Genomic DNA, 461,373 nt, shown 5'->3' on the forward strand with positions numbered 1-461,373 from the left:
ACAGGTGGGCAAGGAGAGTATCTAAAGGTGAGCGGGAGAACGTTTGTTAAGGAACTCGGCAACATAGCCCCGTAACTTCGGGAGAAGGGGTGCTCCTTTCTATAAAAGGAGAGGAGCCGCAGTGAAGAGGTCCAGGCGACTGTTTACCAAAAACACAGGTCTCTGCAAAGCCGAAAGGCGAAGTATAGGGGCTGACGCCTGCCCGGTGCTGGAAGGTAAAGGGGAAGAGTTGGCGCTCAGAACCGAAGCCCCAGTAAACGGCGGCCGTAACCGTAACGGTCCTAAGGTAGCGAAATTCCTTGTCGGGTAAATTCCGACCTGCACGAAAGGCGTAACGATCTGGACAGTGTCTCAACAAGCGACCCGGTGAAATTGCAATGTCTGTGAAGATGCAGACGACCCGCGGCAAGACGGAAAGACCCCGTGGAGCTTTACTGCAGCTTGGTATTGAGCTGATGGCGTGCATGTACAGGATAGGTGGGAATCAGTGAAACATATGCGCTAGCATGTGTGGAGATAACCGTGGGATACCACCCTTGTACGTTGTTGGTTCTCACTGATATTCCTAGACGGGATACAGGAAAGTGCCAGGTGGGCAGTTTGACTGGGGCGGTCGCCTCCCAAAAGGTAACGGAGGCGTTCAAAGGTTCTCTCAGCGCGGATGGAAATCGTGCTAATGAGTGCAAAGGCATAAGAGAGCCTGACTGCGAGACGTACATGTCAAGCAGGGACGAAAGTCGGACTTAGTGATCCGGTGGTACCGAGTGGAAGGGCCATCGCGCAACGGATAAAAGCTACCCCGGGGATAACAGGCTAATCTCCCCCGAGAGTTCACATCGGCGGGGAGGTTTGGCACCTCGATGTCGGCTCATCGCATCCTGGGGCTGAAGGAGGTCCCAAGGGTTGGGCTGTTCGCCCATTAAAGCGGTACGCGAGCTGGGTTCAGAACGTCGTGAGACAGTTCGGTCCCTATCTGCCGCGGGCGTAGGAGGCTTGCAGGGGTCTGTTCCTAGTACGAGAGGACCGGAATGGGCATGCCAATGGTGTACCTGTTGCTTCGCCAGGAGCACAGCAGGGTAGCTAAGCATGATAGGAGAAGCGCTGAAAGCATCTAAGCGCGAAGCCTGCCCTAAGATTAGGCCTCCCGCCGCAGCAAAGCGGGTAAGACACCTTGGAGAATACGAGGTTGATCGGTCTGATGTGAAAGCGTCGTGAGACGTGAAGCTGACAGATACGAATTGTACGAGGGCTTGACCTGATGCTTGATTTTTACTACACAATGTGTTACAATTACTATGTCTGCTAAGGTTGCAGCTTGGTGATTATAGCGAAGGGGAACCACCCGTTATCCATTCCGAACACGGTCGTTAAGCCCTTCAGCGCCGATGGTACTTGGGGCGCAGGCCCCTGGGAGAGTAGGACATTGCCAGGTAGAGCTTTTAAATATCTAGGATTTGGTTTTATATATTAGCCTCTTTTATGGGGCTTATATGCTAGAACGGAGAGGTGTCCGAGTGGTCGAAGGAGCACGATTGGAAATCGTGTAGGTGGGAGACCGCCTCGAGGGTTCGAATCCCTCTCTCTCCGCCATTTTTTCATTGGATCTTTTGGCTCGATAGCTCAGTCGGTAGAGCAGAGGACTGAAAATCCTTGTGTCGGCGGTTCGATTCCGTCTCGAGCCACCACATTTTGTTTTTCCAGCTGGCGTAGCTCAATTGGTAGAGCACCTGATTTGTAATCAGGGGGTTGTGGGTTCGATTCCTATCGCCAGCATTTAAAAATATAATTTTTTTATTGATTTTGGTCTCTCACAAAGAATTATGGGGGCGTAGTTTAATGGTAGAACGAGGGTCTCCAAAATCCTTAGTGTGGGTTCAATTCCTACCGCCCCTGCTGTCTTTATAAGATAAGGGGTTATATTTGTAAGTCCATTTTTTATTTTTTTATGGCGGCATGGCCAAGTGGTTAAGGCAGCGGTCTGCAAAACCTCGACCCCCGGTTCGATTCCGGGTGCCGCCTTGTTTTTTTTAAAATATATGTGCCCTTAGCTCAGCTGGATAGAGCGTCTGACTACGGATCAGAAGGTCGGGAGTTCGAATCTTCCAGGGCACGCCTTGAAATAATAATTTTTTAATAAGTTTTCGAGGATAAAAAATACGTTTATAAAAATAACGATTTTTTATCCTATTTTTATAATTTTTTAAACCAGCATATTTATTTGCTGGTTTTTTATTTTGTAATTATACCTCCTCCTAAACAAACATTTTCATCATATAAAACTAATGCTTGCCCAATGGTTACGGCCCATTGAGCTTCTTTAAAAGTGATTTTTAGGCGATTGCTTGATATTATCTCAACATCACACGGTGCGGCTGTCTGGCGATACCTGCATTTAGCTGTACAATGAAAGTTTTTTGCTAATGGTGTTCTTACTAACCAATTCATATTTTTAACTTTAACTTCTTTTGTAAATAAAGCAGGATGATTTTTCCCTTCAACAACGTAGATGGTGTTTGATGCAACATCTTTATTAGCTACATACCAAGGACCTTTTTTATTAACTTTACCGCCTATATTTAAGCCTTTTCTCTGGCCTAAAGTTGCTAGGATAATACCGTTGTGTTCACCTAGTAGTATATCGGTGTCTAAGCATCTAATTTCACCCTTAGGTGTTGACAGATGTTTTTGTATAAATTTGGTAAAAGATCTCTTGCCGATAAAACATATTCCTACACTATCTTTTTTATCGGCATTTATTAAACCAATTTCCTTTGCGATCTCTCTTACTTTTGGTTTTGTTAGATGTCCAATTGGGAAAATTGTTTTTTCTAATCTTTCTAATGGGACTAAAGCTAAAAAATATGTTTGATCTTTATTTAAATCAAAACCTTTATGTAATGAACGTCCATATTTTTCATGTTCAATCCATTGGGCATAATGACCAGTAGCAATTGTTTCAGCTGCTAAATTTGCTGTTTCTTCGCGAAAAGCACCAAATTTAATTACTTTGTTACATAAAATATCTGGATTAGGTGTATATCCTTTTTTTAATTCTTGAAGGAATTTACTAAAGACGCCTTCATAGTATTGTTTGGTTAAGTTTATAGGGTAATATGGTATATCTAAATGATAGCAAACTCTTTCGACGTCATAATAATCTGCTTCTGCTGTACATGTTATATTATCGTCTTCCCAATTTTTCATAAATATGCCTATGACATCATATCCAGCTTGTTTTAATAATTTAGCGGATACGGATGAATCTACACCACCTGACATGCCTAACAAAATGCGTGTTTTTTTATGAGACAAAGTATGCTCACTCCTAAAAAAATAATATTTGAAATTAGTTCTTTAAAATGATAATTTGCATAATTATTAAATTAATATTTTTACTTATGCAAAGATTAAATATCTAGGAGGCGTATATTTTTGGGTCGTAGGCGTTTGCACAGGGTTAGAAATAAGAGATTTTGGCATCATAAATTTTTTTTATATCTTATTATGTTGTTTTTTTGTATTTTTGTATATGGTATTTGGCGTATGGAAGAAAATTTACGTCCTATGCTGTTGTTAATTGCCCAATCAAAGGTTAAGAAGATTGCTCAACAGGCTATGTTGGAGGGTATCCGGGAAATACAAGTTAATTTAGGTGATAGTCTTAATGAAATTATACATATTGAAAAAGAAAAAAATGGACGAATTGCTTTTGTCAATATGAATGCAAAATTACAAGCAACGATTTATGAATATATGGTTGAGCGTGTTCAAAATAAATTAATGGGTTTAACAGAACAAGTATTATATATAAAGATAGGTCAAATATTACAGAGCCAAGTTCTTTCAGCTATTGGTCCAAGTATTAAATTACAAATGTGGCCTAAAGGAGCTAGTAAAGTTTCTATTTCGCCTCATATGGAGTCAAAGGGGATAAATATGGTTATGGTTACTTTACAGATAAACGTTCATACAGAAATGGGCGTTGTTGTCCCTTTTACAGAGCAACATTTTCCTGTGTCTTTTTCGTATCCTTTAGCTCAAGTATTGGTTGTTGGGGATGTTCCTTCATCTTATTATTCTTTTAATACCGATAAAACGCAAAAACATATTAAACCAAATATAGATCTTCCTAATGAAGTTTCGAGTAATGAAAATGAATAAGGTTCTTTGATTAATGCTTTAAGCATAAATTTATATAAATATTTTTTTATTATTTTTTATTATTTTTTTTATTAATACTTTTCAGAAAATAATAATAAGATTTATATCATTATTATTTTGCAAATTTATTTTTTATAGGTTCAGTGAAGAATAAAAATTGCATTTTAAGGGAAGACAAAGGGGTGTTTTCGTATTCCTGTATCTATTCGTGTTAATGAACGTGATATATCGTTGTTAGCTAGATTGATGCGCGCTGAGGCTGAGGGAGATGGTGATAGAGGGATGCTGCTGGTGGGAAATGTAGGTGTTAACAGGGTTCGTTCTAATTGCTTAGATTTTAAAAATGTCCGCAGTATCCCTGATATGGTTTTTCAAAAACCAGGTGGTTTTGAATGTGTTACTAAACCTTATTTTTATCAACCAGCTAGAGAGAGAGATCTTAAATTAGCTCGGCGTGTTGTTAATGGTCACACTTTACCACCTGCACAATATTCTCTTTGGTTTTTTAACCCTCGCGAAGATTGTCCTCCAAGCTGGTATGGACAATCTTTGAGTGGGCAGTATAAAAATCATTGTTTTTATGAACCTAAAACAGATGATTGTCCGAATGTTTTTCGCTAAAAATTTTATAGGGGGAGTATTATCTTGTATTATAATCCATATCCATTTTATGTATTCCCACAGGCTATGCCGGCTGGACGTACATCAGACGCACCGTCGGCGGTTGAGAATAAATATTCTGAGGAGTTAATTAAAAAGAGTGTAGGTAAAAGTATTACGGCATATATGACGTATGATTCAAGTGATCAATGGCGTAGTAAAATTTTTTCCGGAACTTTATTAGAATCCGGTCGTGATTATTTTTTAATGCGTGATAAGTCGAGTGGTAAAGACTTAGTATTACTTAGCATTAATTTGAACTATATGTTGATTGACAATGAAGTGAAAAAATAGCCGTTACTAAATTTAGTGAAACACATAAATTATTAAAAGTTATATTATTAATGTGCTATTGTATCCATTTCCATATTTTTATGGAAATGGAGATGTTATTTAATTAACAAATTATTAAATGAATATTTATAGTAGATAATTTTTTATTTATATATAATTAGGAGGTTTTTTTTTTGTACGGGAATTATTACTACGATGGGATCTTTTTTTTCCATTTAGTGATATTGATTGTCAATTTCCAGATTTACATACTTTACAGCAACAAGCACCACCTAAGGAACCGAGATATGCGGAAGAAGTTATAAGTAAAAATATAGGTAAAAAAGTTATAGCTTATATGACATATGATTCAAGTGATAAATGGCGTAGTAAAATCTTTCGAGGTACCTTAGTGGGTAGCGGGCGAGATTATTTATTTATCAGTGCTGATAATTCAGGGGATAAATTATTACTATTTAATATTAATTTAAACTATTTAGTTATACGTGATTAACGTCTTTTAGCATATTTAGCTAAAAGAGGATGTTTTATTTGGAGTTGCTCATGCAAAGAAGTTATTGTTTCTCTAATATCCCATTGAGCTTCCTCTGTTGTTCTTAAGTTTATTAGATGATAAAGCGACCATAAGTTGCAATTGGCGATGATTTTACGATTGTGGGCATTTGTAATACAATAATTGGCTACATAAGGGTTCCATTGATTTATTCTGTCATAAACCATGTCAGAGGCTTCCATTACTTCTTCAAAAAGATCTGTACACTTAGCTGCCACTATGTTTGGTGGTATTGTATAGCCATTATGGATACTTGGAGGTCCTGCATGGAAATTTATTTTTCTATTATGTCTTAGAAGTTGATGCCAGCTAGCTTCGGAGATGTTAAATGAGATTTGATAATTTAGATGTTCTAAGATTTGATCTGGATTATCAAAAGCGGCTAAAGACGATAGCATATTTTCAACGATATTTTCTAATATTTCTTGATTTTGTAAATCAGACCATTTTTTACCTTCTGAAAAAGAGATATTTTTTTCGCGCATGAGAATAAATGAAACAATTTGAGCCAAAACTTCTTTATAGTTAGGTAGCATTGTAAAATTGGCACTTTGCTTTGAAGAACAAATATTTGTATTTATTGATATTTTTTTTAGTTCAGATTTTATTTTTTTTCTGCTATTAGATATGTAATCACTGGCTTTTACATAACGCAAGAGTGTAGGTATAATCAATTTTACTTCTTGTTCAATATTTTTAGCTAAATCTTGACATTCCAGATATTCTGTTGATAAGAGATGAACAAGTGTATTTCTTAAACTTCTGCCATTAGCTGTCATGCCTAAGTTAGTATGAGTTGCTAATGTTAATACATATCTAGCATCTTCTAATGCTTTTATTTTCATTCTTTTTATTTTTGTGTCTGCTTGTTCATTTTCTTTTGGGGGTTCATTTTTGATTAGATAATCTAATATTTTTTTTTGTAATTTTTCATATGTAGAAAAAATTAGATTTTGCAAGCTAATAAATGAATTTAAGAGCACAGGATGATTTTTTAAAGGTGAAGGTAAATAATAGCTTCCTTGTGATAAGCGTTGATATCTTTGGCTATATTCTGTGAAACTGTTAAAAGATGTTGCTAATGCGAGCTCTGCGGAAGCTAGTCTACTTAAACGTTCTATGCCGATATGTGCAACAGCGTGTTCAGCAACACTGCTATGTCCATAATTGAGGACCCATTTTTGGTGAAAAGCTGCTGTTTTATCAGAAATATTTTTTGATATACTATTCATATTGTGACTATTACTAGGTATTTTTTCTAAATTAGACATCTCATTTTTTAATAAATTGTATAAATTTGTACGGAAACTATGAGGGCTTCTGCTGACATAAGCAAAAATGACGGCGATAACTTCTTCGGGTAAATTATATAAAACATATACATCTTTATCGGTATTTGAAACGAAATTACTTATCAACGCTCATAACCTCCTTTGATGTATTTTTAATCTAACTAAACCGCGAAGGTGGACTTTGAAGATGTGTTCTTGGTTTAGGGATAGAGATATAACTTTTTACGATATTTTCTAATGAAGATCGTTCTTCTTGAGTTAAAGACCATTCAAGGGCACCTTTAATAGATGATAATTGATCAGGATGATGGATACCCCATAAAGCAATTGTAACTCCTGGTTCGTCTAAAACATACCTTATAGCTAATTGTGTCAGGGTTTTGTCGTATTTTTTTGCTTGTATTCTTAGAGCTTGACAAGCCTTTTGATAATTCGTTATGTTTGGTTCTTTAAACCAAGGATGATGACGACGAAAATCACGTTCATGCCATTTACCATCATATTTATTATCAGATAATAAGCCGTGTGCTAATGCTCCCCATACAAGTATTTTGAGGCCCATTGTTTGGCTAGTTGTTATCGTTTTTCGTAGGCTTGGATCGAAGATATTAAAACTTAATTCATGATTATCTAAAGTGATATATTTCATTAATTCTTCTAAAACGTTCGGTGGGCTATTGCAAATACCTATTTTATGGATTAAACCTTCTTCTTGTAAGCTTAATAATGTTTTAGCTGTTTGATAAATCGGTGTGCCGTTATCTGGCCAATGCAATTGATATACATCTAAACTTGTTAATCCTAGATTGGTTAAACTAGCTTCAATACTTCTTCGTAGAGTCTCACTAGAAGCATCACAAAAAAATTTATTGGTTTGAGGATCGCGATATAAGCCACCTTTGGTAATAATCACGACTTCTTTACCTAAATCGCTACTTTTTAAAATCTTTCCACATAATTTTTCAGATTTGCCATTGCCATAAAAGGCAGCTGTATTAAATAATCTTATTCCTTGCTCTAAAGATCTTTCTAGAATTTCACAGGCTAGTTTTTCAGACATGTCACCATAAAGGTCTCCGCCCAGAGACATGGTTCCCAGTCCGATACGCGAAATTTTTTTGTCACAGAAATTTATTATATCTGTTTTTTGTTGTGTTTTATGTTGATTGGCGATTTTTATCATCTCCTATATAATTTTTAAAATCTGATTTTTTGAAAAGTTTTTATTTATTAGGTTTTATTATTTTTTTCATTAAATATAAAAAATTATCCTTTTTTAAAGGATTGGGAGTTTTTTTATGATTTTTAATAGATTTATGATTTATTTTTTCGTTTTTTTGTTATTTGGTTTTTCTTCTAATGCTGGGGAAGTTAAAGATTATTATAATGTCAAAGGTATTAAGCGTGATAATTTATACCATAAGTTTGTTATACGCCATGATATGCATCCGGGTGATTTGATTGATAAAGATAAATTTTATTCAAAAAATAAAGATCTTTTATATCAAATATATATCGTCAGTAAAAAACGCGAAAAATACCATAAAATTATTAATTTGTTTAAAAAGACAAATTTGCCTCGTATTGATATTGCCAAGCAAGGAGATGGTTATGTTTTTTATATTCAAGGAAAATCAAAAAATAAGAAATATAAACAACGTTTAACAGCGAAAGGGTATGATATAATTCAACAAATTGGGTATAAAAATTTTTTCCAGAAGTTATATGATCGTGAAGATTTTAAACTTTCTTATTTAATTAGCAGATTAGCTAAATTATCTATGATGTACAAAAACAATTCTTAATTAAGATCAAAAGCTCTATTATGGGGGATATCTTTTCCCATAATGAGCTTTTTTTATGAGATCATTAACATTTGATCGATTGCTTTTTTAGACCAATATTTTTGCTCTTCAGGTACTTTAATAATGTTAATAGGTTTATTATCTAAAATACTATCTAAAGCCCACAATAAATGTTGTCTATCTATGCGATTCATAGTTAAACACTGGCATGTAGTAGAACTTAGTAATTTTATATCTTTATTTTTATTTTGATTAGCCAATCTTTGGACCAAGTTAGCCTCTGTTCCTATAGCCCAACTAGTTCCTTCTTCAGATTGTTCGATTGTTTTTTTGATAAATTCTGTTGAACCAACATAATCAGCATTTCTAGCTACTTCAAAAGAACATTCTGGATGAACGATAATTTTTCTTTCTGGGTCATTTTGGCGCCAGTTTTTAATATGATGACCATTAAATCTTTGATGTACGGAACAATGACCTTCCCACAAGATGATTTTAATATCTTGTGGGTTTGTTTTTAGATCACTTAATTTTCCATCAAGATATGACCATAGAGGCATCTCGTCTAATGGTACACCTAACTCATAAGCGATATTTCTACCTAGATGTTGATCTGGTAAAAAGAGAATCTTTTCTTTTTTATTCCACGCCCATTTTAAAACTGAGGCAGCATTTGAAGATGTGCAGGTCGCGCCGCCTTTTTTGCCCACAAATGCTTTAATTTCGGCACTTGAATTAACATATGTTACAGGGATAATATTTTGATTAAATTGATTAGTTAAACATTCCCATGCTTCTTCTAAATCTTCAATGTTTGCCATATCGGCCATCGTACATCCTGCGCGCATATCGGGCAATAGGACTTTCTGACCAGATTGAGATAGGATATCGGCTGTTTCAGCCATAAAGTAGACACCGCAGAATATAATGAAGGGGGCTTTTGTTTGTTCAGCGCCTTTTTGCGCTAGTAATAGGGAATCGCCACAATAGTCAGCATAAATTATTACATCTTCTCTTTGATAATGATGTCCTAGGATAATTAAATCCTTTCCTAAAGATGCTTTCGCTTTTCTTATTTTTGTATCTAATTCATATTCTGTTAGTTGACGATATGTATCTGGTAGCTGTTTATTACTCGGGTTACTTATGCTAATTTCCACTATACTACCTCCTACATTTCTTTTTCAATATCTAGACCTATATCCATAGCTTTTGCAGAGTGTGTTAACCAGCCCATTGAAACAGCGTTTACGCCTGTAGATGCAATTTCAGCAATATTTTCTAATGTTATTTTTCCAGATGCTTCTAAAAAAACGTCTTTATCTGCTAAAGAAATTGCTTTATGTAGGTCTTTTATGGAAAAATTATCTAATAAAATAAATTCAACATTTGCATTTAATGCTTCCGTTAAAGATAATAAATTTTCAACTTCAACGATAATCGGGGTAAATGGTCCTATGATTTTTCGTAATTTCTGGACAGCATCGCCGATGTTTTTAATAAATGGATAATGATTATCTTTAATCATGACAGCATGTTGTAAATTATATCGGTGATTGTAACCACCACCTACGGAAACAGCATATTTTTCCATACATCGTATACCTGGTGTGGTTTTACGTGTATCGAGTACCTGGCAATTATACTTAGAAATTTTTTGTACAGCTAAATTAGTTTGGGTAGCAATACCTGATAAATGTTGTATAAAATTTAAAGCTACACGTTCTCCTTGTAAAATAGCCTGTGCTTTACCTTTAATGCTTATTAAACATGTATTTTTAGCAACTTTTTGACCGTCTTTTACCATCATTTTTAATATGCAGTCTGGATCTAATTTTTTCATTATATATTCCACAATAGATAAACCGGCGATAATACCTTCAGACCTTGCGACTATGTTGACAGAAAATTCACTATTGTATGGTACCAGGGTTTCAGTTGTAATGTCTATAGAACCAATATCTTCTTTTAAAGCTCTTTTGATTATGTCACACCATTCTAAATTAGTAAGACTCATTGTTTATTATGCACCACCGCGTTATGTTTTTTAGACCATTCTTGTGAATTATGTGGATAATCTTGTCGATAGTGACTGCCTCTGCTTTCTTTACGCTTATAAGCTGCCGATGTGATTAATTTTGCAGTTATCCAAAGATTATCACATGTAAAACACCCTTTAGGCATTTTTTCTTTTAAATCTATCAATTTTTGCAGCGCTTTTTTTAAATTATCACCTGTACGTGTAATTCCAGCATTTTCCCACATTAAACAACCAAGATCATGATGGAATTTTGTAATATGTGTCTTATGAGGTAAAGGTAAAATTTTTGTTTTTGCTATTTTGCCCCATTTATGGATTGATTTGCTGTTACAGATACTTTCAGCAACTTGCTGGGCAAATACAACTCCTTCTAATAATGAATTGCTAGCTAAGCGATTTGCGCCATGTACACCATTACAAGCTACTTCACCGCAGGCATATAAATTAGGCATTGAGCTTTTTCCGTCTAAAGTTACTTCTATACCGCCCATGATAAAATGAGCTGCTGGTGTAATAGGTATGAGTGTATTCCGTGGGTCTATACCAATTTTTTTGCACATAAAATATATATAGGGGAAACGTTGGATAAACCTTTTATGTATCGACCTGGCATCTAAATAGATTTGTCTACCATTTTGCTGGGCGTTATATATTGTTCTTGCTACGATATCTCTAGGGGCTAAATCTTTACAATCATGATTTATTAATAGTCTATCGTTATATTCATCAATTAAAATTGCTCCTTCTCCTCTTACTGCTTCAGAAACTAGTACCATCGGGTTTTTCGTCCCAATTAAGGCTGTTGGGTGAAATTGTATGAATTCCATATCTACCATGCGGATATTATTTTTATAGGCTAATGCAAAGCCATCTCCTGTTGATACTTCGCTATTTGTTGTATAGCGATAAACTTGACCACATCCACCTGTAGCTAAAACAACGCCTTTTCTGGCCCGATAGCTGGTTGTTTTAGATTTTTTATCGATGGCTAAGACACCTTGACAAATGCCATCTTTAACTATTAAATCCAACACAAACATATTTTTGATTAAGGATATATTAGGTCGCTTTTTTAAACAGTCTAACAATTTTTTCATAATCGATGCGCCTGTTGTATCACCATCAGCATGTAGTATGCGAGGCATACTATGGGCACCTTCTAGACCTAAAGACCAATTTCTACCTTCTTTATCAAATACAACACCCCATTTACTTAACTGTGTAATAGCTTCTGGCGCTGTATTAACCAGTTTTTTTACAGATTCACGATTGCATATCTCACCACCTGTTTTTAGGGTATCACTGTAATGTAGTTCAGGAGAATCATGATCACCTATAGCTGCCGCAATACCACCTTGTGCCCGGTAGGAGTTGCTATTTTGTTTATCTCGCTTCGTTAGAATGATGACATTTGCTTTGGGATCGATACTCAAAGCAACAACAATACCTGCTATACCACTGCCCACAATTAGTATATCAGTTTCGTAGTATTGCATTTCTCCATTCCTTTCCTTGATATATAATGGTTCCCAAGTCTTTTTTACATTGTCGCAGGAAAAAGGACAAAGTCAAATGCTATGTTTTATTTGATTTTGGCTTTATTATTTTTAATAGATTTTGATTTTAAATTATTAATATATTTTATTAATATTAAAATTTATAAATATATGCTTATTGATTAAGTTTGAAAGCAAAAGCATTATCTTCTATGTCAATAAAATTTTTTTTAAATAAATGAATAATTTATATTTATCCATTGCACAAAGTTTGTATTTATTATAATTTGATTTATAATAAATGGATATATATAATTTATAATATTTTATTATTAATTTAATGTTTCGTGTCTGGTGTTTAAATAATACATAAATTAAATAAGATCCTCATGAAGGAGGCGATAGTAATCATTTATCTTGACTATGCTTCCTCAAGTCCTTTGTTAAAAGAGGCTTGGATAGCTATGTTGCCTTTTTGGCAACAACAATTCGGTAATCCTCATAGTATTCATGATATAGGTCAGCAGTCTTCTGATGCTATTAACAATGCTCGATTGCAATTAGCATTATCCATTGGGTCTCCTTCTGCGAGATCTATTATTTTTACTCCTGGAGGTACATCTGCTAATAATTTAGCACTTTTTGGTACGATGCGTTTATATAATAAAGGTGATCATTTTATAACCACAGATTTTGAACATCCGTCTGTTCTGAAAGTTTGTCAATTATTGGTTGAAGAAGGTTTCTGCTGGACTAAATTGCCTGTTTGTCGTGAAGGTATTATAGATATTGAAGATGTTCGTAAATCTTTGCGTCCTAATACGCGGTTGGTTAGTATTATGGCAGCTAACAATGAAGTGGGTACTGTGCAACCTTTAGAAGAGTTATCGCAATTATTAAAGACTAGAAAAATTATATTTCATACAGATGCTGTTCAGTTTTTTGGAAAATTACCGCTAGACGTTAAACAACTAGGTGTCGACCTCTTATCTTTGAGTTCTCATAAGACATATGGTCCTAAGGGTATAGGTGCTTTATATGTGCGCCCAGGACTTCGGCTTTCGCCTTTTATTCATGGAGGCGGGCAGGAAAGAGGCTTGATTTCAGGCACCTTATCTACACCTTTAATCATTGGATTAGGTGCTGTAGCTTCATGGATTCATAAAAATGTTATGTTTGAAATGCAACGCTTACATAAGCTTAAAGAAGCACTTTGGGAAGGTATTTATGAGATAGACGGCGTTGTACTAAATGGACATCCTACTAAAACATTGCCTAATATCTTAAATGTAAGTTTTCCTACGATAGAAGGCCAAATGCTGATGTTAGAATTAAATAGGCAGCAAATTTATATATCTAGTTCATCTGCTTGTTCATTAGGAAAAAACAAACCATCACATGTTTTATTAGCTATGGGAAGAACACAAGATGAGGCATATCAGAGCGTTCGCTTTTCTCTTGGTAAGGATATTGATCACAAACAAATTGATATCGTTATTATGAAACTTAAAAATATTATCAATAATCTTCGGAAATAAATACTAAAAAACTTACTATTAACAAATATAGTAAGTTTTTTAGTATTTATAGATACTTCACCGAACATAATTGTTTATTTATACATATAAAATACTAATAAATAAAAAGAATTGATGATTTGAAATAATAATAATACATTTATAAAAGAGGATATATATTAATATTTTGAATTTTTGATTAAATTCTATATTTTTATGAATGGATATCCGGATTAAGACTTGCTTTATATATATTTATCATATATTATCTATTAAGTGGAGAGTTAATTTATTATTTTATATTTTATTAATATTAGTTTATTTTATTTAATATATTTGTTATACAAAGGAGAATATATGGATTTGTACAAATTAATTAGATTTCTACCTAAATTTTCAATTTTTGCTATGATGGTATTTATTCTTACGTTTCCTATGTCTTTTGCAAATGGAAATTCTAGGGCAGCTCATAAGGGAACACAAATTGAGATTTTCCAGAACAATAAAGGTATTCATAATGGTATTATTATATCTTTAAATGATAATCGGCTGTATTGGGTTCGTGATAATGTCATAGAGAGATTTCCTGTAGCTACTGGTAAATTTATTAGAAATAATCGAAGGCTGACCCCAGCAGGCAATTTTAGAATTATGGATAAGGTTAAATGTAAGGCTTATACAAGGGGTAAGAAAATTAAAGGCTGTGCACCTAATAATCCTTATGGATCTCATTTTATGAGCATTAGCACAAAACATAATATTGGAATTCATGGAACTAATAAACCCCAGTTTGTTCGTGCTCGCAGAAATGCATCTAAGGGTTGTGTTAGAATGTTGAATGAACATGTTTCGCGCATATATAATAATATTTCAGTTGGAATTCCTGTGAAGATTGTAAATTCTTTAAAATTTCATTAAACAATATATAAAAAGCCATGGATTATATTATATCATGGCTTTTATATATTTTTTTAATAGTTTATAACAATTGCATTAACATGATTATTATATATAAATAGATATTTATTTTTAATAAAAAATAAATCTTAAATATATTAATTAATATTATAAATTTATATATATTTATTATTCAAATTAAAGTTTATTTAAAGGAATATTAATATATAATTCATTAATCTTGAAATATAGTTATATGAGTTAAGTTATATGATATTTAAGATTAATGAATTATATACTTGAATTATTATTTATAAATTCATAGACAGTTTTTGCAAAAATAACAACAATTATGAACGTTTCTTGAAATACTGATATCGACAATTAACAAAGATATTTATCATTTACTGGTATTTTCAAGATTTTATCCATAAATAAAAAAACTTAAAACTTAAAATTAAAAATCAACCCTTGTTATATCTTTAATATATAAAAAAAATTTATTTTTTCGAAAATCAAATGAATGAAGTTAAATTCTTTTATTTCTTGATAATGTTTTTAGATTAAAATTATAATATATTCCAACGTGATTTATGGAATTTAAACATAAAAATACCTATTAATATAGCTTTTACTTCATTAGATTATATTTTCAAACGTTCTTTACGGCGATTTTTGGACAAGAGCTATATTTTTATATTTTTATTATAAATACGCATATCTTGCTATTTCCATTATTAATGTTTGATTTATTAGGAATAATTAAGTGTCTTAAAATAATTTATTTCAAATATTTTTGTATTTAAATTTTATTTATAGTATTAAACATTATCTTTTTTCAGAGTTTTTATATCATTTTTATTTCCCGTATAGGTTAAATATATTTTTATTTATGGACTTGTCCAGAAATATTAATATAGCCGATTATTAAGGGTTTAATTTAAACATAAAAATAGCCATTATAATAGTTTTTTGTGCATTAAATTAGGTTCTTAAAACACTATTTTAATATGGGTTGTGGGACAAGCTCTATTTTTTACTGATCTAAAACTAATTCAGAATTTTCAACTTAGTTTTTCTTAATATAAATATATAAGTAATATTAAACATAATCATCTTTTAATATTTATGATTTTTAAGAACCTTTATATTCTCCATATAAAAACAATTGATTTATACCTTTTTTTTATATAATATATCTTTATAAATCATGTGTGATGTTGATCTTTTTATACTATGAAAATCATTTTTAATCTTAATTTATAGAATAAAAATAAGTTAAATGTGTGTTTTTTGATGCTTATAATTCTTGAGATATAGTTTTAAGATTAACTTTCAACTTGTTTTCTTATTTTTATATGATATATTTTCTTGTCATAAAATAAGAGGAGGATTTAATTTGACAAAATTAATGAGATTTTTACCTATATTTTCATTTTTTATGCTTACCTTACTTATGATCACGCCTTCTACAGCTCTTTTAAAAGGTCCTTCTGATAATGGTGCGAGAGGTGAGATTGTTAAGAGGCATACTCTTCGTGATGACGGTATTATTGTATCTTTAAAAGATAATTATCTCTACTGGATTCATGATGATCTAATAGAGAGATTTCCTGTAGCTACCGGAAAGTCTAAGACTTCAACACCAACAGGGCATTTTAATATCTTAGATAAGGTTTATAATAAGGATTATATAAACCATGATAGCGGTAAAAGAGTAGAAGGTGGAGATTCTAGTAATCCTTATGGTCATCATTTCATGAGTTTGAGTACAGAATATAATATTGCTATCCATGGCACAAATCAACCCGATTTAGTCTATTCACAAAGCCATGCTTCTAAAGGTTGTATTAGGATGTTAAACAAACATGTTGAGAGAATATATAATAATGCCCCAGAAGGATTACCTGTTAACATAGTAAAATTTTTCAAAGTTTAATTTTATAATTATATATAAAAAAACAAAGGGCAAATAAATATTTGCCCTTTGTTTTTTTATATATAATTATATTATTTTTAATTATATTAAGTTTATAAATATAATAATTAATCAATAATTATTATATTTATTCAATTTTGCTATTTAGTATAAAAATAATTAAATTTAGTTTTTTATATTATAAAAGTATGGATTTAACTAGTTTTTTCAATAAGAAGTAAGGATCGAATTTTTTTGCCCTGGCTTAGGAGATTTGTATCTTTAATATTTTGGGTTTTTATTATTTAAAATTTTTATTTTTTTAAATCAAAAAAATGATTTAATATAAATTAATATTCTTTTATTTTATTATAAAAAGTGTCTCTTTCTACAGGTATACGATCGGCTTTTTTTATTAACCAAATCAGATTTTTTTTCGTAATGGAGTTTTCTGAAATAGCTCCAGCAGCATGACTAATGCGTTCTTCTACCATTGTGCCGTGTATATCGCTTGCGCCTGCTTGTGTTGCTAGTTGGGTTAGTTGTAGACCTATATTTATAAAGTATGCTTTTATATGTTTTACATTGTCAACCATTAAACGGCTAATAGCTATCGTTTTTAAATCATCCATCGCTGTTGTTCTTCTTGTTATAGATGCTTTTTTGCTATGAGGTTGCATCGCTAAAGGAATGAAGGCTAAAAATCCATTTGTTTGGTCTTGTAGCTCTCTGATATGAATCATATGTATTAGTCGTTCTTCATATGTTTCTATTCCGCCATATAACATGGTTGCATGTGTTTTTAAACCTAAGTTATGTGCTATGCTGTGTACCTCTAACCATTCTTGTGTGTTAGCCTTATCGGGGCTCATTATTTTACGATAGCGTTCAGTTAAAATTTCTGCACCGCCACCAGGTAGGGTATTTAAGCCTACAGATATTAATTCTTTTAGTACTTTTTCAAAACTCATACCAGTTTGTTTACTAAAGAATACAATTTCTGCTGCTGTATATGCTTTGAGTGTTACATGAGGGTATTTGTTTTTGAGTATTTTTAGTGTATTCAAGTAATAATTAAAGTCTACTTTATGATTATGTCCACCCACTATATGGAATTCCATTATACCATTATAATACCGTTTTTCTACATAAGATAATAATGTTTCTTCATCCATTGTATATGCTGTTTCATCTTCAGCATCTCGGCGAAAACGGCAAAAAGAACAACTTGCTTCACACACATTTGTGGGATTTATGTAAAGATTTTGGATAAAGTATACATATTTTTGGTTTAAGGTTGCATTAAATTGATCAGCTAGATGTGCAATTAGCATAGTATGCGGAGAATTATATAATTGTATCCCATCTTCTATGGTTAGCCTTTCTTTATTTAGGATTTTTTCATAGATATTTTTTAAAAAGCTGGGCCATAGTTTTAAATTATTCATTTTTGCATAGACTCCTTTTAAATAATATATTAGATATTTTGTTTTTTTATTTTAATTATTAGTCATTTTAGGTTAAATATTTTTAATTTTTAATTATATGATTTTTATTAAATAATTATAATTTTAATTATATATTTTTTTTATTTCATAGAGCGTATTTCTTTGCACAGGTATATATCCAGCTTCTTTAATCATATTTAAAAAAGCGCTTGGAGGTAACATTTGTTTTTGGGATGCTCCGGCAGCATGTACGATTTGTTCTTCTAAGACGGTTCCATCGAGGTCATCTACACCAAAATGGAGAGCTATTTGAGCTATTTTTAGACCAATCATCATCCAGAAAGCACGAATATGGGGTACGTTGTCTAGTAGTAGGCGTGCAGTGGCTAATATTTTAAGATCGTATATTCCGGAGGTTTCTTGTGGGATATCTTTGTATTCTAAAGCTAATTGGGTATTCTGAGGATGGAAAGCAAAAGCAAAAAAAGCATTAAACCCACCTGTTGTATCCTGTAGTTTTCTAATTTTTAAAATATGATCGATAACATGTTCTGGCTTTTCGATATGGCCGTATAATATGGAGGCGTTAGATCGGATACCAAGAGAATGTGCTGAGTTATGTATTTCTAACCAGCGCTTTTCATCTGTTTTATGACCAGCAATTTTTTGGCGAATTTCTTGAGCAAAAATTTCTGCTCCGCCTCCTAAAATAGAGTCTAGGCCAGCATTACGTAGTTTATTTAATATTTGTGAAATGCTTAGTTTATTTATTCTTGCTAGGTAATCTATTTCAACAGCTGTAAATGCTTGTATATGTAAATCAGAACGATAATTTTTGGCTATTTTTAACATATTTTCATAATAATCAAAAGGTAATTTTGGATGTACGCCACCTACTATATGCAATTCTGTAACTGAGGGGCTAATTTTTTTTTGGAGATGTTCTTTGATTTCGTCTAAAGATAGAACATAAGCATTAGGATTTTGTTCTTGAAGACCAAAAGCGCACAATTTACATTTTAGCGCACAAATGTTTGTATAATTTAAATGTGCATTTATAATGAAATATGCTTTATTATTATGTAGATTTTGTCTTACTTGGGTAGCGAGTTTTCCAAGATATAACAAATTATTTGTTTTTAGTAAATTTATGCCATCTTCTGCATTAAGTCGTTCTTTGCGATTGATTTTTTGAGCAATTTTCTCTAAATTATTATTTTTCATTATGACAAACACCTTCTTAATTTGTAAATATTGTCATATATTTTCTCCACTTATTATATTATAATAACTGAACTATTAATATATCAAAACATTTTTATCATACGAAAAAAATAAATAATTAGCGTAAGGTATATTATCTTTAAGGCTTATTAACGCTAAGGTGTATTAATTAAGTTTTATTTTTTTATCTTTAGTCTTTATTTTTCTTTTAATTTTCCGACAAAAAAATACATTTGCTTCCATAAGTTGCAAAGATATAATTATATGCATGTATTTTTTCATAAATGCAGAATTATTTAAAGATTAGGATGCCTATCTTTCCAAGGTGCTACTTTGGTTTTTGTATGATACTGATTGTTTATTTTTATGTTGCACTTTTTCATTATTAAATGAAAAAAATATTATCTATATGTTATAATATATATGCGATTAACATATATAAATCCCTTAGCTAGTGCTTTGTATATGTAAAATTATTATTATTCATTCATTTTTGAATTTAAATATATTTGTTTTTTAATTCCTATATGGATATTGCTTAAAGATTAGTTAATTATTTTTCAATTCGTAGTATTTTTTTAGATTATTTTTAGATTATAAATTTTTTGCATTTTCATACGCGTTTGCTGGTTTTATTTTTTAAATCGCGAACAACGTTGAATTTTCAGGAGAAACGGCTTATCATGTTGTAAGATAGCTTAGAGTAATTTTTATTATTGAGATGGATCGGTTTTGATCGTCAATTTTATTTGTATAATTTGGGGAACGATTACTTGTTAACCCTATGTCTGTTCAAATATTATTTACAACAAAGGGGGTGCAAAAAAGGAGAGTGTTTGAACCATGTCTGCTTTTATTATGAGATTTACTTATCATATTTTGAGTTCGCGCAACTTCTGGGTTACTATCCAAGGAGGGCGGCAGATATGTTATTGCGCAAGTGCTTATTAGAAGAGAACATAGAGGCTATTAGAGGTCAGATGGAGCGTGCAGCTGGATACTTAGGCCGAAATCATCCTAAGGTATATGAGCTGAGTTGTATGCTAGATGATTTGCATAATGAATGGGGACGTATTACAGGATTGAAAATACCTACTTCTATGCTTTCATCGTCGTCATATGTAAGAAATGGACCTATTGATTATGAGACGCATAAGACCTTTATTTACCACGTCGGGTGAAAATTTTTTAAATAAGAGGTGTGATAGATATGATTAAGCTTAGTAAAGAAGCTGCTGAACAAGTACAAAAAATGTTAAATGATAAAAATGATGCTGAAAAATTATGTTTGCGTATTGGTGTTCAGCATGGTGGTTGTAGTGGTTTTTCCTATACTTTAGGTTTTGATCAAAAGCAAAAAGATGATTCAGAATTCTTACAACATGGTGTACGCGTTGTTATATCAAATGATACTAAGACATTACTTGACGGCGTTATGATTGACTATAAGGAAAATGAATTAGGTGGTGGATTTAGCATACACAATCCTAATGCTGATCAAACTTGTGGTTGCGGGTCATCGTTTAAGACATCTAAACAAGCGGGTACGCCTGATCCGTGTTAATAAATGTTTTTTTTCATGATAAAAACCTCCCTATACCTAGTTAGAATTACCGGGGAGGTTACTTTGTTTTTCATTCGTCATATTATTTTTTATATTTATATGTCTCTCATTTCTTAGACTCTATATCGCAAAACAAACTCGAACTGTGCCCAGGTTGTAAATTAGATGTAGGATCGATGTACTTCTTAGCATGGTTGATAGCTATGGGAGCTTCGCCTAAACCGACGGCAATTAACTTAACTTTATGTTCATATGTAGCAGCATCACCGACAGCATAGATACCTGGAATTGATGTTTCCATTTTCCTATCAACTAAGATGCATTTATTTTTTGTCAGTTCTAAGCCAAAATTATCAATAGGCCCGGGAGATGATTTAAAACCGAATGCTACGATAATATCATCTACATCTATTGTTTTTGAAGTATTATCTTGTTTATTTTCTATTATTACTCTTTCGAGATTTTTATCACCGTGTGCAGACTTAATTTCATATGGTACAAGCACATTTGTGTTTGTTTTTTCTATTTCTTTTAAACTTTGTTCATGTGCTCTAAATTTTGTTCTTCGATGTACTAAAGTTATTTCTTTAGCTATAGGTACTAACATCAAGGCGAAATCAATTGCTGAATCGCCACCGCCAGCTATAAGAACCCGCTTGTTTTTAAATTTATCTGTTTTTTTGATAAAATAATGAAAATTGTTTTTTTCATATTTTTCTGATCCTGGTATTGATAAAGGGCGTGGTGAGAATGAGCCACAACCTGATGCTATGATGATGGATTTTGTTAAATGTGTATTTAGATTTGTTTTTAGTTTAAAGAGTCGTTCTTGTAACTTTTCGATATGGAGAACGGTTTCATTAAGTACATATACAGGGTCAAAACGTTTGACTTGTTCTAAAAGTTTTTTTATAAATTCGCCAGCTCTTACTTTAGGAAAACCAGCTATATCGTAAATATACTTTTCTGGATACAAAGTTTCCAGTTGGCCCCCGAGTTGCGGTAAGCTTTCAATTAATTTTGTCGATGCACTACGCATACCAGCGTAGAAAAGGGTAAATAATCCTACAGGCCCACCGCCTATAATTGTTATATCCATTACATCTGGTGATGGTTCTTTCATCAAGCAAGCCCCCTTTTGATTGTAAGGAGAGAAAATTATGCATTTTATAAATTAAATAAAATCTATAATTTTAAAAAAGTCTTCTATTATCGATGCTTGGCTAAATTTATTGTATTTAATTACTTGGCAAATAACTTTTTTTATTCTTTATATAGTTAGTTATTTGCAAAAACAATTAATTTCATGTAACTATCAATAACGTAGAATTACTTTTTGGGGGATTTTCTTGTTTTGGGTTTTTATTCTACAGATTTTAATTTACAAATAATATATATTTGGCACTATTTTTCTTTCCTAAAATCGATACCTTTAGCAAAGATAAATTATTTTATTTTTCTATCTTTGCAATTATTAAGATGAAAACATCTTGCTAAATATTTGGGAGAATTATATCATAAATTTGGATACAGCTCAATTATTTCATATTTTATGATGATGATAATACTACGAATAGTGGTTATCGTGTATCATACAGGGGAAGTATCGAGGATTTTGTTATTATAAGATAATATTTTTGTTTTTTCATTTGCTAAAAAATCAAGATTTTTTCCAAGTATTTTTCGTGGTGTATAGAAGGGAAGATAAAGAACATGCAGTTACCACATATTGTGGTTTTAGGAGCGGGTTTTGGGGGATTGATGGTTACGAGGAAACTCATATCCCTTTTGGAGGAAAATGAAGCCGAAGTAACTATTGTAGATCAAAATGATTATCATACCATTGTGACTAATCTCCATGAATTAGCTGCTGGGACAGCTGATATAGAAGCTACAAAGGTTTCCTTATCTAAACTTTCTTCCCTTCAGGCCCCTTTTATTAAGTGTCAAACAAGGAAAGTTAAACATATTGATTTTGAAAATAAAAAAGTTTTGTTTGAAGATGAATCTCCTGATTTAAATTATGATTATTTGGTTATAGGTCTTGGTAGTATTTCTGAGACATTTGGTATCCCTGGTTTGTCTGAGAATGCTTTTTCTATTAGTAGCATCGATGGTACTGTTAAACTGAATCAGCATATCAAAGAACGTTTTTCGGGATATAAAGATGATCCTCGTTCTTCGCGCGTTACAATTGTTGTAGGTGGAGCTGGGTTTACCGGTATTGAATATCTTGGTGAGCTTGTAGACCGTATACCAGGTTTGTGTCGGACATACGGCATACCTCGTTCTGCTTTGCGTATTATAAATGTGGAAGCTGCTCCTGCTGCTTTGCCTGGCTTTGATCCTTTTTTGGTCGAATATGCGGTTAGATATTTGAGTAAGCATGGGATTACTTTCCGTTTTCAGAGCATGGTTTCGGAGTATATAGATAACAAGGTTAAATTTAAGAATGGGGATATAATTGAAACAGATACGATGGTATGGACTGGTGGGGTTAGAGGTGTACCTTTGATGTCTAAATTGGGGTTAAAAACTTCTAGAGACCGTGTGCAAGTTAATGAGTATTTAAATCCACCAGAACATGATGATGTTTTTATCATCGGTGATTGTTCTTTATTGCATCGTGCGGGTGAAAAAGAAAATAATTTTTATCCGCCAACTGCTCAATTAGCTTATCAGCAGGGATTTAATGTTGGTCGTAATCTGTCTGCGCTTATTCGTAAGCAACCATTAGAAGCTTTTGATTATGTACATAAAGGTACGATTGCCTCTTTAGGTAATTATGATGCTGTTGGCGTTGTGGGTAAAGATGGACCGAAAGTTAAGGGTAAGGTTGCTGTTATATTTAAAAAAATTGCGCTTTATCGTTGGTTGTATTTAATAGGTGGCTTAAGTATTGCTTTTCGTTTTGGTTTATTATTGGATATTCGTGGATATCGTTCATTAAAAGATCGCTAGGTATTTAAAAAGACCGCATCTCTTTAGATACGGTCTTTTTTATATTCATTTTTGGAGAATAATTTTTCTAATATGTTTATTTGCTTATAAATAAATATAATTTGAATAAATGCAAAAACGGAAATTATTCACATATATTATCAAAATCCTTATAAATTTTTATTCATAGGTTGATGATATAATAATTTTTCATAAATATATGAATACAAAAGATCTTTTTTATAGTAGAAGGGTTTTTTCTTTTTCAATAAAAGGAGGGGTGGTTTTTTCTTCTAAGAATGAATGCCAACATGACTTTAATGATACTGTTCCTAAAAGACCCGAGAACAAATCTTCTGGATTTTTATAATTATGAGGAAATCCATCAATCATTAGGAGGCGACGATAAACTTCCTCTAATAGTCCGTTATTTTCTTTAGCAAGTTTCATTAAAAAGCTCATACGCCATCCCATAGGTGAAATGGCTATTTGTTGTGGTATAGGTGAAGTTTGATGACATAGACACATAGCTAATGATTGCCAGAGCGAGGCGAATTGATTTCGATACTCTGGGTTAGCGAAAGGAGAGGTGTTTTGCTGATGAATTAATTTAATTAGTGTTTTATGAACTAATAGTTTATGTAATACCCAGCAAAATCCCTTTTTTTGACTGTTAATAGGGAGAGATGCTACATTAATAGTTATAAAATTATCATTTCCTTTATTTATGCTGCAATTCGCTTCCCAATTCTGCTTCTTTAGACGTATCCATTTTAGATATAAATTTTCATGTTTAAAATTATTTTTGCATAATTTTTTCCCTAGCATGGGATAAACATATTTTTGAAATGATTTAGCTTGTTGCTCGTACATGGTTGAAGCTCGTTCACGATGTTCATCTTGATGAAACAATTTGGCTGCGATAGCCGGTCCATCCGGGAGCAAAAATAAGCTAATGGTTTCTTGGTTGATTTGTTCAAGTCCATTGTTTTTATTACGTATAATACTAGGGTTTAATTTTTCAGAAATCATGAATTATGTTCCTCCTTGTTGATATCGATTTTCATAATATAGATGTAATTTAAATAGTGTTTAAATCATTTATATTTTCATACAAAGTTTTTCATTAGGGATATTTCGTTTAATTTTTTTTATATTTCATTATTTTAAAACATACGATACCCACGTTGTCTTAGCACGCGAAGTGTAAATATACCTATTATACACCCAGACAAACTAGATATGAAGAAGATCATGTTAATAAAATTAAAAACTTCTTCTACGCTATATCCAAACCAAATGGACCATGTTAAAAAAGCAAAAAAAGGAACCCATGTTGTTTTCAAAAGCATATTTATAATAAAGCTAATACCGAAAAATAGAATGAACAACAAGGGTATAGATATTATTAATTGCAATATATTCATATTTTCCTCCTTGCATAGTGTTAAATGTGTTTTATGCTTATTTTTTAAATCTAATTTACCTACAGGATCTATTTTGGGAATATTTTTTAAATTGAAAAGATTTTTCCGTACCGATTAAATGTAAAATTTAGTAATACTGAAATAATCTAATTTGAGCATTCGTATTTAACGTCCAATATAGAATAAATGAGGTAAACATGCCTAATAAAAAACCTCCTAAAACCTCAACGGGTTGATGACCTAGGATTTCTCTTAATTTCAATTTTTCTAGATTAATGGTTCTACCTCTCGCTTGTTTGCGAATTTCTTCAAAAACGGATATGAATTGTCTTAAAAGTTCATTTATTACTTTTGCGTGTATACCTGCTTGTCTTCTAATTCCTGCTGCATCATACATAACAATACCAGCAAAAACGACTGTTGTGGCAAAGATAGATGTATTCATACCTTCAGTTAGACCTACAGAGGTTGCTAAAGATGTTGTAGCCGCGGCATGGCTGCTGGGCATACCGCCTGCGTGCAGTAAACATTGCCATTCCCAGTTTTGGTTAAATATCCTATACCAAATTAATTTAGTTACTTGAGCTATTATCGTGGAAATTACTGCCGACCATAGGATGTTGTTATTTAGAAATTCATTAATCATTTACACAATTTAATCCTTTCTAAAAAAGATAAAATTAGGATCTAATTGGATTACAATTACCTTTTAAACATCATATACCTTATGATGTTTATTTTACAATAAATATATCTTTCCTAATTATATCTTATAAAGTTTGAAGTCGCTAACCGTCAAATAATGGATTTATCTAATTTTTCACCTTGATTTTTTTATATGCTTGTCCCTTATTAAATTTACCCGTTGTTTTCGATCCGTTATAATATGTATAGGGTATTTTTGATAGTTAGTTTTGCTGTTTGGTAATTTTATAACTTATTTTAACCATTTTTAACTTCTTTTACTTTTTACTTTTGTATATTAGTTATTTATCATTAAAATGGTAAAAAAATATAGATTAATTATTTAGGGAGTGAACTATTATTTATGCTCAGCCGCTAGTAGTTATGGAAGGTGACCAAACAGGTCAAGAGTTGCTACAAGAAGCTCTACGTGTTTTAGATCAAGATATTATACGATATCCTTTAGATCTTAAGTATTTTAATTTAAGTTTAGAAAATCGTCGTGCAACAAAAAATGAAGTTGTTAAAGAAGCATCTTTAGCAATGATTGCTGCAGGTTTTGGTTTAAAAGCTGCTACTATTACGCCTGATATTAAGCAGGATGTTGGAAGTCCTAATGCGATTTTACGTGAACAAATTAATGGTACTGTTATCTTGCGTACAGGTAGGCGTATTCCTGGTGTAATACCTGTGGCGGGTACGCATGCACCTATTTCTGTTGTACGCATGGCTGTAGGTGATGCTTATGGTGCTAAAGAGTGGCGTGTTAAGGAGGATTTAGATGAGTTTGCTTATAGAACGGAAAAAATCAGTCGTTCTGTATGTCGCGCAGTAGCCGAGTTTTCTTTTCAACATGCACAGAAGATAAATGCAAAGGTTTTTGGAGGACCTAAATACACAGTTAGTCCTGTTTATGAAGGTATGTTGAAGGAAGAATTGGATGAAGCGAGCACTCGTTATCCTGATGTTGTATATGATCCACAACTTATCGATGCCACATATGCTTTATTATTAAATCAGGGTGGAGAAGCACTCGTCATTCCGGCTTTAAATCGTGATGGAGATTGTCTGAGTGATCTTGTATTACCTTTATTTGGTTCTATTGCGGGTTCCGAATCGATTCTGTTTTCTTTAACAGAAGATTATCATCCTAAAACTGTTATGGTGGAAGCTCCTCATGGTACAGCTCCTACTTTGTTTGGTAAAAATGTGGCCAACCCTATGTCAATGATTTTAGCGGCGGCATCTATTTTGTCATATATGAATCATGCCCATGCTAAAAAAGCTTCACGCGCTATTTATGAAGCTACGATGGAAACTGTATATTCAGGTAATCGGACAGCTGATTTAGGAGGAAATGCTACTACTTCGCATTTCACTGATGAAGTTATTAAGAAAGTAGTGTCTAAGTTGGCTGTATGGGAAAACATAGAAAATTAGCATATAAACCTACCTTTGATTCGGGTAGGTTTATATGCTAATTTTATTTAAATTTAAATTTTTATAACTTATTTTTGGCGAGCTTTTTTGATAAAAGATAAACCTTGTGCTGGATCATTTTTAATTGCTTCAGCAAAGTTTTTTAATTTTTCGGGATTTATATCGGATTCGGTAATTTTTAAAATGTATTTTATTACTTCTTCCAATCCACCTTTGGAATTTGCTTCGTGCGATTCTTTAAAAATTTGTTCTAATTGTTCTTTTGTGATGACGTTTTGCCCCATAATTTTATTAATCCAAGAAACGATTTGTCCAACAGAAGGTTTTTTTTCTGAACTCATTGTTGATGATATCGTCCTTTCATTGAAGAATATTTTTATAATTATATGTATAAGACGATAAGCGCGTTTTAATATATATGCCTAATTTATGGGATATCTTTTAATAAAACAGGCGAATTACCAAATACCTTTTTCGACTATTTGAATAAATTATTTTAAACCACTAAGAAAGGTAAGATTACTAAAAAAACTTTATAATTATATTCTCCGGATAACTTTTATTGTCATTAATCATCTTATAATTACCACATATAATATACTCAAATTATAAAAACACTTGTTTTTTTTGTACCATATCATTAATTACACCATTAATCATAAAAAATCTGAGAAATTGTTTTGGTTAAAAGTTGTCTCTTAGAAGTCAGATTTTTTGTTTTTAAAAAATAACCATAAATAAAGCAGGTGTTTGATATGAATTGTGGTGGTATTGGTTGTATGGGTGGATTAGGTGGTTTGTTTGTTTTTTTAATCGTAATTGCCATGGTATATTTCTTCTTTGGCCATGGTAATAATTGGAATTGCGGACCAGGTAATTGCTAAAAATATTTAAATTCTGTTATCTGATTATGAAAAGTTCGTTAAATTTCATATGAAAAACCTCTGATTCCATAATATTTGTTAAAAAATAAATAAAGCAGGTGTTTTTAATGTTTGGTATAGGTGGTATGTGTGGTTTAGGAAGTCTTTTTGTTTTTCTTATTGTCATTGCGATTGTTTATTTCTTCTTTGGTAATGGTTGGCGATCTATTAATAAATGTTGCTAATTAATTCCTTATTATTTATGCGAAGATTATTTAATTAAATTAATTGTTATTAATTTTAAAAATGATTAATTGGTGGTTTTATACTTAATTTTTGCGATATCATTTGATGTTTTTTAAATCTTGGTGAATTAGATTTTTTCATTTGGGATTTTTTCATTTGGGATTTTTTCGGAGTTATTTTAAGCTATTTATTTATTTTGCTAATTGTTATTTCCGATATTTATTTTTCATAGGTTATAACATTATATGTTATTAAATAATTTTATTTTATAATATTTGCTTTGCAATGCATAAAAAAATGCGTCAATTATCTCTTTTATCTTCTTAAATGGTCATCAATGTCATCTTAGCAAAATCAAACAATATATCTAAAAAATAAATAAAGTAGGTGTTTTATATGAGTTGTGGCGGAGGCTGTGGAATTGGCGGACGTTGTGGATTAGGTGGACTAGGAAGTCTTTTTGTCTTTTTGATTGTTATTGCGATTGTTTACTTTTTCTTCTGCGGCGGAACAAGAGTTAGTTGCTAATAGTAAGAATTGAAGATTAATTAGACTTGTTTTAAACACAGATTATTTTAAAAGTCATTTTAGCGTTCGTTGTCAACTTTTAGCATTATAATTGTAGAAATATTAAAATAGATATAAAAAAAATAAATAAAGCAGGTGTTTTATATGAATTGTGGCGGTTCTTCTAATTGTTGCGGACTAGGTGGAGTAGGAAGTATTTTTGTCTTTTTGATTGTTATTGCGATTGTTTACTTTTTCTTCTGCGGCGGAACAAGAGTTAGTTGCTAATAGTAAGAATTGAAGATTAATTATACTTGTTTTAAACACAGATTATTTTAAAAGTTATTTTAGCGTTCGTTGCCAACTTTTAGCATTATAATTGTAGAAATATTAAAATAGATATAAAAAAAATAAATAAAGCAGGTGTTGAAAATGAGTTGTGGCGGTTCTTCTAATTGTTGCGGACTAGGTGGAGTAGGAAGTATTTTGGTCTTTTTGATTGTTATTGCGATTGTTTACTTTTTCTTTTGCGGCGGAACAAGAATTAGTTGTTAATAGTAAGAATTGAAGATTAATTAGACTTGTTTTAAACACAGATTATTTTAAAAGTCATTTTAGCGTTCGTTGCCAACTTTTAGCATTATAATTGTAGAAATATTAAAATAGATATAAAAAAAATAAATAAAGCAGGTGTTTTATATGAATTGTGGCGGAGCTTCAAATTGTTGCGGACTAGGTGGATTGGGAAGTCTTTTCGTTTTTCTAATTGTCATTGCAATTGTTTACTTTTTCTTCTGTGGTGGATTTAGAGTTAGTTGTTAAATGTATCATTTGAATATTAGAAATAAACAAAAAATTATTTTTTGAATTTTTGATTTTGAATATTATATGATGGTTCATATATAATTTATAATTATGATATAATATTTATTTTTATAAATTAAATTCCCCATGTTTAAAATAAAACATGGGGAATTTAAACTTATTTATTGATTTATTTTCGATCTGTTGAAGGCTAATAGGTTACCTTTATTATCAACAATTCGATATATTACGGCAATGTTTGGGTATTTTTTTTCTAAATATTCCATTGATTGCGGTATGATTTTTTTTTCTGGGTTTAAATGATGATTCATTAAAAAATTGCCTTTTACATCATATATTACAAGGTAATAGTTCAACGGGTTTATCCCTCCACTAAACATCTTTTGCATGCCATATTATGAATAAAACCATCTTTGGCTAGGATAGTATTAGGGAATATTTTTTTAGCTTCGGAAACTAGTTCTTGAGCCCCGTGTTCATCATACCTGGCACTTAGATGTGTCAAAATTAAGGTTTCTGTACATGTGTCTTTGGCTAAGGAAGCGGCCTCTGAGGAAGTTGTATGATAGAATCTCTTTGCTTTATCTATTTCTTGATTTTTGTAAGTTGCTTCATGCACAAGTATATTTGCTTTTTTTGCTAGTTTAATTGTTGTATTAGAAGGACGTGTATCTCCGCATATGACTAATGTACGGGGCTTTGGCGCAGGTAATAGAAAATCAATTCTTTTAAATTGTCTACCATCTGGTAAATTGATCAGTTCTTGGGTTTTGAATTGACCATATACAGGGCCTTCTTTTATCCCGTGTTCAGCTAATTTTTGGGTATTAAGAGAACCTGTTCTTATAGGATATTCATCTAAACGTATTCCGAAAGAAGGTATACCGTGTTCTAATTCTGCTATCTGTATATTAAAAGGATTTTTTTGAAATGTATCCCCATCTTTCCATTCAATTATGTCAAGTTCATATCTTAACCTTGTAGAACTTACTTGCATTATCGTTCTTACGAACTTTGTAATTCCTTGAGGGCCATATATTGTCAGAGGTGATAACGATCCTTGCGAAGAGCGACTACTTAAAATTCCCGGAAGACCAAATATATGGTCTCCATGCAAATGTGTAATGAAAATACAATCTAACTTTGTCAATCGCAAAGAAGATGAATGAATGCGGTGTTGTGTTCCTTCACCACAATCAAATAACCAGATCATACCACCATGTTCTGGCATCTGAAGGGCCATTGAGGCTACATTACGAAGTGGTGTAGGACAACCGGCTCCTGTTCCAATAAAATGAAGTTGCATCCTACCGACTCCCTGTTGCAATTCTATAGCTGTTTTACTATAAGCATATTAATTGTAACAAGGATCTTTAAAGACATCTAGAAATATTAATACATATGATATTTATTTTAGTATTGCAGTGATGTTTCTAAAGGATCTAGGGCTTGCAAACCATATATAGGTATGGATTCAGCTTGGAGTGCAGCGATAAACATAGGTATATGGTATTTATCTTCCATACACGCTACTAAACAACCTTCTTCTAAAGATAATTTTTTTACCACATTAGGAGGCATGCGATTTTTCAAAGATTGTAGACGATCATCTTCTAAAGGGATTGTATTTATATTTAACCTTAAAAACCCGGCTGCAGATAATTTTTCAGATAATTCTTTTGGTGTTCCTACCATACGAAGGATGCCTTTTTCCAGTATACCTAAGCGATGGCAAAATTTTGGTATCATATTGATTTCTGATGATGTACATAGAATTGTTTTGCCCATTTCTGCTTGTATTTTTAACAACGAGATTATTTTTTTGCATATACTGTTATCTAAAGAAGCTAGTGGATCATCTAAAAGCAAAATAGGTTCATTGCTTATGATCGTTTGAACGATATTCAGTCTTTTTCGCATACCCAAAGAAAATGTCCCGACAGGGTTATTATTTCGCGGATCTATGTCTAACTCTTCCAATGATTCCTGTAATTTTCTTAATTTGACCGTTTGTTGTGTAATTTTACATAATAATTTTAGATGTTCCATGGCTGTTAATTGAGGAAAAGTAATTGTTTTTTCCAGTAACACCGACACAGGAGGTTTTTTCCAAGCGGAAAAAATTTTTCCGGCCACTAATATTTCGCCTAATGACGGTTTAATTAGACCAGCTAATGTACGTATTGTGACTGTTTTACCTGCACCATTCCGACCTATGAGCCCAAAGATATGCCCAGGAGGTATATCTAGTGTGAATTTATGTAATACGACGTTATTTTTTAAACTACAAGATATATTTTTCATCCAAATACCTTGATGATAATCATTGCTTTTTTTGTTTAAAGATAATTCATCGCTTTCTTTTTTATTAAATATTTTTTTTTGCCAAAAATTTTTTCTTTTATGTTTTTCGACTAAACGTGATAGTCGTGAATATTTTTTTTCTACGCCAGGATCTTCGCTTTGAGGAGAGTTTGTTTTTTTCTCTTTCTCGTCTATATAAAATTCATCAGCCGCTTCCATCCCGTGCATCCAATTTGTTCTCTTGAGCCAATTAGGATCGTTTTTTTTGGCATAACGTTGTTTTCTGCTAGGCAGACGATGATCACTATTCATATATTCCGCCTCCTTAGCAAAGGTACAGCGATTAATGAGCAAATTAATCCTAATATAATAGGTGTTAGATGCATCCATATGTTTGGTTTTTCTGTCCAGAATAGTGTTACTAAAAATTGTAGGGGTAAAGGATCATATTCATTAGGATAAATAAGAAAATTTGGTATGAGCAATAAAACCCATGTGACTAGCCCTGCGGGTAAAATAAAGGCTGATTTTGTAAAAAAACTTGATAACAGTACAGTTATCCCTGTTGATAAAACTGGTATTGCGCATATATTGATTAATTCTATCAGTGAACCACCTTCATAATTGAGTGTTAAAATAGCATAAGAAAAGATGATAACGATTAACCAAAAACATACAATTCCTATAAATTTGCCGAAGATAAACTCTGCGCATGACATTTTTGTTAGATAGAAAGGCAAACGTCCTGAGCGTTGATCATCAATAATTGAACTGTGAGATATGGCTAAGACGAGGGGGAAGTTAAAAATCATAATTAATAAACTTAGGATACGAAATACCAAACCAGGTGGTATGATTGTATTTTCATCGTTAGTTGCCTCTAAGAAATTTTGATATTGTATTGATAATGTTAAGGAGATCACTATTAATATAAAGACTAATAAAAGTAATTGCCAACCGCGTTGTCGTAAAGAAAATTCATTTTGTAAGATGATCATCATATCCATTTCACCTACCATGAAGAACTTTCTCTTTTATGATTTACCAGGTTTGGTTGAATCATACATAATTAAAAAACAAACTTTTTTGTTATTATGTGTTAAATATTACTATATTTTAGATCCTTATTAAGTGATTGATATTTCCAGCAAAATACTCATGCATAAATGAGGTGGTGGGAGGAATGATGGTTAATGAAACCACCACGTAGAATGAAAAGTTGGAAAACTAGAGTATGGACTTTAGAAAAACGCATGGCTTCTTTATCTAAAATGGTACGAAGTTCATTGCCCGGCTTGGCTATGATTGTCGTTAGAAAACCAGCTGCATCCAAACCTAATTTATCTTTAGATGATTTTTTGAATAGGGGGAATAACTCTGATCCTAGGTTGGACAGAGTTGTTGAGAATATAGGATCGGGTTTTATTGTTCATCCTAGTGGGTATATAATGACAAATTATCATGTTATTCAAGATGGAGATCCCCTCTTGGTAAGATTATATAGGAGTAAACAGTTATTACCTGCTAAAGTATTAGTCATAGACAAAAAGAATGATTTTGCCCTCCTAGGTATAACTACTACGATAGATTTGCAACCATTACCTTTAGGAGATGAACGTTTAGTTGAACTAGGGGAATGGGTAGCTGCTTTAGGAAATCCATTAGGATTAGAAGGCACGGTAACGGTAGGTGTTGTTAGTGGTATTAACCGTGTTGTAGAGGCTAGAGACCGCGTTTATCGCAATTGTATCCAGACAGATGCTGCTATTAACCCAGGAAATAGTGGAGGCCCTTTATTAAATTCACAAGGTTATGTCATAGGGATGTGTACATTGGTTATTCAGTCTGCACAGAACTTGGGATTTGCCATTAGTGTGAATGAGATTCGTCAATTTTTAAGACAATGCTTCTTTATGTGAATTTTTTATAAATTATTTTAATCACATGCATTATAAATAATATTTTATTAATTTTAAATTTTTGTTTTTTATTTCTTTATATAATTATTCTTAAACATATTATGGGCGATTAATATAAATAATTTCTATATTCATTTCATTTCATTTCTAAAATTTATTAAAAAAATAAAATTCTAAAATAACAATTCCGATTTATTTATTCTTAATTTATAAGATATATTTTTATAATTGCCCGAATAAACATTCAAATCGCATAAAAGTTTAAAAATCTTGTTAAGAGATGAAATTTATATAAAAATGCATTTTTTGCCTTTATATTTTCGAGTTTAAGTATGATATTTTTATAAATAACAAAAAACAACATAATTTAAAAATAGTGTTGTTTTTTGTTATTTATATCTTAATTATTAAGATAAAATTTAATTCTAAAAGAAAAGACAAAATAACTATTCCTAATATTAGAAATTTTGCAAACAAAATATTATAAGAAGATAAACTATAGTAAAAATTCATAGTTTGTCCTAAAGGATACCATAAGGACTTATTATTTTTTAAAATTTATTGATAATATTAAAGTGTAAAAAATATAATCTTTTTCTTAAACTTAGTTTTCTTTTATTTATTTTTACATTTGATTCATATATTTAAATATTAAATATAACGAAATTATATCTTGTGTATCTATATATAACTTATTAATTATCTGATTTTTAAGTTTGGGATTTCTTTTTAATTATAAATCATAAATATAAATAAAAATTATAAAATTCAATTTTTACAGCTATTTTTATTATATATTAGGACGCCTTATTATTTTTAAATATAATCTGGTTTATTGACAAGTCGGAATTTTCTTTAATTTTTCAATACTGCCGGTAGTGATTTCTTTTACATATATTTGTGATTTTTTGATATCCCAAGCTCGCCGCTGTAATTTCAGTATAACTGTACATGCAAAAAAAACAAAAAAAGCAAAAAAAATGCAAATAATTAATAAAAACAAGAAAATATTATGGTATTTCCAAAGTTTGCAATATATTATATTTTAAGATTTTACAAACAAAAATAGACATTCCTCTATCACCTGTGTAGAATGTAAATGTTCAAATAAAACACAACAGTAGGATAAAGAATGTCTATTAATTGTAGGTTAAAAAATAAATCTCATTTGGTCAAATTTTTTCGTAAATTGGGGTTAAGATCCCAATTTACTTCATCTTGCTGCATTTGTTTTTAATCATATTTTTCATATTATTGATGGTATGTTGTCACAAAACTTTAACGTAACTTTGTCAGATATTCATAAAAAAAGCTTTTATAATAGGTGCCCACAAACGATAAGCCATATGATGACTAATTCCAAATGGAATGAAAAAATACTGAGTAAATCTGTAAAAGAGGTGACTTATATAGGGCATTTAGATTGAAATATGTGTATATGTGAGCGATAATTAAGGTGAGAATAAGCTATATTAAACAAAGGGGTACTTTTATTGTGAAACTTACACATGTTTACTTAATTGTTGAGAACCAAGATGAGGCTAAAAAGTGGTATACCGAGAAATTAGGATGGCAAGTTAAGAATGATGCTCATTTTAAAGATATACGTTGGTTAACGATGTGTTTGCCTGGGCAAGATGATTTAGAAATACATTTACATGGCGTAATGGAAGATGAAGCAGATGAGAGATTAAAAAAAGCGGGACATATAGCTGGGTGGGTTTTTGAAACAAATGATTGTATTAGGGATATTGAAAAGATGCGTAAAAAAGGTGTTCGTATCTTGATGGAACCACAGAGTAAGCCTTGGGGTGTACAATCAGCTTTTGAGGATCTTTATGGTAATCAATTCATCATTGTACAGCCTCAGGTAGAAGATGCAGGTAGATCCCGTTAACTGAACTATGTTTTGTAGTCTAGTACGAAAAAAATAAACGGTCTTTATTAATGATACATTTTAGGCGAATAACAATAAATTTTAAAATTAAGAAGTAGAAAATAAGAATTGCGGTGGATTTGAATTTTGGAATGCATAGCAATTCTTTTATTGCTAAATTTCTAGTCATATTTCCAAAGAAAATAAACCACCATTTTATGGAGGTTTATGCATGTTGTGGTATTTCATCTTTTGTTTCACAAATTATATTGAAGTTATGAGTTATTTTTTGTGAAAATTCTTGTCTGGTACTATCTTGTTTTTTAACATCACCGCATATACGGCCATCCCTCAAGAATACAACACGGTTACAATAGCTAGCTGTTTGTGTGCAATGCGTGATGAGGATTATAGTAGCTTGATCTTCTTCATTCAAATTCTGTAAAATTTCCATCACATTTTTTGAAGATTTAGAATCTAAGCTTCCTGTTGGCTCATCCGCTAAGATTAGGACAGGTTTATTTATCACCGCTCGGGCTATAGCAGCTCTTTGTACTTGTCCACCAGATACTTCATAAATTCTTTTTTCTAAAAGGCCGCTAATGCCTAACTTTGAGGAAATTTCAAACAACTTTTGTTTCATGGATTTTACATTTTGATTTTCTAGCATTAAAGGCAATAGGATATTTTCACCGATTGTGAGTGTATCTAATAAATTGAAATCTTGGAATATAAAACCTAGTTCACGTCTACGAAATTTCGCGAGATCATTTTTGGAAAGTTTATGAATATCTTTATCGTTTATTAAAACTTCCCCTGATGTAGGATCGTCTATAGTAGATATGATATTTAATAGTGTTGTTTTACCACTACCCGAAGGTCCCATGATACCTAAAAATTCACCACGCTCGACAGATAAATTTACATCTGTTAAGGCACGATAGCTATTAGCTGTTTTACTTTTTTCGTTGTAGACTTTAGTTATCTTCTTTGTTTGTAATATGCTCATTTTTTTTAAAAAGACCCCCATTTTATATTCATATTGTATTACTAATTAATTTTCGCGGAGTATCTGTTTCGTTAATTTTAGAAATGTCAAAATTAGAAAAAATCATATGATTGAATTTAGAAATGAATTTAATATTATATATTCAAAATGATTGTATAACATTTGTATGGCCATTATTAATAATTAATATAATGATCATAACTGATTATGAAATTATTTTCAAATGTTTTTCAAATCATGTTTTTATATTTAATCGATTCCTTATATTTGTTCGGTATTTTTGCATCATTTATTCATCCAAACTTAGTATTATTTATGATTCAAGCCATAAGTTTTTTAAAAGAATCCTTTCATTTTCCATATAAATTGTGGGATTTTTATAAATTAAATTTTTATAATGATCATTTGATTTTTGGGCGGCATCCAAATATATAAAAGATATGATTTTTATTCCTATATATTTTTTTATGTTTTATGTTTTATTTTCTGGTATCTACTTTTAAATTTTTTTTGATGATTATTTGCTTTGTTTCACATTTTTGAAGTGTTAAATAAAAAACATAAACAATAAACAAAACCTAAAAAACATAAACAATAAACAAAACCTAAAAAACATAAACAATAAACAAAACCTAAAAAACATAAACAATAAACAAAACCTAAAAAATAGAAACAATAAACAAAAACTAAAAAATAGAAACAATAAACAATAATTATTTTCTAAAATCATAGCAAAAAAATTTTATAATTTATTTTATATTAATTTCTTTTAAATAATTTATGATAAATTTGACATTAGAATTAAGTATTTAATTTAAATTATATAAAATGATTAATTTAATCTTAGTATGAAAGATATTTTTACAATCATCTTACATATTAATTAATAGATGTAATCAATTAGCTTGATGATTTTTTTGTATTAACTTATTTTTATTTCATTTAACTTTTTATATTTTGTTTTTCATTCGATATTTTGTATTTTATGTTTTTTATTCATTTTTAATTAGGTGGTTGATATATTTAGATGAAAAATAAGATGATGATTATTAAATTAAAAGAAATAGATGATAAATTATCTGCTCTTTTTAAAGAGAGATTTTCTTTATTAAAGAAAATTTTTTCGGATGATGGTTTTGTGGATATTAAAGATATGGATTTTCTAGATGATGGTTTATCGTCGTTTCCAAATGATAGTTTAGCGCGTGATATCATGCAAGAATTATGGAGGAATATTAGACAAGCTTCGTTTGATATGGTAAATATACCATCTAAAGGTGATATACCGCTTGTAAGTAGATTGCACAAAGCTTCTGATACGGTTATAAAGGTAGGTACTAGCTCTATTGGTGATGGCATAGCTAAAATTATTGCTGGGCCATGTTCTGTTGAGTCTGAAGAACAGATTTTTGCTGTTGCGGAAGCTGTTTATGAGCAGGGGTTAACTTTTTTGCGTGGAGGAGCTTTTAAACCTCGTACTTCACCTTATGATTTTCAAGGATTAGGTCAGTATGGTTGGGTTCTGTTGCGTCAAGCGGCAGATGCTTATGGATTGTATGTTGTGAGCGAATTGATGAGTGTTGAACATTTGGATCAAGCTTTGAAGTATGTTGACATTATTCAAGTAGGTGCGAGAAATATGTATAATTATCCACTTCTTTGTGCTCTTGGTGAGGTGGATCGTCCGATACTTTTAAAAAGGGGTATATCAGCTACGATCAATGAATGGCTTATGGCTGCTGAATATGTTTTAGCACGTGGAAATCAACAAGTTATTTTGTGCGAACGCGGTATTCGTTCTTATGAGTCGTCTATGCGTAATACGTTGGATTTGGCTGCTGTAGCATCTATTAAGCAAGAAAGTCATTTGCCTATTATTGTTGATGTTTCTCATGCTACAGGTCGTAAGGATCTTATATTACCTTGTGCTAAAGCGGCTTTAGCTGTTGGTGCAGATGGCCTTATGATAGAAATTCATCCAAAACCATTTTTGGCTAAATCGGATGCTCAGCAACAGCTTTCTTTAAGTGATTTTAAGACCTTCATAAAGGCCTTTTAAATAGGTATAATGAGGGGTTTATAATATGCCATATAATAAAAAAGATATAACGACTATTTATAGTGTTGCTCGTGAGGCTGGGGTTTCAAGAGCTACTGTTTCTCGTGTTGTGAATGGTAATCCTAATGTCAAGGATGCGACACGTAAACGGGTTCTTGATGCTATTTTACAACTCGGGTACAGGCCAAATGCTGTAGCTCGAGGTTTAGCTTGTAGAAAAACAATGACTGTAGGGGTTGTTTTACCTGATATTTCTCAATCTTTATATGCAGAACTAATGAGGGGGATTGAAGACGTAGCTAATGTATATAAATATGGTGTTTTCATAAACAGTTCTGATTTATGTCAAGAGCGTGAATTGCGTTCGATTGAAATTTTTTTAGAACGACGCGTGGATGGGTTATTGTTTTTAGGTAATGAAATTACTTCTATGCATCGATCTTTGTTTAAATCAATGGATGTACCAGTCGTTCTCATGGCTATGAGTGACAAATTATCTGTTATACCTTGTGTATCGGTGGATGAATTGAAGATGACACAGGAAGCAGTATCTATGTTGTTATCCGAAGGACACAAAAAGCTTGGTTTTATGCGTACGCTTAATTATTCAGGACATATATGTGAACAAGGGTATAGGATGACCTTATTGAATCGAGGTTTTGTATTTAATACAAACCTTGTTCTTGGAGTTGGTCTAGGATATATATCTGGATATGATGGTATGCAATTTTTGCTGGCGCAAAATCCTAATTTAACAGCTGTATTAATTGCGCATAATTCACTTATACCTGGAGCGATAAATGCAATTTTAGATACAGGTAGACTTATTCCTCGGGATATTGCCTTTGTTGGATTTTCTGATCCTATTATTAAAGATCAAGTACGGCCTCTTGTGAGTTATGTAGGTGCTTCTGTTTATGATATTGGTGCAGCTGCTATGTATTTATTAGTTCAGTATATTAATAAAATATTTATAGCAGAAAAATCTATTTTAATACCTTATAGGATGGACATTCATAATTCGATGCATTTAGATAGTCAGGAAATTATTTTCCGTTTATATTAATGTATTTTTATTTAAATCATAGATAAGAATAAATTTTTAGGAGAAAATAATTTTCATAAAGTTTCAATTGGAAGGGGATTTTTATTATGGTAGCCCCTCGGGATATAAAAAAAAAAACACCAAGACGTTTGGCTCGTCCTCTGGTGTTATTTATTTCTTTTTGTTTTATCATTGCTGTATTTTCTTTTATGGGTTCTTTGGGATTAGTTTTAGGTGGTTTTTTAGGTATTGTTCAAGATGCTAAAATTTGGAATCTTAATGATTTCAAAGCAGAATTTGATAGTTGGTCGCAAAATAGTTATGCATATTTTCGACCTCTAAATGATGTTGAGCCAGGTTCATCTATAGGTGAGCTTATTAATCCTGAACATCGTGAAATGATTTTTGATATTGAAGGTGTGCCGCGTAATATTCAGTTAGCTATTTTATCAACTGAAGATAGGAATTTCTATACGCATAGCGGTTTTGTATTTAGTTCTATTGTACGAGCTGCGTTACAAAATTTAAGTTTGTTTTTACAAAATTCATATGGATTAAAATTACCCATATCTGGATTGGCAGGTACGAGTGGGGGTAGTACTGTTACCCAGCAAGTGGTTAAAAATACGATTTTGAAGAATCGTAAACGTACGATTACTCGTAAGTTATTGGAAATTATTCTATCTAATCGTTTAGAGAATTATTATGAAAAACATGAAATAATGCTTTTGTATTGTAATAGTGTATATTTGGGTAAAAGCTTAGGAGGAAAACACATACAAGGTTTTAAAGCAGGTGCTAAAGATATCTTTGGTCTTGATATTGAGAAATTACCTATTGCTGCAGCTGCTTACTTAGTAGGTATGGTTCAAAGCCCTAATGATTATAATCCTTTATTTGCTCATCATAAATTAGAGCGAGGCATTAAACGTATGCATCAAGTTTTATCATCCATGTTGAGTAATCGTGCTATAACAGAGAAACAGTATCTTGAAGCTTTGGAATTTGATATAGAAGAAGCCATTATTAAGGTTCCTCCGGTTAGTTCATTTCAAAAATATCCCTTTATTATTGATGCTGTTCAGAGTGAAGCTATGCGTATTTTAGGTGAATTGCCGGAGATGAAAAAAATGACACGTAAGGAAAGGTACTCTATGGTTACGCGGGGAGGGTTGAAGATATACACAACGATTGATGCGGAGATTTATGATAGTAGCAATCGTATTGCACAAGATTTTCCTTATAATAAATATTCTATGAAAAATAAAATAATTAAAGAAAAACTTAGTGCTGTTCTTATCGATAATAAAACTGGTGGCATTTTATCTTTTGCTAATAGTAATTACTACAAGGAAGATCAACAAAATTATGCTTTATTTGTTTCTAATCAGCCAGGCTCTTCTATTAAAATACCGTTAGGATATGGCCCGGCGATTGAGGAAGGTTTGATTACTCCTAATACGTATATGGAAGATACGCCTTTAGCTAAGCCTGACGGAACAGGCGTATATAAAAATTCTGATAATCAGTATAAAGGTTCGGTTTCAGTAGCCCAAGCATTACGTGAATCACGCAATATCCCTGCAATTCGTATTTTTCGGATGTTAGGACGTGATCGTGCTAATAGCTATTTACAAAAAATGGGTATGAGTATTTCGAATAAAGATAAAGAGGCTTCTATATTAGGTGGGTTAAGTATTGGTTTTACACTTAAGGATATGTGTGGTTCATATGAAATGGTTGCTAATCAAGGTATTTTTAAGAAGCCGCATCTTATTGATCGTATTGTTGATTTTCATGGAAATGAAATATTTAATTTTTCACATGATGTAGCTCAGGTTCAAGTTTTTTCATCGCGTACAACGAAGCAACTTATAAAAATGATGCAAGCTGTTATTTATGATGAACACGGAACTGGTTATGAGGTAGGTAAAAATTTCCCTGATTATTATTTGGCGGGTAAAACAGGTACGACATCTAATGATTATAATATTTGGTTTATAGCATTTACACCGGAAATTACAATGGGTGTATGGAGTGGCTATCCTTTTAACATTCCTACAGGTAAAAGTCGTGCACGTGAGGGTTTTATTCAATTTTTTCGTGATATTCAAGCTAAGAGACCACAACTTTCACCACCAGGAAGTTCTTGGTGATGTCTTTTTTTACATCAAAAGATAATTGGAAGATAAAAAGTCCATTATATCTACCTTCTTTAGAAGATAAATATAATGGACTTTTTTGTGTCAAAAATATGTAACTGATAAAATTGATTATGTTGTCATCATTTCATGCTATTGTAGCGCTAAAGATAAATTTCAAACAATAAACTTAAAGAGCAGACAAAATCGTTTTTTTTGTGTTAAACTTTTGTTTGAGGGAAGATCTTTATTTTGTATTAGGTTCATAAATCAATTATTTTTATAAGTCATTATGCATGTTTAAATATTCATAGTATTAAATATAAAATAAATAACAGCATTAAAATATTGATCTTTGAACATATTTTCCACACATAAGTTAGATAAAAGGACATAAAAGATATTGGCTTAAATGTTTTATAATGGCTACAATGGTCGTACAAAGAAACACTGTAGCAGGTGGAGAGAGGAGAAAGCCTGCATGCGTTTAACGATCGATGAAATTTGTAAATTAATAAAAATGGTTGATACATCCAGTATATGCCATTTTGAACTAAAAAAAGATGAAAACCATCTGATCTTAGATAAATATTCGCCTAAAGGATTAGATGTTTCTTCGGATAATATAAATGTTAGTAAAGGTGATATTAGTAATACAAAGAATTTTGTGGTAAGGAATAATAATTTAGAAAAAAAATCTGAGGTTGCTGTTGATGATAAAGTAATATCTATAAATGATGATGATGAGAATTTACAACATATTTCATCACCAGTTGTAGGAACTTTTTATAAAGCACCATCTCCGTCGGCGCAAAATTTTGTTGATATAGGGGATGTGGTTAAGCGAGATACGGTGGTTTGTATCGTAGAAGCTATGAAATTAATGAATGAAATTAAAGCTGAGATAGAAGGTTCTATTGTCGAAATCCTGGTTGAAAATGGACAATTAGTTGAATATGGGCAGCCTCTATTTCTGGTGCAGAAACATTGAATTAAGCGGGAAAGGATAAGTGTTGTGAAGAAGGTATTGGTAGCCAATAGAGGTGAGATTGCTGTACGTATCATACGAGCATGTCAAGAGATGAACTTGGCTACCGTGGCTGTTTATTCAGAAGCAGACCGTGATGCTTTGCATGTAACTTTGGCTGATGAAGCTTATTGTATAGGTCCAGCCGCTGTTGCTTTGAGCTATTTAAATATGACTAATTTGATGAGTATAGCGACTTTGGTTGGTGCGGACGCTATTCATCCCGGATATGGTTTTTTAGCAGAAAATGCTGATTTTGCTGAACTGTGTAATGCTTGTGGTATTTGTTTTATTGGTCCTAGCCCGGAGGTTATTTCTAAGATGGGAGATAAACAAATAGCCAGAGAGACTGTTATGCGTGCAGGTATTGATATTATACCTGGTGGTGATTTGGCTAAAGGTGTGCTTAGTGTGCAGCAGTTAGCAAACAAAGTGGGGTATCCGCTACTTGTAAAGGCATCTGCAGGCGGTGGTGGTCGAGGTATGCGTGTTGTGGCTCATTCTGATGACTTGTTACGGTCGATTCATCTTGCTCAACAAGAAGCTCTGGCTTGTTTTGGATCATCGCAAGTTTATATGGAGCGTTTGCTTGATAGACCGCGGCATATTGAAATACAAATTATGGCTGATCAACATGGTAATGTTATTCATCTCGGAGAACGTGATTGTTCTATTCAGAGGCGTTATCAGAAATTGATAGAAGAAGCACCTTCATTAGCTCTTACTGATGAATTACGTATAAAGATGGGTCAAGTGGCTATTGATGTGGCGAAATCTGTTGATTATACAGGTGCTGGTACAGTTGAATTTTTATTAACACCAGATGGTCATTTTTATTTCATGGAGATGAATACACGTGTACAAGTTGAACATCCTGTAACAGAGATGATTACGGGTTGGGATATTGTTAAGCTGCAGTTGTTGGTAGCTATTGGGGAGCCTTTGCCATTTAAACAAGAAGATATTAAATTTCAGGGATGGTCAATAGAATGTCGTATAAATGCAGAATCTCCAGAAAATCAATTTAGACCGACACCTGGACATATCAATTTTTACCTACCTCCAGGAGGGCCTGGTGTCCGTGTAGATAGTGCTTGCTATTCTGGTTGGAATATTTCTCCTTTTTATGATTCTTTGCTGGCTAAAGTTATAACTTGGGGCCAAGATCGTGAAGAGGCTAGGCGTAGAATGATAAGATGTCTAAAAGAGTTTGTAGTAGATGGTATTTCAACAACGATTTCTTTTCATCTTAAGTTATTGGAGCACCCCTTGTTTATAGAAGGCGATATTCATGTGCAATTTTTGCAGGTATGTGAAGAGGAGGGGATATTATAAATGAAATATACAGAAAAGAGTAATGATGTTGCTGTGGTAGAACAGCAGACTACACCTGCATTTGGTAAAGTTGAGATTTCGCCCGAGGTGATTCAAACAATTGCGGGTTTATCAGCTTGTCAGGTCGAAGGAGTCCATTCTTTAGGTGGGGTAACTGGCGTTTCTGATCTTGCGCCTAATAATTGGTTCAATCGTTTAGGTGTAGTGAAAAATGGTGTTAAAGTTAATCTGAGTGATGAGACAACGGTGATTGACATTGCCCTAGTTGTTAATATGGGTATACATATACCTACGGTAGGTAGTAATGTACAAAAAAAGGTTAAAGAGGATTTAGAATCAATGATTGGTATCACCGTGAGTTCAATAAACATTCGTATAGATAGTATCAAGTCCCCCTAGGGGGACTGATTTTTATAATCTTAAAGGAGGAAGAGTTATTTGCAGCAAAGTCGTATTACCGGGAAACGTTATCTCGTATTTTTACTGGGCATCTTTTTTTTAATTCTGTCTACACCTTGGGTTGTTTTATTTACACAAATGATGGTTGATTTAGATGGTCTTAAACTATATATATTCCATATTCTAAGTATTGCATTTTTTTGGGATGTTATGATTTTTGCTTCTAGTTTGATTTTTTTGGGTTTTATAGGTGCTTTTATATCTTTTGTCATCAGCAGTAATTCTAAAAATCCTGCTAAATTAGCGATAAATATGTCTTCTAAATCAGGTGATATTCAAATTTCGTCAAACGTGATTGAAAGCTTAACTTTACGTACAGCAAAGCGTATGAAAGATATTAAAGATGTTACGGCATGGGTGGGATTTCCACGCGATAATTTAAAAGATGGCTTAAAAATTTGCTTAAAGGTTACAGTAGATGGTGAGGGTAGTTTGCCCGAGTTAGCTACTAAACTTCAATTATCTGTTAAAGAATGTATAAAAAATATCACAGGAATTGATGTTAGCCGTGTAGATGTTAAATTTATTAAAGTAGCTGCAGTTGATCATGTAGCGATGTATATTGAGTCTTAATCCTGGATTATATTATCTGATTTTTTTATTTTTTAAAACTTATTAATTGATTTGTTGTGCTTTTTATAAGGGGATAGATTAATGAATCGCAGAAAGGCACGAGAACGCGTCATTCAAGTTTTATATCAGTCAGAATTTAATCAAGAAGCCGGTTTTTATATCCCTATAGATGGTGAAGAGACCGAAAAAGCTAAATCATCTGAGGGATTTCTTTTTGCGCAGAGGTTATTTTTTTGTACCAAAAAAAAACAAGAAGAGATAGATCTTTTAATTAGCCCTCTTTTAAAAACAGGTTGGTCATTGGAGCGATTATCAGTTATAGATCTGTCTATTTTGAGATTAGCTATTTATGAGCTTTTGTATGAGCGCCAGACACCGCCTCAAGTTGTGATAAATGAGGCTGTTGATTTAGCTAAGATTTTTAGTTGTGGAGAATCACCTTCTTTTGTAAATGGTGTTTTAGGTAGTTTTGTTCAAAAGCCTTTAGTTTGAGTTTTATTTGATGGTGAAACGGAGTGTTTCATTTATGGAAGAAAAGAAATTTAATAAATTTTTTTTCCAGCGCAATGGCACATTATTTGGTCTTTTATTAGGCCTAATTTTAGGTGTGGTTTATCTTAATTTTGGTTTTTATAGTACCTTGTGTTTTGGTATTATGGTTATAATTTTTGGTTTCATAGGATTTTGTTTAGAAAATGGCATGAAATCTTTGATGCAAATTCGGCGTTTTTTTATGCGTCGGTAATCGATTGTATAAATTTAAATATGATAAAATAAAGTATATATAGGTAACAATAGGATGCGGTATGCTTGTCAGCAGACCGCTATTACAGTTTATAAGGTATTTTTTATATAAAGTAGAGCGATTGTATAAATTTAAATAGGATAAACTAAGGGATATGATATTTATACAAGGGAAATGGAGGATTTTGAATTCACAAAAATAATTGACGGTAAATCATTGGCTAATTCTTTTAAGGAAGACTTAAAGTTAAATATAAGTAATCTTTCTGCTAAATATGGTAGACCTTGTTTAGCGGTTGTTGAAGTTGGCGATTGTCCTGCTTCTCGTATTTATGTAAATGCGAAAATAAAAGCTTGTGATGATATTGGGATTAAATCAAAAGTTTATCATTTCAAAGAAGATGTTTACCTACAAAAGATTATTGATTGCCTTAGAGAATGTCATCAAGATCCTCTTATACATGGATTGTTAGTGCAAATCCCTTTACCTGATCACCTAAATCTATTGGCTATTCAAAAAGCTATTCCTTCAAATAAAGATGTTGATGGTATTACGCCGTACAATTTAGGTCGATTATTTTTAGGTGATCCACAGTTCTTACCTTGTACACCTTTAGGTATTATTAAAATTTTAGAACATAATGTACCTGATTTAACAGGTAAGCATGTGGTTGTCATAGGATTCGGTATGCTTGTCGGTAGACCGCTAGCTTGCATGTTGGCGCAATATGGTGCTACCGTGACGATTTGTCATTCTAAGACATTATTTTTAGAAAAACATACCAAAGAAGCAGATATTTTGATTGTTGCCACAGGAGTGCCGCATTTAATTAAGGCTTTGCATGTTAAACAGGATGTAATTGTGATTGATGTAGGTATTAGTCGTTTATCTTCTGGTAAGATCATTGGAGATGTAGATTTTGCAGATGTTTCGCCTATCGCTTCAGCTATTACCCCCGTTCCAGGAGGTGTAGGACCAATGACAGTTGCGATGCTCTTGTCTAATACGTTTCGCGCTTTTGTGTTACAAACAAATTGCTTGGAGGAACAAAGTTTTGTTAAATGACCGTTCCATACATGTTTTATCTATTACAGAAGCAGTAGCTCATTTATCATATTGTATTGCTAGAGAAGAACATTTACAGGGTATTTGGTTAGAGGGTGAAATTTCTAACTTCACACAAACAGGAAAAAAAGGTAATTGTTATTTTACACTCAAGGATGAGTTGACGCGTATCTCTGCTGTGTTTTTTGCACGCTATGCTCAATGGACAATGATCCCCTTACGAGAAGGGGATCATATTTTAGCTTATGGCCATATGGCTATGTATGAAAAAGCTGGCAAAGTGCAATTTATCATTCATGAGATACGGCCGCGTGGTGTTGGTAGTTTAAAGACCGCTTTACAAAAATTACAGGATATATTGGATAAAGAAGGATTGTTTACGAGGGATCGCAAACCTTTACCATTATTTCCAAAATGTATAGGTGTGATAACTTCTAGCAAAGGAGCGGTTATTTGGGATATTGTCACTACTTTAAAGCATCGATGGCCTATATCTCGTATATTGCTTTTTCCTGTATTGGTTCAGGGTGAACAAGCAGCTAAGAGCATTGTCGATAATTTAGCTCATTTGGATAATTATCCTGAAGTAGAAGTTGTTATTGTCGGTAGAGGAGGGGGATCTGTTGAAGATCTTGAGGTTTTTAATATCGAAGAGGTTGTGCGTGCGATTGTTAAAGCTAAGCCACCTGTGATCGCTGCTATTGGACATGCTACTAATATGACCTTAAGTGATGCTGTTGCTGATTCACATGCTGTGACACCAACAGCAGCAGCTACACGTGTATCACCAGATATTGCCGCTTTACTTCAGAGATTAAATAGTTATAAAGAACGGTTTACTTACGTTTTTGAGCAAATTTTATATAAAAAATATCAGGAAATCCAAACAATGTTTATTCGTTTAAAACAATGTAAATACTTCGAAAACAAATCAAGAGATTTGCAACAAAAACAAATTTCTTTCGCAGCCTTAGATCCATATAAGCCGCTGGAAAGAGGTTATGCACTACTTTCTTTTGATGATAAGATTCAAGCACAAAAAGTTGATTTAACGATAGGGATGGATTTTTTCCTTTATTGGCGTAAACAAAAGGTTGTTGTAAGAGTTGTAACTGTAGAGCAAGGAGGTTTAATTGATGGCAGATGAAGAAAAAGGACTTGATTTTGAAGAATCTCTTATTCGTATAGAAAATTTATTGCATAAATTAGAAAATGATCCAAATACAACTTTAAAAGAGGCTGTTTCTTCTTATGAAGATGGTATAAAATTAATTTTACATTGTAAAATATGTTTAACTACCGCCAAACAACAAGTTGAACAGCTTATAGAAAAAGACGGCGATTTTGTACGTAAGCCTTTTTTAGCAACGGAGCGAACAGAATGAAACATCATTTATTTGAATCACATATTAAGAAAATTGATACCGCATTAAAAGATGCTCTAAATGATATGCAAAATGTACCTGATATTCTCAAAGAAGCCATGTCCTATTCCTTGTTAGGCGGAGGAAAACGTCTTAGACCGTTATTGCTGCTAATCACGACCGAAGCTTGTGGTGGTGATATAAATAAGGCATTATCTTTTGCTTGTGCTGTTGAAATGTTGCATACATATTCTTTAATACATGATGATTTGCCTTCTATGGACAATGATGATTTTCGTAGGGGAAAACCAACTAGCCATCTTATGTTTGGTGAATCCATAGCTATTTTAGCTGGAGATGCTCTATTAACCGAAGCTTGGGCATTAATGGCTAAAGGAGCTGCAAAAGCAGATTGGCCAGCTTCACTTATTATTAAGACCATAAGTGAAATGGTCTATTATGCTGGTGTACATGGTATGGTCTCAGGCCAGGTGGAAGATATATGTTCACAATTAACAAATGTTGAAAAAATAAAAGAAAACACAATACAAGAAAACACAATACAAGAAAACACAATACAAGAAAACACAATACAAGAAAACACAATACACGAAAACACAATACACGAAAAAGTTAAATATATAGATATTAAAAAAATATGCCAAGATAAAGAAAGAATATATTTTAAAAAAACGAGTTCGCTTTTTGTTTTAAGTGCTCGTTTAGGTGTATATATTGCTGGCGGAGATGAGGATATCTTAGCATCTTTAACCCAATATGCTACTTATGTAGGTTTAGCTTTTCAGGTACAAGATGATATATTAGATGGTGATGTGAATATCATCCCTATATCTAAAAATGATTTATACTTGAAAGCGGAACGCGCCATTGGTCATCTTTGTCCTCATTTGTTACCTACAGGCCTCATAGATTTTATTAAATTGGTTATAGATCGGCAAAATTAAGCATAAGTATCATCTTTTAATATCATATAACGGCAATTTCTTTATTGGAAAGAGAGGTTATTATTAGATGCTTCTTCACAACATTTCTTCGCCTAAAGACCTAAAAAAACTGACTATATCCCAACTTGTTGTTTTGTCTAATGAGATACGTTCTTTTCTTTTGCAAAGCTTAAAGATGACAGGAGGACATTTGGCATCTAATTTAGGTATTGTTGAGTTAACTCTTGCTTTACATAAGATTTTTGCTAGTCCTAGCGATAAATTTTTGTTTGATGTCGGACACCAGACATATGTTCATAAAATATTAACAGGTAGAAGAGATCAATTTGTTAACTTACGTCAACGAAAGGGTTTATCTGGTTTTCCAAAACGTAATGAAAGTCCACATGATGCTTGGGAGACAGGCCATTCAAGCACATCATTATCCGCTGCAGCAGGTATGGCGGTTGCTCGTGATTTGCGCGGAGAAAAGCATAATATTATAGCTGTTATCGGTGATGGAGCCATGACTGGTGGTATGGCTTTAGAAGCACTAAATCATATCGGTGAAGAACAGCGTAATATGTTGCTTGTCTTAAATGATAATGCGATGTCCATTAGTCCTAATGTAGGAGCTTTACAAAATCATTTAGCTCGCCTAAGAACACACCCTGGATATAATAGATTTAAAAAAGAATTAGAACATTTTTTACATAGAATTCCAACCGTCGGACAGCCCGTGGTTAAAACATTGGAAAAATTGAAAGATGTTTTAAAGTATTTATTAGTTTCGGGTGTTTTTTTTGAAACGCTTGGTTTTACATACTTAGGACCTGTTAACGGACATTCTTTGCCTGACCTTCTTGGTATACTCAAATTGGCTAATCAAACAAAAGGCCCAGTTCTTTTGCATGTTATTACAAAAAAAGGGCAAGGCTATAAGCCTGCGGAAGAAGATGCTGTTTTTTACCATGGTGTTAGTGCTGATTATAAGATTGAATTTAAAAAACAGAAAGATGTACAAGAACAAAAAACACCTACATACCCAGTTATATTTGGTCAAACATTGCTTAAAATGGCGCAAATTAATCCTCGTTTAGTTATTATTACACCCGCTATGCTTACAGGATCAAAATTAGATGCTGTGCATAAGGCTTTTCCAGAGCGTGTTTTTGATGTAGGTATTGCAGAACAACACGCATTAACATTTGCTGCAGGTTTAGCTAACGATGGGTTTATCCCCCTTGTTTCTATTTATGCTACTTTTCTTCAAAGAGCATATGATCAATTTATCCATGATATTTGTTTACAGAAGCTACCTGTTGTTTTAGCCGTAGATAGGGCTGGTTTTGTTGGTGAAGATGGCGAAACCCATCAAGGGGTTTATGATATTAGTTTTTTGCGTAATCAACCAGGCTTAACGATTATGATGATGCCCAAGGATGAAAATGAATTGCAACATATGCTATATACGGCTGTAATGGTTGCTAAAGAAAAAGGACCTGTTGTTGTAAGGTATAGTAAAGAGCGCGGTTTAGGTGTTACTTTAGACAATGAATTCAAAATGATTGAAATTGGTAAATCCGAAGTTGTTTTTGAAGGCAATGATATTATTTTATTAGGTTTAGGAACAACGGTTTATTTAGCTCAACAAGCAGCAAAAAAATTAGCTTTAGAGGGAATATCTGTTCGTGTGATTAATATGCGTTTTGTAAAGCCCTTGGATGAAGAAATGTTACTTTCCATCTACGAGGATAAAATACCGCTCATAATTATTGAAGAAGGCATCATAGCAGGTGGCTTAGGATCATCTATCTTAGAATTTTATGTTCTTAAAAAGTTACAGGTGTCTTTCCCCGTACGTCTTATGGGGATAGATAACAAAGTCGTGGAACACGGTAGCATTGAAGATCAACGAATTGAAGTTGGATTAACAGTCGATAATATTTTAAATGAAGTTAAAAGTTTGCTTTAAAAAGTGTTTGATTTAATAATCTTTTTTTTAATAATATTTTTTCTTTAATAAAACATTTCTTTAATAAATTTTATATATGGAGAGAATGATATATCATTGGCTAAATCACGTGTACGTTTAGATGTGCTACTTACAGAAGAAGGCATTTTTTCTAGTCGTAATTTAGCACAGAGATTTATTATGGCAGGCGAGGTTTTTGTAGATAATTATCCTATTATTAAGCCTAGTCATATGGTTTTAAAAGATGCAGAAATTCGTATACGACCTCGACAACCTTTGTATGTAAGCCGTGGTGGTTTGAAATTAGAAGGTGCTTTAAGCGCATTCAAGATCGATTTGCAAGATCGCATTGTATTAGATGCAGGTGCTTCTACAGGTGGTTTTACAGATTGTTTACTTAGTCATGGGGCTAAATATGTATATGCTTTAGATGTTGGTTATGGCCAATTATCTTGGAAATTACGTCAAGATAACCGTGTTATTGTTTATGAAAGACAACATATTGCTAAAGCTACACCTATTTTATGGAATATAGGTATGCCAACATTAATTACAGCTGATCTATCTTTCATATCTACAGCCCGTCTTTTAGGACATTTTCGTACACTTATCCACGACGAAGCTGAAATGATTATGCTTATAAAACCACAATTTGAGGCTGAGCGTTCTGAAGTAGGTAAAAATGGTGTAGTGAAAGATGTTAAAGTACATATGCGTGTTTTACAAAAAGTTTCTTTTTCTGCTTATCAAGCTAACTGGCAGCTTTTAAAAATAATACCTTCATCTTTAAAAGGTCCTAAAGGTAACATTGAATTTTTTGGTCATCTTAAAGCAACGTCTGATGTACAAAGATATTCTGATGAAAGTATTGAGCAAATATTAGCATCTTATCATAAAGAAGCTTAAATTAGTTTATTTATTTTATTTTTTATATTAAAAAAGCCATATTAATTTTATTATTCCATGATTTATCTATTTTAATTTTTATATTTATATTATATTATATTTATTAAATTTTTTTATTTTCTTTTTTTAGTGTTTTTTATAAGGGTATAAATTACCATATTTTAAATTATTAGCAGGAACATATGATTTTCACTCCGAATTTTTCCCTAATTAGTCCTTTCTTTTATTTAGGGAGTGAGATATGACCGAATCAGGCGATTTTTTAGTCATGATAATGCTAATTTTTCTTGTGACCTATTTCATTTATAATAAATTACACAAAAGATGGTTAAGTTGGAAAAAAACTTTTACACCAAGAGAGCGTTCGCTTGAATATTTACCATCCGGGGAAGTTTCTGAGCTTTTACATGAGCATGGTTTTTTTGTTTTTAAAGAAACTGAGGATTGTAAAATAAGTATCAATTTTAATAACGAACTTTATGATAGCTATATAAAAGTTGACTATTTAGCTAAGAAAGATGATGATTGGTATATTGTTATGGTAGAGAATACCAAACGAAAATTACGTTTGAACGGCCATAACCTTCGTAAACGTTTTTTTGTGTATCATTTAATATGGCAACCAACAGGTATTTTATATATTGACCTACAACGAAAAGAAATACAGACGATTAATATAATTGCTGAGATTAATTTACATAGAATGCCTAAAGCTTTAAATAAGGGTTATATTATCTTAGGTATTCTTTTTTTAATTTTTTTTGGTTGGATTTGCCGCAACATATAGAAATATATTTAATTTAATTGATATAATAATTTGAATATAATATGTGTATTGTAATATAAATAAATATAAATAAAAACTTAAAGAGGACTTGAATTTATTTATTGTATTTATATAATTTTTTATTTAATTTATAGTTTTAAAGAAAGGAGATGTATTTTTTTGCAGGATTTATTTATTGGGATATTTTATAATCCAGATAAGAATAATTCACAAAAAATATTATTAGAATTAATTGATTTGTTAAAAAAAGAAAAAATAAAATTTTCATATGAAAAAATAGTTTATGATAAAGATGAACAATACATGCTAAAACAAAAGCCATTATTTAATGTTGCTATTGTTTTAGGCGGTGACGGTACTCTTTTAGATATGGTACATAGACTGGCTATTTGGGATATCTCTTTAATTGGTATCAATTTAGGTAGACTTGGTTTTCTGACTGGAGCTAGATCTGATGAGTTATCTCAAGTTGTTGAAGCTTTAAAACAAAGAACATACCTTACTAGTACTCGTCATATGTTACAGGTTAATGATAGCAATAATATTGCTCTCAATGAAGTGAGCTTATTAAGAGATACCTTTGAGAAAACAATCACTTTACAAATAGAGGTCAATAATCAATTCTTAACCACATATACAGGAGATGGGGTGCTTCTAGCTACGCCAACAGGGTCTACAGCATATGCTCTTTCTTGTGGAGGACCTATTATATTACCTGAGCTGACAAATATATTAGTTATGCCTGTTTGTCCTCATAAACTTACACTTAGACCTTTGGTTTTAGATAGTAATTCTCAAATTAAAATTACCTTGGTCAAATGTTTGAAATCTGCTATTTTAACTGTAGATGGTCAGATGCGACAAATATTAGGGATTGAAGATAGTGTTATTATTAAATCTTCTACATATAAAACGAGTCTTTTATTTTTGAAAAAAAATAATTTCATAAATTCATTAAAAAACCTCATGGATTATGCGAAATAAATCCTTGAGGTTTTTTATCTTATAATTTTTTATTGTGAGATTGTCCAAAAAAAATGCTGTAAAGCATCTAATTGCATTCATCCAAAGCTATTTTAATGACTACTTTTTTTTAAATGCCATAAATAGTGTTAAAATATAATTAATAAAATATATTTTAATTTTAATATAAAAATATTATAAAGAAATAAAATGATTGTTCTTTGTATTTATTTTTAGAAAAAATTTAAAGCTATTAATCATAAATCTGAATAACTAAAACTTTAGTGTTTATAAAATAAAACATATAAAAGACGTTATCTTTTAATTTGCGATTTTTGAATAAAATTTGAAAAATAACAATGAATACCAAGTATCTTTGTTAATTGTAAATATCAGTATTCCTGAAAACGTTCTACATCATTGACTTGTCCGGAAATATTAATATATCTTATTTATTAATAATATAATTTAAATAAAAAATATAGATTTTAGCGCATAATATTAGGCTTTTAATCTCTATTTATATTTTTTTTAGGACGAGCTATATGAATATACTAACATATTCATACAAATGAAATATTTATATAATTTAATATATTTGCATATTTTTTAAAATTGTTTTATAATATTTATAGGACAGTTAGTGTTTATTTATTTGCTTATTATTGTATTGATAACTAAATAATGTATCTTTGGTATTATATTTTTTATTTATATTTCAATTTTATTGATTATTCATAAGATCACAACTAGGAGGGCTTATAACAACTATGATGGGTATGCAGAGCGAAAAGTCCTTATTATCTAAAGATAATATTAATGAATTTGCTTTACCTAAAGGTCATTATTTACGACGTATTGATGAGGAAATTGATTTTTTATATGTTTATGAAGCTGTAAAACATTTATATGCTCGCGTAGGCAGACGTTCTACAGATCCTGTGGTATTATTAAAAATGCAACTATTAGGAAAATTAGAGGGTATAACTTCTGAGCGTCGCTTAGAACGTGAAGTCCGACGTAATGTTGGTTACCGTTGGTTTCTAGGTATCAACTCACCTGATCAAGTTCCTGATCATTCTACTTTGAGTCGTAATCGTAATGAACGATTTGGACGGGCTGGTTTGTATAGACATCTGTTAGATCGTGCTATGAATGAGATTATTGAACGTGGACTTTTCCCAGGCTATGGTATAGCTGCTTTTAATTTTTTCCGAAATTCTATGTCTTCTGATATAGACCAATGGTATTTACCTGATCAAAGAACTAGTTAATTATAAATCAAGTTATAAATCAAGTTATAAGTAATAAAGATATAACTAAATTATCATAAAGATTAAAAATATAAAAAAACAATAAGTATTATAAAAAATCATTATTGCATAAATTATTTTTATATTTTAATTATGATATTGACATACCATGCTCTATGGAGACATAGCATGGTAAGGCCCCTTCAAAAGGGGCCTTTTGTAAAGGGTTAGGAGGCGAATTTTTTGTTAGAAGAGCTAGTTATAAAAAATTTCATTTTAATTAAAACGGCAAATATATTATTTAAAAATAGATTACAAGTATTTACTGGCGAAACAGGTGCTGGTAAATCATTAATTGTTGATGCTTTAGCTTTATTGTCTGGCGAAAGAGCTACAGGTAAAGTTGTTCGTACAGGGGAAGAAATGGCTACTTTAGCTTTACGTATAAATATTAGTAATTTACCACAATTTCGTCAAAAGTTAATTGAACAAGGTTTCTTATCTGCGTCTGATAATGAAGATACGATCATTATCAGACGAACATTATCCTACAATGGTCGCAGTCGTTGTCGTATCAATGGACATCTTGTTTCAATATCTATCTTGAGACGTTTGAGTGACTACTGGGTCCATTTCTGTACTCAGGAAAGTTCACTGTTGTTACTTACATCGGATCAACAAAGATCTTGGTTAGACGGTTTTGATCCTGAGCAACAATTGGCTGGTATTCATCAAGAGTATAAATCTTCTTATGAAAAATGGTTAACTTGGGCTAAAAAACCGAAACCAATTAAATCTGATGAAATTATCCAACAAAAAGAGTTCATTAATTCTCAGTTAAATATAATTACAAGTATTTGTCCGAAACCTGGCGAAGATACTATGTTGATTGAAGCTAAGGAAATTTTAGTAAAAAAACAAAAAGAAAAGAACAAGGTTGACAGTATTTATGAAGCTTTTTACGGTGAAGGTCGTGGTTTGGATAGTTTGCAGGAAGCGCTTTTTTCTTTGCAGGATCTCGATCAACCGATTATACAAGAAAAATTAGTTTTACTCTTAGATCAAGCAGAAGAGATTGCCAAGGAAATAGCTGTATTCCGTGTTGACGAAGATATAACAAGCCAGTTGTCGGCTATCGAGAGTCGTTTAGCTTCTTTACAACAATTAATGCGTATACATGATTGTTCGCTAGATGATATTTTAACGAAAAAAGAAAACTATAATCAAAAATTGAAAGAATTGGATCAAATGTCATCTGCATATGAAAAGTGGGAAGAAGAAGGTCGTGGACTTGATTTTCAATTAACAAAAACGGCTTCTCTGTTAACTGCTATGCGTAAACAAATTGCTTTATTATTACAACAAGCTGTTTCGGCTGCATTGGAATCTTTAGCCATGCCATCCGCCCGTATAGTTATCGAAGTTAAAGAAATGGAAAATAAAAATAGATGGCATCATACGGGTAAAGATACTGTTATCTTTCAATGGGCAGCTAATCCAGGTGAACAATTAATGCCGCTATCACGTACCGCTTCTAGTGGTGAGCGTTCGCGTGTTTTATTAGCTCTTAAAACTGCTTTAGCTCCTACACAATCTTCGCCTACTCTTATATTTGATGAAATAGATGCCGGTGTTAGTGGGCGTGCAGCACAAGCTGTTGCAGAGCAGTTATCGATTTTAGCTAAGTATACACAAGTGATCTGTGTAACACATTCACCTCAGGTAGCTAGTATGTGTGATCAACATCATTTTGTATCCAAAAAAACGCATAAAAATGTTACATTAACAGAAATTATTCTTTTAGATAAACAAGGACAGTCTCAGGAATTAGCCCGATTATTAGGTGGTACGGCTATTACAAATATTACCTTGGCTCATGCAACGGAAATGATCGATTTAGCTGAGAAACATAAAAGTGTTTACATAGATAAAACGATTGCCAAAGTATATTTTCCCCCTCAAATGCAAGAAAAGAATAAAAATCGGGATAAAAGAACTTATAAATTGAAAAATAGGGGAAAGGATAAAGTGGCTACGAAAGAAAAAAAGGAACACCGTGAATCGCATAAAATAGATTTATATAAAGATTTATATTTAGAAAATTATCTAAAAGAGAATAATAAGAAAAGTTATATAGGCGCAAAAGATGAAAAAACGAAAAAAGATGAAAAAACGAAAAAAGATGAAAAAATAATAACAGATGAAAAAATGTTAACAGATGAAAAAATAATAGTTCAAAAAATAACAAAAAAAAATTATTAAAACAGTCCTTTATTTTTCTGAGGACTGTTTTTTGTTTATTTTATCAACAATTATAAATAATATTAATTATGTAGGTAATATTTATAAAACATAGTAATATGCCTTATAGGGCAGTGTATCATATGTATTCGATTTATATCTTGGCGTGATCGTCTGGAAGTGTCGGGGGTGTGTGTTATTTCATTTTTCAAGAATTTCTTTAATCGTTTTTTGGGACTTTTTTTTGTAATTGTTTTGTTAAGTATAGGTTTTACCGGTATATTTCAGCGTGTATTGGGTATTCCGGCAGAAATTCGTCTTTTTTTAGGACAAGCAAAATATTTTAATCTAGGGGTACCTGTATCTGCTATAGCTAATGTTAATGATCCTAAGGTTATACAGATAAACGGTTTAGATGCCAGACAAGTATCTTTAGATTTAGCGCAGCCTGTACAGATAGCGCCCCAAAAAACGGGTAGTACTTCCTTAACCTTGAAATTATTTGGACAATTACCTATTAAAGAACTTAATGTCCGTGTATTACCTCCGCTTCATGTCATTCCAGGTGGACAATCAATAGGTGTTCAGGTTAATTCCGCTGGTTTATTAGTCATAGGTTATCATGATATAGCTACAACGAATGATTTGCCTTCTTCACCAGCTGAGAGTGCGGGTCTTGATATAGGTGATTATTTAACAAAAATTTATAACCAACCTATAAATAGCATAGATCAGTTGACGAATGCTGTTCGCCAAGCAGGTGAAAGGCATCAGAAAGTTCATTTGCAATTTATTCGTGATGGTGAAGAGAAAAATATGGATATAATGCCCACATATGATTTGCAAGAAAAGCGATACAGTCTAGGCCTCTATATTCGTGATTCAGCGGCTGGTGTAGGAACTCTTACTTTTTATGATCCGCAGAATCAGGTTTATGGTGCTCTAGGACATCGTATTTCTGATGTAGATACAGGAAAACCAATTATTTTATCTAAAGGCCGTATATTTGCCTCTGGGGTTACTTCAATTCAAAAAGGCGAAGTAGGTGAACCTGGTCAGAAACGTGCTATTTTCTTACAAGAAGACAAAGTTTTAGGAAATATTAATAAAAATACCCCTTTTGGGATTTTTGGCAATATTTCAGCATTACCTCCAGGAGATTCACAATGGAATCGCCCCTTACCTGTTGCTTTACCGGAACAGGTACATGAAGGACCTGCGCAAATTTTAACTGTTGTTGATGGACAAAAAGTAGAATCTTTTTCTATTTCAATAGAACATGTTGTCACACAAAAAGCTCCCGCTACAAAAGGCATGGTAATTAAAGTTACAGATCCTAAACTTATCGAAAAAACCGGTGGAATTGTACAAGGTATGAGCGGTAGTCCTATTATTCAAGATGGCCGTATTATTGGCGCAGTTACACATGTTTTTGTGAATGAACCCAGAGCTGGTTATGGCACATTCTTAGAATGGATGTTACAAGATGCAGACCTGATTCAATCAAGCAGAGAAAAAGTATCTTCCTATAATCGGACAATTGATAATAATGAATTCAAAGCAGCACGTGCCTATGCGGCGCCTGCTGCTTTGAGATGATTATAAATTAAAATTTTAATATAGTTGTGAAAAAAAATATATTCTTAATATTACATATTTTCGGATTTTTATGAGCTTAGACAAAAATCTACGTAAAGGGAATTTAAGAACAACCTCATCCAAAGCACTAAAAGCTATGATAATGCCTATTTTTGTTTTTTAATTTCATATGCAGCATTAAAATATTAAAAAATATATTTTAATTTTAACCAGAAAACATTACAAAGAAATAAAATCCATAATAATATCTACATATAAAAAAGCATTATTTTTTTAAGATTTTTTGATGAAATTTTAAAAATACTAATATAGCCCATCACCTTGACTGATGGGCTATATTAGTATTTCCAGATATGTTCTTTCGTCTAAGGATATGTTTTTGACTATTTGTATATACTTGAATACTATTTAGTATTAAAGATTATATTTTTATTTTTTGTTTTAAAAAATAACAAAAAAATAAAAATATATTAATCATATACTTGCATCAGAGTGTTTTATATGGTATTATTATAGTCATTAAAAACATTAATGGTATTTAATATAAGAGTATTTTGTATGAATTAATTTATAAATTATAATAATTAAATTTGCAATCATATAACTAACACCTATTTTATATTATTATCTTCTATGTAAAAATTTCGTCTCTAAGCAATATTATCTATATAAATAATATTTTGTTCTTTAATCTATGCATTTATACGAAATACCTCAAACTTAATATTTGAGGGGATGATTGATTTGCTTCGAAAGCATTCATTTAAAAAGAGAGTAACAATAGCTATTTCTTTTTCTATTGGGATTTTATCATGTTCACTTTCTTTTGGTGAGGGTAAATCTGGAAGTAATATTTTCAATAGTGTTGATCCAGTTTTATCTGGAAATATTCAAGAAAATAAACAGGATATGTCTACTTTATTTTCGGATTTATTCGATACATTTGAAGGTTTGACATTAAAATATTTTGATAGGGAAAAGATAAGAAAAATCTTAGATAAAGATTCTAAACATTTGAAATCATTATCTGATTATTTAGGCAAACATGATTTGGAAATGAGTGTTAATTTCAATAACAGCGTGGGATTTAGACTTAATTTTAAGAAAAAAAAAATGACGGATGAATTTAAAGCAAATTTGATAGCTAAATTTGGTTCTGATATGGCACATGGATTTCTGGTTCGGGATGTTTATGATCGTCTCAGTAAAGCAATAGTAGGAAAAGTTATTTATCCTAGAGGTCAATTTGAAGACGGGACTTTTTTAGCTATGGCTAATATTAATAAAGATGGGCAAAAAATGGTCTACTTTTCTGATGGAATTAATTCGAAGCATGTTTTGGATTGAAGTAATTAAACGTTCTAAAAGTTCTATTAGGAATTAATCTATGTTTTTTGAGAGACTAAATAAGAATCAATATTTTATATCCTAATCATTTTTTAATCAATAATTATATTATTTAAATTTATTAACCTGACACTTACAGCTTTAATTGAAATAATACAAGTTTTTTATACTTATAAAATGATATATTTTACTTAATCGGGTTTAATTTTAATAAATAAACACTATCTTACTTATGCGAAAAGATGGATAATTGAAACTTATTTTAGAACAGTAAAAGTTGATCTACCTTGTTGATTTTATAACAAACACAAATGTAGTATTTTTGTGGAGCTTGCCCAATAACCCATGTTAAATAGTGTTTAAATTACACCATAAATAATAGGTTATATTAATATTTATGGACAAGTCCGTGTTTGTTTCTTTTTTGTTTTTTTTAAAATTCTTCGGACATGCCTTAAAAGAATAATATATTTTCATTAGTTTAGATGATTTGTATGTATTGTTATTTTTAAAATCTTCTTAAAAAAACTTAATATTAAAAATCATACCTGTTTATATATAGTTTTCAAGAACTTGTGTGTAAATATAGTATGGATAACAATCTAAAAAAATGTAATTTTTGAAAATATGTTAAAAAAATAAAATTTTAAAAATCAAATTATCTTTATGTAACTACTGAATATTTTAATGGGATAAAAAATTCAATATCCATATAAATTATATAATTTATATGGATATTGAATTTTTAATATATATTTTTAATTATTATAAAGATTTAAACCTATAAATAAAAAATATAGAGAAGATAAGAGAGATTAAAACTAACAAAAAATAATTTTTATTTATATTTTAAAGCTTATGATAAAATAAAAATTGGAAATTGATGATAACAATATTGTTTAAGACACATTATTAGTTTTGAATACAACATTAATTAAGGTTTAGACACAAGTTTGATAAAAAAATAAAAATTAAAAATATAAAAAATACATATATTTGTCATTGAATGAAGAGTTTAATAGTGTTATCATTCTAGTTATTCGCAACATTGCTAGAATTTGATATCAGATTTTTTACATTAATTTATTTTTTTATTTATTAAATTCGGATAAAAGAATTAATTTCTCATGAAATACTAAATATAATATGTTCAATTATAAGTTCTGGCTTTTATTTACATACTATTTCGATATTTCTCATAAAATACAAACCATTATGTTGTGAATGTTATTATTTTTAAAAAAATATTCTGCTATAAAAGCTATAAGGGGATGATTTTCTGTTTAAAAATAATATTTTAAGCAAAATATTTATGGTCTTTAGTTCTTTTTCCATGATCTTTTCTTCTATTTCTTTCGGAATCAACACAGCTATAGCTAATAAAGAGAGGATTGTGAAGACTGCTGGTATAGATGAAATTACGCAAGCACCTGAAGTGCCTACAAACAATAACAATAGGGTTCAAGATTCTTCTGGTGTAGACACAATTGCAAAATCATCTGGTGTAGACACAATTGCAAAATCATCTGGTGTAGACACAATTGCAAAATCATCTGGTGTAGACACAATTGCAAAATCATCTGGTGTAGACACAATTGCAAAATCATCTGGTGTAGACACAATTGCAAAATCATCTGGTGTAGACACAATTGCAAAATCATCTGGTGTAGACACAATTGCAAAATCATCTGGTGTAGACACAATTGCAAAATCATCTGATATATCCACAAATCCAGATATTGTACCTTCTACTTGTGCTGTTAATAATTTCGAAAAAGAGATAAAAATTACAGATTTGTCCCGTGATAAATTTCGAAAATATATGCTTCGAGGAGATTCGAGGAAAGATTTACAACGTTTAGATAAGCTTGAAATTGAGCTAAACAAAGCGGGTTTGGGTATTATGCGCGGTTTCAAAAATGCAAAAGGTTTTGATATGGATCTTTCGGGTATGACGTTATCTGATGAAGCGAAAAAAGTTTTAAAAGAAAAATATGGTTCTGATATGATCCAAAAGGTTATGAAGCGTGATATTTATGATCAATTTACTAAAGAGATTGTTGGTAGAGTTGAGCATTCTAGAGGAAAATTAAACGATGGAACTTTTATTGCTATAGCAGAAGTTACACGAAATGAAGGAAAGAAAATTTATTTTTTTGATGGAATAGATTTGCAAATTCATGATAGACATAATAATAAGCGTTTAAAGAGATTTAGTGATTGTACGATTTGCACTTTGCTTGTAAAAGGTATATGTAGGGCAGCTTCTTCTTTTTCGAGTTGTGCAGGATATTGTGCAGCAGCTAGTTTTACATATTTTTTGGCAGCACCAGTTTGTCTTTATGTTTGCTTATCTACGTTGACTAATGGTTGTTCTTTTGCAGCTCAAGCAGCTATATGTAACAGGAGATTTTGTTAGGGATAGCTTTTATGTAGTTTTTTTATAAAAATAGTATATTAGTATCAATTTTCTTATATATTATTTTTGAATCAAGATTTTTTCATTGTATTTTTTCAATCCTCGGCATATTAAGTATATATAAATAAAATTATTTCTTATAATTTTCAAGTAACATAATTTATGGACATTTTGTCCATAAATTATGATTTAAAATTTTATTTTTGCATATGTTTAGGGTAATTTTTCTATATAAAATTTTTGGGTAATTATATATTTTTTAATTAATATTTATTTTTAAATATATCTTAATTAATGCCTTTTCTTATTATTAATTTTATGCTAAGATTTGGAATAATCTTTCAAAGTTTTTTGATACACATGCTAGGGGTGGTTATAATTTGAGAATATTTGATTTTTTTTTAGAAGATAGAGAAAAATCGATAAAATTAATTCATTTTTTTGATTATTTTAATAACGCTTTGTGTATTTTTTCTTTAGGATTGTGTATTAAAAATCTTCTTTGGAGATCTTTTATGAAATTATTTGATGAATTTAACGTAATTTTTTCAGATTCATGGAATTTTTTCTTTTTGTCATTAGCTTTTTTTTTATTTTTTATGATGTGGTTGTTAACTTATTTAGAAACAATTATTTTGTATGGGGACTTGGTTGTTAAACAAATTCCTTGGGAAAGAGCTGGTAAGAAGAGAAATATTTTAGAAAGATATTATTTTGATTTTAAAGCGAGATCAAAGGCGCATACTTTTCCACGTGGTTTATCTTTAGAGGATAGGTTTATGTATAGGATGGAAATGGGTGATGATGATTTAGGTTTATTTTTAGAAAATTGTTATAAAGATATACGTTTTGAATATTTAAATCGTGTTTTAGAATATTACAATGATTGTTGGTATATGGCTAAGTCTGAGGATAAAATGACAAAATGGCGGTTTTTTCGTTTATATGTTTTTGGTAGTTTGGTTTTGATTATATCTTTTTTATCTTTACTTTTTACCTGGCCATCTGTTTGGGGCATGTCTTTGGGTTTTGGGATTTGGATTGTCATTATGTTTGTGCAAAAAAAGAGGGAATTTTCTTATTTAGGTAAAAATTACCCTGTTAATGTAAGTTTTTTTTATAGATGTTTATTTTTGATTTTTCTTATGTATGTATCTCTGGTTCCTAATCTTCCTATTTTATTATCTTATATTATAGATTATAATGAGGATATAATTCTTGTATTTTTATTTATAGCTTTTTTCATGTTTTTATTTTGTTTATTTTCTTTATACTTTTTGCGTTATACAACGGGTTTAGTTTTTAGTTTACCTACATTGAAGCCTGGATTTAATAATTTTTGCAGAGAATTAGATGAAAAGATCAAGGAATGATAGCTTTTTTATAATTTATTGTTTTCTGAATATTAAAATTATAAATGTAATAATTCTTGAAAATGGTATAAATGAAGATAATAAAATTATGAGTATAAGTTATTATATTTAAGAACAGGAGATGCGTAGTTTGTATGCGTATCTTTTTATTGTATTCGTGTAAAATAGGCTTTATGTATTCAAAAGTGATCAAATGTGTTAAATAGTCGAAAAATAACAACAAAATCCATAATGTACATCTCTTGATTTATCTAGAGATTTTTTATCTAATTTCAAATTTATATTTTTTGAATAAAATATAATTGATATATTTATAAATATATCAATTATATTAACTTTATTTTATATTTTAATATTTATTTATATAACAAAAAACTGCATATTTTTTTATATACAGTTTTTATTTATCATTTATTTTTTATTATTTAAACAAAAAACGTATAAAATCTTGCTTTTATCTCATTATGGTTGTTTTTAATATGAATTTTTTAATGCTTAGGATTTATTTTAATGACTTCTGTGCTTTTTTCTACGCTGCTATTTTTGGTTTAGCAGGAGCTATTTTTTTTTTGTCGAAAGGGGAAAAGAGGTTTATTTTTTTGTCTTATTTATGATATTTGTATTTAAATTGAAAATATAAAAGCCCAATATGGGAAGGTGATATTTTGCCTGATATTAATATTTTGTTAGCTGATGATAATCGTGAATTTGTACATCTTCTTAGTGAACATTTGCATTCGCAGGTTGATATGAACGTTATTGGAAAAGTTTATAATGGCGAGGAGGTTTTACGTTGTTTGCCTAAGTGTTTACCTGACATATTGGTTTTGGATATTATTATGCCGCATTTAGATGGTCTGGGTGTTTTGGAACGATTACAAGGGCTATCTCTTAGTTTTATGCCTAAGGTCATTATGTTAACTGCTTTTGGTCAGGAGGACACGACGCAGCGTGCTGTTGAGTTAGGTGCTTCTTATTATATACTTAAGCCTTTTGATTTAAATGTTTTAGTTGATCGTATTAGACAGACGATGGGTTGTGGCATTATGCAAAATACGAAGTTGAATCAAAATTTAGTTTCTTCCAAGAGAACGCTTCATTTAGATGTTAGTATTACGCATGTTATTCATGAAATGGGTATACCAGCTCATATTAAAGGTTATCTTTATCTTCGTGAAGCTATATCTATGGTATACAATGAGGTGGATCTTTTGGGTTCTGTTACCAAAACACTTTATCCTCGTATTGCGGATATTTATAATACAACGTCTAGCCGTGTTGAGCGTGCTATTAGGCATGCTATCGAAGTTGCTTGGAATCGGGGTAATATGGATTCAATACGCGATTGGTTTGGTTATACTATTAGTTTCAATAAATCCAAGCCAACTAATAGCGAATTTATAGCTATGGTTGCGGATAAATTACGTATTGACCAACGTGTTGATTAATAGATGACCCACATTTATCGTTTACCAGGGATGCCAACGAATTGTTTGGGCTTTTAACCATCTTTTTTCTACTTCTGGCCAATTTATGATTTCCCACCAATTATCGATATATTCTTCTTTGCGATACGAATATTGCAAAAAATAGGCGTGTTCTGCCATATCCAGAACTAATAAAGGGATAGATTCCCATTGCGTGAGATTAGGATGACTTTGTGTCATGAGAATACATGTTCTTTGTGAACGAGGGCACCATGCTAAAATGGCCCAACCGGCCATTTCTACTGCTAAGGCTACTTCACTAAATTGTTTTTTGAAATCTTGAAAGTTGCCATAGTCGGCTTCTAACTGTTTGCGGAGTGCTGATGATGGTTCTTTATTGAGGCCGGGGTACATAATTTCCCAAAATAGTGTATGTAAATAATGAGCTGCACCGTAATAAGCTAGGTCACGTTCTAGAGCATTTATTGTTTTATAATCTTTTTTTTCACGAGCTGCTTTAATTAATAATTCGGTATTGTTTAATTTTTCTACATAACCTCTGTGTAGTACGTCATGATGTACAATCATGGTTCTTTGAATTATGTATGGTTCTAATGCATCATATGCATAAGCTAATAATGGTAGATCATGACCTCCGACAGGCACAGGTGTAATAGGGGGTTCTTGTAATAATTTTATCTGTTCCGTTTTTTTGTCACATGTTATATTTTTATAGATTTTATTTTTGATATTATTTTTTTTATATTTATAATCTCGGGATATATCATACATTTTTTCACCCCATTTTCTTAATAATTAATACCTGTATATCTTATAATATGTGTTTATTTTATGTATTGTTTATTATATTCTATTCCCAGTATTTTATTTATTTTTTTGTATAATATTTTCGTTAAATGATTTTATATATAATTATCTTCTTATAAATTTTATTCATCCAGTTTGTTGTTATTATCAGCTTCTTTTTTATTCATCTAATTATTCATTTTCATGCATGACAGATTATTCTTTTACTTGCATTATTTGTTTAGAACTTATTTGTTATCTACTTTTATGGTCGTATTTAAAAAAATAACGTTTTGTGGTACGCTTAATTTGGTTGATTTGAATATGTTAACTTACTTTTTGATTAGGGATGTTAAGCTTGGGATTTTGATATTTATACAAATAATTTTTTGGTGTTTGTATTCTTTATTGTAATTTCACTTAAAAAGATTTAATTTCACTTAAAAAGATTTAATTTTAGTTCATTTTATTTTTGTTTTTTTGGTTTGTAGTATCTAAAGTAGAAAAAGTATGCAATTGGTATTAATCCACCTATGAATAGTAAAATTAAACCTATTAATTCTGGGATTATGTTTAAGTTGTTTGCTTGATTTTTTCCCATGAGCATAAATATGTATTCTTTTATTTGATTACAGGCCCAGATTGATGATAATGTTGGTATAGCTAGTATACATAATGCTATAATCCTTTTATTTTTATAAATGATAATTACCTCCTTTTTGATTTGTGAATAATTTATTTTCACTTTCGTTGATTATTTTTCATTTGATCTAGTATGGAATTATTTTTGTTTTTTATTTCTATGATTTATTATATTGTTTTAACTCAATGTTTATCAAGAAAGAGGAGTTGGCTTTTTGATGATGCCGTTTGATCAAATGGAAGCTTTTGGTTGTGAACAGCTTATGTTTTGTCAAGATTCTGCGACTAAATTGAGCGCTATTATTGCTATACATGATACTACTTTAGGTCCTGCATTAGGCGGTTTGCGTATTTTATCTTATCCATCTATTTCTTCTGCTATAGAAGATGTTGTTCGATTGGCTAGGGGTATGACCTATAAAGCAGCTCTTGCTGGTTTTGCTTTAGGAGGTGGTAAAGCGGTTATTATAGGTGATGCTATGCGTATTAAGAATGCCGATCTTTTCAGATCTTTTGGCCGTTTTGTTGATCGTTTAAAGGGCTTATATATTACAGCAGAAGATGTTGGTACAACTGAGGATGATATGAAAGAAATCCATCAGGTCACGTCTTATGTGACAGGTTTAGATGGTGATAATGGTATCGGTAATCCAGCTCCTTTTACCGCTTATGGTGTTTTGCAAGGTATTAAGGAAGCTCTTTTGTATATGGATGGTAATGATTCTCTTAAAGGTAAGCATGTTGCTGTTCAGGGTGCTGGTGCTACTTCTCGTTATCTTTGTCAGTATTTAGTTGAAGAAGGTGCTTCTTTGACTATAGCTGATATTGTAGCGGATCGAGCACTTGGTATTGCTGATAAATACGGTGCTAAGGTAGTAGATCCTGCTTATATTCATAAGGTTTCATGTGATATTTTTTCTCCGTGTGCTTTAGGGGGTATCTTGAATTCGCTAACGATTCCTGAACTTCGTTGTCGCATGGTAGCTGGTACAGCTAATAATCAATTACGGCATTGTGAACATGGTGATATGTTGAAGGAATATGGTATTTTATATTTACCTGATTATGCGATTAATGCAGGGGGATTAATCGGTGTTGCTGAGAAGCGGATTAATAATTGTCCTAATGATAAGATAAAGGAAAAGATTGATCGTATTCGAACAACATTAAAGGAAATTTTAATTAGGGCACAATCTTATTCTATGACCCCTACTGCGATTGCTGAGCAAATTGTTTTAGATCGTTTAAAGAAAAAGAAGTCTAATATTTAAAGGGATATATTTTTTATAAACAGGAGGGTCATATGGAAGAGCCAATGCACACGGCCTTAGGTATCTCCGATATTAATTTGCGATCAATGTATTTTACAATGATGCTAGCACGTACTATAGATGAGCGTATGCTAACATTAAATAGGGCTGGTAAAATTCCTTTTATGGTTTCTTGTAAAGGTCATGAGGCAGTTCAAATTGGTGCTGTGCATGCGCTTTCTTTAGATACGGATTGGATATGTCCCTACTATCGTGATTTAGCCATGGTTTTAAGCCGTGGATATACCGCTTATTTTGCTATGTTGTCTGCTTTTGCACGCAGGGATGATCCTGATAGCGGTGGTAGACAAATGATTGCACATTACGGTAATAGTAAGCGGCGTATTTTAAGTTCTTCGAGCCTTATTGCTACACAAGCTTTACATGCCGTCGGCCTTGCCTATGCTATGCGTTTACGGGGTGAAAAAGGGGTTGTATTAGCTTCTTGTGGTGATGGTGCAACTAGCCAGGGAGATTTTCATGAGGCTTGTAATTTTGCGGGTATACATTCTCTACCGGTGATTTTTCTGGTACAGAATAATAGATATGCTATTTCTGTGCCTTTAGATAAGCAAGTTGCTGGTTTAAGTATTTCTAAGCGTGCTGATGGTTATGGTTTTTATGGTACAAAAATTAATGGCACCGATATTTTACAAGTTTATAGTATTCTTTTTCAAGCTGTACACAGAGCTAGAATTGGTGGTGGTCCTACATTAGTCGAAGCTATTGTACCTCGTTTAAATCCACATTCTAGTAATGATGATGATACAGTTTATCGGTTACCTGTAGAATTAAAGAGTGATTTGCAAAATGATCCGCTACCGATTTTACACACTTATTTGTTGAAAAATGGTGTTGCTAATGAGAAAGAAATTCTTATGTGGCATCGAGATATTGTTCAAGATGTGGATGAAGCTGCTAGGACAGCGGAAGCAGCTCCTTCGCCTAATCCAAAGACCTTGTTAGATTATGTTTATGCAAATGATGTAGCATCAGGGGAAGGGAGAGGATAGTTATGGCTGTTATTTCTTATATTGAAGCTATTAATATTGCTTTAAGGATGGAAATGGAGCGTGACGATCGTGTTTTTGTGCTAGGAGAAGATGTAGGTAAGTCAGGCGGTGTATTTAAGGCAACGAAAGATTTACAGACGCGTTTTGGTCCAGATAGGGTACTTGATACACCATTAGCTGAGTCGGCTATTGTAGGTGTTGCTCTTGGTTCAGCTGCTTATGGGATGCGTCCTGTTGTTGAAATTCAGTTTGCTGATTTTATTTATCCAGCTTGTAATCAAATTATTAGTGAAGTAGCTAAACTACGTTATCGTTCTTTTAATGATTTTAGTTGTCCAATGGTTATTCGTGTTCCATATGGGGGTGGTATCCATGGAGGACTTTATCATTCCCAATGCGTGGAGTCTATTTTTGCTGGCATACCGGGATTAAAAATTGTTGCTCCTTTTAGTGTTAGGGATGCTAAAGGTTTGCTTCAAGCGGCTATTCGTTGTGAGGATCCCGTGCTATTTTTGGAGCATAAAAAGGCTTATAGGTTGTTAAAAGAAGAAGTGAATTTGGACGAAGAGCAGCTACCCCTTATCGGTGAGGCTTGTGTGCGTCAAGAAGGTACTGATGTGACGGTTATTGCTTATGGCATGGCTGTGCAGTGGTCTTTGGCTGCTGCTCGTATATTGCTTGATGAAGGTGTATCTGTGCATGTGTTAGATCTTCGGACACTTGTACCTTTGGATAAGGAAGCTATATATAATGCTGTTAGTAAAACGGGCAAAGTGTTGATTGTGCACGAGGGTAATTTAACGGGTGGTTTTGGTGGAGAGATAGCTGCTTGTATAGCTGAAAATGCTTTTTGGACATTAGATGTACCGATTAGACGTTTAGCTTCTCCAGATGTACCTTCTATGCCTTATAGTAAAGTTTTGGAGAAGGAATTTTTACCTGATGCACTTTCTGTAGCTAAGGAATTAAGATCCCTCGCTAACGAGTGATTTAAGAGGAATTTTTATTATAATAATTTTATATATTTAGAATTTTTATTTCATTAATTTTCAATAAAAAATATAAAAAATATAAAAAATATTTATTTTAATTGAGAGGAGGAATTTTTTGATGGATGTAGTATGTATGCCTGAATTAGGTGAGAGTATTACTGAGGGTAAGGTTACCAAGTGGTTAAAAAAACCAGGGGATCGTGTAGCTTTGTATGAGCCTATATGCGAAGTTATGACGGATAAAGTGAATGCTGAAATTCCTTCGCCACGGGGTGGTGTTTTAGTTAAAATTTTTGTTCCTGAAGGTGATATGGTCGATGTAGGGAAACCTATTTGCCAATTGCTAGATGAGCAGGATTTATCTGAAACAAAGACAGTTTTTTCATCATCTAGGTCTGTTGATGAATCTCCTATAGGATCTGATAATGAGGTTAATAATGTATCGTCTGGAAAATCTGATCAAGTAGTTGCTAAGGATGATATCTCTATTTATGTTCCTGTAGATCAAACACCTGATTTGCAACAGGAAGATGATCGAGCAGTGAACAAGGAGAATTTTGTTTCACCTGTTGTTATGAGGTTAGTTTCTGAACATAACCTGGACTTATCAACTATTTTAGGAACTGGTAATGGAGGTAGGATTACCAAGAAAGATATTTTGACTACCATAGACAGTAAAAATAAAGCTGCTTCAGCTAGCGGCAAAGAATCAGAAGAAAATATTTTGGATTCTTGGAATCAGAATGAAGATGATTTGTCGATTGAGCCCTTGATTGAAAATGAAAGTTCTTCTACACAGACCTTAGCGACGATAGAAGAACATTTTTTAGATAGTTCTTGTGAAGATGTTCCTGATATTGAAAATATACCTTTAACACCTATGCGTAGAGCTATTTCAACTAGAATGAAGGATAGCTGGCAGCATGCGCCTCAGGCTTGGTTGATGATGAATGCCGATGTGACTGGTTTAGTTAATCTGCATTCACAAGAATATGAATCTTTTCAAAAAAGAGAAGGTATTAAATTAACTTATTTGCCGTTTTTTTTACAAGCCACTTCATTTGCATTGCGTAAACATCCGTATGTAAATTCGACTTTTACGGATGAGGGTATACATCTTTATAAGTTGATTAATATTTCTATTGCGGTTGCTCATGATGATGGATTATATACACCCGTTTTAAAAGATGCTGCTAATTTGAGCTTGACAGGTTTAGCACATTCTGCTCATGATCTTATCAATTGTACGAAGAGTGGTAAATTGACACTAGATCATTTTAAAGATGGTACTTTTACTCTTAATAACACAGGGGTTTTGGGTACAATTGCTTCACGCCCTATTTTGAATCCCCCTCAAGCAGCGATTGTAACTTTTGAGGCTATACAGAAGGTTCCTAAGGTTATTAATAACATGTTGGCTATTCGTGATTGTTTAAATATTTGTCTCACGATTGACCATAGGGTTTTAGATGGTGCATCAGCGGCAGCATTTTTGACGACGATTAAAGAATACTTAGAGTCTTATAGTCCTTCTTCTGTTCATTGGTCTTAAATATAGTTATAATTGATTATTTTTAAAATGTTTTTTCATATTTTACTTATTAATTTATTTAATATTTATTAAGTTATTTCATATTTATTTTTAGATTAATTTTCATATAACAAATAAACCCCGTACCTTTTAGGTAGGGGGTTTGATATCGGTTTCTCTTTACGATTAACTGGTTAGGGTAAGATAAATAGCTATAGTGCTTATTGATGCTATAGTAACGGCAAGACATCCGCTCAAAAACGCACCGACGCGGTTACCAGTTTTAATGTTATACATGGTACCTATAAAAGACAATATGGTTATAATAATCATAATAATGGTAAAGGCGTCTTCCATAAGATTATGTTTCATTAAAATCCATCCTTATTTTTTTGAAGCTATTACAGCCTTTTAATTTTAGATCTTTTTTAAAGATTGTTGGGTACTTTTTTAGATTAATTTTCATCAGTCTATCATTAATAAAGGGATTAAATATGCTGCCGCGCTAAATATTAATAAGCATATGATAATTATCCAAGTAGTCCATATATATAATTTTGATGAACGTCTGCTCATAAGTTGTACACCAACTCGCTTAAGTTTTTAAAGAGGCAATTAACTCATTTTAACTTGTTTTGGGGCTTGGCTTCAACTTAATATTATGGATTATTTTTTTTATAAATGTTTCTAGGAAGGACAATGAAATGATTCACAAACAAAGATTATTAAATCTTTTTTTTGAAATGGTGCAAATTGATAGTGAATCTGGACAAGAACGTAAGATGTGCGATTATTTAAGCAAATGTTTAGTTGAGCTTGGTTTTGATGTTTCGGAGGATGATAGTAATCTTAAAACAGGTTATACTTCGGGGAATATTTTTGCTAAGACATCCGGAGAAGGTCCATCTTTATTGTTCACATGCCATATGGATACTGTTAAACCTGGACGAGGTATTAAGCCGCGTATCGAAGGTGATTATATCGTTTCAGATGGTACAACGATTTTAGGTAGTGATGATAAAGCTGGTTTAGCTGCCCTCTTAGAGGGTTTGCAAGTTTGGAAAGAAAAGTATCAGCAATTTCCGCCATTAGAACTTGTATTAACAGTAGGTGAGGAAGAAGGATTGGTTGGTGCAAGACATTTTGACCCTAAACAGCTTAAATCACGTTATGGTTTTGCTTTAGATTCAGATGGTGAAGTTGGTACAATTGTGATGTCTACTCCGGCACAAGCTGTTTTACATGTTACGATTCATGGTAAATCTGCCCATGCAGGTTTAGCTCCAGAACGTGGAATTAGTGCCATTCAAATCGCTAGTCGCGCTATCTCTCAGATGTGTTTAGGTCGTATTGATTCAGAAACGACTGCTAATATAGGTCGTTTTCAAGGAGGAAGTGCATCCAATATTGTACCGGATTATGTTGAGATATTGGCTGAAGCACGTAGTCACAATGAGGCTAAATTAAAAGCTCAAGTTGAGCATATGGAACGAACTTTCATACGTATAGCTTCTAAATATGGTGGTCTTACAGAAATTCTTATAGAAAACCCACATGCTGGATTTAAGTTTACAGAAGATGATAAGGTTGTCCAGCATGTTGTGAAAGCAATGAAAGACATGCATTGTACACCACATTTTGTAGCTAGTGGGGGTGCAAGTGATGCTAATATTTTATCATCCTATGGTGTTCCTACGATAAATTGTGGTGTAGGATATGAAAATGTTCATACCACAAAAGAGCGTATGCCATTAAGTCAATTATATAAATCAGCATCTTTAGTAGTTGCTTTGCTTGAAGCTAATAAATAAAAACAAAAAACAAACAAAAAACAAACAAAAACAAACAAAAAACAAACAAAAACAAACAAAAACAAACAAAAACAAACAAAAAACAAACAAAAAAACAAACAAAAAAACAAAAAAACAAACAAAAAAACAAACAAAAAAACAAACAAAAAAACAAACAAAAAAAAAGAATTATTTTGGATGAAAAAATTAAAATATTAAAGGGGTGCCAAGATGTTCTCTTTTTTAAAGCGCATCTTGATTGGTAAACCTTTGCGTACCGAGCAGCTTAAAGATGAAAAATTACCTATATGGAAAGCTTTACCTATCTTATCGTCGGATGCTTTATCATCACTTTCATACGGTACACAGGAGCTTTTACATGTTTTTGTCCCTCTGGGACTTATTGTTTCTTTTTATTCTTTACCTATAACTTTAGCTATTATTGGATTGCTTTTTTTATTGATTATGTCTTATCGTCAGATTGTATATCAATATCCTGGCGGAGGAGGCGCTTATGTTGTTTCCTCGGAAAATATGGGTTTTGCTTCAGGACTGGTGGCAGGTTCTGCTTTATTAATTGACTATGTTTTAACCTGTGCTGTCAGTGTTACGGCGGGTACAGATGCTATTATGGCTGCATTGTACCCTGATCTTGATCTCCGACCTTATAAAGTGCTTATTGTGGCGTTTTTTATCTTTGTTGTGATGATTTTGAATTTAAGAGGTTTACGTGAATCAGGTACTATTTTTGCTTTTCCCACGTATTTTTTTGTCATAGCTATCACTATTTTGGTTTGTTGTGGTTTCTGGCGTGTTTTTGTATTAGGTGAGGTAGCTCATAGTCTACCTACTAAGTTACCTGATATGAACGATGTTGGTTTGACATGGTTCCTCTTGCTTAAGGCTTTTTCTACGGGATGTGCGGCATTGACAGGTATAGAAGCTGTAGCTAATGCTACTCCGATGTTTCAAGATCCTCCGGAAAAGAAGGCAGCACGTACTTTAAGTATACTTGGTATTATCTTGGGTACTTTATTATCAGGAATTGCATTCCTTGCATATTTCTATGGTATTATGCCAGGAGAAGGTAATGATGCTAAAACTGTTTTATCACAGATTAGCGAAGTGATTTTTGGTCGTGGTTTTGCATTTTACTTTATTCAAGCTGTTACTGCGCTTATCCTAATTCTTGCAGCAAATACGGCTTTTTCAGCTTTTCCTCTCTTGGCGTCTATTATGGCAAAAGATGGATTTATGCCTCGTATGTTTGCTATGCGTGGTGATCGTTTAAATTTTTCTAACGGTATTATTTTATTAGCTTTTTCGGCTATTTTACTCGTTATTTTTTTTCAAGGTAATTTAACTAGTTTGATTCCTTTGTATGCTATTGGTGTGTTCTTATCTTTTACGCTTTCCCAGATAGGAATGGTGCGTAGGTGGTGGAAATTAAAGCCTAGCGGTTGGTTACCACGTTTTTTGCTTAATCTTATCGGAGGTATTGTTACTTTCGTTATTTTATCTATTTTTGCGATTACAAAATTTTCAGAAGGAGCTTGGCTTGTTTTAATTGTTTTACCTATTTTAGTTTTTACTTTTTATCGTATTAAGTTACATTATCAAGATGTTGTACAACAATTAAAGCTTAAAGATCTTGATAAACAAGTAGGTTTCACAAAAAATCTAGCTAATGACGAAAAAGAACATCTTATAATTATTCCTATAGGGGGTATAAATCGGATTGTCAAGAATACGATTGATTATGCACAAAGTTTAAATGGTAAAATTGTTGCTTTACATGTAACATTTGATGAAACAGAGGTTAAGGGTATGGCTCAAGCTTGGCAAAAATGGCGATCAGATGATGTTGGTATAGTTGTTCTGTATTCCCGTTTTCGCAGTTTAGTTAATCCTATACTTAATTTTATTGATCATGTACATAAACCACATCGACAGATAACTGTTATTATCCCGGAATTTATACCAACTAATTGGTGGCATCGCATTTTACACAATCAATCTTCTTTTCTTTTGCGATTCTTTTTATTAAAAAGAAAAGATATTGTCATGACCATGGTGCCTTACCATTTGAAGTGATTATATTTTTATATTTATTATTTTGATTAATAAATATTTATTTATATTTAAATAAAAAAGCAAACATTTTTTGTTTGCTTTTTTATTTACCTTAGATTAGATAATTAAAGCTCATCTTGTTTATTATTTTGTTTTTTAATGGTATCTGCTAGATTTTTTACAGTTTTCCCCTGCCAGTTTAAAATAAGATTTTGTTGTACTCTTAAAGCATTGGATAGCTGTTGTAAGCGAACTTTAATGTCTTTAATAGATTATTCTAATCTTTTGATGTTTTTAGACCTATATTTATCATATTGTTCTGATTCTTGCGCAGCTTTTTCTTGAGCAAGATTTTTTTCCATAGTTGCTAAATCTGATATCAATTTATCCTGTTCTCTATAATAAGAAAATAATTTATAGAAATATTTATAACCATCGTGACATAAACTTACTTCTTTTGCATCTAGCGGCATCGTTTGAGAACTTGAATCTTGTTTATATCCTAAGCCTTCCATAACTGCTTTGAAAGCTTCTTTTTCTATACTTGAATCATTGTTGTTTTCATCTTCATGTATGCCTTTATCCTCATCATCTCGATAATTTGGATCAGGTTCAAGGATTAGATAACCATCGTTGTCGATTAAATCATCCTCAAAATTGATTGTATCATGGTATCAATCATCTTCTCTAACTGCTCCTTCTGTTTCATTATATTTATGCATCATTAAATTCATATCTACGATATTTTGATAGATAATATCTAAATATTGACGCATATTATCTATATTTATATTCATTTTTTCTCTATTATTACGATCGGCATTTATTAGAATGTTATTTAACATATCATGATTACCATAAAGTTCAATCGCAGCTATCGTCCTATCTATATCACATGTTATGGAAGAAGGAACTTGACGCTTGATGCTTGAACTTTCTTTAGATGCTTCTTGGCATTTTGTGGAAGCTATGTCTAAACTTTTTTTCAAATTCTTAAATATTTCTTTAATCGAATTATTATTCGCTAATATTTTTATTTTTAACTCCTTTTTCAATTGTTTTATGTTATCTATTTTTTATTTACTTCAATTTCATCATAATCCTTATAATCTATTTTTTTAGTTATTAATTTAATGATTTGATTTTTGATTTATTTTTTAGAAAGTACTTTAGCAATTTTATCATGTTTATATTTAAATATTTTTTTCGCAAAATCATTATTTAAATATATATCAGTTATTAGACTGGACAAGGTTTCTTCTCTTTTTTTCTTTAAAAAATTAATTAAAAATTCATTTTTTACATTATTTAATTTACTATTTTCAGATTTAATTTCATTTAAATTAGTTTTTTCGGTATTATTTGCGTATATTTCGATATGAGATATTATATTACTAAGCCTAGCATGAAGATTGTTTGGATTTTTATAGGACGTATCTGACCACTCTATTTTTTGTATGCCATTTTGGTAATTATTAGGATAGTCAGCTTCCCATTTCATTAGCTCTAAGTATTTTTCTGCTATTTTATTTTTATCCCGTTATTGAAATGATTCTTCAATTATATTTAGAATTTCCATTTCCAGTGATATAAAATTACTCAAAAACTTCTCGATCATTTTGCTAGATTTCTCAGGATTGGCATTTTTGTTTTTTAATTCATCTATAGTAGGCAGCTTCATTTGTTCATATTTCATATAGCTTTAGGGAAATTCCAAGAAGTTAAAGAAGATAAAAAATCAAGCTAAATAGTAAAATTAAAAATTCTGGCAATTTACATATGTATTAGTTAGGTGCTTTTAATAGAATTTAATTGTTTATAACTACAAAAATGACAAATTAAACCTATTAATAAAATCCCTAAAACAAAAATCTTCTTTTTTTATATTTCAACACTATTGATGGAATTTAAACACAAAAATAGCCATTACCATAGCTTTTAGTACCTTTGATTAGACCCTTCAACTCCCTTCACATTGATTCTTGGACAAGTCCAAAGTTATTTCTACCTAGTACTTTTGGCACAGCGATATCTCAATCAAATATTTTATCCTAATAAGCAATATTTCATAAAATTGATGTTACCATAGATTATTTATATATACACATATTAAACCTGCTATTATTTTATTTGAAATAGATTTCAACATATGAGATCATCCCTTTCTATTTTTGACGCTTCATATATATCAAATCACATTCAAATGGTATAAATAATAAAAAAAATATTATAAAAGTAAGTTTTTAATATTATTTAAAATTTATTTATATTAAATATAATTATTTGATAGATAAAAATTATTTTTAAATTAATTTTTATTTTTAATAGCAATCATTTTAATAATAGGGATTGCCCATTTGATAATTGTCATAGCTTACATAAGATCTATTTCCATAACCATTTGGGAATTGATTGCCATAACCGTTATATAATTGATTGCCATAACCGTTATATAATTGATTGCCATAACCGTTATATAATTGATTGCCATAACCGTTATATAATTGATTGCCATAACCGTTATATAATTGATTGCCATAACCGTTATAGAATTGATTGCCATAACCGTTATAGAATTGATTACCACAACCATTAGAGCATTGATTACCATAACCGTTAGGGAATTGATTACAATAACCATTAGAGCATTGACCACCACTGCCTAATAAATTGGGGCTATAATAATTTGCATCAGCATTTGTATTAGAGATTAATGCACTTACAGAGAGTGTAGATAAACATATTAAACCTGCTATTATTTTATTTGAAATAGATTTCAACATATGAGATCATCCCTTTCTATTTTTGACGCTTCATATATATCAAATCACATTCAAATGGTATAAATAATAAAAACCATATTATAAAAGTAAGTTTTTAATATTATTTAAAATTTATTTATATTAAATATAATTATTTGATAGATAAAAATTATTTTTAAATTAATTTTTATTTTTAATAGCAATCATTTTAATAATAGGGATTGCCCATTTGATAATTGTCATAGCTTACATAAGATCTATTTCCATAACCATTTGGGAATTGATTGCCATAACCGTTATAGAATTGATTGCCATAACCGTTATAGAATTGATTACCACAACCATTAGAGCATTGATTACCATAACCGTTAGGGAATTGATTACAATAACCATTAGAGCATTGATTACCATAACCGTTAGGGAATTGATTACAATAACCATTAGAGCATTGATTACCATAACCGTTAGGGAATTGATTACAATAACCATTAGAGCATTGACCACCACTGCCTAATAAAGTGGGGCTATAATAATTTGCATCAGCATTTGTATTAGAGATTAATGCACTTACAGAGAGTGTAGATAAACATATTAAACCTGCTATTATTTTATTTGAAATAGATTTCAACATATGAGATCAAATCCTTTCAAGGTTTATTTTTGATCAAAATATTAGCATCTTGATTAAAAACAACAGCGAAAGTTAAATTTGATTCGATGTGTTTGATATTATATTTATTTTATAAATTTGTATAGTGCTTATCACAAACATTATTACCATATTTATTTAATTAATTATTTATTGAAAATAGATTAAATTTTTATAGTTAATGCTAATATAATTTCTAAAATCTAATTATCGCGTACTATCTTCAATATTATCAACAAGTTTTCAATATATAGATTATAAATTTTTAATATTTTAAAACCATATTTATATTGAACTCTAATTTTTAATTTGGATAAATATTATAATAAGTTATTTTAAATATCTTTTTATTGTTTTTTTATATTTAATTATGTTTTTCTTTTATATATGCATTATAGTTTATTTTTTTAATTTATCATCCATCTTAAAATATCCAATTCATTTAGTATTTATTTTAGGCTTAATACATGATAATGAACTTTATTTAAATATTTATCAATTAAAATAAGAAAAAATATATATATATAACATTTTATATATATAGTTTTTCTTATTTTTTTATACATTTAAATTATTAAATTTATATTTTATTATCAAGAAAAATAATATTAATTTCTTAAATTTTTTCATAAATATTAAAGTTATAGTTCTGAGTTTTTTTATTGTTTGTTTTCTTTCTATGTTTGTTTTCTTTCTATGTTTTTTTTTATATGGACTTGTCTTGGGATATAGACAATTAACAAAGATATGGGGCATTTATTTTTATTTTTAAAATTTTATTCCAAAATTACAAATTAAAAGATAGCGCCTTTTATATTTTTTGATTTATAAATACTAATTTTTTATTTATAAACATGTATTATTAATATCTTTGAATTTTTTCAGAAAATTAAGGTAAATTCTTTTATTTCTTTATCATATGTTTGGATTGAAATACATTTGATTTTTGATATTTTAAAATTATTTATTTAATTTAAACACAAAATTAGCCATTAGCATGGCTTTTAGTTTGTGCAATTAGATTCTTAAACTCTCTTTACATTGGTTTTTTAACAAGCTTTTATTTTTTATTTGAGTTTTGTTATTGCCTTGGTTGTTAATTTAAACTAATGTTTTTAGCTATGTATTTATTTTTTATTATTATTATTTTATTCTTTAATATATATTATTTATTTATTTTTATTAAAATTTGTGAGTATAATTAGTTTTTGTATTAGCTATTATATATATTGAATTGTTTTTATTAAAAACATATTGGTTTTTATTTTTTCTAAAGGAAAGGAGCATTTGGATATGATCTCCTTTATTAAACGTTTGTTGATCGGTAAGCCTTTGCGTACAGAACGATTAAAAGATGAAGCTTTACCTGTTTGGAAGGCTCTTCCTATCTTATCTTCTGATGCTATATCGTCTTTAGCTTATGGTCCGCAAGAGATGCTTTTGGTTCTTTTTCCGGTAGGTTTTTTAGCGATGGGCTATTCTTTACCCATTACAATGGCTATTGTCATTTTATTGTTTCTTTTAGTGGTTTCTTATCGACAAGTTATCATGCAATATCCTGGTGGTGGAGGAGCTTATATTGTTTCTTCAGAGAATTTAGGGCTTTTTCCTGGACTAGTTGCGGGTGTTTCTTTGCTTTTGGATTATGTTTTAACATGTGCAGTTAGTATTACCTCTGGTGTGGATGCCATTAAATCTGCTTTTTCAAATATGCCTGATTATGCGCATTATGTATCAGAGTATAAGGTTCTTATATCTGTGATTTTGATTTTTTTGATTATGTTTTTAAATCTTCGCGGTTTACGTGAATCTAGTAATATTTTTGCTTTTCCAACTTATTTTTTTATTGCCATGACGACTATTTTAGTTATATCTGGTTTGTGGAAAACGTTGGTGTTGAATGAAAGTATAGCTGCTCCACCTTTTCCTCCTGAACACAGTTTAAGCCATCTTACGTGGTTTGTTTTGTTACATGCTTTTTCTTCTGGTTGTTCCTCTTTGACAGGTGTTGAAGCTATTGCGAATGCTACAGCAACTTTTCGTGAGCCAGCCGCTAAAAGAGCTTCTTTTACGTTGCTATTTTTAGGTTTGATTTTGGGTGTTTTATTAATAGGACTAGTTTATTTAACTTATAGTTACGGTATTATTCCAAGTTATGATCCTGATGCAGATACTATTTTATCTCGCGTGGGCGAAATAACTTTTGGGCGGGGTTTTATCTACTATTTGATTCAAATTGCTACGGCTTTGATCCTTATTTTGGCAGCTAATACTTCTTTTGCTTCTTTGCCGTTACTTTGTTTTAGTATGGCTAAAGATAGTTTTTTACCTCGCATGTTCACTATCAGGGGTGATCGCCTTAATTTTTCTAATGGGATTATCGCTTTGGCTTTTGCTTCTGTGCTCTTAGTTGTAATTTTTGATGGTAATGTTAGTTCCTTGATACCTTTATATGCTATAGGTGTTTTCTTATCTTTTACCCTTTCTCAGTTTGGTATGGTTAAGCGTTGGTATAAAAAGCGCCCTCCAGGATGGCTAGGTAGTTTGATTATTAATGCAATAGGCGGATTAGTTACTTTGCTTGTACTATTAATTTTTTCGATCACAAAGTTTTCCGAAGGTGCTTGGATTATTTTAGTGATTTTACCTATAATGGTTATGTTTTTTTATGGTATATATAAACATTATAAAGAAGTTGGTTTGAAGTTGCGTTTAAGAGAAGCTGAAGAATTTTTAACCTCTGATGAACATTTGATTGTGATACCGGTGGGTAGTATAAATCGTATTATTATGAATACGATGGCGTATGCTTGTCGTCTTAAAGGACGTATGGTGGCTGTACATGTTTCTTTTGATTTATCATCTAGCCAACAGTTTAGAGAACAATGGCAGCAGATGTATCCTGATGTTAAATTATTGGTTATTTATTCGCGTTTTCGTAGTTTAGTTCATCCAATTTTACGTCTTGTTGAAATTTTTCTTCAAGATTCGCATGTTAAAGATCGTTGTGTGACATTGCTTTTACCTGAATTGATCCCTAAAAGATGGTTTCAACGTATTTTGCATAACCAATCGACGCTTTTTATCCGTTTATTTTTATTAACTAAGCGAAATGTTATTCTTACGACGATTCCTTTCCGGATGTAGTTATTTGAGACGTATCTTTGTGGACCTTCTTGCATAGAGAATGGTAATGGTGAAATGAGGGTGGTGCTATATGCAAGAAGAAACACGTAAAAAGGATATGTTGTATTTTTTTTCAACGGATCATAAGCCGTTTTCTTTTTTTGGGTTATTTGATAAAGGGCGGATAAATTCTCTGTTCAAGACGGAAAAAATGTTTTTGCACAAATCACCGCCATTATTGTTTGTTGTTATCCTTTTTATCATGGGGCTTATTTTCGGAGCTGTTCTTGTACAAGCACTGGATAGTGAGCGAGAAAATATTTTATTCAATTATTTAAATAATTTTTTGGTTGATATAAGACAAGGTATAATTTCAGAGTATGGAGATATTTTTAGGCATGCTATTTTAGACAGATTGCAACAATTAGGGTTACTTTGGTTGTTGAGTTTATCTATTTTAGGTTTGCCTTTTTTATTAGCTATTTTATTTCTACAAGGTGTTTTTTTGGGATTTACGACTTTTTTTTTGATTCACAAACTTGCCTGGAAAGGTTTTATTGTTATTTTAATTGCTGTTTTACCTAAGCACTTATTAAATGTCCCGGTATGGTTATTAATGGTATCAGCGGGTGTTTCTTTTTCTTTGTATTTTATTCGACATCGTTTTCGTAAAGATGATTTGAGTGGTTTTTATAAAAGATTTTTGCTTTTTTCATCTTTTACACTTATGTTGGCAGCTATTTTACTTTTTTCTGCACTTCTTGAAGCTTTTATGGCGCCATTTTTATTGCAGAAATTACTTCCTTATGTGATATTATAAGTATTAGTTATAAAATAAAGGTACATTTTATAACTAAACAAGTACTATTGTTTGACTTTCATTTTCCAGCTCGCCTATAATGTGTTTTGTATTAGGGAAATGAAAGGAGAGGTTGCGTGGAGAAGCGTATGGGACGGATTAAGCAGTTGCTTGCTGCTCATAGGTATAAGTTAACGATCCAACGCGAGGCAACGGTCCGTGTGCTTCTTGAGAATCAAAAAGAGCATTTGAGTGCTGAAGATATTTATTTGTTAGTGAAAGCTAAAGCGCCGGAGATTGGTTTAGCCACAGTTTATCGTACGTTAGAGTTATTACTTGAACTAGGGATTTTGCATAAAATTAGTTTTGGTGATGGTGTTATGCGTTATGAGTTCCGAGATGAAGTTTCAGCACATCATCATCATCATCTTTTATGTATCCATTGCGGCTTTGTCGATGAAATACAAGAAGATTTATTAATTTCTGTGGAAAATTATGTTGAAAAATCATATGATTTTAAAATCTTAGACCATCAATTAATTTTTCAAGGAATGTGTAAAAAATGTCAAAGATAAATAACAGCAGAAAATGATTTGCTGAATAAAATGTTGTAGTTTGTTATATTTTGTTATATGAACCTGTTTTTATATATGATTTAATTCGCGAATTATTTTTTTGATTTTTTTTATGTTTTCAAGGTATCTTTGTATCTGTAAGCTATCTTTTCATTATATGGGATTATATCTATATTTATCCTTATATTTAAGGATGTGATTGAAATTGATTATTGGGATTCCCAAAGAAATTAAAGAACAAGAGCACAGAGTTGCTATTTCTCCGTCTGGTGCTGAATTATTAGTTCGAGCCGGTCATAAGGTTATAATTGAAGCCGGTGCAGGTATGGGTAGTGGTTTTACAGATGATGTTTGGTTATCTTGTCAGGCGGAGATTGTGAAATGTGCTAAAGATGTGTGGCAGCAAGCTGATATGGTTTTAAAAGTTAAAGAACCTTTGGCTTCTGAGTATGATTATTTACGACCTGGACTTATCTTGTTTACTTATCTTCATTTGGCTGCTGTCCCTGCTTTAACCGAAGCGTTGATTAAATCTGGTGTATCTGCTTTAGCTTATGAAACAATTCAACAAGCTGATGGTAGTTTGCCTTTATTAACTCCAATGAGTGAAATTGCAGGTAGGATGTCTATTCAGGTAGGATCGCAGTTTTTAGAGAAAACAAATGGTGGTAGGGGTGTTTTATTAGGCGGTGTTCCGGGTGTTAGACCGGCGAATGTGGTTATCATCGGCGGTGGTGTTGTTGGTATTAATGCCGCAAGGATAGCTTTGGGTATGGGTGCTCATGTTACGATACTTGATATTAATCTTCAACGATTGCGTGAGATAGACGTTTTATACCAAGGTCGTATAGATACTTTGGCTTCAAATAGCTATAATATTGCTTCCGCTGTGGCTACAGCTGATCTTCTTGTGGGTGCAGTTCTTATGCCTGGTGGGAAGGCTCCTTGTTTGGTTACCGCGGATATGGTGAAGTGTATGACGGAAGGGTCCGTGATTGTGGATGTTGCTGTTGATCAAGGAGGGTCTATTGAGACGATTGATCGTGTGACGACACATGAAAACCCCATTTATGAAAAATTTGGTATTTTACATTATGCCGTTGCTAATATGCCGGGGGCTGTACCTCGTACTTCTACGTTTGCTTTAACACAGGCAACAATTCTCTACGCCTTAAAGATTGCTGATAAAGGTTTAAAGGGTGCTATATTGGCAGATGCAGCTCTAGCTAAGGGTGTCAATGTTTATCAGGGTAAGGTTACTTGTTTGCCTCTTATAGATAACACAAACTATTGTTATCATAAAATACACGATATTATTTAATTACATATTTTGCTTTTATCATTTATTTTTAAATTAATTTTAAAGTTGATGTTTATGAAAGCGGGTATCTTATGCATTTTCAGCGTGTTATTTTGATGGTTCTTGATAGTGTAGGTATAGGTGCTTTGCCCGATGCTAAAGAAGAGGGTGTTAATACTTTACTTCATACCTCTCTATTTTGTGGTGGTTTAAAGTTACCCACATTGTCATCTTTAGGTTTGGGTAATTTGATTGATATACCAGGTATTAAAAAAGCACATATCCCCTTAGCTTCATATGGTCGGATGATGACTAAATCTAAAGGTAATGATACGACAACCGGTCATTGGGAATTAATGGGGGTTATTACAGAGGAACCTTTTCCTACTTATCCAAATGGTTTTTCAGAATCTTTTTTACAAATTTTAGAAAAAAAAATAGGACGTCGTATTATACGTGCAGCTAATAGACCTTCTTCTGGTGTGAAGATTATTGATGAATTTGGTGCTTTGCAAATGAAGACAGGAGATTTGATTGTTTATACATCTGCAGATAGTGTTTTGCAGATTGCTGCGCATGAAGATGTTGTTCCTTTGCAAGAACTATATGATATATGTTCTATGGCGCATGGATTAACATCTGAGGGAAATGATAGAGTTATTCGTGTAATTGCTCGTCCTTATATAGGAGAGCCTGGTAATTTTCAACGCACGTCACATAGGCGTGATTTTTCGATTAAGCCACCGCATGAAACAGTTTTAGATTTTTTAGCTGATAATAATCGTTTAACAATTGGCATTGGTAAAATTTCAGACATATATGCCGGTAGTGGGATAGAAAGAAGTTATAAGACTTCTTCTAATGATGATGGTATGAAAATATTAATGAATCTTTTGCATAATCTTCCGCGTGATTTATACCATAACGGCGTTTTGTTTTTTATCAATTTGGTGGATTTTGATATGTTATACGGTCATAGGCGCGATCCAAAAGGCTATGGTCAAGCACTTGAAGCTTTCGATCGGCAGTTACCTTTGTTGTTATCAACGCTTGCTGAGGATGATCTTTTATTAATCGTAGCAGATCATGGTAATGATCCAACTTACATAGGGACTGATCATACAAGAGAATATGTACCTCTATTTTGTTATCAAAAGAATAAAAAGGGTAAGAATTTGGGTACAAGGACCACTTTAGCGGATGTCGGAGCTACCATTGCGACGATTTTTGATGTTCATTCACCTTCCGGGGAAAGTTTTGATTCTTTAATCTAAATTTGACATTTAAGCATTATATTTAATATTATTAACTTATAAGAGCTGCGAATTATAGACTGTTATATATTAATTAATAAAAATATTTTTCATTCAATGGTTATTTAATCTAAAAAAATTAGATTAAATAACCTTGCAGCCATCTTTGGATTTTTGTACTTAGTTATATAATGTTATATAACTTTTTGATTATACTAAAATAAAGGTGATGATTTATGCTATGAAGATTCACCAGATAGTTCCAGAAATTAGTCATTGGTTATCAAGTCGTGTATCAGTGGTTCCGGAAGTTATTTTAGTTTTAGGATCAGGCTTAGGGGCTTTAGCTGAAGATATAGAGGATAAAGTGGTTATACCGTATGCGGATATTCCTCATTTTCCTCCTACAGATGTTATCGGTCATGACGGACGTTTAGTTGTTGGTCGACTTGAAAACAAAAACGTTGCAGTTATGTCTGGGCGTTTCCATATGTACGAAGGTCATCCGCCTTTTATGGTCGTACTACCTATTCGTGTACTTCGGTATCTTGGAGCTAAATGGCTTTTTGTGACCAATGCTGCTGGTGGAATATCGCCATCATTTAAGCCTGGGGATTTGATGTTGATTAACGATCATATCAATTATATGGGTATCAATCCTTTACTTGGACCAAATGATCCTTCTTTAGGAGAGCGTTTTACCGATATGACAGTTGCATATGATATGAAGTTACGTAATTTAGCAAAAAGTGTTGCTAAACAAAACGATATTGATCTTAAAGAAGGCGTATATTTATCTTGTTTAGGCCCTGCTTATGAAACGCCAGCTGAGATTAAGATGTTTGGTATGTTGGGTGCAGATGCTGTAGGTATGTCTACTGTACCTGAAGTTTTAGCTGCTAGGCATTCTGGGATGGATGTTTTAGGTATTTCTTGTATAAGCAATATGGCAGCAGGTATGAGTAAAAACCTCTTGAATTCACAAGAAGTATTAGATATAGCGAATAGTATTAGCGATAAATTCAAAAAATTAATACGGGGTATTTTAAAGGAAAAAAAATAAAAAAAGTTAAAAATTTAAAGTTTATGATTTAAAAGTTATTATTTCAAGTTGATTATCTAAAAGTAATAATTTAATAAAGCATAAAAAAAGAAGAGTTCATCATGACTCTTCTTTTTTTATGCTTTATTAAATTATATTCAACTTAATTATTTTTTAATTATCTTTATCATTTTCCAATATCATTGATTTTTTGCTTTCTAATGCTTTATATACTTCTACAAAAGCTTTTTGACTTTTTGAGATATCGCTTAATGTTATATTATTTGTATAACCTTGATGCACGGCTATTGTAATCCCGTCGCTATCTGCTCCTACAAAATAGCTATCTTTGTGGTCGTTGGTGGTACCGGTTTTACCTATGATATCATTATATTGTTTCAAACCACTACCTACGGTTCTATTTGCTGTACCTTCGGTAACAACTAAACGCATACATTTTATAAGTGTTTTTTGGGTGCTAGGTGAAAAAACCTTGTCGGCTATGATATCTTTTTGGTGGTCAAAGATTTTATTTCCCTTTTTATCATAAATTTCTTTAATGACATATGGTGGTCTAAATCCATAAGGGCTTGTAATCGGTACAAATGCACCAGCCATTTGTTTAGTGGTAACTCCATAAGTATATCCACCTAGTGCTACGGGTTCGCCATCGTTTTTATCTAGATCAATATCTAATCTTTTAAGCATTTTTTTCATATCATTAACGCCTAAATAATTTCGTATGACATCAATAGCGGCGCCGTTTTTGGATCTTTTAATTGCTGTACACAGAGGCATGGGTCCTTCATATCTTCCATCAGCATTTTTATAACTGCCTTTACCTCTTCCTCGCGAGAACTCTCTATCGTTAATAATGCTATTTTCATTTATAGTACCTTTTTCTAAAGCAGGACCATAAACAGCGATAATCTTATTTGAAGAACCTGTTTGACGTTTAGATTGCAGTGCATTGTTATAATTTGATTCATAATATTCATGACTATTACCAAAACCTATAATGTTACCTTTCGGCCCAACAACTGTTAATGCGATATGTTCTTTGTCTTTTTTATTATGATGTACGATGGTATTTAAATTTGTTGGTAAGGCATCATGGATAATTTTTTGGATTTCAGGGTTTAGATATGTGTGTATTTTATAACCGTTATTTCTCGCTAAATTTGCACATCCGCTTATCTGGTTTTTCTTATCAGGATCAACTTTATTTTTGCAAAAACCTTTTTCTTCTAAAATTTTTGTCATTTCAAGTTCTACAGCATTAATGACAAAAGGATGTTTAATAGTTTGTTTTTTTCTATCTACTTTTCTAAATACAAGCTCATAATCTTTAGCTTCTTCATGCATTTGGGGAGTTATTTCTTGATTTCTCAGTAGATGATTTAAGGTAATCAACTGACTCTCTTTACCTTTAGTTATACAAGAAGCGACCTCAGGACGATTACATGAAATCGGGTTACGGTTAGCAGGTGCAGAAATCATCCCCGCCAAATATGTCGATTCTGCTAAATTCAAGTCCTGCCAATCTTTACCAAAAAGGTTTTGAGATGCGCTTTTGAATCCATGAACTTCTTGACCAAATTCATTGTTACCTAAAGGAACGTGATTTATATATACAAGTAGAATTTCTTCTTTTGAGAACTCTTGCTCTATTCTAAAAGATATAAATAATTCTTTTACCTTATTTTGAAAGTTGCGATCTTGTTTTTTTTGATTATTCAGTATGACAACCTTAGCGATTTGTTGCGTAATGGTACTACCACCTGTTAATTTTGTTGTATCAGTTTGCAGAATATTATTTTCCAGATACTTTTTCGTGGCATTGTAGAAAGCTTTGGTAATGGCTACTTCGTCAAAACCCGAATGTTTAAAAAAATTGGCATCTTCTTTAGAAAGAATAGCCCTAATTAATAAATTTGGGATATCTTGATAGTTTGTCTCAGGGTTACTTGAGATAGTGCTATTTAAGTCACCGGCTGACAACGACTCACCATTTTCTGAATTTCCATAGTCATTAAAAAAGACCTGACTATTCCTATGTGGTTGCATTTTTGCGTCTATTTTTTCCTTTGACCACGTTTCCATTTCTTTCAGTGATCCGATAAAAATGCCTATAACGACTGATGACGCAGCTATAAAAGAATATATTAATATAAAAAACATATATAATAGCATTTTCTTTAATTTAATTCTTTTGAAAAATGATTTTTCAGGAGATGTATATTTTTGTTGAAATACATTATTTTGGTACAATTTTTGCTGTTCTTTGTTTTTATGTTCCAATTACTTTATCCCCTTCTTAAATATGTTGATCGTGGGGGCTGAGTTTACGAGATCTCTTTTGGATGATTTAATTAATTATATTTTTTAAGATTGAATTTTTTATTAGTTTAAGTTTTTATTTCTTTTTATCATTTTTATAACTTTTATTTTATTTTCTTATTTATTTTCTTGTTTTTTTCTGTAAAAAGACGATAAGGTATTTATTCATGTTAATTTTTGTATTAATTGCTTATTTATGGCTATAGGGGACACCAAGATTGTTTATACTATAAATTAAAGCTAATTTCAGCCACATAATTCTTTATTGACAATATTCTACCATAAATTGACTATGATTATTGGGTTTATTTAGGATTTTTTTATTAGAAACAGCTGGATAAATAGTTAATGAATTCTGATATGATCTGAATTTATTTATATTGTTACTTTTTGTCTATACATATTTTATTTTTTTAAGTTATTTATTAGTTTCTATAATATTATATCTATACCCATATTTTATTATAAATTAATTATACTTTTTATTGCAAAATGTCTCAATACCTTAAAAGTTTTTTTGAAACATTTTTTCTTTTCGTTGATAGAACATAAATATTTATATAATATATTTTTATGGTGTAAGATAATTTGAGGAGGTTTTGATGATGTCGGATATTAATGATAAAAATAATAATATTAATTACAAAAACAAAGAAAATATAGAAGATATGGTCAATAAGCAATTTAATCGTTTATCTTTTGGTGTAGCTACGATTACTCCGCCTGCTGATTTACGCAAGAAAATTTTGTTTTCAGTAACGGAGCAAAAACCACTTATTGTGAAGTTAGGGATTGATCCAACTGCTTATGATTTACATTTAGGACATAGTGTTTTATTAAACAAACTAAAACAATTTCAATCATTTGGTCACCGCATTAAGTTAGTTGTTGGCGATTTTACAGCACGTATTGGTGATCCGACAGGTCAATTAACTAATCGTCGTCAACTGGATAAAGATGAAATACAGAAATATGCTAAAACATATGCAGAACAGGTGTTTTATCTGCTTGATCCCAAAAAAACGGAGATTATTTATAATAGTGATTGGTTTGTTAAGTTTTCCATGGAAGAACTTCTAGTTTTGACAGGTCAATGTACAGTAGCTCGTATGTTGGAGCGCGAGGATTTTAATACGAGATATCAACAAAATAAACCTATTGGCTTGACGGAATTTTTATATCCATTGCTTCAAGGTTATGATTCCGTTATTTTGAAGAGTGATATTGAATTAGGTGGTACCGATCAAATTTTTAATATTTCTATGGGGAGAAATTTACAACGTTTTTATGGAATGAAAGAGCAGGTTGCTCTAACTTTGCCGCTTCTTTTAGGAACAGATGGTAAGCGCAAGATGAGTAAGAGTTGGGGTAATCATATAGCTTTAAAAGAAGAGCCTAAATCTTTTTATGGCAAAATAATGTCTTTGCCAGACGATATTATGATTGATTATTATAAATTAGCTTTAGGTTATGATGAAGATGCTTTAGAACATTTGACTTCTTATTTACAAACCGGTGCTTTACATCCACGTGATGCTAAAATGCAACTCGCTTATCATCTGGTTGCGCGATACCATGATAAAAAACAAGCCCAAGATGCTGAATCATGGTTTAAAAGCACGATTCAGCAGCGAGAGTTACCCCAGGATATACCTACTTTTCTCATAAAAAATAACCCTTTTACTATTGTTGATTTTTTGACCCAATCTAGCTTTGCTGCTAGTCGTAGCGATGCCAGACGTTTATTGACGCAAGGGGCTGTTAGGGTTAATGGAGAGAAGTGTACAGATTATGAGAAGGATGATTTATATACAGGAGATGTGATTCAGGTTGGTAGACGTAAGTTTATGAAGATAGAAAAAAACATCCCCTCAGTCTGAGGAGATGTTAACTGGAATAAAACTCGGCTACTAGTGCTTCATTAATTTCTCCATAGATCTCACTTCTGTCTGGTAATCTTTCAAGCGTACCGCTTCTTTTATTTACATCTAAGATTAAATATTCAGGTACGTTGGGATTAGCTTCTAAGGACTCTTTTACGATCGCTAATTGTTGGCTTTTTTCACGCATGCTGATAGCATCGCCAGGACTTACGCGATAAGATGGTTTGTCCACACGGGAGTTATTTACATTTATATGTCCATGTACGACCATTTGTCTGGCTTGTTGTCTAGTGCGTGCAAATCCTAAACGATAAACTAAATTATCTAAGCGTGTTTCTAACAAGACAAATAAATTTTGCGCTTGGATACCTGGTTGTTTACCAGCTAATTTGAACAGATTTCGGAATTGTTTTTCACCCAAACCGTACATCCATCTTAATTTTTGTTTTTCCTTTAATTGTGAACTATATTCACTGACTTTCCTTCGTTGATTATTAGGACCATGTTGTCCAGGACCGTATGCGCGTTTGCGCAATTCTTTTCCTGTTCCCGATAGAGATATACCTAATCTACGGCTGATTTTCCACTTAGGACCTGTATAGCGTGCCATTTTTTATACTATCTCCTTCATTCAAAAAACTTTATTTTCATGCTAAGCATTCTGAGTATCTATACTCGAGCAAAATACTGGCAGACCTTATATATTTTAGCTTTGCCTAGGGAAGGTGTCAATGTTTCGGCGGAATTGCTCTTAAGTATAGAATAGGAATTCCCTTTTTATAGAAGCGTTTTTCATATTCCGTTTTTATGTTTTGTTTATCGATAGAACTATTATGTAGATCACTTATTTTTTCAACTATTTGCCAATGGGCTTTTTTAAGTTGATTAATACTATATTTATATAGTTTAGGATGATCTGTTTTTAAAACCAAGTTGCCTGTTTTTTTTAAACAATATTGGTACTTTTGTAAAAATATAGGATGTGTTAAACGTCGTTTTTCATGTTTTCTTTTAGGCCAAGGATCACAAAAATGGATATAAAATCGATCAACTTCATTTTGTGTAAAGATCGATTTTAAGTTTTTTACGTCTAGCCAAAGAAGAGGATAATTTTTTTTTTGTATATTTCGTTTATAAATAGCTGTTTGTAAAGGTTGATATAATTTATCTATACCTATCCATAACTTTTCGTCTACATCACTAGCTTCTAAGATAAAATCGCCTTTACCTGTACCTAATTCTACATGTATAGAGCGGTTGCCGTATATATAACGCCATAAACCTCTAGGTGCTGTGTGTGATTGATAAATAGTACTTTTATAGTAACACCATAATTTTTCATTCATTTTTTGGTTTCTAAAGCGCATAGCGTGGGCCTTCTTCCTGCTATTTTTAATATTTTTGATTTTTCATATTATCCATTTTATTTATAATTAATATAAAAGGGGATGTTTATTTTGTGTAATAATCAGGATTATAACGATAAAAGGCGTCCACCGACAACCTATATTTCAGGTTTTAAATCGCCATCAGCTTTTGAAGAAATTTTTCAGATTAAAGAAATTGCTCGTGATATTGATAAATATCAATATCAAATGGAGATACATGATGGTTTAAAAAATTGTTATGGTTTTTTGCACGGGGGTGCCATAGCTACTTTATTTGATATTGTGATGGGTTATGTTTCTCGTGCAGTCTTAGATAAAGGAGACAAACATATGATTGTTACAACTGACTTAAATGTTCGTTATTTAGAAGTAATAAATAATGGCATATTGTGCATCCGAGTAGACGTTATTCGTGTTAGTCTAAAAACAATGACTGCCAATTCTTTTATTTATGATTCATATAATAGATATTTAGCAATGGCTTCGGCTAATTTTCTAACCAAAACATCTGTAAATAAATAAAAAATAATTTATAAATAATTTATAAATAATTTATAATAAAAAACCTAATAAAATTGAGAATAAAATAAAAAGCTAATTAAGTTTGATCAGCAGATAATGTATTATCTGCTATTTTTATTTTTTTTTTGATACAATAAGCATAAAATTCAATAAACGAAAAATTAAATAAGTTTATATTGTATTTTATAAAAAATCTAAGTTGTGAAATTTTAGAATTATAGATTATTGTTTATATCTTATAAAGGTGTTTTAGCTATTTTCTTTTTTGCATGCATTTCTAATTTTTCTAATAACATTTTTTTTGTTTCAATTGTGGGTGCATCTAATTCTTTTAATTGTTTTTCATCTATATCAAAATACTGGTGTTTATTTTTAATTAATTTTATTAAGGCATTCCAAGGTGGTTCATATGAATGCGAAATAGTTAATGATTTGGCATAGGCATATATTGCGGCCATAATGTTTTTTAATTTTTCTTCACATTTCCCTATGTAATACCATGATTGGAAGCTTCCTAGACCTCTTAAAATCAGATGTTCAATATGATCTTCACCCAGATCTATACAGTGGTGAAAAACCTTTAAAGCATCTTTATAACGTTTTTTAGCAAAGAAGATAATTCCTTTATAAAAATGTAAATCAACATAATTTGGGTATATGGCAATAGCCCTTTCTATGCCAGGATATGCACCATCTACACTACCTACGATTAGCAGGATAGCATATTTTAATTTATACAGCAAAGAAGGTGGGGTTTTTCCTTCTTCAATAAAACGCATGATCGATTTGTTTACATAATCAAAAGCCTTGTCATATTTTTTTATGCGATAGTATTCGCTAGCAATATGATATGGTATCCAAGGATTAGGATCTCCGCGGTGAAGAGCTTCTTCAAGCATATTTAGATTTCTTTCGAATTTTTTTCTATTTTTAGCTATTGATTCCATATATCCATAATGATATACACGTATAGGCAGCTTAGGTATTTCTGTTATCTTTGGTGATATATCATTTATATTAAGTTGTTCATGAATTTTATTTTCAAATTTGAATCCCATATTATTTCGGAATAAGCGATGATGAGCAATTATAAAAGATCTGTCTGTATTAGGTGGCGGGTCGCCATGGAAGTTTATTAATTGAATAGAAAAAATATTGTCTTTTGGTTCTTGATCTAATAATTGACGTAATTTTGGTAAATCTGTTTCTTCTATTTTTTCATCAGCATCCATCCATAAAATCCATTCACATGTTGCTTTTTCCAAGCTATAATTTCGTGCTTTAGAAAAATCATAATCCCATTTATAAGGATAAACTTTTGCACCTAGTTTGTTACATATTTGAATAGTGTTATCTGTAGAGCCTGTGTCTACAATTATCATTTCATCAACAAAATCTTTTAATTCCTTCAGACAATTTTCAATAAAAGTAGCTTCGTTTTTAATAATCATACAAAGAGAAATGGTTTTTTTTTTCATTTTTATTATCTCCTCCAAAATAATGCTAAGTAAATATTTTCGGCTTTATATATTTATTAATATATTTTAATTAAATTCATGAATGTTTAATTATTATTTTAATCGAAGCATATTTAAATTGAGTATCTACTCGAATTCTTTTTTTAGACATATTTCGGCAATTGAATTCGAGTGATTTTTAAGATTTGTTTATACTTTCTCCATACTTTCGCCAACTAGAAGTTCTGTTATTGGTGTATTTATTGATTTTGTTGTAATCATTGATATTGCTTGAGGATATGCTTGTATTTTGATTTAATTTTGGTGCTATCCACGGAGGAGGTGTTTTGGATGATGATGTGAATATTTTATTTGAAGATAAAAGAGGATCTGGGAAATTGTCTTGATTTTCTGAGTATGATTGGAGGTTAGAGGAATTATCAAATAGATTGTTTTCTGAGCTCCATATTGATGAATTGTATGATGATTCATTTTTAACTTCGGTTTTTATTTCTTTATTTATATTTATAGAGGGTGATTCATGAATAATCGTAGTTTGATATCTGGGATTGGTGTTTTTATTTGCTTTTTTTGCATCTTTTTCATTTATTAGGGCTTTTTTTTCTTCTTCATATGTACTTAATTGTTTAATATATGTATCAAATTTTTTTTTTTCGTCCAAATTTTGATTATTTATATTTTCATCAATAAAATCTTTTAATGTATTTTTTGATATATTTTTTTCTGTTGAATATTCTATAAATCCTTCTTCATTATCTATATCCATAGGTTTGCTTCTTGTATTTAATACATGTCTTTTTAATAAACAGTATTGTAATCCTTTTAACGTGGGTAAAAATTGATCGCATTTATAGTTTTTTTCATCCATGTTTCTCGCTATAAAGGCTTTGATCATAAATAATCTTGCTTTATAGAAATTAGTCATAGATGATTCTAATTTTTCAACGGAATGATGATGTAAGAGTGGCCATTTTCTTTTATTGTTTGTCTCCATAGACATTGTTAATTCATTCTTCATTGTTTTCTCCACAATGTTTAATTTGAATTATATTTTCTAATTTTCGAAGTAATAGCCATTCCTTCATTACAATTACGTCAATTAGTTTATGAACTTCCTGATTGAAACGGTTAATTTCTGCATTGCAAGGAGAGGTGGGGAAGTCGAGATTTTTACCCACGAAAGCTTGGATCTTCTCGGCTTCAGCATTAATCAGATGGGAAATAGCAATTTCTTCTAGAGCAATAGATTCCAATAGGTCAACAATAACTTCCATATAGGAAGGTCTAAACTTTCCCTCCGGAATTTGCGGCATGCTCATGAGGCGATCCCCTTTCGTTCTTTTCCTTTACCCCCATCGTATACAATTTTATAACCGCTTATGAACAAAACCTTTGGTGGGCCTGACAATTGTAAAGATGGAGACTTTTTACTAAACTAATACACAATAAATATGGGACTACACCATTTTTTATTACTTATATGAGCTTTTGGATAGAAATATTTGTTTCATCAGATTTATTGTAATAAGTATAATACGATTAATATATAAAATTAATGATTGGGATTTTAGGATAAGTAATTTCTTTTATTTTTTTTATTAGAGCTACATCAGCTTTTAAATTTACTTTACTTATATGGTTTATGTTTTTTTTTATGTTTTTTTTTATGTTTTTTTTTCTTAATATTTTGCTATTTTAGACATAATTTTTCTTTATAATATTTGATTGAAAATTCAGCAAAAATTGCAGATTAGATTTTAACAAGGAAACAGGTATAAAAATACACATACCTTTCTCAATTTTGTAAGATATAAGTACTGAAATTAAACCATACTATGAAGTATAAAAAGAATCTCTATTATAAATAATTTATCCCGCAGATTTTTTTAGCAAATTGTTTAAAAAAAGGAAGTTATTGCTCTTTTTTATCAAGCTATCTATATATTATACATATAATATATAGTAGTATTTTATCTGAGGCTTTTACAGGTACATATATACAGGACTTGTCCAGAAATATTAATATAGCCTATTAATAATGGTGTAATTTAAATACCAAAATAGCTATTACCATAGCTTTTTGTGCATTAAATTAAGTTCTTAAACACTGGACTTGTCCAAGAATGCTAATATATCCGATTAGTGCAGATTATTGGTAGTTATTGTCAATTTTAAAAATTTATTAAAAAAGCTTAAAATAAACAGTAAAGCTGCCTTTTATATATTTTTTAAGATATATAAATACTAATGTTTTAATTATTTGAATATTGATAATTATATATTGAAATGCATACATTTTATTAATAGTTTTAAGTTCATGCCAAAAAATAAGTTTATATAAAATAATTTTATCTCTTTATAATGTTTTTGAATTTAATATTGTAATATATATCAAAAAAAATCACAATATCAATATAACATTGTGATTTTTTTTTGATATATACTACTATAAAATTTGATATTTAAAAGAGAGGATTAAGCATATATGTATAAATATAAAGTTAAATACTTAAATATGGAATATTCCAAAATAGCAGCATTTGATGAAAGCAAATTCATGTCTGCTGTCGGTGTAGATAAAATCATCTTCGAAAAAATAGTTAATAGAGTTAGAAAAATAGATTTAAAGACCAAAAGAAAGGGTGGTAGGCAAAATATACTCAACCCTGAAAATCAAGTATACTTATTTTTTCATAATTTTTTTCTTGGGCTTACAATATAGAATGATTGCACAAATTTTTGGTATTAGTAAAAGCACGGTTAATAACATCATACAAAAGATACAAGGTATCGCCAAGAAAGTATTATCCAAAAGATATCCTGCAAATCAGAGCCCATATTTTTCATCTCTCATATTTGGTTTGTTTATATTCGATTGTACTGAAGTGCGCATAGAAAGACCAAAAAAAGATAATAAAAAATATGAATCTGGAAGAAAAAAGTATCCAACAATTAAGTCTTTCCTTGCAATTTGTGCTGAAACAGCTTCTATTGGCTACACAAATTTCGCACCTGGTAGTGTACATGATTTTAAGCTTTTTAAAGATTCGTACATTCCATGGTTATCTGAATATGACACTTTAATCGCTGATTTAGGCTTTCAGGGCTTACAAAAGCTATTTCTATACGTGATTTTACCATATAAAAGAAGTAAGTTAAAGAATTTGACTCAGGAACAAAAGGAGTATAATCAAAAAATTTCTCGTAAAAGATCATTGGTAGAAAGAGTTATAGGTTGGTTAAAAAGATTTAAGATTATTTATAATAGATATCGTAATAATCCTAAAAAATTTCCAGAACAATTTGATTTAATATGCGCAATGTTTAATGCTCACCTAGCTTTAGGGAAATTCCAAGAAGTTAAAGAAGTTAAAGAAGATAAAAAAGCAAGCTAAATAGTAAAATTAAAAATTCCGACAATTTATATATGTATTAGTTAGGTGCTTTTAATAGAATTTAATTGTTTATAGTTACAAAAATGACAAATTAAACCTATTAATAAAATCCCTAAAACAAAAATCTTCGTTTTTTTATATTTTAACACTATTGATGGAATTTAAACACAAAAATAGCTATTATCATAGCTTTTAATGCCTTTGATTAGACCCTTAAACTCCCTTCACATTGATTCTTGGACAAGTCCTGTATTTTCATGTATATACAGTTAATCTGATTTTTTTTTGTATTTTTTTCATATGCAAAAATTTTTGGGGTTTCTAGAATTAATTTTTTATAACATTTGCTTGTCCTTGTTTTTGGTACAGACATTAATAGGTGCTTGAGACATAAAATGGGAATCATCGTTAAATACTAACAAGACAAATTTACGGGATAATTAATCCGGGCTTGTCATGTTAGTAATCTAGAAAGGTAAGGTGAATTTTATGTCACAAGCAAGTATTCCCAATATAACGCCTATCATTAGTATTACTACAGACCAGAGTGTTGCATTGCTGTTGTCCTCGATTGCTTTCGAAGAATTGGCTTTAGCGCATATCATTAATGCAGAGGCTGAAAAGATACAGTTTGTACTAGGTACGTTACCTGGTGTTAGCGCACCAGAGGTAACGCTGGAAGGCCTTATAGGGGTTAATAATTTAGTTAAGAAAACATTACAAACGGTAGTAAAAAAAGAGATGTTGTTACAATTTAAATTAGAAAATGTAACCGATCTGGTGAATAACCTTTAAGTTGATTTTCGATTTTTCAAAAATTTTAAAATGAGGTGCATTACTTTATGTCACAAGCTACAATTCCGAATATTACGCCGATTATCGGTATTACCCCTGCACAAAGTCTTGCTTTAATGTTATCATCGATTGCTTTCGAAGAACTTGCTTTAGCGCATATCATTAATGCAGAGGCTGAAAAGATACAATTTGTTGTAGGTACTTTACCGGGTATTACACCTCCAGCAGAAGTAAGTCTGGATAATTTAATGGCAATAAATAATTTAGTTACAAAAACATTGCAAGCCACGATAAATCAAGAAATGCTTTTGCAATTCAAATTAGAAAATATTGTTGAGTTAATGAATAAGCTTTAGATTTCGAAAAATAATGTTTTAATATGACTTATTTGTCATAAATATTTGAGGGATGAAGAAAGATATATTTTATTTTACTTTCTTTTTCTCCTCTTTTTTTTAGAGTTCATATTGTGGGAGTGAAAGATAAAATGAATATACTTATTGTTTTTGGTACTCGCCCAGAAGCTATTAAAATGGCACCTTTGATTGAAGCGTTACATGAACATCCCATGATGGAACCTAGTGTGTGTGCAACTTTTCAACATGATGATATGTTAAAACAAGTATTAGATCTTTTAAAGATCAAAACAAAATATAATTTAGATCTTATGACCGAAAATCAAACGATTACGCAGATTACTAATCGCGTTCTTATAGGGATGGAAGGTGTTTTATCACAAGAAAAACCAGATCTCGTTTTAGTTCATGGTGACACCTCAACAACTTTAGCTGCATCACTTGCTACTTTTTATGCTGGTATACCTTTAGGTCATGTTGAAGCTGGTTTGCGTTCTTATGGTAAATACAGTCCTTTTCCAGAAGAAATGAATCGACGTCTAACAGATCATATTGCTGATTATTATTTTGCTCCCACATCGCATAATATGGATTGTTTAATTGCGGAGGGATGTAAAAAAGAAAATATTCATATTACAGGAAATACAGTCGTAGATGTTATTCTTAAGACGGTCAAATCGAATTATACACATCCTGTTTTAACAAAAACAAAAGGTAAAAAGCGGCTTTTTGTCACTGTGCACCGACGTGAAAGTTTTGGTGAACCTATTCAGCGTATCATGAAGGCATTACTTGGCATTTTAAAATTACACGAAGAAATTGTAATTTTATTTCCTGTTCATCCTAATCCTAATGTGCAAATGTTAGCTAAAAGAGAACTATCTAACAATGAGCGTATTTATTTATTACCGCCACTTAATGTTTTTGATTGTCACAATATTATGGCTGCGTGTGAACTGATCTTGACGGATTCAGGTGGTATACAAGAAGAAGCACCTAGCTTAGGTATACCCACGCTTGTTTTGCGTACGAAAACTGACCGGCCAGAGATTGTTAATGCTGGTATGTCAGAATTAGTTGGCGATTATGAAGATGATATTATACAAACAGCACATAAATGGCTTGAAAATAAACCCTTGTGGTTTAAAAAAAATAAGGCAAATTTATATGGTGATGGCAAAGCATCGCAACGTATTACAGAGGCGATTGCTTATCATTTCGGTTTTGTGAGTAATCCTCCAGAACCATTTACAGGTGGTATTGATGCTTAATAATAAGATACGTATACTTATCGGAAGTCCTGTACAGCAAAAACCCGAGGTTTTACAGTATTTTTTAGAAGGTTTAAAGAATATAATTGTTGATGAAAATATTCTTTTATCATTTTATTTTGTTGATAATAATAAAGATTTAGAATCAAAAAAAATATTAAGTGATTTTAAGTTAAATTCATCTAATAATATATTATTAGATGATCATGGTATATGTGAATATTCAAAAAATGAATATACGCATTATTGGCCCGAAAATGTTATTTGGCGAGTGGCTGAATATAAAAACATTATTCTTAAAAATGCACTTGATGAAGGATATGATTATGTTTTTTTAATCGATTCAGATATTCTTATCCATCCAGAAACTATTAATCAATTATTAAAGGCTGAAAAACCGATTGTGGCCAATATTTTCTGGACATCTTGGCAACCTCATACGATTAAAATGCCGCAAGTTTGGGTGCGGGATATATATACTATGTATAATCAACATCGAGGAGAATGTTTAACAGATTTTGAAATAATACAAAGAACAGGACAGTTTATAGATAAATTACGTGTCCCTGGATTGTATGAAGTCGGTGGTTTAGGTGCCTGTACACTTATTCATCGTCATGCCTTAAAATTAGGAGTATCTTTTTCCGAGATACCTAATATTTCATTTTGGGGCGAAGATAGGCATTTTTGTATTCGTGCGATGGCATTGGGATTACCACTTTATGTTGATACACATCTACCTGCTTATCATATATATCGCTCAGCTGATTTACCAGGAGCATCAGATTATTTAACTAGTATTAAAAAAATAAATTAACTTGTTACATAATTTTTTATTTATTTCTTAGAATAAATTATAGCTTATAATTTTATTTAGCATATATTATAAGATGATCGGAAACATAACTTAAAATATTATTAAAAATAATTTAACATTATTATATCAAAAGTATAATAATGTTAATAAGTATCTTAAATTCATAGAAAATAGTGTTAATAAAATAAAGTTAATGTTTTTTAAAATTTTAGTTATGTATATTCTAATAATACATTTTCTGTTTTTTAATTTTTATATTTATTAGATTTTATTTATAAATATTTTTAATATCATATATTAACATACAATAAATATTAATAAAATAAAATATTATAAACATTATATTTTTGATTATTAATGCATCGTAATATATAAAAGGTGGTATATATTCCGTGTATAATAAATTGCGCATTCTGATCGGTAGCCCGGTTCAACAACAACCAGAGGTTCTAACATATTTTTTAGAGGGTTTTAAGTATTTAATTGTTCCTCAAAATGTACAGTTGTCATTTTATTTTATTGATAATAATAAAGATCCTGCGTCTAAACTTTTACTCAAGAATTTTTATGATGTTTTTCCTAACACTATAATTGATGAAGATAATGAAGTTATGGATTATTTTAAAGATGAAGATACCCATTATTGGAATGACAGTTTGACTTTAAAAGTAGCAAATTTAAAAAATAAAATACTGCAAAGTGCTAGATTAGAAAAATATGATTATGTATTTCTAATTGATTCTGACACTATATTACATCCAGAAACACTTAATCAATTACTAAAAGCCGATAAGCCTATTGTTTCAAATATAATGTGGACTTGTTGGAAACCTAATACGATGGAAATGCCGCAAGTTTGGCTTCAAGATACATATAATTTGTATTATAAACAATATAATGAAAATATATCTGAGGAAGAATCATATAAAAGAACTGTTGAGTTTATAGATAAATTACGCGTCCCCGGATTGTATGAAGTAGGAGGTTTAGCTGCTTGTACGCTTATTAATCGTTATGCATTAGATTTAGGTGTTTCATTTGATAAAATATCCAATCTTTCGGTTTGGGGTGAAGATCGTTATTTTTGTATTCGTGCTGTAGCTTTAGGTTTACCACTTTATGTTGATACACATTTACCTGTTTATCATGTATATCGTCAAGCAGACTTTCCTGCTGCAGATAAATATTTATCAGATGCTAAGCAATATTTCAAAGATAGAGCTAATGAAAAAAATCTTGTTTAATTAATCACAAATTAGAATGATTAGATTATTAGGCATATTATTAAAAAAATAATTATATAAAAAAATATTTAAATTATATAAAATAAATTTATTAATTTAGGTATTTATTTAGCCACCAAAATTATAACAGCCAATATCACGTATTCAAATATTAAAATTGTTTCATCAAACAGACCTTGTTTTTTTTAAAAAATATGATTTTTAAAAAAGCAAACTACTTTTAAATTATATATCTTAAAATATGCATTAGATTATTTTGATTAGATTATTTTATATTTATTAAATTTTATATGATTTCTTAATCATAATTTTTTTATTATTAGATTAATTTTTTTATTATTAGATTAATTTTATTATTCCTAAATTAATTTATAATAAAATATATTTATGTTATTTTGAGTTTTCATCTAATTTTTTGCTTTATATTATGATTTAAATATTGGTGAAACATAATCAAATGATTAAATAATTATTTTTTAAATTTTAATAAATTTTTTTGGATTATTTTTAGAACATTTACAGACGTACCACTAAGGCATGTATGATAAATTATGATATTAAATTATGCTTTTTAAGATAATATGTTATTTACATGTCTGATCAAACCAAATTTTAAATAATTATATCCAATAAATAGATTTTTGTTTTTTTTTCTAATATTATATTTGATGTTTATCATTTATTGAATTCACATTTAGTAATCATTATGCATTAGATATAGGAGTATCATATTCGATAATAACCAATATTCATTTTTTATAGGATATAATTATTGATAAATTACTTGTATAAAAAATATTATTATAATTTACCTGTGTATCATAATATTGTTTTGCATAGATTTTTGAAAATAAATGTATTTAAAGTTTAACTAAAATAGCCATCTCACGAATATGATATTATATTTCAATGAAAATCGTCTAATTAAGAATAATAATATATGTTACGAAAATCATTGAAAAGTAGGTGATTTATATGATTAGCATAAGCCTGTGTATGATTGTGCGTGATGAAGAAGAAGTTTTAGACAATTGTTTGAGTAGTGTTTCAGGTATAGTAGATGAAATTATCGTTGTTGATACAGGTTCCAAGGATAATACAAAAGACATTGCCGCTGAACATGAAGCTAAGATATATGATTTTGCTTGGCGTGATGATTTTGCTGCTGCACGTAATTATGCTTTTTCTAAAGCTACCAAGGAATATATATTTTGGTTAGATGCTGATGATGTGATTAATTCTAAAAACAAAGAAAAACTAAAAAATTTAAAACAGACATTAAGATCAGATGTTGATAGCATAGCTATGGATTATTGTTTGTCATTTGATGTGCATGGTAAACCCAATATAAGCCTTAAAAGGAATCGCTTAGTACGTAGATCTTGTAATTTTGAGTGGATAGGTGTTGTTCATGAATACTTAGCTGTCAGTGGCAATATTATGCAAACTGATATTGCTATTCACCATTCTAAAATAAAAGAGTATACTGATCGTAACTTGCGTATTTATCGCACCTTGCAGTCGCAAAATAAAGAATTTTCTGTTAGAGATCTTTATTATTTTGCCAATGAATTGCGTGAAAATGCATATTATGAAGAAGCAGTAGAATATTACAATCGTTTTTTACAAACACAGCAAGGATGGGTAGAAGATAATATATCTACATGTTTGAAATTAGCTGATTGTTTTAGTCATTTACGTGAATCTATAAATGAATACGACGCTCTTGTTAGAAGCTTTCTCTATGATCTACCACGTGCAGAAGTGTGTTGTCGCTTAGGTATGTACTTTTTTCAAAAGAATAACTTAAATCATGCTATATATTGGTATAAGACAGCTACACAACTAGGAGAGCCACCTAAGATCATGGGTACCCTTGATATGACAGCTTGGACTTGGTTACCTCATTTACAGCTATGTGTATGTTACGATCGTATAGGTAATAATGAAAAAGCTGAAGAACATAATGATAGGGCTCTTGCATATCATCCAACACATCCTAGTATGTTGCATAATCAAAAATATTTTGATGGATTAAATAATAATGCAAAAAAAGATAAAAATGAACAGGAAACATCATTTTCGGAATCATCTGAATCAAACAAATATGCTGAATTGATATCAAAGAATATAACAAAAAAAAATACTAGAGAAAAAGATGACAAAAAAACAGAAATAAAGGATAAAGACAAAAAAAATTCCGAAGATGATTCATCGTCATTTATTGACGGAGCAAATTCAAAAAAAGATATTTTAAATCAGTTAACGCAGAAACTTCAAGATAGTTATAGTGCTTTAGATGAAGATACTCTACATAAGACTTTAGAAACAGCTAAAAAATATTTTATTGATAAATCACAAGATTGGCTACCTGAACAAAAAGATAGTAGTGATTCTAAAAAAAAGTTTACTTGGGAACAAGTTCGTAATGCGTTATCATTTGCTAAGAAAGCCATATTGCGCTCATCTTTTTCTAATGATAGTTTGTTAGGTAAGGATTTTAAATCACATGATTTTCCTAATAAAAACGACGATACGGATAATTATGATAAAGAACAACAAGATGGAATGAGGAAGAATAATATGGATAGTAAAGAAATGAATAAAAAATCAGGATCTTTGGGTAATTATAAGAATAAAAAAAATAGTGATGAATCTTATATATCTTTTAATTTAGATAATGATGATTTTTCTAATAATAACGATGAAGGAATTGACAATATAGATTCTCTTAAAATATTAAATGATATCGAAGATGATGAAATGGATTTTCAAGAATTATCTGAATCTACATCAGATGAAAATAATATTGAAAAAGATGATTTTGATTTTTCAAATGATAAAAGTAGTTTTAGTGATTCTAAATGGCGTTTGAATGACATAAGTGATTTTGATGAAGAAATAGAAACAAACGATCAAAAAACAGGAAAAACCAAAGTTTTAAAAATAAACAAAGACAAATCACTTAAGGATGATATTAAATTAAGCAAAGAAGAAGACAGTAAGAGTGAGTTAACAAAAGACAAAAAAGACAGTAAAAGTGAGTTAACAAAAGACAAAAAAGACAGTAAAAGTGAGTTGTCAAAAGACAAAAAAGACAGTAAGAGTGAGTTGTCAAAAGACAAAAAAGACAGTAAGAGTGAGTTGTCAAAAGACAAATTATTTAAGTGTAATATGAAATCAATCAAAGAAACAGACAACAAGGTTGATTTAGACAAAGAAACAGACAACAAGGTTGATTTGGACAAAGAAACAGACAACAAGGTTGATTTAGACAAAGAAACAGACAACAAGGTTGATTTAGACAAAGAAACAGACAACAAGGTTGATTTAGACAAAGAAACAGACAACAAGGTTGATTTAGACAAAGAAACAGACAACAAGGTTGATTTAGACAAAGAAACAGACAACAAGGTTGATTTAGACAAAGAAACAGACAACAAGGTTGATTTAGACAAAGAAACAGACAACAAGGTTGATTTAGACAAAGAAACAGACAACAAGGTTGATTTAGACAAAGAAACAGACAACAAGGTTGATTTAGACAAAGAAACAGACAACAAGGTTGATTTAGACAAAGAAACAGACAACAAGGTTGATTTAGACAAAGAAACAGACAACAATAGTGATTTAGATAAAGAAACAGACAACAAGGTTTATTTAGACAAAGAAACAGACAACAAGGTTGATTTAGACAAAGAAACAGACAACAAGGTTTATTTAGACAAAGAAACAGACAACAATAGTGATTTAGATAAAGAAATAGACAACGATAGTGATTTAGACAAAGAAACAGACAACAATAGTGATTTAGATAAAGAAACAGACAACAAGAGTGATTTAGATAAAGAAATAGACAACGATAGTGATTTAGATAAAGAAACAGACAACAATAGTGATTTAGATAAAGAAATAGACAACGATATTGATTTAGACAAAGAAACAGACAACAAGGTTGATTTAGATAAAGAAACAGACAACAAGGTTGATTTAGACAAAGAAACAGACAGTAAGAAAAGAGGATTAAACAGAGGAAAATCACGAAACAAGAAAAGTGGTTACAATAAGAATAAATAATATATTTTTATATCTTATTTATATAAATAAAATAGCATAAGAAATACATTAGCTATTTTTTGTGATTATTAAGAAGTTATTAAAAAGATTTTTTAATTTTTTTATTAAGATTTATGATCTAAATTTTGTGTTTTTTAATTAGGTATAATAAAAACAGATTTCCTTATAATCAAAGTACTTACATGACTTCTTATACTTTATTGGGTATTTTTCTGGAATTCTTTTATGTGATATATATATATATATATATATATATATATATATTATAATTTTTTTTTTGGGGCATTAATATTTTATTTTTCATATTATCATAATAAAGATTTTTTAATTTTAGAATGTTACAAGATATAAAATCAGAAATTTTTGGTAAATAATTTTTTATTTTGTTTTTAAAACTATTTTTTAATATTTAAATTATTTTATGATTTAGATGGTTTTATTTCTCTTCAATTTTAATTTTTCTTTTTAATATAATACTTATTTTTAAATGATCTTGTCCAAAAATTGCTATAAATATATTTTAATCATCTAATCGAATGCACCAAAAGCTATGATGATGGTTATTTTTATTTTTTATTTAAAATTTTTTAATAAAATTTAAAAAATAACAATGAATACCAAGTATTTTTTTTAATTTTCGGTATCAATATTTCCAGACATGTTCAATATTATATAAAAGTTAATTATATGTAAATATTTTAGTTATTTATTATTATTTTTTTAAATTTATAAATAGAGTATATAAATAATTATTTTTATTCAATTAGAATAAAAATTTTCTTTTCTATGAAAATTTATAAATAATATATTTTAAATGGTTTTAATAAGATATTTTTGATTATTTTTAGATCTTATTATTCGCAAAGTATATAAAAAGATATAAAAAATTTTATTTTCAAAAATTATTTATATTGTCATTGAACATACAAGGTTTATTATCATCTTGTTTTTTGGTGATAAATATAAACTATTTGGAGGTATATAGTATTAATAATAAAATAAGAATCCTTATAGGTAGCGTTGTTAAGCGCAATCCAGATGTTTTGAATTATTTCTTAGAAAGTTTAAAGAATATTAATGTCCGAGAGGAGATTGCTTTATCATTTTATTTTATCGATGATAATGAAGATCCAGCATCGAAAAAAATAATTTCTGATTTTGCCACATCTTTACCAGATACTATTTTATTAGATCAAAATCAAGTATATTCATATATGGATGATGAAGGTAAATATCATCACACAGAGGCACATATTTGGAGAATTGCTGAATTAAAAAATGCTATAATTAAACATGCGCTTTCCGAAGAATATGACTATTTATTTTTAATAGATTCTAATATTCTTATCAATCCAGAAACGATTCATCAATTATTAAAAGCTGATAAACCAATTGTTTCTAATATTTTTTGGGTTCCTTGGGGATCGAGTGGTAAAGAAAGGCCACAAGTTTGGCTTCGGGATGAATATGATTTTGATGGTTTAGGTCCTAAAGATAACGTAACAGATGATGAAAAACAAAAAATAATTAATGATTTTATGACCAAATTGCGAGTACCTGGATTGTATGAAGTAGGTTGCTTAGGTGCTTGTACACTTATGAATCGATATGCTTTGGAATTAGGAGTATCATTTAATGAAATACCTAATATTTCTTTTTTTGGCGAGGATCGACATTTTTGTATTCGCGCGGTTGTATTGGGGTTATCTCTTTATGTTGATACACATCTACCAGCTCATGTATGTTTATCATCAAATTTATCATCAGCCGAAAAGTATTTAAATAAATTATAGCAAGCGACTGAAATTATATTCTTTTCGTAATAATATATATTTATAATTATTCAAACATTTTATTTTAACTATCTAAAATATCTTTGTTTATAACTTTCAATAAGTATAGATTTCATTATCAATATTTTTATTCTCATCAAATTATTGATAATAAATTTTAAATTAAATTAATTTTTTATTTATAAACTAAGTTTAACATTTCATTGACAAGATAATATATTGAATGTAAGGTTAAAAAATATTTTTTATTTTTAACTTCTTTTTGTATTTTTTCAATTATAGGATTTAATTTATATATTTATAGAGTTTTTTATTAATTTTGAAAATAATTATTTATTAGATTTTTATTTTTCAATATCCATATAATTTGATATTTAAAATTACATGTTATCATTTAAATAATACAATTATTCACACTTTTTATTTTATAGCGGAATATTATTTAATAATAAAATACGAATTTTTATTGGCAGTCCTGTACAACAGCACCCACAGTTTCTTTTATATTTTTTAGATAGTTTAAAGTGTCTAGGTATTAATCAGAACGTAAAATTGACATTTTATTTTTTCGATGATAATAAACATCCATTCTCAAAACGAATTTTATTTGAGTTTGCTGAATCTGTAGATGATACTATTATTTTAGGTTGTAATGAATTTTCTAAGCATGTTAAGAATGAATATACACATTATTGGAATGCAGAACTTGTTAATAAAGTAGTGGATTTAAAAAATAAAATACTTGATTATGCTCGTTTAAAAAAATATGATTATGTATTTTTGATTGATTCGGATATTATGATTCATCCTGAAACAATTAATCAACTATTAAAAGCTGATAAACCAATTGTTTCTAATATTTTCTGGATAACTTCTAAGCCTGGTTATATGACACTTCCACAAGTTTGGCTTCTTGATGAATATACCAATTATCGATTAGGTCGAGGGGAACGTATAACAAAGGATGAACGTCTTAGAAGAGTTCGTCAGTTTTTGAATCAGTTACTTATACCAGGTTGGTATGAATTGGGTGGATTAGGTTCATGTACCTGGATCAATCATAAAGTATTAGATTCTTGCGTATCTTTTGATTATATATCTGTACTTTCCAAAAAAAATAGGCCATAATTTTTGATTTTCAAAAATTAACTTAAAAAGTTTATTATAATCTAAGTTTGAACATTATTTGTTTATACAAAAGATCGTTTTTATTTTTAGAGTAATTTAGCATCCTTATGTTTAATTACTCTAAAAAGAGAATTTATATATTTGTATTGTTATAATAAATTTAATTATATTTATAAATGGTCAAAAAACAAATCTAGCTTTTTTAGTTTTTTTACCATATCTATCCTTTTTAATTGTATTTGCAGATTTAGGCTACCTCTTTAAATTGATAACAGTAGGACCTTAGTGCTGCTCTTAATCCTTTTTTGGCACGTGATAAAATAAGCTTCACAGATATATGCGTAGGAACATCTAAATATGATATTACCTCTTTAAGGGATGAAATTAATATATCAATCATATCTTCTATTCGATCAGCTTCTTTTTTAGCCTGATATTTACGTAATCCCTTTAGGAGATTACCATTACCTGTATGTATACAATACATTGCTACAAACATTTGTAAAATTAAGTATCTATCTAAAGATTTGATGGATCTGACTTGGTATCCTTGTAAAGCAAGATAATTTTTAGCTGTTCTAAAATAGGTTTCGATTTCCCATCTTTTCGAATAATAATTTAGAATTTCTTCATTACTTAGCTCCATATCTGTGCAAATAAAAGCTTTTGCTTTAGATATATCTTGACCTTCCTTAAGACAAATAAGGACAACTGCATTGTCAATAAAATTAAGATTACCTTCATATCTATAAACACGATACTTTTGTTTTTTAATGGTAACAACTTTTGTATCTTTATTTTTTATAAAATTTAAAAACATTTTTATTTGATTTTTAATGCCTAAAGGACAAATAACAATATCGATTCTTAATGCACCTATAAAATGAAATCCTTTTTTTAAGCTTGTTTCGATGATCTTTTTTGAAATATACCAAGAATCTACACAAACATATGCTTTGTGATCTGGCTCAGGAGCACTAGATATGATATCGCAAGCAGTATCCATTTTATTACTTTCTGTTTTATTAGCACGTGTAACTTCTATAGGATAGCTTAAACCATCTGTATGTAACATAGCTTGAACAATAGAATGACCATATACACTTCTTTTATCTAGATTAGAATAATGGTAACCTGCTGCTTGTATAGGGTGTTCAGCTAATGATGATGGCTTTGTCTTATGGCATACTGTATCGTCAATTATCAGAAAGTAAGGTTTATTTTTTCTCTTAGCTTGATTGATAACTTCTTCATAAGCAACATTGTTTATGGCGTCACTAAGTATTTTTTCATCCCATTTTGAATTAGTCATCATATGGCTTATCGTTTGGCGGCACCTGTTATAAAAGTTTTTTTTATGAATATCTGACAAAGTTCCGTTAAAGTTTTGTGACAACATACCATCAATAATCTGCAAAATATGATTAAAAACAGATGAAGTAAATTGGGATATTAACCCCAATTTACGAAAAAATTTGACCAAATGAGATTTATTTGTTAACCTACAATTAATAGACATTCTCTATCCTCCTGTTGGTTTTTTGTTAACACTTACATTCTACACAGGTGATAGCGGAATGTCTATTTTTGTTTGTAAAATATTAAAATGTAATATATTGTAAACTTTGGAAATGCAATAATATTTTATTATTTTTATTAATAATTTACATTTTTTTGCTTTTTTTGCATGTACAGATATATATAATGTTTCGTTTTTTTGGTGAAGATAGATATTTTTGTATTCTTGCTGTGGCGATGGGTTTTCCGCTTTATGTTGATACTCATTTACCTGCTTATCATATATATCGATTGTCCGACTTATCTTATGCTGGAAAATATTTTATGGTTTTAAAAGAATATTTGAAAAATCAAGTGAAAATATAATTTATGGATAATTATTTTAATATTTTATATTTTTATTCTAATTATTAAAATTAAATTCTTATTGCATAGGAATTATAATTTCAATGTAATAGATGTTATTAAGTAATATTTAATGCAATTTGGTCATAGTGTATAAGATTACATCGGGATTAAACATGTAAAGTAAGGCATGCATTGATTTTAATACGTGTTTTTATTCAATTTAAAAATAAAGACGGATAAATAAAATCCATATATTAAATTAATAAATAAAATTTAATTATTAATAAATATTTTATTAAGATTTGCATACAAAATCCAATTTAAATTAAACTCATAAAATGACGGTAATTAGATTCTAGAATGGTTAATAAAAATTGAATTATATTCTAAAAATCATAATATTTATCATTTTATTAAACATGTTTTTTAGATGAGATTTAATAATATTGATCAGATCTAAGGCAGATTTTTCCATGGCCATTTATAAATAAAGAATATTTTTATTTAAAATACATCATCATTTGGACATCATTTTTTATTTATAATGCAGTAAATATGTATTATTATAGTAATGATCATATAGTAGAGGTTTTTAAAGAAATACATAAAGAGATTACTCTAATATTAATTTTTAATTAAACATCAATAATCTCAATTTTTCTGCCATATATTTTAAATTCAGATTAATTATTAGATTAATATTTAGTTAAAGATATAGATATTATTCAATAATGATAAATATCATGTTCTAAATTTTCTTGTATACGATATACGAGCTTTTAATTATTATCAATAATCAGTTTATTATTAATTCTATACACAAATTTCTGTTGCATCGATTATCATTAACCAATAGGATCTTGTTCAAAAACCTTTGTAAATAGTTTTTAATAGCCTAATCGAATGAACTAAAAAATATAATAATGGTTATTTTTATCTTTAAATTACATCATTACTAATAATATATATTAATATTTCTATTAAAGTCCTATGTATTTCATTGGAGATTAGAGTAATATGTTATTTATGTAATAGTTAAATACAAATATGTTTTTTAAAAATTCTGATTTTATATAATAGGGAGAATAAATTTGATTATAAGAGATATAGAACGTGCATTTCAGTTATCAATAGATAAAGATGCATCTAATTCTTATGGAGGTATGTCTTTATCTAAGGGAGCTTTATTGAACATTTTTCGTTTTTTAGAAAAGCAGTTACCATCTTATAATATATTAGAATTAGGTGGAGGGAAATCAACGATTTTTTTACAATCAATTTTAGAATTAGATTTATTGCCTATCAAAGTAACTAGTGTCGAACATGATAGTGAATTTTATTATTTTTTAAATCAATTTATTCATAGATCAGAAAAAAAAGATATTAAAGATTATTTTAATATCTACCTATCACCTTTAAAACAAATAACGGATGAAGAAAAAGAGTTACTTTTTGCTGATCCGATGAAATCTTTAGACTTGTGGCCTAAAATAGGTAAAGATGTACCTAAAGAACAATATAATAATTATACTATTAGAAATGCTTTTTATAATAATATAAGCGATTTGAAATTAAAAGAAAATAGTATTGATGTTTTAATAGTAGATGGTCCACATGGTAATGGGCGTTCTTTAGCGTATCCCTTATTTGCGCCATTTTACAAAAAAGGAACTTTAATTTTGATAGATGATTTTGATCATTATCCTTTTATAGAAGATTTGAAGCGGGTTTTTAATATTGAAGAATGTTTTCGTGAAATTGAAGGAGATAAGCGTTGGATTTTAGTTAAAATAATCAATTATGTTAATTGATTTAAAATAATTAATTATGTTAATTGATTTAAAATAATTAATTATTGGTATTATTATGGGAATTAAATCATTATTAAAATTAATATTATGAAAACACAACCTAAAAAATAATGATATTATTTATATAAAATATTAGATATTATTAGATATATATTTAAAATAAAAATTATATTTTAATCATATTTTTTTATTATTAAAATTAAATTATTCTAATATTATATAAATTGTGTTATTTTTGATTTTATAGATATTTTATATAATATAGGTTATTATTAATAAATATCATCAATAATATGATTGTTTATTATTTTATTATTAAGATGAATTTTTTAGGATTATGAACAATATAATGGAGTAACTTATGTAATGGTGAAAATAAATGTCAAGTATTCATAATTTATATTTTTTGGTAAAACAAGGTGATTATTATGTCTAATTTAGATGTTAATAGTAAGCTGTACTGGGAGAAGCGTTTTGATAGCAATTGGATTGAATATAATGGATGCGAACAAACTAAATATTTTGCTAATCTTGCTCTGAACATGTTGCCAGAATTTTTATACAAAGATTTACAGGAAAATGAATATAATATTTGTGATGCTGGATGTGCCTTAGGTCAAGCCGTGCCTCTCTTAGCGGATGCTTTTCCTTTAGCTAAGGTTGTGGGGATGGACTTTGCTTCTTCAGCGATTGATCAGGCGAAAAGACTTTATCCTCGATATGATTTTATTGTTGGTGATTTATTAGATTTATCGGATACATATGATGTTTTTTTTGTATCAAATACATTAGAGCATTTTTCGGATCCTATAGCTGTTATAGGAAAGATTTTGCAAAAAACGAAAAAATATCTTATTTTCTTAGTTCCTTTTCAAGAGTATGGAACTTTAACAGAGGAACATTTTTTTGTATTTGATCATGATACTTTTCCGGAAAAGATTGATGATTCTCGTAGAATAGTTTTTCGTATTTCGGATGGTAATAAATCAAGAAAAAAATTCTGGGATGGTAAACAAACATTGGTTGTTTATGCTAAAAATTATGAAGGCGATCAGATTGATGATGTTGGTAAAAATGTTTTTTTTGAAGAGGTTTGATAATATTGACCAGATCTAAGATAACTCTTTCTATGGTTGTACGTAATGAATCAGACCGTTATTTAAAGAGAGTATTATTTGAACATCGTTCTTTTATTCATAATGCGGTAATTATAGATGATTGTAGTACTGATAATACAGTAGATGTTTGTAAGGAAATGCTTGAAGGGATACCTTTGACATTGATTGTTAATGAAGATTCAAAATTTTCTAATGAGTTTTTACTTAGAAAGCAACAATGGGAAGCTACAGTTGCTACAAATCCGCAATGGATTTTAAATTTAGATGCAGATGAATTATTAGATTCGGATTTTTCTTCAGAAATCGATACACTTTTGAATCAAGATAAATATCATGTTGTATATTTCCGTTTATACGATATGTGGGATGAAGATCATTATCGAGAAGATGGTTATTGGATTGCGCATACTGTACACAGACCTTTTTTAGTTCGTTGGGTGCCATCTTTGGATTATACTTGGCAGACAACTAAACAACATTGTGGGCGTTTTCCCAGAAATATTTATTCATTTCCGTATTGTTTAACGAAAACGCGTATTCGTCATTATGGATGGGCTAGGTTAGATGATCGTCAAAAAAAATATGAACGTTATTGTGAATTAGATCCAGATGGCATTTATGGATATATAGGTCAATATAAATCTATATTAGATAAAAATCCAAAATTGATAAAATGGGAGGGCTAAATTTGATCGTACGTGATATAGAACGTGCATTTAAAATATCGATAGATAAGGATTCAACGAATCCTTATGGAGGCCTGTCTTTATCTGAAGGAGCTTTATTTCATATTTTTCGTCGTTTAGAAAAGCGTTCACAACCTTACAATATCTTAGAATTAGGAGGTGGTAAGTCGACAATTTTTTTGCAATCGATTTTAGAATTAGATTTATTGCCAATACGAGTATCTAGCATAGAACATGACATTAAAATTTATGATATTTTGAATAAATATATCGATGAATCCAATTCAAAAGATATTCGTAATTATTTTAAAATTCATCTTTCACCTTTAAAACAAATAACAGATGAAGACAAAGATTTACTATTTGCCGATCCGATGAAATCTTTAGATCTTTGGTCTAAAATGGGTGAGGATGTACCTAAAGAACAATATAATAATTATGCCATTAAAAATGTTTTTTATACTAATATCCATGATTTGGAATTAGAAGAGGATAGCATTGATATTTTAATAGTTGATGGACCGCATGGAAATGGACGTTCTTTAGCATATCCTTTATTGGCGCCTTTTTGTAAAAAAGGAACTTTAATTTTGGTAGATGATTTTGATCATTATCCTTTCATAGAAGATTTAAAGCGAGTTTTTAAGATTGAAGAATCTTTTCGCGAAATTGATGGAGATAAGCATTGGGTTTTGGTTAAAGTAGTTGATTATGTCAATTTATTTACATAATTAATTTTTTTGTATTATTATGACAATCGCATGCATATTCAGATCCATATTATGAAAATATTTAATCAATATTTTCATAATATGGATCTTTGCAAAATATAGTATTAAAAATATATTTAGCATAATAATTTTTATATAGCTTTTTATATAGATTATTTTTTTTAAAAAAATTATAGGATATTTTTTAATTATTAAAATTATCTAGGATGTGATTTAATGCGTTGGATTTATCCTTCAACTATTTTTTGGGAAAAAGATGCTGTATTTCAACGGCCACAGCAAATTTGTAAAGCTATAGCTAATCTTGGAGAAGAGGTTTTTTTTGTTGAGTGTGATCGTCCCGACGATGTTCTTTATATAAAAGATGGTGTTAAAGTTGTGGGCAAAAAATATTCAATTGATAAGGGTCAAGATACTATTTTTTGGATGACACATCCGGACTATATTCATTTAAAAGATTTTTACAATGCTAATTTTTTTATTTTCGATTATATAGATGAAATGGTAGAGGAATTTTCTGTTCGCTCTTATAACACTTTCTATGATTGTTTAGATAATGCAGATTTAATTACAGTGGTTAGTGGAAGATTGCATAGAATTATTTCTGATATAAAACCAAATAAGCCGCTGTTACAATTACCCAATGCTGCTGATATCGAACATTTTATAAATGCTAAATCTTTAGATATATCTTATGAGTTACAACAGTTTAAAAAACCGATCATTGGTTTTATGGGCTCAATTTCTTCTTGGATAGATATAAAATTACTTTATTTGGTTATGAAGGCAACTCCCGACATGCAATGGGTTTTTGTGGGGCCTGATTATCTTCATTTTAATTATTTGTCTAATTATCTAGATAATATATATTTCACTGGTTTAAAATCATATAATGATTTGCCATCTTATTTAGGTGCTTTTGATGTAGGTATTATTCCATTTGAAGTTCGCGATATGACAAATAGTAGTTCTCCAATCAAATTGTACGAATATCTTGCAGCCGGACTACCTGTTTTATCTACCCCTATTGCTGAAGCAGTAGCTTGTCCTTACGCATATATTGCTGAAACTGTTGAAGATTGGGTGGCATCCTTAAAAAATATTTTAAAGGGTAATTTGAAGGAAAGTGTAGAAGATCGGCAATTATATGCCAAGCAAGAAAGTTGGGATGCTAGAGTTAAAAAATTATTAAAATTTATTAATTAATTTATTTTTTTAATATTAAGAATAAAAATTCCTAAATGAGGTAAAATGATCATTTTATATGATGAGTCTAATTATCACTAGAGATAATTTTTATATATTAGACTTTTTACATTATAATTTTTATAAAAAACTATATCAATAGAATGATTACCTATTTTTAACATGCATATTTTGGTTTAAAAAATAAGGACTTGTTATTACAGTTGAAATTTATTTATGATATTAAATTATAAAAAAATATAAGCTAATTCTTAAATTTATTTTCACTTAATTTGTTTTTAACTTAATTTACCTTTTAATTCATGCATATATTTAAATATCAAAAATAATAAAATCATATCTTATTCATGTATCTGAACAAACCGCACAAATTATTTGATTTTTTAAGGTTTTTTCTTTTGTATAATTTATAAGTCATAATTAATATTTATAATTATTACTTTAAGTTGTTTTTCAAATCCTTACCTACTATTTATACATGTATTATATTTAATTCTAATTTTTTTTGAATCATCTATCGTGGCTATTATTAATTTTTGGGGATAAATCTTGATTCTTCAGCTAACATGATGTTATGCAGGAATTCTAATTGTTGAAATTTTTAGATTGTATATCGAACTTTACTTTGTTAAGAGTTTTTTTCTACATTTTTTCTTTTGAATTTAATTAATATGATACTTATATATGACTTAAAAACCATAATATAATATTAAATATACGAATTAATGTAAATTAATATTAGTAATTGCCCAGAAATATTCATATAGCCTATTAATTATATAATTTAAACAAAAAAATAGACATTATCATAGCTTGTATTACATTCAATTAAGTTCTTAAACTCTATTTAGGTTAGTTTTTGGTCAAGCTCTAACTTTTTTATAGATATTAAAATCATGTACACTACTTTTTTTATAATTTACAAACCCCTTTTTTGGTTACTAAAGAAATTATAATTAAAACTTTATTATTTATGTTTCTTGTTTTCTAAAAAGTAGGGGTTTTTTATTTAAATAGCATATAGGTTATATGTAAGATATTTGTATTATCTAATAATTATTCTGATCCAGGATAATTGTATAGAATTTTTGCTGCATCTTCTATAGATTTGATAATTATAAAAACAGTACTTTTATTAACATAAAAATTCAAAGAAATATTTTAATATGTATAAGCTACTCGCATACTACGAAAGCATAATAATAATTGGTTTCTTTCATCTAATTTATTATGGCTAACACTTTTATGCTTTTTTTCAGATATTGGGTATCTACTAAATGTAAAAATGTTGGTATCATCATACTTTTTGCTATTTTAAATCTCTTTTTATCTAATTATTAAATTTTAGAAGACTATTTTTTATTTATTATAAATTTAGCTTTGTCATTTTTTTATTTTAAGCATTCTTATTATTTATTTTATATTAATATGGCAATTTATCTGGATTATAATATATATTGCTTAAAAACCAACGTTATAAAATAAACATATTTTTGAAACATCAAAATATTTTTTTGTAAATATCAAAAAAACTTTAATAAAATATAATTAGGGATTTTGGGTTTGATTTTATATAAAGTATTAAAAGCTAAATAAACATGGTAATGTTTATTTAAAAGTATTTCTTGTTTCTGAGATTATATTATTTATATTTATATACAAAGATTAATTGTAATAAAAATTCATTATAATAAATATATTTTTAAAATTGCATACATCCTAGAAACTATTGGTTATAAATGCCCATACTATACTTTGGCCACTTTTATATGCAAATGACCACGACAAATTTATAAAAAATTCAGTAACTCGATAAAGAGGTTTTTTATCTTAAATGCTGGGAGATGATTTGTGTGCGTTGGATTTATATGTCGGATATTCCTTGGGAATCATTATATGTAATACAAAGACCTCAGCAGGTTTGTAAAGCTTTGGCACGGCTTGGTCAAGATGTTTTTTTTGTTTATGGCAGGTGTGAGAGTGATGATTTTTCTATAATAGATGGTGTTAAGATCGTAGGACGAGGATATAAGATTGATGATAATGAAGAAACTATATTTTGGTTGAATCATCCAGGATATTTGACAGTAAAAGAAGATTACAATGCCAAATTATTGATTTTTGATTATGTAGATGAGGCAGTTGATGAATTTGCTTTTTGGAATAATGAATTTTTTCCTTTATGTTTAGAACAAGCTGATTTAGTTACAGTTGTCAGCAAAAGATTGTATGAAATTATTTCTGATACAAAGCCAGATAAACCTCTTTTGTATTTACCTAATGCTGCTGATATTGAACATTTTCAAAATGCTAAATCCTTACCTTTGCCAGTTGATTTGCAGAACTTAGTTAAACCGATCATCGGTTTTATGGGATCTATTGCTGGCTGGATAGATATGCAATTATTATCAGATGTTATTAGAAGAACACAAGAAATGACATGGGTTTTTGTAGGTCCTGATTATATGGGGATAAATCATATTTTAGTTGATTTGGATAATTTACATCTTATTGATTGGAGATTATACGAGGTTTTACCAGCTTATGTAGGTGCTTTTGATGTAGGTATCATACCCTTTCAGGTGCGTGATCTTACGCATAGTAGTTCACCTGTCAAAATGTACGAATATATTGCAGCCGGACTACCTGTTTTATCTACCCCTATTGCTGAAGCAGTTGCTTGTCCTTATGTATATACAGCAGAAACCGCTGATGATTGGATTAATTCGTTAAATAGCATTTTATATGGACCTGCTAAGGAAAGTGTAGAAGATCGTCAATTATATGCCCAAAATGAAACTTGGGTATTTAGAATGAAAAATTTGTTTCAGTTTATGGACCAATTAGGCATTTCGAATTTTGATATCTCATAAATTCTAACTAAAAAAGTTTTGAAAGTATAATTAGCTTGTCCTAAAATCGCTTGAAAATGTATCTTAAGAATCTAATCGAATTCACTAAAAGCTATGATCATCGCTAATTTTATTTTTTAATTAAATAAATAGTGTTAAAATATCGAAAAATTAAATATAAATTAAATATAAAGTAATTGGAATCAAAATATATTATAAATAAAAAACATGCGAATCTGATTTATTTTTTAAAAGAAATTTAAAACTATTAAAAATATACATTTATAATAAAAATATACATTTATAATAAAAATATTATTTTTCATATATTAAAAATAAAAATCATTCTTTTTTAATTTTAAGTTTTTGAATCGAACGTTAAAGATAGCAATAAATACCAAAAAACTTTGATAATTGTATATGTCCATCTTTCCAGACAAGTTAAATATATAAATTCTCATTTTCACCATCCGATAATATTACATCTACTATATGTGTAATGGACTTGTCCAAGAATGCTAATATAGACGATTAGTTCAGATTATTAGTAGTTATTGTCAATTTTAAAATTTTATTAAAAAAGCTTAAAATAAACAATAAAGCTGCCTTTTATATATTTTTTAAGATATATAAATACTAATGTTTTAATTATTTGAATATTGATAATTATATATCTAAATGCATACATTTTATTAACATTTTTAAGTTCGTGCTAAAAAATAAGTTTATATAAAATAATTTTATCTCTTTATAATATTTTAGAATTTAATATTGTAGTATATATCTAAAAAAATCACAATGTCATATTGACATTGTGATTTTTTTAGATATATACTACAATAAAATTTGATATTTAAAAGAGGTGATTAAGCATATATGTATAAATCGAAAGTTAAATACTTAAATATGGAATATTCCAAAATAGCAGCATTTGATGACGGTAAATTCATGTCTGCTGTCGTTGTAGATAAAATCATCTTTGGAAAAATAGTTAATAGAGTTAGAAAAATAGATTTAAAGACCAAAATAATGGCTTGAAGACACAATATCCTTGGACCCGAAAATCAAGTATACTTATTTTTTCATAATTTTTTTCTTGGGCTTACGAATATAATGATTGCACAAATTTTTGGTATTAGTAAAAGCACATTTAATAACATCATAAAAAAGATACAAGGTATCGCCAAGAAAGTATTATCCAAAAGATATCTTGCAAATCAGAGCCCATATTTTTCATCTCTCATATTTGGTTTGTTTATATTCGATTGTACTGAAGTGCGCATAGAAAGACCAAAAAAAGATAATAAAAAATATGAATCTGGAAGAAAAAAACACCCAAAAATGAAGTCTTTACTTGCAATTTGTGCTGAAACATCTTCTATTGGCTACACAAATTTTGCACCCGGGAGTGTACATGATTTTAAGCTTTTTAAAGATTCGTACATTCCATGGTTATCTGAATATGCCACTTTAATCGCTGATTTAGGCTTTCAGGGCTTACAAAAGCTATTTCTTTTACCATATAAAAGAAGTAAGTTAAAGAATTTGACCCAGGAACAAAAGGAGTATAATCAAAAAATTTCTCGTAAAAGATCATTGGTAGAAAGAGTTATAGGTTGGTTAAAAAGATTTAAGATTATTTCTAATAGATATCGTAATAATCCTAAAAAATTTCCAGAACAATTTGATTTAATATGCGCAATGTTTAATTCTCATCTAGCTTTAGGGAAATTCCAAGAAGTTAAAGAAGATAAAAAAGCAAGCTAAATAGTAAAATTAAAAATTCTGACCATTTATATATTTATTAGTTAGGTGCTTTTAATAGAATTTCATTGTTTATAACTACAAAAATGACAAATTAAACCTAGGAATAAAATCCCTAAAACAAAAATCTTCTTTTTTTATATTTTAACACTATTGATGAAATTTAAACACAAAAATAGCTATTACCATAGCTTTGAATGCCTTTGCTTAGCCCCTTAAACTCCCTTCGCATTGATTCTTGGACAAGTCCATTGAATTAAATTTGGTTCTTAAACTCTTTTTACATTGCTTTTTGGACAAAATCATAGTTTATTGTATATTAATATAAAAAAGGTAACATATTATTTATGAAATCATATATTAAATTTAGTTATAATAAAAAATATAGGAGTTGGTTTTTTGCGTTGGAGCTATATGTCGCATATTTATTGGTAAAAATATACTTTATTTCACAGACCTCAATAAATGTGTAAAGCTTTAGCAATTCTTAATGAAGAGGTTTTTTTATTGATCATTCTCTTGATTATGATAAGTTGTTTCTTGGGCTTGTTCAGAAATATTAATATAGCCGATTAGTAATGTTTTAATTTAAACACAAAAATAGCCATTATCATAGCTTTTTGTTTATTAAATTAGGTTCTTAAACACTATTTAAAATGGTTTATTGGACAAGCTCCTTATAGATGGTGTTAATTTGGTGGGTCGAAGATATGCGATAAATCAAGATTAAGAAGCAATTTTTGTATTGAGTCATCCTAAGTATTTTAAGTTCAACAAAGATTAAATTTTAAAGTGTTTATTTTTGATTATTTAGATGATTTTGTAGAAGAGTATGCGACTAATAATAATAATTATTTTCATGAATGTTTAGAAAAGTCAGATCTTATTACAGTTGTTAGCCGAAGATTATATAAAATAATTTCTCCTCAGAAGCCTGATAAACCACTTTTATATTTGCCCAATGCTGCTGATAGTGAACATTTTAAAGATGCAAAATCATTACCTGTACCAACTGAATTTCAGAATTTTTCTAAACCTATAATTGGTTTTAGTTGGGCTTTTGCTTCATGGATAGATATTCAACTATTGGTTCATTTTATTAAAAGAACACAAGAAATTACATGGGTTTTTGTTGGTATGGATTATACGTATGGAAATAATCTTTTGATTAATTTTTTCAAAAATGTTTCTTTTATTGACTGGAAGTTATACGCTGATCTACCTTCTTATATAGGTGCTTTTGATGTAGGTATTATACCATTTGAAGTGCGTTATATGACTCATAGCAGTTCTCCTTTGAAAATGTATGAATATCTATCTGTGGGTATAACTGTTTTATCCACACCTATCGCTGAAGTACTAGCTTGTCCATATATCAATATTGCATCAATGGCTGATGAATGGATTAATTCATTGGATAGTATCTTATATGGACCTGCTAAGGAAAGTCTAGAAGATCGTCAATTATATGCACAGCAGGAAACTTGGATATCTAGAATAGAAAATTTGTTGCAATTTATAGATCAATCAGGTTTGATTTTATAATATATTCCTTGAAAATTAATATATTTTTATTATTATGATTAATTTTTATTATTATAAGAATTTGAGATTTTATTATAACTTATTTTTCGATCAGCATAATATTTTGAATTTATTTTAATATTATGTATCTATTATTATTAATTATAAATATATTCTAAGATATAAAATAAATTTTTTATTTTAGATTTATGCTTTTAAGTTTAAATGCGATATCTTTTTTTAGTTCAAAATAATACTGTTATATGGTATTGTTATTTTGAACTATGCATATTATTATTAAGATAAAATTTAATATTTGTGATATTAGTCTAATACTTATTTTTTTCATCTAAGTTTAGAGTTGCTACTTTTATGGTTTTTTCATTTTTTGATAAATGATTCCTAATATTGCATTATTCATTGAAATTTTCCAAGAACCCATATAAAGAGAGTTAAGAATTTAATATTATATACTAAAATCTATGATAATGGCTATTTTTATGTTTAAATTATATTATTATTAATCGGATATATTAATATTTAAGGACGATACCTTTATTTATTTTATGGTTTAAATTTTTTTATTTAATTATTTTATGAATTTAATCAAAATTTGATACCGGATGTTTATGAATGTGTTGGGATAATTTTGTTTGCAATTCTAATATCCTTAATTTATAATTAATATTTATAATAATGATTAAATTATATAAAATCAAGGGTTTAGGTATTGATTATATGATATTATTTATTTCACTTCTTTTTCGTATGAATTCTTCTTATAAGATTTTTATAGGTATTTTATTTCATTGTTTTTTTATTTATCTTTTTTTGCTTTTTTTATATTTTTTATCTATATACAATAAATTTATAGCTTTTATATTTTCGGAAATATGTTTCGGTAGTGACTTTTCGAAGTATATTGGTATCCTCTTATCATCAGTGGTGCCAGAACCTTTTATAGATGGTATACCTATGCCTATCGTTGTTTCTAATCTTTTTTATATTGTTGTTTTAGGTGTTATATTTTTTAATTTAGTATATTTTCAGAAACTTTTAACTATTACTCATAAAACAGAAAATATTGAAATATATTATAATATATGTTCTGGGTTAGCTAGAGAAAAATTTTTTTTTTGTATTGGTAATATTAAAAAAATTAAATTGCTTTTTATTATAACTTTTCATAATATTATAATTCATGCATTTATTTTTGCTGCATATTTATTTTCGCTGTACATATTTGATCTAACCGTTGTAGTTTTAAATATTTTTTTTGATACATTAATTCCGATAAAGCTTTATGTTCCATACGGGCAGCTTGTTTGGTTTTGTACATGTTATGCTATTTTTTTGTCATTTCTTATATTAATTTATCGATGCTTTACATTCTTATTACATGAAAAACTTCTATTTTTGCGGGATTGGTTTTGTTTTTTTAGTAAAAAGAGTAAGATAATTACTGATTTTTCGATATTTTTTTATGTATTTTTTCTCTTGTTATTTGTTGTTCTAATCTATTTTATCGGCTTTTTTTATGATTCAATAGAGGACGATTTTTATAATAAGTTTTATATTTTTATTTTGTTATTGCTCTTATTTTCTTTATTTTATGTTTTTTATAAAAATATTATTGTTTATATTATATTATATTTTCAATCAAAATATAATATAATATCTTTAAAGTGTTTTCGTCGCATTGATTTTAATTTTTTGCTTTTTTATTTTAAGAAATATTCTTTTATAAATATTATTTTATCTTTTTTGTTAACTTTAGTTATTTTTATTCATGGTTTATATTGTTTGTTGGATGATAAAGTTATTTTTCGAAAAAAAATGATTTTTAGCGATGATGGACCTTTGTTTAGTTATAATTTAGGTCCGGCTAAAGTTGAATCTTTAGCCCATAGAGATGATTTAATGCCTGTATTTGAGGAAATAGCTCATAAGGTCCATTATCGTAATTTGGCTAAAGAACTTTGGGATGTGATGTCTAAAGATGTAGATATGATTATGGATCGTTTAGGTTTAAAGCCCGTTTTTTATCCTGTAGTTACGCAAGAAATTAATCTTTCTTTAGATCAAGGTTATATTTATAAAATGAAAGCAGGAATTGAAAAAGCTCGGGTATATCAGATAAGAGCTATTTCTGTGATGGATTATAATAGATTATCTGATTATAATTTATCGATTAAAGAAGATGAAGTAGTTTTAAGTTGTGATCGAAGAGCTCGCTATTGTCAAAATGCAGTTGATGTTTTATTTAATTCTTGGAATGATAATAAAAAAATTTGGTATAGTAATGAAGTTAGTGATTTATTACCAGATACTTCTTTTGGTTTTCGACCTAAATTAACAGTTATTGTAAGTGATAAATATTTTAAGGAAATGTTAAGTGAGGCGAAAGAATCTTTAAGCACAAGGTATTTTGATTTTTATCAGGGGGATAAACAAAAAGTTATTGCTCAGGAAAAACAATCTTTGTCTAAACAGTTTAATGTTTTTGTTAACTATTATGCGCAGGATAATTTACCTTTGAATGGAGAAATGGCTTTAAATTTGTTAACTTTACAAAATAATTTTATTAAATACAAAGATCCCTATGTTAAAGAAATCGCAGCACAAATAGCTACAATAATTTTAGCTCAAAGTAAATATTTAGGAGATTATCTTTTTTTTCATCATTTAAAAGAAGAAATAGGTTTAGATTTGCTTTTTGAACTTGAGATCGATATTGTTACCAAGAATTTTTTCTATGAAATGCTATATCCGATTCCGTGTTACATATTTATAATACTAATTTTTTATATTAATATTATTTTTAATTTTCTATTAATGATCAATATAATTTTAATGCTTAATTCGGATTTTAATATATCTAAAAAACGATATTTATCTATCATTCAGTTGATACTTATATTTTTTTTACCGACAATTGTTTCTTTTAGCATAGCGAGCTTGTTCATAGCTTTAACTATTAATTTGTTCTATCAAATGCCGATTAATTTATTTTTTTCAGAAGATTATCTTTCTTTAATATTTAAAATGATTTGGCATATTACACCTGCTATGCTGTTTTTTATATGTATAAATCTGCTATTTTGTTGGATATATCATATTATTTTTAATAGATATAAATAATTTATTTGCCCAATAAAAGAAATTGTAAATAAAATCTATTATTTAATGGTTTTATTTATTAATTATGATTTTTTTAAATCTTGATGATCTTTTATAAATGATATTTTTTAAAGTATTTAGTAATATGTTTATAAATTATAATTTATGTTTTTCTTTGTGAAATCTTAATATTAATTATTTCATATAAATTTTAGTAAATGTGTTTTTATTTTTCCTTATAGATTTGTTATTTGTAATTTGCTATTTGCTATTTGCTATTTTTTATTTGAAAGATCGTGTAAGAGGGCAATTATTTTGTAATATTTTTTGAAGGAGGTGTTATTTGTTTCTTTTGTTCATTTGCGTGTACATAGTTCTTATAGTTTTGGTATGAGTATAGCTAATATTGATGAATTGGCATCAGCTTCTGTTAGTTATGGCTTATCGGCACTTGTGTTGACTGATTTTAAAAATTTATATGGTGTGCCTGATTTAATCAAAGCTTGCCGTAAGTATCGTCTTAAGCCGATTATCGGCTGTGTTTTTCCCCTTAATTTAGGGATTAAGTCGCGATCTAATTTTTTGTTGGAGCGTCATGGTTTAGGTGTGAATCTTGTTTTATTAGCTGAGTCGATGCAGGGTTATCAAAATTTATTACAATTACTTGGTCAATTGAAAGCTTCTTCTCGTTTATCGGGTGAAGGGTTAGATTTAGGTCAATTAGCCGGTTACAGTGACGGTTTGATTGCTTTAATTGGAGGTGGCATATGGGGTAAATTTTTGATTGATGAGGCTGAAGCTATATCTTTAGAGCTTGTTTTTAAGAAATTACTGGCTATTTTTGGTGTTGATTTTTTGCGTATTGAGTTGCAAGATTATGGCTTAACGTGGCAACATAATTTGCATACTATACTTTATGCTGTGTCTCAGAAATTAAATATACCACTTGTTGTGACACATGAAGTTCGTTTTGTTAGTGTATATGATTTTTTTGCGTATAGTTTGTTTTCGCAAGATCGACCAAATTTAAATCATCATTGTTCTTTTTTGTCTTCACATGCTATGGAAGAGCATTGGCATAAATGGTCTTTTGCCGTACAAGAAACAATGGCTATTGTTAATCGTTGTTGTTCAGGCTTTGATTTTTTTGCACCTGTGGTTTTTAATTTGCCTCATGATTGTTTATCTGATCGTACGGGTCTTTTAAAAAAGATGATCGATGATGGTGTTAAGCGACGGTACAATTATCCTTTATCTTTAAATGTTTCGCAGAGGTTAGCTAAGGAATGGGATATAATTCAGCAAAAAGATTTAATTTCATATCTTTTGTTAGTTGCTGAGTTGGTACAATATGCGCGTAAAAAAAAGATCACAATAGGACCAGGGCGTGGTTCGGCTGTTGGGAGTTTAGTGGTCTATGCTTTAGGTATAACGGATGTTGATCCTTTAGCTCATAACTTACTTTTTGAACGTTTTTTGCATATGGATCGAGCCGGGTTTCCTGATATCGATTTAGATGTTTCTGGTTCACAACGTTCTGATATTTTACATTATTTAAAGAAAAAATACGGTGAAGGTCATGTGGCGCAGATTGCTACTTTTGCTCGTTGGACGGTTAAGGCATTGCTTAAATTTTTAGCGAGTAAGTTAGATTTAAAAGAAGTGAATTTGCGTTATTTATTATCTTTGTTACCACAAGAAAATTTATCTTTTGATAAGATTATCCGAGAACATCCTGTTTTAAGAGAGCATTTAAAGTCAGCACATCCGCGCCTATTGTCTATTTTAGCTCTATGTACAGGTATGCCTAGGCAAGTATCTACTCATGCTGCGGGAATTATTATTACTAAACAGCCATTAATTTCGCATATACCTTTAGATCATGGTACTTATCAGATGTTGCGTTCGCAGTATGATATGTATTTTTTAAAGCAGATGAATTTATTAAAATTGGATCTTTTGGCTTTAAATCAATTAAATGTTCTTGGTTCATTAGAGAGTGTTATCCCTGATATGGGGATAATGGAGAAAGATAAAGTTACATTTGATCTTTTATCTAGAGGTGATACCATTGCTTTGTTCCAACTTGAATCACAAGGCATGAGGACGCTGCTAAAGAGTGTTAAACCGCAGAAAATGTCAGAGTTAATGGACATTCTTGCTCTTTATCGTCCGGGAACAAAAAAATATATCTATCGTTATTTACAAAGCAAAGGTGATGATTTTTTTACTCATATTGCTGGAATGAGAGATATTTTATCTGGTACACGAGGTGTTCTTTTATATCAGGAACAGGTTATGCAAATAGCTGTCGATATTGCTGGCTTTTCTTGGGAATTAGCTGATAAGTTACAAATGGCGATTAGTAAAAATGAAATCGACAATTTCACTTTATTGAAGGAGCCATTTGTTTCAGGTTGTATGGCTAAAGGATTGTCTTTTGAACAAGCTTCAAATTGTTATGAAGCTATTGGGAATCATTTGGGATTTGTTTTCAATCGTAGTCATGTTTCTGCATATGCTACATTAGTTCTTAAATTAGCATATGTTAAGGCCAACTATCCTCTGCTTTTTTGGGTTGCTAATTTACAAGAAGCTATGGGTGATCGTAAAAGGTTGGCTTTATTTGTGTCTAGTTTGAAGCAGCAAAAGATAAAAATTTTGATACCTGATCTTAGATTTAGTGATCATAATTTTACAGTTGAAAAGAAACATATACGTACAGGTCTTGGATCTATTAGTGGTGTTAACAAGCATCTATTTCAGCATCTTAGGCCTATGCCGACTAACTGGTGTGACTTTCTTGATGATATATGTAAAAATTTTTCTAAAGCACAGGTGGTAACTTCTTTAGTTAGCTTGGCTAGTGTCGGGGTTTTTAGTTTATTACCTGGTCATCGTGCTCAACAAGTTCAATCTTTGCAAATATGGCAAAAGAGCGCTTGTTTTTCTTTGATAGACACTACACCTTGGTCGCGTATACAATTGCAGGAAGTAGAGCAAACGATATTAGGTTTTAATGCGCATTTGCCGGCGTTATATTTACGTTTGACGAGCGAAAAAGAGCAAACAGATATTTTGAAAAAATTAAAAAAGATTTTACAAACATATATAGGTGATTATGATGTTTATCTTTTTTATGAACGAACAGGTCGATATATAAAGTTAGCAGCTGATAATTATCGGGTACAATTTCATCCTGATTTGTTTAGTAATTTAAAAAATTTATTGGGCAATGATTCTGTACATGAAGGTATATCTCTTTAAGTAGGTGAAGGATTTGTTTTATAAACATTCACTAAAATTACTTAATTTACGTGGCGTAAGTATTGATGATATTGCTACGATTGCTTATGATTTACAAGCTCCCTATGATACGACTTTAACTATTACCGAATGTAAAGAAAGTGTTCATGCTGTGTTGAAAAAGAGGGAAGTTCAGCATGCTATTATTACAGGTATTTCTTTGGATGAGTTAGCTGAAAAAAAACAATTACCTGAGCCATTTCAGATGATTATGGATACTGATGAGCCGCTTTATGGAATAGATGAAATTTTAGCACTAAGTATTATCAATGTATATGGCTCGATTGGTCTTACGAGTTTTGGTTACCTGGACAAAAAGAAAACAGGTATCATTCGCAAATTGAATTCACATTCTACTGATATTCATGTTTTTTTAGATGATATTGTGGCCGGGATTGCCGCGGCAGCTTCTGCAAGAATTGCGCATAAAAGACCACGTGATGAGCAATATGATGCGGTTTTGAAGCAATTAGGGACATATATCGATATCGATTCAGATATAGATATTGACCAAGATTAATTTTTGTTTTCGGCAGTAGTTAAATTAATTTTATAAAATAAGATCATGAGATAATAAGAACATAAGATTATGTTATATTTAGCTGTATACATCATTTTTGATATAAAATTGTAAATTACATTTTTAAAGATCTTTATGATACAATTAGTGTTTATAGTTAGTATATATTATATAGCAGGCCTACGGGGTGAGGAATTATTCTATGAAATTACGTGAGTTGTTCCGTAAGCAGAAGCGTTATGCCACCGTATCTATATCTTCAGATGCCCAGAAGCGTGAGATACCTGAAGGTATCATGCGTAAGTGTCAGGGATGTGGTGGCATTCATTTGGCTAAAGAATTGGCCAAGCATTTATATGTTTGTAAAGATTGTTTTTTTCATCATCAAATATCATCATGGGATAGAATAAAATTAGTTGTTGATGAAGATAGTTTTATAGAAATGGATTCTAATTTAATTTCAGGAAATCCATTAGATTTTCCTGATTATAGTGAAAAAATATTGCTAGATAGAAAAAAAACCTCTTTAAAAGAAGCTATTGTTACAGGTCAAGCATTGATCAATACTTATCCTTGTATTTTAGGCGTAATGGATGCTCGTTTTCGTATGGGAAGTATGGGTTCAGTTGTTGGTGAAAAAATTGCTAATATGGTTAAAAAAGCGATTGAAACACGCAAACCTCTTGTTTTATTTACTGCTTCAGGTGGAGCTCGTATGCAAGAGGGAGCGCTTTCATTGTTACAAATGGCAAAAACAGCTATTTTGTTTCGTCGCCTGCATGAAGAACGCATTCTTTATGTTGTGGTTTTAACAAATCCGACCACAGGAGGGGTATCTGCTAGTTTTGCTATGCTAGGAGATATTCATTTGGCTGAGCCAGGTGCTTTGATCGGTTTTGCTGGACAGCGTGTTATTGAACAAACAGTGCATCAGCAATTACCTGCAGGTTTTCAGACGGCGGAATTTTTATTGAAGCGAGGACAGATTGATCGTGTTGTTGCTCGAGCAGATTTAAGGGATACACTAGGGAAGATTTTAGCTATGCATGCTTAAGGATGATGAAGAAAAGGAGGTTTTTATGTGTTAAAAGGCAATCTTCCTTTTGAAAGGCCGTTGTTAGAGCTGCAAAATAAGATTATTGAACTGAAAAAATTTATGCATGAAAAGCAAATTGATCTTAGTACAGAAATTGAAACATTGGAGAAAAAGGCAATTCATTTATCGCAAAAGCTTTACAACTGTTTGACACCTTGGCAGCGTGTACAGATTGCGCGTCATCCCAATCGTCCTACATCTTCTTTTTATCTCAAAAATGTTTTTCGTGATTTCTTTGAATTAAAAGGTGATCGACTTTATGCTGATGATCCCGCAATTATAGGTGGGATTGCCTATTTGGATGATTTTGCTAAACCGATTACTGTTATTGCTCATGAAAAGGGGCGTGATATAAAAGAGAAAATAGCTCGTACCTTTGGTATGCCGCACCCTGAAGGTTATCGGAAGTCTGTTCGTTTGATGAAACAGGCTGAGAAATTTGGGCGACCTATTGTAACGCTGATTGATACCCAAGGCGCTTATCCTGGTATTGAAGCGGAAGAAAGGGGTCAAAGTGAAGCTATTGCACGTAGCTTATTTACCATGGCTGGTTTGCGTGTACCCATTATTTGTATCATTACAGGTGAAGGTGGTAGTGGAGGAGCACTGGGATTAGCTATCGGAGATCGATTATTGATGTTAGAGCATGCATATTTTTCTGTTATTTCACCTGAAGGAGCAGCTGCAATTTTATGGCGTGATGCAGCTAAAGCAGAATTAGCTGCTTCTAGTTTAAAGATTACTTCGCAAGATTTATATGAATTGGGTATCATTGATAAAATTATTCAGGAGCCTCATGGAGGCGCACATAATGATCCTGACTTACAAGCATCTATTTTAAAAAAGATACTTTTATCTAAATTAGAGAAACTACAATCATTAGATATTGATAAATTAATAGAACAAAGACATAATAAATTTTGTTCTTTGGGTATGATTTTGCATGAAGATTAAATATTGGATTTTTTCATAGGTAAGCATTTTGTCCTTGATTTTGCAAAATATTTTTTAATATTTTTTTATAAAAACTTTAATTATTGATATATAAACAATGCTTAAAAGAAATTTGATTAATTATATGATTTATCATACATAAAAAGTATTATTAGTTTAAAAACAACAAACAACAAACAACAAATAATAAATAAAAGGAGTATATTTGGTTATGAAAAGATTGGCTGTCTTAACCAGTGGTGGAGATGCTCCAGGTATGAATGCGGTTGTACGTTCGATTGTACGTAGTGCGGATCACTTTGGTGTTGAGGTGTATGGAGTTCGGAGAGGTTATGTAGGTTTATTACAAGGTGATTGGTATCATTTAAAATTGGGTGATGTAGGTGATATTGTTCATCGAGGAGGTACTATTCTACATAGTTCGCGTTCAGCCGATTTTCATCATAAAACATCCCAAGAGAAAGCTGTTCGTCTTATGCATGAACATGATATAGATGGTTTAATTGTCATTGGTGGTAATGGTACCTTCCTTGGAGGCCAATGTTTAACAGCATTATCATTTCCTGTTATCGGGATTCCGGGAACAATTGATAATGATATTATGGGTACTGAGATGTCGATAGGGTTTGATACAGCTGTTAATACGGCTGTTTCTTGTGTTGATCGTATTCGTGATACTGCTACTTCTCATGAAAGAACTTTTTTGATTGAGGTTATGGGACGTGCCACAGGTAATCTGGCTTTATGGGTTGGACTAGCTGCTGGTGCTGAATCAATTATTATTCCTGAGCGCCCTTATAACATTGATGATGTTGTGAATCGTTTGTGTAGGGGTATTTCGCGTGGTAAAAAGCATAGTATTATTATCGTTGCTGAGGGAGCTGCTAAAGCTTCAGATGTAGCAAAAGAAATTGAAGAATTGACGAAGTGGGATACACGTATTATTGTTCTTGGTCATATCCAGCGAGGTGGAAGTCCAACAGCTTTAGATCGTTTATTAGCTGGTCGTATGGGTGCTAAAGCTGTAGAGGTTTTAGTAAAAGATGATGGTGCGAATGGTATGATAGCGCTTGAAAATGGTACAGTTAAGGTAATTCCTTGGCCTAATCATGATAAACGAGATAATTTAGCTGATTTAGTGGATTTAGCGCATCGTTTATCTGTTTAGTTTTCTTCTATTTTGGTTAGGCGTTGCATTTTTTCTTAATTTATTAATTGCTTAATTTATTAATTGCGTAATTTATTTTTTATTTTATATCATGATTTATGAAAGGTGATTTTTATATAGTGGATAAACGTAAAACAAAGATTGTATGTACGATCGGGCCTGCAAGTGAGTCTTTAGAGACGCTCGAGGAAATGATTAAAGCTGGTATGGATGTAGCTAGATTAAATTTATCCCATGGTACGCATGATGAACATGGTCAGCGTATTAAGAATATTCGCCAAGCAGCTCATAATATTGGTTGTAAGGTAGCCATCTTGTTGGATACCAAGGGGCCAGAGATACGAACGGGTATTTTAGAAAAACCTGTGCTTTTGAAAAGCAATGAAAAAATAATTTTAACGACTAAAGAAATTATAGGTAATGAACATCGTATAAGTGTTACATACCGGCGTTTGCCACAGGATGTAACAAAGGGATGTAGAATTTTAATTGATGATGGTTTGATTGAATTAAAAGTTGATTATTGTGAAAATGAAGAAGTTTATTGTACCATTATTAATGGAGGTAAGCTTTCTTCAAAAAAAGGTGTTAATATTCCAGGTGTTTCTTTGCAGATACCTAGTATCACTGATAAAGATAGTCAAGATTTATTATTTGGTATTGAAAATGAAGTTGATTTTATTGCTGCTTCTTTTGTTCGTACACCAAAAGATATTTTAGAGATATGTCATCGTTTGCAAAATAATCGTACTAAAATCGATGTTATTGCGAAAATTGAAACACGTGAAAGTGTTGAACATGCGGATGCTATCCTTAAAGTTGCTGATGGGTTAATGGTTGCTCGTGGAGATTTAGGGGTAGAGTTACCTGTAGAAGAAGTACCTTTAGTACAGAAGAGATTAATTAAACTTTGCAATAAATGGGGTAAACCTGTTATTACCGCTACCCAGATGCTTGATTCAATGCAGCGTAATCCGCGTCCTACGCGTGCTGAGGCTAGTGATGTAGCAAATGCTATTTTAGATGGTACTGATGCTGTTATGCTATCAGGGGAAACAGCTAGTGGCCTTTATCCTGTTAGGTCTGTAAAAATGATGGCTGATATAGCTAAACATTCGGAAAAGGCTGCGTTTAGTTCATGTTGTTCATATGAAGAAATAGATGTTAGTATTACCGACGCATTAAGCGAAGCTTCGGTTAAGATGATTGGAAGTTTAGAAGGAGCAGCTATTTTAACAGCGACTGAAAGTGGTACAACAGCGCGTGCGATTGCTAAACATCGCCCTCGTGTTCCCATAATAGCTATTACTCCTAATGAGTCGGTAATGCGTAAATTAACACTTGTATGGGGTGTTTACCCTGTATGGGGATGTCATAGTGGTACAGTTGAAACAATGCTTCAAGAGGCTGTATCTGCTGCTCTTATGGACAACTATGTTAAACAAGGATCATTGGTAATCTTGACAGCGGGCGTTCCGCTCGGACGAGCTGGTACAACTAATTTATTGAAGGTATATGTGGTTGGAGGCGTTTTAGCTCGGGGTCGTGGTGTAGGGACGAAAAAAATGATTAACGGTAAGGTTATTTCGGGTCGAAGTTTTACAGAGATCCAAAGAACTTTTAAACCTAATGATATTTTAGTCGTCCATGATACAGATGACGAAATGCTTGATATGATGAAAGAAGCATCTGCTATTATTACGGAGAAGAAAGATTTAACATCACACGCAGCTATAACAGGTTTAAATTTTGGTATACCATTGATTTTAGGTGTAAAAAATGCGTTAGATTTGTTAGCAAATGAATCTATTGTTACCCTTGATATTTATCGAGGACAAATTTTTTCTGGACGTACCAATATTTTATAAAAAGCATTGGCCTTTTGGTCAATGTTATTTAATTTGATTATTTATCTTAAAATAATTTTAATAATATTGACAATTATTATTTATTATTTTTTTGGACATAAAAAAAACATTGACCCTATTTGTCCAATGCCTTTTATATTATTTCGATTAAATCCTAGTCGGGGAAGTAACCACCAACGTATGCGTTTCTTTTTGGTTTTTCGTTTTTTGCTTTTAAGATACATGGGACATTTTCCTCCGTAGTATTTAAATATAAATATTTTCATCAATTATACTAATTTATATTCTTTTGTTATCGTGATATAAATTTAGTTTTTAATTATTGATATCTTTATTTTACGCTTTTTCTTGTTATTATTCAATTTTTTGTTAAAAATGAAAGAAAAAGCTATGATAATGGTATTTTATAGTCTAATTAAGATATTATTATTTATTATTTAACTTATTTTACATATATTTGGCTATTTTAATTTATTGTTATTATTTTTATTTTGGAATTACTGCAACAAATTTGGCTGGTTTTTCTCTGCTTTACATTTTATTATTTTTTTATATTTTCATGTTTTGCTCTTTTCATCTTTTTCTTTTTTTAGTTTTTTTATCTTTTGTTCTTTTATTGTTTACTATTATTCTAAAAAATATGTTTGTTAATCATTTTTAGATTTAATTATTATTTAATTATTATTTTAAACTTATTAAAAAAACAAATACCCCTATAATTTCAGAGGTATTTGTTTTTTTAAAAATTATGTTTTTCGCAGACATGATCTAATAATTTTTTACATCCTGTGTTTACAAGTTCATAAGTAAAATCAAAATTATTGGTAAACCAAGGATCTGGTACGTGCGCATATGTAGCATCGGGGACAAAGTCGATGAATTTTAATATCTTATGCTTGTCTTTTTCTTTAGTGATTTTTTTTATATTTTCAATATTGCTATCGTCCATGCCTAATATATAGTCGTAGTTTTCGATATCTTTAGTTTTTAGATGATTTGAAACAATATTATTGTGATCTATATTTAAAGATTTTAATTTTGTTCGGGTTCCTATATGTGGTTTTTCACCTTCGTGTTGAGAGCTTGTACCAGCTGAAGCTACTTCGATTTTTTTGTCCAAGTTTTTTTCTTTAATCAGATGACGAAATACAGCTTCTGCCATAGGTGAGCGACAAATATTTCCTAAACATACAAATAAGACACTAATTTTTTGATTTTTTTCTGTCAAGATTAAAATCCCTTTCATATATAAAATTTAATGTTTTTACAACTAAATAAATGATAATTAAATATTGATAAATAATATCTTTTATTATCATAGAAAAAAATTTAGAGCATAATCTGTAGTGATTTATTTCTTAGAATTTTTTATACGGATAAGATTTGTTATGAGGTTATTTTTATTTATAATTGTTTTTGATACTTATTTTGATACTTATTTTATTTTAATTTAAATAATTAAAATAAATATTATTTAAATGAAGTTTTCATAGAAGGTGTTTATGATATAACCATATCCTTTTTTCTTATTTTACCATGATTATACTGATATTATCATCTTAAAAAGGTAGCTATTTTTCTTATTCAGCTTCTTTGATGATGGAATTTTGGGTTACATGTTTTATGATAGGGATTTATGTGGATATATTAATATAGCTGATTATTAATCATGTAATTTAAATACAAAAATAGCTATTATCATAGATTTTATTGCATTTGATTAGTTTATTAATATGTGTTTTGGGACAAGCTCTAGGTTTATTCACTAGCTCGGTATAGTCATGTATATGGTTGTTTTTCTTTATTCATGATAGCTGCAATTTTGATAATATTTCTGTTTCTTTTGGCATATATGTAGATAATGAGCTTCTTGTTAGTGAAGTTTTTAAAGTGAAAGTTTGAATTTTGGCTATTTTTTTTTTAAGCAAGTCCCTTACTATTTTTGGAGGATATTTTTTACTACGTAGAATGATTTTTTAGCTCTAAAATCAGACTTTTTTTTACCAATACGCGATCTATTTTGAGTAGTTTTATGATTATTGGATTCTTTTTTTAAATTTCGCTCATATATATTGTGAGTATTTATTAAATTTTCCTGACAACTGCCATAATGATTAAAGTGCGCAAGGGTTGGTTTGACAATCCTAAATCGCTTTTTTAATTAGATTTTATTTCAATATAAATTGCTTTTTTAACTATTTTTTATATTTAATTATGAGTTATATTAGTGAAGCATTAATTTTTTAATTATTTTATTTTTAAGACTTAGTCAAGTTAGATGCTTTTTTCGTTATATTTTGGTTGGCTAAGATTTTAGGGATAATTATTTTTGCTTCGGCAGACATATTAATAAATACTTCGCTAATATTCTGTATCAGTACTTATAATGTTATTAAATACCAATTTTTAATAGAATATTATTTTTATTTGAATATGAAGTTAAATTTTGGTTATAAAATAGCTATCTTTGCATTTTTTGATGAGCTCTTTTATGATATTTTTTATTGCTTTATAAGTTATTTTTGATGTTTAAAATTTCATCGTTTGGATTTGTTTTTATAGGACGAGTTATTGTTGTTTTTGGTAAGATATATGTATATTTTAGTGAATTAGGATAAGTTATACATTAGTTTTTGGGAATATATTTAAATATTGAGGATAATTTTATTTTCGGGTTTTAAATATAAATTTTTATGGGTATTTATAGTTTATTATTTCTGAAAACTTAGTTTTTAACAAAAAAATAATACATAATACAAGAATGGACCTTTGTTTTATGATTTTATATTTAAAAATTGATTTTTATTAGAATTAAACCATATTTATAATCAAATTATTTTTAATTTAAAAAAGGTATATTTATAATTGTTTTTATTTGAAGTTATTTATTTAATTGTTTTTTCTTTTTTAGTGTGTATTGATTTGATGGGTTATAAAATTCATGATATTAAAATTATATTTGTTGTTTAAAGATGTTTCTGTGCATAGAAATAAATTTTAAGAAGTATTTTGCGATCAGGAGGTTGTAAAACGGATGAAGATTCATATTGTGCGTTATAAAGATTACCTGGCTGATCTTGCAAAGAAGTATCAAATATCTACAGATCGGTTGTTGGAAGCTAATCCGCATCTTAGTTTACAGGAACCTATTAAAGTAGGTACAAAGGTACGTATACCTACAGGTAGAATTTCTATCAAGCAGTCAAAGGTGATAAATCAATTTGATCATGAAGGTAATGATTTTTCTTCATCACGATATCGTAAGGTTTCAGATGTTGGAGTGGAGACAATGTCACACAATGAAAATAGTCAGATTGATGACGACGGAAACGGTTCTTTGTATTGGCAAATGATAGAAAAAAAAGATAGCATAACTAATGATTTAGATATATCATCTTCCTTTATTGAATCTCCCGGCAGCATAGAAGGAGATGCTGAGTTATTAGTAGATGAAGAAGAATGGACGTCACCAAAAGAAGACATTTCTAATGGAGATGCTAATAATGAGTCTTCTAGGGTTTTTGCTGATGATGTTAATTATAATTATTTACCAACTACATTTTTTCCACCATATAATTTCTCATTATTACCTTTTGGCGCACCGTACTTACCTAATAATCAGATTCCTCCGTGGGCTTTTATGCCATCGAATATATTACCGACCATGACCACACCTCCTGGTTTTACATGGCCAAATTTACCTCCATTTCAACTACCTCCTGGTTTTACATGGCCAAATTTACCTCCATTTCAACTACCTCCTGGTTTTACATGGCCATCTCCACCGACCCCTGCACCGACCCCTGCTCCTAAACCTTCTTTGCAATCTTGGTGGTTGAATGAAAAGCATGAATTTGATTTTTTTAAGGAGAGCTCTTCTTGTGAAGCATAAAGCTATGGATGTTTCATCTGCTGGTGCTGGACCGCGTGTGAGTGTATTGGCTAATATTTTAAATACAGAGGTTTATTCGATTAAACCTTATCGTAAAAATTATCGTTTAGAAACAGATCAAGGTATGTGGATTGCTAAGCATGTTGATTATGAAAAGCGTGTGCAGTGGTGGATGAAAATAGATAAAATTTTGCGACAACGTGGATTTAGGTCCATGCCAACGCCGATGACGGATGGGCGTTGGCTATTAACACCTTTTATCTCAGGCAAGATGTCTTCTTATAGCAATGTTAATCATATTGTGGTTATTATGCGTGAGCTAGGTCGTTTTCATAGCTTAGGATGTAAAATGGATGTACCTCCATTTTCATCGAAGCCTTTTCTCTTATATAAGCGTATTTATTATCGACTTTCGCAATTTTATCGTTTGTTAAAACGTTCTGTCACTATGGAAGGAGAATTAGGTGAATTAATACGCGTATATGGTCGTCTTTTTTATTTAGATGGCTTAAAAGCATGGCGTAATATTATTTCTTTCCCTATTAGAGAAAGATCGAAGTCAGCACATCAGAGTGGTAATATTGCTCATAGGGATCTTGCTAGTCATAATTGGATTATTGATAACGCAGAGCAACCTTGGTTGATTGATTTTGAAACAGCGGAATATGATTGTCAGTTAGGAGATGTTTGGCAAATTGTTGTAAGAATTTTGGCAGAAAATCAATGGCAAACGGGTTGGTTGCCTAAAGCTCTAAATGCTTATAGGGAAGAGAGGGAACTTGAAGTTTGGGAAGAGAAATTATTATCATTATTACTTAGTTTTCCCAATGAATTTTTTCGTGAAGCTATCGGTTTAGCTTCTAATAGAAAAGGATATCATCTAAATCACGCTTTGCCTTATTTAAACCGTTTAGCTCAAATGAGGCCGAAGTGGAAAGAGCAGATTAAGATATGGCGCGAGGGTGGAGATTTGCGTTAATTTGTGGTAGATATATGGAAATCCCTTCCCCACGTACTTGATGTACAATATCGTGGGGTTCATAAAAATATGAAATTTATGCATAGGAGGTGCATTAATGATATGCGTGTGGGTATAGCTCAAATAAAATCAAGACTAGGTAATGTGACCAGTAATCTTACGGAGCATATATTGTTGATTGAAAAGGCTAAAGCGGCTAAAGTTGATTTAATTGTTTTTCCGGAGCTTTCACTTACAGGATATCATTTATTAGATTTGACATATGAAGTTGCTCGATCAACTTTTAGTAAAGATATTCGTATCTTGATTGAATTGTCGAATGATATTGACATTGTTTTTGGTTTTGTAGAAAATAGCGATCAACATATTTTGTATAATACAGCCATTTATGCACATAAAAATCATATACATCATTTACATCGTAAGGTTTATCTTCCTACTTACGGTATGTTCGATGAAGCTAGATATTTTGGTGCGGGAGATCGTATTCGTAGTTTTTCAACGCCTTTTGGCAAGATGGGGATAGCTTTTTACGAAGATGTGCATCATTTTACAACACAATATTTACTTTCTCAGGATGGAGCTATGCTGATTATTGTACCTGCCAGTTCTCCTGTATATGGCCTTGATGAACATGGTGTTGTTTCTAGTGATGAGTGGCAGAAATTATTACAAGTACAAGCTAGGATATATGGTGTTTATTTTATCTATGCTAATCGCATTGGTACAGAGGATGGTGTTATTTTCTCTGGAAACTCGATGATTGTCCATCCTGATGGAAGTATTTTACAAAAAGCATCACCCTTGGAAGCTAAACTTTTAATCGAGAACATTGATTTTGAAGTCACGAGGCGTGTTAGGTTAAATTTACCATTGTTAAGACATGCTAAACCATATACAGTTTTAAAGGAATTAAAATACATATTAGACAAACATAATAATTCAGAGAGGATTATGTAGTTTGCATATGACGTATACATTTTCGAAAGATAAAAATTTTTTATATCTTCAACCAGATATTACCGTTGATTTATTGACAACAGCTTTAGCGGAAGAAATTAAAAAAGCTTCTTTTGCAAAAGCTATTATTGGTTTATCCGGGGGTGTTGACTCGGCTTTAAGTTTATCTTTAGCTGTACAAGCTTTAGGTAAGGAGAATGTGTTAGCTGTTTTTATGCCTTCACAGGAAAGTTCGTCGACGAGTCTTACAGATGTTGAAAGTATGGTGCATGAGTATGGTGTTGAGTTAATGGTTATTGATATTACAACTCAGATTAAATCATACTTTGATTCTTTAAAACTTAATGATGAAGAAATTCCACCGATTCGTAAAGGTAATAAAATGGCTCGTGAGAGAATGAGCATTCTTTATGATTTGTCTTATTCACATGATTCTTTAGTGATTGGGACATCTAACCGTACAGAATTATTACTAGGATACGGAACACACTATGGTGATTCAGCATCAGCGATAAATCCTTTAGGCGATCTTTACAAGACACAAATTTGGCAATTAGCTTCATACATTGGGGTACCCAAAAACATTTTAAATAAGCCGCCATCAGCTGATCTTTGGCCTGGTCAGACTGATGAACAAGAATTAGGTTTTTCTTATCATGATATTGATCGTTTGTTATATTATATGATTGATCTGCAATATTCACTTATTCAACTTCGTTCGTTAAAGTTTAAGGATGATTTTATTACCAAAGTTAGTAATATGATTATTAAAAATCAGTATAAACGCACTTTGCCAATTATTATCAAATTAACAAGACGTACCTTAGGTATTGATTTTCGCTATTTGCGTGATTGGGGTTTATAAAAGATAGTATATAAAGTGAGGTTTTTTATTATATGGCAGGTCATTCAAGATGGAAGAATATACAACATCGCAAAGGTCGTCAGGATGCTAAGAAAGGACAACTTTTCGCCAAGGTTTCCCGGCAATTGTATATAGCTGCTAAACAGGGAGATAAAAATCCTGAAAACAATCAAAAATTACGAGCTGTTATTTTAAAAGCTAAATCTTATAATATGCCGCAGAAAAATATCGATGCTGCTATTCAAAAAGCGGCGCATTGTAATGATGTCACATCCTTTGTAGAGATGACTTATGAAGGTAACGGACCTGGTGGTGCGTCCATTTTACTTGATGTTTTAACAGATAATAAAAATCGTATATCTGCGGAATTGCGTCAAATATTTGGCAAGTATGGTTGTAATTTATGCGATGCAGGTTCTATTTCTTGGATGTTTCATTGGAAGGGCATTATTATTATAGATAAGCATGAAATAGCCGAACCAGAAAAAATAATTAATTTTTTAGGCAATAACATCGAAGAGATGGAACTTCGTGATAATTTCTATGAAATTATCACTATGACAGAAAATTTTGATAAAACACTTGGGATGCTTGAGCAAAAACGTATACCTTTTAAACACGCGGATGTAACTATGCTGACACCACACATTTTAGAAATTGATCCACAATCATATCAAGCATTGGATAATTTAATTGAGGATCTTGATAATCATGATGATATACAAAACATATATACAAATGTTGAATTAGTTAAACAAATTGTTTCTTACTAAATTATTTTCAGAAAGATAATTATTGAAATAATTTTTTAATATATTTATAAATGAATAACAAATGAACAAAAGAGATCATCTATGATGGTCTCTTTTGTTATGGAGTTTTTTTAAAAACCTCTTTAAATAGAGTTTAAGAACCTAAAGGCACTAAAATATATGATAACGGCTACTTTTTTGTTTAAATTACATAGATAGTGTTAAAATATAAAAAACTAAATATATTGTATAAAATATAATTGTAATATTAATTTAAAAACACTATAAATATATATTTTAATATATTTTTTTAATAAAAATTTAAAGATAGCAATAAATAAAAAGTATCTTTGCTAGATTGTCTATATCAGTATTTATGTATATATTCATTTTTTAATAAAATGTATAATTTATTATATGTAAAAAATATAGTTAATAAATAAATGTATACAAATCTTACTCTTATTTATTAACTATATTTTTTTATATGTGTTACAATTCATTTATATTAATTTTATATAATTATAACGTTATTATATTAGAAGATAATTATATACGGGATTTCGGGATTATTTTATCAGATTTTGTTATTTAGATAGAAAAGGGGTCTGATTTAGTATGTTATCAAAAAATCTTTTGCATAGTTTTTTTGTTTCCATAATTTTAATATCAATTCCTTTTTATCATATAGGATTTTATTCTACAGCTATAGCTGCACCTATGTCACAACCTAGACCCGGTCCAGCACCTATGTCACAACCTAGACCCGGTCCAGCACCTATGTCACAACCTAGACCCGGTCCAGCACCTATGTCACAACCTAGACCCGGTCCAGCACCTATGCAACAACCTAGACCCGGTCCAGCACCTATTCAACAACCTCGACCCAGTCCAGCGCCTATTCAACAACCTCAACCCAGTCCAGCGCCTATTCAACAACCTCAACCAAGTCTAGCACCAGTTCAAAAACCTGGACAAAGTCTAGCAAATATACAACCCCGACTAACTCCTTTAGGTCAGCCTATACAAACTCAGCCAATTCCTACTGCTTCTCCTAGGCAACCTAATATAGGTTCAATAGCTTCTCCTCATCAACCGTTATTAAATAATAATATGATGAATAAACCTTCATTGCTTAATAATCAACTTAGTTCTTTGTCCAACATAGGGGGTGGTGTTAATCCATCTTTAAAGGGGTCAAATCATGGGGGTATATTACAGCAAATTAATAGCGTTACCCCTTCTGCTTTAAATAGTAAAAATACATTAGCAGGTGCTGTTGGGGGTGTTTCTGGATTAACAGGTGGATTAAATAGTCATATGGGTTCTGTTATTAATCAGCCTAATAATGATTTGAATAATTTGACGCATCATGATTTGAGTCCTATGAAATTACAACAAACAAAATCGCTTTATACGGATTTTATGAATAAAGGTTTTGTTAGTAATTCGCATGATATTTCTTTTTTAAAAAGTATGGGATTATCAACACCCGATGCGAATAAGGTTGTTGACCCTTCTTTCAGAACGATGAATGCTGCATCTGAAGCTCGTTGTATTCAAAAAGAATTAAGCGAAAAAGCAGGTGTGGGACATAATGCTGTTAGTGCAGCTTTAACAAATTCTGGTGCTATTTCTAATGAAAAAATATTAGAAGACCAGACGCATCATAGAGATGTTGATCAATCACAGAAAATGCATTTTAACTCCGAACAAGGCACAGCTGGACACGGATTAGATCGCTCGTCCAATCAAGTTTCGGGATTTACAAATCCTAATCAATCAATTTCGCACAGTGATAAGAGAAATGATTCTTTAAATCATCAAGTTGCACAAGAATCGGGTAAGTTGGAGCAATCTAAGTTAGATGATGCAGCTTCTATATTATTAGACAAAGGTCATTTGAATACGTCTCAAGCAGTTCGTGCATTACAAACTTTGCATGCAACTGATTCTCAAGTTTCCTCTTATCTGCAAGATAGAGGTGTTAGTAAACATGAAATTAATGACTCTATTTCTAAATCTCAATCTTTTGGCCATCTCAACAATGATCAGATTTCTAATATTATTCAATGCTCAAAAGACAAAGGTTTAAATGCGGGTACAATTTCACAAATTTTGTCTGGTTCTGGTGCTACAGAACATCAAATCTCGCAAGGATTCCAGCAGAATCATTTTAGTGGAAGTGAAATTCAACATGCTATGATGAATACGAATACGTGTCGTGATAAAGGATTCAATCAAAATAATACGCAAGGACATTCTAATTCTGGGGGTTCAGAAAAACTGGTTGATGCTGCTCAAATGTTGAAGGAGAATAAAATTAGCCCTAATAATATGGCCTGTGCATTAGTTTCAGGTCTGGGTGCTAATCATAGCGAAGCTATGAATGCTATGCAATCTGCTGGTGTTAGTCATCAAGAAGCTACAGAGGCTTTACATGTAGCGTCGCAATCACAGGTTAGTCATACAGTAAGTGATCAACAAGCGAATCATATTGTTGATACTTTAGCTGCCCAGCGTTGTGTTCCTGAACAAGTAGCACAATCATTGTATAATTGTGGCGCTAGTGATCAACAAATTGCTAATACAATGAATTCGCATGGATATAGCTCTGAGCAAATCTCAAGCTCGATAAATGAATGCAGCAATGGCCGTTCTTCTTGTTCTTGTCATAATAGTTCTTGTTCTTGTTCGCTAGGTCAAAGTGAAGGTTCATATTCTGGCCAAAGTCAAGGGTATACGAGCCAAGGCGGAGGAGGATATGCTAGTGGAGGTGAACAACAAAGCGGCGGGAGTAATTCGGATTCAACTCTTAATATGTTTATGCAACTTTTAAATAATTTTTCTAGTGGTTTAGGTAATTTGGGTTCTACTATGAATAGCAATACAAATAATTCAGTACAAACATCTAATCAATCAATTGATAACACAAATAACTCAGGACAAACATTGAATCAATCTACAGGTAATACAAATATTTTTGAACAAATATTAACTCAACCCAGTTCTGCTCTTGAATCGATTATTATGGATTCGAATGAAGATAAACCTGCAATGTTCATTACTAAGGATAATGAGATATCTAAACCAGAAGTTGCTCAGGATAAATTCACTACTGCTAGAAAATCAAAACATGATCATTTTGTTCCAGATAAAAATCATAAAGAAGACAAAGGTTATGAAAATAAGCGCTCAAGAACGCTTTTAGACATGTTTACGCCTAAAGAGGGATTACCGAAAACTGCTACCATTTATCCGCTAATGATTATGATTGCCTTGTCTATGATTTTAATTGGTGGTATATGTTTTGGTTTTGTTTATTTACGTAAGTTTGCAAAGAAGTAAGAGTTAAGTTATTTTTTAACATGAATAATTTTTATAGATATATTTAATATAATGATTAGAGCATAAGAGTATAGTCAATACTCTTATGCTCTTTTCTTTTTAATTATTACATTTTAATTATTACATTTATAATAATTAAAATAACTAGGATGGTTAATTATATATTTTAATCTTAAAATCAAAATAACAATAAAAAGATTTGAAATATATTTTTATTATAATACCAAAACATAAATTAATAAATAAATATTTTTATATTTATAATTAATTTATAATATAAATTAATTTTTTATTTATATTTTTGACTCGAACTAATACATGGTAAGTAATCATCAAGTTGCTTTTCGTTGTTATTTTTATTATAATTAAATTAATACTAGATATAATGAATGAAAGTAAAATAAAGATATTGTCCAAAAAAACGCTGTAAAGAGAGTTTGGGAACCTAATCAAAGGCACTAAAAGCTATGATAATGGCTGCTTTTGTGTTTGAATTCCATAAATAGTTTTAAAATATAAAAAATATGTTTTAATTCGAATCCAAACATATCTTAAATAAAAGAATTTTCCTTATATTTATTTTTTTTAATAAATTTAAAAATATTAATATAATAATGAAAATATTAGTGTTTATATATTAAAAGATTAACAAATATTTAAAATCTATTATTTTTTATTTTTAAGTTATTTTGAATAAAAGTTTAAAAATAACAATAAATACTAATCGCTTTGCTAATGGTCTATATTAGCATTTCTTAACGCATTCTGTGTCCATTTTAATACAATAAATATAATTTTAATTTTATATTTTTTAATTTAAATTAATAAAAAATTTATATAAATTATATAAATTATATAAATTATATAAATTATATAGGCGGTATGATTTGAATTTCATTAATTTATCTTATAATACTATTCGTCATAGGCCTAGTTTATACATTAGTTTTTCTTTAAATATTATTTTTTCTTTTGCCATTATTTTATCCGGTTTATGTTTATATAATAATCCTTCTATACAAGTATTTCGTTCTTTTCTACAAGGTGGATTAATCGATGATTATGTAGATAGGGGACCTTTTGTTATCATCTCTGTGGTAGGATTATTAACTTTGCTATTTATTATGGACTTGTCCGAGAATACTAATATATCCGATTAGTGCAGATTGTTGGTAGTTACTGTCAAATTTAAAATTTTATTAAAAAAGCTTAAAATAAACAATAAATCTTCCTTTTATATATTTTTTAAGATATATAAATAATAATGTTTTAATTATTTGAATATTAATAAAATATATCAAAATTCATATGTTTTATTAATATTTTTAAGTTCATGCTAAAAAAATAAGTTTATATAAAAAATAATTTTATCTCTTTATAATATTTTTGAATTTAATATTGTAATATATATTAAAAAAATCACAATATCAATATAACATTGTGATTTTTTTTTGATATATACTACTATAAAATTTGATATTTAAAAGAGAGGATTAAGCATATATGTATAAATCTAAAGTTAAATACTTAAATATGGAATATTCCAAAATAGCAGCATTTGATGAAGGTAAATTCATGTATGCTATCTGTGTAGATAAAATCATCTTTGAAAAAATATTTAATATAGTTAGAAAAATAGATTTAAAGACCAAAAGAAAGGGTGGAAGGCAAAATATACTCGACCCTGAAAATCAAGTATACTTATTTTTTCATAATTTTTTTCTTGGGTTTACAAATATAATGATTGCACAAATTTTTGGTATTAGTAAAAGCACGGTTAATAACATCATAAAAAAGATACAAGGTATCGCCAAGAAAGTATTATCCAAAAGATATCTTGCAAATCAGAGCCCATATTTTTCATCTCTCATATTTGGTTTGTTTATATTCGATTGTACTGAAGTGCGCATAGAAAGACCAAAAAAAGATAATAAAAAATATGAATCTGGAAGAAAAAAGCACCCAAAAATGAAGTCTTTACTTGCAATTTGTGCTGAAACATCTTCTATTGGCTACACAAATTTTGCAGCTGATAGTGTACATGATTTTAAGCTTTTTAAAGATTCGTACATTCCATGGTTATCTGAATATGCCACTTTAATCGCTGATTTAGGCTTTCAGGGCTTACAAAAGCTATTTCTTTTACCATATAAAAGAAGTAAGTTAAAGAATTTGACCCAGGAACAAAAGGAGTATAATCAAAAAATTTCTCGTAAAAGATCATTGGTAGAAAGAGTTATAGTTTGGTTAAAAAGATTTAAGATTATTTCTAATAGATATCGTAATAATCCTAAAAAATTTCCAGAAAAATTTGATTTAATATGCGCAATGTTTAATGCTCACCTAGCTTTAGGGAAATTCCAAGAATTTAAAGAAGATAAAAAAGCAAGCTAAATAGTAAAATTAAAAATTCTGACAATTTACATATGTATTACTTAGGTGCTTTTAATAGAATTTCATTGTTTATAACTACAAAAATGACAAATTAAACCTATTAATAAAATACCTAAAAAAAATCTTCGTTTTTTATATTTTAACACTATTTATGAAATTTAAACAAAAAAATAGCTATTATCATAGCTTTTAATGCCTTTGCTTAGACCCTTAAACTCCCTTCATATTGATTCTTGGACAAGTCCGAAGTTTAATTTTGCATTGCTCTATTATATATATAATCTAATTAAAATAATATATTTTCTGGAAAATTTAATATTTTTATGTATAATATGAGACATAATATCAACATAAAATTTAAAATATATTTTCTAAGATAATGAATATTAAATCTTATTTTTATTTTATAAATAAGATTGTTTACTATAAGTTTAGCTTTTATTTTATCTTACATTTAATTAAATATTTTTCATTGCATTTATTTTTTTAAATTATTTATCATTTTCATACTTTATACATTAAATGCTTATTATATTATGATTAAGATTTAATAAAAAATAATCTTTATTAAATATAATTACATTAATAAATATTTAAATTTATAAGCCAAGATATAAGACTATTAATAATATGTTAAAAATAACATATAAATCTTCTTGTAGAATAAAATTAATTATAATTAGCAGCATAGACAAATGAAAAAATCTAATTATTAAAAAGATAAAAGATAAAAGATAAAAGATAAAAGATAAAAGATAAAAGATAAAAGATAAAAGATAAAAAAATATAACATTAAAACCAACCAAAATATTAAATATCCTGGTTGGTTAATAAAAATAATATCATAAGTATTATACTGCCAACTAAAAGATAAAACTTAGATCTTATTATCTGATTCTCTTCTTAATAAACGTAAAATCCAATCCCTAGATATAAGATATAAACCAGCAATAAAACCAAAAAAGATTAATGCGGGTATTAAAAGTCTCTGGATTAAGGTATAATCAAAAATATTGAATACTTGGTCATAGTAGTTCATACGCATAATTAAAGCTAGCGGGAAACTAGCAAAAATAATTCCCAAAATAGCTGGACAAAAGAATAAAACACCTAATTGAAAAGACACAGAATTTCTAATAATTTTTGCAGATGTCCCAATACGATATAAACTATAAAGTTGTTTACTTTGATTATTAATATCTGAATATAAACGTGAAGAAACAAAAATTAATGCTATTAATAAGATGAAAAACAAAGCTATATATATATAAATCTTCACAACTATAAAAAGTTTGCCAAAATAATAATAAAAACTAGTCTGCAAATATCTATTTGCAAAAGAAAAATTGTTTTGTTTTATAGCATTATCTCGTAAATCTTCATAATAATATTTAATATCAGCTATATTTTTAAGCATCTCTTTATTAGGCAAAAGATTATTTGATGGGTAGATACTCATAATCCCTAAATAAGATCTAGATTTAAATTCATTGGCTGGCGATTCTTGGTTAACTAAAGATAGTTGTTCTTGAAAATCCTTAGGGCTTAAGATAACAAAAAAGGGCGTCGAAAAAGGATTGGCCTCCATATTAGTAATTTTATAATTATAAGTTATTTGTTTATCGGGAAACCTATTTTTTAAAAACTTATCAAAAGATCGGCAAATCCGATCCCCTAAAAGACAATTGGATAAAAACTGTCCATCTTGAACTTTAACTTTATTTTTCGCTACCTTATTATAATCGTCAACTGACATAAAATGGATAAAAATATTCTCATCAGCAAACATTTCTTTATCTTCCTCAAAAACATATCCTTTTTTCGGTGAATCATTCAATAGATACCTTATATAGGGAACTACAACCGTATCCGAAGCTAAAAAAGGATATTTTCGTTGCAAATGTTGCCACATAGCCCTTACCTGTGTTTTATCGCCGCTATGAAAATTAATCTTTGTTTTATCAAAATTTTCAAAACGTACATCATCGGCAAAAATACTTAAATCACCTTCACCTAGATAATAATTTAAATAAGGACCTACCTCCATCTGTGATAACTTATTATCAGATACCTCTTTATCATTATAATGCGTATCAATCTCTTGTATCCCAAAAAATAAGATAATAAAACTAAAAATCCCCGTCAAAATAGCAATAAAAAAAGAATTTTGTTTTAAACGCCCTGCTAATCCACCTAAATTTAAAATACGTGAACCTTTCCATGAAAAAAATATATTTTTGCGTAGATAGTAAACAATAAACAAACTACCTTGAACAATAAATAGATAAACACCTATAAATATAGATAAAATAATCATAATCAAAACGATAATTCCAGACAAATCATTTCGCAAAAAAACATCAATTAAATCCATTAAGTCTACATCAATGAAATAACAAAATAACGTTAAAAAAAGCATAATAATAAAAGAAAATATAGAACGTAAAATGGCGATTTTCGGTTCCAAATTAATTCTTTCTTGTCCTTTAAGTAAATAAATTACTTTTGATTTTTGTACCATAATTTGCACAATAAATGAGCTTGTAATAGCAACCAATAAAAAAATAGTAACAAAAATTAATATAGGAAACAAATTTAAATCAAAATCAAAAGTTAAAATATTCATCTTACTCTGTAATATGTATCTTAATAACACTTCCAATAAAAAAGCTGGTATAATACCAACAACAATAGCTACAAAACCAACAAGTGTAATCTCAAAAAAAAGCAATTTGCGAAATTGGATATGTGAAAAGCCATGAATTAAAAAAATACCTAAATCACGACGACGTTCTTGATATATAAAAATTAATGAATACACAATACTGAATAAAGATAATATGGCTAAGCTAACAAAAAGCCCCCTAGGAAATTGATTTAAAATTAAAGAAAAATTTGAGTCATACTTAAGCGTCTCCACTAAAAATTGATAACTAGGATTTAAATATAATAAAACACAGGCAAAAACAATTACAAAAGATAAAAAAATATTAAAACCTAAACTAATATATGCGCGTGGTTTACGTAAAATCGTCTTTAATGCTAAACTAGATAAATTCATCTCTTACTCTCCTCCAAACAAATATACTTAATGATGAATAAATAAACTTTAATATATCAAAATATAGGAAAACTATAAAATTAAATTTTAGTATCTAAACTCTCTTTGTAATAAAAGTAATATACCATCCCAAGATAAAAATAAAGAACATATATAAAAAGTAAAAAAAGTATATCTAAAATATCTAAATATTATTTAATAAAAATAGAAATCCTTATCTTTTTTTTTTGAAGGCGTACTAAGTATGAAACCGACTGTAAAGTTGTTTATTTCCATTATAATAAATAATATCGAAAAAATAAAAATAAACGCCATTAATTAGGGTTAAAAATAATTTTATGCAAATAAAAATTAACCAAAAAATGTTATCTAAAGCAATAACTACTACTAGTTATGGAATTAGGCTTAAGATCAATATATGTATCATTTTTATAAATGGTCTACTATGTCTCGATCAATCTTATTAGAAAAATAATTTGAAACACCTACTCATAATTTTAGCATTTCTTGATTCTATAAAAGATATTTTGATGGATATACAAACATACGTATTTAAAGAAAACAAATTTTAAAGATCTTTAGAAAAGGGATTTTCTTTATAAAATATTTATATATTAAAAAAATTTTACTAATTTCCTCTAATTTCGCTGGATAGTCATCTGGATTTAAAAACACCAAATATAGCAAAATCAGTATAGGCTCCCAACGTCGTTATTTTATGATTTTCCCAAATTTTTTATCTTAAAATTCCTTATACAATCTTTTGTAAAAAATCTTACAAGTAATATCATCTAGCAGATAATTAAATATAAAATTACCTTATTGAACCTAAAAAGAATTTTTATCTACATTATTTTAATCATCTGCGGAAAATTATTTAAAATCGACTATTTTTTGATCTTTGATTTCATCATTTTATGATTCATTACATCTGCACATGCAAAAAAACAAAAGGATGATAAAGGATGTCTATTAATTTTAGGTTAACAAATAAATCTAATTTGGTCAAATTTTTTCGTGAATTTGGGTAATATCCCAATTGACTGCATCTGTTTTCAATCATATTTTGCAGATTATTGATGGTATGTTGTCACATAACTTTAACGGAACTTTGTCGGATATTCATAAAAAAGCTTTTATAATCGGTGCCTTCAAAAGATAAGCCATATGATGACTAATTAAAAATAGAATGAAAAAATACTGAGTGACACGCTATAATAAATTTTACTTAGGAATAATTTATTCAGCAAGCTAAGTTAAAAATAAACCTTACTTTCTAAATTAATTGCTGATACTGTATGTCATAAGACAAAAAAATCATCAGCTGAATACACTATACAAGCAACGAGTTATCATTATTCTAATTTAGCTAAAAAGTGTATACGGACATTCTATTGTTCAAACTATGAGCTTGTCCAATAAACCGTGTTAAATAGTGTTTAAGACTCTAATTTAATGTAAAAAAAGCTATGATAATGTTTATTTTTGTGTTTAAATTACACCATTACTAATCGGCTATATTAATATTTCTGGACAAGTCCTATGTTACATACAGATGGGTGGAGCTATCGTATAAAAGTTAAACTTGCTAATAAAATAGAAAGAAATAAAATGGATATTGCTTGCGACATCATATCTAGTGCGCCTGATCAGAAAGCATATATTTGCGTAGATTCTTGGTATACTTCAAAAAAGATAATCGAAACAAGCTGAAAAAAGTATTTCATTTTATAGGAGCATCAAAAATTGATAACTAGGATTTAAATATAAAAAAAGCAAATAAAATTTAAGCTCAAACTGACCTAAAAAATGAAGCTTTCGATGGATAGCATTAAAAGCGAAATTGACTAGATGCATATATTTCTACTTTAAAATTAATCTTTTAGACATTAACGAGGACATTATACTATAAAGATAAAATAATATTTAAAAATTTATAAAAAATTACATATAATTATTTTCTATTACTAATATACTTAGCAATAAAAAAATAATCTAAAAATAACATAAACAGCCAAAAATAAAAAATTATATAAATAATTATTCTTATTAAAAAGAAAAAATAATTTAAAGCTAAAATATACATAAAAATATGATTATAATTATAAATTACCATCTGTAACAAATGGAAATTTATAATAGAGGACAATAATATCAAAAAACTACCTATAGATCATAAATAGAAGGTTTTTTCAAACCAAAAAGTAATGCTGGTAGCCGGGGTATAACGAAATCACAAATAACTACAGATATTAAAACTTGGTATGAAAATACATTAGAACAAATATAAGGTAATTGATTTATCAAATTAGGTATATCAAAAAATGAACTATAAATCATAGGAATTATAACACCACAGAAAATAAATATCTGGAATATCGTCTTATTTATAAAAGAACGATCAAATTGCACTTTATCTCCGCACCAAGAAATTTCATATAATTTCTGTATTTTAATCAATAAGCACCAGACCAAAATTCCTATACACATCACCAATAGCGGCTGAGATACCCAAAATAATAAAAACAAAGTAACCAATAGAACTAACAAGCTCAAAATATAGAAAAAGAAAAAACGAAATTTTGTTATTTTTTTCTTTTCATAAGCGAAATGGTAGCAATTTTCATAATATACAAAAAGTTGTTTCCAATATTCCACAGGAACCAAATTGGTATCTTGTCTATCGATAAACAAAAAAGAGTCTTTAAAAGATGTATCTTCTATAATCATAAAATCACTTTTTCTTTTCTTGTTATAAAAACCAAAAAATAATCCCGGCAAAAATAATAAAGCTAAAGTAGTCAAAATCATATTTGTATCCGAACACTTATCAATTAATGTAATTACATCCATCGCTTCATCAAATTTGAAATCAGTCACCGCACTTAAGATCAAAGGTAATAAAAATAGCAGCAAAGAAACAATGTAGTAAAAAAATCGAAAACTAAAGATCATGACTTGTTCATATCCAAAAATTTTAAATAACATATAACACCTCTTCTGTCTTGAAAAAATTAATAAACAATCTTACCCACCATCAAAAACATCTGAACATATGCCTTAAAGATAAGAGTTATACTAAAGCAATAATTATCCCAAATAATCCATAAATTGACATTTATAGTATATATCATGATATTAATATTAATTTAAGTAAAATGCAGAATGTAACTTACTCATATAACTTTATAATATAAAAAATAACTTAAAAAATCCATTTAATAATTTTTTATATCAAAAATATCTATCAAGTTCCTCTTTGTTAATAAAATTTTAAAATTAACAATAAATACCAATAATATGCACTAATCGGATGTATTAGTATTCTTGGACAAGTCCTTAATCTAAACAGACGTGCAATATATATTTTTTATTATTAGTTCATTGTTTTGTACTAATAATATATTTTTATCATAGACTTATTAAGCTTCAAATACTGAGTTTGTCTAATAACCCATGTTAAATAGTGTTTAAGACCCTAATTGAATCCAAAAAAAGCTATGATAATGGCTATTTTGGTGTTTAAATTACACGATTACTAATCATCTATATTAATATTTCTGGACCAGTCCACTAAAGTTTTTAAGAATGGCATACTTATTGATATTGAGGGGACTCGTATTTTAGATAATGATATTCAAATTGATTTTGATGTTATTCTTATTTAAGACTATATGGCTTGGATTTTAAATAATAATAAAGTTTAAATAAATTTTAGCATTCATTTTAACAATGATTAAATTGTTTATAGTTATAGCTTTAGAAACAAACTTGATGAACAATTTATTTATCCTTATAATCTTTTGTTCTCTTGGTGATATTATTGATTCTAATGGAATCGGAATTCTACCTTAGATAATACGTGTTTTTAAAGAATAAAATAATAATAATATAATTATTTATACTAATTTTAATTTTTATTCACTTATATTTATATTAATTTAACTAATTTTATCATTTTTTCTTATGAATGGAACATGTTTGCTTTTGGATTTAACACTTGTACTTAAGGATAATACAATCATTTTGCCTAGCTTTAAAATGATTTTTCATATTAGTAATCATATTTATCCTGCTTCTTCGGTCGATAAGCATGTTTATATTATCTATCATGATGGAACCAAAATTTCATCTGATGGTACAATTACTGATCCTTGTGGAGCTTAAATTCGACCTTATTTTATAAATCAGGATACTAGTTTTACAGATGGTAATGTTCTAGTGGGTATATTTACTGATATTGCAGATTATAATAAATTTTCTAAGAAAATCACCAATCTTAATCAGCATGAAAACAATAATGTAATTATTGATTTGAATATTATTAAAGGAGATGAAATTAATCAATATAGTTATTTGGGGGATTAAATCTAATTTATGAAAAAATTTGAACAAATTATATTTATTTATTAATCTATATTTAATATACATCCTTTATCCTGCTGTGTTTTTTTTACAACTTACATTTTATACGATGGATGATCGAAAAATGTATATTTTTTTTGTTAAAACTTAAAATATAAGATATTTAAAACTTTCGGAATGACATAATATTTTATGATTTTTATTAATAATTTACATTTTGTTTTTGTTTTTTTTGATCCTGTGCATTTTTTGTTCTTTTTATTCAACATATATTGTTATTTTTATCTATCTGATATATTTATGTATTTTATTCTTCTTTTGTATTTTTTAGTTTTTATTCTTTATTTTTTAGATTGTTTTTAATTAGTATTTGGATAATTTTATAAGTAGTATAAATGGCTTGTCCAGAAATATTAATATAGACGATTAGTAACGGTGTAATTTAAATACAAAAATAGCCATTACCATAGCTTTTTGTGCATTAAATTAGGTTCTTAAACACTATTTAACATGGGTTATTGTACAAGCTCAAAAAACCTGTTTGCGAACTAAGCTTTTTAGCAAATTTTGATGCCTAAAAATATTTTTTATACAATAACTGTCTAATGTATTAAAGTTTTTTAACAACTATATTGTTTTTTGATAGGTGTTATTTATATAATTACATATATGTAATAGGTGTATTTTTAGATATGTGTATTTTAGATTAGATGTTTTATCGTGGGAGGTTTTCTTGATGATTATTCTGCTTCCTAAAGCACAAGATCGTGATTTTAAAATATACACTGGCAGGGTTTCGATGAAATGTTTAGTCGATGAAATTGCTGAGATTGTAGATATAGATCCTATTGATGTAAATGTTAAAGGCTATCGTGAAAGAGATCTGTTTTTTGTAGAAGTTGAGCAAAAAGTTCTTCTTTCTTTATCTTGTGGACGTTGTATATCTAGATTTTCAAAAGAAATTTGTTCTTCATGGAAAGAAACATTTTCTATTAGTCAGTCAAGGATAGATTTGTCTGAAGCTATTCGCGAACATTTATTATTGGATTTACCTATGATTCCTATTTGTAATGATTATTGTCAAGGTATATGTGTCTTTTGTGGAGAAGCTAATCAATGTTTATGTGATCATACTAAGGGGACTGAGGATATACGTTGGAAGAAATTAAAGAATTGGAAGTGATGGTTTTTAGGTCATTAACGGCAAGTTATAAGTTTTATTTTTTATATATAAATATCATATAGTTGGCGTATATTTTATGATTATATTACTTTATATTAAGCTATTTTTATTTTTTCAAATCTTGTTGTTCTTTTATTTAATTTTTTAAACAGGTTTTTTGTTGATTTCTTTATATTTTTTCAATGCTTTTTAGGTGTTCATAAACGGTTTTTTGATTTGTTGAACGCTTCTTTAATGTTATTAGATGCTGTATAATGGTTTGGATGTTTGTCACTTGATTGTCAAATAACCATGATACATGGCTTACAGGGAGGTGAAATATTATGGCAGTACCTAAACAGAAGACCTCGCGGTCGCAGAAGAGAAAGAGACGGACCCATTGGAAGCTTAAATCACCAGCTTTGACTTTATGTGATTGTGGTTCATTGCGTCGACCGCATTGCATTTGTCCCATTTGTAATATGTATCGTGGACGTAATTATGCTTAGTTTATTGTTTATCGGCAATTGATAACGGAGGTTTTTTGTTTGCGCCTAGCTATTGATGTTCACGGTGGGGATCAAGCACCTGATGTAATTTTAGCAAGCGTTTTAGATTCTGCACAACGTTTTCCTTCTGTGACCTTTATATTGATAGGTCAAAAAACGATATCTGTTCCTAAATTGTCTAATATAAAACATGTTATAGCCGATGAATTAATTTTAGATACCGATGATCCTGTTATGGCTGTGCGCGAAAAATCAAATTCTTCTTTAGTTTTGGGATGTTTACTTTTAGCTGATGGTGAAGTAGATGTTTTTTTAAGTGCTGGTAATACGGGTGCTTTATTAGTTGCCGGTTTGTTAAAAGTAGGACGTATTAAAGGCGTCCTACGACCAGCACTTTCTATCTGGTATCCTTCACTGGCTGGTGGAAGGCCTAAATTGATTCTTGATGTTGGTGCCAATCCGGTTTCAAAATCTTCGCATATTATACAATATGCTTTGATGGGTAGCCTATATTATAAGCATTTTATTCAAAGTGATAATCCTCGTGTGGCTTTATTAAATATTGGTAAAGAAGCTAATAAAGGGACAGATGTTCTTAAACATTCTTATGAGCTTTTAAGCGATTTATCGGACAGCGGTTTAATTTCTTTCGTTGGTAATTTAGAGGCCCGTGATGCTATGACGGATATTTGTGATGTTTTGGTTACAGATGGTATGAGTGGGAATATTTTGCTCAAAACATCTGAAGGTGTTGCTACAGAAATATTTTTGTTGTTCAAAAAAATCTTCACAAAGAGTTTTTCGGGACGTTTGGCTGCTTTTTTGCTTCGCGAACGTTTGCAAAAAGTGCGTCAAACGATGAATTATCATTCATATGGTTGTGCTCCACTTTTAGGACTTGTGGCGCCTGTCTTAAAAGTTCATGGCAATGCTAATAAGTACGCCTGGATTGTTTCTTTAGAGCAGGCTCAAGTTATTGCTAAACAAGATATAATGCAGAAGATAGCTATATTTTTTCAAGATGAATATGCGAAATGGAAAAATCAATCATTCAAGGAAGGGATATAAATAATGCGCTCCGTAGGGATATTGGGTACAGGTTCTTATGTACCAGAAAGGATTATTACGAATGCTGATCTGGAGACATGGGTTGATACGACTGATGAATGGATTATCTCGCGAACTGGTATCCGAGAACGTCGTATGGCTCATCCAGCACAGGCTTCTTCTGACTTAGCTGTTGAAGCAGCATCTATAGCATTAAAGGCATCTAAATTGACACCTGATGAGATTGATCTTGTTATTGTTTGTACAGTTACTCCTGATCACATTTTTCCTGCGACATCTTGTTTGGTGCAAGCGAGTTTAGGGATCAATAAAGCAGCAACATTTGATTTATCAGTTGCTTGTACGGGTTTTTTGTATGGTGTAGCTACAGCAGAGCAATTTATTAAAACAGGTATGTATAATTATGCATTAGTGATAGGTGTTGATTGTCTGACGCGTCTTACCGATTTTACTGATCGCAATACTTGTGTACTTTTTGGTGATGGTGCTGGTGCGGTTGTTTTAGGACCTGTTGACCAAGGTTATGGTTTTTTAGGTCATAAATTGCGCGGTGATGGCACGCATAGCCATTTTCTTGAAATTCCGGCGGGTGGTTCGCGTCAACCTACCTCATTTGTTACTGTTGAAAAAGGATTGCATACGATTGATATGGATGGTAAGGCGGTTTTTCGATTTGCGGTTCAAGTGATGGTTGCTATTATTGAAGATGTTTTGGATTATACCAAAATTCATAAGGATGATATTAATTTTTTGGTTCCTCATCAAGCGAATATTCGTATTATTAAATCTGCTTTGCGTCGGTTTGGCTGGCAAGAAGATAAAACAATTATTAATTTAGATCGCTATGGCAATATGTCAGCTGCTTCAGTTCCTGTAGCTCTTGATGAGCTTATTCGTAGTAAGCGAGTTAAAGATGGACATAATATTGTGTTATGTGCTTTTGGTGCTGGTTTAACTTGGGGTGCTAGTGTTTTACGTTGGTTTGGATTAGAAGGTGATGATTAAAGATGAGTTGGGTTGCATGGCTTTTTCCTGGTCAAGGTGTGCAATGTTTAAATATGGGGTTAGCTGCTGCAAAAGAATTTCCTGAATCTAAAGCTATCTTTGAAGCAGCAGATGATCTTTTAAAGCGACCATTGAGCAAATTGATTGCTGAGGGTCCTGAAGAGGAATTAATGCGGACGACCAATGCGCAGCCAGCTATCCTTACTGCTAGCTATGCTTTAGCTCTTCCTCTTTTAAAGAGGTTACCCAGACCGCCTGATTGGTTAGCAGGTCATAGCTTAGGTGAATACACTGCCTTGGTTTTATCTCAAGCTTTAACTTTTGCGGATGCTTTGAAAATTGTTCAGATGCGTAGTCTTTTTATGGAGGAAGCCTCACCTAAAGGCACTGGAGGCATGACGGCTGTTATTGGTTTATCTAGGCGTAAGTTGAGTGTTGTTTGCAAAGAGATAAGTAAAGAAAATTATATTGTGGAAATTGCTAACTGTAATGCTGCAGAACAAATTGTTATAGGTGGACATACAGCTGCTGTTGCTGAAGCGGGACAAAAAGCACTTGAAGTGGGTGCTCGTCGTTTAATACCTTTACCGGTAGCTGGCCCATTTCATACATCTATTATGCATCCTGCAAAAGAAAAGTTGACCTGTTTTCTAAAAGGTATTCGTGTTAATTATGCTACGATTCCCGTAATTTCAAATGTCACGGGTAAACCCATGCGTGGAGCCCGGATTATTAAACAATATCTTTCTAGTCAGGTGTCATCACCTGTGCTTTGGGAACAAGGAATACGTTATCTTTTGCAACGCAATGTTCGTTGTTTTGTTGAAATGGGACCACGACCTGTTCTGTTACCATTAGTTTTGCGTATGGATAAAGAGGTAACAGCCTATCCTGTACATGATCCGGAGACTTTGTTAAAAACAGCGGAAAACTTGTACGAACCGATGTTGCAAGATATCGAAATGGATAAAACGATTAAACATATTAAAGATGGTCGTAAAAGACAAGAAGTTATCAATAGTGCGCTTTTTGCTTCCGCATTAATGGCTAGTACGACGATTTTTGATATAAATAAAAAGATAGGTAAAGAGTTAAAATTACCGCAAGATTATACAGATTCAAAAAAATTAAAAAAAGTGAAACAAATGGCTCAAAGACGTCGTGACTTAGCTGTTTTGCGCAAAGAAAAAGAAGAAAGAAGAGAAAAACATTTAGAAGCAGAAAGATTAAGTGCTTTAGCTAAAAAGAACAAAAAAGATTTTATTGATAAACTTTGCGATGGTAACGAGGAATAAAGTTTTTAAAAAAAATACATCACATGTTTTGCGTGAGGTTGCGCTTTGAAAAAATCAAACGCAATCTTCAGCATCTTCTGTTTATAATTTTTGAATATATTTCTATATGCTTTTTTTATTCATTTTGTTTATTTGCTTACTTCGTTTTTTATTTTTATTATCATGGATTATTTTTTTAAGTTAGGGGTATTTTTATGATGAACAGAGAAAAACCTTTGTTGGGTCAGGTTGCTTTAGTTACAGGTGGATCACGTGGATTAGGACAAGCTATCTGTCGCGAATTAGCTGTAGCCGGTGCGGATGTGGCATTTTTTTTCGTTAATAATCATGAATCGGCACAAAGTACAGTTAATCAGGTGTCACAACAAGGTCGTTTGGCTAAATCGTATGTTGTGGATATTACCAAATCGGATGATGTTAAAACAGCCATAGATGGTATTTTAGCTACTTTTGGTAAGATAGATATTCTAGTAAATAATGCAGGTTTAGTTCGTGATCAGTTATGTATGCGACTTCAGAAGCAGGATTGGCATGATGTTTTGGATGTAAACCTGCATGGTACTTTTTATACGACACAGGCTGTGTTGCGCCAAATGATTAAACGACGTTTTGGGCGCATTATTAATATAAGTTCAGTGGTTGGTTTAATGGGTAATGTTGGACAAGCTAATTATGCTACAGCCAAGGCGGGTTTATTTGGTTTTACCAAATCTTTGGCGCGTGAAGTTGCTCAGAGAGGTATTACGGTCAATGCTTTGGCTCCTGGATATATTAAAACTGATATGACGCGTGCTTTAACAAATGAGCAGCAAGAAGCGATTTTAGCGATGATTCCTATGAGGCGGTATGGGAATGCAGATGAAGTAGCTAAATTAGTAGTTTTTATTTCTACAGAGGGTGCTTCGTATATGACCGGGAATATTTTTCGTATTGATGGCGGTATGGCTATGGGTTGATTTTATATATTGCGTTAATTATACCTCGAAGATTGGGATGACCATTGAATTTTTTTCATCGTAAAGCTACAATACCGGAGGGAGGGATAAAGATTATGACAGATGAGGTTTTATTTGAGAAGATTAAAACAGTTATTGTTCAAAGTTTAGATGTTAAACCAGAAGCAGTTACCAGAGAGGCGCGTGTGCGCGAAGATTTAGGTGCTGATTCTTTGGATACTGTGGAATTGATGATGAGTCTTGAAGATGAATTTCAAATGAAAATTTCCGAAGAAGATGCAGAGAAAGTTGCAAAAGTACAAGACATTGTGGATTATATTTCTAAATCAGTTGATATTTCTTCTTTAAGTTGATCATTAAGTTGATCATTAAGTTGATCATCGATTTTTAATTTTTAAAATATTGGGTAAAGGAGAGAGTGATTTTGAGCTTCATGAAGCATCGCGTAGTGATAACCGGGTTGGGAGCTGTAACGCCTATCGGAAATGACTACGCGACCTTCTGGCGTCGTTTAAAAGAAGGTTATTCCGGCGTCGGACCAATAACACATTTTGATTCTAGTAATTTAAGTGTTCATTTTGCTGCTGAAGTTAAAGATTTTAATCCTTGTGATTTTATGAGCAAAAAAGATGCTCGCCGTAATGATCGTTTTACGCAATTAGCTATGGTAGCGGCTAAAGAAGTGCATATTAATTCAGGACTTGTCATCGATGAGGATAATAGTTCACGGATCGGCGTTATTATTGGGTCAGGTATTGGTGGTATTATTTCGATGACAAAATTTCATCAAATTCTTTTAGAAAACGGCCCTAGTCGTGTTAGTCCTTTTATGATTCCTTCGATGATTATTAATATGGCTGCGGGACAAGTATCGATCATGCTTGGTGCAAAGGGGCAGAGTAGTTCTATTGTATCTGCCTGTGCTACAGGTACAAATAATATTGGGGATGCTTTTAAAATCCTGCAACGCGGGGATGCTGATGCTATTTTTGCAGGTGGTGCAGAGGCGACGATTTGTCCTTTGGCTTTTGCTGGGTTTATCTCTATGGGAGCTCTTGCTAAAAATAATGAGGAACCACAAAAAGCTAGCTGCCCTTTTACGAAGCTGCGTGAAGGCTTTGTTATGGGTGAAGGAGCGGGCATTATTTTGTTAGAGACGCTGGAGCATGCCCAAAAAAGACGCGCTCATATTTATGCTGAAATTACTGGGTATGGATGCACGTCAGATGCTTATCATATTACACAGCCGATACCTGATGGCGAAGGTGCTTTATTGTGTATGAAGCGTGCTTTGCAAGATGCGCATATTTCTCCCACGGATGTTGATTATATAAATGCTCATGGAACTTCCACGTTGCATAATGATCTGGTTGAAACAGTGGCGATTAAAAGGTTGTTTGGTGACCATGCTTATAAATTGGCTTTAAGTTCAAACAAATCGATGGTGGGTCACCTGCTGGGAGCAGCGGGTGGTATCGAAGCGATTGCAACTGTGCTGACGTTGCACGAGCAGGTGATTCCGCCAACTATTAACTATGATATTCCTGATCCGGAATGTGATTTAGATTATGTGCCTCATAAATCGCGATGTGCAAAAGTTGATATAGCGCTAAGTAATTCATTTGGTTTCGGTGGACATAATGCGACATTAGTTTTTCAGCGTTTTATTGTTTGAAGATTATTTATGGTTTAGAAAAAGTATTATTGAACACTTTAATTAAGAAAATTTTTTATATTTTTTATATAAATAACTTTATTTTATTATACGGGGAGGAACTTATGAATTGGACAGATTTAGAAAGACAACTTGGGTTTCCCATTACCAATCGTCTTTTGTTTCAACAAGCTTTTACGCATGCCTCATATGCACATGAGCGTAAGCAAATGGTTCCAGACAATGAACGTTTAGAGTTTTTAGGTGATGCTGTTCTAGACTTAGCTGTATCTGAATATTTGTATCATCGGTATCCTCATATGAGTGAAGGCGAGTTGACACGTACCAGAGCACGTGTTGTTTGCGAAGCTTCTTTAGCTGCTTTTGCACGTGATTTGTCTCTTGGTCACTATGTACGTTTAGGTAAAGGTGAAGAATTGACAGGTGGTCGTCAACGTAATGCTCTTTTAGCGGATTTATTTGAAGCTTTTGTTGGTGCGCTTTACCTTGATCGTGGTTTAGGTGGTGTGCGTGGCTTTTTGCGTAAAGGTGTTTTTTGTCAGTTGAATGATGATTGGTTATCTCAAAGGATGGATGCGAAGAGCAAATTACAAGAGATGGTTCAACAAGAACATAATATTCCGCTTGAGTACAAGACGGTTGATATGCAAGGACCAGCCCATCAGCGCTATTTTGTTGTTGAAGTTTATCTAGAAGGCAGATGCTTAGGTAAAGGGACAGGTTATTCAAAAAAAGAGGCTGAACAACATGCTGCGACGGCTGCTGTTAAGGCTTGGGAACAAGATTCAGAACACGAACGTAGCAGTTTATAGGGCACAATTTGGACTTTGAGGAGTGGTTCTTTGTTATGGACTTCAACTTAGATACTTTCTTAATCATTGTTTTTAAGATATATGCTGTTATTAATTCACTCTTCATGTTTGTCTTCGGTTTCTTTGTCGTTAAGCTCCTGAGTCGTATAACGACTTCATTAGAAAACTTGGTCATTGTTTTGAAGGAAAAAAATGCTAAAAAATGATGATCAATGTTTAGCTAATTAATTGTAAATAGGGGGTGGATTATTTGTCTTTTGATGGTGTTGTCACTCGAGCAATGGTAAATGAATGTAATGTTCTTTTGTCAGGCCGGGTGGTACGCATATATCAACCTAGCGATTGGGAAATTATTTTATATATTCGTTCCCAGGGTACAAATTATGGCCTCTTGTTGTCCGTTCATCCCGTTTATGCACGCTTACAACTGCTGAAAGAAAAGCTTAACAATCCATCTTCACCGCCTCATTTTTGTATGCTTTTACGTAAACATTTAGAAAACTCCATAGTTAAATCCATTTCACAAAAAGGTTTAGAAAGGATTGTTACCTTTACCTTTATTTACAATGATATCTTAGGTAATCAGATCGAACGTCATTTGGTGTTGGAAATAATGGGAAAACATAGTAATTTAATCTTATTGACCGATGGAGAACCAAAAGTTATCGATGCTATTAAAAGAATACCGCTTTCAATTAGCCGGCATCGACAACTTTATCCCGGTTCTTTATACATCGAGCCTCCTGCACAAGATAAATTAAATCCATTGACAGTAGAACAAAATATTTTTTTAGCCGGTTTTGATTATTGTGCCGGTCATTTGCATAAACAAATTGTTCAGCGTTTTCAAGGTATTGGCCCCTTGTTGGCCCGATCAATGGTGGAGCAATTCGGGATAGGTTCTCGGTCATATTTATGGGAAGTATTTTCTAAATATATGATGATGGTCAATATTCATTTATATACACCTAACAAGGTCGTAGTTGATGGTAAAACATTTTTTCATGTTATGCCATTGATGCATCTTAAGGGTGACCATAAAACATTTGATACGGTTAGTGATTGCCTTGCTGACTGTTACGATCGTTCTTCCCAGAAAGAGCGATGTCGCCAGCAGGCGGCGTCTTTGTTGCAGGTGATTGAACAGCTTATTGCTCGTCAAGAACGCAAGATAATTAAATTATGTGATTTACTCCATCAGCGAGATGACTTAGACAAATATCGTATATACGGTGAGCTTTTAACGTCATATTTGCACCAAATAAAAAAAGGTGACAGTCACGCTACATTGCCAAATTACTATGAGCCTGAATCGCCAAAAATTGAGATTCCTTTAAAAATGCATTTAACAGCTACAGAGAATGCTACCTACTATTTTCAAAAATATCGCAAATTAAAGCGTTCTTTCAAGTGGCATGAACAGCAACTCGAGAAAGCTCAGATTGATAAAAATTATTTAGATTCTTTGGTAACACAATTAGAACAACACGGTGATGAACAAGTATCAAGCATCCGAGAAGAATTGAGTGATATGGGTTTTGTACGTAAGATTAAAGAAAAGCATAAGCTTAAAAAGGATGCATCCCATCACCCATTAGTACTTAATTTACCTGACGGTCAATTAATAAATATTGGACGTAATAATCGACAAAATGATTATCTCACCCATCGATTAGCTAAATCGTGGGATATTTGGTTTCATACCCAAAATATACCTGGGGCGCATGTTGTCCTAAGAAGACAAGGTTTAGCGGAAATTTCAGACGATGTTATTATAAAAGTTGCGCTGTTGGCAGCTTATTTTAGTAAAGCGCGTGACGGTAGCAATGTTCCGGTTGATTACACGAGGATTAAATATGTAAAAAAACCAAGCAATTTTCCGCCTGGTTTCGTAACTTATAGTAAGCATAAGACTGTTTTTGTGACACCTGCGGAAGATGAAGTTAAACAAATGCTTCATCAGCGTAAGATTTAACCGATTAAGACAAATAAATACAATGAAATTTATTATACCTTTATTTTTAAACATATTAAAGTTATTTTTGGGTATTTATTAAATACATTAATAGTGGCGTGTCGATAATTTATAGATTAATTTTAATATTTTATATATTTTTTCGTTATCTATTATCTTAATTCTATTTATAAGGTGTGATTTATATAGCTATCCGTGTTATCGTTGTTGGTGCCAGTGGTCGTATGGGTAAAGAAGTTGTATCGCTTATTCATCAAGATCCTAATTTTGAATTAGTAGCAGCTGTGTCTCCTTCTCGTGCTGGTAAAAAATTGCAATCTTTGTTTGATTTCCCCTCAGAGCTTTGTTTTTCGGGTAGTGTTGAACAAGTTTTATCAGAAACAAAGAGTGATGTGTTAGTTGATTTTACCAAGGGATCCGTTGTCGATAAACATGTTAATTTAGCCATCGATGCGGGTGTTCGGCCTGTTGTTGGTACATCAGGTATTTCCCATGATTCTGTGGAATATTTTCAAAGAGTTTCAAAGCAGAAAAAATTGGGTGGCATAATTGCGCCTAATTTTGCTATTGGTGCTGTTTTAATGATGGTGTTTGCGGCACGAGCTTCAAAGTATTTACCGCATGTGGAAATTATTGAGTCACATGGTGACCACAAAGAAGATGCTCCATCCGGTACAGCATCCAAGATGGCGGCATTGATTGCTGAACAGAGGAAGATTTTTAAACAAGGGCATCCGCATGAAGAAGAGATTATTCCTCATGTACGTGGAGCTGAATATGCTGGTTTCCGTATACATAGCATGCGTTTACCTGGATTATCTTCGCATCACGAAGTCTTTTTAGGTGATCAAGGACAATTGCTTACTATTCGTCACGATGCATTGAACTGGAAAGCAGCTTTTATGCCAGGTGTTAAAATGTCTATAGAGAAAGTAATGGATTTACAAGAACTAGTTTATGGCTTAGAGCACCTTTTGGATTTAAATTTTAATAAATGATCTATGATGATATATGATCATCGAATTTAAAAAACCATTATTGCAAACACTGGATTAATGGTTTTTATTTATCTCCAAAACAGAAGGTGATGTTTCTTGTCTCGTGAAGAAGAAATTGAATTTAAAAAAGAGGATTTTAAATTTGAAAAAGAAGATATTAAACATAAAGAAGACATTGAAGGATTAAAATTACCTATAGATGAATTTAAACTTGATTTTATGACAAAGACGGATTTGATTCACGAATCATATGATCGTATATTTCAACAAACAGAAGCAGAAACCATACCAGGTGTAAAGAAAGAAACCGAAGAATTGCCTTACTTAACATCACACTGGTTATGGATTGAAAATGAACAAGCATCACAAATGATTGGTCGAAAACAGGGTGTTTATCTTACCTTAGATGTTCCAGAAATGCGTGACTTAAATCCGGATATCGAATATAAGGTTACGAAGTATTTTTTAGAGCAGTTTAACCAGTTTTTGCAAGAATTAAATATTAAACCTGATGCAAGTTGTTTATTGGTTGGGCTTGGCAATAGTCATGTTACGCCTGATTCTTTTGGTCCTAGGGTGATTGATCATGCTGTTATTACCCGACACCTGTTTTCTATGTATGCAGATAGTGTAGCTAAAGGTTATCGTGATGTTAGTGCTTTATCACCTGGTGTTATGGGAATAACTGGTATTGAAACCAGCGAGATAATTCAAGGTGTAGTCCAGTATACCAAACCTGATTTTATCATTGCTTTCGATGCTTTAGCAGCGCGTGCTGTTAGTCGTGTTAATACAACAATACAAGTCTCTAGTACAGGAATTCATCCAGGTAGCGGAGTTGGTAATAAACGCAAAGCACTTGATAAAGAAACGATAGGTGTACCGGTTTTAGCGATAGGTGTACCAACAGTTGTTAATGCTGTGACGATAGCTTATGATTCGATGCAATCATTGCTAAATCATCTAAAGCAGCAAGACAAATCGATTGATTGGACTAATTTGATGGGTCAATTGAATCAAAAAGAGCAAACGCAGTTGCTCAGCGAAGTATTAACACCTTTAGGTCACGATTTTTTTGTGACACCCAAAGAAGTAGATTCTTTTATTAATTCTATCGCTAAAATGATCGCTAATAGTATTAATAGCTCCTTGCACGCTGCTGTATGCATTGATAATGTTGGTATTTCCCATGTTCATTAAATTTCCTAAACGCAATTGTCTAAACATTTTTGTCATATGCGTCTTCTATTAAGCGTAAATTTTTAAAAAGCTTATTGGAGGTATATGATCTTTGAACAAAAAATCTATCATCTTTCGGCATCATTGGTATAAAATAGGTTTGATTTTTTGCTTGATGTTGATTGTTACGTCTTTAATGATAGGTTTTTTTTTTTCATGGCGCGATAAAGCATCTAAACACAATCTTAAAAATACCTTGCTTCGCATGACAGACGAATTTATCCTATGGGGCATGGGAAGTACATTAGCTGCTTGGGATACATATGCGGATCATATAGGTCAAGGAAATCATTTAGCCCGGTTTATACCATCTTTAACTAATGAAATCGATTTATGGGACATGCGTACTTTTTTAGGACAAGGCCTGCCTTCTTTAGGTACGTCTATCAGTGCAATCGATGTTGCTAGCGGTGATATCGATTATACTTTTATACCGATCGAAAGGCCCCCTTCACAAGAGATTGAACAAGCTATTATAGATGAACTGAGTCGACAAAAACCCCAAACGATTATTCAAGACCCTAAATCACATGAAGATTTACCTAAAAAAGTACTTATTTACCATACCCATTTTTGGGAATCATATTTACCAGAAATAGGACAAGACCTTCCTGATAACGCAAGTGATTTAAATATAAACATTACTCAAGTAGGACGTTATCTAAATCATGCTCTACAGAAATTGCATATAGGGTCGCTGATGGTTAAAAATACCTATGTATACAAACAAGCTTACTCATCTTCAAAAAAAATGGTTCGAGAAGCTTGGGAGCGTTATGGCAACGTTCCATATTTAATTGACGTCCATCGTGATTCTCAACGTCGTTCGAAAACTACCATAACTTGTAATAATCAGTCATATGCGCGTTTTGCCTTTGTCGTCGGACGAGCGAGTAGTTATTTTGAACACAACCTCAGATTTGCCCGTTTTTTACATCAACGGATTAATAATGTTTGTCCAGGGTTATCTAAAGCTGTCTTCATTAAATCACGTGATGATAAGACAAACGGTGAATACAATCAATCCCTATCACCGCATAGCATTTTAGTGGAAGTTGGCGGTGTAGATAATCTTTACGAAGAAACATATCGTTCTATAGACATTTTGGCAAATTCATTGAAAGAGTATATTTTACAACAAGATTGATTATATGAATTAAAACAAACAATATAACAACATACAAACAATATAACAACACAACAACCAACCAATAACAAAACAACAATAAACAAATAAAACAACAACAATACATAAATAAAACAACAATATAACAACGAAAAAACTTATTTAACAGGCTTTCTTTCAAAAGGATGAATAATGATGGTTCGTTATTTCGGGCAAATTTTTTTGCTGATCGTTGTATTAATCATGTGTACGATTTGGGGTATGAAAATAACTGAAGATAATATGAATATTGTCCATGGTTTAGCTGGGGCACCTGGTTTTCTTGCTTTACCTATGCAAAAATTGTTAGAATTAAAACAAATAATTAATGATTTTCCTATTATGATTTTGGTTGATGATGCAAATTCTTGGTTAATAGGCATGAGTAATTTGTTAGGGCTTTTTATGCAAGAAATTACGCGCATAATTTTACAGTTTTTATTTTCATTCCAAAAAAATTAATTTTATTTATATTGTTTTTTATTATTTTATTAAGATTAAAAAATTTTTGATAATTTTTGTTTTTACGATTACTTCTTTTTTAGCGTTTTTTAAATTGTATTTATTGCTTATAGAATTCAATGAACGCGGCTTGAACATTACAAAAAGAAAGACTACAATTGCGCATAGCCCCTGTCGGGCAGGGGAGGAGAATTGATGATTAATAAAAAATGGGATCCTAAATATATACGTAATTTTTCTATTATTGCTCATATTGATCATGGTAAATCGACGCTTGCTGATCGTATCTTAGAAGAAACGGGTGCTATTTCGGAGCGTGAAAGACAGAATCAATTGCTTGATAGTATGGACTTGGAACGCGAGCGTGGTATTACTATTAAATTACAAACCGTGAGGTTAAATTATCAAGCTAAAGATGGTTGTTGGTATGTTTTTCATTTAATCGATACACCTGGACATGTCGATTTTGCTTATGAAGTTTCTCGTAGCTTGCAAGCTTGCGAAGGCGCTTTGTTAGTTGTCGATGCGGCACAAGGTGTTGAGGCGCAGACGTTGGCTAATGTTGATTTAGCTTTAAATAGTAAGTTGACGATTATACCTTTGATTAATAAAATTGACTTACCTAGTGCTGATCCCGAGATGGTTAAAGAAGAAATTGCCCAAATAGATGGTTTGGGAAATCATGAACCTGTTTGTATTTCAGCTAAAGAGGGTATTGGGATTGTTGATGTTCTTGAAAGTATTGTGCGTATTATCCCCCCTCCTAATGTGGTGCCTAATGCGACACTTCGAGCCTTAGTATTTGATTCTTCCTACGATCCATACAAAGGTGTTATCGTATCTGTGCGTATTGTTGATGGTCATATAGAACCAGGTATGCGTATTTTTTGTATGGGTACGGGTAAAAGTTTTACTGTGACAGAAGTTGGTACGCAAACGCCGCATGTTGTTTCTTTGCCTCGTTTACAAGCTGGTGAAGTTGGTTTTGTAATTGCTAATATCAAACGTGTTAAAGATATTCGTGTTGGCGATACCATGACTGATGAAGCTAATAAAGCAGAGGTTCCTTTAGCTGGATATAGGCGTATGCCACCTATGGTTTTCTGTGGTTTTTATCCTACGGATCATTCGGATTATGATCGTTTGCGTGAGGCTTTGGAGAAATTAGAACTTAATGATGCTTCGCTTACTTATGAACCAGAGACATCAATGGCTTTAGGGTTTGGTTTTCGTTGTGGTTTTTTGGGTCTGTTGCATATGGAAATTATTCAAGAGCGTGTTGAACGTGAATTTATTGTTCCTTTAATTACCACTGCTCCTAACGTTATCTACCGCGTTGTTTCTAAAAATGGCGATATACAAGAAATTTCTAATCCCACTAATTTGCCGGACATGCATCAGATCCAAAGTGTAGAAGAACCATACGTTCGTTCTTTTATCGTTGTGCCACAAGAAGGTATTGGTCCTGTTTTAGAGTTGTGTAAAGCTCGTCGTGGGATCTATGTTGATATGATTTGTTTAGAACGTAATCGGGTGCGTATCGTTTATGATTTGCCTTTGGCAGAAGTGGTATATGATTTTTTTGATCGTTTAAAATCGAGTACCAAGGGATATGCATCGTTTGATTATGAACCTAGTGGTTATCGAGCTTCAAAATTATCCAAATTAGATATTCTTTTAAATGGTGAAAAAGTTGATGCATTGTCGTGTATTGTACATAAAGACCAAGCTTATATGCGTGGTAAGTTATTGGTCGAAAGGTTAGCTAAATTAATTCCTCGCCAAATGTTTGAAGTTCCCGTACAAGCAGCAATTGGTGGCCGTGTGATTGCTCGTGAAACGATTAATGCTATTCGTAAAAATGTATTAGCTAAATGTTATGGTGGCGATATTAGTCGTAAGCGTAAGTTATTAGAAAAACAAAAAGAAGGTAAAAAGCGGATGAAAGCAATTGGTAATATTGAAATTCCTCAAGAAGCTTTTATGGCTGTTTTGAAACGTGATGAGAATAACTAATGGATTATTATCCACCTAGCTCTTTATATGTCCATATTCCTTTTTGTTTAAAGAGATGTCACTATTGTGATTTTGTTACATCTGCTAATAATAAAGATGATACACATAAATCTTATGTAGATGCTCTATTGCAAGAGGCTGCATTAATTTCACGTCTTTGCCCCCCTAAGCAATTACAAACGATTTTTTTTGGGGGTGGTACACCGACTATTCTTTCGCCAGCATTGTTTCAAAGATTAGGAGAAGGTCTCTTGAAACTTTTTCCCCTATCTTCGAATGTTGAATGGACGGTAGAAGCTAACCCAGAAACGCTTATTAACGATCAAGGTCTCGAGTTGTTAAATGTTTTACGTTCTCTTGGTGTCAATCGTCTAAGTTTAGGTGTACAGTCTTTTAAGTCGGATTTGCTTCATAAATTGGGCCGTATTCATCTTGCGGAGACGATTGATAAAAGTGTTGATCGGCTGATTAAAGCGAACTTTGATAATTTTTCTCTTGATTTAATGTTTGGGTTACCTGATCAAACCGAGCAAGATTGGTTGGATACCTTGAAAAAAGCAGTTTCTTTAGGACCCAAACATTTGTCCTGTTATCAGTTGACCATTGAACCGGGTACTAATTTTTATCAACGGCAAAAAATGGGTTCTTTACAGTTTCCGCCTTCATCATTGATGTATAATATGTATCAGATGGCGCGTGCTTTTTTAGTTGAAAAGTGTTATATGCAGTATGAGATAAGTAATTTTTCTTTAACTGGATATGAGTGTTATCATAATATAAATTATTGGTATAATTATTATTACTATGGATTAGGCTTAGGTGCTTGTTCTTATCACCTTGGCCAAAGAGTCACTAATACGCCTAAGTTAGATGTTTATATTCAAAAAATAGCAAAAGGTATTAGGCCTTTTGCTAGTGCTATTTCTGTTACCCGATCAGAGGATATGGAAAATTTTTTTATTCTGGGTTTACGCTGTTTAAAAGGCGTTTCAATCATTGAATTTGCTGATCGTTATGGTACAGAGCCGCATCTCATTTTCCCCGGTGTAATTGAAAAGTTAATCGATGATCGCTTATTATGCCAAAAAGATAATTGTTTGAAATTAACAGAAAAGGGTCTTTTACACGGTAATGATGTTTTTTTGCGCTTCTTAAGCTGAGATGACGAATATTGACATCGTATAATAACTTTTGGTAACTTAATAGTGGGCTAATTGGCACTCTGCTCATGTGAGTGCCAATTCGTAGAAAGCGAAAGGGAGGTATGCAGATGCTTACGGATCGGCAGAAGAATATTTTGTGGACCATTGTAGATTTTTATATTTTATCCGCAGAACCAATAAGTTCCCGAGCTGTAGCTAAAAAAAGCAACCTAGATGTTAGCGCTGCTACTGTTCGTAATGAGATGTCCGATTTGGAAGCGATGGGGTTTTTAAAGCAACCTCATACATCTGCAGGCCGCATCCCTTCGCAAAAAGGTTATCGTTTTTATGTTGACAATATTTTGCCTAACAAGCATTGGACTAGACAAGCGTATAGTGATTTGCAAGCAGATTGTTTTTCTACACTTGGTGATATGGAAGAAGTATTTAAACATTCAACGCTTGTGCTTTCTCGTTTAACGCAGTGTTTAACGATTTTATTAGGCCCTGATTGTAGCGAGAGTAGGATTGTTCATTTACAGCTTATTTTATTATCTAAAGCAAAAGCTTTATCGATTTTAGTAACTGACTGTGGTCAAGTTTATCAACAGCGTGTGCTTGTTCCGCAATTATTAGATGAAGCTATATTGTTGAAATTGGTCCATTTTCTCAATATGCGTTTAAAAGGTTTATTAGTGGTCCAACTCAATTCTTTGAATATAAGAGAATTAGCTGTTGATTTCACAGAAAAAATTTTATATATCGATATGATTGAGCATGTCATAAATCAAATGTTGTCTGAACAAAACCATGAACAATTTTATACAAGTGGTGCTAAGCAAATGCTATTACATCCCGAATTTCAAGATATATCTAAAATTAAGACCTTGTTGTATTTGATAGAAGAAGATAACCTTATCATGCGTTTACTTTCATCTTCTGAAAGAGGCATAAATGTACGGATTGGTTATGAAAATGATATATCTGAAGTGCAGGATTTTAGTGTTATTACAGCTTCATATCAAGTGAATGATGAAATTACTGGTACAATAGGTGTTATTGGTCCAATGCGTATGGACTATGGACGTATTATCAGCCTCATTGATTGGTGGGCTGAAGGTTTTTCGGTATGGTTAAAACAGACGACTTTTTGAGTTAGGAGGGCTATATGATAAATGAAAAAATCCAAAGAAGATAAGTTTTATGAAGAACAAGATAATCAAGAAAAAGATCACAAGATATATGAGGAACGACAAGATGTTATTTCTGATGATTTTCAAGGTGAAGATTTAGCAAAAACAGAAGATAATTTAGAAGCATCGATTGATTTTTATAAAAAAGAAGCCGATAAGTGGCAAGATCTTTACCTGCGTTCTTTAGCTGATATGGAGAATTTACGAAGACATAGTCGGCGAGAACAGGAAGAATTTGTTAATAGATCCGTAAGGCAATTATTAACAAATATTTTACCCTTTTTGGATAATTTGGAATTAGCCTTAGCTACACCCAATGATAAAGGTTTGCGTGAAGGTATTACTATGGTTAAAAAACAACTTTTAGATACCTTAAGCAAAGAAGGTTTGGATACCGTTTTGGCCGATAAAGGTACTGATTTTGACCCACATGTTCATTGTGCTATCGATTGTGTTTCTGATAAAGATGGTAAATCTAATACGATTTATGAAGAACTGCAAAAAGGTTATCTTTTTAAAGAACGTGTTTTGCGACCATCTACAGTAAGGTTGTACAAATAGCTAGCAAGTTTTAAAATAAAGACATAATTAACAAATAATGAACAAATATATAAAAATACCTAATAATCGAAATAAGTGAGCTTATAGGTGCTTATTATTAGATTTTTTCATATAATAAAGCTTATTATCATGGTTTTTAATTTTATGTATTGTTTAATTCTATATACTTATTGATTATATTTTTCAACTATACTATTAGATAATATTGTTTCATTTAATACTGTAATCTGTCCTATTATATTTTTCTTGAATCAATTTATATAAAACTTATTATTGTGTTTAATCTAAAGATATAGAGAGGAGGCCCTCTTATTTGTTCATCAATTAACTAGAACAAAAGGGGAAAATAAAAATGCGCAAAGTTGTAATTGGTATTGATTTAGGTACAACGAATTCTTGTTTAGCTTACATGGAGGGTAAAGAACCTACAGTTATTCCAAACGCTGAAGGTGGTCGTACCACGCCATCAGTTGTTGGTTTTTCGATCAATGGTGAGCGTTTAGTCGGAGATTCAGCTAAAAGGCAGTCGATTACGCATCCTGATAAAACGGTTATGTCTGCTAAAAGGTATATGGGTACAGATAAAAAGTTTGATATTAATGATGATAAAATGATTGCTCCGGAAATTTCTGCAATTATTTTACAAAAACTCAAAACAGATGCTGAAGCTTATTCAGGAGGCAAAGTTACGGATGCTGTTATTACCGTACCGGCATATTTTAATGATGCACAACGTCAAGCTACCAAAGATGCTGGTAAAATTGCTGGTTTAAACGTGCTTCGTATTATAAATGAACCTACAGCAGCAGCTTTAGCTTATGGTCTAGATAAGAAAGAGGATAAAACAGTCCTCGTCTTTGACCTTGGGGGAGGTACTTTTGACGTTTCCATTTTAGAAATGGATGAGGGTTTTTTCCAAGTTAAAGCAACAAGTGGTGACAATCGTTTAGGTGGAGATGATTTTGATCAAATTATTGTTGATCATGTCATAGCTGAGTTCAAGAAAGAACACGGGGTAGATCTTTCAAAAGATAATATGGCTCTACAGCGGATTAAAGATGCTGCAGAAAAAGCAAAAAAAGATCTTTCTGGTGTGCTTAAAACAACGATTTCTCTACCTTTCTTGACAGCAGATAGTAGTGGTCCTAAACATTTAGAAATGACTATTAATCGAGCACAATTCGAAAATATGGCTAGCGAACTTATTAAGAGAACAATTATTCCTACGAAGCAAGCTTTAAAGGATGCTAATCTTCAAGCCAAAGATATCGATGAAGTTTTATTAGTCGGTGGTTCTACACGGATTCCAGCTGTACAAATCGCTATTCGTGAGCTAATAGGTAAAGATCCTTGTAAGGGTGTTAATCCAGATGAAGTCGTAGCTATGGGTGCAGCTATTCAAGCTGGTATTTTATCAGGTGATGTTAAGGATGTTGTATTAGTTGATGTTACGCCGCTTTCTCTTGGTATTGAAACATTAGGCGGTGTTTTCACGCCGATCATCGAACGTAATACAGCTATCCCAACGGATAAATCCCAAGTTTTTTCTACGGCATCAGATAATCAAACTACAGTTGATATACATGTTTTGCAAGGTGAGCGACCAATGGCTTCTGATAACAAGACCTTAGGTCGTTTCCAATTACATGAAATTCCTCCTGCACCAAGAGGTATTCCGCAGATAGAAGTAACATTTAGTATCGATCGTAATGGTATCGTAAACGTTTCAGCTAATGATAAAGCTACCAATAAAAGTCAAAAAATTACGATTCAGTCTTCAGGTGGTTTAAGTAAAGAAGATATCGATCGTATGGTTCAAGAAGCAGAAGCGCATGCGGATGAAGATAAAAAACGTCGTGAATCAGTAGAGATTAAGAATAAAGCTGATCAGATGTTATTTATGTCACAAAAAACAGTCGACGATTTAGGTGACAAAATCGAAGAAGCGGATAAAAATAAAATCGAAGAATTGCAATCAGATCTTCGTAATTCACTCAAAGGCAGTGATTTAAAAGATATCGAAGATAAATCAGCTGCTTTAGAGAAACATGTACAAGAACTGTCTGTTAAATTGTACCAACAAGCTGCTAGTGAACAAGCTAAAGATGGTGAAACAGCTGATGGAACAAAAGAAAAGGCAGCTAATGATAAAAAAGTCGTAGATGCTGAATATGAAGAAGTTAAAGATGATCCAACCAAAAAAGAAGATGAATCAAACAAAGATAATAAAACAACAAAATAATTGATGTAAAAATACAAAGCATATAAGGCATCAAATCATATCAAAAAACATAAATAAAAAAAGCTTCAAACATACGTCTGAGATATCTTTCCAAAGAGGAGGGGTTTTGTCCTATCAAGCCTCTTCTCTTTTTATATTTTGGCATCCGAAAAGCATTTGAGGAGTGAAAAGTAGATGAATTCACCGCGTGACTATTATGAAGTTTTGGGTATACAGCGCGATGCTTCAGCTGATGAAATTCGTAAAGCATATCGTAAATTAGTTAAAACCAAACATCCTGATGTTAATAAAAGTCCCAACGCTGAGGAGCAGTTTAAAGAAATAAAAGAAGCATATGAAATCTTAAATGACACACAAAAACGAGGACAATATGACCAATTTGGTCATGCTGCATCTAACCAAGCTGGTGGTCAAGGTTTTGCAGGTGGTTTTTCGGGTGGCTTTGGACAACAAGATTTTGGTTTCGGCGATATTTTTGACATTTTTTTTGGTGGTGGAGGGCGTGTTAATCCGCGTGCCCCTAGAAAAGGTAATGATTTAGAATATAAATTGAGTATTGATTTTCGTGAAGCTGCTTTTGGTAAAACAGTGGATATTTTGCTACAACGTCCTGATAAATGCACAACGTGTGATGGTACTGGAGCGGCTCCTGGTAGTGAAGTAGAAACATGCGCTTCTTGTCGAGGTACCGGGCAGGCTGAAAATATACAAAACACACCTTTCGGACGAATTGTGAATCGACGCATTTGTAACGTTTGTAGTGGTACCGGTAAAAAGATTAGCAAACCTTGTACAGATTGTCGTGGTGAAGGTCGAGTTAATCGTAAAAAGAAAATCCAGGTTAAAATACCGGCAGGTATTCATGAATCAGCTCAATTGCGTATTAATGGCGAAGGTGAACCTGGGACTAATGGTGGTTTGCCAGGCGATTTATATATCTCTATTAACGTGAAGCCAGACCCCTACTTTAGTAGATCAGGAAATGATATTATATGCGAATTGCCTATTTCTTTTGCTCAAGCTACATTAGGTGATGAAATTACCGTCCCTACTCTAGATGGTAAAGCTAAATTACGCGTTCCTTCAGCTACACAACCAGGTACTGAATTACGTCTTGCTGGTAAAGGTATTCCCTTCCTTCAAGGATCTGGTTGTGGTGATATGCTTATTACCGTTCGTGTTGTTGTACCGTTAAAATTAACAGATGAACAAAAACAATCACTTCGTCATTTTAACCAACTTTGTGGTGAACAAGTTCAAGAACAACATGCTAATTTTTTTGACCGCGTCAAAAGAGCATTTAAAGGCGAATAGTTGATGCGTTTTTTTGTCGATCCTAAGCAACAAAACATAAAAATACTTAAAATATTAAAAAGACTCGATCATCAAGATCAAGAAAAATGTTTAAATATGCTCCAAGGCGAACAAATTATTATTGATGATAAACGCACAGTACACCATATCGTTCATGTGCGTCGCAAAAAGTTAGGTGATGAACTCTTATGTTGTTTTTGGTCACAAGGTCATCATGCTGCTCAGATGAACTATATAGTCAAAATAGTATTTATTGATCATCAAATCATCAAAGCAATCATCATTGGTGCCGAAACTTTGCTTACGGAGCCCAAAGTTAAAATTACTGTTGCACAAGCTTGGTTAAAAAATGATAAATGGGAATGGTTGCTTCAGAAGGGGACGGAAATAGGAGCTTTTGCATTCATTTCTTTTCCCGCTGAACGCAGTTTACCTTTGCCTAAAGGTATACTAAAACGTCAGCAGCGTTGGCAAGATATTATTCATGATGCTGCAGTTCAAGCTAAGCGAGGTATGGTCCCACAAGCATTAGTTATGCCGAATATCACAGCTTTTTTCACAAATGAAGATGATATACATAATAGGACCAGTAAAAAAATAACTAAATGGGATCAAATACTGATTGCTCATCCCCTAGATATACAAGATGTAAATATAAATAGATTGCAAACAAATTACATAAAAGAAACAAAAGATATTTTGCTCTTTATCGGTCCTCCGGGTGGTTTTACAGCGGAAGAGATTGCTTTTCTACAGGCACAAGGTGGCAAAATAGTTACGCTTGGTCCTAGGGTTTTGCGAGCAGAAACATCCTCCCTTGCTTTTTTGGTTTTACTAATTTATAGTACTTTTCATGGAAGATGATTTTTGTTAATAAATTTCGGTATTATATATATATTTTATATATCTTATATATTTTTTATTGGATATATAAGTTTAAAACCTTAAAATAGATGAAGGTTGTGAGCGTTATTGCCTACTGTTGCTTTTTATACCTTAGGATGTAAAGTTAATTCATATGAAACAGAAGCTATGTGGGCCATGTTTGAGCAAGCTAATTATCATCGGGTTAATGATACAGAAGTGGCGGATGTTTATATTATTCAAACTTGTACTGTGACCAATATTGGAGACCGTAAAAGCAGACAAGCTATTCGGAGAGTTATGCGTACAAATCCTTTAGCCGTTATTGTTGTTACAGGTTGTTATGCACAAACATCATCGCATGAATTAGCATCAATTCCCGAGATAGATATTATTATTGGCACACATGGCAGAGAGAAATTAGTAGATTATGTAGAAAAAGTACTTCATCGTAAAGGTTTGTGCAAACAAATTGTTGACGTTACAAATGTTCGCAAGCAGCGTAAGATGGAGGAATTACCGGTACCTGTTTCTCAGGGTAAGGTTCGTGCTTTTCTCAAAATACAAGATGGTTGTGATAATTTTTGCACCTTTTGTATTATACCTTGGTCTAAAGGTCGATCTCGTAGCCAGGATCCTAAATTGTTATTAAAGGCAGCGCATGATTTAGTGAATTTAGGGGGATATAAGGAAATTGTTTTGACGGGGATTCATACCGGAGGATATGGTGATGATTTTAAAGACTATAAGTTTTTTCATCTATTGGATGATCTTTCGCATATCGAAGGTATCAAAAGATTACGCATTAGTTCCATTGAAATAAATCAACTTACCCCTGATATACTGACCCTTATGCGTAATAAGGAGATTTTTTGTCATCATTTACACATACCTCTGCAAGCTGGTCATGATGATATTCTCAAAAAAATGCGTCGCCGGTATACTGTTGAGGAATATCGTGATAAAATAGCAGCTTTTTATCAAGCGATACCTGGATTAGCGATTACCACTGATGTGATTGTGGGTTTCCCTGGTGAAACAGATGATCATTTTATGTATACATATAATTTGATTAAAGAATTAAAATTTACTCGTCTACATGTTTTCCCTTATTCCATGAGACACGGCACGCCAGCTGCTAGGATGGAAAACCAGGTTGATCCTGCTATCAAGAAATCTCGTGTCAAGAAATTGATCGATCTTTCTCATCAACTTTCTTTACAGCGAGCGCAGGATGTAAACGGTAATGTTTACAATGTTATTCCGGAGATGCAATCTAAGGAAAATCAAAAGCACCTTATCGGGTACACTGATACATATTTAAAAGTTTCTTTTGAGGCACAAAAAGAACTCATTGGTCAAATTTGTCCTGTGAAAATTGAAAAACCTGATGCTATTTGTAGCTATGGCAGATTAGTTGATTGTTGTTAATTTATTTATATTTTTTGATCATATTTATAAAAAGTTAGCTCAAACAACAATTGAAACTAAACAAAGATTGAAACTAAACAACAATTGAAACTAAAATAAATTTATAAAGTGAATATTTATTATCGAAATATTGTTTATTAAAGGGAATTCTTTTAATCTAAAGGACCCGTAATTTAGATATAAATGTCTAAAGATGAAAATAGCTTGCGTACTTATTTTGCCAGGTGATAAAATGGTCTGGATAGGTTATTTAGATAAAGAGTGGGCCTTAGCCCACTCTTTCCATTTCCCAGAACTTATTATAATTTAAGCAATTTATCTACAAATATAGTTTTATAATTTATTTAACTTATAATTATGTACTTTTTGAATATAATCCCTAAAATATTTATTATATAAAAATATTTTATTATACTTTATCAGATAGATAAGTTTGTTATATATTTTAAATTTGCTTTATCTTCACATTATTTTTTAAAAATAAAAAATGTTGTAGTTTGAGGCTGATAGGGGAGGAATGGGACGGTTGAATGTGGAGTTTATCGAAGCACTACATCAATTAGAGCGTGAAAAAGGTATTAGTAAAGATATTTTGATTTTTGCGATAGAAGCTGCTTTGATATCCGGTTATAAGCGAAATTTTAATTCAGCGCAGAATGTACGGGTCGATATTAATCGTAAAACGGGCGTTGTGCGTGTTTTGGCACGTAAAGAGGTTGTAGATGATCAAAATGTTTTAGATGATCGGCTGGAGATTTCGTTGGATAGGGCACAAAAAGTTAGTCCTGCGCTTAAAATAGGGGATATTGTGGAAATTGAGATTACACCTGCTCATTTTGGTCGGATTGCTGCACAAACAGCTAAACAGGTTGTTACACAGCGTATTCGTGAGGCAGAGCGTAGTATTATTTATCAAAATTTTGTTGAAAGGGCCGAAGATATCGTCACTGGTATTATCCAGAGAGCGGATGCTCGGCACTATTACGTTGATTTAGGACGTATCGAAGCTCTGTTACCGCGTAACGAACTATTACCAGGTGAAAAATTTAACCACGGAGAACGTGTTAAAGCATTTATTACTCGCGTAGAAAGAGCTACCAAAGGTCCGCAAATTTTTATTTCTCGTACGCATACAGGCTTGTTAAAGCGTCTATTAGAAATCGAGGTCCCAGAAATTGCTGAAGGTCTTGTGCTTATTCATTCTGTCGCCCGTGAAGCAGGATATCGATCTAAAGTAGCCGTTTATTCTAAGCAAGAAGGCATCGATCCTGTTGGAGCTTGTGTAGGACAGAATGGTGCGCGTGTGAGAACGATTGTCCGTGAACTCCGAGGAGAGAAAATCGATATCGTCCGTTTTTCCGAAGATTTGGGCGTATGGATTTCCAATGCTCTTAGTCCAGCGCAAGTTATTTCTGTCACAACTGATGTCGATAATCGAATGGCGAATGTTCTTGTTTCTGATCAACAGCTTTCATTAGCCATAGGTAAAGAGGGTCAGAATGCGCGTTTAGCAGCTAAATTGACAAGTTGGAAAATTGATATTAAGAGCATTGCTGTACCTGATATAGAACCAATAATAGCTAATGAAAATGAAGTAAAGGAAGAAGCTGTTTTAGTAACACAAGAATGTATCTTGGTAGAAAATGAAGAAAATGCCGAAAAATTAGATATGAACTTGGTTAAAGAAGGTGAATATGGCGGATCATGAGTCGTTTTGGCACACAGTTACGTTGTTGTGTAGCTACACGTAAATTTTTACCAAAAGAAAAACTTTTTCGTGTGGTACGCACGCCTGATAATCAAGTTTATCTCGATCAAACAAATCAGGCTCCTGGTCGAGGTGCTTATATTTGTAAGACTGATAAATGTATCTCGCAAGCACAAAAAAAACGCTCTTTAGAACGTGCTTTACGTACCAATGTACCACAAACTATTTATACATTGCTATATGAAGAAGCTAAGCTTTTACCAAAAGCTTCGTCTTGTATGCATAGTGAAGATTAATTATGTGAGCTATAATATATAAAATAAACTTTTTTATTTAAAGGATAAAAGTGCTCATGATCAACCAACGACCTTTATATCAGATGTTAGGCATAGCAAAAAGAGCAGGGTTGCTGGTTGCTGGTAATGATGTTGTATTAAGAATGCTTCGTTCAGGTGCTGCAAAATTGATTATCATAGCTACCGATATTGCCCCTTACAGGTGCGAAAATATGCTTAAGATGTGTGAAGAACAAAATATTTTAGTTTTTTGTTTTGGTGTTAAGGTTGAATTGGGCAAAGCTATTGGAAAGCCATCATGTGTTTTGCTAGCTATTACTGATATGCGTTTTGCCGAAGCTATTTATAACAAGTGGCAAATAGCCAGAGATAATTTCTAATTTATTTTGTTTTATACTGATATTTTTTGAATAATAAGACATATTACATCTTGATTAATAGTAAGCGAGAGGGGAATGCCCGATTGACAAATTCATATAGTCGTTCTAATACAAATAATGTTTTTTCGGTTAGTTCTAATGATAATAAGCAGGGAGGAGCTGAAAATAAAAGTCCAACTAAGGATGAAGGTGCAAATAAAAATAATCTAGTTAATAGAAGTCCTAGGGTAAGTGGCGTCACAAATACTAAAGAGAGTAGTGCTTCTTCATCTAGTACACGTTCTCGTCGCGGACCAGCACCAAATCGTAAAGGTGGTGGCAGTGGTGGCGGTGGTAATAATTATAAATCTCGTATGGCACAACGTGGGCGGCGAGGACGGCCTAAATCTGCTTCATTCGCTAAACAACCACCTGTTCTACCAAAAGAAATTGTGGTTGCAGGGCCTTTAACAGTTGGTAATTTTTCTAAATTATTAAGACGTGAATCAGCTGCTGTGATCCGTTATTTAATTACCAATGGTAATATGGTGACAATTAACCAAGAGATTACCGTTGAGATAATGACGACCGTGGCAAAGCATTTTGGCGTTGCCTTGGTTTACGAACCATTAGTTGATGAAACTGATTTTAACAACTTAGAAATGCCTGATGATCCTCAAAAACTTATCTCCCGTCCTCCTGTTGTTACCATTATGGGACATGTTGATCACGGAAAAACGACGCTTTTGGATACAATACGCCATACGAAAGTAGCTGAATCTGAATCTGGAGGTATTACCCAACATATAGGTGCGTATCAGGTGTTTTTTAAAGACAAAAAAATTACTTTCCTTGATACACCTGGTCATGCTGCTTTTACGACGATGCGTGCTCGTGGTTCAAAAGTTACCGATATTACTATTTTGGTTGTTGCTGCTGATGATGGTGTTATGCCACAAACCATTGAAGCTATTAATCATGCTCGAGCAGCTAGTGTGCCGATCATTGTTGCTGTTAACAAAATGGATAAACCTGGGGCACAGCCTGAGCGTATTAAGCAACAATTGGCAGAACATGGATTGTTGTCTGAAGAATGGGGCGGAGATACGATCTTTGTAGAAATATCATCTAAAAACGGCGATGGTATCGATACTTTGCTCGAAATGCTTCTGCTTGTTGCAGAGATGCAAGAACTTGTTGCTGATCCAGTCAAACCAGCGCGTGGTGTTGTGATTGAAGCACAGCTTGATAAAGGTCGTGGACCTGTGGCTACTGTACTTGTGCAAAATGGCACTTTAAGGGTAGGCGACGGTGTTGTTGCAGGTGATTATTTTGGTAAAATTCGTGCTATGTTGGATGCATATGGTAAACGCGTAGTGAAAGCGTTGCCATCGACACCTGTTGCTATATTAGGTTTACCCGATGTACCTGGTGCTGGAGATCCATTTTTAGTTTTCAAAGATGAAAAAAAGGGTCGTGTTTTAGCTGGGAAAAAGTTTCTTAAAACAAGGGAATTAGAACGCCGTTCAACGAGGGAGCCTATTACATTAGATGATCTTTTCGAGCGCATTCAAGAGGGCGAATTAAAAGAATTGGCTATAATTATTAAAGCTGATGTACAAGGATCTGCAGAAGCATTACAAGAGTCTTTGGTCAAAATTACTGTTGAAGGTATTAATGTTCGTGTAATTCATGTAGGTGTTGGAGCTATCACAGAATCAGATGTTTTACTCGCTTCAGCCTCAAATGCGGTTATCATTGGTTTTAATGTTCGCCCAGAACCTAACGCTGCCTTAATCTCAGAAAGAGAGAAAGTTGATATGCGTCTCCATCGTATTATTTATGACGCTATCTCGGAAGTAGAGCAGGCTATGCGTGGTATGTTAGACCCTGAATTTCAAGAACAAATTACGGGTACTTTAACCGTACGTCAGATTTTTCGTGCGCCTAAAATTGGTACGATTGCTGGTTGTTATGTCAATAGCGGTAAAGTTAACCGTAATAGTAAACTTCGTTTAATCCGTGACAGTGTTGTTATTCATGAAGGTACTGTAGGTTCTCTGAGACGTTATAAAGAAGATATTCGTGAAGCTGTAGAAGGCCATGAGTGTGGTTTGTCGCTTGATGGATACCAAGATATTAAAGAGGGCGATGTGATTGAATCATTTGTGATTGAAGAAATACCTCGATCATAATGAAGAATTTAGCTTTCTAGGTAATGAAGGACGTGATGGTAAATGGTACATTTACGAGGGCAGCGGTTAGGTGAACTTATCAAAAAAGAATTGAGCGATTTGGTTCATCGGTTCATTAAAGATCCGCGTGTTGGTTTCGTTACCATCACAAATGTCGAGATGAGCGGTGATCTCCAATTAGCGAAAATTTATGTAAGTGCCCTTGGTGAACAAGAAGAAGGTGAAAAAGCCTTAATAGGTCTTAACAAAGCTAAAGGCTTTTTGCGCACAGAGCTAGGAAAACGTTTATCTGTACGTTATACACCTGATTTAGATTTTATTTTGGATGCTTCACTCATTCAAAGCAAACGCATCGGTGATTTGCTTGATAATTTGAAACAAGGATCAAAAAATCATAATAGCGTGGATGATAAATGAACATATCGTGCTTAGGCTATAAGGGGGCTATAAGTTGTGCAGATATTGCACACTGATATTTGGGATAAAATAATTTCCTTTGCACAAAAATGGCGCAAATCATCTGAACCTATCTTAATTTTATCCCACGCTAATCCAGATGGAGATGCCATTGGTTCCACATTAGCGGTTGACTATATTTTACAGATATTAGGTTGTATACCTGTCATGGTTAATACATCCATTTTACATGATCGTTTTATGAATGCTATGCCTGATGCTAACTTAATTCTTTTGGCAAGTAAACTAGTCTCATCTGGTACAATGTTTAAAGCTGCTTTTATCGTTGATTGTGCTGATAAATCGCGCATTGGTGATGGTGATCATTTATTAAACGAAGATGCATTTATCGTTAATATCGATCATCACGCCACAAATGATCATTTCGGCCACATTACGCTTGTTGATCCTATGGCAGCTTCGACCACTTTTTTATTAGCTCACTTTTGGTACTACTTAACACAGAAATATCCACAAGAATTTGCTTTGATAACAAAATCACTTATTAGATCACTATACGTTGGTATATTGACCGACACGGGCGGTTTTCGTTATCGTAATACCATGCCTGAAACCCTACGGATGGCTGCTTTGTTGATGGAAAATGAATCTACATTGAATTTACTATCAGAACAATTAATTGAACAAAAAACAGAACCACATCTTCGTTTATTAGGTCGTGCTTTATTATCTTTAGAAAGAGAAGACCAATTAGCTTGGTTACAGATATTGCCAAGTGATTTATCATCATGTCAAGCAAAAGAAAATGATATTGAAGGTATTATATCGCAAGTGCGTTGCATCAAAGGTGTTGAATTAGCCGTCCTTTTTTATCAACAAAGCCAAGAAATTATTCGGGTTAATTTTCGTTCCAAAGGCTGTATTCATGTAGGTAAATTAGCCGCTTATTTTGGTGGTGGTGGTCATACCAATGCAGCTGGATGTATTTATCGTGGTACTTTAACTGCAGCTCGTGATAATGTGCTAGCAATGGCTAAAAGCAAACTGTTATGCAAGAATAAAATAAGTTGATTATAAAAAGATAAAGCAAATCATGATAAAACTTAAGGAGGAAGAGAACGAAACTGAAACAATCCAAAAAAGATCCTGTTAGTGCTTCTGCAAATGATTACCATGGAATCTTATTAGTTGACAAACCCAGAGGATTTACATCACATGATGTTGTTTCTTTTGTACGCAAATTACTCCAACAAAAGCGTATCGGACATGCAGGTACACTCGATCCGGATGCTGAGGGTTTATTAGTTTTATGTCTTGGACAAGCGACGAAAATCAGTTCTTATTTGCAAGCATCTCATAAGACTTATGAAAGCGTTTTTACACTAGGCATCAGCACAAATACACTTGATAGTAGTGGTGAAATTACTGCATGGGAGCAATGTCCCTTGTTGAACATCGAAGATATACAAAACTTGTTGCACCAATTTATCGGTGAAACGATGCAACAAGTGCCCCATTATGCAGCCGTGAGTTTGTCAGGTCAACGTCTGTACAATTTAGCTCGCAAAGGTATTTCCTTCGAACCTCCAACGCGCAAAATTTTAGTTACGGATTTTATTCTTAAACATTTTTATGATACTTCTATACCAAAGATAGCTGTTTCTGTAACTTGCAGTGCTGGTACTTATATCCGTGGTTTAGCTAGAGATATTGGTAAATCCTTAGGCATACCATCTCATATGTCATTCCTAAGGCGAACAAAAAGTGGTTTCTTTAATCTCGAAGATGCATATACATTGGATAAATTAAAGACCATGACTGATGAGGAATTACGTGCTAGTCTTCTCCCGGTTTCCACGGCACTAGCTTTTTTGCCTGCAGCGATTATTGCTGATGAAGATGCCCAACATGTTTCTTCAGGTTGGTCGATCAAGTGGTCTGAAGATGATGATTTCGATAAAGAAATTATGCATCATATGCATGACAAACTTATACGCATACATACAGAGAGTGGTTTTTTTTGTGCCCTTTATAAGATAAATTCGGATGGTTTCGCTTACCCTAAAAGGGTATTTCCTGATTTTTTTAAAAAGGAATTATCATTATGTTAATACGCCTCAATTATCCATTAGAGCATACACTACATAAAGAGCCTTTAGTTTTAGCTTTGGGCAACTTTGATGGCGTTCATTGTGGGCATGCTGCTGTTATTAAAGCAGCTGTTACTTTGGCCCGACAAAAAGGTGCTATACCTGCGGTATTAACATTTGATCCGCTTCCTAAAGTTGTTTTATCGCAGCATAATTATGGTTCATTACAACATGCCAAAAGCACGTTGCTTACGCCTTTGGTATTTAAAATTGATCAAATGATTAAGCTTGGTATACACAAAGTTTATGTTCTTAATTTTGATCAGGCATTGGCTAAGTTATCAGCATTAGCTTTTTTAGAAAAAATCTTGTTTCGTTTCCATCTTCGAGGCATTGTGGTAGGATTTAATTTTTGCTTTGGCTACAAGAGGATGGGTAAGTCTGTACATCTACCATATATTTTCAAGCATCTTCTTGATAGCGGTGCTAATAAAAATCCTCATAAAATACCTGTAAAAATTATTGATCCTGTGGTCCAAGATCATACTGTTATTTCAAGCACGCATATTCGAGAATACATATTAAAAGGTGAGATAACCAAAGCTAATCATTGTTTAGGCAGACGGTATTTTATCCAAGGTGTTGTTGTAAAAGGCTTTGGTTTAGGTAGAAGTATGGGTTTTCCTACAGCGAACCTTAAGCTTTCAGACGCTTTTATTATGCCAAAGTATGGTGTTTATGCTTCAATAACGCGTATAAAAGGACAAGTCTGGCCTTCTGTGATAAATTTTGGTGTGCGACCTACATTGCATCATGAAAAACAGGAAGTTATAGAGATTCATTTGCTGAAATTTGACGGGAATCTTTACGGAGAGACACTTATCGTTGAATTTATTACTTTTATTCGTGAAGAACGAAAATTTGTTTCTGTAGAAGATCTGATTAACCAAATACATGTTGATGTTGCTTTATCTAGAACGCATCTAGAACCTTTATGTGGTTTGCATCTTTCTTAATGGTATCGTACAATGTTAGCAGTGTACTTTGACCGTTTATGCCATATTATAGAAGATGGAGTAATGAAAAGCTGAATTAGTAGAATTTATTACGGAAGAAATGATCAAATGTTTTGATGCTTCCATAATTAGTTTTAGCTTTGAGTTAATTTTATAAGTGTCAAAGGATAACTTAAAAGATTAGGAGGTGTTTTGATGGCTCTTACAACCCAAGATAAGCGTGAGATTATCTCTAAGCATTCCATTCATGAATGTGATACTGGATCACCAGAAGTACAGGTAGCCATATTAACGCAATCTATTAATAAATTAAACGATCATTTGCGTACGCATAATAAGGACCATCATTCTCGTCGTGGATTGCTCAAAAAAGTAGGTCAAAGACGCAGTTTGTTAAATTACCTTAAAGATAAGAATGAGCAGCGTTACATGAATTTAATTAAGGAATTAGGTTTACGCCATTGAGGAGCGGGGCGTATGTAGGCGCGCCCGTTTCGGCAATTTATTATGAAATAATGAATAATTCAATTTATAGAATTTATAGTTTTTGTAGAAAGGAGAAAGGAGTGTGCATGCGAATATTTTTACTACCAGCTGGGGTGGCAGAAAGCTCATTTTGGAAGTTGGAGCATTAGCTGGTTCTACCAATGGATCTGTTTTGGTTCGTTACGGTGATACAGTTGTTTTAGCTACTGCTGTTGCTTCTTCTAAGCCCAAGGATACTGATTTTTTTCCTTTAACTGTTCATTATGAAGAACGTCTTTATGCCGTCGGTAAGATTCCCGGTGGTTTTATTAAACGAGAAGGTCGACCGAGCGAAAAAGCTATTTTAGCTAGTCGTTTAATTGATCGCCCATTGCGACCGCTTTTTCCGGAGGATTTTCGTCATGAGGTTCAGGTTATTACAACTGTTTTATCAGTTGATCAAGATTGTTCAGCTGAAATGTCAGCTCTGTTAGGAGCTTCTTTAGCTCTTTCGATTTCTGATATACCTTTTGAGGGGCCATTGTGTGGTGTTATTGTCGGTCGTGTTGATGGACAATACGTACTTAATCCTACAGTTACCCAAATGGAAGATTGTGACTTGTATGTAGCTTTAGCAGGTACTGAACGTGGTGTTAACATGGTGGAAGCTCATGCCCATGAAGTATCTGAAGAAGTTATCCTTGAAGCTATTGCTTTTGGGTATGAATTTATCAAAGAAATGATCTTTTTTCAAAAAAAGATCATAGAACAATTTGGTTGTCCTAAAATGGTCTTTTTGCCACAAGAACCTGATCCTGAGTTCTCTGCTTCTATTGAGCTCTTGATTCAAGAACGCGTTTTACATTCTTTAAAACTTTTTGATCGCAATGAACGAAAATTAGCCAAAGATGATATTACGGCTCTTCTTGAGCAACATTTAGGTGAGGAAGTATTTTTAGAAAATAAGGCGATGTTGGAAAAAATCATTTATAAAATAACGCGTAATCTTGTGCGTAAAATGATTCTTCAAGATAATCTTCGTCCTGATGGTCGGTCACTAAATGAGACGCGTAATTTATCTAGTAGAACAGGCATTTTACCTCGAGCTCATGGTTCCGGTCTCTTTAAACGAGGTCAAACGCAAGTTTTGAGTGTTTGTACATTAGGTGCTTTGCGTGATGTGCAGATTTTAGATGGCTTGGATTTAGAAGAATCAAAGCGTTTTATGCATCATTATAATTTTCCTCCATTTTGTGTGGGTGAAACTAAACCACTTCGTGCTCCAGGTAGACGCGAGATAGGTCATGGATCTTTAGGTGAAAGAGCTTTAGAGCCTGTTATTCCGACGGAAGAAGATTTTCCATATACTATTCGTTTAGTATCAGAAGTTCTTGAATCTAATGGTTCAACTTCCCAAGCAAGTATTTGTGCTGCTAGCTTAGCTCTAATGGATGGTGGTGTGCCGATTCATTCCCACGTGGCAGGTGTGGCGATGGGATTGATCAAAGACGGCGATAATGTTTGTATTTTAACTGATATTCAAGGTTTAGAAGACCATATGGGTGATATGGATTTCAAAGTGGCAGGTACCTATAAAGGGATCACAGCTCTCCAAATGGATATAAAGATTACCAGTATTGATGGTGAAATTTTACGTGCATCTTTAATTCAGGCTAAAGAAGCTCGTTTAGAAATGCTTGCTAATATGGATCAGTCCATTAATCAACCACGACCGGAACTATCTTCTTATGCTCCGAAAATTCTCACTTTACGTATTCAGCCAGATAAGATTAGAGACGTTATTGGTCCTAGTGGTCGTGTTATTCATCGTATCATTGAGGAAACAGGGGTTAAGATTGATATTGAACAAGATGGTCGTGTATATATAGCTTCACCTGATAAACACAAAAATGAAAAAGCGCGTAAAATTGTTGAGAATTTGGTTCGTGATGTTGAAGTAGGCGAAATTTATGAGGGTTCGGTTAAAAGAATTGAAAAATACGGAGCTTTTGTGGAAATTTTGCCAGGTAAAGAAGGACTTGTTCATATATCTCAATTGTCGGCAGACAGGGTAGAACGGGTTAAAGATGCTGTTAATGTCGGAGATCAGATTATGGTCAAAGTTACAGAATTAGATGAACAAGGTCGTATTAACCTTTCGCGCAAAGCATTGATTAAACCTGATAAAGATGCGACAAAAAACAAAAAAGAAAAGGGGGAACGTCGTAAAAAAACAAAACGTCAGGATTAATGTTCAAAGATCCATATCTTCCTAACGTTTGCCGGAAAATATATAAATTTCAACATAAAACAAATTTCTTTTTAGGTAAACCGAAGAGGGGAGACTAAAAGATCTGCCCTTTTTTCTTATGCCTAAAATTTTTATCCCATACATAATTTATATAAATTTATCGAAATAATATATTTATGAATTTATAAAAAAGAGTTTAATATTTAATATTTAATATATAGTATTTAACATTAAATACTATATATTAAATAACAAAGGGATATTGTATAACTTTGTTATTTTTATATATAAAAAAATACGATATTAAACAGTTTATTACATATATTTTTTAATTTTTGATAACATATAAACAATTATAAATATTTTTTTATATTTTTGTTGATTTTTATATACTATATTAAATATATTTATATATTATTTATTGATATATCGATAATATTAAAATATATTAAATATTAAGTTGCATAATAAAAAAATTATGATATTATTTTCATTGTTCTAGTGTTGAACATGAGGTGTTTTCATAAATATATCTGCTAACACAAATAAAGGATTACTTTTATTTTACATAATTATAATATAATAATCATATTTTATTATCAATAACTAGCATTTAATATAAACAATCGGAATAAAGCTAATTGTTTATTTATTATCTATATATATTCAACCTCAAAAAAATATAATTTATGGAGTTGTTATTTATGTTTAAAAAATATATAGGTTATAAAATGTTAACGTTAGTAAGCTCCGTTTCTATGTTGATTTCTCCTGGATTTTTGAAGCAGCAGTAGCTCCTGATAATGCTTTTACAACACAAATTACTTCTACTTATAATAATCAGCAAACTTTAGTAGATGGCTTAGAAGAAAAATCATGTGTTTCTAATGGAGATAAAACAGATGTTTCTTTAGTTGAAAATGATGCAGTTAATAACAGGCGATCAAAAAGGTTAAGTTACTTGATGTGCTCAAAATTTGTTAAAAATCTTTGCAAGTATAGTGGAGGCAATTTTACTTCATGTGTCATTAAGTTTTGTGTAAGGTTTTTGCGTTTTTATTTTTAAGTATAAATAAGTTTAATTTATATATTGCCATAATTATAAATATTGGCAATTAATAGTTTTGAATCTTTATTATCAAATAAACATTAGATTTAAATATCTTGATTTATCTATATAAAATTAATTTTTAATCATATATTTTATTTCTAATCATAAATTTATAAAAAAAGAAAAAACCACTTTCATAAAGATTGTGTTTTTTTCTTTTTATAAATAATATATTAGCCTTATTTTTTTAAACCAAAAACTAATGAGGGGACGCGTGGGATTAAATAAGTCAAGACAATAGCAAAGATAAATACTCTAAATATTGATGCATTTGTATACAAAAATGGTAGCAATATATTAAAAAATGGACTATAGAAAGCAGGAATCGCGATGCCGTAGATAAATAACAAAAATAATATTGTCTTATTTAGCGAAGGATGATTAAAGCCTACTTTGTCTTTGCGCCAAGAAGTTTCAAGTAACTTCTGTGATTTAAGCATGAAAAACCATACAGAAATACCTATAAACATAAACAAGGCTGGATTATCAACAAAGAATAATGAAATAAAAGTACTAACTAAAACCACAAAGCTTAAAATATAAAGTGAGAAAAAGCGGAATTTTGTTATTTTTTGATTTTCATATGCATATTTATAGCAATTTTGAAAATAAACAAAAAGACGTAGCCAATAATCTTTTGGAATGAATAGATTAGTAAATACCGATTTTAAACTTGTTTTTATATGACTATCTTTTTTTGAAATACGTCTTCTTCTAATTTCGGTAAGTAATTTTTCAACAATAATCAAAAATAAAAGAGTGATGTATATAATGAATGACCACATTCTTTGTTTACAGTAAAAATCAGCTAAGTCTTGGGTTCGATCTAATATATTAGATGATTTAAAGCTCAGAAGCATTGGTAAACATAATAAAAAAGCAAAAGTTAAATAATAAAAAAGGCGAAATATCAAAATACTGCCTTTTTCATTTTCTAAAAAATTAGAATTAACTTTAGATAACATATAAATACCACTTCCTTATGAAGAATATAAAAGCAAACAAACACTAACAACAAATTATGAAATTATAACAACTATTTAAAATAATCATTATATTTCTATTGTTAAATTATCTATATCATAAATTTAATTTAAAGTACATATAAAGTAAAAAAAAATAAGGGCATAATTTTTTGTTTTATAAATTAACGCAAAAGGTTATTGTAATTTCAGTTTGAATATTATTTGTATATTTATATTATAATAATAGATTAATATCTAAAAAGACTAAACTTTAAGTTTTTTAGCATAAATATAAAGGTAAATTAAGGAAATATAGCTTTGAGAATTAGCTTATATTTTTGATACTTTAATATTAGATAAATTTTAAACGTAATAATAATTCATAGTAAAAACCTAAAAATTCTAGTTTTGGTTTTGGGCCATTCATAAATATAATGAAATTTATTATAACGATACAAATATATAAATACCCTTTTTAGAGCAATTAAACATAAAGCTGTTAAATTGCTCTAAAAATAAAAACGATCTTTTATATAACTGAATAATATTAAAACTAAAATTATAATAAACTTTTTACTTTAATTTTGAAAAATCAAAAATTATGGCCTGGTTTTTTTGTCAAGGACATTATATTTAATAAAATAGCATTTCTTTTATATATATATTTAGATCATTAATCAGATTTGATTTATATATATAAATAAAATTTAAACAAACAATATTAAAGAAAATTAAAGATCCAAGGAATTGGAAGATCTAACTTGATATCTATCCAGAGATAGATTAACTTTTACTGTTCTAAAATAAGTTTCAATTACTGTTCTAAAAGCAGTTCCAATTGACCATCTTTTTTCATAATAATTTAGTATTTGTTTATTACTCCATGTGATATCTGTGCTAATAAAAGCTCTGATTTTAGCAGGATCAAAACCTTTACCATCTTCTTGGGAAAGAAGAACGACAGCATTATCAATATTATTAAACTTTACCTCATAACGATATACCCTATAACGGCCATTTGTTATGTTCACAACATCAGTATCTGATTTTTGTATATGGGCAGCAAATTCAGTTAGGGATTGCTTAATTATTTTTGGATAAAAAAGACGATTGGTTTTTAATCCAGCAATAACATAACAACCTTTTTTAGCATTTGTTTCAAACATTGATTTTGAATCATACCTATAATAAATCAAAACATATATTTTTTGACATAATGAAGTCAGTTTTTTAATCATATTACATTCTATATTAAGTATTTGTCCAAGAATACTAATATATCCGATTAGTCCAGATTTTTGGGATTAATTGTCAATTTTAAAATTTTATTAAAAAAGCTTAAAATAAACAATAAATCTGCCTTTTATTAATATTTTTAAGTTTATGCTAAAAAAATAAGTTTATGATAAAAAAACTAAGTTTATATAAAATAATTTTATCTATTTTTATATTTTTAAATTTAATATTATAGTATATATATAAAAAAATCACAATGTCAATATAACATTTTGATTTTTTTATATATATACTACTATAAAATTTGATATTTAAAATAGAGGATTAAGTATATATGTATAAATCTAAAGTTAAATACTTAAATATGGAATATTCCAAAATAGCAACATTTGATGAAGGTAAATTCATGTCTGCTGTCGGTGTAGATAAAATCATCTTTGAAAAAATAGTTAATAGAGTTAGAAAAATAGATTTAAAGACCAAAAGAAGCGCTGGAAGGCAAAATATCCTTGACCCCGAAAATCCAGTATACTTATTTTTTCATAATTTTTTTCTTTTGCTTACTAGTAGAATGATTGCGCAAATTTTTGGTATTAGTAAAAGCACAGTTAATAACATCATACAAAATATACAAGGTATCGCCAAAAAAGTATTATCTAAAAGATATCCTGCAAATCAGAGTTCATATTTTTCATCTCTCATATTTGGTATGTTGATCTTCGATTGTACTGAAATACGCATAGAAAAACCAAAAAAGATAATAAAAAATATGAATCTTGTAGAAAAAAGTACCCTAAAATGAAGTCTTTACTTGCAATTTGTGCTGAAACAGCTGTTATTGGCTACACCAATTTTTCACCCGGGAGTGTACATGATTTTAAGCTTTTTAAAGATTCGTACATTCCATGGTTATCTGAATATGCCACTTTAATCGCTGATTTAGGCTTTCAGGGCTTACAAAAACTATTTCTATACGTGATTTTACCATATAAAAGAAGTAAGTTGAAGAATTTGACTCAGCAACAAAAGGAGTATAATCAAAAAAATTCTCGTAAAAGATCATTGGTAGAAAGAGTTATAGGTTGGTTAAAAAGATTTAAGATTATTTCTAATAGATATCGTAATAATCCTAAAAAATTTCCAGAACAATTTGATTTAATATGCGCAATGTTTAATGCTCACCTAGCTTTAGGGAAATTCCAAGAAGTTAAAGAAGATAAAAAAGCAAGCTAGATAGTAAAATTAAAAATTCCGACAATTCATATATGTATTAGTTAGGTGCTTTTAATAGGATTTCATTGTTTATAACTACAAAAATGACAAATTAAACCTATTAATAAAATCCCTAAAACAAAAATCTTCTTTTTTTATATTTTAACACTATTTATGGAATTTAAACACAAAAATAGCTTTTATCATGGTTTTTAGTACCTTTGATTAGACCCTTAGGCCTCCTTCGCATTGATTTTTGGACAAGTCCTAAGTTTATTATTTTCTTTTTTCCCAGGGACATGCCTTTCTGTAGCGAATGGATATATCAAATCACCAATAAGCAGAAGCGCTTGCACAAAATCATGACCATAAACTTGTTTTATATAAGGAAGAATATAGCATCTTATATAGAATTAACAGCCTGTGACGAGGGCTTTCTTTTTCTACAGACAGTATTATCAATTATAAAAAAGATTTGTTTGTTATTTTTCTTAGTTTGCGTCTGAATTTATTCATAAGAAACTTGTCTAACTATTATGTTTAAAAATCCTGCATCCCATTTACCTTTCGAAAGCATATCACTGATGCTGATTCTATCCCGATTGTGCAAGCTTTAACGATGAATATCTGTCAATGTACCTTTAAAACCATCAGATAATATTAAATTTACAATATGTGTAATATTATTTAAATAAGGATTGGTAAAATAGAGAGATAACTTTCATTATTTAAAACATTTGCTCAAAACCTCTTTTTGTGGTAAATTATTTGTATTAGACATCATTTGTCTCCGCCGTGTGGTTTATTTTTGTTACTTATATCTTACGCAGAGGAGAAAGGCATGTCTATTTTTTTAACTTTTTTCCTTCTTAAGATCTAATTTACAATTTTTTACTGTATTTTCCGGCACGTAAATGAGTTAGCCTAAATCTGCAAATGCCATTAAAAAGGATAAATATGGTAAAGAAACCTAAAAAGTCTAGGTTTGTTTTTTCAACATTAATAAATATAATTAAATTTATCATAAAAATATAAATACACAAAACCAATACACACATTATCTTTTTAGAGTAATTAAGCATAAAGCCCCTAAATGACTCTAAAAATACTCCCCTTTTTTTTATAAATAAATAATATTAAAACTTAAATCATAATAAACTTTTTAAGTTAATTTTTTAAAATCAAAAATTATGGCCTATTTTTTTGGCAAGTACAGATATTAGATTCTATTTTTATAAAAATGAACATAAAGGATTTTATTTAAAGAATGATTAGACGATATAAAAGACTAATAATAAACTCAGCATGTTTTTTTCTAGTATTTTCGCAGGTTATATTTATAGTCATAGCACAAGATCAATCTATCCAGACAGTTGCACCTGGCTCGCAAGACAAATATGTTTCTACAGTTGAATCTGGCTCGCAAGTTGCCCTTACACAGGAATTTAAATCTTACCCGCAAGTTGCACTTAGCTCAGAAAATAAAGAAACACTTTTGCTAGTGGCTAATATGGATAATAGGGTATATTCTGAATTTTATCCGAGAATGTCTTGGTATACTTATAATTTATCAAATTTAAAGAGAAAAGAAGCTGAATCATATCCAATTTATTATAATTCTTGGTATATAACTAAACTTAGTGCTAAAATCTATTATTTGGTTGACTTTACAAATACTTTAATAAAAAAAAATAGTAATAATAAATCAGTAAAAGATGATTTTGCGAATTTCAAGGCCGAAATCGCTAAATTATTAGATCAAAATGAACCTGGTATATGGAATTTGGGAGTTCTTTATGCAAAGGTTTATAATTCATATAAACCTTTGACTGACTATAAATTATCTCAAGGTAAATATTCAACTTCGAATGAATTTACAAAAAAATATAATAAAGGCCGTGATATTGTCTATGATCATAAATCTAGATATATTGAGACTAGATATGATGTATATGTAAGAATTATGGATAAACTAGACTTATTTTTAGATGATTTAAATCAAATTAAATTTGATCTTGACTTAAAATAACGCTAATTGCTTCAAAAGTAAAAGATGCAAATTATTAATAAAATCAGAAAATATGGCATTTATAAAGTTTTAAATATCTTATATTTTAAGATTTTACAAATAAAAATAGACATTCTTTGATATCCTGTGTAAAATATGATAAAAATAACAGGAGGATACAGAACGTCTATTAATTTTATGTTAACAAATGAATCTAATTTAGGCAAATTTTTTCATAAATGGGGTTAATATCTAAATTTGCTTCACCTGTTTTTAATCATCTTTTGCATGTTATTTTTTCACAAAAATTTAACGGAACTTTGTCCGCTATTTATAAAAATAGCAATAGTAGAGGACATTAAACTATGAGTCATATACTAGGTTGATATGGAATGAACAGATATTTTATAAAGTTTTAAAATGGTTTCTTTTGAATGGAATGATCTAAGAAGAACAATAATTTCCCAAGATAATAATAGCTTTTATTTATAAATATCTAGTTTTAAGTAATTAAGATATCTTTTAATTGCTATACAAAAATATTGATAATTGAAACATATTTTAAAATATCTGAATGTAAACTTGCTTTGCAAGGATATTGAGGCAGTTTAGATATATATTTAATTTTACAGGTTTTTTTAGCAATGTATACAGGTTATGGGGATTTTCTAAAGGACTTGTCCAGAAATATTAATATAGACGATTATTAATATTGTAATTTAAACACAAAAATAGCCATTATCATAGCTTTTTGTGTATTAAATTAGGTTCTTAAACACTCTTGAACATGGGTTATTGGACAAGCTCAAAGTTATCTTGTAAATATCAGGATAAAAAAAGCTGATCGAATTGAAGATATTTTCAATTAATAATTTAAAGAAATAATATCATATTTATATATTCCTGTTCATATCTTTTTTAAGCTTATTGTATCTCGTTCGCAAAAATTATTAATAGCATAGCTGAGGTCCTATTATCATCAATTAAAACAGGTATCTTAAATCTGCAAATGCATTTAAAAAGGATAAATATGGTGAAAAGTTAAAAAGGTTAGGTTTGTTTTGGGAGCATTTTAACATATAATTAAATTTATCATAAATATATAAATTATCTTTTTCAGGTAATTGAGTATAAGTATGCAAAATTACCTGAAAAATAAAAATAATTTTATATAAAAAAATATTAAAACTCAGATTATATTTTTTCGAGTAAATCATTTTAATAAATACTATATTTCTATTAATTTTATAAAACTTTATCATATTTTTTTTTAAGATTCCCGATTATGATATAAAGTATATACAACAGGTCTGTCAAAAGCAGGGTATATTTCAGATTTATGGGTAGCTGTAGCTATTTTTAAATCAGCACCTATATTTTTTTCCAAAAGTTTATCAAAAACACTTTTATTGTGATTTACCAAGGCGTTTTTATCGATATTGTTATCAATTTCTATAATTTTATAAGATAAAATTTCTAATAGATCCGTAATATCTTGGTATTTATTATAAGATAAAAGATCGAAGGTTTTTTCATCCCATATGCCTGGGAATTTGTCATTCATATTATAAAAATCATATTTAAGATTTACCATCTTTTTTAATTTAAATCTAGTTTTATTTGAATTGGAGGTATCATTATCATATATTGGCATATTATTGTTTTCTAATTTCAAAATGTATTCCTGTATCTTTTGATTTATTCTGATTCTTAAAGAATAAATTCTTGCAGCTACTGTACCTGCATAAGTTGAAAAGACATAGTAAGGATTCATTTTAACCTGGGATTTATTAAGGTGAGCGATACTGTAAGTATTTGGGTTGAATTTATAATTTAATTTTGAAGTTATAAATTCAGAAACCTTGGTTATTTTATCAATCGCATCCTTATCACTTTTGCTAATATCGCTATTTTCATTTATATTATTTTTATTTATATTATTTTTATTTATATTATTTTTATTATCTATTAATGTATTCGCAATAACTATATTAGAATTAATAAGTGATAATAATATAATCGTAGTTAAAAAATAACTCTTTATAGTTAGATTTTTAGATTTTTTTATCATTTACTTACCCCTTAGTGTGATTATTTTACATTATTTATGAGATTATGATTTATTTATATAATTGCATTTATTAAGATCGAAAAATAATTTATATAAAATTTATTATTAATTATATAATAAATAAAAACAATAAGATCATTTTTATTTTTGCTAATTTTTTCTTTATTTAATTATTGGACTTGTTCATAAATATTAATATAGCCGATTGGTAATGTTTTAATTTAAACACAAAAATAGCCATGATCATAGCTTTTTGTGCATTAAATTAGGTTCTTAAACACTATTTAACATTGGTTATTGGACAAGCTCATTATATTAAGAGATCTTTTTATAGAATTTATTAATATCTATATAAATTTTAAAAAAATAATAAATAATTATAAATTAATACCTAAAGTCTATTATAGTAAGATTTAAAAACAAATCTAATAATGACACTATTTTTGGAAAAAATAATATTTATTTGCGCCTCAATTTATATTAACAAATCATGCTAGATGGTTTAAACTTGAATAATTAGTTTTTGTTTGTTTTTTTGAGCATTAATATGTTTATTTAATTATTTTTTGCTATTAAATTAATAAAATTAATAAAATTAATAAAATTAATAAAATTAATAAAATTAATAAAATTAATAAAAAATACGAATATTAGCACAAGTTTTTTGCGTAAGCTTTTGTTGTGGAACTTTTTTGTTTTTTAACATAGTTTATTTTTTTTAATAAAAGGGGGTTTTTGTTTTGGTAAATGCTGTTGAAAAAAGTGAAATTGCTAATTTAGATTTGTTAGAATCTGGGATAAAGAAAATGCAATGGGCAAGTGATCATATGCCTGTTTTTGCTCATTTACGTGCGGGATTTTTGCGTATTAAACCATTAGAAAATATTCGTGTTGGTATTTGTCTGCATCTTGAGGCTAAAACGGCTTGTTTGGCAGAACTGTTTAAGGCAGCTGGTGCCGAAGTATATATTACGGGTTCAAATCCTTTATCTACGCAAGATGACGTGTGTGCGGCTTTGGTTAAATCGGGTGTTGTTGTTTATGCGCGTCATAATCCTCCGATGGATGTTTTTAAAGGATATCATGTGAAATTATTAGAGGCTAGGCCGCAAATTATTATCGATGATGGGGCAGATTTAATTGGTCTTTTACATGATTCTTGTGCAGATCTTTCTTTCGATGTTATAGGTGCTTGCGAAGAGACAACAACAGGTATTTTGCGGGCGAAAGTTTTACAAAAGACGGGTAAGCTTCGTTTTCCTGTTATCGCGGTTAATGATGCTAAATCAAAATGTTTATTTGATAATCGATATGGCACTGGTCAATCTGTATGGGACAATATTAATGTAATTGTTAATCTTATTTCAGCAGGTAAACAAGTGGTCGTTGTAGGTTATGGTTGGTGCGGTAAAGGTGTTGCTAAACGTGCGCGTGGTTTAGGGGCTAAGGTTATTATTTGTGAAGTTGATCCGATTCGTGCTGTTGAGGCCCATATGGAAGGATTTATGGTGTTACCAATGGTTGAAGCGGCTAAATATGGTGATATTTTCGTTACAGTTACAGGTAACAAAAATGTCATCGCTGAGGATCATTTTGCGGTTATGCGGGACGGGGCTATTTTGGCAAATGCGGGACATTTTGATATTGAAATTGATTTACCGGCTTTAGACAAATTATCTGTGCGTCAAGAAGATTCTCGTGATCATGTTAAAACATATTTCTTGGCTAACGGTAAACGCTTGCACCTCTTAGCTTCAGGACGATTAGTTAATTTAGCAGCTGGAGACGGACACCCTGCCGAGATTATGGATATGAGTTTTTCTTTACAGATGCTTAGTGCGCTTTATTTACTACAAGAGAAGGATAATTTGGAACATAAAGTTATTAATGTTCCTGATAATATAGATCAAAAAGTTTCGAGCTATTTTCTCTCTTCGGTTGGTATTACCATCGATACTTTAACGCCTGAGCAGCAGGAATATCTCAGTAGTTGGGTGTCGTCATATACTTGATTACATGTAAATACCGTGATAAAATTTTCTTAGTTTTAAGTTGCCACTTATTTCCCCTTGCATCTTAAATTATCGCTAGATTTTTAGCGATTGCATCTTATAACTGAGTTTGCAATTATAAAAAGATAACATTTTTCTACTTCTGTTTTCTTTTCCTGTTTTTGGATTTGTTTTTTACTTTTACTTTTTTATTATTTAATTTTATATATAACATTGATTTCGGGGAAGTGTTTTTGAATTGAAGGCAGACATTATTTTAGCTTTGTTTTTTCAGAAAATTAAAATCTTACGAAGAATAATTCAAAAAAAAATGATAATATTCACATCTATTTTTGCTGGTGAGTACGTTTGGTGATACATCAAACTGTTTTAAAACAGACGGCCATCGCTAGCTTGGCCATTAAACCTGAGGGTGTTTATGTTGATGGTACTGTGGGGTTAGGTGGTCATAGTTTAGCTATTGCTTGCCGATTAAAAGCGCAAGGATTATTGATTGGGATAGATAATGATGCTGCTTCATTGGGATTTGCGGAGCGTCGCCTTCATGGGGCGGCGTGCAGTGTGCGTTTTGTACAAGCTAATGCCTCTCTTTTAGAGAGCGTTCTTTTGGAGCATCAGCAGGAAGCTGTTGATGGTTGTTTATTTGATTTTGGTATTTCAAGTTGGCAACTAGATGCTTCGCAGCGAGGTTTTTCTTATCAGAGAGACGAGCCTTTGGACATGCGAACTGATGTTAAGCAAGAGTTAACAGCACATGAAATTGTAAATACTTATGATAAAAGGAAAATTGTAAATATTTTAACGAAGTATGCCGATGAGCGTCGCTGGGCGCATAGTATAGCGAATAATATTATACGTTCTAGACCTATTCAAACAACCATGCAATTAGCAGAAATCATCCAATCATCTGTACCATACCGCGAATCGGGTCATCCTGCGCGTAAAACATTTCAAGCTTTGCGTATTGAAGTAAATAATGAGTTGCAATCGATTGAAATGGCGCTTAAAACAATGATTAAACGATTACGCAAAGGAGGACGTTTGGTTGTTATTTCTTTTCATTCGCTTGAAGATCGTTTAGCAAAACATCTTTTTAGGGAAGCTGCTTGTGGTTGTAAATGTCCGCGCGGATTTCCTGTTTGTGTTTGTAATCATAAGCCTGTACTTAAGATTATCACCCCTAAACCTCTAAGACCCTCTGATGTTGAGATTAAAAATAATGCGCGGGCTCGTTCTGCTCTTTTACGTGTTGCAGAACGTTTGTAGTTTTTTATTTTACATTTATTATTCTAGCAGGATGATAACTTAAAAACAGCCTGCAAATGGCGTGGCTAAATATAAAGGAGACATTGTTATGAATGATCACTTAGCCAATGTAGCTGTTGCGCGTGTTTTAGAACCGACCCCATCTTATGAACAGAAACAACCGAAAAAGCCAAAAAAACACAAATTGACGTCATTGGAAAAAGCGTTGTATTTATTAAGTGTTTTTTTTGTCACTATCCTTGTTTCGGTTGTAATCTTACAAGCAGCTTTTATGAATAAGCTTAATCATAATTTAGCTAACATAGAACAACAAATTGGGCAATCTAAGCGTTTAAACCAGACGGTACAAGTTAACTTTCGTTCGTTAAGTGATCCTATGGTGATGGAGAAATATGCTAAAGAAAATGGTTTCTATAAAAAGCAATCTTCTGTTGCTAATATGAATTTATCTTCGGCTCCTTTATAATTTTTAAATATTTTTTGCAATTTAACCTGGCTACGTTGTTAACTTTTTGTTTTTAAGTTAATTTTAATTTTTCTATCATTACTTTGCTTGATATTTCTGGACTTGTCCAGAAATATTAATATATCGGATTAGTAATGGTGTAATTTAAACACAAAAATAGCCATTATCCTAGCTTTTTGTGCATTAAATTAGGTTCTTAAACACTCTTTAACATGGGTTATTGGACAAGCTCTCTTGTTTAATTTTTTGATTTTTCATCTTGTGAAATTGGATATTTTGATGGAGGTTCGTATGGCAAAACAACATAAGTACCGCTTGGTTTTGTGTGCACTTATTATGTTAATTGCCATTTTTTGCATTTTCGGGCGATTGATTTGGCTTCAGTTCTTAAAAAGCGGTCATTCACAGGATAAGTTGACAACTTTATCTCATGCTACGATGAAAACTAAACGTTTAAGAGCCAAAAGAGGGGAGATTGTCGATCGTTTTTTGAAGCATCGTTTTGCTTATGATGATGAAGTTTATGCACTAACTTTGGACAAGAAAGCTATAAATGATAAAGATTTTGATGGTGTTGTAGCTAAAATAGCTTTAAAGTTAGACGTTGATGCTGATCGTTTGCAAATTCGTTTACATAAAACACAACGTCATCTTCTTTTGCGTAATAAGGATGGCGTTGCTTATTTTCATAAAAATGAAGTCGAAGATTTATTACAGGATAAAGATCTAAAACCTATTTTACATGCTCAGTTGCAAATGAAGCGACAGTATGGTTCATATGCTACTCATACCATTGGCTATTTGGATGAAGATGGTCGTCCTCGCGGTGGTATTGAAGCTTACTATAATGATTTGTTACAAGGTAAAGATGGTTATATGGTTTACCCTAAAACGAAAAAAGGGATTATGATTTCTAATGAACCAATTGAGCAAGAAGAACCTTCCGATGGTGATCATGTGGTTTTGACGATCGATACCGGTGTACAACATGTGGTGGAAAAAATTTTAGGTGAGCATATTGAAAAAAGTGGTGCTAAAGGTGGTGCGGCTATTTTTATGGAACCACAAAATGGCGGTATTGTCGCTTTAGCTAGTTTGCCTTCTTTTGATAACAATAAATATGCTAGTACGGTTAATAACTATAATCAGCGCCATCGTGCTGTTAGTGCGATTTATGAACCTGGATCGATTTTTAAAATTTTTACTTTAGCAGCTGCTTTAGAAGAAAATTTGTTTGAAGATTCAAAAAAGTTCCGATCAGAAGCAATTAAAGTTGGTCATAATTTTATTAATGAATGGAAAAAAACTGGTTTTGGCCATATAACATATAAAGAAGGTTTCGAAAAATCGAGCAATATTTTATTCGTTTTATTAAATCAACAGCTACAGGAAGAACGCTTTTTGCAATACTTAACACGATTTGGACTTCGTGAAGATAAGCTTGGTTTAGGTACATACACAGGTATTGATTTACCGGGAGAGACCAGATCTTTTTTACCACGATCACCTATTCCTGAAGAACAGCTTGCAAGTATGTCTTTTGGACAAGGTATTGCTATTAATCTTTTGCATCAATTGGTTATGACCTCGGCTGTTACACAAGATGGTTTTATGTATACACCTCATGTGATGAAAGAGATTCGTACTGGCAGTATAAATGAATGTAGTAGCTCTGCACCGATTGATTATTCGAAATGCCCTATTAAGTCTACTTATCCGATTAAATCACGACAAGTTATGAGTGTTCGTACAGCTTCGCATATCAGCAATCTCCTCCAGGGCGTAGTTGAACGTGGGACAGGTAAAGCAGCTAGTGTTGATGGTTATTGTGTTTCTGGTAAGACTGGTACAGCGCAAAAGGCAGAAAATGGAAAGTATTTGGATGATAAGTATGTTGTGTCTTTTACCGGTTTTGCTCCTTGTACATATGCTGATTTATCTTTTATTGTTTTACTCGATGAACCACAAAAAATCGATATTGTACCTTCGATGATTAGCCAAATGTTAACTGAGATTTTGCCGCTCCGGGGGATTATGCCCCAAGAATGATTAGAAAAATGTCAAGGTAAAGTTAATTGTTGTTGACATAGCTATGTTTAGTTTAGCATAGGTTGTCATATATATGTCACTGATGTCTGGTGGTCAAATATCGTGCAACAATTAACCATTTTTATTAGGAGAAGGCTTTTTATCCTCTTACTCATTTTTGTGCTATTGATGGCCATTTTAATTTCCCGTATGTTTTTTGTTCAAATCATTAGAGGGCCGAAATTGACCAAAGGTGCTTATGAACTTTGGAATCGTGAAATTCCTTTTTCTCAGAAACGCGGGCGTATCTTAGATCGCAATGGTTATCCTTTAGTAGAAAATATAAGTGCTCCTAGCGTGATAGCTATTCCTATTCAAATTACAGATAAAAAGGCGACTGCAGCGGCCTTAGCGCATGTTTTAAATGCCCCTGTTGAGGCTATAGAGCGTCAATTTAAAAAGCGTCAGCTACTTGTGCGGATTATTCCTTTTGGCCGAAAAATTAATGAAAAACAAGCACAGGATATTATGGCTTTACGTTTACCGGGTATTTCATTAACAGACGATACAAAACGTGTTTATCCTCATCGATCCTTGGCTTCTCATGTTCTTGGGTTTACAGGGGTTGATAACCAAGGATTGGCCGGTCTTGAACGTGTTTATAATCATGAATTAAGTGGTTCCCCGGGTGCTGTTCAATTTACCGCTAATGCACGGGGTGAACCTTTACCAGGTGGAGAAGATCGTTTTAGGCCGCCTAAAGATGGTTGGGATTTCATTTCAACCATTGATACGACGATTCAATTAATTGTCGAACGAGCTTTATCGCAGACGATGGCTGAATATTCCCCTGATAGTGCTTGGGTGCTTGTGATGGATCCGCGTGACGGCGCTATTCTGGCTATGGGAAGTCGTCCGGCATTTGATCCTGGTGCTTATCAAAAGCATGATTCTTCTATTTTATTTCGTAATTTACCTATTTGGAAGATGTATGAACCTGGATCTACCTTTAAAATAGCTACTTTAGCCGCAGCTCTAGAAGAAAATAAAGTTTCTTTAGATGATCATTTTTTTGATCCAGGAGCAGTACATGTTGGTGGAGCGAGGCTACGTTGTTGGAAAGCTGGTGGGCATGGTGAGCAAACATTCCTTGAGGTGGTTGAAAATTCTTGCAACCCTGGTTTTGTCGAATTAGGTCAACGTTTAGGTAAAGATTTACTTTTTTCATATGTTCGGCGCTTAGGTTTTGGCAAAAAAACTGGGATTGATTTACCAGGCGAAGCGAGTGGGATATTATTTCAACTTGCACGTGTTGGACCTGTTGAATTGGCTACCACCTCTTTTGGCCAAGGTGTATCTGTTACACCTTTACAACAAGCAACGGCTGTTTCAAGTATCATAAATGGTGGTTTAAAAATTGTACCGCATATGGGTCGTTTTTGGTATGATCCACAAACAAGAAGATACCATTCTATACAAACATCTGGTAATTCTGAACGCTTGATTACAGAAGCGACCTCGCAAAAAGTACGTATGGCTTTGGAAAGTGTTGTTGCTCGCGGTACAGGACGGCGTGCTTTTTTAGATGGGTATCGTGTAGGTGGCAAGACAGGTACGGCTCAGAAAGTAGGACCTGATGGTCGTTATTTGACTAATAATCATATCGTATCTTTTTTAGGCTTTGCCCCTGCAGATCAACCACGTTTAATCGTTTATGTAGCTGTTGATAATCCAAAAGGTATTCAATTCGGTGGCGTAGTGGCTGCTCCTATTGCTGGTCGTATTTTGGGCGATAGTTTGCGTTATCTCCAGGTACCGCCGCGTGAAGAGCAGATTTTACCCGAAGATATGCCTCTTGTTGCCTCTTATCAAACAGTACCTAATGTTATGGATATGCCAATTGATAAATTAAAACTTAGTCTTTTTTCATTTCATTTAGATGTCATCGGTGAGGGTGATACTGTAATTAACCAGTTGCCAAAGCCGGGTTTAAGAGTAAAAAAAGGAACTTCTCTACGTGTTTATTTAGGATATGTTAATCAAAAAGCACCTGAATCTGGAACATAATTTAGCTAAATGATTAAATGATAGTTTTGATAGCTATCTTTAAGTTATACTGTAGATATAAGGTGTTTTAGGAGGCAAGAATATATTGCAAGTAGCTAGATTATTGGCATCATTATCTGTTTATGAATTATCTGGCCACCTAAGCGATGATTTATGTGTCCGGAGTTTGCAAACAAATTCGCAAAATGTACAGGAAGGCGATCTTTTTATTGCCCAAAGGGGTACAAAAATCGATAGTCATGATTTTGTCGCACAAGCTGTTTCTAAGGGAGCTTGTGCTATCCTTATAGAGCAGGGCGTTTTTTCTCAAGCATATCTCTCTTCTTTATGCATTCCCGTGATTCAAGTTCGTGATACAAGACGAGCTATGGCTTTACTAGCTACTTGTTTTTATAATTATCCTTCGGGAAAATTATCTTTAATTGGTGTGACGGGTACTAATGGGAAGACGTCGACTGTACAATTTTTATATCAATTATTATCTGCTGCCCATTACAAAATAGGTATAGTGGGTACACTTGGTCTACAATATGGTGATCAAGTTATTTCTTTAGAGAATACAACACCTGATATTATTCCTCTACAAAAATCCTTAGACCAGTTATATGGATATGGTGCTAAATATGTTGCCGTAGAAGTATCTTCGCATGCTTTAGCGATGGGCCGTGTTCGAGGTTGTTGTTTTCAGGTAGCTATTTTAACGAATATTAGCAGGGATCATTTAGATTATCATTTGACAATGGAAAATTACATAGAAGCAAAAAAAATGTTATTTTCGCAATTAGGAAGTAATATTTCTTCTAATATCGCAAATCGACCTACTGCTATTTTAAATGCCCATGTAACTGATATTGATACTTTCTTACCACATATTTCTGGCCCTGTGATCACTTATGCTGTTGAAAAAGAAGCTGATGTTCAAGCTATCAACTTAGAAGTTCTTTCATCTGGGACACAGTTTTTATTAAAAACGTGGCAAGGTGAGATGACGGTTACAGTGCCATTTATTGGTCGGTTTCATATTGAGAATATTTTAGCAGCTATCTCAGCGGCATTAGTTTTGGGCGTACCTTTGACAAGTTTAAAAAACCTTTTATGCCAACTACGATGTGTCACAGGTCGTTTAGAGCGTATTGATCGAAATTTGCCCTTTGCTGTGTGGTTGGATTATGCTCATACACCAGATGGTTTAGAGCAAGTTTTGAAAACCATCAGGCCTCAGATTAAAGGTAAATTGTATTGTTTAATCGGTTGTGGTGGTAACCGTGATCGTGGTAAAAGAGCACAAATGGCAAATGTTGCGGCTACTTTGAGTGATGAGGCAATTTTCACAAGTGATAATCCGCGTTTTGAAGATGCTTTAGCTATTTTGCAGGAAATGGAGATAGGTATGCGTATAACAGATAAAAGTAATTTTAAGATTATCGTTGATCGCAAGGCAGCTATTCATGATGTGATTAATTGCGCTCAAGCAGGCGACGGTGTATTAATAGCAGGCAAAGGACATGAGGAATATCAAGAAATTTCTGGTGAACGTATTCCTTTTTCTGATCGTTTGATCGCACAAGAAGCTATGAAAGAAGCATATAGATGATTAAGTGTTGTAGTACATGGGTGGCTAAAGTAACAAACGGTAAACATATTGGTTCTCCTATTGATATTGAAGGTGTCAGCATTGATACGCGATCTATTTTAGAAAAGCAATTATTTATTCCTTTGATTTCTGAACGAAATGGTCATAATTTCTATAAACAAGCTATAGAAAAAGGGGTTGTTTGTTTCCTATGGCAAGATAGTGAACCTTTACCATCTGAAGTTATGGGAATTGCTGAATGCACAGGATGTACTTTCATTGTCGTAAAGGATACAATGAAGGCTTTATGGGATTTAGCTCATATATATCGCCAAGAACATCGCGGTTTGGTTATTGCTATTACAGGTAGTCAAGGAAAAACAACGACTAAAGAATTAGTTGCCACAGTTTTAGGTGCTTCTTTTAAGGTGCATAAAACTGTGGGTAATTTTAATAATGAATTAGGTGTACCGTTATCACTTTTAGCTTGGCCAGAAGACGCTAATATTGCTGTTCTTGAACTTGGTATGCGTCATCAAGGTGAGATAAAAGCATTGACAGAATTGGTTAAACCAGATATTGCTATTATTACCCAAATAGGCGATGCTCATGGTGGCCTTTTAGGAGGTTCTTTGGGTATTTTAACAGCTAAATTAGAAATATTAAGTGGCCTTAAACAAGGTGGTGTTTTATTCTATGATGGTGAAACACCTATGCTTAAGCAAAGATTACTTGACTTGAAGAAAAAAAATTTCAACCTCGCATATAGTTCTGTAGGTCTTTATAATGGGGATGAATACGCTAAAAACGTACAGCATGAACCTTCTGGTTTAGTTTTTCAATCATTTCGGTTAGGTTCTAGTTTCCAACTTCCTTTGTTAGGGGAACATAATGTTAAGAATGCTTTATTTGCTATTGAAGTAGGTCGTTATCTTGGTTTAGATGATAATGATATAAATATTCGTTTAAAGATGAGTAAGGCTTTAGCTGGAAGGCTTTCTGTTATTAATGGTATTAATGGTTCGCTTTTATTAGATGATACTTATAATGCTAGTATGTTATCGATGCAAGCAGCTTTAAATGCTTTATGTTCATTTTGTTATACGATTAAGCGAGATCATCTAGGAGCTGTTTTAGGTGATATGGCTGAATTAGATGGTGATGAAGTGTTATTGCATCATCAATTAGGTATTTTAGCAGCTGAAAAAGATTTATGTTGTTTATTTGCGGTGGGTCATTATGCAGAGGTTATGGTTAAAGCCTATTTATCTGTGTTACCCGAAGCATGCGCTATGGCATTTTCAAATATCGAAGATGCTTTACCTTTTGTTTTGGACTATTTGACACATCGGTCTGTATTATTAATCAAAGGATCGCGTTTTTTGACATTAGATAAATTAGTTAAGAATTTATGTTCGAAAGGCAACTCAGATGAAAGGACAAAGTGTTGATGGAATCAGCAGAAAAGTTACTTTGGATACCTTTTGCAGCATCATTTTTGCTGGTAGTATTGCTTGGCCCGGTCATGATACCTATTTTGCGTCGTTTTCGTTTTGGGCAAAGTATTCGCGAAGAAGGACCAGAGCGTCACTATAAGAAATCAGGTACACCTACGATGGGTGGACTTATGATTTTATTAGCAATTATTATAACGTTGTTTCCTTTTAGTGGTTATTTTTTTATGCAAAGTGGTCGGTCTATGATAAATTCCGATCTTTTTTTCTTATTATTTGCTGTTATCGGCTATGGTGCCTTAGGTTTTATGGATGACTATATAAAAGTTGTTATGAAACGAAATCTTGGTTTAACGGCAGCACAAAAATTTATTGGTCAATTATTTATCGGTTTAATTTTATTTGTTGTATTGTTACATGTAAGAACTTATGAACCGGGTAAATATATATTTAATGTTTTAGTTCCTTGGACGAATTGGTCAGTTCAATTAAATTTTCTTTATTTACCTTTTTTGCTCTTAATTATGACTGGTTCTGCTAATGCAACTAATCTTACCGATGGTTTAGATGGTTTGTTATCAGGTACTGCTGCGTGTGCATATAGTGCTTATGCGATCATCAGTGTATCTATTGGTAACTATACTGCCGCTATTTTTTCTCTGGTGATGGTTGGAGCATTATCTGGTTTTTTGATTTTCAATGCTCATCCGGCCAAAGTATTTATGGGTGATACCGGTTCATTATCTTTAGGCGCAGGCATTGCTGCCTTGTCTGTGATTACAAATACCGAACTTTTATTGCCGATTATAGGCGGAGTTTTTGTGATTGAAACATTATCAGTTATTTTGCAAGTTTTATCCTTTCGTTTAAGAGGGAAGCGTATTTTTCGTATGAGCCCGATACATCATCATTTTGAATTGATGGGTTGGTCGGAATGGCGTGTAGTTATGACATTTTGGACAACTTCGCTTTTTTTAGCGGCGGCTGGAGTTCTATTAAAGGTGGGATCTTATACATGAAACAGATGGATTATGATCAACATTTAGCTGCTAAGTGGCGGAATCGGCGTGTTTTAATCATTGGTTTATCACAAAGTGGTTTAGCGGCAGCCAAATTATTGGTAAGACTAGGGGCAAAAGTTCGTGTGACAGAACAAAAACCACAAATGGCTTGTCCTGAAGTTAAATCTTTAAAAGAACAAGGTGTGGAGGTCCTATGCGGCGGGCACCCCTTATCGGTATTAGATGATATTGAAATTATTGTTAAAAATCCAGGTGTTACTTATCGTATCGCGTTGATTAAAACTGCCTTAGAACGTAGTTTAGAGGTTATCACTGAATTAGAAGTTGGGTCTAGTTTATTGAGAGATATACAGACAGTTCAAGATGAGCAACAAAAATTTAAAATCATTTCTGTCACAGGTAGCAATGGTAAAACGACCACCTCTGTATGGTTAACATACATCTTAGAAAATGCCGGGTATAAAGTTGTTTTGGCCGGTAACATTGGTCGGCCGCTAGCTGATGTTATCTTAGAAATACTTGATACGGGGGTTTGGCCTGATTTTGTTGTTATCGAAGCGAGTAGTTTTCAACTTAAAGGTATCAAACATTTTCGGCCAGATATTGCGGTTTTATTAAATATTGTATCAGCACATCTCGATTATCATGGTACGATGGCTGATTATTTATTAAGTAAAAATCGTATTTTTATGAATCAACAACCAAAAGATCGTGCTATTTTACCCGCTTTACCTGAGCTGTGTAAGCCGTTTCCTAACCTTGCTGCTGATATGAAAGCCCCGATTATTTGGTTTGGTGCAGATGTTGATATTGCCGGGTCATTTACACGTGGTGAAGCTATCTGGTTGCGTGATGAACAGGGTAAAGAGACAAAACTGTTGAAAAATGATCAGATTAAATTAGCTGGTAAGTTCAATTTACATAATGCACAAGCTGCGGCTGCTGCGGCCATGGCTGCAGGTTGTGATTATGATGCTATTGCAACTTCGTTGGCTACCTTTGAAGGTGTACCTCACCGCCTCAAGTTAATTGCTGTGATTAATGGCATCCGCTACTATGATGATTCAAAAGCCACAAATATGACTGCTGTCAAAAATGCTATTAAAGCACTTGACGGACCGATCTTATTAATTGCTGGTGGGGTTGATCGTGGAGAGGATTTTACAGGATTAGTTTCAATTTTTAAAAAGCGTTTACGTTGTATTTTTGCTTATGGACAGGCACAAGCAATTTTGATGAAACGTGCTGAATACGCCAATTGCCAAGCTTATGCGGTGCGTGACGTTGTTGAAGCTGTGGAAAAATCTGTGGAAATAGCATGTTCTGGAGATGTTGTATTACTCTCACCTGGATGTGCTAGTTGGGATCGCTACAGTTCATATATTGAACGTGGAAAAGTTTTTCAAAGTACGGTGCATCGGTTACAGCAGTAATGCATACATTATTATCGTATGACGTAATTGTTTACCGTACCCGGGGTGACTAAATTTGTTTGTACAACATAAACGAACAGATTTTGACCATGTTTTGTTATGTTCTGTTTTTCTCTTACTTCTTGTAGGTATTGTGATTGTTTACAGTGCTAGTGCTACACTTTCGCTACATAAATATGGGGATGCTTTATATTTTGCGAAACGCCAAGCGATGTTTGCTATCTTAGGAATTATTTGTATGTTCATTGTTTCGCATCTTAAACCCTCTATTATCCATCGGCTAACTCTACCCGCCTTAATTATTTGTCTTATTTTACTCATGATTGTTTGGATACCAGGTGTGGGCATCTTACGCAACGGTGCTCGTAGTTGGTTAGGGATTGGATCTTTTAGTATTCAGCCCTCGGAATTTGCTAAATTGGCCATGATTGTTTTTTTAGCTTACTATATGTCTAAAGAAGGTAAACATATTTTCACGTTTAAACGAGGTTTCTTACCTTGTCTAACCGCAATTGTTTTTACCTTTGGTTTAATATTGTTACAACCTGACCTTGGTACAGGTACCGTTTTAGTAGGAACTAGTTTTTTAATTTTGTTTGCTGCCGGAACTCGTATGGCGTATTTAGGAGGTTGTATTTCTCTAGGTATACTTGCTTTTATTGGCTTAGTTTTAGCTGCACCATATCGCCTTAAACGAATTGCCGCTTTCTTAGATCCTTGGGAAGATCCACTTGGTGCTGGATATCATTTAATTCAATCCTTGTATGCGATGGGTCCGGGGGGTCTATTAGGCTTAGGTTTAGGTATGAGCAAACAAAAACATCTATATTTACCTGAACCCCATACAGATTTTGTATTCTCTATCTTGGCCGAAGAGCTTGGTTTTTTAGGTGCAGCTTTTGTTTTATTATTGCTCGTTATTTTTGGTTGGCGAGGTTTTAAAATTGCCATTGAACAAAAAGATGTTTTTTGTAGTTTATTGGCTGCTGGGATTACAATGATGATTCTTCTGCAATCACTTATTAATATAGGTGTTGTTTCCGGTATGTTCCCTGTTACGGGTATTACATTGCCTTTTCTCAGTTATGGTGGTTCATCTCTTACGCTTAATTTGATCGCTGTAGGGGTCTTGTTAAGTTTGTCTAAGAAGACAACGAGGTATTGAAGAGGAAAGGAGTTTTAATGAAATCAATTGAATATTAAAAGAATTGCTTTCGCGGGCGGAGGTACAGGAGGGCACATATATCCTTTATTGGCTTTAGCTCGTGAACTTTATAAGATGGATCGCAACATAAAAATGCTATATTTTGGTAGCAGACGAGGCTTGGAGCATAAATTAATTAAGCAAGAAATCATTCCCATGTCTATTCAGTCATTAGATATTCAAGGTTTAACTAGACCGCGTTCCTTAACTTCGATTATACCTGCTATATGGAAAAATACACAGACCATGTACAAGTTTTGGAAATCAGTTGGTTTAGCAAAAGCCAAATTAAAAGTTTTTAATCCACAGGTTATTGTGGGTACAGGGGGTTATGTAAGCGCGCCACCTATATATGCTGCACATAAGATGCGTATTCCTATACTAATTCATGAACAAAATATTGATATTGGTATTACAACTCGTTTTCTTTCGCGATATGCTGATACGATAGCTGTTAGTTTTAAAGAAACTAGCAAATTTTTTCCTGTCAAAAATGTTATTTGGACAGGAAATCCTAGAGCTACAGAAGTATTTGGTGTTCATCAACAACAATTGCGCCAGTTGCATATATTGGAGCATAGTTTAAAGATTCCGTTGTCAAGAGCCCAAATATCTGACAAATCAATTGATTTGTTGAAAAAACAGCGCATTATTCCGCCGATTGTGGTTATCGTTGGAGGAAGTCAAGGTGCTTTGCGTATTCATCAAGCTGTTAAAGGCATGTTTGAGTTATTTAAGACAAAAAATCATATAACCTTTGTGTATATTTCTGGTGATAAATACTACGAAGAAGCGATGAAATATAAAGGAAATATTGACAAATTAGAAAATGTCCATATTATACCTTATGCATATGATATGCCTGCCATTTTATCCTTAGCGACACTATGTGTTTCTCGTGCTGGAGCAACAACATTAGCTGAAATAACATCCCTTGGACTACCTTCTATCTTAATTCCTTCACCATATGCTACAGGAAATCATCAAATGCATAATGCTCGTCTATTAGCGCAAGCGGGTGCGGCGGTATTGTTAGCTGATGAGGATTGTTCATCAGAAAATCTCTTTGCTAAAATTCATGATATAATTGACCAATCATTAAAACACAAACAGATGCATGAGGCAGCTAAAGAGTTGGGTAAGCCGCAGGCAACGCCTGAGTTAATCAAAGCTTTATTGCATTTAGTGGAGAGGGTGTGATTTATCCTGTCTTTTACTAATGTAAGTGGTCTAAATAATAGCTTAAATGACTTCCTAAAATATGTAGCGGAAACTGATATCGAACTTCGACAACAGGAGCTGCTGTCTAAACATACGACCTGGAAAGTTGGCGGACCCGCAGATGCGCTTGTTATTATCAGGAATGAAGTACAATTAAGGACTATTTTAAAACTCGCTCATCTTTATAACATTAAGTGGCAAATGATTGGCCGCGGTTCCAATCTATTAGCTCTAGATGCTGGGTTTAGAGGCTTGATTATTAAGCTTACCGACCTATTTACAAATATCGAATTCAATGACACACAAGTCATCGCTGGATCTGCCTGTTCGATGGTTAATTTAGCAACTTCTACGGTCAAAAAACAACTCACGGGTTTAGAATTTGCTGTCGGTATACCTGGCAATGTAGGCGGAGCGGTCTTTATGAATGCAGGTGCGCATGGATCTGAAATCGCAAATGTGTTTATTAGTGCTGATTTAATGAGTCCAAAGGGTGATCTATTTACATGGACAAAATCACAATTTGCCTTTAAATATCGCTATTCGCTCCTTCAAGAACAACCAGCAATAGTGCTTAAAGCTAAATTTATGCTTTATGACGCTATTAAAGATGAACACAAAGCAAAAATTTCTCATTATCGTGAACATAGGCGGACTACGCAACCTGTTTCATACCCTTGTGCTGGGAGTGTTTTTCGTAACCCCAAAGGCCATTATGCTGGAAAACTGATTGAACAAGCTGGATTAAAAGGATATAAATATGGTGATGCCGAGATATCATTGATCCATGGTAATTTTCTCGTCAATAGAGGCCAAGCAAAAGCTTCTGATATTTTAAACTTAATTTTCCATATTCAGCAAACAGTTAAAGAACGCTTTAACATCGAACTTATACCTGAAATTCGAATTTTAGAGCCTTGATTATAGCTCAATGTATGCCGATTTATGCTAATTTACAATTAAGGGAATTATTTCAAATAAGCAACTTTAATCAATTTAAATAACATAAAGGTACAAGTTGTGGCATAAAGCTTTTTTTGGATTTTTAAAATTGTTTTTCTTCATTTATATTAATCATATAAATGTTTATGATTCGATAAGTTGTTATTTATAAGTTATGTTTATTATCGTTACTAGTTTTAAAAAGATTTTTAATATTTATGGTATAATTTTATATATCAAAATTACAATAATCCCTCATATGTGGTATAATATGTTTAAATTTTTTTTGTACTTTTTCTTTCTATATTTTTTAAATTTTACATTTTTTGTGTTAATCTACTTATTAATATTTTTTTGGGGTATGTTAATTTGGATCATAAACGAAAAGATAAAACGCATTTTGTTTGTCAAGATTGCGAGTATTTGTCACCTAAATGGGTCGGTCGTTGTCCGGGGTGTTCTTCCTGGAACACTATGATGGAAAAGAAAGTTCAGAAAGTTACATCATCTTCTCGGGGTGTTTTTGAACAACCGTCAGCTATCTCAATTGCGCAAGTTCAACAACAAAAGATGATCGTTGATCGTTGGATGACTAATTTACCTGAACTTGATCGTGTTTTAGGAGGAGGCTTAGTACCAGGATCATTGGTGCTTGTAGGCGGCGATCCTGGTGTGGGTAAATCAACCTTGTGGCTTCAAGTAGCTAGTGGATTAGTTAGCAATGATAAAGTTGTTTTATATGTTTCTGGTGAAGAATCGGTTACTCAGTTGAGCGGGCGTGCAGAACGTTTAAAAGCTATACATGAACGCTTACTTGTTGCTGCAGAAGTTGAAATGGATCGTATTAATGCTCTGGTAGAGCGATATAAGCCGCATGTTTTAATTATTGATTCGATCCAAACGATGCTTATGGCAGATATAGGTGGTTTACCAGGTAGTATTATTCAAATACGTGCTTGTACAGGTGCTTTATTGCGCTTAGCTAAGAAATCAGATATGGCAACGATTATCGTTGGACATGTTACAAAAGCTGGTGAACTAGCTGGGCCTCGTTTACTTGAACATATGGTTGATGCTGTTTTGTATTTAGAAGGTGATAGGCATCATAATGATCGTTTATTGCGATCGGTTAAAAATCGTTTTGGTTCCACTTGTGAGTTAGGTATTTTTGCTTTGCAAAACAAAGGGTTTGTGGGTGTTACCAATCCTTCGCAGCGCTTTTTAGCTGATCGTCCTTTAGGTACAGCGGGTACAGCTATTGTGGCTACTTTAGAAGGAACGCGTCCTTTACTTATTGAAATACAAGCTTTAGTTGCTAAGACCCGTTTAGCAGCACCTCGGCGTACAGTTTCAGGGATGGATATTCAACGACTTCATTTACTCATAGCTGTTTTAGAAAAACGTTTGGGTATTTCTTTACAACAAGCGGATATTTTTTTAAATGTCGTTGGGGGATTAATGTTATCAGAGCCAGCATCTGATTTAGGTGCAGCAGTTGCTTTAGTCTCTAGTATGAGAGAAATCGCTGTTAAACCTTATGATGCTTTTGTAGGTGAGATTGGTTTGACGGGTGAAGTTAGAGGAGTAGGACGTATTGAGAATCGGGTTGCTGAATTAGCTCAGATGGGTTTTAAACGAGCAATTATTCCTTCGGCAAATCTAAAAGGTTTATCGACGAATAAGGGTCATAATAATTTAGAAATTATTGGTATTGATACATTGGACAAGGCTATTAAGGTGGCACTTGTGAGGTGAATGATATTTTGGATGAGACAAATAAAGATGTTAGTGATATTTTAAGATGTGTTGCTCCGGGTACTTTTCTTCGTTCGGGTTTAGATAATGTTTTAGGTGCACGTACAGGTGCATTAATCGTTGTTGGTTATGATGAGAGAGTTAAAGAAATTATCGATGGTGGTTTTTTGATTGATTGTCCTTTTTCGCCTTCTCATCTTTATGAACTAGTAAAAATGGATGGAGCTATTATCTTAGATGCAGAAATCAAACGTATTTTATATGCTAATGCGCAATTAGTACCCCATTTCTCTATTTTATCGACAGAGACCGGCATTCGTCATAAAACAGCACAAAGAACGGCCAAACAAACAGGTCATTTAGTTATCTCTATTTCACAAAGGCGTAGTGTGATTACCCTTTATAAAGGGATATTCCGTTACTCTTTGAATGCACTTAGTGTTATTTTAGCTAAGGCGCATCAAGCTTTGCAGACATTAGAAAAATATACTTTTGTTTTGCATAGTGCTAGTGTGCGTTTAACAGCTTTAGAATTAGAAGAACTTGTGACAGTTAACGATGTTGCCAAAGTTTTACAGCGCGTCGAGATGGTTTTAAGGGTTAAGCGTGAGATTGAAGTTTATATTTCTGAATTAGGAATCGAAGGACGTTTAATCAGCATGCAGCTCGAAGAATTAGTAGCGGGTATTGAAGAAGAATCTATTTTGCTAATTCGGGATTATGGATTGCATAATTGTCAGGATGAGCCTCAGCGTGCTTTTGATCGTTTATACCGTTTAACAGCGGATGAGTTGTTAGAACGTGATCAAGTTGCCAGGATACTTGGTTTTGATACAAGTTCCAACTTGAAAGAACAAACAGCTATGCCAAGAGGATATCGGTTATTAAATCGTATTCCTAGACTACCTGCGCATATTATTAAAAAACTCGTTGATGCTTTTGGGCATTTAAACTGCATTTTAAAAGCAAATGTAGATGAATTAGATGCTGTCGAAGGCATAGGATCCTTACGAGCTCGTGCTGTTAAAGAGGGATTGCGTCGTATCCAAGAACAGGTTTCATTAGATTAATTTAGAAAAAACACAAGCTTTTATTTAAATTTAATAATATTGTTTTAACTAAAAAATGCAACTAAAAAATTTATAATGAAATTTGCTTGAAAAGAGGGCTATGTATAAATCGACTGATTTATATATAAACTTAACTAGGGCATCTTTCTTGATTTTTGCCGTTAGGTTATGAAGTTGTAACCTAGTTAAACCTAAGTTCACCATATTTTTATATTAGTTGTATCTTTGTTCTTGTGTTAGTTATTATGCACGATATTTGTGTTATAATAAGGATGATATTTGATTTATTTTCCAGTTTTTTTAATGTTTTATGATCTCTGATATGTGTACTTCAAGATCGCAGCCGAAAAAATATATATCCAGAAAATACTGTATGGCTTTGTTATGATATTTTCATTTACTTTGTTATAATAAATTACTTTGTTATAATAAATTTTATTTGGCCAGCGTTTTTGAAAAGAGGTGATAAGATGTTTTCGATGGTTGGGCGTAATAGTTTTTTACAGCGTTTATTTAAATCTTTACCAAATATTTTGACTCTGAGTGGTTTTTTTCTTGGCCTTGCCTCTATTATGCTTGTAATGAATGACGAACATGTTATGGCCGTTTTATTGATTTTGGCAGGTATGTTAGTCGATGGGTTAGATGGTAGCGTAGCTAGGATGTTGAAGACAGAGAGTGAGATGGGTGAACAACTCGATTCCTTATCCGATGTGGTCACCTTTGGTGTTGCTCCAGCACTTATTTTATATAAGACGAGTTTTATATCCTTTGGGATTGTTGGAGCTCTTATTTCTATCATTTTTGCTGCTTGTGGTGCTTTGCGTTTAGCTCGTTTCAATGCTCAGAGTAATCTTGTGCCTAGTGGTCATTTTGTTGGTTTACCCATAACCGCTGCTGGGGGCGCATTAGCTGTTTTATCTTTAGAGAACCAGCATAATTCTAGTTTAATCTTTTTAACTTTTTGTACCTTATTTTTATCTTCATTGATGGTTAGTCGTGTTTTTTATCCTAAAATACGTCGTTTTCGTAGTCGGTTTTTACTTGATCGGACTAATCTTATTCTTGTCATCATTTCTATTATGTTATTAGCGTTTTTTGCCACCAATTATCCCTATATTTTACCTCGTATTATGGCTATACCACTCTTATTTTATATCATATATGGCTTTACCACGCATTTACTTCGTCGTCGTCGTTTGCGCAAACAGGACGAAGAGCCCGGTTAAGGCTTTTAATTAGACCCCAGGTTTAGCGTGAGTAATTGGTACGCGACTTGGGTTTTTTATTTACTTAGCTTTTTATCACCGATCGCATTTGTATACATTTTGCTGTATTTTGTATTTGTTTGAAGTTATTTTGGGATTTGCTTTTATTTTTTAACTTGTTACCGGTTTCAAGTGCATTGTTTTTATGCATAGTAAACATTGACTTAACTTTATCGAATATGCTAAAATATTCGTTTTGTATTAATTGACAGTTTGGTTGTTCGCATGTTAACCTGAGGTGTGCGTCCTGTTCCTTAATTTATTTAATGAGAAGGAATCGGGGAGGGGTGTTTTATATTGTTCAAAGTGGGCGATAAGGTGGTTTATCCTATGCATGGTGCTGGTGTGATCGAATCTATCGAAGAGACGGAAATTTTAGGTGAGATGCGCCAGTATTATGTTGTTCATATGCCTATAGGTGATATGAAAGTAATGGTACCCACACAGAATGTGTCTAGTATTGGATTGCGTTGTGTGGTCGATAAAGATACGGTCGATCAAGTTTTAGACCGTTTGCGTGTACGGCAAGATTTTGATACTAGCAATTGGAATCGCCGTTATCGTGCTAATTTGGACAAAATGAAGAGCGGTGATATTTATGATGTAGCGGATGTTGTCCAGACATTGATGGTTCGCGATGGAGAGAAAGGACTTTCTACTGGTGAGCGTAAAATGTTGGATAATGCTAAGCAAATTTTAGCTAGTGAATTAGTTTTGGTAAGTGATTTAGAAAAAGAGCAGGTTTTTTCACTTATTAATGATGGGGTAGCTGCTTTAAAAGCAGAGTAAAGAGGAATAATTATATGATAGCTTATGATTTGAATTTTTTGACCCAATTTTAATTGGCTGTTGCGATTGATCAGTAAAATCTAAATTATTTGATTATATTTAGTTTGAAAATTTAACTTACTACCAAATTACTTTATATATTAGGGTTGGGTTGTGGAAAGTTTGTCTATACTGGAAGAGCGTGGTTGTATAAGAAACACGAGGGGAGGTGAGGACCCCGTGTTAAAACGTTTTGTTCAGGCGGCTTGTGTTCTCATAGGTGCATCTATTGGTTATTACACGGGACCTAAGTTATTCTCACTATTACAGAATTCTTTTTTACAAATAGGCGAAGTTACAAATCCAGAATTATTCGGGGCCATAATAATAGGTTTATTGGCGTTTTTGATAAATATTTTCTGTGCTCATCGTATGTTGAATTGGATTTCTTGGGGCGAAGAAAGATTGGTTCGCATTCCAGCTATCGAGGGTTTGTTTGGTTTGTTTGGTTTGATCTTAGGTTTGATTGTTTCCTTATTAGTTGTGACTATTTTGCAGGAACTCCCTATTTCGGGTTTTGATTATATTTTTAGACCCTTATCTATGTTTTTGCTTGCTTATCTTGGTTGGTGTGTTGGTTATAAGAAGAGTGGAGAACTTTTATCTATTATTAGTGTAAATAAGTATAATAAAGATGCTATCAAACTAGATGAACCTTCGTCAGAAGAGCACAAAATTCTTGATACTAGTGTGGTTATCGATGGACGTATTGCCGACATTTGTCGAACAGGTTTTCTGGATGGCACACTTGTTATACCTAGTTTTGTATTAGAGGAGTTGCAGCACATAGCAGATTCATCGGATGTGCTAAAACGCAATCGAGGTCGACGAGGACTTGATATTCTTAATCGTATTCAAAAGGAATTGAATGTTAAAGTACTAATCTACGAAGGTGATTTTGAAGATGTTGTTGAGGTAGATAGTAAACTTATTAAATTAGCCAAAGTTTTAAGTGGTAAAGTTGTTACGAATGATTTTAATTTAAACAAAGTTTGTGAACTTCAAGGCGTTAATGTTCTCAATATTAATGATTTAGCTAATGCCGTAAAGCCTATTGTTTTACCCGGAGAAGAGATTAATGTGCAGGTTATTAAAGACGGTAAAGAACACGGTCAAGGGGTTGCTTATCTTGATGATGGCACAATGATTGTGATCGAAGGTGGCCGTGAATATATCGGCGATCGTATTGAAGTTCTTGTAACAAGTGTTCTACAGACATCAGCTGGGCGGATGATTTTCGCTCGACCTAAATTGCTGGAGAAAGCTTTGTGAATGGTACTGTAGCTATTGTTCCAGCCGCGGGTTCGGGTTCACGAATGCAGTCTGCAATACCCAAAAATTTTTTACTACTTAATGAAAAACCATTATTTCTCCATACATTATATCGTTTGGCTAGCTGTGTTCATATAAATAGGATTATTATTGCTATTAGACCTGAAGATGAGCATAAAATTATTGATTTTTGTGCTCCTTTATCCAATATGATTGACTTACAATATGTGTACGGTGGACCATCTAGACAACATAGTGTGGCATCTGCTTTATCACAAGTCACAACACAGAAAGTTTTAATTCATGATGCTGCGCGTCCTTTTATCTCTCAAGAAGTTTTAAATCGCTTGTTTTTGGCTGCAAAAGACAAGCCCGCTGTTACCTTAGCTGTACCAATGGTTGATACATTAAAGGAAGTAGATCATCAGGGGTGGGTCAAGCGTACCTTACCCCGTAATTGTTTTTGTTCTGTACAAACCCCGCAAATATTTGATACCACTTTGTTGAAAAAAGCCCATCAAACCGCTATAATTAATCACGATTGTACATATACGGATGATGCTTCTTTGCTAGAAGCGATAGGCATATCTGTTTATACTGTTTTAGGTGATACGCGTAATTTTAAGTTAACTTCACCGCATGATTTTTGGCTAGCGCAACTTATGATCGATAAGAGTTTGTAGCCAGGTTGGATACATAGTTTAGATAGATTTAACTTGGGCGATCTTATATAATTAAAATTATTTTAATTTTGGCAATTGGTATAATTGTACTACCTTATGCATGCAGAAAGGATTTAATGCCATGATTAGAATAGGACAAGGTTTTGATGTTCATGCCTTTGCTGACGATAAGAAATTGTTTTTAGGTGGCCTTTTAATTCCTCATGTCCAGGGATTAGAAGGCCATTCTGATGCTGATGTGGTTATTCATGCGCTTATTGACGCTATTTTGGGCGCCTTAGCTTTAGGTGATATTGGTACCCATTTTCCACCTACTGACCCCATTTACAAAGATTGTGATAGTGCAATCTTGCTCTCTAAGGTTAATCAATTAATGATAGATAGAAAATATAAAATAAATAATATTGATCTTACAATTATAGCTCAAAAGCCTTTCTTGAAACCTTTTATTACACCTATGGTTTCTCGTTTAGCAACTATTTTATCTATAAATCATACCGCCATCAGCATTAAAGCTACAACGACTGAAAAGCTTGGGTTTATCGGTCGCAAAGAGGGTATTGCCGTTCTTTGCGTTGTTTTATTAAATAAAAATAACCATGAATAATAGGCGCAGAAAATAATCTTTGAGGAGTTGGCTCCGATGTTAAAAGTTTATAATAGCGCGACAAAACAACGTGAAGTTTTTATACCTCAGGCTCCTGCGCCGCTTAATATGTATGTTTGCGGGCCGACAGTTTATAATTATATTCATATTGGCAATGCTCGTGTTTTTATTGTTTTCGATGTTATCAGGCGGTACTTAAATTCTTTAGGATATAAAGTTAAATATGTGCAGAATTTCACTGATTTTGATGATAAACTTTTACTTGCAGCAAAAGAAAAACAAATAGATGTTTTGGCTTTATCTCAGATGTATATCGATAGCTATTTTGCTGATATGGATGCTTTAGGTGTGCATCGGGCAGACGTTCATCCGAAAGCATCTGAGCATATTGGTGATATGGTTGATGCTATTTCAGCTCTTTTAGCTAAAGGTGTAGCCTATCAAGTTAATGGTGATGTTTATTTTCGTGCACATACTTATAAAGGGTATGGACAACTTGCTCATCAATCTCTAGATGAATTAATGTTGGGTTCGCGCATACCTGTTGGTGACAAGAAAGAACATCCTTTAGACTTTGCTCTTTGGAAAAGTACGCCATCGACATCATTTGGTTGGCAAACGCCTTTTGGCTATGGTCGACCAGGTTGGCATATTGAATGTTCTGTTATGATTAAACGGCATTTAGGTGATACAATTGATTTTCATGGTGGAGGGGAAGATTTATGTTTTCCGCATCATGAAAATGAACGTGTACAAAGTGAAGCTTGGCTAGAGAAACCTTTTGTGCGTTACTGGTTACATAATGCTTTTGTTGTTATTAAAGGTTGCAAGATGTCTAAATCGTTGCAAAACACTTTAGATGTTGTTTCTTTGCGTAAAAAATATGATCCTTGTGTTCTTCGTTATTTGCTCTTAAATGTTCATTATCGTCGTCCATTAAATATCGACGATGAAACGATAGAACAAGCCAAGGCTGGTTTAAAAAGATTACAAGATGCATTTCATCATTTGCAATTAAGATCGAAAAATGCCGTAAAAACAGCTGATGAAAATCAACAGCTTAAAGATGCACTTAATCAACTGACTGCTGATTTTCAACAAGCTATGAACGATGATTTTAATACATCAAATGCTATTAGTGTAATGTTTTCAGCGATGAAATTGACCAATGATTTTTTAACTAAAGATCAATTAATGCTTCAGGATTTTGATTTATTGAATAATTGGTGGTTGCATCACGGGGTGGCTATTTTAGGTTTAGTGCAATCTAAACAAGAGCTTGATTTATCAGACGATATTAGTAAGCTTATAGCCAAAAGAGAAGACGCTCGTAAAAGCGGTGACTTTAAATTAGCAGATCACATTAGAAGTTCATTACTTAAACAGGGCATTATTTTAGAAGATACACCGCAGGGTATCCGTTGGAAAAGGATATAGATATCACGATGAATAGTAGAGAAAAATTATTGCGTAGCTTATCTCCGCGCGTACTAGCTTATATTGGCGATGCGGTTTATGAGTTGCATATGCGTAAATATATTTTACAGCTACATAATGCTCCTGTTGCATCGCTCCAGCCTAATGTTGTACAAAGAGTATCTGCTGTTGGGCAGATGAAAGCTTTACAGCGAATAGAAAATTTGTTGACTGAAGATGAGCTTGATATTGTAAGGAGGGGTTGTAATATTAAACATAAAACAAAGACAGATAAAGCTACGCGTTGTAGTACTGGGATTGAAGCTTTGATAGGTTATTTGCATCTTCTGGGATATGAAGAGCGGTTGTGTTTTTTATTACAAGCTATTGAAAAAAACGATAACAATATGTATGTTTCTAGCAATATATGAATGGAACAAAAAATATGCCAAATCATGTTTACAAGTATTCTTCTAAAGAACTAACCTATAAATTAGATAATAGGGATACATCTCAATCGGAGAATGATCATCAGGATTGGATTGTCGGCAAAAATGCTGTTCATGAAGCTATATTAGGTAATTTAAAAGTTGAAAAATTGATTCTTTGCGCTGATATTCCACCTATGCGTAGACGTAAATGGGAGATATTAGCTGCTAGTAAAGGTATTGTTTGGCAAACAGCGCCACGTATTTGGTTCGATAAGTTGACGCCTTTAAAAAAACATCAAGGTATTGCTGTACGTATTTCGCAAATTAAGGATACTGAGATTGATGCCATGTTAAATACAGCAAAGGCACAGAACAGATTACCTTTGTTACTTATGTTAGATGGTATACAGGATCCATATAATCTAGGTGCTATTTTACGTACATCTTTAGGTGTTGGTATACATGGTGTTATCTTGCCTAAACGGCGTACGGCAGGATTAACAAGTGCTGCTATAGCGACTTCATCAGGTGCGGCTTATCATGTATCAATTGCGCGTGTAAATAATTTAGGCCAAGAAATAGCTAAACTTAAAAAACAACAATTTTGGGTTATCGGTGCAGATCCTAAGGCCCAAGATACATATGAAAATATTTCACAACATAAAGTGCCTATAATTATTTTAATGAGTGGGGAAGGTCATGGATTGCGTCCTTCTTTAAAAAATGCTTGCGACTATTTATATAGTATCCCTATGCAGCAGCCTTTAAATTCGCTCAATGTTTCCGTAGCTACTGCTCTATTTTTATATACTGCTTTTAAAAGATAACCAAGGAGGCTATGTAGCTTTCTTGGTTATCTTTTATATCATTATCAATATATAATAATAAAAGTATTTATCTATAATTATCTAATATTATTTTTTTATCATTAGCTCAAAAGAATAAAGCATTTTTCTTATTGTATATATTTTGTATATATTTTGTATATATTTTGTATATATTTTGTATATATTTTGTATATATTTTGTATATATTTAATAAGGGATCTAAAAGGTGAAAATTATTAGAAATTGTAATTCGGGTGTCATATTATTTTCGTAATATAATGAATTTATCAAAAAACATTTAAAGAGAACTTTATAACCTAATACACTAAAAGCTATAATAATTACTATTTTTGTTTTTAAATTAAATACTTATTAATAATGTATATTAGTTTTTTTGGTAAAATCCTTAAATTATCTTGTACAATAACCCATGTTAAATAGTGTTTAAGAACCTAATTTAATGCACAAAAAGCTATAATAATGGCTATTTTTGTTTTTAAATTACACCATTACTAATCGTCTATATTAATATTTTTGGATAATTTTTATACATATTTTTCAAGCTTTCAGGGTAAATATCTGTCAATGGTTTTGTAAATCCCTTATACAATATCCAATCCACTATATTTGTAATATGATTTAAAACTAGCTTGTTAAAATAACATGTTAGCTTCTATTCTTTAAAATATTTTTTCCAACATTCTTTTTGTGGTAAAATAGCTAAGGTAGACATCCTCTGCCTCCTCCGTGTGGTTTATTTTGGTTCTTGTATCTTATACAAAGGAGGAAGGTATGTCTATTTTCAGAACTATTTTCCTGTCAAAAATATAATTTGCAATTTTTAATTTAATTTTTAATCACGTAAAGATTTAATTATAAAAAAAGGACACTAATATCTATGAACACAAAAAAAAATAGAAAAATAATATATTCCTTATTATCATTTTCGACATTAACTACATTTGGATCAATAATAGATATGACAAATAATCAAACTTTTGCACATAATGATAACGCAAGAAATGAACAAAAAAAAACAGCCGCAGCAAATAAGTTTTTTTTAGAATCTCTTCTTAATAATAATCAATGGCATGAACTTTATCACCGTATTTTGTCTATTAGTATACCTAATTTGCATAAAGAAAATGTTTCTTTTAACGACATGAGTTACATACAAGAACTTTTACAAAAAAATATCGATTTTTTCGGATTAAATAATTTTCAGGATCAGGTAAATAATTTAAATAATAATAAATATACAAAAGATGTTTTTGATTTTTTAAACGAATTTAAACGTCAACTTCCAGAAAAAGTCCTATTATATCTAGAAGAACAGAATAAAAAATTCCCCGAAGCATCTATTTATAGTACAGAGAAATTAAAAAGTTTTTTAGGAGATACATTACAAGATGGTAACACCAGGGTTAATAAAGAAATATCACATCAAAATGACATGATACAAATATCTTCTTTACCATTAAAAACAGAGGATAATCAACAATTTATTAAACAAACAAAGAAAAAACACAAAATTATACCCCTAAGTAACATGATAGATAAAAATTCTTTAGATAATTTTGACAGTGTAAAATTGAATTATCTTTATAATAGTATAAAAGACATTTATATTCCTAAACCAATTACCGATATCGCTAAAGAACAATTAAATGATAATCTTTCCTATAATATTAAAAAAATAATTATGTACAAATTATATCCTTACCTAGAGAATTATGGTTTGGAAGAACGACTTGAAGCTATATCTAAAAAAATGGCTCATGATCACAATGAAAATGATATAGCAAAACCCCAATATAACCAAAATGATTATGATATCCTTGTATCAGCTCAAAAAGATATCCTAAAAAGGATTGACAGCATTTTAATTAAACAACTCCCAGATAAGACTAACGATATCGGCTTAGAGAGGGAACACAGAGATGTGATGACCAAAATATTAAATTATGATATAGATACAGCGATTAAAAATAGCGATGATTTTTTAAATAGCATGAACCCGGTTTATTTAAGAAGATATAATCAACTAATGCTACGCTTGCATCAAATAGATTCCAATATGATTATAACGGCTTTTTCAGCTTTTATAGACAATTTAGCAGATGACCCTAAAGATGTAGATTTTAAAATTTATAACAAGTCTGATAAAAAACTCATTGAGGATGATTTTACCAAATTCGCTATGAAGTATTTCGGTTTAGACACAGCATATGAAAGTAAAATTAAGGAATATTTTGCTTATGAAAATTATAAACCAATGTATGACTACATAATCCCTGATTATTATAAAAAACGTTATCAAGCTGCAAAAGCACGTCAATATCCTCAAGATTTTATAAAATCAAATATCAAAAGATATGCATATATACAAGAACTTAATAACATGTCTGAGACAGATTTTATAGAACATGTCAATAAGTTCAATCATCATCTAGAGTATAACCATGACCACCATCAAGGTAAGCAAGCACTTATCGATAGAATGAATCTTTCAGATAAATTGAAAATTATATCTGAGATTTCTTTAGACGAACATAAAAAGCAATATACTTGGGGAAAGTTTATTCAATGGTTTATGAGTATGAACGCCGAAATACTTAATGTTGAAACAACACAAGATAGACTTGAAAATGATTTTAATCAGATAACCGAGAAAAAAATCTCTGCTGTCTTAGGGAAATTTTCTAGTATCTTTGATCAATTTAATACCATTACAGGTAATCCGAGTCAGATAATATCCTATAAAACTTCAGATAATGAATTTATTTCTAAGATACAATTTGATGACTTAGTTGGCTTATTTATAAAATCAGATAATTATAAACCAGACACATATAAGTATTCTCTAAATTATAATTTTCCGGATATATGGAATGATTTCTTGGGATTTGCAATAAAAAAAAATAAAACATCGGAAGACAAAAAATCTTCATATGTAACTATTTTATCTACATATAAGAACAGATTTAAAAATTTAATTTTACGACCATCAGAAAAACACGGCATTTTAAATACTGAAGATAAGTATAAACCATATTTTTTCTCTAATCGGAATATAGATCCGTATAATAGTAGCTTCTTTTATGAACAAGCTCTGCATTTTATAAAAAAAATCCAAATTTCTGATTATATTCAACTACCTGAGAATAAAAACCCAGACATAGAAGATAGATATTTCGATAATTTATGGGATAATTTTTATAAATATATAATACCTGAATATCATAATTATTATCCTTTAGATTTAGATAAAAATAAAAAAATTCTAAATAGCTTCAAACCAAAATTAAACAGTTTTTTAAAACATATTATTAATCAGGTTATTCAGCGCACCAACCATGAATTAGATACCATAAATCACAGCAATCTTTTCAATACTAGAGATAAATATTTTAATGAATATAAAAAAGTTTTTCAAAATAACTTCCTTGATATTGTTCAAGCTGAAGCAACATTATTAGCATATCCACCCGATCAATCAGAAAAAACATATATAACTAATATACCTATACAAATGACTAGGAAAAATAAAAATCAATTAGATAAATACGTGGAAATACACAAAAATATTTTAACGGAGCTCGCCGATAAAGAACTAGCATTATCACAATTAAATATTTTTTTGAAAAATCCTGACGATAATCCTCCTTTAGATGAAAGTTTGTTTAAGAAATTAGAAGGCATGGCAATTACTTTCTCTTATCATGATAAAAATAGTTATCGTCTATACTTAAAAGAAAATGCAGAGTATCTTGTCAATGAAATTATTAGATTAAAAGAAGATAAAGAAAAATTACATAAAGAAATACAGAGATTAAGATCATTATCATCAGTTGAAATTGAATATAAAAAAACTGTAGAAAATGATTCTGAACATGAAAGTGATGATTATAAATTACCAAATGAATATAAATCAATCCTATATAGCGAATTAAAAAGGCAATTATTAAGATCTTTATTGCCAAACGGCCGAGAAAGTTCTAGAAAAATATTAGAGAAAAAAATAGATGATTATTTATCTCAACAAGCTAATCCGATATTAAAGATCAGAAATTTATATGATAACGTGAGGGCCATCCCTGAAGCCATTAAAGAATATAGAAATTCTTTAATTTATTTGTTTAGCGATATAATTTTAAAATCATCTGATGGCGAGAGCTTGGAAAAATCCATAATTAATCTAAGCGCTGATATTCCAAATAATCCTAAGATCGATAATAAAAATTATGAAAATATTAGAAATAAATTACTGGAATCATTACGTAGAGCGAATATAAATATAGGGAAAAATCAATCAGAATTAATAAAATTTATTTTAGATAAAGCCGCTAGTGCAGCAGAAGATCCTGTGGCGTATATTATATCTTTACTTGATATTTTTGATCAAATGAATACTAATTACCATAATTCGAAGAAAGAAGAAAATGATATTTTTACCAAGTCATTGAATTATTTAAAAAAATATCAAGATTATCTTAATGAATTACAAAAAGAAAACGATGAAAAAGATAATATGAGCGCAGCACTATTAACAGGATTAGCCTTGGGAGGTCCTGTAGGTCCCGCGACAATAATTAGCGAATTAGTAAGCAGTGCATTAGGAGGATTAGCAGGATATGTTTCAAATTCATTGGTTTTCCTAGCTGGTGTCGAGGCAAGTGTAATTGAAGCAGGTGCAATTGAAGCTTCAGAAACAACGATAATTGAAAATATAGAAACGAGTACAATCGAAGTTGAAGAAACAACTACAAATATAGCGCCTAAATCTACAGAAACAATTGAAGCAAAATTACCTTTACAACCTTCTGAACCTAATTTGGTGAATGATAGATTATTAAAAAATCCAGAACTAAATCCTAATCTCGCTCCTCAAGAAATACCAGAACCAAATCCTAATCTCGCTCCTCAAGAAATACCAGAACCAAATCCTAATCTCGCTCCTCAAGAAATACCAGAACCAAATCCTAATCTCGCTCCTCAAGAAATACCAGAACCAAATCCTAATCCCGCTCCTCAAGAAATACCAGAACCAAATCCTAATCCCGCTCCTCAAGAAATACCAGAGCCAAATCTTAACCCCGCTCCTCAAGAAATACCAGAACCAAATCCTCCAAATCAGGATATGCTAGAAGAAGAACCAGAAGAAGGTTATGGAACTGAGGATGATGAAAGTGATGAAGGTGATGATGCAGCATCAGATATTAGTGATGAAAATTATAATTATCCCGACTTAGGGTTTGAGGATTTAGAACCAATAATAAATCTTCCGGAAAACACTCCTCCTATAATTAGCGACACAGCAAAATGGAAATCTTGGTATAATATAATAAAATTACGTTATAGTCTAAACGCAAATATTAAGGGATATAAATCATATAAATCTGCATTACATAATGAATTGAAACTATTTTTGCCATCTCTAGAAATTCAAGTTCATGAAATGATTAAAAAACCATCCCTATGGCGTGAATTTTTAATCAAATATAGTAAAGATAAACCAGCATATATTATCAAAAGAATTAATACATTTAGAGACCGTGCCCGTTATTATTACTATAATTCATGTTATGAAGATTACAAATTAAAAGAACTTGAAAGAATGTTTAAAAAAAGTTAATTTTATTTAAATATTAAGCAATATCAAATTTATTTGTATAAATAATCAACTATAATCTAGTTGGTTATTTATACTTAAATTAGCTTATCGGAATAACAAACGAATTATTCAAACTTTTTAATATGTGGTATTCACTAAACTACTTTCTAACTCCCCCTTAACACGTTGATCTTATCCAATAAACCGTGTTAAAGCCGCGTTTAAGAATCTAATTTAATTTACAAAAAGCTATGATAATGGCTATTTTTATGCATTAAATTAGACCATTACTAATCGCCTATATTAGTATTTCTGGACAAGTCCGTTATAAAGCATTATCAATTGATTTGACATTCCTATTTAAATATACAGCAATCACTTGATAATATTTACCATATAAATAAAGGATAAGCACTTTTTGCTCAAGTTTACTCAAAATATGACTTATTTTGTATTCAATATCCGAATATTCATCTTTATGAATATATATTTCTTCAGGATTCATTTTTATTGTGGACATGCTATTGGACTTTTCCAAGAAGAGTACTAATATATCCTATTAGCACTGATTATTGGGATTCATTGTTAATTTTAAAATTTTATAAAAAAGCTTAAAATTAACAACGAAATTGCCTTGTATCTATTTTTTAAAAAATATAAATGCTAATCTTGCAATTATTTGGATATTAATAATTATGTATTGGAATTCATATTTTTTATTAATATTTTTAATTTTATGCTAAAAAATCAGTTTATGTAAAATTATTTCATCTCTTTTTAATGTTTTTAAATTATAATTATAATATATCAAAAAACACAATATAAGTATAACATTGTGTTTTTTGATATATTATAATTATAAAATTTTATATTTAAAAGATAGTATTAAGCCTATATGTATAAATCTAAAGGTAAATACTTAAATATGGAATATTCCAAAATAGCAGAATTAGATGAAAGTAAATGCATGTCTGCTATCGATGTAGATAAAATCATTTTCATAACATTTTCTTTTTTATTAAAAATTTAAATTTTTGATTTTTTTATCAAGAATAATATTTATATATTAGACAAGCCATCTAGTTGAATATCTTTCAAGATTTATCCAATATTTATTTTTAAAAAAACAAAATAAATATTGGATAAAAAAGACAAAAAATTGACCTTTTTGTTTTTATTCATATATAATAAATTTAGTGTATTATGACGGTTTTTGAAGTGATAAATGTGGAGGTGAGAGAGGTACAATGACGAAAGCCACCGTTGTCCGATTCGAGTCTTTAATATCCGAATCTAAGGAGGACGAAGGTGTCGTAGAGCAGGCCCGTCAAGGTGATTTATCGGCCTTAGAGTACCTCATTCACAAATATCGCAATTTTGTACGTGCTAAAGCTCGTTCTTATTTTTTGATAGGAGCTGATCATGAAGATATTGTACAAGAAGGTATGATTGGACTCTATAAAGCTATCCGTGATTTTCGTGGTGATAAATTAGCATCATTTAAAGCTTTTGCTGAATTGTGTATTACGCGTCAAATTATTACAGCGATTAAAACAGCGACAAGACAAAAACATATTCCGTTAAATTCATATGTTTCTTTGGACAAGCCGATGTATGATGATGATGCTGACCGGACACTTTATGATACCCTTTCCACGATACGCATGAATCCTGAAGAAATATATATTCATCAAGAAGAATATTCGGATATTGAATGCAAAATAAGTCATATTTTGAGTGAACTGGAGCGAAAAGTTCTTACACTTTATTTAGATGGTAAATCTTATCAAGAGATTGCCGTTGATTTAAATAGGCATGTTAAATCAATTGATAATGCTTTGCAACGTGTTAAGAGAAAGTTAGAACGTTGTTTGGTGCATACCACATATTGAAAAGTTTGAATAATTAGTTTTTTATACCAATAGGCTCATTTAACTATATAAATAACCAACTATTAATAGTTGGTTATTTATACTGTATGTGTTAGGAAATTCAGTAAAAAATGCGCATTAGATTTTAATAAGAAAAAAATCTATGAAAATAGACATATATACCTAATATGTGTAAGATATAAATACCATCGACTGGCCTGGGAATATTAATATAACCTATGAGTAATGATGTAATTTAAACACAAAATAACTATTATCATAGTTTTTAGTGCCTGGAATTAAGTTCTGAGACTCTTGTTAAATATTTTTTTTGACAATCTCCACAAATAAACCGCATGGAGGATAAAAAGATGTTGAATACAAATAATTTATCGCTTACACATTTTATCGATGAATGTCTATGTTTTTAAAAGCTTAAAATATAATATATCTTATAACTTTGGAAATAAAATAATATTTTCTGTTTTTTATTAATAATTAATAATTTATATTTTTGTTTTTTTCATGTAAAGTAATATTATATATATTTTTTATTTATTAATAGATAACTAATTTCATATAAATAGCATTGCAATAAACGATAATGGTTGTGATATTTAATTATTTTTTTTAGTTTATAATTATTTTTATATTTCTATTTATTTTCTGCGATATTTTGTTTTATAAACATTTTTTCGATTTTATTTTTAAACATAAATCTTTCTAGAGATTTATCTTGGTTAAAACGTTCTTGTGTAGTCAGATTGATTTTTATTTTATTAAATATTTCACCAGGACTACTTTTTAAGCAGTATATAGTATCAGCTATGATGATGGCTTCTTCAATGCTGTGTGTGACTAAAAAAGAGGTTATTTTGTTTTCTTTTAATAATTTACGTAACCATATTTGTAATTCTTTTCTTTGGAAAGAATCTAACGCTGAAAAAGGTTCGTCTATACAGAGTAATTTATGGTTGCCGGCTAAAGATCTAACCAATGCAATCCTTTGTTGCATACCACCCGATAGTTCATGGGGATAAGCATTTATATATTTAATCATTCCGGTATCTTTTAATAGTTTTTTCACAGATATCTCTTTATTCTTTGTATTTCCAGTGCCTAATATATGGCCTAAGTTTATATTTTGTATGACCGTTTTCCATGGTAAAAGTGATATGTTTTGAGGAAAATAACCAATCATACCATTTTTTTTTTAAACAATTTATTTTCTAAATAAATCGAACCTGAAGTGGGTTGATAAAGCCCACCCAGTAGATATAATAAGGTACTTTTACCACATCCTGATGGACCTAGAAAAGCTACAATTTCGGTTTCTTCTACCTCAAAAGATATATTTTTTAATATCATATCTTTCATTCTTTTATTATTAGCTATTGTGTGTATATTTTTTTTTGTTTCTTTATTATGTATATTGTTTTTATAATGTATTTTTTCATTATATTCAAAGCATAAATTATCAACTTTTAAAATACTTTTTGTCATAATACAATTCTCCATTTTTTTAGTATATAGCTTGCTGATATTCGAATTAAAAAAGAAAATAATAGGCTCAAAAAGATAATTAATAAGGTTGCGGTGAAGAGATAATCTGTACGAAAAGTATTAAAAGCTTCTTTTAAAACAATACCTAAACCATGGCTAGAACCTGCATTTTCACCCCACACCGCACCAAAAATACTATATGTTGCTGCAATTTGGGCTCCACTTAAGCATGAGGTTAAGCTACTAGGACCTGCTAAGTGAATTAGTTTTTGCCAACGAGATGCTCCCATGATATTGAAATATGTTTTTAATTCAGGGCGAGGATTATTGTACAGGCCGCGATTGGTTGCAACCATTACAGGAAAAAAAGTAATCAATATGACCACAATTAAGCGTGTTTTAAAACTAAAACCGAATAGTAAAGTTAGTAAAGGTATTAAAACAGGTAAGGGTAGATTTTGTGTTATGGTAAATAGAGGTTGCAAAAATTTGTCTAAAAAAGGACACATATATATGGCTATAGAGCATAAACAACCCGCAATAAAACCTAACATAAAACCTAAAAAAGCTAAAATTGCTGTTTCTTTCGTTGCTTGAAACCAAAATAGTTTTTTTTCTGTTAAAATTTTTATTATGTCGGATGGAGAAGGCAATTTTTGCATATCTATATTATAAAATTTAACAATTATTTCCCATAAAGAAACCAAACATATTATATAAAATAAAAATAAAAAAAAATTATATAAAAAATCTTTTTTATTAAAGATCATTTAAAATAAACATCCTTTGACAAATATTATTATAACATTATATCAAAAAAACTTCTGAAATTTAAATTTTCTATTTGAAAAATAATTAATTATTAATTACAAGATCTTCTTTTTGCTTATCTTAATTTTGATATAGGATTTGCTTCATAATTATAACTTTGCTTAAATTTTTTATTCTAAGGATATTAATCTTTAAATTTTCTATTTTTATTTTGTTTATTGATCTAAATTATACATATATTTTAACTATAGTTTATATTATGAGCTTTTCAAAAAAATCTATCAATAGAGTTTAAGAACCTAATCAAAAGCAATAAAATCTATGATAATCGCTATTTTTATGTTTAAATTACATCATTACTAATCTGCTATATTAATATTTACGTACAAGTCTTATGATTAGGCATCTTAAATTATGATACAGAAAGGTTCTCTAGAACATAGGTTTTTATTAAAACCTATGTTCTTAATTAGAAATATTATTATAAGCAAACTTTTTATAAATAATTATATAATTAGATGCATAATTTTTTTAAACACCAATGTTACATATTAAATATATTATACAATAAAATTAATTTTATTGTATAATATATTTTTCAAAAATATTCTATACATTAAAGACAAAAACTAAGAAGAGTTTTTGCTTCTTATGTTTTGTGTATGATATTTTATTGAGTTTTATTCTTTATATTGAATCCGATTGAATTTTTCGGATTATTGCGAGATTTATATTAGCTTATTTTAATATTAGTCGATTTTATAATTAATATAGGATAATAAATATCATCTATCGATTGATAATGAATAACATATATTTGTTGATAAATAAATTATATTTTTGATATAAATTGAAAACCACAAAAAATATTGTAATGTTAATATTTTATTTTTCATTATCTTTATTATTATTTTGGTATTTTTTATTAATTTTATAAAAATATTAATTATTTTGTCCGTTTTATCAGATATTTATATTTTTTTACCTTGTAAATGATTTTGCAATTTTTGCTTTATATTTGCGATACTTGCTTTATAAACGTAATCTTTTAAATCTTGACCATTTACATGTATATTCCCTGGGCATTTGGTTGTATTTAAATCATTGTGATTTAGAATAGGTATGGCATATATATTTTCTATATTACCTTGACTATCTACAGTGTATTTTAATTTATTTTCTGGACGTGTAAGGATAAATGTTGTTAATTCTACTAGTTCTTTCACCATCGGATCGTTTTCATCTAAATTATATTCGCGTTGATCATCATAGCTAAATTTCCCAACAATGGCGATGCCAAAAGATCCTTTATTATTTGTGCTGGCATGTGCTCCTTTAGCAGGATCGATGAATGCTTTGCTGGGGTCATTATCGTGGATAGGATTTCGGTAACCTTCAACGATGTGTGATTTGTAATCATTTGTATCATGACCACGATTATTTGGTAAAATATAAGCGTGGTAAGGAGCGCCTGGGGTGCTTTGTTTTAAATCTGTATTTTCTATCTTTGTTTTATTTATCTTTCTGATATGTTCTAGAAAGCTTTGGTTTTTTGATATCTCAGTTCCAGTATGATGAAGAATAATTGCTTTAGTAGAAGAATTTGGAATAGAATTGATTATATCTGAATGCTTGGCTTTTGGTCTTTGATGACCTTGGTACAATTCTTCTTGTAAGATGGCTTGATTTAGAGTAAAGATATGCGATGTATCTTCGGATATTGTTATAGCTTTTTCGCTAGGGACAGGCCTATTGTTTTGCTTTGACCACTTTAGAAGAAAGTTGTCGAGCTGCGTACCCAGTTTGCCTGTTTTTAGCTTGGCTTTTTCTTCTAGCGCTTGAACAATATCATTATAAGTTGTTTGATCAATATTTCCTATATCTTTACCATTCGCTATTGCAGATATAATCTCATAAATATTTTGATTTTGTTGATTATCAATTACTTGTTCGTTTCCTAACTCTTGTCCTTGAGCTATGTAAAACGAACTCGATATCATTAAAAAACATAAATTAGGTAGTAATATTTTATAATTTAGACTTTCGAAAATTTTTTTATACTTTTTTTGGTTATATTTTTTTTCTATCATGATATTTTCTGTATCTCCTTGTGAGGAATATTTTGTTTTAACTGATTTATTTAATCAAATAATTATAAAGATTCTGTCTCTTAAATTATATATTTTTAAATATATAAAGTGATTTTAACTGTGATTTATTATATATAAAATACTAGATATAACATGCAAAATATAGCGTATAACATATAAAACATAACACATAACACATAACATACAACATCTGGTATATAAATATTATATTCCGATTTAATTTAAAGTATTCTATGTTATTATATATTTATTGATATGATTATGCACTAGTTTATATTTATTGGAATTTTTAAGATAATATTTTTACCTTTAGGACTCGTGTCTGAACTTTAATTGTTTATATTTTAACCTATAATTAATATATATTGTATTTTACATATGTTAAAAATAAAATACATATAATTTAAGACAATAAAAAATCTAAGAGGGCTAGCACCCCTTAGATTTTTTCCATAATTCCCAAGGCATAATATCTTTCTGGACTTTAGTAACATTAACGAGCATTTAATATCATTTTCTTAATGCGTTTATAAACTTCTTCTTTGACATAGGGCAATATTTTACTTACAGAACTCCCTGGACAACTGGTATTTGATCTTCCTGTTTCGTTATGACCGATGATTTTTATCATATTGATTTGAAGATTCCCTTTATCATCATATTTTACTTTTAAGCGATTTTGGCGTGTGGCAACATAAACGATTGTTTTAATCAAAGACTGAATGACGGGGCTTTTAAGATCCAATGAACTAATTTTGCTATAGTCTCCTATTAAGGCAATACCGAAACTTCCGCAATTAAAGTTACGTGCATGTGTAGAGGCTGCGCCTCCTTCTAAAACCATAGAAGGTCCAAAACGCTTTCTTCTGAATCCTTCATACAAATCGCCATTATTATCAATTAAGACACGATAAGCAATACTTGGAAAATTCCGACTTTTTACATGAAAATTCTCTATACCTCTTAATAAATTACTAGTAGATTGTGTTCTTTGATTAGGTGTTACTGTGTGATGCACAACAATATGGGTAATCTTACACTCTTGAACACGATTCGTTTTTTCAGGAGGAATACCTGAACCCCAATTTTCTCGTGTTATAATAAATGGTTTTGGAAATAAATCATGTATATCTTTATTTGATGAAATAGCTGTTTTAGTGGTTTTTTTAAATTGTTTGATATCTGGTGGTGTTTGTTTAGGGGAACGAATTATTTTAGGTGTAATAGTTTCATATTTAGGTTGTTTAATGATACGTATGATTGTAGGTACAATAGCTTCATATTTAGGTTGTTTAGTGATACGTATGATCGTAGGTACGATCGTTTCATTTATATTTTTTTGATCAGTATTCATTATGCTAGGGTATATCGTTGGATTACTTGTTGAATAGTTTAAATTTATTGGTATATTTTCTTTATTATAATTATATAATAAATATTCTTGTGAATAATCAGTATTTTTTCCAGTTAAAGTCTGATTCATTTTATCCCCATCTGTATATTTTATTTCCTGTTTGCTAGATAGCAAAAGTTTTTTGCTCGCTACGACACCTCCATTGTTTGTGGTTAAGGGTATTAGATGATTAACGTCTATGTTTTGTTTGATGATCGATAACGGTTTATTGGTTTTCTGTATTACTTCTGCAAGGCTTGTCAGAAGTAATAAGAGAACACAAATTATGGCCCATAATTTGTGTAATAAATATTTGCAAGCCATTTTTTTGCACCGCGCTTTGTGCGTACCTTTGCTTGGCGCATTGTTTCCGTTTTCGATCATTTACACACCCCCACATTGTTGTACATGCTTCCCAAGAGATATGCGGTTGACCGTCATTAAGAGATAAATCTTTTTTTGTAGTATTTATTATTTCAATTATTTTTCGGTTTTGATTTAAATTATGTTTTATGTTTTATTTTTTAAAAAATAACTTCAGTATAACTTCAGCTTTAGATTAATTTTGTTGTTATCAGACCATATAATTTAGAACGTCCTGAGGTTAATTTCAAGGATGTATCTCATCGGCATTATAGCTCATTAGGGTTAATTATTACAATAAATATAAATTAATATTTAGAATTTTGTAACTAATCCATTAATGGTTTTTATTATTTTTAATAATATATTTTTTATTAAATGATTGTATCTCCTGAATATTTATAATAATATTTTTTAGATTGTTTTTTGATTTTTTTTTAAAATTAATTATTTAGATTTTATCTTTGATCCATATTTCATTGTTTAATTTCTTGTACTCGTCACTTTATGTCTGTTTTTTTATAAAAAATAAGCATTGTTGCCGCTGGGAATTAAACTTGCTAATATCACTAGATTGCTGTTACGATTATAATTGATGGTTTGGTTTTGCTTATTTAATTTAAACGTCTTATTTTATATTTGGAATATTTAAGTCTTTTTTCATGCATTAATTTAAAAAGAATTAAATAATTAGTGTAATTTAATATAAATGAAAATATCTTTATTTTATAAAATTCTTTCCTTTGACTTAGGAAATATTATAGATAAATTTAAATATAAAGGGAGTGTGGTTGCTGTGTTGTGTCCCGAGTGTGGTAAACGGCCGGCAACACTGCATTATACAAAGGTGATTAATGGTAGTAAATCAGAATTTCATCTTTGTGAAGTATGCGCACAAGCGCGTGGTGAAAATGTACCTGGTTGGGAAGATGGTTTTTCTTTTCATCAGTTGTTATCTGGGTTATTGAACATGGATTTATCACCTGCGGGTGGAGGGAGTAGTTTTGAGCTCGATTCAGTGCCTCAGAGGTGTCCTATGTGTGGTATTACATATCAGCAATTTTGTAAAATTGGTCGTTTAGGATGTGCTGGATGTTATAAAGCTTTTCGTGATTCCTTAGAACCTTTACTACGTCGTGTTCATGGTAATATTACACATCGTGGCAAAATACCTGAGCGAACACAAGGCGAACTTAGAGTTCGGAATGAGTTAGAGCAGTTAAAGAAAAAGTTGCATGTTAAGATTCAAGAGGAAGCATTTGAAGATGCGGCTATTTTGCGTGATAAGATACGTTCATTAGAAGAAATATTGCGTAAAAACAAAGGTAAAGATTTGGACAGTATCTAAAATGTTTTTGTTGATTTTATCTTCAATACCTATCTATTTTGACAGCTATATGTTTATAGGAGGGGTGATTGGATGTCTTTGGAAGAATTTATGAAGAGGGCAATGAGTAGTTGGATGCAGTCAGAAGGCCCTCAATCGGAAATTGTTTTTAGCAGTCGGGTTCGTTTAGCGCGTAATTTAGCTGATTTACCTTTTCCGATGATCAGTCCTCCTTCGCAATCAGAGCTGGTTATTAAACGTATTAAGGATCTTTTAGAGCATAAAAAAGCACCTTCTGTTCTTAAAGGTGCTAAGTTGCTACTTATGCGTGATCTGAGTAGTTTAGAGAAACAAGTTTTGGTTGAGAAACACTTAGTTAGTCCGATGCTAATAGAAGAATCTCAGCAAGGAGCAGTGATTATAAGTCGCAATGATGCTGTTAGTATTATGATAAATGAAGAAGATCATCTGCGAATTCAATGTCTATTTTCAGGCTTGCAATTGAGAGAGGTTTGGCATTTAGCCAACCAACTTGATGATTGGTTAGAACATTATCTTTCTTTTGCTTTTGCCGAACCTTGTGGCTATTTAACAAGTTGTCCTACGAATGTAGGGACGGGTGTTCGAGCTTCTGTGATGGTCCATTTACCTGCTTTAGCGATCGCGCAGCAGCTGAATCGTTTATTACCTGTTATTACCCAGGTAGGATTAGCTGTTCGGGGTATGTATGGTGAAGGTAGTGAAGCTTTAGGTCATTTATATCAGGTTTCTAATCAGGTGACATTGGGACAATCAGAAAACGAAATTTTAGAAAAATTATTAAGCGTGGTAAAACAGATCATTGAACATGAACGTTTGGCACGGAATCGCTTGATGCAAACATCATCTGTTCGTTTAAAAGATCGTATTTATCGTTCATATGGCCTCTTGTCACATGCTTATGTTATGGATTCAAAGGAGACCATGCGTCGTTTATCCGATGTTCGTTTAGGTATTGACATCGGTTTATTAGAAAATGTTTCCGCTAATATTATGAATGAGATGATGGTTATGATTCAACCTGGATTTCTTCAACAATATGCCAGGGAGAAATTAGATCCTCAAGAGCGCGATATACGTCGTGCTCATTTGCTAAAAGAGCGTTTGCGTATGGATGATATGTGATTTTAAACTTTAAATATATATTTTTCTCAAGATTATATCTTTAAGACTTGTTTTTTCTTTTTGTGTTTTGTTATTTTTGATTTTGTTTTTAGTTAGGTTGTATTCGATGCTGTTTTTAATCTTTATGTTTTACTTTATATTTACTTTTGCTATTTCTGTAAATTTAATTTTTTTTCTATAAGTATATTTACTTTTGTTGTTTCTATATATTTCCTTTTTTTATTTTGATAAATGAACATTAGCGGAGGGATTTAAACGTGATGTTTGGTCGATTCACAGAAAGGGCCCAAAAGGTATTATCTTTAGCTCAGGAAGAAGCTGTTCGTTTAACGCATGCTAATATTGGCACTGAGCATATTTTGCTTGGTTTGTTACACGAAGGAGAAGGGATTGCTTCTAAATCTTTACTTTCTTTTAATCTTAGTTTAGATAAGATTCGTAATGAAGTGGAGAAATTAATCGGTAAAGGACGTTCACAACCTTCTAATATTACTTACACGCCGCGAGCGAAAAAGGTTATCGAGCTTTCTATGGATGAAGCTCGTCGGTTAGGTCACACCTATGTGGGTACGGAACATATCTTATTAGGTTTGATTAGAGAAGGCGAGGGTGTTGCCGCGCGTGTATTGAATAATTTGGGTGTGAGTTTAAATAAAGCGCGTCAACAAGTTTTACAGTTACTCGGTAGTGAATCAACGACTAGTGTTAGTACTGGATCTGGGAGTAATGTTAATACACCTACTTTAGATGGTTTGGCGCGGGATTTAACAGCAGCAGCTCGTGATAATAATCTTGATCCGGTTATTGGTCGCACCAAAGAGATTGAACGTGTGATTCAAGTATTATCTCGACGCACAAAGAACAACCCGGTTCTCATAGGTGATCCAGGTGTTGGTAAAACAGCGGTTGTTGAAGGGTTAGCTCAACGTATCGTGGCGGGTGAGATTCCAGAAACTTTGCGTGGTAAAAGGGTTATGACTTTAGATATGGGGACAGTTGTTGCTGGTACAAAATATCGTGGTGAATTTGAAGATCGTTTAAAAAAAATCATGGATGAAATTTTACAAGCTGGTAATATGATTTTGTTTATCGATGAACTTCATACTCTCATAGGTGCTGGCGGTGCTGAAGGAGCCATTGATGCTTCAAATATTCTTAAACCTGCTCTAGCGAGAGGTGAGTTACAATGTGTTGGTGCAACGACAGTTGATGAATATCGCCGATACATAGAGAAAGATGCTGCTTTAGAGCGTCGATTCCAACGCATTTTAGTAAATGAGCCATCATCTGATGAAACAATTGCTATTTTAAACGGTTTGCGTGATCGCTATGAGGCGCATCATTGTGTCAAAATTTTAGATGAGTCTATTAAAGAAGCTGTTAATCTATCTTTTCGCTATATTAATGATCGTTATTTACCGGATAAAGCTATTGATCTTATTGATGAAGCTGCTTCTAAGGTTCGCCTGCGCTCCTATGTTGTGCCTCCCGAATTGAAAGAATTAGAGATAAGGATGAAAAAAGTTAAGAAAGAAAAAGATGCGGCTGTACAAGGTCAAGAATTTGAAAAAGCGGCTTCTTTACGTGATAATGAGCAACGTTTGCGTGAAAAATGGGAGTTAACATCTAAAAAATGGCGTGAAGATAAAGGTAAAACTAATACATCTGTTACAGCTGAAGATATAGCAGATGTTGTGTCTAGCTGGACGGGCATTCCTGTAAGTAAGATTGCGGCAGAGGAATCTGAGCGTCTCTTAAACATGGAAAAAATTCTTTATAAACGTGTTGTTGGTCAAGAAGAAGCTGTGAAATCGATTGCTAGATCGGTACGCCGTGCTCGTGCTGGGTTAAAAGATCCTAAAAGGCCCATTGGTTCCTTTATTTTCCTTGGACCTACAGGTGTTGGTAAGACAGAGCTAGCTCGTGCTTTAGCTGAAGCAATTTTTGGTGACGATGATGCGATGATTAGGGTAGATATGTCTGAATACATGGAGAAACATGCTACCAGTCGACTGATCGGGTCTCCGCCTGGATATGTTGGTTATGAAGAAGGTGGTCAGCTAACGGAAAAAGTGCGTCGTAAACCTTATTCCGTTGTTTTATTTGATGAGTTAGAAAAAGCTCATCCGGAAGTTTTTAATATTCTTTTACAAGTACTAGAAGATGGTCGATTGACAGATGGCAAAGGTCGTATTGTTTATATGCGAAATACCATTATCATTATGACGTCCAATGTAGGTGCTTCCTTAATACGTAAAAGTAGCAGCTTAGGATTTACCGATAATAGTAATGAGCAAGATTATGAACATATGAAAAAAACAGTTATGGAAGAACTGAAAAAGAGTTTTCGACCTGAATTTTTAAATCGTGTTGATGATCTCATTGTGTTCAAGTCTTTAACAGAAAAACAATTAGAAAAAATAGTTGTATTAATCATCAGACGCTTAAGTAAAAGATTACAGGAACAAGAAATAGAGATGGATCTGACAGCTGAAGCGATCAAATATCTAGCTAAAAAAGGTTATGACCCAGCATATGGTGCACGTCCTTTATTAAGGACTATACAACGTAGTATTGAGGACAAACTTTCTGAAGAGATGTTGCGAGGTAATATTAAAAAAGGCCATAAGATTAAAATTGATGTTGAAAATGATGAATTAACGGTTAGTAAATAGTTGGTGACATTAAATGGATTTTGCATTAATATTTATTATTATGTTTGGCAATATAAAAAAACAATCCTTTTATTTTGGCTAAGGATTGTTTTTGTTTTGTATAATGAATTAAAATAGGGATAAAGGCTGTAGGGATAATATTTTGAAAATAATAACTAAAATATGATAATACAATTATGTATTAGTAAAAACCGTATCCGTAAACAGTTCAAATACAAAATTTTATGGTACTATGTAGTTGGTCACCTAAGTTAACTTCTTTGATATTTTTTGCTATTTTTAGAGATGGATAATTATGATTATGGTTATTATAATAATTTAAATCCTGTTTATTGTTTTTTGATTATTATCTATCTATATGTTTATTATGCATTTATTATATATTTAATATTTAATTTACATCCTCAATATCGTGATAATTACATTAATATCAAATTATATAGCTATAGTTTTTTTTATAGATTACGTTTTAAAAAAGTTTTATGTGCCTGGCGCTTTAGAGGATAATAGTAATTATACGGCGAAGAATACTGGCTGTATCTAGCTTTTATTCAGAAATCAATTATCATTTAGAGCAATTTTTTATTGAGGGGAGGATTACAGATGTGAGTGCTGTGGATATTATCACCAGTATAGATATTGGTTCCTCGCAGATTCGTGTTGTGGTGGCTGAGACTTCTTCGGATGGTTCAGGTCAAATTTTAGGTATTGGTACAGCTATATCGCGTGGGATAAAAAAAGGGATGATTGTGCAGATCGATCAGGTTGTTAGCTCTATTCGCGAAGCTATTGATAATGCTGCTGATATGGTTGGTATGTCTCTTTCAGAGGTTTACCTAGGTATAAATGGTTCGTATATCTCCCTTATGGATAGTCATGGTGTGCGCGATATTTCCGAAGATAGGCGTGAAATTACGGCAAGTGATGTTGAAAGTGTATTAGATGCTGCTCGGGTTGTGCAGTTACCCCCAGAACGTTTTATTTTAGATATCATACCTAAGCAATTTATTATAGATGGTTCAGATGAAATTGTAGATCCTCATGGCATGATGGGTATGCGTTTAGAAGTCGATGCTTCCCTTATAACAGCATCAAAAGCTATCTTGCAAAATTTAGTGCATTGTGTAGAGCGAGCCGATCTAATCGTGAAAGGTACCGTTTTCCTTCCATTAGCTGAAGGTGAGCTTTGTTTGTCAGAAAGCGAACGTAATTCTGGTGTCGTTTTAATCGATTTAGGAGGAGGTACTTCAACAGTTTCTATTTTTGAAAACGGTTATCTAGCTTTCACCGATATTTTGCCTTTAGGTGGCGAATATATTACAAATGATATTGCTATTGGTTTGCGCATCAAGACAGAATTAGCGGAGTCTGTCAAGTTAAAATACGGTATTGCTAGTAGGGAATATGCATCCGACAAAGATTCATTTTCTTTGCGTCCTTTGGGTTCATACAAAGATATTGATATTACACCTAACGAGTTATCTCATATTATCGAACCTCGTGTAGAGGAAATTTTTCAGCTTATTAAAGAGCGTATCAAAAGTTTAGGATTTAGTACTGATCCTCCAGGGGGTTATGTTTTAACGGGTGGGTGTGCTTCCTTATCCTATATCGATCATATGGCTAAGAAACAACTAGGATCGATGATCAGGATAGCTATACCGACTGATGTAGGCCTTCGTGAACCTTCATACATAGGCAGCATTAGTATTATCCATTGGTTGCGTAGGTATGCTATTTTACCTGTTACAGCTGCTTCTGCGAAAAAAAATCGTGCTAAAAATGATTTAATAAATTCGCCCCTACAGCGTGTGAGAAACTGGTTGAGTGAGTTTATTTAATTTTCGAAAGAGATTAACATTACATTGTCACTTTAATAACTAACAATAGTTATTTAGCTACGAAAGGTCGTGTATGCTATTTTGAATTTTGGGCATCAAAGTGAGGGAGGGGCTAAGGGTGCTTAATTTAGTCTTAGATCGAGAACGTATCGCTTGTATAAAAGTTATTGGTGTTGGTGGTGGTGGTAGTAATGCTGTCGATCGTATGATTGAGAGCGGTGTACAAGGTGTAGAATTTATATGTGTTAATACAGATGCCCAGGCTTTAGGTGGTTCGAAAGCTCCTCATCGTATTCAAATCGGAGAAAAATTAACGCGAGGATTAGGTGCTGGTGCTAATCCGGATATTGGTAAAAAGGCAGCAGAAGAGAGTAAAGAGCAATTGCAAAGCGTCTTAAAAGGAGCCGATATGGTCTTTGTCACCTCAGGTATGGGTGGTGGTACAGGCACTGGAGCAGCTCCAGAAATTGCTATGGTGGCCCGCGAATTAGGTGCTTTGACTGTCGGTGTTGTGACAAAACCTTTTACTTTTGAAGGGCGTAAACGTTCTAATCAAGCAGAACAAGGTGTTGGACAACTTAAGGAGAATGTAGATACCCTGATTGTTATTCCTAACGATCGCTTACTAGAAATAGTTGATAAAAATACACCTATGTTAGAAGCTTTTCGTGAGGCAGATAACGTGCTTCGTCAAGGTGTACAAGGTATATCTGATTTAATTACCGAGCAAGGTTTGATTAACCTTGATTTTGCGGATGTTCGTACGATTATGCAAGAAAGAGGATCAGCTCTTATGGGTATTGGTTCTGCATCTGGCGAAAACAGAGCAATTGAAGCGGCCAAAAAAGCTATTTGCAGTCCTTTATTGGAAACATCAATTAATGGTGCGCGTGGTGTCTTGATGAATATTACCGGAGGTCGTGATTTAAGCTTATATGAAGTACATGAAGCGGCTGAAATTATCTCTGCAGAATGTGACGAGAATGTAAATATGATCTTTGGTGCAGCTTGTAATGACGAATTGAAAAAAGAGACAATTGTCACTGTTATCGCTACAGGCTTTGATCATCAACAAGAAAATAAAGTTAAAGCTAAACCGCGTTTTAAAAGGAACCATAGCGTTGTCGAAGACGAATTTTTACAGTCTCCGAAAGGAAAAGCAAAAGGATCAATCGATGAAGGATTGCGGAATGTCTCAAGTTATGACGACAAACTTCTGGAAGTTCCTACTTTCTTAAGGAAAAAGTATGGTCGCAATAAATAAACATATATTTTAATTATATTTTTATAAATTTAGATTTGTTTTTATCTGTTTAAACAGCGAAGATTTCTCTATTTTAATATAATTATGTTTTACATAAGTTATATTTCATAAAATTATATAGATAAAGTCAATAAGACGTGGATACAAAGAAACAAGCATAACCAAGCATCAGGATGCATAACCATAGAAACCAATAGCTTTTTTCTTAGAGCTCGGGCTAAGCAATAAGTCCGAGCTTTTATGATGGACAACATAGATAGGCAAAATAGGTGGACAACATCATGCTAGCTAAGGAGGGATGTATTCCTTGATTGTCTATGCTGACCTCATCTTTTTATTAAATGGGGTTATTGATTACTTCCTCTTATGGTTAACAGCCGCTTTGCGTTATATTCGTTTTTCACCCTTACGTACCATCATGGCTGCTATATTAGGTGGTTTATATACAATTATCCCTCTGTTGGGATATATATCGTTTAGTTATAGCTTATTAGGTAAGATACTGGTGTCTCTGCTTATGATATTACTTGCTTTTGATTTTCTCACATGGAAAAATTACTTAGCCAATATATTGCTTTTTTATTTGCTTTGTCTCTTATCCGGAGGGACCTTACTTGCTTTACACTATGCATTGGCCGATGAATTAACTGACAACATGGACATTTTTCGCATACCTCTGGAAATTTGGTTAATTGGGATTATTGCGATACCTGCTATTGGTTGGTACATTCGTTTCTCTATCTTGCGTCTTCGTGATATCAAACAGCTTCATACCTGGCTTTTACCCATACGTGTTACCATCAATCAGCACACCATTGAATGCAAAGGTCTTTTAGATACAGGTAATAGGTTAAGAGACCCTATATCGCAAAGACCTGTTATTATCATGGAATATAACCTATGGCGTCATAAATTGCCTAGTGATGATTTATTGTTTGAAATCATACATATGGATAAAGTGGACAAATTGACCAAACTGCCTTTTATCGCCAAAAGAAATAAAAAATGGCGGACAAAAATAGGCCTTTTGCCATATCGGACAGCCGGACATGACAAAGATTGGATGGTCACGATTGTTCCTGATGCTGTTTCCTTGCATAAGGAAGGTAGATGGTATAATATTCCAGGTATGCTCATAGGTATAGATGGATCGCAACTTACGCCGGATGGGCTATATAAAGCTATCTTGCCTTCTTGTGTAATTGAAGCCAAAAATCAATTTTTCGCGTAGGAGGACTGCACTGCATGGTGAAAAAATGGCGGGACATACTTTACTTCGTCCTTTATCGATTTTTGTTATTATGCGTGCGTGATTCTGCTCGAGAAGTTCATTATATCGGCGGTAGCGAAACATTGCCTCCGCCGTTAAAACGTGAAGAAGAAGAAGAACTACTAGCTAAACTTCCTGCTGGGATGCCTTTGGTTCGAGCTTGTTTAATTGAGCGAAATTTGCGTCTTGTTGTTTATATCGCGCGCAAATTTGAAAATACAGGTATTCATATTGAAGATTTAGTTTCTACGGGAACGATAGGGTTGATAAAGGCTGTTAATACCTTTGATCCTGAGAAAAAAATCAAATTAGCTACATATGCTTCTCGTTGTATTGAAAATGAGATACTTATGTTTTTACGTCGTAATAATAAAATTCGTTCTGAGATCTCTTTTGATGAACCGCTTAATATCGATTGGGATGGCAATGAGTTACTATTATCTGATGTTTTGGGTACCGAAAATGATACTATTTATCGCGATATCGAAGATGAAGTTGATAAAGAAATTCTACGAACAGCCCTATCTATGCTTTCTGATAGAGAGAGACGTATTGTTATTTTGCGATTTGGCTTAGGTGGCGGTGAAGAGAAAACACAAAAAGATGTAGCTGACCTCTTAGGTATCTCTCAATCATATATTTCTAGATTAGAAAAAAAGGTTATTGGTCGTTTAAGAAAAGAATTTAACAAGATGGCTTAAGGTTGAATAGTCAAAATATTTGATTTATTCTAAATAGCATGGCGATTCACTGGAGGATCATAATACCTATATGAAAGTTTCTGACCTTCAAACAAAAGATGTGGTCAATATCTCTGATGGGCGTATTCTCGGCCAAGTACGTGATATTAAACTTAAAGTACCAGAAGGTACCGTAGAGTCATTAATTGTCCCAGGTGAATCTCGTTGGTTTGGCTTAAAAGTGAGCGGGCCTGTTTTTACCATTTCATGGCGACAAATAGAACGTATTGGTACGGATGTGATATTAGTGCGTCTAGTTCTTGAAGATCAAGAAATTTTACCTCTGCAGGATGAAATTGATTCATGGGAGGCTTCAGCATCATTAAAAGGTCGCAAAAATAATGATGTAACTAAGATTTAAGGAAACTCATATATTATGGACAGCACAATATATATAAAGAATGGTTATAAAACAAACTTAAAACAAACTTAAAACAAACTTAAAACCAGACATTAATTTAAATGGGTAGCAATAAATAAAACATTAGATAAAATCAAATAAACAGTCATAAAATACACACAAAGTACTAAAATAAAGAAATTAACAAATTTTGATAATATTTCTAAACGCATTTTTTGATTTGTACCCTTATGATATCTCGTATGAAGCTGTCAATTCACCATAATAAATTCTGGTAAATAATAAAAGATAACTAATTTATATTATTATCTTCGTTAAAACTTATACCAGCGCTTTACAAGGGGATACTATTTGTATTATCCGGTTTTTGTATAGCGGAGGTGACGGGCGCTATCGTTCGTAACAGAGTTGAAATATGTGGTGTAGATACTTCGAAATTACCTATATTTAAAAATCAAGAAATGCGTCAACTTTTTTCGCGACTACAATCGGGTGAGGTATTTGTCCGCGAAACACTAGTTCATGGCAACCTTCGTCTTGTGCTCAGTGTCATCCAACGATTTCACAATCGTGGTGAGTGTGTCGATGATCTATTTCAAGTCGGTTGTATTGGTCTCATGAAAGCAATTGACAATTTCGATTTAGGCCAAAATGTACGCTTTTCGACCTACGCTGTTCCGATGATTATTGGTGAAATTCGTCGTTACTTAAGAGATAATAATCCTATCCGTGTTTCTCGTTCGTTGCGTGACATTGCGTATAAGGCTCTTCAAATGCGTGATTCTTTAATGGGTCAAAATGCACGTGAACCCACCATAGCTGAAGTATCAAAGGCTTTAGGTGCGGAAAAAGAAGAAGTTGTTTTTGCTTTAGATGCTATACAGGATCCTATTTCTTTATTCGAACCTGTTTATCAAGACGGTGGCGATCCGATCTTTGTCTTGGATCAGCTGAGTGATGATAAAATCAAAGATGTGCAATGGCTAGAAAAAATTGCCCTTAAAGAAGCGATGAATCGTTTAAATGATCGAGAGCAATCGATTCTTGCTATGCGTTTTTTTGAGGGAAAAACACAGATGGAAGTTGCTGATGAAATAGGTATTTCGCAAGCCCAGGTTTCTCGTTTAGAAAAGACCGCTATAAGTCATATGTATAAATTCATTAAACATTAATCAAAATGATTGATGTTTAATGAAAATAAATATCATAAAAAACCAGCAGGATAATAAAGATATGTAAAGTCCATAAACAAAAGATAACAAAGATAACAAAGATAACAAAGATAACAAAGATACTTTTTATTATTAGTCTATACACTTTTATCGCATTAGGAATGGACTAATAATATCATTTTAACAACACTCAATAAAAAACATTCGAAAAAGCAGTTGACATTATTCTCTGCTTAGGTTTATAATTACTAAAATTATTTCGATATAATGTTTATGAAAATAAATGTCATAAAAATCGAACGTGATAATAAAGATATGTAGAGGATATAAACTAAGATAACAACGATTAAAAAGATAACGAACGATAATTTTTATTAAGTCTGTACCCTTGTTATTACATGAGGAATGGACTAAAAATATCATTTGAACAAAACCTTAATCAAAAAACATCCAAAAAAGCTGTTGACATTATTCTCCGCTTAGTTTTATAATTACTAAAATAATTTCGATATAATTTTTATGAAAATAAATGTCATAAAAATCGAACGTGATAATAAAGATATATAGAGGATATAAACTAAGATAAAAACGATCATAAAGATAATGAAAGATAATTTTTGTTAACTCTGTACCCTTGTTATTACATGAGCAATGGACTAAAGATATCATTTGAACAAAACCTTAATCAAAAAACATCTGAAAAAGCTGTTGACATTATTCTCCGCTTAGGTTTATAATTGCCAATGTTGGTCTTGGAACGCACATGCATCTAAAGTGATTTGGATAGATTACTTGTTAGATTGCTGGGCAGATGGTCGTTAGGATCTTTTGAAAAAAAGATGAAATTGGCTGTTGACAACGCAGGTTAAGATGCTTTATACTTGGCAAAGTATGGTTGATATGGTTTATCAGATGAATTTCATTCATTCGATTCTATTGAATCATTCCGAAAGAAGATTTTTTAAAAAAGTTTAGACTGGTTATATGTGTTCCTTGACAACCGAAGAGCAGTGTTTTTGTAAATTATCACGAAAGTGTTGATAACTTGTTTTATAGCAAGTATCAAGCGCGATTGTTTTAAGTTTTGTAGTTATCATGACGAGTTTGATCCTGGCTCAGGACGAACGCTGGCGGCGTGCCTACTACATGCAAGTCGAGCGCGCGCTCATTTATGAGTGGCGAGCGGCGGACGGGTGAGTAACACGTGGGCAACCTACCCAAAAGACGGGGATCACCCTTGGAAACGAGGGTCAATACCGGATAAGCCTCTTTGGTCGCATGGCTAGAGAGGGAAAGGTGCTTTGCACTGTTTTTGGAAGGGCCCGCGGCGCATTAGCTAGTTGGTGGGGTAATGGCTCACCAAGGCTACGATGCGTAACCGGCCTGAGAGGGTGGACGGTCACACTGGGACTGAGACACGGCCCAGACTCCTACGGGAGGCAGCAGTAGGGAATTTTCCGCAATGGGCGAAAGCCTGACGGAGCGACGCCGCGTGAGCGAAGACGGCCTTTGGGTTGTAAAGCTCTGTCCATCGGGAAGAAGAAATGACGGTACCGATGAAGAAAGCCCCGGCTAACTACGTGCCAGCAGCCGCGGTAATACGTAGGGGGCGAGCGTTGTCCGGAATAATTGGGCGTAAAGGGCGTGTAGGCGGGCTTATCAGTCGGGCGTGAAAGGCATAGGCTCAACCTGTGTAAGCGTCCGAAACAGTAGGTCTTTGAGTGTAGTAGAGGGAAGCGGAATTTCTGGTGTAGCGGTGGAATGCGTAGATATCAGAAGGAACACCGGTGGCGAAGGCGGCTTCCTGGACTATCACTGACGCTGAGGCGCGAAGGCGTGGGTAGCAAACAGGATTAGATACCCTGGTAGTCCACGCGGTAAACGATGAGTGCTAGGTGTAGGGATGCTAAGCATCTTTGTGCCGAAGGAAACCCATTAAGCACTCCGCCTGGGGAGTACGGTCGCAAGGCTGAAACTCAAAGGAATTGACGGGGGCCCGCACAAGCGGTGGAGCATGTGGTTTAATTCGACGCAACGCGAAGAACCTTACCAGGGCTTGACATCCCGCTGAACAGGTCTGAGAAGATCTGGGCCCTTCGGGGACAGCGGTGACAGGTGGTGCATGGTTGTCGTCAGCTCGTGTCGTGAGATGTTGGGTTCAGTCCCGCAACGAGCGCAACCCTTATCTTCGGTTGCCAGCATGTAATGATGGGCACTTTGGAGAAACAGCCGGCGAAAGCCGGAGGAAGGCGGGGATGACGTCAAATCATCATGCCCCTTATGTCCTGGGCTACACACGTGCTACAATGGCCGTTACAGAGGGAAGCGAAACCGCGAGGTGGAGCCAATCTCAGAAAAGCGGTCTCAGTTCGGATCGCAGGCTGCAACTCGCCTGCGTGAAGTAGGAATCGCTAGTAATCGCGGATCAGCATGCCGCGGTGAATACGTTCCCGGGCCTTGTACACACCGCCCGTCACACCACGAGAGTGGGTCATACCCGAAGTCGGTGAGGGAACCCGGTTTACCGGGACCCAGCTGCCGAAGGTAGGGCTCGCGATTGGGGTGAAGTCGTAACAAGGTATCCCTACCGGAAGGTGGGGATGGATCACCTCCTTTCTGGAGTTATATGTGATAATTTACATTTACTGTTCTGCTCTTCGGTTGTGAGGGAATACTTACTCAAATTCAATTCTATCTCTTTAGGGATTGGTTGTTTTTGTGTCTTGTATTGATCTCTTTAATTGTTGTTTTTTATTGATTGGGGGCTATAGCTCAGATGGGAGAGCGCCTGCCTTGCAAGCAGGAGGTCAGCGGTTCGATCCCGCTTAGCTCCACCAATATGTGTACCTTGCCAACTGAATAGAGATTAAGTGAAATTTTCTGTAAAAACAGGTCAAGCGAATAAGGGCACACGGAGGAAGCCTAGGAGTCAAGTGCCTATGAAGGACGGGGCTAACACCGAAATGCCCCGGGGAGCCGCAAGCAGGCTGTGATCCGGGGGTATCCGAATGGGGAAACCCACCTGTGAGGAGCACAGGTACTCATATACCGAAGTGAGTAGGTTGTATGAGAGGCAAGCGGGGGAAGTGAAACATCTCAGTACCCCGAGTAGAAGAAAGCAAGTGCGATTTTCTGAGTAGAGGCGATCGAAAGGGAAAGGGCCCAAACCATATGTGAATGCATATGGGGTTGTAGGACATATTCAATAAGGTTGTTGTAGTTCCATAGGAGAAGTGGACCTGGGAAGGCCTGCCAGAGAAGGTGAAAGCCCTGTAGCCGAAATGGAACATGAACGATCTGGATGTGATCCTGAGTACGTCTTGGCACGAGAAACCGAGACGGAAGCAGGGAGGACCACCTCCCAAGGCTAAACACGCTTGACTACCGATAGTGAAGTAGTACCGTGAGGGAAAGGTGAAAAGCACCCCAAAAGGGGAGTGAAAGAGAACCTGAAACCGTGTGCTTAACGGACGGTCGGAGCTTGTGGTGGATTTATCCATCAGCGAGTGACGGCGTGCCTTTTGAAGAAGGAACCGGCGAGTGTAAGTAGCATGCAAGGTTAAGGTCTGCTAAGGACCGGAGCCGAAGCGAAAGCGAGTCGATTAAGGGCGCATAGTATGTTGTTTACGACCCGAAGCCGGGTGAGCTACCCATGTCCAGGATGAAGTGGCGGTAAGACGCTATGGAGGTCCGAACCCAAGGGTGTTGCAAAACCCTGGGATGAGGTGTGGGTAGGGGTGAAATGCCAATCGAACCCGGTGATAGCTGGTTCTCCCCGAAATGGCTTTAGGGTCAGCCTGCAGTGTTGCTCAATAGGAGGTAGAGCTCTGGATGCGCGAGGGGCCCGCGAGGGTTACCAAGTGCAACTAAACTACGAATGCCTATAGAGAAAGCTGTGGAGTGAGACTGTGTGCGCTAAGGTACATGGTCAAGAGGGAAACAGCCCAGACCATCAGCTAAGGTCCCAAAGTCACAGCTAAGTGGTGAAGGAAGTGAATTTGCGAAGACAGCCAGGATGTTGGCTTGGAAGCAGCCATCATGGAAGGAGTGCGTAACAGCTCACTGGTCGAGTGGATTTGCGCCGAAAATGTAACGGGGCTAAGCTGTGCACCGAAGCTATGGATATTATGTAAATAATGTGGTAGGGGAGCGTTCTGTGTTGCAAAGAAGCCGAACTGAGAAGTGAGGTGGAGTACACAGAAGTGAGAATGCCGGTATGAGTAGCAAAAGAGGGGTTAGAATCCCCTCCACCGAAAGCCTAAGGGTTCCTGGGGAAGGATTAACCACCCAGGGTTAGTCGGGGCCTAAGCCGAGGCGTAAGAGCGTAGGCGATGGACAACAGGTTTATATTCCTGTACCGGTTACACGCGTTAAAACGAAGGGGAGACGCAGGTGGTTGACTGTGGCGCGCGGATGGAAGTGCGCGTTCAAGCGGCAAGCGAGTGTAGGGAGGGAAATCCCCCTATGCGATGAGGGAGCCGTGATGAGGACGGGTTGAAACCCGGAAGAGCAGAAGATCGTGCTGCCAAGAAAAGCCTCTAGGAGTGTGTAAGCGCCCGTACCGTAAACCGACACAGGTGGGCAAGGAGAGTATCTAAAGGTGAGCGGGAGAACGTTTGTTAAGGAACTCGGCAACATAGCCCCGTAACTTCGGGAGAAGGGGTGCTCCTTTCTATAAAAGGAGAGGAGCCGCAGTGAAGAGGTCCAGGCGACTGTTTACCAAAAACACAGGTCTCTGCAAAGCCGAAAGGCGAAGTATAGGGGCTGACGCCTGCCCGGTGCTGGAAGGTAAAGGGGAAGAGTTGGCGCTCAGAACCGAAGCCCCAGTAAACGGCGGCCGTAACCGTAACGGTCCTAAGGTAGCGAAATTCCTTGTCGGGTAAATTCCGACCTGCACGAAAGGCGTAACGATCTGGACAGTGTCTCAACAAGCGACCCGGTGAAATTGCAATGTCTGTGAAGATGCAGACGACCCGCGGCAAGACGGAAAGACCCCGTGGAGCTTTACTGCAGCTTGGTATTGAGCTGATGGCGTGCATGTACAGGATAGGTGGGAATCAGTGAAACATATGCGCTAGCATGTGTGGAGATAACCGTGGGATACCACCCTTGTACGTTGTTGGTTCTCACTGATATTCCTAGACGGGATACAGGAAAGTGCCAGGTGGGCAGTTTGACTGGGGCGGTCGCCTCCCAAAAGGTAACGGAGGCGTTCAAAGGTTCTCTCAGCGCGGATGGAAATCGTGCTAATGAGTGCAAAGGCATAAGAGAGCCTGACTGCGAGACGTACATGTCAAGCAGGGACGAAAGTCGGACTTAGTGATCCGGTGGTACCGAGTGGAAGGGCCATCGCGCAACGGATAAAAGCTACCCCGGGGATAACAGGCTAATCTCCCCCGAGAGTTCACATCGGCGGGGAGGTTTGGCACCTCGATGTCGGCTCATCGCATCCTGGGGCTGAAGGAGGTCCCAAGGGTTGGGCTGTTCGCCCATTAAAGCGGTACGCGAGCTGGGTTCAGAACGTCGTGAGACAGTTCGGTCCCTATCTGCCGCGGGCGTAGGAGGCTTGCAGGGGTCTGTTCCTAGTACGAGAGGACCGGAATGGGCATGCCAATGGTGTACCTGTTGCTTCGCCAGGAGCACAGCAGGGTAGCTAAGCATGATAGGAGAAGCGCTGAAAGCATCTAAGCGCGAAGCCTGCCCTAAGATTAGGCCTCCCGCCGCAGCAAAGCGGGTAAGACACCTTGGAGAATACGAGGTTGATCGGTCTGATGTGAAAGCGTCGTGAGACGTGAAGCTGACAGATACGAATTGTACGAGGGCTTGACCTGATATTTAAGTTAATTTCACTTACTTTCTGTATTCAGTTGATGAGGGCAACATATATTCCTCAATAGCTCAATTGGTAGAGCGTCCGGCTGTTAACCGGCAGGTTGCAGGTTCGAGTCCTGCTTGAGGAGCCATGCTTCCATAGCTCAGTTAGGTAGAGCGCTTCCATGGTAAGGAAGAGGTCACCAGTTCGAACCTGGTTGGAAGCTTATGCGGCCCGGTTTTTATATTTTGCTTTTTGTACTTGGAGGGATACCAAAGTGGCTAAATGGGGCGGACTGTAAATCCGTTGGCTCTGCCTTCGTAGGTTCGAATCCTACTCCCTCCATATTTTTGACTTTTTTTAAACTCTCGTGTTTTGGGGAGTAGCCAAGTGGTAAGGCAACGGGTTTTGATCCCGTGATACGGAGGTTCAAACCCTCCCTCCTCAGTTCTTATTTTATGCGGAAGTGGCTCAGTGGTAGAGCATCGCCTTGCCAAGGCGAGGGTCGCGGGTTCGAATCCCGTCTTCCGCTTTTTGTTTTTGTTTTTAATGTAGGAAAGTATATGTTCTTTTTTTCTTGATTTTAAGAGAATAAAAAGGACATTTTTTTGCTTAAGATCTTTTTTCTATTCTATAAATAAGGATGAAATATATGGGGGAATTCTATGTTATTCCTCCCAATGTCTTGGAGTTGGGATTGGTTTTCTTATAGCAAAATCTTTTTTTATGGTCAAATTGTATTAGATATAGGTATTACGACTTTAGCTTTTTTCTATTTTTTTCGTTTTATGTTGCGTGGAACACGTGCAATTGAGCTATTGAAGGGCATTCTTTTGGTTAGTTTGATTTTTTATGTAAGTGATATTTTTGGTTTAGATACTTTGAAAATTTTTGTGCAACATATTTTTTCTTTTGTAACGGTTATTGTTTTTGTTATTTTCCAACCCGAAATACGTCGTGGTTTAGGGCGTTTAGGACAAACAGGTATTTTGGGCTGGTTAGATCCATTGAATGATGACAACTTGGATGCTAAAATTGTGCGTTTTATTGTCCAAGCTACTGCTCGTATGGCTGAAAAGCGTATAGGTGCTTTGATGGCTATTGAGTGTAAAACTGGTTTAAGTGACTATGTTGAAACCGGTGTTTCAATTAATGGGAGTATTAGTCCCGAACTCTTACATACTATTTTTATCCCGACCACGCCTTTACATGATGGTGCTGCTATTTTAAGAGGCCATACTTTAGTGGCTGTTGGATGTTACTTACCTTTGTCAAAAAGCATGAATTTGGATAAGACAATGGGTACAAGACATCGTGCTGGGCTAGGATTATCCGAAGTTTCTGATGCTATTGTTGTTATTGTTTCTGAAGAGACAGGAGCTATATCTTTGGCTATTCACGGTAATTTATACCGCGATCTTGATGAAGAAAAACTACGTAGTAAGCTTTATAATATGCTGGTTTCCCAACCTGCAGGCAAGTTTCAATTTTTACAATTCAAAAGAAAAAATCATAAATTCAAGGTTTTTCTTTTAAAAAAATTCAAATTTATAAAAAAAATAAAGCTATATAAAGATAGAAACCATGAAGATAAATGAAATTTATATATAAATTTTTATACGATAATAAAAATAGCCCGTGTTAATATACTCTATTTTAGATCATAAAAACTGAGTACTATTTTCAGGGCTTATATTTTTTTAAGAACTTATATTTTAAGAATTAATTAGGTACATGATTATAGCAAGAAAGGAGAATGAGGCAGGATTGATTGAACGTTTGTTAAAAAATGTTTGGGGTAGTTGGATTATGGCCTTATTAATTTCTATCGTTTTTTGGGTTTTTAATTCAAGTAAATCACCTTTGCAAAATAGAGAAAGGATTTCTGAAAAAGTTTCCTTAAATGTAAAGCCTATTTATAATCAACAACAATTCCGTTTAAAATATCTTTCAAATAATAAAGTTGATTTTTATTTATTCATAGATAAAAAAAATGATCAAAGTGTTTCTTATTTAGAAAATAATTTAGAAGCGAAAATTTTTTTAGCAGATCGATCAGGTCAACAGTCTGCTGTTATTTTACATCCTTCTTTCCCTGGCGGGATTACGGTCGAAAAGGCAAATCCGAATCTTATCTATGTCCTGTTAGAGAAAAAAATTAGTAAAACGCTTAATATAAGGCCTGATATTTTACAATTACCTCAGGATTATGAAGTTTTAAGTAACGAGATAAAACCTTCTGATAAAGTGATGATCACGGGATCAGAGTCTGATGTTAATAAAGTATCGATGATCAAAGCAGAGGTGCTTTTTCCATATACGGAAAGAAGTTTTAATGATGAACAGCAGTTAATTTTACATCAGGAAGTGCAACTTTATCCATTAGATGGTAACGGTAAAGTCATAGATGATCTAGATCTAAATCCATCTACGGTTAATGTTGAATTTCGCTTAAATGTTCCTGGTCAAACTATGCCTTTAAAAATTAATATTACCAAATTACCGATGCCTGAGTTTGCGGTTGATAAAGTTATTTCAAGTGTTCAAAATGTGACAGCATATGCATCTAAAGATAAATTTTTTAATTTACCAAATGAATTCACCATAGATATTGATGCGAGTTCGATGCGTGAAGATACCCCTTTATTTTTACCTATTGTTCTTTCGTCAAATGATACAGACATTCATTTGTCACCAAATATGACTAAGGTAGAAGTTAAAATTGTCAAATCCAAGCAGAAAACAATTCATAATCTTGATGTCAATCTTGTAGGTAATCCTATAGGTAAATTAGCTAGTAATTTCTTCATTAATAATCGTGCGGTTGCACGGATACCTGTTATCGTAAGTGGTTCACCGTCAGTATTAAAAAATTTAGATACTAAAAAAATCGTAGCTAGTGCTAATATTTCTAATTTAGGCGTTGGTACGCATGACGTACCAGTTGTCATTAATATCGAAGATAAGCGCGTAAGATTAGTATTAGATAATTATGTCAGAGTGAAAATTTTACCATAAAGTTTGGTGAACGAAAGTGGTGTGATGATAATTAATTTTGGTACTGATGGTGTACGAGGTATAGCCAATAAAGATTTAACACCTGATTTTATTTTTCGTTTTGCACAGATTGTGACGCAATATTTAGCTGAGGAACAACAAAAAACAAAGACCGTTAAAATACCATCTTTTGTTATCGGTTGCGACACCAGATGGTCAGGTCCGTTGTTTGAACATGCATTAATCGCAGGCATTTTATCTGTAGGCGGTAATGTTTTTAAATTAGGTGTAACAACCACACCAGCTGTTGCTTTTGCTAGCAATTATTTTCAAGCGGCAGGTGGATTTATGTTATCTGCTTCACATAATCCCTTTTTTGATAATGGCTTAAAAGTTTTTGACGCTAGAGGTGGTAAATTATCCAATAAATCAGAAGAGATAATTTCCCAAGCAATGAAAGATTCCGGATATAAGCTTAATCAACCAACGGGTAGTCAAATTGGTCGTGTATTCAATAAAAATATTAATGGCCTATATCTAGAGCATATATATAATTTATGTCCAGTCAACCTACGAAATTGGCGGATTGTTTTAGATGCGGCTAATGGATCTGCTAGTCATATCGGTCCCAAATTATTAGAAATGTGTGGTGCTGAAGTAATACCACTTGGCGTTTCACCAAATGGTATTAATATAAATGACAATATTGGTTCAACACATCCTAAAAAAATACAACAAATGGTTAAACAAACACAAGCCGATTTAGGCTTAGCTTTAGATGGCGATGGTGATCGTTTAATAGCTATTGACGATGCAGGTAATATTGTTGATGGTGATATTATAATTGCGATATGTGCCTCTGTTTTAGCCCATAAAAGACAACTAACTGGCGATACAGTTGTTTTAACGGTTATGAGTAATAGAGGGGTCATTGATTGGTTAAATAAACAAAAGATAAAGACCGAGATTACTGGCGTCGGTGACCGTAACGTTTCAGCACTTATGATTGAGAAAGGTTATAGTTTGGGGGGTGAGCCGTCAGGGCATATTATTTTTGCCAACTGTGCTTTAAATGGTGATGGATTATTAACTAGTTTGCAATTTTTGCGTGCTATTGTTGAACATAAGCAGACTTTACGCGAGCTTTGCTCTCAGATTGAGATGCGTGTACAAAAAATGGTTAATTTACCTTTGCCCTTATCGATTGATAAAAAAGTTTGGCACGACGATCCTTTGTTTATCGCATGTGTAAAAAATATTGAACAACAACTAGCTCATAAAGGCCGTTTATTAATACGTCCTTCAGGTACAGAGCCTTTGTTGCGTCTTATGATCGAAGCATCATCTGATAAGGAAGCAACTGTTTGTATGGAGCAGTTAACATGTACATTAAAACGGCTTCTAGCAAAAAAAACGTGATTAAATACACATAAGGAGGTCGGTAGTTTATATGTGTGGTATTTATGCATATGTAGGTTACGCTGATGCGCAGAAATTATTATGGAACGGTTTGAAATGCTTAGAATATCGAGGTTATGACTCGGCTGGTATGGCCATACACGATGGTCATAGGATACATTTTTCTCGTGTGAAGGGCAAGCTTAATAATCTTAGTGATTCTTTGCAGCAAAATCCTCTTCAAGGAACTTGTGGTATCGGTCATACAAGATGGGCTACACATGGCAAACCATCTTGGGAAAACGCGCATCCTCAATTGGATAAAGATCAGCGTATTGCTGTTGTGCATAACGGTGTTTTAGAAAATGAAGATGAGTTACGTCAAAAATTAATTAAAAAAGGCTATACTTTTTCCTCTGAAACGGATACAGAAATTATCGTTTATTTGTTAATCGATAATTTGTGCAATGATTTTTTAGAAACCGTTTCCAAAGCAGCAAGCTATCTTAAAGGATCTTATGCTTTTGTTGTTATCACAGAAAACGAACCACAGCGCGTAATAGCTGTACGTTGTAAGAGTCCGTTAATTGTCGGTATAGGTGAAAACGAACATTGGTTAGCTTCTGATATACCGGCATTGTTACCTCATACCAAGCATATTCAAGTTCTTGAGGATAACGAAATGATTGATGTAAGACCTGATAAAATAGCTTTATATGGTTTATTCGATCGTAAAATTATCCTGAGGAAAACAAATACGATTTCTTGGTCCACAAAAGCAGCTGACAAAGGGGACCATCCACATTTTATGCATAAGGAATTATACGAGCAGCCTGAATCTATACGAAATACCTTAAAAGAGCGACTTTTTAAAAATAAGATTGATCTTACAAACGAACTTTCTACAAAATTTGCCCATGGTAAACAATGGGATAATGTTCATTTAATCGGATGTGGTACCGCTTATCATTCCTGTTTATATGGTCAAACATTTTGCGAACAAATATTACATTTACCTTCCCGAGCTTATATCGCTTCGGAATATGCATTGTACGATCCTTTAATTACTAATCAGACATGTGTCATCGCAATTAGTCAATCAGGTGAAACTGCTGATACATTGGCGGCTATGCGTTTAGCTAAAAGTAAAGGCGGTCATGTTTTAGCTATCACCAATGTTGCAGAGTCAAGTATTGCTCGAGAAGCAGATGAAGTTTTATTAACACATGCTGGTCCAGAAATAGCTGTTGCTTCAACCAAAGCTTATACAGCACAATTAATTTCGCTGATGCTTGTGATCATGTCATGGTCAGAACATCGATCAGCCACAAAAAAAACGGGACTTTCCTTAGAGATGTTGCATAATTTTCCTGATCAAGTTGCTTATGTTTTACAACAAACTAATGGTGTAGTTAAAGAATGGGCTATACGTTTAACAAACGTTAAAACCTGCTTCTTTTTAGGCAGAGGACTTGATGTATATTTATCTTCTGAAGGTGCGCTTAAGCTTAAAGAACTAGCTTATATACATGCATCATCATATCCTGCTGGCGAGCTTAAACATGGCAGTTTAGCGCTTTTAGAAGAAGGTTTGCCGGTTTTTGCTTTACTTACACAGCCTAAGGTGAAAATGAAAATGATGGTTAATATTAGAGAAACAATGACCAGAGGAGCAATGGTTTTTGCTGTCATCATACCAGAGGCTGAATCTTTAATATCAGGGATTGTTAAACCAGAAAATATGATTGTTTTACCTAAAAGCAATCCTTGGTTAGCACCTATCTTGGCCGTACTACCGTTACAATGGTTAGCTTATCATTCCTGCTTGTTAAGAGGTAACGATGTTGATCAACCACGAAATTTGGCTAAAAGTGTTACGGTCGAATAGTTTATACAGACGCATATTGATACAGTTTATTTTATGCTATTATTGATGATTTTGGAGCTAAATAACTTTTACTACCAAATCTTACATAGTGCTTTTAATAATTTTCCTGTACGATCATTTCTAATAGTCCAAATTGCTAAACCGCCTAAATTATAGTTTTTCGCAAATTTTGCTTTAGCTGTTAATGATTCTGGATCATCAAAAGAAATAAACAGGCCATTCTTCTCATTCCAAGCAAAAGGTACCATGGCTTTTTGATTGAAATATTTTTTTATATAACCACTTTTAAGCAATTTATCAATTTCGGTATAATTAAAAGCGCCTTGCTGCTTCCTGTTAGGGATATCTGGACAATTTTGATATTCTCCATTACGGACTTTTGGGCAGTGATTCCAGCCCCGTCCATAAAAAGCAATACCCATATTTATTTTGGCTGCAGGTACTCCTGCAGCCAAAGCTCTTTTTATGCTGGAAGATACATTTTCTCTTTTCATATATGGATAATAAGGGGAATTTGGATCGGCATATAAAGGTGTATTATGTCCATTATTTGTATCCCAGGGTCCTTTATAGTCATATGTCATAATTGTTATCCAATCGAGAATATTGGCAATTTTTTGCATTTCAACATTTTTCATATGTTCTTTATTAGCCCCTAAAGCAATGCTTAAAGAATAAGACCTATTTTGCATATTCAAATGCTGGCGTATTTTTCCTAATAATAGCGTGTAATTTTTTTTATCCTTAGGTCCGCCGCCTTGGCTACTTTTTACGGGATATTCCCAATCTAGATCAATACCATCAAACATTGACCACTTATTTAAAAACTTTACAACACTTTTAGCGAAATGCTCACGATTTTCCTCTGAGGATGCAGCTATAGTGAATCCCTTCTCATTGGTCCACGCTCCTACGGATATTACCACTTTTAAATTAGGATGACTTTTCTTCAAAAGAGCTAATTGACCGTAGTTACCTTTAAAATTTTTTTTCTTATCCGGATCAAAAGGATATTCTGTTTCCATGTATGCGTCCATAGGTTTTACCTTTCCTTCGATGATTGTAGCGAAGGCATATATTATATGTGTTAGGCATTTTGGATTAAGATCAACAATATCTTTACGCTTTTTATACGTGGACCAGCCGGGATAATATGCTACCATACGCTTGGGATTACTTTGAGTATCCCATATATTGAATTTTTTCTGTAAAACTTTTCGATATATATGATTTGGATAGTTAGACAATTGAGGATCAAGAGACTTGGTTTGCTTGTAATTATGTAGTATAGACATTCTCACTTTTCCTTCTTTATATATAATAGGTTATTATTTAAAAGGCATAAAACAAAAAATAAACAAATCTAAAACAGATCAATCAAAAAATCTGGCAAAAAAATATAAATAAACTCTATATAAAAATTTCTATATAAAAAAAGAATATAAATCAATCCATAAATTTCATCACAGTAAACAAAATAAACAAAAATAATATATGGAATAAACAAAAATAGTATATGGAATAAACAAAAATAGTATATGGAATAAACAAAAATAGTATATGGAATAAACAAAAATAGTATATGGAATAAACAAAAATAGTATATGGAATAAACAAAAATAGTATATGGAATAAACAAAAATAGTATATGGAATAAACAAAAATAGTATATGGAATAAATAAAGATGGTTTAGGGACAAAATATATAGAAATAAAAGCGGAGATGTTATTAAATGATAAAATAAACTATTAATAAATTTATTTCCGTTAAATAAGAGAATAGATTTATATCATTTATCGCTTTTTTTATGAAAAAATAAATATTTGAATTTTATTTGGTTTATTTTTTAGTTTGCCAATTATTTTTTTATTAAATTATTTTTCATAACTACTAGCTTGCTCGAAAACTTAATCTAAATAGAGTTTAAGCACCTAATTGAAAGCACTAAAATCAATTATAATGTCTATTTTTTTAAATTAAATCATTAATAATTGGCTATATTAATATTTACAGGCAAGTTCAAAAAACATTAAAGGTAGTGAATTAATCTTTTTCCACCACCTTTTTCCAATCAAAACGTTGTTGACGAAAACCGCCGTTATAAAATAGGAGTTCTTTGATCCCTTGGGGTGTTTCGTAAAGGATGCCAGGTTTGTCATCTATGCGGTATTTTTCGGCCATTAAACGAACATTTGACTTGTATTTACTGGCCATTGTTTTATAAAAGCTTATTTTCATAATATAACCAAAACGGTGTAAATTGCTTACATTATGAGCTAGGCGATAATAGTTATATATTGTTTCTATTTCAGTGTTATAGGATTGCAAAATTGTATAATCATCTTTTGATACTAGATAAGGCCGATGTAATATTTTCCATAATTTTGTGCTGGGATTTATTTTAATAGCTTCTAATTTGAATAACTTTGCTGCCCAAACAGTATGAGGCAAAGATAGACGACAAGGATCATAAGGTTTATGCGGATGTTTAGGGACAGAGATATCGTAGCCTAAAAAGCGTATCTTTTTAATAGCATGTTGAATTGTGATATCCTCAGATGTAATAGGTAGTTTAAGTGTTTCTGTTAAAAAGATGAGCAATTTTTCCTTAAAATAGATAGCATCATTTTTATTTCCTCTTAAGCCAGCTAACCATTCTTCTCCATGACGTACGTATACAAGTTTTTTATGTTGTTGTTTAGCGTAGTGTTCTTGAAATCTTCTCATCCAAAGATCTAACTCATTTAAATAAATATTGGCTAATAACGGGCCAATAATGCTACCTTTGGCGGTATTGTGATAACCTGTCTGGGGATAGTACCATGCTATTAAATAATTAGCTTTTAACATTTTTCTTATTAATTTTAACAAAGATTGATCATCGATTTTTTTTTGTAAAATTGATAACATTACTATATGATCTAAATGGCAAAGGATTGGTTTTTTACATGTCAAAAACCAGACGACATTTGTAAATTTTGCTTGAATTTGTCCAAGTGCTGTATGACATCCTAAACGGCCTCTAAATGCATGGGAGCACTCTAGCATGTTAGGTTCATAACATGCCTCTAAGATCGAACGTACGACCTCTTGAAGCAATAAATCTTCCCAACGCAGTTTATATATTGCCTTAGGTATAAGTTTTCGTTTATGGCGGTGTTTTCCACGTAATTTGGGCAATGGTAACTCTTCCCAAATCATTTTGTGCGGTTTATATTTTTTTTGGCGTAAAACGCTAATTAGGTGGTCAATATCTGCATGTGATGGTTGTATCATCAATGACAAGCATCTTTTTGAAACATGATCATTATTATAAAGGCTATATTTCAATATTGGATAATTAGACGCTTGTAAGCGTGCCCAAGCAATCCTGTACCATTTCGGGTTATATAATAAGCGATATAAACGGCGAAACTGGTATTCTTCGTTCTTGTTGATCAACTGACCCAGAATGATTACGGGATCGCGCATTGCTTAAGATACACCCCCTTTGCATATAAACCAGATTATATAAAAATTAATTTTCAAACCACTATATATTGCGATAAAATATGCGTCATCATATTTAGATGTTACCATAATTTGAGGAAACTTCGTCAATTATACAAAAGCAAGATGAGCTGGGTGAGCGATTTGTGATACAATAATGCCAGCGTGGATGCAATAATAAGCGGGTGATTTTCCAAGGGAGGAAGTGGCGTGCGGTTCGTTGATTGTATTTATACACTATATCGAGAACAACTCCATGATGAAGAGGCAGCGTGCGCTGTTGTATTGAGTCTTTTGGAAGAACATACGCGTGATCATGTCATGAAGCTAATCGCTGAAATGAGTGACGAAGAAATCATGCAGATGATGGGTATTTATTTGATCGAGATGCTTAAGGTGAAAATGATGCAAGAAGGTAAGCTGAATAAGCGCTCTCGTGATTTAGTTCGGTCATATGTTCATTAGAACTAACTACCTCTATATTACATATATATGTTATAGATCACCAATTTGAGATTTTATGCAATTGAGTTGGTGATGATTGTTTTTTTAAATACGATTGCGTACAAATATTTTGTTTTGCGAATAAATCACAGAATATATTGATAAATTAAATACGAGTTTATTACTCATCTTAGATCTAAATAAACATAAAAAAACTCCAGGATAAGTTTGTTCCTGGAGTTTTTTAAAATCTAAACTAACCTTGACGCTTTCTTCTTACATTTGCTGCTTGAGGACCGCGCTCACCTTCTACGATATCAAACATAACAGGTTCGCCCTCTTCTAAAGTTCTGAAACCTTCACTATTGATTTCTGTGTAATGAACAAATACGTCGTTACCAGTACCTGGTTCAATGAAGCCATAACCTTTTTCGGCATTGAACCATTTTACTTTTCCTTCGACATCTTTTTGTTTTACAACATTGTTATTTGGACGTTTTCCTTCTCCGGACAAACCGTCACGATCACGGCCTCTGCTACCAACAAATTGGTCTTTCTCAAAAGTATTTAGGTCTTTCACAAACATATCCTCCTTGAATTCAACGTCGGGAAGGCTGTGTTCCATATAAAGTAATGCTTACATAAAATGGATTGCCGCCGGTGCATAAATTCCGTACGCCCACTTCCTCCCGCGACCTTACACCATCTTACGATACCTAGTCCCTAGATACAAGCGTTTCTGTATTTTCAGTCCAATCATTTTTGCTATTACAGAGCATCAATGTTTAAATAGATGTTTATAAAGCTGGATATCAATTCCCATACGTACTAAAGTTCGCTTTAAAAACCACTGATCTCGACGAGGCGTAGCGATAATATATCCCTCTATTAACAACGATTTATCAATTTTTTTCACTTCTTTTGCCAAGGCTAGCTTTCCTATGCAACCCATGATCGTTTGTTTGGCTGCAGGACGAAATGGTTTGGGTACGGGCATAATAAGTTTTTCCAATAATTCTTTTTCATCGTCATGCCATAAATGTTGCGTTTGTTTAATTATGTCTATCTCTCTATCTATCAATGAGTGACCGTCTTTCATAGGCAAAGATTTTAAAAATTTACGAAACATGAATTTACCACCGATACCTAAAAATATGATTAGACCAAACCAGAATGGTAAATATAGCCAAAACCAATCGACAATATGGTTTCCTAGCAAAATATCCTACTCCTTTAAGTTTATAAAATTTATTTTTGTAAAAATATCAAGTATATTAATCGTCTTTTTGTATCTTTATGTATAAAAAATAAAATTAACTATCAAAGACAAATAATTTTTTATGCAACTCAATTATCGGAAAGACAAAGATCATAACAGATGGTAAAATAATGATACTATAAATTAAGGAGGATCTAATGCTTGAAAATACAAGGACATTAAAAAAAATTAGTTCTTCTTTTGATCCATGGGATCCTTTCTTAACACGTGCTAAATATACAAAACACGTTTTAACGAGTATTGAAGTTACCGTTACACAGCGATGTAATTTGCGTTGTGCACATTGTGCTGTGGGAGAATCCCTTTTGTATCAAGAAGAACCTTTAGTAGCAAGATTAGATCAACTATTTCGTAAGTTAGATGAAATTGAGACATTAGAAACGATTAGTTTGACAGGTGGAGAACCTTTATTATCAGTCGAAACAATTAATAAAGTAATAAAACCTTTATTGAGATATGCTAAAAAAAGAGGACTATATACCCAAGTTAATACTAATCTTACGTTACCTGCGAGTAGATATCAAGATGATTTGATATCCGACATTGACATTTTACACATATCATACAATGCTTGGGATGAAATATCATTTGGTAAATTAGTTTTTTCTAATTTAAAAAAAATAAGTGATGATCATATTAGGTATCAACAAAAAAAAATATGGAATTTATTACAAACAAATATTTATAACTTGGCTCAACAAGGCTGTTTTATATCAGCCGAAACCTTTGTTAGTCCTTTGACAAGAGAAAACTTAATTAACTTGCATCAGCAGATTGATGATCTTGGTTGCTTGCGTCATGAAATACATCCTTTATATCCTAGTGATTTTGCTAAAGATGCTGATTTGTTAACAAAAAATATATATCGAGATACAGTACTTGAACTATTAAACAAACGCAGACATAACATATGGTTATTATTTGGCACACTTCCCATTTTTCCTTGTAGCGAAGATATAAGAGATCAAGAATTATGGCTAAAGCTACATGACACACCAAATACGACTGTCAGACAAGATCCCGATGGGCGTAATAGATTAAATATTAACCTTTTCGATGGAGCTGTGCGTATAACAGACTTTGGAAAACCCATATCTTTAGGGGAGTGGACACAGGAATCTATACTACATATTTTTGAACGTTTATTAATGAGCAAAAAAATTGCTCAATACCATTGTTTTTGTAAGCAAGCTCGTTGTACAGGTCCAAATTCTTTTGTGAAAGAAGTCTATTACAAGGATGTTGATTTTACCCAAAGAAAATCTTTCGTCTCCATAACATGAGCGATATCTTCACATTAAAGCTATATTGTGAATCGAAAAGAATAAAAGAATAAAAGAATAAAAAAACATCTTTATATTAAAGATGTTTTTTATTAAAATATAAACAATATTAAATAATTATATCAAAGATGCATAAAAACCCTTTTAAGAGCATTTTAGAATCTAAAGCACTAAAATATATGATAATGTCTACCTTTTTATTACATAAATAGTATTAAAATATAAAAAATAAATATTATTTTCATTTTAATCTAAATATATTATAAATAACAGAATTCCCATTAATTTTTTAAAATAAATTTAAAATTATTAATAATGTATATGTATAACGAAAGTATTAGTGTTTATATATTAAAAAAACATAAAATCTATTACTTTTTAATTTTAAGTTTTTTAGTAAAAATTTAAACATTGCAATAAATACCAAGCGTTTTTGCTAATTTTGTATATAAGTATTTCTGAACATATTCGAAAAAATAAACAAATAAAAAGACATGGAATAATAATAAAAAAAATTAAAAAATGTGTTTTTATTTTATTATTATTTTTATTACTGTACATGCAAAAAAAGCAAAAAAATGTAAATTATTAATAAAAATAATAAAATTTTATTATATTTCCAAAGTTTACAATATATTACATTTTAATATTTTACAAACAAAAATAGACATTCCTCTATCACCTGTGTAGAATGTAAGTGTTAAGCAAACACACAACAGGGGGATAGCGAATGTCTATTAATTGTAGGTTAACAAATAAATCTCATTTGGTCAAATTTTTTCGTAAATTGGGGTTAATATCCCAATTTACTTCATCTGTTTTTAATCATATTTTGCAAATTATTGATGGTATGTTGTCACAAAACTTTAACGGAACTTTGTCAGATATTCATAAAAAAAGCTTTTATAACAGGTGCCGACAAACGATAAGCCATATGATGACTAATTCAAAATGGGATGAAAAAATACTTAGTGACGCCATTAAAAATGTTTCTTATGAAGAAGTTATCCATCAAGCTAAGAGAAAAAATAAACCTTACTTTCTTATAATTGACGATACAGTATGCCATAAGACAAAGCCATCATCATTAGCTGAACACCCTATGCAAGCAGCGGGTTATCATTATTCTAATCTAGATAAAAGAAGTGTATATGGTCATTCTATTGTTCAAGCTATGTTACATACAGATGGTTTAAGCTATCCTATAGAAGTTAAACGTGCTAATAAAACAGAAAGTAATAAAATGGATACTGCTTGCGATATCATATCTAGTGCTCCTGAGCCAGATCACAAAGCATATGTTTGTGTAGATTCTTGGTATATTTCAAAAAAGATCATCGAAACAAGCTTAAAAAAAGGATTTCATTTTATAGGTGCATTAAGAATCGATATTGTTATTTGTCCTTTAGGCATTAAAAATCAAATAAAAATGTTTTTAAATTTTATAAAAAATAAAGATACAAAAGTTGTTACCATTAAAAAACAAAAGTATCGTGTTTATAGATATGAAGGTAATCTTAATTTTATTGACAATGCAGTTGTCCTTATTTGTCTTAAGGAAGGTCAAGATATATCTAAAGCAAAAGCTTTTATTTGCACAGATATGGAGCTAAGTAATGAAGAAATTCTAAATTATTATTCGAAAAGATGGGAAATCGAAACCTATTTTAGAACAGCTAAAAATTATCTTGCTTTACAAGGATACCAAGTCAGATCCATCAAATCTTTAGATAGATACTTAATTTTACAAATGTTTGTAGCAATGTATTGTATACATACAGGTAATGGTAATCTCCTAAAGGGATTACGTAAATATCAGGCTAAAAAAGAAGCTGATCGAATAGAAGATATGATTGATATATTAATTTCATCCCTTAAAGAGGTAATATCATATTTAGATGTTCCTACGCATATATCTGTGAAGCTTATTTTATCACGTGCCAAAAAAGGATTAAGAGCAGCACTAAGGTCCTACTGTTATCAATTTAAAGAGGTAGCCTAAATCTGCAAATACAATTAAAAAGGATAGATATGGTAAAAAAACTAAAAAAGCTAGATTTGTTTTTTGACCATTTATAAATATAATTAAATTTATTATAAAAATACAAATATATAAATTCTCTTTTTAGAGTAATTAAACATAAGGATGCTAAATTAATCTAAAAATAAAAACGATCTTTTGTATAAACAAATAATGTTCAAACTTAGATTATAATAAACTTTTTAAGTTAATTTTTGAAAATCAAAAATTATGGCCTATTTTTTTTGGCAAGTACAGTTATTACTTGAATTTGATATTTTCATGCATATAAACTGGAAAACAAAAAAATAACCCTAAGTTTCCAGGTTATTTTTATATACCGATACTTATATTTAATTTATATTTTATAATTCAAAACACGAGATAATATAGACTATAATTAAGTTATGAAAGTAATGATATCGTATAAATGCAACTATACACAATAAAGATAAAAATTTTATATAATATATAAATGTATTTTATCAACATAGTATTTTTATATCAATAAAATATTGCCTATAATAATTATTTTTTAGCAATCTTTATATTTACCATGATTATAATTTCTCTATTTAGAATTACATTGTTTATATCTATTTCTACTATTATTAGTGCAACCTTGATTACAGCAATTCTTATTATAGTTATTAGTGGTACAAGTATTAGATGTGGTATGGCATGCTTGTGTATTTGTATTAGCAACAAGAGTTCCTATAGATATAGTAGCAATACAGATTAAACCCGCTATAATTTTTTCATTGTATGTTTAAACATAATAGATCAAATCCTTTCAGGGTTTTTATTTTTATATTATGAAGTATAAATTCAAGATAAAAATTATAAAACCATAAGGTATTCGATATAATGTTTTGATTTAAAACTAAGATAAATGGGTTTTATTTGTTATACAACAACTATATTTATAGGGTTATTATTTTCTAGTAGTTACCATTGTAAATATATTCGGAGTAGTTATTTTCGTATCTGTTATAATAGAAATAATTGTCATATCTTCCATTATTGTAATAGTTGTATCTTCCGTTATTGTAATAGTTGTATCTTCCGTTATTGTAATAGTTATATCTTCCATTATTATAGCAACCATTATTATAGCAACCATTATTATAGCAACCATTATTATAGCAACCATTATTAGCACAACCATTGTTATAGCAACCATTATTAGAACAACCATTGTTATAGCAACCATTATTACAGCAACCATTATTATTAACACAAGTATTAGATGTGGTATGGCATGCTTGTGTATTTGTATTAGCAACAAGAGTTCCTATAGATATAGTAGAAATACAGATTAAACCCGCTATAATTTTTTTCATTGTATGTTTAAACATAATAGATCAAATCCTTTCAGGTTTTTTATTTTTATATTATGAAGTACAAATTCAAGATAAAAATTATAAAACCATAAGGTATTCGATATAATGTTTTGATTTAAAACTAAGATAAATGGGGTTTATTTGTTATACAACAACTATATTTATAGGGTTATTATTTTCTAGTAGTTACCGTTGTAACTATATTCGGAGTAGTTATTTTCGTATCTGTTATAATAGAAATCATTGTCATATCTTCTGTTATTTTAATAGTAGAATCTTCCGTTATTATAGTAACCATTATTATAGTAACCATTATTATAGTAACCATTGCTATAGTAACCATTGTTATAGCAACCATTGTTATAGCAACCATTGTTATAGCAACCATTGTTATAGCAGCTGTTATTAGCACAACCATTGTTATAGCAACCATTATTAGCACAACCATTGTTATAGCAACCATTATTAGCACAACCATTGTTATAGCAGTTAGTATTAACACAAGCATTATTACAGCAACCATTATTAGTGGTACAAGTATTAGATGTGGTATGGCATGCTTGTGTATTTGTATTAGCAACAAGAGTTCCTATAGATATAGTAGAAATACAGATTAAACCCGCTATAATTTTTTTCATTGTATGTTTAAACATAATAGATCAAATCCTTTCAGGTTTTTTATTTTTATATTATGAAGTACAAATTCAAGATAAAAATTATAAAACCATAAGGTATTCGATATAATGTTTTGATTTAAAACTAAGATAAATGGGGTTTATTTGTTATACAACAACTATATTTATAGGGTTATTATTTTCTAGTAGTTACCGTTGTAACTATATTCGGAGTAGTTATTTTCGTATCTGTTATAATAGAAATCATTGTCATATCTTCTGTTATTTTAATAGTAGAATCTTCCGTTATTATAGTAACCATTATTATAGTAACCATTATTATAGTAACCATTGCTATAGTAACCATTGTTATAGCAACCATTGTTATAGCAACCATTGTTATAGCAACCATTGTTATAGCAGCTGTTATTAGCACAACCATTGTTATAGCAACCATTATTAGCACAACCATTGTTATAGCAGTTAGTATTAACACAAGCATTATTACAGCAACCATTATTAGTGGTACAAGTATTAGATGTGGTATGGCATGCTTGTGTATTTGTATTAGCAACAAGAGTTCCTATAGATATAGTAGAAATACAGATTAAACCCGCTATCATTTTTTTCATTGTATGTTTAAACATAATAGATCAAATCCTTTCAGGTTTTTTATTTTTATATTATGAAGTACAAATTCAAGATAAAAATTATAAAACCATAAGGTATTCGATATAATGTTTTGATTTAAAACTAAGATAAATGGGGTTTATTTGTTATACAACAACTATATTTATAGGGTTATTATTTTCTAGTAGTTACCGTTGTAACTATATTCGGAGTAGTTATTTTCGTATCTGTTATAATAGAAATCATTGTCATATCTTCTGTTATTTTAATAGTAGAATCTTCCGTTATTATAGTAACCATTATTATAGTAACCATTATTATAGTAACCATTATTATAGTAACCATTGCTATAGTAACCATTGTTATAGCAACCATTGTTATAGCAACCATTGTTATAGCAGCTATTATTAGCACAACCATTGTTATAGCAACCATTATTAGCACAACCATTGTTATAGCAGTTATTATTAACACAAGCATTATTACAGCAACCGTTATTAGTGGTACAAGTATTAGATGTGGTATGGCATGCTTGTGTATTTGTATTAGCAACAAGAGTTCCTATAGATATAGTAGAAATACAGATTAAACCCGCTATAATTTTTTTCATTGTATGTTTAAACATAATAGATCAAATCCTTTCAGGTTTTTTATTTTTATATTATGAAGTACAAATTCAAGATAAAAATTATAAAACCATAAGGTATTCGATATAATGTTTTGATTTAAAACTAAGATAAATGGGGTTTATTTGTTATACAATAACTATATTTATAGGGTTATTATTTTCTAGTAGTAACATATCGCAATTATGGTTATAGCAAAAATTTACTTATTGTATATACCCATACGGATTATTGCTGTATCCATTATTTAAACCACCTAATATTCCACCTGCAGTATTTCCGACAATACTTAAAGCACCTCCTGCGACAGATCCGACAATACCTAAAGCATTGCCTGCGACAGATCCGACAAGTCCTGCAGCGGATCCGACAATACCTAAAGCACCGCCTAATATGCCTCCTGCTACATTCGCTATAGGCATGTTATTTTCATAGTATGCTGCTTTAGTAGGTGTCATGGTAGTTATATTAAAGGCAGCTATAACAGATAAACATGTTAAGGATATAATTATTTTTTTTGCAATTGATTTTAACATTTAGAATCATACCCTTCTGTTTTTGGATGTTATCATCTTCAATAGCTATATTAATACTTATTGTTGATTAAATAAATATATAATTAAAGTCATTTATGGAATTTTTATATATAAAACAATTATTTATAGATTTATTATCTTTCATTATATATTATTAAATATCAACAGTTTTTGCGCGAGCATTTTAAATTCTAATTAGCTATATATATTTTTTGATAATCTTTACAATGTATTAGATTTTTTATTTTTTTATCTTACAAGAGTTATATTACTCTTATTAGAATACAAAAGATATATATAATTAAAGGAAATTATTTTTATATAATTAAATATATTTTTTATCGATATAATCTCCCGCCATTTTGTTTATTTATATTTAATATGCAGATAATAATTTAAATAAATTTTCAAAAACAAAAGCTGTAAAGAGATTTTAAGAATCCAATCGAATGCATTCAAAGCTATGACAATGGCTACATTTTGATTTAAATGACATAAACAGTTTTATTATATACTTAGATTATAATTTTAATCTAAGTATATAATAAATAAAATAATTTGACCTTGATTTATTTTTTAAAATTAATTTAAAACTAGTGATAATATATATTTATAATAAAAACCTTATTTATATATTTTTAAACATATAACTGTACTTGCCAAAAAAAATAGGCCATAATTTTTCATTTTCAAAAATTAACTTAAAAAGTGTATTATAATCTAAGTTTGAACATTATTTGTTTATACAAAAGATCGTTTTTATTTTTAGAATAATTTAGCATCCTTATGTTTAATTACTCTAAAAAGAGAATTTATATATTTGTATTGTTATAATAAATTTAATTATATTTATAAATGGTCAAAAAACAAACCTAGCTTTTTTAGTTTTTTTACCATATCTATCCTTTTTAATTGTATTTGCAGATTTAGGCTACCTCTTTAAATTGATAACAGTAGGACCTTAGTGCTGCTCTTAATCCTTTTTTGGCACGTGATAAAATAAGCTTCACAGATATATGCGTAGGAACATCTAAATATGATATTACCTCTTTAAGGGATGAAATTAATATATCAATCATATCTTCTATTCGATCAGCTTCTTTTTTAGCCTGATATTTACGTAATCCCTTTAGGAGATTACCATTACCTGTATGTATACAATACATTGCTACAAACATTTGTAAAATTAAGTATCTATCTAAAGATTTGCTTGATCTGACTTGGTATCCTTGTAAAGCAAGATAATTTTTAGCTGTTCTAAAATAGGTTTCGATTTCCCATCTTTTCGAATAATAATTTAGAATTTCTTCATTACTTAGCTCCATATCTGTGCAAATAAAAGCTTTTGCTTTAGATATATCTTGACCTTCCTTAAGACAAATAAGGACAACTGCATTGTCAATAAAATTAAGATTACCTTCATATCTATAAACACGATACTTTTGTTTTTTAATGGTAACAACTTTTGTATCTTTATTTTTTATAAAATTTAAAAACATTTTTATTTGATTTTTAATGCCTAAAGGACAAATAACAATATCGATTCTTAATGCACCTATAAAATGAAATCCTTTTTTTAAGCTTGTTTCGATGATCTTTTTTGAAATATACCAAGAATCTACACAAACATATGCTTTGTGATCTGGCTCAGGAGCACTAGATATGATATCGCAAGCAGTATCCATTTTATTACTTTCTGTTTTATTAGCACGTGTAACTTCTATAGGATAGCTTAAACCATCTGTATGTAACATAGCTTGAACAATAGAATGACCATATACACTTCTTTTATCTAGATTAGAATAATGGTAACCTGCTGCTTGTATAGGGTGTTCAGCTAATGATGATGGCTTTGTCTTATGGCATACTGTGTCGTCAATTATCAGAAAGTAAGGTTTATTTTTTCTCTTAGCTTAATTGATAACTTCTTCATAAGCAACATTGTGTATGGCGTCACTAAGTATTTTTTCATCCCATTTTGAATTAGTCATCATATGGCTTATCGTTTGGCGGCACCTGTTATAAAAGCTTTTTTTATGAATATCTGACAAAGTTCCGTTAAAGTTTTGTGACAACATACCATCAATAATCTGCAAAATATGATTAAAAACAGATGAAGTAAATTGGGATATTAACCCCAATTTACGAAAAAATTTGACCAAATGAGATTTATTTGTTAACCTACAATTAATAGACATTCTCTATCCTCCTGTTGGTTTTTTATTAACACTTACATTCTACACAGGTGATAGTGGAATGTCTATTTTTGTTTGTAAAATATTAAAATGTAATATATTGTAAACTTTGGAAATATAATAAAATTTTATTATTTTTATTAATAATTTAAATTTTGTTTCTTTTTTTGCATGTACAGCATATAAACTTCATTTTAAAAATGTTTAATTAATAAAATTAGTTTTTTAAATCAATATACTTTTTGCAAAACATATATTATAGAGAGATAAGATATAGGCAAAAGACGCCAAAAAGATAATAAGAACAATAGACTTGTCCAGAAATATTAATGTAGACGATTAGTAATGCTTTAATTTAAACACAAAAATAGATATTATCATAGCTTTTTGTGCATTAAATTAGTTTCTTAAACACTATTTAACATGGTTTATTGGACAAGCTCTGTTAATTACTTATAATTTTCAAAATATATAATATTTATTTTTGTATTTTTGTTATATATTAATTGATTATATGCTAATTTTATACAAGTAATTATTTTGATACTAAGATTAAAATAATCATTTTAGTCATATTATTTTATATGTATAATATCCACAAAATATAAATAATTATATTATATATCTATCATATATTTTAGATCCTAAAATAGCAAGGATGCCCAATCTATAAATGATAGATTGGGCATAAATTATTATTAATTATATATTTTTTATTTTACACGTTATTAATTAAAATAAAAGAATTATTGCCTAAAATATTAGTGATTATTTTTAGTGAATATAATTATTTGGGAAAGGTTTTAATATACCTCTAAATCCGAAGTAATTAGGTGCAAAAGATAGACATCTTTTTAGATGAGGGTAATAATATCTAGCAGTTAATCCGAATCTTTCGTATTGATTTCCGTAATCATAGTAAGGTATTTTACCATACATTTGTGACATTCTTAAAAAATCATTGTAATAATTATTGGTGTGATAATTATTTGGAAAAGGTTTTAATATACCACGAAATCCGAAGTAATTAGGTGCAAAAGATAGACATATTTTTAAATGAGGGTAATAATATCTAGCAGTTAATCCGAATCTTTCATATTGATTTCCGTAATCATAGTAAGGTATTTTACCATACATTTGTGACATTCTTAAAAAATCATTGTAATAATTATAATTATAGCTGTATTTATAGCTGAAATTAACAGCTTCTGTTTTTTCCGATGCCAAATTACCTATGGTTCCAAAAATAGATAAAGCTAGTGAGCTGGCTAAAGTTATTTTTGCTATTTTTTTTAATCCTTTTTTTGACATATTTAATCAATCCTTTTCTATTTGATTTATATTATAATTTAAAATTTATTTCTTTATATCAATAGAATATATTTATTTAGCTAATATTTTAATGCAGTTCTAGTTATTAGCTAATTATTTTTATGATATCTATTATAAAATTCTCTTTTATGATTTTTTAATATTTATATGGAGTATATTATAATTTTACTGCGATTATTTTTGTTATTTATCGGATTATCATTATAAAATTGTATAACTAATTTAAATTAAACATTTTTATAAATTTTATAGTCAATGCATATTTATATATTCAAAAATATGTGGATTGATTATTATTTAATTTATCATCCTACATATCCATAACTAATATTTTTAATGCTTTGTTTCCCTTTATTTATAGGATTTTTTATTACATTATTTTCTTCTAAGCCACTATATAAAATAACCGCTGCCTCCGCCGCTGATGTTATAACTACTGCTGCCTCCGCCGCTTATGCTATAACCTCCGCTTATGCTATAACTACTGCTGCCTCCGCCGCTTATGCTATAACCACCGCCGCCATAACCGCCGCCGCCATAACCGCCGCCGCCATAACCACCGCCGCCATAACCACCGCCGCCATAACCGCCGCTTATGCTATAACCACCGTTACCTCCGCCGCTTATGCCATAACCACCGTTACCTCCGCCGCTTATGCCATAACCACCGTTACCTCCGCCGCTTATGCTATAACTACCGCTGCCTCCGCCGCCATAACCACCGTTGCCTCCTCGGTATCCACCAAATGCTTTAATTAAACAACAAGCATTAGCTGATGAACTTACAACAACGGAACTTAAAGCAGATAGACATAGTAGGCTAGCGATAGCTGTTTTTGTTATTTTTTTAAACATAATAATTCAACCCCTTTATTTTTTTAAATAAAAAATATCTTTCTCCAATTTTTAACACAATAAAATATTTTATAATTATAATATGATTACAAAACAACATTTTTTATCTAATTCACAGAAATAAAAGTTAAAAGGATTAAAAAATCACATCAAATTTTTTATTATTTTTATATCATAAATACTTTTATTTATGTGAACCGTGATTATGTGAACAATGATGTTTTTTCATGTGACATGCTTTATGAAGACCGTTATAATTAGCTTTTGCTGAGATTAGAGAACAGGATAGCATCGGTAGAGATAATATACATATAAGAGAATTTTTCACTATTGTTTCAACATAATAATCCAATCCCTTTGATGGTTTGTTGTTTTTATAATGCTGAGTTAAATGACATTTCCATCCAAGTTATAATTATTAATTATAATGATATAAATATAAATCAACAATCTATATTAAATCAAAGAATAATTACTGGTAAATCAAGATAAAAAATACTATATAGATGATATTACTTTTTTTATATAGTATTTTTCGATATATATTAAAATTTATGATGAGTATAATAACAATCATAATAATTTTTATTTACATGACCATTATTTTGATACCCGTTATAATTAGTGTTATTTAAGTTATCGTGATGTTGGTATCCATGATATTTATCTCTGTGATAATAATAGTTATTTCTATAATAATGATAACCTTACTAATTATCCTTAACTAAAATTAGCTAACAAGAAAAAATTGTAGACACATTATACCTATCAGAGCTGTTGGGGCTATTTTTGTAATTATAATAACTCAGATCTTTTCAAATTTAATATAGTTATCATTTGATATTTTGTTAATTATATATAATTAAAATCATATTATTGAGCATTCAGGTATGCATAACTATATTATGTTAATATTTTCTTATAAATATATAATTTGTAAAATAATCTAAAAGGATAAAATTTTGTTATTTTTTATATATAATTATTAGAATAGTTTACACATGAATATTTTAAAAAAAATATTACAAATCCCTATCATGGTTTTATTATTAAACAACCATGATAGAGATGCTTTTTTATTATAAATATTTTAATCTTTATAATCAATTATAATATCAACTATAAATATATTTACGCATTAATTATATTATTTTCATACAATTCATATTATCAAAAGTTAATTTACATTAATGACCATAAACATAACCATAAACATGACCATGATGACCATAACCATGATGTTTATAATGTCTATGATGTCTATGATGTTTATGACCACCATAACTACTATAACCACCATAATGATCGTCATTAATATAATGAGCACTAGCAGAATTTATAGCCAAGGCACTGAAAGCAGATAGACATAGTAGGCTAGCGATAGCTGTTTTTGTTATTTTTTTTCACATATTGATCAAATCCCTTTTGTTTTTTTATTTTGATAATGTTTTTTAAAAAACATTATATCTGTTTAGATTAAAAATATAATAAGATGATTGATTATGATATTATTATAAATCAAAATTCTATATTTAATCAAAGGTAATTTTATGGGAATTATTTAAAAATAATTGTGTTTTAAATTAACTTTTATTTAAATTTAGCCAGATAGGTGATCTAGATCTTAAATTTATAAAATTTTTTGATATTTTTATTTATAATAATTATGTCGACTATCGTATACATATAAAATATCTATCTTTAATATTTTATATCCTGTTTATCTGAATTAGTCTTTATTTATAATGGTTTTTAAATGCATTTGTTTATTACATGCTTAGTATATTATAAATAATATTTTTTTTATATGATTTGTTTATGGCTAATATGGTTTATAACTAATAATTTAATAAATAAAATACAAATAATCTATTATTTAATTTTATATTAATTATTTAGGTTGATTTTAATATTAATTTAGTATTTTTTATATTATGACAAAGTAATTTTGAGTTAATTTTTTATATATGATTGAACCATAGTATTTTACTTTTAATGATTCAATCATATATATAGTTTTTATATTTAATATATAATATATATATTAATTAAAAGATTTAGGAAAATACTTGTGCCAATTATCATCGACTTTTTTTACAGTTTTCATATCAGGCATAACTTCTGATGGGTGGTGCTTTTTATGGCGTGCATCGATGATCATGGGATAGCTATATGATATGTGGTGTTTGATTAATTTTTTTTCTATATGTACATCTAGATATGGATCAAACCTTACGAATATACTCCATAGAAAGTTTGTAGTATCTGCGGCCATTGAGATATCATCTATTAAAATAATCATAGGCCATTTTAGTAGCTCTGCGTTTTTGGTAGCAAGTAAATGATTTGCTTGATCAGGATTTTCTTGATGGGATGTGGTTTGTAACACTAAGACACCTGGACAGAACATTGCTTGTTTTTTAATCGCCGGATGATCAAAAGTAGGTAGTGTCTTGGGTAAATCTCTTATTTTTTGTTTTCCTGTACCTAAAAGGATCATTTTACTTCCACGATTTAACTTTCCGTCTGCGTAGTCTAGTGTATCTGCTGAGGTATTAGGAAAAATAATAAGATCTATCTCTGGTTGCCATCGTTCTAAAATCGTTGTTAAACATTTTTTGATATTATTTAATTCAATACATTGATCAGTTACTAATAAGCACTTTGTTAACGACAATTGCCCTTCGCCTAAAATGCGCAAAGCGTGTGTTAATGCTTCTCTTTCGTAGCGTTCTTTGACAATTGCTGATGCTAGTGCATGAAAACCACTTTCTCCATATGTGAATATTTCTTTTACACCAGGCATAACTCGTGGAAAAAGTGGAGACAGTAATTGTTGTAAAAATTCACCTAAATAAAAGTCTTCTTGGCGAGGTTTACCCACTATGGTGGCAGGGTAGATAGCGTTTTTACGAAAATAAATATTTTTTACGTTAAATACGGGGAAATTATGTGCTAATGAGTAAAAGCCATAATGATCGCCAAAAGGACCTTCTATAGCTCTTTCAAAAGGTTTTACAATGCCCTCTAATATGAATTCAGCTTCAGCTGGACCAATAAAATTACCTTGTTTATCATATGTAATAGGTACTTTTTCTCCTAATAAAAAAGATGTTAACAATAACTCTGATATAGCTTCAGGAAGGGGGGCTATAGCAGAGACGATTAAAGCAGGTGGTCCTCCTAAGAATACTTTAACATTCAAATCCTTGCTTTGTTGTTCTGCTAAATGATAGTGAAAACCACCACCTTTTTGAATTTGCCAATGCATACCAGTAGTAGTTTTGCTTAATCTTTGCATCCGGTACATACCTATATTAGGTTTACTATCATGTAAAGATTCCGTGTACACAATAGGTAGTGTGATAAAAGCGCCTCCATCTTCAGGCCAGCTAGTTAATAAGGGCATCTTATCTAGATCGACCTCATCCATTTTGTATGATAAAACAGGCGAATTATGGGGTGCCATTTTTTTTAAACCGAAACTCAGCATTGATTTGAACAATTCCCGATTTTGCCAGATAGTTGGCCATTTAATCGGAAACATTTGATCGATTAATTTTAAACCTTCATTGATTAACTTTTCTGGTCGATGTCCAAAAGCTAAATCAATCCTTTTTTTGGTACCGAAAATATTTGTAATTACAGGGAATTTACTACCAATGACATTGATAAACAATAATGCAGGTCCTTCTTGTTGAATAACACGTCTATGAATTTCAGCTAATTCTAAATAAGGATCTACAGGTTCTGTAACAACAACGACATCTTTTTCTTTTGTTAATATTTGCAGGAAACTATTCAAATTTTTATGCATATACGTCTTCCTTTTTTAGAAAATATATTAAAAAGCATGTTAAAAATCATATTAAAAACAAAAATTTATAAATATCCATTTGATAAAAATCTCTTTTTAACTATAATATGATATTTATAAAAATAATAAAAATTTTTTGTGTTTTAAATCTTGTTCTTGTTCATTATTCAGAGCTGTTTTTTATCAAGATTATAATTTGTTGGACTGTTTGTCCATTGTAGCGATTAGGTTATAATGTAAAATGTAATCTTTATTTGTTTTATGCTTCTAAACTGATTTTAAACAATGTAATGTGTGTTTAGGGATTTAAATAGCCATTTTTTTGTTAAATAGCCATTTTTTTATTTTTATTATAAGTATATTCACATTTTTGTGTTTTTTATATCTCAGACTATATAGGAATTATTTTAGATAATTATTTTAGATAATTATTTTAGCTGATGCCTTTTCACCAGGTTATTTTGATGAAAAGGCATGTTAAAATATATTTCATATGCTGATCTTGATGTTAAGAATTTATTTTCAGAGCTTGTTTCTTGGTTTTTTTGCTAGAATTTTTAATTATTGTTTTTAGTATTTTTCTATTTTAGTATTTTTTCTGCTTTTTTTAATTTGGTATTGTATATATTTTAATTAAATAAAAAATTTTTATTTATATATAATCTGATTTTAATTTCTAATTCAAAATTACTTTTTTAATTCATATTGTATTTTAGGAGGATATTAAAATTATGAATGCAGGACATGAAATATCCGCTAGAAAGCCATCTTGGCTTAAAGTTCGTTTGCATAATAGTGAGGAATATAATGAATTGAAGAACCTTATGAGGAGTAAATCACTAAATACTGTTTGTGAGGAAGCTCGTTGTCCTAATATACATACATGTTGGTCACAAGGAACAGCTACTTTTATGATTTTGGGTAAAGTTTGTACGCGTGCTTGTCGATTTTGTGCAGTTAATACAGGATTACCAAATGAATTAGATCTCAATGAACCGATGTCTGTAGCTGAAGCTGTGAATAGAATGGGGTTGCTATATGCGGTGGTTACATCTGTTGCTAGGGATGACCTTAAAGACGGAGGAGCTAGCGTTTTTGCTGCTACTATAGATGCTATTAGGGAGCTTAATCCTAAAACGCGTGTTGAAGTTCTTATCCCGGATTTTAAACATTGTATTTCATCTTTAAAAGTTGTTCTTGATAAAATGCCTGATGTTTTAAATCACAATCTAGAGACAGTAAGACGCTTAACACCTAACCTTAGGGCCAAAGCTACTTATGATGGTTCTTTAAACCTTTTACGTCAATCTAAGCATTTTGCGCCTATGATACCGACAAAAACCAGTTTGATGTTGGGAGTTGGTGAAACCGAAGATGAAGTTCTGGATACGATGAGGGATTTGCGTGAATGTCAGGTCGATATTTTAACGCTAGGGCAGTATTTGCCACCTACGAAACATCATTTTAAATTAGACAGGTATATATTACCAAGTGAATTTGATAACATTAAAAATAAGGGTATTGCGATGGGATTTGCTCATATTGAAGCAGGTCCGCTTGTTAGAAGTTCTTATTTAGCTCATAAACAAGCTGATGCAGCTGAGATAGCCTTGTCTAAATATTGAATATTTCCTGTTAACTATATTTTTTCCTGTATTTTTAATTAACTTTAATTGTTTTCTTTCTCTAGGATAAATCTTTGTTTTTCGGATGGTATTGCAGGAGAATAAAAATGTGGTGGATTTTTATCGCCTAATTCTCGTAAAGATTTTTCTAACGTATTAGTGGGATCTTCAACACTATTATTACCGTGGATTTTTAAGTATTTAATATCTTTGGTTTTATTCTTAAGATATTTTTCCGGTAAAACCACAATATTGAAATAACGGGGTGTGATATTTTTAATCAAGGTATCAACATTTTCGCTTGTTTCATCGCCCAATGTTTCATTTTCACCTGTCCCGATACCCGCAAAAATATAATCATCTGTTACAATAATTGTATTACTTTCAACCTCATCTATATTTTTGAGTAAATAAGACAAGCCTTCGGCTAATGTTTGTCTATCTATATAAATCAGAGGCATGCTATTACCTTGCGTATTTTTCTCATAAAGTTCGGGGTTATAACTAAAATAACCGATTTGATTTTGCCCTGGACTTTTTTCAGGATTTTTTTCTTTATTATTACCGTTATCAAAACGTGAAGGTCTGTCAGATAATTGATATAAGGGTATTTTTGCATTTTGCCCTTCATTTTGATTGGGTAGAGGATTGCAACGGTTGCAACCTGTCAGAGAAATTGCTATTAGGCTATAAATGGTTATGATACTATAATATAGTTTTTTTTTGATTCGCTTATTATTTTGTTGGTGCAAATAATGTACCCTCCTTCCTAGGCACAGTTTATCCTAATAAGACAAAAGTCTGCCTGGCATGTTATGTATTTTAATTATTTTTTAATAATCTTTTTCATAATTTATCCGAAGAATGGAAGTTAGAAAATGCGAGCATCTATTCGTTTGCACGGTATTTTATATTATTTGATTGCAGAAAATAGCTCGGGATGGAAACCGGATGTTTTTCGTAAATGTTTTTGTAATGTATTACATAAGTATGACTATATTGTTGGTGACTGGGGATACGGTCAACTTCGTTTAAAGGGCTTTTTTGCTGATTATAGACATAGATATTGGAAAGGCGAACGTTTTAAAAACATTCAAGACTATTTATTCGAATTTTGTAATTTCGGATGCCCATATTTTGTACTTAAAAGAATACAATGGAATGGCAAGCATATTTCTCAATCTTCCACTAGGATATAGTGTTTTCATAGCTTGGGATTTACCATTTTGTTATTTTGTTTACAAATAATCATAAAAAATTATTTGACATATTTTGAACATTTAAATGCGAGGATGAATAAAGTGCATCATTAACTGTATTTAGGGGGCTAAATATTGTCTAGATTAGCTGTATATAAATCGATCGTAGATGCACTTAACGATATTATCAAACGACGCGTTATTACTGTTTCTGGTTTTCAAACCCTCCTACAGGAATGTTTACACGTAAGAACAGTTCATGGTAGTAAAGGTCTTATGCATTTTGCTAAAGGGATACCTTGTCGATTTCTATCTCCATTGGAGATAGCTTTATTTCAACATGACGAGCGTTTTTTAACCCTGTCTACTAAGTTGGTTCATCTGCTTTATGAAGAAGGCATTATTAGTTTTCGTGAATCGCGTATTCTTTATCGTGTTCTGACCTCTAAAATGCCAAAGAAAGCTAATGGTAAACTACGCTTACGTTGGTAAATTTTTATTTTTTCTCATAAACGAGGAGGATTTTGATGTCTAAAATTAGACGTGATCTGTCCATAAAAAATCCTAGAGATCAAGAATTACGAGCTCTTATCCGTGAGGAAGTAATCGATCAATTAAATAAATATGGCTTAATACCGCCTAGTGATGATTCTTTTTCCAAACGTTCGGATAATTCATGGTTGTCTCCTTTTGAAGATGAGCTAGAAAATATACCAAAAGATGATTATTTATATTCTTCAACGCGATCATCGATATCATTTCAAGAAGAAGAAAAAAAGACCAAAAAAAAGAAAAATTTACCGGTTGTACCATCTTTGCGCAAAAAAGTGAAAACGGTTTCACCTAAGCCTAAAATTAAAACGCCTAAAATAGTGACAAGTTCACGTAAAGATAAAATGCGGCCTAAACGGCCTTTAATGTCTTAATTTTAAACACCAAGCTTTTTGAATAGCTGGTGTTTTTTCTTTATGTTTTTGTTTTGTTTTTTTGTTTTCTTTTCTTTTATAAAAATAACAGGTTAATGTGCCTCTTCCATAAAAGGCTTTTTTGCATAAATTGCTATATAAAATAAACAAATATATATTTATTTTTATTTAAATTTATATAATTTTTATCTATATGATTTGGATATAGACATTTCATATATTTAAATTTAGGGGGTTTTGTGATTATGGCGGAGGCACCAAAAGATATGGCCATAAATGATGTGAATAAGACGTCAAATGATGATTTGCCTACCACGAATCAAATTAGAAAGAATAATGTTAATTTTGCTGAAAAAAAAGAATATGCAGCCAAAGGTAAAGCTTCGCTGAGAGATTTAAGTGAGGTTAATTCAATGGAGGAAAATAAAAGAAGATATCCACCTCATGGTTGTGGGCATATACCTTTTCTTTCTTTGCCATTGAGACGACGAGGTCGAGGTTATCGTTCTTATCATAATGGTAATAGATTATTAAACATTTCTAATGTTAATAAATTAGATTGGCTTTTAATGTTGCTCTATGCTACGATAATCAACGATAGTGAAATGCCATTTAGTAGGAGGGGTGCGTATCCGCATCGTAGCCGGTATCGCCAAGGGTATGCGCCTCCGTTGCCCGCCCCGCGTGCGCCCTACATCCGATCGAGTCAAAGAAGCACTCTTTCAGATGATTGGTCCCTTTTTCAACAGTGGCGACGCGCTAGATCTTTGCGCCGGAAGTGGAGCCCTAGGTTTGGAGGCATTAAGCAGAGGTATATCAAGGGTAGTATTTATTGAGCGAGATCCTTTGGTATATCGTGTTTTAAAAGATAATATTCAATATGTTAAATTTTCTGACAAAGCTAAGATTTATTGCAAAGATGCTAAACATGTTTTTCCTCTTCTAAACAAATTAAATAAGCAGTTTACTTTTATTTTTATGGATCCACCTTATAAATCTGATTTATCCTTAATCTTACTTAAGAGAATCGCCGATAGTTTTTTATTAGCATCCAAAGGTCAGTTAATTGTTGAGCATTTACATACGATGACTTTGCCACATCAAATAAATACCTTAAGCATATACAAAAGCCGTTCCTATGGTTTAACACAGATTACCATTTATCAAAATGATCTTGATTAAGGAGAATCATAATTGCAGATTGCCATTTATCCAGGTAGTTTTGATCCTATTACATATGGTCATATAGATATTATGGTTCGAGGATCGCAGATATTTCCTAAACTTATTGTAGCGATACTCATTAACAGTGTTAAGAAACCGCTCTTTTCGGTCGAAGAACGTATGCAAATGATTAAAGAGACCACAGCTAAATTAGTAGATGTTGAGGTTGACAGTTTTGATGGCTTACTTGTCGATTATGTACGTCGTAAAAAAGCTAATGTTATCTTAAGAGGGTTAAGAGCGACATCTGATTTTGAATATGAACTACAAATTTCTGCGCTTAATCGTAAAATTGGTCCGGAAATTGAAACGCTTTTTTTAATGAGTGATAGTCGGCATTCATATATAAGTTCTGGGATGGTTAAGGAAGTGGCCCAGCATGGAGCACCGCTTGAAGCATTAGTACCTGATTATGTTTCTTTTATGTTGAAAAAAAAATTCCCTTAATTTATTATGAAAGGGAATTTCGTAATGCAGGACATTTAATGTTATGTCCTGCATTTTATTTTACATTTTATACTTTTTTATTTTGTTCAAATTGTATTTTTGGAATATCCAGATAATAAAAAATATTATAATAAATATGTGGCTAGGTCTTATATAACTAGACAGCACAACGCTAGTCATTAATACCGGAATATCAGTTATATATTGCGTAAGCGGTTGTACTAGAATAAAAGTTATTATTGATGACAAAACAGCATGTACTAATCTTGCTAAAAAGTATTTAGAGTAACGCAAATCGGTTTTAGAGATAAAACTTGCTATCTGCATGTGGATGCATATGCCTCCGAAAGCTGCAATGCCTGAAATTATCATTAATTTTATAAAAAGTTGTAAGTTTTGTTCTGTTATTAATTGGCTTCCTAAAGTTGCTTCTATTATACCTGTAATTGTCGCGCCTATTATTTTGGTATTTTCTGCCCAAAAAGGGATATTTTTTAGATAATCATTTATCGAGGTTAGTAATTGTAGTTGGCTTATGATATTTATTAATGAGGAAAACGAAATAATAAATCCTAACAATAGAAACATATTTTGCATTGCTTTATCAATAGATTCTCTTACCGTGATATTCCAGGGTTTTTGATCGATTATTTGATTGATGGTACTGGTCATTTCTTTACTTTTACTTATATTGCTGATTTGACTAAAATTTTTATTATTGTTTTTATTATTATTGTTTTTATTATTATTGTTTTTATTATTAAAATCAAAAACTTTGTATATAATGCGTAAAAAAATCATAAGGCATATATTGCCTAAATGATGTGCTGATATAATAAGCCAAGCTAGATCAGCGCGTTGCAAAAAACCTGTGGCAATGGCGCCACTTAGAAAAATAGGGCTCATGGTGCAACCGGTCATTAAGATGCGTTCTCCTTCATGACGCGAAATAAGATTATTCTTCCTTAGATGAGCAGCTATAATAGCTCCAGTTGGATTACCAGCTAACCAACCTAAAATACATGCGAGTTGTCCTTGGGACGAAATATTTAATAATGGCTGCATGATAGGTGTGACTAATTTACCTATTTTATTCAACATTCCCGTTCTGAGCATAAATTCGGTTATTAACATAAAAGGAAACAAAGATGGCATCACGATTTGCCACCATATATTCATGCCCCTTTTTGCACCTACAATGGCTGATTGTGGATCAATTATAATATTTAATAATAATAGAATTAATAAAATATTTAAAATTATATTTTTAACCAATCATTATCCTCCGGAAATATCTTTTAAATTTTGCTCACAATTAATATTGTCCTAAATAGCTAGATCAGTATTTTTTGCACAATATTGCAACTTACGATCATAAGGTCTAAAATGATGGCGGAGATGGTTTGTTTAACCTTGGATACAATATATGCTTTTTGGATTAAATTTAGGCATTTTTCAGCTAGCGCTTTTTTGTATCTTTTGTTTTTTATAGTTTATTTTATTTAAGTAGTTATAATATGATTTTTAATCCAAAACTTTGGTTCTCAGGAATATTTTTTTATATAAAAAGATTTGGATTTTTGCTATGATTGGTAGCTCATTTTTTGCTTTTTATTCTGTGGAATATTCATTATTTTGATTTTTAATTTAGATGACTTTTATTATGCGTGAGGTGGAAACGTGCACAAGAAAGATAAGTTAAAGAGTGAGCGCGAACAAATGGCTTATATTAGGATCCATCCGGTTAAACCTTTTACTATCCTAGATGAAAACGGACAACTATTGACAACTGATTTACCTTTAACCGACGATGAGATGCGGTTGCTTATGCAAAGAATGGTTTTTGTACGAGCGTGGGATAAACTTGCTGTTGCTTTATCAATCCAGCGTGAGATAGGTTTTTATGCGCCTGTATCGGGTCAAGAAGCTACGATGGTAGCAAGTCAATATGCTTTAAAAAAACAAGATTGGATTTTACCTGGCTATCGAGATTTCCCACAATTATATTTCCATGGATATAAAATGTATCAAGCGTTCCTCTGGTCTGCGGGCCATCAACATGGGGGACAAATACCTGATGATTTAAATATTTTAATGCCACAGATTATTATTGGAGCTCAGTTTGTACAAGCAATTGGCGTGGCTATGGGTATTAAATTACGCAAAGAACTTGATCGTGTTGTTGTTACTTATACAGGTGATGGTGGCACCTCTCAAGGTGATTTTTATGAAGCTTTGAATTTCGCCGGTGTATATAATTTGCCAATTGTATTTATTGTACAAAACAATCACTATGCTATTTCGACACCTGTAAGTAAACAAACCTCCGCGGCAACTTTGGCTCAGAAAGGTATTGCTGCGGGTATTCCTTGTATGCAGGTAGATGGTATGGATGCCTTAGCTGTTTATAAAGCTGTTGCTGATGCACGTGAACGAGCTATTTCAGATCGTAAACCGACCTTGATTGAAATGTTAAATTATCGTATTGGACCTCATTCGATGTCAGGTGACGATACAAAACGTTATCGTACGGATGACGATGTTTCGCCTTACAATCAAAAAGAACCTTTAATAAGGATGCGTAATTATCTTACACAAAAACAACTTTGGTCCCAAGATGAAGAAGAAACAATAATGCAAAAAGCGAAACAAGAAGTTACAGAAGCATTGAAACAGGCTAAGGAATATCCTCCGATGGAAATTGCTCAGTTGATAAATGCGATGTATGATCAACCAACTTATAGCCTCAAAGAACAGCAACAATGGTTTTTGGAAGCAGAGGAGGTTTAAAAATGGAAAGAATCACGATGGTTAAAGCTTTAAATAGTGCGCTTAATATTGCTTTATCTGAGGATGAAAATGTTGTCCTATTTGGTGAAGATGTAGGTAGAAATGGTGGTGTTTATCGCGTTAGTGATGGTCTCCAAAAACAATTTGGTGAAGACCGCGTGTTCGATACGCCTTTAGCTGAATCAGGTATCTGTGGAATGGCGGTTGGATTAGGTATCCAAGGATTCCATCCTGTAGCAGAAATTCAATTTATCGGCTTTATCTTTGAAGCACTTGATTCCATCATCGCCCAAGCCGCTAGAATGCGTTATCGGTCAGGAGGTAAGTATACTTGTCCCATTGTTTTTCGTGCACCCTATGGCGCTGGGATTAAATCCCCAGAATTGCATAGTGATAGCTTAGAAGGTCTTTTAACGCAAACACCAGGTCTGAAGGTCGTAGTACCTTCAAACCCTTATGATGCCAAAGGTTTATTACTAGCTGCAATTCAAGACCCTGACCCTGTGTTTTTTCTTGAACATATCAAACTCTACTTTTCCAAAGGCGAAGTACCGCATAACCGGTATACCATCCCTCTAGGTAAAGCTCATGTTGTATCTGAAGGAACTGATATAACATTTATCGCTTATGGCGCCATGGTCAATATGGCGAAATCAGCTGTTGATGTTTTAGCAGAAAAAGGTATCTCTGCGGAATTAATTGATTTGCGCACCTTATCTCCATTAGACATAGAAACCATTTTAACATCAGTACACAAAACAGGCCGTGCGATTGTCATCCAAGAAGCACAGCAGATGGCAGGCATTGCCTCCTATGTTATAGCTCAGATACAAGAAAAAGCGATTTTGTCATTAAATGCCCCGGTCTTAAGCGTTACGGCTCCGGATACAATTCTTGCTTTTCCCATGATTGAAGCTGAATGGTTACCATCAGTGGAACGTATTTTAGCCACAGCACATAAAGTTTTGGCTTTTTAAATGCATACCGATAATTTTTATTTGGTAATAAATAAAAATAATGATTTAATAAATTTATAAATATATCTCTATATATAAAATTATCTATCTTTTAAGCATATATAATTTAAAAAAACTAAGATGTTAGGAGGTGATGGTTTTGGCTTATGAATTCAAGCTACCTGATATAGGTGAAGGATTACAGGAGGCTGAAGTTGTCAAGATACATGCTTGTGAGCAGGCCAAAATCGATATTTTTGCACCATTTATGGAAGTGCAGACCGATAAAGCGATCGTTGAAATACCATCACCCGTATCAGGTGTGGTAAAAACATTGTACATTAAGGAAGGACAAGTTGTTCCTGTGCACAGTTTGGTGGCTATTATCGAAGAGGAAGGAAAAGAAGCACATAATTCTATAGATATTTCAGTTGATATTTCACCAACGACTTGTGAGATTGCACCTCCGATTGAGAACATAACGCGTGTATCAGACGTGAAGAAAAATGTTATTGGTATTCAAGCCATGCCTTCTGTGCGGCAGCTAGCACGTCGTTTAGGCGTTGATTTAACTAGTATAGAAGGCACGGGTAGAAGTGGACGTATTTTAGCTTCAGATGTCGAAAGATCGGTACATGATAAAGATACGGTTAAGGAACAGACTGTCCATCATAAAACAGCTTTATCCGAAAATATATCGATAGAACCAGTGGCCCTTATAGATGGTGAAATCGAACGTAGACCTTTAAAGGGCATTCGGAAAGTTATTGCACGGCGCATGGTTGAAAGTAAACAAATGATACCACATGTTACCCTAATGGATGAATGGGATGTAGAAGAACTATTTTCTTTACGTAAAGAACTGCAATCATTGTCCGGTCTGAAAATAACTTATTTACCTTTCTTTATGAAAGCGGCCCTTACAGCTTTGCGTACATTTCCATTATTTAATTCTATGATTCAAAATGATGAAATCATAACTTATAAAAAGGAAAACATCGGCATTGCCGTGGCTACAGAGCAAGGACTAATGGTACCTGTCATTAAAAATGTTGCTACAAAAACCTTGACAGAACTTGCGCATGAAATACGTCAAGTCACCGAAAAAGCGCGTGAAATGAAATTGGCAGCTAACGATTTAAGCGGAGGTACGTTTACTATTACCAGCTTAGGCAACATCGGCGGTAGTTTTTTTACACCGATCATCGCTTATCCTGAAGTGTCAATTTTAGGTATTGGTGCTATTAAGGATAAACCGGTTGCTGTTGATCATAAAGTTGTCATTCGTAAACAGATACCGATAAGTTTAAGCTTTGATCATCGTTTAATTGATGGTGATATAGCAGCACTTTTTCTCATGCACATTAAAGAGCGTATTGAGCGGCCGAAAAGATTGATTATGGAGATGAGATAAATGGTAGTAGGTGATATTGCCCACGACGTAGATTTACTCGTTATCGGTGCAGGACCTGGTGGGTATGTTGCAGCAATTAAAGCAGCGCAATTAGGTCGGAAAGTCGTTATTGTTGATCGTGCGGTTGGTGATAAAGGAAAAGCTTTATTGGGCGGTGTTTGTTTACATAGGGGTTGTATTCCATCTAAAGCATTGATTAGTGCATCCAAACACTATGAACATATTAAAGAATCTGCTAAATTCGGCTTTGGTGTACCGAATAATATACCAATTGATTGGCAAAAACTCTTGCATTGGAAAGATGAACTTATTAACCGTTTGACTCAAGGGATTTATAGTTTGCTTAAAAAACATAAAATTGAAATCGTCACCGGTGACGTCAGATTTATAAACAAGAAATCAGTGGTCGTTGTCGGGGATGAAGCAGGTCAAACTTATAATTTTCGCCAAGCCATTGTTGCTACAGGATCGCGACCGATAGCTATCCCTACCTTGCCATTTAAACCGGGAGGGCGGATTATTTCCTCAACAGAAGCACTGAACTTACCTGATTTACCTAAAAGTTTAGTTATTATCGGCGGAGGATATATAGGACTAGAATTAGGCACTGCTTATCAAAAATTTGGGACGAAAGTTACTATTTTAGAAGGGTCAAACACCTTATTGCCTGGTGTAGATTCCAAACTTGTTGATATAGTACACAAATGTTTTATCGAAAAAGGTGGTCAAATTGTTTTAAACGCATATGTTGAACGCGGTATCGCTCAGAGTGATAACGTCCAAATATTTGCTAAAGTTACTGGTGAAACCAGGACATATGAGGCTGAATACGGCTTAGTTGCTGTTGGGCGGATACCTAATACCGATGAAATATATTTGAAGAGTGCTGGTATTGAGGTTGATGATAAAGGTTTTATTAAAACAAACAACCAATGTCTAACAACAAACCCTTATGTATATGCTATAGGTGATTGTACCCAAGGACCACTTTTAGCGCATAAGGCTAGTTTTGAAGCAAAAATTGCCGTAGATGCTGCTTGTAAAATTGAAGCGAATAAAGATAGGATCGCTGCTATGCCTTATGTCATTTTCAGTGATCCAGAAATCGCCTACACAGGATTAACTGCTGTTGAAGCTAAAAAAGCACAATTTTCACCAGAAATAGCTCGATATCCTTTTTCTGCTAATGGTAGGGCTTTATCCATGCAACAACCTATGGGATTTGTACAATTAGTCTTTGATCAAAAGACGAAACAAATCTTAGGGGCGCAAATGGTTGGTTATAATGTTTCTGAGCTTTTACCTATAACTGTATTTGGTATTGAGATGGGAGCTGTATTGGACGAATTTAAACTAATTGTTTTTCCCCATCCAACATTATCAGAAGTTATACAAGAAGCTGCTGAAACAGTTTTTTAAAGAGCATAAAAGGAGGGGTTATCCCCTCCTTTTTATTACAATAAAATTTATAAAATTAACAAATAATAAATTCCTAAAAATTATAAATATAAATTTATGATGATTTATTTAGTTTTTAAGATATTATTTTTTCATAAATAAAGGAGATATATATGTTTTTTTCACATACCATTCCTTTATCAGATCTTGATCACATGGGTCATGTGAATCATGCCAAATATTTGAACTATCTGGAAAAAGCAAGAGGGATGTGGTTTGAAAAGCAATGTAATTTAACAGCCGATAAATTTACTTATTTGGGTGTAGGTATTGTTGTAGTGCGTTTGACGATAAATTATTATCACGAACTATTTGCTAAGCAGAATATTAAAATATTTACTTATCCTTTAAAAAAAGGCAATGCTAGCTTTATGCTTAAACAACAAATTTTTGATCATGAACATAAAATGATTTCCGAAGCTGAACTTACCTTAGTTTTATTAGATCTTAAATTTCGTCGTGCGATAAGCTTATTACCCGAAGTTGCAGCTGAATTTTTGGATAAATCAGACATATAATCTGAATTTAACAGACAATTTAGCTGGCAGCATATTTATTTTTGAATTTTCTTGTCTTTAAATTTATTTATTTTTTTATGTACAATTTGAAGCTGATAGTTATTTTTGTTACAATTTTTTTGTTATAATGTCAAATAAAACAAATAATATTTTGAGATCTATTTTATAAATTTATTCTACTGATTTACATATAATTTTTCGTTTATGATCTTTCTGACAATTGATAGAATAGATTTGCTTAATGTTATCTTAAAACATAAAAATTTACGTATGGAGAGGGGTAAATTCATTGCCATATATGCCATTATATACTGAGTTTATTTTTCATTTCAATCACACAAAAGATTATTTTGAATGTCATGAATTATTAGAAAAATTATGGTTAGAAACTGCCCGAGATATTTATTACCATGGTTTGCTTCAAGTTGCTGTTGGTTTATATCATCATAGAAATGAAAATATAGGAGGAGCAAAGAAATTATTTTCTTCTGCCTTGGATAAATTATCTCTTTACCACGAAGAACACTTTAGGGGAATTAATTTGCGTAATTTTAAATATTTATCATTGGAATACAAAGATAATTTATATCGTTTTGAGAATGAATTTAAATTCACCCCTTTTTTGATTGATATTACCGATACTACTTTAGATGCGCTAGTTAAAAAATATGTTCAAGGGCATATTAAACCTTAAAATATAAAAAAATATATAAAAATTATTTAATTTTTATATATTTTAACAAACCGACTATACAGTATTGATCCTATATTTAATTTTTTTATACATAGAGAGGCTATATTGTTTGGATCAATCTAAAGTATCAAAGAATAAAAAAACGCGCAACAGTTTATCTGTAATTTTTTTTTATAAATAAATTATTCCAAATACTTAATTAGTGTAAATTTTATTTGATATTTTGAATTTCAAAAAATGAACATCAAAAGATATAGAATATATTGTAATGTATTGCTATAAACAAATCCTTATATATAAGATTTTTTTGTTACAAATAAGCTATTAGTCAATTCGTTTTCATCCTTTTTTGGCATTTTCTCATTTGATTAGAATATCAAAAAATGCTACAATTCGTTTTATAGTATCTTAAAAATAATATTTTTTATATTATCTTTAGAATTTAACAAAAATATTCCAATTGTATATTTATAAAAAAAATTTATTATTTATTATTTTAAATGTTAGTTCTAATAAATTCGTATCAAATAGGAGGTATGAGTATGTATTTAACGACAACAGATAGGGTTTATTTATATAATTCTAAAAACATTTTTTTATATATGCTTTTTTGGTTTCTCATGTCTGGGTGTTTATATTTATCTCCTGCTAATATTTTAAATAATTTTAAAGATACGCGCCTTGTGCATTTTATTATTTTTCCGACACGCGAAGATTGTGAAATTTCTTATGCTATTGAGCCACCTAGATTATTAGGTGTAGGATATAATCCAGGAGATAAAGCGTTAAATGCGATTGTTTTAGGCTTCGTAAGTCCTATTCTCTTTAGAAGACGTTTTCGTCAAGAACAAGAAAAGCTTATTTCTTTTGAAAGTAATAAAGAAGTTCGTAGTGCTCTCAGGATGTTGTATAAAGAATTAGAACTTAATATGGATCATTGTTTACATGCCAAAGAAGGTTTTATCGAGGCTTTAACCAGTGTTGCTCGTAGGTGGTCTAATCGTTTTACCCGTACTTATAACGATAGTTTACGTTTTCGTGTTCTTGATTTCTATGCATTGTTTAGACATGCACAACTAGCAAATTGCGTTCATTATCGTTCGATATGGAATTATATTCAGCAGTCTTTGTTAATTGAGCGAAAACACAAAAAATATCTTCGACAAAGAGCTATCTTTCGTACCGTTATGATCTATGAAATTCAATTTTCATCACTTCAGGAAAAAAGCGAAGATTGGTCTGATGTCCATGCTTCTAATTGCTTATCGCATCACTTTTTTGGGATACCATATCTTATGCTTAGTGAAAAATCGCGCGAACAAGTTGATTATTATGTATGCATTCTGGAAAAATATTGGTGCGAGTATGTAGAAAATGATAGATTACGTGTAGTGGCACCTTATCTAGCTTAGATCATTATTTCATCTTCATATTTATTAAATCATTTCATCTTAATATTATTATATTAATTTATAAATTTTGCAGCAATGGTATTATTGGCATAATATTTAAAATTTAATTCTTATTTTCTTTTAAAAATTCACGAGGTAATAGTTGATGTTATCTAAATTGGACTGTTACAATTGATGATGTGTTTGTTTTTTCTTTCTTAAATTGCAGAACGCTGATTAGCAGCGCAAATATTTTTTATACAAGTTTTTCGGTTCATTTTTGCTTAGTAGTGATGTTTTTATATTTTTGCTTAAATTTGTTTTAAATTGAAGGAGATGTCACATTATATATGGATTTTTTGTTTTCGGAAAAAACGTTAACGATCGGTTGTAAAACATATAAATATTATGATTTAGAAACGATTGCCGATTATATGGGCTATGATTTAAATAAGTTACCTTATGCATTACGTATTTTGCTGGAAGCTATAGCTAGACAATGTGATGGTAAAGTTATTACTAAAGAACACGTTAGACGTCTATTTAATAAGCAAGATGTTGGAAAAGAGATCGCTTTTCATCCGGCTCGTATTATCTTACAAGACTTTACTGGGGTGCCTTCTGTGGTCGATTTAGCCGCACTGCGTTCAGCTGTACATCGTAAAGGGGGTAATCCGGAAGATGTCAATCCTGCTATCCCTGTTGATTTAGTTATTGATCACTCTGTCATGGTAGATCGCGCTGGATTAGCTGATGCTTTAGCTTTCAATGTAGACAAAGAGTTCTCTCGTAATGAAGAACGTTACCGTTTGTTGCGCTGGTCTGCAGAATCTTTTAAAAACTTTCGCGTAGTACCGCCGTCCGCAGGTATTGTTCATCAAGTTAATCTCGAGTATTTATCACAAGTGGTGAGGGTAAAAGAGATAGGTAATAAAACGATTTTAATTCCCGATTCATTAGTTGGTACTGATTCACACACAACAATGATCAATGGACTTGGTGTTGTTGGATGGGGTGTTGGTGGTATCGAAGCTGAAGCATGTATGTTAGGTCATCCTTTATTTTTAGGTATGCCAGAAGTGGTTGGTTTGCGTTTATCAGGCAAATTAGCTACAGGTGCAACCGCAACTGATTTAGCTTTAACTGTTACGAATTTTTTACGTGGAGAGAATGTTGTTGGGAAATTTGTTGAGTTTTATGGCTCAGGATTGCAAGATCTTAGCTTAGCTGATCGTGCTACAATTGCCAATATGGCACCGGAATATGGTGCAACGGTAGGCTTCTTTCCGGTCGATGATGAAGCGATTAATTATTTAAGAAATACAGGGCGCTCTTTTGAACATGTTGATATAGTAGATCGCTATTGTCGTGCACAAAAGCTATTTTGCAGTACAGATTCTCCTGAGCCTGAATATACGACTAATTTGCATTTAAATCTATCTGATATTGTACCTAGTCTAGCTGGTCCTAAACGTCCACAAGACCTTGTACCTTTAACTGAAATGAAAAAATCGTGGAGAATTGTTTCAGAAAAAGCAACTACAGAGGGTGGATTTGCTTTAGATAAGGCTAAGATTAAACAAGAAGTTTCCATTGAATTGAATAAGAAGCCGGTAAAATTAAAAAATGGTTCAGTTGTTATCGCTGCTATTACCAGCTGCACAAATACGAGCAATCCTGCTGTTATGTTAGGTGCTGGTCTTTTAGCGCAGAAGGCAGTTTCTAAGGGTTTGCAAGTTCCATTATATGTAAAATGTAGTCTTACACCTGGTTCTCGTGTTGTAACATCATATTTGCATAAAACACATCTATTGTCGCACCTTGAAAAGTTAGGTTTTTATTTAGCGGGCTATGGCTGTGCAACGTGTATTGGTAATAGTGGTCCCTTGCATCAAAAAATTGAACAGGCCATTATCGATGAAGAATTAACTGTCGTATCTGTACTTTCTGGTAATCGTAACTTTGAAGGACGTATTCATCCGCTTGTCAAAGCGAATTATTTGGCTTCACCTTTATTAGTTGTTGCTTATGCTTTGGCTGGGACAATAGATATTGACTTTAAAACGGATCCTATTGGATATGATGAGAAAAATAAACCTGTTTATTTAAAAGATATTTGGCCATGTTCAGATGAAATTAGATCTATAATGGCAGAAGCTATTGATTCTAAGCAATTTTCGGATCAATATGAAAAAATATTTACATCTAATGAACGTTGGAATAAATTAACCACCCCTAAGGGATTACTCTATGAATGGAATGAACATTCCACATATATTCAGGAACCACCTTTTTTTACTTCAGATGACGCTGCTAAAGAAAGCAACAAATCAATTGATGATGCTCATATTTTAGCAATTTTGGGTGATTCCGTGACGACAGATCATATTTCACCTGCGGGTAGTATTCCTTTAAATAGCCCTGCTGGTAAATATTTGCAATCACAAGGTGTCCCTGCAGCTGAATTTAACTCTTATGGTTCACGTCGTGGTAATGATCGCGTTATGGTTCGTGGTACATTCGCTAATGTTCGCATAAGGAATCAAATGGTTCCAGGTACAGAAGGTGGATATACGCTTTACATGCCTACAGATGAAGTTACGACTATCTATGAAGCGGCTATGCGTTATCGCGAACGAGGTGTTCCTTTAGTTGTAATTGCGGGTAAGGAATATGGTACAGGTAGTTCACGTGATTGGGCGGCCAAAGGTACTAATTTACTAGGTATACGTGCTGTAATAGCGCATAGTTTTGAACGTATTCATCGGAGTAACCTTGTTGGTATGGGCGTAATGCCATTGCAATTTTTGTCTGAAGAATTACCTAAGAAAAAGCTTAAAGGCAATGAAAAATTATCAATTCCTTCTGTGCCAAAACAATTCGCAACTAGACAACATTTATCTGTTATTGTAAAAGAAGATGATGGTTTAACATGGTCATTTAATGTTTTATTACGTTTAGATAGTGAAATTGAGTTTGAATATTATCTTGCTGGCGGTATTTTACCCACAGTTTTACGGAAAATGTTAAATTAGATTTTACTAAGCAGTTTGAACATAAATAGCCACAAAGAACAATCCAAGAGTTTTCTTTTAGAAGGAGAGGTGTGGCTTTATGGATTGGTTTTCTGATTTATATACTAGTGTTTTGGGATCTTTTGATATTTTAATTTATAAAATAATTTCTTTTGTTGTAGCTATCGTTATTCATGAATTTGCACATGTTTTTGTAGCATATCAGCTAGGAGATTCGACAGCTCGTGACCAAGGTAGGTTAAGTTTAAATCCGGCGCGCCATTTAACAATTTTTGGTACATTGATGATTCTTTTGATTGGATTAGGCTGGGCAAAACCTGTTCCTGTTGACAGTAGTCGTATGCATTCACCTCGCTTAGGTAGTATTTCAGTTAGTTTAGCTGGACCTTTAAGCAATTTTATTATGGCTGCCATAGCGTGTTTTTTAATTCCCTTTTTTGCGACTAACATTGAGATGCAAAAGATGCTTTATATATTCGCCAGTATTAATAGCATATTATTTGTTTTTAATTTATTACCTATACCACCCCTTGATGGGTACCGTGTAATTGAAGTTTTCTTACCAAGGGCAGCTAGGCGTGTTCTTGATCCCATACTCCCTTTTGTGGGTATCATGATTTTCATTATGTTTTTTACCGTTAAAGAAGCAAAAGACTTTTTAATAGATATACAAACACATGTTTTATCTTCAATTTTTGAAAAAGTTTCACCTCTTGCAGATGCTTTAAGGAACTAATAAAGATCATTAATTATTTTTTACAGATATTTTATAGTTCATTTTTGCGTTTGATTATTGTTAAAGTAAAATCTTTAGAAATTCATTTCCAAATATTTTAGCTATACTATTTGCTATTACAAGCTATTTTTGTATGATGATAGTACCAAGATTTTAAGTTGCCTCCAGGGATAGAAGAAATCAAATCTTTTTTGTCTCCTTGGGATGAACATATACCTTGATCAAGCAAAATTAAATAATCTGCTTGTTCGGCTAATAGTAGATCATAGGTCGTAGATAGTACTGTTATGCTGTTTTTCGGCCTTCTCTTTAGAGCTTCATTCAATAATTGTCTACCTACAGCATCTAAGTTGTACGATGGTTCCTCAAGTAGCCAAAAAGTAGGTTCTAAGATCATAGCGTAGACGATCATGAAGCGCTTCCATATTTGTCCCATAAGTGTATAAGCAGGTTGATGTCGATAGCTATGCAAACCAAAACGAGTCATTTCTTTTCGACATAATAAATAAGGATTCTTAATTTTTTTCATTTGTGCTGTATGTAAGAGGATATTTTCGATCTTTTGGGATGAAGACAAACGACCTCTTATAGGTAGATAGCTCAAATGTTGATAGAGATGAAGTAATTTTTTATCATTTGAACATTCATTTTTTTTGCCCCAAATAAATGGTTCATCTAAGATGCCGTTATACATTATTTTTCCTGAATTTGGTTTGTTTTCTAATGCTGTCCATCTTATAAGTGTTGATTTACCAGCTCCATAGTTTCCTAACAAGACTGTAATTCCTGGAAGGGCCTGACTTGATAATTTCAAGTTTGTTTTTTTTGTTTTCTGACTAGATTCTTCTTTTGTTTTGGTATTATTTATAATGGGTCCTTTTACCTGTAACCACACAATAGAAAGCATGTTTATAAACCCTCCTTCTTAGTTGACAGTGTTTGGTCAACCGGGCTATAGCATGCAGTGCAGATTTTGCCAAATCCAATTTGATGATACATAAAATATTTAAATAGGTATTTAAGCTAGTAGCATCTTTTAAAAAAATACAAAAAAAGAATAAATAAAAAAATACAAAAAAAGAATATAAAAAAGAACGCAAAATAATTAAATTAGTGCAATTTTTTTGTTTTTTTATATTAGCTATAACTTAATTTTTTGTTTACTGATGTTGATGTTTTTGTTTTTTTTTTTTGTGATAAAAAATGTTTTTTATTTATTTAACTTTTTTATCGTGCAACTTCGTAGTATCATATAAGGATATTATTAGAGGGTTTATTGATTGTTCAATAATTTATATTCTATCACTTGTTTTTGCTATCAATAAAGGGGAACAGTTTTTGCGTATTTGTCTTTTTTAAAACATATATGTTTTTTGTTTTTTCTCATTAAGTTAAAAGGCATCTTTAAATAATTGAAATATTATTTATTTTTATTGTTGATATATTTTGATTTTTTAACTTGATGTTACATTTATTTCCTCGATTTTTATTTTTGACGCTTGCTATACTTTAAGCTTTATTTCTAGGTTAATAAGTTAATTTATATGTTATTTTGGTTTTCAATTTAGCTATCTTTGGTTTTCCATTCATTGGTTTTCCGCTCATCTATTTTTTTTATTATTAATTTAATTATTTATTCATCATTAATGATTAGAAAATTTTTATATTTCTTTTAATATTGTGTTGTTTTTTTAATTTTCTAGTTTATTTTGGTATAAGGAATATTAATAGGTTATAATTTTTGGTTAATTTAGACACATATGTTAATTTATACACATATGATCGATACATTTTATGAAATATATTAAGGACAAAATCAGTAAATGATATTTAGTCATAAATAAATAATATAGAAAGTGCGAAATATATTTCTCATACAAAATATATTTGTTATTGTGATATTTGGTAGATGATTTTTATCATATTAGGTTATATTAGGGTTTGTGAAATGCATTATTTAAGCTTAAAACTTCATGTTTTCTGCTATAATTAAACTCATGGGTTTAAATTTAAACTGCAAAGTGATGAATTTTGTTGCCTCAAAGGTACTTGAGTATGAAATTATTATTTTTTTGTTATTTATCTTAATCTTTTAGCATTTTTCTTTAAAGACATTACAAAAAAACTTGCATAATTCGGGATTCAATACCTGATACTATGTTGGTGAGTGCTTCTACAAGGTATTTTGTTAACATTTGATAAAAGCTTCATCACGAAAGTGAGGTAACGCACGCCATGAAAGCAACCGGCATTGTGCGCCGGATCGATGATTTGGGTAGGGTAGTTATCCCTAAGGAAATACGCCGAACCCTTCGAATCCGGGAAGGTGACCCCTTGGAGATCTTCGTCGATCGTGATGGGGAGGTCATTCTTAAGAAATACTCTCCAATTGGAGAACTAGGGGATTTTGCGCAAGAATATGCTGAAGCCCTGTATGAAAGTTTGCGACATGTAACATTAATATGTGATCGTGATTCTGTTGTTTCTGTGGCGGGTGCTACAAAAAAGGAATATGCTGAGAAGCCTGTGAGTGCACTTTTAGAGTCTTGTATGGATCAAAGACGTGTTAGTCTTGAGACAGGAACAAGTTCTGTTGAAATTGTCAAAGATTTAAATGAGGAGTATCATTCTTACGTTATTGTGCCAATTATTTCAGGTGGAGATCCTATTGGGGCAGTTGTACTTCTTTCAAAACAAGAAGGCGTTAAAATGGGCGATACCGAATCTAAATTGGCAAGTACAGCAGCTGCTTTTCTAGGAAAACAAATGGAGCATTAAAATTTTACTCGAAACAAATTGGACAATTACCAACTTGTTTCGAGTTTATCTTTTTCAACTCGAAAAATGTATATTTTGTTTATATAAAGGGGTAGTGGAACAAGTGCGCTTGTTTCGAGGTGCTATAGTTTTAACTATAGCTGCTTTTTTAAGTAAAATGTTAGGAATCATCTATCGACTTAACTATGCAAATTTAGTAGGGGATAAAGGTATGTTTATATATCACCAAGTTTATCCCATATATACGACATTGATCGCCTTTTCTCTTACAGGATTCCCCTTAGCTATCTCTAAATTAATTGCTGAAAGTCGCGTTAATAATGACATACCCTCCTTATTAAGGATTTTGCGTTTATCACTCATTTTCCTAATTGGATTTGGTTTTGTTTGCTTCTTATTTTTATTTTTTGCAGCACCTTTGATTGCTAAGTGGATGCATAGTAGTTCACTATTAACGATGCCTATCCAAGCAATTGCCTTTGCTTTTCTTGTTGTTCCGGCAGCATCTGCTTTAAGAGGTTTTTTTCAAGGTTATGAAAAGATGTTTCCTATTGCTATTTCTCAGGTACTAGAACAGTTGATACGTGTAACCTTGATTTTATTTTTTGCTATCACCTATAGTCAAGAAGTCGTTTATGCAGGATCTGGAACAATGTTTGCTAATTTTATCGGTGGTACTGTGGCATTTATTTATTTATTACTTACTTATTTTTATCAAAAACGTTTTTTATTCCAAACACATCCATTAGCCGAAAAAAAAGAGATTATTAAAACTCAGAAAAAAATTACATGGACTACTTTATTTAAAATAGCTTGGCCGATGAGTTTAATTGCTTTATTCCATCCGCTACACGCTTTAATTGAAGCTTTTGGAGTAGCAAATATGCTTTCTTTTTTAGGACAAGACGAGTCCGAGGTAGCAATCCAAAAAGGCATTTTTGATCGCCCACAACCTATTTTACACGTAGCTTCTATCTTATTTACAGCTCTTACAACATCATCTATACCTAGTATAACTTCTGCGCTTTCTTCAGGACAAAATCTATTGGCAAAAACGCAAATAGAACGTGTTTTACGCCTTACATTTGTTGTGGGGTTAATAGCTACATTTGGTTTGATAATTTTATCCTATCCTGCTAACTTGGTATTATATCCAGATAGCCAAGCTAGTTCTTACTTAGTTATTTTAAGCTTCACGGTTTTTTTCTCTGGCTTGGCTTCGGTTGCTCCGGTTCTATTACAAGCTTCTGGTTTTATGTATGATTCTGTACGTTATTTAGTTTTAGGATTGCTCATTCGTATCATAGGATATATATCATTTATGCCATTTTTGGGTCTTTATGGTGCTGCTTTGGCGAGTTGTCTTTCTTATGCTTTCCCAGCTTACTTCAGTATGCGTTTTTTGATGCAAAAATTTGCTTTATGGGACGCTATAGGCGATTGGCTCAAAAAAGGTATTTTGGCGTCATTATCTATGACGATCATAGGAAGTTCTGTTTTATATCTAATCCAAGAAAATATTTTATGGTCACATACCAAATTAGGCGCCGTTGTAGATATTTTAATTGTTGGATGTTTATCTTTATTTGTTTTTATTTTTGTCTGCCATAAAACAAAACTTTTTCCCTGGCAAGATTTTCGCGCTCTTCTATCTAAATCTAAAGCTTAATTATGAAGCTTGTCCAATAACCCATGTTAAAGGGAGTTTAAGAACCTAATTTAAATTTAATGCACAAAAAGCTATGATAATGGCTATTTTTGTGTTTAAATTATATCATTACTAATCGGCTATATTAATATTTCTGTACAAGTCCATGGGTATAATCATTCTACAGGTAAAAAATATTCCTCAGCTAGGCTACTAATATTAAAACCTTGTATTTTAGTTTTTTTATTTTTACACCAATAATAAAGAGGTGAATCCTTGGCATCCCTCGTATGCTGTGTTACATAAATCATCTTAGGGTAGTTGATACCTGATGCTTTATTTTCATAGGGCCCTTTCATCGTTACCGTGGCCGAATGTTCAAAATCACCATCTCCAGACCAGTCACCAAATACAGGGTCCCCCACATTTAGTACGTTGTATAATTCGTTAATGGTTTTTTGGGCATCACTGCAATCAAACATAGGCGATGTTTTCGTACGACGATAAATCAAATGTTGATGCAATGAGTTGGCGACACTCCATGTTATAGATGTCATTAATGGCTTATCTTGTGTTTTAGGTGCCCACGTTCTTACATCATTACGATGGCCATGGATGAACATTAAGCCACCCGCTCGTAAAACTTGAGAAGTGAAATTAGTGCAATCTTTCCAGCAATTTTCACATTTTCTTTCACGTGCATGGGTGTTATAGATGAGGTTATTGCGTTTAAAAGCCCACTCGTGGGCATACCTCACAGCTGCTTGGCGATTATAAAAACGTTTTTCGCGTTTCCTTGGTATATGTTTGAAGACATCGCGGTTATCTGTTATCATATTGGTCGATTCATCAATGGCTTGTCTTATTAAGAGGCTTTTTTGATGGTTGGGTTGTAGGGTTTGTAATGTTAGCAAGTCGTCCATTGTGGCTGTGTTTTGTTTTATTTTGTGCATTAAATTTCCTATTTTTTGATTTTTGTTGATATTTTCTGATAAATCTGTCAAATTTGCTAAATCTTCTAATTTTTTGTAATTATTTTCATGAATATTTTTTGTTAGCTTGTTTGGTGCATTAAACAAAGTTTCAAACAACATCTGATGATCTACATCTTCAGTAGCCCATGTTTTTAGGCCTCTAATTGTTTTGGGTAAGTTTTCTAATGTAGGGAGAATAGGTTTCAAACTTTTAATTGAAGATATCGTTTTTTTATCCACAGAATAAGTGATAGGTTCAGATGATTTTTCATAAAAAGAAATTTTTGTTGTAATGTTTTTTTGTTGCTTATGATTTAGTATCAACTGCTCATCTTGCTTTGTACTTATTTTATCAACATTCCTATTTATAATTTTAGCCATATTTTTTTCCATAAGATTTATATTCACATTATTTTCTTCTCTGGCTTTTTTGTGTGTTTGATCATTTTGTTTGTTATTTTCTTTTTTTATTTTTAGTTTTAGATCTTGATTTTTATCTTGTTGTAGGTCTTTAGCTGTTTCTTTCTGTAGTTCTTTTTTTATTTTTGTTTTATTTTCTTTTGACGATTCACGTGGGTTTTCATATTCAATGGGATTTAATTCATATCCCTGGGGTTGTTTTAAATCATCTTTGAATAATTGTTTATTTTTTATAATAAATTGTTGTTTTTTGCGCGCATAATCTAGATTACCCTCCGTTTTATAAAATTTATTGTATGCTAAAAAAGCTGCACTACATATAGAGATGGTAAGAAAAAAAAACAAATAATGCGCATATTTTTTTATAAACAACTCCTTTAGCCTTATTTATTTTGAACAATTAATTTTTGTTGAAAACTTTTTCATTTTAGCAAATTTTTTTTTTTTATTCAGGTGTTATAATCTTGCTTTCAACTCTTTAAGGAGGTATATCTACTGAGAATAGATCGTTTTCTTAAAATTGCTTATTTAATCAAACGCCGCAGCATAGCTAGAGAAGCCTGTTTACAAAAAAGGATATTTATCAACGATAAATTAGCTAAGCCAGGGACATTACTTAAAATTGGTGATATTGTTAAATTAATTTTTGGTCAAAGGACGATTATCGTTGAAGTATTGACCTTGAATGATAAGGTACAGAAAAAAGATGCTCCCTCTACATATAGATTAATTTCTAATCAACGCGACATATTAGGACAAAGCACGCAAGGTGTAGATCATTTGTTAGAATAAAAAAGTATTCTAAATGAGAGGTTCTATCTGACTGGAAACCACATAGTTTGTACCAATAAGCGAAATTAACTTTTTACTTTTATTTCAACATTTTTTATGAGGAAGGAGATATATGTGTGGAGGATATTCGCACGCGTCGGCCTCATGAAGTTATTATCACAAATCGCGGTATTTTACGTGTGACAGGTGTGGTTAGCATTGAAAGCTTTGATAGTGAAGGTTTTCTTTTACAGACCGACTATGGACATTTAGGTATTAGAGGTAGTGATTTGCAGCTACGAGGCCTTGATCTTGATCAAGGCCTCGTAGAGATGGATGGTTGTTTACTTGATGTTAGTTACTTAGATGAATCATCTACCTCTTCGGTTAATCTTCGTTCATCGCGCGGCTTTTGGAGTCGACTTTTTGCATGAACCTTTCTTTACAGATAGAGGCCTTGTTTAGTATGGTTTTTACAGGTATGGTATTGGGTGTTTTACTTGATTTCCATAAAGTGATCCTTAAAGTCTTCTCTTTAAGAGGTATATGCATAGCGATTGCAGATATTTTTTATTGGCTTATTTCTTCTTTTATTGTTTTTTATGTTTTCTTATTAGTTACTACCGGACAGTTAAGATTTGTTCTGTTTTTGCTAATATTAGTTGGTTTTGGTTTATATCGGCTTACTTTTCGTCAAAAATGCTTATATTTAATTACAAAGATTGTTAATTTATTATCCCTAGTGGTAGAATTTGTAGGCTATATTTTGAAAATTAATATTATTTTCATTGCGGCTTTGATTAAAAAAATTTTTATGATTATTCTCAAACCATTTTTATGGATAGGTAATTTGCTCATCCCTTTTTTTATCAGAATATATCGCAAATTTTTTCCGGCAAGGAGTAAGCATAAAGAAGAATCAGGCCAACAAATCGAAGAATCAAATAGAAAAAAAGAAGGAATTTAATATTTTTAAAAATAATATATAATAAATAACAATAAAAAATATTAAAATAAAAATAAACATAAAAAGCAAAAAAAATAAACATAAAAAGCAAAAAAAATAAACATAAAAAGCAAAAAACAAGTTAGAATCTAGTTACTTAGAGTCTAGCTTTTTTCCACGTGTTGAGGAGCCTATTTCTTATTGCTTCTATCATTTGTGATGATATGATTAAATTAAAGTATCCATATATACATAAATATTATCAAAAGTAATCAAATTTATAAAAAAGTAAAAAACAGAGTTTTCTGGGAGGTTTCGTATGCTAGGTCCTCTAACACAAAAGTTTCGTCGTAATTTATGGCTATTAATACTTGCGTTTGTTATTTGTTGGGCGCTTTTGCAAATCATTATTCAGCAAATTCATATCCACGATCGAGAAATAAATCTAAATATGAAAAAACAACTTTTGGCTCAAGAACAAGATAAGACGCATAAATTACAACAACAATTGAAGGATTATGGGACAACAGAGTCATGGCGCGACAGGCTTCATAATATGGGCTACGTTCGGGATGAGAAATCAAACTAGGGGTTTTGTTCATAAACCAATGCATAAAAGATTTAGATCGATATTTAATTTTACAGTTGAGTGGAGTAATGTTTATATATACAGGTATTGACCAACTTATCAACGGACTAATTATGTCAATATTATAGAAATAATAGAAAATTTGAATATCATTTCCCATATACCTTTTGAATACATTTTATCCCATAACCAAAAAAACATTAAAATTATATATAATGAACTATTCCCATCAATTTAAACAGTTATCCTAAATCTGTAAATACACTTTAAAAGAATGAATTTGTTAAACAAACCTAACCTTTAGGTTTGTTTGTTGATCATTTATAAATTCTCATTTTAATGTAATTAAGCACAAAGCTTCTTAAATCACCTTAAAAATCAAAACCATTTTTTCAAAAAAAGTATAATATCCAAACATAGATTATAATAATCTTTTTAAGTAACTAAAATTTTTAAGTAAATAACCTTTTCAAGTTGATTTTTAAAAATCAAAAATTATGTCCTTATTTTGTTGAAAGTACAGAATATTTGTTTAAACCTTCTTTTTTGATAAAATGGCTTAATTAGACATTTAGTGTTTTTTGCTGGATTCTATTTTTTTTAATCACAATTTGCATTTGATAAATAAGAATATAGAATGTCTATTTTGATGCTTTTTCCTATCAAAATTTAGAATTACATTTTTCGCACCTATTTTTAGTTTTTACAGTAAAAATTTAAAAATAACAAAGGTCAATTATCTTTACTAATCGGCTATATTAGTCTTTTTGGGCAAGGATTAGAAGATGCTAGGCTGTTAAGGAACGCAAATTATTTAAATTATGGGCAATTATTTTTTCTTGTTAATAAGTGGTTGACTAATGCAAAAAATTCCTCTATAATCATCATTAGTGGTGTTGGTTACACTTAATGTTTTTTAATACGCCGCGGGGTGGAGCAGCTTGGTAGCTCGTCGGGCTCATAACCCGGAGGTCGCAGGTTCAAATCCTGTCCCCGCAATAGTTTTTGTTTTATAGTATTTACTTTTTGGTTTTTAATCTTTAATACGCCGCGGGGTGGAGCAGCTTGGTAGCTCGTCGGGCTCATAACCCGGAGGTCGCAGGTTCAAATCCTGTCCCCGCAATAGTTTTTGTTTTTTCTTTTTTTCTTTTTTTTTGGCGGTGTAGCTCAGTTGGCTAGAGCGTACGGTTCATACCCGTGAGGTCGGGGGTTCGAGGCCCTCCGCCGCTATTGCGTTTTTATGACAAGGTGCATATTAGCAGTAGAAATAATTTATATATCAAAGATATTTATCAGTGATAGTCTAAGTAAGAAATTTATAAAAAACATAATTCGATATCAATTCTGAATTATGTTTTTTGCTATATAAAATTTAAATTATTCGACTATAAATTAGCTTGTTTTAGTTTTATATTTTGGGATTATTAATTTTTTACATGGACTTGTGCCTAAACTTTAATACATGTGATTAAGACGAACAATTGTCATTTATGGATATTTTTAAATTTTTTTAAAAATATAAAATTTCAATATCTATTCTTATTTATGAGCTATATTGTTATAATAATCTGAATAAACTAAAAAATATTATATATATTATTATTTTTTTGGAATTTCATTAAGATATGAAAAAAGATAAATTTTTGTGTTTTGATATCTTTAAATTAAAATGCTATTTCTTTATATACATAAAAAAAACAACACTATTATTAAATTGTGTTGTTTTTTTTATGTATATATACTACTATTAATATGGAATTTAACACTAAAAGAAAAGAGCAGATAACTATGTCTAATATTAACAAGAGATATGTAAATATGGAATATGCAAAAATAGCAAAATTAACAGAAAAAGAATTTATGTCCGCCGTAGGCGTCGATAAAATAACCTTTTCAATTATAGTAGAAAGTGTGCGAAAATATGACTTGAAAAACCATGAAAAAGGGGGTAGACCAAACATACTTGACCCGGAAAATCAAGTGTTATTGTTTTTTCATAATTTTTTCTTTGGTCGTACTTATAGAAGTATTGCAAAAACTTTCGATGTTACTAGCAGTACTGTTAATAAAACTATAAAAAAGGTACAAGCTGTCGCAATAAAAGTACTTAATAAAGAAAATCCTAAAAATATGAAAAAATATCTACCTAGCTTAACATATGGCAGATTCATTATAGATGGTACAGAAATATGCATTCAACGTCCTAAGGTGAATTACAAACCCTATTTATCTGGACGTAAAAAACAAACAAGTAAGAAATCCTTAATTTTAATTTGCTCTAAAACTGCCAAGATTTATTTTACAAATTACGCTCCTGGTAGCGTACATGATTTTAATCTTTACAAAAAATCACGTATTCCATTATCAGAAAACGCAACGTTGCTAGGTGATTCAGGTTTTAAAGGCCTAAACCAATATCATTTGTATGCCATTATACCTTATCAAAACAGTAAATACAAGGTTTTAAGCCAAGAAGAAAAAGAATATAACCATATTTTATCCCAAGAAAGATCCTTAGTTGAAAGAGTTATAGGATGGCTCAAAAGATTCAAGCTTATTGCTAATAGATATCGTAATAAACTGAAAAATTTCTCAAAGCAATTTGATCTAATCTCAGCAATATTCAATCATCATTTATCTTTAGATAAATTCAAAAAATTTATATAAAATCCAAAAATATAAATTAAAAAATTCAGACAATTTACACGAACAATCAATTGTATCAAATCAATATAATTTTAGCTATTGTTTAAATTTAAATAATTAAATTAAACATATAAGAGGAATAAGTAAAACTTAGTTTCCTTATTAAAACATGTTTATTGATATTTTAACACTTATGATAAAATATAATCATGAAAGTAATGATAATAACATCTTTGAAAACACTTTATTAGTCTCAAATACACATTGCATTAAAGTTTAGGCACAAGTCCCATGTCAAATTATATAAGGCTTAGGCTTAGGATATCAAAATATTTTTAAACATCTCCCAAAAAACTCGGATTATAGTTTGCTTAATTACCTAAAAAATAAAAATCATCTTTTGTATAAACAAATAATATTTAAATCTTAGATTCTAATAACCTTTTTAAGTTAATTTCCAAAAAAAATAAATGATATTGATAAAATATTAATCAACTTAAATATGTGTTAATATAAATTAATAATAACATATAAATTATTTTTTATAAATTAAGAATTTTAAATTAAAACCAGATTATATTCTTGGCAATTTTTATGGATTTAGATATAAACAGAATAATCAGTAATAAGCAATTTGATTTATTTTATGTTTTTAAATAATATTAATATATAAATAAAAGATAAATATAATACTTTGGGTTTTATCGTTCTTTTTTATTAGAGATCTATTTTTGCTTTCTTAATTATTTAATTTGATTACTAATATCTTGAGATGAACATCATTAGGTTAATTTTTTGAATACTTCAATTTTAATTATTATATATAAAGATTTTTTTAGATTTAAAAAAACATATTAAAAATCAAAATAATAGATTAGTATATTTTTTTATAGTTATTTTTATGTAAATATTATCATTAATTAACAGATACAGCAATTTATACTGATATTCCCATTAGTTATTTTTTAAAAATATATAAAAAACCATTTAAAATAGGTGATATATGATGGCTACAGATAAAATGCAAATTGATTTAAAAAAAATCGCACTATTCTCATTATTTATGAGTGGTTCCTTATTTTGTAACAATAATATTTTTTTATCACAGCCTGCAGAATCTGAAGCCGAAAATTATAAACCTAATGAGAATCATATTTATTCTGATACTCATTCGATTGATGGCGATGATTCTGTTAACGTTAAAGGTATAATTTCGCGTAAGGGTTCTCAATATAAGTTTTATTATAAGTTAGAGGAGGGTGAATTGAAAATTCATTTCGACGGTTCTAAAACTGATTTAGATAGAAGTGGTATTGAGATTGTTGGTGCGCGTCATATAAAATTAAAGGATAAAGATATAAGAGTAGGTTTTCATCCCAAGGCAGACTTGAGTATAGAGAACGTTAGTATCCTGTTTCCTAAGAAGGATAATATTATGCAGGATAAGATTATAATTCATCCTTATTCACCTTATAGTCAAGGCAGTTGGGGCAGTCCGCTGTCAGGCAGTGCAATTGGTTCTGGTAATGCAAGTGGTATAGGTATTAAAAGTGGTTCTGGTAATGCAAGTAGTTCTGGTAATGCAAGTAGTTCTGGTAATGCAAGTGGTTCTGGTAATGCAAGTAGTTCTGGTAATGCAAGTGGTATAGGTATTAAAAGTAGTTCTGGTAATGCAAGTAGTTCTGGTAATGCAAGTGGTATAGGTATTAAAAGTGGTTCTGGTAATGCAAGTAGTTCTGGTAATGCAAGTGGTATAGGTATTAAAAGTGGTTCTGGTAATGCAAGTAGTTCTGTTAATGCAAGTGGTACAGGTATTAAAAGTGGTTCTGGTAATGCAAGTAGTTCTGTTAATGCAAGTGGTACAGGTATTAAAAGTAGTTCTGGTAATGCAAGTGGTATAGGTAGTGCAGAGGATTCAAAGAGTTTTTCACCTTTATCTAGTCCTATAAAGGAAGATCAAAATGCACATCAGTATGAATGGATAAATTTGATTCCAGCTATACTAGCATATGGTCAGACTGATAAACAAACTCAGGATGCTCTTACTGATACTCAAAAAACGGATTATGGATCTGAGATTGATTCTGATAAAAATGGCATCTATATGAAAAGTTTAAATGGTCCGATTTATAAACAAACTCAGGATGCTCTTACTTATACTCTAAAAGAGGATTATAAATTAGAGGTTTATTTATCTAAAAATATAATCAATATGAAAAGTTCAAATATTTTATTAAGTGATCAAATATTTGAACTTATAAAAAATGGACAAAGTTGTGAATTACGTAATTTAAGATGTCTTTTGGCAAAAAACAAAATCACGTGGGATCAATTATATAACTTTCTTAAGAAAAAATATGGATAATTATATTCAGTAAATATTCAATATGTATTTTATGCCTAATATTTAACTTCAATCTATACTAATTTAAATGTATCATTTTCTTAATTTTATAAAAAGTAATTTTTTCATAGATATTCTAAATAAGTAAAACTTAGTTCCCTGATCAAAACATGTTTATTTAGATTTTAACAATTATGATAAAATATAATCATGAAAGTAATGATAATAACATCTTTTAAGACACTTTATTATTCTTAAATACACCCTGCATTAAAGTTTAGGCACAACTTCTCTGTACTTACCTGATGAAAATGCATTAAAAAATTGTAAATTAGATTTTAAGAAGGAAAAAATGAGAAAAAATAGCCATAATACCTTTCTCCTCTGTGTCAGATATAAGTAACAAAAATAAACTACACGGAGGAGATAAAATATGTCTACTATAAATCTTTTATCACAAAATAAAGAAGTTTTTAACAAATGTTTTAAAAAATGGAAGCTATCACTCTATTTTACCAAGCCAGTTTTAAATCATATCACGCATATAGTAGGAGGAATGATATCGAATAGTTTTAAAGGTATATTGGCAGATATGCATCGATAAAGCTTTTACGATATTTATGAAAGAAGCATCAGTTATATGATTTAAAATTGCATAAAAAATTTTTAAATAGAATAGACTTGTTTTTATGTTTAAAATTTATCGATAATATTAAATTATCAAATAAACATAAAATAAAGGTCAGAATCGGCTATATCATTCTTTGAGGACACGATCTATAAGCGACTTGGTTGTTCAGGCGCGCAAATAATTTTTGATTTTCAAAAATTAACTTGAAAAGTTTATTATAATCTAAGTTTGAACATTATTTGTTTATACAAAAGATAGTTTTTATTTTTAGAGTAATTTAACATCATTATGTTTAATTACTCTAAAAAGAGAATTTATATATTTGTATTGTTATAATAAATTTAATTATATTTATAAATGGTCAAAAAACAAACCTAGCTTTTTTAGGTTTTTTACCATATTTATCCTTTTTAATTTTATTTGCAGATTTAGGCTACCTCTTTAAATTGATAACAGTAGGACCTTAGTGCTGCTCTTAATCCTTTTTTGGCACGTGATAAAATAAACTTCACAGATATATGCTTAGGAATATCTAAATATGATATTATCTCTTCCGAGTATGAAATGAATATATCAATCATATCTTCTATTCGAGTAGCTTCTTTTTTAGCCTGATATTTACGTAATCCCTTTAGGAGATTACCATTACCTGTATGTATACAATACATTGCTACAAAAATTTGTAAAATTAAGTATCAATCTAAAGTTTTTTGGATATGAATTGGTATCCTTGCAAAGAAAGATAATTTTTAGCTTTTCTAAAATAGGTTTCGATTTCCCATCTTTTCGAATAATAATTTAGAATTTCTTCATTACTTAGCTCCATATCTGTGCAAATAAAAGCTTTTGCTTTAGATATATCTTGACTTTCCTTAACGCAAATAAGGACAACCGCATTGTCGATAAAATTAAGATTACCTTCATATCTATAAACACTATACTTTTGTTTTTTAATGGTAAAAACTTTTTTTATCTGTATTTTTTATAAAATTTAAAAACATTTTATTTGATTTTTAATGCCTAAAGGACAAATCACAATATCGATTCTTAATGCACCTATAAAATTAAATCCTTTTTTAAGCTTGTTTCGATGATCTTTTTTGAAATATACCAGTAATCTACGCAAACATATGCTTTACTATCTGGCTCGGGCGCACTAGATATGATATTGCAAGAAGTATCCATTTTATTGATTTCTGTTTTATTAGCACGTTTAACTTCTATAGGATAGCTTAAACCATCTGTATGTAACATAGCTTGAACAATAGAATGACCATATACACTTCTTTTATCTAGATTAGAATAATGATAACCCGATGCTTGTATAGGTTATTCAGCTGATGATGACGGCTTTGTCTTATCGCATACTGTATCGTCAATTATCAGAAAGTAAGGTTTTTTATCTTAGCTTGATGTATAAATTATTCATAAGCAATATTTTTCGTGGCGTCACTAAGTGTTTTTTCATCCCATTTTGAATTAATCATCATATTACTTATCGTTTGTTGGCACCTGTTATAAAAGCTTTTTTTATGAATATCTGACAAAGTTCCGTTAAAGTTTTGTGACAACATACCATCAATAATCTGTAAAATATTATTAAAAACAGATGAAGTAAATTGGGATATTAACCCCAATTTAAGAAAAAATTTGACCAAATTAGATTTATTTGTTAAACTACAATTAATATACATTTGCTATCCCCCTGTTGGTTTTTGTTAGGGCACTTATATTTTACACAGGTGATAGAGGAATGTCTATTTTTGTTTGTAAAATCGGAAAATAAAATATAATATATTGTAAACTTTGGAAATATAATCATATTTTATTATTTTTATTAATAATTTACATGTTTTTTCTTTTTTTGCATTTACAGTTAATAATCTGATATGCAGAAGAAATCAAAAGAGCTAAAGTAGCGTATAATTTTTTTGATCTATATTTGGTTATTTTCTTATATTTTTCCATTAATCAGATTAACCTCTTTTACTTCTTTGATAAAGTATATTTAGAACTATAATATACATAATAAGTTTCAAGACAAGATTTTCCATTTAGAAACTTATATTAATATTATATTTTATAAAAATAATTAAAAATTTAAACTATTTTCCGTATATTATTACCAGAAAGATTTTAAAAATAATACAAATGTTATATTAATATTTTTAAACAATATTTTCAAGTAAATTAATATGCTACTAATATAGTTTAAATATTTTATATTTTTATATTTTTATATTTTTATAATTTATATTTTTATATAAATTATAAAATAAAAATTAATTTTATATAAAAAGATTAGAGATAAGATTTTCATCTTTGATACTTTATAAGTTTTCCATAGAGCTGGTCCAAAAAACCACGTTGAGATTGTCCAATAACCTATATTAAATAGTGTTTAAGAACCTAATTTAAACACAAAAAGCTATGATGATATCTATTTGTTTTTTTTAAATTACACCATAGATTTTTTTAAAATATTTTGCTTGCGGAAAAAATTAGGCCGTAATTTTTGATTTTTAAAAATTAACTTAAAAAGTTTATTATAAATTTACATGAAGAAATCAAAAAATTTAAATTATTAATAAAAACAAGAAAATATCAGGGCATTTCTTTACAATATATTATATCTTAAGGTTTTAAAAACAAAAACAGACATTATCAAGTTATATCTATAAAGTTATTTTATCTTTACTTTTCTGTAATATTATTTTTTCCCATATTATATCTATATATAGATTTAGTAAATCTACTTAATAATCTTAATATATATAGAAAGAAAAATAAATGCTTTTTTATGATATATACTAACAAGCTTAATTGTGGGTTTATCTTAGTCAAATTCAAAAACAGCTAAGAGTTTCATAGGGGAATTGCGTCCAAAATTAATTTACAATTTTTTGTTACATTTTCTGGCATGTACAGAAACTTTATTGAGTTCGTTTTTAAAAATACAAAATTATGTCCTTATTTTTTTGTCAAGTACAGATTTCGTATTTTATAATTTTATTGTTTCCCATTAAATATATTATGAGGTTTTTTATGTTTAATAAACTTTGATTTAAATGTTTGATGATTAGTCTAATGATAGTTATGTTTCCTTTATCTGTGCTGGCTTCGCCACCAGAAATATCATCTGAGACTTGTAGTTAAGTTACACAAAGTATTGATCATAATTTTTTGGAAGGTGTTAAAGTTTCATATCGTAATAAGGGCAGGGCTAAAAAAATCTTCATAAATATTCGGAATATTTAAAATATATTGTCTATAAATTAGAAGAAGATGGTTTTTATATAAGTAGTGGCTCTAAGAGTTTACAAGCTATTAACGTTGATTTTACTGATAATAATTTACCAGAGTCCGCTAAGGATAAGATTCAAGCAAAGTTAGGTCCTAGTATGAGTCAAACTTTTATGATCAAAGATATTCAGGATAAAAATACGAAATCTAAGGTAGGTCAGATATTACATACAAGGTCTAAGTTTTTTGATGGATCTTTTATATCTGTTGCTAAAGTGCAGACCGAAAGTGGTAGTTATTTTTATTTTTCTGATCTTAATGGTACAGAAAAACAAGTTATAGATGCAGAAAAAAGCTCACGGATTAAAAGAGATTTGGCTTGTGATATTTGTCAAGGTTCTGTGAATTTTGTTTATGGAGTAATTGGGATGAGAGTAGGTTGTCTAGCCGCTTGTATTGTTACAGGAGGACCGCTTACAGTGGCTGTTATTGTATGTTTGGTATATTGACTACAGATATCTGTAAGGACTATGCAAAGAGTCTTAAGGTTTGTAACAGATTTTGTTGAAGATAGAAAAGGGTGAGCTTTTTTGTTTTCTAATATAGATAGATATACTTTATTTTCTAAAATTTATTTCAGAATTATGGGTTTATTGTTTTTAATATTAGGATTTTTGAATATCTGTCTTTTTATAAAACGGGTTCGTATTTTTCCGTATGATCGACCAACTAGTTCTTTTGCTGATTTAGATCTACAAGCTTTTCTTTTAGATTTACCTATAATAAATAGCGTATTTTCTTTTGATTCAATTTATAAATTTTTTGTTCTCTTAGCTATAGTGATAACGATATATAATACAATTGGTTTTTCGGGATATCTTAAGTATAATATTAAAGATAAAAATGTTTTTGTTTTTAAAAACAAAAATAAATTTCCTAATTGGTTTTGTTCGATATATTTATTTTTAGCTAAATTTGTATTTAATTATATTAACTACATTATTTATGTAAATTATGATTATTGGTCAAAGGTTTCTAGTAATATAAAGAAAGCAACTGATAAAGCTTATAATGAAAACAAAGTACGACCTTCTCGCTTTTTTTTAATCTATATGATAGGCATGGGTTTGCTTTTATTCTCACTTGCTTCTTTCTTTGGACTTGTACATAAATATTAATATAGCAGATTAGTAATGGTGTAATTTAAACACAAAAATAGACATTATCATAGCTTTTCGTGCATTAAATTAGAGTCTTAAAAACTATTTAACACGGGTTATTGGACAAGCTCTTTATTAATTTCCCTTATTTTTTGTTTACGAGTATTTGTTTAGCTTTATGGTGTATATTAATTAAAATTCAGAAGTATTTTGAAAATTCGTGGGGCATAAAAAACGATGTTACGGAATGTTATATAAATAAGACATTGCTGTTTATTTTTTTATCTACGGTGTTTTATTACCCAATATGTATGATATATTTCATTGTCTTTATCTTTTTACAGACCAATTTTTTATATTAGCGAGTTTATCTATTATTGCCATTATGTTTAATTTTGGGGTCGTTTTTAGTATGCCAAGAAGGCTTATATATCTTTTCTCTGGGATAAAATACAATAAGATTTTTTAAAATTGTATTTAATAAGATGCTTATTATATATTTATATACTTATTAAATATATAATATATGATATACTTAATAATTTTTTTTAAAATATAAAGCCCAAAACACTATATATTATGTAATGGTGTTGTTTTGGGCTTTATACATTTTTTATGCTTTTTTTTCTTAAAATTTAATTTGTATTTTTAGATATATTTACCTGTATTTGGAATTTATTTTTATTTTGATAATGCATATGAAAAATAGATAAAGAGTTTGTTTAATAAATGGAGCAAAATGGAGGACCAGAGACCATAGCTTTTATATGACCAACCCCCTATAAGAGAATTCATAAATATAATAAATACAGTTATTATATTGTGCTGATTATGCATAATTGAGAATAATAAACTAGTCCAAAAAATACCTATTTTAGGTTGTAAAACTCCTCTGAATATAAGTTCTTCGCCAATAGCCGGTATTAGACACATAGATAAAATTTCAGACCACACAGAGAGGTTAGGGGTGATTATACTATTATTTAAAGACCACCCAAGTTTTTCATTTACTAAAGTTAGCAAACCAAACATTATTGGAGATGCAAATTTACTTAAAATAGTTATTAATATTATTAAAAATAAAATTTTCCATGAAAATTTACGAATAAATCCTAAGCGGGTGAAAATGTGTTTTGGTGTGCGATAACATCCTAATACGGATAGTGTAACCAATATATTTAAAATCAAAATCTTTATTTGAGACCATAAAAAACTAGATTCAGACCCTGTGATTTCTATTTCCTTGATCATTTCTGAAGAGTGAGAAAAAGAATATCTATAAATGAAAATCACAAATAAAATTACTGTTAAAATATGTGCATATTTATTATGCTTTAAACTAAATTTATCTATGATTTTCTTTCTTAATGTCGGAATAAACAAACTAAAACCTATGCTAATTATAATTATGCATATTATATGGGATATAATAACAGGTATTTATAACTTTGTATAGTTAGCTTTATCATTAATATATCTATTATATTCTTTGAAACACATAAATAACAAAACTGATAACCAAGATAAATACATGACAAATTTGGAGTATTTTAAAATATAAATGCGATTTTTATTTAAAAATTTATTATTAGAATTAGTTAGATTCCACCTTAAACGGACGTGATCTAATTTTAAAATAAATATAACAAATAAAGGGAACGAATAGATTAAAATTAGGAATATATTTTCAAATACGATAAAAAATCCGCCAACTAAATTAACAATTTATAGTTTATTATCTATTAAATATTATTATAAGCTAATTTAAATACAAATATATCCAATAAAATTCCCTGTTGATTTTTTAACTTAATAAATAACGAAAAACATTATTATTCAATATATACGAGTGATAATATTTTATAAAATATATATTTATTTCAAATCTGTTGGCTTGACCATAAACCGGTATAGATTAAATATTTAAATTTTGCCTATAATTATTTTGCATTTCTTACTAATGCAGGACTTTTCCAGAAACGTTAAATAGCTAATTAGTCATGAGGTAATTCAAAACCCAAAATAGCTGTTATTATAAGCCTTTAGTGTTTTCCATTAGGTTTTGCAACTCGCTGTTACATAGGTTTTTGGACAAGCTCGTACTATACTTGTACAGTAAAGTTATTTATTGGATTTTAGCTAGTTGACTTGTTAAGAAATATTAATATAGCAAATTAGTAATTTAAACAAAAATAGCCATTTACATATCTTTTAGTAAATACGATTAGGTTCTTGAACTCTCTTGGAAATGGTTTTTTGGACAAGCTTAGTGTTTATTTTTTATGGATTGTATGTTGTTTTGTTTTTTTTGATTTATGTTTTTTTGTTTTTTTGTTTTTTCTATAAATATTAATATAGGTGATTATTAATGATGTAATTTAAATACAAGCATAGATATTAACATATCTTTTAATCATTCGATTAGGTCCTTAAACGCTTTTTAACATGTGTTTTTGGATAATTTTTTTGGGTTTTTTATTAACCAATTTTATGAAAAAAAGATTGAAATACCATGATATGCGTCGGAAATTGTTTTTGATTTTAAACAATCTTTTGACAAATTTTCCATTCTCCAACTGCTACAATAACCTATGCAGTTTAGTGTCGTGTAGTTGGGGAGGCGTATTTCTATGAATTTATTCAATATGGTCGGAGGATTAGCTCGCGGAAGGTTGCACGGGCCATGGACCATTTTATGCCTTTTCCTTGTAGGGGTGAGTTTGGGACGCGCGGAGCTATTGGGAGTGCTGTCACCTTTTTCATTGCCTTATATTGTTTCCGTTTTTTGGGGAGCTCGCTTTGCTTTTTGGTATGCTGTTTCAGGCGTTTTAATTGGTTCTTGCTTTTTATCCTTTTTTTGGTTAAAATTATTAACTTTGCTTTTTTTGCTTTTATTTCTTTTTATTTGTGATAATTTAACAAAAGGAAATCTTCGTTTTTATGCTTTGTGGATAGCCTTAGCTTCTTTCTTATCCATTATTGTCGGTTGGTTTTGTGGTTACCCTTTAACCTTTATGTCTTTTTGTATCAAGATTATGGAAATAGTAGCATCTATCTTGATTACAAGCGTTTTTTTCAAAACTTTACCGCTCTTTGTAGCAAAACGTAATCGTTTTGTCATGCGATTAGAATTAACGACAGCTTGTCTTTTAACCCTATCTTTTATCATTATAGGTACTTCATCATTTATTTTTTGGGGTATATCATTATCTAAGTTACTCGCTTATTTTTGTGCAATGATGATCACTTGGATAGGCGGCGGGTTATGGGGGAGTATCTTTGGTCTGCTTGTAGTTTCTTTTTCGTTTTTAGTTAATGATTATACTAACATAATGCAACCGACGATTTTCCCATACTTACCTTTGGCTAGTTTGATTACTTTTATTTTTTGGTCTAATAATAAAAAGCGAGGCGTTTTGATAAGTTTCACTTTTTGTGCAGCTAGTTTTATATCATTAAATTTCCAACCAGCTTTATTTTGGATTGATGTGTTCAATGTTGCACTACCAATATGTTTTGTGTTTTTATTTCCTTATAAACGGGCTCAAAAACTAGCTATGTTTTTACCACGTCTTGATGCTAATGAGACTGGACAGCAAAGTTATTTTAATCGTTTGCGTGATGTTACAGCTGAAAGAGTTGAGCGTTTTGTAGCTGTTTTTGAGGAATTATCTTTGAATTTTGATCCCAAGTATACATATAAGGAAGGCAATGAACGACCTGTTTTCGCTGATTTAGCTTCTTCTATGGCTGAACGTATTTGCTCTGGATGTCCTAAGAAAGCTTTATGTTGGGATAAGTATATTGATGTTACATGTCAAGAACTAGCTAAGATGATCGATAGCTTGGATCAAAAAGAGCGTAATTTACCGCCAGCTTCTTGGATACGTCATTGTGTTCGTTCTAAATCGACGACGAAGTTTCTTTGTGATGCTTATGAACATCGTTTTCCGCTTAAAAACGAAGATATACGTATTAATGCTGTCCATAGTTTGTTGAGTGATCAATTAAATAGCATGTCGGAAGTAATGCGTAACTTAGCATATGAAATTCGCCAAGAAATTTGTGTCGCAGAGGCATGTGGAGGGCAATTGTATGATTCTTTGTCTTCTCTGGGGATTCCCTTAGAGCGTGTTGATGCAATCAGTTTACATGCGGGTAGGATGGAAGTAGAAGTAACGTTAGCTAAACTAGAACATCAGGATAGTGCTTGTCGTTTGATGACACCGCTTTTAAGTCAAATTTTAGGTGAACCGGTTAATGTTTTACGTCATACAAGTGCTATGGACAAGCAAGGTGTGATGTTAACATTTGGTTCGGCACAAAAATACCGTTTACGTGTAGGACAAGCTACAGTGGTTAAAGATGGCCAATTGGTTTCAGGTGATAGTTCATGTGCACTTGATTTAGGTACGGGAAAATTTGCTTTTGCTGTTAGTGATGGTATGGGTAATGGTCATCGCGCTCAGGAGGAGAGTCAATCTGCTTTAAGGTTATTGAAGCGTTTACTACAGGTAGGTACTTCCCCTTTAGCTGCTGTTAGGACAGTTAACACTGTTTTACGCCTAAAGGCGAATGATGATGAGATGTTTTCAACCGTTGATCTTGTTTTAGTGGATTTATATACCGCACAAAGCCAATTTTTAAAAATAGGTTCAGCTCCTGGTTTTATCAAAAAAGGTAAGAATATTAGACGTATCCGTTCTTCACATCCACCGATAGGTATTTTGCCACAACTCGATATTGAACCTTTGCAATTATCACTAACTTCAGGTGACTTAGTAATTTTAATGACAGATGGCGTTTATGAAGCTTTTAATGACGAAGCTTGGTTTGCTTATTTAAAACAAATTACCACATTTGATCCAAAATGTTTTGCTGATGAGCTTTTAGATCTTGCTTGGCAAAAACGAGGTAAAAAGGCTTGTGATGATATGACAGTAGTTGTGGCTAAGATAGAAAGACGTATAGCGGAATGGTCAACAGTTCGTTTGCCACGAGTTAATTCTTTTCCACAGCCTATACAGCGTTAGAAGATATGGAGGGTTATGCGTGCTTTCGCATTTAAATGATTTACTAAGAAGACACGGCTGGCTCCCCCGTGGCAATAGGTTATTGGTAGCTGTGTCGGGAGGCGTTGATTCTGTGTCTCTTTTACATGCACTTTATAAGTTGCAACATCTATATGAATGGACATTAGTTGTAGCGCATATTCATCATGGATTGCGAGGCAAAGAAAGTGATCAAGCAGAACAATATGTTTGTTCTTTAGCTGCGTCTTTGCGTATACCATATGTTGTTGATTATTTACACTTTGAACAACCTTTAGCTAAAGTACGTCCAGCTTTAACAAGGATAAAACGTTATAATGCCTTGCGTCGCTTAGCAAATGCTTGGAATATTGATCGTATTGTTTTAGCACATCATGCGGATGATCAAGTGGAGACAATTATTATGCATTTATTGCGTGGATCAGGACCTAAAGGTTTAGCGGGTATGCGATCGCTCAGTTTTTCGCATAATTGTACTTTAGTACGTCCGTTGCTTACGATTAAAAAGGATAAATTAGTTTCATATCTGGAAAAAGTTGATTTAAAAGTTTGTTACGATGCTAGCAATGATAAATTGGATCAATTACGAAATCGTTTGAGGCATGAAATTTTACCCCAATTTTCTTCGTACAATCCACGTTATTGTGATGCTATTTTACGTCTATCAGATGTTATTAGCAGCGAAGAAGAACTATGGGAAGGTATGGTTAAAGCTGCTTTTGATTTGGTTATGAAAAAAAAATTATCCCATACATGGATTTTAGATCAGATGCTTTATGCTAAATTGCCCATAGCTTTGCAGAGGAGATTATTACGTCAAATTTTGGCTGATTTTTTACCTTTTATGTGTGAATTGCCATTATCCTTGATTGAACCCCTTCGGAAGGTTGCTATTGGTCGTTTTCCTGCTAAAATAGTTAATCTACCTTATAATGGTGTGTTCGAACGTTCTTATAAAGAATTAATGTTTAAAAGGGCGTATAATCAGCACAATAAACCCTTTGCTTTTCAACCGTCACAGGATACAATTATTTTACCTGTGCCAGGTAGGATTGATGATCCTAGTTGGTCAGGTGTGATCGAAGCAAAGGTTTTGGTTGTTGATGAAGCAGCAAAATATCCGATTTATGCTGGCGTAGAAGCGGTTGTTTTTGATCGAGATGCTTTATCTGGACCTTTACAAGTACGAACACGTCGTCCCGGGGATAGGATGCAATGTAGTGGTATGGATGGAACTAAGAAGCTTAAGAAATTATTTATGGAAGCACGTATTCCTCAAGCACTACGTAATAGATTACCTATTGTTTGTGATGGTAAACAAGTTCTATGGGTTCCCGGGATTCGTTATTCGAAACAGGCTAATGTAGGTATAGGAACAAAAAGTTGTTTGCTCTTACTATATCAACAGCGTATTTGTATTGAAATTGCCAATTTTGAACAAAGAAGATTAAGGTATTGAATTTTGATCATAAAAGGGTGATGATGGAAGCATGTCAGATAGGAGCAATTCGACAATAATTCGGGATAAAATTCCGCCTCAGCATAGCGATGTAGCTAAGATTTTGTTTACACCTGCCCAAATTCATCATAGAGTAAGTGAGTTGGGATCTTGGTTAGCAAGTAATTATAAAGGAAAAAAACCTCTGCTTGTGGGTATCTTAAAGGGTGTTATTATTTTTTTAGCTGATTTGATACGTGCTGTAGATGAAGATTTAGAGATTGATTTTATGGTCGTTTCAAGTTATGCTGATAAGTCTTATTCATCTAGCAAGGTAAATATTTTACGCGATTTAGATATATCTGTTAAGGATCGTCATGTTATTTTAGTTGAAGATATCGTTGATTCAGGTAATACTTTACGCCATCTAACAACTGTTTTTAAAACAAGACAGGTTGCTTCACTTCAAGTATTACCTTTACTTTTAAGGAATAAAGATTTTTTAATCGATGGATTAATTGATAATTATGGTTTTTTATTGTCTACTGATGATTTTATTGTTGGTTATGGTTTAGATTATGCTGAAAAATATCGAAATCTTTCCTATATAGGTGCACTGAAGACCTCCGTGTATAAATAGATGGTTGATAATGGAGCGTAAAATATAGCATTATATGCCATACTTGTTCATCAAACTAAAATGACTATATAAATTTTATGTATTACAATTAAGTAGTTATCAATCATTGTGGGGGAAATAGTCCTATGATACAATGGATCCAGCTGTTGGAAGGGGGCCAGAGATGAAGAATTATTTTATCAGGAATATAATTCTTTACGTTGTTCTTCTTTTAGTCATAATAGCTGTAATAAGTATCGTTGTGGGTTCCAAAAAGTCTGATCCTAAACCTATAAGTTATAGTGAGTTTAATAAAGAATTTGATAATCAGGCTATCAAAGAGATTGAGATAAGACCTGATGCTGGTACATATGCTATTAAAGGTAAGTATACTGATGTTTCACGCGGTGCTTTCGAAACACGTGGGCCTCTGGATGCTACTTTAACCAAAAAATTGGCTGACTATAATGAGCGGATGGGACCATCTGGAGCTTCGTTAAAGTTTAATGAAGCTAAGGGAGAATCTGTTTGGTTAACGATCATCACGAGTGTTCTTCCTATGGTGCTGATTTTGGGTGTATTGATCTTTTTCCTTACGCAACAAGGTGGAGGTAATCGTGTTATGAGCTTTGGGCGTAGCAGGGCACGCCTTTATAGCGGGGATAAGAAGCGAGTTACTTTTTCTGATGTAGCGGGAGCTGATGAAGAAAAAGCTGAATTGGTGGAAGTTGTCGATTTTTTGAAGGACAGCCGAAAATTCACAGCTATGGGTGCTCGTATTCCTAGAGGTGTTCTTTTAATGGGACCTCCTGGTACAGGTAAGACCTTGTTGGCCCGGGCTGTTGCTGGAGAAGCTCGTGTACCTTTTTTCAGCATTAGTGGTTCTGACTTTGTTGAGATGTTTGTAGGTGTCGGTGCTTCACGTGTGCGTGATTTATTTAGAGAGGCGAAAGATAAATCACCTTGCATTATTTTTGTTGATGAAATCGATGCTGTTGGTCGACATCGTGGTGCTGGTTTAGGTGGTGGTCACGATGAGCGTGAACAGACCCTGAATCAGTTATTAGTTGAGATGGATGGTTTTGATGTTAATACGGGTATTATTGTTATCGCCGCTACAAACCGTGCTGATATTTTAGATCCCGCTTTATTAAGACCTGGTCGTTTTGATCGCCAAGTTTTAGTTAATCGACCTGATGTACGTGGTCGTAAGGCCATTTTACAAGTTCACTCTAAAAATAAACCATTGATGGAAGATGTTAAGCTAGACGTTATTGCTAGATTAACCACAGGTTTTTCCGGTGCGGACTTAGCAAACGTTCTTAACGAAGCAGCTTTATTGGCAGCTAGAAACAAAAAGACAAAAATTTCTATGTATGAAGTCGCTGAAGCTGTTGATCGCGTATTAGCCGGACCTCAGAAGCGTAGCCGCGTGATAAGTACAAAAGAACGTTTAATTGTTGCTTACCACGAATCAGGGCATGCTATTGTTGGTTTTTATTGTAAAAATGCTTATACAGTTCATAAAGTTACCATTGTTCCGCGTGGAAATGCAGGTGGTTATGCAATGATGACACCTCAGGAAGATCGTAATATTGCTACATCATCTGAATTATTTGATCAATTAACAGGATTGCTAGCAGGTATGGCAGCTGAAGAGATCATTTTTGAAGAAATTAGTACAGGTGCAAGTAATGACTTGGAGAGATCAACGACTATTGCTCGTTCAATGATTACCAAGTATGGTATGAGTAAAAAATTAGCTACCATGCAATTCGGTCAGTCGCAAGGTCAGGTGTTTTTAGGACGCGACTTAGGACAAGAACCTAGCTATAGTGATGCTGTTGCTTATGAAATAGATTGTGAAATGCAAGATATTATTCGTAAAGCTTATGCAAGGGCTAAAGACATGCTTTTAAGTCGTCGTGATAAATTAGAGTTAATGGCTAAGACACTTTTAGAGTGTGAAACACTTGATGGACAACAGATAGATGATTTATTAGAAAAAGGAATTGTTCCTGATATAGAAGCTATTTTAAAAAACAGCAAATCTTTTCATAAAACAGTTGATGAAACTGAACAAAAAGTAAAAACAGCAGATGAGAAGGAAGAAAAAACAGCTGATAAGATCAAAGATATAAAAGAATATAAAAAAGACGAATAAATAAAAAAGCGCCCAATCCTAAAGGCGCTTTTTTATTTATTTGTATTAAAATATTATAATTTATTTAGGGCATATAGGTGCGCCAAATAATAACTTTTCTAAGAATTGATCTGTTTTTTTACTAGCATCTGTATCATTAAGTTTCTGGGCTAAATAATGATTTTTTAAATTTTCCTGTAATAGTGTTAGAAAATCACATTCCGATGATTTAGAATTAGAATTCTTAGCTTTTATTACAAGTTGTTTTATAATTTCTACTACTTTATTCACATCACCTAATTCTTTTCCTGTATGCCATGCTATAGCTAAATAATAGCCATATTTAACTTGATATAGTAGGGATTCATCATTTGTTTCATTTTCCAGGTCCCTAATCTTTTTTTCATCTTTTTTATTAGATTTTAAAAGGTTTATATTATGATTTTTATAAAGATTGTGCATTTTATTCAAAAAATATGGTTTGAGATAGTTTTTTTCAGCATTTAGAAATTGATTATTATCTCCTTTTATTTCTTCATAATATAAAAGCTCTATAAAAGTAGTTAGACCTTCCTTTAAATAATTATTATCCGTAATATAATTTGATCCTAAAAAACTATGGGTTAATTCATGTACATTTATACGATATTTTAAGTTTAAAAGATCATCTTTTGTTACATTTTGGGAAGGTAAGACATGAAATATTGTTCCTTTGTTATTTTTTCCTCCAGCTGATCCAGAGAAATATCGTTTATCAGATAAAATAATATCGATCTTTTTAGACTTAGAAGGGTAGAAGCCGAATTTTTTATTTAAAAATTTGATAGCATGAATATAAGATTCATATATAAATTCTTTAGCTAGAGCATCTGATATTTTTATATTTGTTGAAAACCAAAAGTTTAATATATATTCTTCATTATTCAATTGTATACGTTCAGACCATCTATTTTTCAGTCCAGATTTAGAGTTTATTAATAAATTTATATCATATAGGTTTTTTATATTAAAATTAAAATTAGTAAATGTACTATTATTATCAATCGTTGGTTTTTCGGTATAGTAGTTATTTCCGATTAGAACAACTGATGTTTCTTTAGGTACCATTAAATTTAGATTAATTTCGGGATTTAAACCATATCCTTTGTTTTGACTTGTTTTTGCAACCATAAATTTTATAGATGGAAATGATAACCTAATCGAACCATCATTTTCTGCATTTTTTTCTAAATCATTTTCTTTTATTTGATAATTGTATAATATATTAATCATTAATTTATTAGTTGTTTGTATTTCTGTTAATAGATCGTTAGTTAAAATTATTTTTAATAAATTATTATTTAGATCAATAGCTTGTTTTACAACTTTTCCATTTACTTCAATTTTTTTGAAATCATAATTTTTTTTATAATTTAAATCAAAATATATATAATTATCCGAAATTATAGGGCGTGCATTAGATAAATCTAAAGACATTTTTACATCTTCAAACCATTTTTTTTCAGTTATATATTTAGCCGTTATATCAACCTTAGCTTTGGCTATATCAAAAATATGTTGCATATAACCTTTGTTATCATATGCTTTATTGTTTAATTTTTTATTTTCAGTATCTGATTTTGCTGTTTCAGTATCTGATTTTGCTGTTTCAGTATCTGATTTTGCTGTTTCAGTATCTGATTTTGCTGTTTCAGTATCTGATTTTGCTGTTTCAGTATCTGATTTTGCTGTTTCAGTATCTGATTTTGCTGTTTCAGTATCTGATTTTGCTGTTTCAGTATCTGATTTTGTTTTTTCAGTATCTGATTTTGCTGTTTCAGTATCTGATTTTGCTGTTTCAGTATCTGATTTTGTTTTTTCATCATCTATTCTTTTATTTTCAGCATTTAATTTTTCGTTTTCTGGCAATTTATTTTTTACTTCTGATGAGTTATTAATTAAAAGATTGATATTATCAATAAATTGACCGCTAAAATTATGAAAAGATTCTTCTTTATTATCAATATTAGGTTTTGTAGGAGAGTCATCGCCTACCTTAACAACGGCTGTTCCTTTGGGAACCATTAAATTTAGATTAATTTTTAATGCTTGTTTGGAATTTAAACTATAACCTGTATTTGTACTTGTTCTATCAATCATAAATTCGGGATATGGCAGTTTTACACGAATTGAACTATCCTGCTTTACTAAATCATTTTCTTTTAATGTATAATCATAAGATATTTTGATTATTAATTTATTAGTAGTTTGTATTTCTTTTAACAAAGGAGGTGTTAAAGCTATTTTTAATAAATCATACTTATTTAGTTTATAAGTAGTTGTTTGTATCCTCTTTCCGTTTACGATAATTTTTTTGAAAGTATAATCTGTTTTATCTAATTTTAAATATATATGATTATTCTTAATTATAGGCTTTGCATTAGATAAATCTAAAGACATTTCGACATCTTCGAACATTTGTTTTTCAGGTGTATATTTAGCTTTTATATCATGCTTTACGTTTTCTATATCCAAAACGTGCTGCTCGTAATCTTTGTTATTATCGTTTGCAAAAGTATTTTCCGATAATCCTTGTGTAGTAGAAAAAATCATTAGTATAGTTGCTATAAAAAATTGGAATAATGTTGTCATTATTAATAGTTTGCCTCCTAGAATTTTGTTGAAATATTATTACTAATAATTTTTTTATGATTTTATTCAAATATTAATTATTCCAATTATTTTGATAAAAAGATATATTGAGGATATTTATTTTAGTTTTAAAAGTTACTTCATTGATTAGATAAAAAGAATATAAAATTTGATTATTTTAATTCTTGATTTTAAAATTATATATAAACCTTTTTTATTATTTATATCAAATAATTATTTTGCTATTTTATTAATTTAGCATTATAATTTTATCTCAAAATCAAATATATAGATTAAAATATTGATTGCATAACTTATTATAATTTGACTTGAATTAAACCTTGATATAATTTTATATTAACATTTGTATACTATAACAATCTATTATATTATTGTCAATATCATTATTTATATAATTAGAAAAATTCGCGATTTTTTAGTAAGCCAAGTTGCCAAAAATAATATTTATATTTTAAAAAAATATGAAATAGAATTAAAATTTTGTATTTATTTTGATTTCGATTAATGAACATGGCTGGAAATATTTATGAAGACCATTAGCAAAGATACGTGGTACTTATTTTTATTTTTAAAATTTTATTTAAAAAAATTAAAAAATAATACTTAGTATATATATAATAATATATATATTTTCTAATATATATATTATTAATTATTTAAAATTTATTTTATTAATTATTCCAATAAAAAATAAATCTAAGGAAAATTCTTTTATTTATGGTACGTTTTTATTTAAATTTTAATATATTTTAACACTATTTATGGGATTTAAACGCAAATTTAGCCATTATCATAAATTTTAGTGCATTCGATTAGTTTCTGAAACTCTTTTTACAGTAGTTTTTTGACAAGATCAATATATTTTTTGGATTACAAATATATAATTTTTTATATTCTCAATCTCTAGATAGATATTATGTAATACTAAGAAAATATCTTTATATAAAATTTGTTTAATATTAGTCATAAATAAAAAAGCACCTTTCTATTGAGCGCTTTTTTATTTATGTATTTATTTATAATATCTATCATATATAATTTTCAAACCTTTAACAGTCAAATCATAATCTACTATATCAAATAATTTTTCTTCATGTTCAAATATTTTCGATAATCCACCGGTTATAATAACTTTAGCGGGGGTTGATAGGGTTTCTTGTAGACGTTTGATAATACCCTCAAATGTACCTAAAGCGCTATAATAGATACCTGATTGTAAAGATTCCTCCGTTGTGTTTCCTAAAATATTTTGCGGTTTAATAATATTGACATTTGTTAAACGTGCTGCCTGCTTAAACAATGCTTGTGCGGATATATGGATTCCTGGTGCGATGACTGTTCCTAGGTAATTACCCGTTAGTTCTATCATTGTAAATGTGGTTGCTGTTCCTAAATCAATGATAATAGCTGGACCGCCATAGATTCCTTTAGCAGCTACTGCATTAGCTATGAGGTCACTACCAATTGTTTCTTTAGCTTGTTTTGTTATAAAATGTTGATTCGGTAAATGCATTTTATGGACAAAATTGATTTTTATCGATAAATATTTTTTGCCTAGTCTTTCAAATATATGATTTAAATTAGGTACAACAGATGATATGATACAACCACTAATATCTGATAAATATATATTGTAATCCGTCAAAAAATTTTTTAATAATATGGCTAATTCATCCTCTGTATATCTAGTGTGCGTTTGTATGCGCCAACTTTGTAGTAAATTATTTTCTTTATATATACCAATTACAATGTTTGTATTACCTATATCAACTACTAATAATGCCATATTTATGATGCACATCCTATCTTAAGTTTTAATTATATGAACATTTTTTAAAATATATTTTAACATAATATTATCAGACAGAGATTTTTTCATGTTTTGTTTTATATAAAAAACTTTATTTACAAAAAAATAAGGATACAATTTTTTATTTTTAAAAATTAACTTATCATTTGCCAGGGGATACAAATATAGCCCCTTATTACGGATGATTAGTATTTATTGTTATTTTTAGATTTTATATAATTAATATTTAAATATAAATATAAATATAAATATAAATATAAATATAAATATAAATATAAATATAAATATAAATATAAATATAAATATAAATATATAATTATTAAAATAGTAATATTTTTATCAAAACCTTGCCTTGGCGATTAATGGCTTGGCATGCTTGATATAAAAAAATGAATAAACGGAAAAATGATTCTATTTAATTAGATTTTATTTAATATTTTAAATAAATATTTTTAAAAAGAACAGCTTGGTTAGCTGTTCTTTTTAATATAAAATTAATCCTTATTTTTCATGTGAGGGAATAATAGAACGTCCCTAATAGAAGGTGCATCGGTTAATAACATAATCAAACGATCAATACCAATACCTAAACCTCCAGTTGGAGGTAATCCATATTCCAGAGCTTCTAAGAAATCTTCATCTAGTGGGTGAGCCTCGTCATCACCTTTTTCTTTAGCTGCTAGTTGTTCTACAAAACGCTCCCTTTGATCTAACGGATCGTTTAACTCAGTAAAAGCATTGGCATATTCCCTGCCATGGATAAATAGTTCAAAACGATCTGTGAAAAGTGGATCATCCGAACATCTCTTGGCTAAAGGTGATATCTCCACCGGATATTTGTAGATAAAAGTTGGATTAATTAGTTTTTCTTCTACCTTTTCATTAAAAAAAGCTTCTATAATTTGACCTAAATTTGCTTTAGGTGAAACTGGGATTTTATGTTTTTTTGCTAATTCTTGCGCTTGTTTTACATCAGTTATATTTTTAAAATCAACATCTGTGTACTGTTTAATTATATCAGTCATTTCATAACGCTTCCAAGGAGATGTTAAATCTATATCCTGATTTTGGTATGAAATTTTTGTCGAATGGCATATAGAATTTGCGCAATGGATGAATAAGTTCTCTGTGATAGCCATCATATCTTGATAATCGGTATATGCTGCATATAATTCTAATAGTGTAAACTCAGGATTATGTTTCGTGGATACACCTTCATTTCGATAAACGCGTCCTAATTCATAGACACGTTCTAAGCCACCAATAACTAATTTTTTCAGTGGTAATTCTAAGGCTATGCGTAGATAGAAAGGCATGTCTAAAGCATTATGGTGGGTTTTAAAAGGTTTCGCCATAGCGCCACCCGCTAAATTATGTAAAGTGGGTGTTTCTACTTCTAAAAAATTATTTTTGTTTAAAAATGCCCGTATTTCTTGGATGATCTTTGTTCTTTTTATAAAAACATTTTTTACTTGAGGATCCATAATCAAGTCAAGATATCTTTTACGATATCGCTGTTCGATATTTTTTAAGCCATGATACTTTTCTGGCAATGGACGAATTGATTTACTTAATAACGTTAATTCAGTTACCCTAAGGCTTAATTCACCACGTTTAGTGCGGAACATTTTGCCGCTTAAATATAAGAAATCACCACGATCGCATTGCTTAAATAATTCATATTGCTCATCTCCGATAGCATCTTTGCGCAAATATATTTGGAGTAAACCACTACCATCTTGTAATTGTGCAAAAGAAGCTTGTCCTTGTAGCCTCTTTGCCATTAATCTACCTGTGATTTTAATTGTTGATTCATCAGGCTCAATATTTTGATATTGGTTAATAACATCTTCGATCATATGTGTGCGATCTATCTTAATATTAGTAAATGGATCATAACCTTTATCTCTTAATAATGTTAATTTAGCTCTGCGTGCTTTTTGTTCATCTGCCAGCGGTAATAAAGTATCGTCATTTTCTTTATCCATGGTTTTCTCCTCTAAATATTTATTTATGGTTCAAGAGGGCATTTACATGCCTGTAATATAAAAATATTTTCATATATAATTACTACATATGATTGCATTTTATTTAAATATTGCATTCAATGATAAACAAAACAGTTAGTTACTGTTTTGCATTTTTTGATATCATTATTTTAACTTAAGCTGTGAGCTTATTGTATAGCTTAATCCTTACTCAATTACTTTGCTAATTTTGTTAACGTTTTCATTAAAATAATTATTTAATTAATCACTAATAACTGTATATAATTTTTTATGTTTAACTTTATATGATCACAATAATATCGTAATTATATAAATAACTAGATTTTTTTTAAGGTTTAAATTATATTTATCATAATATGTTTATATATGATCAATATTACATAGATGTATTTTATTAAGTTGTTTAATAAATAAGGGCATTATTTCTTTATCTATTTTAGCACAGGCAACTTATATCCCGAATTTTTTAACATTTAGCTTGATCAAAAACTTAATCTAAAGAAAGTTTAAGAACCTAATTGAAAGCACTAAAAGCGATGATCATGGCTACTTGTGAGTTTAAATTACATCATTACTAATCGGCTATATTAATATTTACGGCAAGTTCATTATAACAAAGGCTAAATTTGTTTATATAAATTTATAGGGTTAATTTTCAATGACCAATATTAAGTTATATTTTTATTATTATTAAGATTGTTTTTATTATCTAGATATTTATATTATTTATCTCTTTTGATAAATAATATAAATAAGGTATAAAATATCATTTTATACCTTATTTATATTTTAGGAATTTAAAAATATATTTTGTCAAGGGATATTTTGGATTAATAAATATGATTAATATATTTTTATTATCATTAATATTACTTAGTTTTATAAAATATACTTTAGGATATAATTTGAAATTTCGTTACTATTAATCCATATGAATTGTTTTAAAAAATAATTTTATATTTAGTCCTTGGGAGTAATTGTATTTAATATGCCAATAAATTATAATAAATACATTGATTTGTATTTTAAATTACCAGATATTTCTTTTTAATTTATTTTTTAAATATAAATAAAGGTGATGCTATTTAATGGACAAAAATCTATTTGATTATAAAAATAAGGTTGATTCTAATAAATTATTTAAAAAATCAAAACCACTGGCAAGAAATATATCTTTGCTGCAAAAAGATCATACGGTTTTATCTCGATTATATTTAGAATTGTCGTCTATACGCAATTTAATAATCGAGAAAGAGAAGCATGATAAGGTTATAGAGGAAAAACTGGATTGTATATTGCCTAAAGGGACGCCTTTATCTGATGATCATCCGCATGGCCTGATGAGTTTGATTTTGTTTTTTGATAAAATTGATCAATTATATAGAGAATCAGAAACTTATGCTAAAAAAATGAACTCTAAAAAAATGGATTTAATACAAGAAGAGCATAAAAAATATATTATAATGATATTACAAGATCTTTGTGACGAGTTTGTTAAAACATTATCTTCTTATGGTATAGAGCCTATGTGTAATACTGACCTTTATTTTAATCCAAATTACCAAAAAATGATTGATACAATCGAAACAAATGATAAAGAAAAAGATAATTTAGTAATGGGTATTTCAAAGCATGGTTTTTTTTATAACAAAGGTATACTAAGATATGAAGAAGTAATTGTCCTGCGTTATACAGAAGGATCACATGATAAATTTAAATCATTATAAATATTAACTTTACTTGAAACAACTACATTGTAGGGATGTTATTGTTTCAAGCTAACTAATATTATTTTAAATAATATATTTTTTTGGTATTTTTTTTATATAATTAACTATATGTAATTAATTTATCATCATTTAATTACCATAATATTTTTAATTATTAATTTTAAATATAATCCAGAATAGAGGATGGTATTTATTCATAAATTTAGACACATTATTGTATTACCAATGATTTTGTCATGCGCCATATATATGGCTAATATTATATCCTTTGCTCATATTTTACACAAGCATGCGATTATTGCTCCAAAATAATTAGATAATCATAATAAGAATTCTTTTCATTTTATTCGTAATACTGAAATAAATAGACAAGCTATAAACAAATTGTTTTCATCATTTGCGAATAAGGGTATTTTTGGATTTAATTTTGACAAACAAGCTATTACTTGACTTGTCCAGAAATATTAATATATCCAATTCGTAATGGTGTAATTTAAACACAAAAATAGGCATTATAATAGCTTTTTGTGCATTAAATTAGGTTCTTAAGCACTTTTATTGGACAAGCTCACTGAATAAGATGTTGTTGTGGATTCCGAGGTGTTTGATAGTTATGTGCATAATATTAATATTTGTAGGTAATTATTAGAAGATATTTCAGCTTATCACAATAGTATTAACCAAAATGATGAAACCAAAACATCGCGCTTATTATTTGCTATTATGAAAAAATTAAATTATATCCGAATAAACCTATTATAAAAAATAGGATAAAAGATTGATTAGATTAAAATGAGTCAACATGTTTTTCAAAGATTTATAGTTATAAGGGATGTAATTATCATAATGAAAAAAATAATTACCATGATTCTAATAAAAAAAGATTAAAATTCGAAGCCTTAAGTTTATAATAAATTAGATAATAGTGATATGAATTTTAACAATTTTTCTACTTTTATTAATATTTTTTGATATAAATTTTATTTCTGGACTTTCCTGGAAATATTAATATAACCGATTAGGCATAATGTACTTTAAACACAAAAATAACCATTACCATCGCTTTTAGTGAATTCGATTAGGTTCTTAAACGCTATTTACAAGTGTTTTTGGAGAAACTCTTCGATTTTTTGGGTTTTTATTCATAAATTGATCAACTAATTAATTTCTTATTATTGAATTTTAGGATTAAATTAATAAATAATGTTAAGGTAAGGATATTTGGGGATTTTCATGATAATTACCCTTTTTATTGAACTGAAATTAATTTAATTATAAATATAATAATGCTTAGTTTTTTTACCTATATGCTCTTTTTTATAGTAATCAATGATATAATTTGTTGCAAATTGTTGCCGAGTTTTTTGTTTTTATATTTTAATGTTATATTTAAGTTGTTAATTTAAACTAATTGGATTTATATATTCATTTTAATAAATGGGGGATATTTTTGCATTTTTTTAAACAATTACAAGATAAAATTAAAAATTTTCAACAATCAACGGTAGATAAATTTAGGACACGTTTATCCGGTACGCGTGAGTGGTTTATGTCATCTTTTGATGATATTTTATCTCATAATAAGATTGATGATGATTTATATGAACAACTTGAAATGATGTTACTTACTGCGGATGTAGGTATTAATATGACGCAAAAGCTGTTGGATGATTTAAAAAATAGCCTTTCCAAAGATAGTGAAGTTGATCAGATACCCCTTTTATTAGCTGAAATAGTGCGTAAAAGACTTATTACGTACATACCTTCTGAGAAAGTTTTACCTTCACCCCTTATTTATTTATTTGTAGGAGTTAATGGTGTTGGTAAAACGACTACGATTGGTAAGATGGCGCATCTTTTCAAGTCTGAAGGTAAGAAAGTTATTTTAGCTGCAGGAGATACGTTTCGCGCAGGTGCTGTAGATCAACTTATAGTTTGGGGTGATCGAGTAGGCGTTGCAGTTATTTCACAAACAACAACTACTGATCCTTCTGCAGTGATTTATGATAGTGTGAAAGCAGCTAAAGCTCGCAAAGCGGATATTTTACTTTGTGATACTGCAGGACGTTTGCAGACTAAAGTCAATCTTATGCAAGAATTAGTTAAAATAAAACGTACTGTACAGCAGATTATACCAGAAGCACCACATGAGATTTTATTGGTTTTAGATGCTACTACTGGTCAGAATGCTTTGCAACAAGCTTTGCAATTTTCAAAAGCTGTTGATATTACAGGGATTGTATTGACTAAATTGGATGGTACAGCTAAAGGTGGCATTGTGCTTTCGATCCAAGAAGCTTTAAAAGTACCTATTTGGTTTATTGGTCTTGGTGAAAAAGCAGATGATTTAATACCTTTTGATGCTGATTTATTTGTGCATGCCTTGTTTAATTTAGAAGAAGATTTGGATAATAAAAAAATAACTTCCTCGAATCAAGATTAGGCCTAGAGTTTATTTGATATAGCTTTAGACTTGTTCCGTAGAGTGATTTCGCCATTTATGATAGAAAATTTAAAAGATCATTTATTTTTTAGAATTGATAAATAAGGTACAAAAATTTAATACTTTTTTGTACCTTATTTTTGTATTTTAGTATATCTTATATAATAAAAATATAGGTATTTATATATATATGAAATTATGAAGATTGAAGAAATTGGTCTTTGCAGGATAAAATATATTTGGTCGTTACTATATTTTTACATTATATTTCATTAATGTAGGATATTATCTTAATATAAAAAAACATTGTTATAAACCTAATTAAATGAACTACAAGCTATGATAATGGCTATTTTTATTTTTAAAGTATAATCTTATAAATTATTTATTAGACTATTTCGTAAATTATCTTTAATTTTATAATATGCGTCTATTTTTTGATCTAAAAGGGTATTTAAAAATATCATCTCTAAATTACATTTATATATTTAATTGTATAATGTTAATTATACAATTAAATATCATTTATATTAAAGTTTTGTCTTGATCAGGACGATATGGTTGTTTCTTTTTTATAGAAAGGACTTGTCCAGAAATATTAATATAACCGATTAGTAATTTTATAATTTAAACACAAAAATAGCCATTACCATAGCTTTTTGTGTATTAAATTAGGTTCTTAAACACTATTTAACATGGGTTATTGGACAAGCTCAAAGAAACAACCATTTTTATGTACATGGCTAGAGCATTTGACACAAGTAGGATTTGAAATTGTTATTATTTAAAATAATCATCGCGAACGCGTTGGTAATTTTTTTCGTTCATTATCTATTCCGTATGTTTATAAAGCTTATAAGTCTTTGTGTTTTTATTTTATTAAATCATTGTAAATATTTAATATTAATGCTTAATAGATCTGTTATTATTAATTATTTGGATAATTAAGCTGGATTTTTATGAAATGATCGTGAAAATAAATTTGCTGATATGTTTTTTTCAGCTTTCGCTTGCTTGACGCTAACTTATGGAATGCTTTATAGTTACAAGAGGTGTTTGGTCACGTTTGTATTTTAAAAAGCAATGTTATTAATTTTCATGTTTTTTATTTACTGTATGTATTAATGTGTGGGTACAAAGTAGGGGGAACGCCCTATGTTTTCCAAGTTGTCAGACAGGTTACAAGGTGTTGTGCGGAATCTTCGCAGCAAAGGTAAAATAGATCCTGTTGATGTTAAAGAAGCTATGCGTCAGGTAAGGATGTCTCTTCTAGAGGCTGATGTGCATTTTTCGATTGTTAAGGAATTTGTCGAACGTGTTACAGAGCGTGCTGTTGGTCAAGATGTTTTTAAAGGGTTAAATCCTGGTCAACAGGTTATAAAAATTGTGCACGATGAGTTAATTACCCTAATGGGTGGAGAAGCAACGCCGTTGGTTAATACCAGTAAGCTACGTGTTATTGTGCTGGTTGGGCTCCAGGGTTCTGGTAAGACGACGACGGTAAGTAAATTAGGTTTCCATCTTAAGAAGCTTTCACGACGTACTTTGTTGGTTGCGGCTGATATTCATCGGCCTGCTGCTGTGCAACAGTTAGCTTCTCTAGCAAAAGGGTTAGCATTAGAATGTGTTACGCCTCTAGAAAAGGAAAGTGCACCTTCTGTTGTTAAAAGAGGTTATGATCAGGCTATTGAACAAGGTTTTGAGGATTTTATTATCGATACAGCAGGTAGGTTGCATATTGATCAAGATATGATGGACGAGTTGCAACAGATTTTAGCTGTTGCTAAACCCACTGAGATATTGTTGGTTGTTGATGCTATGACAGGTCAGGATGCAGTACGTGTAGCGAAAGAATTTCATCAACAACTTTCTTTGACAGGTATTGTTTTAACAAAATTAGATGGCGATGCTCGTGGTGGAGCTGTTTTATCTGTTCGTAATGTAACCGGTTGTCCTGTAAAGTTTGTAGGTATGGGTGAGAAAGTCGATGCCTTAGAGCCATTTTTTCCTGATCGGATGGCTTCTCGCATTTTAGGTATGGGTGATGTGATGACTTTAATCGAAAAGGCTCAAGCTACCGTAGATGAAGATGAGATGCGGATGATGGAGTCTCGATTAAAGAGTGATAATTTTACCCTAGAGGATTTGGTTGTACAGATTGAGCGTATTAAGAAGATGGGCCCGATGGAAAATATTTTAGCTATGTTACCTGGTGCGAATAAGTTTATGAAATCTATTCCTAATGTTTCTGGTGGAGATCATCAATTAAATCGCATCAAAGCAATTATTTATTCGATGACTAAACAAGAACGTCATCATCCTGATATTATAAATGCTAGTCGTAGAAGGCGTATTGCTCAAGGTAGTGGTACATCTGTATCGGAGATTAATCGATTGCTTAAAATGTTTGTTGAAATTCGTAAAATATTTCGCGGTATGGGTAAAGAGATGCTAGGTGGTCGTGATAAAATGAGTCGTTTTTCTTTTGGTTCGATGTTTAAAGGAAAAAGCGGTCGTAAAAGGAGGTAATTTATTTTGGTAAGAATTCGTTTGCGTAGAATGGGAGATAAGAAAAGTCCTTTCTACAGAATTGTTATTGCTGATATACGTAGTCCCCGTGATGGGCGTTTTATTGAAGAGGTTGGTTATTATGATCCTCTTAAGGAGCCATCTGCTGTTAAAGTTAAGGCTGAACGTATTAAATTGTGGCTTGATCGTGGGGCTAAACCATCAGATACTGTTGCGGGTATTTTGCGTAGAGAAGGTTTGATGGAAAAAGTAAAAAAAGCCTAGGTTATCTTTTAAGTAGAACGGAATTTTTTAATGAAGACATTAACTGTAGGATATATCACTAAGCCTAAAGGTTTGGATGGTAAGGTCAGAGTTTTTACAATTACTGATAGACCTGATTTGCGTTTCCAATTTGGAAAATTGCTTTTTTTAGATGTCCGGGAACATAAAAATGATCATGAATATCTTGAATTGATCATTAATTATGTCAGGCCACATAAATCGCTTTTTATCCTTGGTTTTGATAGTTGGACACATATCGACGATGCGCAACCTTTTTTAGGTTGCCGTCTTGTTGTGTCTCCTGATCAAGATAAGGAAATGTTGGCAAGCGATGAATATTATCATATGGATATTATCGGCTGCCGTATTAAGACGATTTTAGGACAAGATATTGGTTATGTTCACAAGATCCTTTCTTTACCTGCGCATGATGTTTGGGTTATCCGAGAATCTGATGGTAAAGAATGGATGTTACCTTATAACGATGTTTTTGTTAAGCGTATTGATATAGCTAAAAAACTGATCTATATTGATTTGTTGAAAGGATTACGTGAATGATTTCGTTTGATGTTATTACACTATTTGAAGAATCATTTACTGGTTTTTTAACAAGTAGCATTATTAAAAGGGCACAAATTAAGCAACAAATTCATTTGAAATTTACTAATCCTCGTCGTTTTACAAGCGATAAACATCAAATGGTGGATGATACACCTTATGGTGGTGGGGGAGGGATGGTATTAAAGCCCGAACCTATTTTTGCGGCTATAGAAGATGTGGTACAAAATAGACCATGGCCTGTGATCATGTTTTCTCCGCAAGGTAAACTTTTAACGCAAAAAAAAGTACGCTCGCTTGCTCTTTATGAAAATATTGTTTTATTATGTGGTCATTATGAAGGATTTGATGAACGTATTCGTTCTGTTGTTACACACGAATTGTCTATAGGTGATTATGTGTTAACGAATGGTACATTGCCAGCCATGGTCCTTATCGATGCTGTTAGTCGATGTATACCAGGTGTCTTGGGTGCTCAAAATGCTGTGGATGAAGATTCTTTTGGTGATTGGGGTTTATTAGAATATCCCCAATATACTAAACCATTGATATTTCAACAGCAGGAGGTTCCGTCTGTATTATTATCTGGACATCATCAAGAAATAGCTCTTTGGCGTCGTCGACAAGCTTTAAAAAGGACATTAGCTCGAAGACCTGATCTCCTCCGTAATGCTTCATTGACTTCTGAAGATTATCAATTTTTAGTATCTTTATCACAAGATGAAATAAAAAAGGAGATTTTATAGATGCAGGAGACGATTAGACAGTTTACTCAGTCGCAAATGAAAGAAAATTTACCACCACTACGTCCTGGGGATACATTACGTGTACACGTTAAAGTTAAGGAAGGTCAACGTGAAAGAGTCCAAATTTTTGAAGGTGTGCTTTTGCAGAAAAGGGGTTCTGGTATAAGTACAACTTTTACTGTTCGTAAAACATCAGGCGGCATTGGTGTTGAAAGAATTTTCCAATTACATTCTCCTAAAATTGCTGATATTGAGGTTGTGCGTCGTGGTCAAGTACGTCGTGCTAAATTATTTTATCTGCGTAAATTACAAGGGAAAGCTGCGCGTATTAAGGCGGTTAGTGTTTCTAGAATACAGTCGCAAGAAAATAAAAAGCGCTCATAAGCGCTTATGATTAGCTATGGTTTATTGTATTTGCTTTTTAATATCAAAAAAAAGGGGTTTATTCCCTTTTTTTTTGATATTAAATACTTTTTTGTTTTTAGAATAATATCGATTATATGTGTATTTATATGAAGAAAAGAAAATATTTTTCAAAAACACATAGTAATGATATAAATGTTTTTTTTATAACTCGTCGACAGAGAATTAAAGAGCAGAGATCTCTTAAGAAGAAATCTTTTCGATTTCTTCTCTTTTTATTATTAATATTAATATTGCTTTTATTCATATTTGTTATATTGCGTGCCTTTGTCCTAGATTATTTTACAGTCTTTGGTAATTCAATGCGTGAAACTTTCCATACCGGGAATCGTGTTATTGTTTACAAACTAGCCTATGAATCAAAAAAACCATCAAGAGGGGATATTATTGTTTTTCGATCCGAAAAAATTGATAACAAGCGTACAAAATTAGTTAAACGCGTGATAGCTATAGCAGGAGATACGATTACTTCATCAAACGGAAAAGTTTTTATCAACGGGAGTCCTTTACGAGAAAAATATCTTTGTCAACAAATTTTAACTGATAATTTATCACCGACATTGGTACCTGAGGGATATATTTATGTGATGGGAGATAATCGTTTTAACAGTGAGGATAGCCGTGATATAGGGTCTATTAATATTAAAGATATCCATGGTCTAGTAGTTATGGTTGTATGGCCTTTTGATGAGTTGCGCATTTTAGAGGATAGTCAGGATGCTCAACAAAAGCCATGTTCCAAAGACATTTGGAATGATAAATAAACATATCTATATATGGATATGTTTAACATCACTTTATTCTTTATTAGTCTATATAAAGGCAAATATAGCAATTATTAATGAAGTATATTTAATGAACAAAACGATGGATAAACAATAAATAGTCCTAATCTAGTTTTAAAATTTCCATATTAGCTAGATTAGGATTATTTGTGACAGATAAATTAACCACTGCTTTATCTGTTTGAAAATTTAAATTATCAATACATCGTACTGATTGCAAAGTTATTTTTTTGCTGGATTCATAATGATTTATTCTTCATCACCAAAATGAGTACCGTCAGGGTTTTGGGCATTATTAAAGATAAAACTACCCTATTTCAGTTGTATTTTCATCTTTTATAAGTTGGTATGATGCGATCTTAAACGCATTTTTGGAATTGCTAACTATACATTTGTCGATAGATTAAACACCTGGACTTAAAGTAACAGTATCTGGTGCTGTTAATGAAATTCCTAGGCCATACGTTTTTTAAAAGAATTTAATGTTATAGGTTGATTAATAGCAACTCTAATCGGCTCTGTTGCTACAAAACCATAATAACCAGCTCGTGAAATAACTGATGTTTGACCTGTATCTTCTGTTGACTCTGTATATCCTGTATCTTCTTTTTTACCTTTATGACTTTTTGTTTCAGGTAAACTAAGACCTGGTTTGCAAGTATAATCTGTGATAATTAAACCTTTTTGGATTCCATCGGACTCAAATTTGCAATTATTATTGACGAACCTCTAGGTATTATATTGCTTGTTTTACTATATGGTCATATTGTATTTATTTGGTAAACTGTTACATTTGCTAAAGTAGGTTTATATGGTAAAACTCCGTTGATAACATCTGATGGCACAGTAAATATTAAATCAGATAACCTTGGTACAATATTTATTGTCGTTGGTGAACTCACGCTTATTTGAATTTGATTTGTTATGCGTAAGTAACTATTATTTGGCTGAGGTTGTGAGTTTGCATAGATAAAACTACTGTTAAATGATTGGCCATTTAACAGTATATCAACAGCGGTTGTGTTGTTAGCATTATTCGATTTGCTAACTATTGAATAGTCTATCATATAATTACCTGGAGCAACCAATATAGAGTTATCTGTTATTAAACTTATTTTATCACCGATAGTATTTTGAAAAGAATTTAAAGGTATAGGGGTGTTAACAGGTAAGGTGGTTGTATTCGTTGCTATATAACCGAAGGAACCAGCTGCTAATTTGTCATAAGGCCCAGTAGGACCAGTTGGGCCAGTAGCACCTGTTGGACCATTAGGTCCTATATTACCGGTTGGACCAGTAAATGAAGGTCCAGTATCACCAATAGTTGTCGCACCAGTTGGTCCAATTGGTCCAGTATCTCCAGTAGGACCAGTAAAACCTGTTTCTCCTATAAAGTCTGCACCAGTAGGACCGGTAGGACCAGTATGACCTCTATTTTTACAGCAGCAGTAACGATGCTTTATGTATCTTTCGATGCACTCTTGGCATTTAGTTTTTCTTCGATGATGGCATGGGTGTTCTGGTATATACATTTAACTTTGACACCTCATAAAAACATAAAGCTTGCTTAATATAAAGTTCATGTTTTTAAATATTTTATTTCTTTATTCTTTGATCTTTTTTCCCTTTATTGTTTTATCTTTTTCAACATAACGTGAAAAGTTAGCTTAAAGGAACATATATATTTTAAACAAATTATTAAGAAGCATATGTTTCGCTTTTTCTATATCATACATAGAATATATTTTTTTATTTTCCTTAATTATCATAATCTTTAAATTAACCTATTTTACGAATTTATATATAATCATTAATTGGGATATAATGAAGTTATATTTTTATTATCTATGCTAATTTTTGTATATTTAAAATAAGTCCTTTACGCAAATGTCGATGCTGTATCATGAGCACGTAATTTTTCTGGTGGGGTTGTATATGGAGACGAGTTAAAGTAACTATAAAAGGTCCCGCCAGAAAGAGGATTGTTATTTAACAAAATTTTTACAAGTGAAAGATTTAAATCATTTATCATGGGTTTAGTGGAATTTATATATCTGAGCTAAAACCACCAACTTTATAAGACGTTTTTGATAAGTTTAATTTTTGTATGATCAGAATATATTGTAATATTTGGTGTTGATTTGTTATGTATAAAATTATTCCGAGATAAATAAAATATACGATTACTCTTTTTTGATTCGTCAATAATAGTTACCATAATATATTTGTGAATTATAAAGATTAATAGTATAAAAGGTCCCGTTTACTACTGTTTTACCCTTATATTCATTAGTTCCTTGATTTATTGTTGACCATTAATTACATTTATCGGTATTTTGCCTAGGGTTCCTTGAGTACCTGCATTCCTGATTGATACCAAGATCCTTTTCTTCTTAGTATCGACAGTAGTAAATTATTTAAGCTCAAAGCCTAATTTCTCGGATATTGCTGCTTCTTTAGTTGATATATCTTTTAAATTGTATTATGTATAGGATTTATTTAAAAAATATTTTTATAATTAACAGGGTGTATTATAAAAAAGCTAAAAATTAAAAATAATTATCAATTTAATATTAGTTTAATATTGTTAGTTAAACATAAATAATAAGTTGAAACTGAATTTAAAGGAAATCTAAATCAATATTTATATAGGTGATTAATGCTTAATTTATCTACATTACTATATTGATGATTTAACGATCTGGGAATGGATGCGAAACCATTTTTGTATTTTGAATTAAATTTTATGTTTTTTAGCCTGTAAAAGTTAAAAATTCTAAAATAATGGTCTCAAATGGTTTGGTTTATAATTGTTCACTTATTTGTATTAACTGATTTTAAAAGCTTTTTTTATGCAGGGCCTGAACAAAGAAACTAATATAGACTATTAGTACAGATGGTTGGTATTTTTTTATTTTGAAAATTTTATAAAAAACTAGAAATCAAAAAATAGTACTGTTTATATATTAAAAAATGAGTTTGTCCAATAAACCATGTTAAATAGTTTTTAAGAACCTAATTTAATGCACAAAAAGCTATTATAATGGCTATTTTTGTGTTTAAATTACACCATTACTAATTTTCTATATTAATATTTCTAGACAAGTCCAATATATAAACACTATTTTTTTATTTTTATATATATATATATATTATTAAAAATAATACAAGGACAATTCTTTTATTTTTTTATATTTTAAAACTATTCATAGAATTTAAACATCGACATAGTATCGACATAGTGATGAACATAGTTTTTCATGCATTAGATTAGGTTTGTAAACGCTCTTGACACCGGTTTTTGGACAAGTGTTTGCATTTGTCAAATATTTAAATAGACTTTTTCATTTGATTTTGTGGCTATAATGGAGTTTTTTATTAGATAATTTTATTATATTATATTGTATATTATTTTTCCTTTTACCATTCCTTTTCGCTTCGCCTTAATATATATTAGTGGTAGTTGCAATTATATAAAATGCTTACCTTATCCATAAGTTAAAAAAATATATATTTAAATATTTTTTTATTAATTATTCTGGACTTTTACCTATCTATGTTTTGGGTGTTTATATTAATAAATGACTATATTATAATTTTATTTTATATAATTAATGAAATATTTTATTAAAAAGGTGGGCTTGAAGATTCGGAAAATTCAATGGTTTCCTGGGCATATGAACAAAGCTTGTAAACAAATCAAACAAAATCTTAGGCAAGTAGATTTAGTTTGGGAGCTTATGGATGCCCGCTTACCTCAAGCAAGTCGTAATCCGCTTATTGAAGCTATGTGTCATCAAAAACCCCGTTTATTAATCATGACAAAAAAAGATTTGGCTTATCCTGATATTACAACGCAATGGTTAAAAAAAATGCCTTTTTCTATTGCTTTAGCTAAAAATGACAAAAAAGGGTTAAGTTTTGCTATTAAATTAAGCAAAAAAATTGTTGAAGAGAAGAAAAAAAAATATACTTTTGATGTTCATCGGCGGATAAAAATCATGGTTGTTGGCATACCTAATGTTGGTAAATCATCTTTAATAAATTATTTTTCACAAAAATCAGGTGCTCCCACAGGAAAATTGCCTGGTGTTACAAAAGCTACACAATGGTTACGTGTTGATGATAATTTTCTATTAATGGATACCCCGGGTATACTTTGGCCATCTTTTGCGAAACCCGCTATAGGTAAAATATTAGCTGCTTCAGGTGCTATTCGTGATACTGTTTTTTCTCAAGAAGAAGTTGCTCGCTTCTTATTGCGATGCTGCTGTACAGAGCAATATTTCCCGCTTTTAAAGAAAAGATATGATTTTTTAGATCTCCAACGGCAACAAGATTGGTTAACTCAGATAGGTGCTAAAAGGGGATGTATAGCTCAAAAGGGTATTATTGATCTCCATAAAGCTGCTACGCATGTTATTAATGATTTTCGTGCTGGTAAATTAGGCGGTATTACTTTACAAAAACCTACAGCATCTAAAGAGGAAATATTAACTGATGATCCTCATTAATCATAGAGATACCTTATTATCCTCTTACAAATGTCACCATGAACTAGCCTGGTTAGCATGTGGTTATCAAAATATTGTAGGTATTGATGAAGTGGGTAGAGGTTCTTGGGCTGGACCAATTGTTGCTGCTGCTGTAGTTTTGGCTGATTTTCGTGGGTTAGAATTACTCTCTGATTCTAAAAAACTCACACCTCATAAGAGGCAAGATATTTTAACAAAAATCAAAGCTCAATCGATGGATATAGGTATATGTTCTGTTTCTTCTGAAACGATAGACAGCATGGGTATTTTAAAGGCTACACAACAAGCGATGCGTGGTTCATTAGCAAAGTTGAAATGCAAGGTAGAAGTTATTCTAGTAGATGGCTCATATTTACCAGATGTTCCTTTTATGCAGACATCCATGATCAAAGGCGATTGTCGAAGTGTATCTATTGCAGCAGCTTCTATTGTGGCTAAAGTATACAGGGATCAACTAATGGAAGAATTGGCAATAAAATTTCCATTGTATGATTTTGAGAATAATAAAGGTTATGGAACAAGAAAACATCGACAGAGCCTTCATGAGTATGGACCATCTGAATATCATCGATTTAGCTTTGAACCGTTAAAAAGTATTTTTAAGATAAACAACAATTAATATTCTTTAATTATGAAAAATATAAATTATTACTAAAAATCAGACAATATGATTATATTTCCAAAGTTTGTAACATCTTATATTTTAAGGTGTTACAAACAAAAATCTATTTTGTTTGTAACACCTATATTATGATATAACTATTTTTTAAAAATACATATATTGGTCTATAAACCACAATGCACAGTTTAGGAAATGTTGATATATACAATTAACAGATATGCTTTGTATCTGTATCTGTATCTGTATCTGTATCTGTATCTGTATCTGTATCTGTATCTGTATCTATTTTTATAAAAACCTCAAAATTAAAAAAATGATTTTGTTTATATGTTGGACTTGTCCAGAAATATTAATATAGCCGATTAATAATGGTGTAATTTAAACACCAAAATAGCTATTACCATAGCTTTTTGTGCATTAAATTAAGTTCTTAAACACTATTTAACATGGGTTATTGGACAAGCTCGTTAAAAAATATATAAAAAATAAGACAAAGAAAAATAATTTTATTTGTTATGATACGGCTTGTTTAAAATTACAATATATTTTATTTTTTATATTTTAACACTATTTATGGAATTTAAACATAAAAATAGGCATTATCATAGCTTTTATAGTATCTTTGATTAGGTTATTCAACTTTATGTAAAGATTTTTTTCGACAAGATATATAAGGATTAATTATTAGATTTTTATTTATTTATAAAATTAAAATAGAATCATTAGTTTAGATTTAGGGTTACTTAATTTATGTTTAATTTATGTTTAATTTATATATTAGTCCTTCCGTCTTATGGTTTTTTATTTGATTTTATATCAATTTTCCAAAGCTATTAATAGATATAAATATATTTAATTAAAAAATATTATTAATTTTATAATTATCTTATTTAAATTTATATGCCAAGGTGAATTATCATAAATTTTTATGTTTATTAATTTATTTATCAAATGATAATAATAGGGTACCATAGTCTATATTATATTTTTACAACAAGTCTATCGAAATAAATTGAAAAATTAAAAAAAAATAAGATAAATTATGCATTTTATTTAGCTAGATAAAAAAGATATGATTTTAGTTTTTTATATTTAAATATATGCATTAGAGATAAATTAAGGTAGATTAAGTTTAAGAATTAGCTTATATTTTTTTATACTTTAATATTATAAATAAATTTTAAACATAGAAATTGCCCAATAACAAATTTAAATATAATTTAATAACCTAATTGAATTAACTAGAAGCTATTATAATGGCTATTTTTTTGTTCAAATTATATCATCACTAAGTGGCTATATTAATATTTTCCATGCAAGTTCAAAATTTTAAAAATAACAATCATCTGTAACTAATCGTCTATGTTAGCCTTTTTGATGATTACATTTAATTTCACATTTCGTTGACTTTAGTTAAATATATTTTTTATAATGATATTGTCTATAATATGACATATTTTTGATTTTTATCATTTAGTCAGTTTTAAAGATTTTTTACTATTAATTCTATATTATAGATTATTTATTTTTATATTATTTAAATTAATTATCAAGTGATATTATTTATTAAATATCGTATGATCATGAATGTCGTCTTTTATAAAATATAATTATTTACCATAAAAGGAGTATAAGATATGGATTTAAAAAAGAATAAAAAGCTATATTTATCTTTTTTTCTTTCCTTTTTTGCCATATTTTCTATGTCGCCTGTTGTTGATGCAGGAATATTAGATAATATTCGTAAAATTGCCGCAAATATTTTTCGCAATATTAAGAAAAATAATTCTGACCGTTCTATATACGCAATTCTTAATATTACTGATAGCTTAGCAAGCGATCGTATTTCAGATCTTTCTGGACGTACATTATCGATGCGAGGTTTAGCTGGTATTATAAATTCGAAATTAGATAGTAGTGCCGATTTTTTAGTAGGTAGCCTTAATTCAGAATCTTCGATTTTAATTGATAATTCATCTTTAGATAGTCATTTAGAGTCTGAAAAATCTATTACATTTAATGTTGTAGGTGATAGTGAAGGCATTACCTTAAATGATCCTATTATAGATGTTAATATATATTTAGAAGCCAGCAGAGGTAATAATCAAAGATTAGCAGAAGAGGTATTGGTAGAACTTAATCCTGATGATTTTAGATTGAGATCTAAAATTGAGAAAGTAAGGGCAGATGATCCTGAATTACAAGCCGCGATAGATAGATTGAATGTGTATAATCAGCTTCTAGTTAATGCATCTACCACTTATGATATGGAAATTATTAAGCTTAGTATTGAGAGAGATGAATACTTTGTTCAAATGAAATTTTCTGAATGGGATTTTAAAAATATCATAGATGATATTAATAATGCTTATAGTTTATACATGGAACAATTAAAGGTCGATCATTTTCGTAGTGTCGAATACGAAGTTAGATGGAAAGAACTAGAGTTTAAGAAAGTGGAGTTTTTAATTCAGTTTAATCAACATAAATTATCTTATCATCAAAAAGATATGCAATTACTTAGCAAAAAAATGTGTCATAATTCAAATCAAGAGTTTTTTGATCAGACTAAATCGATTGAATTACAATCAGTGAAAGCACAACTAGAGTCCTGGCAGAGTAGATTAGTTGATCTTAATCAGGAATTGAATTATGCTAAAGAGCTTTTAGCTGATACGAGGATTGGATTATCTAACCCTACAGATGTTATAAGTTTAGTATGGAATAATTAGAGGGCTTGTTTCTGGATTTCTTAATAGATTCACTTTATATAATTATTATATTCAACAAAAACATACCATTAAAACAAGCATAAAAACCCATTTTAGTGGTTGTTTATGCTTGTTTTTGATTTATTATATTAATATCTAAAAATAATCACAGGTATTCATAATTAAGAGCATTTTTATAAGTTATAGAGCTTGGACAAAAAACTGTTATAAAGATAGTTTAAGAATATAATAGCATTCACTAAAAGCCGTTATAATAACTATTTTTTTGTTTGAATCAAATCAATATTTTTAAAATATAAAAAATAAAATACATTGTAATTTTAATCCAAACAAATTATAAAGAAATAAAAGAATTTGCTTTAATTTATCTTTATTTATAAGGGGCATATTAGAATTTTAAAGATAATAAAATTAAATTAATTATCTGATTTTTTAAGTTTTTGCTCTTAGATGATTGACAAGTCGCGATTATAAATATCAATTATAATATTGAGTTGTTTTGTAATCTCCATTTATTATATATAGGACTGGTTCAGCAATATCAATATAGACGATTAGTAATGGTTTAATTTAAACACAAAAATAGCCATTATTATAGCTTTTTATGCGTTAAATTAGATTTTTAAAAACTATTTAACATTTGGTTATTGGACAAGCTCATAATAATAAAGATTTTTAAACAAAACTATAACCTGTCCTACAGGTATTCTGATTCGCAGAAAGTTTATATTGAACTTGACCGGAAATATTAATATAGCTTATTAGTAATAATTTAATTTAAACACAAAAATAGTCATTAGCATCAATTTTAGTGCATTCGATTAGGTTCTGAAACTTTATGGATATCGTTTTGCAGACAAGTATATCTAAGTAGCTGAGTTTGCTCTTTTTATCTTTGTAATTGAATTAAAATGATACTTATGTATACCTTGACATCCAGAAGCACTTATTAAATCTATGAATTATGTGAGATTAATTATAATAAAAATTCATAATAACTGTAATAATGAATATATTTTTAAAATTAAATAAAATTTGAACTATTATTTAAAAATACCGCTACTAGCCTTTAGTAACTTTTTTAATTGGACAACATAATAATTTGAGACTTGTGACTAAACTTTTTGGTCTAAAGAAAGATCATCAGCAGAAATATTTATAGAATTGCTCAAAAAATCAATCTTATTTATAATATATATCGCAATAAATTTAAAAATTAAGATAATTTATATTTATTATAATATAGTATTAATATAAAAAAACAAAAAATTTATTTAATATATTTTTTGTAAATATTTATGTTATTTACTATAGATAAAATGAAATATATAATTATGATGGTTTTAATTATAATATTTTTTTAAAACTCATTTTTCAACTAAAATTTTATTTTAATTTATTTTATTGTTTTTTAATTAAATCAAAATAAATATTTCTATTTTTAATATTCAAACCTTTATTTTTTTATATTAATTATTATTAAATGAACATATTTTATTTCAAATTAATATATTTGATCAAGTTGCTTAGTTACGATTCGCCAAAAAATAACAAAGGATTTATATATTAAACTTATGAAAAAAAAATCAAAAAAACGATACATAGCTTTGATGTTCGGTGCTTTTATGGTTACAGCTAGTGATTCAAATCATGCGGGAGCTGTTATTGGAAAATATGGCAGAATTATTAGTTCAAGTCGCCAATCTTTATTAAGTTCATCATCTACGAGTAGCCATAGTGCAAGTACCCCATCTTTGTTAAGTTCATCATCGACGAGTAATCTTGCTGCAAGTACCCCATCTTTGTTAAGTTCATCATCTACGAGTAGTCTTGGTTCAAGTACCCGAAATTTACCAGTCAGATCACCGTTGATTAGCCGTAGTGTAAGCACCTCTAATTTTTTAAGTTCATCTAATGGTGGAGGTAGTAGAAGTTCATCCTCAATTCCTTCTCTTATTAGTGAGACTAGTGGTACAACATCAGTAGCTAATGCTATTGATAGATTTTTAAGGGGTTCTGAATTAGGAGCAGGCGTTTTGGAGGCTACTGATAATGCTGTACAAACATTAGATTTAAATGATCTTATGAATCAAGAGATTATACCACTTACTGATCTTCCTCTTACAGAAGATGCAAGTACAGTTGATTTTGCTTTTAGGGATGCTGATGGGTTTGATGAATTATCAACTAGTTTGCAGGATAATATCCGATTAAGAGTATTTGATAACGAAGATTTAATGAGAATGCCTTCGGAGATCAGACCTTTAGAGGGTGACCCTAATATAACAGATGTTTCTACATTAGCTGCTGTGGAAGCTTTTGATGAGATAAATAATCCCATTAGATTTAGATCTCATATGAATCATAAATTAAGATCACAAGATCAAGATCTGAATGACGCTGTAGATAGACTTGCTGCTCTTAAAGATAATGGTAGTTTTCCTGTTAATTATCGTACTAGCCTGAGTATAAGTAAAGATGAAAATTTTATTAGCATGAAAACAAATGAACTTTATATAGATCAGATGATTGAGGATTATGATTATTATAACTCTAATTATCAAGATCTTTTAAATGAATATAATACATATTATGAAGATTATATTCAGAAATCCCATATTAGACAAAATAATTTAGGATCTTCTGAAGCACAATTACAGCACAAAGAGTCTGAATCAGCATATTATAAAAAGATGTTTGAAATTAATCAAGCTGGGGTAACTACACTGGAAATGCAAATAAAACTTAAGGGATTAGAGTTTGCTTTTTCTAAAGATAAATTACAATGGCTTAAAGATCAAGTTTCTTTATCTAGATTAAATTTAATAAGTGAAGGCTTAACGTCATTTGGATTGATTGAACATAATTTAGATGATTTGACGGCTATTAATAGTTATCTAGATGATCTTAAGATATTTGAAGATAATATAAGATCAATGGAGCTTGCAATGCCGGATATTGATATTAGTCGAAAAATTGATTTTTTACCCGATATAGCATGGATTAAAGATCAATTGTATGATATGAAGGTTATAATCACTTATTTAGATAATCACGAAGCTGTTATTAGCCAGATAAAAGATAATTTAGATGTGATTAATAAAGATTTAACTTTTTTTAATAATCTACAATTAGAGTCAAATATTAATCTAGCTGAAGAGAGACTTAAATTGGCTCGTGAAACAAAAATTAAGGCAATTGATATCGTAACTACTAATCAGTCTCAATTAGATATATATAGATATAAGTCAGATATGTATGATTCAAAGGCCTTATTAGCAGGTGTTGAGATTGAGATATTAGAGAAAGATCTTCAGGCTTTAGATTCTGCTAATACTCATAATTTAGGTTCTTCTAATACAGATTGGGAATATCTTGGTATTAGATATAATTTACAAATAAATAAATTAAAAAGCGAGAAATTTATTTATTTGTTTAAATCTTTACAAAATAGGATCAATCTTTATAATATGGAAATCAAATTAGGCAATTTGACCCCTGATGAAGTAATTATTTATAACGATGAATTAAAGATTTTTAAAAATAAGTTGAAACAAGTTCAACAAGAATTATATTCATTTCATGAGCGGCAGCGCCAATTTGCTGGTAAATTAGTGGAATTATCTACATCGAAAGTTCAGCTTAAGAAAGATGCTAACATAGCAGTTTTTTCACAAGCTTCTGCTAATTCATGGGATATGCGTTTGGGATTAGCTAAAGCTTATGTTGATTTAGCAGAGGATAAGATTGAATTAGCTGATGTTGAAGTTTCATTACATAAGATATTTAAAAATAACATATTAAAGCAGGGAGAAGAAGTTAATTTTTGGCAATCCAGAGTTATCCTAAGTGAAAAAAAATTGGCTTCGTTGGCAGCGCGTGTTGAATTAGCAGAAGCTAATCGGGTATTAGTACAAATTAAATCTGAGATACAAAACAATACTAATTTAGTTTTTAAGAATAGAGATATGGGAGAATTAGAAAGAGCTAAATTTTTATTTGCCAAAGCACGAGTAAGATTATTTGAAAACAAATACCAGCTGGCTAAATTAACCAAAGAAAATATTTTGCAAGTTTCCGATGATTTACTTAATGCCAAACACGAGTTAGTAGCTGCGGAAAACGTTATTTCAGACCTGGATAAATGGAAAGAAACTTATTTTGTAAATCACTAATTTAATTTTTTGATATTTGCCTTTGGGATGGAATTTTATTATATTATTGATGCAATATGTTTTTTTAAAGTAGATAATTTATTATTAAATAAATTTCAAAATACAAAGATTTATATATCTTTGTATTTTTCATATTTGATTAATTATTGGATTTTATCATGCTAAATGATTTTATCAAGCTTATCAATATTTGTCCTGTAAAAAACCTTATATATATTATTTATTTGCATATAATTTTTGGATAAAAATTTATATTTATTGCTATTTATAATATGATATATATAATTGTATCGATATAAATTATCGCATTTTTTCTCAAAAAAAAATTTTATCCAAAGGATAAATTGCCAGAACAGCAAGTATATTTACATTGAAAACAGCAAGTATATTTACATTGAAAACAGCAAGTATATTTACATTGAAAACAGCAAGTATATCTATCTTTCTATTTATTCTTAAATTAATACGAATAGGTGTGATTGATTTTTATGATGAAAAAAAGCACAAAAAGATTATTTTTAATTTTAAATATTTTTACATCCATTTATATTGGAGAACATAGCGGTCTTTTTCATCCTAAGACTAGTGAAGCAAAACAGCTCGCTGATCCACCTAGTTCGATACGTAATATGTTGTCTCAGATTTCAGCAGATAAAGAGGAATTGAGGAATAAAAAGTTAGCGTGTGAACGTCTTGGACGTTCTAATTATATATCACAAAAAAATTGGGAACTCTACAAAGATGCGGTTAAGGGAAAAAATACAGAAGCACCAGCTGTTGACAAAATATTAGCGTCTATTTTTTATTCGCAATACCTGGATTATTCCTTTAAATTTAAGACTTGTATGTTAGAATTAGTTGAACAAGCTGATAAGTCAGATATTTTGATAACTTATTGGCATAAATTGATGGATAATCATAAGGATAAAGATAGTACATTTTCTTCAATAAAAGAGAAGTACCACAAAGCATATATGGATATTTATAAAGTAGTTAAACCATATATGTTGATAATAACAGATAGATTGAATAGATATTATCATGATTTTCTAAAAAATATAGATCATAAATTGCTTTCTCTTACAGATTCGATTGCTTTTAAAGATTTATTATCTAATGTAACAGATAAGACTGATTTAGAACTTTTTAACAATTTTTTACAATTGCAAAAAAATAATGAATTTAAATTATTAGATTATGACATTAAAAAAATCCCGGATTTAGTACAAATATTAAATATATTTGAACAAATATATTTAGATTTAATCAATGATTCATTTCAGGAGCCTGCTTTTGCTTGGAAAAAATATAGTGAAGATATACATCGTTTCTCTAATCTAGTTGAATATATATATATTTATATTTACGGTGTAACATCTGATGTTTTTAAAAGGATAAAAAATATTTCGGAAGAATATGATCAGTTATCTGAACAAGTATATGAATTAGATGAAGACTTAAAAGCAGCAGAAGAAAAAGATATATATATGTCTATAATAAAAGATTATTTAGAATATCTAAGCGATACAATGGTTATTAAAATAAAAAAAGATCTTTATACAGATAAACAGACTATTTTAGAGGATAAAAAATCGAAGATAGATCGTATGAAAGAGCTTGAAAAAAATATGAATGATTTACTCCAATTGAGGGGTGTAGCTAAAAAGCATCTTGCTAATTTAGGGTTACATTTTTTTTCTAGTGATAATAATTATTTAAAAGATTTACCTACTATCGATAGAGTCAAACAAAATAATAAACAATCTAATATTATCAAAAGAGATACTAAAAATGCTATTAGAAAATATCAATCTAAAGAGATTTCCCGCGATATTAGCGAAAAGAAGATATTGGCTTCAAATTTAAGAAATTTAAATTTTATCCAAAAAAATTAATTCAATGATTCTGAATGCACAAATATATTTTATTGTATTAAAATTTACATATGAGACTAAAATATAAATTTATAAAGTAAGATTAACTTTTAATTAAGAAATTGCCCAGAGGATAATTGACAATGATTTTTGTTTTTCTAGGATATATTTTTATGGGTTTTGATCAAAATTCATAAAATTCGTTTTTATTGCTAAATTATTGCGATAAAAACAATTGATATAGCAGCCTATATAGATATATTTATACCATTAGATTGTAATTAAAAATATATTTTAGCCTGCTCTGGATTTTGTATATCGCTCTTTATTTTTAATGTATACATAAGTTTTGTATTTATTAAGAATAAATTATTATATAAAAATTACTTTTTATCTTAAATCACAAAAATATCTTTTATGGATTAGAATTCATAAATAAATATTATATTTTTATAATTCGGAGTTTTTTATAAAATGTTCAAAATTACAATAAACAAAAATTATTTGAACTGATTTTTTAAGCTAGTGTTTTCGATCGAGTCTATGTAATAAGAAATGAATAAATAAACAAGGTGCATATTTTTATAAATAATGTACCTTGATATAAATATGATATGTAATTTTTTGATTTAATAAACATATAAAGATATTTTATATATTTTGTATGTTTTGTATAATTCATATATTTGATTTTTATTTCAATGTTTTTAATTGGCCAGAAGATGAAAAGGAAAACTTATGCAAACAAGATAATTCCACTTTATTTACATTTGAGAAACTATGCAAACGCTTCATAATAAAATCTAAATCTTCCGAAGTAACATATAGAAAAACATATTTGAATCTTTTGGATACATAATAAACTTTTCCGATTTTATACAGAAATTTCATATCATTGATATCTATTAACCAAACAACTAAGCCTGTTCTTCTAATTAACATTTTAAATGTTCAGCAACAAAATGCCGAACTACACCTCCAAAATGTTATTTTTAAATAAAAAATAACATATCATAAAAATAATTTCTGCTTATATATCTATTTAAAATAAACCATAATCCTAAATAATATTTTTATCATTATTTTAAGATATAATATTCGATTTTAAAAGTATGAATTTAAGATAGTAAATATAATTGAATAACTAAATTTTTGTGGATAAGAGTCAACTTATCAATAACATCTTAACGTATTTTGGCATTTATACAAGCAAAAAAATCGCATATAAGATCAAGTAATTAAAGACGCTTTTTTAGTTTATATAACACAGTTAAGTTTTAATACTTAACATTATGATGTTATTTCTTTATACAAATATATCCTAATAACATTAAAAAAAATAAAAAATTATGTATTTTTAAACAATTAGCTTGCCCCAAAACCCTTATAAATATAGGACTTGTCAAAAAAAATACGTTAAAGAGCATTTAAGAACCTAATTTAATTCATAAAAATCTATAATGGTTGCTATTTTTTAGTTTAAATTACATTGTTACTAATCGACTATATTAATATTCCTGTTAAATTACAATTTATTTTGATTTTTTATTTTTAAAATTAAATATTTATACAAATAAAAAGAATCGTTATTTATTTCCTTTCATTAAAAATATTTTTCTACACTTTCAACAAAAAATAAAAAATAAGGTTATAATTTTTGATTTTTAAAAATGAACTTACAAAGTTTATTATAATTTAAGGGTTAAGATTATTTGTTTAGACCAAAGATAATTTTTATTTTTTTGATAATTTAAGCTTTTTTATGCTGAATTAACTTAAAATGACCATTTATATATCTATTATAAATTTAATTATTTTTAATTGGCAAAAAAACTAACATTTTTAGTTTTTTTTGCCATATTTATTTTTAGTATAACTGTTTTTGAATATGATCTTAACGATGTTCTTAATACTTTTTTTAGCACAGGATAAAATAATTTCACAGAGATATGAACAGCCATATTAAAATGTAATATTATTTCTTTGGAGTATGAAAAGAATATATCAATCTTACCTTACTTTTGATTAGCTTCTTTTTTATACTGATATTTATGCAATCTCTTTAGAAGATTACCATCATCCAGATCTATAATTAGCTTGCTTTGTAATATTAATATGTCCAATGAATAATGATGTAATTTAAACACAAAAATGGCTATCATGAGTGCATTCTATTATATTTTTAAACTCCCTTTATATTATTTTTTTACATGCTAATATTATTTATAAAATGATTTTGATTTAAAAGATTCGATATAAGTGTTTTATGCTAATGTTTTTTTTATTTTGATTTTTATATCTAAAGTTAATTGAATTTGATTCACTTTAGATATATGTTACAATATGTTTGTTATTAATTTTTATGTTTTTAATATATTATTATAGTTATATAGTGGTTTTTGTTTTTATTTTTATATTAAAATTTATAATTCGAATCTTTGTTGGATTTTTTATCTTTTCGATATTGTTTATATTTTTTTATATTATAATTATTTTAAATTTTTTTAATTAGATTTAGAGAGAGGTGTTAGTTTTGTTTTTTGTGAGGGCTGGTAAATTATTTCTTGCTTTTACTTGTTTTTTTTCTTTTTTTGGTAGTACAGTGATTTCTGTATCCGCTACCGATGCTAAGTTTCTAAAAAATAATGATGCTAAGTTAGACGGCGAAAAGTATCAGCCAACATGGAGTGATTTTGTTAATTTATTGAAATTGGCTATGAAACATCCACAGGCTTCAGCCGCAGTTTTACAGTCTTCGGGATTTACATCTTTGGCAGAAGATATTGGTTTTAAGACTTTTTTTTTGGCGACGACGATTGTTTTTCCTTGGATGGGCGCTTTAGGTGCAATTACGAGCATTATTGTTCCTTTAGGCATGGCGTCATTTCATGCCTTAGATGTTTTGGTTCAGGAAGCTCGAAATAAGGCTATCCCTAGAGATAGAGATGAAGTTTTAATTTCATTTTTACAGACTAAGCTACGCGATAATAGTGGGCATATTTTGTTGCAGTATCTTTTAGCCGTTATAGTTGCTGCTGCTATAGAGAAAAATTCATTTGCTGATCAGCGTTTTGATCAAGTTGGACCCATGAAATCTTTAGCTGAATTGCTAGAAGAAGTTCAGCAGAAGCCTATTTTTGATCAATTAAGTAATAAATTTCAGCAAACAACTGCATATGAGAATTTATTACTTAAATTTGGTAAGCCGCAATTGTATATTGCTTCCAGAGAAAAGTTGTTGCGTAATAAAGAATTTAAGAATTGGTTTGAGTCAGTTAAGCGATATTCAGCTGCGGAGAAAGCAGTTTCGGTGGCTCAAAATCCATCTGATGCTTTACTTAAGACTAAGGAAGATGCCCGTAATTTTATGGATGATGCATCCAATCAATTTTTGAAGTCAGATTCATATAAAGAATTTACTAGTGTTGAGATAGCTCATTATCAAAAGACATATCAATTATTTGCTGATCAACTAGGTGTTGATAAGCAATTAAATTCATTTTTGCATGATTTTGTTAACACAATTGAGTTTAAGGAATTTGTTGTTCAATTTAGACAGACGAAAGAGTTTAAGGACTTGATATCTAAATTTTATAATATGAATGTTAATAATATGTCAAGTGAAGATTTGCAATCTTTACGAACCAATAATACGATACTTATGAATGAAATTAGTAATATCTCAGATAATCATTCATCATCCTTTTTAGATAAATATTTAATTTTCTTGCAATTTATTTTTTCTATACCAGCTAATAAAATGTGGGATATAGCGTTTAAAAATGGTTTAGTTAAGGATATGGTCTATGATATTGCTTTAAACTTAATGGCTTCACGAAGTCATTGGTTTACTCCTGTGGTTAATAAAGTTGGCAATTTTATTGGCAAATTAGGTTCGAAAAAGCTACCCTTGATAGAAGGTTATCAATTACAGACTGCCATACCTAAAGTAGCTAGTACTTTAGCAGTCTCTTCTTCCGATATACCTGAATATATTAATTCAATGAATAATTATACTAAATTTTTAGAAGATACTGATGAATTGAATAAAACATACGATATGAGTTTGTCTCAGGATCATACATCATCTGAGATACATATGATTAATCTTAATAGAGAAGCTGCTTTAATTAATTTAAAGAAATCATTTTATACAAATGAACATTTAGACTATAAGAATATTAAACAACAGATCGAATTTGATAAACAAGCAGTTTTAGACGAAATACGTGCTAATAATACACAAACCATTGATCTTGCTATCCAAGGCGGATACACAGAGGGTAGTTTAGCTAAAGAAAAAGAACTAGAAGAACAATTAGCTAGTTTGGATGAACGAAAGTTACGTTTGGAAGTTGATCAAAAAGGGCTTGAAATTAAGATTGTTGAATTAGAACTTTCTTCTTTAGAAAATAAATTCCAACATGAGAGATTAAAAAATGATGCTCTTCCTCAAACATTAGATATGCATACATCGCAGGCTGATTTATTAAAAACCGATTTTGATAGATTGAAATCAGAATTAGCTAAATTAGAACATGATGTACAAAATTCGCAACAGCGTTTGGCTCAGTATATGGAAATGCATCAAATATCTCCAGTGACTGCAAATCCTAATCTTGATCCTGATGCGATTGGAATTTTTATTTATACTTAGCATTTTTATTATGATTAAATTTTAAGAAAATTCAAAAAGCCTTTATTTCATGATTTTTTTGACAAAGCAAGCTTTTTATCTATTTTTATTGTTTATATTAAATTTATTTTTTATACTAGTTATTTTTTCTATATTAATTATATTTTTGATAAATATTATTTATATATTCTATTTTTTTATTTAATTTTTTATAAATAAAATTTTTTTATCTTTACTATAAATATCAAATTAATTATCATTTTTTTGATATTTATAGTATTTTTTTTGACATCTTTTTGACATCTATTATAAATTATCATTTTAGCTAAGCTTCTTTTTTTTATGGTATTCCTAGAATTGATGGGATATAATTGTTGAACCGTGACACTTTTTGCTGTTATTTTTTCTTTTGTAGATAATTAGTAGTTTCCTAGGAGGTATGTTTTGGGCAATGCGATTATGATAAATGTATAGGGGAGTTTTCTGCTAAATGGGTATGCATATTAAACGTCATTTTACTAAAAATCATTTAGATCCTTGGTCAACGGTAACTTATGAAAGACGTGACTGTTATTTGAATAATCCTGATGGTTCATCGGCTTTTGTGATGAAAGATATCGAAGTTCCTACTCATTGGTCCCAAGTAGCTTCAGATATTCTTATTTCAAAATATCTTCGTAAAGCTGGGGTTCCTCAGAGTGATGATCCATCTATTTTAGGACCTGAACGTAGTGTTAAGGATGTTATAAAACGCCTAGTAAATTGTTGGTGTTTTTTTGGGCAAAAATATGGTTATTTTTCATCCGAGGAAGATATTTCTGCTTTTCGAGATGAATTAATTTATATGCTTTTGCATCAAATGGCAGCGCCTAATTCACCTCAGTGGTTTAATACCGGATTATATACAGAGTATGGTATTAAGGGACAACCCCAAGGTCATTGGTATGTTGATCCAGAAAATGCCAAATTACAGCAATCGACGAATGCTTATGAATTCCCGCAACCTCATGCATGTTTTATCCAATCGATTAACGATGATCTAGTTGGTCTAAATGGTATTATGGACCTCTTAACGCGTGAAGCTCGTTTGTTCAAATATGGTAGCGGTACAGGTACGAATTTTTCATGTATCAGAGGTAAAGGAGAACCTTTATCAGGCGGTGGTACGTCATCTGGTTTACTTTCTTTTTTAAAAATAGGTGATTGTTCGGCAGGTGCGATTAAATCTGGTGGTACCACTAGACGAGCTGCTAAAATGGTTTGTTTAGATTTAGATCACCCCGATATTGAAGATTTTATTGATTGGAAGGCCAAGGAGGAGAAAAAAGCAGCTGCTTTAATCGCCAATGGATATAGCAGTTCAATCGATGGTGAGGCATATGAGACTGTCTCTGGACAAAATTCCAACAATTCCATTCGTATACCTAATGACTTTTTTTATAAATTGGCTGCCGATGAACAATGGACTTTAAAGTACCGTACAGATAGTAACGTGGCGAAAGAAATACCTGCTGCTCAGTTATGGGATAAGATCGGTGAAGCTGCTTTTTTATGTGGTGATCCTGGTTTACAGTATGATACTACAATTAATGAATGGCATACGACACCTGCTGGTTCAGATGGAAAATTAGGTGCGAAGCATAATCGTATTAATGCTTCTAATCCATGTTCGGAATATATGTTTCTTGATGATACCGCTTGCAATTTAGCTTCACTTAACCTTGTCGCTTTTATAGATGGATCAGGTAAGAAAATTGACATTACTGCCTTTAAACATGCTTGTCGGATCTGGACTATTGTTCTTGAAATATCTGTTGCTATGGCTCAGTATCCATCACGTGAGATCGCGCAAAATTCATATGATTTTCGTTCACTTGGGTTAGGTTATGCGAACCTAGGTAGTCTTTTAATGCGTTTTGGTTTAGCATACGACAGTTCAAAAGCACGTGCTATAACAGGTGCTATTACAGCGATTATGACAGGTACTGCTTATCAAACATCAGCTGAGTTGGCCAAACATCTTCAGCCTTTTTCTGCGTTCAAACTTAACCGTGAAGAGATGCTTCGCGTAATTAGAAATCATCGTCGCGCAGCGTATTGTAAGGATAAAGATGAATATGAAGGATTAACGATTATCCCACAAGGTATCGACCAAGATTTGTGTCCGTCATATCTTTTGAAGGAAGCTAAGAGAAGTTTTGACGATGCTTTAACTTGGGGTAAAAAATATGGTTACCGTAATGCACAAGTAACTGTTTTAGCCCCTACAGGTACGATTGGTTTGTTGATGGATTGTGATACAACTGGTATTGAACCTGATTTTGCCTTGATTAAGTGGAAAAAGTTAATCGGTGGTGGTTATTTTAAAATTATTAACCGTTCCATAGGTACGTCTTTAAGAAATCTTGGCTATCATGACGAAGCTTGTGATACAATCGAAAAACATATTTTAGGGACTTTTTCTTTCCAAAATTCACCATATATTAATACACAAACCTTAATGCAAAAAGGTTTTACAGAAAAAGATATTAAAGTTTTAGAAGAGCGTTTGCCAACTGCTTTTTCTTTAAAAGATCTTTTTTATTGCCAGGCTTTTTCGGCACAATGTTTACATAGTTTAAAATTGACTGATCAAGTTAAAAAAGATCCTTCTTTGAATGTCTTAATAGCTTTAGGATTTAAAGAACAAGAAATTACAGTTGCTAATCACTTTATTTGTGGTCATGGTACAGTTGAGGGTGCACCCCATATGGATCCAGAGCATTATCCTATTTTTGATACAGCACAACCACCCACACAAAATAGCAAGCGTTTTTTAGCATCTACAGCGCATATTAAAATCATGTCAGCAGCACAACCTTTTATAAGTGGTGCTATCTCCAAAACGGTCAATTTACCCAGGAATGCGCTGGTTAAAGATATTCTAGATATTTATGAACAAAGTTGGCATTTAGGCCTTAAAGCTGTAGCTCTTTATCGCGATGGTTGTAAACAATCACAACCGTTGAGTTCGGCAAATGATGAAGAATTAGCTCCAGAAAATACTACAATGTCTAATGGACGTAGTGAACGTTTAAAATTAAGACCTAAAAGAGATGGATTCACACAAGAAGCACTGATTTCTGGACAAAAAATCTTTGTTCGTACAGGCGAATATGAAGATGGTACTTTAGGCGAAATTTTTATCGATATGCATAAAGCTGGTAGCACTATGCGTGGGATGCTAGATGCCTTTGCTGTTGCTGTATCTTTAGGTCTGCAATATGGTGTTCCGCTTAAAAAATATGTTAATTCCATGACTTTTACGAGATTTGAACCTGCAGGAAATGTTAATCATCCTAATATTAAGATGGCTACATCAGTGATCGACTATATTTTCAGATTACTTGGTATGGAGTATCTTGAACGGATGGATTTTGTGCATGTTAAACCTGCACTTTCATCCTTACGGGTTAATCGTCTCAAACAAACAAATAAGCAAGTTGAAACAGAACATGATCACTTATCTTTACCGATTGCGGATGTACCCAAACGCTCAGGTAGTAATGGAGCACCTCTATGTATTGAATGCGGAGGCATTATGAGCAGGAATGGTTCATGCCATGTTTGTCTTGATTGTGGTGCAACTACTGGTTGTTCATAATAGTTTATCAAGGAGTTATAACGGATAAGTGAGTATTTATGCCATAAGTGATCTCCATCTTTCGTTTCGTCGTTTTGTTTCTATATACGATTGGGATGAAACCTTAGATCGTTTTAAACCCATGGATATATTTGGATGGCATAATCATGAGCGCAAAATACGTGATCATTGGTTATCTAAGATTAAGCCAGAAGATACGATTCTGATTCCCGGAGATATTAGTTGGGCTAAAAAACTGGACGAGGTATACTATGATTTAGCCTGGTTAGCACAACTTCCTGGATGCAAGATTTTGTCGCCTGGTAATCACTGCTATTACTACAAAAGCAAAAAAAAAATACGTTCTATTCTACCAACGCAAATGATATGGTTAGAAGCTGATTCTACTGTTATCGAAAACAAAATTGTCGTTGCTGTTCGTGGGTGGAAGTTACCTGGGGACCCTTTATTTGATGAATCCACAGATCGACATATTTATACTCGGCAAGTTAGTCGTTTAAAGATGGCTTTACAAAATGCCAAAAAAACTTTTCCTAGTTTACCTATAATTGTTATGATGCATTTTCCTCCAATAACTAAAGATATTCAGACATCTGATTTTGTCCAACTATTGCAGGAATATAACGTTCATACTTGCATATATGGTCATTTGCATGGTAAATCATCTGAGATAGCAATAGAGGGATTTTTTACAAAAATATGTTTTAAATTGGTTTCTTGTGATACAATGAATTTTATTCCTTATTGCCTTTTTAATTAAATATTAAGATGCGATCATGAGGAAGGTTATTTTAACATAAATTAACAAAGTGTTTTTGTTTAAAGCTCTTCCAAACTATTGTTAAAGGAGTGTTAAACTATGATGGATTGCAGTAAAAATAGCTGTTGTAATACGAATCATGAGGATCAAACTAAGCGCGTTGAGGAAGTTTTAAATAGATTGCGCCCTTACATTCAAAGTGATGGCGGAGATGTTGAATTGGTAGGTATTGTTGATGGTATTGTTAAGGTTAGATTGGCAGGAGCTTGTCGTTCTTGCCCTAGTTCAACAGTTACCTTAAAATCGGGTATTGAAAGGGGTATTTTGGAAGCTGAAATACCTGGAATTGTTGCTGTCGAACAGGTACCATAGGTTGATCAATAAGGATTCCTTAGCAGGAGTCCTTATTTTTTTATATAAAAAAACTTAGTATTTAATACCAATTGATTTAATTATATTATTTTATTATAATTTAAAATAATTATAATAAAAAAGGAAGGAAGAATGCCGTGGGATATACAGATGTTTTAGAAAAGGACAATATAAAAGTTCATATTAAATATCTTTTTTCATGTGGGGCATATCGTTTACTTACACAAAACCTAGGTTATCAATTATGGCATGATGATAATTGTCATATGACTTCTATCGATTGCCAGAAGCGAGAAATTATTGTCAATACCGATTATCTTAATATGAATCGTTCTGCTAGGATTTTTTTTCGCGATATCAAAGATAGAAACAGTGGAATTACTAATTTAGTTCATAAATCATACGTTCTTTTAACAGAAACAGAAGCACGTAAAGCAGAAGCACGTAAAGCAGAAGAGCGTAAAGCAGAAGCACGTAAAGCAGAAGCACGTAAAGCAGAAGAGCGTAAAGCAGAAGAGCGTAAAGCAGAAGAGCGTAAAGCAGAAGAGCGTAAAGCAGAAGAGCGTAAAGCAGAAGAGCGTAAAGCAGAAGAGCGTAAAGCAGAAGAGCGTAAAGCAGAAGAGCGTAAAGCAGAAGAGCGTAAAATAGAATCACGTAAAACAGAAGCACGTAAAACAGCAGCAAATAAAATATCAGCGCGTAAAACAGAAGCACGTAAAATAGAAGCACGTAAAATAGAAGCACGTAAAATAGAAGCACGTAAAACAGCAGCAAATAAAATATCAGCGCGTAAAACAGAAGCACGTAAAACAGCAGCAAATAAAATATCAGCGCGTAAAACAGAATCACTTAAAATAGAAGCACGTAAAACAGCAGCAAATAAAATATCAGCGCGTAAAACAGAAGCACGTAAAACAGCAGCAAATAAAATATCAGCGCGTAAAACAGAATCACTTAAAATAGAAGCACGTAAAACAGCAGCAAATAAAATATCAGCGCGTAAAACAGAATCACGTAAAACAGAAGCACGTAAAACAGCAGCAAATAAAATATCAGCGTGTAAAACAGAATCACGTAAAATAGAAGCACGTAAAACAGCAGCAAATAAAATATCAGCGCGTAAAACAGAAGCGCATAAAATAGAAGCACGTAAAACAGCAGCAAATAAAATATCAGCGCGTAAAACAGAATCACGTAAAATAGAAGCACGTAAAACAGAAGTACGTAAAGCAGAAGTACGTAAAGCAGAAGCACGTAAAACAGAAGCACGTAAAACAGAAGCAAATAAAATAGAAGCAAATAAAATAGAATCACGTAAAACAGAAGCGCGTAAAACATCAGCTCGTCAAATAGAAATTAAAAAAACAGATGATAAATATAGGCAATATAAAAAAGATAAAAATATAAAGAATGACGGTGTAGAAGAGATATCTAAAAAAAATAAAAAGCTCGTTAAGAGCAATTATTAGATTGTCCGAAAACTTAATCTACAGGGCGTTTAAGAACTTAATCGGATACACTAAAAGATATGATAATGGCTATTTTTATTTTTAAATTGCGTTATTATTAATTTGCTATATTAATATTTATGGACAAGTATAGTAAAGCATTAGATTTTAAGTATTTCTAATTTTTCTTAGATAATATTTTTATGTAATTTAATTTTAAAAAATAAACTATTTTTAAAATTAAATTACCATGATAAAAATGAAAGCTAGCTTTTTTCTTAGATGTGTTTTTTAGAATTATATAAAAAAATAATCATAATATATGTATTCATACAAGAGCGTTATCATTATCTCAACATGCTATACTAGAAGATGGTTCCCGTCATTATAATATAGGTAAAAATTGTATATAAGAATGCTATCATTAAATATAAATTTCGCACTTATGGATTAAGCTAGCTTTGGGTAGTTAACCATTTTTATAAATTAAGAAAGTAAAATTGATATGGGTCGCAATATCATATCTAGCAAACCATATTTTTATAAAAAAACATAATTTTTTAATATAAGTCAGAAGAATTAATAGAAACAATTTTAAAAAACGACTGTATATGCTGGAAAATGCAGTAAAAAATTGTAAATTCATTTTGGGCGCAGTTTTCCTATGCAACTCTTAGTTGTTTTTGAATTTGGCTAAGAGAAACACCTTCTTGAGCTTGTTCATATATATATTTAATAAAACAGCGTTTCTTTTCTTTTCTGTTATATATATATTTATAACATTAAACAGATTTACTTTAAACAGATTTCCTTAGCCTATATATACACATAACATTGAAACAAACAATATCAAAGAAAAGTAACGATCCAAGGACATTGTTGATCTAACTTGATATCTATCGAGATATAGATTAATTTTTACTGTTCTAAAATAAGTTTCAATTGACCATCTTTTTTCATAATAATTTAGTATCTTTTCATTACTCAACGTTATATCTGTGCTAATAAAAGCTCTCATTTTAGCAGGATCAAAACCTTTAACATCTTCTAGAGAAAGAAGAACAACAGCATTATCAATGTTATTAATAAGCTTTCCCTCATAACGATATACCATATAATGGCCATTTTTGATGGTCACAACATCAGTATCTGACTTTTGGATATATGCAGCAAATTTAGTTAGAGATTGCTTAATTCCTTGTGGATAAAAAATGCGATTGGTTTTTAAACCAGCAATAACATAACAACCTTTTTGAGCATTTGTGTCAAACATTGATTTTAAAGCATACCAAGAATCAATCAAAAAATATATTTTTTGACCTAATTCAGGTAATCGTTTAATCATATTACCTGCTATATTAAGTTTATTATTTTCTTTTTTCTCAGGGACATATCTTTCTGTAGCGAATGGATATATCGAATCACCATTACGCAGCATCGCTTGAACAACAGCATGACCATAAACTTGTTTTTTATCTAATGGACTTGTCTAGAAAAGTTAAATAGCTAATTAGTCATGAGGTAATTCAAAACCCAAAATAGCCGTTATTATAAGCTTTTAGTGTTTTCCATTAGGTTTTGCAACTCGCTGTTACATAGGTTTTTGGACAAGCTCACCGTTAAAAAACAAAAGTATCATGTGTATAAGTATGAGGGGAAGCTTAATTTTATCGATAATTCCAGTGACCTTATTTGCGTCAAGGAATTTAAAGATATATCTAGAGCAAAAGATTTTATTTGCAAAGATATGGAGCTAAGTAATGAATAAATTCTAAATTATTATTTGAACAGATGGGAAAATGAAACCTATTTTAGAAAATATAAAAATTATCTTTCTTCGCAATGATACCAAGTCTGATCCGAAAAAGCTTTAGATCGATACTTAATTTTACAAATGTTTGTAGCAATGTATTTTATACATACAGGTAATTTTAATCTTCTAAAGGGATTACTACGTAAATATCAGGCTAAAAAAGAAGCTGATCAAGTATAAGATATGATTTATATATTAATTTAATAATTGAAAGGGATAATATCATATTTAGATATTCCTATGCATATATCTGTGAAGCTTATTTGATCACGTGCCAAAAAAATAATTAAGAGCAGCATGAAGATCCTACTGTTATCAATTTAAAGAGGTACCTAAATCTGCAAATGCAATTAAAAAGGATAAATACGGTAAAAGCCTAAAAAAGCTAGGTTGGTTTTTTGACCATTCATAAATATGATTAAATTTATTATAACAATACAAATATATGAATTCTCTTTTTAGAGTAATTAAACATAAGGCTGCTAAATTACTCTAAAAATAAAAACTCTCTTTTGTATAAACAAATAATGTTCAAACTTAGATTATAATAAAATTTTTAAGTTAATTTTTGGAAATTAAAAATTATGGCCTATTTTTTTTGGCAAGCACAGTAATAAATTTGTTTTTTTAAAGCCATATATAGCAGAGTTTACGATTTCTATTTTACACAGGAGCACAGAGAATGTCTATTTTTGTATTTTTCTATCAAAATTTTAATTGTATTGAAATATATTTTATGATATTATCAGCGTAAGATTTTTATGAATCAACAGCCGTGGTTTTTACATGAATTAAAAAATTAAAATTATACATTTATTTATTAATATACAATCTTTAAAGAGTTATTATATTAACATCAATTATGAAATAAGCACAAAATTTAATATAATTATTTTATGTAATAATTCGCATAAATATAATTGGGGGAGTGTGATATTTTGTTTTCAAAATATATCAGTCATAAAATTTTGATAATAGTAAGCTAGATGTCTATGTTTATTTCACCTGTATTTAATAGTTTCGGACAAGCTATAAATATGGATAACATTTCTATAGATAAGGTTAAATATTTCAATATAAAATCAAATCAAGAAGTTAGTCTACCCACTGCGTGTTCATTTGATAATCTTATGGAAGGTTTTCAAATAAAGCATTTGTCTAAGTCGAGGATAGCCAAAAATATAGATAAAGATTCTGATAATTTAAAATATCTAGAATATAATTTGGCTCAAAATGGTTTGGAAATAAAACGCAATATAGATGATACAAGTGGTTTTAGAATTAATTGGAACAATAAAAATTTACCTGAAGAAGTAAAACAAAAGCTAATACAAAAATTTGGATCTGATATGAGTCATGGTTATATGGTCCGTGGTTTATATAATAAGATTACACAGGAAAAAGTCGGACAAGTTATACATTCTAGAGGACAATTTTCGGATGGTACTTTTACATCTATCGCACAAGTCGGTGAAGGTGCGGACAAAAAATTATATTTTTCCGATGGACATACATCAGAATCTGTTTTAATTAATGATTCCTCGGACAATAAGACCCGCCACCAAAGATCGGCATGTGATTCTTGTCCACGTGTTGTTAATATGATTTGCTCAGTAGCTTCTTCAAATCCTTTTACATGTTTCCTGAAAGCTTGTAGAAATTTCCTTGGTAATCCACCTGGTTTCACTGCCTGCGAAGCTTTATGTGCTTTATTTGGGTTTCTTGTATGTGATTATGCTACAGAAGATGTATGTTCTCGTTTTTGTTGATTTTTTAAGTTCTGATTAGATCTTTTAATGACGATTATAACCAGCTATTATAGAAATAAAAATGTATAAAATAAACAAAATTAAGATTTATGATAATTTTTTTTTATAAAGTTTAAAATTATCATTATGTTGATTTACATTAACTTTTAATGGATTTGCCTGAAAAATAATGTGAAGAGAGTTTAGGAATATAATTGAATATCCTAAAAGATATTATAATTAATCTTTTTGATTTTGAATTACATCGAAATATTAAAATATAAAAAACTAAGATTTTGGATGCGGAAATTTTGCTACGGAGAGCTTGTCCAAAAACCTATGTAAAAGCGAGTTGCAAAACCTAATGGAAAACACTAAAAGCTTATATATAATAACGTCTATTTGGGGTTTTAAATTATCCCACGACTAATTAGCTATTTAACTTTTCTGGACAAGTCCTTAATTTAATTTATCATTTCAGCGTTTATAATCAATAAAATTCTGTCTAAGTTAACCGAATGATATATATGATCCAATTAAATAAAAACATATCATAAAAGCGCATATTTATTTTAATTTCAATTTTTTATATAAAATTTTAAAAATAGCAATGAAACTAAATAAACTGTACTAATCGGCTATATTAGTATTTTCGGGCAAATAACATATCTTTAATGATAATTAGTTATATTTGATCAAAATATCTTATTTAGACCATTGTTATTTAGCATCTATATATTATATATAGATGCTAAATAATTACTTAATATTTTATATATAAGGAGAATTTATATTATGCGCGGATTTAACATGCATCTTAAAAATATAATGCTATTTTTAAGATATTTTTACTATACAACTTGTATTTTTTTTATTATTTTACCTATGATTCTTAATTATATGTCATTTATAAAACTGGATCTTGGATCTTTAGATAGTGATGCATCTAAATTTAATATTTTGTTAACAAATATAGTTATAATTTGTGCAATATTTTTATTTTTTGGTTATTACAATAAAAAAACAAGAAGCGATTTTATAGCAGAAAAAGATAAAAATACGAATATTAAAAATTATATAATGTCAAGATCAGGCGCAATATTAGTTTCTAAAGAATACTGGGAAAGTCTTTTTATTTATTTTCAGAATTGCTATGCATATGCTTATGATAATAAAAGAATAACAAAATTCCGCTTTTTCTTTTTTTATATTTTAAGTTTATGTGTTTTATTTAGCACTTTTTTGTTATTATTTTTAGCTTCTCGGCCATCTTTGGCAATGTTCATAGGTATATTTATATGGTGTTTAATTATTAAATCTCAGAAATTATATGAAAATTATTGGTGTGGTGATAAAGTTAAATCTAATCATTCTTTCGTAAATAAAACATTATCTTCTGTATTTCTTTTCTATGGGATTATCGTGCCTTTTATATATAGTTCAGATTTTAATATAATTAATTGGATAAATAAATTGCCATTTATCCTCTTAGGTCCAAATTCGTATTTGTTTATTGTAATGATAATTACATATGATTTTTTTATTACGAGGATACCAGTATTAATTTTTGGTTTAAAAAAACCAGCTTTGCATCATTTTTGATTAGACTTTTTTCAAAACAGATATTATAGGAAGATAAACTATAGGCCAAATACATCGTTTATCCAATGCAAAATCAAAAATCCTAAAAGAAATATGTGAATTCAATCTTAACCGTTCAATACATTGCTTAGGTGTACGATAAGAATAAATACCTAATAAAATAAAGGTACACACTATGGATAATAAACAAGTTTCTATCAAAGGGAAAAATATAAATTGTTAAACTCATAATTAAATATATTAGTCAAAATTTTGAAATATTTTGGTGATCTTGAAGTAACCAAAGTACTCATATTTCTTATAAATACAACAAATAATTAAATATGAACAAATTTTTAAGGATCAAGATTTAATATTTTAATAATCTTATTTCTTTAATAAGAAAAATTAGGCTAATTAATACAAGAGTAAAGATTAAAAAAAATATAATTTATAAATGGGATATATAAATTTTGTCATAGCTGGTTAGATTAATAACACCAGAATTAAAAATAGCAATATGAATACAAATTAAAATTATATATTAGGAAAAAACAACCTTTTATTTATTGGTTATTTTAATAAAAAACTTTTTTCATCATATTTTGAAATAATGGACTTGTCCAAAAATCAATGCGAAGGGAGTTTAAAGGTCTAATCAAAGTCACTAAAAGCTATGATAAAAGCTATTTTTGTGTTTAAATTCCATAAATAGTGTTAAAATATAAAGGAAAGAAGATTTTTGTTTTAGATATTTTATTAATAGGTTTAATTTGTCATTTTTTCAGTTATAAAAAATGAAATTCTATGAAAAGCACCTAACTAATAAATATGTAAATTGTCAGAATTTTTAATTTTACTATCTAGCTTGCTTTTTTATCTTCTTTAACTTCTTGGAATTTCCCTAAAGCTAGGTGAGCATTAAACATTGCGCATATTAAATTAAATTTTTCTGGAAATTTTTTAGGATTATTACGATATCTATTAGAAATAATCTTAAATATTTTTAACCAACCTATAACTCTTTCTACCAATGATCTTTTACGAGAAATTTTTTGATTATACTCCTTTTGTTCCTGAGTCAAATTCTTTAACTTAATTCTTTTATATGGTAAAATCACGTATAGAAATAGCTTTTGTAAGCCCTGAAAGACTAAATCAGCGATTCAAGTGGCATATTCATATAACCATGGAATGTACGAATCTTTAAAAAACTTAAAATCATGTACACTACCAGGTGCGAAATTTGTGTAGCCAATAGAAGCTGTTTCATCACAAATTGCAAGGACAGACTTCATTGTTGGATACTTTTTTCTTCCAGATTCATATTTTTTATTATCTTTTTTTGGTCTTTATATGCGCACTTCAGTACAATCGAATATAAACAAACCAAATATGAGCGATGAAAAATATGGGCTCTGATTTGCAGGATATCTTTTGGATAATACTTTATTTGCGATACTTTGTATCTTTTTTATGATGTTATTAACCGTGCTTTTACTAATATCAAAAATTTGTGCAATCATTCTATTCGTAAGCCCCAGAAAAAAATTATGAAAAAATAAGTATACTTAATTTTCATGGTCGAGGATATTTTGCCTTCCACCCTTTCTTTGGTCTTTAAATCTATTTTTCTAACTCTATTAACTATTTTTTCAAAGATGATTTTATCTACAACGACAGCAGACATGAATTTACCTTCATCAAATGCTGCTATTTTTGTATATATTACAATATTAAATTCAAAAATATTAGAAAGAGATAAAAATATTTTATATAAACTTATTTTTTAGCATGAACTTAAAAATATTAATAAAATGTATGCATTTCGATATATAATTATCAATATTCAAATAATTAAAACATTATGATTTATATATCTTAAAAAATATATAAAAGGCAGCTTTATTGTTTAGTTTAAGCTTTTTTAATAAAATTTTAAAATTGACAATAACTACCAATAATCTGCACTAATCGGATATATTAGCATTCTTGGACAAGTCCTAAGTATTTTTTCATCCCATTTTGAATTAGTCATCATATGGCTTATCGTTTGTAGGCACCTATTATAAAAGCTTTTTTTATGAATATCTGACAAAGTTCCGTTAAAGTTTTGTGACAACATACCGTCAATAATTTGCAAAATATGATTAAAAACAGATGAAGTAAATTGGGATATTAACCCCAATTTACGAAAAAATTTGACCAAATGAGCTTTATTTGTTAACCTACAATTAATAGACATTATCTATTCGCCTGTTGTGTTTTGTTTTAACACTTACATTCTACACAGGTGATATAGGAATGTCTATTTTTTTGTAAACTCTTAAGATATAATATATTTTAAACTTTGGAAATATAATAACATTTTATTATTTTAATTAATAATTTACATTTTTTTGCTTTTTTTGCATGTGCAGCACTTAATTGAATTTGCTAACAGCTATTAGCCTGCTTTTTAAGTGCATGCGATTAGATTCTTAAACTTTCTTTACAACGTTATTTTGGGATAAGCTTATGAAAGATTAATTAATCAACACAAGTTATTTAAATTACTTGTGTTGATTAATCTCTAGCTATTTTTAGAATTATTTTCTAATGGTTCACAAGAAGATTGCTCTAAAGAAAAAATATTACCTTTATTCACATAATCATTTCCAGATAAACGTCCAACAGGATCTAATTTTTTGATATCTATTTTACCGTTAGTATATATGTCATCATCAATGTGAAAATTTACTACTTCCCCGATAAATAAATCGGCTTGTATTTCATCTTTCATCCCGGCTAATTCCATATGATTTTGCAATTTGCATTCCATTTGGATTTTAGCTGACGAGATACGTGGTACCTTTATGAAAGAACTTTTAGCTAATTTAATAGCAAAAGCTGTTGCTTCACTTTTATCTGGAGGTAAAGGAATAGCTGTATTATTCATTAATTCCGCATGCTTTGTATCTACGATATGGACAACAAATTCTTTTTGGCTGACAATATTAGCTGCGGTATCTTTCATTGTACCATCACGTTTACGACCACAGCTGAAAGTGAGTAAAGGTGGGTTTGATCCGATGGCATTGAAATAACTAAAAGGTGCTATATTTACTAAACCATCTTTATTATGTGAAGATACCCAAGCTATAGGTCTAGGTACAATACAACTGATCATCAAATTATAATTCTCAAACTTTGTTTGTTCGCAGGGTTTTATTTTCATTAATATCACCTTCCTTAAACACTAATTTTGGAATTTGTTATTCAACATGATATTTATCATAACAGAAGTTTATCTTAAAAGATGCTTATCAAAAAGATTTTTTAATGACAGCATCAATTGTTAATAAATATAATTTATTTATATTTTATGTTTCTTGTGGATTGATATCAACTTTGTTTTAAATAATAATGACATTTATATTATATATATTGCTTTTAATAGCTAATTTATATATAAATTACAAAAAATAATATATATTTTTGTTTAAGTATTTTAAAACTGAGATCTTACTTTTATCTTGTGCCTAAATCTTAAAAACACCATATAATACAGGCATGATTATATTATATGATGTAGGCGGTTTGAATATTATGTATGAATCAATATAAAAATATTACTAGTTTTATCATAATAAATATATTTTTCATTTTGATGTTCTTGTTATTTTTGGGTTTTAATAAAATTATATTTATTTTATCCCTCAAAAAACAATAGAATTTTTTATTAGAATAATGTTATTTGCTTTCGATTTATTTATGAGTAAATTTTGATATTTTAATTATAAAAAGTTTTGATTAGAAATATTTTTATATTTGATTTATAAGTTACGGAATAGTTTTTTTATACTTTTTTTGGTATATTTTTTATAATCATTAAAACATTTCAATGGGCCGCGAGGTATTTCTTTTTAATTATCATGTCTTATTAATTATCATTTATGATGAACTTAATTTAAAATATCAATATAGCCGATTATTAATGATGTAATTTAAACATAAAAATATCCATGATCATCTATTTTAGTTCATTATATTGGGTTATTAAATGATATTTATATGGATGTGAGGGCAATTTATATATAAAAAATAATCTAGTGCTAATTATTAGATAATTATTTATTTTTAACCTTAAAGTTTATACAATTTTTTTCTTTGGTCTATAATGGTTGTTTATAAAGCTAGAGATTTGGGAGCAGATAATTTTGAAATACTTGTCAGAGCGTTTAGGTTGTATAGCTTCTTTTATTGATGAAAAGGATCTTGTGGCAGATATTGGTTGTGATCATGCTAAATTATTGCTATATCTTGTTGATAAATATGATATGTCTTGCATTGGTATTGATATTAATGAAGAGCCATTGCGTAATGCGCAAATAAATATTGATCAACAATCCAAATCATTTCGCATTGATCTTCGTCAAGGTTTTGGTCTACAAAGGTTATGTAAAGAAGATAACGTAAATACGATTGTCATTGCTGGTGTGGGTGGAAAGTTAATGGTTGATATTTTGGCTGCTGATTTATCGAGATTAACAACCATAAAAAAAATTATTTTACAACCAAATGTCGGTGGTTATAAATTGCGTAAATGGCTATACGTAAATCATTGGTCTTTGGTAGCTGAAGAGCTATTATTAGATAAGGGGTATCTTTATGAGATCATGGTAGCTAGTTCATCTTGTTGTCCTAATCCTTACCATGATTTATCATTAGTAGACTTAGACCAAGATTTATTATTTATGTTTGGGCCCTTATTATTGAAACAAAAACATCCGTTGTTGCGTAACCGTTGGCAAATAATTTGGGAACTAAATCAGCGTATTTTATTAGCTTTAACTGAGAAACCTGCTCATCCTGTGAGGCTGAGTTGTTTGAACTTTCGGTCTAAACTTTTATCTTTAAAGGATAAATTTTTTTCTTAAGCTAAATCAAAAAAAATTAGTATCTTATTTTTATTATCAACCTTATATATTTTGAAATTTAAAAGGTTTAAATTTACAAGGAGTGTTACGAGATGTTAAAAGGTAAAGAATTAATATATTTTTTAGATAATTTAGTACCTCGTAGCTATGCTATACCAGATGATCCAATAGGTTTGCAAATAGGTGATTCAGATGAACCTGTTCTTGGGATTTGCTTAGCTTTAGATTTAACACAAGAAGTTATTGATTTAGCTAAGGATAAAGGTGCGAATTGGTTGCTTCTACATCATGCTCCTTTATATCGGCCATTGAAAAACCTTAATAAGAAGTTGCCTATGGAACGTTTAATCGCGCAAGCGCTTGCGCATAATCTTAATATTTTTGTTTTGCATACTAATTTAGATATTGTACCATGGGGTGTAAATGGCGTTTTAGCTGCCAAATTAAAGCTTATTGAGCAAAAGACGCTTTGTTTTGATGAACAAGTTTTATTTTATAAATTGATTGTTTATGTTCCTAAAGAATCCCTAGCCAAAGTTCGTGCGGCTATTTTTGCGGCTGGTGCAGGTAGTATAGGTAATTATCGTAATTGCTCCTTTAGTATCCAAGGAGAAGGTTCTTTCACGGCGTGTGCAGAAGCACATCCTGCTATTGGTGAGCCGGGTGAAAGTACATTTGTTACGGAAGAGCGTTTAGAAACAATTGTACCTTTTCATAAATGGCATAATGTTTATACTGCTATGGTTGCTAATCATCCTTATGAAGAGGTTGCTTATGATTTATATAAACTGCAAAATCATAATTTATACCAAGGGTTAGGCATTATTGGTCAATTATCGCAATCGTGTACGTTAGCTGATCTTGTCCAACATGTTTGCCAGCATTATAAAATAGATCATGTTCGGTATGTAGGTGATGAAAAACACCAAATACGTAAAGTAGCGATTCTTGGTGGTTCTGGAGGTAGGTTTTGGCAAAAAGCATGGCGTATGGGTGCGGATGTATATATTACAGGAGATATTGATTATCATACGGCGATGTTGGCGCGTGAAGCTGCTTTTCCACTCATTGATCCTGGTCACTACGTGGAAAATTTGGTTTTGCCGTTATTAGAGAAGAAATTAAAGAAGCAATTTCCTCATATATCTTTTTATTTACATATACCTGATAATATTTTTTCTATTTTTAACAGAAAAAAATGAAAGAGCGATTTTCGGTCGCTTTTTCTATTGTAATTATTTTGAGTTATTTAAAATAATTTACTCAAAACACATAAAAATTAACATAAAAAGAAATTAATTACAAAATAAATGAATTACAAAATAAATGAATTAGAATTGTAACAATAGGATTGAGAAAGAAAACGTTGATGTAGTTTGATTATAAGAAATACCTGCACCTGTATGCGTATAATGAGTTGTGAGAATTTCTTGTTTGTGTTTTGCGTCTTTTAAAATATCTTGCCAGATTTTTTCGGCTTTTTCATAACCTATTGCTGATATTTCTGTGGCATTTTCAAAATTTAATTGGATATCGGTTAACATATTAAACGTGTGTCGTTTAATAATCTGACCATCTGATAATTTTATCATCCAATGGTAGTTTAGTTCAGTTTCTTTAGATAGTAAATTAGCGCGACAACTAGCTAAATCGTTTAATAATTGATACACACTTAACTTATGGAGACCTTCTTGGGAACGATAATTATTTATTTCATCAATAGCTGATTTAACATTTTTCTGACCTTCTGTGTAGTTGCTGTTAGTGTGATTGGCGCATAAGTGATGATAAGAAGCGAAAGGAATATCATTGGTCGGTATAAGTTTTTCATGGTCTAACTTAGCTGAAAAAGATAGTGTATTACGGTTTTCGCCATTTTTCGATTGATATAATGAATGGATAATATGATTTCTAACTTGATTATTACGTTGGTTTTTTCGTTCACCACAACAAGGAGGTCTTTGGTTATTTTTGTTATAGTTTTTATTAATCTTATCTGGATTCATGTTATAATCCTCTCATTAGTACATTTGAAAATGCATGCCAAGTATTTGTTTTAAATATATTTTTTTATTTTTCATTCATTTCTGAAATATAAATGCAAAAATAAATATTTTGCATTTATATAAAATATTTATTTTTCTTCAAATTGATTATGCTTATTGCAAAAATCCACTAAGTTTAAACACAGGCCCTTTATAAGGATTTTGGATTCCTGAGAAGTATATATTGGTTTGTTTGATCAAAATTGTTACAATTGATATACATCATTTGATCAAGCTCTTTTTTATCCATTTTAGTTTTGTTATAATTACCTTTTAATTTTCCTTTATTTGCTTTTTTATTGTAATGATCGAGGTTTGTTAGTACTGATTTTATTTTTGGCAAAATTTTTTATTGTATTTTTTGATATTTTTATTTTTGGGCCATTGTGTTTAAATCAATGTTATAATTACTTTTATTATTATCTAGCTTATTTTTGTTTTGGTTAAGTTTTTTCATAGTTTAAACATCAGTACTAGTCTTGAATTATCTAAATTAGCATATAAACTTTTTATATTCGATTGATTTATGCAATTTTTAAATTTTGCCCACTTCTTGGCAAGTAGCTGGCTTGGGAAAGGGGTAATATTGATGGAGATGGTACAGCGAACTGACATTGGGCATGTAAGGAGTCATAATGAGGATCGAACAGGTTTAACGCGTGCTAAATGTGGCATAACCTTAGCTATCGTTGCCGATGGTATGGGTGGGCACAAAGCGGGCGAATTAGCTAGTAGGTATGCGGTGGAAAAAATACAAGAGATGCTTATTTCGACCACTTTACGTGTAACGACTGATGAGAAGCGTAATTTGCTTTTTAAAGCCGTGCAAGCTGCTAATCAAACGATTTATGATTTAGCGCAAACAGATCCTAATTTACGTGATATGGGTACTACAGTTTTAACTGCTATTGTAGATGAACGTGAGATTGTTTTGGCGCATGTAGGAGATAGTAGGTCTTATTTGTTACACGAGGGACGTTTGTATCGTTTGACAGTTGATCATACCTATGTAGAAATTTTGAAGCAACATGGTCAAATCACAGAAGAGGAAGCTAAGAGTCATCCGCAACGCCATTGGATTTTGCATGCTGTAGGTACGAAAAAAGAAGATGTAAAGGTTGATATTATTAATACTCCTTGGCAGGAGGGAGACGTTCTGCTTCTTTGTACTGATGGTCTTACCACAATGGTGGAAGATAGGGAGATTGGTCTATTGCTCGCTTCTCGTACGATGCAGTTAGAGGAAAAAGCTGATTCCCTTTTACAACGTGCTTTAAATGCCGGTGGCACAGATAACGTTTCCTTAATCCTTTTGCGACATACAGGAACATCTTCTTCATCATAAAAGGGATGCGAAGGGGGAACGAGAGGTGGCCATGCAGATGATAGGTAAGAAGCTGGGAGGACGTTACGAGATCATCACCCGTGTTGGCGGCGGGGGCATGGCTGCGGTATACAAAGCTCGGGATGCGATGCTTCAGAGATATGTTGCTATTAAAGTTTTGAATGAGTCACTGAGCAACGATGCCGAATTTGTAAGCCGATTCAGCCGTGAAGCCCAATCTGCTGCTAGTTTGTCGCATGCTAATATTGTGAATGTTTATGATGTAGGCTGTGACAAAAATACACATTATATTGTGATGGAGTTAATCGAAGGTCCCACCTTGAAGCAATATGTTAGATCCAGGGCACCTTTGCCTATAGAAGAGACAGTTGCTATTGCAGTACAGATATGCGATGGATTACGCAATGCACACGAGAATCAAATTGTACATCGTGATATTAAGCCCCATAATATTCTTTTAGGTAGTCTTGGTAGAGTTAAAGTGACTGATTTTGGAATTGCTCGCGCTGTAAGTTCATCTACTATTACCCAAACAGGTGCAGTGATGGGTTCTGTGCATTATTTTTCACCCGAACAAGCGCGTGGAGGATCTATTGATCATAAATCAGATCTATATTCTTTGGGTATTGTGTTATATGAGATGTTGACGGGCAAGCTACCTTTTACGGGTGATGCTGCGATTAGCATTGCTTTAAAGCATTTACAAGAACCTGTTCCTGATCCACGCGATTCTAATAAGGATATACCGGAATCATTAGTATCTGTGTTACTAAGTTCTTTAGAAAAGGATTCTAAATTGCGCCTTGCGTCAGCCTTTGATTTTAAAACAGCTTTACTTAAGGCGGTACCTATTGATCGCCAGCAAGAGATTCATTGGCAATATTGTGAACTTGAGCATCAGCCATCAAAACAAATAATGGAAAATCAGTTGGATGCGACTAAAAAAGCTTCTTCGGATATACCTTTTAAAAAGAAGGTGTTCAAGAGGCAAGAACGTGCTGCAGAAGCTACTTTTTTACAAAAAAATACAGCATGGTTAAAAGAAGGCACCCAAAAAGCTCCTTTCTGGCAACGGGCATTGTTTGTTATTTTCACAATAATTTTAATTATTGTTTTGAGTATGTGGGGTGTTATGACACTATTAGGATGGATAAAATCTTCTAAGGATAATAAAATTGATCAAATAGGTGAACAAATTAAAGATGGAAATTTGAATAACAGAAATGATGCTGGTCAAATTATTGTGCCCGAATTTCAAAATGAAGAGCAGGCGCGTCAGTTTGCTCGTTCATATGGCTTGCTTGATCCTGTATTAACGACCATGTATAGACCGGGTGTTGAGGAAGGTACGCTTCTTAAGCAATACCCAGCTGCAAATAAGCCCCTTTTACCTAATCAGCCGATTCGTTTATTCATTGCTTCATCATTTAGTAGGGATAATAGCAGTACGTCGGGAATGATTTCCTATTCAGGTCAATATGTAGGTCAATTCGAATCCCGTATTGATGCTTTAGGTTTACATCCCCACAAAATATATTGTAATTTATCGAATAGCAATTTACAGCGCGGTAAAATCATTGCTCAATCACCTCGACAACATACTATGGGTGAACCGTTAAAATTATGGATTTATGTTAAAGATAGGCCAGAATGCGATTTTTCATCTACAGAAGAAAATTAAAAGATTTAAAATCAAACTATTTAAATGGAGGAATATTTGGAAGGGCAAATTGTAAAGGCGATTAGTAATTTTTATATCGTTAAGGATAAAACAGGGCGTTATATAAACTGTCAAGCACGTGGTTTTTTTCGGTTTGAAGGCAAAAAAGTTCACCCTTTAGTTGGAGACTATGTTATATATGAGTCTTGGGAAACCTCTAAAGGGTTAGAAGGACGTATTTTGTCTCTCTTAGAGCGTCGTAATGCTTTAATCAGGCCGCCGATTGCTAATGTTGATCAAGCGATACTCGTTGTTTCTCTAGACGCGCCTTCTTTGCGTCTGTTAACCATTGATCGTTTGCTTGTACAAGCAAAGCTCGTTTCTACAGAAGCTATTTTGGTTTTAACTAAAGATGATTTAGTAACTATTGATTTTAAACATAGTATTGCTAAGATATATACCGATATTGGATACTCGGTTTTTATCTCTAGCTATGGTAAGATAGCCAATCTTGATATATTGGAACATAAATTAAAAGATAAAACATCTGTTATGGTAGGAGAATCAGGTGTTGGTAAATCGACATGGATGAATCAGTTATTACCCCAAGAAAAAATTAAAACAGATATTGTAAGTTTTAAGACATCTCGTGGTCGTCATACAACGCGGGTTGTTCAGTTATTTCCTTTACCTAAAGGCGGTCAATTAGCGGATACACCGGGATTTAGTCGTTTATCATTACCTCTTAAAGAACCTTATAAATTATCTTTTTGTTTTCCTGAATTTCAAGAATTACCACCATGCTATTTTCGGGCCTGTTTGCATGAAAATGAACCTGATTGTTCTGTGAAAAAGGCTTTGGAGAAAGGGATTATCGTTTCCAGTCGTTATCATAGTTATTTATTTATTTTAAAAGAATGTAGGTCATGCACTAAAAGACATAGGGGGCATTGATAATTTTGTGTAAGATTTTACCTTCTTTGTTAGCCGCCAATTTCGCTTGTCTTGAACAAGAAATAAAAGATATTGAAAGTTTTGCAGATGGCTTGCATTTAGATGTTATGGATGGGCATTTTGTGCCTAATTTAACATTTGGTCCACCCATTATTAAAGCTTTACGTAAAACTACGAACTTGTTTTTTGACGTGCATCTTATGGTACAAAATCCCGATGCTTTACTTTTGGAATATATTGAAGCAGGTGCTGATCGAATTACGATTCACCAGGAGACATCGCCGCATTTGCATAAACTTGTCCAATATATCCAACAAAAAGGTAAACAAGCTTCAATTGCACTGAATCCAGCATCTCCTATTCATTTGATTGAACCCTTGCTTCCGATGTTGGATGCTGTTTTGCTTATGACGGTGAATCCAGGTTTTGGTGGACAAGCTTTTCTTCCTTTTGTACTGGAGAAAATCACACAATTACGTGCTTTAGTCGGACCAAATTTACCGCTCATTGTCGATGGGGGTATCGACAATGAGACATCTCAACTTGTTATCGAAGCAGGTGCTAATGTTTTAGTAGCAGGATCAGCTATTTTTTCCCAAGCTGATCGTCGTAAAGCTATTTTATCTTTAAGACCGCATTGAAAAGGGTTTTTATTGTAACAGGGGGCAGTTGTTCTTGGCATAATTTACACAAATATCTGTCGCAAGCAACAACTGTTATCGGTGTTGATGGTGGTTTGCAAATTTTAAGCGATGCTAATATTATGCCTGATGCTGTTATAGGGGATTTTGATACGGTTGATCCAGCTACGCTGAATATTTTTTTAAACAACCCAAAACAAAATATACGACCATTCTTTAAAAAATTGGATACTTCAAAAGATTTGACAGATACACAAGCTGCTTGTCAATTAGCCATCGATGTATATCGAGCTCAAGAAATTTGGCTTTTCGGTGCTTTAGGTGGATCGCGCTATGATCATGTTTTGGCTAATATTATGCTTCTTGAATGGTTAGAACATAAAAATGTCAAAGGTTTTATTGTTAATGAAACCAATTTGATCCAATTACTGAGGGGACCACTTACCATAGAGATAAAAAAAGGTGAATATAAATATTGTTCTTTATTGCCTATTACGCCTAAACTCCATGGTATTACCTTAAAAGGCTTCTTATATCCTTTAGATGACGATACCCTTTTGCGTATTTATCCCGCAATCAGTAATCAAATAACTTCTAACAGCGGTTTATTATCTTTTATAAAAGGAAAAAGTTTGCTGGTACAGAGCAATGATTTTGCAAGATGAAGGTTAAAAGCACATTTATAGCATATAAGGAATATAATGCAGTATTTCTCCCCCTGTATCCTTATAAATGTACTAAATCAGGTATGGTGAATTTTTCTAAATATACTTAGGATATTAAACTGCGGAAGAAGGAGTGGATTTTAAATGCGATTTTACACCTTCAAGTTACCAAAATTTATCGGCGGCTTTATCAAAACATTTTTAAGTGCTTTGAAGAAAAAAAATGATAATCAATAATGACGAATGAAAGCAAGGCACCTAAAAAGGTGCCTACTTCTTTATGACAAAAAGCCATTTTACAACTATGTATGATTAAGAGATAATCCATACAAAGGAAATTATCATATCTATCATCTTATAATTCCAGATAGGATGGTGTTATATGCCAGCAAAATCTTTATTCAATAAAGCAGCATTATATCTAGAAGAAAAAGATATGGATATCTTACATGAGGCCTACGCTTTTGCTAACAAAGCTCACTTTGAACAATTTCGGCGTTCAGGCGATCCATATATTTGGCATCCGATTGCTGTAACAGAAATTGTAGCTGGACTACAACTAGACGTCTATGCACTTATATCAGCTTTGTTACATGATGTTGTCGAAGACACAGCTGTTAATCTGGACGATATTGAAGCTAAATTTGGTGCAACAGTTCGCGAATTGGTTGATGGCGTAACTAAATTAAAACGAGTTCAATATCATTCGCGTGCGGACCATCAAGCAGAAAATTATCGTAAAATGTTTCTAGCAATGGCCAAAGATTTACGCGTAGTCATTATTAAATTAGCGGACCGGTTACATAATTTGCGGACACTTTTTCATATGCCAGCTTATAAACAGAAACGCATTGCTGAAGAAACATTGGAGATCTTTGCGCCTTTAGCTCGTCGTTTAGGTATATCGAAATTTCGTTGGGAATTAGAAGATATTTCTTTACGTTATTTAGATCCAAATAAATATTATTCTATTGCTAATCTTATGAAAACAAATCGTAAGGACCGAGAAAAATATTTAGATGAAATTATTAGTATCTTGAGAACGAAATTTCAGAACTTAAAACTAAATATTATTGAGATCTCTGGCCGACCGAAACATATCTATAGTATTTATTGTAAAATGAAAGAACAAAACAAACCATTCCATGAAATATATGATCTTATGGCTATACGCATTTTATTAAAAAATGTACGTGACTGTTATTCCGTCCTTGGTGTAGTACATACTGTTTGGAAACCCATGCCTAGTCGATTTAAAGACTACATTGCTGTGCCTAAAGCTAATATGTATCAATCGCTGCATACCACTGTGATGGGGCCAAGGGCTGAACCACTAGAAGTGCAAATTAGAACAGAAGAAATGCACCTTACAGCTGAATATGGTATTGCTGCGCATTGGGCCTATAAAGAAAAAACTAATGTTCCCACACAGGGTATAGCTAATAAATTACAATTTTGCAAAGAGATGTTAAGTTTGCAACAACATACACGCAATGCCCAAGAATTTGTCGAATGTTTAAAAATGGATTGGTTTACGGCCTCGGTTTTTGTTTTCACACCCAATGGTGATGTGCTTGAATTACCTGTAGGGTCTTATCCATTAGATTTTGCTTTTCGTATTCATACGGAAGTTGGTTTTGGTTGCATAGGCGCAAAAGTAAACGGTAACATTGTAGCGCTTGATTACAAGCTGCACACAGGTGATATTGTAGAAATTCTAACTTCTAAAAATAATATGGGACCTAAACGTGATTGGTTAAACATTGTACAATCTTCTTTAGCTCGCAATCGTATACGAAACTTTTTTCGCCGCCAATGGCGAGACGAAAACATTGCTAAAGGTCGTGATATATTAGAAGAGGTTATGCGCAAGCATAATTTAAATGTTACAGCAGCTTATTTAACATCTGCAGCTAAAGAACTTAATTTTAATAATGCCGATGATCTTTTTGCTAGTATAGGTGTAGGTAGCTTTCTACCAGCTCAAATTATTGCTATACTAAAAAAAGAAGAACAGTCGGTAAAAGTTAAAGGTAATCAGACAACTGATAAACATGATTACCGTTTGCGAAAAAATGTGAATCGTACAAGCGATGTCGAAGTAGCTAATTTAACCAATATGCTTATTCGTATGTCAAGATGTTGCTATCCCCTACCTGGTGATGACATCTTAGGTCATGTGACTAAAGGCAGGGGCATTGCTGTTCATCGAGTGTCATGTGCCAATTTGTTAAAGATCGTCGATGAGCGTAAAGTACCTGTTTCTTGGGTTGATGATGCAAATGAACCTTCTAAAGCTAACTCTTATATGTCAGAAATTGAAATTACAGGTTCTGATCGAGGCGGTCTTCTGCATAGTGTTCTACAAACTATATATAGTGAAAAAGCTACTTTAGTTTCTGTGCATGCTCGAAAAACAGCCAAATGTATGGCGGTTATTGACCTGCAGCTCAATGTTTCAAACAAACAACATATGCTTTATATTTTGCAGAAAATAAAACAAATGCCGGATATAGACAGCGTTAAAAGGCATAAGGCATAAAGGGGTTATTAAAGTGCGCGTGCTTCTTCAGCGCGTTAAAGCTGCGTCTGTAACCATTGATGATCTTTTTGTGGCACAAATAAAGCAAGGACTGCTATTATTTGTAGCCATGGGTAAAAACGATAATAAGGCTACATTTAGCTGGATGGCTAATAAAATCAAAAATTTACGCGTTTTCCCTGATCATACAGGTCTTTTAGCAAAAAATATCCAAGATATTGCAGGAAGCCTTTTAATTGTTTCTCAATTCACTTTATATGCTGAAACAAAAAAAGGCACCAGACCATCACTAACAGGTGATGCTGCTCCTAAAGAAATTGCTTTATTATTATTCCAACAATTTTGTCAACATATGTTAGAAACAAACATCCCGTTACAAATGGGACATTTTGGTGCTGATATGGATGTATCTTTAACCAATGATGGACCATTCACATTATGGCTTGATCATGTATAAATCAATAAAGTAATAGAGCAATAGAGTAATAAAGCAATAAAGCAATAAAGCAATAAAGTAATAAAGTAATAAAGTAATAAAGCAATAAAGTAATAAAGCAATAAAGTAATAAAGTAATAAAGTAATAAAGTAATAAATCAACATCGAGAAATGAATATAAACTTAGGAGGTATTTAAGATAAAAGATATCCTTTCTATACAAGATGACGCGATTAATACACTTCGTATATTTTCTATAGAGCAAGTTGAACATGCTAAATCAGGACATCCAGGGTTACCTATGGGTGCTGCTGCGATGGCTTATGCGCTTTTTGCTAATATTAGAAGGCATAGTCCTCAAAATCCTACGTGGTTTAATCGTGATCGTTTTGTCTTATCGGCTGGTCATGGTTCGGCTTTGTTATATAGTTTGCTTCATCTTTTCGGTTATGGGGTTACTGAAGATGATTTGCGTGCTTTCCGTCAAGCTGGCAGTATTACGCCAGGTCATCCTGAATATGGTCACACACCTGGTGTTGATGCCACAACGGGACCTTTAGGGCAGGGTATTGCTAATGGTGTGGGTATGGCGATTGCGGAAGCTAATCTAGCTACTTTATATAATCGGCCAGATTTCAAGATTATTGATCATTATACATATGTTTTATGTGGCGATGGCGATCTGATGGAAGGCGTTTCATACGAGGCTTGTTCTTTGGCGGGACATTTAGGGTTAGGTAAATTGATTGTTCTTTATGATGCTAATGATGTTATTCTCGATGGACCTTTAAATCAGACTTATTCAGAGGACACCGTGATGCGTTTTAAGGCGCAAAATTGGCATGTTTTAACTGTTGAAGATGGTAACGATGTGGATAAAATTACAGCTGCTTTAAAAGAAGCGCAAAAAGTTACGCAAAAGCCATCGTTGATTATTGTTAAAACGACTATTGGTTATGGTAGTCCTAATCGTTCTGGCACATCAGAAGCTCACGGTAAACCATTGGGTGAAGCTGAGTTTGACCTTGTGAAAAAAGCTTATAAATGGGATCATAAAACACCTTTTTATATCGCACCTGATGTAAAAAACCATTTTTGGCATATACAGCAAAAAATAGAACTTTCATATAATAAATGGTTAAAAATTTGGCAAGCATATGAAGCGAAATTCCCAAAGCTAGCATCAGCTTTACTATCAGCCATGGAAGGTACTTTTCCTCATATAGAGCTTTCATTAAAGTTTCCTGATAAATTTTCTACACGTGAGGCTTCTGGTGCTTTTTTGACCAAAATAACGCCAATAACACCTTGGTTGATCGGTGGATCTGCGGATTTAGCTTCATCTAACAACACAACGTTGCCAAATGCTGGGCATTTTAATCAAAATAATCACGAAGGAAGAAATATTTACTTTGGTGTTCGTGAACATGCCATGGGTTCAATCATCAATGGTATCATGTTGCATAAAGGCTTATTAGCTTTCTGTTCGACTTTTTTTGTTTTTTCTGATTATTTAAGACCCGCAATTCGTCTAGCTGCGCTTAGCAAATTACCAGCTATATATGTTTTCACCCATGATAGTTTAGCTGTTGGTGAAGATGGACCTACACATCAACCAGTTGAACACTTAGCTTCTTTAAGGAGCATACCAAACTTAACCGTTATACGCCCCGCTGATGCTTATGAAACTGTTATAGCATGGCAATATGCGTTAACCAAAAGAGAAGGACCCGTGGCTTTAATTTTAAGCCGGCAAGCACTACCTGTTTTGTCCGAGACACATAGTTGTTTAAAAGATGTAATAAAAGGCGGGTATACGCTGTTGAAGAGCGATCAACCCCAAGGTATTTTTATAGCCACAGGATCTGAAGTTTCCTTAGCTCTGGACGCTGCTAAAAAATTAGCTCAACAAGCGATTTTTGTAAATGTTGTTAGTATGCCTAGTTGGGAACTTTTCCTTTCGCAAGATGATGCTTATCAAGAAGAAGTTTTACCTGCTCATTTAACAAAACGGATTGCCATTGAAGCTTCTTCATCCCAAGGTTGGGAGCGATTTGTCGGTTCAAAGGGTTGTGTTATTGGTGTGGATAACTTTGGTGCTTCTGCACCGGGAAGTTTATTATTGCAACAAAGAGGTTTTACGGTGGATAATGTTATAGAAAAATGGCTAAAAATACAGGATTAATAGAAGTCGTTTTTGTAATGATTTTTAAATTCATTTATTTTTTTGGTGCTTTTTCTGTATTTTCAACCCTTTAATTGCTAAACTCTTAGGGATGCTCATTTTTTTTCCCTGATGTTTTCCCTGGACTAGAATGAAAATGTTGCTGAGGTATAGGTCCGATATTTTCTCCTTTCGGTACTTTATTACTACTGTTTGGTCGATGATTCGTTTTACGAAAACTATGAGGTGAAGTTCTACCTGCATCTTTCATGGTATTAAAACATCCTTTCATTTTTTAAAAACATATTATTTTAGTTTATTTTATAATTTTAATAAAACATATAATTTTAGGAAATAATTTTATACTTTATTGATACCAGCATGTAAATTACGGATAATCGCTTCTTGTTCTGTCTTGTCACTATTTTCCCAGACTAAAGAAAATAATACACCTAACCCTGGCAACATTTTCTCTTCTTGAGAATTTCTAGCATCTTCAACTAAAGAGGATAATTCTTGAGGTGATAATTTTTGGACCTTCTTTTTTACGGCTTCTTTAATTGGTATCATAAAATTTATGACAACTCCTTTTTATCTAAAGCATGTGTTAAAAGATAGCTGTTTATACAGAAAGGTGTTGAGGATTCTATAGGTCGCTTTACCAATACATATTTGGTACCAACACAAAAACAGATCAGGATTTGGCAAAAATTACAAACTAAAAAAGGTCGTATCGCATATGGTTTATTTATCGTAGAAGGACCTAATGTTATCCAAGAACTTTGTCAGGATATGGATGATGTCCACGTCCTTGTAGATCAAGATTACAAAGAATCTTTGGTGTTTGCTGATTATTTCAGTTATAAAAAAATCATTTTTTATAAAGTGCCTTCTTTTGTCATTAAGAAACTTTCAATGACCAAAACACCGCAGCATATGATAGCTATTGCGCCTTTACCGCGCTGGGAATTTACGTCATTGGAGGGAAATTTTGCAAAACGCGCTTTTTTTCTTTGTCTTGATGAAGTACAAGATCCTGGTAATGTAGGTACTTTGATTAGAACAGCTTTTGCTTTTGGTGTAACAGCTATTTTTATAGGTCATGGTACAGCGGATCCATTTCAATCCAAAACCATTCGTGCTGCTAGGCGTGCTATATGGCGTTTACCCCTTTTTATCGTCAATCTACCTGATATATACCGTCAATTGCATGAACAAGGCGTTGTTTTTTGGTTAGCAAAGGCGCTTGGTGAGCAAACGTTACCTAATGTTACATGGTCATCAAAAGTTGCTTTGGTATTAGGAAATGAAGCGCACGGTATTTCAGCTGATTTAGCTTCTTTGGCACATAAAAGTGTTCGGATACCGATGACAAAAGATACGGAATCATTAAATGTGGCTGTAGCAGGTTCATTATGCATAGCTTCTTATAATTGGCAATATTCAATGGAGAAATGATAAAAGGCTGAAATGCTAAAAATTTTTTATGATTCGAGGGGGTTTTACGCATTAAGGAACAACTTCATGAACTTCGTTCAAAGGCTTTGTCGTTTTTAGTAGATATAACCACGGTAAAAGAATTACAGGCATGGAAGACACTTTATTTAGGCAAAAAGGGACATTTGACGCAGCAATTACAGCATATGTCTAAACTAGATCCAGCAGTGAGGCCTCAGGTAGGACAGATAGCTAATGAGGTGCGTAAAGAACTTACGGATGCGTTTAATTCATGTATGAAACAATTGACTGAAATTGCTTTAGAGCAGAAATTACAACAAGAACAAATTGATATTACGGTCCCGGGTCATCAACCAATCATTGCAGTTTATCATCCGATCACAGCGATGATAGAGGAATTAGAAGATTTTTTCCTGGGTATCGGTTATCAAGTTGAAGATGGTCCGGAGATTGAAAATGATAACTACAATTTTAATCTATTAAATATTCCTAAAGAACATCCTGCGAGAGATATGCAAGATTCTTTTTATCTTGAAGACGACTTATTGCTTCGTACACATACTTCTCCAGCACAGATTCGCTGTATGCAAAGAAAAGCAGGACAAGTATTGCGGATGATATCACCAGGACGTGTTTATCGACGTGATCGTGATGATGCAACACATTCGCATCAATTTCATCAATTTGAAGTTATGGCTATTGATAAGGAGCTTACTATTGGTGACTTACATGGCCTCTTAGATCACTTCTTAAGACAATTATTGGGACCACAAATTCAACTTCGTTTTCGTGCGAGCTATTTTCCTTTTACGGAACCTAGTCTTGAAGTTGATATTAAACATCCCCAAAAAGGTTTTGTAGAAGTTCTAGGTGCTGGAATGATCCATCCCTATGTTTTACAAAAAACACATGCCCAATTTACAGGCTTTGCGATCGGAGTAGGTGTTGATCGCCTTGTCATGTTACGCCATGGAATTGAAGATATACGAGTCATATATGAAAACGATTTACGCCTGCTAACGCAGTTGCGTTCTAAATAGGGGGAATTTTAATTATGCGTGTTTCTTACAAATGGCTAGCTGAATATGTTGATTTGAAAGACACGACCCCTATCGCTTTGGCTGAAAAACTAACTTTAGCGGGTATCGAAGTAGAAGAAATTATTGCTTATCAGGAAATAATCCAGCATGTTGTAGTGGGATATGTACAAGATGTACAACCACATCCTCAAGCAGATCGTTTGAAAATATGTACGGTTATTATCGATAAAAATGATGAACCATTAAATATTGTTTGTGGTGCAAAAAATGTCAAAAAAGGGCAGCATGTTCCTGTAGCTAAGATAGGTGCAACGTTACCAGGTGGTATAAAAATTAAAAAAACTTCTTTGCGCGGTATTACTTCATACGGAATGATTTGTTCGGCGAAAGAACTTGGTTTGCCTATGGATACATCTGCTGAAGGGGGTATCATGGTCCTAGATGAAGCTTCTTCACTAGGTGAAGATATTTTACAACATCTAGCTTTGCTCGATACAGTTTTGGTACTTGCCCCTACCGCTAATCGTACTGATATCCTCGGTATACATGGATTAGCTATTGAAGTAGGTGCTATTTTATCACGTGAAGTTTATTTGCCACATCTAAAACCTTTTCCTATGCTTGGATCACAACACCTTGAGGTAACGACCGAAAAAAAGGATCTTTGTGCTTTTTATGCTTGTCAGCGTTTAATTGATGTTAAAATACAGCCCACACCTATGTGGATTAAAAATCGTTTGATCATGTCTGGTATTAGGCCTCATTCATTACTTGTTGATATTACACAACTTGTTTTTTTAGAAACTGGATATCCTATGCATATTTTTGATATGCATAAAATCAATGGTAATTTGCAACTCCATACGACGAAAAACCAGACCAAATTTATTGATTTACACGACCAACAAAAAACGTTACCTTTGGGATCATTAGTTTTAAGCGATGACAAACAAATACTTGCTTTAGCTGGTATAATTGGCGGTAAAGCAGCAAGTATTGATCATCAAACAACGGATATTTTGCTTGAATCAGCGTGTTTTCCTTCTTTTCTTTTACGTCAAACGGCTCGTCATTTACAATATAAAACATCTTCAGCCATGCGCTTTGCTAAAGGTGGTTGTACGCCTGTCTTGGCAATGAAAGCATTAACGCGTGCTATCCAATTGTTAACTGAATTGGCTGATGCTAATACGACTGGTCCTGTTGTGTTGCTTGCTGATTCACAGATAAGTCGTAATGAACGGGTTATAACTTTACAGCAACAACATTTAACAAAAACATTAGGTTACGAATTAGCTACTTCAACAGTCGAAAATATTTTACAACGCTTAAGATTGACTACAAACGTACAACATGGTAAATACGAAATTGTGGTTGATGATTTTCGACCTGATTTACAGACAGAAATCGATATTATCGAAGAAATCGTAAGGATACACGGGTGGCACCGCGTTCCTAAAACATTTCCCACCTTTATTCAACAATATAAAGGTTTAACTTTAGCGCAAAAACAAAGACGTCAAGTACGCTCTTTATTAGTTCATTGGGGTTTTCAAGAGGCTTGTACATATAGCTTATTAAGTAAAAAAGAAATCCTGAAATGGCAAGACCCTAAATTGCAAGACAATGATAAAATCATGTGGTCATTAACGAACCCGATGAGTAGTGAATATAACGTTTTAAGAACAACCTTATTACCTTCACTATTGTCTGTTGCAGCACATAATTGGCGTCATGGTCATCATGTACAACGTTGGTTTGAATTAGCCCGTACATATCATAAAGGGCCAAATAATACAGCGATTGAGAAATGGGAACTCGTACTCTTGGGTGTAGGGAATAAAATGACTGCTCTTTCACACCAGCATTTACCTTCACCAGGTAATTTTTATGCTTTAAAAGGTATTCTAACTTCTTTAGCAGATTATTTAGGCATGAAATTCACATATGAACAGATCCGTACACATAACTTTCATCCCTTTAGAACTTCTGCTATTAAACAAGCAGACGGACAAGAAATTATGGGATATTTAGGTGAATTGCGGCAAAATATTTGTCAAGATTATGATTTAGCTACTAATGTGTCAGCAGCTGTTTTGCAATGGGATAACATACAGACACATCCGGCGCTTAATATTAAACCTTGGGCGATTTTTCCTTGTATTCGCCGTGATATCGCGCTTGTTGCTGATGAAGATATTTCCCATGCTCAAATCATCGAGGTTATTAAAAAAAATGCGGGACCATTACTGGTTGATGTTACGCTGTTCGATGTTTTTAAAGCGGGCAATTTAGCGTCAAATCATAAAAGCTTAGCTTATGCTCTTGTTTTTCAAAGTGCTGAAAGAACGCTCCAAGACACCGAATTAAAAGAAATTATAAATAACCTATTGAACTGTTTAGCAAAAGAGCTTGGCATAACGCTTCGTGATTAAATACATATCTTAAGGGAGCGTTTTTTTTGCAAAATAAACTCATGATTGAAATTTATGGTCAGCAATACCATATTATGGGAGAAGAACAAGAAGATGATATTATTAAAACAGCCCAATATGTTGATCAAATGATGAAAAAATTAGCTAAGGCTGATCCGCGTTTAGATTTCACGAAACTTGCCATCCTTTCTGCAATTAACATAGCGGGTGATTATTTGAAATTGACACAAAAACATGAAGAATTGGTAACATTAATTGAAGATAAAACACCATAAGTGAGGTGGACATAAGCTATGATCGATCTTTTTCTTATGCTCTTTTTATTGCTATCTGCCTTTTATGGTTATCAACGTGGTATCGTTGCTCAATTTCTCAGCATCTTTGGTTTTATCATCGCAATAAGTTTGATCTTCCTTATGTGGCAAAATATTGAGAGCATGACATCATTACCTTTGATCATTATCATTAGTTTGTTCGTCTTCTTTTTCTTCGGTAAGATGATATCATCATTTCTGCTAATGATTTTAAAACCAATTATAAGATTGCCATTATTACGTCAAGTAGATGGTCTTTTAGGTACGATATTTGGTTTAGCGAAAGCTATCCTTATATCTTTATTTTTATTATCTATTTTCAGATTATTTCCGCATGAAACTAAAGAGGATTTATTTCAAAATTCGGTTATCGCTAAAAAAATGCTTGAAAATTGGTCATGGGATATATACAACAAACCAGGCAATAACACTTATGATGCTAATAACACCGATAAATTCTTTTTACAAAATAAACCATATAAAGGATAGCACAAATACTGCATGCATCAACATTATTATCATGTGGTATTCTAAAACGAATCCCTGTAACCTTCCTTGCTGGAAGTAGGGAGGTATATGTTGATGTCTTATCGTTGGCTTTATCCTGGTTTATTAATTTTGCTAACTATTCCTTTATTTTTTCAACCACCAGTCACCTCAGCACACCCTTATATCCAAACACAGCGTATTCAATTTGGTGCTGCTTTACAATTTATGGCTCACATGTTTAGGCAGAGAGGATTCACAACCAACGAATCTGATCATGGGTATGTTAGAAGACAATACAAACAAAAATATCAACATCACCATAAGCATCATAAAAACCATAAAAAATCTACACATCACAAAAAAGAACCACCATATAAATATAAGGCGCATCATAAACATCATACGTTAGACAACAACTTAGAATATGATAAAAAAGATGCAGCTAATGATCGAGATATGCGCTTAACCAAAGATTATAAATATGATAAACCTTATAAATCAGAAATTTCTTCTGATGACGAACAAAATGATCACAAATATATACCTTACCGTGATCACACTCTTGAAGAACGTCAACAATATGACCAACAAAACACACCATCAAATCCACCTTTATTACATGACGAACTCCCAGATGTTCCCTATCATACACCTGACAATCTAGAAAATGATCATTTGTCACATCGTCATCATCATACACATGATATGAAACAAAAGCTTATACCGCATGATGCACCTCACAAAAAGCTTATCCCGCATGATGCACCTCACAAAAAGCTTATCCCGCATGATGAACCTCACAAAAAGCTTATCCCGCATGATGCACCTCACAAAAAGCTTATCCCGCATGATGAACCTCACAAAAAGCTTATCCCGCATGATGCACCTTACAAAAAGCTTATCCCGCATGATGCACCTCACAAAAAGCTTATCCCGCATGATGCACCTTACAAAAAGCTTATCCCGCATGATGAACCTCACAAAAAGCTTATCCCGCATGATGCACCTCACAAAAAGCTTATCCCAAAAGAGCTGAATCGTCATAAATCAGGGTATGATGAGCTAGATGAGAGAAAAGAAAGACCAAGAAATAAATCATTAAATCAAAAAATGCGTCAGGATAAAGAAAATGATGTTAAGAATGAATTGCAAAAAGAACCTACGAAGCCTAAATATATCTCTATTAGAGGCAAACAACGTATTCCTATTACAGAGCGCGAAATTGATTTAATCGCTCATACGGTATATGCCGAGGCCCGTGGTGAACCATATATCGGTCAAGTAGCTGTTGCTGCTGTGATTCTTAATCGTATGATCGATCATAATTTTCCTAAAACGATTACAGGTATCATTTTTCAACATCGTGCTTTTGAAGCGGTAGCCGATGGTCAAATTTGGTTGAAACCTGATGAAACTTCACGTAAAGCCGTTGAAGATGCTTTACGTGGATGGGATCCTGTAAATAATGCTATTTATTACTATAATCCTGATTCAGCTACATCTAAATGGATTAAACATAGACCTCAGATAAAAAAAATTGGCAATCATATTTTTTGTCGATGACGTTAAAGTTTTTCTTTATATAATTCATTTAAGCTTTTTGTTAATATTTAGTAGCTTATTTTTGCTTTCTTTTTCTTTATTTCTTTTTTTCGTTTTATTTTTTGACTTTTATATTTATATTATTTTGTCTAAGCTTAATATTAGTAGGGAGGCTCTAGACAATGAAATTTTGGAGCTTAGCTTCTTTGGAATACGGGGCAGTTAAAGCAAAAATTTTACCAGAGACTCCTATAGGTAAAAAATGCTTAGCAGATCTAAAGCCGAGCAATGATTATGATCAAGTAGCTTATCGTTTAGCTGTTTCGAATGAAACAATGGTTCTTTTTAGATTGTCTGTTCAACATATATCTTTAGATGGTATCCAAGATATATCGGATGCTTTGAAACGTTCTAAAGTTGGTGGGACCCTATCTGTGCAGCAATTATTAGCTGTTAAGAATATAATTCTTATCGGTACGAAAGTTAAACGCTTAAGCATGCGTGTTATGGATACCCAAAAAACTATTTTTCCTGAGCTTTATCTAATATTTGATAAGTTTGCCGAACTTAAAGAACTTTTAGCTGATTTAGTAAGATGTTTGAATGATGACGGAAAAGTAGAAGATGCTGCAAGTGCTGATTTAGCACGTTTGCGTAAACAGACAAAACATATTCAAGCTAATATACGTGATCACTTACGACTTTTTGTACGTGATCCTAAAAATAGTTCTCTGCTACAAGAGCCCATTGTTACAATGCGCAATGGGCGTTATTGTGTGCCTATTAAAACTAACTTGCGTCAAGTAGTACCTGGTATTGTGCATGATCGTTCTACATCGGGATCTACACTTTTTATTGAACCATCTTTTATTGTAGAGCAAAATAATCACCTACAGGAACTCTTAAAAGAAGAGTCTTTAGAAATAGAGCGTATTTTAAGACAATTAAGCCAAATAGTTACCGAAGAGCATACAACTTTAACTGAACATCAACAAGCCGTAGGTAAATTTGACCTATTACTAGCTATTGCGCGTTTTGCTCATAAAACCAAATCTGTTTTACCGCTAATAACAGATAATTGGGATTTATGTTTAAAAAATATTAAGCATCCTCTTTTATCTATGGACAAAGCTGTTGCCTTTAATATTTCCTTAAACGAACAACAGCGGGGATTAATTATTACCGGTCCTAATACAGGCGGCAAGACGGTTTCCTTAAAAACCGTCGGTTTGTGTGCTTTACTTGTCCAATCAGGTATCCCCATACCCGTTGATGAAGGTAGTTACATCCCCTTATATCGCTGTATTTTAGCTGATATTGGAGATGAGCAAAATCTCGTTCAAAATCTTAGTACTTTTTCAGGACACTTGAATAATATTTTAAATATAATTAAAATGGTAGAAAATACCCCAACAAATGGACCGGCTCTTTTGATTTTGGACGAGCTAGGAGCAGGTACTGATCCTTCTGAAGGATCTGCTTTAGCGGTTGCCTTGTTAGAAAAATTCTTAGAATTGAAAAGTCATCTGTTAGTTTCCACCCATTTTGAAGCTTTGAAAATATTTGCTTATAAGCATCATCAATTGCAAAATGCCGGGATGGAATTTAACGTTAAAACATTGTCTCCGACCTATCGCTTACAAATAGGTTTGCCTGGAAAAAGTCATGCTTTAACTATTGCGCAAAGGTTAGGATTACGAAATACAATTGTCCAGCGTGCTAAACAATATTTAACCAAATCTTCCGAGGATTTAGATTCAATGCTTGAGTCTTTAGAAACAAAATCTAAACAACTAGAAGAACAAAAATTACACCTTCAACGTCAATATGCCAAAATGCTTGAAGATCAGCATGTTCATTTAAAAGATAAAGAGCAATGGCATATTAATGTACAGAAACAACAAAAACAAATGGAAGAAGAAGCTTTGAAGATCGTTGAACGTACTGAAAAAGCAGCTGCCTCTTTATTGAAGCAATTACAGGGTACAAATTTAAAAGATCACCATATTAGTGATGCTAAGTATCAATTACGCCAAGCTGCTAATGTCAAAGAATTTGTTCCTTTAAAAAATGAGCATAACAAAAAAGTTTTTCAAATTGGTGACCGTATTTTCATTGATTACTTGAATCGCGAAGGCCGTATCGTTAGTATGAGTAAGGGTCGTTTTAATGTTGAAGTTGACGGTATAGGCAAAAATGTTTTTGTTACTGATGCGCAGATTGAGAAAGTAGTTAGTAAGCAGACTACGAAGACAAAACAGACACAAAAAGCTTTTTTTAAAATCGATAAGCGAGCTTATGTATCACCTGAATTGAATCTCCGAGGTGATACGGTTGAAGAAGCATTAAATTCTTTAGATTCATATATTGATGCTGCGCTGTTGGCTAATTATGCGCAAATCACCGTTATTCATGGTAAAGGAGCTGGTGTTTTGCGGCAAGCTGTACATAAATTTTTGTCACAGCATCGCCATGTAAGTAAATTTCGTTTAGGACGGCAAGGCGAAGGTGATATTGGGGTAACTATTGTTTCTTTATTTTAAAAAGGATATCATTAAAGAAAATGGCGGGCGATTTACAGCTCAAAATGACAAGCCCCTTACGGGCTTGTACATCGTAAAAAAATATTTTTTAATCTTTTTTAGATTGATTACCTATATTATTTTGTCCAAGCTCTTTATTTTCTTTAGCTTTTTTCTTCTTCTCTAGCCAAACAGTTAAGATATAACCGAATAGTTTTTCAATTAACAGCCGTTTTAAATTAGAAAATAAAGAGCTAACATTATTGATGATGATTATATTTTCATTTGTTTTATCATAACAATGATCAATATAAACATTATTTTGACGACTGTTTGCACTGATTCTTTTATTGCAAATCATTGTTTGTACATGAGCAACTTTCTTATTTTTATCAATGATATGCATGCCTTCTAAGACAGCTAGCGAGAGAATTGTACCAGCCCATAACAAAAATAAATTATTCTTCATTGTTATTGCTCCTATGAATAATTTATTGCGCCTTTTTGTAACGGGGAATGGCTGACGATTTATAAGTTTTTATAAATAAAAAGGATAAAATTTATTATCCGATTTTAGTTACATTATATTTCCAATCTGATTAAATGTTAACTTAAAATGAGGATAGCTTGTCTGATTAATGTATTTATATTTTATTTTTAAAAGATTATAGGGCATAAATTTCAGAAGTTTTTTGTTATGATTGGAGGGATCTTTCATGAAATTACAGGCTGTACAAAATATGAGTGTTATTAATCGTCGTTTACACTCTTTGTTAGGTGTAATTCCTGTGGGTGCTTTTCTATTAAACCATTTATGGACCAATTGGAAGGCTACTAAAGGGATAGGTTCATTTATTGAACAGGTTGAGATGCTAAATAGTTTACCTTATGTGATGATGTTAGAGATCTTTTTCATCTTCATTCCTATTTTGTACCATGGTTTTTATGGTATGTACATTGCTTTTCAAGCTAAAAACAATCTTCCAAGCTATGGTACAACGCGTAATATGATGTTTGTTTTACAACGTATTACTGGTGTTATTACACTCATTTTTATTTTTTGGCATCTATGGGAGACGCGTGTACAAGTTTTTATACATAATTATGACGCGGAAGATATAGCTATGCTTATGCAACAAATTTTAACCAATGATCTCACGATGTGGTTATACATGATAGGTGTTATAGCTTCTGTTTTTCATTTTAGTAATGGTATGTGGTCTTTTTGTGTTAGTTGGGGTATTACCGTAGGTAAACGAGCTCAGATGTATTCCTCGATTTTATGGATGATTGTCTTCGTTGTGATTTCCATTATGGGTATTCAGTCTATATTAGCTTTTAGATCAGATAATTTTTTAGATCCGATCCAAGATTATTTGTAGTTATTTGAGTAAGGAGTGTGATTTGCATGTCTCAAGGTAAGGCCAAGGTATTAGTTGTAGGAGGTGGCTTAGCTGGTTTAATGACCACCCTTCGTGTGGCGGAAAATGGCGTTCAGGTCGATCTTTTTTCTTTAGTTGCCGTCAGACGTTCACATTCTGTTTGTGCCCAAGGTGGTATCAATGGAGCTGTTAATACCAAAGGTGAAGGTGATTCACCATGGGAACATTTCGATGACACAATTTATGGTGGTGATTTTTTAGCCAATCAACCTCCAGTTAAAAATATGTGTGAAGCGGCTCCGGGTATCATTTACTTAATGGACCGGATGGGTGTACCTTTTAATCGTACACCTGAAGGATTGATCGATTTTAGACGTTTTGGTGGTACTAAACACCATCGAACTGCTTTTGCTGGTGCGACCACAGGGCAACAACTCTTATATGCTTTAGATGAACAAGTAAGACGATATGAGAGTGAAGGTATCGTGACCAAATATGAATATTGGGATTTCTTGTCTATTTTACGTGATGAGACAACTGGTCAAACAATTGGTTTATTAGCAGAAAATTTACGTAGCGGTGAAGTTCGTTCTTTCCTAGGTGACAGCGTTGTTTTAGCTACTGGTGGTCCTGGGATCATTTTTGGTAAATCCACGAATTCAACGATAAATACAGGTTCTGCCGTAGCCTCTGTATATCAACAGGGCGCATATTATGCTAATGGTGAATTTATCCAAGTACATCCTACAGCGATACCAGGTGAAGACAAACTGCGCTTGATGTCAGAATCAGCACGTGGTGAGGGTGGTCGTGTTTTTACATATAAGGATGGTAAACCATGGTACTTTTTAGAAGAAATGTATCCAGCATACGGCAATTTAGTGCCGCGTGATATTGCTACCCGAGCTATTTTTAAAGTTTGTGTCGATATGAAATTAGGCATCGATGGTAAAAATATGGTTTATCTAGACCTAAGCCATAAAGATCCTAAGCTATTGGATATTAAACTGGGTGGTATCCTGGAAATATATGAAAAATTTATGGGCGAAGATCCACGTAAAGTTCCCATGAAAATCTTCCCCGCTGTTCATTATTCCATGGGTGGATTATGGGTTGATTTTGATCAAATGACCAATATACCTGGGTTATTTGCAGCAGGTGAGTGCGAATACCAATATCATGGGGCAAATCGCTTAGGTGCCAACTCATTACTTTCATGTATTTATGCGGGTACCATAGCGGGACCTAATGCTGCGAAATATGCGAAGGATATGTCTTCTATCTCCAAAGATGAACATCTTAAGACAGCAGAAGAAGCCAAAAAAGAATATGAATTGCAGCGACAAAAATTGTCTAATTCGCGTGGAAATGAAAATCCCTACCTATTACATCAAGAGTTAGGTGAATGGATGACCGATAATGTGACAGTTGTACGATATAATGATCGTTTAGCTAAAACAGAAGAAAAAATTAGTGAATTATTGGAACGCTATGAAAATATTGATATGAGTATTGATACTAGCAAGTATAGTAACCAGCCTCTTATTTTTACAAGACAACTAAAAGGCATGCTCCATCTAGCTAAAGCAATTACCGTTGGAGCTCTTAAAAGAAATGAAAGCCGCGGTAGTCATTATAAGCCTGAATTTCCAGATCGTAATGACGAAGAATTTTTATGTACCACCAAAGCTGAATTTTCCCCCTCAGGACCTATTTTAAGCTATGAACCCGTCGATACTTCTCTTATTAAACCAAGACCTCGTCGTTATGATGTGGCTAAGAAGGGAGAGTAGCAAAATGAGCGCAAAAAAAATAACCGAAGTGCATTTGCGTATTATTAGACAAGACAAACCAGATTCACCTTCATATACGGAAGAATTTGTTGTTCCTTATAGGCAAAATATGAATGTTATATCAGCATTGATGGAAATACAAAAAAATCCAGTTAATAAACAAGGAAAAAAAGTAGCACCTGTGGTATGGGATGCAGGTTGTTTAGAACAAATTTGTGGAGCTTGCTCCATGGTTATAAATGGTAAGCCACAACAAGCGTGTGCTGCTTTAATCGTGAATTTAAAACAACCAATAACGATTAAACCCATGAAAACATTTCCCATCTTGCGTGATCTAATCATCGAACGCCGTGGTATGTTTGAATCTCTGAAAAAAGTACGTGCATGGATTCCCATTGATGGTACACATGAACTTGGTTCTGGTCCCAGACAATCAGAAAAAGAACAACAATGGCGTTATGCATTATCAAAATGTATGACATGTGGTGTTTGCTTAGAAGCTTGCCCCAATGTTAATAGCAATACTAACTTTATGGGACCTTTCGTTGCTGGACAAGTAGCTTTGCATAATTCACATCCTACAGGTAAGATGAACAAAGGTGAACGTCTAGACGCTTTAAGTGGTAAAGGCGGTTTACAAGAATGTGGCAATGCCCAAAACTGTGTCTTAGCCTGTCCAAAAGAAGTACCCCTAACAGATGCTATTGCAGAAATGAATCGTGAAACAACAAAACATTTTATAAAGAAGATATTAAAAAATTAACCCCATTTACAGGGGTTAATTTTTTTTATTTAAATTATATCGTTTATATTAATATTTTCTATAACGTCCTATATTGGGATCTTCGTCTATTGATATTTAATTTTATATAATTTATAATCTAGCTTTACCTAGGTACTTTACATCCCATAAAATTTTAAATTAGATTTAAATAATGCATAGTAGACATACTTTTTACTATTTAAAAATATATATTTGAATTTATTGTTCTTTCATTTTAAAAACAGTTTTTTAAATTAGCAATGAACAAGTTTTTGTTAGCTGTAGCTGGTGTCTAAATATTAGATCCACAATAAATTATTATAGAGACATCAATATTAATTGATTTTTTTAGTATTATAATCACAATACAGCTAAAAGAAATCTCTTATATAATCATTTTAAGCTTTTTTAATAAAATTTTAAAATTGACAATAACTACCAATAATCTGCACTAATTGGATATATTAGCATTCTTGGACAAGTCCTACCAATAGGATAGTTACAAGAGAAGTTAGATCTACTCATCTAGATCTTTGGGTAACCGTTATACATCTAATCCTCTTCGCAGGAGGCCGTTTAACAGCGACTACCAATAGGCCAGTTACCAGCGTAGGGGAATCTAATACACTTAGATAGGGTCGGTCGCTCATAATAGACTTGTTGCAAAAAAGATATTATAGTAATATAAATGATAGGACAAATACATTTTTTAGCCTATAATTTACAATAAGTACTTGTTATTACGTTTAAAATTTTTTGATAATATTAAATTATCAAAAAATATAAGCTAATTCTTAAATTTAGTTTCCCTTAATTTCCCTTTTTGTTCGATGTATATATTTAAATATCAAAAATAATAAAATTATATCTTTGGCGTTGAACTAAATAAGACACTTTAATTATCTGATTTTTCAAATCTTAAATTTATTTTTATTGATAAATTATAATTATAAATACCAAGGACTTTTGCCTAAACTTTAATACAATGTGTATTTGAGACTAATAAAGGGTCTTAAAAGATATATTATCACTACTTCCATTATTATATTTTAACACTTATGATAAAATATAAATAAAAATGTTTTAATAAGGAAACTAAGTTTTACTTATTCCTCTGATATGTTTAATTTAATTATTTAAATTTAAATAATAGCTAAAATTATATTAATTTGATCCAACTGATTGTTCGTGTAAATTGTCTGAATTTTTTAATTTATACTTTTGGATTTTATATAGATTTTTTGAATTTATCTAAAGATAAATGATGATTGAATATTGCTGAGATTAGATCAAATTGCTTTGAGAAATTTTTAAGTTTATTACGATATCTATTAGCAATAAGCTTGAATCTTTTGAGCCATCCTATAACTCTTTCAACTAAGTATCTTTCTTTGGATAAAATATGGTTATAGTCTTTTTCTTCTTGGTTTAAAACCTTGTATTTACTGTTTTGATAAGGTATTATGGAATACAAATGATATTGGTTTAGGCCTTTAAAACCTGAATCACCTAGCAACGTTGCGTTTTCTGATAATGGTATACGTGATTTTTTTTAAAGATTAAAATCATGTACGCTACCAGGAGCGTAGTTTGTAAAATAAATCTTGGCAGTTTTAGAGCAAATTAAAATTAAGGATTTCTTACTTGTTTGTTTTTTACGTCCAGATAAATAGGGTTTGTAATTCACCTTAGGACGTTGAATGCATATTTCTGTACCATCTATAATTAATCTGCCATATGTTAAGCTAGGTAGATATTTTTTCATATTTTTAGGATTTTCTTTATTAAGTACTTTTGTTGCGACAGCTTGTACCTTTTTTATAGTTTTATTAACAGTACTGCTAGTAACATCGAAAGTGTGTGCAATACTTCTATAAGTACGACCAAAGAAAAAATTATGAAAAAACAATAACACTTGATTTTCCGGGTCAAGTATGTTTGGTCTACCACCTTTTTCATGGTTTTTCAAGTCATATTTTCGCACACTTTCTACTATAATTGAAAAGGTTATTTTATCGATGCCTACGGCGGACATAAATTCTTTTTCTGTTAATTTTGCTATTTTTGCATATTCCATATTTACATATCTCTTGTTAATATTAGACATAGTTATCTGATCTTTTCTTTTAGTGTTAAATTCCATATTAATAGTAGTATATATACATAAAAAAACAACACAATTTAATAATTGTGTTGTTTTTTTATGTATATAAAGAAATTGCATTTTAATTTAAAGATATCAAAACACAAAAATTTATCTTTTTTCATATCTTAATGAAATTCCAAAAAAAATAATAATATATATAATATTTTTTAGTTTATTCAGATTATTATAACAATATAGCTCATAAATAAGAATAGATATTGAAATTTTATTTTTTAAAAAAATTTAAAAATATCCATAAATGACAATTGTTCGTCTTAATCACATGTATTAAAGTTTAGGCACAAGTCCCAATTATAACATTAAACTGTTTTCAAAACCTTTCTACCCTGTTTCCATATATATTATAGAAAATACTAAATCTTTTCAAAACATCTATAACATGTTATATAGCCATTCTAAGTCACGAAACGTTGAAATTGCATATCGAATTTTCTATGGTTAAAAGGTTAGAGCTTGTTTTTTTTATAGGTATAATTTAATTGCCATGATGCTGAGTCATGCCTTTTAATCCAGAATCACCTATTAAATTTACGTATTAGGTTAGATTAATAGGTGATTTCTGGAATGTGTTGCAATTACCCATCTATTTGAATAATAATTTAGAATTTCGTCATTACTTCGCTCCATATCTTTGCAAATAAAAGCTTTTGCTTTAGATATATCTGGAACTCACTTAAAAGAAATAAGGACCACGGCATTGTCTATAAAATTAAGATTACCTTCATATCTATACACATTATACTTTTATTTTTTAATGGTAAAAACTGTTTTATCTGTTTTATTTATATTCTCCACAATTTTTTTATTGATTTTTTATATCTAAAGGATAAATAATAATATCGATTTTTAATTCTCCTATAAAATTAAATCATTTTTTAAACTTTTTTCGATTATCTTTTTTGAAGTATACCAAGAATCTATGCAAACATATGCTTTCTGACCAGGCGCACTAGATATGATATCGCCAGCAATATCCATTTTATTTCTTTCTATTTTATTATTGCTTTTAACTTTTATAGGATAGCTTAAACCATCTGTATGTAGCATAGCGTGAACAATAGAATGACCATATACACTTCTTTTATCTAGATTATAATAATGATAACCAGCTGCTTGTATAGAGTATTCAGATGATGGCTTTGTCTTATGACATGCTGGACTTGTCCAGAAATATTAATATAGCCTATTAGTAATGTTGCAATTTAAACACAAAAATAGCCATTACCATAGATTTTTGTGCATGAAATTGGGTTCTTAAACACCATTTAAAATGGGTTATTGGATATCATAAATTATCAGAAAGTAAGTTTTATTTTTTATCTTAGCTTTCCGGATAACTTCTTCGTAAGTAACGGTTTTTATTGCTTCACTAAGTATTTTTTTATCTCATTTTTAATTATTGATCATATGACTTATATTTTGATGGCACCGATTATAAAAGCTTTTTTTATGAATATGCGACACAGTTCCATTCACGTTTTTTGATAACATACCATCAATAATCTGCAAAATATGATTAAAAAAAGATGAAGTAAATTGAGATATTAACCCCCATTTAGAAAAAATTTTACCAAATGAGATTTATTTTTTAACCTAAAGTTAATAGACATTCTCTATCCACCTGTTGTGTTTTATTGGAAAACTTACATTTTACACAGGGGATTGATGAATGTCTATTTTATGGTTGTAAAATCTTAAGATATAATATATTGCAAACTTTGGAAATGCTATAATATTTTCTTGGTGTTATTAAAAATTTACATTTTTTGTTTTTTTGCATGTACAGTTATAATATATAAACATATGTTTTTATGCTTATTTTTGAATGATATTTATTTTTTAAAAACTAGATTTTTATTTTAAATATTCTTTTGGCATAAAAAATATTCCCTAGAAAGCCGCCTAAAATGCCTAAACATAAAGCGAAAATCATAAAAATTAATAATTGCCAAGTATCTGGTATGTATATTTGTTTTTGTAAGCTGCCTATAAGCCAAAAAATAAATAAATAAAGCAAACTTTGCTGGCTACCTGTAAATAAACCCATGTATTTAGCTTTGCTTTGATAACCAGCTAGAAAGCTGCTGCAAAACAATGCCAAGATGTGCATTAAACATAAAAACAAAGGCAAATAATAGTAAGGGAAAATATTTTTTTGTAATAAAGTAGCTAACAACATGGTGCCTAATAAAAAAATGGCCCAAGCAATCAATTGCGCTGTTAATAAAGGGAATAATAAATTTGGCGCGTAAGAAGCTATTTTTTGTTTATAACGCATTAACTATTCCACTCCATTATGATTTTTTTGGATCATTATTTTTTAGATCTTTTATATTTTATTACTATATTTTGTTTACCTAAATTGATTGTATTATTTCATTTTGTATTATTTCATTTTGTATTATTTCGTTTTTTGAATGGAGTTTTATTTTTTACAACTATAAAGTATAATTTTCTTGTTTTATGGTTAATCTAATGCGCAACACTAGGGATATACAGCAAAGAGTAGTTATGTGGGGGGGGACCTAGGTGGGCGTAATTATTTTGTTCTTGGTCTATCTTTTTATATATACAATAATTTGTCTATTAGGAAAGCCAAAAATAAGTGAGATGAAGGTAAGCGATTTTATTAATATTATCTTATTTATTGAACTATGCAGTATACTTAGTCAAAAACTTGATTTACCAACAAATACGTATTTGGTTTTATTAATTCTGTTAAGTATCGTTGTTATTGCTTCAAAGCTATTTAAAGATTTTGAATACTGTTTTAAATTTCTTTCATTGTTTAAAAATGTCTTCACAAAAGATAAAGCTCTAGATAATAGTTCTTATATGGATAAAAATTGGTCTTCTAGTATACCAATTGTTTATCCTGAAGTCATTAATACGACCTATGAACGTGTTATTATAGATGGGAAAGTTCAAGATAAAGTTTTACAAAGACATGGCTTAACAAGATTTTGGTTAAAAAATGCTATCCAAAGATGTGGTTTTAATTGTTTTCGTGAAATTGCCATGGCTAGATTAGATTCCCAAGGTGGTTTACTTGTTCAAAGAAGACAAACAGATGAGTGTTTTCATTAACAAAATTAAGTTCTATATTTATTGAAATATATTTTCTAAGCCTGTATTTTTTTGCGATCTTCATGTTTATTGATCCGATTTTTTGGAAAAACGGCCAACATGGTTGATATATCTTCTTTATGTAATAACTTTGTTTTCCATAAACAACCCAGATATATAAATATACTAATTGTGGAGCTTAAGATTAAATTCAAGCTTATTGGTATATTGACACCTAATTCCCAAAGTAAAATTGTTAAAAGATATGTTATTAACGAAATACCTAGTAAAATTAAACCATTTTTTATAGGTAAATTTAAACTGGGTATTTTTTTCATAACATCTTTTAAATTAAGTACAAAGATACACATAATATAGCAGGCAATAGCTATAGCAGCACCAATGATGCCTAAGTCTGTGTAACCAATGAATAATATTATAAGACTAAATTTGATGATTGTACCTATAATAACATTCCTAAAAGTTACCCTTGCTTTGCCTAATGCTTGTAAAATAGCGGCTAGAGGATTAGATAAATAATATAAAAAGCCATAAGGGAAGGCCATTATTTGAAACAAAATGGTCATTTGTTCAACATCTTTTGTAGGATAAAGAAATATAGCAAATGGTTCAGCTAAAGCAAATATGAGCAAAAAACAAGGTATACCGACAATTGTTCCTATTCTTAAAGCTTTTTTAATCAGGTTTTTTAATAATGTATGATCTTGCTGGGTACATGCTTTACTTATTTCAGGTATTAAAGATGTATATATAGCCATCGATATAATAAATGAAGGTGCCATCAATGTGATACAAGCAGCTGCTAGTTGTCCGATTAAGATATTTGTGTTTTGAGTACTTATGAGCGTTATAAGCAGCATCTGTTCAATAACAAATGGTTCAATAAAATATGACAATCTGGTTAAAAGATTTATATTACTTATAGGTATGGCTATTTTTGAGATATAATGATAACATTTTTTTAATTGATGACGCTCTTTTTTATGCATATGGTGATGAAAAAAAGTTTTCAATGACCAAATTTTGCTATCTGGCGTCTTTTTAAAAGATAAATGTAGATAAAATAAACTTGCTAATTCACCTATAATAATGCTGACCATTAATCCTGTTACGGCAGTTATGACGCCATTGTTAAGCCATAAATAATAAGTAATAGCGATCGATATACAAAAACGTACGCTTTGTTCAATCATTTGTGCTAAAGCAAATTTTTTCATTTTATAACCTTGGAAATATCCTCGATAGACATATGATAAAGGCATAAAAAAAACGACCAACATACATACATAGATAGATGGCCAAATGTTATCATTAATTTCGCGGATTATACCTAAATTAATCAACCAATTTAACAAACGATCAGGAAAGCAAAAAATCAAGACGAATCCAATAATGGACCCTATACATCCTAAACCAAGGGTTGCTGATAACATTTTAGCAGTATTAGAAATTTTTTTTGCAATAGTTTGAGAGAGTGCAGGCACTAAACCTAGACCAATAAAGGCTGCTAAGAGCAGGAATAGCGGAAAAATTTTGCGATATAATCCTAAACCTTCCATGCCTATTATATTGGGCACAAAATATACCAATAAAAGCGTACCCAATATTTTATTGAATAACCCAATCCATGATAAAATCGAAGCATTGTATAGGAAAGATACATTTTCTTGTTCATTTTCTTTATATAAGCTATTATTTTTCAATTTTTGTCTCTCCTCTTAAAACCCTTAAATTTTTGTGATATGAAATCAATATCTTCTTTATGGATAAATTTAGTTATTAAAACGAGTAAAATATATACAATTAATCCTAACATAGCTACAATAGCTAAGATTAACCCTTGATGCATATCATTTTTCCAGGTATTGTAGAATAAATCCCATAAAAAGACCATTGCTATGTGAGTGCTTAGGCTGATGATACTCAAAACACTTAGTCTTTTCCAAGGCCAATAAAACCCGGGTAATCTTTTACTTATACTCAGGGTATGCAATAGCCCTACGATTAAAACATAAATACTAGTTGCTAGAGCAGCTCCTAGAATATCTAGTTTCATATAACCAATGAATATGATTATAAGTAAAAATTTGATCAATGTTCCGAGAAGCGAGTTATAAAAAGTTATTTTAGCAGCATTTAATGCTTGTAAAATCGAAGCAATAGGACTAATCAGATAGTAACCTAAACCATACGGGAAAGCCATTATTTTCAAGAATAAAACGATATTTTTACTATCACTTTCCGGATACATCATGTCCACAATAGGTTCAGCTAAGGCGAAGATAATAATAAAATACGGTAGTCCAATAGCCAGGGATAAGCGGAAAGCTTTTTTAGTTCGATAAATAATTAAGTTAAATTTTTGTTTTGCTGCCGCTTCACTAACGGCGGGTATAAGTGAAGTATATAAGGCTAAGGTAATAAAAGAAGGTGCCATCAATAAATTACTTGCGGTCATTAATTGGCCATACAGCGTGGTTGAAACAACGATTGTCATACCTATTGTTGTATAATGGAGCATTTTTTCAATTAAAAATGGTTCTATTGCATAAGCTAACTTACCAAAAATATTACCACTAGTGATCGGAAATGCTGTGCGCCAAATTTTTTGAAAAGCTTGCTTGAAATTTTTCTTATTGTCGGTATTTATTTTCCATAATTTTTCCTGAGTATTTTGTTTTTTAAAGATATACCGCATGTACCATAAACCACACAGTTCACCTAAAAAAAGACAACCAATCATACCTGCCACAGCCCATGTCAAATTATAGTTAGTATATAAATATTGGGCAACAATAAAGCTTGCTGTGACACGGACAAATTGTTCAATGACTGTTGATATGGCATATGTGTCTATTTTTTGTAAGCCGATAAAATAACCTCTATACACATAAGATAGCGGTAGAATAGGTATGATGAATAAACACATATAAATCGATGGCATGATACGATGATCTATTTGGGTTAACCATTTATTGTTATACAATAAATCTATAAAATTTGGTAGAATAAGAAAGCTAACGATTAACACAATCAGGCCACCTAAACATCCCATAAATAATGATGCATTAAGATAAGGTGTATATCTGTAGGATTTGTTGCTTTTTGATGTTTGTAATGCTGCTACTTCCTTTGATAAAGCCGTTATAATACCTAAACCAACACATGAAGTGATCAATAAAAAAATAGGGAAAATTTTTCGGTATAGGCCAATACCTTCTGTGCCGATGATATTTGGTAAATAGTATGCTGTTAGAATAAAGACCAATAACTTATTTATAAATCCTGTCCAAGATAAAATGAATGTGCTTTTAAGAAATTGACTTTGCCCCATATTATGACCCTCTTTCCTTATGGTTGTCTCCAAGTTATTAATATGTACGCCAATTAAAGGGACATCATGCATGATGTCCCTTTAATGCTAATTTTGGGAGTCAGAACATATAGCAGGAAAGAATATTCTACAAAATGATTCTGCTTAAAATAAATAGGTCGAAGTTTTTAATATTATTAAAAAACTTATTAAAATTAGCTCTAAATTATTAAAAACTACCTTTTATACATAACACCTAGGAGGTTATTATTTTGTCAAGAATACACACAACTTTAGAATTACTATGTCAAAAATTATGTCAAAGTGGTAATGTAGAGATATCAACAAGTGCTATGAAACATCGGATCTTAGCACTTTGTGAGAGTAAAGTCGTTGAATTTCGACGTTGTGGATATAGGAATGTAACAGCAGTACAAATTATTGCATGTGTTTTTGCTAATTATCGTGATAAAGCTTTAAGTTTACATTGTTTTTTTCATTCTATTCTGTCTCTTAGGGCGAGTCATTTTATTAACTGGATGATGTTGTCTATATATAAAAAACCAGAAGCTATGCTTGCTGATGCGCAATCATATATAAATAGGCCTAATTAAGGAGGCATGGGTAAGAAGTGCAAATGATGTTCAAAATCTATCGGAGTAGTTGGCTTAAACTACTAAGTTTTTCTTTGATTATTATTGGGGTCTTAGCTGTTGTGGGTATGACGACAAAAGATCTTGTGCAAAAAATTAATCTTGGTTTAGATTTAAAAGGTGGGTTTGAGCTTTTGTATGAGCCTCAATTAGAAGGCGGTAAGGTATTAGATACGAAAATGATGCAAGCTGCTGTTGATACGATGCGTAAAAGAGTCGATGTTTTGGGTGTGAGTGAACCTGAAATTAGCAGTGAAGGTAATCGTATTCGTGTTGCTTTAGCTGGTGTCAAAGATCAAAATGAGGCCCGTGAAATTATCGGTTCCCCATCATATATAACTTTTCGTGAAGAGGATCGTAAAACGGTTGTGATTAAAGGTGAAGACCTTGATGAAGGTGCGTCTCAGATTACCCAAGATGGTAATGGTTTGCCAGCTATTTCTTTAAAAATGAAAGATCCAAAGAAATTAGAAGATGTTACGACAAGATTACTTAGAAAACCAATGGTTATTTTTTTGGATGAAACCGAACTTAGTGCGCCAATTATTAACGATGTTATTCGTAACGGTAGTGCAATTATTTCCGGTAATTTTACGAAAAAAGAAGCTCGTGAATTAAGTAACCGATTAAATGCGGGCTCTATGCCTTTTAAGTTGAAAGAGGTGCAAAGCTCTGCTGTTGATGCAAGTTTAGGTGCTGATTCTTTAAAAGAAAGTGCTTTAGCGGGTATATATGCTATTTTAGCTATCTTTATATTTATGATTGGTTACTACCGTTTGCCTGGATTTATTGCTGTTATTGCCTTAATCGCTTATTCCTATCTTGTGCTCTTTACTTTTAGTTTGCTCCAAGTTACCTTAACTCTCCCAGGAATTGCCGCTTATATTCTCGGTATTGGGATTGCTGTTGATGCCAATATCATTATGAGTGAACGGGTGAAAGAAGAAATTAGACTGGGTAAGTCGATTGCTTTGGCCACGAGAGCTGGTTCAAAACGTTCATTTTTAACTATTTTGGATGCTCATATAACGACCCTTATTGCTGGTGGTGCGCTCTTTTTTATGGGTAAGGGTTCGATTAAGGGTTTCTCGGTTGCGCTTATCACTGGTATTCTAGTTAGTTTTTTAACAGCTGTTGCTCTTTCGCGGATTATGATGACCTTGCTTATGCGTTCGCGCATTTCAATCAAACCAAGCTGGTTAGGTGTTAAACTTGATGAAATAAAGAGTATTTCATAGACGTGTATTTTTATATAAACTGTTTATCTCTAAGCCTTAACTTGATTTGATCGAAGGGAGAAGTTCTTTTGTCATATAAGTTTGATTTTGTAAATAAACGCAAATATTATTTTATTATTTTTATGATCATTGCTATCCTTTCCGCGGCTTCGCTTTTAACTAAAGGATTAAACTTGAGTATCGATTTTAAAGGCGGTACAAGGTTAGATATTGATACACCGAAATCGGTAGAGTTAACCCATGTGAATACTTTACTTAAAGATATGGGATATGAAAACTTTAATTTACTTAAATCAGGTGGTAAAGAGGGCAATCGTGTTACGATCAGAATCAATAAAGCATTGGATAAAGAGGATGTTAACAAAATTAAAGTAGCATACGATAATGCGTTTCAGCAGCAATCGATGATCAATGAAAGTAAAGTAGATCCGATTGTAGGACAAGAAATCGCTTTCACAGCGTTAAAGGCGATTTTAATTGCTTCGCTCGGGATTATCTTATACGTGACCATCCGTTTTGAATATCGCTTTGCTATCTCAGCTATTTTATCCCTTATATATAATGCTTTTTTTACGACAAGTGTTTTTTCCTTTTTTAACATCGAAGTTGACTTGTTATTTATCACAGCTATTTTGACCATCATTGGTTACGATGTAAACGATACCATTGTTATCTTTGACCGTATCCGTGAAAACTTAAAACGTTGTCCGCCTCGTACATGGTTTGATCTTTCGAATTTGGTCAATGAAAGTATTAATCAGACTCTAATTAGGTCAATCAATACGGTTTTAACAGTTGTTTTCGCGGCCGTAGCTTTACTTATCTTTGGTAGCAAGAGTATTCATGATTTTTCACTTTCCTTACTTATTGGTTTATTAACAGGTACATTTACATCTATTTTCTTAGCTAGCCAAGTTTGGGTAGGTTGGAAGTGGCATCATATGAAAAAACAGGCACAATATTTAAAAAAAGGATCATTAGGAGTGAAATGATAAGGTGTTGTGTTCTAAATACAATTGGATTTTAGCTCAAACAGGTAATATTTCTCAAGCACATCTTTGGTCTAAAGAACTAAATATTACAGTTTTAGCTGCTAAAATGTTAATACAAAGAGGTTGTTTGACGCTTGAACAAGCTAAAAAATGGTTAAATCCCTGCATAAGCGATTTGCATGATCCCTTTTCTATGAAAGATATGTCTAAGGCTGTTCAACGGATTAAAAAAGCCGTTGAACAGCATGAAAAGGTGCTAATTTATGGGGATTATGATGTGGATGGTATATCAAGTACAGCAATTTTATATTTAACCCTAAAGGAACTAGGTTTAACCTATGTATCTACTTATTTACCCCATCGGTTACAACAAGGATATGGTTTAAAAGAAGATCCTTTACATTCATTTATCGCTGACGGTGTATCGCTCATCATCACAGTTGACAACGGTATAGCTGCTGTAGAGACAGCTAACTTTATAGCAGCTTTAGGTGTTGACTTGATTATTACAGACCACCATCAATGTCCTGAAATATTACCCAAGGCATACGCTATCTTGAATCCACGACAACCGTTATGTACATATAAAGATAAAGAACTTTGTGGCGCAGGAGTTGTTTTTAAATTAGCAACCGCGCTCAAAAATAGTGTCCCAATGTCATTAATTTATTTAGCTGCCCTAGGTACAATTGCTGATGTTGTACCATTACGGGGTGAAAATAGGATACTGGTTAAACATGGATTGCCGCTTCTCAAAAGTCACATAGGGATAAATGCGCTTTTAGAAGATTCATTTAGAAATGATCCTAAAGTATCAGCCGAACAAGTTGCTTTTCAACTGGCCCCTCGGTTAAATGCCGCCGGACGTTTAGCTCATTCCTCTACAGCTTTAGAACTTTTATTAACAAATGACCGAGGAAAGTCTTATGCACTTGCAGCAGAACTAAACCTTCTAAATCATAAACGTAAAGAATATGTAAACATTGGTTTTGATGAAGCTATGGAAGCATCGTTTGATCCAAACAACGGTATTGTTGTTGCCAGTCCAAATTTTCATTTTGGTGTTGTTGGTATCATTGCTTCGCGATTAGTCGAAAAATATTTTTGTCCTGCGATTGTGCTAACCATTGAAGATGGTATCGCTAAAGGATCAGCGCGTAGCATTGATGGTTTTAATTTATACCAAGCTTTATCACCAAAAGATAAGGAGCAAGACTTTTTTATCAATTTTGGGGGGCATCAAAAAGCAGCAGGCATGACCTTGCATATGGAAAATTTACCCCAACTAAAGCAAAAATTAGCTGATGCTTTTAACTTTGCGAAAGAACATCTACCTACAAAACCAGTATTACAAGTAGATGATATTGTTTCATTAAAAGATTTAAACAAGAAATTTTGGGATGATTTACAATCTTTAGCTCCATACGGTGAAGGTAACCCTCAACCAAAGTTTATTATTCAAAATACCTCTTTAGATGAATATAAATTAATGGGTAACGAAAATCAGCATGCACGCTTAACACTTAGTCAAAATGACAAAAACAAAAAAGCCATTTTCTTCAATTTTGACAATAGAAGCCATGAAATTTCCGAAGATGCGGATATAAATATTTTGGCACACTGGACACGTAATTTTTATTTACGTAGTGCTAGTTATCAACTAAACATCTTAGATATAGCGATTAACCATCTACAAGTATTTTTTATAAATAAGCAAATAAAAAAAGCGTTCAATGCTCAAAAAAATAAATTAATTATTTATTCTACGAGAAGAAATACCCCAAATACCACTTATTGGAATGATCCAGAACTAGAAATGCATATAAACAAAGCACATTGGATCTTGCTCATATCACCTCCACCTACTTATCGACTTTGGCAAATGCTATTCAAAACAGCTAAAGACCTTGAACGTATATATTTAAGATTTAATAAGATGATCATAGAAGGTCGTATATTTAACAATCAACGTGATATTTTAAAAAGTATCTATGGATTAATACCAATAGACAAACGACCTGGTAGAAACAGCATATTTAACAAAGAATTGATTGAAGTATGATATGATCTCTGCATAATAAATTCACTTTGAACTTTCTATTTAACCAACTTCTTTTTCAATTTGCAATTATGTATAATATATTTATTTTAAAAAAATCAAAATATCCATTTTATAGATATTAATAAAAAACGTTATTTAATTTAACTTAAATAAATGAGCAAACTATAAACACACTAAGATCTTAGTATTAGTGTGTGTTTTACTTATTATAAAAATTAAAAAATCGAAATTAAAAAAATATATCTATACCAGCTTTTTCTATAAATATACTTTATATATATTTTTTATCAAAATAACAGTTTTTTTAAATTAGATCAAATTAAGTTCATAAATAATATTTTTAAATGAAAACTAATTTTATATATTGTATTTTTGTTTAATCAAAATGAAATTTATATTCAATATTATTCTTGATTAAAACTTATTTGTTATTATTAACTTCATTAAGAAGCATATTAATCGATTCAAATGAGCTACTATATTTGACTTGTCCAGAAATGTTAAATATCCCATTAGTTATGGGTTAATTCGAACCCTAAAATAGCCGTTTTTATAAGCTTTTAGTGTTTTCCATTAGGTTTTTAAACTCCCTTTTAAATGGGTTTCTGGACAAGTCCATTGGATTTTTTCAACTTATATATTTTTAAAATAGTCATAATTCAATATAAACAAGGTTTGATTTTTTATAAGTAATTAAGTAACTTATAAATTTATAGTCACATCTTTATTATTAAAAGAATATATTTGACAATAGAGATAATACACAAAGAGGTGCATGATAATCAATTACTATTTAGAACATATTTTTGGCACACACAGTTTGGTTATGGATTGCGTTTATAATTTTTGTTATTCTAATTTTGATTTTCTTCTTATTTAGTCATCATCATGTTACCCATAGACCATCCCTGCTCATCTGTTGAAGATGAACACATATAAAAAATATTCAAACATAATAAAAAGCATGAAACTCATAATATAATGTACTTAATAAGACAAATGAAAAACTAATAAATAAGCTTTGAAATATAATATAAGATGCTATTAAAATTTCCTATATTCACAAATAATAAAAAACAAATTAATTTTTCTCTTTTATTTATGAATCACGTAAAATATATATGATTTATTCATTTATATAAATTTTTAGTTTATAATTTATATTATTTAATTTTAAAAAAATAACATATAAATATAATTATTCAAATAAATAACAATATAATTAATTTTATGATATTGATTTTATTTTTACTATCGTGTCATGACCTCTATACAGTATGATAAATGGACTTTTGTCTAAACATTAAATATAAGTTAAAAATATAGATTTAAAAGATTATTATTTTTAAATATCGCAATTTATCCATTATATATATTGTGAATTTATATCTATATATTATATTTTTATATCTATTCTTAATATATAAATGGGTTTTATATATTAAGAATAGATATAAAAATTTTTAGAAATAAAATTCAATAAAAAAACCCCTTAAAAAACACATTATTTATTTTTTTAGTGTATTCAAAGATTTTATGTTATCTGTTTACATTAGATAATAATAGGACCTTATCCTGATTTTTGTAAATAAAAGCTTTTACTTTAATTAGAATATATATCTTTACCTTTCTGGACAAGTCCCCATATATTATAATTAAAGACAACCCGAATACGCCTGCAAATACATACTATTAGCTTGTCCAAAAACCTATGTAACGGCGAGTTGCAAAATCTAACATAAAACACTAAAAGCTTATAATAACGGCTGTTTTGGGGTTCGAAATATCCCATGAATAATGGGATATTTAACATTTCTGGACAAGTACCATATTTGTAATATGATTTAAAGCTGGATTTTTAAAATGGAGTGATAACTTCCATTGTTTAAAACATTTGATCAAACTTTCTTTTTGTGGTAAATTATTTGTATTAGACATCCTTTTTCTCCTTCGTGTATTTTGTGTTGGATACTTACACAGATGGTAAAGGCATGTCTATTTTTATACCTATTTTCCTTCTTAAAATCAAATTTGTAATACTATTAATAAATAATCTAATAAGAGGTGATAAGTATGCCACCATTCTTAATAATAAGCACGCTTCTAATTGCTTTAAATATAGCTTTAGGAGCTTTCGGTCAACATTTGCTTAAAGATCGCTTGTCAGAAACCATGATGTCTAGTTGGGATACAGGAAATACTTATCATATGATTCAAGGTCTGGGCCTTTTAGCTATTTCAGCTTTTTTATACAATAACTATGATAAGTTTAATTTTATGATCCCGGGTACTTATATTTCTTTAATAGGAACGTTGTTATTCTCAGGTAGTTTGTACATATATGCTTTAACAAATTTTCGTCTTTTAGTTTTTGTCACACCAATAGGGGGTGTTTTAATGATTATTGGATGGGTTTGGATTGCTATAGGTTCATATCGAAATTTATAAGCTTATCCAAAAGCCCATTTTAAAGAGCGATTAAGAACCTAATTAAATTCATCAAAAGATTATGGTAATAGCTATTTTTGTGTTTAAATTCCATCGTTACTAAATTGCTGAGCTTGTCTGAAAACCATATGTGAAAGCAAGTTGCAAAACCTCGAGTTTGTCCAAAAACCCACGTAAAAGATAGTTGTAAAACCTAATCGAAAACAATAAAATCTGATAATAACGGCTATTTAAAGGTTTAAACTACCCCCTTAATAATTTCTTTCTTAACGAATCTTATAAACAAACAATGTGTAGATTTTATGAAAATAAATGTAAAATTAATAGATATTGTTTGAAAATTTAATAGACATTCTTTTATCCTTTATGTAAAATAAAATTTTTACAAACAAATACAATAGGGGATAAAGGATGTCTATTTTTTTTTAAAATCTTAAAATACAATACATTGCATACTTTAGAAAAATAATAACATTTTATTATTTTTATTAATAATTTATATTTTTTGCATGTACAGTTATATAGGTTAAAAAATATATAAAATATATACTATTCACCTTGAATAATATTAAGATATATGTTTCTTATTGGATAAGTTCATTATATTTTCTGTATCTTTTATATATATATTATGAGCTTAGCAAAAAATATTTAAAAGCGAGTTTCAAGATCTAATAGAAAACACTAAAAGCTTATAGTAACGGCCATTTTTGGGTTTAAATTATCCTAGACTAATTGTGTATTTAATATTTATGAACAAGTCCTATATTAATATCAGAAAAATAATACTTTCCAGTTTAGGTAAATTTTGCTATAATCAACAAAGTAATTTCATAAGAATAAAAATTTAAAATCATACATATTAGTTTAAAATCAAGGTGATATCAAAATAATGTTTAATAATAGTAACATAAAATTATTATCAGCAGCTATATTACTCTCTGGACCTATTATAGTTAATACTGGACCTATTATGGAGAATACTAGTATAGCTAGTGAAAGCTATGTAGAGCGTACTTATGTACAGCGTACATTCAATTCTCATACTAATCTTAATTTTAATCAGCTGATAGCTAGGGTGTGGCAAATGGGAAAATTTTTTGATAAAATCCCGTATGACATTACAAAACTCCTGGCAAGTTATCATCCAGACTATTCACCTCCTAGTTGGTTTGGTTGGCTTAGCTCGACAAATCAAGGATTAACAACAGCCAACATAGTTCATTTATCCAGCTTGGTATTACAGTCTTTTGGACAAAAATGAAGGAAATGATAAAAAATTGGTGAAATAGCATTATTGGCTGAAGAACTTATAAGTATGGAGTGGCAGCATACTTTCTATAATATTTTTATTTTAAACAAAAAAACAAAATACATATTTTATAGATATTAATAAAAATTTTTAATTTAGTTTGATTTATATATAAAGTAGATAACTGTAAGCACACTAAGATTTTGGCATTAGTGTGTAATTTTTGCATTTTAATATTTATAAATATGAAAAATAAATTGCCCAGAAATAATAATATAGCCTATTATTAATTATGCAATTTAAACACAAAAATAGCCATTATCATATTTTTTAGGACATTTGATTAGGGTTTTAAGCTTTCTTTAGATTAGTTTTTGGCAAAGCTAAAAATATATTTTTATACATATACCATAAATATATTTTTTTATCCAAATAAACCATATTTTTAAATTAGATCAAATTATAAAATGAATTTTATGCTTAGTTCAGAAATCATGACTTATTAGTTTTAATTGGTAAATATTTATAACATTTTATATAAAAATTATTTTACATATTACGTTTTTGTTTATTTAAAATAAAATTGATATTTCATATTATTTAAAATAAAATTGATATTTCATATTATTTATATTATAATTAATTTTATATTATTTTAATATATTTATTATTTTTAAAAATAATATTAATGCCATCAAATTATATATATTAATAGGGGTTTTATAATGACATATATTAAAAAAATTTTATTTCTCTTAATTTCTACTACCAGCAGCTTTTATTTTTTAAGCAATTTATCAAATAGTCAATTATCATTAGCAGCAGAAAAATTTAATATAACAAGAGATGAAAGAGAGTCAGAAAAAACAATAGTAAACACAGAAAAAGAAGCAGTTGCCACATTAAGATCCAAAGAAGACATACTAATAAAAAAAGCGGCAAATTTCAGAAAAGAATCATTACAATTGTTGGAACAGGAATTGTATATATTAAGAGAAACTAAGAGATTGATAAAAAATGATATTATATATGGCAGGATTTCGACAAAATCGATAATATCAGATAGAATATCACGTCTAAAAAGATATATAGAATCATCTAGAATTTACTCAGAAAAAGCGTCATTAACAGAAACAGAAGCATTTAAAATATCAAAATTACTAATGGAAAGAGAAATTTCAGCATTAAAAATAGCACGAGAGGCAGCATCAAAAGCAGGAGAAAGAGAGGTTTTTGCGGCAAGATCAGTAGCTATAACAGCCAAAGTAACATCTGTAGAAAGAGAGATAGAAGCTGTAAGAAAAGAAGAAGCTGTAGAAGCAAGAGCTCAAGCCTTAGAATTAGCAAGAGGATCAGAAAAATCTTCATCCTCCAGGTTATTGGCCTCTAGAGTAGCTACAGAACAATTAGTCAAAGAAGTAGAGCTAAAAGAACAAATAGCTAGAGAGGCCGAATTAATAAACCCAGGTGAAGAAGAATATACCATATTTAAACCATATATAGGAAGAGAGACAATAATATTATCAAGAGAAGCATTAAAAAAAATATCGGAATTAAAAATAGAATTTGAACAATCAGAAAAATCAACTAAAGAATTACTTGGAAAAATAGAAATCGAATTATCAGAAGAAGTAACAAAGGCAGAGAGATTTGTAAATCACGAAAGAAGATTACAAGAATCAAAATCAAGATTAGCAACCGAATCATCCAAAGTATCATTTATGGATAAAGCAAAAGCAGTACGAGAAGCACAAGATGCGATAGCTAGATCAGAATCAGCAAAGGAATTTTTTAGAGCTAAATCAAAAGCAGAACGAGAAGCGAGAGATTCAGTAGCTAGATCAGAATTAGCAAAGGAATTTTTTAGAGCTAAAGCCAAAGTAGAACGAGAAGCGAGAGATTCAGTAGCTAGATCAGAATCATCTAAAGGACTTGTCCAGAAATATTAATATAGCCGATTAGTAATGGTGTAATTTAAACACAAAAATAGCTATTATCATAGCTTTTTGGTCATTAAATTAGGTTCTTAAACACTATTTAACATGGGTTATTGGACAAGCTCAAAGTACTACAGCCTAATTAAGGACTTGTCCAGAAATATTAATATATCCGATTAATAATGATTTAATTTAAACATAAAAATAGCTATTATCATAGGGGGTAAGGCATGCGATTAGGTTCTGAACACGGATTTTTGGACAAGCTTTAATATAAGACTACCTTATTTATAAAAAATTAATTTTTAAAATAAATAATAATAATGATTTCATCTAAGATCATATATGGGATTTTTTCAACTTTCCTATTTTTTAAAATAACCTATATTTGCCAAAAATAGAATATAAATTTTTATTTTTAAACATGAACTTAAAAAGTGTATTATAATCTAAGTTTTAATATTATTTGTTTATACAAAAGAGCTTTTTTATTTATAGAGTAATTTAGTAGCTTTATGAGTAATTACTATAAAAATAGAATTTATATATATGCACTATTTATATATGCACTATTTATATATGCACTATTTATATATGCACTATTATAATAAATTTAATTATATTTATTAATTTCTAAAAAACAAACCTAGATTTTTTAGGTTTTTTACCATTTCTTTTTTTTATTAAAAATTTACATTTTTTTGCTTTTTTTGCATGTACAGTATATATTGTTTTTTTGCAACTTTTATATTTTTTAAAATATCCATAATTGAATATCGACACATTTTTTATAAATCAATAATTACGAAAATAAATAACAAAATTTGTAGTAACACCTTTTATGATCACAGAATATATTGGACAATAGAGTTAATAAAAAGAGGTGCATGATAATAAATTACTATTTAGAACATATTTTTGGCACACACAGTTGGTTATGGATGGCGTTTATAATTTTGGTTATTCTAATTTTGTTTTTCTTCTTATTTAGTCATCACCACCATGGAAGTCATCATAATTTTAACCATAGGCCATCTCGCTCAATATGTTGAATATGAAAAAACACACAAAAAATGCAAAATTACAAAAAACATCAAATGGATAACATAAGGTACTTAATAAAATAATGAAAATACAATACACCAGTTTTTAATATGATATAAGATGCTACATCAATTGGTCTATTTTAATTAATAAACGATAATTTAATATTTAAAATTCATTAATTACAGAAAACATAAACAGTTACATTTATTGTCAATTCATTTTATTAAACTAAAAAAATATATAGATAAAAAACAAATAACCATCATCAAGAAAAAATAACCATTTAATTAATTTTATGATACTTATTTTATTGCAGCTATCATGTTATGACCTCTATAAAATATTATAAATATAAATTCATAAGATTCTTGCATTTCAAGATTATTTTATATTTATTTATATTAAGAATAACACAAACATGCCTTTTATTAAAAAAAGCTTGTTTGTGTATTTTTTATGTTAAAATTATGTCTTTTTTTATTTCTTAAAATATTAAAAATGGTATAACAAACCTCATGAGAAATAAATAACATTTGTAATTATATCAATTTATATTTATAAATAAAAAAATGATACCTTTGGAAATAAAAATATATTATTTATCTTTATTTATTATAGATTTATATATGAGCCTACAGCAATCCAAATCCAGCCAATCATCATTAAAATACCTCCGATTGGTGTTAAAAATACTAAACGACGAAAATTTGTTAAAGAATATATGTACAAACTACCAGAGAATAACATAGTTCCTATCAAAGAAATATAAGTACCAGGGATCATAAAATTAAACTTATCATAGTTATTGTATAAAAAAGCTGAAATAGCTAACAGTCCAAGACCTTGAATCATATGATAAGTATTTCCTGTATTCCAACGAAACATCATGGTTTCTGATAGGCGATCTTTAAGAACATGATGACCAAAAGCGCCTAAAGCTATATTTAAAGCAATCAGAATAGTGCTTAATATTAAAAAAGGGGGCATACTTATCACCTCGTATATATTATTTTTTAATTGTTGGTTGTTTTTTTTATTTTTTTTATTTTTATTATTTAAATTTTGATGATTTTAATAAACTATGTATTTAATAAACAATCATAAAAATATTATACAAGTTTATATAATCATAAATTATATAAAATGTCAATCCAAAAGCTATTTTTTAAAATATTTATTAATATATAAGATGATATATTATTTTATTTTAATATATAATATAAATCAATTACTAAATTTTTTATATATTATTTAAATTTTATTTTATCGTACAAACGTTTTTGGCAATATTGATATATATAATTAGTAAAGATACTTAGAATTTATTGCTATCTTTTTAATTTTATTTAAAAATATCAGTGTTTATATATTTTTATTATATACATTAATATCTTTAAATTTATTTTAAATAAATAGATGATAATTTTTCGATTTATTTATGATATGTTTTATTTCGAATGAAGATATTTTGGGGTTTATATATTTTCACACTATTTATGCAATTTAAATACAAAAGTAGCTATTATAGTATTTTTTAGTGTATTCGATTAGATTCTTAAACTCCCTTTACAGCGGTTTTTGGGACAAGCTCTACAAATTATATCGATGGATTCAATTATCCTAATTTAATTACACGCATTTTGTCTGAAATATAATTAATAGACATAATTTATATATACTAAGATATCAAATATATAATAATGATTTGATAAATCTAAATGATAGGAATAAATATTATTTAGATTTATATCTTGAAATATTTCAAGATATAAATACCATTATTAAAAGAATTAATAGGTAATGGTATATCGACAGGAAATGAAATAGGTTGCGTGTCGACAAAACCAAAAGAACCTGAACCAACTGAACTAAACGTGGGTCCTGTTGCACCAGTAATACCTTTTGCACCTGTGATACCATCAATACCAGTTGCACCAGTAATGCTAACACCGTATACTTATTTTTTCATAATTTTTTCTTGGGCTTACAAATAGAATGATTGCACAAATTTTTGGTATTAGTAAAAGCACGGTTAATAACATCATACAAAAGATACAAGGTATCGCCAAGAAAGTATTATCCAAAAGATATCCTACAAATCAGAGCCCATATTTTTCATCTCTCATATTTGGTTTGTTTACATTCGATTGTACTGAAGTGCGCATAGAAAGACCAAAAAAAGATAATAAAAAATATGAATCTGGAAGAAAAAAGTATCCAACAATGAAGTCTTTCCTTGCAATTTTTGCTGAAACAGCTTCTATTGGCTACACAAATTTCGCAGCTGGTAGTGTACATTATTTTAAGCTTTTTAAAGATTCGTACATTCCATGGTTATCTGAATATGCCACTTGAATCTCTGATTTAGTCTTTCAGGGCTTACAAAAGCTATTTCTATACCTGATTTTACCATATAAAAGAATTAAGTTAAAGACTGCACATGCAAAAAAAGCAAAAAAATGTAAATTATTAATAAAAATAATAAAATATGATTATATTTCCAAAGTTTACAATATATTATATTTTATTTTCCGATTTTACAAACAAAAATAGACATTCCTCTATCACCTGTGTAAAATATAAGTGTCCTAACAAAAACCAACAGGAGGATAAAGAATGTATATTAATTGTAGTTTAACAAATAAATCTCATTTGGTCAAATTTTTTCTTAAATTGGGGTTAATATCCCAATTTACTTCATCTGTTTTTAATCATATTTTACAGATTATTGATGGTATGTTGTCACAAAACTTTAACGGAACTTTGTCAGATATTCATAAAAAAAGCTTTTATAACAGGTGCCGACAAACGATAAGTAATATGATGATTAATTCAAAATGGGATGAAAAAACACTTAGTGACGCCACGGAAAATGTTGCTTATGAATAATTTATACATCAAGCTAAGATAAAAAACCTTACTTTCTGATAATTGACGATACAGTATGCGATAAGACAAAGCCGTCATCATCAGCTGAATAACCTATACAAGCATCGGGTTATCATTATTCTAATCTAGATAAAAGAAGTGTATATGGTCATTCTATTGTTCAAGCTATGTTACATACAGATGGTTTAAGCTATCCTATAGAAGTTAAACGTGCTAATAAAACAGAAATCAATAAAATGGATACTTCTTGCAATATCATATCTAGTGCGCCCGAGCCAGATAGTAAAGCATATGTTTGCGTAGATTCCTGGTATATTTCAAAAAAGATCATCGAAACAAGCTTAAAAAAGGATTTAATTTTATAGGTGCATTAAGAATCGATATTGTGATTTGTCCTTTAGGCATTAAAAATCAAATAAAATGTTTTTAAATTTTATAAAAAATACAGATAAAAAAAGTTTTTACCATTAAAAAACAAAAGTATAGTGTTTATAGATATGAAGGTAATCTTAATTTTATTGACAATGCGGTTGTCCTTATTTTTGTTAAGGAAGGTCAAGATATATCTAAAGCAAAAGCTTTTATTTGCACAGATATGGAGCTAAGTAATGAAGAAATTCTAAATTATTATTCTAAAAGATGGGAAATCGAAACCTATTTTAGAAAAGCTAAAAATTATCTTTCTTTGCAAGGATACCAAGTCATAGCCAGCAAAGCTTTAGATAGATACTTAATTTTACAAATGTTTGTAGCAATGTACTGTATACATACAGGTAATGTTAACCTCCTAAAGGAATTACGTAAATATCAGGCTAAAAAAGAAGCTACTCGAATATAAGATATGATTGATATATTCATTTCATACTCGGAAGAGATAATATCATATTTAGATATTCCTAAGCATATATCTGTGAAGTTTATTTTATCACGTGCCAAAAAAGGATTAAGAGCAGCACTAAGGTCCTACTGTTATCAATTTAAATAGGTAGCCTAAATATGCAAATACAATTAAAAAGGATAAATATGGTAAAAGCCTAAAAAGGCTAGGTTTGTTTTTTGGCCATTCATAAATATAATTAAATTTATTATAACAATACAAATATATAAATTCTCTTTTTAGAGTAATTTAGCATACTTATGCTTAATTACTCTAAAAATAAAAACGCTCTTTTGTATAAATAAATAATGTTCAAACTTAGATTACAATAAATTTTTCAAGTTAATTTTTGAAAATCAAAAATTATGGCCTATTTTTTTTGGCAAGTACAGTAAATACACCCTGCATTAAAGTTTAGGCATAAGTCCAACTTATCGATACCATATTTTTAAACAAAATCTAATTTTAAATAAGCTGGGTTCCTAATATTTCGTATGCTTGGATATTGGGTATTTTGTTGTATGAAGCACATGTGCGTGTTAAAATTATCCCATTCGTTTGAGGTTACTGGTGTATTTAGATGTTATATCTTTGTATTAATCAAAGCGGGGGATGACACATTCTTTATCGCAGGCCACGAGGTACAGCTGATATATTGCCAAAGGAAATGGTTAATTGGCATTTTTTAGAGAACTGCATTCGCCGTGTTTGTGAAAAATATTTTTTTTCTGAAATTAGGACCCCTTTTTTTGAAGATATTAATTTGTTTTCTCATGGCTTAGGTGATGCAACGGATATTGTAAATAAGGAAATGTATTGTGTAACCAATCAACATAACACAGGTAAACAAAAGCTTGTTTTAAGACCGGAAGGTACGGCTAGTGTTATTAGGGCTTTGATACAGCATAAAATTTATCAAGAAGCATTACCTATCCGTTTATATTATCTTGGGCCGATGTTTCGTTATGAAAACCCGCAGGCAGGTCGATATAGGCAGTTTCATCAATTTGGTGTTGAGGCTTTTGGGGAATCTGATCCATCTATTGATGTTGATATTCTTGCGCTTGGGTTTTCTTGTATTAAAGATTGGGGTTTGTCTAATGTTAAACTTTTGCTTAATACGGTTGGGGATTTAGAAAGCAGAGTTGCTTATAGGTGTCAGTTAGTTTCGTATCTTGAAAAATATCAAAATGATTTACCATCAATTGATAAACATCGACTTTTGCATAATCCATTGCGTATTTTAGACAGTAAAGAGCCGATAACACAAGATATTTTAACGGATTCACCTCAGATTATAGACTATTTAACCAAAGAGGCTAAACAATTTTGGGAAGATGTCTTGTTTCAATTAAATTCTTTGCATATATCTTATCAAATTACGCCTCGGCTTGTGCGAGGTTTAGACTATTATACACATACGGTTTTTGAATGGGTGATGGAGCCAGACGATAATCGTCGTACAGGTACACTCGGAGGAGGAGGACGTTATGATAACTTAGTCCAAAATTTAGGTGGGCCATCTTTAACAGGGATTGGTTTTGCTTTTGGTTTAGAGCGCATTTTATTGGCTCTTTCTGAGCTTGATAAGTTCGAACATCCTCCACAAGTACTTGTACTTGTTTGGCAAAAACAATTATATGGTATAGCAGCAAAGATGTTAGCTGATTTTCGTGAAGCTGGATTGGTTTGTGACCGATTATATGGTGCACGAACTTTAAGATCGCAACTTAAAACAGCTAACAAGCGTAAGGCTTTATACGTTATTATTTTAGGTGAAGAAGAATACGCAGAAGGTCATGTTTTAGTTCGTAATATGTCGTCTAAGCAACAGTATACGATGTCTTTCTTGGAAGTAATACCTCATTTAAAGCAAGAACTTTCCGTTGGAGTTTAAGTCATTTGTTGATATTTTTATATGATTTTAGTTTTATATTTTTATTATATTTTTTACGTTTATGGTTTTTTTGTTACATTTTTATTTTGTTTATTGTGAGTATTTTTTCAGGTTTTTTCTTGGAACAATTTCATGTTAAAAATTTATTTATTACTTAATTGCAGTGTAGAGAGAGAGGTGTTTTAGTATGACTGAAAGTAAATGGCAAAGAACAATCTTGATATCGGATACACCTGATAAATTGGGTTGTGAAGTTATTATCAATGGTTGGTTACATAGAAAACGTGATCTAGGTGGTTTGCTGTTCTTAGAAATACGTGATGCTTCGGGTATTGTTCAGGTGGTATTCCAAGCTGATCAAAAAGTTTTACAAGCTGAAGCGTCGCAGTTGCCCTTGGAAACGGTGGTTTCTATTAAAGGTTCGATTGTGAAACGCGAACCTGATACTGTACATAAAACATTATACACGGGTGCAATTGAGCTTAAGGCTTTTGATATGTATTGTTTTAACAAAGCTCAAATGTTGCCTTTTTCTGTTTCGGATGATGAATATGTTGATGAGAAAGTGCGTTTGCAATATCGTTATTTAGATCTAAGGCGTGATAAATGGCAGAAACGTTTACGTTTTCGTCATCAGATAACGCGTGTTATCCGTTCTATTTTAGATAAAAAGAATTTTTGTGAAGTTGAAACACCTATATTAACTAAAAGCACACCTGAAGGGGCGCGTGATTATTTAGTTCCCAGCAGAGTACATGGGGGTTCATTTTATGCTTTACCTCAATCTCCGCAATTATTTAAACAAATTTTGATGGTTGCCGGTTTAGAACGTTATTATCAATTTGCGCGTTGTTTCCGTGATGAAGATTTACGCGCTGATCGTCAACCAGAATTTACCCAACTTGATTTAGAGATGTCTTTTTCAAGTATACATATTTTACAGACACTTTTAGAAAAGATATTACTTTCTTGTCTGGAACAAACAGATCAACATATACCGAAAGCGCCTTTTTTACGCCTTACATACCGAGAGGCGATGGATAAGTATGGTACTGACAAACCAGACTTGCGTATTGCTTTGACAATAGAAGATATTTCTTCTGTTTTTAATGGTAGTAAAATTGCTATTTTTCAGCAAATGCAAAATGAAGACAGTAGTATCAGGGCGATTAAAATTCCTGGTCAGGCTTCGATCGGGCGTAAACAATTACAACTTTGGGAAGCAAAGGCTAAAATTTTAGGTGCGCAAGGCTTGATGTGGTTTGCTTTTTCCGGGGATAATGTTAAAGGTCCATTAGCTAATCGTTTAAGCGAGGCAGAGATAGTGCGTTTAAAAAGCACCTTATCGATTTGTGATGGGGATCTAATGGTTGCTTTGGCTGGTAAGACAGCAGATATTTTACCTATCTTGGGTGCTATGAGATTGGAAATTGCTAAAGTAGTTGATGATGTTAAGGTTAATAAAAATATACCGCTTTTTATCGTCAACTTTCCTATGTGGGAAAAAAATCCACTTACAGGGAAATTAGATTTTCTCCATCATCCTTTTACCAGTCCTGTATTAGAAGATATGGTTTATTGGGATACCGATCCTACACGCGTTCGTGCTGAAACATTTGATTTGGTACTTAATGGATGTGAATTAGGTAGTGGGGGTAAACGTATTCATGATGTTGAGTTGCAGAAGCGGGTATTTGCTAAATTAGGTTTTTCTGATCATGAAATGACAGAGCAATTCGGTTTTTTGATCAATGCTCTTTCGCATGGTGCGCCTCCCCATCTAGGATTTGGACTTGGTTTAGATCGGTTGATTTCTCTACTTACTGGGGAGGCTAATTTACGTGAGTGTATCGCTTTTCCCAAAACAGCATCCGGAACATGTCCTTTGACACAAGCACCATCTGTTGTTACAAAAGAACAACTAGATATTTTGCATCTTAAAGTACAAAATTAAGTTGAAAATAATTTAAATCACTTAAATTTATTTACATTATTCGTAGCAACTCTTAATTGGTGTATAAATAACAGTTTTTGTTTTTCGTGATAATACGATTGAAATATGAAAATACTTTTGATAAGATTAAACTGTGAAAGAAAGATCCGACCGTGTTTGTATTATCTCTAGGCATTTTGGAATCTAACATTGCTAGAACCTTCGGGAGCTTTATATGATTCGGCGTATTGTGGTGTCCCTTTCCTTTGGATGCGGGAATAACAAACACGTCGACTGCGAGCACCCACTTAATTGGCGCAGGTTCTAAATCCAGGATGTACGGCACGGTGGGATCTTTTGTTTGTTAATAATCGTAAATTAGTTTTATGATATATAATGTTTAGTTGTCATTAACTAATGTCAGCCGGAAAAGAAATAAAAAAGAAATAAAAAAGAAATAAATAATGAGATAATAGTGATTTAATAATCAAAATTATGCAAAGGAGGATAAAGATTGCGTATCGGTGTGGATTTAGATGGTACAGTGAAAAATACACATGAAACAGCTATTGATTTTCTTAATAAAGTTTACAATAAAAACATTTCTTTAAAGAATCTAAATGTTCCGGATGTTCCACATTTGTATGGTGTTGCTTACAAAGAATTTGGGCTCGATCCTAAAGGATTTCAGGAGATGTGGAAAAAGTGGGAAGCAAGTATATATAAAGCCACGAAGCCATTTGATCATGCTTCTTTTACTTTAAATGATTTGGCGAAGGAGCATGATATTTTTTTTGTAACGGCGCGACCTGATGTCGATAGTGTGCGTAAGGTAACAAAAGAGTGGTTACAGAAGTACGATTTCCCTTATAAAGAGGAAAACATGTACTTTGATTCACTTGTAAAGGGGGAATTAGCTCAAAAATTACAACTAGATGTTTTTTTTGAGGACGATCCTATTCATTTACAAAATTTATTTGATCATAGGATACCGACAATTATTTTTGATGCTTGTTATAATCATCATTTTACGCTACCGTTACAGCGTATGCGGCATTGGTCAGAAGCATATAATTTAATTGCAAAGGCATCTGCTCATTTTGGGAATCTTTTTCCTGAAAAGTGATTTTTTTTATTCGCCATTAATTAACATAAAATATATATAAATTCCATATAATTATTTTTTAGAACCAACCAAAAAACATAGGAATCTTCCCCCGCTTGAAGCGCTCTATTCGCATAAGATCTTGAGCAGGGGTTTTACCTGTATGGATTATTTGGATCATAATCAGGTGGGTATTGATTATAGTTATTTCTTGGTTGGCGAGGATTGTTTTGTTGTTGTCGTAAATGTTGGTGAGAAGATCTATTAGGTCTATTTTTATGAGTATAGTTAGGATTATAAAAACGAGCTTTAGGCACTTGATTATATGCTGGCGTTGCTGGTTGTGAAGGTAATTGTTGAGGATTTTGTTGTGGAGGCAATTGTTGAGGATTTTGTTGTGGAGGCAATTGTTGAGGATTTTGTTGAGGTGGCAATTGTTGAGGATTTTGTTGTGGAGGTAATTGTTGAGGATTTTGTTGTGGAGGCAATTGTTGAGGATTTTGTTGAGGTGGCAATTGTTGAGGATTTTGTTGTGGAGGTAATTGTTGAGGATTTTGTTGTGGAGGTAATTGTTGAGGATTTTGTTGTGGAGGTAATTGTTGAGTTTGTATGCGTGATAAATGTGCTTGTATAATACCGGGCAATTGACCTATTTGTTGTCTTAGATGGTAATTTTCTTCTTTTAATTGGTGCGTTTCTTGTAACAATTGATGTAGCATTTGCAACATCTGTTTTGTTTCATTATTTGTTTCTTGTGATACTTTATCTTGGTCTTTATCTTGTTTTTTCTTTTCTCGTTCAAAATCGATATAATCTTTTATTACAAGATCTAAAAAGTCATTAACTTCATTTACATCATAACCTCTTAGGCCTACTTTGAAATCTTTGTTATGGATATCTTGAGCTGATAAGCGCTTTGAGATATTTAATCCCTCCTTAACAAGGAGAAGGTATCTATCTTGTCTATCGGATTTTTATTTCGTTGATTATTATTTATCTTTATTTTTTATTAACGCTTATTTTTTAATATTAATTTATACTTAATTTTTGTGTTAGAGCATAGAGGGGAAGATCTAAGGTTGCCGACGCCGAGTATGGAAGATTACCTGGAGTATATTTTTAAATTAATTGATAGCAAGGGATATGCTCGTGTTTCTGATATTGCTGAAGTTCTGTCTGTCCATCCTTCTTCTGTTACCAAAATGGTGCAGAAATTGGCTAAAAATGGTTACCTTTCTTATGAAAAATATAGAGGTTTGATTTTGACAGACAAAGGTAACGAAATTGCTGAGAGATTAGTTTGGCGGCATGCTTTGTTAGAACGATTTTTGCAAATGATAGGTGTTCCTAAAGAAATTATTCATCAAGAAGTTGAAGGTATGGAGCATCATTTAAGTTGGCCAACCTTACAACAAATTGAACTTTTAATTACTTACTTAAAAGATCGTCAAGATTGGCCGCCTAAAATTGACCATGCGCCATAAGTTATTTTCGTTAGGCTATCCTAAGTGATAGCTGTTAATACATATTTTAGAGTTGGTTTTTACCCCAGTGTTTTATTTTTTTCTTTAGGAGGAGTTAAATGACTTGTGCAGATGCTGTTTTTGAGGGTGGTGGTGTAAAAGTAATTGGTTTGGTAGGTGCTTTATCGGTAGCGGAACGTAGAGGTTATGTTTTTCGTCGTTTAGCGGGTACTTCGGCAGGAGCTATTTTAGCATCACTCTTAGCTGCGGGTTACAAAACACATGAATTACATGATATCATGATGTCAAAAGATTTTTCTGCTTTTTTACCACCTGCTTGGTATGATAAATTATCTATTTTTGGTTGCCGTTTAGGTCGTTTCTTGCGGTTTTGTTTTTATAATGGTCTTTATCGGTCTGCTTATCTAGAAACATGGATAGAAAATCTATTGTTTGCTAAAGGAGTTCGTTTTTTCTCTGATTTACCATCTCATATATCATTATCGATAATTGCTTCCGATATAACTAGGGGTAAGTTATTGGTTTTACCTAAAGATTTAATTGAATATGGTCTCAAACCACATGAAATGAGCATAGCTAGAGCTGTGCGGATGAGTTGTAATATTCCATTTTTATTTGATCCTGTATCTTTGAAACATAAACCGACAAACACTACAAGTTATATCGTGGATGGTGGTTTATTAAGTAATTTTCCGATCTGGTTGTTTGATCGCCATCCGCCTCGTTGGCCTACCTTTGGCTTTCGTATTATGTCATCCTCAAAAGACCCAGTTAGTGTTTCTGATAGTCCACTATCTTTCCTTCGTTCTGTAGTTTACACAATGATTAATGCACATGATTACTACTTTGCGCTCCAACAGGAACAACTTCGAACGATTGAGGTCCCTAGTTTAAATATTAAGGTTACTGATTTTGATTTATCCCGTTCGAGTAAAAATGAACTATATTTAGCTGGGGTAGATGCTGCAGAAAGTTTTTTTAAAAGTTGGAATTTTTTGAATTATGTGTCTATTAGAAACCAAACCAAATCTGCCCATAAATCATCCAAAGATAAGTTACGTTTAAACGTAAATAATTAAAAGAGCTTTTGGCGATCAGCTCTTTTAATTATTTACTGAATCAACTTAACTCATTTACCTTTTTTGCATCGCATGTTTTTTGGTCTAACTCTTGCAAACGCTTAAACGCTGCAATGGCTACTTCTACATGTTCGTTTTTCGGTTCGCGGGTTGTTAATTTTTGTAACCATAAACCAGGATAACCAAGATATTTTAGAATAGGTACTTTACGTACCATATTGGTGAGATGAAGTGCTTCAAAAGAAAGGCCTATGACCGTAGGTATTAGCCAAATGCGCGTTATAATGCGGTCCCATATATTATCGTAACTGAAAAAAGAATAAACGATAATACCAACCAGAATCGTAAAAATAATAAAACTACTACCACAGCGATAGTGTAGAGTTGAATGACGTTGTACGTTTGTTACATTTAATTCATCCCCAGCCTCATACGCGCTTATAACCTTATGTTCTGCACCATGATATTGTAATAAGCGTTTCATCAGAGGTGTTCGCGTCACGGTAATAAAAATTATTAATAGCATTAGGACTTTTATGCCGCCTTCAATGAAATTTTGTGCGATATTATTCTTTACAATATCATCGAAAAAATAGCTTGATAAAGCGGCTGGTACAGATGAGAAAATAATTTTGGAAATAATAAAACCAGCTATATTTACAATGATAATTATTCCCCACATCCACCAATCCAGATCAGAAAAGATAGATGCTTTTTCTTCATCCCGCTGGCTTTTTTTAGCTGCTAGGATACTTTTTTCATCCATTGGTTCACTCGATGACAGTTTTTCATCCGACGCGTCTTGGTATTTGTCATTGTAATATACTTCTTTAGCAAACATCATATGTTTAATATTATCTATACTCGTATAAAATATGGCGCATACACCTCGTATTAAAGGTATCTTACTTATATACTGGCGTAAAACAGATTTCTTCTTTTCCACCTCATACATATCAATTTCGCCATTTTTGCGCCGTACGGCTGTCACTTGATTATGTTGACTACCTAACATGACTCCCTCGGTAACTGCTAAACCGCCATATGTTGCTTTTTTAGCCAAAGAATTCACCACCTTTATTTATAAAAAAGAAATTATAAATATATTTTTTATAAGTCAAACTATAAAGATTTAATTTTAACATAATTTGTTTATATTACCTATTTATCTTATAGAATTAGAGTAATCTAAAAGCAAAAAGTTAGTATTTATATTACAAATTATACACTTAAAAAGCCAGCTTGTAATTTGTAAACTTTAGAGATAAAAAATATAATATTTAATATTAGATTTTGCTTTTAATAATTTACGAGGTCTCTCACTTTATGATAACACAAATATCAAGAGACAAATTTACATATGGTCAATATATATGACGACTGTTACTTAGTATATCGTTTTAATATTAATTAGACATTTGGATATAACAGAAAAAGATAATATGCTGTATAAAAGATATCTTAGTAACTTTATGTGCATTTAAAATTTCTATTTGTGATTGTTAAAAAATTATTTAAAGGAATTTCTTAAAAAGTGTAAATGGCTAAAAAAGCATCAAAGTAATTAAAATTGTTCAAAAGCATGTGTATTTAAACCTTGCTTTGCATTGTATTGTATGAAAAGATAAAATTGGTTGGTAATCTTGGAATTGGTTAATTATTCATGTATATTTATCGGGTAAAATCATAAAGCTGGTTCTTAGTGTATTTATATTTTTTTAATGACAGATTTTTTTCAATAGGGGGGTTATGTATGTCTTGCACTTCTTTTGTAACATTGCCTATACCTAATGGCAAGCTGCATGTTTCCGTTACGGATAAATTTAAAACGACGACAATGATGATCTTCCTTACATATCCTTTATCAGAGCATACCGCCACGGCAGGTGCTTTGCTACCTTATGTGCTTAAAAGAGGTACTGCTTCTCATCCAACAACTTTAGAGTTAAACAGAAAATTGGAGTATATGTATGGGGCTAGTTTGTCTTCTAATATTGCTAAAGCGGGCGAAAATCATATTATAGAGCTTAGTTTATCTGTACCTCATGACGATTATTTGCCTGGGGCTAGTAATTTGCTGCAGGATGCTATTCTTTTATTAAACGAGTTGCTTTTGGCGCCTAAAATAGAGAATGGGGCTTTTGATCGCAACTTTGTCCAATCAGAAAAGCAGAATTTGCGTCAAAAAATAGAAAGTTTAAAAAATGACAAAGGTGCATATTGTTCCCAGAAGTTATTGGAGAAGATGTATCCTAATGAACCATTTTCGTTGTTTGTTTTAGGTAAAGAGAGCGATTTAGACCAGTTAACAGAAAAAAAATTATATGAATATTATTTAAGTTTAATGAAGAAATATTCAATTGACTTCTATATCGTGGGTAACGTCAAGCCTGATAAAGTTGCTGAAGAAATAAATGCGATTGCCAAAAAAATGTTACTAGCTTCTCTTAAGATTGACAATACTTCAAAGACTGCTGTTGACAACAAAGCTTATACATCAGTTTCACCTATGCGTCCTAAAGGCCAAGTTAATCGTTTCACAGAAAAAATGGATGTACAACAGTGCCGTTTGCATATGGGTTTTCATACGGTTACTAAATCAACGGATAAGGACTATCCTGCTTTGTTGTTTTTTAATGGTATCTTAGGTGCTTTTCCGCATTCGAAACTTTTCTTAGAAGTGCGTGAACGATTTAGCTTGGCTTATTTTTGTTCATCTCGTTTAGAAGCCCAAAAAGGTTTTCTGGGTATTCAGGCCGGTATTGAATATGCTAATTGTGAAAAAGCGGAAAAAATTATTTTGCAGCAGCTAGAGGCTGTGCAAAAAGGCAAGTTTGATGAAGATGAATTCCATAAAACTAAGGTTGTGCTCTCTAATCAAATCCGTTCTTCACAAGACAATGCATTTGGTATGATTCAATTTCATTATAAATGTTTGATTAATGGAACGCCTTTGACCCCAGAGTCATTGATTGATGATATAAGTCGTTTAGAAAAAACTGCTATTTGTGCCATAGCTGAAAAAATACAATTAGACACCATTTATATTTTGCAGCCAGAGGGGTGATATTTTTGGAAAAAATAACATGTAATGTTTTAAAAGAAGAGATGTTCTGTGAGAAATTACCTAATGGCTTATGCGTTTATGTTTTACCTAAAAAAGGATACCATAAGACATATGCTGCTTTTACAACTAACTATGGTGCTAATAATAGTATTTTTCGTATTGGTAATGGCGAGCCTATTAGTACACCAGATGGTGTAGCGCATTTTTTGGAGCATAAATTATTCGAAGAACCAGGTGGAGGCGATGCTTTTAATCGTTTTTCTGTACAAGGTGCTACAGCTAATGCTTTCACAACATATACACATACGACGTATTTATTTTCTTGTACCCAGAATCTGTACAAAAATTTACAAACGCTAGTTTCTTTTGTGCAGCAACCATATTTCACAGATGAAAATGTAGCTAAAGAACAAGGTATTATTGGTCAAGAAATCAGTATGTATGATGATGATCCTGATTGGAATGCTTACTTAGGCTTAACCAATTGTTTATATAATTATCATCCGGTTAAAGGTAATATCTTGGGTACAGTCGAATCAATCTCCGGTATTACAAAAGAAATCCTTTATAAATGCTATGAAACATTTTATCATCCTAGCAACATGATTCTTTTTATTGTAGGAGCAGTTGATCCGCAAAAAGCTTTTGATGTGGTACGTTCAGATCAACAGAAACGTGTTTTTCCTAAGTTGCCCAAGATCGAGCATATTTTACCTGACGAACCTGATCATATTGCTTCCGCGGCGTTTGACCAAAAACTTAGCATTGGTATACCGAAATGCTTGTTAGGTTTTAAAGAGTCTGCTTCGTTTTTAAATTTGCGTGGGATAGATATATTGCAACAGGATTTGCTGACATCTTTAGCTGTAGAAGTTGTTTTAGGTAATAGTTCTGATTTATATCAAGAATTATATGATCAAGGTCTACTTGATAGTTCCTTCTCAGCGGGATACGTTTTAGAAGAAACTTATGGTTACGTTATTTTGGGTGGCCATACACCAAAACCTGACGAACTTGTTAAACGTTTGAAGCAAGGTATATATGATGCATGTGAACGAGGGATCAACTTAGATGATTTCAAACGTTTACAACGTCAGAAACTTGGTGTTATGCTGCAAAATTTAAATATCTTAGAGTGGATTGCTAACTCCTTTACACCTTGGCAGTTTATGGACATAAATCCTTTTTCTGTTGCAGATGTTTTAGCTAAGTTACAACCAGAAAAAGCTCATCAACGTCTAAAAGAGCTATTTAATCCTAAGATGATGGCTACATCGATCATTCGTCCGAGGATGAATGGCTAATGATTGGGCAATGATTGATGGGGGGAGCGGAGGTATTGGGCATGCGATTTCCTTGCTATTTGCAGAAAAAGGCTACAACATTGCTTTTACATATGGTCAAGATCAAAATAAAGCAGAAAATGTTGTTGCTTCATGTGAGGATTTAGGGGTAAAAGCTTTAGCTATCAAGGCATCCGATAATCATATGCATGCTTTTTCAGCTTACGATATAGATCCTATTTTTTATATTCATGCGGCTGGGGATACGCGTATTGGTTTATGCCAAGAACTTGATAGTGACGATTTGGATCATTTATTTAACGTACATGTTAAATTACCTTTTCTTGCTATACGATGCATTTTGCCTAAGATGCTTAAAGCTCGTAAAGGTAGAATCATTATCGTAACCTCTATCTTTGTCCAAGCATGCGGTGGTTCGCTTGAGACGCTTTATACCTCAGCTAAGGGAGCTCAAGAGGGCCTGATACGTTCCCTTGCTCAAGAAGTTGCTCCTATGGGTATAACGGTTAATGCTGTTGCTCCAGGTGTTATTGATACACCACTGATGAGTAAGCAGTTACAAGAACAAGATATTGACATAGATGCATTATTAGCTGATATACCAGCAGGTCGTATCGGTTCCCCACAAGAGGTAGCTTCTTTAATATTTTATCTATGTTCCGATGAAGCTAGTTATATTACCGGACAAGTTATTGGTATAAGTGGTGGTTTTCGTGGTTAAGATAGTTCGCGAATCAAGTTTTTTAATATAACAAAGAGAGAGGGTTTTTGCATCTTGTCTACATTAGAAGAATTCGGTCAATGGAAACAATTTTTACATTCACGTCTTCAACAAGCACGTTCTATTGGTATTGATGATCAACATGTTTGTGATTTAGCCTGCCAATTAGGTGATTATTTAGCTACCAATGTTAACCCTGAAAATGTTCAAGAAAAACTATTGAAAGATTTATGGGAAGTCGCTGATAGGGATCAGCAACAAACGATCGCTAAATTGATGGTAAAATTTGTTGATCATGAACAACCAACAGCAAATATGTAATAAAAACTTAGTTCATTAAACCGCTCCTTATGCTAAAACGGGGCGGTGTTATCATTTTATCAGCCTGCTAATTTGAAGAAGGAGGTCCGTTTAATATACAATGTATCAAGTGATCGGGGGTATCTTTTATGCATGATCGTGAGTGGTATTTGGAATATGAGATACACCAAAATCGACCGGGTTTACTTGGTAACATTGCCTCTGCTTTAGGACTTTTATCGATCAATATTGTCGCTATTAGTGGCATGGGACCTCAGAGACGAGGGGTACTATGTTGTGTTAAAAATGAGGCTAAAATTGCCCTTTTAGAGCAAATTATATCGCAAGTTGATGATATTACAATGACCGCTTTTCGTCTGCCGACTTTAGTTGATCGTATGGCTATTCGTCATGGGCGTGCTGTTGATAGTTGTCCGCAAGGGAAAACATATCGCTTTACGCGTGAAGAAATTGGCTTGCTTGTCGATTTTCTTGGGTCTATGTTGCAACAAAAAGGTCATCAGCTAATTGGCTTGCGTGGTATGCCTAGGGTTGGCAAAACAGAATCTATTGTTGCTGCAAGTGTTTGTGCTAATAAACGTTGGGTTTTAATCTCGTCCACGTTGCTCAATCAAACCTTGTCGACTAACTTGGATGAAGGTATGATATCGGAGGACTTTGTTTATATCCTTGATGGTGTGGTTTCAACACGTCGTTATGATGAACGACATCAAGAAGTTTTAAGAAAAATTTTCAATCTTGATACAGCTAAAATTATTGAGCATCCTGATATTTTTGTACAAGGTACACGACATACATTAGCAGATTTTCAATGCCTAATCGAGCTTCGTAGCAATCCGGATGAAGTTATTACATATGATTCTTTAGAATCATTATATGAATAATACATAAATAGTAGTTGATTAATTATGCATAGAATGTTAACTTCTTAGAAAGGAGTGATAATATGGTAGATGTGGGAGAGCGGCTGAGAAGAGCACGTGAAAGTAAGGGTATGTCATTTTCTAATATCGAACGTTTAACCGGTATACCTATCAGATATTTAAAAGCAATGGAAAACTCGCGGTTTGATTTATTGCCTAGCCCAATGTATATCCGTTCTTACATTCGTACATATGCTAAAGTTGTCAATGAAGATGCCGAATTATTAGCAAATAGCTATAATATAAAAGATAATCGACAAGGAATGCAAAAAGAAATTAAACAAGAAACACCAAAAGCAAAAACCAGAGAAAATTTTTTACAGAAAGATCCTATGAGTGGGTCGCCTAATATGGATTCTCGTCATAAAGTTGGTAAAAGTCCTAATAATCCTTTATCTAATAAAAATTATCAAGATTCATCCGGAATATTACCGAATAAAAATTTACGTCCTCATTCTAGGCCCCCTTCTTATACGAAAGATCTTCCTCGAGAAGCCACTACTCCAAGGCATAATCTCGATCAAAGTCTATCAACGAATAAGCCATCAACCAATACACCACCAAACCAAACTCATACACCACGAACCCCAACCAATACACCACCAAACCAAACTCATATACCACGAACCCCAACCAATACACCACGAACCCCAACCAATACACCACCAAATCAAACTCATACACCACGAACCCCAACCAGTACACCACCAAATCAAACTCATACACCACGAACCCCAACCAGTACACCACCAACTTTTATCGATAATAATAGACCTCGTATTAAGCCATCATTCACCGATAAAAGACGTTCTTTTAATCCCGCTCAACCTATGACTTCAAAACCTATTGCTCAAAAACCTAACCCTAAAAAAATGGCCAAGCCAGGCGCTGGACAGACACCGGGGAATAGATTTGGAAAAGGATCATTACAAGGACCGTCTCAGAGACCTGCATTACCGACACAACTACCTCGTACAAAATCTCATTCAACAAGAGATCTTTTGCAGCCGCGATCACCTAAGCCATCCGCAAGAATGCCTTCTCAGCAGAATCCTATGCCACCTATCGCTGAGGTTAATTCTAATTTAGAGCCATCAGTTGAAAAAAATTTATACTTCAATGATAAAGTATTATCACATCTAACATCTGAACGTACCTTTTCACAAGATACAATGTCTATGCCAAATCGGAAAGTTATCTATGCTCGTTGGATTAAACGTCCTAAAATGGCACTTCAGGTTGATGTAGCATCAGATGCCTTGAACGATGATGTTACCCTTAAACATATCCCTGAAAGCGATGAGCAACCAGCCTCTCGTCATGCTAAAACCTTGAATGAAGACACGAGTACGAGGGTTTTAACAAGACGTGAAAGGTCTGATTCGCTTTTGGATAAGAAAGATACCATGACCAGTAATTTTAGTCGTGTTTATAAAATTATGCTAATTTGTGGCACAGCTTTGTTAATTATTTGTGCTTCAGTTTATATGTTTTATCGTACTCAACAACCCAAAAAAATGATTATGATTACAAACAAAGTATTGGAAAATCTATAAAACAATAACACAAAGAAAATAAAACAATAAAAATAACTTTGAAATTGTCTCTAACTTGTATTTTATCTTTGTGAATCATTTTGCTATAGAAGAACTGAAATAAATTTTATATGGAAGGAGTGTTTTTTTGACACGTTCATATGACGTATGCTATCCTGTAAAAGAGAATGATGATCCAATTTCTGCTGTAGGACAGGTTTTACAACGAACGCGTCGTTGTCGTGGTATTTCGCTTGAAGAGATCCAAGAGAAGACGCGATTTAGTAAAGAGCACCTACTTCTTATGGAACAAGGTGCTTTCGATAAGCTTCCGGGTCCTTTTTATGTAAGATCGCTTTTGCGTACTTATGCTAAGTGTGTAGGTATTGATCCACATCGGTTTTTACGTCGTTATCGACGTTATGAACAAGAAAAACGTGGTCTAACAGGGAAATTCCAGGCAGTACGAGATTATAATTTGACAACAGAAAAAGGATTAAATGGTGATACGATTATGGCCAAAGCTTCTTTTTCAGAGGATAAATTTTCGCAAGAAATAGCCCGAGGTAATGATTTCCATGCAAAATCCATATCTGAGGGATTTTATAGTCAAAATGAGTTGGATCAAACGAAAATATTTAAAATAAAGGGTCGCAGAGAACAACTTGTTGCTCGTAAACGAGCCGATGTTTTTTTGATAATGTCTGTTATATTATTTATTTTTTCTGTGATAATGATAGGGTTAGCTGTGTGGTCTATTGTTTAGAAAATAATGAGAATATAGTAATTTTTTTATTAAATAATGCCATCGCTAGCCCTGGGCTAGGTTTTTGTTGTGTCTAAGTTTTGCTTCTTTTCAAGGAGGTGGGTGGATGCTTTGAACCTAAGGCAGGAACGTTTGCGCCAAAAAAGACGTATTGAAGAAGTAGCGCGTCTTTTAAGTGTTCACCCAGCTGACATATGGGCTTTGGAAGAAAATAACTTAGGATATTTTGGTTCTCGTGAAAATGCTCTTAAATTTCTTAAGGCATATGAAGAATTATTAAATCAAAAAGACGTACCAACCACTCAATCTCCAAAACCCCAGATGTTAAATCAAGAACAAAAGATGCTAGATAAAGAGCAACAAATAATAAAAAAAAAAATGGTGACATTATTTTGGATGAATCGATGTCGCGTGCTAATGAATTAGAAGATCATGATGAAATGAGTATTGATAGCAGCAGATATGATTTTTCTACCATGAATGGTACTAGCTTTTTTCCTCGTCGTCGTAAGGTGATATTTTTTGATCGTAAAAGGTTTTTCTGGGTTTTGTTTATAACTTTTGGCGCATTTATACTTATCGCTTCAGCGATCATATTTTATGTTTTTAAGTATAAAAATGCTAAAGACGCTAAATTTCATAATAAAAATAATTCGCAAAGTATACAGGATGAGCATATGTATGCAGATCCTGTACAGGTTAATTATTTAGGTCAGCAAAATGGAACAGATAAATACATGGTTTTAGGAGGCAAAAATATTGATGTTTTTGTCGAAACATCAAAGGAGAATAAGATTGATATATATGCCTTTCCTACACCGCGTCTTTTAGCTACTGGTGATGTTAAGCCAGGATATCCATTGTCTGCTAATGATACATATGGTCTTTATTTACGTATGGATGATGTATCTTCTGTTAAAATTGTTGTCAATGGGACATTTGTTTTAATGGGCTTGAGTAATCGTCAAGGATCTGGTAATTACCTGTTTTGTCGCAATGAGGTTTGTCCGAAGTAGAGATCTTAATGGTAATCAATCGATGATGTGTGACAAATTTATTATAACGAGGATATTGAATTTCAGCGAGCTAATGGTTAAACTGGGCCTGAATTATACTTTTTTGATTCCACAAAACACCCTAATAGTTTTTTAAGGTAGTTTTCTATTTTTGGTTGTATTTTTTTCTATGTTATTACCTGTCGTATTTTTTTTAAAAAAATCAGAAAACTACCTTAGGGGGTCGGTCGAAGTGAATTTGGCCAACAAAATCACGCTGGCCCGTATTTTTTTGGTACCTATCATTATGTTTTTTTTGCTGTTAAGACTTCATTTAGGATCAGTTGCCATCGGGGGCACATTGCTCAGCATCGGTGAGTTGTTGGCCACATTTGTCTTTTTGGCAGCTGCTTGTACAGATGGGTTAGATGGATATATTGCTCGTCGTCGAGATACGGTTACGAGGTTAGGGAAATTTTTAGATCCTTTGGCGGATAAGCTTTTAATAACAGCTGCTCTTATCTTTTTAGTGGAGATGGGTCGATTAGAAGCCTGGATGTCTATATTGATTATAAGTCGTGAATTTGCTGTCACTGGTTTGCGTCTCCTAGCAGCAGCGGATGGTTTGATTATCACTCCTAATTCACTAGGAAGATTAAAGACTTGTTCGCAAGTCGTGGCCATTGTCTCCCTGATGCTGGCCAATGTCCCCTTTCCCATGATTTTATTTCCTTTTACAAAGATTGCGATTTGGTTTGCTGTTATAATTACGATTTTATCGGGTTTTTATTATTTCTTTAAAAATAGGCATCTCATCACGTTAAAGACATCGACGGATAATGAATAAGATGAACAAAATTGCTCGTGAAAATAACTTAGAATTTAGAACATAATAATATTTTCTTGAGAGGAGCTACTTCTTCTTGCGTGTAGCGATCTTAACGGTAGGATCGGAATTAACTACGGGTTTTACACTGGATAGTCATGCACAATATTTAGCCAATTTATGTACAGAGCTAGGTTTTGTTGTTAATTTTCATATGACAGTGCCGGATCAAGATGCTATATTACGGAATGCTTTAGCTTTTTTGATCCAGCGAGTTGATTTGATTATCTTGACAGGTGGTTTAGGTTCAACACATGATGATGTTACCAAAGAAACCCTGGCGTCTTTTTTAGATGAACCACTTGTACGCGATCACAATATTTATCATATGCTGATGAGATTTTTTCAAAGTCGTGGTATGTCGTTACCTAAAGGTAATGAGAAACAAGCAGATGTTTTTAAAAATGGCCATATTTTAGATAATTCACATGGTACGGCGCCGGGATTTGTACTTCATAAAGATGATATAACCTATGCCTTGTTGCCTGGACCGATCAATGAGTTGAAACCTATGGTTATGAATTATTTAATTCCTTATCTAAAGAAAATGCCTGGTGCAGAGAAGTTATATGTATGGAAAGAGCTATCTTTTGGTTATATAGGCGAAACCTCTTTGGTGGCTCAGATAGAAGATTTGATCGGTCTTTATCCTAATGTTACCTTTTTTCCTTATTCCCAAAAAAATGGAGGCATGGTTTTACGCTTAAGAGCTTTTGCTGATGAAAAAAGCGTGGCTATGATCGCTTTGGATCAATTGTGTCAGAAAATTTTGGAACGTGTAGGCTATTGGTGTTATGATAAAGACAACATGTCTTTGGCCGAAGCGGTAATCCGTGCTTTAGCTTCTCGAGGTCAGACTTTATCTTTAATCGAGAGTTGTACGGGTGGACAAGTTGCGCAAGAGCTTACTTCTGTTCCTGGGAGTAGTGTTACATTTAAAGGTGGTCTTGTAGCTTACAGTAGTGAGAGCAAAAAGACAATTGCTGGTATTTCTGAAGAACTTTTACGTGATAAAGGACTTGTTAGCGCTGAAGTAGCTTGCGCTTTAGCTACTAAAGCCAGAACGTTGTTTGGTTCCACGATCGGTTTATCTATTACGGGATCAGCAGGACCTTCAGCACATGATGGTGTTTTACCGGGAAATGTGTTTATCGGCTTAGCTGCGGGCAAACAGAGTTTTGCCTGTTTTTTTAAGTGGCCTAATTTAAATAGAGCATTGATTCAATCTTTATCTACGCATAATACATTATTTTGTCTATGGAAGTACCTGAACCATAATGATAAGATTTCCCCGCATGGTTTTCAACCGGTACACTAAAAACAGCTTTAAATTTTATTCATTCAAGTAAGCCGAGCGGGGAAGGGTTGAGGAAAGGTGAAACGACAATTATGAAATCTTTTGAACATTTTAAACTAAGTAACGAAATTATGATGGGGATTAAAGACCTCGGTTTTGAGGAACCATCTCCGATCCAAATGGAGTGCATACCCTTTGTCCTAAATGATGAAGATGTAATCGGACAGGCTCAGACAGGAACTGGTAAAACAGCTGCTTTCGGTATTCCCGTTTTGGAAAAAATTGATCCACGTTCTTTACGTGTACAGGCAATTATTTTAGCACCTACACGTGAACTGGCTATTCAAGTTTCTGAAGAATTAAGGCGCATAGGTCGTCCGAAACGCTTGCGTACATTACCTATATATGGTGGCCAAGCGATTGCTAGACAGATCAAAGCACTTCAGCAAGGGGTCCATGTTGTTATAGGGACACCAGGCCGTTTATTGGATCATTTAAGACGTGGTACATTAAAAGTTGATCAAGTTAAAACTTTTGTTTTAGATGAAGCAGATGAAATGCTGGATATGGGGTTCATTGATGACATCGAGGCTTTGATGCGTTATGTACCCGATAAAAGACAACTATTATTATTCTCTGCTACCATGCCGCCAGCTATCAGACAATTAGCTCAACGTTATATGAAAAGTCCACGTTACATCACAGTTAATCGTGGCGAAGTTACCGTACCTATTATCAGTCAATACTATTATCGCGTCTTGGAAAACTTGAAACCGGATGCTTTGTGCCGTATTTTGGATAGCGAAGAGATTACCTTGTCAATTGTATTTTGTCGCACAAAAAAAGGTGTCGATGAATTGACTGATTCATTACAAGCGCGTGGTTATTTGGCTAGTGGTTTGCATGGTGATTTAGCGCAACAACAAAGAGATCGTGTTATGCAGTCTTTTCGTAATAACGACATTGACGTCTTAATCGCTACAGACGTTGCTGCTAGAGGAATTGACGTAGGTAATATCTCACATGTTATTAACTTTGATATTCCTCAAGATGTCGAAAGCTATGTCCACCGTATAGGGCGTACAGGGCGTGCAGGAAGAGGCGGGGTAGCTTTAACACTGGTTACACCTCGTGAAATGAAGCAACTCAAAATTATCGAACGTGAAACACGTTTGCGCTTAAAACCACGTGATTTGCCAACTTTGAAAGAGGTAGCTGCGAAACAACAACGTGGTTGGATGTTACAAATTGAAGAAGTTCTTAAATCAGATAAAGATTTTTCCTTAATTGCAGATATGATGGAAAAATTACGCGAAAAATTTTCCGAAGAAAATATAGCTACAGCTGCTCTTTACTTGGCATTTTTTGATCATTTTTCAAAAAGCATGGAAAAATCTTGCCGTTTTGGTGAAACAGGAGCTTCTCCTGGTATGGTGCGTTTCTTTATTAACATAGGTAAAAACGTGTACGTAAAGCAACATGAATTAGCTAAATGCATTGCCGATTATGCCGGTATTAACATCGCTCAAATTCATAGTGTTCACATATACGAGCGTTTTTCCTTTGTCGAAGTCGAGGAAGAAATTGCTGCTTTCCTATGGGAATCACTTCGCCAGTCACGCATTAAAGGTATACGTGTTAATATGGAGCCAGCTAGACCACGCAATCGTAACTAATAAATTTATTTTTTAATTATAAATATTATTAAATCATAACCAGGTGTGCTCGTCAGAACACACCTGGTTCAAATTAACATCAACAAATATATATCTATATAATCGATATATAAAGATAAAAAATATATAAAGATAAAACAAAACGTAGTATTAATTATTTTTTTAAATATAATTAATTTAATAATCATAAGTAATAGGTGTGCTTAGATAAATCAAGCACACCTATTTTAATATTTAATTATATCGAAACAATGTAAATTCCGGATGCTGATTAAAATCAAAATCCTTCCAAAAATCGTTTATAAACTCATCATAAAACATAAAATCATTACCAAAAATATATTGTTTAGAACTTGTTGCTTTATTAACCTTGTTTAAATCTGTAATATCATACTTAGTTTGGCCATTAATAGTTTTTTGGCATTTTACTTGATTACCGTTAATGGATTCGCATTGTTGTTTTGCAATATGTTGAACACCATTATCATTGACACGAACTACTTCGCTGCTACTGTAATGAGAGAAATTTTCTGCAATAGCTATGCTACTAAAGGCACAGCTACCAGCTATAATGGTTAGGCATAATATTTTTTGAAAAGATAGCATTTTATATACTCCTTTTATAGGTTATTTGGTTTTTTGTTAAAAAAGAATACACAAATATAAATTTCAGCAAAAATATTTGCGTAATTATTAATATATTTTCTGTTATCTTTTTATTTTTGTCAATATAATCAACATAAAAAACATGTTTTTTAAGATAAATAAACCAATTCTTTCTATTTTAGAATATATATAAAATGAGATATAAAACAAGATATAAAACAAGATATAAAACAAGATATAAAACAAGATATAAAACAAGATATAAAACAAGATATAAAACAAGATATAAAACAAGATATAAAACAAGATATAAAACAAGATATAAAACAAGATATAAAAAATATTGAAAACAAGATATATTTTAAAAAAAATTAAAATCAACGTATACCGGGATGTTTTTGCATAACATTTTTAAAGTCACCAATTTTGGCATTAGGTTTATTTTTAAGCATTTTTAAAATATCTTCCATATATTTATATAAAATCTGTTTTTTATCTAAGTTTTTTTTTACAATCTATAAAAAGTGGGCATTTAGGCACAACTTCTTTTATGTGATATTCGCTTTGATTTGTGTACTGAGCATTTTCTTGGCCATAAGTTGCGCCTATCATTATAAAATTACAAGATACAATAGTTATACATAACAATTTTTTGAAATATCTCATTAAAAATCCCCTTTTTAATTAAGAAGTTATGAAAAACCTATATTTGATTTTTTTAAAAATATTTTTTTGATTTTATAGATATATTTTATTATATGTTTTTTTAAATAAATGATTAGTACTTATTTAAATAAATGATTAGTACTTATTTATTAGAATATCTATAAAAAAATATAGATCAATTATATTCGTTTTATTTATAAAAATATTTTTACTTCGTTTGGTTTTTTGCACATATAATTATATTTGAGTTATATTTATATATGTTTATTTTTATAAAAAAGTTCATGATGGGTTTTTAATAATTTTTAAGCATGACTTTTATTTATAATTTTTGGTTTTTTTATCAAGTGCCATTCTTATATGGCTTGTCCTATAATATTTTATATGTTATGATTTTTTTGTTTATTATTAAAAATTTAGGGGTGTTTTTTATTTTTAGAAAACTTGTATTTAAATTTACGGTTGTATGCCTTAGTATTGTAATGTCTCCTATAGCTGCATTGTCTGCAACGCCCGAAGTACCTGAGCAAACTTGTAAAGCACCTAATTCACTTGAAGGTGTTAAATTTTTACATTGGAAGAAAGGTAAGGCTAAGAAAGAATTACATAAAGATTCCGAATATTTGAAATCTATTGCTAATAAATTAGAAGAAGACGGTTTTTATATAAGTAGGGGCTCGAAGAATTTAAAAGCTATCGATGTTGATTTTACTGATAATAATTTACCAGAGGCTGCTAAGGATAAGATTCAAGCAAAATTAGGTCCTAGTATGAGTCAAACTTTTATGATCAAAGATATTCTGGATAAAAATACGAAATCTAAGGTAGGTCAGATAGTACATACAAGGTCTAATTTTTTTGATGGATCTTTTATAGCCGTTGCTAAAGTGCAGACCGACAGTGGTAGTTATGTTTATTTTTCTGATCTTAATGGTACAGAAAAACAAGTTATAGATGTGTTAAATAGCCCACGGATTAAAAGAGATTTGGCTTGTGATATTTGTCAAGGTTCTGTGAATTTTGTTTGTGGAGTAATTGGGATGAGAGTAGGTTGTCGAGCCGCTTGTATTGTTACAGGAGGACCGCTTACAGTGGCTGGTATTGTATGTTTGGTATTATGCGAGACATTGACTACAGATATCTGTAAGGACTATGCAAAGAGTCTTAAGGCTTGTAACGGATTTTGTTGAAGATAGAAAAGGGTGAGCTTTTTTGTTTTCTAATATAGATAGGTATACTTTATTTTCTAAAATTTATTTCAGAATTACGGGTTTATTGTTTTTAATATTAGGATTTTTGAATATCTGTCTTTTTATAAAACGGGGTCGTATTTCTCCTTATGATCGACCAACTAGTTCTTTTGCTGATTTAGATCTACAAGCTTTTCTTTTAGATTTACCTATAATAAATAGCTTATTTTCTTTTGATTCAATTTATAAATTTGTTTTTCTCTTAGCTATAGTGATAACGATATATAATACAATTGGTTTTTCGAGATATCTTAAGTATAATATTAAAGATCAAAATTTTTTTGTTTTTAAAAACAAAAATAAATTTCCTAATTGGTTTTGTTCGATATATTTATTTTTAGCTAAATTTGTATTTAATTATATTAACTACATTATTTATGTAAATTATGATTATTGGTCAAGGGTTTCTAGTAATATAAAGAAAGGAACTGATAAAGCTTATAATGAAAACAAAGTACGACCCTCACGCTTTTTTTTAATCTATATGATATGCATGGGTTTGCTTTTATTATCTTTTGCTTCTTTCTTTATTAATTTCCCTTATTTTTTGTTTACGAGTATTTGTTTAGCTGTATGGTGTATATTAATTAAAATTCAGAAGTATTTTGAAAATTCGTGGGGCATAAAAAACGATGTTACGGAATGTTATATAAATAAGACATTGCTGTTTATTTTTTTTATCTACGGTGTTTTATTACCCAATATGTATGATATATTTCATTGGCTTTATCTTTTTACAGACCAATTTGTCATAGTAGCGAGTTTATCTATTATTGCCATTATGTTTAATTTTGGGGCTGTTTTTAGTATGCCAAGAAGGCTTATATATCTTTTCTCTGGGATAAAATACAATAAGATTTTTTAAAATTGTATTTAATAAGATGCTTATTATATATTTATATGCCTATTAAATATATAATGCATGATATACTTAATAATTTTTTTTAAAATATAAAGCCCAAAACACTATATATTATGTAATGGTGTTGTTTTGGGCTTTATATATTTTGTATGCTTTTTTCTTACAAATTTAATTTTTATTTTTAGATATATTTACCTGCATTTGAAATTTATTTTTATTTTGATAATACATATGTAAAATAGATAAAGGGGTTGTTTAATAAATGGAGCAAAATGTAGGACTAGAGACCATAGCGTTTATATGACGAGCTTATCCAAAAACCCATGTAAAATAGAGTTTTAAAACCTAACAGAAAACACTAAAAGCTCATAATAACGGCTATTTTGGTGTTCGAATTAAATAGGCTATTTAACATTTCTGGACAATTTTTCAAAATATTTCATTGAAATTCCTTTTTTTAATTAAAAAATGATGAAAAACATATACTGAATTTCTTTAAAAATATTTTTCTGATTTGATATATTATTTTTTTGATAAATGATTAGTACTTATTACTTTTGACATATATAAATTTATTTATATATGTTTTGGTTTTTGAAAAAGGTATTTTCTCTGAATTTGGTTTTTAATAAATATAATTATAAATATTTTATATTTGTTCATGTTGGTTTTATAAAAAGTACAGGGTTTTTTTAAACAATTTTTAAACATGTATTTTATTAATAGGACTTGTCCAGAAATATTAAATAGCCGATTAGTCATAAATCAAAAATCGCCGTTATTATAAGCTTTTAGGGATTTTGATTAGTTACCGGAACTCCCTTTTCAGTGTATTTTTGGACGAGCTCATAATTTTTTGTTTTTTTATCAATTGCAATACTTATATAGCTTGTTTCATAATATTTTATATGTTATGATTTTTTTGTTTATTATTAAAAATGCAGTGTGGTTTTTGTGTTTAGAAAACTTGTATTTAAATTTACGGTTGTATGTCTTAGTATTGTAATGTCCCCTATAGCTGCATTGTCTGCAACGCCCGAAGTACCTGAGCAAACTTGTAAAGTATCTAATTCGCTTGAAGGTGTTAAATTTTTACATTGGAAGAAAGGTAAGGCTAAGAAAGAATTACATAAAGATTCCGAATATTTGAAATATATTGCTAATAAATTAGAAGAAGACGGTTTTTATATAAGTAGTGGCTCTAAGAATTTAAAAGCTATCGATGTTGATTTTACTGATAATAATTTACCAGAGGCTGCTAAGGATAATATTCAAGCAAAATTAGGTTCTAGTATGAGTCAAACTTTTATGATAAAAGATATTCATGATAAAAATACGAAATCTAAGGTAGGTCAGATAGTACATACACGGGCGCAATATTTTGATGGATCTTTTATAGCTGTTGCTAAAGTGCAGAAAAATGTTAGTAATTATGTGTATTCTTCCAATAGTCAGATTACCGAAAAACAAGCTATAGACGAGGGAAATAGCTCACGTGTTAAAAGAGATTTGGCTTGTGATATTTGTCAAGGATCTATTAATGTCGTTTGTGGTGTGATGGCCACAAGAATAGGTTGCTTACCTGCTTGTTTTTCTGGAACAGGAGCTGTGCCACCTGCCGCTATTGTATGTATTGTATTATGCGAAACACTTTATGCATATGGTCGTAGTGAGTATGTCATGGCCGGGGCTTGTCGTAAGTTTTGCTAGCTCTAATTTCTATTTCTTCTGATTAGTTTTCATATTAATTTATTTTTAGAGAAAAAATTGAAATTTGGTGAATTTTTTGTTTTCTGGTATAGATATACATGCTCTATTTTTTAAAATTTACCTTAGAATCACCGGGCTGCTTTTTTTTACATTAGGATTTTTGTTTATATGTCTTTTTCTGGTTAAAGGGAGTATTTCTCTATATGATAATCATGCATCTTTTAATAATTTAGATTTAGAAACATTTATATTATATTCGCCACTCGCGCAAATAATTTCTATAGATTCGATATCTGAATTTTTTATTATCCTCTTCATGTTTATCGTTTTATATAATTTTATGGACTTTATGGGATATCGTAAGCATAAACTTAAAGATAAAGTAGAATTAGATAAGAAATTTATATGTGAAAATGAAAAGAAGTTTCCTAAGTGGCTCTGGTCTATATATACTTTTTTTGCCAAATGCGTGTTTAATTATATTTATTATGTTATTTCCTCAAACTATGATTACTGGTCGGATATTTCTAATAAGATAAAAAAAGCAAAGACTGAAGCTTATAATAAGCAAAAAGTTCAATCTTTATGGTTTTTTTTAATATATACTATAAGTTTTATTATTTTATTTTTAACCACCACATTGTTTTTCATTTGTTTTCCTGATTTTCGTTTGATAAGTTTAGGCGTGTTGATTTGGTGCATATTAATCAAAATACAGAAATATTTTGAAGCTTCATGGTCGAAACAAAGTTTAGATGTTCATAAGTCGTATATAAACAAGACCTCAATTTTCATTTTTGTACTATACGGTTTATTCTTACCTAACATGTATGAGATATTTCAGTTGCTTTATGACTTAACAGGACAAATAGAGATTATTTCAGTGGCTTCTTTTGTCATCATGATGTGTTCTTTTTTTATTGTTTTTCATATGTCTAAAAGGCTTATTTACCTTTTAACAGGCGTTAAGTATGAAAAGCATTTTTCATTAAATAAATGATATAAAAAAGAAATTAATTTAATATTTTCGATTAAGCAAAAAGGTCAAAATATGCAATATTTTGACCTTTTTGTGTTTAAATTACATCATTAATAGGCGACTATGAGCTTGTCCAAAAACCTATGTAACAGCGAGTTGCAAAACCTAATGGAAAACACTAAAGGCTTATAATAACGGCTATTTTGGGTTTTGAATTACCCCACGACTAATTAGCTATTTAACGTTTCTGGACAAGTTCTATATTAATATTTATGGACAAGTGCTATATATCAGAATATCAGAAATTTATATCTATTTTTTCTGAAAAACTAATTTGCAATTTTTGCTTAGGTTTCCCAATTATTTTCTGTACATGCAAAAAAAGCAAAAAAATGTAAATTATTAATAAAAATAATAAAATTTTATTATATTTCCAAAGTTTACAATATATTACATTTTAATATTTTACAAACAAAAATAGACATTCCTCTATCACCTGTGTAGAATGTAAGTGTTAAGCAAACACACAACAGGGGGATAGCGAATGTCTATTAATTGTAGGTTAACAAATAAATCTCATTTGGTCAAATTTTTTCGTAAATTGGGGTTAATATCCCAATTTACTTCATCTGTTTTTAATCATATTTTGCAAATTATTGATGGTATGTTGTCACAAAACTTTAACGGAACTTTGTCAGATATTCATAAAAAAAGCTTTTATAACAGGTGCCGACAAACGATAAGCCATATGATGACTAATTCAAAATGGGATGAAAAAATACTTAGTGACGCCATTAAAAATGTTTCTTATGAAGAAGTTATCCATCAAGCTAAGAGAAAAAATAAACCTTACTTTCTTATAATTGACGATACAGTATGCCATAAGACAAAGCCATCATCATTAGCTGAACACCCTATGCAAGCAGCGGGTTATCATTATTCTAATCTAGATAAAAGAAGTGTATATGGTCATTCTATTGTTCAAGCTATGTTACATACAGATGGTTTAAGCTATCCTATAGAAGTTAAACGTGCTAATAAAACAGAAAGTAATAAAATGGATACTGCTTGCGATATCATATCTAGTGCTCCTGAGCCAGATCACAAAGCATATGTTTGTGTAGATTCTTGGTATATTTCAAAAAAGATCATCGAAACAAGCTTAAAAAAAGGATTTCATTTTATAGGTGCATTAAGAATCGATATTGTTATTTGTCCTTTAGGCATTAAAAATCAAATAAAAATGTTTTTAAATTTTATAAAAAATAAAGATACAAAAGTTGTTACCATTAAAAAACAAAAGTATCGTGTTTATAGATATGAAGGTAATCTTAATTTTATTGACAATGCAGTTGTCCTTATTTGTCTTAAGGAAGGTCAAGATATATCTAAAGCAAAAGCTTTTATTTGCACAGATATGGAGCTAAGTAATGAAGAAATTCTAAATTATTATTCGAAAAGATGGGAAATCGAAACCTATTTTAGAACAGCTAAAAATTATCTTGCTTTACAAGGATACCAAGTCAGATCCAGCAAATCTTTAGATAGATACTTAATTTTACAAATGTTTGTAGCAATGTATTGTATACATACAGGTAATGGTAATCTCCTAAAGGGATTACGTAAATATCAGGCTAAAAAAGAAGCTGATCGAATAGAAGATATGATTGATATATTAATTTCATCCCTTAAAGAGGTAATATCATATTTAGATGTTCCTACGCATATATCTGTGAAGCTTATTTTATCACGTGCCAAAAAAGGATTAAGAGCAGCACTAAGGTCCTACTGTTATCAATTTAAAGAGGTAGCCTAAATCTGCAAATACAATTAAAAAGGATAGATATGGTAAAAAAACTAAAAAAGCTAGATTTGTTTTTTGACCATTTATAAATA

The 461,373-nt window shown here is 31.3% G+C and carries 379 protein-coding genes, 15 tRNA genes, 4 rRNA genes, 1 other RNA gene and 2 pseudogenes (1 of these 401 running past the window's edge); 301 read left to right on the forward strand and 100 right to left on the reverse strand.

What is annotated here, in order from left to right:
* The 8 genes from VS182_RS02675 to VS182_RS02710 form a co-directional block, all read left to right on the forward strand.
* Nucleotides 1-1,258: ribosomal RNA gene (locus tag VS182_RS02675) — 23S ribosomal RNA — on the forward strand; it begins 1,682 nt to the left of the window's first position.
* A 56-nt stretch (nt 1,259-1,314) separates the two neighbouring features.
* Nucleotides 1,315-1,432: ribosomal RNA gene (gene rrf, locus VS182_RS02680) — 5S ribosomal RNA — on the forward strand.
* 68 nt (nt 1,433-1,500) lie between these two features.
* Nucleotides 1,501-1,590, forward strand: a tRNA-Ser gene (locus VS182_RS02685).
* A 19-nt stretch (nt 1,591-1,609) separates the two neighbouring features.
* Nucleotides 1,610-1,685: transfer RNA gene (locus VS182_RS02690), tRNA-Phe, on the forward strand.
* Between the two features lie 15 nt (nt 1,686-1,700).
* A tRNA-Thr gene (locus VS182_RS02695) sits at nt 1,701-1,773 on the forward strand.
* 49 nt (nt 1,774-1,822) lie between these two features.
* A tRNA-Trp gene (locus VS182_RS02700) sits at nt 1,823-1,893 on the forward strand.
* A gap of 54 nt (nt 1,894-1,947) precedes the next feature.
* Nucleotides 1,948-2,019: transfer RNA gene (locus VS182_RS02705), tRNA-Cys, on the forward strand.
* A 19-nt stretch (nt 2,020-2,038) separates the two neighbouring features.
* Nucleotides 2,039-2,112: transfer RNA gene (locus VS182_RS02710), tRNA-Arg, on the forward strand.
* Nucleotides 2,113-2,229: 117 nt separating this feature from the next.
* Here VS182_RS02710 and mnmA read toward each other — a convergent pair.
* The gene (gene mnmA / locus VS182_RS02715; protein WP_479492783.1) at nt 2,230-3,279 is read right to left on the reverse strand and encodes a tRNA 2-thiouridine(34) synthase MnmA; all 1,050 of its coding nucleotides are present in this window, start codon (nt 3,277-3,279) and stop codon (nt 2,230-2,232) included.
* Nucleotides 3,280-3,432: 153 nt separating this feature from the next.
* On the opposite strand from mnmA, the gene yunB reads away from it, so the two are divergent.
* From yunB to VS182_RS02735, 4 genes are all read left to right on the forward strand, one after another.
* Nucleotides 3,433-4,161, forward strand: a complete 729-nt coding sequence (gene yunB, locus VS182_RS02720) for a sporulation protein YunB (RefSeq protein WP_479488001.1) — start codon at nt 3,433-3,435, stop codon at nt 4,159-4,161.
* A gap of 246 nt (nt 4,162-4,407) precedes the next feature.
* Complete coding sequence (locus tag VS182_RS02725) at nt 4,408-4,782, forward strand: cell wall hydrolase (RefSeq protein ID WP_479491751.1); 375 nt, start codon at nt 4,408-4,410, stop codon at nt 4,780-4,782.
* 24 nt (nt 4,783-4,806) lie between these two features.
* Nucleotides 4,807-5,115, forward strand: a complete 309-nt coding sequence (locus VS182_RS02730) for a spore coat protein GerQ (RefSeq protein ID WP_479492713.1) — start codon at nt 4,807-4,809, stop codon at nt 5,113-5,115.
* 337 nt (nt 5,116-5,452) lie between these two features.
* Complete coding sequence (locus VS182_RS02735) at nt 5,453-5,608, forward strand: spore coat protein GerQ (RefSeq protein ID WP_479492714.1); 156 nt, start codon at nt 5,453-5,455, stop codon at nt 5,606-5,608.
* Here VS182_RS02735 and VS182_RS02740 read toward each other — a convergent pair.
* Entirely contained in the window at nt 5,605-7,086 is a 1,482-nt protein-coding gene (locus VS182_RS02740) for an FAD-dependent thymidylate synthase (RefSeq protein WP_479484968.1), read from the reverse strand. The two genes, VS182_RS02735 and VS182_RS02740, sit on opposite strands and share 4 nt — an antisense overlap.
* A 31-nt stretch (nt 7,087-7,117) precedes the next feature.
* A complete protein-coding gene (locus VS182_RS02745; protein WP_479484969.1) occupies nt 7,118-8,143 on the reverse strand; it encodes an aldo/keto reductase in 1,026 nt (341 codons plus the stop codon).
* Between the two features lie 115 nt (nt 8,144-8,258).
* On the opposite strand from VS182_RS02745, the gene VS182_RS02750 reads away from it, so the two are divergent.
* Complete coding sequence (locus VS182_RS02750) at nt 8,259-8,765, forward strand: hypothetical protein (RefSeq protein WP_479484970.1); 507 nt, start codon at nt 8,259-8,261, stop codon at nt 8,763-8,765.
* 53 nt (nt 8,766-8,818) lie between these two features.
* Here VS182_RS02750 and nadA read toward each other — a convergent pair whose 3' ends face one another.
* The 3 genes from nadA to nadB are packed head-to-tail and all read right to left on the reverse strand — an operon-like array spanning nt 8,819 to nt 12,302.
* Nucleotides 8,819-9,925, reverse strand: a complete 1,107-nt coding sequence (gene nadA / locus VS182_RS02755) for a quinolinate synthase NadA (protein WP_479484971.1) — start codon at nt 9,923-9,925, stop codon at nt 8,819-8,821.
* Between the two features lie 11 nt (nt 9,926-9,936).
* Nucleotides 9,937-10,782: a carboxylating nicotinate-nucleotide diphosphorylase gene (gene nadC, locus VS182_RS02760; RefSeq protein WP_479488849.1), complete on the reverse strand. Its 846-nt coding sequence runs from the start codon at nt 10,780-10,782 to the stop codon at nt 9,937-9,939.
* A complete protein-coding gene (gene nadB, locus VS182_RS02765; RefSeq protein WP_479484973.1) occupies nt 10,779-12,302 on the reverse strand; it encodes an L-aspartate oxidase in 1,524 nt (507 codons plus the stop codon). Before nadB ends, nadC begins: the two co-directional genes overlap by 4 nt.
* Before the next feature lie 389 nt (nt 12,303-12,691).
* Between nadB and VS182_RS02770 the strand changes: the two genes are divergently transcribed.
* The 3 genes from VS182_RS02770 to VS182_RS02780 all read left to right on the forward strand — a co-directional run bounded on the left by VS182_RS02770 (nt 12,692) and on the right by VS182_RS02780 (nt 16,655).
* Nucleotides 12,692-13,840: a cysteine desulfurase family protein gene (locus VS182_RS02770; RefSeq protein WP_479484974.1), complete on the forward strand. Its 1,149-nt coding sequence runs from the start codon at nt 12,692-12,694 to the stop codon at nt 13,838-13,840.
* 342 nt (nt 13,841-14,182) lie between these two features.
* Entirely contained in the window at nt 14,183-14,737 is a 555-nt protein-coding gene (locus tag VS182_RS02775; RefSeq protein WP_479484975.1) for a L,D-transpeptidase, read from the forward strand.
* A gap of 1,378 nt (nt 14,738-16,115) precedes the next feature.
* A complete protein-coding gene (locus VS182_RS02780) occupies nt 16,116-16,655 on the forward strand; it encodes a L,D-transpeptidase (protein WP_479488850.1) in 540 nt (179 codons plus the stop codon).
* Between the two features lie 329 nt (nt 16,656-16,984).
* On the opposite strand, the gene VS182_RS02785 is transcribed toward VS182_RS02780, so the two are convergent.
* Both VS182_RS02785 and mqnE read right to left on the reverse strand, forming a co-directional pair.
* A complete protein-coding gene (locus VS182_RS02785; protein ID WP_479488851.1) occupies nt 16,985-18,082 on the reverse strand; it encodes a radical SAM protein in 1,098 nt (365 codons plus the stop codon).
* 123 nt (nt 18,083-18,205) lie between these two features.
* Nucleotides 18,206-19,306 carry an aminofutalosine synthase MqnE gene (gene mqnE / locus VS182_RS02790; RefSeq protein ID WP_479484978.1) on the reverse strand — a complete coding sequence of 367 codons (1,101 nt, stop codon included), beginning with the start codon at nt 19,304-19,306 and terminating at the stop codon, nt 18,206-18,208.
* A gap of 926 nt (nt 19,307-20,232) precedes the next feature.
* Between mqnE and VS182_RS02795 the strand changes: the two genes are divergently transcribed.
* On the forward strand, nt 20,233-20,487 hold the full coding sequence (locus VS182_RS02795) for an aspartyl-phosphate phosphatase Spo0E family protein (protein WP_479484979.1): 255 nt from the start codon (nt 20,233-20,235) through the stop codon (nt 20,485-20,487).
* Between the two features lie 29 nt (nt 20,488-20,516).
* A complete protein-coding gene (locus VS182_RS02800; protein WP_479484980.1) occupies nt 20,517-20,870 on the forward strand; it encodes a HesB/IscA family protein in 354 nt (117 codons plus the stop codon).
* Nucleotides 20,871-20,976: 106 nt separating this feature from the next.
* Here the strand turns inward: VS182_RS02800 and VS182_RS02805 are convergent, their stop codons facing one another.
* Nucleotides 20,977-21,993, reverse strand: coding sequence for an NAD(P)/FAD-dependent oxidoreductase (locus tag VS182_RS02805; protein WP_479484981.1), 1,017 nt, complete (start codon nt 21,991-21,993; stop codon nt 20,977-20,979).
* 590 nt (nt 21,994-22,583) lie between these two features.
* Between VS182_RS02805 and VS182_RS02810 the strand changes: the two genes are divergently transcribed.
* Nucleotides 22,584-23,831 carry an NAD(P)/FAD-dependent oxidoreductase gene (locus VS182_RS02810; RefSeq protein WP_479492715.1) on the forward strand — a complete coding sequence of 416 codons (1,248 nt, stop codon included), beginning with the start codon at nt 22,584-22,586 and terminating at the stop codon, nt 23,829-23,831.
* 219 nt (nt 23,832-24,050) lie between these two features.
* On the opposite strand, the gene VS182_RS02815 is transcribed toward VS182_RS02810, so the two are convergent.
* The 3 genes from VS182_RS02815 to VS182_RS02825 form a co-directional block, all read right to left on the reverse strand.
* Nucleotides 24,051-24,842, reverse strand: a complete 792-nt coding sequence (locus VS182_RS02815; RefSeq protein ID WP_479484983.1) for a hypothetical protein — start codon at nt 24,840-24,842, stop codon at nt 24,051-24,053.
* 134 nt (nt 24,843-24,976) lie between these two features.
* Nucleotides 24,977-25,237: a YuiB family protein gene (locus VS182_RS02820; RefSeq protein WP_479484984.1), complete on the reverse strand. Its 261-nt coding sequence runs from the start codon at nt 25,235-25,237 to the stop codon at nt 24,977-24,979.
* A 127-nt stretch (nt 25,238-25,364) separates the two neighbouring features.
* Nucleotides 25,365-25,883, reverse strand: a complete 519-nt coding sequence (locus VS182_RS02825; RefSeq protein WP_479484985.1) for a divergent PAP2 family protein — start codon at nt 25,881-25,883, stop codon at nt 25,365-25,367.
* Between the two features lie 422 nt (nt 25,884-26,305).
* Between VS182_RS02825 and VS182_RS02830 the strand changes: the two genes are divergently transcribed.
* Nucleotides 26,306-27,361, forward strand: coding sequence for an isocitrate/isopropylmalate family dehydrogenase (locus VS182_RS02830; RefSeq protein ID WP_479484986.1), 1,056 nt, complete (start codon nt 26,306-26,308; stop codon nt 27,359-27,361).
* A gap of 68 nt (nt 27,362-27,429) precedes the next feature.
* On the opposite strand, the gene VS182_RS02835 is transcribed toward VS182_RS02830, so the two are convergent.
* Nucleotides 27,430-27,702 (reverse strand): hypothetical protein, encoded by a 273-nt coding sequence (locus VS182_RS02835; protein WP_479484987.1) that lies wholly within the window; start codon nt 27,700-27,702, stop codon nt 27,430-27,432.
* A gap of 414 nt (nt 27,703-28,116) precedes the next feature.
* On the opposite strand from VS182_RS02835, the gene VS182_RS02840 reads away from it, so the two are divergent.
* The 5 genes from VS182_RS02840 (at nt 28,117) to VS182_RS02860 (ending at nt 29,799) form a co-directional block, all read left to right on the forward strand.
* Complete coding sequence (locus tag VS182_RS02840) at nt 28,117-28,245, forward strand: hypothetical protein (RefSeq protein WP_479484988.1); 129 nt, start codon at nt 28,117-28,119, stop codon at nt 28,243-28,245.
* 621 nt (nt 28,246-28,866) lie between these two features.
* A complete protein-coding gene (locus tag VS182_RS02845) occupies nt 28,867-28,998 on the forward strand; it encodes a YjcZ family sporulation protein (RefSeq protein WP_479488854.1) in 132 nt (43 codons plus the stop codon).
* Nucleotides 28,999-29,142: 144 nt separating this feature from the next.
* Nucleotides 29,143-29,265 carry a hypothetical protein gene (locus tag VS182_RS02850; protein ID WP_479484990.1) on the forward strand — a complete coding sequence of 41 codons (123 nt, stop codon included), beginning with the start codon at nt 29,143-29,145 and terminating at the stop codon, nt 29,263-29,265.
* A 144-nt stretch (nt 29,266-29,409) separates the two neighbouring features.
* Nucleotides 29,410-29,532, forward strand: coding sequence for a hypothetical protein (locus VS182_RS02855; RefSeq protein WP_479484991.1), 123 nt, complete (start codon nt 29,410-29,412; stop codon nt 29,530-29,532).
* A 144-nt stretch (nt 29,533-29,676) separates the two neighbouring features.
* A complete protein-coding gene (locus VS182_RS02860) occupies nt 29,677-29,799 on the forward strand; it encodes a hypothetical protein (protein WP_479484992.1) in 123 nt (40 codons plus the stop codon).
* Nucleotides 29,800-30,163: 364 nt separating this feature from the next.
* Here VS182_RS02860 and rnz read toward each other — a convergent pair whose 3' ends face one another.
* The 3 genes from rnz to VS182_RS02875 all read right to left on the reverse strand — a co-directional run bounded on the left by rnz (nt 30,164) and on the right by VS182_RS02875 (nt 33,125).
* A complete protein-coding gene (gene rnz, locus VS182_RS02865) occupies nt 30,164-31,108 on the reverse strand; it encodes a ribonuclease Z (protein ID WP_479484993.1) in 945 nt (314 codons plus the stop codon).
* A 107-nt stretch (nt 31,109-31,215) separates the two neighbouring features.
* Nucleotides 31,216-32,418 carry an ATP-binding cassette domain-containing protein gene (locus tag VS182_RS02870; protein ID WP_479488855.1) on the reverse strand — a complete coding sequence of 401 codons (1,203 nt, stop codon included), beginning with the start codon at nt 32,416-32,418 and terminating at the stop codon, nt 31,216-31,218.
* Nucleotides 32,415-33,125, reverse strand: coding sequence for a hypothetical protein (locus VS182_RS02875; RefSeq protein WP_479484995.1), 711 nt, complete (start codon nt 33,123-33,125; stop codon nt 32,415-32,417). The genes VS182_RS02870 and VS182_RS02875 overlap by 4 nt, the downstream gene beginning before the upstream one ends.
* Nucleotides 33,126-33,299: 174 nt before the next feature.
* Here VS182_RS02875 and VS182_RS02880 point away from each other — a divergent pair, with 174 nt between their 5' ends.
* The 3 genes from VS182_RS02880 to VS182_RS02890 all read left to right on the forward strand — a co-directional run bounded on the left by VS182_RS02880 (nt 33,300) and on the right by VS182_RS02890 (nt 35,922).
* Nucleotides 33,300-34,025 carry a S1C family serine protease gene (locus VS182_RS02880; RefSeq protein WP_479484996.1) on the forward strand — a complete coding sequence of 242 codons (726 nt, stop codon included), beginning with the start codon at nt 33,300-33,302 and terminating at the stop codon, nt 34,023-34,025.
* 1,262 nt (nt 34,026-35,287) lie between these two features.
* Nucleotides 35,288-35,452, forward strand: a complete 165-nt coding sequence (locus VS182_RS02885) for a hypothetical protein (protein WP_479492716.1) — start codon at nt 35,288-35,290, stop codon at nt 35,450-35,452.
* A gap of 68 nt (nt 35,453-35,520) precedes the next feature.
* Nucleotides 35,521-35,922 (forward strand): VOC family protein, encoded by a 402-nt coding sequence (locus VS182_RS02890; RefSeq protein ID WP_479484997.1) that lies wholly within the window; start codon nt 35,521-35,523, stop codon nt 35,920-35,922.
* 205 nt (nt 35,923-36,127) lie between these two features.
* Here the strand turns inward: VS182_RS02890 and VS182_RS02895 are convergent, their stop codons facing one another.
* Nucleotides 36,128-36,904 (reverse strand): ABC transporter ATP-binding protein, encoded by a 777-nt coding sequence (locus VS182_RS02895; protein WP_479485128.1) that lies wholly within the window; start codon nt 36,902-36,904, stop codon nt 36,128-36,130.
* 1,033 nt (nt 36,905-37,937) lie between these two features.
* On the opposite strand from VS182_RS02895, the gene VS182_RS02900 reads away from it, so the two are divergent.
* From VS182_RS02900 to spo0A, 24 genes are all read left to right on the forward strand, one after another.
* Complete coding sequence (locus VS182_RS02900; RefSeq protein WP_479484998.1) at nt 37,938-38,969, forward strand: bifunctional 3-deoxy-7-phosphoheptulonate synthase/chorismate mutase; 1,032 nt, start codon at nt 37,938-37,940, stop codon at nt 38,967-38,969.
* Nucleotides 38,970-38,994: 25 nt separating this feature from the next.
* Nucleotides 38,995-40,035: a LacI family DNA-binding transcriptional regulator gene (locus tag VS182_RS02905; RefSeq protein ID WP_479484999.1), complete on the forward strand. Its 1,041-nt coding sequence runs from the start codon at nt 38,995-38,997 to the stop codon at nt 40,033-40,035.
* An 86-nt stretch (nt 40,036-40,121) separates the two neighbouring features.
* Nucleotides 40,122-42,170: a transglycosylase domain-containing protein gene (locus VS182_RS02910; RefSeq protein WP_479485000.1), complete on the forward strand. Its 2,049-nt coding sequence runs from the start codon at nt 40,122-40,124 to the stop codon at nt 42,168-42,170.
* A 397-nt stretch (nt 42,171-42,567) separates the two neighbouring features.
* Nucleotides 42,568-43,146, forward strand: a complete 579-nt coding sequence (gene accB, locus VS182_RS02915; RefSeq protein ID WP_479492717.1) for an acetyl-CoA carboxylase biotin carboxyl carrier protein — start codon at nt 42,568-42,570, stop codon at nt 43,144-43,146.
* Nucleotides 43,147-43,170: 24 nt separating this feature from the next.
* Entirely contained in the window at nt 43,171-44,517 is a 1,347-nt protein-coding gene (gene accC, locus VS182_RS02920) for an acetyl-CoA carboxylase biotin carboxylase subunit (RefSeq protein WP_479485002.1), read from the forward strand.
* Nucleotides 44,518-44,916, forward strand: coding sequence for an Asp23/Gls24 family envelope stress response protein (locus VS182_RS02925; RefSeq protein WP_479485003.1), 399 nt, complete (start codon nt 44,518-44,520; stop codon nt 44,914-44,916).
* A gap of 39 nt (nt 44,917-44,955) precedes the next feature.
* Entirely contained in the window at nt 44,956-45,549 is a 594-nt protein-coding gene (gene amaP / locus VS182_RS02930; RefSeq protein WP_479485004.1) for an alkaline shock response membrane anchor protein AmaP, read from the forward strand.
* An 81-nt stretch (nt 45,550-45,630) separates the two neighbouring features.
* Nucleotides 45,631-46,041, forward strand: coding sequence for a transcription antitermination factor NusB (gene nusB, locus VS182_RS02935; RefSeq protein ID WP_479488858.1), 411 nt, complete (start codon nt 45,631-45,633; stop codon nt 46,039-46,041).
* A 10-nt stretch (nt 46,042-46,051) separates the two neighbouring features.
* Nucleotides 46,052-46,294 (forward strand): hypothetical protein, encoded by a 243-nt coding sequence (locus tag VS182_RS02940; RefSeq protein WP_479492718.1) that lies wholly within the window; start codon nt 46,052-46,054, stop codon nt 46,292-46,294.
* A gap of 174 nt (nt 46,295-46,468) precedes the next feature.
* On the forward strand, nt 46,469-47,359 hold the full coding sequence (locus VS182_RS02945; RefSeq protein ID WP_479485007.1) for a bifunctional 5,10-methylenetetrahydrofolate dehydrogenase/5,10-methenyltetrahydrofolate cyclohydrolase: 891 nt from the start codon (nt 46,469-46,471) through the stop codon (nt 47,357-47,359).
* A complete protein-coding gene (gene xseA, locus VS182_RS02950) occupies nt 47,349-48,506 on the forward strand; it encodes an exodeoxyribonuclease VII large subunit (RefSeq protein WP_479485008.1) in 1,158 nt (385 codons plus the stop codon). Before VS182_RS02945 ends, xseA begins: the two co-directional genes overlap by 11 nt.
* Nucleotides 48,496-48,744 (forward strand): exodeoxyribonuclease VII small subunit, encoded by a 249-nt coding sequence (xseB, locus tag VS182_RS02955; RefSeq protein ID WP_479485009.1) that lies wholly within the window; start codon nt 48,496-48,498, stop codon nt 48,742-48,744. The genes xseA and xseB overlap by 11 nt, the downstream gene beginning before the upstream one ends.
* Nucleotides 48,741-49,688 carry a polyprenyl synthetase family protein gene (locus VS182_RS02960; protein WP_479492719.1) on the forward strand — a complete coding sequence of 316 codons (948 nt, stop codon included), beginning with the start codon at nt 48,741-48,743 and terminating at the stop codon, nt 49,686-49,688. The genes xseB and VS182_RS02960 overlap by 4 nt, the downstream gene beginning before the upstream one ends.
* Before the next feature lie 67 nt (nt 49,689-49,755).
* Complete coding sequence (gene dxs / locus VS182_RS02965; RefSeq protein WP_479492720.1) at nt 49,756-51,642, forward strand: 1-deoxy-D-xylulose-5-phosphate synthase; 1,887 nt, start codon at nt 49,756-49,758, stop codon at nt 51,640-51,642.
* Between the two features lie 96 nt (nt 51,643-51,738).
* Nucleotides 51,739-52,548 (forward strand): TlyA family RNA methyltransferase, encoded by an 810-nt coding sequence (locus VS182_RS02970; RefSeq protein WP_479485012.1) that lies wholly within the window; start codon nt 51,739-51,741, stop codon nt 52,546-52,548.
* A gap of 241 nt (nt 52,549-52,789) precedes the next feature.
* Entirely contained in the window at nt 52,790-53,335 is a 546-nt protein-coding gene (locus VS182_RS02975) for a hypothetical protein (protein ID WP_479485013.1), read from the forward strand.
* A 159-nt stretch (nt 53,336-53,494) separates the two neighbouring features.
* Nucleotides 53,495-54,319 carry an NAD(+)/NADH kinase gene (locus tag VS182_RS02980; protein ID WP_479485014.1) on the forward strand — a complete coding sequence of 275 codons (825 nt, stop codon included), beginning with the start codon at nt 53,495-53,497 and terminating at the stop codon, nt 54,317-54,319.
* Between the two features lie 749 nt (nt 54,320-55,068).
* Nucleotides 55,069-55,572 carry a transposase gene (locus VS182_RS02985; protein WP_479485015.1) on the forward strand — a complete coding sequence of 168 codons (504 nt, stop codon included), beginning with the start codon at nt 55,069-55,071 and terminating at the stop codon, nt 55,570-55,572.
* A 222-nt stretch (nt 55,573-55,794) separates the two neighbouring features.
* Nucleotides 55,795-57,813, forward strand: coding sequence for a DNA repair protein RecN (gene recN, locus VS182_RS02990; protein WP_479492721.1), 2,019 nt, complete (start codon nt 55,795-55,797; stop codon nt 57,811-57,813).
* A 234-nt stretch (nt 57,814-58,047) separates the two neighbouring features.
* Complete coding sequence (spoIVB, locus tag VS182_RS02995; RefSeq protein ID WP_479492722.1) at nt 58,048-59,391, forward strand: SpoIVB peptidase; 1,344 nt, start codon at nt 58,048-58,050, stop codon at nt 59,389-59,391.
* 744 nt (nt 59,392-60,135) lie between these two features.
* Nucleotides 60,136-60,738, forward strand: coding sequence for a hypothetical protein (locus tag VS182_RS03000; protein ID WP_479485018.1), 603 nt, complete (start codon nt 60,136-60,138; stop codon nt 60,736-60,738).
* A 1,312-nt stretch (nt 60,739-62,050) separates the two neighbouring features.
* Nucleotides 62,051-63,157: a hypothetical protein gene (locus VS182_RS03005; protein WP_479492723.1), complete on the forward strand. Its 1,107-nt coding sequence runs from the start codon at nt 62,051-62,053 to the stop codon at nt 63,155-63,157.
* Between the two features lie 380 nt (nt 63,158-63,537).
* Nucleotides 63,538-64,530, forward strand: coding sequence for a hypothetical protein (locus VS182_RS03010; protein ID WP_479485020.1), 993 nt, complete (start codon nt 63,538-63,540; stop codon nt 64,528-64,530).
* A gap of 665 nt (nt 64,531-65,195) precedes the next feature.
* On the forward strand, nt 65,196-65,978 hold the full coding sequence (gene spo0A, locus VS182_RS03015) for a sporulation transcription factor Spo0A (protein WP_479485021.1): 783 nt from the start codon (nt 65,196-65,198) through the stop codon (nt 65,976-65,978).
* Nucleotides 65,979-65,999: 21 nt separating this feature from the next.
* Here spo0A and VS182_RS03020 read toward each other — a convergent pair whose 3' ends face one another.
* Together VS182_RS03020 and VS182_RS03025 are read right to left on the reverse strand one after the other, a co-directional pair.
* Nucleotides 66,000-66,749 carry a superoxide dismutase gene (locus tag VS182_RS03020; RefSeq protein ID WP_479485022.1) on the reverse strand — a complete coding sequence of 250 codons (750 nt, stop codon included), beginning with the start codon at nt 66,747-66,749 and terminating at the stop codon, nt 66,000-66,002.
* A 481-nt stretch (nt 66,750-67,230) separates the two neighbouring features.
* Nucleotides 67,231-67,509: a DUF2627 family protein gene (locus tag VS182_RS03025; protein WP_479485023.1), complete on the reverse strand. Its 279-nt coding sequence runs from the start codon at nt 67,507-67,509 to the stop codon at nt 67,231-67,233.
* A 115-nt stretch (nt 67,510-67,624) separates the two neighbouring features.
* On the opposite strand from VS182_RS03025, the gene VS182_RS03030 reads away from it, so the two are divergent.
* From VS182_RS03030 to VS182_RS03055, 6 genes are all read left to right on the forward strand, one after another.
* The gene (locus VS182_RS03030) at nt 67,625-68,677 is read left to right on the forward strand and encodes a Leu/Phe/Val dehydrogenase (RefSeq protein ID WP_479492784.1); all 1,053 of its coding nucleotides are present in this window, start codon (nt 67,625-67,627) and stop codon (nt 68,675-68,677) included.
* A 32-nt stretch (nt 68,678-68,709) separates the two neighbouring features.
* Nucleotides 68,710-69,729, forward strand: coding sequence for a thiamine pyrophosphate-dependent dehydrogenase E1 component subunit alpha (locus VS182_RS03035; RefSeq protein ID WP_479485024.1), 1,020 nt, complete (start codon nt 68,710-68,712; stop codon nt 69,727-69,729).
* 2 nt (nt 69,730-69,731) lie between these two features.
* Nucleotides 69,732-70,718 (forward strand): alpha-ketoacid dehydrogenase subunit beta, encoded by a 987-nt coding sequence (locus VS182_RS03040; protein WP_479485025.1) that lies wholly within the window; start codon nt 69,732-69,734, stop codon nt 70,716-70,718.
* 121 nt (nt 70,719-70,839) lie between these two features.
* Nucleotides 70,840-72,273 (forward strand): dihydrolipoamide acetyltransferase family protein, encoded by a 1,434-nt coding sequence (locus VS182_RS03045; RefSeq protein WP_479492724.1) that lies wholly within the window; start codon nt 70,840-70,842, stop codon nt 72,271-72,273.
* Nucleotides 72,274-72,956: 683 nt separating this feature from the next.
* On the forward strand, nt 72,957-74,063 hold the full coding sequence (locus VS182_RS03050) for a M20/M25/M40 family metallo-hydrolase (protein WP_479485027.1): 1,107 nt from the start codon (nt 72,957-72,959) through the stop codon (nt 74,061-74,063).
* Nucleotides 74,064-74,273: 210 nt separating this feature from the next.
* Nucleotides 74,274-76,136, forward strand: a complete 1,863-nt coding sequence (locus tag VS182_RS03055) for an APC family permease (RefSeq protein ID WP_479488863.1) — start codon at nt 74,274-74,276, stop codon at nt 76,134-76,136.
* 251 nt (nt 76,137-76,387) lie between these two features.
* Here VS182_RS03055 and VS182_RS03060 read toward each other — a convergent pair whose 3' ends face one another.
* From VS182_RS03060 to VS182_RS03085, 6 genes are all read right to left on the reverse strand, one after another.
* Nucleotides 76,388-76,630 (reverse strand): hypothetical protein, encoded by a 243-nt coding sequence (locus tag VS182_RS03060; RefSeq protein ID WP_479485029.1) that lies wholly within the window; start codon nt 76,628-76,630, stop codon nt 76,388-76,390.
* Between the two features lie 159 nt (nt 76,631-76,789).
* On the reverse strand, nt 76,790-77,170 hold the full coding sequence (locus tag VS182_RS03065; protein ID WP_479492725.1) for a hypothetical protein: 381 nt from the start codon (nt 77,168-77,170) through the stop codon (nt 76,790-76,792).
* Nucleotides 77,171-77,265: 95 nt separating this feature from the next.
* Nucleotides 77,266-77,616, reverse strand: a complete 351-nt coding sequence (locus tag VS182_RS03070) for a hypothetical protein (RefSeq protein WP_479485031.1) — start codon at nt 77,614-77,616, stop codon at nt 77,266-77,268.
* Between the two features lie 39 nt (nt 77,617-77,655).
* Nucleotides 77,656-77,796: a hypothetical protein gene (locus VS182_RS03075; RefSeq protein ID WP_479492726.1), complete on the reverse strand. Its 141-nt coding sequence runs from the start codon at nt 77,794-77,796 to the stop codon at nt 77,656-77,658.
* 655 nt (nt 77,797-78,451) lie between these two features.
* Nucleotides 78,452-78,898 (reverse strand): hypothetical protein, encoded by a 447-nt coding sequence (locus VS182_RS03080; protein WP_479488865.1) that lies wholly within the window; start codon nt 78,896-78,898, stop codon nt 78,452-78,454.
* A gap of 187 nt (nt 78,899-79,085) precedes the next feature.
* Entirely contained in the window at nt 79,086-79,508 is a 423-nt protein-coding gene (locus tag VS182_RS03085) for a hypothetical protein (protein WP_479492727.1), read from the reverse strand.
* A 1,311-nt stretch (nt 79,509-80,819) separates the two neighbouring features.
* On the opposite strand from VS182_RS03085, the gene VS182_RS03090 reads away from it, so the two are divergent.
* The 6 genes from VS182_RS03090 to VS182_RS03115 all read left to right on the forward strand — a co-directional run bounded on the left by VS182_RS03090 (nt 80,820) and on the right by VS182_RS03115 (nt 87,642).
* Nucleotides 80,820-82,673 carry an APC family permease gene (locus tag VS182_RS03090; protein ID WP_479485034.1) on the forward strand — a complete coding sequence of 618 codons (1,854 nt, stop codon included), beginning with the start codon at nt 80,820-80,822 and terminating at the stop codon, nt 82,671-82,673.
* Nucleotides 82,674-82,743: 70 nt separating this feature from the next.
* A complete protein-coding gene (gene spoIIM / locus VS182_RS03095; protein ID WP_479485035.1) occupies nt 82,744-83,472 on the forward strand; it encodes a stage II sporulation protein M in 729 nt (242 codons plus the stop codon).
* Between the two features lie 116 nt (nt 83,473-83,588).
* Nucleotides 83,589-84,026 carry a ferric iron uptake transcriptional regulator gene (gene fur, locus VS182_RS03100; protein WP_479485036.1) on the forward strand — a complete coding sequence of 146 codons (438 nt, stop codon included), beginning with the start codon at nt 83,589-83,591 and terminating at the stop codon, nt 84,024-84,026.
* Nucleotides 84,027-84,231: 205 nt separating this feature from the next.
* Entirely contained in the window at nt 84,232-85,347 is a 1,116-nt protein-coding gene (ald, locus tag VS182_RS03105) for an alanine dehydrogenase (protein ID WP_479488867.1), read from the forward strand.
* A 71-nt stretch (nt 85,348-85,418) separates the two neighbouring features.
* The gene (locus VS182_RS03110; protein WP_479485038.1) at nt 85,419-86,600 is read left to right on the forward strand and encodes a phosphopentomutase; all 1,182 of its coding nucleotides are present in this window, start codon (nt 85,419-85,421) and stop codon (nt 86,598-86,600) included.
* A gap of 220 nt (nt 86,601-86,820) precedes the next feature.
* On the forward strand, nt 86,821-87,642 hold the full coding sequence (locus VS182_RS03115; protein WP_479485039.1) for a purine-nucleoside phosphorylase: 822 nt from the start codon (nt 86,821-86,823) through the stop codon (nt 87,640-87,642).
* Between the two features lie 153 nt (nt 87,643-87,795).
* On the opposite strand, the gene VS182_RS03120 is transcribed toward VS182_RS03115, so the two are convergent.
* Entirely contained in the window at nt 87,796-89,922 is a 2,127-nt protein-coding gene (locus VS182_RS03120; RefSeq protein WP_479485040.1) for a transglycosylase domain-containing protein, read from the reverse strand.
* Between the two features lie 644 nt (nt 89,923-90,566).
* On the opposite strand from VS182_RS03120, the gene tyrS reads away from it, so the two are divergent.
* On the forward strand, nt 90,567-91,841 hold the full coding sequence (gene tyrS / locus VS182_RS03125) for a tyrosine--tRNA ligase (protein ID WP_479485041.1): 1,275 nt from the start codon (nt 90,567-90,569) through the stop codon (nt 91,839-91,841).
* Nucleotides 91,842-91,848: 7 nt separating this feature from the next.
* On the opposite strand, the gene rpsD is transcribed toward tyrS, so the two are convergent.
* Entirely contained in the window at nt 91,849-92,454 is a 606-nt protein-coding gene (rpsD, locus tag VS182_RS03130) for a 30S ribosomal protein S4 (RefSeq protein WP_479485042.1), read from the reverse strand.
* A 118-nt stretch (nt 92,455-92,572) separates the two neighbouring features.
* Entirely contained in the window at nt 92,573-93,211 is a 639-nt protein-coding gene (gene trmB, locus VS182_RS03135; RefSeq protein WP_479492728.1) for a tRNA (guanosine(46)-N7)-methyltransferase TrmB, read from the reverse strand.
* Nucleotides 93,212-93,301: 90 nt separating this feature from the next.
* On the opposite strand from trmB, the gene VS182_RS03140 reads away from it, so the two are divergent.
* Entirely contained in the window at nt 93,302-93,754 is a 453-nt protein-coding gene (locus tag VS182_RS03140; RefSeq protein ID WP_479485043.1) for a PaaI family thioesterase, read from the forward strand.
* A 236-nt stretch (nt 93,755-93,990) separates the two neighbouring features.
* On the opposite strand, the gene VS182_RS03145 is transcribed toward VS182_RS03140, so the two are convergent.
* The 3 genes from VS182_RS03145 to VS182_RS03155 all read right to left on the reverse strand — a co-directional run bounded on the left by VS182_RS03145 (nt 93,991) and on the right by VS182_RS03155 (nt 96,551).
* Nucleotides 93,991-95,232, reverse strand: coding sequence for a glycosyltransferase (locus VS182_RS03145; protein ID WP_479492729.1), 1,242 nt, complete (start codon nt 95,230-95,232; stop codon nt 93,991-93,993).
* A 178-nt stretch (nt 95,233-95,410) separates the two neighbouring features.
* Nucleotides 95,411-96,250 carry a hypothetical protein gene (locus VS182_RS03150; RefSeq protein WP_479492730.1) on the reverse strand — a complete coding sequence of 280 codons (840 nt, stop codon included), beginning with the start codon at nt 96,248-96,250 and terminating at the stop codon, nt 95,411-95,413.
* Entirely contained in the window at nt 96,240-96,551 is a 312-nt protein-coding gene (locus VS182_RS03155) for an alpha-helical endospore appendage domain-containing protein (RefSeq protein WP_479492731.1), read from the reverse strand. The genes VS182_RS03150 and VS182_RS03155 overlap by 11 nt, the downstream gene beginning before the upstream one ends.
* Nucleotides 96,552-97,717: 1,166 nt before the next feature.
* Between VS182_RS03155 and VS182_RS03160 the strand changes: the two genes are divergently transcribed.
* The 10 genes from VS182_RS03160 to VS182_RS03205 all read left to right on the forward strand — a co-directional run bounded on the left by VS182_RS03160 (nt 97,718) and on the right by VS182_RS03205 (nt 110,108).
* Nucleotides 97,718-97,954 carry a hypothetical protein gene (locus tag VS182_RS03160; RefSeq protein ID WP_479492732.1) on the forward strand — a complete coding sequence of 79 codons (237 nt, stop codon included), beginning with the start codon at nt 97,718-97,720 and terminating at the stop codon, nt 97,952-97,954.
* A 1-nt stretch (nt 97,955) separates the two neighbouring features.
* The gene (locus tag VS182_RS03165) at nt 97,956-98,627 is read left to right on the forward strand and encodes a transposase family protein (protein WP_479492733.1); all 672 of its coding nucleotides are present in this window, start codon (nt 97,956-97,958) and stop codon (nt 98,625-98,627) included.
* Nucleotides 98,628-99,116: 489 nt separating this feature from the next.
* Complete coding sequence (locus VS182_RS03170) at nt 99,117-99,422, forward strand: alpha-helical endospore appendage domain-containing protein (protein WP_479485047.1); 306 nt, start codon at nt 99,117-99,119, stop codon at nt 99,420-99,422.
* Between the two features lie 47 nt (nt 99,423-99,469).
* Nucleotides 99,470-99,778, forward strand: coding sequence for an alpha-helical endospore appendage domain-containing protein (locus VS182_RS03175; RefSeq protein ID WP_479485048.1), 309 nt, complete (start codon nt 99,470-99,472; stop codon nt 99,776-99,778).
* A 131-nt stretch (nt 99,779-99,909) separates the two neighbouring features.
* The gene (gene wecB, locus VS182_RS03180; RefSeq protein ID WP_479485049.1) at nt 99,910-101,049 is read left to right on the forward strand and encodes a non-hydrolyzing UDP-N-acetylglucosamine 2-epimerase; all 1,140 of its coding nucleotides are present in this window, start codon (nt 99,910-99,912) and stop codon (nt 101,047-101,049) included.
* Nucleotides 101,042-101,866 (forward strand): glycosyltransferase family 2 protein, encoded by an 825-nt coding sequence (locus tag VS182_RS03185; protein WP_479485050.1) that lies wholly within the window; start codon nt 101,042-101,044, stop codon nt 101,864-101,866. Before wecB ends, VS182_RS03185 begins: the two co-directional genes overlap by 8 nt.
* A 404-nt stretch (nt 101,867-102,270) precedes the next feature.
* Nucleotides 102,271-103,110, forward strand: coding sequence for a glycosyltransferase family 2 protein (locus tag VS182_RS03190; RefSeq protein ID WP_479492734.1), 840 nt, complete (start codon nt 102,271-102,273; stop codon nt 103,108-103,110).
* A gap of 975 nt (nt 103,111-104,085) precedes the next feature.
* Nucleotides 104,086-107,187: a glycosyltransferase family 2 protein gene (locus VS182_RS03195; protein ID WP_479492735.1), complete on the forward strand. Its 3,102-nt coding sequence runs from the start codon at nt 104,086-104,088 to the stop codon at nt 107,185-107,187.
* A 971-nt stretch (nt 107,188-108,158) separates the two neighbouring features.
* Nucleotides 108,159-108,980, forward strand: coding sequence for a hypothetical protein (locus tag VS182_RS03200; RefSeq protein ID WP_479492736.1), 822 nt, complete (start codon nt 108,159-108,161; stop codon nt 108,978-108,980).
* 552 nt (nt 108,981-109,532) lie between these two features.
* On the forward strand, nt 109,533-110,108 hold the full coding sequence (locus tag VS182_RS03205; protein ID WP_479492737.1) for a hypothetical protein: 576 nt from the start codon (nt 109,533-109,535) through the stop codon (nt 110,106-110,108).
* Between the two features lie 247 nt (nt 110,109-110,355).
* Here the strand turns inward: VS182_RS03205 and VS182_RS03210 are convergent, their stop codons facing one another.
* A complete protein-coding gene (locus tag VS182_RS03210; protein ID WP_479492739.1) occupies nt 110,356-111,627 on the reverse strand; it encodes a transposase in 1,272 nt (423 codons plus the stop codon).
* Nucleotides 111,628-111,812: 185 nt separating this feature from the next.
* On the opposite strand from VS182_RS03210, the gene VS182_RS03215 reads away from it, so the two are divergent.
* The 17 genes from VS182_RS03215 to pyk all read left to right on the forward strand — a co-directional run bounded on the left by VS182_RS03215 (nt 111,813) and on the right by pyk (nt 135,698).
* Entirely contained in the window at nt 111,813-111,992 is a 180-nt protein-coding gene (locus tag VS182_RS03215) for a hypothetical protein (RefSeq protein WP_479492740.1), read from the forward strand.
* 1,073 nt (nt 111,993-113,065) lie between these two features.
* Entirely contained in the window at nt 113,066-113,785 is a 720-nt protein-coding gene (locus VS182_RS03220) for a class I SAM-dependent methyltransferase (RefSeq protein WP_479492741.1), read from the forward strand.
* 428 nt (nt 113,786-114,213) lie between these two features.
* The gene (locus VS182_RS03225; RefSeq protein ID WP_479488872.1) at nt 114,214-114,882 is read left to right on the forward strand and encodes a class I SAM-dependent methyltransferase; all 669 of its coding nucleotides are present in this window, start codon (nt 114,214-114,216) and stop codon (nt 114,880-114,882) included.
* 5 nt (nt 114,883-114,887) lie between these two features.
* Nucleotides 114,888-115,589, forward strand: coding sequence for a glycosyltransferase family 2 protein (locus VS182_RS03230; RefSeq protein WP_479485057.1), 702 nt, complete (start codon nt 114,888-114,890; stop codon nt 115,587-115,589).
* A gap of 2 nt (nt 115,590-115,591) precedes the next feature.
* Nucleotides 115,592-116,320, forward strand: a complete 729-nt coding sequence (locus VS182_RS03235) for a class I SAM-dependent methyltransferase (RefSeq protein ID WP_479488873.1) — start codon at nt 115,592-115,594, stop codon at nt 116,318-116,320.
* 216 nt (nt 116,321-116,536) lie between these two features.
* Entirely contained in the window at nt 116,537-117,526 is a 990-nt protein-coding gene (locus VS182_RS03240) for a glycosyltransferase (protein ID WP_479485059.1), read from the forward strand.
* Between the two features lie 1,844 nt (nt 117,527-119,370).
* Nucleotides 119,371-120,399, forward strand: a complete 1,029-nt coding sequence (locus VS182_RS03245; RefSeq protein WP_479492742.1) for a glycosyltransferase — start codon at nt 119,371-119,373, stop codon at nt 120,397-120,399.
* An 855-nt stretch (nt 120,400-121,254) separates the two neighbouring features.
* A complete protein-coding gene (locus VS182_RS03250; RefSeq protein ID WP_479485061.1) occupies nt 121,255-121,416 on the forward strand; it encodes a hypothetical protein in 162 nt (53 codons plus the stop codon).
* A gap of 75 nt (nt 121,417-121,491) precedes the next feature.
* A complete protein-coding gene (locus VS182_RS03255; protein WP_479485062.1) occupies nt 121,492-122,145 on the forward strand; it encodes a transposase family protein in 654 nt (217 codons plus the stop codon).
* Nucleotides 122,146-122,934: 789 nt separating this feature from the next.
* On the forward strand, nt 122,935-123,687 hold the full coding sequence (locus tag VS182_RS03260) for a glycosyltransferase family protein (RefSeq protein ID WP_479488876.1): 753 nt from the start codon (nt 122,935-122,937) through the stop codon (nt 123,685-123,687).
* 1,815 nt (nt 123,688-125,502) lie between these two features.
* On the forward strand, nt 125,503-126,807 hold the full coding sequence (locus VS182_RS03265) for a hypothetical protein (RefSeq protein ID WP_479492743.1): 1,305 nt from the start codon (nt 125,503-125,505) through the stop codon (nt 126,805-126,807).
* Nucleotides 126,808-127,122: 315 nt separating this feature from the next.
* A complete protein-coding gene (gene dnaE / locus VS182_RS03270) occupies nt 127,123-130,053 on the forward strand; it encodes a DNA polymerase III subunit alpha (RefSeq protein WP_479485065.1) in 2,931 nt (976 codons plus the stop codon).
* A gap of 13 nt (nt 130,054-130,066) precedes the next feature.
* A complete protein-coding gene (locus VS182_RS03275; protein ID WP_479485066.1) occupies nt 130,067-130,612 on the forward strand; it encodes a phosphatidylglycerophosphatase A family protein in 546 nt (181 codons plus the stop codon).
* Nucleotides 130,613-130,799: 187 nt separating this feature from the next.
* On the forward strand, nt 130,800-131,666 hold the full coding sequence (gene accD / locus VS182_RS03280) for an acetyl-CoA carboxylase, carboxyltransferase subunit beta (RefSeq protein WP_479485067.1): 867 nt from the start codon (nt 130,800-130,802) through the stop codon (nt 131,664-131,666).
* A 27-nt stretch (nt 131,667-131,693) separates the two neighbouring features.
* On the forward strand, nt 131,694-132,662 hold the full coding sequence (locus tag VS182_RS03285) for an acetyl-CoA carboxylase carboxyltransferase subunit alpha (protein WP_479485068.1): 969 nt from the start codon (nt 131,694-131,696) through the stop codon (nt 132,660-132,662).
* A gap of 211 nt (nt 132,663-132,873) precedes the next feature.
* On the forward strand, nt 132,874-133,830 hold the full coding sequence (pfkA, locus tag VS182_RS03290) for a 6-phosphofructokinase (protein WP_479485069.1): 957 nt from the start codon (nt 132,874-132,876) through the stop codon (nt 133,828-133,830).
* Between the two features lie 119 nt (nt 133,831-133,949).
* Nucleotides 133,950-135,698, forward strand: coding sequence for a pyruvate kinase (gene pyk / locus VS182_RS03295; RefSeq protein WP_479485070.1), 1,749 nt, complete (start codon nt 133,950-133,952; stop codon nt 135,696-135,698).
* Nucleotides 135,699-135,781: 83 nt separating this feature from the next.
* Here pyk and VS182_RS03300 read toward each other — a convergent pair whose 3' ends face one another.
* Nucleotides 135,782-135,922: a hypothetical protein gene (locus VS182_RS03300; RefSeq protein ID WP_479485071.1), complete on the reverse strand. Its 141-nt coding sequence runs from the start codon at nt 135,920-135,922 to the stop codon at nt 135,782-135,784.
* Nucleotides 135,923-136,437: 515 nt separating this feature from the next.
* Complete coding sequence (locus VS182_RS03305) at nt 136,438-136,926, reverse strand: low molecular weight protein-tyrosine-phosphatase (protein WP_479485072.1); 489 nt, start codon at nt 136,924-136,926, stop codon at nt 136,438-136,440.
* A 1,806-nt stretch (nt 136,927-138,732) separates the two neighbouring features.
* Between VS182_RS03305 and VS182_RS03310 the strand changes: the two genes are divergently transcribed.
* The 8 genes from VS182_RS03310 (at nt 138,733) to VS182_RS03345 (ending at nt 148,888) form a co-directional block, all read left to right on the forward strand.
* Nucleotides 138,733-139,590, forward strand: a complete 858-nt coding sequence (locus tag VS182_RS03310) for a LysM peptidoglycan-binding domain-containing protein (RefSeq protein WP_479492744.1) — start codon at nt 138,733-138,735, stop codon at nt 139,588-139,590.
* Nucleotides 139,580-140,569 carry a phosphotransferase gene (locus tag VS182_RS03315; RefSeq protein WP_479488879.1) on the forward strand — a complete coding sequence of 330 codons (990 nt, stop codon included), beginning with the start codon at nt 139,580-139,582 and terminating at the stop codon, nt 140,567-140,569. Before VS182_RS03310 ends, VS182_RS03315 begins: the two co-directional genes overlap by 11 nt.
* Before the next feature lie 3 nt (nt 140,570-140,572).
* Nucleotides 140,573-141,529, forward strand: a complete 957-nt coding sequence (locus VS182_RS03320) for a nitrilase-related carbon-nitrogen hydrolase (RefSeq protein WP_479485075.1) — start codon at nt 140,573-140,575, stop codon at nt 141,527-141,529.
* Between the two features lie 7 nt (nt 141,530-141,536).
* A complete protein-coding gene (locus tag VS182_RS03325; RefSeq protein ID WP_479487901.1) occupies nt 141,537-142,394 on the forward strand; it encodes an NAD+ synthase in 858 nt (285 codons plus the stop codon).
* Nucleotides 142,395-142,426: 32 nt separating this feature from the next.
* Nucleotides 142,427-143,167 (forward strand): YebC/PmpR family DNA-binding transcriptional regulator, encoded by a 741-nt coding sequence (locus tag VS182_RS03330; protein WP_479485076.1) that lies wholly within the window; start codon nt 142,427-142,429, stop codon nt 143,165-143,167.
* Nucleotides 143,168-143,764: 597 nt separating this feature from the next.
* Nucleotides 143,765-146,494 (forward strand): hypothetical protein, encoded by a 2,730-nt coding sequence (locus VS182_RS03335; protein ID WP_479492745.1) that lies wholly within the window; start codon nt 143,765-143,767, stop codon nt 146,492-146,494.
* 887 nt (nt 146,495-147,381) lie between these two features.
* Nucleotides 147,382-147,654: a hypothetical protein gene (locus VS182_RS03340; protein WP_479492746.1), complete on the forward strand. Its 273-nt coding sequence runs from the start codon at nt 147,382-147,384 to the stop codon at nt 147,652-147,654.
* 343 nt (nt 147,655-147,997) lie between these two features.
* A complete protein-coding gene (locus tag VS182_RS03345; protein ID WP_479492747.1) occupies nt 147,998-148,888 on the forward strand; it encodes a transposase family protein in 891 nt (296 codons plus the stop codon).
* Between the two features lie 877 nt (nt 148,889-149,765).
* Here the strand turns inward: VS182_RS03345 and VS182_RS03350 are convergent.
* On the reverse strand, nt 149,766-151,949 hold the full coding sequence (locus VS182_RS03350) for an FtsX-like permease family protein (RefSeq protein ID WP_479492748.1): 2,184 nt from the start codon (nt 151,947-151,949) through the stop codon (nt 149,766-149,768).
* 1,039 nt (nt 151,950-152,988) lie between these two features.
* Between VS182_RS03350 and VS182_RS03355 the strand changes: the two genes are divergently transcribed.
* Both VS182_RS03355 and VS182_RS03360 read left to right on the forward strand, forming a co-directional pair.
* The gene (locus VS182_RS03355; RefSeq protein ID WP_479485081.1) at nt 152,989-153,111 is read left to right on the forward strand and encodes a hypothetical protein; all 123 of its coding nucleotides are present in this window, start codon (nt 152,989-152,991) and stop codon (nt 153,109-153,111) included.
* Nucleotides 153,112-153,491: 380 nt separating this feature from the next.
* Nucleotides 153,492-153,662 (forward strand): hypothetical protein, encoded by a 171-nt coding sequence (locus tag VS182_RS03360; protein ID WP_479485082.1) that lies wholly within the window; start codon nt 153,492-153,494, stop codon nt 153,660-153,662.
* Between the two features lie 453 nt (nt 153,663-154,115).
* Here VS182_RS03360 and VS182_RS03365 read toward each other — a convergent pair whose 3' ends face one another.
* Nucleotides 154,116-154,937, reverse strand: coding sequence for a hypothetical protein (locus tag VS182_RS03365; RefSeq protein ID WP_479485083.1), 822 nt, complete (start codon nt 154,935-154,937; stop codon nt 154,116-154,118).
* A gap of 978 nt (nt 154,938-155,915) precedes the next feature.
* On the opposite strand from VS182_RS03365, the gene VS182_RS03370 reads away from it, so the two are divergent.
* The 35 genes from VS182_RS03370 to VS182_RS03540 all read left to right on the forward strand — a co-directional run bounded on the left by VS182_RS03370 (nt 155,916) and on the right by VS182_RS03540 (nt 192,195).
* Nucleotides 155,916-156,116: a hypothetical protein gene (locus tag VS182_RS03370; protein ID WP_479492749.1), complete on the forward strand. Its 201-nt coding sequence runs from the start codon at nt 155,916-155,918 to the stop codon at nt 156,114-156,116.
* A gap of 54 nt (nt 156,117-156,170) precedes the next feature.
* A complete protein-coding gene (locus tag VS182_RS03375; protein ID WP_479492750.1) occupies nt 156,171-156,317 on the forward strand; it encodes a hypothetical protein in 147 nt (48 codons plus the stop codon).
* 733 nt (nt 156,318-157,050) lie between these two features.
* On the forward strand, nt 157,051-157,497 hold the full coding sequence (locus tag VS182_RS03380) for a YceD family protein (RefSeq protein WP_479485085.1): 447 nt from the start codon (nt 157,051-157,053) through the stop codon (nt 157,495-157,497).
* Nucleotides 157,498-157,820: 323 nt separating this feature from the next.
* Nucleotides 157,821-157,985, forward strand: coding sequence for a 50S ribosomal protein L32 (gene rpmF, locus VS182_RS03385; RefSeq protein WP_479485086.1), 165 nt, complete (start codon nt 157,821-157,823; stop codon nt 157,983-157,985).
* Nucleotides 157,986-158,024: 39 nt separating this feature from the next.
* Nucleotides 158,025-159,053, forward strand: coding sequence for a phosphate acyltransferase PlsX (gene plsX / locus VS182_RS03390; RefSeq protein ID WP_479485087.1), 1,029 nt, complete (start codon nt 158,025-158,027; stop codon nt 159,051-159,053).
* A 3-nt stretch (nt 159,054-159,056) separates the two neighbouring features.
* A complete protein-coding gene (locus VS182_RS03395) occupies nt 159,057-160,058 on the forward strand; it encodes a beta-ketoacyl-ACP synthase III (protein WP_479485088.1) in 1,002 nt (333 codons plus the stop codon).
* A 2-nt stretch (nt 160,059-160,060) separates the two neighbouring features.
* A complete protein-coding gene (gene fabD, locus VS182_RS03400) occupies nt 160,061-161,353 on the forward strand; it encodes an ACP S-malonyltransferase (protein ID WP_479485089.1) in 1,293 nt (430 codons plus the stop codon).
* A gap of 194 nt (nt 161,354-161,547) precedes the next feature.
* Complete coding sequence (gene fabG / locus VS182_RS03405) at nt 161,548-162,309, forward strand: 3-oxoacyl-[acyl-carrier-protein] reductase (protein ID WP_479485090.1); 762 nt, start codon at nt 161,548-161,550, stop codon at nt 162,307-162,309.
* A gap of 95 nt (nt 162,310-162,404) precedes the next feature.
* Nucleotides 162,405-162,662, forward strand: a complete 258-nt coding sequence (gene acpP, locus VS182_RS03410) for an acyl carrier protein (RefSeq protein ID WP_479485091.1) — start codon at nt 162,405-162,407, stop codon at nt 162,660-162,662.
* Nucleotides 162,663-162,742: 80 nt separating this feature from the next.
* A complete protein-coding gene (gene fabF / locus VS182_RS03415; protein ID WP_479485133.1) occupies nt 162,743-163,984 on the forward strand; it encodes a beta-ketoacyl-ACP synthase II in 1,242 nt (413 codons plus the stop codon).
* Between the two features lie 104 nt (nt 163,985-164,088).
* Nucleotides 164,089-164,796: a ribonuclease III gene (rnc, locus tag VS182_RS03420; RefSeq protein ID WP_479485092.1), complete on the forward strand. Its 708-nt coding sequence runs from the start codon at nt 164,089-164,091 to the stop codon at nt 164,794-164,796.
* Between the two features lie 35 nt (nt 164,797-164,831).
* On the forward strand, nt 164,832-165,002 hold the full coding sequence (locus VS182_RS03425) for a hypothetical protein (protein WP_479485093.1): 171 nt from the start codon (nt 164,832-164,834) through the stop codon (nt 165,000-165,002).
* Between the two features lie 44 nt (nt 165,003-165,046).
* Nucleotides 165,047-166,771: an Rqc2 family fibronectin-binding protein gene (locus VS182_RS03430; protein WP_479485094.1), complete on the forward strand. Its 1,725-nt coding sequence runs from the start codon at nt 165,047-165,049 to the stop codon at nt 166,769-166,771.
* Between the two features lie 224 nt (nt 166,772-166,995).
* Nucleotides 166,996-167,769 (forward strand): 4-hydroxy-tetrahydrodipicolinate reductase, encoded by a 774-nt coding sequence (gene dapB / locus VS182_RS03435; protein ID WP_479492785.1) that lies wholly within the window; start codon nt 166,996-166,998, stop codon nt 167,767-167,769.
* A 219-nt stretch (nt 167,770-167,988) separates the two neighbouring features.
* Nucleotides 167,989-168,969, forward strand: a complete 981-nt coding sequence (gpr, locus tag VS182_RS03440) for a GPR endopeptidase (RefSeq protein WP_479485134.1) — start codon at nt 167,989-167,991, stop codon at nt 168,967-168,969.
* A gap of 91 nt (nt 168,970-169,060) precedes the next feature.
* Nucleotides 169,061-170,155, forward strand: a complete 1,095-nt coding sequence (gene spoIIP / locus VS182_RS03445; RefSeq protein ID WP_479492751.1) for a stage II sporulation protein P — start codon at nt 169,061-169,063, stop codon at nt 170,153-170,155.
* A 174-nt stretch (nt 170,156-170,329) separates the two neighbouring features.
* Nucleotides 170,330-170,635: a hypothetical protein gene (locus VS182_RS03450; RefSeq protein WP_479488883.1), complete on the forward strand. Its 306-nt coding sequence runs from the start codon at nt 170,330-170,332 to the stop codon at nt 170,633-170,635.
* Between the two features lie 195 nt (nt 170,636-170,830).
* Complete coding sequence (gene lepA, locus VS182_RS03455) at nt 170,831-172,651, forward strand: translation elongation factor 4 (RefSeq protein WP_479485098.1); 1,821 nt, start codon at nt 170,831-170,833, stop codon at nt 172,649-172,651.
* A complete protein-coding gene (hemW, locus tag VS182_RS03460; RefSeq protein ID WP_479488884.1) occupies nt 172,651-173,811 on the forward strand; it encodes a radical SAM family heme chaperone HemW in 1,161 nt (386 codons plus the stop codon). Before lepA ends, hemW begins: the two co-directional genes overlap by 1 nt.
* Before the next feature lie 104 nt (nt 173,812-173,915).
* Nucleotides 173,916-174,947: a heat-inducible transcriptional repressor HrcA gene (gene hrcA, locus VS182_RS03465; RefSeq protein WP_479492752.1), complete on the forward strand. Its 1,032-nt coding sequence runs from the start codon at nt 173,916-173,918 to the stop codon at nt 174,945-174,947.
* Nucleotides 174,948-174,968: 21 nt separating this feature from the next.
* A complete protein-coding gene (locus VS182_RS03470) occupies nt 174,969-175,547 on the forward strand; it encodes a nucleotide exchange factor GrpE (protein ID WP_479485101.1) in 579 nt (192 codons plus the stop codon).
* 352 nt (nt 175,548-175,899) lie between these two features.
* The gene (dnaK, locus tag VS182_RS03475; RefSeq protein WP_479485102.1) at nt 175,900-177,789 is read left to right on the forward strand and encodes a molecular chaperone DnaK; all 1,890 of its coding nucleotides are present in this window, start codon (nt 175,900-175,902) and stop codon (nt 177,787-177,789) included.
* A 174-nt stretch (nt 177,790-177,963) separates the two neighbouring features.
* Nucleotides 177,964-179,103, forward strand: a complete 1,140-nt coding sequence (gene dnaJ, locus VS182_RS03480; RefSeq protein ID WP_479483826.1) for a molecular chaperone DnaJ — start codon at nt 177,964-177,966, stop codon at nt 179,101-179,103.
* A gap of 3 nt (nt 179,104-179,106) precedes the next feature.
* The gene (locus VS182_RS03485) at nt 179,107-179,967 is read left to right on the forward strand and encodes an RsmE family RNA methyltransferase (RefSeq protein ID WP_479483827.1); all 861 of its coding nucleotides are present in this window, start codon (nt 179,107-179,109) and stop codon (nt 179,965-179,967) included.
* A 108-nt stretch (nt 179,968-180,075) separates the two neighbouring features.
* Entirely contained in the window at nt 180,076-181,398 is a 1,323-nt protein-coding gene (mtaB, locus tag VS182_RS03490) for a tRNA (N(6)-L-threonylcarbamoyladenosine(37)-C(2))-methylthiotransferase MtaB (RefSeq protein ID WP_479483828.1), read from the forward strand.
* Nucleotides 181,399-181,924: 526 nt separating this feature from the next.
* Nucleotides 181,925-183,106, forward strand: a complete 1,182-nt coding sequence (gene nusA, locus VS182_RS03495) for a transcription termination factor NusA (protein WP_479483829.1) — start codon at nt 181,925-181,927, stop codon at nt 183,104-183,106.
* On the forward strand, nt 183,103-183,402 hold the full coding sequence (gene rnpM / locus VS182_RS03500; protein ID WP_479483830.1) for an RNase P modulator RnpM: 300 nt from the start codon (nt 183,103-183,105) through the stop codon (nt 183,400-183,402). Before nusA ends, rnpM begins: the two co-directional genes overlap by 4 nt.
* Before the next feature lie 56 nt (nt 183,403-183,458).
* Nucleotides 183,459-183,782, forward strand: coding sequence for a L7Ae/L30e/S12e/Gadd45 family ribosomal protein (locus tag VS182_RS03505; protein WP_479483831.1), 324 nt, complete (start codon nt 183,459-183,461; stop codon nt 183,780-183,782).
* An 83-nt stretch (nt 183,783-183,865) separates the two neighbouring features.
* Nucleotides 183,866-185,956, forward strand: a complete 2,091-nt coding sequence (infB, locus tag VS182_RS03510; RefSeq protein ID WP_479492753.1) for a translation initiation factor IF-2 — start codon at nt 183,866-183,868, stop codon at nt 185,954-185,956.
* A 42-nt stretch (nt 185,957-185,998) separates the two neighbouring features.
* Complete coding sequence (gene rbfA / locus VS182_RS03515; protein WP_479483833.1) at nt 185,999-186,373, forward strand: 30S ribosome-binding factor RbfA; 375 nt, start codon at nt 185,999-186,001, stop codon at nt 186,371-186,373.
* Between the two features lie 36 nt (nt 186,374-186,409).
* Complete coding sequence (locus VS182_RS03520; RefSeq protein WP_479483834.1) at nt 186,410-187,444, forward strand: DHH family phosphoesterase; 1,035 nt, start codon at nt 186,410-186,412, stop codon at nt 187,442-187,444.
* A 107-nt stretch (nt 187,445-187,551) separates the two neighbouring features.
* Nucleotides 187,552-188,484: a tRNA pseudouridine(55) synthase TruB gene (gene truB / locus VS182_RS03525; protein ID WP_479485135.1), complete on the forward strand. Its 933-nt coding sequence runs from the start codon at nt 187,552-187,554 to the stop codon at nt 188,482-188,484.
* The gene (gene ribF / locus VS182_RS03530; protein WP_479488885.1) at nt 188,478-189,479 is read left to right on the forward strand and encodes a riboflavin biosynthesis protein RibF; all 1,002 of its coding nucleotides are present in this window, start codon (nt 188,478-188,480) and stop codon (nt 189,477-189,479) included. The genes truB and ribF overlap by 7 nt, the downstream gene beginning before the upstream one ends.
* Nucleotides 189,480-189,674: 195 nt before the next feature.
* A complete protein-coding gene (gene rpsO / locus VS182_RS03535) occupies nt 189,675-189,944 on the forward strand; it encodes a 30S ribosomal protein S15 (RefSeq protein ID WP_479483836.1) in 270 nt (89 codons plus the stop codon).
* Between the two features lie 103 nt (nt 189,945-190,047).
* The gene (locus VS182_RS03540; RefSeq protein WP_479483837.1) at nt 190,048-192,195 is read left to right on the forward strand and encodes a polyribonucleotide nucleotidyltransferase; all 2,148 of its coding nucleotides are present in this window, start codon (nt 190,048-190,050) and stop codon (nt 192,193-192,195) included.
* A gap of 1,290 nt (nt 192,196-193,485) precedes the next feature.
* On the opposite strand, the gene VS182_RS03545 is transcribed toward VS182_RS03540, so the two are convergent.
* Both VS182_RS03545 and VS182_RS03550 read right to left on the reverse strand, forming a co-directional pair.
* Nucleotides 193,486-194,271, reverse strand: coding sequence for a hypothetical protein (locus tag VS182_RS03545; protein WP_479492754.1), 786 nt, complete (start codon nt 194,269-194,271; stop codon nt 193,486-193,488).
* 731 nt (nt 194,272-195,002) lie between these two features.
* Nucleotides 195,003-195,437: a transposase family protein gene (locus VS182_RS03550; protein WP_479483839.1), complete on the reverse strand. Its 435-nt coding sequence runs from the start codon at nt 195,435-195,437 to the stop codon at nt 195,003-195,005.
* Nucleotides 195,438-195,841: 404 nt separating this feature from the next.
* On the opposite strand from VS182_RS03550, the gene VS182_RS03555 reads away from it, so the two are divergent.
* Both VS182_RS03555 and VS182_RS03560 read left to right on the forward strand, forming a co-directional pair.
* Complete coding sequence (locus VS182_RS03555; RefSeq protein ID WP_479483840.1) at nt 195,842-196,309, forward strand: helix-turn-helix domain-containing protein; 468 nt, start codon at nt 195,842-195,844, stop codon at nt 196,307-196,309.
* Entirely contained in the window at nt 196,306-196,740 is a 435-nt protein-coding gene (locus VS182_RS03560; protein ID WP_479483841.1) for a transposase family protein, read from the forward strand. The genes VS182_RS03555 and VS182_RS03560 overlap by 4 nt, the downstream gene beginning before the upstream one ends.
* A 212-nt stretch (nt 196,741-196,952) precedes the next feature.
* On the opposite strand, the gene VS182_RS03565 is transcribed toward VS182_RS03560, so the two are convergent.
* Nucleotides 196,953-197,075 (reverse strand): hypothetical protein, encoded by a 123-nt coding sequence (locus tag VS182_RS03565; protein ID WP_479492755.1) that lies wholly within the window; start codon nt 197,073-197,075, stop codon nt 196,953-196,955.
* A gap of 911 nt (nt 197,076-197,986) precedes the next feature.
* Between VS182_RS03565 and VS182_RS03570 the strand changes: the two genes are divergently transcribed.
* Nucleotides 197,987-198,748 (forward strand): hypothetical protein, encoded by a 762-nt coding sequence (locus tag VS182_RS03570; RefSeq protein WP_479492756.1) that lies wholly within the window; start codon nt 197,987-197,989, stop codon nt 198,746-198,748.
* A gap of 1,249 nt (nt 198,749-199,997) precedes the next feature.
* Here the strand turns inward: VS182_RS03570 and VS182_RS03575 are convergent.
* Nucleotides 199,998-200,798, reverse strand: coding sequence for a hypothetical protein (locus VS182_RS03575; protein WP_479483843.1), 801 nt, complete (start codon nt 200,796-200,798; stop codon nt 199,998-200,000).
* 740 nt (nt 200,799-201,538) lie between these two features.
* Here VS182_RS03575 and VS182_RS03580 point away from each other — a divergent pair.
* The 23 genes from VS182_RS03580 (at nt 201,539) to VS182_RS03690 (ending at nt 233,278) form a co-directional block, all read left to right on the forward strand.
* Nucleotides 201,539-202,810, forward strand: coding sequence for an adenosylhomocysteinase (locus tag VS182_RS03580; RefSeq protein WP_479483844.1), 1,272 nt, complete (start codon nt 201,539-201,541; stop codon nt 202,808-202,810).
* 351 nt (nt 202,811-203,161) lie between these two features.
* Complete coding sequence (rsmH, locus tag VS182_RS03585) at nt 203,162-204,076, forward strand: 16S rRNA (cytosine(1402)-N(4))-methyltransferase RsmH (protein ID WP_479488890.1); 915 nt, start codon at nt 203,162-203,164, stop codon at nt 204,074-204,076.
* Between the two features lie 88 nt (nt 204,077-204,164).
* Nucleotides 204,165-204,542: a hypothetical protein gene (locus tag VS182_RS03590; RefSeq protein ID WP_479483846.1), complete on the forward strand. Its 378-nt coding sequence runs from the start codon at nt 204,165-204,167 to the stop codon at nt 204,540-204,542.
* 261 nt (nt 204,543-204,803) lie between these two features.
* On the forward strand, nt 204,804-206,591 hold the full coding sequence (locus VS182_RS03595; RefSeq protein WP_479492757.1) for a peptidoglycan D,D-transpeptidase FtsI family protein: 1,788 nt from the start codon (nt 204,804-204,806) through the stop codon (nt 206,589-206,591).
* Nucleotides 206,592-206,759: 168 nt separating this feature from the next.
* The gene (locus VS182_RS03600) at nt 206,760-208,637 is read left to right on the forward strand and encodes a stage V sporulation protein D (protein WP_479492758.1); all 1,878 of its coding nucleotides are present in this window, start codon (nt 206,760-206,762) and stop codon (nt 208,635-208,637) included.
* Nucleotides 208,638-208,722: 85 nt separating this feature from the next.
* On the forward strand, nt 208,723-210,231 hold the full coding sequence (locus VS182_RS03605; protein ID WP_479483849.1) for a UDP-N-acetylmuramoyl-L-alanyl-D-glutamate--2,6-diaminopimelate ligase: 1,509 nt from the start codon (nt 208,723-208,725) through the stop codon (nt 210,229-210,231).
* Nucleotides 210,228-211,661: a UDP-N-acetylmuramoyl-tripeptide--D-alanyl-D-alanine ligase gene (locus VS182_RS03610; RefSeq protein WP_479488893.1), complete on the forward strand. Its 1,434-nt coding sequence runs from the start codon at nt 210,228-210,230 to the stop codon at nt 211,659-211,661. The genes VS182_RS03605 and VS182_RS03610 overlap by 4 nt, the downstream gene beginning before the upstream one ends.
* A complete protein-coding gene (gene mraY / locus VS182_RS03615; RefSeq protein WP_479483851.1) occupies nt 211,661-212,683 on the forward strand; it encodes a phospho-N-acetylmuramoyl-pentapeptide-transferase in 1,023 nt (340 codons plus the stop codon). The genes VS182_RS03610 and mraY overlap by 1 nt, the downstream gene beginning before the upstream one ends.
* The gene (gene murD, locus VS182_RS03620) at nt 212,620-214,119 is read left to right on the forward strand and encodes a UDP-N-acetylmuramoyl-L-alanine--D-glutamate ligase (RefSeq protein ID WP_479492759.1); all 1,500 of its coding nucleotides are present in this window, start codon (nt 212,620-212,622) and stop codon (nt 214,117-214,119) included. Before mraY ends, murD begins: the two co-directional genes overlap by 64 nt.
* 55 nt (nt 214,120-214,174) lie before the next feature.
* Nucleotides 214,175-215,284, forward strand: coding sequence for a stage V sporulation protein E (gene spoVE / locus VS182_RS03625; protein ID WP_479483853.1), 1,110 nt, complete (start codon nt 214,175-214,177; stop codon nt 215,282-215,284).
* Nucleotides 215,285-215,311: 27 nt separating this feature from the next.
* Nucleotides 215,312-216,523, forward strand: coding sequence for an undecaprenyldiphospho-muramoylpentapeptide beta-N-acetylglucosaminyltransferase (gene murG, locus VS182_RS03630; RefSeq protein ID WP_479488894.1), 1,212 nt, complete (start codon nt 215,312-215,314; stop codon nt 216,521-216,523).
* A gap of 102 nt (nt 216,524-216,625) precedes the next feature.
* Entirely contained in the window at nt 216,626-217,465 is an 840-nt protein-coding gene (gene murB / locus VS182_RS03635) for a UDP-N-acetylmuramate dehydrogenase (RefSeq protein ID WP_479492786.1), read from the forward strand.
* 390 nt (nt 217,466-217,855) lie between these two features.
* Nucleotides 217,856-219,241, forward strand: coding sequence for a DNA repair protein RadA (gene radA / locus VS182_RS03640; RefSeq protein WP_479483855.1), 1,386 nt, complete (start codon nt 217,856-217,858; stop codon nt 219,239-219,241).
* 8 nt (nt 219,242-219,249) lie between these two features.
* Complete coding sequence (gene disA, locus VS182_RS03645) at nt 219,250-220,311, forward strand: DNA integrity scanning diadenylate cyclase DisA (RefSeq protein WP_479485137.1); 1,062 nt, start codon at nt 219,250-219,252, stop codon at nt 220,309-220,311.
* 470 nt (nt 220,312-220,781) lie between these two features.
* Nucleotides 220,782-221,540, forward strand: a complete 759-nt coding sequence (gene pssA, locus VS182_RS03650) for a CDP-diacylglycerol--serine O-phosphatidyltransferase (protein WP_479483856.1) — start codon at nt 220,782-220,784, stop codon at nt 221,538-221,540.
* A gap of 345 nt (nt 221,541-221,885) precedes the next feature.
* Nucleotides 221,886-222,368, forward strand: coding sequence for a CarD family transcriptional regulator (locus VS182_RS03655; protein ID WP_479485138.1), 483 nt, complete (start codon nt 221,886-221,888; stop codon nt 222,366-222,368).
* Nucleotides 222,369-222,587: 219 nt separating this feature from the next.
* Entirely contained in the window at nt 222,588-223,679 is a 1,092-nt protein-coding gene (locus tag VS182_RS03660) for a PIN/TRAM domain-containing protein (protein WP_479485139.1), read from the forward strand.
* Nucleotides 223,676-224,362, forward strand: coding sequence for a 2-C-methyl-D-erythritol 4-phosphate cytidylyltransferase (gene ispD, locus VS182_RS03665; protein ID WP_479483857.1), 687 nt, complete (start codon nt 223,676-223,678; stop codon nt 224,360-224,362). The genes VS182_RS03660 and ispD overlap by 4 nt, the downstream gene beginning before the upstream one ends.
* 121 nt (nt 224,363-224,483) lie before the next feature.
* Nucleotides 224,484-224,969, forward strand: a complete 486-nt coding sequence (gene ispF / locus VS182_RS03670; protein ID WP_479483858.1) for a 2-C-methyl-D-erythritol 2,4-cyclodiphosphate synthase — start codon at nt 224,484-224,486, stop codon at nt 224,967-224,969.
* A gap of 36 nt (nt 224,970-225,005) precedes the next feature.
* On the forward strand, nt 225,006-226,406 hold the full coding sequence (gene cysS / locus VS182_RS03675) for a cysteine--tRNA ligase (RefSeq protein WP_479483859.1): 1,401 nt from the start codon (nt 225,006-225,008) through the stop codon (nt 226,404-226,406).
* A complete protein-coding gene (locus tag VS182_RS03680) occupies nt 226,391-226,816 on the forward strand; it encodes a Mini-ribonuclease 3 (RefSeq protein ID WP_479483860.1) in 426 nt (141 codons plus the stop codon). The genes cysS and VS182_RS03680 overlap by 16 nt, the downstream gene beginning before the upstream one ends.
* Nucleotides 226,813-227,643 carry a 23S rRNA (guanosine(2251)-2'-O)-methyltransferase RlmB gene (gene rlmB / locus VS182_RS03685; RefSeq protein WP_479492760.1) on the forward strand — a complete coding sequence of 277 codons (831 nt, stop codon included), beginning with the start codon at nt 226,813-226,815 and terminating at the stop codon, nt 227,641-227,643. Before VS182_RS03680 ends, rlmB begins: the two co-directional genes overlap by 4 nt.
* A gap of 979 nt (nt 227,644-228,622) precedes the next feature.
* Entirely contained in the window at nt 228,623-233,278 is a 4,656-nt protein-coding gene (locus tag VS182_RS03690; protein ID WP_479492761.1) for a hypothetical protein, read from the forward strand.
* A gap of 304 nt (nt 233,279-233,582) precedes the next feature.
* On the opposite strand, the gene VS182_RS03695 is transcribed toward VS182_RS03690, so the two are convergent.
* Nucleotides 233,583-233,762: a hypothetical protein gene (locus VS182_RS03695; RefSeq protein WP_479488899.1), complete on the reverse strand. Its 180-nt coding sequence runs from the start codon at nt 233,760-233,762 to the stop codon at nt 233,583-233,585.
* 390 nt (nt 233,763-234,152) lie between these two features.
* On the opposite strand from VS182_RS03695, the gene VS182_RS03700 reads away from it, so the two are divergent.
* A complete protein-coding gene (locus VS182_RS03700; protein ID WP_479492762.1) occupies nt 234,153-234,287 on the forward strand; it encodes a hypothetical protein in 135 nt (44 codons plus the stop codon).
* A 217-nt stretch (nt 234,288-234,504) separates the two neighbouring features.
* Complete coding sequence (gene sigH, locus VS182_RS03705) at nt 234,505-235,149, forward strand: RNA polymerase sporulation sigma factor SigH (RefSeq protein ID WP_479483864.1); 645 nt, start codon at nt 234,505-234,507, stop codon at nt 235,147-235,149.
* A 634-nt stretch (nt 235,150-235,783) separates the two neighbouring features.
* On the opposite strand, the gene VS182_RS03710 is transcribed toward sigH, so the two are convergent.
* The 5 genes from VS182_RS03710 to VS182_RS03730 form a co-directional block, all read right to left on the reverse strand.
* Nucleotides 235,784-236,329 (reverse strand): ATP-binding cassette domain-containing protein, encoded by a 546-nt coding sequence (locus tag VS182_RS03710; protein WP_479483865.1) that lies wholly within the window; start codon nt 236,327-236,329, stop codon nt 235,784-235,786.
* Nucleotides 236,326-236,631, reverse strand: coding sequence for an ATP-binding cassette domain-containing protein (locus VS182_RS03715; protein WP_479483866.1), 306 nt, complete (start codon nt 236,629-236,631; stop codon nt 236,326-236,328). Before VS182_RS03715 ends, VS182_RS03710 begins: the two co-directional genes overlap by 4 nt.
* The gene (locus tag VS182_RS03720) at nt 236,628-237,293 is read right to left on the reverse strand and encodes an ABC transporter permease (protein ID WP_479492763.1); all 666 of its coding nucleotides are present in this window, start codon (nt 237,291-237,293) and stop codon (nt 236,628-236,630) included. Before VS182_RS03720 ends, VS182_RS03715 begins: the two co-directional genes overlap by 4 nt.
* Before the next feature lie 1,080 nt (nt 237,294-238,373).
* Entirely contained in the window at nt 238,374-239,402 is a 1,029-nt protein-coding gene (locus VS182_RS03725) for a peptidoglycan recognition protein family protein (RefSeq protein WP_479483868.1), read from the reverse strand.
* Nucleotides 239,403-240,006: 604 nt separating this feature from the next.
* Nucleotides 240,007-241,290 (reverse strand): N-acetylmuramoyl-L-alanine amidase, encoded by a 1,284-nt coding sequence (locus VS182_RS03730; protein ID WP_479483869.1) that lies wholly within the window; start codon nt 241,288-241,290, stop codon nt 240,007-240,009.
* 775 nt (nt 241,291-242,065) lie between these two features.
* Here VS182_RS03730 and VS182_RS03735 point away from each other — a divergent pair.
* The 21 genes from VS182_RS03735 (at nt 242,066) to glmS (ending at nt 265,178) form a co-directional block, all read left to right on the forward strand.
* On the forward strand, nt 242,066-242,617 hold the full coding sequence (locus VS182_RS03735) for a hypothetical protein (RefSeq protein ID WP_479485140.1): 552 nt from the start codon (nt 242,066-242,068) through the stop codon (nt 242,615-242,617).
* A 72-nt stretch (nt 242,618-242,689) separates the two neighbouring features.
* Nucleotides 242,690-243,760: a protein arginine kinase gene (locus tag VS182_RS03740; RefSeq protein WP_479483870.1), complete on the forward strand. Its 1,071-nt coding sequence runs from the start codon at nt 242,690-242,692 to the stop codon at nt 243,758-243,760.
* Nucleotides 243,761-244,017: 257 nt separating this feature from the next.
* Complete coding sequence (locus VS182_RS03745; protein ID WP_479483871.1) at nt 244,018-246,435, forward strand: ATP-dependent Clp protease ATP-binding subunit; 2,418 nt, start codon at nt 244,018-244,020, stop codon at nt 246,433-246,435.
* A 605-nt stretch (nt 246,436-247,040) separates the two neighbouring features.
* Nucleotides 247,041-248,276, forward strand: coding sequence for a cell division protein FtsA (gene ftsA, locus VS182_RS03750; protein ID WP_479483872.1), 1,236 nt, complete (start codon nt 247,041-247,043; stop codon nt 248,274-248,276).
* 118 nt (nt 248,277-248,394) lie between these two features.
* Nucleotides 248,395-249,540: a cell division protein FtsZ gene (ftsZ, locus tag VS182_RS03755; protein WP_479483873.1), complete on the forward strand. Its 1,146-nt coding sequence runs from the start codon at nt 248,395-248,397 to the stop codon at nt 249,538-249,540.
* A gap of 298 nt (nt 249,541-249,838) precedes the next feature.
* Nucleotides 249,839-250,771, forward strand: a complete 933-nt coding sequence (gene spoIIGA / locus VS182_RS03760; RefSeq protein WP_479483874.1) for a sigma-E processing peptidase SpoIIGA — start codon at nt 249,839-249,841, stop codon at nt 250,769-250,771.
* Nucleotides 250,772-250,785: 14 nt separating this feature from the next.
* The gene (gene sigE, locus VS182_RS03765) at nt 250,786-251,511 is read left to right on the forward strand and encodes an RNA polymerase sporulation sigma factor SigE (protein ID WP_479483875.1); all 726 of its coding nucleotides are present in this window, start codon (nt 250,786-250,788) and stop codon (nt 251,509-251,511) included.
* 70 nt (nt 251,512-251,581) lie between these two features.
* Nucleotides 251,582-251,911: a YlmC/YmxH family sporulation protein gene (locus tag VS182_RS03770; protein ID WP_479483876.1), complete on the forward strand. Its 330-nt coding sequence runs from the start codon at nt 251,582-251,584 to the stop codon at nt 251,909-251,911.
* Between the two features lie 392 nt (nt 251,912-252,303).
* Complete coding sequence (gene sigG, locus VS182_RS03775; protein WP_479485141.1) at nt 252,304-253,083, forward strand: RNA polymerase sporulation sigma factor SigG; 780 nt, start codon at nt 252,304-252,306, stop codon at nt 253,081-253,083.
* Nucleotides 253,084-254,175: 1,092 nt separating this feature from the next.
* Nucleotides 254,176-255,699 (forward strand): 16S ribosomal RNA (locus VS182_RS03780).
* Nucleotides 255,700-255,844: 145 nt separating this feature from the next.
* Nucleotides 255,845-255,920: transfer RNA gene (locus VS182_RS03785), tRNA-Ala, on the forward strand.
* A 54-nt stretch (nt 255,921-255,974) separates the two neighbouring features.
* Nucleotides 255,975-258,914 (forward strand): 23S ribosomal RNA (locus VS182_RS03790).
* The 16S and 23S rRNA genes sit together here with 6 tRNA genes alongside, the layout of an rRNA operon.
* A gap of 56 nt (nt 258,915-258,970) precedes the next feature.
* Nucleotides 258,971-259,046, forward strand: a tRNA-Asn gene (locus tag VS182_RS03795).
* 1 nt (nt 259,047) lies between these two features.
* Nucleotides 259,048-259,121: transfer RNA gene (locus VS182_RS03800), tRNA-Thr, on the forward strand.
* 37 nt (nt 259,122-259,158) lie between these two features.
* A tRNA-Tyr gene (locus VS182_RS03805) sits at nt 259,159-259,240 on the forward strand.
* Nucleotides 259,241-259,271: 31 nt separating this feature from the next.
* A tRNA-Gln gene (locus VS182_RS03810) sits at nt 259,272-259,343 on the forward strand.
* Between the two features lie 12 nt (nt 259,344-259,355).
* A tRNA-Gly gene (locus VS182_RS03815) sits at nt 259,356-259,427 on the forward strand.
* 133 nt (nt 259,428-259,560) lie between these two features.
* Nucleotides 259,561-260,493 (forward strand): diadenylate cyclase CdaA, encoded by a 933-nt coding sequence (gene cdaA / locus VS182_RS03820; RefSeq protein ID WP_479483877.1) that lies wholly within the window; start codon nt 259,561-259,563, stop codon nt 260,491-260,493.
* A 136-nt stretch (nt 260,494-260,629) separates the two neighbouring features.
* The gene (locus VS182_RS03825) at nt 260,630-261,913 is read left to right on the forward strand and encodes a CdaR family protein (RefSeq protein WP_479483878.1); all 1,284 of its coding nucleotides are present in this window, start codon (nt 260,630-260,632) and stop codon (nt 261,911-261,913) included.
* A gap of 6 nt (nt 261,914-261,919) precedes the next feature.
* A complete protein-coding gene (gene glmM / locus VS182_RS03830; protein ID WP_479492764.1) occupies nt 261,920-263,311 on the forward strand; it encodes a phosphoglucosamine mutase in 1,392 nt (463 codons plus the stop codon).
* A gap of 31 nt (nt 263,312-263,342) precedes the next feature.
* Nucleotides 263,343-265,178, forward strand: coding sequence for a glutamine--fructose-6-phosphate transaminase (isomerizing) (glmS, locus tag VS182_RS03835; RefSeq protein ID WP_479492765.1), 1,836 nt, complete (start codon nt 263,343-263,345; stop codon nt 265,176-265,178).
* Nucleotides 265,179-265,249: 71 nt separating this feature from the next.
* On the opposite strand, the gene VS182_RS03840 is transcribed toward glmS, so the two are convergent.
* The gene (locus VS182_RS03840) at nt 265,250-266,473 is read right to left on the reverse strand and encodes a glycoside hydrolase family 18 protein (RefSeq protein ID WP_479483881.1); all 1,224 of its coding nucleotides are present in this window, start codon (nt 266,471-266,473) and stop codon (nt 265,250-265,252) included.
* Between the two features lie 749 nt (nt 266,474-267,222).
* Nucleotides 267,223-268,650: a reverse transcriptase/maturase family protein gene (locus tag VS182_RS03845; protein ID WP_479488902.1), complete on the reverse strand. Its 1,428-nt coding sequence runs from the start codon at nt 268,648-268,650 to the stop codon at nt 267,223-267,225.
* A 228-nt stretch (nt 268,651-268,878) separates the two neighbouring features.
* Here VS182_RS03845 and VS182_RS03850 point away from each other — a divergent pair, with 228 nt between their 5' ends.
* Complete coding sequence (locus VS182_RS03850) at nt 268,879-269,133, forward strand: DUF6154 family protein (RefSeq protein ID WP_479483883.1); 255 nt, start codon at nt 268,879-268,881, stop codon at nt 269,131-269,133.
* Nucleotides 269,134-269,368: 235 nt separating this feature from the next.
* On the opposite strand, the gene VS182_RS03855 is transcribed toward VS182_RS03850, so the two are convergent.
* Together VS182_RS03855 and VS182_RS03860 are read right to left on the reverse strand one after the other, a co-directional pair.
* A complete protein-coding gene (locus VS182_RS03855; protein ID WP_479492787.1) occupies nt 269,369-269,527 on the reverse strand; it encodes a cold shock domain-containing protein in 159 nt (52 codons plus the stop codon).
* A 363-nt stretch (nt 269,528-269,890) separates the two neighbouring features.
* Nucleotides 269,891-270,331, reverse strand: a complete 441-nt coding sequence (locus VS182_RS03860) for a DUF2621 family protein (protein WP_479488903.1) — start codon at nt 270,329-270,331, stop codon at nt 269,891-269,893.
* A gap of 197 nt (nt 270,332-270,528) precedes the next feature.
* Here VS182_RS03860 and yfkAB point away from each other — a divergent pair, with 197 nt between their 5' ends.
* Both yfkAB and VS182_RS03870 read left to right on the forward strand, forming a co-directional pair.
* Nucleotides 270,529-271,674, forward strand: coding sequence for a radical SAM/CxCxxxxC motif protein YfkAB (gene yfkAB, locus VS182_RS03865; protein WP_479483885.1), 1,146 nt, complete (start codon nt 270,529-270,531; stop codon nt 271,672-271,674).
* Nucleotides 271,675-272,404: 730 nt separating this feature from the next.
* A complete protein-coding gene (locus VS182_RS03870; protein ID WP_479492766.1) occupies nt 272,405-273,676 on the forward strand; it encodes an IS701 family transposase in 1,272 nt (423 codons plus the stop codon).
* A gap of 952 nt (nt 273,677-274,628) precedes the next feature.
* Here the strand turns inward: VS182_RS03870 and VS182_RS03875 are convergent.
* From VS182_RS03875 to VS182_RS03925, 11 genes are all read right to left on the reverse strand, one after another.
* Complete coding sequence (locus VS182_RS03875) at nt 274,629-274,979, reverse strand: hypothetical protein (RefSeq protein WP_479492767.1); 351 nt, start codon at nt 274,977-274,979, stop codon at nt 274,629-274,631.
* 230 nt (nt 274,980-275,209) lie between these two features.
* A complete protein-coding gene (locus VS182_RS03880; RefSeq protein WP_479492768.1) occupies nt 275,210-275,617 on the reverse strand; it encodes a hypothetical protein in 408 nt (135 codons plus the stop codon).
* Between the two features lie 230 nt (nt 275,618-275,847).
* Nucleotides 275,848-276,225 carry a hypothetical protein gene (locus tag VS182_RS03885; RefSeq protein ID WP_479492769.1) on the reverse strand — a complete coding sequence of 126 codons (378 nt, stop codon included), beginning with the start codon at nt 276,223-276,225 and terminating at the stop codon, nt 275,848-275,850.
* 230 nt (nt 276,226-276,455) lie between these two features.
* On the reverse strand, nt 276,456-276,833 hold the full coding sequence (locus VS182_RS03890; RefSeq protein ID WP_479492770.1) for a hypothetical protein: 378 nt from the start codon (nt 276,831-276,833) through the stop codon (nt 276,456-276,458).
* 280 nt (nt 276,834-277,113) lie between these two features.
* On the reverse strand, nt 277,114-277,443 hold the full coding sequence (locus VS182_RS03895) for a hypothetical protein (protein ID WP_479488909.1): 330 nt from the start codon (nt 277,441-277,443) through the stop codon (nt 277,114-277,116).
* Nucleotides 277,444-278,369: 926 nt separating this feature from the next.
* A complete protein-coding gene (locus VS182_RS03900; protein WP_479492788.1) occupies nt 278,370-279,329 on the reverse strand; it encodes a transposase in 960 nt (319 codons plus the stop codon).
* Between the two features lie 27 nt (nt 279,330-279,356).
* Nucleotides 279,357-279,641, reverse strand: coding sequence for a hypothetical protein (locus tag VS182_RS03905; protein ID WP_479488910.1), 285 nt, complete (start codon nt 279,639-279,641; stop codon nt 279,357-279,359).
* 771 nt (nt 279,642-280,412) lie between these two features.
* Nucleotides 280,413-280,949, reverse strand: a complete 537-nt coding sequence (locus VS182_RS03910; protein WP_479488911.1) for a hypothetical protein — start codon at nt 280,947-280,949, stop codon at nt 280,413-280,415.
* Nucleotides 280,950-281,363: 414 nt separating this feature from the next.
* Complete coding sequence (locus VS182_RS03915) at nt 281,364-281,825, reverse strand: hypothetical protein (RefSeq protein WP_479492772.1); 462 nt, start codon at nt 281,823-281,825, stop codon at nt 281,364-281,366.
* A 1,187-nt stretch (nt 281,826-283,012) separates the two neighbouring features.
* On the reverse strand, nt 283,013-283,171 hold the full coding sequence (locus tag VS182_RS03920; protein ID WP_479492773.1) for a hypothetical protein: 159 nt from the start codon (nt 283,169-283,171) through the stop codon (nt 283,013-283,015).
* Between the two features lie 698 nt (nt 283,172-283,869).
* Entirely contained in the window at nt 283,870-285,642 is a 1,773-nt protein-coding gene (locus tag VS182_RS03925) for a UbiD family decarboxylase (RefSeq protein WP_479492774.1), read from the reverse strand.
* Between the two features lie 731 nt (nt 285,643-286,373).
* Between VS182_RS03925 and lipA the strand changes: the two genes are divergently transcribed.
* A complete protein-coding gene (gene lipA / locus VS182_RS03930; RefSeq protein ID WP_479483894.1) occupies nt 286,374-287,267 on the forward strand; it encodes a lipoyl synthase in 894 nt (297 codons plus the stop codon).
* A gap of 44 nt (nt 287,268-287,311) precedes the next feature.
* Here lipA and VS182_RS03935 read toward each other — a convergent pair whose 3' ends face one another.
* Nucleotides 287,312-288,019, reverse strand: coding sequence for a YhcN/YlaJ family sporulation lipoprotein (locus VS182_RS03935; protein ID WP_479483895.1), 708 nt, complete (start codon nt 288,017-288,019; stop codon nt 287,312-287,314).
* 126 nt (nt 288,020-288,145) lie between these two features.
* Between VS182_RS03935 and VS182_RS03940 the strand changes: the two genes are divergently transcribed.
* The 5 genes from VS182_RS03940 (at nt 288,146) to coaD (ending at nt 291,063) form a co-directional block, all read left to right on the forward strand.
* Entirely contained in the window at nt 288,146-288,466 is a 321-nt protein-coding gene (locus tag VS182_RS03940; RefSeq protein WP_479483896.1) for a YutD family protein, read from the forward strand.
* A gap of 135 nt (nt 288,467-288,601) precedes the next feature.
* Nucleotides 288,602-288,958 (forward strand): hypothetical protein, encoded by a 357-nt coding sequence (locus tag VS182_RS03945; RefSeq protein ID WP_479483897.1) that lies wholly within the window; start codon nt 288,602-288,604, stop codon nt 288,956-288,958.
* Nucleotides 288,959-288,993: 35 nt separating this feature from the next.
* Complete coding sequence (locus tag VS182_RS03950; protein ID WP_479483898.1) at nt 288,994-289,392, forward strand: hypothetical protein; 399 nt, start codon at nt 288,994-288,996, stop codon at nt 289,390-289,392.
* 660 nt (nt 289,393-290,052) lie between these two features.
* Nucleotides 290,053-290,574 carry a 16S rRNA (guanine(966)-N(2))-methyltransferase RsmD gene (gene rsmD / locus VS182_RS03955; RefSeq protein WP_479483899.1) on the forward strand — a complete coding sequence of 174 codons (522 nt, stop codon included), beginning with the start codon at nt 290,053-290,055 and terminating at the stop codon, nt 290,572-290,574.
* Nucleotides 290,575-290,646: 72 nt separating this feature from the next.
* On the forward strand, nt 290,647-291,063 hold the full coding sequence (gene coaD / locus VS182_RS03960) for a pantetheine-phosphate adenylyltransferase (RefSeq protein WP_479492789.1): 417 nt from the start codon (nt 290,647-290,649) through the stop codon (nt 291,061-291,063).
* Between the two features lie 60 nt (nt 291,064-291,123).
* Here coaD and VS182_RS03965 read toward each other — a convergent pair whose 3' ends face one another.
* Nucleotides 291,124-292,338, reverse strand: a complete 1,215-nt coding sequence (locus tag VS182_RS03965) for a nucleoside recognition domain-containing protein (protein WP_479492315.1) — start codon at nt 292,336-292,338, stop codon at nt 291,124-291,126.
* Between the two features lie 444 nt (nt 292,339-292,782).
* On the opposite strand from VS182_RS03965, the gene pdhA reads away from it, so the two are divergent.
* The 9 genes from pdhA (at nt 292,783) to VS182_RS04010 (ending at nt 304,055) form a co-directional block, all read left to right on the forward strand.
* Complete coding sequence (gene pdhA, locus VS182_RS03970) at nt 292,783-293,853, forward strand: pyruvate dehydrogenase (acetyl-transferring) E1 component subunit alpha (protein WP_479485143.1); 1,071 nt, start codon at nt 292,783-292,785, stop codon at nt 293,851-293,853.
* A gap of 2 nt (nt 293,854-293,855) precedes the next feature.
* Nucleotides 293,856-294,830 carry an alpha-ketoacid dehydrogenase subunit beta gene (locus tag VS182_RS03975; protein WP_479492316.1) on the forward strand — a complete coding sequence of 325 codons (975 nt, stop codon included), beginning with the start codon at nt 293,856-293,858 and terminating at the stop codon, nt 294,828-294,830.
* Between the two features lie 139 nt (nt 294,831-294,969).
* On the forward strand, nt 294,970-296,223 hold the full coding sequence (locus tag VS182_RS03980; RefSeq protein ID WP_479483903.1) for a dihydrolipoamide acetyltransferase family protein: 1,254 nt from the start codon (nt 294,970-294,972) through the stop codon (nt 296,221-296,223).
* On the forward strand, nt 296,224-297,642 hold the full coding sequence (gene lpdA, locus VS182_RS03985) for a dihydrolipoyl dehydrogenase (protein ID WP_479492317.1): 1,419 nt from the start codon (nt 296,224-296,226) through the stop codon (nt 297,640-297,642).
* A gap of 152 nt (nt 297,643-297,794) precedes the next feature.
* Complete coding sequence (locus VS182_RS03990; RefSeq protein ID WP_479492318.1) at nt 297,795-298,199, forward strand: acyl-CoA thioesterase; 405 nt, start codon at nt 297,795-297,797, stop codon at nt 298,197-298,199.
* Nucleotides 298,200-298,497: 298 nt separating this feature from the next.
* On the forward strand, nt 298,498-298,893 hold the full coding sequence (locus VS182_RS03995) for a DUF309 domain-containing protein (RefSeq protein WP_479485144.1): 396 nt from the start codon (nt 298,498-298,500) through the stop codon (nt 298,891-298,893).
* Between the two features lie 536 nt (nt 298,894-299,429).
* Complete coding sequence (locus VS182_RS04000) at nt 299,430-300,305, forward strand: hypothetical protein (protein ID WP_479483906.1); 876 nt, start codon at nt 299,430-299,432, stop codon at nt 300,303-300,305.
* Between the two features lie 329 nt (nt 300,306-300,634).
* Complete coding sequence (gene acnA, locus VS182_RS04005; RefSeq protein ID WP_479492319.1) at nt 300,635-303,319, forward strand: aconitate hydratase AcnA; 2,685 nt, start codon at nt 300,635-300,637, stop codon at nt 303,317-303,319.
* Nucleotides 303,320-303,398: 79 nt separating this feature from the next.
* Nucleotides 303,399-304,055 (forward strand): site-2 protease family protein, encoded by a 657-nt coding sequence (locus VS182_RS04010; protein ID WP_479483908.1) that lies wholly within the window; start codon nt 303,399-303,401, stop codon nt 304,053-304,055.
* 106 nt (nt 304,056-304,161) lie between these two features.
* Here VS182_RS04010 and VS182_RS04015 read toward each other — a convergent pair whose 3' ends face one another.
* Nucleotides 304,162-304,962 (reverse strand): ATP-binding cassette domain-containing protein, encoded by an 801-nt coding sequence (locus VS182_RS04015; RefSeq protein ID WP_479483909.1) that lies wholly within the window; start codon nt 304,960-304,962, stop codon nt 304,162-304,164.
* Between the two features lie 1,328 nt (nt 304,963-306,290).
* Here VS182_RS04015 and spoVT point away from each other — a divergent pair.
* On the forward strand, nt 306,291-306,833 hold the full coding sequence (gene spoVT / locus VS182_RS04020; RefSeq protein ID WP_479483910.1) for a stage V sporulation protein T: 543 nt from the start codon (nt 306,291-306,293) through the stop codon (nt 306,831-306,833).
* A gap of 94 nt (nt 306,834-306,927) precedes the next feature.
* Nucleotides 306,928-308,502, forward strand: a complete 1,575-nt coding sequence (locus VS182_RS04025) for a putative polysaccharide biosynthesis protein (protein ID WP_479483911.1) — start codon at nt 306,928-306,930, stop codon at nt 308,500-308,502.
* Between the two features lie 155 nt (nt 308,503-308,657).
* On the opposite strand, the gene VS182_RS04030 is transcribed toward VS182_RS04025, so the two are convergent.
* Entirely contained in the window at nt 308,658-310,220 is a 1,563-nt protein-coding gene (locus VS182_RS04030) for an amidase domain-containing protein (RefSeq protein ID WP_479492320.1), read from the reverse strand.
* Nucleotides 310,221-310,783: 563 nt separating this feature from the next.
* Here VS182_RS04030 and VS182_RS04035 point away from each other — a divergent pair.
* The 9 genes from VS182_RS04035 (at nt 310,784) to VS182_RS04075 (ending at nt 317,775) form a co-directional block, all read left to right on the forward strand.
* Nucleotides 310,784-311,080: a YabP/YqfC family sporulation protein gene (locus tag VS182_RS04035; RefSeq protein ID WP_479483913.1), complete on the forward strand. Its 297-nt coding sequence runs from the start codon at nt 310,784-310,786 to the stop codon at nt 311,078-311,080.
* A complete protein-coding gene (gene yabQ, locus VS182_RS04040; RefSeq protein ID WP_479483914.1) occupies nt 311,077-311,613 on the forward strand; it encodes a spore cortex biosynthesis protein YabQ in 537 nt (178 codons plus the stop codon). The genes VS182_RS04035 and yabQ overlap by 4 nt, the downstream gene beginning before the upstream one ends.
* A 298-nt stretch (nt 311,614-311,911) precedes the next feature.
* Nucleotides 311,912-312,181, forward strand: coding sequence for a hypothetical protein (locus VS182_RS04045; RefSeq protein ID WP_479483915.1), 270 nt, complete (start codon nt 311,912-311,914; stop codon nt 312,179-312,181).
* Nucleotides 312,182-313,106: 925 nt separating this feature from the next.
* Nucleotides 313,107-313,180: transfer RNA gene (locus VS182_RS04050), tRNA-Met, on the forward strand.
* A 50-nt stretch (nt 313,181-313,230) separates the two neighbouring features.
* Nucleotides 313,231-313,304: transfer RNA gene (locus tag VS182_RS04055), tRNA-Met, on the forward strand.
* A 33-nt stretch (nt 313,305-313,337) separates the two neighbouring features.
* Nucleotides 313,338-313,411, forward strand: a tRNA-Met gene (locus VS182_RS04060).
* Between the two features lie 522 nt (nt 313,412-313,933).
* Nucleotides 313,934-314,848 (forward strand): transposase family protein, encoded by a 915-nt coding sequence (locus VS182_RS04065; protein ID WP_479492321.1) that lies wholly within the window; start codon nt 313,934-313,936, stop codon nt 314,846-314,848.
* Between the two features lie 985 nt (nt 314,849-315,833).
* Entirely contained in the window at nt 315,834-317,192 is a 1,359-nt protein-coding gene (locus tag VS182_RS04070; RefSeq protein WP_479492322.1) for a hypothetical protein, read from the forward strand.
* A gap of 412 nt (nt 317,193-317,604) precedes the next feature.
* Nucleotides 317,605-317,775 carry a hypothetical protein gene (locus VS182_RS04075; protein ID WP_479492323.1) on the forward strand — a complete coding sequence of 57 codons (171 nt, stop codon included), beginning with the start codon at nt 317,605-317,607 and terminating at the stop codon, nt 317,773-317,775.
* Nucleotides 317,776-318,230: 455 nt separating this feature from the next.
* Here VS182_RS04075 and VS182_RS04080 read toward each other — a convergent pair whose 3' ends face one another.
* The 4 genes from VS182_RS04080 to VS182_RS04095 all read right to left on the reverse strand — a co-directional run bounded on the left by VS182_RS04080 (nt 318,231) and on the right by VS182_RS04095 (nt 319,496).
* Complete coding sequence (locus tag VS182_RS04080; RefSeq protein WP_479492324.1) at nt 318,231-318,470, reverse strand: hypothetical protein; 240 nt, start codon at nt 318,468-318,470, stop codon at nt 318,231-318,233.
* A 32-nt stretch (nt 318,471-318,502) separates the two neighbouring features.
* Complete coding sequence (locus VS182_RS04085; protein ID WP_479492790.1) at nt 318,503-318,781, reverse strand: transposase; 279 nt, start codon at nt 318,779-318,781, stop codon at nt 318,503-318,505.
* Between the two features lie 77 nt (nt 318,782-318,858).
* The gene (locus VS182_RS04090) at nt 318,859-319,056 is read right to left on the reverse strand and encodes a hypothetical protein (protein WP_479488925.1); all 198 of its coding nucleotides are present in this window, start codon (nt 319,054-319,056) and stop codon (nt 318,859-318,861) included.
* Between the two features lie 167 nt (nt 319,057-319,223).
* A complete protein-coding gene (locus tag VS182_RS04095) occupies nt 319,224-319,496 on the reverse strand; it encodes a hypothetical protein (RefSeq protein WP_479488926.1) in 273 nt (90 codons plus the stop codon).
* A 1,722-nt stretch (nt 319,497-321,218) separates the two neighbouring features.
* Here VS182_RS04095 and VS182_RS04100 point away from each other — a divergent pair.
* Entirely contained in the window at nt 321,219-321,554 is a 336-nt protein-coding gene (locus tag VS182_RS04100; protein ID WP_479492325.1) for a hypothetical protein, read from the forward strand.
* Nucleotides 321,555-321,635: 81 nt separating this feature from the next.
* A complete protein-coding gene (locus VS182_RS04105) occupies nt 321,636-322,223 on the forward strand; it encodes a hypothetical protein (RefSeq protein ID WP_479492326.1) in 588 nt (195 codons plus the stop codon).
* Nucleotides 322,224-322,886: 663 nt separating this feature from the next.
* On the opposite strand, the gene VS182_RS04110 is transcribed toward VS182_RS04105, so the two are convergent.
* The gene (locus VS182_RS04110) at nt 322,887-323,456 is read right to left on the reverse strand and encodes a lysostaphin resistance A-like protein (RefSeq protein ID WP_479492327.1); all 570 of its coding nucleotides are present in this window, start codon (nt 323,454-323,456) and stop codon (nt 322,887-322,889) included.
* A 1,379-nt stretch (nt 323,457-324,835) separates the two neighbouring features.
* On the opposite strand from VS182_RS04110, the gene VS182_RS04115 reads away from it, so the two are divergent.
* The 4 genes from VS182_RS04115 to ftsH all read left to right on the forward strand — a co-directional run bounded on the left by VS182_RS04115 (nt 324,836) and on the right by ftsH (nt 331,477).
* Nucleotides 324,836-327,238: a SpoIIE family protein phosphatase gene (locus VS182_RS04115; RefSeq protein ID WP_479492328.1), complete on the forward strand. Its 2,403-nt coding sequence runs from the start codon at nt 324,836-324,838 to the stop codon at nt 327,236-327,238.
* A 19-nt stretch (nt 327,239-327,257) separates the two neighbouring features.
* The gene (tilS, locus tag VS182_RS04120; protein WP_479483924.1) at nt 327,258-328,715 is read left to right on the forward strand and encodes a tRNA lysidine(34) synthetase TilS; all 1,458 of its coding nucleotides are present in this window, start codon (nt 327,258-327,260) and stop codon (nt 328,713-328,715) included.
* A 31-nt stretch (nt 328,716-328,746) separates the two neighbouring features.
* Nucleotides 328,747-329,334 (forward strand): hypoxanthine phosphoribosyltransferase, encoded by a 588-nt coding sequence (gene hpt, locus VS182_RS04125; RefSeq protein WP_479492329.1) that lies wholly within the window; start codon nt 328,747-328,749, stop codon nt 329,332-329,334.
* 163 nt (nt 329,335-329,497) lie between these two features.
* Nucleotides 329,498-331,477 carry an ATP-dependent zinc metalloprotease FtsH gene (gene ftsH, locus VS182_RS04130; RefSeq protein ID WP_479483926.1) on the forward strand — a complete coding sequence of 660 codons (1,980 nt, stop codon included), beginning with the start codon at nt 329,498-329,500 and terminating at the stop codon, nt 331,475-331,477.
* A 60-nt stretch (nt 331,478-331,537) separates the two neighbouring features.
* Here the strand turns inward: ftsH and VS182_RS04135 are convergent, their stop codons facing one another.
* The 3 genes from VS182_RS04135 to lysS form a co-directional block, all read right to left on the reverse strand.
* Nucleotides 331,538-334,087 (reverse strand): hypothetical protein, encoded by a 2,550-nt coding sequence (locus VS182_RS04135; protein WP_479492330.1) that lies wholly within the window; start codon nt 334,085-334,087, stop codon nt 331,538-331,540.
* Nucleotides 334,088-335,120: 1,033 nt separating this feature from the next.
* Nucleotides 335,121-335,894: a type III pantothenate kinase gene (locus VS182_RS04140; protein WP_479483928.1), complete on the reverse strand. Its 774-nt coding sequence runs from the start codon at nt 335,892-335,894 to the stop codon at nt 335,121-335,123.
* Between the two features lie 518 nt (nt 335,895-336,412).
* Nucleotides 336,413-337,906: a lysine--tRNA ligase gene (gene lysS, locus VS182_RS04145; RefSeq protein ID WP_479492331.1), complete on the reverse strand. Its 1,494-nt coding sequence runs from the start codon at nt 337,904-337,906 to the stop codon at nt 336,413-336,415.
* 1,109 nt (nt 337,907-339,015) lie between these two features.
* On the opposite strand from lysS, the gene grpE reads away from it, so the two are divergent.
* From grpE to lepB, 8 genes are all read left to right on the forward strand, one after another.
* Nucleotides 339,016-339,654: a nucleotide exchange factor GrpE gene (gene grpE / locus VS182_RS04150; RefSeq protein ID WP_479483930.1), complete on the forward strand. Its 639-nt coding sequence runs from the start codon at nt 339,016-339,018 to the stop codon at nt 339,652-339,654.
* A gap of 1,453 nt (nt 339,655-341,107) precedes the next feature.
* Nucleotides 341,108-342,100, forward strand: a complete 993-nt coding sequence (gene ftsY, locus VS182_RS04155) for a signal recognition particle-docking protein FtsY (protein WP_479492332.1) — start codon at nt 341,108-341,110, stop codon at nt 342,098-342,100.
* A 1,155-nt stretch (nt 342,101-343,255) separates the two neighbouring features.
* Nucleotides 343,256-344,629, forward strand: a complete 1,374-nt coding sequence (gene ffh, locus VS182_RS04160) for a signal recognition particle protein (protein ID WP_479488941.1) — start codon at nt 343,256-343,258, stop codon at nt 344,627-344,629.
* Between the two features lie 3 nt (nt 344,630-344,632).
* Nucleotides 344,633-344,893 (forward strand): 30S ribosomal protein S16, encoded by a 261-nt coding sequence (gene rpsP / locus VS182_RS04165; protein WP_479485146.1) that lies wholly within the window; start codon nt 344,633-344,635, stop codon nt 344,891-344,893.
* A gap of 30 nt (nt 344,894-344,923) precedes the next feature.
* Complete coding sequence (rimM, locus tag VS182_RS04170; protein WP_479483933.1) at nt 344,924-345,451, forward strand: ribosome maturation factor RimM; 528 nt, start codon at nt 344,924-344,926, stop codon at nt 345,449-345,451.
* Complete coding sequence (gene trmD / locus VS182_RS04175; protein ID WP_479488942.1) at nt 345,448-346,197, forward strand: tRNA (guanosine(37)-N1)-methyltransferase TrmD; 750 nt, start codon at nt 345,448-345,450, stop codon at nt 346,195-346,197. Before rimM ends, trmD begins: the two co-directional genes overlap by 4 nt.
* The gene (rplS, locus tag VS182_RS04180; RefSeq protein WP_479483935.1) at nt 346,198-346,581 is read left to right on the forward strand and encodes a 50S ribosomal protein L19; all 384 of its coding nucleotides are present in this window, start codon (nt 346,198-346,200) and stop codon (nt 346,579-346,581) included.
* A 128-nt stretch (nt 346,582-346,709) separates the two neighbouring features.
* Nucleotides 346,710-347,384 (forward strand): signal peptidase I, encoded by a 675-nt coding sequence (gene lepB / locus VS182_RS04185; protein ID WP_479492333.1) that lies wholly within the window; start codon nt 346,710-346,712, stop codon nt 347,382-347,384.
* Between the two features lie 782 nt (nt 347,385-348,166).
* On the opposite strand, the gene VS182_RS04190 is transcribed toward lepB, so the two are convergent.
* Both VS182_RS04190 and VS182_RS04195 read right to left on the reverse strand, forming a co-directional pair.
* On the reverse strand, nt 348,167-348,937 hold the full coding sequence (locus VS182_RS04190; protein ID WP_479483937.1) for a hypothetical protein: 771 nt from the start codon (nt 348,935-348,937) through the stop codon (nt 348,167-348,169).
* 347 nt (nt 348,938-349,284) lie between these two features.
* Complete coding sequence (locus tag VS182_RS04195) at nt 349,285-349,437, reverse strand: hypothetical protein (protein WP_479492334.1); 153 nt, start codon at nt 349,435-349,437, stop codon at nt 349,285-349,287.
* Between the two features lie 1,609 nt (nt 349,438-351,046).
* Between VS182_RS04195 and ylqF the strand changes: the two genes are divergently transcribed.
* From ylqF to VS182_RS04220, 5 genes are all read left to right on the forward strand, one after another.
* On the forward strand, nt 351,047-351,919 hold the full coding sequence (ylqF, locus tag VS182_RS04200) for a ribosome biogenesis GTPase YlqF (protein WP_479483938.1): 873 nt from the start codon (nt 351,047-351,049) through the stop codon (nt 351,917-351,919).
* A complete protein-coding gene (locus tag VS182_RS04205; RefSeq protein ID WP_479483939.1) occupies nt 351,906-352,559 on the forward strand; it encodes a ribonuclease HII in 654 nt (217 codons plus the stop codon). The genes ylqF and VS182_RS04205 overlap by 14 nt, the downstream gene beginning before the upstream one ends.
* A 1,640-nt stretch (nt 352,560-354,199) precedes the next feature.
* Nucleotides 354,200-355,294 carry a hypothetical protein gene (locus VS182_RS04210; protein WP_479488943.1) on the forward strand — a complete coding sequence of 365 codons (1,095 nt, stop codon included), beginning with the start codon at nt 354,200-354,202 and terminating at the stop codon, nt 355,292-355,294.
* Nucleotides 355,295-356,904: 1,610 nt separating this feature from the next.
* Complete coding sequence (locus tag VS182_RS04215; RefSeq protein WP_479492335.1) at nt 356,905-359,469, forward strand: hypothetical protein; 2,565 nt, start codon at nt 356,905-356,907, stop codon at nt 359,467-359,469.
* Between the two features lie 488 nt (nt 359,470-359,957).
* Entirely contained in the window at nt 359,958-361,364 is a 1,407-nt protein-coding gene (locus VS182_RS04220) for a hypothetical protein (protein WP_479483942.1), read from the forward strand.
* Nucleotides 361,365-362,036: 672 nt separating this feature from the next.
* Here VS182_RS04220 and VS182_RS04225 read toward each other — a convergent pair.
* On the reverse strand, nt 362,037-362,285 hold the full coding sequence (locus VS182_RS04225; RefSeq protein WP_479483943.1) for a DUF2129 domain-containing protein: 249 nt from the start codon (nt 362,283-362,285) through the stop codon (nt 362,037-362,039).
* Nucleotides 362,286-363,876: 1,591 nt separating this feature from the next.
* Between VS182_RS04225 and VS182_RS04230 the strand changes: the two genes are divergently transcribed.
* The 5 genes from VS182_RS04230 to VS182_RS04250 all read left to right on the forward strand — a co-directional run bounded on the left by VS182_RS04230 (nt 363,877) and on the right by VS182_RS04250 (nt 372,223).
* Nucleotides 363,877-366,000: a hypothetical protein gene (locus VS182_RS04230; RefSeq protein ID WP_479492336.1), complete on the forward strand. Its 2,124-nt coding sequence runs from the start codon at nt 363,877-363,879 to the stop codon at nt 365,998-366,000.
* Between the two features lie 469 nt (nt 366,001-366,469).
* Nucleotides 366,470-369,622 (forward strand): adenosylcobalamin-dependent ribonucleoside-diphosphate reductase, encoded by a 3,153-nt coding sequence (locus VS182_RS04235; RefSeq protein ID WP_479483945.1) that lies wholly within the window; start codon nt 366,470-366,472, stop codon nt 369,620-369,622.
* Between the two features lie 28 nt (nt 369,623-369,650).
* Nucleotides 369,651-370,382 (forward strand): metallophosphoesterase, encoded by a 732-nt coding sequence (locus tag VS182_RS04240; RefSeq protein ID WP_479483946.1) that lies wholly within the window; start codon nt 369,651-369,653, stop codon nt 370,380-370,382.
* Nucleotides 370,383-370,484: 102 nt separating this feature from the next.
* Complete coding sequence (locus VS182_RS04245; RefSeq protein WP_479483947.1) at nt 370,485-370,754, forward strand: NifU family protein; 270 nt, start codon at nt 370,485-370,487, stop codon at nt 370,752-370,754.
* Nucleotides 370,755-370,891: 137 nt separating this feature from the next.
* On the forward strand, nt 370,892-372,223 hold the full coding sequence (locus tag VS182_RS04250; protein ID WP_479492337.1) for a histone H1-like repetitive region-containing protein: 1,332 nt from the start codon (nt 370,892-370,894) through the stop codon (nt 372,221-372,223).
* A 790-nt stretch (nt 372,224-373,013) separates the two neighbouring features.
* On the opposite strand, the gene VS182_RS04255 is transcribed toward VS182_RS04250, so the two are convergent.
* A complete protein-coding gene (locus tag VS182_RS04255; RefSeq protein ID WP_479492338.1) occupies nt 373,014-373,640 on the reverse strand; it encodes a transposase in 627 nt (208 codons plus the stop codon).
* A gap of 165 nt (nt 373,641-373,805) precedes the next feature.
* On the opposite strand from VS182_RS04255, the gene VS182_RS04260 reads away from it, so the two are divergent.
* The 3 genes from VS182_RS04260 to VS182_RS04270 all read left to right on the forward strand — a co-directional run bounded on the left by VS182_RS04260 (nt 373,806) and on the right by VS182_RS04270 (nt 377,365).
* Nucleotides 373,806-373,970, forward strand: a complete 165-nt coding sequence (locus tag VS182_RS04260) for a hypothetical protein (protein WP_479488948.1) — start codon at nt 373,806-373,808, stop codon at nt 373,968-373,970.
* Nucleotides 373,971-375,001: 1,031 nt separating this feature from the next.
* Entirely contained in the window at nt 375,002-375,784 is a 783-nt protein-coding gene (locus VS182_RS04265; RefSeq protein ID WP_479492339.1) for a hypothetical protein, read from the forward strand.
* 1,221 nt (nt 375,785-377,005) lie between these two features.
* Nucleotides 377,006-377,365 (forward strand): hypothetical protein, encoded by a 360-nt coding sequence (locus VS182_RS04270; RefSeq protein WP_479483951.1) that lies wholly within the window; start codon nt 377,006-377,008, stop codon nt 377,363-377,365.
* 842 nt (nt 377,366-378,207) lie between these two features.
* On the opposite strand, the gene VS182_RS04275 is transcribed toward VS182_RS04270, so the two are convergent.
* The 6 genes from VS182_RS04275 to VS182_RS04300 form a co-directional block, all read right to left on the reverse strand.
* On the reverse strand, nt 378,208-378,465 hold the full coding sequence (locus VS182_RS04275; protein WP_479492340.1) for a transposase family protein: 258 nt from the start codon (nt 378,463-378,465) through the stop codon (nt 378,208-378,210).
* Nucleotides 378,466-378,510: 45 nt separating this feature from the next.
* Nucleotides 378,511-378,642, reverse strand: coding sequence for a hypothetical protein (locus tag VS182_RS04280; protein WP_479483952.1), 132 nt, complete (start codon nt 378,640-378,642; stop codon nt 378,511-378,513).
* Nucleotides 378,643-378,696: 54 nt separating this feature from the next.
* Nucleotides 378,697-378,870, reverse strand: a complete 174-nt coding sequence (locus VS182_RS04285; protein WP_479492341.1) for a helix-turn-helix domain-containing protein — start codon at nt 378,868-378,870, stop codon at nt 378,697-378,699.
* Entirely contained in the window at nt 378,867-379,034 is a 168-nt protein-coding gene (locus VS182_RS04290; RefSeq protein WP_479492342.1) for a hypothetical protein, read from the reverse strand. Before VS182_RS04290 ends, VS182_RS04285 begins: the two co-directional genes overlap by 4 nt.
* Before the next feature lie 264 nt (nt 379,035-379,298).
* Complete coding sequence (locus VS182_RS04295; RefSeq protein ID WP_479492343.1) at nt 379,299-379,589, reverse strand: hypothetical protein; 291 nt, start codon at nt 379,587-379,589, stop codon at nt 379,299-379,301.
* A 327-nt stretch (nt 379,590-379,916) separates the two neighbouring features.
* Nucleotides 379,917-380,561, reverse strand: coding sequence for a flavin reductase family protein (locus tag VS182_RS04300; RefSeq protein WP_479483954.1), 645 nt, complete (start codon nt 380,559-380,561; stop codon nt 379,917-379,919).
* A gap of 982 nt (nt 380,562-381,543) precedes the next feature.
* On the opposite strand from VS182_RS04300, the gene VS182_RS04305 reads away from it, so the two are divergent.
* Both VS182_RS04305 and VS182_RS04310 read left to right on the forward strand, forming a co-directional pair.
* Entirely contained in the window at nt 381,544-382,263 is a 720-nt protein-coding gene (locus tag VS182_RS04305) for a tRNA (adenine(22)-N(1))-methyltransferase (RefSeq protein ID WP_479483955.1), read from the forward strand.
* Between the two features lie 92 nt (nt 382,264-382,355).
* On the forward strand, nt 382,356-383,465 hold the full coding sequence (locus tag VS182_RS04310; RefSeq protein ID WP_479492344.1) for a Nif3-like dinuclear metal center hexameric protein: 1,110 nt from the start codon (nt 382,356-382,358) through the stop codon (nt 383,463-383,465).
* Nucleotides 383,466-383,594: 129 nt separating this feature from the next.
* On the opposite strand, the gene VS182_RS04315 is transcribed toward VS182_RS04310, so the two are convergent.
* The gene (locus VS182_RS04315) at nt 383,595-384,269 is read right to left on the reverse strand and encodes a CAP domain-containing protein (RefSeq protein WP_479483957.1); all 675 of its coding nucleotides are present in this window, start codon (nt 384,267-384,269) and stop codon (nt 383,595-383,597) included.
* A 628-nt stretch (nt 384,270-384,897) separates the two neighbouring features.
* On the opposite strand from VS182_RS04315, the gene VS182_RS04320 reads away from it, so the two are divergent.
* From VS182_RS04320 to tkt, 9 genes are all read left to right on the forward strand, one after another.
* Nucleotides 384,898-385,653 (forward strand): Stp1/IreP family PP2C-type Ser/Thr phosphatase, encoded by a 756-nt coding sequence (locus tag VS182_RS04320; protein WP_479483958.1) that lies wholly within the window; start codon nt 384,898-384,900, stop codon nt 385,651-385,653.
* 31 nt (nt 385,654-385,684) lie between these two features.
* The gene (gene pknB / locus VS182_RS04325) at nt 385,685-387,334 is read left to right on the forward strand and encodes a Stk1 family PASTA domain-containing Ser/Thr kinase (protein WP_479485149.1); all 1,650 of its coding nucleotides are present in this window, start codon (nt 385,685-385,687) and stop codon (nt 387,332-387,334) included.
* 36 nt (nt 387,335-387,370) lie between these two features.
* Nucleotides 387,371-388,267 carry a ribosome small subunit-dependent GTPase A gene (rsgA, locus tag VS182_RS04330; protein WP_479483959.1) on the forward strand — a complete coding sequence of 299 codons (897 nt, stop codon included), beginning with the start codon at nt 387,371-387,373 and terminating at the stop codon, nt 388,265-388,267.
* Between the two features lie 5 nt (nt 388,268-388,272).
* Nucleotides 388,273-388,908 (forward strand): ribulose-phosphate 3-epimerase, encoded by a 636-nt coding sequence (rpe, locus tag VS182_RS04335; RefSeq protein WP_479483960.1) that lies wholly within the window; start codon nt 388,273-388,275, stop codon nt 388,906-388,908.
* Nucleotides 388,905-389,573 (forward strand): thiamine diphosphokinase, encoded by a 669-nt coding sequence (locus tag VS182_RS04340; protein WP_479483961.1) that lies wholly within the window; start codon nt 388,905-388,907, stop codon nt 389,571-389,573. The genes rpe and VS182_RS04340 overlap by 4 nt, the downstream gene beginning before the upstream one ends.
* Before the next feature lie 144 nt (nt 389,574-389,717).
* Nucleotides 389,718-389,810 carry a stage V sporulation protein SpoVM gene (gene spoVM / locus VS182_RS04345; protein WP_479483962.1) on the forward strand — a complete coding sequence of 31 codons (93 nt, stop codon included), beginning with the start codon at nt 389,718-389,720 and terminating at the stop codon, nt 389,808-389,810.
* A gap of 145 nt (nt 389,811-389,955) precedes the next feature.
* Nucleotides 389,956-392,115, forward strand: a complete 2,160-nt coding sequence (locus tag VS182_RS04350) for a RelA/SpoT family protein (protein ID WP_479483963.1) — start codon at nt 389,956-389,958, stop codon at nt 392,113-392,115.
* Between the two features lie 13 nt (nt 392,116-392,128).
* A complete protein-coding gene (gene dtd / locus VS182_RS04355) occupies nt 392,129-392,572 on the forward strand; it encodes a D-aminoacyl-tRNA deacylase (RefSeq protein ID WP_479483964.1) in 444 nt (147 codons plus the stop codon).
* 187 nt (nt 392,573-392,759) lie between these two features.
* Entirely contained in the window at nt 392,760-394,736 is a 1,977-nt protein-coding gene (gene tkt / locus VS182_RS04360) for a transketolase (RefSeq protein ID WP_479485150.1), read from the forward strand.
* A gap of 85 nt (nt 394,737-394,821) precedes the next feature.
* On the opposite strand, the gene VS182_RS04365 is transcribed toward tkt, so the two are convergent.
* Nucleotides 394,822-394,986: a hypothetical protein gene (locus VS182_RS04365; RefSeq protein WP_479483965.1), complete on the reverse strand. Its 165-nt coding sequence runs from the start codon at nt 394,984-394,986 to the stop codon at nt 394,822-394,824.
* A gap of 89 nt (nt 394,987-395,075) precedes the next feature.
* The gene (sspI, locus tag VS182_RS04370) at nt 395,076-395,285 is read right to left on the reverse strand and encodes a small acid-soluble spore protein SspI (RefSeq protein WP_479483966.1); all 210 of its coding nucleotides are present in this window, start codon (nt 395,283-395,285) and stop codon (nt 395,076-395,078) included.
* A 102-nt stretch (nt 395,286-395,387) separates the two neighbouring features.
* On the opposite strand from sspI, the gene VS182_RS04375 reads away from it, so the two are divergent.
* The 7 genes and pseudogenes from VS182_RS04375 (at nt 395,388) to VS182_RS04405 (ending at nt 404,536) form a co-directional block, all read left to right on the forward strand.
* On the forward strand, nt 395,388-396,173 hold the full coding sequence (locus tag VS182_RS04375; protein ID WP_479483967.1) for a TrmH family RNA methyltransferase: 786 nt from the start codon (nt 395,388-395,390) through the stop codon (nt 396,171-396,173).
* Nucleotides 396,174-396,259: 86 nt separating this feature from the next.
* Complete coding sequence (gene pheS, locus VS182_RS04380) at nt 396,260-397,213, forward strand: phenylalanine--tRNA ligase subunit alpha (RefSeq protein ID WP_479483968.1); 954 nt, start codon at nt 396,260-396,262, stop codon at nt 397,211-397,213.
* Between the two features lie 14 nt (nt 397,214-397,227).
* Nucleotides 397,228-399,648 carry a phenylalanine--tRNA ligase subunit beta gene (gene pheT, locus VS182_RS04385; RefSeq protein WP_479483969.1) on the forward strand — a complete coding sequence of 807 codons (2,421 nt, stop codon included), beginning with the start codon at nt 397,228-397,230 and terminating at the stop codon, nt 399,646-399,648.
* 26 nt (nt 399,649-399,674) lie between these two features.
* Nucleotides 399,675-399,923, forward strand: coding sequence for a cell division protein ZapA (locus VS182_RS04390; RefSeq protein WP_479483970.1), 249 nt, complete (start codon nt 399,675-399,677; stop codon nt 399,921-399,923).
* Between the two features lie 18 nt (nt 399,924-399,941).
* On the forward strand, nt 399,942-400,451 hold the full coding sequence (locus tag VS182_RS04395) for a CvpA family protein (protein ID WP_479483971.1): 510 nt from the start codon (nt 399,942-399,944) through the stop codon (nt 400,449-400,451).
* A 1,221-nt stretch (nt 400,452-401,672) separates the two neighbouring features.
* Nucleotides 401,673-402,014 (forward strand): annotated as a pseudogene (locus tag VS182_RS04400) (cell wall hydrolase); the annotation flags it as partial.
* Nucleotides 402,015-402,175: 161 nt separating this feature from the next.
* Nucleotides 402,176-404,536 carry an endonuclease MutS2 gene (locus VS182_RS04405; RefSeq protein WP_479492345.1) on the forward strand — a complete coding sequence of 787 codons (2,361 nt, stop codon included), beginning with the start codon at nt 402,176-402,178 and terminating at the stop codon, nt 404,534-404,536.
* A gap of 88 nt (nt 404,537-404,624) precedes the next feature.
* Here the strand turns inward: VS182_RS04405 and VS182_RS04410 are convergent, their stop codons facing one another.
* Nucleotides 404,625-404,984 carry a hypothetical protein gene (locus VS182_RS04410; RefSeq protein WP_479492346.1) on the reverse strand — a complete coding sequence of 120 codons (360 nt, stop codon included), beginning with the start codon at nt 404,982-404,984 and terminating at the stop codon, nt 404,625-404,627.
* 247 nt (nt 404,985-405,231) lie between these two features.
* On the opposite strand from VS182_RS04410, the gene VS182_RS04415 reads away from it, so the two are divergent.
* The 3 genes from VS182_RS04415 to sdhB are packed head-to-tail and all read left to right on the forward strand — an operon-like array spanning nt 405,232 to nt 408,453.
* A complete protein-coding gene (locus tag VS182_RS04415; RefSeq protein ID WP_479483974.1) occupies nt 405,232-405,897 on the forward strand; it encodes a succinate dehydrogenase cytochrome b558 subunit in 666 nt (221 codons plus the stop codon).
* 26 nt (nt 405,898-405,923) lie between these two features.
* Nucleotides 405,924-407,690, forward strand: coding sequence for a succinate dehydrogenase flavoprotein subunit (sdhA, locus tag VS182_RS04420; protein WP_479483975.1), 1,767 nt, complete (start codon nt 405,924-405,926; stop codon nt 407,688-407,690).
* Between the two features lie 4 nt (nt 407,691-407,694).
* Entirely contained in the window at nt 407,695-408,453 is a 759-nt protein-coding gene (gene sdhB / locus VS182_RS04425; protein WP_479483976.1) for a succinate dehydrogenase iron-sulfur subunit, read from the forward strand.
* 521 nt (nt 408,454-408,974) lie between these two features.
* On the opposite strand, the gene VS182_RS04430 is transcribed toward sdhB, so the two are convergent.
* The 5 genes from VS182_RS04430 to VS182_RS04450 all read right to left on the reverse strand — a co-directional run bounded on the left by VS182_RS04430 (nt 408,975) and on the right by VS182_RS04450 (nt 412,898).
* Nucleotides 408,975-409,103 (reverse strand): hypothetical protein, encoded by a 129-nt coding sequence (locus VS182_RS04430; RefSeq protein ID WP_479483977.1) that lies wholly within the window; start codon nt 409,101-409,103, stop codon nt 408,975-408,977.
* 578 nt (nt 409,104-409,681) lie between these two features.
* Nucleotides 409,682-409,969 (reverse strand): transposase family protein, encoded by a 288-nt coding sequence (locus tag VS182_RS04435; protein ID WP_479483978.1) that lies wholly within the window; start codon nt 409,967-409,969, stop codon nt 409,682-409,684.
* A 36-nt stretch (nt 409,970-410,005) separates the two neighbouring features.
* Entirely contained in the window at nt 410,006-410,596 is a 591-nt protein-coding gene (locus tag VS182_RS04440; protein WP_479492347.1) for a transposase, read from the reverse strand.
* A gap of 879 nt (nt 410,597-411,475) precedes the next feature.
* Complete coding sequence (locus VS182_RS04445) at nt 411,476-411,667, reverse strand: hypothetical protein (RefSeq protein ID WP_479488953.1); 192 nt, start codon at nt 411,665-411,667, stop codon at nt 411,476-411,478.
* Nucleotides 411,668-412,466: 799 nt separating this feature from the next.
* Complete coding sequence (locus VS182_RS04450) at nt 412,467-412,898, reverse strand: TIGR04086 family membrane protein (protein ID WP_479483981.1); 432 nt, start codon at nt 412,896-412,898, stop codon at nt 412,467-412,469.
* Between the two features lie 251 nt (nt 412,899-413,149).
* Here VS182_RS04450 and VS182_RS04455 point away from each other — a divergent pair, with 251 nt between their 5' ends.
* Nucleotides 413,150-413,707 carry a hypothetical protein gene (locus tag VS182_RS04455; protein WP_479483982.1) on the forward strand — a complete coding sequence of 186 codons (558 nt, stop codon included), beginning with the start codon at nt 413,150-413,152 and terminating at the stop codon, nt 413,705-413,707.
* A gap of 35 nt (nt 413,708-413,742) precedes the next feature.
* Here the strand turns inward: VS182_RS04455 and VS182_RS04460 are convergent, their stop codons facing one another.
* Together VS182_RS04460 and VS182_RS04465 are read right to left on the reverse strand one after the other, a co-directional pair.
* Nucleotides 413,743-415,410 (reverse strand): oligosaccharide flippase family protein, encoded by a 1,668-nt coding sequence (locus tag VS182_RS04460; RefSeq protein WP_479483983.1) that lies wholly within the window; start codon nt 415,408-415,410, stop codon nt 413,743-413,745.
* The gene (locus VS182_RS04465) at nt 415,407-417,041 is read right to left on the reverse strand and encodes an oligosaccharide flippase family protein (protein ID WP_479483984.1); all 1,635 of its coding nucleotides are present in this window, start codon (nt 417,039-417,041) and stop codon (nt 415,407-415,409) included. Before VS182_RS04465 ends, VS182_RS04460 begins: the two co-directional genes overlap by 4 nt.
* A 251-nt stretch (nt 417,042-417,292) precedes the next feature.
* Here VS182_RS04465 and VS182_RS04470 point away from each other — a divergent pair, with 251 nt between their 5' ends.
* The 4 genes from VS182_RS04470 to recJ all read left to right on the forward strand — a co-directional run bounded on the left by VS182_RS04470 (nt 417,293) and on the right by recJ (nt 421,965).
* Nucleotides 417,293-417,634, forward strand: a complete 342-nt coding sequence (locus tag VS182_RS04470) for a post-transcriptional regulator (protein WP_479483985.1) — start codon at nt 417,293-417,295, stop codon at nt 417,632-417,634.
* Nucleotides 417,635-417,657: 23 nt separating this feature from the next.
* Nucleotides 417,658-418,911, forward strand: coding sequence for a protein translocase subunit SecD (gene secD, locus VS182_RS04475; RefSeq protein WP_479489045.1), 1,254 nt, complete (start codon nt 417,658-417,660; stop codon nt 418,909-418,911).
* Nucleotides 418,912-418,979: 68 nt separating this feature from the next.
* Nucleotides 418,980-419,903 (forward strand): protein translocase subunit SecF, encoded by a 924-nt coding sequence (gene secF, locus VS182_RS04480; protein ID WP_479483986.1) that lies wholly within the window; start codon nt 418,980-418,982, stop codon nt 419,901-419,903.
* A 4-nt stretch (nt 419,904-419,907) separates the two neighbouring features.
* Nucleotides 419,908-421,965, forward strand: a complete 2,058-nt coding sequence (gene recJ, locus VS182_RS04485) for a single-stranded-DNA-specific exonuclease RecJ (RefSeq protein WP_479492348.1) — start codon at nt 419,908-419,910, stop codon at nt 421,963-421,965.
* A gap of 1,806 nt (nt 421,966-423,771) precedes the next feature.
* On the opposite strand, the gene VS182_RS04490 is transcribed toward recJ, so the two are convergent.
* Nucleotides 423,772-423,903 (reverse strand): hypothetical protein, encoded by a 132-nt coding sequence (locus VS182_RS04490; protein WP_479483988.1) that lies wholly within the window; start codon nt 423,901-423,903, stop codon nt 423,772-423,774.
* A gap of 135 nt (nt 423,904-424,038) precedes the next feature.
* Here VS182_RS04490 and VS182_RS04495 point away from each other — a divergent pair, with 135 nt between their 5' ends.
* From VS182_RS04495 to VS182_RS04505, 3 genes are all read left to right on the forward strand, one after another.
* Entirely contained in the window at nt 424,039-424,413 is a 375-nt protein-coding gene (locus VS182_RS04495; RefSeq protein ID WP_479492349.1) for a DUF423 domain-containing protein, read from the forward strand.
* A gap of 892 nt (nt 424,414-425,305) precedes the next feature.
* A complete protein-coding gene (locus tag VS182_RS04500) occupies nt 425,306-425,677 on the forward strand; it encodes a hypothetical protein (protein WP_479492350.1) in 372 nt (123 codons plus the stop codon).
* Between the two features lie 713 nt (nt 425,678-426,390).
* Nucleotides 426,391-427,614 carry a hypothetical protein gene (locus tag VS182_RS04505; RefSeq protein ID WP_479492351.1) on the forward strand — a complete coding sequence of 408 codons (1,224 nt, stop codon included), beginning with the start codon at nt 426,391-426,393 and terminating at the stop codon, nt 427,612-427,614.
* A 1,647-nt stretch (nt 427,615-429,261) separates the two neighbouring features.
* Here VS182_RS04505 and VS182_RS04510 read toward each other — a convergent pair.
* Nucleotides 429,262-429,636 (reverse strand): DUF423 domain-containing protein, encoded by a 375-nt coding sequence (locus VS182_RS04510; protein WP_479483992.1) that lies wholly within the window; start codon nt 429,634-429,636, stop codon nt 429,262-429,264.
* Between the two features lie 845 nt (nt 429,637-430,481).
* Here VS182_RS04510 and VS182_RS04515 point away from each other — a divergent pair.
* From VS182_RS04515 to VS182_RS04560, 10 genes are all read left to right on the forward strand, one after another.
* Entirely contained in the window at nt 430,482-430,643 is a 162-nt protein-coding gene (locus VS182_RS04515) for a hypothetical protein (protein WP_479488954.1), read from the forward strand.
* Nucleotide 430,644: 1 nt separating this feature from the next.
* The gene (locus VS182_RS04520) at nt 430,645-431,004 is read left to right on the forward strand and encodes a helix-turn-helix domain-containing protein (protein ID WP_479483994.1); all 360 of its coding nucleotides are present in this window, start codon (nt 430,645-430,647) and stop codon (nt 431,002-431,004) included.
* A gap of 261 nt (nt 431,005-431,265) precedes the next feature.
* Nucleotides 431,266-431,538, forward strand: a complete 273-nt coding sequence (locus VS182_RS04525) for a hypothetical protein (RefSeq protein WP_479483995.1) — start codon at nt 431,266-431,268, stop codon at nt 431,536-431,538.
* Between the two features lie 167 nt (nt 431,539-431,705).
* Nucleotides 431,706-431,903 carry a hypothetical protein gene (locus VS182_RS04530; RefSeq protein ID WP_479483918.1) on the forward strand — a complete coding sequence of 66 codons (198 nt, stop codon included), beginning with the start codon at nt 431,706-431,708 and terminating at the stop codon, nt 431,901-431,903.
* Between the two features lie 197 nt (nt 431,904-432,100).
* Nucleotides 432,101-432,376: a transposase gene (locus VS182_RS04535; protein WP_479492791.1), complete on the forward strand. Its 276-nt coding sequence runs from the start codon at nt 432,101-432,103 to the stop codon at nt 432,374-432,376.
* A 3-nt stretch (nt 432,377-432,379) separates the two neighbouring features.
* Nucleotides 432,380-432,523, forward strand: coding sequence for a hypothetical protein (locus VS182_RS04540; protein WP_479488653.1), 144 nt, complete (start codon nt 432,380-432,382; stop codon nt 432,521-432,523).
* A gap of 547 nt (nt 432,524-433,070) precedes the next feature.
* A complete protein-coding gene (gene hisS, locus VS182_RS04545) occupies nt 433,071-434,312 on the forward strand; it encodes a histidine--tRNA ligase (protein ID WP_479492352.1) in 1,242 nt (413 codons plus the stop codon).
* A gap of 187 nt (nt 434,313-434,499) precedes the next feature.
* Nucleotides 434,500-436,266 (forward strand): aspartate--tRNA ligase, encoded by a 1,767-nt coding sequence (aspS, locus tag VS182_RS04550; RefSeq protein WP_479483997.1) that lies wholly within the window; start codon nt 434,500-434,502, stop codon nt 436,264-436,266.
* Nucleotides 436,267-436,407: 141 nt separating this feature from the next.
* Nucleotides 436,408-436,603, forward strand: a non-coding RNA gene (gene ssrS, locus VS182_RS04555) — 6S RNA.
* A gap of 156 nt (nt 436,604-436,759) precedes the next feature.
* On the forward strand, nt 436,760-437,371 hold the full coding sequence (locus VS182_RS04560; RefSeq protein WP_479483998.1) for a 5' nucleotidase, NT5C type: 612 nt from the start codon (nt 436,760-436,762) through the stop codon (nt 437,369-437,371).
* A 134-nt stretch (nt 437,372-437,505) separates the two neighbouring features.
* Here the strand turns inward: VS182_RS04560 and VS182_RS04565 are convergent, their stop codons facing one another.
* Nucleotides 437,506-438,069 carry a hypothetical protein gene (locus tag VS182_RS04565; protein WP_479492353.1) on the reverse strand — a complete coding sequence of 188 codons (564 nt, stop codon included), beginning with the start codon at nt 438,067-438,069 and terminating at the stop codon, nt 437,506-437,508.
* Nucleotides 438,070-438,117: 48 nt separating this feature from the next.
* Nucleotides 438,118-438,273: pseudogene (locus VS182_RS04570) on the reverse strand (DivIVA domain-containing protein); the annotation flags it as partial.
* Between the two features lie 156 nt (nt 438,274-438,429).
* On the opposite strand from VS182_RS04570, the gene mntR reads away from it, so the two are divergent.
* A complete protein-coding gene (gene mntR, locus VS182_RS04575; RefSeq protein WP_479483999.1) occupies nt 438,430-438,834 on the forward strand; it encodes a transcriptional regulator MntR in 405 nt (134 codons plus the stop codon).
* A 98-nt stretch (nt 438,835-438,932) separates the two neighbouring features.
* Nucleotides 438,933-439,913, forward strand: a complete 981-nt coding sequence (locus VS182_RS04580) for a patatin-like phospholipase family protein (protein WP_479484000.1) — start codon at nt 438,933-438,935, stop codon at nt 439,911-439,913.
* A gap of 40 nt (nt 439,914-439,953) precedes the next feature.
* Here the strand turns inward: VS182_RS04580 and VS182_RS04585 are convergent, their stop codons facing one another.
* Nucleotides 439,954-440,976, reverse strand: coding sequence for a DUF1385 domain-containing protein (locus VS182_RS04585; protein ID WP_479484001.1), 1,023 nt, complete (start codon nt 440,974-440,976; stop codon nt 439,954-439,956).
* Nucleotides 440,977-441,666: 690 nt separating this feature from the next.
* On the opposite strand from VS182_RS04585, the gene yfmF reads away from it, so the two are divergent.
* The 12 genes from yfmF (at nt 441,667) to VS182_RS04645 (ending at nt 453,404) form a co-directional block, all read left to right on the forward strand.
* Nucleotides 441,667-442,980 (forward strand): EF-P 5-aminopentanol modification-associated protein YfmF, encoded by a 1,314-nt coding sequence (yfmF, locus tag VS182_RS04590; RefSeq protein WP_479484002.1) that lies wholly within the window; start codon nt 441,667-441,669, stop codon nt 442,978-442,980.
* A 5-nt stretch (nt 442,981-442,985) separates the two neighbouring features.
* A complete protein-coding gene (gene yfmH / locus VS182_RS04595) occupies nt 442,986-444,284 on the forward strand; it encodes an EF-P 5-aminopentanol modification-associated protein YfmH (RefSeq protein ID WP_479484003.1) in 1,299 nt (432 codons plus the stop codon).
* Nucleotides 444,277-445,005: an SDR family NAD(P)-dependent oxidoreductase gene (locus VS182_RS04600; RefSeq protein WP_479484004.1), complete on the forward strand. Its 729-nt coding sequence runs from the start codon at nt 444,277-444,279 to the stop codon at nt 445,003-445,005. Before yfmH ends, VS182_RS04600 begins: the two co-directional genes overlap by 8 nt.
* A gap of 54 nt (nt 445,006-445,059) precedes the next feature.
* Nucleotides 445,060-445,326 (forward strand): DUF3243 family protein, encoded by a 267-nt coding sequence (locus VS182_RS04605; RefSeq protein ID WP_479484005.1) that lies wholly within the window; start codon nt 445,060-445,062, stop codon nt 445,324-445,326.
* A gap of 128 nt (nt 445,327-445,454) precedes the next feature.
* On the forward strand, nt 445,455-446,210 hold the full coding sequence (locus tag VS182_RS04610) for a DUF3388 domain-containing protein (RefSeq protein WP_479484006.1): 756 nt from the start codon (nt 445,455-445,457) through the stop codon (nt 446,208-446,210).
* Between the two features lie 62 nt (nt 446,211-446,272).
* Nucleotides 446,273-447,805: a helix-turn-helix domain-containing protein gene (locus VS182_RS04615; protein WP_479492354.1), complete on the forward strand. Its 1,533-nt coding sequence runs from the start codon at nt 446,273-446,275 to the stop codon at nt 447,803-447,805.
* Between the two features lie 127 nt (nt 447,806-447,932).
* A complete protein-coding gene (locus VS182_RS04620) occupies nt 447,933-448,550 on the forward strand; it encodes a helix-turn-helix domain-containing protein (RefSeq protein ID WP_479484008.1) in 618 nt (205 codons plus the stop codon).
* A gap of 111 nt (nt 448,551-448,661) precedes the next feature.
* A complete protein-coding gene (locus VS182_RS04625) occupies nt 448,662-448,976 on the forward strand; it encodes a helix-turn-helix domain-containing protein (RefSeq protein ID WP_479484009.1) in 315 nt (104 codons plus the stop codon).
* Complete coding sequence (locus VS182_RS04630; RefSeq protein ID WP_479484010.1) at nt 448,943-449,566, forward strand: hypothetical protein; 624 nt, start codon at nt 448,943-448,945, stop codon at nt 449,564-449,566. Before VS182_RS04625 ends, VS182_RS04630 begins: the two co-directional genes overlap by 34 nt.
* 232 nt (nt 449,567-449,798) lie before the next feature.
* Nucleotides 449,799-450,392, forward strand: a complete 594-nt coding sequence (gene pgsA / locus VS182_RS04635; RefSeq protein ID WP_479484011.1) for a CDP-diacylglycerol--glycerol-3-phosphate 3-phosphatidyltransferase — start codon at nt 449,799-449,801, stop codon at nt 450,390-450,392.
* Nucleotides 450,393-450,468: 76 nt separating this feature from the next.
* Entirely contained in the window at nt 450,469-451,749 is a 1,281-nt protein-coding gene (locus tag VS182_RS04640; RefSeq protein WP_479484012.1) for a CinA family nicotinamide mononucleotide deamidase-related protein, read from the forward strand.
* 71 nt (nt 451,750-451,820) lie between these two features.
* The gene (locus VS182_RS04645) at nt 451,821-453,404 is read left to right on the forward strand and encodes a DEAD/DEAH box helicase (protein WP_479485155.1); all 1,584 of its coding nucleotides are present in this window, start codon (nt 451,821-451,823) and stop codon (nt 453,402-453,404) included.
* A gap of 234 nt (nt 453,405-453,638) precedes the next feature.
* On the opposite strand, the gene VS182_RS04650 is transcribed toward VS182_RS04645, so the two are convergent.
* Nucleotides 453,639-454,010: a hypothetical protein gene (locus VS182_RS04650; protein ID WP_479484013.1), complete on the reverse strand. Its 372-nt coding sequence runs from the start codon at nt 454,008-454,010 to the stop codon at nt 453,639-453,641.
* Nucleotides 454,011-455,158: 1,148 nt separating this feature from the next.
* Between VS182_RS04650 and VS182_RS04655 the strand changes: the two genes are divergently transcribed.
* The 5 genes from VS182_RS04655 (at nt 455,159) to VS182_RS04675 (ending at nt 461,293) form a co-directional block, all read left to right on the forward strand.
* Nucleotides 455,159-455,866 carry a hypothetical protein gene (locus VS182_RS04655; protein ID WP_479492355.1) on the forward strand — a complete coding sequence of 236 codons (708 nt, stop codon included), beginning with the start codon at nt 455,159-455,161 and terminating at the stop codon, nt 455,864-455,866.
* Between the two features lie 22 nt (nt 455,867-455,888).
* On the forward strand, nt 455,889-456,791 hold the full coding sequence (locus VS182_RS04660; protein ID WP_479492356.1) for a hypothetical protein: 903 nt from the start codon (nt 455,889-455,891) through the stop codon (nt 456,789-456,791).
* A gap of 1,002 nt (nt 456,792-457,793) precedes the next feature.
* Nucleotides 457,794-458,498, forward strand: coding sequence for a hypothetical protein (locus VS182_RS04665; RefSeq protein ID WP_479492357.1), 705 nt, complete (start codon nt 457,794-457,796; stop codon nt 458,496-458,498).
* Between the two features lie 349 nt (nt 458,499-458,847).
* Nucleotides 458,848-459,498: a hypothetical protein gene (locus tag VS182_RS04670; RefSeq protein ID WP_479492358.1), complete on the forward strand. Its 651-nt coding sequence runs from the start codon at nt 458,848-458,850 to the stop codon at nt 459,496-459,498.
* A 523-nt stretch (nt 459,499-460,021) separates the two neighbouring features.
* A complete protein-coding gene (locus VS182_RS04675; protein ID WP_479488904.1) occupies nt 460,022-461,293 on the forward strand; it encodes an IS701 family transposase in 1,272 nt (423 codons plus the stop codon).
* The last annotated feature ends 80 nt before the right edge of the window (nt 461,294-461,373 follow it).

The sequence above is a fragment of the Pasteuria ramosa genome, from assembly GCF_056496785.1.

Coding starts and splice junctions, on each gene's coding strand:
- mnmA (WP_479492783.1), bottom strand. CDS start 3,279: ATGTCAGGTGGTGTAGATTCATCCGTATCCGCTAAATTATTAAAACAA.
- VS182_RS02725 (WP_479491751.1), top strand. CDS start 4,408: ATGCGCGCTGAGGCTGAGGGAGATGGTGATAGAGGGATGCTGCTGGTG.
- VS182_RS02735 (WP_479492714.1), top strand. CDS start 5,453: ATGACATATGATTCAAGTGATAAATGGCGTAGTAAAATCTTTCGAGGT.
- VS182_RS02745 (WP_479484969.1), bottom strand. CDS start 8,143: ATGATAAAAATCGCCAATCAACATAAAACACAACAAAAAACAGATATA.
- VS182_RS02750 (WP_479484970.1), top strand. CDS start 8,259: ATGATTTTTAATAGATTTATGATTTATTTTTTCGTTTTTTTGTTATTT.
- nadC (WP_479488849.1), bottom strand. CDS start 10,782: ATGAGTCTTACTAATTTAGAATGGTGTGACATAATCAAAAGAGCTTTA.
- nadB (WP_479484973.1), bottom strand. CDS start 12,302: ATGCAATACTACGAAACTGATATACTAATTGTGGGCAGTGGTATAGCA.
- VS182_RS02770 (WP_479484974.1), top strand. CDS start 12,692: ATGAAGGAGGCGATAGTAATCATTTATCTTGACTATGCTTCCTCAAGT.
- VS182_RS02785 (WP_479488851.1), bottom strand. CDS start 18,082: ATGAATAATTTAAAACTATGGCCCAGCTTTTTAAAAAATATCTATGAA.
- mqnE (WP_479484978.1), bottom strand. CDS start 19,306: ATGAAAAATAATAATTTAGAGAAAATTGCTCAAAAAATCAATCGCAAA.
- VS182_RS02795 (WP_479484979.1), top strand. CDS start 20,233: ATGTTATTGCGCAAGTGCTTATTAGAAGAGAACATAGAGGCTATTAGA.
- VS182_RS02800 (WP_479484980.1), top strand. CDS start 20,517: ATGATTAAGCTTAGTAAAGAAGCTGCTGAACAAGTACAAAAAATGTTA.
- VS182_RS02805 (WP_479484981.1), bottom strand. CDS start 21,993: ATGAAAGAACCATCACCAGATGTAATGGATATAACAATTATAGGCGGT.
- VS182_RS02810 (WP_479492715.1), top strand. CDS start 22,584: ATGCAGTTACCACATATTGTGGTTTTAGGAGCGGGTTTTGGGGGATTG.
- VS182_RS02815 (WP_479484983.1), bottom strand. CDS start 24,842: ATGATTTCTGAAAAATTAAACCCTAGTATTATACGTAATAAAAACAAT.
- VS182_RS02820 (WP_479484984.1), bottom strand. CDS start 25,237: ATGAATATATTGCAATTAATAATATCTATACCCTTGTTGTTCATTCTA.
- VS182_RS02825 (WP_479484985.1), bottom strand. CDS start 25,883: ATGATTAATGAATTTCTAAATAACAACATCCTATGGTCGGCAGTAATT.
- VS182_RS02830 (WP_479484986.1), top strand. CDS start 26,306: ATGGAAGGTGACCAAACAGGTCAAGAGTTGCTACAAGAAGCTCTACGT.
- VS182_RS02835 (WP_479484987.1), bottom strand. CDS start 27,702: ATGAGTTCAGAAAAAAAACCTTCTGTTGGACAAATCGTTTCTTGGATT.
- VS182_RS02840 (WP_479484988.1), top strand. CDS start 28,117: ATGAATTGTGGTGGTATTGGTTGTATGGGTGGATTAGGTGGTTTGTTT.
- VS182_RS02845 (WP_479488854.1), top strand. CDS start 28,867: ATGAGTTGTGGCGGAGGCTGTGGAATTGGCGGACGTTGTGGATTAGGT.
- VS182_RS02850 (WP_479484990.1), top strand. CDS start 29,143: ATGAATTGTGGCGGTTCTTCTAATTGTTGCGGACTAGGTGGAGTAGGA.
- VS182_RS02855 (WP_479484991.1), top strand. CDS start 29,410: ATGAGTTGTGGCGGTTCTTCTAATTGTTGCGGACTAGGTGGAGTAGGA.
- VS182_RS02860 (WP_479484992.1), top strand. CDS start 29,677: ATGAATTGTGGCGGAGCTTCAAATTGTTGCGGACTAGGTGGATTGGGA.
- rnz (WP_479484993.1), bottom strand. CDS start 31,108: ATGCAACTTCATTTTATTGGAACAGGAGCCGGTTGTCCTACACCACTT.
- VS182_RS02870 (WP_479488855.1), bottom strand. CDS start 32,418: ATGAATAGTGATCATCGTCTGCCTAGCAGAAAACAACGTTATGCCAAA.
- VS182_RS02875 (WP_479484995.1), bottom strand. CDS start 33,125: ATGGTAGGTGAAATGGATATGATGATCATCTTACAAAATGAATTTTCT.
- VS182_RS02880 (WP_479484996.1), top strand. CDS start 33,300: ATGAAACCACCACGTAGAATGAAAAGTTGGAAAACTAGAGTATGGACT.
- VS182_RS02885 (WP_479492716.1), top strand. CDS start 35,288: ATGTTGTCACAAAACTTTAACGTAACTTTGTCAGATATTCATAAAAAA.
- VS182_RS02900 (WP_479484998.1), top strand. CDS start 37,938: ATGAAAAATAAGATGATGATTATTAAATTAAAAGAAATAGATGATAAA.
- VS182_RS02905 (WP_479484999.1), top strand. CDS start 38,995: ATGCCATATAATAAAAAAGATATAACGACTATTTATAGTGTTGCTCGT.
- VS182_RS02910 (WP_479485000.1), top strand. CDS start 40,122: ATGGTAGCCCCTCGGGATATAAAAAAAAAAACACCAAGACGTTTGGCT.
- accB (WP_479492717.1), top strand. CDS start 42,568: ATGTTTTATAATGGCTACAATGGTCGTACAAAGAAACACTGTAGCAGG.
- VS182_RS02925 (WP_479485003.1), top strand. CDS start 44,518: ATGAAATATACAGAAAAGAGTAATGATGTTGCTGTGGTAGAACAGCAG.
- nusB (WP_479488858.1), top strand. CDS start 45,631: ATGAATCGCAGAAAGGCACGAGAACGCGTCATTCAAGTTTTATATCAG.
- VS182_RS02940 (WP_479492718.1), top strand. CDS start 46,052: ATGGTGAAACGGAGTGTTTCATTTATGGAAGAAAAGAAATTTAATAAA.
- VS182_RS02945 (WP_479485007.1), top strand. CDS start 46,469: ATGGAGGATTTTGAATTCACAAAAATAATTGACGGTAAATCATTGGCT.
- xseB (WP_479485009.1), top strand. CDS start 48,496: ATGGCAGATGAAGAAAAAGGACTTGATTTTGAAGAATCTCTTATTCGT.
- VS182_RS02960 (WP_479492719.1), top strand. CDS start 48,741: ATGAAACATCATTTATTTGAATCACATATTAAGAAAATTGATACCGCA.
- dxs (WP_479492720.1), top strand. CDS start 49,756: ATGCTTCTTCACAACATTTCTTCGCCTAAAGACCTAAAAAAACTGACT.
- VS182_RS02975 (WP_479485013.1), top strand. CDS start 52,790: ATGACCGAATCAGGCGATTTTTTAGTCATGATAATGCTAATTTTTCTT.
- VS182_RS02985 (WP_479485015.1), top strand. CDS start 55,069: ATGATGGGTATGCAGAGCGAAAAGTCCTTATTATCTAAAGATAATATT.
- VS182_RS03005 (WP_479492723.1), top strand. CDS start 62,051: ATGGTCTTTAGTTCTTTTTCCATGATCTTTTCTTCTATTTCTTTCGGA.
- VS182_RS03020 (WP_479485022.1), bottom strand. CDS start 66,749: ATGTATGATATATCCCGAGATTATAAATATAAAAAAAATAATATCAAA.
- VS182_RS03030 (WP_479492784.1), top strand. CDS start 67,625: ATGATGCCGTTTGATCAAATGGAAGCTTTTGGTTGTGAACAGCTTATG.
- VS182_RS03035 (WP_479485024.1), top strand. CDS start 68,710: ATGGAAGAGCCAATGCACACGGCCTTAGGTATCTCCGATATTAATTTG.
- VS182_RS03040 (WP_479485025.1), top strand. CDS start 69,732: ATGGCTGTTATTTCTTATATTGAAGCTATTAATATTGCTTTAAGGATG.
- VS182_RS03045 (WP_479492724.1), top strand. CDS start 70,840: ATGGATGTAGTATGTATGCCTGAATTAGGTGAGAGTATTACTGAGGGT.
- VS182_RS03050 (WP_479485027.1), top strand. CDS start 72,957: ATGATTCACAAACAAAGATTATTAAATCTTTTTTTTGAAATGGTGCAA.
- VS182_RS03055 (WP_479488863.1), top strand. CDS start 74,274: ATGTTCTCTTTTTTAAAGCGCATCTTGATTGGTAAACCTTTGCGTACC.
- VS182_RS03060 (WP_479485029.1), bottom strand. CDS start 76,630: ATGGAAGGCTTAGGATATAAACAAGATTCAAGTTCTCAAACGATGCCG.
- VS182_RS03070 (WP_479485031.1), bottom strand. CDS start 77,616: ATGAAATGGGAAGCTGACTATCCTAATAATTACCAAAATGGCATACAA.
- VS182_RS03075 (WP_479492726.1), bottom strand. CDS start 77,796: ATGAAGCTGCCTACTATAGATGAATTAAAAAACAAAAATGCCAATCCT.
- VS182_RS03080 (WP_479488865.1), bottom strand. CDS start 78,898: ATGTTGAAATCTATTTCAAATAAAATAATAGCAGGTTTAATATGTTTA.
- VS182_RS03085 (WP_479492727.1), bottom strand. CDS start 79,508: ATGTTGAAATCTATTTCAAATAAAATAATAGCAGGTTTAATATGTTTA.
- VS182_RS03090 (WP_479485034.1), top strand. CDS start 80,820: ATGATCTCCTTTATTAAACGTTTGTTGATCGGTAAGCCTTTGCGTACA.
- spoIIM (WP_479485035.1), top strand. CDS start 82,744: ATGCAAGAAGAAACACGTAAAAAGGATATGTTGTATTTTTTTTCAACG.
- VS182_RS03110 (WP_479485038.1), top strand. CDS start 85,419: ATGCATTTTCAGCGTGTTATTTTGATGGTTCTTGATAGTGTAGGTATA.
- VS182_RS03115 (WP_479485039.1), top strand. CDS start 86,821: ATGAAGATTCACCAGATAGTTCCAGAAATTAGTCATTGGTTATCAAGT.
- tyrS (WP_479485041.1), top strand. CDS start 90,567: ATGTCGGATATTAATGATAAAAATAATAATATTAATTACAAAAACAAA.
- rpsD (WP_479485042.1), bottom strand. CDS start 92,454: ATGGCACGCTATACAGGTCCTAAGTGGAAAATCAGCCGTAGATTAGGT.
- trmB (WP_479492728.1), bottom strand. CDS start 93,211: ATGCGCTTTAGAAACCAAAAAATGAATGAAAAATTATGGTGTTACTAT.
- VS182_RS03145 (WP_479492729.1), bottom strand. CDS start 95,232: ATGAAAAAAAAAACCATTTCTCTTTGTATGATTATTAAAAACGAAGCT.
- VS182_RS03150 (WP_479492730.1), bottom strand. CDS start 96,250: ATGAAGAATGAATTAACAATGTCTATGGAGACAAACAATAAAAGAAAA.
- VS182_RS03155 (WP_479492731.1), bottom strand. CDS start 96,551: ATGAGCATGCCGCAAATTCCGGAGGGAAAGTTTAGACCTTCCTATATG.
- VS182_RS03160 (WP_479492732.1), top strand. CDS start 97,718: ATGTATAAATATAAAGTTAAATACTTAAATATGGAATATTCCAAAATA.
- VS182_RS03165 (WP_479492733.1), top strand. CDS start 97,956: ATGATTGCACAAATTTTTGGTATTAGTAAAAGCACGGTTAATAACATC.
- VS182_RS03170 (WP_479485047.1), top strand. CDS start 99,117: ATGTCACAAGCAAGTATTCCCAATATAACGCCTATCATTAGTATTACT.
- VS182_RS03175 (WP_479485048.1), top strand. CDS start 99,470: ATGTCACAAGCTACAATTCCGAATATTACGCCGATTATCGGTATTACC.
- wecB (WP_479485049.1), top strand. CDS start 99,910: ATGAATATACTTATTGTTTTTGGTACTCGCCCAGAAGCTATTAAAATG.
- VS182_RS03185 (WP_479485050.1), top strand. CDS start 101,042: ATGCTTAATAATAAGATACGTATACTTATCGGAAGTCCTGTACAGCAA.
- VS182_RS03195 (WP_479492735.1), top strand. CDS start 104,086: ATGATTAGCATAAGCCTGTGTATGATTGTGCGTGATGAAGAAGAAGTT.
- VS182_RS03210 (WP_479492739.1), bottom strand. CDS start 111,627: ATGTCTATTAATTGTAGGTTAACAAATAAATCTCATTTGGTCAAATTT.
- VS182_RS03215 (WP_479492740.1), top strand. CDS start 111,813: ATGTTTCGTTTTTTTGGTGAAGATAGATATTTTTGTATTCTTGCTGTG.
- VS182_RS03225 (WP_479488872.1), top strand. CDS start 114,214: ATGTCTAATTTAGATGTTAATAGTAAGCTGTACTGGGAGAAGCGTTTT.
- VS182_RS03240 (WP_479485059.1), top strand. CDS start 116,537: ATGCGTTGGATTTATCCTTCAACTATTTTTTGGGAAAAAGATGCTGTA.
- VS182_RS03245 (WP_479492742.1), top strand. CDS start 119,371: ATGATTTGTGTGCGTTGGATTTATATGTCGGATATTCCTTGGGAATCA.
- VS182_RS03250 (WP_479485061.1), top strand. CDS start 121,255: ATGTATAAATCGAAAGTTAAATACTTAAATATGGAATATTCCAAAATA.
- VS182_RS03255 (WP_479485062.1), top strand. CDS start 121,492: ATGATTGCACAAATTTTTGGTATTAGTAAAAGCACATTTAATAACATC.
- VS182_RS03265 (WP_479492743.1), top strand. CDS start 125,503: ATGATTTTTAGCGATGATGGACCTTTGTTTAGTTATAATTTAGGTCCG.
- pfkA (WP_479485069.1), top strand. CDS start 132,874: ATGAAAAGATTGGCTGTCTTAACCAGTGGTGGAGATGCTCCAGGTATG.
- VS182_RS03300 (WP_479485071.1), bottom strand. CDS start 135,922: ATGTATCTTAAAAGCAAAAAACGAAAAACCAAAAAGAAACGCATACGT.
- VS182_RS03310 (WP_479492744.1), top strand. CDS start 138,733: ATGAAGATTCATATTGTGCGTTATAAAGATTACCTGGCTGATCTTGCA.
- VS182_RS03325 (WP_479487901.1), top strand. CDS start 141,537: ATGACGTATACATTTTCGAAAGATAAAAATTTTTTATATCTTCAACCA.
- VS182_RS03330 (WP_479485076.1), top strand. CDS start 142,427: ATGGCAGGTCATTCAAGATGGAAGAATATACAACATCGCAAAGGTCGT.
- VS182_RS03335 (WP_479492745.1), top strand. CDS start 143,765: ATGTTATCAAAAAATCTTTTGCATAGTTTTTTTGTTTCCATAATTTTA.
- VS182_RS03345 (WP_479492747.1), top strand. CDS start 147,998: ATGTATAAATCTAAAGTTAAATACTTAAATATGGAATATTCCAAAATA.
- VS182_RS03350 (WP_479492748.1), bottom strand. CDS start 151,949: ATGAATTTATCTAGTTTAGCATTAAAGACGATTTTACGTAAACCACGC.
- VS182_RS03360 (WP_479485082.1), top strand. CDS start 153,492: ATGTTACATACAGATGGGTGGAGCTATCGTATAAAAGTTAAACTTGCT.
- VS182_RS03365 (WP_479485083.1), bottom strand. CDS start 154,937: ATGTTATTTAAAATTTTTGGATATGAACAAGTCATGATCTTTAGTTTT.
- VS182_RS03370 (WP_479492749.1), top strand. CDS start 155,916: ATGAATGGAACATGTTTGCTTTTGGATTTAACACTTGTACTTAAGGAT.
- VS182_RS03380 (WP_479485085.1), top strand. CDS start 157,051: ATGATTATTCTGCTTCCTAAAGCACAAGATCGTGATTTTAAAATATAC.
- rpmF (WP_479485086.1), top strand. CDS start 157,821: ATGGCAGTACCTAAACAGAAGACCTCGCGGTCGCAGAAGAGAAAGAGA.
- VS182_RS03395 (WP_479485088.1), top strand. CDS start 159,057: ATGCGCTCCGTAGGGATATTGGGTACAGGTTCTTATGTACCAGAAAGG.
- fabD (WP_479485089.1), top strand. CDS start 160,061: ATGAGTTGGGTTGCATGGCTTTTTCCTGGTCAAGGTGTGCAATGTTTA.
- fabG (WP_479485090.1), top strand. CDS start 161,548: ATGATGAACAGAGAAAAACCTTTGTTGGGTCAGGTTGCTTTAGTTACA.
- acpP (WP_479485091.1), top strand. CDS start 162,405: ATGACAGATGAGGTTTTATTTGAGAAGATTAAAACAGTTATTGTTCAA.
- fabF (WP_479485133.1), top strand. CDS start 162,743: ATGAAGCATCGCGTAGTGATAACCGGGTTGGGAGCTGTAACGCCTATC.
- rnc (WP_479485092.1), top strand. CDS start 164,089: ATGAATTGGACAGATTTAGAAAGACAACTTGGGTTTCCCATTACCAAT.
- VS182_RS03425 (WP_479485093.1), top strand. CDS start 164,832: ATGGACTTCAACTTAGATACTTTCTTAATCATTGTTTTTAAGATATAT.
- dapB (WP_479492785.1), top strand. CDS start 166,996: ATGGGTAAAGAAGTTGTATCGCTTATTCATCAAGATCCTAATTTTGAA.
- gpr (WP_479485134.1), top strand. CDS start 167,989: ATGACAAAGACGGATTTGATTCACGAATCATATGATCGTATATTTCAA.
- VS182_RS03450 (WP_479488883.1), top strand. CDS start 170,330: ATGGTTCGTTATTTCGGGCAAATTTTTTTGCTGATCGTTGTATTAATC.
- lepA (WP_479485098.1), top strand. CDS start 170,831: ATGATTAATAAAAAATGGGATCCTAAATATATACGTAATTTTTCTATT.
- hemW (WP_479488884.1), top strand. CDS start 172,651: ATGGATTATTATCCACCTAGCTCTTTATATGTCCATATTCCTTTTTGT.
- hrcA (WP_479492752.1), top strand. CDS start 173,916: ATGCAGATGCTTACGGATCGGCAGAAGAATATTTTGTGGACCATTGTA.
- VS182_RS03470 (WP_479485101.1), top strand. CDS start 174,969: ATGAAAAAATCCAAAGAAGATAAGTTTTATGAAGAACAAGATAATCAA.
- dnaK (WP_479485102.1), top strand. CDS start 175,900: ATGCGCAAAGTTGTAATTGGTATTGATTTAGGTACAACGAATTCTTGT.
- dnaJ (WP_479483826.1), top strand. CDS start 177,964: ATGAATTCACCGCGTGACTATTATGAAGTTTTGGGTATACAGCGCGAT.
- VS182_RS03485 (WP_479483827.1), top strand. CDS start 179,107: ATGCGTTTTTTTGTCGATCCTAAGCAACAAAACATAAAAATACTTAAA.
- rnpM (WP_479483830.1), top strand. CDS start 183,103: ATGAGTCGTTTTGGCACACAGTTACGTTGTTGTGTAGCTACACGTAAA.
- VS182_RS03505 (WP_479483831.1), top strand. CDS start 183,459: ATGATCAACCAACGACCTTTATATCAGATGTTAGGCATAGCAAAAAGA.
- rbfA (WP_479483833.1), top strand. CDS start 185,999: ATGGTACATTTACGAGGGCAGCGGTTAGGTGAACTTATCAAAAAAGAA.
- ribF (WP_479488885.1), top strand. CDS start 188,478: ATGTTAATACGCCTCAATTATCCATTAGAGCATACACTACATAAAGAG.
- rpsO (WP_479483836.1), top strand. CDS start 189,675: ATGGCTCTTACAACCCAAGATAAGCGTGAGATTATCTCTAAGCATTCC.
- VS182_RS03545 (WP_479492754.1), bottom strand. CDS start 194,271: ATGTTATCTAAAGTTAATTCTAATTTTTTAGAAAATGAAAAAGGCAGT.
- VS182_RS03550 (WP_479483839.1), bottom strand. CDS start 195,437: ATGTTTGAAACAAATGCTAAAAAAGGTTGTTATGTTATTGCTGGATTA.
- VS182_RS03555 (WP_479483840.1), top strand. CDS start 195,842: ATGTATAAATCTAAAGTTAAATACTTAAATATGGAATATTCCAAAATA.
- VS182_RS03560 (WP_479483841.1), top strand. CDS start 196,306: ATGAAGTCTTTACTTGCAATTTGTGCTGAAACAGCTGTTATTGGCTAC.
- VS182_RS03570 (WP_479492756.1), top strand. CDS start 197,987: ATGATTAGACGATATAAAAGACTAATAATAAACTCAGCATGTTTTTTT.
- VS182_RS03575 (WP_479483843.1), bottom strand. CDS start 200,798: ATGATAAAAAAATCTAAAAATCTAACTATAAAGAGTTATTTTTTAACT.
- VS182_RS03590 (WP_479483846.1), top strand. CDS start 204,165: ATGAATGATCACTTAGCCAATGTAGCTGTTGCGCGTGTTTTAGAACCG.
- VS182_RS03600 (WP_479492758.1), top strand. CDS start 206,760: ATGGCCATTTTAATTTCCCGTATGTTTTTTGTTCAAATCATTAGAGGG.
- VS182_RS03610 (WP_479488893.1), top strand. CDS start 210,228: ATGATTAAGTGTTGTAGTACATGGGTGGCTAAAGTAACAAACGGTAAA.
- mraY (WP_479483851.1), top strand. CDS start 211,661: ATGGAATCAGCAGAAAAGTTACTTTGGATACCTTTTGCAGCATCATTT.
- pssA (WP_479483856.1), top strand. CDS start 220,782: ATGTTTTCGATGGTTGGGCGTAATAGTTTTTTACAGCGTTTATTTAAA.
- ispF (WP_479483858.1), top strand. CDS start 224,484: ATGATTAGAATAGGACAAGGTTTTGATGTTCATGCCTTTGCTGACGAT.
- cysS (WP_479483859.1), top strand. CDS start 225,006: ATGTTAAAAGTTTATAATAGCGCGACAAAACAACGTGAAGTTTTTATA.
- rlmB (WP_479492760.1), top strand. CDS start 226,813: ATGAATGGAACAAAAAATATGCCAAATCATGTTTACAAGTATTCTTCT.
- VS182_RS03690 (WP_479492761.1), top strand. CDS start 228,623: ATGACAAATAATCAAACTTTTGCACATAATGATAACGCAAGAAATGAA.
- VS182_RS03695 (WP_479488899.1), bottom strand. CDS start 233,762: ATGAATCCTGAAGAAATATATATTCATAAAGATGAATATTCGGATATT.
- VS182_RS03700 (WP_479492762.1), top strand. CDS start 234,153: ATGTATAAATCTAAAGGTAAATACTTAAATATGGAATATTCCAAAATA.
- sigH (WP_479483864.1), top strand. CDS start 234,505: ATGACGAAAGCCACCGTTGTCCGATTCGAGTCTTTAATATCCGAATCT.
- VS182_RS03710 (WP_479483865.1), bottom strand. CDS start 236,329: ATGATTGGTTATTTTCCTCAAAACATATCACTTTTACCATGGAAAACG.
- VS182_RS03715 (WP_479483866.1), bottom strand. CDS start 236,631: ATGACAAAAAGTATTTTAAAAGTTGATAATTTATGCTTTGAATATAAT.
- VS182_RS03720 (WP_479492763.1), bottom strand. CDS start 237,293: ATGCAAAAATTGCCTTCTCCATCCGACATAATAAAAATTTTAACAGAA.
- VS182_RS03725 (WP_479483868.1), bottom strand. CDS start 239,402: ATGATATCGAGTTCGTTTTACATAGCTCAAGGACAAGAGTTAGGAAAC.
- VS182_RS03730 (WP_479483869.1), bottom strand. CDS start 241,290: ATGATCGAAAACGGAAACAATGCGCCAAGCAAAGGTACGCACAAAGCG.
- VS182_RS03740 (WP_479483870.1), top strand. CDS start 242,690: ATGTCTTTGGAAGAATTTATGAAGAGGGCAATGAGTAGTTGGATGCAG.
- spoIIGA (WP_479483874.1), top strand. CDS start 249,839: ATGTATTCCTTGATTGTCTATGCTGACCTCATCTTTTTATTAAATGGG.
- sigE (WP_479483875.1), top strand. CDS start 250,786: ATGGTGAAAAAATGGCGGGACATACTTTACTTCGTCCTTTATCGATTT.
- VS182_RS03770 (WP_479483876.1), top strand. CDS start 251,582: ATGAAAGTTTCTGACCTTCAAACAAAAGATGTGGTCAATATCTCTGAT.
- cdaA (WP_479483877.1), top strand. CDS start 259,561: ATGTTATTCCTCCCAATGTCTTGGAGTTGGGATTGGTTTTCTTATAGC.
- VS182_RS03825 (WP_479483878.1), top strand. CDS start 260,630: ATGATTATAGCAAGAAAGGAGAATGAGGCAGGATTGATTGAACGTTTG.
- glmS (WP_479492765.1), top strand. CDS start 263,343: ATGTGTGGTATTTATGCATATGTAGGTTACGCTGATGCGCAGAAATTA.
- VS182_RS03840 (WP_479483881.1), bottom strand. CDS start 266,473: ATGTCTATACTACATAATTACAAGCAAACCAAGTCTCTTGATCCTCAA.
- VS182_RS03845 (WP_479488902.1), bottom strand. CDS start 268,650: ATGCGCGATCCCGTAATCATTCTGGGTCAGTTGATCAACAAGAACGAA.
- yfkAB (WP_479483885.1), top strand. CDS start 270,529: ATGCTTGAAAATACAAGGACATTAAAAAAAATTAGTTCTTCTTTTGAT.
- VS182_RS03870 (WP_479492766.1), top strand. CDS start 272,405: ATGTCTATTAATTGTAGGTTAACAAATAAATCTCATTTGGTCAAATTT.
- VS182_RS03895 (WP_479488909.1), bottom strand. CDS start 277,443: ATGTTAAAATCAATTGCAAAAAAAATAATTATATCCTTAACATGTTTA.
- VS182_RS03905 (WP_479488910.1), bottom strand. CDS start 279,641: ATGTCTATTAATTGTAGGTTAACAAATAAATCTCATTTGGTCAAATTT.
- VS182_RS03910 (WP_479488911.1), bottom strand. CDS start 280,949: ATGTCAAAAAAAGGATTAAAAAAAATAGCAAAAATAACTTTAGCCAGC.
- VS182_RS03915 (WP_479492772.1), bottom strand. CDS start 281,825: ATGTTTAAAAAAATAACAAAAACAGCTATCGCTAGCCTACTATGTCTA.
- VS182_RS03925 (WP_479492774.1), bottom strand. CDS start 285,642: ATGCATAAAAATTTGAATAGTTTCCTGCAAATATTAACAAAAGAAAAA.
- lipA (WP_479483894.1), top strand. CDS start 286,374: ATGAATGCAGGACATGAAATATCCGCTAGAAAGCCATCTTGGCTTAAA.
- VS182_RS03940 (WP_479483896.1), top strand. CDS start 288,146: ATGCGAGCATCTATTCGTTTGCACGGTATTTTATATTATTTGATTGCA.
- VS182_RS03950 (WP_479483898.1), top strand. CDS start 288,994: ATGTCTAAAATTAGACGTGATCTGTCCATAAAAAATCCTAGAGATCAA.
- rsmD (WP_479483899.1), top strand. CDS start 290,053: ATGCGCCTCCGTTGCCCGCCCCGCGTGCGCCCTACATCCGATCGAGTC.
- coaD (WP_479492789.1), top strand. CDS start 290,647: ATGGTTCGAGGATCGCAGATATTTCCTAAACTTATTGTAGCGATACTC.
- pdhA (WP_479485143.1), top strand. CDS start 292,783: ATGGCTTATATTAGGATCCATCCGGTTAAACCTTTTACTATCCTAGAT.
- VS182_RS03975 (WP_479492316.1), top strand. CDS start 293,856: ATGGAAAGAATCACGATGGTTAAAGCTTTAAATAGTGCGCTTAATATT.
- lpdA (WP_479492317.1), top strand. CDS start 296,224: ATGGTAGTAGGTGATATTGCCCACGACGTAGATTTACTCGTTATCGGT.
- VS182_RS03990 (WP_479492318.1), top strand. CDS start 297,795: ATGTTTTTTTCACATACCATTCCTTTATCAGATCTTGATCACATGGGT.
- VS182_RS03995 (WP_479485144.1), top strand. CDS start 298,498: ATGCCATTATATACTGAGTTTATTTTTCATTTCAATCACACAAAAGAT.
- VS182_RS04000 (WP_479483906.1), top strand. CDS start 299,430: ATGAGTATGTATTTAACGACAACAGATAGGGTTTATTTATATAATTCT.
- acnA (WP_479492319.1), top strand. CDS start 300,635: ATGGATTTTTTGTTTTCGGAAAAAACGTTAACGATCGGTTGTAAAACA.
- VS182_RS04010 (WP_479483908.1), top strand. CDS start 303,399: ATGGATTGGTTTTCTGATTTATATACTAGTGTTTTGGGATCTTTTGAT.
- VS182_RS04015 (WP_479483909.1), bottom strand. CDS start 304,962: ATGCTTTCTATTGTGTGGTTACAGGTAAAAGGACCCATTATAAATAAT.
- spoVT (WP_479483910.1), top strand. CDS start 306,291: ATGAAAGCAACCGGCATTGTGCGCCGGATCGATGATTTGGGTAGGGTA.
- yabQ (WP_479483914.1), top strand. CDS start 311,077: ATGAACCTTTCTTTACAGATAGAGGCCTTGTTTAGTATGGTTTTTACA.
- VS182_RS04045 (WP_479483915.1), top strand. CDS start 311,912: ATGCTAGGTCCTCTAACACAAAAGTTTCGTCGTAATTTATGGCTATTA.
- VS182_RS04065 (WP_479492321.1), top strand. CDS start 313,934: ATGGAATTTAACACTAAAAGAAAAGAGCAGATAACTATGTCTAATATT.
- VS182_RS04070 (WP_479492322.1), top strand. CDS start 315,834: ATGGCTACAGATAAAATGCAAATTGATTTAAAAAAAATCGCACTATTC.
- VS182_RS04075 (WP_479492323.1), top strand. CDS start 317,605: ATGTCTACTATAAATCTTTTATCACAAAATAAAGAAGTTTTTAACAAA.
- VS182_RS04080 (WP_479492324.1), bottom strand. CDS start 318,470: ATGTATTGTATACATACAGGTAATGGTAATCTCCTAAAGGGATTACGT.
- VS182_RS04090 (WP_479488925.1), bottom strand. CDS start 319,056: ATGTTACATACAGATGGTTTAAGCTATCCTATAGAAGTTAAACGTGCT.
- VS182_RS04095 (WP_479488926.1), bottom strand. CDS start 319,496: ATGTATATTAATTGTAGTTTAACAAATAAATCTAATTTGGTCAAATTT.
- VS182_RS04100 (WP_479492325.1), top strand. CDS start 321,219: ATGATCAAAGATATTCAGGATAAAAATACGAAATCTAAGGTAGGTCAG.
- VS182_RS04110 (WP_479492327.1), bottom strand. CDS start 323,456: ATGATCAAGGAAATAGAAATCACAGGGTCTGAATCTAGTTTTTTATGG.
- VS182_RS04115 (WP_479492328.1), top strand. CDS start 324,836: ATGAATTTATTCAATATGGTCGGAGGATTAGCTCGCGGAAGGTTGCAC.
- hpt (WP_479492329.1), top strand. CDS start 328,747: ATGTCAGATAGGAGCAATTCGACAATAATTCGGGATAAAATTCCGCCT.
- ftsH (WP_479483926.1), top strand. CDS start 329,498: ATGAAGAATTATTTTATCAGGAATATAATTCTTTACGTTGTTCTTCTT.
- VS182_RS04135 (WP_479492330.1), bottom strand. CDS start 334,087: ATGACAACATTATTCCAATTTTTTATAGCAACTATACTAATGATTTTT.
- VS182_RS04140 (WP_479483928.1), bottom strand. CDS start 335,894: ATGGCATTATTAGTAGTTGATATAGGTAATACAAACATTGTAATTGGT.
- lysS (WP_479492331.1), bottom strand. CDS start 337,906: ATGGATAAAGAAAATGACGATACTTTATTACCGCTGGCAGATGAACAA.
- grpE (WP_479483930.1), top strand. CDS start 339,016: ATGGACAAAAATCTATTTGATTATAAAAATAAGGTTGATTCTAATAAA.
- ffh (WP_479488941.1), top strand. CDS start 343,256: ATGTTTTCCAAGTTGTCAGACAGGTTACAAGGTGTTGTGCGGAATCTT.
- rimM (WP_479483933.1), top strand. CDS start 344,924: ATGAAGACATTAACTGTAGGATATATCACTAAGCCTAAAGGTTTGGAT.
- trmD (WP_479488942.1), top strand. CDS start 345,448: ATGATTTCGTTTGATGTTATTACACTATTTGAAGAATCATTTACTGGT.
- rplS (WP_479483935.1), top strand. CDS start 346,198: ATGCAGGAGACGATTAGACAGTTTACTCAGTCGCAAATGAAAGAAAAT.
- lepB (WP_479492333.1), top strand. CDS start 346,710: ATGAAGAAAAGAAAATATTTTTCAAAAACACATAGTAATGATATAAAT.
- VS182_RS04190 (WP_479483937.1), bottom strand. CDS start 348,937: ATGTATATACCAGAACACCCATGCCATCATCGAAGAAAAACTAAATGC.
- VS182_RS04195 (WP_479492334.1), bottom strand. CDS start 349,437: ATGATAAATGATTTAAATCTTTCACTTGTAAAAATTTTGTTAAATAAC.
- VS182_RS04205 (WP_479483939.1), top strand. CDS start 351,906: ATGATCCTCATTAATCATAGAGATACCTTATTATCCTCTTACAAATGT.
- VS182_RS04210 (WP_479488943.1), top strand. CDS start 354,200: ATGGATTTAAAAAAGAATAAAAAGCTATATTTATCTTTTTTTCTTTCC.
- VS182_RS04215 (WP_479492335.1), top strand. CDS start 356,905: ATGTTCGGTGCTTTTATGGTTACAGCTAGTGATTCAAATCATGCGGGA.
- VS182_RS04220 (WP_479483942.1), top strand. CDS start 359,958: ATGATGAAAAAAAGCACAAAAAGATTATTTTTAATTTTAAATATTTTT.
- VS182_RS04225 (WP_479483943.1), bottom strand. CDS start 362,285: ATGTTAATTAGAAGAACAGGCTTAGTTGTTTGGTTAATAGATATCAAT.
- VS182_RS04235 (WP_479483945.1), top strand. CDS start 366,470: ATGGGTATGCATATTAAACGTCATTTTACTAAAAATCATTTAGATCCT.
- VS182_RS04245 (WP_479483947.1), top strand. CDS start 370,485: ATGGATTGCAGTAAAAATAGCTGTTGTAATACGAATCATGAGGATCAA.
- VS182_RS04255 (WP_479492338.1), bottom strand. CDS start 373,640: ATGCTGCGTAATGGTGATTCGATATATCCATTCGCTACAGAAAGATAT.
- VS182_RS04265 (WP_479492339.1), top strand. CDS start 375,002: ATGTCTATGTTTATTTCACCTGTATTTAATAGTTTCGGACAAGCTATA.
- VS182_RS04280 (WP_479483952.1), bottom strand. CDS start 378,642: ATGAAGTCTGTCCTTGCAATTTGTGATGAAACAGCTTCTATTGGCTAC.
- VS182_RS04285 (WP_479492341.1), bottom strand. CDS start 378,870: ATGATTGCACAAATTTTTGATATTAGTAAAAGCACGGTTAATAACATC.
- VS182_RS04290 (WP_479492342.1), bottom strand. CDS start 379,034: ATGTCTGCTGTCGTTGTAGATAAAATCATCTTTGAAAAAATAGTTAAT.
- VS182_RS04295 (WP_479492343.1), bottom strand. CDS start 379,589: ATGTCTATTAATTGTAGGTTAACAAATAAAGCTCATTTGGTCAAATTT.
- VS182_RS04300 (WP_479483954.1), bottom strand. CDS start 380,561: ATGAAAATAAAACCCTGCGAACAAACAAAGTTTGAGAATTATAATTTG.
- VS182_RS04310 (WP_479492344.1), top strand. CDS start 382,356: ATGTTAAAAGGTAAAGAATTAATATATTTTTTAGATAATTTAGTACCT.
- VS182_RS04315 (WP_479483957.1), bottom strand. CDS start 384,269: ATGAATCCAGATAAGATTAATAAAAACTATAACAAAAATAACCAAAGA.
- VS182_RS04320 (WP_479483958.1), top strand. CDS start 384,898: ATGGAGATGGTACAGCGAACTGACATTGGGCATGTAAGGAGTCATAAT.
- pknB (WP_479485149.1), top strand. CDS start 385,685: ATGCAGATGATAGGTAAGAAGCTGGGAGGACGTTACGAGATCATCACC.
- spoVM (WP_479483962.1), top strand. CDS start 389,718: ATGCGATTTTACACCTTCAAGTTACCAAAATTTATCGGCGGCTTTATC.
- VS182_RS04350 (WP_479483963.1), top strand. CDS start 389,956: ATGCCAGCAAAATCTTTATTCAATAAAGCAGCATTATATCTAGAAGAA.
- VS182_RS04365 (WP_479483965.1), bottom strand. CDS start 394,986: ATGAAAGATGCAGGTAGAACTTCACCTCATAGTTTTCGTAAAACGAAT.
- sspI (WP_479483966.1), bottom strand. CDS start 395,285: ATGATACCAATTAAAGAAGCCGTAAAAAAGAAGGTCCAAAAATTATCA.
- pheT (WP_479483969.1), top strand. CDS start 397,228: ATGCGTGTTTCTTACAAATGGCTAGCTGAATATGTTGATTTGAAAGAC.
- VS182_RS04395 (WP_479483971.1), top strand. CDS start 399,942: ATGATCGATCTTTTTCTTATGCTCTTTTTATTGCTATCTGCCTTTTAT.
- VS182_RS04405 (WP_479492345.1), top strand. CDS start 402,176: ATGAAATTTTGGAGCTTAGCTTCTTTGGAATACGGGGCAGTTAAAGCA.
- VS182_RS04410 (WP_479492346.1), bottom strand. CDS start 404,984: ATGAAGAATAATTTATTTTTGTTATGGGCTGGTACAATTCTCTCGCTA.
- VS182_RS04415 (WP_479483974.1), top strand. CDS start 405,232: ATGAAATTACAGGCTGTACAAAATATGAGTGTTATTAATCGTCGTTTA.
- sdhA (WP_479483975.1), top strand. CDS start 405,924: ATGTCTCAAGGTAAGGCCAAGGTATTAGTTGTAGGAGGTGGCTTAGCT.
- sdhB (WP_479483976.1), top strand. CDS start 407,695: ATGAGCGCAAAAAAAATAACCGAAGTGCATTTGCGTATTATTAGACAA.
- VS182_RS04430 (WP_479483977.1), bottom strand. CDS start 409,103: ATGAGCGACCGACCCTATCTAAGTGTATTAGATTCCCCTACGCTGGTA.
- VS182_RS04440 (WP_479492347.1), bottom strand. CDS start 410,596: ATGGAATTTAACACTAAAAGAAAAGATCAGATAACTATGTCTAATATT.
- VS182_RS04445 (WP_479488953.1), bottom strand. CDS start 411,667: ATGCTACATACAGATGGTTTAAGCTATCCTATAAAAGTTAAAAGCAAT.
- VS182_RS04450 (WP_479483981.1), bottom strand. CDS start 412,898: ATGCGTTATAAACAAAAAATAGCTTCTTACGCGCCAAATTTATTATTC.
- VS182_RS04465 (WP_479483984.1), bottom strand. CDS start 417,041: ATGGGGCAAAGTCAATTTCTTAAAAGCACATTCATTTTATCTTGGACA.
- secD (WP_479489045.1), top strand. CDS start 417,658: ATGATGTTCAAAATCTATCGGAGTAGTTGGCTTAAACTACTAAGTTTT.
- VS182_RS04490 (WP_479483988.1), bottom strand. CDS start 423,903: ATGTCTAATACAAATAATTTACCACAAAAAGAAAGTTTGATCAAATGT.
- VS182_RS04495 (WP_479492349.1), top strand. CDS start 424,039: ATGCCACCATTCTTAATAATAAGCACGCTTCTAATTGCTTTAAATATA.
- VS182_RS04500 (WP_479492350.1), top strand. CDS start 425,306: ATGTTTAATAATAGTAACATAAAATTATTATCAGCAGCTATATTACTC.
- VS182_RS04505 (WP_479492351.1), top strand. CDS start 426,391: ATGACATATATTAAAAAAATTTTATTTCTCTTAATTTCTACTACCAGC.
- VS182_RS04510 (WP_479483992.1), bottom strand. CDS start 429,636: ATGCCCCCTTTTTTAATATTAAGCACTATTCTGATTGCTTTAAATATA.
- VS182_RS04520 (WP_479483994.1), top strand. CDS start 430,645: ATGATTGCACAAATTTTTGGTATTAGTAAAAGCACGGTTAATAACATC.
- VS182_RS04525 (WP_479483995.1), top strand. CDS start 431,266: ATGTATATTAATTGTAGTTTAACAAATAAATCTCATTTGGTCAAATTT.
- VS182_RS04530 (WP_479483918.1), top strand. CDS start 431,706: ATGTTACATACAGATGGTTTAAGCTATCCTATAGAAGTTAAACGTGCT.
- VS182_RS04540 (WP_479488653.1), top strand. CDS start 432,380: ATGATTGATATATTCATTTCATACTCGGAAGAGATAATATCATATTTA.
- aspS (WP_479483997.1), top strand. CDS start 434,500: ATGACTGAAAGTAAATGGCAAAGAACAATCTTGATATCGGATACACCT.
- VS182_RS04565 (WP_479492353.1), bottom strand. CDS start 438,069: ATGCTACATCAATTGTTACAAGAAACGCACCAATTAAAAGAAGAAAAT.
- VS182_RS04580 (WP_479484000.1), top strand. CDS start 438,933: ATGACTTGTGCAGATGCTGTTTTTGAGGGTGGTGGTGTAAAAGTAATT.
- yfmF (WP_479484002.1), top strand. CDS start 441,667: ATGTCTTGCACTTCTTTTGTAACATTGCCTATACCTAATGGCAAGCTG.
- VS182_RS04600 (WP_479484004.1), top strand. CDS start 444,277: ATGGCTAATGATTGGGCAATGATTGATGGGGGGAGCGGAGGTATTGGG.
- VS182_RS04610 (WP_479484006.1), top strand. CDS start 445,455: ATGCATGATCGTGAGTGGTATTTGGAATATGAGATACACCAAAATCGA.
- VS182_RS04615 (WP_479492354.1), top strand. CDS start 446,273: ATGGTAGATGTGGGAGAGCGGCTGAGAAGAGCACGTGAAAGTAAGGGT.
- VS182_RS04645 (WP_479485155.1), top strand. CDS start 451,821: ATGAAATCTTTTGAACATTTTAAACTAAGTAACGAAATTATGATGGGG.
- VS182_RS04650 (WP_479484013.1), bottom strand. CDS start 454,010: ATGCTATCTTTTCAAAAAATATTATGCCTAACCATTATAGCTGGTAGC.
- VS182_RS04655 (WP_479492355.1), top strand. CDS start 455,159: ATGTCTCCTATAGCTGCATTGTCTGCAACGCCCGAAGTACCTGAGCAA.
- VS182_RS04665 (WP_479492357.1), top strand. CDS start 457,794: ATGTCCCCTATAGCTGCATTGTCTGCAACGCCCGAAGTACCTGAGCAA.
- VS182_RS04670 (WP_479492358.1), top strand. CDS start 458,848: ATGGGATATCGTAAGCATAAACTTAAAGATAAAGTAGAATTAGATAAG.
- VS182_RS04675 (WP_479488904.1), top strand. CDS start 460,022: ATGTCTATTAATTGTAGGTTAACAAATAAATCTCATTTGGTCAAATTT.